Source organism: Streptomyces sp. NBC_00669 (genome assembly GCF_036226785.1).
Taxonomy (GTDB): Bacteria; Actinomycetota; Actinomycetes; order Streptomycetales; family Streptomycetaceae; genus Actinacidiphila.
Genome location: NZ_CP109018.1, coordinates 5350903 through 5808923, shown reverse-complemented (window position 1 = coordinate 5808923; position 458021 = coordinate 5350903). Strand labels below are relative to the sequence as shown.

The 458021-nt window shown below is 72.4% G+C and carries 396 protein-coding genes, 3 tRNA genes, 7 pseudogenes and 1 riboswitch (2 of these 407 only partly in view); of the genes and pseudogenes, 187 read left to right on the top strand and 219 right to left on the bottom strand.

Annotated elements, in window-relative coordinates; genetic code table 11:
- The 9 genes in view from OG896_RS24425 to OG896_RS24385 are tightly spaced (at most 57 nt apart) and all read left to right on the top strand, a layout consistent with a single transcriptional unit that may run on beyond the window.
- A protein-coding gene (locus OG896_RS24425) for a hypothetical protein (protein WP_329368692.1) crosses the window boundary here: on the top strand, window positions 1–1236 show its 3' end. The gene continues 2868 nt to the left of window position 1, outside the view; 1236 of the gene's 4104 nt are visible here — the last part of the coding sequence; its start codon lies off the left edge, out of view; it ends in the stop codon at window positions 1234–1236.
- A gap of 2 nt (window positions 1237–1238) precedes the next feature.
- Entirely contained in the window at window positions 1239–2675 is a 1437-nt protein-coding gene (locus OG896_RS24420) for a hypothetical protein (protein WP_329368690.1), read from the top strand.
- Window position 2676: 1 nt separating this feature from the next.
- Window positions 2677–3699: a hypothetical protein gene (locus tag OG896_RS24415; RefSeq protein ID WP_329368688.1), complete on the top strand. Its 1023-nt coding sequence runs from the start codon at window positions 2677–2679 to the stop codon at window positions 3697–3699.
- A gap of 9 nt (window positions 3700–3708) precedes the next feature.
- The gene (locus OG896_RS24410; RefSeq protein ID WP_329368686.1) at window positions 3709–4146 is read left to right on the top strand and encodes a hypothetical protein; all 438 of its coding nucleotides are present in this window, start codon (window positions 3709–3711) and stop codon (window positions 4144–4146) included.
- A 57-nt stretch (window positions 4147–4203) separates the two neighbouring features.
- Window positions 4204–4923: a glycine-rich domain-containing protein gene (locus OG896_RS24405; protein WP_329368684.1), complete on the top strand. Its 720-nt coding sequence runs from the start codon at window positions 4204–4206 to the stop codon at window positions 4921–4923.
- Window positions 4920–5183: an Acb2/Tad1 domain-containing protein gene (locus OG896_RS24400; protein WP_329368682.1), complete on the top strand. Its 264-nt coding sequence runs from the start codon at window positions 4920–4922 to the stop codon at window positions 5181–5183. The genes OG896_RS24405 and OG896_RS24400 overlap by 4 nt, the downstream gene beginning before the upstream one ends.
- Window positions 5180–6043 (top strand): hypothetical protein, encoded by an 864-nt coding sequence (locus OG896_RS24395; RefSeq protein ID WP_329368680.1) that lies wholly within the window; start codon window positions 5180–5182, stop codon window positions 6041–6043. The genes OG896_RS24400 and OG896_RS24395 overlap by 4 nt, the downstream gene beginning before the upstream one ends.
- 43 nt (window positions 6044–6086) lie before the next feature.
- Window positions 6087–6476, top strand: a complete 390-nt coding sequence (locus OG896_RS24390) for a hypothetical protein (RefSeq protein WP_329368679.1) — start codon at window positions 6087–6089, stop codon at window positions 6474–6476.
- Window positions 6473–6826: a hypothetical protein gene (locus OG896_RS24385; RefSeq protein ID WP_329368677.1), complete on the top strand. Its 354-nt coding sequence runs from the start codon at window positions 6473–6475 to the stop codon at window positions 6824–6826. Before OG896_RS24390 ends, OG896_RS24385 begins: the two co-directional genes overlap by 4 nt.
- A 126-nt stretch (window positions 6827–6952) precedes the next feature.
- Here OG896_RS24385 and OG896_RS24380 read toward each other — a convergent pair whose 3' ends face one another.
- The 3 genes from OG896_RS24380 to OG896_RS24370 all read right to left on the bottom strand — a co-directional run bounded on the left by OG896_RS24380 (window position 6953) and on the right by OG896_RS24370 (window position 8891).
- Entirely contained in the window at window positions 6953–7534 is a 582-nt protein-coding gene (locus OG896_RS24380; RefSeq protein ID WP_329368676.1) for a hypothetical protein, read from the bottom strand.
- Window positions 7535–7655: 121 nt separating this feature from the next.
- Window positions 7656–8453 (bottom strand): hypothetical protein, encoded by a 798-nt coding sequence (locus tag OG896_RS24375; RefSeq protein WP_329368674.1) that lies wholly within the window; start codon window positions 8451–8453, stop codon window positions 7656–7658.
- A gap of 102 nt (window positions 8454–8555) precedes the next feature.
- Window positions 8556–8891 (bottom strand): hypothetical protein, encoded by a 336-nt coding sequence (locus tag OG896_RS24370; RefSeq protein WP_329368672.1) that lies wholly within the window; start codon window positions 8889–8891, stop codon window positions 8556–8558.
- A gap of 125 nt (window positions 8892–9016) precedes the next feature.
- On the opposite strand from OG896_RS24370, the gene OG896_RS24365 reads away from it, so the two are divergent.
- Both OG896_RS24365 and OG896_RS24360 read left to right on the top strand, forming a co-directional pair.
- On the top strand, window positions 9017–9358 hold the full coding sequence (locus OG896_RS24365; RefSeq protein WP_329368670.1) for a hypothetical protein: 342 nt from the start codon (window positions 9017–9019) through the stop codon (window positions 9356–9358).
- Between the two features lie 2 nt (window positions 9359–9360).
- Entirely contained in the window at window positions 9361–9888 is a 528-nt protein-coding gene (locus OG896_RS24360; protein ID WP_329368668.1) for an HNH endonuclease, read from the top strand.
- A 102-nt stretch (window positions 9889–9990) separates the two neighbouring features.
- Here OG896_RS24360 and OG896_RS24355 read toward each other — a convergent pair whose 3' ends face one another.
- The 4 genes from OG896_RS24355 to OG896_RS24340 all read right to left on the bottom strand — a co-directional run bounded on the left by OG896_RS24355 (window position 9991) and on the right by OG896_RS24340 (window position 11320).
- Window positions 9991–10230, bottom strand: a complete 240-nt coding sequence (locus tag OG896_RS24355; protein ID WP_329368665.1) for a hypothetical protein — start codon at window positions 10228–10230, stop codon at window positions 9991–9993.
- A 56-nt stretch (window positions 10231–10286) separates the two neighbouring features.
- The gene (locus OG896_RS24350; protein ID WP_329368663.1) at window positions 10287–10511 is read right to left on the bottom strand and encodes a hypothetical protein; all 225 of its coding nucleotides are present in this window, start codon (window positions 10509–10511) and stop codon (window positions 10287–10289) included.
- Window positions 10512–10602: 91 nt separating this feature from the next.
- Window positions 10603–11070, bottom strand: coding sequence for a hypothetical protein (locus tag OG896_RS24345; RefSeq protein WP_329368661.1), 468 nt, complete (start codon window positions 11068–11070; stop codon window positions 10603–10605).
- 79 nt (window positions 11071–11149) lie between these two features.
- A complete protein-coding gene (locus tag OG896_RS24340) occupies window positions 11150–11320 on the bottom strand; it encodes a hypothetical protein (protein ID WP_329368659.1) in 171 nt (56 codons plus the stop codon).
- Between the two features lie 104 nt (window positions 11321–11424).
- Between OG896_RS24340 and OG896_RS24335 the strand changes: the two genes are divergently transcribed.
- Entirely contained in the window at window positions 11425–11958 is a 534-nt protein-coding gene (locus OG896_RS24335) for an NUDIX hydrolase (RefSeq protein WP_329368657.1), read from the top strand.
- Here OG896_RS24335 and OG896_RS24330 read toward each other — a convergent pair.
- Window positions 11955–13361 carry a helix-turn-helix domain-containing protein gene (locus OG896_RS24330; protein WP_329368655.1) on the bottom strand — a complete coding sequence of 469 codons (1407 nt, stop codon included), beginning with the start codon at window positions 13359–13361 and terminating at the stop codon, window positions 11955–11957. The two genes, OG896_RS24335 and OG896_RS24330, sit on opposite strands and share 4 nt — an antisense overlap.
- A gap of 715 nt (window positions 13362–14076) precedes the next feature.
- On the opposite strand from OG896_RS24330, the gene OG896_RS24325 reads away from it, so the two are divergent.
- From OG896_RS24325 to OG896_RS24310, 4 genes and pseudogenes are all read left to right on the top strand, one after another.
- Window positions 14077–14256, top strand: coding sequence for a hypothetical protein (locus tag OG896_RS24325; protein WP_329368653.1), 180 nt, complete (start codon window positions 14077–14079; stop codon window positions 14254–14256).
- A 161-nt stretch (window positions 14257–14417) separates the two neighbouring features.
- A complete protein-coding gene (locus tag OG896_RS24320) occupies window positions 14418–14822 on the top strand; it encodes a hypothetical protein (RefSeq protein ID WP_329368651.1) in 405 nt (134 codons plus the stop codon).
- Between the two features lie 149 nt (window positions 14823–14971).
- Window positions 14972–15736, top strand: a complete 765-nt coding sequence (locus OG896_RS24315) for a helix-turn-helix domain-containing protein (RefSeq protein ID WP_329368649.1) — start codon at window positions 14972–14974, stop codon at window positions 15734–15736.
- Between the two features lie 624 nt (window positions 15737–16360).
- Window positions 16361–16720 (top strand): annotated as a pseudogene (locus tag OG896_RS24310) (DUF6302 family protein); the annotation flags it as partial.
- Window positions 16721–16995: 275 nt separating this feature from the next.
- Here the strand turns inward: OG896_RS24310 and dnaE are convergent.
- The 3 genes from dnaE to OG896_RS24295 all read right to left on the bottom strand — a co-directional run bounded on the left by dnaE (window position 16996) and on the right by OG896_RS24295 (window position 21947).
- A complete protein-coding gene (gene dnaE, locus OG896_RS24305) occupies window positions 16996–20559 on the bottom strand; it encodes a DNA polymerase III subunit alpha (protein WP_329368647.1) in 3564 nt (1187 codons plus the stop codon).
- A gap of 154 nt (window positions 20560–20713) precedes the next feature.
- Window positions 20714–21610 carry a JmjC domain-containing protein gene (locus tag OG896_RS24300; protein WP_329368645.1) on the bottom strand — a complete coding sequence of 299 codons (897 nt, stop codon included), beginning with the start codon at window positions 21608–21610 and terminating at the stop codon, window positions 20714–20716.
- Window positions 21611–21719: 109 nt separating this feature from the next.
- Entirely contained in the window at window positions 21720–21947 is a 228-nt protein-coding gene (locus tag OG896_RS24295; protein WP_329368642.1) for a DUF397 domain-containing protein, read from the bottom strand.
- 265 nt (window positions 21948–22212) lie between these two features.
- On the opposite strand from OG896_RS24295, the gene OG896_RS24290 reads away from it, so the two are divergent.
- Both OG896_RS24290 and OG896_RS24285 read left to right on the top strand, forming a co-directional pair.
- Window positions 22213–23568, top strand: a complete 1356-nt coding sequence (locus OG896_RS24290; protein ID WP_329368640.1) for a hypothetical protein — start codon at window positions 22213–22215, stop codon at window positions 23566–23568.
- Window positions 23569–24316: 748 nt separating this feature from the next.
- On the top strand, window positions 24317–24814 hold the full coding sequence (locus OG896_RS24285) for a hypothetical protein (RefSeq protein ID WP_329368638.1): 498 nt from the start codon (window positions 24317–24319) through the stop codon (window positions 24812–24814).
- A gap of 67 nt (window positions 24815–24881) precedes the next feature.
- On the opposite strand, the gene OG896_RS24280 is transcribed toward OG896_RS24285, so the two are convergent.
- Window positions 24882–25754, bottom strand: a complete 873-nt coding sequence (locus OG896_RS24280) for a bifunctional DNA primase/polymerase (protein ID WP_329368636.1) — start codon at window positions 25752–25754, stop codon at window positions 24882–24884.
- 341 nt (window positions 25755–26095) lie between these two features.
- Between OG896_RS24280 and OG896_RS24275 the strand changes: the two genes are divergently transcribed.
- Window positions 26096–28099 carry a hypothetical protein gene (locus OG896_RS24275; protein ID WP_329368634.1) on the top strand — a complete coding sequence of 668 codons (2004 nt, stop codon included), beginning with the start codon at window positions 26096–26098 and terminating at the stop codon, window positions 28097–28099.
- A 118-nt stretch (window positions 28100–28217) separates the two neighbouring features.
- Window positions 28218–29006, top strand: coding sequence for a Bax inhibitor-1/YccA family protein (locus tag OG896_RS24270; protein WP_329368632.1), 789 nt, complete (start codon window positions 28218–28220; stop codon window positions 29004–29006).
- Between the two features lie 96 nt (window positions 29007–29102).
- On the opposite strand, the gene OG896_RS24265 is transcribed toward OG896_RS24270, so the two are convergent.
- Window positions 29103–29336, bottom strand: a complete 234-nt coding sequence (locus OG896_RS24265) for a DUF4287 domain-containing protein (protein WP_328464787.1) — start codon at window positions 29334–29336, stop codon at window positions 29103–29105.
- 134 nt (window positions 29337–29470) lie between these two features.
- Here OG896_RS24265 and OG896_RS24260 point away from each other — a divergent pair, with 134 nt between their 5' ends.
- On the top strand, window positions 29471–29797 hold the full coding sequence (locus OG896_RS24260; protein ID WP_328464789.1) for a hypothetical protein: 327 nt from the start codon (window positions 29471–29473) through the stop codon (window positions 29795–29797).
- Window positions 29798–29860: 63 nt separating this feature from the next.
- Here OG896_RS24260 and OG896_RS24255 read toward each other — a convergent pair whose 3' ends face one another.
- From OG896_RS24255 to OG896_RS24215, 9 genes are all read right to left on the bottom strand, one after another.
- Window positions 29861–30739, bottom strand: a complete 879-nt coding sequence (locus OG896_RS24255; protein ID WP_329368630.1) for a hypothetical protein — start codon at window positions 30737–30739, stop codon at window positions 29861–29863.
- A 332-nt stretch (window positions 30740–31071) separates the two neighbouring features.
- Window positions 31072–32292 carry an acetyl-CoA C-acetyltransferase gene (locus OG896_RS24250; RefSeq protein WP_329368628.1) on the bottom strand — a complete coding sequence of 407 codons (1221 nt, stop codon included), beginning with the start codon at window positions 32290–32292 and terminating at the stop codon, window positions 31072–31074.
- 332 nt (window positions 32293–32624) lie between these two features.
- Entirely contained in the window at window positions 32625–33578 is a 954-nt protein-coding gene (locus OG896_RS24245; RefSeq protein WP_329368626.1) for a Ppx/GppA phosphatase family protein, read from the bottom strand.
- Entirely contained in the window at window positions 33575–34090 is a 516-nt protein-coding gene (locus tag OG896_RS24240; RefSeq protein ID WP_328464797.1) for a DUF501 domain-containing protein, read from the bottom strand. Before OG896_RS24240 ends, OG896_RS24245 begins: the two co-directional genes overlap by 4 nt.
- Before the next feature lie 104 nt (window positions 34091–34194).
- On the bottom strand, window positions 34195–34704 hold the full coding sequence (locus OG896_RS24235; protein ID WP_329368624.1) for an FtsB family cell division protein: 510 nt from the start codon (window positions 34702–34704) through the stop codon (window positions 34195–34197).
- 165 nt (window positions 34705–34869) lie between these two features.
- Window positions 34870–36150, bottom strand: coding sequence for a phosphopyruvate hydratase (gene eno / locus OG896_RS24230; RefSeq protein ID WP_329368621.1), 1281 nt, complete (start codon window positions 36148–36150; stop codon window positions 34870–34872).
- Window positions 36151–36348: 198 nt separating this feature from the next.
- Complete coding sequence (locus OG896_RS24225; protein ID WP_329368619.1) at window positions 36349–37059, bottom strand: transglycosylase family protein; 711 nt, start codon at window positions 37057–37059, stop codon at window positions 36349–36351.
- Between the two features lie 504 nt (window positions 37060–37563).
- Window positions 37564–38622, bottom strand: a complete 1059-nt coding sequence (locus OG896_RS24220; protein WP_329368618.1) for a transglycosylase family protein — start codon at window positions 38620–38622, stop codon at window positions 37564–37566.
- Between the two features lie 171 nt (window positions 38623–38793).
- A complete protein-coding gene (locus tag OG896_RS24215) occupies window positions 38794–40086 on the bottom strand; it encodes a cytochrome P450 family protein (protein ID WP_329368616.1) in 1293 nt (430 codons plus the stop codon).
- A gap of 180 nt (window positions 40087–40266) precedes the next feature.
- On the opposite strand from OG896_RS24215, the gene OG896_RS24210 reads away from it, so the two are divergent.
- On the top strand, window positions 40267–40854 hold the full coding sequence (locus tag OG896_RS24210; RefSeq protein WP_329368614.1) for a Uma2 family endonuclease: 588 nt from the start codon (window positions 40267–40269) through the stop codon (window positions 40852–40854).
- Between the two features lie 53 nt (window positions 40855–40907).
- On the opposite strand, the gene OG896_RS24205 is transcribed toward OG896_RS24210, so the two are convergent.
- The 6 genes from OG896_RS24205 to OG896_RS24180 all read right to left on the bottom strand — a co-directional run bounded on the left by OG896_RS24205 (window position 40908) and on the right by OG896_RS24180 (window position 46771).
- The gene (locus OG896_RS24205; RefSeq protein ID WP_329374239.1) at window positions 40908–41609 is read right to left on the bottom strand and encodes an endonuclease V; all 702 of its coding nucleotides are present in this window, start codon (window positions 41607–41609) and stop codon (window positions 40908–40910) included.
- Between the two features lie 5 nt (window positions 41610–41614).
- Entirely contained in the window at window positions 41615–42718 is a 1104-nt protein-coding gene (locus tag OG896_RS24200) for a nucleoside triphosphate pyrophosphohydrolase (RefSeq protein ID WP_329368611.1), read from the bottom strand.
- Between the two features lie 146 nt (window positions 42719–42864).
- Window positions 42865–43542, bottom strand: coding sequence for a SurA N-terminal domain-containing protein (locus tag OG896_RS24195; RefSeq protein WP_329368609.1), 678 nt, complete (start codon window positions 43540–43542; stop codon window positions 42865–42867).
- 167 nt (window positions 43543–43709) lie between these two features.
- Complete coding sequence (locus tag OG896_RS24190; RefSeq protein ID WP_329368607.1) at window positions 43710–44450, bottom strand: HNH endonuclease family protein; 741 nt, start codon at window positions 44448–44450, stop codon at window positions 43710–43712.
- Window positions 44451–44519: 69 nt separating this feature from the next.
- Window positions 44520–46052, bottom strand: a complete 1533-nt coding sequence (locus tag OG896_RS24185; RefSeq protein WP_329368605.1) for a serine/threonine-protein kinase — start codon at window positions 46050–46052, stop codon at window positions 44520–44522.
- Complete coding sequence (locus OG896_RS24180; RefSeq protein ID WP_329368603.1) at window positions 46049–46771, bottom strand: hypothetical protein; 723 nt, start codon at window positions 46769–46771, stop codon at window positions 46049–46051. Before OG896_RS24180 ends, OG896_RS24185 begins: the two co-directional genes overlap by 4 nt.
- A 380-nt stretch (window positions 46772–47151) precedes the next feature.
- Here OG896_RS24180 and OG896_RS24175 point away from each other — a divergent pair, with 380 nt between their 5' ends.
- Window positions 47152–48834: a DUF2079 domain-containing protein gene (locus OG896_RS24175; protein ID WP_329368601.1), complete on the top strand. Its 1683-nt coding sequence runs from the start codon at window positions 47152–47154 to the stop codon at window positions 48832–48834.
- 89 nt (window positions 48835–48923) lie between these two features.
- Here the strand turns inward: OG896_RS24175 and mfd are convergent, their stop codons facing one another.
- A complete protein-coding gene (mfd, locus tag OG896_RS24170; RefSeq protein WP_329368599.1) occupies window positions 48924–52520 on the bottom strand; it encodes a transcription-repair coupling factor in 3597 nt (1198 codons plus the stop codon).
- 275 nt (window positions 52521–52795) lie between these two features.
- On the opposite strand from mfd, the gene OG896_RS24165 reads away from it, so the two are divergent.
- Window positions 52796–55984 carry an N-acetylmuramoyl-L-alanine amidase gene (locus tag OG896_RS24165; RefSeq protein ID WP_329368597.1) on the top strand — a complete coding sequence of 1063 codons (3189 nt, stop codon included), beginning with the start codon at window positions 52796–52798 and terminating at the stop codon, window positions 55982–55984.
- A 153-nt stretch (window positions 55985–56137) separates the two neighbouring features.
- Here the strand turns inward: OG896_RS24165 and OG896_RS24160 are convergent, their stop codons facing one another.
- The 3 genes from OG896_RS24160 to OG896_RS24150 all read right to left on the bottom strand — a co-directional run bounded on the left by OG896_RS24160 (window position 56138) and on the right by OG896_RS24150 (window position 60422).
- Window positions 56138–58708, bottom strand: a complete 2571-nt coding sequence (locus tag OG896_RS24160) for an ABC transporter permease (RefSeq protein WP_329368596.1) — start codon at window positions 58706–58708, stop codon at window positions 56138–56140.
- On the bottom strand, window positions 58705–59481 hold the full coding sequence (locus tag OG896_RS24155) for an ABC transporter ATP-binding protein (RefSeq protein WP_328464833.1): 777 nt from the start codon (window positions 59479–59481) through the stop codon (window positions 58705–58707). The genes OG896_RS24160 and OG896_RS24155 overlap by 4 nt, the downstream gene beginning before the upstream one ends.
- A 335-nt stretch (window positions 59482–59816) precedes the next feature.
- A complete protein-coding gene (locus OG896_RS24150) occupies window positions 59817–60422 on the bottom strand; it encodes a TetR/AcrR family transcriptional regulator (protein ID WP_329368594.1) in 606 nt (201 codons plus the stop codon).
- Window positions 60423–60626: 204 nt separating this feature from the next.
- Between OG896_RS24150 and OG896_RS24145 the strand changes: the two genes are divergently transcribed.
- Window positions 60627–61382, top strand: a complete 756-nt coding sequence (locus OG896_RS24145) for an SDR family NAD(P)-dependent oxidoreductase (RefSeq protein ID WP_329368592.1) — start codon at window positions 60627–60629, stop codon at window positions 61380–61382.
- Window positions 61383–61512: 130 nt separating this feature from the next.
- Here OG896_RS24145 and OG896_RS24140 read toward each other — a convergent pair whose 3' ends face one another.
- Window positions 61513–62010: an SUKH-3 domain-containing protein gene (locus OG896_RS24140; protein WP_329368590.1), complete on the bottom strand. Its 498-nt coding sequence runs from the start codon at window positions 62008–62010 to the stop codon at window positions 61513–61515.
- Entirely contained in the window at window positions 62007–62516 is a 510-nt protein-coding gene (locus OG896_RS24135) for a YwqJ-related putative deaminase (protein WP_329368587.1), read from the bottom strand. The genes OG896_RS24140 and OG896_RS24135 overlap by 4 nt, the downstream gene beginning before the upstream one ends.
- 329 nt (window positions 62517–62845) lie before the next feature.
- On the opposite strand from OG896_RS24135, the gene OG896_RS24130 reads away from it, so the two are divergent.
- From OG896_RS24130 to OG896_RS24110, 5 genes are all read left to right on the top strand, one after another.
- Window positions 62846–63736, top strand: a complete 891-nt coding sequence (locus OG896_RS24130) for a hypothetical protein (RefSeq protein ID WP_329368585.1) — start codon at window positions 62846–62848, stop codon at window positions 63734–63736.
- Window positions 63737–64024: 288 nt separating this feature from the next.
- On the top strand, window positions 64025–64723 hold the full coding sequence (locus OG896_RS24125; RefSeq protein ID WP_329368583.1) for a hypothetical protein: 699 nt from the start codon (window positions 64025–64027) through the stop codon (window positions 64721–64723).
- Between the two features lie 180 nt (window positions 64724–64903).
- Window positions 64904–65914: an SMI1/KNR4 family protein gene (locus OG896_RS24120; RefSeq protein WP_329368581.1), complete on the top strand. Its 1011-nt coding sequence runs from the start codon at window positions 64904–64906 to the stop codon at window positions 65912–65914.
- Between the two features lie 8 nt (window positions 65915–65922).
- Entirely contained in the window at window positions 65923–68661 is a 2739-nt protein-coding gene (locus OG896_RS24115) for an SUKH-4 family immunity protein (protein ID WP_329368579.1), read from the top strand.
- Between the two features lie 176 nt (window positions 68662–68837).
- The gene (locus OG896_RS24110) at window positions 68838–69740 is read left to right on the top strand and encodes a DivIVA domain-containing protein (RefSeq protein ID WP_329368577.1); all 903 of its coding nucleotides are present in this window, start codon (window positions 68838–68840) and stop codon (window positions 69738–69740) included.
- A gap of 131 nt (window positions 69741–69871) precedes the next feature.
- Here the strand turns inward: OG896_RS24110 and OG896_RS24105 are convergent, their stop codons facing one another.
- Window positions 69872–71242, bottom strand: coding sequence for a sensor histidine kinase (locus OG896_RS24105; protein WP_329368575.1), 1371 nt, complete (start codon window positions 71240–71242; stop codon window positions 69872–69874).
- Between the two features lie 198 nt (window positions 71243–71440).
- Between OG896_RS24105 and ppc the strand changes: the two genes are divergently transcribed.
- Window positions 71441–74173 (top strand): phosphoenolpyruvate carboxylase, encoded by a 2733-nt coding sequence (gene ppc / locus OG896_RS24100; RefSeq protein ID WP_329368573.1) that lies wholly within the window; start codon window positions 71441–71443, stop codon window positions 74171–74173.
- A 457-nt stretch (window positions 74174–74630) separates the two neighbouring features.
- On the top strand, window positions 74631–75425 hold the full coding sequence (locus tag OG896_RS24095) for a response regulator transcription factor (RefSeq protein WP_328464854.1): 795 nt from the start codon (window positions 74631–74633) through the stop codon (window positions 75423–75425).
- On the opposite strand, the gene OG896_RS24090 is transcribed toward OG896_RS24095, so the two are convergent.
- Window positions 75393–75890 (bottom strand): MarR family winged helix-turn-helix transcriptional regulator, encoded by a 498-nt coding sequence (locus OG896_RS24090; protein ID WP_328464856.1) that lies wholly within the window; start codon window positions 75888–75890, stop codon window positions 75393–75395. The two genes, OG896_RS24095 and OG896_RS24090, sit on opposite strands and share 33 nt — an antisense overlap.
- Window positions 75891–76022: 132 nt before the next feature.
- On the opposite strand from OG896_RS24090, the gene OG896_RS24085 reads away from it, so the two are divergent.
- On the top strand, window positions 76023–76862 hold the full coding sequence (locus OG896_RS24085; protein WP_329368568.1) for a trans-aconitate 2-methyltransferase: 840 nt from the start codon (window positions 76023–76025) through the stop codon (window positions 76860–76862).
- Window positions 76859–77224, top strand: coding sequence for a VOC family protein (locus tag OG896_RS24080; RefSeq protein ID WP_329368566.1), 366 nt, complete (start codon window positions 76859–76861; stop codon window positions 77222–77224). The genes OG896_RS24085 and OG896_RS24080 overlap by 4 nt, the downstream gene beginning before the upstream one ends.
- Before the next feature lie 141 nt (window positions 77225–77365).
- Here OG896_RS24080 and OG896_RS24075 read toward each other — a convergent pair whose 3' ends face one another.
- From OG896_RS24075 to OG896_RS24050, 6 genes are all read right to left on the bottom strand, one after another.
- Complete coding sequence (locus tag OG896_RS24075; RefSeq protein ID WP_329368564.1) at window positions 77366–77857, bottom strand: hypothetical protein; 492 nt, start codon at window positions 77855–77857, stop codon at window positions 77366–77368.
- A 93-nt stretch (window positions 77858–77950) separates the two neighbouring features.
- Complete coding sequence (pth, locus tag OG896_RS24070; protein ID WP_329368562.1) at window positions 77951–78544, bottom strand: aminoacyl-tRNA hydrolase; 594 nt, start codon at window positions 78542–78544, stop codon at window positions 77951–77953.
- 156 nt (window positions 78545–78700) lie between these two features.
- Window positions 78701–79318 (bottom strand): 50S ribosomal protein L25/general stress protein Ctc, encoded by a 618-nt coding sequence (locus OG896_RS24065; protein ID WP_329368560.1) that lies wholly within the window; start codon window positions 79316–79318, stop codon window positions 78701–78703.
- A gap of 230 nt (window positions 79319–79548) precedes the next feature.
- Window positions 79549–80526 (bottom strand): ribose-phosphate diphosphokinase, encoded by a 978-nt coding sequence (locus OG896_RS24060; protein WP_329368558.1) that lies wholly within the window; start codon window positions 80524–80526, stop codon window positions 79549–79551.
- Between the two features lie 145 nt (window positions 80527–80671).
- Entirely contained in the window at window positions 80672–82135 is a 1464-nt protein-coding gene (gene glmU / locus OG896_RS24055; protein ID WP_329368556.1) for a bifunctional UDP-N-acetylglucosamine diphosphorylase/glucosamine-1-phosphate N-acetyltransferase GlmU, read from the bottom strand.
- An 80-nt stretch (window positions 82136–82215) separates the two neighbouring features.
- Window positions 82216–82287: transfer RNA gene (locus tag OG896_RS24050), tRNA-Gln, on the bottom strand.
- Window positions 82288–82576: 289 nt separating this feature from the next.
- Between OG896_RS24050 and OG896_RS24045 the strand changes: the two genes are divergently transcribed.
- From OG896_RS24045 to OG896_RS24035, 3 genes are all read left to right on the top strand, one after another.
- Complete coding sequence (locus OG896_RS24045) at window positions 82577–83581, top strand: acyl-CoA desaturase (RefSeq protein WP_329368554.1); 1005 nt, start codon at window positions 82577–82579, stop codon at window positions 83579–83581.
- Window positions 83582–83669: 88 nt separating this feature from the next.
- Window positions 83670–84272: a TetR/AcrR family transcriptional regulator gene (locus OG896_RS24040; RefSeq protein WP_329374237.1), complete on the top strand. Its 603-nt coding sequence runs from the start codon at window positions 83670–83672 to the stop codon at window positions 84270–84272.
- A gap of 107 nt (window positions 84273–84379) precedes the next feature.
- Window positions 84380–84847: a hypothetical protein gene (locus OG896_RS24035; RefSeq protein ID WP_329368552.1), complete on the top strand. Its 468-nt coding sequence runs from the start codon at window positions 84380–84382 to the stop codon at window positions 84845–84847.
- Window positions 84848–84915: 68 nt separating this feature from the next.
- On the opposite strand, the gene galK is transcribed toward OG896_RS24035, so the two are convergent.
- The 11 genes from galK to rsmI all read right to left on the bottom strand — a co-directional run bounded on the left by galK (window position 84916) and on the right by rsmI (window position 97972).
- Window positions 84916–86058 (bottom strand): galactokinase, encoded by a 1143-nt coding sequence (gene galK / locus OG896_RS24030; protein WP_329368550.1) that lies wholly within the window; start codon window positions 86056–86058, stop codon window positions 84916–84918.
- Window positions 86055–87053, bottom strand: a complete 999-nt coding sequence (gene galE / locus OG896_RS24025; protein ID WP_329368549.1) for a UDP-glucose 4-epimerase GalE — start codon at window positions 87051–87053, stop codon at window positions 86055–86057. The genes galK and galE overlap by 4 nt, the downstream gene beginning before the upstream one ends.
- On the bottom strand, window positions 87050–88093 hold the full coding sequence (gene galT, locus OG896_RS24020) for a galactose-1-phosphate uridylyltransferase (RefSeq protein WP_328464880.1): 1044 nt from the start codon (window positions 88091–88093) through the stop codon (window positions 87050–87052). Before galT ends, galE begins: the two co-directional genes overlap by 4 nt.
- Window positions 88094–88468: 375 nt before the next feature.
- Window positions 88469–89146, bottom strand: a complete 678-nt coding sequence (locus OG896_RS24015; RefSeq protein WP_328464882.1) for a helix-turn-helix transcriptional regulator — start codon at window positions 89144–89146, stop codon at window positions 88469–88471.
- Between the two features lie 231 nt (window positions 89147–89377).
- Window positions 89378–91153, bottom strand: a complete 1776-nt coding sequence (locus OG896_RS24010; RefSeq protein ID WP_329368547.1) for an outer membrane protein assembly factor BamB family protein — start codon at window positions 91151–91153, stop codon at window positions 89378–89380.
- Window positions 91154–91321: 168 nt separating this feature from the next.
- Window positions 91322–93178, bottom strand: coding sequence for an ABC-F family ATP-binding cassette domain-containing protein (locus tag OG896_RS24005; protein WP_329368544.1), 1857 nt, complete (start codon window positions 93176–93178; stop codon window positions 91322–91324).
- Window positions 93179–93446: 268 nt separating this feature from the next.
- Window positions 93447–94367, bottom strand: coding sequence for a 4-(cytidine 5'-diphospho)-2-C-methyl-D-erythritol kinase (locus OG896_RS24000; protein ID WP_329374235.1), 921 nt, complete (start codon window positions 94365–94367; stop codon window positions 93447–93449).
- A gap of 78 nt (window positions 94368–94445) precedes the next feature.
- A complete protein-coding gene (gene rsmA, locus OG896_RS23995; protein ID WP_329368542.1) occupies window positions 94446–95315 on the bottom strand; it encodes a 16S rRNA (adenine(1518)-N(6)/adenine(1519)-N(6))-dimethyltransferase RsmA in 870 nt (289 codons plus the stop codon).
- A gap of 47 nt (window positions 95316–95362) precedes the next feature.
- A complete protein-coding gene (locus OG896_RS23990; protein WP_329368540.1) occupies window positions 95363–96256 on the bottom strand; it encodes a TatD family hydrolase in 894 nt (297 codons plus the stop codon).
- Between the two features lie 107 nt (window positions 96257–96363).
- Entirely contained in the window at window positions 96364–96786 is a 423-nt protein-coding gene (locus OG896_RS23985; RefSeq protein ID WP_329368538.1) for a hypothetical protein, read from the bottom strand.
- 319 nt (window positions 96787–97105) lie between these two features.
- Window positions 97106–97972, bottom strand: a complete 867-nt coding sequence (gene rsmI / locus OG896_RS23980; protein ID WP_328474155.1) for a 16S rRNA (cytidine(1402)-2'-O)-methyltransferase — start codon at window positions 97970–97972, stop codon at window positions 97106–97108.
- A 297-nt stretch (window positions 97973–98269) separates the two neighbouring features.
- On the opposite strand from rsmI, the gene OG896_RS23975 reads away from it, so the two are divergent.
- The 4 genes from OG896_RS23975 (at window position 98270) to OG896_RS23960 (ending at window position 103087) form a co-directional block, all read left to right on the top strand.
- Complete coding sequence (locus tag OG896_RS23975) at window positions 98270–99979, top strand: dolichyl-phosphate-mannose--protein mannosyltransferase (RefSeq protein WP_443057266.1); 1710 nt, start codon at window positions 98270–98272, stop codon at window positions 99977–99979.
- Between the two features lie 604 nt (window positions 99980–100583).
- A complete protein-coding gene (locus OG896_RS23970) occupies window positions 100584–101105 on the top strand; it encodes a DUF4365 domain-containing protein (RefSeq protein ID WP_329368535.1) in 522 nt (173 codons plus the stop codon).
- A complete protein-coding gene (locus OG896_RS23965; protein ID WP_329368533.1) occupies window positions 101102–102250 on the top strand; it encodes a hypothetical protein in 1149 nt (382 codons plus the stop codon). Before OG896_RS23970 ends, OG896_RS23965 begins: the two co-directional genes overlap by 4 nt.
- Before the next feature lie 48 nt (window positions 102251–102298).
- A complete protein-coding gene (locus OG896_RS23960; protein WP_329368531.1) occupies window positions 102299–103087 on the top strand; it encodes a GntR family transcriptional regulator in 789 nt (262 codons plus the stop codon).
- On the opposite strand, the gene OG896_RS23955 is transcribed toward OG896_RS23960, so the two are convergent.
- Window positions 103071–104201 carry a helix-turn-helix domain-containing protein gene (locus tag OG896_RS23955; RefSeq protein WP_329368529.1) on the bottom strand — a complete coding sequence of 377 codons (1131 nt, stop codon included), beginning with the start codon at window positions 104199–104201 and terminating at the stop codon, window positions 103071–103073. The two genes, OG896_RS23960 and OG896_RS23955, sit on opposite strands and share 17 nt — an antisense overlap.
- A 480-nt stretch (window positions 104202–104681) precedes the next feature.
- On the opposite strand from OG896_RS23955, the gene OG896_RS23950 reads away from it, so the two are divergent.
- The 16 genes from OG896_RS23950 (at window position 104682) to OG896_RS23875 (ending at window position 116846) form a co-directional block, all read left to right on the top strand.
- Window positions 104682–104957, top strand: a complete 276-nt coding sequence (locus tag OG896_RS23950) for a DUF6284 family protein (protein ID WP_329368528.1) — start codon at window positions 104682–104684, stop codon at window positions 104955–104957.
- 83 nt (window positions 104958–105040) lie between these two features.
- Complete coding sequence (locus OG896_RS23945; RefSeq protein WP_329368526.1) at window positions 105041–105454, top strand: Pycsar system effector family protein; 414 nt, start codon at window positions 105041–105043, stop codon at window positions 105452–105454.
- Window positions 105451–105780, top strand: a complete 330-nt coding sequence (locus OG896_RS23940) for a hypothetical protein (protein WP_329368524.1) — start codon at window positions 105451–105453, stop codon at window positions 105778–105780. The genes OG896_RS23945 and OG896_RS23940 overlap by 4 nt, the downstream gene beginning before the upstream one ends.
- Entirely contained in the window at window positions 105777–106751 is a 975-nt protein-coding gene (locus OG896_RS23935) for a DUF2637 domain-containing protein (protein ID WP_329368521.1), read from the top strand. The genes OG896_RS23940 and OG896_RS23935 overlap by 4 nt, the downstream gene beginning before the upstream one ends.
- Window positions 106748–107383, top strand: a complete 636-nt coding sequence (locus tag OG896_RS23930; protein WP_329368519.1) for a GGDEF domain-containing protein — start codon at window positions 106748–106750, stop codon at window positions 107381–107383. The genes OG896_RS23935 and OG896_RS23930 overlap by 4 nt, the downstream gene beginning before the upstream one ends.
- Window positions 107380–108090 (top strand): DNA methylase, encoded by a 711-nt coding sequence (locus OG896_RS23925; protein WP_329368518.1) that lies wholly within the window; start codon window positions 107380–107382, stop codon window positions 108088–108090. Before OG896_RS23930 ends, OG896_RS23925 begins: the two co-directional genes overlap by 4 nt.
- Complete coding sequence (locus OG896_RS23920; protein ID WP_329368516.1) at window positions 108087–108461, top strand: RRQRL motif-containing zinc-binding protein; 375 nt, start codon at window positions 108087–108089, stop codon at window positions 108459–108461. The genes OG896_RS23925 and OG896_RS23920 overlap by 4 nt, the downstream gene beginning before the upstream one ends.
- Window positions 108462–108544: 83 nt before the next feature.
- Complete coding sequence (locus tag OG896_RS23915) at window positions 108545–110797, top strand: cell division protein FtsK (RefSeq protein WP_329368514.1); 2253 nt, start codon at window positions 108545–108547, stop codon at window positions 110795–110797.
- A gap of 140 nt (window positions 110798–110937) precedes the next feature.
- Window positions 110938–111189, top strand: coding sequence for a hypothetical protein (locus OG896_RS23910; protein WP_329368513.1), 252 nt, complete (start codon window positions 110938–110940; stop codon window positions 111187–111189).
- A 26-nt stretch (window positions 111190–111215) separates the two neighbouring features.
- Window positions 111216–111407, top strand: coding sequence for a hypothetical protein (locus tag OG896_RS23905; RefSeq protein ID WP_329374232.1), 192 nt, complete (start codon window positions 111216–111218; stop codon window positions 111405–111407).
- Between the two features lie 26 nt (window positions 111408–111433).
- Window positions 111434–112072 carry a hypothetical protein gene (locus tag OG896_RS23900; RefSeq protein WP_329368512.1) on the top strand — a complete coding sequence of 213 codons (639 nt, stop codon included), beginning with the start codon at window positions 111434–111436 and terminating at the stop codon, window positions 112070–112072.
- Window positions 112069–112362: a hypothetical protein gene (locus OG896_RS23895; protein ID WP_329368510.1), complete on the top strand. Its 294-nt coding sequence runs from the start codon at window positions 112069–112071 to the stop codon at window positions 112360–112362. The genes OG896_RS23900 and OG896_RS23895 overlap by 4 nt, the downstream gene beginning before the upstream one ends.
- A gap of 89 nt (window positions 112363–112451) precedes the next feature.
- Entirely contained in the window at window positions 112452–113333 is an 882-nt protein-coding gene (locus tag OG896_RS23890) for a bifunctional DNA primase/polymerase (RefSeq protein WP_329368507.1), read from the top strand.
- A gap of 163 nt (window positions 113334–113496) precedes the next feature.
- Complete coding sequence (locus OG896_RS23885) at window positions 113497–115038, top strand: YfjI family protein (RefSeq protein ID WP_329368506.1); 1542 nt, start codon at window positions 113497–113499, stop codon at window positions 115036–115038.
- A 264-nt stretch (window positions 115039–115302) separates the two neighbouring features.
- A complete protein-coding gene (locus OG896_RS23880; RefSeq protein ID WP_329368505.1) occupies window positions 115303–115527 on the top strand; it encodes a helix-turn-helix domain-containing protein in 225 nt (74 codons plus the stop codon).
- A 77-nt stretch (window positions 115528–115604) separates the two neighbouring features.
- Complete coding sequence (locus OG896_RS23875; RefSeq protein WP_329368503.1) at window positions 115605–116846, top strand: tyrosine-type recombinase/integrase; 1242 nt, start codon at window positions 115605–115607, stop codon at window positions 116844–116846.
- Window positions 116847–116848: 2 nt separating this feature from the next.
- On the opposite strand, the gene OG896_RS23870 is transcribed toward OG896_RS23875, so the two are convergent.
- Complete coding sequence (locus OG896_RS23870; RefSeq protein WP_329368501.1) at window positions 116849–117622, bottom strand: hypothetical protein; 774 nt, start codon at window positions 117620–117622, stop codon at window positions 116849–116851.
- Between the two features lie 134 nt (window positions 117623–117756).
- Between OG896_RS23870 and OG896_RS23865 the strand changes: the two genes are divergently transcribed.
- On the top strand, window positions 117757–117882 hold the full coding sequence (locus OG896_RS23865; protein ID WP_329368499.1) for a hypothetical protein: 126 nt from the start codon (window positions 117757–117759) through the stop codon (window positions 117880–117882).
- A gap of 157 nt (window positions 117883–118039) precedes the next feature.
- On the opposite strand, the gene OG896_RS23860 is transcribed toward OG896_RS23865, so the two are convergent.
- The 3 genes from OG896_RS23860 to OG896_RS23850 form a co-directional block, all read right to left on the bottom strand.
- Window positions 118040–118828, bottom strand: coding sequence for an SDR family NAD(P)-dependent oxidoreductase (locus OG896_RS23860; protein WP_329368497.1), 789 nt, complete (start codon window positions 118826–118828; stop codon window positions 118040–118042).
- Between the two features lie 4 nt (window positions 118829–118832).
- Window positions 118833–120188: a serine hydrolase domain-containing protein gene (locus OG896_RS23855; RefSeq protein ID WP_329368494.1), complete on the bottom strand. Its 1356-nt coding sequence runs from the start codon at window positions 120186–120188 to the stop codon at window positions 118833–118835.
- A 173-nt stretch (window positions 120189–120361) separates the two neighbouring features.
- Window positions 120362–122137 (bottom strand): glycoside hydrolase family 6 protein, encoded by a 1776-nt coding sequence (locus OG896_RS23850; RefSeq protein WP_329368492.1) that lies wholly within the window; start codon window positions 122135–122137, stop codon window positions 120362–120364.
- Between the two features lie 692 nt (window positions 122138–122829).
- Between OG896_RS23850 and OG896_RS23845 the strand changes: the two genes are divergently transcribed.
- From OG896_RS23845 to OG896_RS23835, 3 genes are all read left to right on the top strand, one after another.
- Window positions 122830–124518: an FAD-binding dehydrogenase gene (locus tag OG896_RS23845; RefSeq protein ID WP_329368490.1), complete on the top strand. Its 1689-nt coding sequence runs from the start codon at window positions 122830–122832 to the stop codon at window positions 124516–124518.
- A 207-nt stretch (window positions 124519–124725) separates the two neighbouring features.
- The gene (locus tag OG896_RS23840; RefSeq protein WP_443057148.1) at window positions 124726–128403 is read left to right on the top strand and encodes a S41 family peptidase; all 3678 of its coding nucleotides are present in this window, start codon (window positions 124726–124728) and stop codon (window positions 128401–128403) included.
- Between the two features lie 45 nt (window positions 128404–128448).
- Window positions 128449–129690, top strand: coding sequence for an IS4 family transposase (locus OG896_RS23835; protein WP_329362138.1), 1242 nt, complete (start codon window positions 128449–128451; stop codon window positions 129688–129690).
- Between the two features lie 427 nt (window positions 129691–130117).
- Here OG896_RS23835 and OG896_RS23830 read toward each other — a convergent pair whose 3' ends face one another.
- The 4 genes from OG896_RS23830 to OG896_RS23815 all read right to left on the bottom strand — a co-directional run bounded on the left by OG896_RS23830 (window position 130118) and on the right by OG896_RS23815 (window position 133837).
- Window positions 130118–130342, bottom strand: a complete 225-nt coding sequence (locus OG896_RS23830) for a hypothetical protein (RefSeq protein ID WP_328464905.1) — start codon at window positions 130340–130342, stop codon at window positions 130118–130120.
- 107 nt (window positions 130343–130449) lie between these two features.
- Complete coding sequence (locus OG896_RS23825; protein ID WP_329368485.1) at window positions 130450–131352, bottom strand: SDR family oxidoreductase; 903 nt, start codon at window positions 131350–131352, stop codon at window positions 130450–130452.
- Entirely contained in the window at window positions 131349–132317 is a 969-nt protein-coding gene (locus OG896_RS23820; protein ID WP_329368483.1) for an alpha/beta fold hydrolase, read from the bottom strand. The genes OG896_RS23825 and OG896_RS23820 overlap by 4 nt, the downstream gene beginning before the upstream one ends.
- The gene (locus OG896_RS23815) at window positions 132314–133837 is read right to left on the bottom strand and encodes a flavin-containing monooxygenase (RefSeq protein ID WP_329368481.1); all 1524 of its coding nucleotides are present in this window, start codon (window positions 133835–133837) and stop codon (window positions 132314–132316) included. Before OG896_RS23815 ends, OG896_RS23820 begins: the two co-directional genes overlap by 4 nt.
- A 241-nt stretch (window positions 133838–134078) precedes the next feature.
- Here OG896_RS23815 and OG896_RS23810 point away from each other — a divergent pair, with 241 nt between their 5' ends.
- From OG896_RS23810 to OG896_RS23790, 5 genes are all read left to right on the top strand, one after another.
- Window positions 134079–134936, top strand: coding sequence for a MerR family transcriptional regulator (locus OG896_RS23810; protein ID WP_329374230.1), 858 nt, complete (start codon window positions 134079–134081; stop codon window positions 134934–134936).
- A gap of 71 nt (window positions 134937–135007) precedes the next feature.
- On the top strand, window positions 135008–135274 hold the full coding sequence (locus OG896_RS23805) for a DUF2630 family protein (RefSeq protein ID WP_329368479.1): 267 nt from the start codon (window positions 135008–135010) through the stop codon (window positions 135272–135274).
- A complete protein-coding gene (locus OG896_RS23800; RefSeq protein ID WP_329368477.1) occupies window positions 135271–135588 on the top strand; it encodes a GNAT family N-acetyltransferase in 318 nt (105 codons plus the stop codon). Before OG896_RS23805 ends, OG896_RS23800 begins: the two co-directional genes overlap by 4 nt.
- A 172-nt stretch (window positions 135589–135760) precedes the next feature.
- Window positions 135761–137296, top strand: coding sequence for a DNA-3-methyladenine glycosylase 2 family protein (locus tag OG896_RS23795; protein WP_329368476.1), 1536 nt, complete (start codon window positions 135761–135763; stop codon window positions 137294–137296).
- Window positions 137297–137301: 5 nt separating this feature from the next.
- Window positions 137302–137817, top strand: coding sequence for a methylated-DNA--[protein]-cysteine S-methyltransferase (locus tag OG896_RS23790; RefSeq protein WP_329368474.1), 516 nt, complete (start codon window positions 137302–137304; stop codon window positions 137815–137817).
- Window positions 137818–137930: 113 nt separating this feature from the next.
- Here OG896_RS23790 and OG896_RS23785 read toward each other — a convergent pair whose 3' ends face one another.
- From OG896_RS23785 to galU, 12 genes are all read right to left on the bottom strand, one after another.
- Window positions 137931–140168: an MMPL family transporter gene (locus OG896_RS23785; protein ID WP_329368472.1), complete on the bottom strand. Its 2238-nt coding sequence runs from the start codon at window positions 140166–140168 to the stop codon at window positions 137931–137933.
- 192 nt (window positions 140169–140360) lie between these two features.
- Window positions 140361–140960 carry a TetR/AcrR family transcriptional regulator gene (locus tag OG896_RS23780; protein ID WP_329368469.1) on the bottom strand — a complete coding sequence of 200 codons (600 nt, stop codon included), beginning with the start codon at window positions 140958–140960 and terminating at the stop codon, window positions 140361–140363.
- 260 nt (window positions 140961–141220) lie between these two features.
- Window positions 141221–141856: a GTP cyclohydrolase II gene (locus OG896_RS23775; RefSeq protein ID WP_329368467.1), complete on the bottom strand. Its 636-nt coding sequence runs from the start codon at window positions 141854–141856 to the stop codon at window positions 141221–141223.
- 183 nt (window positions 141857–142039) lie between these two features.
- Window positions 142040–142912: a putative RNA methyltransferase gene (locus tag OG896_RS23770; protein WP_329368465.1), complete on the bottom strand. Its 873-nt coding sequence runs from the start codon at window positions 142910–142912 to the stop codon at window positions 142040–142042.
- A gap of 351 nt (window positions 142913–143263) precedes the next feature.
- Window positions 143264–144619 (bottom strand): eCIS core domain-containing protein, encoded by a 1356-nt coding sequence (locus OG896_RS23765; protein ID WP_443057147.1) that lies wholly within the window; start codon window positions 144617–144619, stop codon window positions 143264–143266.
- Window positions 144620–145191: 572 nt separating this feature from the next.
- A tRNA-Ala gene (locus OG896_RS23760) sits at window positions 145192–145265 on the bottom strand.
- Between the two features lie 70 nt (window positions 145266–145335).
- Window positions 145336–146421: a divisome protein SepX/GlpR gene (gene sepX / locus OG896_RS23755; RefSeq protein WP_329368461.1), complete on the bottom strand. Its 1086-nt coding sequence runs from the start codon at window positions 146419–146421 to the stop codon at window positions 145336–145338.
- Window positions 146422–146549: 128 nt separating this feature from the next.
- Window positions 146550–147170 carry a GNAT family N-acetyltransferase gene (locus tag OG896_RS23750; protein WP_329374228.1) on the bottom strand — a complete coding sequence of 207 codons (621 nt, stop codon included), beginning with the start codon at window positions 147168–147170 and terminating at the stop codon, window positions 146550–146552.
- Window positions 147167–147733: a MogA/MoaB family molybdenum cofactor biosynthesis protein gene (locus OG896_RS23745; RefSeq protein ID WP_329368459.1), complete on the bottom strand. Its 567-nt coding sequence runs from the start codon at window positions 147731–147733 to the stop codon at window positions 147167–147169. The genes OG896_RS23750 and OG896_RS23745 overlap by 4 nt, the downstream gene beginning before the upstream one ends.
- On the bottom strand, window positions 147730–148212 hold the full coding sequence (gene moaC / locus OG896_RS23740; protein ID WP_329368458.1) for a cyclic pyranopterin monophosphate synthase MoaC: 483 nt from the start codon (window positions 148210–148212) through the stop codon (window positions 147730–147732). Before moaC ends, OG896_RS23745 begins: the two co-directional genes overlap by 4 nt.
- Window positions 148213–148300: 88 nt before the next feature.
- Window positions 148301–149623: a molybdotransferase-like divisome protein Glp gene (gene glp, locus OG896_RS23735; RefSeq protein ID WP_329368456.1), complete on the bottom strand. Its 1323-nt coding sequence runs from the start codon at window positions 149621–149623 to the stop codon at window positions 148301–148303.
- Window positions 149620–150528, bottom strand: coding sequence for a UTP--glucose-1-phosphate uridylyltransferase GalU (gene galU / locus OG896_RS23730; protein ID WP_329368455.1), 909 nt, complete (start codon window positions 150526–150528; stop codon window positions 149620–149622). The genes glp and galU overlap by 4 nt, the downstream gene beginning before the upstream one ends.
- 81 nt (window positions 150529–150609) lie before the next feature.
- On the opposite strand from galU, the gene OG896_RS23725 reads away from it, so the two are divergent.
- Window positions 150610–151224 (top strand): 5-formyltetrahydrofolate cyclo-ligase, encoded by a 615-nt coding sequence (locus OG896_RS23725; RefSeq protein WP_329368454.1) that lies wholly within the window; start codon window positions 150610–150612, stop codon window positions 151222–151224.
- Here the strand turns inward: OG896_RS23725 and OG896_RS23720 are convergent.
- A complete protein-coding gene (locus tag OG896_RS23720; RefSeq protein ID WP_329368451.1) occupies window positions 151214–153955 on the bottom strand; it encodes a penicillin acylase family protein in 2742 nt (913 codons plus the stop codon). The two genes, OG896_RS23725 and OG896_RS23720, sit on opposite strands and share 11 nt — an antisense overlap.
- A 179-nt stretch (window positions 153956–154134) precedes the next feature.
- Here OG896_RS23720 and OG896_RS23715 point away from each other — a divergent pair, with 179 nt between their 5' ends.
- From OG896_RS23715 to OG896_RS23695, 5 genes are all read left to right on the top strand, one after another.
- Window positions 154135–155628, top strand: coding sequence for a potassium/proton antiporter (locus tag OG896_RS23715; RefSeq protein WP_329374226.1), 1494 nt, complete (start codon window positions 154135–154137; stop codon window positions 155626–155628).
- A gap of 376 nt (window positions 155629–156004) precedes the next feature.
- Complete coding sequence (locus tag OG896_RS23710; RefSeq protein WP_443057146.1) at window positions 156005–157171, top strand: MFS transporter; 1167 nt, start codon at window positions 156005–156007, stop codon at window positions 157169–157171.
- Window positions 157172–157237: 66 nt separating this feature from the next.
- Window positions 157238–157555: an FmdB family zinc ribbon protein gene (locus tag OG896_RS23705; RefSeq protein ID WP_329368449.1), complete on the top strand. Its 318-nt coding sequence runs from the start codon at window positions 157238–157240 to the stop codon at window positions 157553–157555.
- A gap of 104 nt (window positions 157556–157659) precedes the next feature.
- Window positions 157660–158514, top strand: a complete 855-nt coding sequence (locus OG896_RS23700) for an S-methyl-5'-thioadenosine phosphorylase (protein WP_329368447.1) — start codon at window positions 157660–157662, stop codon at window positions 158512–158514.
- Window positions 158515–159358: 844 nt separating this feature from the next.
- The gene (locus OG896_RS23695; RefSeq protein WP_329368445.1) at window positions 159359–159619 is read left to right on the top strand and encodes a hypothetical protein; all 261 of its coding nucleotides are present in this window, start codon (window positions 159359–159361) and stop codon (window positions 159617–159619) included.
- A 145-nt stretch (window positions 159620–159764) separates the two neighbouring features.
- On the opposite strand, the gene OG896_RS23690 is transcribed toward OG896_RS23695, so the two are convergent.
- Window positions 159765–160013, bottom strand: coding sequence for a hypothetical protein (locus tag OG896_RS23690; RefSeq protein WP_329374601.1), 249 nt, complete (start codon window positions 160011–160013; stop codon window positions 159765–159767).
- Window positions 160014–160126: 113 nt separating this feature from the next.
- On the opposite strand from OG896_RS23690, the gene OG896_RS23685 reads away from it, so the two are divergent.
- Window positions 160127–161281 carry a PLP-dependent cysteine synthase family protein gene (locus OG896_RS23685; protein ID WP_443057145.1) on the top strand — a complete coding sequence of 385 codons (1155 nt, stop codon included), beginning with the start codon at window positions 160127–160129 and terminating at the stop codon, window positions 161279–161281.
- Window positions 161282–161398: 117 nt separating this feature from the next.
- On the opposite strand, the gene OG896_RS23680 is transcribed toward OG896_RS23685, so the two are convergent.
- Together OG896_RS23680 and OG896_RS23675 are read right to left on the bottom strand one after the other, a co-directional pair.
- Window positions 161399–162166 (bottom strand): VIT1/CCC1 transporter family protein, encoded by a 768-nt coding sequence (locus OG896_RS23680; RefSeq protein ID WP_329368442.1) that lies wholly within the window; start codon window positions 162164–162166, stop codon window positions 161399–161401.
- Between the two features lie 116 nt (window positions 162167–162282).
- Entirely contained in the window at window positions 162283–163278 is a 996-nt protein-coding gene (locus OG896_RS23675; RefSeq protein WP_328464954.1) for a sigma-70 family RNA polymerase sigma factor, read from the bottom strand.
- A 217-nt stretch (window positions 163279–163495) separates the two neighbouring features.
- Here OG896_RS23675 and OG896_RS23670 point away from each other — a divergent pair, with 217 nt between their 5' ends.
- On the top strand, window positions 163496–164005 hold the full coding sequence (locus OG896_RS23670) for a GNAT family N-acetyltransferase (protein WP_329368440.1): 510 nt from the start codon (window positions 163496–163498) through the stop codon (window positions 164003–164005).
- 110 nt (window positions 164006–164115) lie between these two features.
- Window positions 164116–164901, top strand: coding sequence for a dioxygenase family protein (locus tag OG896_RS23665; protein WP_329368438.1), 786 nt, complete (start codon window positions 164116–164118; stop codon window positions 164899–164901).
- A gap of 208 nt (window positions 164902–165109) precedes the next feature.
- Here the strand turns inward: OG896_RS23665 and OG896_RS23660 are convergent, their stop codons facing one another.
- Both OG896_RS23660 and OG896_RS23655 read right to left on the bottom strand, forming a co-directional pair.
- Window positions 165110–166618, bottom strand: a complete 1509-nt coding sequence (locus OG896_RS23660) for an MFS transporter (RefSeq protein ID WP_329368436.1) — start codon at window positions 166616–166618, stop codon at window positions 165110–165112.
- 241 nt (window positions 166619–166859) lie between these two features.
- Window positions 166860–167513 carry a TetR/AcrR family transcriptional regulator gene (locus tag OG896_RS23655; RefSeq protein ID WP_329368434.1) on the bottom strand — a complete coding sequence of 218 codons (654 nt, stop codon included), beginning with the start codon at window positions 167511–167513 and terminating at the stop codon, window positions 166860–166862.
- A 202-nt stretch (window positions 167514–167715) separates the two neighbouring features.
- Between OG896_RS23655 and OG896_RS23650 the strand changes: the two genes are divergently transcribed.
- Entirely contained in the window at window positions 167716–168192 is a 477-nt protein-coding gene (locus OG896_RS23650) for a MarR family winged helix-turn-helix transcriptional regulator (protein WP_329368432.1), read from the top strand.
- Window positions 168193–168293: 101 nt separating this feature from the next.
- Here the strand turns inward: OG896_RS23650 and OG896_RS23645 are convergent, their stop codons facing one another.
- Window positions 168294–169118: an ABC transporter ATP-binding protein gene (locus OG896_RS23645; protein ID WP_329368430.1), complete on the bottom strand. Its 825-nt coding sequence runs from the start codon at window positions 169116–169118 to the stop codon at window positions 168294–168296.
- Window positions 169119–169230: 112 nt separating this feature from the next.
- On the bottom strand, window positions 169231–170760 hold the full coding sequence (locus tag OG896_RS23640) for an MFS transporter (protein WP_329368428.1): 1530 nt from the start codon (window positions 170758–170760) through the stop codon (window positions 169231–169233).
- Between the two features lie 848 nt (window positions 170761–171608).
- Between OG896_RS23640 and OG896_RS23635 the strand changes: the two genes are divergently transcribed.
- Window positions 171609–172907 carry a hypothetical protein gene (locus tag OG896_RS23635; RefSeq protein ID WP_329368426.1) on the top strand — a complete coding sequence of 433 codons (1299 nt, stop codon included), beginning with the start codon at window positions 171609–171611 and terminating at the stop codon, window positions 172905–172907.
- Between the two features lie 86 nt (window positions 172908–172993).
- On the opposite strand, the gene OG896_RS23630 is transcribed toward OG896_RS23635, so the two are convergent.
- Both OG896_RS23630 and OG896_RS23625 read right to left on the bottom strand, forming a co-directional pair.
- Window positions 172994–173647, bottom strand: coding sequence for an FMN reductase (locus OG896_RS23630; protein WP_329368424.1), 654 nt, complete (start codon window positions 173645–173647; stop codon window positions 172994–172996).
- Entirely contained in the window at window positions 173644–174771 is a 1128-nt protein-coding gene (locus tag OG896_RS23625; protein ID WP_329368422.1) for an LLM class flavin-dependent oxidoreductase, read from the bottom strand. The genes OG896_RS23630 and OG896_RS23625 overlap by 4 nt, the downstream gene beginning before the upstream one ends.
- Window positions 174772–175089: 318 nt before the next feature.
- Here OG896_RS23625 and paaA point away from each other — a divergent pair, with 318 nt between their 5' ends.
- The 6 genes from paaA (at window position 175090) to OG896_RS23595 (ending at window position 179321) form a co-directional block, all read left to right on the top strand.
- Window positions 175090–176118, top strand: coding sequence for a 1,2-phenylacetyl-CoA epoxidase subunit PaaA (gene paaA, locus OG896_RS23620; RefSeq protein ID WP_329368420.1), 1029 nt, complete (start codon window positions 175090–175092; stop codon window positions 176116–176118).
- 92 nt (window positions 176119–176210) lie between these two features.
- A complete protein-coding gene (gene paaB / locus OG896_RS23615) occupies window positions 176211–176477 on the top strand; it encodes a 1,2-phenylacetyl-CoA epoxidase subunit PaaB (RefSeq protein WP_328474171.1) in 267 nt (88 codons plus the stop codon).
- A 26-nt stretch (window positions 176478–176503) separates the two neighbouring features.
- A complete protein-coding gene (gene paaC, locus OG896_RS23610; protein WP_329368418.1) occupies window positions 176504–177418 on the top strand; it encodes a 1,2-phenylacetyl-CoA epoxidase subunit PaaC in 915 nt (304 codons plus the stop codon).
- Window positions 177412–177933, top strand: coding sequence for a 1,2-phenylacetyl-CoA epoxidase subunit PaaD (paaD, locus tag OG896_RS23605; RefSeq protein ID WP_329368415.1), 522 nt, complete (start codon window positions 177412–177414; stop codon window positions 177931–177933). The genes paaC and paaD overlap by 7 nt, the downstream gene beginning before the upstream one ends.
- Entirely contained in the window at window positions 177933–179060 is a 1128-nt protein-coding gene (paaE, locus tag OG896_RS23600) for a 1,2-phenylacetyl-CoA epoxidase subunit PaaE (RefSeq protein ID WP_329368413.1), read from the top strand. Before paaD ends, paaE begins: the two co-directional genes overlap by 1 nt.
- A 188-nt stretch (window positions 179061–179248) precedes the next feature.
- Window positions 179249–179321: transfer RNA gene (locus tag OG896_RS23595), tRNA-Arg, on the top strand.
- Window positions 179322–179630: 309 nt separating this feature from the next.
- Here the strand turns inward: OG896_RS23595 and OG896_RS23590 are convergent.
- Entirely contained in the window at window positions 179631–180128 is a 498-nt protein-coding gene (locus OG896_RS23590) for a MarR family winged helix-turn-helix transcriptional regulator (protein WP_329368411.1), read from the bottom strand.
- 224 nt (window positions 180129–180352) lie between these two features.
- Here OG896_RS23590 and OG896_RS23585 point away from each other — a divergent pair, with 224 nt between their 5' ends.
- The 5 genes from OG896_RS23585 to OG896_RS23565 all read left to right on the top strand — a co-directional run bounded on the left by OG896_RS23585 (window position 180353) and on the right by OG896_RS23565 (window position 185569).
- On the top strand, window positions 180353–180979 hold the full coding sequence (locus OG896_RS23585; RefSeq protein ID WP_329368410.1) for an isochorismatase family protein: 627 nt from the start codon (window positions 180353–180355) through the stop codon (window positions 180977–180979).
- Between the two features lie 172 nt (window positions 180980–181151).
- Window positions 181152–182135, top strand: coding sequence for a VOC family protein (locus OG896_RS23580; RefSeq protein WP_329368408.1), 984 nt, complete (start codon window positions 181152–181154; stop codon window positions 182133–182135).
- Between the two features lie 29 nt (window positions 182136–182164).
- On the top strand, window positions 182165–182905 hold the full coding sequence (locus OG896_RS23575; protein WP_329368406.1) for a PIG-L deacetylase family protein: 741 nt from the start codon (window positions 182165–182167) through the stop codon (window positions 182903–182905).
- 567 nt (window positions 182906–183472) lie between these two features.
- Window positions 183473–185203 (top strand): aa3-type cytochrome oxidase subunit I, encoded by a 1731-nt coding sequence (gene ctaD / locus OG896_RS23570; RefSeq protein WP_329368404.1) that lies wholly within the window; start codon window positions 183473–183475, stop codon window positions 185201–185203.
- A gap of 27 nt (window positions 185204–185230) precedes the next feature.
- Window positions 185231–185569, top strand: coding sequence for a hypothetical protein (locus tag OG896_RS23565; RefSeq protein WP_329368403.1), 339 nt, complete (start codon window positions 185231–185233; stop codon window positions 185567–185569).
- 174 nt (window positions 185570–185743) lie between these two features.
- Here the strand turns inward: OG896_RS23565 and OG896_RS23560 are convergent, their stop codons facing one another.
- From OG896_RS23560 to OG896_RS23550, 3 genes are all read right to left on the bottom strand, one after another.
- Window positions 185744–186895 carry an oxalate decarboxylase family bicupin gene (locus tag OG896_RS23560; protein ID WP_329368401.1) on the bottom strand — a complete coding sequence of 384 codons (1152 nt, stop codon included), beginning with the start codon at window positions 186893–186895 and terminating at the stop codon, window positions 185744–185746.
- Window positions 186896–187049: 154 nt separating this feature from the next.
- Entirely contained in the window at window positions 187050–187373 is a 324-nt protein-coding gene (locus OG896_RS23555) for a hypothetical protein (RefSeq protein ID WP_329368399.1), read from the bottom strand.
- A gap of 99 nt (window positions 187374–187472) precedes the next feature.
- Window positions 187473–188756 (bottom strand): MFS transporter, encoded by a 1284-nt coding sequence (locus tag OG896_RS23550; RefSeq protein ID WP_329368397.1) that lies wholly within the window; start codon window positions 188754–188756, stop codon window positions 187473–187475.
- Between the two features lie 320 nt (window positions 188757–189076).
- Here OG896_RS23550 and OG896_RS23545 point away from each other — a divergent pair, with 320 nt between their 5' ends.
- Window positions 189077–190066 carry a 2-deoxy-5-keto-D-gluconate 6-phosphate aldolase domain-containing protein gene (locus tag OG896_RS23545; protein WP_329368395.1) on the top strand — a complete coding sequence of 330 codons (990 nt, stop codon included), beginning with the start codon at window positions 189077–189079 and terminating at the stop codon, window positions 190064–190066.
- 357 nt (window positions 190067–190423) lie between these two features.
- Window positions 190424–191149: a GPR1/FUN34/YaaH family transporter gene (locus OG896_RS23540; RefSeq protein WP_329368394.1), complete on the top strand. Its 726-nt coding sequence runs from the start codon at window positions 190424–190426 to the stop codon at window positions 191147–191149.
- Window positions 191150–191221: 72 nt separating this feature from the next.
- Here OG896_RS23540 and OG896_RS23535 read toward each other — a convergent pair whose 3' ends face one another.
- The 4 genes from OG896_RS23535 to OG896_RS23520 form a co-directional block, all read right to left on the bottom strand.
- Entirely contained in the window at window positions 191222–192139 is a 918-nt protein-coding gene (locus tag OG896_RS23535) for a hypothetical protein (protein ID WP_329368392.1), read from the bottom strand.
- Window positions 192136–193050, bottom strand: coding sequence for an ABC transporter ATP-binding protein (locus OG896_RS23530; RefSeq protein ID WP_329368390.1), 915 nt, complete (start codon window positions 193048–193050; stop codon window positions 192136–192138). The genes OG896_RS23535 and OG896_RS23530 overlap by 4 nt, the downstream gene beginning before the upstream one ends.
- The gene (locus OG896_RS23525; protein ID WP_329374223.1) at window positions 193028–193438 is read right to left on the bottom strand and encodes a GntR family transcriptional regulator; all 411 of its coding nucleotides are present in this window, start codon (window positions 193436–193438) and stop codon (window positions 193028–193030) included. The genes OG896_RS23530 and OG896_RS23525 overlap by 23 nt, the downstream gene beginning before the upstream one ends.
- A 216-nt stretch (window positions 193439–193654) precedes the next feature.
- A complete protein-coding gene (locus OG896_RS23520) occupies window positions 193655–193915 on the bottom strand; it encodes a DeoR family transcriptional regulator (protein ID WP_329368388.1) in 261 nt (86 codons plus the stop codon).
- Window positions 193916–194381: 466 nt separating this feature from the next.
- Here OG896_RS23520 and OG896_RS23515 point away from each other — a divergent pair, with 466 nt between their 5' ends.
- The 7 genes from OG896_RS23515 to OG896_RS23485 all read left to right on the top strand — a co-directional run bounded on the left by OG896_RS23515 (window position 194382) and on the right by OG896_RS23485 (window position 203936).
- Window positions 194382–195356: a carbohydrate ABC transporter permease gene (locus OG896_RS23515; protein WP_328464992.1), complete on the top strand. Its 975-nt coding sequence runs from the start codon at window positions 194382–194384 to the stop codon at window positions 195354–195356.
- Between the two features lie 11 nt (window positions 195357–195367).
- The gene (locus OG896_RS23510; protein WP_329368386.1) at window positions 195368–196264 is read left to right on the top strand and encodes a carbohydrate ABC transporter permease; all 897 of its coding nucleotides are present in this window, start codon (window positions 195368–195370) and stop codon (window positions 196262–196264) included.
- Window positions 196265–196455: 191 nt separating this feature from the next.
- Window positions 196456–197808 carry an ABC transporter substrate-binding protein gene (locus tag OG896_RS23505; RefSeq protein ID WP_329368384.1) on the top strand — a complete coding sequence of 451 codons (1353 nt, stop codon included), beginning with the start codon at window positions 196456–196458 and terminating at the stop codon, window positions 197806–197808.
- A 151-nt stretch (window positions 197809–197959) separates the two neighbouring features.
- On the top strand, window positions 197960–199435 hold the full coding sequence (locus OG896_RS23500) for a glycoside hydrolase family 36 protein (RefSeq protein WP_329368382.1): 1476 nt from the start codon (window positions 197960–197962) through the stop codon (window positions 199433–199435).
- Window positions 199436–199621: 186 nt separating this feature from the next.
- The gene (locus OG896_RS23495; protein ID WP_329368380.1) at window positions 199622–201565 is read left to right on the top strand and encodes a carbohydrate-binding protein; all 1944 of its coding nucleotides are present in this window, start codon (window positions 199622–199624) and stop codon (window positions 201563–201565) included.
- A 245-nt stretch (window positions 201566–201810) separates the two neighbouring features.
- On the top strand, window positions 201811–203124 hold the full coding sequence (locus OG896_RS23490; protein ID WP_329368378.1) for a family 4 glycosyl hydrolase: 1314 nt from the start codon (window positions 201811–201813) through the stop codon (window positions 203122–203124).
- The gene (locus OG896_RS23485; protein ID WP_328464999.1) at window positions 203121–203936 is read left to right on the top strand and encodes a DeoR/GlpR family DNA-binding transcription regulator; all 816 of its coding nucleotides are present in this window, start codon (window positions 203121–203123) and stop codon (window positions 203934–203936) included. The genes OG896_RS23490 and OG896_RS23485 overlap by 4 nt, the downstream gene beginning before the upstream one ends.
- Before the next feature lie 57 nt (window positions 203937–203993).
- On the opposite strand, the gene OG896_RS23480 is transcribed toward OG896_RS23485, so the two are convergent.
- From OG896_RS23480 to OG896_RS23470, 3 genes are all read right to left on the bottom strand, one after another.
- Window positions 203994–205052 carry a WxL protein peptidoglycan domain-containing protein gene (locus OG896_RS23480; RefSeq protein WP_329368376.1) on the bottom strand — a complete coding sequence of 353 codons (1059 nt, stop codon included), beginning with the start codon at window positions 205050–205052 and terminating at the stop codon, window positions 203994–203996.
- Window positions 205053–205146: 94 nt separating this feature from the next.
- The gene (locus OG896_RS23475) at window positions 205147–207123 is read right to left on the bottom strand and encodes an FN3 domain-containing metallophosphoesterase family protein (protein WP_329368373.1); all 1977 of its coding nucleotides are present in this window, start codon (window positions 207121–207123) and stop codon (window positions 205147–205149) included.
- 123 nt (window positions 207124–207246) lie between these two features.
- A complete protein-coding gene (locus OG896_RS23470; RefSeq protein ID WP_329368371.1) occupies window positions 207247–208479 on the bottom strand; it encodes a HupE/UreJ family protein in 1233 nt (410 codons plus the stop codon).
- 173 nt (window positions 208480–208652) lie between these two features.
- Between OG896_RS23470 and OG896_RS23465 the strand changes: the two genes are divergently transcribed.
- Window positions 208653–209324: a hypothetical protein gene (locus tag OG896_RS23465; protein WP_329368369.1), complete on the top strand. Its 672-nt coding sequence runs from the start codon at window positions 208653–208655 to the stop codon at window positions 209322–209324.
- An 81-nt stretch (window positions 209325–209405) separates the two neighbouring features.
- Here OG896_RS23465 and OG896_RS23460 read toward each other — a convergent pair whose 3' ends face one another.
- Entirely contained in the window at window positions 209406–209588 is a 183-nt protein-coding gene (locus tag OG896_RS23460) for a helix-turn-helix domain-containing protein (RefSeq protein WP_329368367.1), read from the bottom strand.
- Between the two features lie 234 nt (window positions 209589–209822).
- Here OG896_RS23460 and OG896_RS23455 point away from each other — a divergent pair, with 234 nt between their 5' ends.
- Together OG896_RS23455 and OG896_RS23450 are read left to right on the top strand one after the other, a co-directional pair.
- Window positions 209823–210326: a helix-turn-helix transcriptional regulator gene (locus tag OG896_RS23455; protein WP_329368365.1), complete on the top strand. Its 504-nt coding sequence runs from the start codon at window positions 209823–209825 to the stop codon at window positions 210324–210326.
- Window positions 210327–210464: 138 nt separating this feature from the next.
- A complete protein-coding gene (locus OG896_RS23450) occupies window positions 210465–211517 on the top strand; it encodes a pseudouridine synthase (protein WP_329368364.1) in 1053 nt (350 codons plus the stop codon).
- Window positions 211518–211558: 41 nt separating this feature from the next.
- Here the strand turns inward: OG896_RS23450 and OG896_RS23445 are convergent, their stop codons facing one another.
- Window positions 211559–212350: a VOC family protein gene (locus OG896_RS23445; RefSeq protein ID WP_329368362.1), complete on the bottom strand. Its 792-nt coding sequence runs from the start codon at window positions 212348–212350 to the stop codon at window positions 211559–211561.
- A 271-nt stretch (window positions 212351–212621) separates the two neighbouring features.
- Here OG896_RS23445 and OG896_RS23440 point away from each other — a divergent pair, with 271 nt between their 5' ends.
- Entirely contained in the window at window positions 212622–212825 is a 204-nt protein-coding gene (locus OG896_RS23440; RefSeq protein ID WP_329368359.1) for a hypothetical protein, read from the top strand.
- 21 nt (window positions 212826–212846) lie between these two features.
- On the opposite strand, the gene panD is transcribed toward OG896_RS23440, so the two are convergent.
- The 3 genes from panD to OG896_RS23425 form a co-directional block, all read right to left on the bottom strand.
- Window positions 212847–213269 carry an aspartate 1-decarboxylase gene (gene panD / locus OG896_RS23435; RefSeq protein ID WP_329368357.1) on the bottom strand — a complete coding sequence of 141 codons (423 nt, stop codon included), beginning with the start codon at window positions 213267–213269 and terminating at the stop codon, window positions 212847–212849.
- Window positions 213270–213490: 221 nt separating this feature from the next.
- Window positions 213491–213673, bottom strand: coding sequence for a hypothetical protein (locus tag OG896_RS23430; RefSeq protein ID WP_329368355.1), 183 nt, complete (start codon window positions 213671–213673; stop codon window positions 213491–213493).
- 70 nt (window positions 213674–213743) lie between these two features.
- Window positions 213744–215897: an FUSC family protein gene (locus OG896_RS23425; RefSeq protein WP_329368353.1), complete on the bottom strand. Its 2154-nt coding sequence runs from the start codon at window positions 215895–215897 to the stop codon at window positions 213744–213746.
- A 183-nt stretch (window positions 215898–216080) separates the two neighbouring features.
- Between OG896_RS23425 and OG896_RS23420 the strand changes: the two genes are divergently transcribed.
- The 3 genes from OG896_RS23420 to OG896_RS23410 all read left to right on the top strand — a co-directional run bounded on the left by OG896_RS23420 (window position 216081) and on the right by OG896_RS23410 (window position 219426).
- Window positions 216081–216521, top strand: coding sequence for a MarR family winged helix-turn-helix transcriptional regulator (locus tag OG896_RS23420; protein WP_328465024.1), 441 nt, complete (start codon window positions 216081–216083; stop codon window positions 216519–216521).
- 180 nt (window positions 216522–216701) lie between these two features.
- Entirely contained in the window at window positions 216702–216932 is a 231-nt protein-coding gene (locus tag OG896_RS23415; RefSeq protein ID WP_328465026.1) for a heavy-metal-associated domain-containing protein, read from the top strand.
- Window positions 216933–217110: 178 nt separating this feature from the next.
- Entirely contained in the window at window positions 217111–219426 is a 2316-nt protein-coding gene (locus OG896_RS23410) for a heavy metal translocating P-type ATPase (RefSeq protein ID WP_329368349.1), read from the top strand.
- 149 nt (window positions 219427–219575) lie between these two features.
- Here the strand turns inward: OG896_RS23410 and OG896_RS23405 are convergent, their stop codons facing one another.
- Window positions 219576–222173, bottom strand: coding sequence for a D-alanyl-D-alanine carboxypeptidase (locus tag OG896_RS23405; RefSeq protein WP_329368347.1), 2598 nt, complete (start codon window positions 222171–222173; stop codon window positions 219576–219578).
- A gap of 252 nt (window positions 222174–222425) precedes the next feature.
- Between OG896_RS23405 and OG896_RS23400 the strand changes: the two genes are divergently transcribed.
- From OG896_RS23400 to OG896_RS23390, 3 genes are all read left to right on the top strand, one after another.
- On the top strand, window positions 222426–223127 hold the full coding sequence (locus OG896_RS23400) for a GOLPH3/VPS74 family protein (protein WP_328465032.1): 702 nt from the start codon (window positions 222426–222428) through the stop codon (window positions 223125–223127).
- A 373-nt stretch (window positions 223128–223500) separates the two neighbouring features.
- On the top strand, window positions 223501–224355 hold the full coding sequence (locus OG896_RS23395; protein WP_328465034.1) for a helix-turn-helix domain-containing protein: 855 nt from the start codon (window positions 223501–223503) through the stop codon (window positions 224353–224355).
- Window positions 224356–224555: 200 nt separating this feature from the next.
- Window positions 224556–224765 carry a DUF397 domain-containing protein gene (locus tag OG896_RS23390; RefSeq protein WP_328465036.1) on the top strand — a complete coding sequence of 70 codons (210 nt, stop codon included), beginning with the start codon at window positions 224556–224558 and terminating at the stop codon, window positions 224763–224765.
- 108 nt (window positions 224766–224873) lie between these two features.
- Here the strand turns inward: OG896_RS23390 and OG896_RS23385 are convergent, their stop codons facing one another.
- From OG896_RS23385 to OG896_RS23370, 4 genes are all read right to left on the bottom strand, one after another.
- Complete coding sequence (locus tag OG896_RS23385) at window positions 224874–226481, bottom strand: sodium:solute symporter family protein (RefSeq protein ID WP_329368343.1); 1608 nt, start codon at window positions 226479–226481, stop codon at window positions 224874–224876.
- A 367-nt stretch (window positions 226482–226848) separates the two neighbouring features.
- Window positions 226849–228045 carry an aminotransferase-like domain-containing protein gene (locus OG896_RS23380; protein ID WP_329368341.1) on the bottom strand — a complete coding sequence of 399 codons (1197 nt, stop codon included), beginning with the start codon at window positions 228043–228045 and terminating at the stop codon, window positions 226849–226851.
- A 177-nt stretch (window positions 228046–228222) separates the two neighbouring features.
- Complete coding sequence (locus OG896_RS23375; protein WP_328465042.1) at window positions 228223–229326, bottom strand: ADP-ribosylglycohydrolase family protein; 1104 nt, start codon at window positions 229324–229326, stop codon at window positions 228223–228225.
- A gap of 455 nt (window positions 229327–229781) precedes the next feature.
- The gene (locus tag OG896_RS23370) at window positions 229782–231008 is read right to left on the bottom strand and encodes a phosphodiester glycosidase family protein (protein WP_443057265.1); all 1227 of its coding nucleotides are present in this window, start codon (window positions 231006–231008) and stop codon (window positions 229782–229784) included.
- 515 nt (window positions 231009–231523) lie between these two features.
- Here OG896_RS23370 and OG896_RS23365 point away from each other — a divergent pair.
- Window positions 231524–233086: a CehA/McbA family metallohydrolase gene (locus tag OG896_RS23365; protein WP_329368339.1), complete on the top strand. Its 1563-nt coding sequence runs from the start codon at window positions 231524–231526 to the stop codon at window positions 233084–233086.
- A 139-nt stretch (window positions 233087–233225) separates the two neighbouring features.
- Here OG896_RS23365 and OG896_RS23360 read toward each other — a convergent pair whose 3' ends face one another.
- Window positions 233226–233993, bottom strand: coding sequence for an AMP-binding protein (locus tag OG896_RS23360; protein ID WP_329368338.1), 768 nt, complete (start codon window positions 233991–233993; stop codon window positions 233226–233228).
- Between the two features lie 477 nt (window positions 233994–234470).
- Between OG896_RS23360 and OG896_RS23355 the strand changes: the two genes are divergently transcribed.
- The 3 genes from OG896_RS23355 to OG896_RS23345 all read left to right on the top strand — a co-directional run bounded on the left by OG896_RS23355 (window position 234471) and on the right by OG896_RS23345 (window position 239062).
- Entirely contained in the window at window positions 234471–237419 is a 2949-nt protein-coding gene (locus tag OG896_RS23355) for an AfsR/SARP family transcriptional regulator (RefSeq protein WP_329368337.1), read from the top strand.
- A 323-nt stretch (window positions 237420–237742) separates the two neighbouring features.
- Window positions 237743–237967, top strand: a complete 225-nt coding sequence (locus tag OG896_RS23350) for a hypothetical protein (RefSeq protein WP_329368335.1) — start codon at window positions 237743–237745, stop codon at window positions 237965–237967.
- A 537-nt stretch (window positions 237968–238504) separates the two neighbouring features.
- Window positions 238505–239062, top strand: a complete 558-nt coding sequence (locus OG896_RS23345; protein WP_329368333.1) for a hypothetical protein — start codon at window positions 238505–238507, stop codon at window positions 239060–239062.
- Between the two features lie 78 nt (window positions 239063–239140).
- On the opposite strand, the gene OG896_RS23340 is transcribed toward OG896_RS23345, so the two are convergent.
- Both OG896_RS23340 and OG896_RS23335 read right to left on the bottom strand, forming a co-directional pair.
- Window positions 239141–241573 (bottom strand): outer membrane protein assembly factor BamB family protein, encoded by a 2433-nt coding sequence (locus OG896_RS23340; protein WP_329368330.1) that lies wholly within the window; start codon window positions 241571–241573, stop codon window positions 239141–239143.
- A gap of 241 nt (window positions 241574–241814) precedes the next feature.
- Window positions 241815–242603, bottom strand: a complete 789-nt coding sequence (locus tag OG896_RS23335; protein ID WP_329368328.1) for a VOC family protein — start codon at window positions 242601–242603, stop codon at window positions 241815–241817.
- 300 nt (window positions 242604–242903) lie between these two features.
- Between OG896_RS23335 and OG896_RS23330 the strand changes: the two genes are divergently transcribed.
- Window positions 242904–243551, top strand: coding sequence for a TetR/AcrR family transcriptional regulator (locus tag OG896_RS23330; protein ID WP_328465059.1), 648 nt, complete (start codon window positions 242904–242906; stop codon window positions 243549–243551).
- Window positions 243552–243937: 386 nt separating this feature from the next.
- Entirely contained in the window at window positions 243938–245107 is a 1170-nt protein-coding gene (locus OG896_RS23325; RefSeq protein WP_329368325.1) for a flavin-containing monooxygenase, read from the top strand.
- A gap of 379 nt (window positions 245108–245486) precedes the next feature.
- Here OG896_RS23325 and OG896_RS23320 read toward each other — a convergent pair whose 3' ends face one another.
- The gene (locus tag OG896_RS23320) at window positions 245487–246839 is read right to left on the bottom strand and encodes an MFS transporter (protein ID WP_329368323.1); all 1353 of its coding nucleotides are present in this window, start codon (window positions 246837–246839) and stop codon (window positions 245487–245489) included.
- A gap of 71 nt (window positions 246840–246910) precedes the next feature.
- Between OG896_RS23320 and OG896_RS23315 the strand changes: the two genes are divergently transcribed.
- The gene (locus OG896_RS23315; RefSeq protein WP_329368322.1) at window positions 246911–247942 is read left to right on the top strand and encodes a GlxA family transcriptional regulator; all 1032 of its coding nucleotides are present in this window, start codon (window positions 246911–246913) and stop codon (window positions 247940–247942) included.
- Between the two features lie 38 nt (window positions 247943–247980).
- On the opposite strand, the gene OG896_RS23310 is transcribed toward OG896_RS23315, so the two are convergent.
- From OG896_RS23310 to OG896_RS23300, 3 genes are all read right to left on the bottom strand, one after another.
- Window positions 247981–248397: an ATP-binding protein gene (locus OG896_RS23310; protein WP_328465065.1), complete on the bottom strand. Its 417-nt coding sequence runs from the start codon at window positions 248395–248397 to the stop codon at window positions 247981–247983.
- A gap of 359 nt (window positions 248398–248756) precedes the next feature.
- Window positions 248757–249263 (bottom strand): O-acetyl-ADP-ribose deacetylase, encoded by a 507-nt coding sequence (locus OG896_RS23305; RefSeq protein ID WP_329368319.1) that lies wholly within the window; start codon window positions 249261–249263, stop codon window positions 248757–248759.
- An 86-nt stretch (window positions 249264–249349) separates the two neighbouring features.
- A complete protein-coding gene (locus tag OG896_RS23300) occupies window positions 249350–249739 on the bottom strand; it encodes an STAS domain-containing protein (protein WP_402450412.1) in 390 nt (129 codons plus the stop codon).
- Window positions 249740–250018: 279 nt separating this feature from the next.
- Here OG896_RS23300 and OG896_RS23295 point away from each other — a divergent pair, with 279 nt between their 5' ends.
- On the top strand, window positions 250019–250594 hold the full coding sequence (locus tag OG896_RS23295) for a sigma-70 family RNA polymerase sigma factor (RefSeq protein ID WP_329368317.1): 576 nt from the start codon (window positions 250019–250021) through the stop codon (window positions 250592–250594).
- A complete protein-coding gene (locus OG896_RS23290; RefSeq protein WP_329368316.1) occupies window positions 250591–252135 on the top strand; it encodes a hypothetical protein in 1545 nt (514 codons plus the stop codon). Before OG896_RS23295 ends, OG896_RS23290 begins: the two co-directional genes overlap by 4 nt.
- A 75-nt stretch (window positions 252136–252210) precedes the next feature.
- Here the strand turns inward: OG896_RS23290 and purU are convergent, their stop codons facing one another.
- Both purU and OG896_RS23280 read right to left on the bottom strand, forming a co-directional pair.
- Window positions 252211–253080 (bottom strand): formyltetrahydrofolate deformylase, encoded by an 870-nt coding sequence (gene purU, locus OG896_RS23285; RefSeq protein WP_402450236.1) that lies wholly within the window; start codon window positions 253078–253080, stop codon window positions 252211–252213.
- Between the two features lie 116 nt (window positions 253081–253196).
- Complete coding sequence (locus OG896_RS23280; RefSeq protein WP_443057144.1) at window positions 253197–253643, bottom strand: SCO4402 family protein; 447 nt, start codon at window positions 253641–253643, stop codon at window positions 253197–253199.
- A 286-nt stretch (window positions 253644–253929) separates the two neighbouring features.
- Here OG896_RS23280 and OG896_RS23275 point away from each other — a divergent pair, with 286 nt between their 5' ends.
- On the top strand, window positions 253930–255081 hold the full coding sequence (locus tag OG896_RS23275; protein ID WP_329368312.1) for an ABC transporter substrate-binding protein: 1152 nt from the start codon (window positions 253930–253932) through the stop codon (window positions 255079–255081).
- A gap of 70 nt (window positions 255082–255151) precedes the next feature.
- Here OG896_RS23275 and OG896_RS23270 read toward each other — a convergent pair whose 3' ends face one another.
- Both OG896_RS23270 and OG896_RS23265 read right to left on the bottom strand, forming a co-directional pair.
- Window positions 255152–256594 carry a hypothetical protein gene (locus tag OG896_RS23270; RefSeq protein ID WP_329368309.1) on the bottom strand — a complete coding sequence of 481 codons (1443 nt, stop codon included), beginning with the start codon at window positions 256592–256594 and terminating at the stop codon, window positions 255152–255154.
- Window positions 256595–256836: 242 nt separating this feature from the next.
- A complete protein-coding gene (locus tag OG896_RS23265; protein ID WP_328465079.1) occupies window positions 256837–258216 on the bottom strand; it encodes a transcriptional regulator in 1380 nt (459 codons plus the stop codon).
- Between the two features lie 361 nt (window positions 258217–258577).
- Between OG896_RS23265 and OG896_RS23260 the strand changes: the two are divergent.
- The 3 genes and pseudogenes from OG896_RS23260 (at window position 258578) to OG896_RS23250 (ending at window position 261946) form a co-directional block, all read left to right on the top strand.
- Window positions 258578–259163, top strand: a pseudogene (locus OG896_RS23260) (bifunctional DNA primase/polymerase).
- A gap of 219 nt (window positions 259164–259382) precedes the next feature.
- On the top strand, window positions 259383–260270 hold the full coding sequence (locus OG896_RS23255) for an ABC transporter ATP-binding protein (RefSeq protein WP_329368307.1): 888 nt from the start codon (window positions 259383–259385) through the stop codon (window positions 260268–260270).
- Window positions 260267–261946 carry a transporter gene (locus OG896_RS23250; protein WP_329368305.1) on the top strand — a complete coding sequence of 560 codons (1680 nt, stop codon included), beginning with the start codon at window positions 260267–260269 and terminating at the stop codon, window positions 261944–261946. The genes OG896_RS23255 and OG896_RS23250 overlap by 4 nt, the downstream gene beginning before the upstream one ends.
- A gap of 153 nt (window positions 261947–262099) precedes the next feature.
- Here OG896_RS23250 and OG896_RS23245 read toward each other — a convergent pair whose 3' ends face one another.
- The 11 genes from OG896_RS23245 to OG896_RS23195 form a co-directional block, all read right to left on the bottom strand.
- Window positions 262100–265021, bottom strand: coding sequence for a BTAD domain-containing putative transcriptional regulator (locus tag OG896_RS23245; RefSeq protein WP_329368303.1), 2922 nt, complete (start codon window positions 265019–265021; stop codon window positions 262100–262102).
- Between the two features lie 58 nt (window positions 265022–265079).
- Window positions 265080–265730 carry a TadE/TadG family type IV pilus assembly protein gene (locus OG896_RS23240; RefSeq protein ID WP_329368301.1) on the bottom strand — a complete coding sequence of 217 codons (651 nt, stop codon included), beginning with the start codon at window positions 265728–265730 and terminating at the stop codon, window positions 265080–265082.
- Window positions 265727–266206, bottom strand: a complete 480-nt coding sequence (locus OG896_RS23235; RefSeq protein ID WP_329368299.1) for a TadE/TadG family type IV pilus assembly protein — start codon at window positions 266204–266206, stop codon at window positions 265727–265729. Before OG896_RS23235 ends, OG896_RS23240 begins: the two co-directional genes overlap by 4 nt.
- Before the next feature lie 5 nt (window positions 266207–266211).
- Window positions 266212–266736, bottom strand: a complete 525-nt coding sequence (locus tag OG896_RS23230; protein ID WP_443057143.1) for a TadE family protein — start codon at window positions 266734–266736, stop codon at window positions 266212–266214.
- A 25-nt stretch (window positions 266737–266761) separates the two neighbouring features.
- Window positions 266762–267013, bottom strand: coding sequence for a hypothetical protein (locus OG896_RS23225; RefSeq protein ID WP_329368297.1), 252 nt, complete (start codon window positions 267011–267013; stop codon window positions 266762–266764).
- 58 nt (window positions 267014–267071) lie between these two features.
- A complete protein-coding gene (locus OG896_RS23220) occupies window positions 267072–267989 on the bottom strand; it encodes a type II secretion system F family protein (protein WP_329368295.1) in 918 nt (305 codons plus the stop codon).
- A complete protein-coding gene (locus tag OG896_RS23215; protein ID WP_329368293.1) occupies window positions 267986–269041 on the bottom strand; it encodes a type II secretion system F family protein in 1056 nt (351 codons plus the stop codon). The genes OG896_RS23220 and OG896_RS23215 overlap by 4 nt, the downstream gene beginning before the upstream one ends.
- Window positions 269041–270351 carry a CpaF family protein gene (locus OG896_RS23210; protein ID WP_329368291.1) on the bottom strand — a complete coding sequence of 437 codons (1311 nt, stop codon included), beginning with the start codon at window positions 270349–270351 and terminating at the stop codon, window positions 269041–269043. The genes OG896_RS23215 and OG896_RS23210 overlap by 1 nt, the downstream gene beginning before the upstream one ends.
- The gene (locus OG896_RS23205) at window positions 270348–271148 is read right to left on the bottom strand and encodes a hypothetical protein (RefSeq protein WP_329368289.1); all 801 of its coding nucleotides are present in this window, start codon (window positions 271146–271148) and stop codon (window positions 270348–270350) included. Before OG896_RS23205 ends, OG896_RS23210 begins: the two co-directional genes overlap by 4 nt.
- Window positions 271149–271175: 27 nt before the next feature.
- Window positions 271176–271928, bottom strand: a complete 753-nt coding sequence (locus OG896_RS23200; protein ID WP_329368287.1) for a hypothetical protein — start codon at window positions 271926–271928, stop codon at window positions 271176–271178.
- A 355-nt stretch (window positions 271929–272283) separates the two neighbouring features.
- Window positions 272284–272607, bottom strand: a complete 324-nt coding sequence (locus OG896_RS23195) for a hypothetical protein (RefSeq protein ID WP_328465100.1) — start codon at window positions 272605–272607, stop codon at window positions 272284–272286.
- Between the two features lie 208 nt (window positions 272608–272815).
- Here OG896_RS23195 and OG896_RS23190 point away from each other — a divergent pair, with 208 nt between their 5' ends.
- Entirely contained in the window at window positions 272816–273481 is a 666-nt protein-coding gene (locus OG896_RS23190) for a hypothetical protein (protein WP_329368284.1), read from the top strand.
- A 67-nt stretch (window positions 273482–273548) separates the two neighbouring features.
- Here OG896_RS23190 and OG896_RS23185 read toward each other — a convergent pair whose 3' ends face one another.
- The gene (locus OG896_RS23185; protein WP_329368282.1) at window positions 273549–275630 is read right to left on the bottom strand and encodes a hypothetical protein; all 2082 of its coding nucleotides are present in this window, start codon (window positions 275628–275630) and stop codon (window positions 273549–273551) included.
- Window positions 275631–275943: 313 nt separating this feature from the next.
- Here OG896_RS23185 and OG896_RS23180 point away from each other — a divergent pair, with 313 nt between their 5' ends.
- On the top strand, window positions 275944–280509 hold the full coding sequence (locus OG896_RS23180) for an FtsK/SpoIIIE domain-containing protein (protein WP_329368280.1): 4566 nt from the start codon (window positions 275944–275946) through the stop codon (window positions 280507–280509).
- A 322-nt stretch (window positions 280510–280831) separates the two neighbouring features.
- Here OG896_RS23180 and OG896_RS23175 read toward each other — a convergent pair whose 3' ends face one another.
- From OG896_RS23175 to OG896_RS23160, 4 genes are all read right to left on the bottom strand, one after another.
- Entirely contained in the window at window positions 280832–281101 is a 270-nt protein-coding gene (locus OG896_RS23175) for a WXG100 family type VII secretion target (protein ID WP_328465108.1), read from the bottom strand.
- A 208-nt stretch (window positions 281102–281309) separates the two neighbouring features.
- Window positions 281310–281912 carry a hypothetical protein gene (locus tag OG896_RS23170; RefSeq protein WP_329368278.1) on the bottom strand — a complete coding sequence of 201 codons (603 nt, stop codon included), beginning with the start codon at window positions 281910–281912 and terminating at the stop codon, window positions 281310–281312.
- Window positions 281913–282280: 368 nt separating this feature from the next.
- Window positions 282281–283279, bottom strand: coding sequence for an alpha/beta fold hydrolase (locus tag OG896_RS23165; RefSeq protein ID WP_329368276.1), 999 nt, complete (start codon window positions 283277–283279; stop codon window positions 282281–282283).
- Between the two features lie 418 nt (window positions 283280–283697).
- On the bottom strand, window positions 283698–284390 hold the full coding sequence (locus OG896_RS23160) for a metal-dependent transcriptional regulator (RefSeq protein WP_329368274.1): 693 nt from the start codon (window positions 284388–284390) through the stop codon (window positions 283698–283700).
- Between the two features lie 141 nt (window positions 284391–284531).
- Between OG896_RS23160 and OG896_RS23155 the strand changes: the two genes are divergently transcribed.
- On the top strand, window positions 284532–285293 hold the full coding sequence (locus tag OG896_RS23155; RefSeq protein WP_329368272.1) for an SIS domain-containing protein: 762 nt from the start codon (window positions 284532–284534) through the stop codon (window positions 285291–285293).
- A 94-nt stretch (window positions 285294–285387) separates the two neighbouring features.
- On the opposite strand, the gene OG896_RS23150 is transcribed toward OG896_RS23155, so the two are convergent.
- Window positions 285388–286782 (bottom strand): PAS domain-containing protein, encoded by a 1395-nt coding sequence (locus tag OG896_RS23150; protein WP_329368270.1) that lies wholly within the window; start codon window positions 286780–286782, stop codon window positions 285388–285390.
- A 342-nt stretch (window positions 286783–287124) separates the two neighbouring features.
- Entirely contained in the window at window positions 287125–287763 is a 639-nt protein-coding gene (gene pdxH / locus OG896_RS23145; RefSeq protein ID WP_329374214.1) for a pyridoxamine 5'-phosphate oxidase, read from the bottom strand.
- A 223-nt stretch (window positions 287764–287986) separates the two neighbouring features.
- Here pdxH and OG896_RS23140 point away from each other — a divergent pair, with 223 nt between their 5' ends.
- Complete coding sequence (locus OG896_RS23140) at window positions 287987–289087, top strand: citrate synthase 2 (RefSeq protein ID WP_329368269.1); 1101 nt, start codon at window positions 287987–287989, stop codon at window positions 289085–289087.
- Window positions 289088–289190: 103 nt separating this feature from the next.
- Here OG896_RS23140 and OG896_RS23135 read toward each other — a convergent pair whose 3' ends face one another.
- A complete protein-coding gene (locus OG896_RS23135) occupies window positions 289191–292121 on the bottom strand; it encodes an FAD-binding and (Fe-S)-binding domain-containing protein (RefSeq protein ID WP_329368267.1) in 2931 nt (976 codons plus the stop codon).
- A 156-nt stretch (window positions 292122–292277) separates the two neighbouring features.
- On the opposite strand from OG896_RS23135, the gene serC reads away from it, so the two are divergent.
- Window positions 292278–293396, top strand: a complete 1119-nt coding sequence (gene serC / locus OG896_RS23130) for a phosphoserine transaminase (protein ID WP_329368265.1) — start codon at window positions 292278–292280, stop codon at window positions 293394–293396.
- A gap of 87 nt (window positions 293397–293483) precedes the next feature.
- Here serC and OG896_RS23125 read toward each other — a convergent pair whose 3' ends face one another.
- Window positions 293484–294539: a hypothetical protein gene (locus OG896_RS23125; RefSeq protein ID WP_329368263.1), complete on the bottom strand. Its 1056-nt coding sequence runs from the start codon at window positions 294537–294539 to the stop codon at window positions 293484–293486.
- Window positions 294540–294627: 88 nt separating this feature from the next.
- On the opposite strand from OG896_RS23125, the gene OG896_RS23120 reads away from it, so the two are divergent.
- Window positions 294628–295623 carry an aldo/keto reductase gene (locus tag OG896_RS23120; RefSeq protein ID WP_329368261.1) on the top strand — a complete coding sequence of 332 codons (996 nt, stop codon included), beginning with the start codon at window positions 294628–294630 and terminating at the stop codon, window positions 295621–295623.
- A gap of 171 nt (window positions 295624–295794) precedes the next feature.
- Here the strand turns inward: OG896_RS23120 and thpR are convergent, their stop codons facing one another.
- The 3 genes and pseudogenes from thpR to OG896_RS23105 form a co-directional block, all read right to left on the bottom strand.
- A complete protein-coding gene (gene thpR / locus OG896_RS23115) occupies window positions 295795–296406 on the bottom strand; it encodes an RNA 2',3'-cyclic phosphodiesterase (protein ID WP_329368259.1) in 612 nt (203 codons plus the stop codon).
- A gap of 284 nt (window positions 296407–296690) precedes the next feature.
- Window positions 296691–298040, bottom strand: a pseudogene (locus tag OG896_RS23110) (MFS transporter); the annotation flags it as partial.
- 70 nt (window positions 298041–298110) lie between these two features.
- Complete coding sequence (locus tag OG896_RS23105; protein WP_328474191.1) at window positions 298111–298488, bottom strand: MarR family winged helix-turn-helix transcriptional regulator; 378 nt, start codon at window positions 298486–298488, stop codon at window positions 298111–298113.
- Window positions 298489–298705: 217 nt separating this feature from the next.
- On the opposite strand from OG896_RS23105, the gene OG896_RS23100 reads away from it, so the two are divergent.
- Window positions 298706–299002: a hypothetical protein gene (locus OG896_RS23100; RefSeq protein ID WP_329368257.1), complete on the top strand. Its 297-nt coding sequence runs from the start codon at window positions 298706–298708 to the stop codon at window positions 299000–299002.
- On the opposite strand, the gene OG896_RS23095 is transcribed toward OG896_RS23100, so the two are convergent.
- Window positions 298972–300426, bottom strand: coding sequence for an NCS2 family permease (locus OG896_RS23095; protein WP_328465137.1), 1455 nt, complete (start codon window positions 300424–300426; stop codon window positions 298972–298974). The genes OG896_RS23100 and OG896_RS23095 overlap by 31 nt on opposite strands.
- 183 nt (window positions 300427–300609) lie before the next feature.
- On the opposite strand from OG896_RS23095, the gene OG896_RS23090 reads away from it, so the two are divergent.
- Window positions 300610–300948, top strand: a complete 339-nt coding sequence (locus OG896_RS23090) for a DUF2530 domain-containing protein (protein WP_329368254.1) — start codon at window positions 300610–300612, stop codon at window positions 300946–300948.
- A gap of 37 nt (window positions 300949–300985) precedes the next feature.
- On the top strand, window positions 300986–303376 hold the full coding sequence (locus OG896_RS23085) for an HAD-IC family P-type ATPase (protein ID WP_329368253.1): 2391 nt from the start codon (window positions 300986–300988) through the stop codon (window positions 303374–303376).
- Window positions 303377–303520: 144 nt separating this feature from the next.
- Here the strand turns inward: OG896_RS23085 and OG896_RS23080 are convergent, their stop codons facing one another.
- The gene (locus OG896_RS23080) at window positions 303521–306847 is read right to left on the bottom strand and encodes a sacsin N-terminal ATP-binding-like domain-containing protein (protein WP_329368252.1); all 3327 of its coding nucleotides are present in this window, start codon (window positions 306845–306847) and stop codon (window positions 303521–303523) included.
- Between the two features lie 359 nt (window positions 306848–307206).
- Window positions 307207–308130 carry a DUF3027 domain-containing protein gene (locus tag OG896_RS23075; protein WP_329368251.1) on the bottom strand — a complete coding sequence of 308 codons (924 nt, stop codon included), beginning with the start codon at window positions 308128–308130 and terminating at the stop codon, window positions 307207–307209.
- 261 nt (window positions 308131–308391) lie between these two features.
- Here OG896_RS23075 and OG896_RS23070 point away from each other — a divergent pair, with 261 nt between their 5' ends.
- From OG896_RS23070 to OG896_RS23055, 4 genes are all read left to right on the top strand, one after another.
- Window positions 308392–309768 (top strand): MFS transporter, encoded by a 1377-nt coding sequence (locus tag OG896_RS23070; RefSeq protein WP_443057142.1) that lies wholly within the window; start codon window positions 308392–308394, stop codon window positions 309766–309768.
- A 223-nt stretch (window positions 309769–309991) separates the two neighbouring features.
- The gene (locus OG896_RS23065; protein ID WP_329368248.1) at window positions 309992–310483 is read left to right on the top strand and encodes a hypothetical protein; all 492 of its coding nucleotides are present in this window, start codon (window positions 309992–309994) and stop codon (window positions 310481–310483) included.
- A 143-nt stretch (window positions 310484–310626) separates the two neighbouring features.
- Complete coding sequence (locus OG896_RS23060; RefSeq protein WP_329368246.1) at window positions 310627–311382, top strand: futalosine hydrolase; 756 nt, start codon at window positions 310627–310629, stop codon at window positions 311380–311382.
- On the top strand, window positions 311375–312289 hold the full coding sequence (locus OG896_RS23055) for a 1,4-dihydroxy-6-naphthoate synthase (RefSeq protein ID WP_329368244.1): 915 nt from the start codon (window positions 311375–311377) through the stop codon (window positions 312287–312289). Before OG896_RS23060 ends, OG896_RS23055 begins: the two co-directional genes overlap by 8 nt.
- Before the next feature lie 105 nt (window positions 312290–312394).
- On the opposite strand, the gene OG896_RS23050 is transcribed toward OG896_RS23055, so the two are convergent.
- Complete coding sequence (locus OG896_RS23050) at window positions 312395–312778, bottom strand: cold-shock protein (RefSeq protein WP_103885605.1); 384 nt, start codon at window positions 312776–312778, stop codon at window positions 312395–312397.
- Between the two features lie 301 nt (window positions 312779–313079).
- Here OG896_RS23050 and OG896_RS23045 point away from each other — a divergent pair, with 301 nt between their 5' ends.
- A complete protein-coding gene (locus tag OG896_RS23045) occupies window positions 313080–313415 on the top strand; it encodes a hypothetical protein (RefSeq protein WP_329368242.1) in 336 nt (111 codons plus the stop codon).
- On the opposite strand, the gene OG896_RS23040 is transcribed toward OG896_RS23045, so the two are convergent.
- Together OG896_RS23040 and OG896_RS23035 are read right to left on the bottom strand one after the other, a co-directional pair.
- Window positions 313394–314023: an HAD family hydrolase gene (locus tag OG896_RS23040; protein WP_329368240.1), complete on the bottom strand. Its 630-nt coding sequence runs from the start codon at window positions 314021–314023 to the stop codon at window positions 313394–313396. The genes OG896_RS23045 and OG896_RS23040 overlap by 22 nt on opposite strands.
- 146 nt (window positions 314024–314169) lie before the next feature.
- Window positions 314170–315279, bottom strand: a complete 1110-nt coding sequence (locus tag OG896_RS23035; RefSeq protein ID WP_329368238.1) for an HAAS signaling domain-containing protein — start codon at window positions 315277–315279, stop codon at window positions 314170–314172.
- A gap of 89 nt (window positions 315280–315368) precedes the next feature.
- On the opposite strand from OG896_RS23035, the gene OG896_RS23030 reads away from it, so the two are divergent.
- A complete protein-coding gene (locus OG896_RS23030; protein WP_329368236.1) occupies window positions 315369–317834 on the top strand; it encodes a helicase C-terminal domain-containing protein in 2466 nt (821 codons plus the stop codon).
- Window positions 317835–317897: 63 nt separating this feature from the next.
- On the opposite strand, the gene OG896_RS23025 is transcribed toward OG896_RS23030, so the two are convergent.
- From OG896_RS23025 to OG896_RS23015, 3 genes are all read right to left on the bottom strand, one after another.
- The gene (locus tag OG896_RS23025) at window positions 317898–320576 is read right to left on the bottom strand and encodes a caspase, EACC1-associated type (protein WP_329368234.1); all 2679 of its coding nucleotides are present in this window, start codon (window positions 320574–320576) and stop codon (window positions 317898–317900) included.
- 5 nt (window positions 320577–320581) lie between these two features.
- Complete coding sequence (locus OG896_RS23020; RefSeq protein ID WP_329368231.1) at window positions 320582–321007, bottom strand: effector-associated constant component EACC1; 426 nt, start codon at window positions 321005–321007, stop codon at window positions 320582–320584.
- A 165-nt stretch (window positions 321008–321172) separates the two neighbouring features.
- The gene (locus tag OG896_RS23015) at window positions 321173–321790 is read right to left on the bottom strand and encodes a VanZ family protein (protein WP_329368229.1); all 618 of its coding nucleotides are present in this window, start codon (window positions 321788–321790) and stop codon (window positions 321173–321175) included.
- Between the two features lies 1 nt (window position 321791).
- Here OG896_RS23015 and OG896_RS23010 point away from each other — a divergent pair, with 1 nt between their 5' ends.
- Window positions 321792–322142 (top strand): hypothetical protein, encoded by a 351-nt coding sequence (locus OG896_RS23010; protein ID WP_329368227.1) that lies wholly within the window; start codon window positions 321792–321794, stop codon window positions 322140–322142.
- Window positions 322143–322255: 113 nt separating this feature from the next.
- Here the strand turns inward: OG896_RS23010 and OG896_RS40465 are convergent.
- Window positions 322256–322381: pseudogene (locus OG896_RS40465) on the bottom strand (LPXTG cell wall anchor domain-containing protein); the annotation flags it as partial.
- A gap of 460 nt (window positions 322382–322841) precedes the next feature.
- Between OG896_RS40465 and OG896_RS23005 the strand changes: the two are divergent.
- Both OG896_RS23005 and OG896_RS23000 read left to right on the top strand, forming a co-directional pair.
- Window positions 322842–323366 carry a hypothetical protein gene (locus OG896_RS23005; RefSeq protein ID WP_329368225.1) on the top strand — a complete coding sequence of 175 codons (525 nt, stop codon included), beginning with the start codon at window positions 322842–322844 and terminating at the stop codon, window positions 323364–323366.
- 203 nt (window positions 323367–323569) lie between these two features.
- The gene (locus tag OG896_RS23000) at window positions 323570–325228 is read left to right on the top strand and encodes a DNA repair helicase XPB (protein WP_329368223.1); all 1659 of its coding nucleotides are present in this window, start codon (window positions 323570–323572) and stop codon (window positions 325226–325228) included.
- 72 nt (window positions 325229–325300) lie between these two features.
- Here the strand turns inward: OG896_RS23000 and OG896_RS22995 are convergent, their stop codons facing one another.
- Both OG896_RS22995 and OG896_RS22990 read right to left on the bottom strand, forming a co-directional pair.
- A complete protein-coding gene (locus tag OG896_RS22995; RefSeq protein WP_329368220.1) occupies window positions 325301–325831 on the bottom strand; it encodes a hypothetical protein in 531 nt (176 codons plus the stop codon).
- Between the two features lie 93 nt (window positions 325832–325924).
- The gene (locus OG896_RS22990; protein WP_328465175.1) at window positions 325925–326095 is read right to left on the bottom strand and encodes a hypothetical protein; all 171 of its coding nucleotides are present in this window, start codon (window positions 326093–326095) and stop codon (window positions 325925–325927) included.
- Window positions 326096–326490: 395 nt separating this feature from the next.
- Here OG896_RS22990 and OG896_RS22985 point away from each other — a divergent pair, with 395 nt between their 5' ends.
- Entirely contained in the window at window positions 326491–328524 is a 2034-nt protein-coding gene (locus OG896_RS22985) for a HelD family protein (protein ID WP_329374210.1), read from the top strand.
- A 36-nt stretch (window positions 328525–328560) separates the two neighbouring features.
- Here OG896_RS22985 and OG896_RS22980 read toward each other — a convergent pair whose 3' ends face one another.
- The 3 genes from OG896_RS22980 to OG896_RS22970 all read right to left on the bottom strand — a co-directional run bounded on the left by OG896_RS22980 (window position 328561) and on the right by OG896_RS22970 (window position 330761).
- The gene (locus tag OG896_RS22980; protein ID WP_329368216.1) at window positions 328561–329271 is read right to left on the bottom strand and encodes a copper homeostasis protein CutC; all 711 of its coding nucleotides are present in this window, start codon (window positions 329269–329271) and stop codon (window positions 328561–328563) included.
- Between the two features lie 84 nt (window positions 329272–329355).
- Window positions 329356–330027: an HD domain-containing protein gene (locus OG896_RS22975; protein WP_329368214.1), complete on the bottom strand. Its 672-nt coding sequence runs from the start codon at window positions 330025–330027 to the stop codon at window positions 329356–329358.
- Between the two features lie 92 nt (window positions 330028–330119).
- The gene (locus tag OG896_RS22970; RefSeq protein ID WP_329374208.1) at window positions 330120–330761 is read right to left on the bottom strand and encodes a ScbR family autoregulator-binding transcription factor; all 642 of its coding nucleotides are present in this window, start codon (window positions 330759–330761) and stop codon (window positions 330120–330122) included.
- Window positions 330762–330942: 181 nt separating this feature from the next.
- On the opposite strand from OG896_RS22970, the gene OG896_RS22965 reads away from it, so the two are divergent.
- The gene (locus OG896_RS22965; protein WP_329368211.1) at window positions 330943–331935 is read left to right on the top strand and encodes an AfsA-related hotdog domain-containing protein; all 993 of its coding nucleotides are present in this window, start codon (window positions 330943–330945) and stop codon (window positions 331933–331935) included.
- 219 nt (window positions 331936–332154) lie between these two features.
- Window positions 332155–332823 carry an HAD family hydrolase gene (locus tag OG896_RS22960; RefSeq protein WP_329368209.1) on the top strand — a complete coding sequence of 223 codons (669 nt, stop codon included), beginning with the start codon at window positions 332155–332157 and terminating at the stop codon, window positions 332821–332823.
- 99 nt (window positions 332824–332922) lie between these two features.
- Here the strand turns inward: OG896_RS22960 and OG896_RS22955 are convergent, their stop codons facing one another.
- From OG896_RS22955 to OG896_RS22945, 3 genes are all read right to left on the bottom strand, one after another.
- Window positions 332923–333642, bottom strand: coding sequence for a DAK2 domain-containing protein (locus tag OG896_RS22955; RefSeq protein ID WP_329368207.1), 720 nt, complete (start codon window positions 333640–333642; stop codon window positions 332923–332925).
- Window positions 333643–333715: 73 nt separating this feature from the next.
- Window positions 333716–334723, bottom strand: coding sequence for a dihydroxyacetone kinase subunit DhaK (locus OG896_RS22950; protein ID WP_329368205.1), 1008 nt, complete (start codon window positions 334721–334723; stop codon window positions 333716–333718).
- 254 nt (window positions 334724–334977) lie between these two features.
- Entirely contained in the window at window positions 334978–335802 is an 825-nt protein-coding gene (locus OG896_RS22945; protein ID WP_329368203.1) for an AraC family transcriptional regulator, read from the bottom strand.
- Between the two features lie 54 nt (window positions 335803–335856).
- On the opposite strand from OG896_RS22945, the gene OG896_RS22940 reads away from it, so the two are divergent.
- From OG896_RS22940 to OG896_RS22930, 3 genes are all read left to right on the top strand, one after another.
- Complete coding sequence (locus OG896_RS22940; protein ID WP_329368201.1) at window positions 335857–337059, top strand: MFS transporter; 1203 nt, start codon at window positions 335857–335859, stop codon at window positions 337057–337059.
- An 88-nt stretch (window positions 337060–337147) separates the two neighbouring features.
- Window positions 337148–337585: a nuclear transport factor 2 family protein gene (locus OG896_RS22935; protein WP_329368199.1), complete on the top strand. Its 438-nt coding sequence runs from the start codon at window positions 337148–337150 to the stop codon at window positions 337583–337585.
- Window positions 337586–337612: 27 nt separating this feature from the next.
- Window positions 337613–340219, top strand: a complete 2607-nt coding sequence (locus tag OG896_RS22930) for an excinuclease ABC subunit UvrA (RefSeq protein WP_329368197.1) — start codon at window positions 337613–337615, stop codon at window positions 340217–340219.
- Window positions 340220–340437: 218 nt separating this feature from the next.
- Here the strand turns inward: OG896_RS22930 and OG896_RS22925 are convergent, their stop codons facing one another.
- The 3 genes from OG896_RS22925 to OG896_RS22915 form a co-directional block, all read right to left on the bottom strand.
- A complete protein-coding gene (locus tag OG896_RS22925; protein WP_329368195.1) occupies window positions 340438–341097 on the bottom strand; it encodes a hemerythrin domain-containing protein in 660 nt (219 codons plus the stop codon).
- 334 nt (window positions 341098–341431) lie between these two features.
- The gene (locus OG896_RS22920) at window positions 341432–341716 is read right to left on the bottom strand and encodes a DUF4031 domain-containing protein (RefSeq protein WP_329368193.1); all 285 of its coding nucleotides are present in this window, start codon (window positions 341714–341716) and stop codon (window positions 341432–341434) included.
- Window positions 341717–341723: 7 nt separating this feature from the next.
- Entirely contained in the window at window positions 341724–342068 is a 345-nt protein-coding gene (locus tag OG896_RS22915; RefSeq protein ID WP_329368191.1) for a hypothetical protein, read from the bottom strand.
- Window positions 342069–342246: 178 nt separating this feature from the next.
- On the opposite strand from OG896_RS22915, the gene OG896_RS22910 reads away from it, so the two are divergent.
- From OG896_RS22910 to OG896_RS22900, 3 genes are all read left to right on the top strand, one after another.
- Window positions 342247–343215 (top strand): MurR/RpiR family transcriptional regulator, encoded by a 969-nt coding sequence (locus OG896_RS22910; RefSeq protein ID WP_402450328.1) that lies wholly within the window; start codon window positions 342247–342249, stop codon window positions 343213–343215.
- Between the two features lie 168 nt (window positions 343216–343383).
- Window positions 343384–344313 (top strand): N-acetylmuramic acid 6-phosphate etherase, encoded by a 930-nt coding sequence (gene murQ, locus OG896_RS22905; RefSeq protein WP_329368188.1) that lies wholly within the window; start codon window positions 343384–343386, stop codon window positions 344311–344313.
- A 292-nt stretch (window positions 344314–344605) separates the two neighbouring features.
- Window positions 344606–345100, top strand: a complete 495-nt coding sequence (locus OG896_RS22900; protein WP_328465211.1) for a glutathione peroxidase — start codon at window positions 344606–344608, stop codon at window positions 345098–345100.
- A gap of 96 nt (window positions 345101–345196) precedes the next feature.
- Here the strand turns inward: OG896_RS22900 and groL are convergent, their stop codons facing one another.
- From groL to thrC, 4 genes are all read right to left on the bottom strand, one after another.
- Window positions 345197–346822 carry a chaperonin GroEL gene (groL, locus tag OG896_RS22895; protein ID WP_328465213.1) on the bottom strand — a complete coding sequence of 542 codons (1626 nt, stop codon included), beginning with the start codon at window positions 346820–346822 and terminating at the stop codon, window positions 345197–345199.
- Window positions 346823–347402: 580 nt separating this feature from the next.
- Complete coding sequence (locus OG896_RS22890) at window positions 347403–347606, bottom strand: cold-shock protein (protein ID WP_009339379.1); 204 nt, start codon at window positions 347604–347606, stop codon at window positions 347403–347405.
- 501 nt (window positions 347607–348107) lie between these two features.
- Window positions 348108–348383 carry a MoaD/ThiS family protein gene (locus OG896_RS22885; RefSeq protein WP_329368185.1) on the bottom strand — a complete coding sequence of 92 codons (276 nt, stop codon included), beginning with the start codon at window positions 348381–348383 and terminating at the stop codon, window positions 348108–348110.
- Window positions 348380–349708 carry a threonine synthase gene (gene thrC / locus OG896_RS22880; RefSeq protein ID WP_328465218.1) on the bottom strand — a complete coding sequence of 443 codons (1329 nt, stop codon included), beginning with the start codon at window positions 349706–349708 and terminating at the stop codon, window positions 348380–348382. The genes OG896_RS22885 and thrC overlap by 4 nt, the downstream gene beginning before the upstream one ends.
- 18 nt (window positions 349709–349726) lie before the next feature.
- Window positions 349727–349858: riboswitch (SAM riboswitch) on the bottom strand.
- Window positions 349859–350042: 184 nt separating this feature from the next.
- Here thrC and OG896_RS22875 point away from each other — a divergent pair.
- The 3 genes from OG896_RS22875 to OG896_RS22865 all read left to right on the top strand — a co-directional run bounded on the left by OG896_RS22875 (window position 350043) and on the right by OG896_RS22865 (window position 353746).
- The gene (locus tag OG896_RS22875) at window positions 350043–351008 is read left to right on the top strand and encodes a glucosyl-3-phosphoglycerate synthase (protein WP_329368182.1); all 966 of its coding nucleotides are present in this window, start codon (window positions 350043–350045) and stop codon (window positions 351006–351008) included.
- A 71-nt stretch (window positions 351009–351079) separates the two neighbouring features.
- Entirely contained in the window at window positions 351080–352504 is a 1425-nt protein-coding gene (locus OG896_RS22870; RefSeq protein WP_329368180.1) for an alpha,alpha-trehalose-phosphate synthase (UDP-forming), read from the top strand.
- A gap of 240 nt (window positions 352505–352744) precedes the next feature.
- Window positions 352745–353746, top strand: a complete 1002-nt coding sequence (locus OG896_RS22865; protein WP_329368178.1) for an ArsR/SmtB family transcription factor — start codon at window positions 352745–352747, stop codon at window positions 353744–353746.
- Window positions 353747–353791: 45 nt separating this feature from the next.
- Here the strand turns inward: OG896_RS22865 and OG896_RS22860 are convergent, their stop codons facing one another.
- Complete coding sequence (locus tag OG896_RS22860; protein WP_329368177.1) at window positions 353792–354409, bottom strand: TetR/AcrR family transcriptional regulator; 618 nt, start codon at window positions 354407–354409, stop codon at window positions 353792–353794.
- A gap of 119 nt (window positions 354410–354528) precedes the next feature.
- Between OG896_RS22860 and OG896_RS22855 the strand changes: the two genes are divergently transcribed.
- Complete coding sequence (locus OG896_RS22855; RefSeq protein WP_329368174.1) at window positions 354529–355398, top strand: nuclear transport factor 2 family protein; 870 nt, start codon at window positions 354529–354531, stop codon at window positions 355396–355398.
- 31 nt (window positions 355399–355429) lie between these two features.
- On the opposite strand, the gene otsB is transcribed toward OG896_RS22855, so the two are convergent.
- The 3 genes from otsB to OG896_RS22840 all read right to left on the bottom strand — a co-directional run bounded on the left by otsB (window position 355430) and on the right by OG896_RS22840 (window position 358037).
- Window positions 355430–356278: a trehalose-phosphatase gene (gene otsB, locus OG896_RS22850; RefSeq protein WP_329368172.1), complete on the bottom strand. Its 849-nt coding sequence runs from the start codon at window positions 356276–356278 to the stop codon at window positions 355430–355432.
- Between the two features lie 143 nt (window positions 356279–356421).
- Window positions 356422–356733, bottom strand: a complete 312-nt coding sequence (locus tag OG896_RS22845) for a DUF3263 domain-containing protein (RefSeq protein WP_329368171.1) — start codon at window positions 356731–356733, stop codon at window positions 356422–356424.
- A gap of 14 nt (window positions 356734–356747) precedes the next feature.
- A complete protein-coding gene (locus OG896_RS22840) occupies window positions 356748–358037 on the bottom strand; it encodes an ABC transporter substrate-binding protein (RefSeq protein ID WP_329368169.1) in 1290 nt (429 codons plus the stop codon).
- Window positions 358038–358332: 295 nt separating this feature from the next.
- Between OG896_RS22840 and OG896_RS22835 the strand changes: the two genes are divergently transcribed.
- From OG896_RS22835 to OG896_RS22825, 3 genes are all read left to right on the top strand, one after another.
- Complete coding sequence (locus OG896_RS22835; protein ID WP_329368167.1) at window positions 358333–359265, top strand: ROK family protein; 933 nt, start codon at window positions 358333–358335, stop codon at window positions 359263–359265.
- The gene (nagA, locus tag OG896_RS22830; RefSeq protein ID WP_329368165.1) at window positions 359265–360476 is read left to right on the top strand and encodes an N-acetylglucosamine-6-phosphate deacetylase; all 1212 of its coding nucleotides are present in this window, start codon (window positions 359265–359267) and stop codon (window positions 360474–360476) included. Before OG896_RS22835 ends, nagA begins: the two co-directional genes overlap by 1 nt.
- A 200-nt stretch (window positions 360477–360676) precedes the next feature.
- Window positions 360677–361612 carry a 1-phosphofructokinase family hexose kinase gene (locus OG896_RS22825; RefSeq protein WP_329368163.1) on the top strand — a complete coding sequence of 312 codons (936 nt, stop codon included), beginning with the start codon at window positions 360677–360679 and terminating at the stop codon, window positions 361610–361612.
- A 53-nt stretch (window positions 361613–361665) separates the two neighbouring features.
- Here the strand turns inward: OG896_RS22825 and OG896_RS22820 are convergent, their stop codons facing one another.
- Window positions 361666–362715 carry a carbohydrate-binding protein gene (locus OG896_RS22820; protein ID WP_329368161.1) on the bottom strand — a complete coding sequence of 350 codons (1050 nt, stop codon included), beginning with the start codon at window positions 362713–362715 and terminating at the stop codon, window positions 361666–361668.
- Between the two features lie 194 nt (window positions 362716–362909).
- Here OG896_RS22820 and OG896_RS22815 point away from each other — a divergent pair, with 194 nt between their 5' ends.
- On the top strand, window positions 362910–363872 hold the full coding sequence (locus OG896_RS22815; RefSeq protein ID WP_329374206.1) for an SAM-dependent methyltransferase: 963 nt from the start codon (window positions 362910–362912) through the stop codon (window positions 363870–363872).
- Between the two features lie 163 nt (window positions 363873–364035).
- Entirely contained in the window at window positions 364036–366258 is a 2223-nt protein-coding gene (locus OG896_RS22810) for a serine/threonine-protein kinase (protein WP_329368159.1), read from the top strand.
- A gap of 87 nt (window positions 366259–366345) precedes the next feature.
- On the opposite strand, the gene OG896_RS22805 is transcribed toward OG896_RS22810, so the two are convergent.
- Window positions 366346–367332, bottom strand: a complete 987-nt coding sequence (locus OG896_RS22805; RefSeq protein ID WP_329368157.1) for an NAD-dependent epimerase/dehydratase family protein — start codon at window positions 367330–367332, stop codon at window positions 366346–366348.
- An 85-nt stretch (window positions 367333–367417) separates the two neighbouring features.
- Here OG896_RS22805 and OG896_RS22800 point away from each other — a divergent pair, with 85 nt between their 5' ends.
- Window positions 367418–368560: an NADH-quinone oxidoreductase subunit D gene (locus tag OG896_RS22800; protein WP_328465256.1), complete on the top strand. Its 1143-nt coding sequence runs from the start codon at window positions 367418–367420 to the stop codon at window positions 368558–368560.
- A 58-nt stretch (window positions 368561–368618) separates the two neighbouring features.
- On the opposite strand, the gene OG896_RS22795 is transcribed toward OG896_RS22800, so the two are convergent.
- The 15 genes and pseudogenes from OG896_RS22795 to dacB all read right to left on the bottom strand — a co-directional run bounded on the left by OG896_RS22795 (window position 368619) and on the right by dacB (window position 385071).
- Window positions 368619–369632 carry a hypothetical protein gene (locus OG896_RS22795; protein ID WP_329368154.1) on the bottom strand — a complete coding sequence of 338 codons (1014 nt, stop codon included), beginning with the start codon at window positions 369630–369632 and terminating at the stop codon, window positions 368619–368621.
- 183 nt (window positions 369633–369815) lie between these two features.
- The gene (locus OG896_RS22790; RefSeq protein ID WP_329368152.1) at window positions 369816–370289 is read right to left on the bottom strand and encodes a rhodanese-like domain-containing protein; all 474 of its coding nucleotides are present in this window, start codon (window positions 370287–370289) and stop codon (window positions 369816–369818) included.
- A 5-nt stretch (window positions 370290–370294) separates the two neighbouring features.
- Complete coding sequence (locus tag OG896_RS22785; protein ID WP_329368149.1) at window positions 370295–370921, bottom strand: cysteine dioxygenase; 627 nt, start codon at window positions 370919–370921, stop codon at window positions 370295–370297.
- 393 nt (window positions 370922–371314) lie between these two features.
- Window positions 371315–371809, bottom strand: a complete 495-nt coding sequence (locus tag OG896_RS22780; protein ID WP_328465264.1) for a DUF3180 domain-containing protein — start codon at window positions 371807–371809, stop codon at window positions 371315–371317.
- A 95-nt stretch (window positions 371810–371904) separates the two neighbouring features.
- Window positions 371905–372543, bottom strand: coding sequence for a 2-amino-4-hydroxy-6-hydroxymethyldihydropteridine diphosphokinase (gene folK / locus OG896_RS22775; RefSeq protein ID WP_329368147.1), 639 nt, complete (start codon window positions 372541–372543; stop codon window positions 371905–371907).
- On the bottom strand, window positions 372540–372899 hold the full coding sequence (gene folB, locus OG896_RS22770; protein WP_328465268.1) for a dihydroneopterin aldolase: 360 nt from the start codon (window positions 372897–372899) through the stop codon (window positions 372540–372542). The genes folK and folB overlap by 4 nt, the downstream gene beginning before the upstream one ends.
- A 317-nt stretch (window positions 372900–373216) precedes the next feature.
- Window positions 373217–373678 (bottom strand): annotated as a pseudogene (locus OG896_RS22765) (nuclear transport factor 2 family protein); the annotation flags it as partial.
- Window positions 373675–374574, bottom strand: coding sequence for a dihydropteroate synthase (gene folP, locus OG896_RS22760; RefSeq protein ID WP_328465270.1), 900 nt, complete (start codon window positions 374572–374574; stop codon window positions 373675–373677). The gene folP and the pseudogene OG896_RS22765, both read right to left, overlap by 4 nt.
- Window positions 374575–374635: 61 nt before the next feature.
- Complete coding sequence (locus OG896_RS22755) at window positions 374636–376456, bottom strand: phosphatidylglycerol lysyltransferase domain-containing protein (RefSeq protein ID WP_329368143.1); 1821 nt, start codon at window positions 376454–376456, stop codon at window positions 374636–374638.
- Between the two features lie 244 nt (window positions 376457–376700).
- Window positions 376701–377309 carry a GTP cyclohydrolase I FolE gene (gene folE / locus OG896_RS22750; RefSeq protein WP_329368141.1) on the bottom strand — a complete coding sequence of 203 codons (609 nt, stop codon included), beginning with the start codon at window positions 377307–377309 and terminating at the stop codon, window positions 376701–376703.
- 200 nt (window positions 377310–377509) lie between these two features.
- Window positions 377510–379555: an ATP-dependent zinc metalloprotease FtsH gene (gene ftsH, locus OG896_RS22745; RefSeq protein WP_329368139.1), complete on the bottom strand. Its 2046-nt coding sequence runs from the start codon at window positions 379553–379555 to the stop codon at window positions 377510–377512.
- A gap of 220 nt (window positions 379556–379775) precedes the next feature.
- Window positions 379776–380330 carry a hypoxanthine phosphoribosyltransferase gene (gene hpt / locus OG896_RS22740; RefSeq protein WP_328465278.1) on the bottom strand — a complete coding sequence of 185 codons (555 nt, stop codon included), beginning with the start codon at window positions 380328–380330 and terminating at the stop codon, window positions 379776–379778.
- A 28-nt stretch (window positions 380331–380358) separates the two neighbouring features.
- The gene (gene tilS, locus OG896_RS22735; RefSeq protein ID WP_328465280.1) at window positions 380359–381453 is read right to left on the bottom strand and encodes a tRNA lysidine(34) synthetase TilS; all 1095 of its coding nucleotides are present in this window, start codon (window positions 381451–381453) and stop codon (window positions 380359–380361) included.
- 318 nt (window positions 381454–381771) lie between these two features.
- Entirely contained in the window at window positions 381772–382950 is a 1179-nt protein-coding gene (locus OG896_RS22730; RefSeq protein WP_329368136.1) for a zinc-dependent metalloprotease, read from the bottom strand.
- A gap of 705 nt (window positions 382951–383655) precedes the next feature.
- Window positions 383656–385071, bottom strand: coding sequence for a D-alanyl-D-alanine carboxypeptidase/D-alanyl-D-alanine endopeptidase (dacB, locus tag OG896_RS22725; RefSeq protein WP_329368133.1), 1416 nt, complete (start codon window positions 385069–385071; stop codon window positions 383656–383658).
- A gap of 114 nt (window positions 385072–385185) precedes the next feature.
- Here dacB and OG896_RS22720 point away from each other — a divergent pair, with 114 nt between their 5' ends.
- Complete coding sequence (locus tag OG896_RS22720; protein ID WP_328465286.1) at window positions 385186–385680, top strand: inorganic diphosphatase; 495 nt, start codon at window positions 385186–385188, stop codon at window positions 385678–385680.
- Window positions 385681–385798: 118 nt separating this feature from the next.
- On the opposite strand, the gene OG896_RS22715 is transcribed toward OG896_RS22720, so the two are convergent.
- From OG896_RS22715 to OG896_RS22705, 3 genes are all read right to left on the bottom strand, one after another.
- Window positions 385799–387583, bottom strand: a complete 1785-nt coding sequence (locus tag OG896_RS22715) for an MFS transporter (protein ID WP_329368129.1) — start codon at window positions 387581–387583, stop codon at window positions 385799–385801.
- A gap of 162 nt (window positions 387584–387745) precedes the next feature.
- Window positions 387746–388366: a TetR/AcrR family transcriptional regulator gene (locus tag OG896_RS22710; RefSeq protein WP_329368127.1), complete on the bottom strand. Its 621-nt coding sequence runs from the start codon at window positions 388364–388366 to the stop codon at window positions 387746–387748.
- Between the two features lie 162 nt (window positions 388367–388528).
- Entirely contained in the window at window positions 388529–389536 is a 1008-nt protein-coding gene (locus tag OG896_RS22705) for a hypothetical protein (protein ID WP_329368125.1), read from the bottom strand.
- A gap of 356 nt (window positions 389537–389892) precedes the next feature.
- Between OG896_RS22705 and OG896_RS22700 the strand changes: the two genes are divergently transcribed.
- On the top strand, window positions 389893–390444 hold the full coding sequence (locus OG896_RS22700) for a hypothetical protein (protein WP_328465294.1): 552 nt from the start codon (window positions 389893–389895) through the stop codon (window positions 390442–390444).
- Window positions 390445–390803: 359 nt separating this feature from the next.
- Here the strand turns inward: OG896_RS22700 and OG896_RS22695 are convergent, their stop codons facing one another.
- Window positions 390804–391574, bottom strand: a complete 771-nt coding sequence (locus tag OG896_RS22695) for an SDR family oxidoreductase (protein ID WP_329368122.1) — start codon at window positions 391572–391574, stop codon at window positions 390804–390806.
- 186 nt (window positions 391575–391760) lie between these two features.
- Here OG896_RS22695 and OG896_RS22690 point away from each other — a divergent pair, with 186 nt between their 5' ends.
- A complete protein-coding gene (locus tag OG896_RS22690) occupies window positions 391761–392225 on the top strand; it encodes a hypothetical protein (protein WP_329368120.1) in 465 nt (154 codons plus the stop codon).
- A gap of 30 nt (window positions 392226–392255) precedes the next feature.
- On the opposite strand, the gene OG896_RS22685 is transcribed toward OG896_RS22690, so the two are convergent.
- From OG896_RS22685 to OG896_RS22670, 4 genes are all read right to left on the bottom strand, one after another.
- Entirely contained in the window at window positions 392256–393146 is an 891-nt protein-coding gene (locus tag OG896_RS22685) for an RNA polymerase sigma-70 factor (protein ID WP_329368119.1), read from the bottom strand.
- A 24-nt stretch (window positions 393147–393170) separates the two neighbouring features.
- Window positions 393171–393845, bottom strand: coding sequence for a maltokinase N-terminal cap-like domain-containing protein (locus OG896_RS22680; protein WP_329368117.1), 675 nt, complete (start codon window positions 393843–393845; stop codon window positions 393171–393173).
- 110 nt (window positions 393846–393955) lie between these two features.
- Window positions 393956–394174 carry a DUF397 domain-containing protein gene (locus OG896_RS22675; protein ID WP_329368115.1) on the bottom strand — a complete coding sequence of 73 codons (219 nt, stop codon included), beginning with the start codon at window positions 394172–394174 and terminating at the stop codon, window positions 393956–393958.
- A complete protein-coding gene (locus OG896_RS22670) occupies window positions 394150–395007 on the bottom strand; it encodes a helix-turn-helix domain-containing protein (RefSeq protein WP_329368112.1) in 858 nt (285 codons plus the stop codon). The genes OG896_RS22675 and OG896_RS22670 overlap by 25 nt, the downstream gene beginning before the upstream one ends.
- A gap of 399 nt (window positions 395008–395406) precedes the next feature.
- Between OG896_RS22670 and OG896_RS22665 the strand changes: the two genes are divergently transcribed.
- From OG896_RS22665 to OG896_RS22655, 3 genes are read left to right on the top strand one after another with little or no spacing between them, the layout of a single operon-like run.
- Window positions 395407–395718 (top strand): hypothetical protein, encoded by a 312-nt coding sequence (locus tag OG896_RS22665; protein WP_328465310.1) that lies wholly within the window; start codon window positions 395407–395409, stop codon window positions 395716–395718.
- A gap of 46 nt (window positions 395719–395764) precedes the next feature.
- A complete protein-coding gene (locus OG896_RS22660) occupies window positions 395765–397369 on the top strand; it encodes an alpha/beta hydrolase (RefSeq protein ID WP_329368109.1) in 1605 nt (534 codons plus the stop codon).
- A gap of 11 nt (window positions 397370–397380) precedes the next feature.
- On the top strand, window positions 397381–397881 hold the full coding sequence (locus OG896_RS22655) for a hypothetical protein (RefSeq protein WP_329368107.1): 501 nt from the start codon (window positions 397381–397383) through the stop codon (window positions 397879–397881).
- 123 nt (window positions 397882–398004) lie between these two features.
- Here OG896_RS22655 and OG896_RS22650 read toward each other — a convergent pair whose 3' ends face one another.
- Entirely contained in the window at window positions 398005–398436 is a 432-nt protein-coding gene (locus OG896_RS22650) for a hypothetical protein (RefSeq protein ID WP_329368105.1), read from the bottom strand.
- Between OG896_RS22650 and OG896_RS22645 the strand changes: the two genes are divergently transcribed.
- Window positions 398420–398644 carry a hypothetical protein gene (locus tag OG896_RS22645; protein WP_329368103.1) on the top strand — a complete coding sequence of 75 codons (225 nt, stop codon included), beginning with the start codon at window positions 398420–398422 and terminating at the stop codon, window positions 398642–398644. The genes OG896_RS22650 and OG896_RS22645 overlap by 17 nt on opposite strands.
- A gap of 137 nt (window positions 398645–398781) precedes the next feature.
- Here OG896_RS22645 and OG896_RS22640 read toward each other — a convergent pair whose 3' ends face one another.
- Both OG896_RS22640 and OG896_RS22635 read right to left on the bottom strand, forming a co-directional pair.
- A complete protein-coding gene (locus OG896_RS22640) occupies window positions 398782–399123 on the bottom strand; it encodes a YkvA family protein (RefSeq protein ID WP_328465322.1) in 342 nt (113 codons plus the stop codon).
- An 81-nt stretch (window positions 399124–399204) separates the two neighbouring features.
- The gene (locus OG896_RS22635; protein ID WP_329368100.1) at window positions 399205–400230 is read right to left on the bottom strand and encodes a C45 family peptidase; all 1026 of its coding nucleotides are present in this window, start codon (window positions 400228–400230) and stop codon (window positions 399205–399207) included.
- 409 nt (window positions 400231–400639) lie between these two features.
- On the opposite strand from OG896_RS22635, the gene OG896_RS22630 reads away from it, so the two are divergent.
- Entirely contained in the window at window positions 400640–401764 is a 1125-nt protein-coding gene (locus tag OG896_RS22630) for a hypothetical protein (RefSeq protein WP_329368098.1), read from the top strand.
- 126 nt (window positions 401765–401890) lie between these two features.
- Here OG896_RS22630 and OG896_RS22625 read toward each other — a convergent pair whose 3' ends face one another.
- The 4 genes from OG896_RS22625 to OG896_RS22610 form a co-directional block, all read right to left on the bottom strand.
- Window positions 401891–403198, bottom strand: a complete 1308-nt coding sequence (locus OG896_RS22625) for an MFS transporter (protein WP_329368096.1) — start codon at window positions 403196–403198, stop codon at window positions 401891–401893.
- Between the two features lie 71 nt (window positions 403199–403269).
- The gene (locus OG896_RS22620) at window positions 403270–403881 is read right to left on the bottom strand and encodes a TetR/AcrR family transcriptional regulator (protein WP_329368094.1); all 612 of its coding nucleotides are present in this window, start codon (window positions 403879–403881) and stop codon (window positions 403270–403272) included.
- 175 nt (window positions 403882–404056) lie between these two features.
- Window positions 404057–405688 (bottom strand): threonine/serine exporter family protein, encoded by a 1632-nt coding sequence (locus OG896_RS22615; RefSeq protein WP_329368093.1) that lies wholly within the window; start codon window positions 405686–405688, stop codon window positions 404057–404059.
- Complete coding sequence (locus OG896_RS22610) at window positions 405660–406424, bottom strand: DedA family protein (protein WP_329368092.1); 765 nt, start codon at window positions 406422–406424, stop codon at window positions 405660–405662. Before OG896_RS22610 ends, OG896_RS22615 begins: the two co-directional genes overlap by 29 nt.
- Window positions 406425–406639: 215 nt before the next feature.
- Here OG896_RS22610 and OG896_RS22605 point away from each other — a divergent pair, with 215 nt between their 5' ends.
- The 9 genes from OG896_RS22605 to OG896_RS22565 all read left to right on the top strand — a co-directional run bounded on the left by OG896_RS22605 (window position 406640) and on the right by OG896_RS22565 (window position 417443).
- Window positions 406640–408034: an ABC transporter ATP-binding protein gene (locus OG896_RS22605; RefSeq protein ID WP_329368090.1), complete on the top strand. Its 1395-nt coding sequence runs from the start codon at window positions 406640–406642 to the stop codon at window positions 408032–408034.
- A 567-nt stretch (window positions 408035–408601) separates the two neighbouring features.
- Window positions 408602–409909 (top strand): hypothetical protein, encoded by a 1308-nt coding sequence (locus OG896_RS22600; RefSeq protein WP_329368089.1) that lies wholly within the window; start codon window positions 408602–408604, stop codon window positions 409907–409909.
- Window positions 409906–412248 (top strand): polysaccharide pyruvyl transferase family protein, encoded by a 2343-nt coding sequence (locus tag OG896_RS22595; RefSeq protein WP_329368088.1) that lies wholly within the window; start codon window positions 409906–409908, stop codon window positions 412246–412248. Before OG896_RS22600 ends, OG896_RS22595 begins: the two co-directional genes overlap by 4 nt.
- Window positions 412249–412836: 588 nt before the next feature.
- Window positions 412837–413292: a MarR family winged helix-turn-helix transcriptional regulator gene (locus OG896_RS22590; protein WP_328465342.1), complete on the top strand. Its 456-nt coding sequence runs from the start codon at window positions 412837–412839 to the stop codon at window positions 413290–413292.
- Between the two features lie 109 nt (window positions 413293–413401).
- Window positions 413402–414805, top strand: coding sequence for a glutamate decarboxylase (locus OG896_RS22585; protein WP_329368086.1), 1404 nt, complete (start codon window positions 413402–413404; stop codon window positions 414803–414805).
- A gap of 34 nt (window positions 414806–414839) precedes the next feature.
- Window positions 414840–415055, top strand: coding sequence for a dodecin (locus tag OG896_RS22580; protein WP_328465346.1), 216 nt, complete (start codon window positions 414840–414842; stop codon window positions 415053–415055).
- Between the two features lie 323 nt (window positions 415056–415378).
- Window positions 415379–415861, top strand: coding sequence for a DUF7144 family membrane protein (locus tag OG896_RS22575; protein WP_329368082.1), 483 nt, complete (start codon window positions 415379–415381; stop codon window positions 415859–415861).
- Window positions 415862–415872: 11 nt separating this feature from the next.
- Entirely contained in the window at window positions 415873–416913 is a 1041-nt protein-coding gene (locus tag OG896_RS22570; protein ID WP_329374204.1) for a rod shape-determining protein, read from the top strand.
- A 161-nt stretch (window positions 416914–417074) separates the two neighbouring features.
- Window positions 417075–417443, top strand: coding sequence for a VOC family protein (locus tag OG896_RS22565; protein WP_329368080.1), 369 nt, complete (start codon window positions 417075–417077; stop codon window positions 417441–417443).
- A gap of 210 nt (window positions 417444–417653) precedes the next feature.
- Here OG896_RS22565 and OG896_RS22560 read toward each other — a convergent pair whose 3' ends face one another.
- Window positions 417654–418682, bottom strand: a complete 1029-nt coding sequence (locus OG896_RS22560; RefSeq protein ID WP_329368078.1) for a DUF2786 domain-containing protein — start codon at window positions 418680–418682, stop codon at window positions 417654–417656.
- 82 nt (window positions 418683–418764) lie between these two features.
- Window positions 418765–419286 (bottom strand): hypothetical protein, encoded by a 522-nt coding sequence (locus OG896_RS22555; RefSeq protein WP_329368076.1) that lies wholly within the window; start codon window positions 419284–419286, stop codon window positions 418765–418767.
- Window positions 419287–419547: 261 nt separating this feature from the next.
- On the opposite strand from OG896_RS22555, the gene OG896_RS22550 reads away from it, so the two are divergent.
- Complete coding sequence (locus OG896_RS22550; protein WP_329368074.1) at window positions 419548–422469, top strand: AfsR/SARP family transcriptional regulator; 2922 nt, start codon at window positions 419548–419550, stop codon at window positions 422467–422469.
- 317 nt (window positions 422470–422786) lie between these two features.
- Here the strand turns inward: OG896_RS22550 and OG896_RS22545 are convergent, their stop codons facing one another.
- Window positions 422787–423707: a M56 family metallopeptidase gene (locus OG896_RS22545; RefSeq protein ID WP_329368072.1), complete on the bottom strand. Its 921-nt coding sequence runs from the start codon at window positions 423705–423707 to the stop codon at window positions 422787–422789.
- A 110-nt stretch (window positions 423708–423817) separates the two neighbouring features.
- Window positions 423818–424195, bottom strand: a pseudogene (locus OG896_RS22540) (BlaI/MecI/CopY family transcriptional regulator); the annotation flags it as partial.
- A 117-nt stretch (window positions 424196–424312) separates the two neighbouring features.
- Here OG896_RS22540 and OG896_RS22535 point away from each other — a divergent pair.
- Window positions 424313–425026 (top strand): DedA family protein, encoded by a 714-nt coding sequence (locus OG896_RS22535; RefSeq protein ID WP_329368068.1) that lies wholly within the window; start codon window positions 424313–424315, stop codon window positions 425024–425026.
- Window positions 425023–425625 carry a phosphatase PAP2 family protein gene (locus OG896_RS22530; protein WP_329368065.1) on the top strand — a complete coding sequence of 201 codons (603 nt, stop codon included), beginning with the start codon at window positions 425023–425025 and terminating at the stop codon, window positions 425623–425625. Before OG896_RS22535 ends, OG896_RS22530 begins: the two co-directional genes overlap by 4 nt.
- A gap of 646 nt (window positions 425626–426271) precedes the next feature.
- On the opposite strand, the gene OG896_RS22525 is transcribed toward OG896_RS22530, so the two are convergent.
- The 4 genes from OG896_RS22525 to OG896_RS22510 form a co-directional block, all read right to left on the bottom strand.
- Window positions 426272–431209 (bottom strand): DNA repair ATPase, encoded by a 4938-nt coding sequence (locus OG896_RS22525; protein WP_329368063.1) that lies wholly within the window; start codon window positions 431207–431209, stop codon window positions 426272–426274.
- Window positions 431206–433416, bottom strand: a complete 2211-nt coding sequence (locus tag OG896_RS22520) for an SPFH domain-containing protein (protein ID WP_329368061.1) — start codon at window positions 433414–433416, stop codon at window positions 431206–431208. Before OG896_RS22520 ends, OG896_RS22525 begins: the two co-directional genes overlap by 4 nt.
- Window positions 433417–433513: 97 nt before the next feature.
- On the bottom strand, window positions 433514–434314 hold the full coding sequence (locus OG896_RS22515) for a hypothetical protein (RefSeq protein WP_329368059.1): 801 nt from the start codon (window positions 434312–434314) through the stop codon (window positions 433514–433516).
- Between the two features lie 332 nt (window positions 434315–434646).
- Window positions 434647–435198: a YceI family protein gene (locus tag OG896_RS22510; RefSeq protein ID WP_329368057.1), complete on the bottom strand. Its 552-nt coding sequence runs from the start codon at window positions 435196–435198 to the stop codon at window positions 434647–434649.
- Window positions 435199–435304: 106 nt separating this feature from the next.
- Here OG896_RS22510 and OG896_RS22505 point away from each other — a divergent pair, with 106 nt between their 5' ends.
- Window positions 435305–435862 (top strand): MarR family winged helix-turn-helix transcriptional regulator, encoded by a 558-nt coding sequence (locus OG896_RS22505; RefSeq protein WP_329368055.1) that lies wholly within the window; start codon window positions 435305–435307, stop codon window positions 435860–435862.
- Window positions 435863–436664: 802 nt separating this feature from the next.
- On the opposite strand, the gene OG896_RS22500 is transcribed toward OG896_RS22505, so the two are convergent.
- The 3 genes from OG896_RS22500 to OG896_RS22490 form a co-directional block, all read right to left on the bottom strand.
- A complete protein-coding gene (locus OG896_RS22500; protein ID WP_329368054.1) occupies window positions 436665–437723 on the bottom strand; it encodes a PucR family transcriptional regulator in 1059 nt (352 codons plus the stop codon).
- A gap of 311 nt (window positions 437724–438034) precedes the next feature.
- A complete protein-coding gene (gene tatA, locus OG896_RS22495) occupies window positions 438035–438316 on the bottom strand; it encodes a Sec-independent protein translocase subunit TatA (RefSeq protein ID WP_329368053.1) in 282 nt (93 codons plus the stop codon).
- A 483-nt stretch (window positions 438317–438799) separates the two neighbouring features.
- On the bottom strand, window positions 438800–439132 hold the full coding sequence (locus tag OG896_RS22490; protein WP_329368051.1) for a cupin domain-containing protein: 333 nt from the start codon (window positions 439130–439132) through the stop codon (window positions 438800–438802).
- A gap of 542 nt (window positions 439133–439674) precedes the next feature.
- Here OG896_RS22490 and OG896_RS22485 point away from each other — a divergent pair.
- Complete coding sequence (locus OG896_RS22485) at window positions 439675–443058, top strand: AfsR/SARP family transcriptional regulator (RefSeq protein WP_329368050.1); 3384 nt, start codon at window positions 439675–439677, stop codon at window positions 443056–443058.
- 16 nt (window positions 443059–443074) lie between these two features.
- On the opposite strand, the gene OG896_RS22480 is transcribed toward OG896_RS22485, so the two are convergent.
- From OG896_RS22480 to OG896_RS22470, 3 genes are all read right to left on the bottom strand, one after another.
- Window positions 443075–443743 carry a hypothetical protein gene (locus OG896_RS22480; RefSeq protein ID WP_329368049.1) on the bottom strand — a complete coding sequence of 223 codons (669 nt, stop codon included), beginning with the start codon at window positions 443741–443743 and terminating at the stop codon, window positions 443075–443077.
- Between the two features lie 298 nt (window positions 443744–444041).
- Entirely contained in the window at window positions 444042–444308 is a 267-nt protein-coding gene (locus OG896_RS22475) for a DUF6295 family protein (RefSeq protein WP_329368047.1), read from the bottom strand.
- A gap of 7 nt (window positions 444309–444315) precedes the next feature.
- Complete coding sequence (locus OG896_RS22470) at window positions 444316–445095, bottom strand: dienelactone hydrolase family protein (RefSeq protein WP_329368046.1); 780 nt, start codon at window positions 445093–445095, stop codon at window positions 444316–444318.
- A 50-nt stretch (window positions 445096–445145) separates the two neighbouring features.
- Here OG896_RS22470 and OG896_RS22465 point away from each other — a divergent pair, with 50 nt between their 5' ends.
- Window positions 445146–445700 carry a MarR family winged helix-turn-helix transcriptional regulator gene (locus tag OG896_RS22465; RefSeq protein WP_329368044.1) on the top strand — a complete coding sequence of 185 codons (555 nt, stop codon included), beginning with the start codon at window positions 445146–445148 and terminating at the stop codon, window positions 445698–445700.
- Window positions 445701–445914: 214 nt separating this feature from the next.
- Window positions 445915–447579 carry an MFS transporter gene (locus tag OG896_RS22460; RefSeq protein WP_329368042.1) on the top strand — a complete coding sequence of 555 codons (1665 nt, stop codon included), beginning with the start codon at window positions 445915–445917 and terminating at the stop codon, window positions 447577–447579.
- Window positions 447580–447694: 115 nt separating this feature from the next.
- Here OG896_RS22460 and OG896_RS22455 read toward each other — a convergent pair whose 3' ends face one another.
- Together OG896_RS22455 and OG896_RS22450 are read right to left on the bottom strand one after the other, a co-directional pair.
- The gene (locus tag OG896_RS22455; RefSeq protein ID WP_329368040.1) at window positions 447695–448591 is read right to left on the bottom strand and encodes a sigma-70 family RNA polymerase sigma factor; all 897 of its coding nucleotides are present in this window, start codon (window positions 448589–448591) and stop codon (window positions 447695–447697) included.
- A 186-nt stretch (window positions 448592–448777) separates the two neighbouring features.
- Window positions 448778–449314, bottom strand: coding sequence for a hypothetical protein (locus tag OG896_RS22450; protein ID WP_329368038.1), 537 nt, complete (start codon window positions 449312–449314; stop codon window positions 448778–448780).
- A gap of 377 nt (window positions 449315–449691) precedes the next feature.
- Between OG896_RS22450 and OG896_RS22445 the strand changes: the two genes are divergently transcribed.
- The 3 genes from OG896_RS22445 (at window position 449692) to OG896_RS22435 (ending at window position 452521) form a co-directional block, all read left to right on the top strand.
- Window positions 449692–450435 carry a hypothetical protein gene (locus OG896_RS22445; protein WP_329368036.1) on the top strand — a complete coding sequence of 248 codons (744 nt, stop codon included), beginning with the start codon at window positions 449692–449694 and terminating at the stop codon, window positions 450433–450435.
- Window positions 450436–450545: 110 nt separating this feature from the next.
- Window positions 450546–451784, top strand: a complete 1239-nt coding sequence (locus OG896_RS22440) for a sensor histidine kinase (protein WP_329368034.1) — start codon at window positions 450546–450548, stop codon at window positions 451782–451784.
- Complete coding sequence (locus tag OG896_RS22435; protein ID WP_329368032.1) at window positions 451781–452521, top strand: response regulator transcription factor; 741 nt, start codon at window positions 451781–451783, stop codon at window positions 452519–452521. The genes OG896_RS22440 and OG896_RS22435 overlap by 4 nt, the downstream gene beginning before the upstream one ends.
- A gap of 191 nt (window positions 452522–452712) precedes the next feature.
- On the opposite strand, the gene OG896_RS22430 is transcribed toward OG896_RS22435, so the two are convergent.
- The 3 genes from OG896_RS22430 to OG896_RS22420 form a co-directional block, all read right to left on the bottom strand.
- Complete coding sequence (locus tag OG896_RS22430) at window positions 452713–453177, bottom strand: SPW repeat protein (protein ID WP_329368030.1); 465 nt, start codon at window positions 453175–453177, stop codon at window positions 452713–452715.
- 163 nt (window positions 453178–453340) lie between these two features.
- Complete coding sequence (locus OG896_RS22425) at window positions 453341–454057, bottom strand: TetR/AcrR family transcriptional regulator (protein WP_329368028.1); 717 nt, start codon at window positions 454055–454057, stop codon at window positions 453341–453343.
- Window positions 454058–454162: 105 nt separating this feature from the next.
- The gene (locus OG896_RS22420) at window positions 454163–455494 is read right to left on the bottom strand and encodes an MFS transporter (RefSeq protein WP_329368026.1); all 1332 of its coding nucleotides are present in this window, start codon (window positions 455492–455494) and stop codon (window positions 454163–454165) included.
- A 351-nt stretch (window positions 455495–455845) separates the two neighbouring features.
- Between OG896_RS22420 and OG896_RS22415 the strand changes: the two are divergent.
- From OG896_RS22415 to OG896_RS22405, 3 genes and pseudogenes are all read left to right on the top strand, one after another.
- Window positions 455846–456640: pseudogene (locus OG896_RS22415) on the top strand (DNA polymerase ligase N-terminal domain-containing protein); the annotation flags it as partial.
- Between the two features lie 185 nt (window positions 456641–456825).
- The gene (ligD, locus tag OG896_RS22410; RefSeq protein ID WP_329374202.1) at window positions 456826–457758 is read left to right on the top strand and encodes a non-homologous end-joining DNA ligase; all 933 of its coding nucleotides are present in this window, start codon (window positions 456826–456828) and stop codon (window positions 457756–457758) included.
- 37 nt (window positions 457759–457795) lie between these two features.
- On the top strand, window positions 457796–458021 hold the beginning of the coding sequence (locus OG896_RS22405) for an MgtC/SapB family protein (protein ID WP_328465403.1). Its footprint extends 494 nt past the window's final position; only the first 226 of its 720 coding nucleotides appear in the window; the start codon lies at window positions 457796–457798; the stop codon falls past the right edge of the window.

Here is a 458021-nt window from a genome sequence, read left to right as displayed (position 1 = left end):
GTGGTCGCGTTTTTTACGTCCCTGCCGGGTCAAGTGGGCGGGGCTCTCTCCTCTTTCGGCAGCATCGTCGGGTCTGGGCTCGCTGCGGCCGGCTCCGCCGTCCTCGCCTTCTTCGTGGCGCTGCCGGGCGAGATCGTCGCCGCCCTCCAAGCGCTCCCCGGGCTGCTGTTGACGGCGTTCGAGGATGCGGTGGCCGGTGTCGCGATCGGTCTGCTCAGCGCGTTGGCCGGCTTGATCTACCTGTTCTTCATGCTGCCGACGCAGATCGCGACGGCGCTGGTGACGCTGGGTCCGATCGTGGCGGCTGCCTTCCTGACGGGCCTCACGGCTGCCACGACGACGGTAGCCGCTTGGGCGACGGCGACCGCGGCGTTCTTCACCGCGCTGCCGGGCCGCATCGGTTCTGCCCTCGTCACCCTGGGCGGCATCATCGCGGCGGCCTTCACTGTGGCGTTCACCGCGACGACCTCGGCGCTGAGTTCATGGGGTGCGTCGACCGTCGGGTTTTTTGCCGCGCTGCCTGGCCGCATCGGGTCGGCGCTCGTCACCCTGGGCGGCGTCGTCGGGCACGCGTTCACGTCGGCGGGCTCCACGGGCCTGTCGGCGGCGCACACCGCGGGAACCGCCCTGGTGACGTTCTTCGCTGGGTTGCCGGGCCGGATCGGGTCGGCGCTGTCGGGGCTCGGGGCGCGCATCGCTGGCGCGATCAACTCCGCGGCCAGCTCGGCGTATCGGGCGGCGTCCGCGATGGTCAGCGGGATTGTCCGGCTGTTCTCCGGGCTGGCTGGGAAGATCGTCTCCGGGCTGGGCGATATCGGCGGGGCCATCACCAGCAAGATCAAGTCTGGGCTTCCGTCGGCGGTGAAGAACGTCATCCCGGGCCTGGCCAACGGCGGCATCGTAGACGGACCGATCCTGGCACAGCTCGGCGAAGGCGGGAAACGCGAGGTCGTCATCCCGCTCACGAAGCCGCAGCGCGCCCTCCAGCTCGCGGCGGCGTCTGGGCTGTTGGACGTGCTCGGTCCGCAGCTCGCAGCGTACCTGCCCGACCGGCCGGCTGGGCTGCCCGCGCTGACCACTCCCGTGCCGCGCCTCGGCGCCGGCCCGGCCGCACCGCGGCCGAGGTCGAGCGACGGGGCGTCGATCACCAACCACTTCACGATCCACGAGGTGGGTGATGCGGAGACCACGGCGCGCCGGGTCATGCACCGCATCGCCCTGAGCGCGGGAGTCTGACCATGGCCTTGGAGTGGTACCTGACGCTGGGCGGCACGGAGATCGCCAACCACAGCCGTCTCAATACGTACTTGGACACCGTCGGGTCGCCGCTGGACAGCCAGACGGTGTGCGGCTGCGAGACGTTCGACGCCGAGCTGGTTGGTGACGAGCCGTACACAACGCCCGCCGACCCGGCCTCGCCAGCGCCGTGGTGGGACCCGGCGGTCCCGGAAAGCACCGAGTTCTGCGGGCTGATGGTCCTCAGCGTGGATGGCCTGGCCGACTACCCGGTGACCCGTCAGGTGACCGGCGCGGTGGCCGGAGGCGCCGCGCTCGGCCCGGGGCGCACCCAGGCGCGGACGATCACCGTGACCGGCGTGCTGCTGGGGGTGACGTGCTGCGGGGTGGACTACGGGCTGCGCTGGCTCGCCGCGGCCCTCGGTGGCACCACCGGAGCGGCGTGCGGCGGAGACTGCCTGGAGCTGTACAACTGCTGCCCCGCGACGTTCGAGGACCCCGACGAGTTCGCCGAGCAGCACAGGCGCACGGTGCGCCGCGTCGCACTCGTCTCCGGGCCGACGGTCACCGCGCGGGCCGGCACCGGGTGCACCGGCACCGGCGGGTGCAGCGCGGGCGCGGACATGCTGACGGTGGAGTTCGTGCTCAGCGCCGCGACGCCGTGGCAGTGGACCGACCCGGTCACCGTGCTGGAGACGGTGCCGGTGCCCACGGACGACGGCACCGAGTGCATCACGTGGTGCGTGCACGGCGGCCCCGACGCTCCCGTGTGCGTGGACCTCTCGGACTCCTGCCCGTCGGCTCTCTCCGTGCCGTTCGGGGACGGCGGGTGCGCAGGCGCGGCATGGCCGACGCTGGAGGACTCCGGGCCGTGCGGGGCAGGCTGTCGACTCGCCCCGTGTCCGGACCTGGACGACCTGTGCGCCGACCCGGCCTGCACGACGCCGGCGCCGCCCGTGCCGCCCCCGCCCGCGACGTGCTTCTGCTACGCCCTCGCGGTGAACAGCGAGGCCTACGACCTCGATCTCACCTCGTTTCCCGTCTGGTTCGGGCTGGCGCCGATCATCGAGGTGTACGCGGGGAGCAGCCCGCTTCGGCACCTGACGATCACGATTGTGGAGCGGCCTCCCGGCACGGACGACTCGATCTCCTGCCAGGACCTTGCCGAGGCCGGCCGGTGCCAGGCCGCTGCCGAGATCGAGGTCGGCTACGTGGCCGCCGGGGCGACGGTGACGGTGGACGGGCAGATCGGCCGGGCCCTGGTGGACTGCGCCGGGCAGTGCGAGGCCGCCTCGGACGTGTACGGGGCGGGCGGGGCACCGCTGAGCGTGCCGCTGCTGCGCGCGGGCCGGTACTGCGTGTTGCTGGAGGCCGATGCCATCGCCACCGCGGCGGCCGATGCCACGGTGACGATCGCCGTGTCCGGACAGGCGGGCTGAGGTGGCGGTCGGATGCGCCACACACTCGGCGCTGATCATCGACCGCGGCGGCGCGGTCATCACCCAGGCCGACGTCCTGACCAAGGTCGAGTGGAACCGCACCCTCGACGACATCTCCACGGCGACGATCACCGTGACCCCCGAAGGAGACTGCTGCCAGGCCCTCGCCCGCGTCCGCTCCTGGCGCCACACGCTCGCCATCTACCGCGACAACCAGCCCTGTTGGGAGGGACCGATCGTCACGCCGCAGTGGACGGCGGACGGCGTGACGATCACCGCCGTGGACGTCGTGGGCTGGCTCGCCCGCCGCGTCCCCCACCGGAGCATCGCCTTCAAGGCGCGCGATCTCGCCGAGATCGCCGACTGGCTGATCACGGACGGGTTCGCGCCGGACGACCCGGGCCACGAGGTGCAGATCGTCGCGCCGACCCGCATCCGCGGCGACCGCGCGTACACCCAGGACGTGGGCCTGGTCTCCGACCACCTGGCTGATCTGGCGGACACCGGCGTGGATTACACCGCTGTCGGGTCGCGGATTCTGCTGCTGCCCGAGGACTTCACCGGCCGCGTCGGCAGCTTGACGGACGCGGATTTTCCCAACGGCCTGACCGTGACCGAGGACGGCTCGTCGCTGGCCACCCGCGTGGTCGTGGCCGGCCAGCAGGGGCAGCAGGGGCAGCCCGACATCATGGGCACCGCAGGCGGCGTCGACGACTACTACGGGCTGCTGGAGACGTACGTCGACGAGCCGTCCGTCTTGGACGACGCCTCAGCGGCCGCAGCAGCGCTGTCGCACCTGCGGGCGTCGAATCCCGCGCCCGTCTTCATCACCAGCCAGGAGGCCACCCTCGCGCCGGATGCCGCGGTCGACGTCCCCAGCCTGGTGCCCGGCTGGTGCGTGGACGTCTCCACGACCAGGACGTGCCGGACCATAGCCCAATCCATGAAGATCCGCAGCGTGAAGGTCACCGAAGACAGCACCGGCGAGGCCGTGGCGGTCACGCTGGCACCGGCAGGAGCGTGAGGAGACGGCATGGGTGTACAGGGAAGCGCGGCACACCGCGGGGGCACTGATCCGCTCGGCGGTGTGCTGCGCGAACTCGGGCGCAGGTCCCGCCGCGAACGGATGTACAGGGCGCGGCCGGTCGAAGGGCAGCCGGGCCCCGAAGGCGCGCGCGGGCCGCGGGGCCCGCGCGGCGAGCCCGGCCCGCCCGGTTCGGCGCCGGACGCCTCGGTGGTGACGACCGGCGCCGACGGCCGCGCGTACCGCGATCTCCCGGTGCCGCTCGGCGGCCGGCCGGTGGTCTGCGCCGTTCCGGTCGCGTCCGGCGGTCAGCACCTGGTGGTCGTGGTTGAGGCGGCCGATGAGCACGGGGTGGCTGTGCGCGTCTGGGGCCCGGGCGGGCACCCGGCGGCCGGTGTCGACGTCCACCTGGTCGTGCACACCGCCGCGCCCGAGGCCGCCGGGTAGCCTGAGCGGTGCCGCTGGTTTCGGGCCGGGCGCAGACCCCCGTAGGGGAGGAGCGCCATGGCGTCCGCGTGTGTGTGCGGCGACTATTTCACTGTCGGTGACGACGGCGAGCTGTGTCTGATTCCGGGCACGATGGGGCTGCGTCAGATCGTCGTGTTCGACGAGCCCGGCGCCAGCCAGTTCGTGACGGCCGATTACCCGTGGCTGGCCCGTATCCGGGTCCACGCGCAGGGTGGTGGCGGCGGGTCCGGCGGCGCCGACGCCACACCGGATCAGTGCGTCGCCCGCCCGGGCGGCGCGGGCGGCGGCCAAGTCACCAGCCTCATTGAGGCGTCGGCGCTCGGCGCGGTGGAGACCGTCGTGGTCGGAGCAGGCGGGACCGCCGGATCGGGTAACCAGGCCGGCGGCGCCGGTGACACCTCGTCTTTCGGTGGTTTCGTGGTGGCGCCCGGCGGCACCGGCGGCACCATCACCATCGCCTCGGGTGCGATCGTCACCGTGGCCACCGGTCCCTCCGGCCCCGCAGGCGGCACCGGCCAGATCATCACGTCCGGCGGGAACGGTGAGGGGGCATTTCGGCTGTCGGGGACAGCCGGGATGTCCGGTCAGGGCGGAGACAGCCGGTTCGGGTACGGCGGGACCGGCCGCGCCGTCGAGGGCGCCGGCACGCACCCGCGCGGTCATGGCGCCGGAGCGGGCGGGGCGTTGTCGTACGGGGCGGCCTTCGACGGTGCCGCTGGCGGCGACGGCATCGTGGTCGTGGAGCTGTACGGATGACGCCCGGGGAGTCCGCCGAGGTGGAGCGTCGGTTCACGTACCACCCGCCGGTCGGCGACCAGCCCACCCGGTACGAGCGGCTGCGCGGCACCGCGCGGGAGTTCGCCGCGCTGCTGATGGAGCTGTGCCCCGCGTCGCCGGAGCGGCGCCGGGCGCTCGACCACGTCGACTACGCGGTCATGGCGGCCAACGCCTCGATCGCCCGCCACACCCCGACAGCTCTCGGCGGCGGGGACGGCACGGCCGGGGGTGGGCGGTGACGGGCGCGCAGCTCTACCCGGGCGCGTCGACGGCGCACTGGTACCAGAGCGCGTACCCCGGTGACTCGATGACGGTCAACGCGATCGTGTGGCACAGCACGGAGGGTGCGAGCCTGTCGACGTACAGCGGCGGGGCGGTGGCGCCGACCCTGACCGCCGTCCCCAACTGGACGACGGAGAAGCTCGTCTGGTCCCAGCACTTCGACTTCGACACCTCCGCCCGCGCCCTGGTCAACGCCCCCGGTGGCGTGCAGACGAACACCCTGAACGTGGCGCAGGTCGAGGTCGTCGGCACGTGCGACCCGGCCACGCACGCCTCGTGGACGAAGTCCGGCGGCCAGCACCTGTACATGCCGGAGTTGCCCGACTGGGCGATCCGCGACCTGGCTGCGTTCGCGCGGTGGGCGCACACCGAGCACGGCGTGCCGCTCACGTCCGGGCTGCGGTGGGCGAGCTACCCGGGCAGCTACGGCACCACCAACGGCGTCCGGATGAGCGGCGCGGCCTGGACGGCGTTCCGCGGGCACGCCGGCCACCAGCACGTCCCGGAGAACGACCACGGCGACCCGGGCTCGCTCCCCATGGCTGCGATCCTCGCGGCCGCCACCAACCCGCTGGAGGACACCGACATGACGCCCGAGCAGGCCCGGCAGTTGGCCGATCTGCACACCAACCTGATGTCCATCAACCGCACCAACGTGCCGGTCCCGGAGACCCACGCGGCCGGGTACTACCTCGCGGTGGCCGAAGGTCACGCCCACTCCGCGGACACGAAGGTCGACGGCCTGGTCGAGCAGGTCGGCCAGCTGACGGCGGCGGTCGCGGCGATCGCCGAGCACGTGGGGATCGCCGCGACCTGACCGCCCCGTCCTGCTGCTCATCTCCCCGAAGGGAAGGAACCCCATGAAGATCCTCGGCCGTGAGCCCGCCTTGTGGCTCTCCCTCGTCTCCGTCGGCGTCCAACTGGTCACCGCATTCGGGCTAGACCTGTCCACCGGCCAGCAGGCCACGATCAACGCGCTCGCGGCCGCTGTGGTCGGGCTGCTGACCGCGCTTGCCGTGCACGATGGTGTCGCCGCGGCGATCCTCGGCCTCGTCCAGGCCGCCGTCGCGTTGGCCGTAGGTTTCGGGCTTCGCTGGTCGCCCGACCAGCAGTCCGTCGTGCTGTCGTTCGCCGCGGCCGTGATCGCGATGTTCGTCCGGACCCAGGTCGCGCCGAAGGCCGGCCCGCGCGTACCGGCCCTGCCGCGCATTCCCCGCGAGCCGGCCGATGACGGAATCGCCGCGTCGTGACCCGCTGGCTGGCCGACCCGAGCACCGGCGTGCACGCCCTGGACCTGGTGGTCGTGTGGGCCGCGGCGATCGCCGCGGTGGCTGGGCTGCTCGGGCTGGCCTGGCGGGTGATCCGGCAGCTCCGCCGCCTCGCCACGTTGGTGGAGCGGTTCGTCGAGGACTGGAACGGCGTCCCGACTCGGCCGGGGGTGGAGGGGCATCCCGGGGTGATGGAGCGGCTGCACGCGATCGAGGCCGCCATGGCCGACGTGGTCCACGAGGTCCGACCGAACAACGGCTCGTCCATGCGGGATGCCGTCGACCGCGTCGACCGCCGCACCGCGAACCTCGCTGGCGACGACGACGTGTAGAGAACACACCTCGTGGTGCACGGGTCCGCCCCCTACGGGCGGCGTAGGGGGCGGACAGGGGTTCCGCGCTTTGAGAGGCACCGCCGCCCCGTCCGCCGGATAGCAGACGGGCCGTTGCTGGGGCTGTCAGGTGGAGCGCGGCTCGGCCTTCTTGTCCGGGAGGGCTGCGCGGAACTCGGCGAGAAACTGCTCAGCGGTCGCGCGCTCGGCCGGATCGGTGGTGGTGGCAAGCACGCGCTCCCACTTCTCGTACGAGGCTTTCGGGTCGGGATCGTTGGCGATGCCGGCGGCGATGATGGCTTGCGTCTCCCGCTGGCGTTGTTCGCGGATGATGCCGTAGACGCGGGAGGGGGTGAGGCCCATCTCCGTGGCGATCTCGGGCGGCTCCATCCCATCGCCGACGTGCTTCATGACGATAGCGGGGGTGGCTGCTGCCACGGCCTCAGCGGCGGCACGGAGGATGCGCACGTCCTGGAGGCTGAACTCGTCGGCGATCATCTGGGCAAGTTGCCGATCGCGTTCGGAGGGATCCTTGCGGTTGGCGCGGCTCTGATGTTTGGCCAGCCATCGGAGGTAGTTGCGGCTGAGGGGATCGTCTTCGAAGTCGTCGGTGGCGGTCTCGGTGGCGCGGTCCAGCTCGTACTGTTCGATGGCGGTGAGGATCTGCTCGCGGAGGCGGTCTGCGGGGGTGGGCTCGCTGGTCGACATGGCCCCAATGTAGCGACAACACAAGTCACTACACAAGCCATTTGTGTAGTGAGTTCAGGTCATCTTCGCTCTACGCCGACATGGCCCGACTGGTGGTTGCGTCACCAGCCGGGCCGTTCGGTCAGTGGCCGAGGTGGTACACGCAGCCGGGGAGAGGGCCGGCGGTGGCGTAGCGGGCGCCGACGATGGCGTTCGGACAGGGCGTGCCCGGCGAGTCGCTGAGCACGCACGTGGTTGCGACGATGGCCCCGCTGTACTGAGCGGCGTAGCGGTCCGCGCTCTCACGGTCGTTGAAGTACGTCGTGTGGCGGCCGATCAGCACGGTGAAGGGAAAGGCGCGCTCGTCCTCGTCGCCCTCGGCCGTGGGACGGCAAAGCTGGGCCGCGTAGACGGTGCGTCCGTCCGTGGTGGTGATCTGACGGAAGGGCCGGGCCGGGTCCGGCCAGTTGTACGCGGGCGAGTTGGTGCGGTCGTGCCGCTCGGCCTCGGTCCGCTGGATGTCCGCGTACACGAGCGCCTGGGCCAGGGAGTACCGGCCGGCGTCGGCGGCCTCGCCGTTGTGGCCCTCGCACGCGGGCGCGGCGGGCGATGGGGCCGGCCAGTTCGTCTCCCAGTCCGTGGCCAGGGACCCCGCAGCCCGGAAGTCGGCCGCGTTCGCAAGCGCCTCTTCCAGGGTCAGACGACCGGCGTCGGCGTGCTCCACGATCGTCAGTTCGTCGGCGAACGGCCGGCAGGTCTCGCCCCACGGGATCGACGGGGTGCCGTCCCAGCGCACGGAGACGAACTCGCGGTCGTAGTTCTCGTGCTCCGTGTTGGTGACGGTCCCGCGGTTGCCCTCCTGCACGGTGCCGGTCTGGCCGGCGTACCTGCCGACCGTGGTGGTGACGCGGGCGCCGGCCTTGAGGTCGTCTGCGTTCATGCCGATTCTCCCTGGTTGTGGTTGGTGGGCTGGTGCCTTGCGGAGGATTTGAAGCGCCCCCCGCGCCGCTGGGGGCACCGCAGCGGTGGGGTGGGGGTTGTCTCAGCAGTACGCCGCTCCGTGGTTCGCCCCGTTGCACGAGCAGTCGCAGGTTGCGCGCTTGGCGTTGGCGCACCGGCCGTCGCACTTTTTGTCGGGGTTGTAGGTGGCGTTCAGCGGTGCGACTCGCATGGGACCGTGGGAGTCGCACCACAGTCCACGGCGTTCCATGAGGGCATCGCTGGCAGCCGTTCGGAAGTAGGCGGCGTTGTACAGGCTGATCAGCATCCTGTCCGGGGTGCGTGCCACCGGCGTGCCGTCGTCGAGGGTGACCGCGAGGAACGGCTTGCGGACGGTGCAGCCCTTGCGCTCGCAGTAGCCGAAGAATCGCGCTGACATTTCCGTTCCCCCTGCTCGCCGTTCGTTTCTGTAATACGAGAATGCACTCTTCCTCGGCGGCTTGTCAACTCTGCGCGGCAGATGGGATGCTGTTCCTGTAATACAGACCTGAGGAGGCGCACCCCATGGCCCGCCCCAAGACCGGCCAGACCCCACCCATCTCGTTCAGACCACCAGCACCCGTGCGCGACGACTTCGACGCCCGCACACAAGTCGCCAAACGCGACCGGTCCGACGCCCTGATCGAAGCCATGCACGACTGGATCAAGAAGCAAGATCGCGCCGGCCGCGTCTACATCACGACCGACGCCAGCGACCGCTACCACGCCACCGCGGCCTGCCCCCGCTTCCAGGCCGGCCGGCACACCGGCGACGAGCGACACCCGATCCTCGGGCTCACCACGGAGACGGCCGCGGCCGCGCGGCAGACCCCATGCCCGGAGTGCGTGAAGACCGAGAAGAGTTGAGCGTGGCCGATACGTCGCCCCTGCCGCCCGAGCTGCTCCTTGCGGCGATCGGCGCCCAGTCGGCCCCCGCAAGCGCGGCCGAGTACGAGGCTGAGCACCCGCCGCCCGCCGAGACGCCACCGCCGCTGTACGTCACCTACGAGGAGTACCGGGCCGCCATCTCACTGCGGGACGTCCGGGCCTGGTGCGGCCTGAAGGCGAAACGCGCCAACCGAGGCCGGCTTCTGTCCGGCCGGCCAGTCGAACGCATCAGCACGGAGGACGTGTACTCGATCCTGGTGGCCGCCAGAGGCAGGTGCTCTCACTGCGGGTCGCTGGCGGTCGAGGGTGCCCCGGTCCATCCGGTGACGCGGAAGCCCGCGCCGTGGGGGCATGTCGGCCGCCGTATCGGGAGCCTGGATCACATCGTGCCGCGCATCGAGGGCGGCCCCAACGCGATGTCGAATCTGCGCTGGTCGTGCCACTGGTGCAACACGTGGCCGGGAGAACGGACTCCGGGCGCCGAGGACCACGGAGGCATACAGCCCTGATCCTGCGCATTTATGCGTATGGCCGCCGCCCCCGTCCGGGTGCACGCTGGCCTGACCCTCAAAGGGCGCCTGCCCCGCCGAACCCCCGTCGGCGGGGCCGCGTCATGTGGCGTTCTGCACCGGGTCCGTCGTGGCCGGGTGCAGTGGCCGCATCGTGACCGGGTCCCAGGCGTAGGTGCGGTGGCACGAGCTGGTGCTGCTGACAGACGGCAGGATGAGGACGACCGCATAGGCGGTGCCGGCGCGGCGGTCCTGGCGCTGCACGACGGTGGCCGGCCGCCATGCACCCTCGACGTCCACCTCCAGCACGGGGCCACCAACCACCCAGGTCCGGGTGCGCATCGGACCGTCCTCCGGGCGCCACGCGGGGACCTCGCGGGCCTCGGGCTGGTCAGTCGTCACGCCCCGCCAGCCGCTTCCCGCAGCCGCTTCTGCGCCCCGACGGTCGCCCACTCGGGGTGCGCCTCCCGGTAGGCCAGTAGCTCGGCCGCGAGGCGCGCCTCCGCCTTCGTGGCCGCGACGACGTCCCCGCCGTCCTGGGCGGCGCGGCGAGTCTCAGCCATGGCAGCCGCGTGCTTCCGCTGGAGGTCGAGCAGGTCGTCAGGGATCGCGTCGTCAGCCATGGCCACCACGCTACGACCGGGGTGTGACAACCGTGCACCGTCCATGGTCTGCCCGTCCAACGGGCCACCCAGGTACCTGACGATGCGGGGCTCAGGCATCGGCGCCGTCGAGGTCGGTGCGGCGGCCGCGGCCGGGCGCGTTGGCGGCTGCCTCTCGTACCTCGTCGGCGTCGTAGCGGGCCTCGACCCGGCCGGACGGACCGGGTTCGTGTCGGGCGGCCTTAACGCCCCACCGGGATAGCGTGGAGCGGGCGCCGGCGGCGGTGTCGATCCCGAGGTGGTCGGCGACGTCGGCGGCCGACCACAGTTCCGGCTCCTCGTCGTCCGCGACGAGGCCCATCTGTGCGGCGACGGCCTCGCGCACGACCTGGGCGGCGTCGTCGGTGATGGTGATCCAGTAGTAGATGTCGAGGTCGCCCGGGTTGTGCTCCAGGAGTTGGGGCTTGTCGGGGGTGCGGGAGATCTCGGCGTCGTCCAGGTCGGCGAGGTAGGCCCAGATCGCGTCGTGGGCCTCTCCCCGCGCATGCGGGGATGTCCCAGTGGACCCTTCGTCGCGCACCAAGGAACGCTCCCCGCACCTGCGGGGTTGATCCACAGCTGGCAAGCATCTGCGGGGTATGGGGTCGCGAAACGTTCGGTCAGGCGGCTGTGTCCCAGTCGCCCAGTGCGCCTGCCCACAGGGTGAGTAGCCGCACGTATTCCTCGGTGCGTTCCGCGCTGGCCGGCCGGTCCATGAGCTGTCGGATCGCGGTGTTGATCGCGTCCACCGGCGGCTGCTCGGTGTCCGCGGCGGTCGAGGGCGGGGGCACCGACACAGGCTACGCGATTGTGGATATACAGCTGATATACGGCGGGAGGCTGGGCGGCGGCGCGGGCCTGTGCAAGGGTGGTCGCGACAGCGCGCGGAGGTGCAGTGAGTGAGTGGACGGTCTACGGGACCCGCACGATCTACACCAGCCCCTGGGTGAGCCTGGACTTGGTCGACGTCGAGCCGCCCGGGCATGAGCGGTACGAGCATCATCTCGTGCGGTGGGCGCCGGTGGCCGCGACGGTGCTGCTCAACGACTCCGCCGAGGTGCTGTTGATGTGGCGTCACCGCTTCACGACGGGCACGTGGAGCTGGGAGATCCCGTCCGGCATCGTGGAGGCTGGTGAGGAGTTGCCGGATGCTGCGGCCCGGGAGGTGCTGGAGGAGACCGGCTATCGGGTCGATCCCGGCCAGCTGGAGCCGTTGGCGTACAACGAGCCCGTTGGCGGCATGTCCGACGCGAAGCACCACGTGTTCCTTGCACGGGACGGTGTGCGGGTCGGGGACCCGGTGGATACGCACGAGGCTGATCGGATCGAGTGGCATCGGCTCGACGCCGTCTTGGGGATGATCGACCGTCGGGAGATCGTCGCGGGGGTCGCTGTGACGGGGCTGTTGCGTCTGCTGGCGGGGCGTTAGCCGGCGGCGATCGCGGTCCGGCCGCTGTCCCGGATGAGTTCGCGGAGGTCGCAGGCGGGAGCGGACATCGTGGCGCGGGCGGGCACGGCGTTGAGGACGTCTCGGGCGCGGGCGACGACGATGCCGGTCAGGTGCTCGGGGGGCAGGCCGAGGAGGCGCTGCTCGGTCTCGCGGCAGGCTACGGAGATCTCCCCGACTCGGAGCAGGCCCAGCGCGGTGTCCATCGCGATGAGCGCCCGGTCGAGGTACTCGTCTGGTGCGTACAGCGTCAGGGCCCGGTCGAGTGCTGCCTGTGCGCGGCGGGTGTCCCCGAGCGTGATCCACATGCTGCCCTCGTGCCAGGCGAGTTGGCGTTCGGTGTAGCCGTAGGCGGTGTCTGCGGTCTCGCTGTCGCCGAGGCGGTCGAAGGCCGCCTTCGCGAGGCGGAGGGCGTCCTGTGCTTCGCGGGTACGTCCCATCCTGGCGAGCCCGCGTGCTTCCAGCGCCGGCGCCCAGGCCGCGGTCGAGCACACCGAGGACCCGGCCAGGAGACGAGCTCGCTCGGCGAGGGAAACGGAGGCAGCCGGCGCCCCGAAATAGAAGGGTACGACCGCCTCTCTCGCCACCAGCCAGGCGCGTAGAGCGCGGTCCCCAGTTTCGTCGGCCGCCAACTGCGCCACGTGGTACCAGGCACGGGCCTCTCGGTGTTCTCCGAGCGCGACCAGAGCGATGCCGGCGGTCGCGGCGAGTTGGGCGGTAATGCGGCACAGGCGTGCCCGGGTGTCGGCGGCCTGGCGGCGCTGGAGGAGGGTTTGGATCTCGACGAAGTCGCGGACGCTGGAGGCAAGCAGCTCGCTTGGCGGCCGGATCTGGTACTCGTGGCCGTATTCCTCCGCGCCCCGCTCCCACTGCTCGATGCTCAGCTCGGAGAGGGAGGACTCCAGCACGGATGTCATGCCGGAACGGATCTGCCGCAGGGCAGTGAGTAGCTGAGGAGCGAGTGGGCCCGAGCCGACCGGTCCGAGGGTTGCGGTCGCATCCGCCGACGCGCCCTCGATCCGCGGTAACGGGGCGGGCGTGGTTCTGCTGTCGTCCTCTGCCGGGGTGTAGTCGCGGCCATAGCCGAGCCGGTCGGGGCGTGTCTCGTACAGGCGGCACAGCACATCCAGGTTGCCCTCGCTCGGCCTGCCGCGGGCGGTCTCCCACGTCGAGATCTGTTGCACCGTCACACGAACGCCCAGCTCGGCGAGGCGGAGGCGCACGTCGTCGAGTGTCCAGCCCCGAGCGAGCCGGTGTGCCTGGAGGAGTGTGCACTCGCATTCGGCGGCGACGGCCGATGCCAGCACCCACGGATGCCATCCCTCGACCTTGGCGCGCGCGGCCAGCGTCTGTGCCGCGGCTTTGCGGTGATCCGTACGTGGCACGGCTGGCCTCCTGTCTCCCGCTGTCACCCACGGTAGGGGGCCGCGCCGTCTCTGCGGCCGGTTTTCATAGAGCCGCTGTGACCCAGCGCGGCGTTATCACCGCGCCTCGACGAAACCCGGTGGTTTTCATGGAATTGCCGGAGTGAGCCCGGCGCGCGACGGGAGCAGGCTTGGGGCACGCCGATTCCAGGGGGTCTCATGACGACCGTAGGAAGCGGCCCACTCCTACGGGCCGTTCACCACGACGCGCGCCGCGGATGCCGGGCCGCCGCGGAGCGGTGGCTGCTGAACGCCGCGACCAATCCCGCGCACGCGCGGACTGAATGGGCTGTCCACGGCGTCGCGCTGTTGCGGTGCGGCAGGGTGTTCACCGCAGTCCGTATCCCTGCCAGGTACGTTCACGCTGCTGCTGGCACGGACTCGCCGGCCGAGGTGGCCGAGTTCCTCGTTCGCGCCCTCGGCGGCGGCGTGTTCGTCGACCCGCGGCACTCGCTGTACTACGCGGTCACCACGGCTAGCACGGCGAGGTACTGGAGGTGCCCCGGCGTCGAGTGCTTCGGACCGGAAACGTACCTCGGCGTGCCGGCCGTCTCACGCACCAAGCCCGCACCTGGCCCCTACTGGGCGGTGCCGCTGGACGGCCCGGGGGCTCTGTGCGGAGGAATCGCCGTGGAGCGGCTGGTCATTGACGGCCGTGAAGCATCCGACGAGAGAGGTGAGCAAGGTGCATAAGCCGCCGGACCGCGTCCCTTCCCGTGGTGGCGCGCACGTGATCAGGAAGTGCGGAATGCTCCTCCTGCTCGGCTGGACCGGGATCGTCTTCGTGATCGCGTTGGCGGTGGCGTGTGGGCTGGAGATCGGTCTCGCCATCGCTAGCAACCCGTACGGGCCCTGAGCTCCCCCAGTCGGCCCGCTCCGGCCGCAGAGTCCGTTGCAGGACCCCGTTTTTCGGCTCGTCCCCGGCGGGGCGGACTCGCGGTTTAGTCACCTCCGGCCGGAGCGGGTCTCTCTTCATCACCAGCACTCCCGGAAGGACCGACCAAGGAATTGGTGGACATGCCCGTTAAACAGACACAGCGGTTCATATGCGGCCAGCGCACCCTGATGCCGGCCGCGCTGGAGCGCACCGTTCTGGAGATGGCGACTGGCATCGATGGCACCGCCTATACCCGTGACGACGTGAGCGCCAGCTTGATGTGCACCATCGAAACCCACGCGGGGCCGCGGCACTACGGTGCTGCGCTCAACCTGCGCGGGGCCGAAGCGGGGACGCTGTGGGTGCTGTGGCGGGACCGCAGCGAGCCGGCCGCCGTGGTCGAGCGCGCCGACTGCCCGGCCGGGCGCGAAGCGGACCACCCGTGCAGTGAGTTCGAGGGCCACCCGGGCGGTCACAGCTGGGAGTTGGAAGACCCGCCCCCGATCGCGGCCGCCTTCCCCCTCCACCGCCGACCGGTGCCGTAGACGCCGGTCGTGCTTCCCCTCCCAACACCAAGGACATCGATGATGAACTCTGCCCTTCCCGTCCCGGCCGGGCCCCCTGCTGAATTATCCAGCCCTGGGGCGCACTGGACGATCACCACGACGACCGGGCTGGTCGAGCGGGCGACCCAGTGAGCGGCACTGAAGCCGCACCCCATACCCGGTCCCGCCCGCTCCAGCTCTTCCACGAGCCCGAGGCCGTCACCTGGGCGCGGGAGACCGCCGGGTTGACCAAGAATGAACTAGCTGCTCGGGTGGGGTTCTCCGTAAACCTGCTGACCGCCATCGAGCGTGGGAATCGCACTGCCACTCCGTCTCATCTTGCCAAGATCGCCGATGCATTGGATTGCCCACTAGTCGATCTAGAGCGAAAGCAACAGGCAAGCCACATCCTAGGACCGGCCTTACGAGAGCTGCGCCTACTGCGAGACATCAGTCTCGCCTCACTGGCTAGCCGCACCGGGTTCGATCCTCGGCAAATCGCCAGAATGGAGTTCGGCCTCCCCCGCGTGGAGGACGGAAGGGTCATGCGTCTGGCCAGCGTGCTCGAAGTGCCATTTCCAGCAGTGGCATTCACCATGCCGCGGTCACTCAAGAATTTCCACGATCCATATGAACTGATTCCCAACGGGCCAACCGTACGGGCCATACGTGAATGTCGACATCTAAGCCTGCGCGATGTCATCGAACGGATAGCGAGGGACGGCGGAAAGGCCACGATCGACCGAGGATTCCTCTCTCGCCTGGAGAATGGAATATCGACCATGAGCAGCGCAAGAATCGTACGGCTCGCCATTGCGATCGACGCACCCATTTCCGCAATCGCATGTCCCGTTCGAGAGATTCCCGTCGAAATCCGCGAAGCGTTCGGAGGCGAAGTTGCCCCTTCTTCGTAGCTGCGGACGATCCCCTGCCGCATAACCGCGCCTTGCGGACCGTCCCATCGCCCCTGCCGTTGCTCGCTCGACAACCAGGAGGGCAAATGCCCGTACCCCTGCCACGTGACTCGGGGTGATGGGGCTCGTTGAAATTCCCCACCCTCTGCTCGGGGTGGGGACAGACCTGCTCGCTGAGATTCCCCACCCGCGAGGCGGTGACCTGCGGGCGGGCGCCACGGCGGAGGGGCCGGCCCTCGTTGCCGACAGCAACTGTCCGGGGAACGAAGAGCAGCCCTGGGGAAATTCACGAAGCCGCATCACCGGTCAGCTTCCCGAGTCTGGAGGCCGCCTACGTCGCCCTCTTGGACCGACGGACGGCCGCTCGCGCTCCTTGATCGTCTCACGTGACCGGGCATGGAAGCTGCTGCCGGCGATGGCTCGACTGCGCGCCCAGTTCGCCCTCGCAGCAACGGAGTTCCAGGCGTCCGCGTACGTGGAGTGGCGACCATGGTTGCGGCCCAGCGATCCCCTTGGCCTCCCGGTGCCGCCGCCACGGGTCCAGCAGGCCGGACGCGGACCTGGCAGGCTCCTGCCGTCGACCGTCGGTGATGTCGCTCCGGAGCAGGGTGAGCGCGCTGGTCGCCGTTCGCGGACGCGTGTCACGTCGTGGAGTGGGGAGCCGCCGTTCCGGGCACCGACGACCCTGCGGTGTTGGGCGAGTTCTACGGCTACAGCACTCAGGCGATAGCCCCGGTCACGGCGCCGACCGACCCCCGTATCGCGTTCCTGATCTCGTCCGACTCGAAGAGGTACATCCTCGAAGAGGTACATCGTGATCCGCAGCTGGGCAGTAGTCCTGCTTACCGGGTGGGCGGGAATCGCCGCCGTCGTAAGACTGATGGTGGCCTCCTTGGTCGGCCCGCTGAGCGCGCTCGCCCTCGGTCTCCGGTAGCGCCGGTCTATGGACCGCTCGTGGGTCGTGGGTACTTGCTGGCGGTGTGACGCCGCCGGGCTACCGGTGATGTGGCGGGGCCCGGTGCAAACCGCGGCCGGGCACGCTCCGCTCTATGCCTGCCAGCGATGCATAGCGCGTCTGGAGCAACTCGTTGCCGAGTACGCCGACCGCCCCCACGATCCGGTCGAGTCCCCGCGTCCGGGCTGCTGACCCATCAGCGGGCCAGTTCGCGAAAGGGAGGGGACAGCAGGCGCCTGGGTCCTCTGCCTGGTGGTGGCTTCCTCTCTGCTGGTAGGTCAGTCACGGTCACGAGGGGGTCCGCTCAGGCGACGCCGAGCCAGACATCGGCGCCGAAGGAGACCTTGATCTCCGAGGCGACCGTGGTGGGGTCCACGAGGAATCCCAGCTCGTACACGGTGGTCTTCTGCGGGCCGGAGACCTTCGCCCGCACCGGGCTCTCGCCGGGGTGGGCGGACAGGATGCGCCGCAGTTCGTTGATCGCGTCGTGGCGCAGGATCCTGTGCTCGCGGAAGGCCAGTTGCACCGGGGGCTTCCCGCCGCTCTCCGCGGAGGAGACGTCCAGCTCCGCCAGCTCGGAACCGATGATGTTCATCGTGCCGTCGCGGTCCTGCGCCCGGCCGCTGATCGAGACGACGCTGTCGGGGATGAGCGCGTGACCCACCAGCTGGTAGGTCGCGGGGAAGAAGCACACCTCGATGCTGGCGTCCCGGTCCGCGAACGTGACCGCGGCCCAGGCGTTGCCCTGCTTGGTCATCTTGCGGTCGACCCCGGTGATCAGCCCCGCGACCTTCACCGGCCGCTCCTGGCCGGACGCCAGCAGCTCGGCGAGGGTGGTGTCGCGGTTGCGCGCGAGGATGTGCTCGGTGCCGTCCAGCGGGTGCGCCGACACGTACAGGCCGAGCATGTCCCGTTCGATGGCGAGGAGTTGCTTGCGCGGCCACTCGCTCTCGGGGATGGCGAAGTCCAGCCCGAAGGTCTGTACGTCCTCGCCGGGCGCGCCCATGCTCGCGAAGAGGTCGTCCTGTCCGTACGCCTCGGCCTTCTTGACCGGGACGATCGCGTCGACCGCGTCCTCGAAGACGGCGGACAGTCCCATCCGGGTGTGGCCGAGGGAGTCGAACGCGCCGGCCTTGATCAGCGACTCGATGGCCCGCTTGTTCAGGACCGGGATGCTCACCTTGTCCAGGAAGTCGGCGAACGAGGTGAACACGCCCTTGGACCTGCGTGCCGCGATCAGGGCCTCGATGACGCCCTCGCCGACGTTCCGCACGGACTTCAGGCCGAACCGGACGTCCTCGCCGACGGCGGTGAACTCCGCGACCGAGGCGTTCACGTCGGGCGCCAGGACCTGGACGCCGCTCTTGCGCGCGTCGGCCAGGTAGATGGCCGCCTTGTCCTTGTCGTCCCCGACCGAGGTGAGCAGCGCCGCCATGTACTCGGCCGGGTAGTTGGCCTTGAGGTAGGCGGTCCAGAACGACACCAGGCCGTAGCCGGCGGTGTGGGACTTGTTGAACGCGTACCCCGAGAACGGGAGCATGACGTCCCACAGAGCCTTGATGGACTCCTCGGAGTAGTTGTTGTCCCGCATGCCGCCGTGGAACTTCTCCCACTCCGCGGCCAGCACCTCGGGCTTCTTCTTGCCCATCGCGCGGCGCAGCAGGTCGGCGCCGCCGAGGGTGTAGCCCGCCAGCTGGCGGGCGATGGCCATGATCTGCTCCTGGTAGATGAGCAGGTGGAAGGTGTTGCCGAGGATCGGCTCCAGCGCGTCCTTCAGCTCCGGATGGATCGGCTCGATCGCCTGCCGGCCGGTCTTGCGGCTGGCGTAGTTCATGTGCGCGTTGGCCGCCATCGGGCCCGGCCGGTACAGCGCCAGGGCCGCCGCGATGTCCTCGAACCGGCTCGGCTCCATCGCCTTGAGCAGCGTCCGCATGCCGCCGCCGTCGAGCTGGAACACGCCGAAGGTGTCACCGCGGGCCAGCAGCGCGTAGGTGTTCTTGTCGTCCAGCGGGATGTTCTCGGTGCTCAGGTCGACGCCGCGGTTCTCCCGTACGTTCTGGATCGCCTGGTCGATCACGCCCAGGTTCCGCAGGCCGAGGAAGTCCATCTTGATCATGCCCATGGACTCGCACGACGGGTAGTCGAACCCGGCGAGGATCACGCCATCCTTGGCCCGCATGTGCAGCGGAACCAGGTCGAGCAGCGGTGTCTTCGACAGGATGACCGCGCACGCGTGCACGCCGGTGTTGCGGATCAGGCCCTCGATTCCGCGGGCTGCCTCCACGACCTTCTTGACGTCGGGCTCGTTCTGGTACAGGGCCCGGATCTCGCCGGCCTCGCCGTACCGCGGGTGCTCGGAGTTGAAGATGCCGTCGATCGGGATGCTCTTGCCCATCACGTCGGCCGGCAGTGCCTTGGTGATCCGCTCGCCGTGCGCGAAGGGGTAGCCCAGGACCCGGGAGCTGTCCTTGATCGCGTTCTTGGCCTTGATGGTGCCGAAGGTGGTGACCTGGGCGGTGTACGCGTCTCCGTACTTCTCCACCACGTAGGCGACCATCTGGTCCCGCTTGCGGTCGTCGAAGTCGAGGTCGACGTCCGGCGGGTTGATGCGCTCGGGGTTCAGGAACCGCTCGAAGAGCAGCCCGTGCTCCAGCGGGCACAGCTCCGTGATCCTCGTCGCGTAGGCCACGATCGAGCCGGTCGCCGATCCACGGCCGGGCCCGACGGGTACGCCGTTGTCCCGCGCGTACCGGCAGATGTCCGCAACCACGAGGAAGTACGAGGAGAAGCCCATCGGACCGATGACCTTCATCTCGGTCTCGAAGCGCTCGGTCACCTCCGCGGGGATCGGGTCGCCGTAGCGCACCGCCAGGCCCTTGAGGACCTCCTTGCGCAGCCACGACTCCTGCGTCTCGCCCTTGGGCACGTCCGGGTACTGGGGCATCTGGTCGACGTAGGCGAAGACCTCGTCGTAGGGCTCGATCCGCTCAGCGATCAGCAGCGTGTTGTCGCACGCCTCGGGCAGTTCGGCGAACAGTTCGCGCATCTCGGCGGCGGACTTGAGGTAGTAGCCGGAGCCTGCAAATTTGAGGCGGTTCGGGTCGTCCTTGTTCTTTCCGGTGCCGATGCACAGCAGGGTGTCGTGGTCGTCGGCCTGGTCCTGGAAGACGTAGTGGGCGTCGTTGGTGGCCAGCAGCGGGATGTCCAGATCCTTGGCCAGGCGCAGCAGGTCTTGTCGGACGGTCCGCTCGATGTCGATCCCGTGGTCCATCAGCTCCAGGAAGTAGTTCTCCTTGCCGAGGATGTCCTGGTATTCGCTGGCTGCCTTCCGGGCCTCGTCGTACTGGTTGAGCCGCAGCCGGGTCTGCACCTCACCCGACGGGCAGCCCGTGGTGCCGATGATCCCGTCGCTGTGTTCGGCAATCAGCTCGCGGTCCATGCGTGCCGTGCCTGCCGGGTACTGCCCTTCCAATGAGGCAAGGGACGTCATCCGGAACAGGTTCCGCAGGCCGGTGGTGTTGCGCGCCCACATCGTCATGTGGGTGTACTTGCCGCCGCCGGAGACGTCCTTGCTTCCCTCGCCGTCGTCCGACATCGCCCGCTGGCCGCCGGGCCCCCAGAACACGGGCTTCTTGTAGCGGCGCGACTCGGGAGCTACGTACGCCTCGATGCCGATGATCGGCTTGACCGGAGACTTCTTCGCCACCTGGAAGAACTCGTACGCGCCGAACATGTTCCCGTGGTCGCTCATGGCCACCGCGGGCATGCCCTGCTTCGCGACCTCTTCGAACATCGGCCCGAGCTTCTGGGCGCCGTCGAGGAGCGAGTACTGCGTGTGATTGTGCAGGTGAACGAAGCTTTCAGGCACCCTGACTCCTCGAAGCGGCGGCCGGTGAGTTGCTCAGCGTAGTAGCTGTGCGGCCCCGGTTCTGGTCGTCCACGGGACGCTGGAACGGGGCCGCACGGTTACCGCAGATCAGGGCCAGGAACCCGCCGGACGCGGAATTCTCCCGCCCGGAGTGTCACCCTTCGACCAGCGCAGCCCTCCGTAAAACCTCGGCCATCTCCTTCTCGTCCGCCTTCAGAAGAGCCCCCAGCAGGTAGGCCCGCGCGTGACCCGTCGGCGACTCGGGGCTGTCCAGGAGATCCGCCGGAACGATCGTCCGGCGCATCGCCGGGTCTACCAGCGCCTGGGCCAGAAGCTCGCCGGCAAGGACCGACACGGCCCAGTGCGGCGTGCGCTCCTTGATCGCGACGGTCAGGTGAAGGCTCGGCTCGTCGCCCACGGTGTACGGGGAGTGCACCCAGCCCCGTGGTAGCCACATCACGTCGCCGGGCTCCAGAGTGTGGCTCTGGTCCGGCGGCGTGTGCTCCAGGAAGTGCCGCTGCTCGCTGGTGAAGCCCACCACGTGGAAGCTCTGGTACTCACGGACCGGGTTCTCCACGACCGGGGGGTGCATCGGCCACATCTTGCGGCCCGAAAGCTGAATGATCAAGGTCACGTACGGGTCGTAGTGGTACTTCAGGCCGTGTGCGCCGGCCGGCGTGTAGTAGGCGTTGACGTGCGTGAGGTGGCCAGTCTCCGCGTGGAGCGCCTGCTGGAGGTGCGCGATGGCGGGCACGAGCCGCTCCAACTGCCGTACGGACAGGGTGCCGCCCTCGTCGAGGTGCTCACGGAGCACACCGCGGCGCGGCATGTCACCGTCGGCGTAGGTCACCGGCTCGACGACCTTGGAGTCTTTGAGGAGAGCCACATGGCGCATTGCCAGGCAGTCGGCATCGATCAGGGCGTCTACGGCCTGCCGCGTCAGCAGGTGCGCGAAGTTCGCGGGGTCCCGGTGAGCGCGTACCGGATCGTCGGGCCACTCGGACGGAATCGAGCCGGGCAGATGAAGCAGTGACGACAGCAACGACGACATCGCGCCTCCGAAGTGTGTGCACGGGGGGACGGGGCGGGGCGGCTCGCTGTCCCTGCGGACGCGGGCCGCCCCTGATGGTGATACTCAGACGGTTGCGGGGCGGGGTGTGTCAGGCCCGCGTCGCCAGCCACCCGGTGGCGAAGCTGGTCAGCTCCGCCTCGCTGAACCGCAGCTCGCGACCCTCGCCGGCGGTCTTGGTGTCCCGCACGGCGAAGCCGCCGCCGGCGAGTTCCGCGAGGGTCAGGCAGTCCTCCATCGAGCCGTCGTTGTCGGTGCCTCCGCCGCACAGCGCAGCGAACTCCCCGGCAACCGGGCTGTCGTACAAGTTCCTGGGCATCTTTCCTCCGCAGATTCCGAAGCCGGCCGGGCCGCGAAGACGACCCGGCGCACACTGCCTGCCACGACTCCAACCGGCGTACCGGTGAGCCGCCGCCAGATCAGTTCACCGCCGCCGGGTGTGGCGCAGCCAGATAGCGATCCGACGCGAACTGACGCGAACTGACGCGCGCACAGGTCCAGTTCTCCGCGTCAGGAACCCGTGCCGGGCCCGCTCCAATACCGTGGTATGCCGAGCATCCGCGTACCACTGAAGGGACGCCGGCATGACCGAACCGAACCCGCCCCGGCCCCGCAAAGGCCCGAACGAAGCCCTGGCCCACTGGATCAAGGCCGCGGGGCTGAGCTGGGGCCAGGTAGCCGTCGAACTAAGGCGAGTAGCTCTCGCCAACGGCAGGCCAGAGCTGGCGCGCGACCGCACCCGCGTCGGACACTGGGTCAGCGACGGCGAGGTGCCCAAGGCCCCGATCCCCGACTACCTGGCCCAGATCCTCACGCTCAAGTGCGGCCGCAGCACGCCGCTCACGCCCTCCGATATCGGCATGCCTCCGCGCGACAATCAGGCAAGCAGCACCGACGGCATCCCCGCGCCACCGGCGCCAGACCAGGCAGGTGATCCCACGAAACGCCGCACCGCTTTCTCTCTCGCCGCGGCCGCACTGACGGCCGGCGTCCCCACCGCCGACACCGCCCGCGCCTACACGCAACATGCGGTGCGCTCCGACCTGGCCCCTGCCGATCTCGGCGACCTCGAGTTGGCCGTCCACCAGGTCGGGGCGATCTACTCTGCGAAGCCCCCCCGCGACCTGATGCCCGCCATGGCAGCCCACCGACACACCGCTTTCCTTCTCGCCTCCGAGCACCGTCACACGCTCAAGGAGGGACGCGAGTTGGCCCACCATGCCGGCATGCTGTCCGTGATCCTGGCCTGGCTTGCACACGACCTCGGCCGCAAAGACCTCGTCGAGGTGTTCTGCGAAGACGCCTGGGTCCAGGCGACCCAGGCCGGGGACCCGCAAGTCGGAGCGTGGGCTGAGGATGTCCGCGCCACCGAAGCCCTCTACGATGGCCGCCCGCTGGACGCTCTTGCGGCAGCCACTCGGGGCTTAGCCGTCGCTGACCCCACCGGGGACGCCGCGGTCCGTCTGTCCGCACAACAGGCTCGTGCCCACGCCAGTGTCGGCGACCGTGCTGGATTCTGCGCAGCCGACCACCGCCTGAACCGCCTCAAGGACCGACTGCCCCTGTCGAGTTCCGGCCTCTTCTCCACCGACGCCGTACGCCTGGTCAGCTACGAGGCCACCTCCTGGGGGTGGCTGGGAGAGCCGGAGAGGAGCCGCGCAGCGGCCGCCGAGGCTATCTCCCACTACAAGGCGATGTCCGGGCCGTATCAGGCGCCGACGCGCCTCGCCATGGCCCATCTCGATCTCGCTCTGGCGCACGTGGCGACGGGGGAACCCGAAGCAGCGGTCGCTGCTGCCCGGCCGGTCCTGACCGGTGGTCGTCTCGTGGAGTCGATCCGAGGCCGCGTGAGCCAGTTGGACCGACGGTTGCAGATGCGCTACCCGGCGCTGCCGGCCACCGAGGAATTCAGCGATGCCGTGCGCTCCTTGGCCGTGTGACCGCACCAGTGACGCAGGGCTGTCGATTCCAGGTTCGGGACCTGGCCCAACTGCGGAGATCAGGTGTCGTCAGTCCGGCCCTGTATGTTTCGGCCAAACTTGGCGCCGGTTCGGGGCACCCGGTGAGGTGGTGGGGTGTAGTGCGGGTCGCGAGTGCGGTTGGTGCGCAGGTCGGCCCTGGTGGTTGCACCACCCGGGCCGCGTCATGTTCATGGCCTCTCGGGCGGTTTTCCCATGGGAAAACGACTGCGGGTCTTTGCGGGCCTGGTGGGGTCGGGACGGCCTGAAACGGGTTGGATCGTGTGGCGTTGGTGCTGGTCGCAGCGTTGTTGCTGGTCAGGGCTTTGCGGGTATCCGGTTCAAGTCCGGCTCCGGGCACCATCTCTCGCTGGTCCCTCCACCAGTGAGAACGGCCGGCATCGGGCGAGACCCTCTGGCGCTGCGGGGCCCCACGGGGCCCCTGCGGCACGGACGGGCCCGGACGCTTCCTCGTCGACACCGCCCCCGAGGCACGCCGGGGCCCTGGCGCATGTCCGCACGGGAACCCTGGACACGTCAGACGGTCGCGTCCGTCGTTACGCCTCCAGACCTGATCAGGGCGCGCTCATCCCGGACGCCCGGGGGTGACTACCTGGTGTCGAGGCAGAGCGGTGACGGGTTCCGGCCTGCTCGCGTCGTGAGGCCCCCGCCCGGGGAGGTCGCGCCGCCCCTTTCACGGTGGTCGTGGGCAGCGCCAGCGTCCTGGCGTATGAACACCGAGCTGGTGGTGGCCTCGCTCTCCGGTGCGGTCGCCCTGTCCAGCATCCTGGTCAGCGCCCGGTTCAGCCGGAAACAGACCGTGCTCGCGGCGCAGTTGGAGCAGCAGGGCGCGGCGCAGTCGAAGTTCGCCGAGCACCAGGACCTCATGAGCCAGCGCCGAGATCCGCTGCTGTGGGCGGCGTTCGACTTCCAGTCGCGCCTGTTCAACATCGTGGACAGGGATTTCCTGAACGTCTACTACACGCACGGCCACGACCGCGATCGCGACTACGCGCTCCGGAGCACTCTGCACGTCGCGGGCGAGTACCTCGGTCAGGTGGAGTTGCTGCGGCGCCGTATCCAGTTCCTGGACCTGGGCAACCGGGAGAGCTCCCGGACCGTCGTCCGGCATCTGACGGCGATCAGCAACGTGCTCAACAGCGACGGCTACGACGACCCCACTTCCGGATATTCCGTAGCAACCAGCGGGCCCTTGGGGAACTGCTGACCAGCGACGACGACGGGCCTGTCCTACGGCTCCACAGACGCCTGCCCTACGGCTACGCACGCTTGCCTCACGGCTCCACCGACGCGCGCAGCCGGCCCGCGGAGGCGACGGTGGCCGCCGCCTCGCGTTCGCTGAGGCCCGTGTGGACCGCGGCCGTCACCAGCGCCGGGGCCAGCGCGTCACCGAGGCCGGCGTCGTAGGCGCGGCAAGCCGCCCAGAACAGGCGGCCGTTGCGCTCGCCCTCCTGGGAGTCGAGGACGAATCGGATCAGGGCCGCGGCGCGCTTCTCGGCCGGATGGCGCGGGGCCGGCGGGGCGGGCTCGCGGCCGGGCGGCGGCTCGGGCGGGGCGGCCAGCAGGAGCAGTGCGGGCGGCGCGGGTGCCAGCGGGTGCTGCGCGGTGCCGGGTTCCAGGAGGTAGTGGCCGGCGACGGTGCGGGAGCCGGGGCCGACGACGTAGCCGCCCGCGCCGCGTATGTCGATGCCGGGGGCGAGCCGGCCGGCCGAGTTGGGCACCGGGCCGGGCGCGGTCAGCCACAGGTGGCGGCCGCCGCTGGGGGTGAGGACGGTGACGGTCCGCGGCACGGCGAAGTCGTGCCGCTCGGCGAGGGCGTGCAGCGCGGCCATGCCGTCCGTGCCGTGCTTGACGTCGAGGTCGAGGCCCACCAGGTGGTGCGGGGCGCGGCCGCACGCGATGCCGTACCCCGTCGCCCAGGGCGCGAGGGCGAACAAGGCGCGGATGCGGTCGGGGTCGGTGGTCGCGTCGTGCACGCCGTGGCCGGGGCGGCCGCAGGCACCGCGGCAGTCGGTGGCCCGGGGCTCGTCGCGGTGCGGGGAGCGGACGGCGGGGAGTTTCGTGCGGGACAGCGGGAAGACCGGCAGTCCGCGCAGGGCGGTCAGCAGCGCCGTGTGCAGGGCGCGGATGTGGTCGGGGCGTGGCATGGCCTGCTCCCTGATTTTCGAACGCGTGTTCGTCTCCACCCCTCAGTGATACCGCGCCCGGCCGCCGGCGTCCACCTCATACCGGTCGTGTCGGCGACCCGGGCCCGGTCCGCGTCGGCGACCCGGGCCCCTGGTCGCCGTACCGCGGGTCACGGTGCCGTCACCCCGGTGCCGCGGCACGGCGGTCGGGTAATACCGTCGGCACTGGCGGCATCGTCGGCACGCACCGGCCGGAGGACCGCCCGGGACACCGCACGGGGCGACGCCGGGGGGCGACGCCGATGGCGCGGCCCGGGACGCCGGCCGGGTGCGGCCCACGCGGGACCGAGGGGTGGGGGCAGATGGACGAACGGCACACGCACGGCACGGACCCGAACCGGGACGACGGAGCGGAACGCCTGGCCGCGGAGGGCGAGGTGGCACTGGCCCGGCTGATCATGGACGGCGGCGACCTGACGCACGCCGCCGACCACCTGGGCAGCGCGTTCGCCGCCGATCCGCGGCTGCCCGACGCGCACGAGGCGCTCACCGAACTGGCCGGGCGGGCCGGCGGACCGGCCGCTGCCCTGGTGTTCTTCCCGCCGGACCGGTCGTTCGTAGGCGCGGTGGTCTGCCGTGCGCACCTGCTCGCCGCCTGCGAGGAGTGGGGCGAGGCGGTGCTGCTGATCGCGGGCGCGATCCGGGCCCGGTACGACCACCCGTGGGCGCATGTCGCCTGGCTCGGCCAGGAGGCGCTGCCCGGGCTGCTGTCGGCCGACGTGGTGACCCAGGCGCTGGCGCACATGGTCACCGCGCTGCCCGACCCGCTGCCCGAACCGGGCCGCGAGGCGATAGCGCCCTTCCACGAACTCGTCGCCGCCGTGGTCGAACACCACCCGGACGACGCGCGGCTGGCCGCGATCGGCTCGGCGCTCGCCCGCCGGATCGGCGCCACCGACCAGGCCGTGGCCTGGGCCGAGCGGGCGCACCGGCTCCAGCCGGACCACATCCCCAGCATCATGCTCGGCTACGCGCTGCGGGCGGCCGGGCGGCCCGACGACGCGCTGCGGGTGTGGCGCGAGGAGATCGCCAGGGACGCCACCGACCTGTCCTTGATGGTCGACATCGCCGAGCTGTACGCCTCCACCGGGCGGGCCGCGCAGGGCCTGCCGTGGGCCGAACGGGCCGCCGCGGCGCGCCCGGACGACCCGCAGGCCGGCCCGGCCGTCTTCGGGGTCCGGTACGCCGCCGACGGCGACGCCGCCCACCTGCTGGCCCTCGCCGACCACCTGCGCGCAAACCCCGACCACTCCTACGCGGCGACCGTGCTGGCCCGGCACAGCGAGTGGCGGCCGTGGCTCGGCGTGGTGGCGGGCGCCACCGAGGCCACCGTCAACGTGCTGCACCAGCTCCTGCGCAGCCCGGACGCGGACGCCGCCCGCGGCCGGCAGGTGCAGCTCACCGCGTCGATGATCGAGCCGCCCAGCGCGGTGCTCACCTTCCTGATGTCCTTCCCGAACGGCGAGGTGGCCGGCCGCTCCGTCGGCGACCCCGACCCGCGCGAGCCGGTCGGCGCGGTCGGCCGCACCCTGTGGGCGTACGACGGCCTGATCGCCCACCCGGCCGTGCCCCCGCCCTCCCCCGAGGCCGCGCGGCTGGTACGGGACACGGCGGCCGCGTCCTGGCCGCACATCCCGGCCGCCTACGACCACGGGGTGCGGCTGTCCGGGCTGCCGCTGGCGGACCTGCTCGGCGTCATGGTCCACCCGCCCGAGCCGCCCGACGACGAGCAGGGCCGCTACCTGCGGGCGTACCGCCCGGAGCTGTGGGTCCGCGCGGTGCAGACCTTCGCCTGCCTCGGGGTCGCCCACCACCGCACCGACGAGCCGTGGCCGCGGTCGTTGCGCCGCTCGGTGCTGCTCGACCTGCTCGACGGCCCCGAGGACTGGCTCGCCGAGACGGCCTCCTTCGCGATGGTGGCCACCGCCTGGGTCGACCCTTCCGTGCGCGAGGACGTCGGGCTGCGGGTCACCGAGCGGATGCTCGCCGCGGCCAAGGCGTACCGCACCCGCGAGGTCACCGTGCTGGGTTCGCTGTGCCGCCTGGTGCTGCTGTGCCCGTGGCTGGACGCGACCTATACGGACCTGGCCCGCGACCTGCTCGCCGCGATCGGGCGCGCCGAGCAGGAGCCCGACAGCACGGGCACGGGCACGGATACGGAACCGCCTGCGACCGCGGCCACGGACGAGGGGTCAGGCACGCACGCGGGCACCGCATCCGACCCGCGGCCGGCCGCGGCCGCGCAGCCCGCCGGCCCGCCGCCGCGGCCCGCCCGCAGGGGTCTCTTCCGCCGCCGGCGGCGCTGAACCGCACCGGCCCCGCCCCTTCTCGGCCCCGCCGCCACCCCTTCTCCGCCGCCATGCGGCCCTTTTGACCTGCACCTACCCTGGGGGCAGCCGCAGCGCGCGGCATCGGAGGACCGTGATGAAGAGCAGCAACCCCGTGCTGACCGGCCGCGGCTTCACCGAGGGCGGCGGAACCTCCCAGCAGCCGCGGGACCTGACGGCCGCACAGCTGGAGACGATGTACGCCCGCCCCTCCGCCGGGCCCGCGCGGACCGGCCGGATGACGATGGGCGACGTCGTCGCCCGCACCGCGGCGACCCTCGGCACGGTCGTACTCGGCGTGCTGCTCGGCTGGTTCGCGCTGCCCGAGCGGTACGGCCTCGCGATCGGCGCCGCGGTCATCGCGTTCGTGCTCGCGATGGTGCAGTCGTTCAAGCGGACACCGTCGCCCGCCCTGATCATCGGCTACGCCCTCTTCGAAGGCGTCTTCCTCGGCGTCCTCAGCCGCACCTACAACGAGGCGTGGCAGGGCGCTCCGGTCCAGGCGGTGCTCGGCACCGTGGCGGTCTTCTGCGGCATGCTGCTCGCGTACCGGACCCGCCTCATCCGGGTCACCGCGCGCTACCGCAGGATCGGGCTGGCGGTCTCGGTCGCCTTCCTGATCGCGATCGTGGTCAACCTGCTCTTCTCCGCCTTCGGCGGCGGCGACACGCTGGGGATTCACACCGGCGGGCTCGGCATCGCCTTCTGCGCGCTCGGCATCCTCCTCGGCGCCTTCTTCCTCTCGCTGGACTTCCAGCAGGTCGAGGACGGAATCCGGCACGGGGTACCGCAACAGCACGCCTGGCTCGCCGCGTTCGGCCTGACGCTGTCCCTGGTGTGGATCTACCTCGAACTCCTGCGCCTGATCTCCATCCTGCGCGACTGAGCCGGACGGAACCGGACCGAGCCGGACGGAGCCAGGCGGGGTCTGGACAGACCCAGGCGGGGTCCGGACGGACCCGGGCGGAGTCCGGACCAGCCGCTACAGGAGGTTGCGCCTGGCCCGGCGCAGGTCGTACTCGTGGACGAGGGCCTTGGCGTGGCCGTAGGACAGGGCGTGCTCGCTGCGCAGCCAGCTCACGCGTTCGTCGAAGCGGAGGAGGGAGGGTCCGTCGGCGAGGTCGCGCAGCCACTCGCTGACCTCGCGGCCGGTGCAGTGCGGGATGCGGTCGATCAGGTTCCGGTGGGTTTCGTCGGAGATGTGCGTGGGGTACATGGCGCCTCCGGTGTGCGATCCGGTCACCCCACCGTGCCCGAGAGGTCGTTCGTTGGCAACCATCCCGGGCGTGCGGATATCGGTGCGAAGCCGCACCGCGCGGGTGCGCCGGGCGCGCGGGTAGGGTCGCGGTCATGTCCGATCGCACCGCGCTGCACACCGCCGTCGACCGTCTCGCCGGGCGGCTGCGGTCGCTCCCGCAACGCAGGCTCCAGGGCGGAGCCGCCGCCGAGGCACTGGAGTTGGCGCGCTGGCTGGCCGTCCAGGCGGAGACCCTGGAGTTCCCGGACCGCGCGCCGCACCGCATGCCGAACGACGGGATGTTCATCGTGGGCGACCAACTCGCGGTCGCCGGCCATGACTTGGCGATGGCCCTCGGCTCGGTCGAGCCCGACAGGGCCGCCGCGGTCGTGACGGAGGCGCTGGAGCGGGTGGCACGGGCCGCGAAGAGCATCGGCTGACCCCTTGGGCGTTCGCGGCGCCCGCGGGGGCGTCGCGGCCCCGGCGCCGGCCGGGCCCGGGCGTTACAGCGACGCCACCACGCGGTCGGCGAGCACATAGACGGCCTCGTCGCCGCACGCGAAGGTCAGGGCGTAGGCGCCGGCTATCGCGGAGCCGCCGCGCAGCACGGGGACCTCGCCGCGGTCGAGGGCCTCGCTGAGCTTGAGGGCGGTCTCGCGGTGCCCCGGGGTCATGCAGAGCGTGGTGCCGTCGGCGAAGACGTAGACGTCGAGGGTGCCGAGCGGGCCGGGCCGGACGTCGGACAGCGGGATACGTCCGTCGGCGAGGTCGGAGAGGCGGTCCGCGGTCTGGTCCGGGGAGGCGACCACCGGGGAGGGCGCGAAGTCCGGGCCCGAGGGGTGCGGGATCGCGCCGGGCGCGGGGCGGGTGGCGTCGGGGCGGGCGATCTCGGGGGTGTCCGGGGCCTCGGGGTCGGCGGCGGCGTCGAGGGCCGCCTCGAAGGCGACGGCGTCCGGGCCGCCGGGCTCGATCCCGGCGAAGTCGGCCTGCCGGGGCAGGTAGGGCAGCACCGGCGGGACTTCGTAGTCGCGGTGGCCGGCGAGGTCGGCGGGATCGTCCGCCAGGGCGCCAGGACCGCCGCTGGACGCGCCGAAGGGGCCGCGCGGCAGTCCGGTGTCGCCGGCGCTCTCCCGGGCCTCCTGCTCGGCCCAGAAGGCGCGCGCCTCGGCCAGTTCGCGCTCGCGCTCCTCGGCGAGCGCCTCGGCGACGGCGGTGCGGATGTCGCTCGCGCCGTCCCGGGGCCCGGGAACGCTCAGCCCGGCCAGATCGCGGCGCAGGGCGGACAGTTCGCGGCGGGTGCCGCGGGCGGTGAGCAGGGCGGCGGCGCCCGCGGCCGCGGCGAGTCCCGCGGCGACCAGCAGGACGGTGAAGTTCACACTCACTGAGCTACTCCCGACTGATGCGACCCGAGCAATGCCCACCAGGACGGTGGGCGAAACTTCCCCCTCACTCACTCTGCCGGTAAACCCCTGGCCTTTGCAGTGCGGAACGTCATGAATTGAACAGGTCTGCCCCCTTGCCCGGTTCCGTAACACCCGACCTGACCTGGGAAAACGCGAACGCCCCCGGGAAAATCACGCCCCGGGGGCAATTTGATTGCGACTTACGTCACACTGCGTACACAAAGAAGTCGCGTCATCGCGCGCCGTGACAAGGCCCAGCTCAGCCCGGTTCGGCGCGATTCGATGCTCAGCTCGGCCCGCTTCGGCTCGGCTCAGCTGAGCCGCTCGATCACCATCGCCATGCCCTGGCCGCCGCCGACGCACATCGTCTCCAGGCCGAACTGCTTGTCGTGGAACTGAAGGCTGTTGAGGAGCGTGCCGGTGATCCGGGCGCCGGTCATGCCGAAGGGGTGGCCGACCGCGATGGCGCCGCCGTTGACGTTCAGCCGGTCGAGGTCGATGCCCAGGTCCCGGTAGGAGGGGATGACCTGCGCGGCGAACGCCTCGTTGATCTCCACCAGGTCGATGTCGCCGATGGCCATGCCCGCCCGCTTGAGCGCCTGCTTGGACGCCTCCACCGGGCCGTAGCCCATGATCTCCGGGGACAGCCCGGAGACGCCGGTGGAGACCACCCGGGCCAGCGGGGTGACGCCGAGCTCGCGCGCCTTGGTGTCGGACATGATCACCAGGGCGGCGGCGCCGTCGTTGAGCGGGCAGCAGTTGCCGGCCGTCACGGTGCCGTCGGGGCGGAAGACGGGCTTCAGGCCCGCCACGCCCTCCATGGTGACGCCCGCGCGCGGCCCGTCGTCCTTGGCGACCACGGTGCCGTCCGGCAGCGTCACCGGGGTGATCTCGCGCTCCCAGAAGCCGTTCTTGAGCGCCTCCTCCGCGAGGTTCTGCGAGCGGACGCCGAACTCGTCCTGCTCCTGGCGGCTGATGCCCTTCAGCGCCGCCAGGTTCTCGGCCGTCTGGCCCATCGCGATGTACGCGTCGGGCACCGCCCCGTCCTGGCGCGGGTCGTGCCACTGCCCGCCACCCTCTTCGGCGCGCTTCTCGGTACGTGCCCGCGCCTCGTCGAAGAGCGGGTTCATCGTGTCGGGCAGGCTGTCGGAGTTGCCCTTGGTGAAGCGCGAGACCATCTCCACGCCCGCCGACACGAACACGTCGCCCTCGCCCGCCTTGATGGCGTGCAGCGCCATCCGCGTGGTCTGCAGCGACGAGGAGCAGTAGCGGGTGACGGTGCAGCCCGGCAGGTGGTCCATGCCCAGCCGCACGGCCACGATCCGGGCCATGTTGAAGCCCTGCTCGCCGCCGGGCAGGCCGCAGCCGAGCATCAGGTCCTCGATGTCGCGCGGGTCGAGCTGCGGCACCTTCTCCAGCGCGGTCCTGATGATGGTGGCGGCCAGGTCGTCCGGGCGCAGTTCCTTCAGCGAGCCCTTGAAGGCACGCCCGATGGGCGAACGGGCGGCTGAGACGATGACGGCTTCGGGCATCGCGACACTCCTCTTCGAGGCGGCGGGACCGCCGGCCGGCAGGTGCGGCGCCGGCCGGCGCGGCGTGGGGCCGTCGCCGGGCCCCCTGGGAAGTTACCCGCACGTAGCGGAGCGCGTCACCAGGCCGCCGCTGTGATGCGGGATACTTTCTGAGCGCTTGCTTACCCGCGGACGCCTACGCCATACCCGTTTTCGCCCCGCTCAATCCGCGCGAGCCGATCAAGCCGATCAAGCCGCGCGACCGCCGACCCGCTGAACCCGCCGAACCCGATCAACGCTCGACCCGCTCGACCCGCTCGACCCGATCAACGCTCAAGAACCGCGCGACCCGCTCAACCCGCCGCCGCGAACGCGATGCCGTCGAGGATGTCGTGCTCGCTCACCACGACCTCCTTCGCGCCGGTGCGCTCCATGATGCGCAGCAGCACCAGGGCGCCCGAGGCGATCACGTCGACCCGGCCCTCGTGCATCGACGGGATCGCGGCGCGCTCGGCGTGGGTGGCGGCCAGCAGCCGGCCGGTGATCTCGCGGACCCGCTCGACCGGGACCCGGGAGTGGTGGATCGCGGCCGGGTCGTAGGCGGGCAGGTCCTGGGCGATCGCGGAGATCGTGGTGACCGAACCGGCCAGGCCCACCAGGGTGCGGGCCCGGTCGAGGGGGACGTCGGCGGCCGCCTGGTCGAGGGCCGCGTCGATGTCGGCGGTGATCGCGGCGACCCGCTCGGGGGTCGGCGGGTCCACCACCGCGCCGTCCACCAGCAGATGGCGCTCGGTCATCCGCACGCAGCCGATGTCGACCGAGCGGGCGGCGGTCACCTCGCGGTCGCCCAGCACGAACTCGGTGGAGCCGCCGCCGATGTCCACCACCAGGTAGGGCGGGGCCAGGTCGGGGGCGCCGGTCAGTTCGCGGGTGGCGCCGGTGAAGGAGTACTCCGCCTCCTGGGCGCCGGAGATCACCTCCGGGCGCACCCCGAGGAGGGCGACGACACCGTTCACGAAGTCGTCGCGGTTCTCCGCGTCGCGCGACGCGGAGGTGGCCACGAAACGGATGTGCTCCGGCGCCACCCCGTGCGCGCCGATCACCTCGGCGTACTCCCGGCAGGCCGCGAAGGTGCGCTCCAGCGCCTCCGGGGCGAGCCGGCCGGTGCGGTCCACGCCCTGCCCGAGTCGGACGATCCGCATCCGCCGGTCCAGGTCGGTGAGGCCGCCCGTGGCCGGGTCGACGTCGGCGACCAGCAGCCGGATCGAGTTCGTGCCGCAGTCGATCGCGGCCACCCGTACCGTCACTTGGCGGTCCCCTCACCGGTGCAGGGGCCCTTGGCCCACCACTCGGGCAGCAGCGCGAGCGTCTCGTCGCCGAGCGGGTTGACGCCCGGGCCCGCGGCCAGCGAGTGGGCGGCGAGCACGTGCAGGCACTTGACGCGGTCGGGCATCCCGCCCGCGCTGGGGAAGCCGGGCAGCACCTCGATGGCGTCGCGGCGGGCGAGGTAGTCCTCGTGGGCGGCGCGGTAGGCGGCGGCCAGCTCCTCGTCCTCGGCGAGCCGGGCGGTCATCCGCTTCATCACGCCCTCCGCCTCCAGGGTGCCGATCGCGGAGGCCGCGCGCGGGCAGGTGAGGTAGTACGTCGTCGGGAAGGGACTGCCGTCCTCCAGCCGGGGCGCGGTCTCGACGACGTCCGGGTTGCCGCAGGGGCATCGGTGCGCGACGGCGCGCAGGCCGCGCGGCTCGCGGCCGAGCTGCGCGCGCACGGCGGCGATGTCGGACTCGGTGGGCGGGGTCTGTTCCGGGGTGGTGTCCATGAGCCGTTCTGCTTTGCGGTGTGCGGGAGTTCGGGCGGCGGGGGTCGGGACGGGCGGCGGGGCGGAGCAGGACCGCGGGCCGGGGCCCGCGGGGGCTTCGGCGGTCAACGCCGGGGGGCCGCTGCCGCGTCGGCCTGGTCGACGCCGTCCCACATGTTGTCGTACCACGGGCGGTGCGCGGCGGCCTCGTCGGTGGCGCGGCGCTCGGCGGCGGGGTCGGGGTCGCCGGTGCCGGCGGTGCCCGCGACCGAGTAGCCGGTCTCGCCCGGCAGCACGAAGTGCAGGTGCGCGCGGGCCTGGGTGCGGACGTAGTCCGGGTCCTGCCAGCGGGCCTTCTCCTCGCGCAGTTGCTCGACCTTCCGCTTGGCCTGCTGCGCGGCGCGGCGCTGGTCGGCGATGTCGGAGCGCTGGGCGATGTACTGCCGGGTCGGGTAGGCGAGCGCGACCACGAGCGCGCACAGCACCAGCGCCAGCAGCGCCGCGCGCCCGGTGAGCTTGTTGCGCCGCACCGGCCGCCGGGCCGCGGCACGGTAGACGCGCGCCTGCGCCTCCTGGCCGATGGCCTTGAGCCGGGCCGAGGTGGTGAAGCGGTCAGAGAAGCGGTCCGACCCCACGCCGTGACTCCCCTCGCCGTCCTGCTGACGGTCAGATGCGTACGTCCCCGCCCCACGGTACGGGACCGGGTGCGGGGACGTCCGCAGGCTGACGGGACGTCAGCCGCCGAGCGGTGGACGGCCGCCGGGAGCCCGGGGGCTCTCAGCGGCCGTCCGCGGCGGCGTTCAGCCCTTGAAGCGCGGGAAGGCGCTGCGGCCGGCGTAGACCGCGGCGTCGTCCAGGATCTCCTCGATCCGCAGCAGCTGGTTGTACTTCGCGACGCGCTCGGAGCGGGCCGGGGCGCCGGTCTTGATCTGGCCGCAGTTGGTGGCGACGGCGAGGTCGGCGATGGTGACGTCCTCGGTCTCGCCGGAGCGGTGCGACATCATGCACTTGTAGCCGTTGCGCTGGGCCAGCTCGACGGCGTCCAGCGTCTCGGTCAGCGAGCCGATCTGGTTCACCTTCACCAGCAGCGCGTTGGCCGTGTCGTGGTCGATGCCCCTCTGCAGGCGCTCGGGGTTGGTGACGAACAGGTCGTCGCCGACGATCTGCACCTTCGCGCCGAGCCGGTCGGTGAGCACCTTCCAGCCGTCCCAGTCGTCCTCGAACAGCGGGTCCTCGATGGAGACCAGCGGGTAGGAGGCGACCAGGTCCTCGTAGTACTCGGTCATCTCGGCGGCCGACTTCTCGCCGCCCTCGAACTGGTACTTGCCGTCCTTGTAGAACTCGGACGCGGCCACGTCGAGCGCGAGCGCGACGTCCTGGCCGGGCGCGTAGCCGGCCTGCTTGATCGCCTCGACGATGAGGTCGAGGGCCTCGCGGTTGGAGCCGAGGTTCGGCGCGAAGCCGCCCTCGTCGCCGAGGCCGGTGGACAGGCCGCGGGACTTCAGCACGCCCTTGAGGGTGTGGTAGACCTCGGCACCCCAGCGGACGGCCTCCGAGAAGGACTCGGCGCCGATCGGGGCGATCATGAACTCCTGGATGTCGACGTTGGAGTCCGCGTGCGAGCCGCCGTTGAGGATGTTCATCATCGGGACCGGCAGCACGTGCGCGTTCGGGCCGCCGAGGTAGCGGAAGAGCGGCAGGTCGGACGCCTCGGAGGCGGCGTGCGCGACGGCCAGCGACACACCGAGGATGGCGTTGGCGCCGAGCGAGGACTTGTCCGGGGTGGCGTCCAGGTCGAGCATCGCCTGGTCGATGAGGCGCTGCTCGGTGGCGTCGTACCCGACCAGCTCGGGGCCGATCTGGTCGCTGACCGACAGGACCGCCTTGCGCACGCCCTTGCCCTGGTAGCGGTCGCTCTCGCCGTCACGCAGTTCGAGGGCCTCGAAGGCGCCGGTGGAGGCGCCGGACGGGACCGCGGCGCGGCCGGTGCTGCCGTCGTCGAGGCCGACCTCGACCTCGACGGTGGGGTTGCCTCGCGAGTCGAGGATTTCCCGGGCTACGACGACGTCGATGGACGGCACGTTGTCTCCTTCTGAGATGTCTTCTCGTCTTTATCAGGACGAGCCTAACCGGCTTCCCCACCCGCGTTGGCGGAAGGCCCGACCCCTGAGACGGCCGGCGGCCGCGGTCCCGCGGGAACGCGCCGGCCGGGCGCGCGCGGTTCGGTGCGCGCGCCCGGCCGGGGCGGTGGGGACCTTCGTTCCGGTGTTACCCGGTGTTCAGCTCAGGTGCAGGTGCTGGCCCGGGTAGATCAGGTCGGCGTCCTTGACGATGTCGTGGTTGAGCGAGAACAGCTTGTGCCAGCCGCCGGACACGTGGTGCGCGGCCGCGATCTTGGAGAGGCTGTCGCCCTTGACCACGGTGTACTCGCCGTCGCCCTTGGGGATGCTGGTCGGCGCGGCGTGCCGGGTGGTGCTGCGGCTGCTCTGCGAGGTGCCGGTGTGCGTGCTGGTCGACGTCGACTTCGAGGGAGCGGACGCGGCCGGGGTGGACGGCGTGCTCGACGACGACGAGGAGGAGGACGACGAGGACGACGAGCCGGACGGGTTGATGTCCGGGGACGGGCCACCGGAGGTCAGGCCGCCGGCCGACGCGCAGGACCAGGCACCCGGGCCCTGCATGGCGAGCAGCTTCTCGGCGATCGCGATCTGCTGGTCCTTGGTGGCCAGGTCGGCGCGCGGGGCGTACTGCAGACCGCCCGCACCCTCCCAGCTGGACTGCGAGAACTGCAGGCCGCCGTAGTAGCCGTTGCCGGTGTTGATGGACCAGTTGCCACCGGACTCGCACTGGGCGACCGCGTCCCAGGTGGCGACGGAGGCGGCGGAGGCGGACGTGCTGGCGATCAGCGGAACGGTGATCGCGGTGCCGGCGACTCCGGCGAGCGTGGCGATGCGGACAAACCTCTTCGAGGCACGACGGTGCTTACCCATGTTGTTATAGCCCTCACCGACGCCTACGAGGTGAGCTGTCGGGTTCGGACGTGAGTTGCCCGGCCGCGCCGCCTCAGGCGGCGATTCGGCTTCACCCCGAGCCGGACCGTGCTGCCGCGGTGGCCGCGACGGTCGCTGTCCGTCGCCGCGGCGTGCGGCTGGTCCGGCGGAAGACCTTGGGTCCCCCGCTCCTGCCTGCGGCGCTTTCGCGTCGACTGTTCCCGTGGGGCGGCGGCAGGACTCGGCGTTCCGCTCCGAACGGGGCCCGCTGTGGCGAGCGCTTAGACGTTAAGCACACCGCACCGGGTTCTTCAAACATTCCGGCGGCGGGCTCCAACTGCGCGCTCACGCTCGGCGGGTGGATATCGGCGCAGGTCGGGAGGGTGGCATTCGCGAGTTGACGATCGAACGGCCGAACGAGGCCGCGAGACCCTTGTCACATCGGCGGCGGCAGCCGGGAGTTGATACGTCCGGTTTGTCTTCCGGCCGCCACGCGCCTTCCGCTCAGCCGAGGTTGAGGATCTGTCCCGGTTTGATGAGGTTGGGGTCGTCGCCGATGAGGGCGTGGTTGGTCTCGTAGAGCTGGTGCCAGCCGCCGGCGACGTGGTGCGCGGCGGCGATGCCGGAGAGCGAGTCGCCGGAGCCGACCTCGTAACCGTCGGTGGTGCTCTTGCCCTCGGCGGGCTGCCCGGTGGACGGCTTGGTCCGGTGGGCACCCTGGCTGCCGCTGCCGCTGCCGCCGCCGTTCGCGCCGTCGGAGGCGGGGGTGGGGTCGGCGGTCGAGAAGACCTCGGTCCTGGTGGCCCGGTCCTGGGCGGCCAGTTCGTCGTCGGTCGGGTCGTACGGCTTCCCGTGCCGGCCGGAGCCGGTGGTGGGCGTGCCCGGGTCGGTCGGCGTGCCCGTGGTCGGCGTGCCCGAGCCGGTCGGCGCGGTCGGCGACGTGGTGGGCGTGCCGGAGCCGGACGGCGGCGTGCTCGGGGTGCCGGTGGTGGGCGTGCCCGGGTCGGTCGGCGTGCCCGTGGTCGGGGTGCCCGGGTCGTCCGGCGTGGTCGGCGACGTGGTGGGCGTGCCGGAGTCGGACGGCGCGGTGGTCGCACCGGAGCTCGGCTGGATGCCGGTGGGGCCCGACGGGTCGGGCACCGGCGTGGCGGTCGGGTCGACGTCCGGCGTCGCGGTGTCGATGAGCAGCCCGGTGGTGAGCTCGCAGCCCGGCCACGCGTTGGGGCCGAGGTCGGTGAGGATCTTCTGGGCGACGGTGATCTGCTGCGCCCGGGTCGCGAGGTCGGGCCGCTTGGCGTACGCGTCGCCGCCGTACTGGTCCCAGGTGTCCTGGGTGATCGCCAGACCTCCGAAGAAGCCGTTGTCGGTGTTCGCGCCCCACACGCCGCCGGTCTCGCACGCCGCCACCTTGTCCCAGGTGGTCGCGTCGGCCGCCTGGGCCGAGCCGGCGCTGATCAGGGGGAGCGCGATACCGACGCCTGTCGCGGCGGCGGTCGCCACGGTCACCACTGCCGCCGGGGCCTGCCGGGGGCGTCGGTGCCGGCCGTTACCGGACGAGAGCATGCGGTCGCCTTTCGTTCAAGCCGTAAGCCATTTCCGTGGGCCCTGCCACGCGTCGTGCCACGGGCCACGCGGTACACGCCTTGCGTTGACCGCAGAACGTAGCGGGCTTGGCCAGTGCGTCACAAGTCGGTGTAGCGATCATCACGTCGCGATCACGGTGCTGACGCCGCGTCACCTGACGGGCGTGGCCTCGGCGGTGAACTCCACCGGCAGGGTACGCAGTCCACGCATGATCAGGCCACCGCGCCAGCGCAGTTCGGCCGGTTCCACGGCCAGCCGCAGGTCCGGCAGGCGGGTCAGCAGCGCGGCGAACGCGGTCCTCGCCTCCAGCCGCGCGAGCGGCGCGCCCAGGCAGTAGTGGATGCCGTGCCCGTAGCCGAGATGCGGGTTGTCGCGGCGGGCGAGGTCCGGCGTGTCCGGCGCGGCGAACCTGGCCGGATCGCGGTCGGCGGCGGCCAGCACCACCAGCACGGGGTCGCCGGCCGCGATCGGCCGGCCGCCGATCTCCAGCGGCCCGGTGGCGTACCGCCAGGTCGCCATCTCCACCGGGCCGTCGTAGCGCAGCAGTTCCTCGACCGCGGACTCCAGCAGCGCGCTCTCCCCGGCCGCCAGCGACTCCTGGAGGGCGGCGCGCTGCGCGGGGTGGGCCAGCAGGGTGTGCACACCGTTGCCGATCAGGTTGACGGTGGTCTCGAAGCCGGCGAAGAGCAGGATGAAGGCCATCGCGGCGGCCTCGTTCTCCGTCAGGTGCTCGCCGTGGTCGCTCGCCCGGATCAGCCCCGAGATCAGGTCGTCGCCGAGGTCGCCGCGCTTGCGGTGGATCAACTCGACGAGATACGCCCGCATCTTCTTCACCGCCCGGGCCACCCCGCCGCGCGGCCCGCCACCCTGGCCCGGCACGGCGTGACGCACCATCATCCCGGCCCAGTCCCGGAAGTCGTCCTGGTCCTGCCTCGGCACCCCGAGCAGGTCGCAGATGGCGTGGATCGGCAGCGGGAAGGCGAACTCGTGGATCAGGTCCGCCTCGCCCCGGCCCGCGAACGCGTCGATGAAACCGTCCGTCAACTCGCGTACCCGCGGCTCGAAGACCGCGACCGTACGCGGCGTGAACGCCTTCGACACCAGGCGGCGCAGCCGGGTGTGGTCGGGCGGGTCGATGTTCAGCAGATGCGTCGTCAGCTCCGCGGTCCGCTCCCCCGGGATGCCGGTCCTCCCTTTCGCGACCGACTCCCCCGCGTGGTGCACCGGGTTCTTGCTCAGCCGCCCGTCCGCCAGCGCCTGCCGCGCGTCGGCGTACCGCGTCACCAGCCACGCCCCGACGCCGCTGGGCAGCGTCGTCCACCGCACGGGCGCGTGCTCGCGCAGCCACGCGTACGCGGGGTAGGGGTCGGTGGCGAACTCCCAGGAGAACAGTTCCGGCTGCGCCGGGGGCGTGCCGTGCGGCGGCGGGGGTAGGTCGGTCACCCCCTGACCGTATCGGGCGCCCTCGCTTGCGCCGGGCCCGGGCGGACGATGCCACCGGGGCAACATTTCCCCTGGTCAGCGCGGTCCCGGCGGGCTCGGTTCACCCGTTCGGGTGAGGGATCGTCGTCCGGCCTGGGTACGCTTTCCGTACGCGCCAAAATCCGTCGCATGGGAGCGCTGATGAGCACCGCAGCCGAAGGCGATCAGGGCACGGGCTTCACCTGGCCCGTGCCGCCGCCCGGTGGGTGGACCGCGGACGACCTGGACCGCATTCCGGGCCTCCCGGCACACACCGAGATGATCGACGGAGGGCTGTTCTTCGTGAGTCCGCGGACTCATTTCCGCATGGCGACGCTGTGGCTGCTGGAGTACGGGCTGCGTACGCAGGTGCCGGAGGAGTTCTACGTCGTACGCGAGATGACGACAAGGCTGGGCGAGCGCGACCGGCCGGAGCCGGACTTGATGGTGGTGCCGCGCCGGGCGAGAAAGGGGCCCGAGCAGACCTCCTACGAGCCTGCGGACGTCAGGCTGGCCATCGAGGTGGTCTCGCAGGAGTCGGTGGAGCGGGATCGCACGGCGAAGCCCCAGAAGTACGCCCGGGCCGGCATCGAGCACTTCTGGCGCGTTGAACGCAATGGCGAGGAACCAGTGGTCTACGTCTACGAACTCGAACCCGCCAGCGGCACGTATGTCATCACCGGCATCCACCACCATCAGCTCAAGGTGGCCGTCCCGTTCCCCATCGAGATGGAACTGACCCTGGACTGATCGGGGACGACCCGGGACCACCGCGACGGAACGACCGGCGGGAACCGGTGTCGTCATCCGGCCGCTGCCGCCAGTTCGTCCCTGCACAGCCGGTCGGACTGGCGGGTGGTCTCGGGGAGGCGGTAGCGCGGGGACAGGTCCAGGACGCGGGCGCAGGCTGTCGGCAGGTCGATCAGATGGCCGGTGGAGACGTAGACCGGTTTGACGCCGCTCTGGGTGCGCAGCGCGCGGCCGACCACCTCGCCGTCGTCCACCAAGTCGGCGTGGTCGCCGCGGTCCGGGCCGAGGGCGGCCGGGTCGTGCCGCCCGGTGAAGGGGGTCTTGGCGACGCCCGCGGTCGGCAGGCCGGTGAGCACCCCGAGGTGGCAGGCGAGGCCGAAGCGGCGCGGGTGGGAGCGGCCGTGCCCGTCGCACAGCAGCAGGTCGGGGGTGGTCGTCAGCTTGCGCAGCGCGGCGACCAGGGCGGGCAGCTCGCGGAAGGCGAACAGGCCCGGAACGTACGGGAAGGCGGTGGTCGCGACGGCGGTGGCGCGCTCGACCACGCCGAGGGTCGCCGTGTCGATCACCACGACGGCGGCCGCGACCAGGTCGCCGGTGCCGCGCCCGTCGCCGGCGTAGGCGACGTCGAGGCCCGCGACCAGGCGGGGCGCGGCCGGCCCGGGGCCGCGGTGGTCGGTGTGCGGCCGCAGCCGCTCCTGGAGTGCGAGGGCTTCGGCCTCGCCGGCCGGCCAGGCATAGGGGACGTCCAGCCGCACCGGCGTCAACCGCCTTCCACGGTACGGCCGGTGGTGTCGGCGGCGTCGGCGTCCGCGTCGCCCGACGGACCGGTAGCGGTAGCGGTACCGCTACCGCTACCGGTCTGCGCCGCGCGACGCGCCTCCGCGGCCTTCGTCGCGGCCCGGTAGCGGCGTGCGGCCTGCCGCAGCGCGCGCTCCGGGTCGATGCCCGCGGACTGCGCGGCGGCGGCCTCCGCGAGCAGGTGGTCGCCGAGCGCGGTCTCGTCGCCGGCACCGGGCGCGGCCGGGACGGCGGGCAGCGGGAGTCCCGCGGCCCGCGCGCGGCCGGCGAGCTTCGCCGCGAGCGCGAGGGCGGGGGCGGCGACCGGGACGCCCTCGGTGACGGACTCCCGGGCCTTCTCGGCGCCCTTGCGCCGCAGCCAGATCGCGTGGACCTCCTCCGGGGTCCGGGCCTGCTCGTCGCCGAAGATGTGCGGGTGGCGGTGGATCAGCTTGGTGATCAGGCCCGCGGCGACGTCGTCGATGCCGTACGGCTCCTCCGGGTCGCCCTCGGCGATGGCCGCGTGGAAGACCACCTGGAGCAGCACGTCGCCCAACTCCTCGCGGACGGCGGTCCGGTCGCCCTCCTCGATCGCCTCGACGAGTTCGTACATCTCCTCGATGCCGTACGCGGCGAGGTCCTCGTGGGTGCGGGTGCTGCTCCACGGGCACTCGGCCCTGATCCGGTCCATCACCCGCACCAGGTCGAGCAGTCGCGCGCCGGGCAGGTCGTACGACCCCGGCAGCAGCTCCAGTTCGGGCATCGCGACCCGGCCGGAGCCGCCCAGCCGGGCCAGCTCGTCGGTGACGGCCGGGTCCGCGCCGGCGTCCGGCGGCAGGTACACCACGGTGCGGCCGCCCGCGGTGGCGTCCACCAGCTGCTGCCCGGTCGGGTGCGCCGTCTCGACGGTGACGCCGGCCTGCCGCAGGTAGGGCAGCTGCGGGTGGTCCGGGTCCGCGCACAGCACGCGGTCGGCGTCGCGCAGCACCTGCCACGCGGGCCAGGAGAGCAGGCCAGGCGCGACCCGGTCGCTCATGGTGAGCAGCACCAGGCGCCCGGGGGGCACGGCGGCGGGTTCTTCGGTCACCCCTCGAACGTACCGCGCGCCGCCGGCCCGGCGATCACCCGCCCGGCGATCGACGGGGCGGGCGGCCGGGCGCGGGCGGGCGACGAGGCGGTCAGGGTCCGGCGAGGCGCTCAGGTCCGGCGGAGCGCTCAGGTCCGGCGAGGCGCTCAGGCGACGTCGGTGGGCGCGGCGGTGTCGTCAGGGCTCGTCACCGGGGTCTTGTCGATCACCCACGGGTCCTTGACCTTGCCGATGGACGCGCTCTTGCCGTCCCAGACGCCGTACCGCGGGTTGATGTGCACATGGAGCGACTTGGCGGTCTGCACCATGTAGTCCTCCAGCGCCTTCTCGCCGCCGTCGCTGCCCGGCTGGTACCCGAGCGCCGCGATGATCTTCGTGATCGCGATCTTCTCGTGCAGGTAGCTGTCGATCTGGTCGGGCGGCGTGCCGTACTGCGCGAGCATGCCGGCCTCGTAGCTCTTCTGGGAGCCGCCGGCGAGCTGCTGCACCTCGGCGTCGTACTCCCGCTGCACCTCGCCCGCGGACACCGTCAGCCCCTTGTCGGCGAGCGCCTTGTCCACCACCTGGGTCTGCACGATCACGTTGAGCACCTGGGTCGGCAGCTGGGTGGCGCCGGACACCGCCTGCGCGGCCTGCGGGTTTCCGTTCGCGGCCGTCCGCAGGTCCGACACGCGCGCCTGCACGGTCGACACGGTGACCCGCTGGTCGCCGACCACCGCGGCCGCGCCCGTGCGGTTGGGCCCCGACCCGCACGCGGTCAGTGCGGGCGAGGCCAGCAGCAGTGCGACTGCGGCGGTGGAGACGGCGGTACGGCGGCGGACCATGGGTGCCTCCCGGCGGGTGACGGCGGGGAACAGCGGGGAGGTTCTCCTCGCGTCTCGCGTCTCGCGTTCCTGGCGTGATGGATGATCGAGCACGAGGATATTGACCAACGGCGGCCGATATCCAGCACTCTGCACAACGTGATCCGGGCCGGGAGGGTTGCGGCCGGTCAGCCGGTGGGAAGCAGCTGCTTCGGGCAGGTGTTCAGCACCTTGCGCATGGCGGCCTGCTCGGCGGAGGTGACCGAAAGGCCGTACTTCTTCTTCACGGCGACCTGGCGGGCCACGTAGGAGCAGCGGAACGACGTGTTCGGGGGCAGCCAGGTGGCGGTGTCGCCGTCGCTCTTGCGGCGGTTGGTGGAGGAGTCGACGGCGAGCAGGTTCAGCGGGTCGTTGGCGAAGTCCTCGCGGCGGTCCTTGGACCACTGCTGGGCGCCCTTCTGCCAGGCGTCGGACAGGGCCACGGCGTGGTCGATGTCGACCTTGCTGGCGCCGCGCTTGTAGACGATCCGCGTGCCGGTGTACGGGTCGGCGAGGGTGCCGCCGGTGATGACGCAGTCCTTGGTGCCGGCCCGGTACGTCTTCTTGGTGAGGTCGCGCTGCAGTATGTCGTCGCGGGTGTCGCAGTGGTTGTGGTCCACGTCGGCCCAGGCGGGGCCGAATTGGTCGCGGGAGTAACCGGTCTTCGGGGCACGGCCCTTGACCTTCAGGGCGTTCGCGGCGGCCAGCGCACTGCCGTGGGCGGCGCTCGGGGTGGCACCCGGATCGCCGCCGGTGGCACCGGTGTTGCCGCCGCTGCTCGCGCTGCTGGTGGGGTCCGCGCCCAGGCTGGTGTCCTTGCACCCGGCGACGCCCAGCGTCGCGGCCAGTACCGCCGTGCAGGCCAGCGCCCGCGTCCTGCGTATGCCCATCGATCACACCTCGGAAGTTCGCTCGTCCGGGGCGCCACCCGCCCCTCCCGCCCTGCCGAACGGCAGGTCCTACCCCTGAACCTGCCCCAACCAGGCGAGCGTACGGCGCACTTCCGCCGGGAAGGGGTGGTGGAGTCCGCGCACCCGCTCGGCGTCGTAGAGCAGGCGGGTCAGCACGTCGCGGGCCGCGTGCCGGTCGCCGACGGACAGCAGCAGGTGCCCGATCCGGCGCCGGATCTCCAGCGGCGGCCCGGGGTCGGTGGCGGCCCAGCGCTCGAAGTAGGGCAGCAGGACGCGGTATTCGGACAGCGCGGAGGTGGTGTCGCCCAACTGCTCCAGGCACTGCGTCGCTTCGTAGCGGTACTGCAGGGCCTGCCGGTCCGCGCCGCCGTACTGGGAGGCGAACTCCTCGGACAGCCGGCGCAGTTCGGGCAGAGCGCGGCGGTACTGGCCGTCCTCCATCAAGGTGGCGGCGTACTGCTTGCGCAGGCTGCGCAGCACCGGGGAGTGCTCGCCGTGCTTCTCTGCGGCGGCCGGCAGCAGCCCGCCGAGCACGTCCACGGCCTGGGTGATCCGGCCCGCGGCCAGCAGCCGGCGCACCTCGTCGACGGCTGCGGCCAGGTCGGGGCCGGCGGAGTTCACCGCCGGCGGGTAGGCGGGGCGTTCGGGCAGCGGCGCGGGCGCGGGCTTGTCCGGCCAGGGGGCGTGCGGGCGCAGGAACGGCCGGGTGGGGTCCATCGGGCCGAGCGGCGCGGAGCGGGGCCCGCCGGGCGGCACCAGGGCGACGAGCTGCCGGAAGGCGTCCTGCGCGTCCTCCGGGCGGTCCTGCGGGTCCTTCGCCAGCAGCCGCAGCACCAGGGCCTCCAGCGGCTCGGGCACCTGGGGGCGTATGCGGCGCAGCGGCGTCGGCGGCTCGTACAGGTGGCCGTGCAGCACGCCGAGCGCCGTCGGCGCCCCGAACGGCACCTCGCCGCCGAGCAGTTCGTGCAGCACCACGCCCAGGGCGTACAGGTCGGTGCGCGGGCCGATGGCGCCGCCCATCGCCTGCTCGGGCGCCATGTACGCGGGGCTGCCGATCGGCGAGCCGGTGTGGGTGAGCCGGGTGGTGTCGGTGTCCATCACGGACGCGACGCCCAGGTCGAGCACGGTGACGGTGCCGTCGGTCCTGATCATCACGTTGCGCGGCTTGAGGTCGCGGTGGACGATCGGGACGGCGTGCACGGCCGACAGCGCGGCGCACAACTGCGCGCCGACGGCGACCGCCCACGGCCACGGGTAGGGCGTGTGCGCGGCCAGGTGGTCGCCGAGGTCGCTGCCCTCCACGTACTGCATCACCAGATACAGCTCGTCGCCGTCGGCGCCCGCGTCGTGCACGGTGACCAGGCCGGGGTGGTCGACCTGGGCGGTGACCCGGCACTCGCGGTCGAACCGCTGCCGCAGCTCCTCCACGTTGTCCCCGCCGGCGACCTTGTCGGGGCGCAGCAGCTTCACCGCGACCCGGCGGTCCAGCCGCCGGTCGTACGCGGTCCACACCTGCCCCATGCCGCCCTGGCCGATGATCGCGGCCAGTTCGTACCGCCCGGCGATGAGCCGACCGGTCACCTGGCCCCCTCGCCCTCACCGCTGTCCTGGCTGTCGCCGCGCTCCTTGCGCAGGAAGTCGCTCAGCTCGTCGAGTTCGGCCCGGACCTGGTCGATGCGGGGGGCCGGCGGCGGGGTGGGACGGGGCACGGGGGTCGGGGTGGCGGGACGGTTCACCGGCGGCGGGGTGGACGGGCCTTGGTTCACCGGCGCGTTCGGCACGCTGGGCATGCTGGGTATGTTCGGCGCGCCCTGCATCGGGGCCGGGTGGGCGGCCGGACCGGGGTACTGCCGCGGGGCCGGGTAGCCCTGGTGCGGCGGGGGCACCATCGGGCCGCCGGTGCCGTAGCCGGTGGCGTACGGGTTCGGCTGCGGGTAGCCGGCCGCGGCGGGCCACCCCTGGTGGCCGGTGCGGTACCTGAGGATGTCGGCGACCAGGAAGTACACCGCGCCGCCGAACATGCAGATCAGGATGAGGGTGCCGCCGGTGTTGGCCTGCCAGTCGTTGTCGTCGTCGGACAGCCCGAAGCAGACCACGGCGATCACCGCCATGCCGACCGCGACGGCCAGCATCAGCCAGTCGGAGGTGCGCTTGCGCAGCACCGCCAGGTACAGCATCGAGCACCACGCGAGGAAGCCCAGGGTGACCACCGGCAGCACGGTGAGGATCACCCGCAGCACGACGGCAGTCGTGGGGTGTGCGGGCTTGGGCCCCTGCGTCACCGGACCTGGGCCGTACATGTGGGTGCTCCTGGGTCGTCGGGCCACGGACGGCGGGCGGTGACTGCTCGACGTCCGCCGCCACACGGACACCGCGGGTGCCCGCGCCCACCCATCGGCGAACACCCTGTGAGCGTATCGGCCGCAGAGCGCGGCCGTCCCCCGCTCACCCCCGACCTGTGGATAACTATTTCGGCCGGCCCGGTTCCCCGGCGCGACCCGGCGTCCGTGCACCGTCCGTGCTTCGCCCGCGCTTCGCCCGCGCCTTCGCCCGCGGACGCCGGGGCGGGGACCGTTCGCGGCACCCGGTCGGTGCCCGTGCCGCGCGGGGTCCCGCCGGCACAGCGTCGTCCCGTATCTTTTCCGGCAGACCCCGACCCCGCTTCCGCTGGAGGACGACGATGGACAGGGCCGAGGCCGTCATCCCGGCGCAGGAGGCCGACGCCGACGCCGATGCCGTGGCGGGCGCGGGCGCGGCCAAGGCCGCCGGCGGGGCCGGCGGCACCGGGCTGCGGCTGCGCAGGTTCGGCGCCGGCGCGGACCCCTACGTGCTCGCGGTCGTCTTCTTCGCCGCCTACACCGCGCTGTCGGTGACCCGCTACCGGCAGTTGCTCACGATGTCCTGGGACCTGGGCATCTTCGAGCAGGCGATCAAGTCCTACGCCCATCTGCACGCGCCGGTCGCGGACCTCAAGGGCCCGGGGTTCAACATCCTCGGCGACCACTTCAGCCCGATCACCGCGCTGATCGCGCCCTTCTACCGGGTCTTCCCGACCCCGGTGACGCTGCTGGTCGCCCAGGCGCTGCTGTTCGCGGTGTCGGTGATCCCGGTGACCCGGGTCGCCGGGCTGCTGCTCGGGCGGGGCCGCGGGCTCGCGATCGGGGTGGCTTACGCACTGTCGTGGGGCGTGCAGAAGGCCGTCCAGTTCGACTTCCACGAGATCGCGTTCGCGATGCCGCTGCTGGCCTTCTCCCTGGAGGCGGTGCTGCGCAAGCGCTGGGCGGCGGCGATGTGGTGGGCGGTGCCGCTGGTCTTCGTCAAGGAGGACATGGGTGTCACGGCCGCCGCGATCGGTGTGATCGTGTGGTGGCGCACCCGGGAGGAGCGGGGCGCCGAGGCGGTGGACGCGGCGCGCGCCGACACGGACCACGGTACGGACACCGGCACCGCGCCGGGCGAGCCCGCCGCGGAGTCCGGCACCGGTCCCGCCACCGCCGGCCCCGCTTCCGCCACCGACCCCGGCACCGAGGGCGACGGCCGCACCGGTCACGGCGCCCACGGCGGGCGGCTGTCCGACGCCCTGCGCTTCGGCCCCTGGGCGATCGGCCTGGCCGGCTTCGGGGTCGCCATGTCCGCCCTCGCCTTCGCCGTGATCATCCCGGCGTTCAACAAGACCGGCGGGTACGACTACTGGAACAAGCTGAACGGCAACGGCGCCCCGATGCCCGGGCACATCCCGTTCGACACCGCGGCCCACACCCTGCTGTGGATTCTGCTGCCCACCACCGGGCTGCTCGCCCTGCGCTCCCCGCTGATCCTCGCCGCGCTGCCCACCATCGGCTGGCGGTTCGTCTCGCACGACGACCACTACTGGGGCACCGACTGGCACTACAGCGCGGTGCTGATGCCGGTGGTCATGCTCGCCCTCGTGGACGCCGCCGTGACCTCCCGGCGCAGCCCGCGCCCCTGGCTGCGCTCCTACGCCTCCGGGCTGCCCGCGGCCGCGGCCGGCGCCGCCCTGGCGCTGACCTTGACCCTCCCCCTGGCATCGCTCAGCCACTCGGCCACCTACAAGGTCGACGCCCGCACCAAGGCGATCGAGCACACCCTCGACGAGATCCCCGACGGCGCCACCGTGGAGGCGAACGTCGGCCCGATCAGCCACCTGGTGCACCGCACCACCGTGTACTGGGTCGGCGACACCCAGGGCGTCACCCCGCAGTACATCGCGATCGACAACACATCCGGCTGGGCCGGCGACCCGGTGACGTACGCCAAGCAGCTGCACCCGGCCGCCACCTACAGCATGGTCGCCGACAACCAGGGATATGTGGTGCTCCACCTCACATCGGGCGGCCGGTAGGGCAAGCCGGTGGAACGGGCCGGTACCACGCCGAGGCGCCCGCCGTACCGCGGGCGCCTCGTGCAGCCGGGCACCCGGCTGCCCCGCGCCTAGTTGTCGAGCACCGTGGTCAGGAACTGCGCGGTCCACTGGAGCAGTTCGCGGCCCACCACCGGCTTCCCGCCGATCCGGGCGGTCGCCGGGCGCGGCACCAGCACCTGCTTCGTGGCGTGCCTGATCACCGAGCGCGGGTAGATCCGGCCGAGCCGCAGCTCCTGGGACTCGCGCAACTCGACCGGCCCGAAGCGGACGTTGCCGCCCTGGAGCGTGATGTCGCCGACGCCGACCTTGCGGGCCAGTATCCGCAACGCGGCCACCAGCAGCAGGTTCTCCACCGGCTCGGGCAGCTTGCCGTAGCGGTCGGTCAGCTCCTCGCGCACCGCGGCGATGTCCTCCTCGCTGTTCGCGGCGGCGATCGACCGGTACGCCTGGAGCCGCAGCCGCTCGCCGGGCGCGTAGTCGTGCGGGACGTGCGCGTCGACCGGCAGCTCGATCTTCACGTCCAGCAGCTCCTCCTCCGGCTCGCCGCCGCTCTCCAGCGCGTTGCGGTAGTCCGCGACGGCCTCGCCGACCATCCGCACGTACAGGTCGAAGCCGACCCCCGCGATGTGCCCGGACTGCTCGCCGCCGAGCAGGTTGCCCGCGCCGCGGATCTCCAGGTCCTTCATCGCGACGTACATGCCCGCGCCCATCTCGGTGTGCTGGGCGATGGTGGCCAGCCGCTCGTGCGCGGTCTCGGTGAGCGGCTTCTCCGGCGGGTACAGGAAGTACGCGTAGCCGCGCTCGCGGGAGCGGCCCACCCGGCCGCGCAACTGGTGGAGCTGGGAGAGCCCGAAGGTGTCGCCGCGCTCGACGATGAGGGTGTTGGCGTTGGCGATGTCGATGCCGGACTCCACGATCGTGGTGGACACCAGCACGTCGAACCGCTTCTCCCAGAAGTCCACCACCACCTGTTCGAGCTGCGACTCCCCCATCTGCCCGTGCGCGGTGGCGATCCGCGCCTCCGGCACGATGGCGCGCAGCCGCGCCGCGGCCCGGTCGATGGACTCCACCCGGTTGTGGATGTAGAACACCTGGCCCTCGCGCAGCAGTTCGCGGCGGATGGCGGCGCCGATCTGCTTCTCCTCGTAGGGGCCGACGAACGTCAGCACCGGGTGGCGCTCCTCGGGCGGGGTGGTGATGGTGGACATCTCGCGGATGCCGGTGACCGCCATCTCCAGCGTGCGCGGGATCGGCGTCGCGGACATGGTGAGCACGTCGACGTTGGCGCGCAGCTTCTTGAGCTGCTCCTTGTGCTCGACGCCGAAGCGCTGCTCCTCGTCGACGATGACCAGGCCGAGGTCCTTGAACTTCGTCTCCGACGAGAAGAGCCGGTGGGTGCCGATCACCAGGTCGACGGAGCCCTCCCGCAGCCCCTCCAGGACCGCCTTCGCCTCGCTGTCGGTCTGGAACCTCGACAGCGCGCGGACGTTCACCGGGAACTGGGAGTACCGCTCGGCGAAGGTGCCCATGTGCTGCTGCACCAGCAGGGTGGTCGGCACCAGGACCGCCACCTGCTTGCCGTCCTGGACCGCCTTGAACGCGGCGCGCACCGCGATCTCGGTCTTGCCGTACCCGACGTCGCCGCAGATCAGCCGGTCCATCGGCACGGACTTCTCCATGTCCGACTTGACCTCGGCGATGGTGGTCAGCTGGTCGGGCGTCTCCGCGTACGGGAAGGCGTCCTCCAGCTCGCGCTGCCAGGGCGTGTCGGGGCCGAAGGTGTGGCCGGGCGCGGCCATCCGCGCGGAGTACAGCCGGATCAGGTCGGCGGCGATCTCCTTGACCGCCTTCTTCGCGCGCGCCTTGGTCTTGGTCCAGTCCGCGCCGCCGAGCCGGTGCAGCGAGGGGGCCTCGCCGCCCACGTACTTGGTGACCTGTTCGAGCTGGTCGGTGGGGACGAAGAGCCGGTCGCCGGGCTGGCCGCGCTTGGCCGGGGCGTACTCCACCACGAGGTACTCGCGGGTGGCGCCCTGGACGGTGCGCTGCACCATCTCCACGTAGCGGCCGACGCCGTGCTGCTCGTGCACGATGTAGTCGCCGCCGGTGAGGGTGAGCGGGTCGATGGTCTTGCGGCGCCGCGACGGCATCCGGCCCATGTCCTTGGCCGTGGAGCGCTGCCCGGACAGGTCGGTCTCGGTGAGCACCGCGAGCTTCAGCGCGGCGTCCACGAAGCCGTGCTCCAGCGAGCCGGTCGCCACGTGCACCACGGAGGGCGCCAGCATGGCCGGGTCGGTCAGCTCCGGGTCCAGCCGGGCCGCGATGCCCTCGCCGCCCAGCACCTCCACCAGCCGCGCCGCCGGGCCGTGGCCCTCGGTGACGTAGAGCGTGCGCCAGCCCTCGGCGAGCCAGCCCTTGGTGTCGGCGAGCGCGCGGGCGGTGTCGCCGCGGTACAGCTCGGGGGCGTGCATGCCCAGCCGCAGGGTGTCGCCGAACTCCAGCTCGGGCCCGAGCGAGGGGCGCTCGTCGTACGGTCCGGCGGGCGCGGCGCCCTGCTCGTCGGCGGCGAACGGGCTCACCGACCACCACGGGGTGCCGAGGCGGCGGGCGTGCTCCCGGATGTCGGCGATGGACCACAGGGAGGCGGCGCCCAGGTCGATCGGCGCGGCGCCCCCGCCCGCCGAGGCCGCCCAGGACGCCTCCAGGAACTCCCGGGAGGTCGCCACCAGGTCCGCGGCCCGGGTGCGGACCCGTTCCGGATCGCAGACCACCGCCATCGAACCGGCCGGCAGCACGTCGAGCAGCAGCTCCATGTCGTCGACCAGCACCGGGGCCAGCGACTCCATGCCCTCGACCGCGATGCCCTCGGCGATCTTGCCCAGCAGCTCGTCCAGCTCGGGGTGCTCGGCCGCCAGGGCCGCCGCCCGGGCCCTGACCTGCTCGGTCAGCAGCAGCTCGCGGCAGGGCGGCGCCCACAGGCCGTGCTCGGCGACTTCCAGGGAGCGCTGGTCGGCGACCTTGAAGTAGCGGATCTCCTCGACCTCGTCGCCCCAGAACTCCACCCGCAGCGGGTGCTCCTCGGTGGGCGGGAAGACGTCGAGGATGCCGCCGCGCACCGCGAACTCGCCGCGCTTCTCGACCAGCTCCACCCGGGCGTACGCGGCCGCCGCCAGTCCGTCGACCACGGCGTCCAGATCCGCGCTGCCACCGCTGCGCAAGGACACCGGCTCCAGGTCGCCGAGCCCCTTGACCTGCGGCTGGAGCACCGACCTGATCGGCGCGACCACCACCTGGACCGGGCCGGCCACCACGTCGTCGGCGTGCGGATGGGCCAGCCGGCGCAGCACCGCCAGCCGCCGGCCCACGGTGTCGCTGCGCGGGGACAGCCGCTCGTGCGGCAGCGTCTCCCACGACGGGTACTCCGCCACCGTGTCCGGCGGCAGCAGGGAGCGCAGCGCCGCGGCCAGGTCCTCGGCCTCGCGGCCGGTGGCGGTGACCGCGAGCACCGTACGGCGCGCGCGGGCGGCCAGCGCGGCGACCACCAGGGGGCGCGCGGCGGGCGGACCGACCAGGTCCACCTGCGGGCGGTTGCCCGCGGCGGCGGACTCGACCGCCTCGGCGAGAGCGGCGTCCTCGACGACGACGTCGACCAGACCGTTCAGACTCATCAGGGTTCCGTCCCGAAAGAAGAGGGCCCGAAAGAAGAGGGCAGAGCAACGCGAAGCGCCCGACACGTCGCACGGGCCGGGGGTACCTCCAGCGTACGACGTACCGGTGACAGCCACCGCCGGACCGCTCCTGGCGCCTCCGCGCCCGGGGAGCGTGCTGCTACGTTGCCAGCTTCGGGCCCGGCACACCGGGCCCCGGAAACCGAGGATTGTGGGGAGGGGCCTTGAGAGAGGCAGATCAGGGGCGCCGCGGGGGGCCGCGCGGAGCGTGGACGGTGGCGGTGGCCGCCGTCGTCGCGGGCGCACTGTCCTGGACGGGTGTGGCGCAGGCCGCACCGGCCAGGAGCGGCGCGAGCGCCGCGGGCAGCACGGCGGGCAGCACAGCCGGCACCGCGCGCGACACGCTGCAGGGGGACTTCGCGAGCGCCGCGAAGGAGTTCCACGTGCCCGAGGGCCTGCTCATGGCGGTGGCCTACCACCAGTCGCTGTGGGACACGCACGCCGGAGCACCCAGCACCACCGGCAACTACAACGTCATGGGCCTGACCCATGTGGACACCGCCGCCCTGCGGGCCGCGGGCACCGCGCCGGACACCGGCCAGCGCGGTGAGGGCGGCAGTGCCGCCCCGACCACGCCGCGCGCCACCGCCACACCGTCGGCGGCCGGCCCGACCGCCGCCTACCGCACGCTGGACGCGGCGGCCGCGCTGACCGGGACGTCGCAGGCGCGCTTGCGCAGCGACCCGCTGCAGAGCGTCCGGGGCGGCGCCGCGCTGCTCGCGCACTACGAGAAGCAGCTGGCCGGCTCCCTGCCGGCCGACCCGGGCGCCTGGTACGGCGCCGTGGCCCGCTTCAGCCAGTCCACCGACGCCCAGGGCGCCGGCCAGTACGCGGACCGCGTCTACACCACGCTGCGGGCCGGGGCCTCGCGCACCACCGCCGACGGCCAGCTGGTCACGCTCGCGGCCGAGCCGGCCGTGGCGCCCAGGACCTCGGCCCTGAAGGACCTCGGCCTGCCGTCGGCGACCGCGGAGGCCGCGCAGGAGACGAAGGCCGGCGCGGCCGGTACCGCCACCCCCGCCGCGAACCCGACGCCCGAGTGCCCGTCCGGCCTGACGTGCAACTACGTGCCGGCCGCTTACAAGCAGACCGACCCGAACGACAAGTCGAAGTACGGCAGTTACGACCTGGCGAACCGCCCGGCCGACGGCAACTCCATCAAGTACATCGTCATCCACGACACCGAGGGCAGCTACAGCAGCGCGCTGGGCATATTCCAGGACCCGACGAAGTACGCCACCCCGCACTACATCGTGCGCTCGTCCGACGGGCTGGTCACCCAGGTCGTGCAGACCAAGAACGTGGCCTGGCACGCCGGCAACTACTACATCAACGCGCACTCGATCGGCATCGAGCACGAGGGCATCGCGATCTCCGGCGCGTCCTGGTACAGCGAGTCGCTCTACGAGTCGTCGGCGGCGCTGGTGCGCTACCTGGCGAACCGGTTCGACGTGCCGCTCGACCGGCAGCACATCCTCGGCCACGACGACGTGCCCTCGCCGCAGACCGCCCAGCTCACCAGCATGCACTGGGACCCGGGCCCGTACTGGAACTGGTCGCACTACCTCGACCTGCTCGGCGCCACTCCCGGTGGCGGCGGCACCCCGGTGGTGGGCGGCGAGGTCACCATCGACCCGCCGTTCACCTCGGCGAACGAGCCGACGGTCACCGGCTGCAGTTCCAACCCGTGCGCCGCGCAGCCGACCAGCTTCGTCTACCTGCGCACCTCGCCGTCCTCGTCGGCCGCGCTGATCGGCGACTCGGTGATGGCGGCCAACAAGGTCGCCAACGGCACCACGCAGGCCGCCGACGTGACCGACAAGGCGGTCGCCGGGCAGTCGTTCGTCGTGGCCGGCGTCCAGGGCGACTGGACGGCGATCTGGTACGGCGGCCAGAAGGCGTGGTTCTACAACCCGGGCGGGCGGTTCGCGGTCGCGAACGGCAACACCGCGCGCCATGTGGTCACACCGGCCGGCAGCAGCGCGGTCCCGGTGTACGGCCGGGCCTACCCGGAGGCGTCCGCGTACCCGTCGGTGATCGCCGGGGTGGCGAGCGAGGACACCCAGATCGTGGCGCCGCTGGGCTACACGATCCCGGCCGGCCAGTCGTACGTCGCGGACGACCCGGTGAACGCCGACTACTACTACGCCAAGAACATCGACCAGAGCGCGCCGGGCGACCAGACGCGGGTGGTGGGCACGACCGTCTACTACCCGATCCGGTTCAACCACCGGCTCGGCTTCGTCAAGGCGAGCGACGTCACGGCGGGTTCGGCGGTGGTTCCGCCGGCCGGGACGTTCACCGCGGCGGGCCCGACCCGGATCATGGACACCCGCAACGGCACCGGCGTGACCAAGGGCGCGGTCGGCGCGGGCAAGACGATCAGCCTGCAGGTCGCGGGCAAGGGCGGGGTGCCCAGCAGCGGTGTGACCGGCGTGGTCATGAACGTCACCGCGGTCAGCCCGACCACCACCGGCCACGTCATCGTCTACCCCGACGGCACCACCCAGCCGAACACCTCCAGCCTCAACTTCCCCGCGGGCCGCACGATCGCGAACCTGGTCGTGGTGCCGGTGGTCAACGGCAAGGTGGACTTCTACAACTCGGCCGGCAGCGTCAACCTGCTCGCCGACGTCACCGGCTACTACACCTCGTCCAGCAGCGGGTCGCGGTTCGATCCGGTCGGCCCCGAGCGGCTGATGGACACGCGTGACGGCACCGGCGGGGTGACCGGTCCGGTGACGGCGGGGCAGACGGTCTCGCTCCAGGTCACCGGCGGCACCACCGGCATCCCCGACACCGGGGTGACGGCGGTGGTCATGAACGTCACCGCGGTCAGCCCGACCGCCACCGGCCACCTGATCGTCTACCCCGACGGCACCACCCAGCCGGACACCTCCAGCCTCAACTTCCCGGCGAAGACCACCATCCCGAACCTGGTGACGGTGCCGGTGGTCAACGGCAAGGTCGACTTCTACAACTCGGCCGGCAGCGTCAACCTGCTCGCCGACGTCACCGGCTACTACGCGGCGAGCGGTTCGCTCTTCCACTCCACCGGGCCGACCCGGCTGATGGACACCCGCAACGGCACCGGCGGCGTCAAGGGCGCGGTCGCCGGCGGCAAGACCGTCACCCTGCCGCTCACCGGCCACGGCGGCCTGCCCGCGAGCGGGGTGACGGCGGTGGTCATGAACGTCACCGCGGTCAGCCCGACCACCACCGGCCACGTCATCGTCTACCCCGACGGCACCACGCGGCCGAACACCTCCAGCCTCAACTTCCCGACCGGGCAGACCATCCCGAACCTGGTGGTGGTCCCGGTGGTCGACGGCAAGGTCGACTTCTACAACTCGGCCGGCAGCGTCAACCTGCTGGCGGACATCACCGGCTACTTCACGTCCTAGACGCCGGAACGCGCACGCCGCCCGCTGCGGGCGGCGTGCGCGGGGCACGTGACGCGGCGGCCCCGGAGCGCAGAAGTCCTGCGCATCCGGGGCCGCTTTGTGTCACGTGCGGGCCGGGGAACGGCCCGGCCGGGGTCCGGCCGGGCCGCCTTCCTAGTCGGTGGCGATCGCGTTCAGTACGTTCATCCGCGCGGCCCGGAAGGCCGGCAGGAGCGCGGCCAGCAGGCCGACGACCGCGGAGGCGACGAAGACGATCACGATCGTGCTCCACGGGATGCGCAGGATCTGCAACCCCTGGGAGGCGAGCACCTGCTGGGCGGCCGAACCCCAGCCCAGGCCGAGCGCGAGGCCGACCAGCGCGCCGAAGAGCGAGATGACCACCGACTCCAGCCGGATCATCCGCCGCAGCTGGCGCCGGGAGGTGCCGATCGCCCGCATCAGGCCGATCTCCCGGGTCCGCTCCACCACCGACAGCGCCAGGGTGTTGACCACGCCGAGCACCGCCACGATGATCGCCAGCGCCAGCAGCGCGTAGATCATGTAGAGCAGCTGGTTGACCTGGTCCTTGATCAGGTGCTTGTAGTCGGCCTGGTCGCGCACGTCGATCTGCGGGTAGTCGTGCGTCGCGGCCTTCAGGGAGGCGTACGCCTCCTTCTCCTTGCCGTCGGCGGCCTTGGCGAACATCAGGAAGTCACCGGGCATCTTGTCCGCCGGCAGGTAGGTCCGCGCGGTGTCGATGCTGGTGAACAGGGTGCCGTTCTCCAGGGCGGTGCCGCCCTTGGTGACCGCGGCGATCTTCAGGTGCGCGGTGCGCCCGCCGACCAGCGCCACGGTCATGGTGTCCCCGACCTTGACGTGGTTGTCCTTGGCGAACTGCTCCGGCACGGACATCGCGTCCTTGCCGTAGGCGTCGGACAGCTTGCCCTGCGTGGTCGCCAGCTGCACGTCCTGGGTGTAGGTGCTGTCGGCGGCGCTGAGCTGGCCCTTGATCTTCTTGCCGGACGGCGTGGTCAGGGTGCCGTTGACGATCGTGTAGTTGGTGATGTGGTCCAGGTCCGACGCCGACCTGATCGCCTTGGCGGCGGCCGGGGTGATCGGCTGCGAGCCGTTGCTGCCGACCTCGATGATGAAGTCCGCGCCGACGGACTTGTCGAGCTGGTCGTTGGCGGAGGCCACCATGGACGAGCCGACCACCGACATGCCGGCCACCAGCGCCAGGCCGATCATCAGCGCGGAGGCGGTGGCGCCGGTGCGGCGCGGGTTGCGCAGCGCGTTGCGCTCGGCGAGCCGGCCGATCGGGCCGAAGAACCGCAGCACCACGGCGCTGACCGCGCGGACCACCACGCCGGCGAGCAGCGGGCCGACGATGACGAAGCCGACCAGCGACAGCAGCACGCCGATACCGAGCATCCCGCCGCCCGAGGACGCCTTGTCCGACTGGGATGCCGCGACCAGGGCGAGCACGCCCGCGGCGCAGACCAGCACGCCGATCGCGGCCCTGATCCGGCCGGCCCTGGCGTCGGCCGGGGTGCCGGCGTCGCGCAGCGCGGCCATCGGGGAGATCTTCCCGGCCCGGCGGGCGGGGATGTACGCGGAGACCACGGTGACGACGACGCCGATGACGAGGCCGACGATCGGGGTGGTGGCCTTGATGGTCAGCTCGGAACTGTCCAGCTTCAGACCGGCCTTGCCCATCAGCTTCATCAGCCCGACGGCCAGACCGATGCCGCCGCCGATACCGACCACGGAGCCGCTGACACCGAGCATCACCGCCTCGATCAGCACCGACCGGTTGACCTGGCGGCGGCTGGAGCCGAGCGCCCGCATCAGGCCGATCTCCCGGGTGCGCTGGGCGACCAGCATGGAGAAGGTGTTGACGATCAGGAAGATGCCGACCAGGACCGCGATCCCGGCGAAGCCGAGCATCGCGTACTTCATGAAGTTCAGGAAGCCGCCGAGGTCGTCCTCCTGCTTCTTCGTGGTCTCCTTCGCGGTGTCGACCGTGTAGTGGCCGCCGATCGCCGCCTTCACGTTCGCCTTGAGCTGCTCGTCGGAGACGCCCTTGGCGGCGGTCAGGCCGTAGCCGGTGTAGGCGTCGGCGCGGCCGAGCAGCTTGGACTGCGCGACGGCGGTGTCCACGTAGACCACGGCGGCGCCGGGGTTGGTCGACTTGAAGGTGACGATGCCGCTGAGGGTGACCTTGAAGTCGCCGGGCTGCGCGATGACCCGCAGCGTGTCGCCGATCTTCAGGTGCTTCGCCTTGGCGGTGTCCGCGTCGATCACGGCGTCGGTGTCCGAGGTGGGCAGGTGGCCGGAGGTGAGCTTCACCGCCCTGGTCTCGGTGGAGTCCCAGTTGCTGACGACGGTCGGCGCGCCGGAGGACGGGCTGATCTTGTCGCTGTGCGCGTCGGCGACGGTGACGTCCTGGCTGGTGACGTCGGGCACCGAGGAGACCACGCCCTTCACGTGCGCCAACGTGCCCTGCAGGGAGGCGGGCAGGGTGTCCGGGATGCCGGTGGCCTGCTCGTTCTTCACCTCCTTGGCGCTGACGGTGACGTCGGAGGCGGTGTTGCCGAAGAGCCGGTCGAAGGTGGCGGTCATGGTGTCGGTGAAGACCAGGGTGCCGCAGATGAACGCCACCGACAGCAGCACCGCGACCCCGGACAGGGCCATGCGGCCCTTGTGCGCGAAGAAGTTGCGCACCGACGTCTTGAAGACGGTCACGAGGTCCTCCCGCGACCGTCGAAGGACTTCATCCGCTCCAGCACCGACTCGGCGGTCGGGCTGACCATCTCGTCGACGATCCGGCCGTCGGCGAGGTAGAGCACGCGGTCGGCGTAGGAGGCGGCGACCGGGTCGTGGGTGACCATCACGATGGTCTGGCCGAGTTCGTCCACCGAGCGGCGCAGGAAGCCGAGCACCTCGGCGCCGGCCCGGGAGTCCAGGTTGCCGGTCGGCTCGTCGCCGAAGATGATCTCCGGCCGGGCGGCCAGCGCCCGGGCCACCGCGACGCGCTGCTGCTGGCCGCCGGAGAGCTGGGTCGGGCGGTGCTTGAGCCGGCCGGCCAGGCCGACGGTCTCCACCACGCGGTCCATCCACTCGCGGTCGACCTTGCGGCCGGCGATGTCCATCGGCAGCGTGATGTTCTCCGCCGCGTTCAGCGTGGGCAGCAGGTTGAACGACTGGAAGATGAAGCCGATCTTGTCCCGGCGCAGCTGGGTGAGCTTCTTGTCCTTGAGGTGGGTGATCTCGGTCCCGCCGATCCAGATCCGGCCCTCGCTGACCGTGTCGAGACCGGCCAGGCAGTGCATGAGGGTCGACTTGCCGGAGCCGGAGGGGCCCATGATCGCGGTGAAGCGCCCGCGGGCGATGTCCACGTCCACCGCGTCCAGCGCGACCACCCGGGTCTCGCCCGAGCCGTACGCCTTGGTCACCGACCGTCCTGCGGCGGCAACGGCCGTACGTTCTCCGCTGCCCCCGGCTGTGGGAACCGTCATAGCCGTCGTCACTTCTGTCTCCCGTGGTGGTGTCGTCGTACGTGACCGCGTGCGTGCGGGGCGCCGATCGCCCTTGTGTCCATGAGCCTGCCGGAGCGTGCCGCACCTGACGATGGGGCAGGTCTCCGGATCGGGGGTGGGGCTATCCCCACCTCCGAGGTGCGGGCGAGCGGTTCCATCCCGCCCTATGACCGTAGGCACCGCCCGGCACCCGATCGTCATCCGCCGGTACGAACCGGTGGGCGCCGAAAGTAGGTGTCTCCCCCTAGGGGTCTGGTACCACGGTCGGAGACGCGGCTCAGGGTCGGCGGTCGGCGGCCCCGGCGGACGTGCCGTCAGGCGCCCGCGCGCAGCCCCGAGATGCCCACGTCGAGCGCGGCTTCGAGGTGGGTGAGCCGGCCGGTCTGCAGCAGGATCGACACCCCGCCCTGGATGCCGGCGAGCAGCGCCGCGGCCGCCCGTTCGGCGTCGACGCCCGGCGCGACCGCGCCCTGGTCGCGCATCGCCAGCACGCCGTCGGTGATCTTGCGCTGCCACTGTTCGAGCAGCCGCGCGGTCACCTCGCGCGAGGCGGGCGTGGTGCGGCTCAACTGGGTCATCAGGACCCCCAGCGGGCACGTCGTGCCCTGCTGGCGGTAGCGGGCGAGCACGGCGTCGCGCCACGCGTCCCAGGCCGCCCAGGAGGTCAGGTCGCTCAGGTACGGCTCCTGGTCCAGCAGCACCCGGTCCGCCTCGTATTCCGCGACGGCGTACATCAACTGCTCCCGGCCGCCGGGGAAGTAGTGGAAGAGCTGGCTCTTGCTGGTCGCGGTCACCCGGCAGACGTCGTCCAGGGTGGTGGCGACCGCGCCCCGGGCGCGGATCTCGGCGGCGGCGCCCTCGACGATGCGCTGCCGGGTGGCCCGGCCCTTCGCGGTGAACCTGACCGGCTGCTGCGTCATGCCCCCAGCGTCGCACACCGCGGCACGTTTTCTGGACTTGCTGGTCCACTTTCTGGGTGCCACGCTCGGCCCTGCCACCAAGGAGCACCACCAGGCGTCGGGAGAACGCCGAGGTCGCGAGACGGGTGGCACCGGTCGGCGCGCCGCAGCACCGCGTGCCACCGCGGACACCAGTCGGGGGCAGCACCCAGGAGGACGACAGTCATGGAACGGCGATTCGACGGCAGGACCGCCCTGGTCACCGGCTCGACATCGGGCATCGGGGCGCAGGTCGCCCGCACCCTTGCCGCCCAGGGCGCGCTGGTCGTGGTCAGCGGCCGGCGGGCCGAACGCGGCGAGGCGGTGGCGGAGGAGATCGAGGCGGCCGGCGGCCGGGCGGTGTTCGTGCCGGCCGACCTCGCGGCGGGCGGCGCGGCCGTACGCGGCCTCGCGGACGCGACCCTGGCCGCGGTCGGCGGCCGGCTGGACATCCTGGTCAACAACGCGGCGCTGCTGCTCGAACCGCGCCCGACCGCCGAGGTGGACGAGGCGACCCTGGACGCCGCCTACGCGGTCAGCGTGAAGTCCGCCTTCCAGCTCACCGGCGCGCTGGTGCCCGCGATGGCCGAGCGCGGCAGCGGCGTCGTGATCAACATGGGCTCCATCAGCGGCACGAGCGGCTGGGCCAACTCCGCCCTCTACAGCATGACCAAGGCCGCGGTGCACTCCCTGACCAAGTCCTGGGCGGCGGAGTACGGTCCGCGCGGCGTACGGGTCAACGCGGTCGCCCCCGGCCCGACCGCGACCGAGGAGAACATCGCCCACGCGGACCAGCTCGCGCCGCTCCTGGCGACCACTCCCTCGGGCCGTCTCGGCCGCCTGGACGAGGTGGCCGCGGCGGTGGCCTTCCTCGCCTGCGACGAGGCGTCGCACATCCACGGGGCGATCCTGCCGGTGGACGGCGGGTTCACGGCGGTGTGAGCGGTACGGGCGGAGGGCGCGGCGGACCGGGCGGACCTGCGGGCGGGGCATGCGGCCGGGGCAGGCGGCCGGGCCGGGCGGCCGCCTTGCGGGCCGGGGCCCTTGCCCGGGGTGCCTTGCCCGGGGCGGCTCAGCTCATGGTGAGGCGGACCGGGCGGACCCCTCCGACCAGGGCGGACAGCGCGCGGTCGATGTCCGCGCCGACGTACCAGTCGCCGGTGTGGTCGACCGCGTAGACCCTGCCGTCGGGGTCGATCGCCAGCAGCGCGCCGGACCCGGACTCCTCGCCGATCGGGCTGATCTCGGTCTCCAGGGCGCGCCCGAGGTCGCCGAAGGTGCGGGCCAGGTGCAGGCCGCGCAGCGGGTCGACGACGACCGGAGCGGGCGCGACCTGCCGGCCCGGCCCGGACACCGGGGGGATGGTCAGACCGCCGAACTCCGCCCACGCCTCGACGGCGGCCGGGAAGACCGCGTGCTGGTGGCCGCCCGGCGACAGGTGCCCGCGCAGCCGGTCCGCCCACTCCTCGGCCTGCTTGATGTCCCAGCGGCCCGGCTGCCACCCGGCCGCCCGCAACGCGGCGTCGACGCCCACCGGGAAGCGCGTGCCGCCGGCCGTGCCCGCGCTCACGCCCGCCCCACGCCGGGGTCGAACGGCCGCACCCCGAAGTGCGCGAGCAGCGGCGCGCAGGAGCGGCAGGGCGGCGCGTAGGCGCCGTGCGCGGGGTCGCCGTCCTCGCGTATCCGGCGCGCGGTGAGCTTGGCGCCGCGAAGCGCCTTGCGGGCCTCGCCCTGGGTGAGCGGGCGGCGCGAGGCCCGCTTGCCGCGGGTCGCCTCCACCGCCGTCAGGTGACGTGAAATCAGCACCGGTTCGGGGCACCGCCCGGTGAACCGCTCGCGCTGGGCGACCGGCAGCGCGTCCAGGAACTCCTGCACGATCGGGTGGAGCACGGGCGGCTGCTCCCCCTTGGCGCCGGTGCAGGTCAGCACCTCGTCGCGGATGGACAGCGCGGCCGCGATCGCGGGCAGGATGCCGTCCCTGCGGTGCCGCAGCACCGGGGGCTCCAGCGGGTCGCGGGCAGCGCTCCAGCTCAGCCTCGGGTCGGCGGTGCCCGCCGCTGGTAGGCGAGTTGTCATATCCTGCCCCGTTCCGTCATCCATCCGCCCAAGGCGGCAGCTCCCCCGTATGCCGAATCAGAGTGCCAAACAGGCCATCCGATGGGGAAGCGGAACGCGGTGTGGCGACCTTCCTGTGTGGGCCATGTCACCGTCTTGTGACGTTACGTCGGCGCCATGGACACGCAGCGCGCACATCTGCCGCCGTTCACCGGCCGGCCGCCGGCACACAGCGCGGTCACAGCGTCACCGCGCGCCGTTTACGGGGCCGTTCGCGACCGGGAGGATCGGATCGGCGCCGCGAACCGGCGCCGATCCCCCCACACACACGACCCAGGGAACGTGACCCCATGCACCGTGCCCGAAGAGACGCGGACGCCCCGAGCGCCCGCCGTGTACGACGTGTCCCCCGCCCGCGGCGTCCCCCACGCGCCCGGGCCCGCGCCGCCGCCCTCGCCGTGCTGCCCGCGCTGCTGCTGGCGGCCGGCTGCTCGTCCGGCTCCTCAGGTTCCACCGACGCCGACGGCGGCAAGGGCGGCGGGCGTTCCGCGGCCCAGGCGTCGGTCGACGCCGGCAAGGCGCCGCTGAGCGTGGCCCAGCTCTCCCGCGCGCTCGTCACCGACCATGACGTGCCCGGCTGGGTGATCGAGATGACGCAGACCGACGACGGCACCGCGACCACCGCGCCGGCCGGGGGCTTCGACCCCGACGACCTGGGCGCGCAGGACGACACCAGCGGCTCGCCGGTGCTGGTCGCCGACAAGCCCGAGTGCCGGCCGCTGGCCGACGTCAGCAGCTCGCAGCCCGCGATCCACCGGATGGCGTCGGTCGGCGCCACCTTCGCCGAGGCCACTCCCACGGCCGGTGAGGCCCCAAAGGAGATCGACCGGATGCTGATCGCCAGCCACGCCCCGGGCGACGCGCGGAAGGTGATGGCCGCGATCAAGGGCGCGCTCGCCACCTGCACCGCGTTCGAGGCCCGCGACCAGAACGGCACCCGTACGCCCTTCCGGGTCGGGAAGGGCCCGGCGGTGAAGGTCGGCGACGAGTCGGTGGCGTACGTCATGACCGACACCGCGGACAGGAAGACCGGCGCGGCCCTGGTGACGGTGGTGCGCACCGGCGACACCGTGACCTCCTACCTGTCGACGAAGACCGAAGGGGGCGCCGGGCAGGTGCCGTTGGAGGTCGCCCGCAAGGAGGACCGGAAGCTGCGGGCGGCCCTGGCCGCGCGGAAGTGAGCGGCGCCGCGCACGGGACGGCGGCCGGAGAGGAGGAGTGCGTCACCGTGACCGTGTGGTGATCGTGTTGTGAGCAGTGCCATAGGAGGCAGGGCGGGCCCGGTGCCGTAGAGTCGCGCGGCAGCGGGCCCACGCCCGCGAGGGCCGGGCCGGGACGCTCCGGACCGGACGCGGCACGCGGGCAGGGGCGGCGCCGCGCAGCCGGGCCCGCACACGACACAGGGGTACTCATCGATGCGGATACGCGCACGCCGTCGCCTACCGACCGGTAGCCGCAAGGTGCTGGCAGTGGCCGTACTGCTGCCCGCGCTCGCGCTCACCGCGGCCTGCGGGGGCGGCGGGGGCGGCGGGAAGAGCAAGGACAGCGGCAGCGGCAGCGCGGCGTCCCGGAAGCTGACCCGCTCGGTGATCACGGCGAAGGACCTCGACCACCTCAAGGTGGTGCCCGCGACCAGTACGAGCCAGCTCCTGGGCGACGAGCAGACCACCGACCCCGCCGCGTGCCAGCCGGTGGCCGACCAGTGGAGCCTCAAGCCGAAGCTGGCCCGCACCGTCTACACCGGCGCGCTGGTCACCGACACCGCCGCCAAGGACGCGGGCGCCAAGACGATCTCGCTGGAGGTCGTGGCGTCGTATCCGGCGGGCCGCGCGAAGCAGGTGCTCGACCAGCTGTCCACCGCGGTCGCCCACTGCCCCGGCTACAAGGTCACGCGCAACGGCCGGACGTCGCAGTTCACGGTCAAGAGCGTCGACCCGTCCACCGGGCCCGCCGATTCCGCCGGCACCTACGGCGACCAGCGGGTCACCTACACCGTCACCGACCCCGCCCTCGGGGCCTCCGGGGTGGCGCTGGTCACCGTCCTCCGGGTCGGCGACTCCACCGCCGCCTTCGAGACCGTCCGCGCCGACCACAAGACCGCGTCGCTGCGCCCGGCGATCGCCGGCAAGCAGGTCGCCAAGTTGCGGGCCGCGGCGGGCGGCAGCTGAGACCCGTACCGGCTGCGGCGGGCGGGAGCCGTCGCGAAACCGGGCCGATCCGGGGCCGATCGGGGCGATCCGGATGGCGGTGGCCGAGTTGTCCACAGGGACGAGGACGGGACCCACGCCGCTCTTGCCGGACCCCCTAGGCTGTCGTCATCAGCTCAGACGCAGCAGGGGGCAACCGCCATGACCACAGGCCCGCAAGGGCTGGGATCACCTCCCGGACCCGTAGCCGCCGCGCAGGCCGCGCCACCGAACGCGGCCTACGCCGGACAGGTCGTGCACTTTCCCGACCCGGTCCGGGCCGCCCGCCACCCGCAAGGCGTGTGGGTGGACGACGAGGGCTACCCCGACTTCTCGCCGTACGCCCGCGCGGCGGCGGAGATAGCCGAGCCTCCGGAGGGCTTCGGCGTGGACGAACTGCGCCTGACGGACTACGTCTCGGCGAACGCCGCCCTGCACGCCGCCGGGCACGAACTGTGGGGCAACCTGCTGCCGGTGGCCACCCCGCACGGCTGGACCTGGCACCACGTCCGCGGCAGCCGCCGGCTGGAGTTGGTGCCGGTCGAGGTCAAGTCGCTGCTGCGGCACCACGGCGGGCTGGCCACCTCGGTGGCCGACCACACCAAGCGCGGCACCCGCCCGCTCCAGGAGACCCGCCCCGTGCACTTCGGGCTGCCCAAGGAGCCGGTCGCGGTCACCGAGCAGCAGGTCCGCGACGTGGAGGAGGAGTTGGGGTACCGCCTGCCCGGCGCGTACCGCGCCTTCCTGAAGGCCGCCGGCGGCTGCGCCCCCCAGGGCGTCGCCCTCGACCCCGGCCTCGGCCTGCTGCTGGACCAGCCGTTCTTCACCGTCCGCGACGACGCGGCGGTCAACGACCTCGTGTACGTCAACAAGTGCCTGCGCGACCACCTCACCAAGGACTACCTCGCGATCGGCTACGTCCAAGGCGGCCTCCTCGCGGTCCGGGTGAAGGGCGAGGGCACCGGCTCCGTCTGGTTCTGCGGTTACGACGACGCGCGCGACGGCGACGGGTGGGACACCCCGGCGGACCGGGTGGCCGACCTGCTGCTGCCCTGCGGCGACTCGTTCGACGAGTTCCTGCTGCGACTGGCCGGCAATCCACCCGAGTTGGACACGGTCGCGAATCTGATGGTCGACGGCGGCTTCGCCGACGCCGTAGCCGTGGAGGGATGAGACAGCACATGGTCACTTTCGCGCAGGCGCAGGAGCGCGCGGAGCGCTGGGTGAACGCGGACGTCCCCGCGTACGAGACCCGGGAGATCCGGGTCCGGGAGTTCGACCTGGGCTTCGTGGTGTGGTCCGAGGCCCGGGAGGACGGCCCGTCCTCCGACGAGGGGTCGGTCCGGGTGGTGATCGCCCGTGACAGCGGCGACGCCACCTTGTGGCCCGCTCTGCCCATCGGCGAACTCATTCGCCGCTACGAGGAGGAGTACGGCCCGGTGCCCGATGACGCGGCGCCCGAGCCGCCCCAGCGACTCGACCTCGAAGCGACCTCGTTCCTGCTCAGCCCCCCGCAGTGGCTCCAGGACGCCGCCGACCGGATGGGCATCCCGGACCGCCGGCCGTCCGCCGCCGAGCAGCCCCCGGTGCCCGCTCCCGCGGCGGGCGACGCCCCGGCGGCCGGGGAGCCGGCGCCCTCGACCGGCGGCCGTATCGACTACCGCCGTCCCGGCGACGGCGGCGGGCAGGACGTGGGGTCCGGCGCGGCGCCGGCCGCTGCCGCGGCGGGTTCCGGCGCGCAGGGCGGCATCGACTACCGGCGCCCCGGCGACAGCGGCGCCTCCCGTCCGGGCCCGGCCGACCAGCCGGACGGGCAGCAGGCAGCGGCAGCGGCCGACTCCGGGTCCGGGTCCGGGTCCGGGTCCGCCGGATCGACGGGCGGCGGCGCGCCGGGCCCCACGGGTTCCGGCTCGGGCGGCATCGACTACCGGCGGCCCGGCTCGGTGCCCTCGCAGAGCTCGGGCGGCGGCAGTTGGGCCGGGAAGACGGTGAACGACTCCGGCGAGGGGCAGTCCGTCCCGGTGCCGGCGACCGTCTTCGCCCCGCCGATCAGCGACACGGACCAGGCCGAGGAGCCGGCGACGGGCGCGGAGGCCAGGACCGAGCTGCTGTCCGGGCGGAGTTCGCTGCCCCGCACCGCGCCCGCACCGCAGCAACAGCAACAGCAACCGGCACCCCCGGCCCGGCCCGGGGTGCCGCACACGATCGGCGGTTCCGAGTACCCGCCGCCCGGTGGTCCGGCGGTTCCGCTGCCGCCGCCGGGCAGCGCGGGCGGTCCGGCCGGTCCGGCCGCGCCCGTGGGCCCCGGCCCCGCCGACATCGGCCGGCAGCCGAACCAGGGCCAGGCACCGGGCCAGGGTCAGGGCCCCGGCCAGGGTCCGGCTCAGGGCACCCCGCCCCCGCCGCCATATTCCGGTCCGCCCGCACCCGGCGCGGGCACCCCGCCCCCCGCGGGCAACAACCCGCACTACGCGGCCACCATGCTCGCCGGACCCGGCACGACCCCGCCCGGTCCCGGCGCGGGCGGCCCTCCCCCGCCGCCCCCGTACATGGGCACGCCCCCGCCCGGCGCGGGCACCCCGCCGCCCCCGCCGCCCGGTGCCGGCACCCCGCCGCCCGCGGCCAACGACCCGCACTACGCGGCCACCATGCTCGCCGGACCCACCCTGCCCCCGCCCGGCATGGGCACCCCGCCCCCGCCGCCGCCCGGAGCAGGAACTCCGCCGCCGCCCCCGGGAATGGGCACTCCGCCCCCCGGTGCCGGCACCCCGCCGCCCGCGGGCAACGACCCGCACTACGCGGCCACCATGCTCGCCGGACCCGGCATGCCGCCGCCCGGCATGGGCACCCCGCCCCCGCCGCCGCCCGGCATGGGCGGGCCGGCGATGGCCCCGCCCGCGCCGCCCGGATACGGCTACCCGCAGGGCGGAGCGGTGCCCACGGTCGGCCCCGGCTACATGGCGGTGCTGCGCTACCGCGGCCAGGACGGCAGCGAGCAGCAGCTCATCCGGCGGTCGGCGCCGGGCACCCCGCACCCGGAGTGGCAGATCCTGCACGAGTTGCGCTCGCTGGGCATCCGTCCGGAGCAGGTGCTCGAACTCCACACCGAGCTGGAGTCCTGCGATCTGCCCGGCGGCTACTGCACCCGGATGATCCGGGAGACCTGGCCGCAGGTGCGGATCAGCCACACCGCGCCGTACGGCCGCGACCACGCCGGCCGCCGGCAGGGCGTCCAGCACCTGCTCACCCACCAGGGCGAGCTGCACCAGGTGGCCGGCGCCCCGGCCCGGCCGCAGCCGCAGCGGGTGCCGATGCCCGATCCGCACAGCGTGCTGCGGGTGCCGCCGGTCGGTCTCGACGTGATCGGCCAGGAGGTGGCGAGCGCGTTCGGGCCGCAGGGCGTGTTCAGGTTCGAGCAGCGGGCCGTGTCCCGGCAGGGCGTGCCGGACATCGTGGCCCAGACACTGATGTGGTCGGGGCTGCCGGTCGACTTCTCGCCGTTCTTCTGGGCGCAGGCCCAGCCCGGTCAGCCGGTGCCCACGCTCGCCGAACTGGCCGCGCAGCGCGGGGTGCAGCCGGCCGCGGACGCCGGGTCGTACCTCGTGATGGGCAACGACTTCGGCCGCCAGCTGTGCGTGCAGTACGGCACCGCGCACATCGTCGCGGTGCCGCTGGAGGCCGGGCCGGGCGGGCAGCCGGCGCAGCCGCAGTTCGTCAACTCCAGCCTGCCGGAGTTCGCCCGCTGCATGGCGCTGCTGGGCCGGATGTGGCGGCTGCGGATCGGGTTGACGCCGGAGCAGGCCGGGCACTGGACGGTGGACTTCCAGGCCCAACTGGCCGCGCAGGACCCGGCCGCGATCGCCTCGCCCGACAACTGGTGGTCGGTGCTGGTCGAGCAGATGTGGGACGGGCTGCTGTAGGCGGATCGTACGGATGTGCGGCCGTTTCGTGCGGGCCGGGTGGAAGCTGCGTCTTCCGCTCGGCCCGTCCGCGTTTCCGGGGTAGGAGACAGTCGGAGTGTCGAGGCTCTTACAATTCGGGCATAAGCGATAAATGGGAACACGGGAACGGCCCGACGTCGCGAGGGGCAGTGGCCATGAGCAGTGATACGTCCGCATCGACGCAGACGCAGCCGGAGGCACGGGAGAGGTTCGGTGCGGCGCGCGGACGCGGCTACCGGCCGGACCAGGTCGACCGCTTCCTGGACGAGCTGTCCGAGGACCGGGACGCGGCCTGGGAGCGGGCCGCCCGGCTGACCGTGCTCGCCAACGAGATGGACGCCGAGTGCACCTCCCTGCGGCAGCAGGTCGAGGCGCTCGGTCCGACCGACTTCGCCCGGCTCGGCGCCGGCGCGCAGGAACTGCTCCAGATGGTCGAGGACGAGGCCGCCGCGGTACGCGAACGCGCCGAGGTCGAGGCGCAGTACGCCCGGGACGCCGCCGACACCGCCCGCCGCACCCTCCAGGACGAGGCCCGCGCGGCCGCGTCCGCACGGCTCTCCGCCGCCGAGGAGCAGGCCCAGCACGTACTGGACGAGGCGTGCGGGCGCGCCGCGGAGATCCTCGGCGCCGCCCGCGCCGAAGCCGACTCCGTACGGGGCGAGGCCGGCGCCGCGCTCGACGCGATGCAGCAGCAGGTCGACCGGGACCGGGCCGCCGTCGACGCGGAGCAGCGCGAGCGGGTCGAGAGCCTGGAGCAGGAGCTCGCCGAGCAGCAGGCCGTGGTCGACGGCCGGCTGTCCGGGCTGCTCGCCGACGCGGAACGCCGCTTGGCGCAGGCGCAGCAGGAGCGGGCCGACGCGGAGGCGGCGCTGCGCGACCAGCAGGCCGAGGCCGACGCGCGGGCCGACGCGTTGATCGCGGAGGCGCGCACCCATGAGGAGAGGGTGCGGCGGGACGCGGAGCGGGTGCTGCGGGAGCACGAACTGCACCGGGACGAGGTGCGGGCGCACCTGGCGCACATCAAGGCCACGCTCTCGGAGTTGACCGGGCGCCCCTGACGCGTGCGGCGCCGCTGACGCGCGGGGCACCCCCTGACCCACCGGGGCGCGCCGTCCTGCCGGTTCGGGGCGCACCTGCCGGTGGAGGGTTGCCCGCCCCCACGCGCCCCTTGCGCGGGGTACCCCGGGGGTCAGGGCGCCGTCGGGACCATCGCGGAGACGCGGAAGCCGCCGTCGGGAGTGGGGCCGGCGGCGAACCCGCCGCCATGGGCGGTGACCCGCTCCCGCATCCCGGTGAGCCCGTGCCCGCCGCTCGGCAGCGCCGTGGCGACCACCGCCTCGGCCGGGCCGTTGACGATGAGGACGGCCACCTCGGCCTCGCGGTAGGCGAGCCGCACCTGCGCCTTCGCCCCGACCGCGTGCTTGCGCACGTTCGTGAGCGCCTCCTGCACCACGCGGTAGACGGTCGCCTCGATCCGCCGCCCGCAGGGCCGCTGCTCGCCCTCGACGGCCAGCTCGACCCCCATCCCGGCCGCCCGCGACTCCTGTACGAGCTGCGCCAGCTCCGCCAGGCTCGGCCCGGCGTCGGGCTCGTGGCCGAGCCCCGCCTCGACCCCTGCCTCGGCCGCGGCGTCGACCCCCGCCTCGCCGGCCGCCGGGTCCGCCGCGCCACCCGCGTACTTCGCCCGGGGCGTGGCATCCCCCGTCCCCGTGCCCGAGGCCGAACGCAGCACCCCGAGCATCTGCCGCAGCTCGGTGAGCGCTTGCCGCCCCATGTCGCCCAGCAGTTCCGCGCTCGCCGACGCCTTGGCCGGGTCCTTCAGCGCCACCGCCTTCAGCGCGGCCGCGTGCACGACCATCAGGCTCACCCGGTGCGCGACCACGTCGTGCATCTCCCGGGCGATCCGGGCCCGCTCGGCCGCCCGCGCCCGCTCGGCCCGCTCCAGCGCCTTCTCCGCCAGCAGCTCCAGCTCGCGCTCCAGGCCGTCGGCCCGGTCCCGCAGGCTCTCCACCAGCCGGCGGCGGGCCCGTACGTACAGCCCGAACAGCACCGGCGGCGCGGTGAGGCCGAAGGCGACCAGGATCGAGATGGCCAGCACCAGCGGCAGCCCGAGCCGGCTGCTGGAGTGCCGCACGCTGGACTCGATGCTCACGAAGGCGACGAGCATGGTGCCCAGGCCGCTCATCCCGGCGAACAGCGCCGTCAGCCGGCGCGGCACCTCGGACGCGGCCAGGGTGTAGAAGCCCACCATGGACAGGATGAGGCCGGTCTGCGCGGGGGTGACCGCGATCGCGACCAGCACCACCGCGATCGGCCAGCGCCGGCGCAGCACCAGCATCGCGCCCACCAGCAACCCGATCAGGGCGCCCAGTCCGCTGACGATCCCGATCCTCGCCGCGAACGTGGCGCCCTCGAAGGACGCCTCCAGCGCCGAGGCCGCCGCCAGCGACACGTCCAGCGCGACACTTCGCCGCCTCGTCCACCACCACAGGCCGGACCAGGACCCCGCGTGTGCCGCGTCGGCCTCCTCGTCCGGTACGCGCGCCCCCGTCGTACTCATGCCGTCCAGCGTAGGCGGTACCCGGAGCACGGGAACGGCCCGTCCTGGTGTCCGTCTGTTGGGCCGGGCGTCTCGCCGCGCGGCCTCCGACCTATCCTGGACCGGTCGGACAGCGCGGTCCGCGAGTCCCCGTACCCGAGTTCGTACCCACTCGTCTCCCAAGCCGTCGCCCATCCCACTGCACAAGGAGCCGCACCTGTGAGCAGCGCCGACACCCCACCGGACAGCAGCACCGCCCTGCGAGCCGATATCCGACGCCTGGGCGAACTGCTGGGCGGCACCCTCGTCCGGCAAGAGGGCCAGGAACTCCTCGACCTGGTCGAGAAGGTACGCGCACTGACCCGCAGCGACGGCGAGGCCGCCGCCGCACTGCTCGGCGAGACCGACCTGGAGACCGCGGCGAAGCTGGTCCGCGCCTTCTCCACCTACTTCCACCTTGCCAACGTCACCGAGCAGGTGCACCGTGGCCGCGACCTGCGCTCCCGCCGGGCCAACGAGGGCAGCCTGCTGGCCCAGACCGCCGACCTGCTCAAGGACGGCGACCCCGTACACGTGCGGGAGAGCGTGCAGAACCTCAACGTGCGGCCGGTCTTCACCGCGCACCCCACCGAGGCGGCCCGCCGCTCGGTGCTGAACAAGCTGCGCCGGATCGCCGAGCTGCTGGACCAGACCCCGGTCTCCTCCGGCGACCGGCGGCGCGCGGACCTGCGGCTGGCCGAGAACATCGACCTGCTGTGGCAGACCGACGAGCTGCGGGTGGTCCGCCCCGAGCCGGCCGACGAGGCCCGCAACGCGATCTACTACCTCGACGAGCTGCACGCCGGCGCGGTCGGCGACGTCCTGGAGGACCTGGCCGCGGAGCTGGAGCGGGTCGGGGTGCCGCTGCCGCCGCAGACCCGCCCGCTGACCTTCGGCACCTGGATCGGCGGCGACCGCGACGGCAACCCCAACGTCACACCCGAGGTGACCTGGGACGTGCTGATCCTCCAGCACGAGCACGGCATCACCGACGCGCTGGAGCAGGTCGACTTCCTGCGCGGCGCGCTGTCGAACTCCATCCGCAACTCCGGCGCGAGCCAGGAGCTGCTGGACTCCCTCTCCGACGACCTGGTGGCGCTGCCGGAGATCAGCCCCCGCTACAAGCGGCTGAACGCCGAGGAGCCCTACCGGCTGAAGGCCACCTGCATCCGGCAGAAGCTGGTCAACACCCGTGAGCGGCTGGCCGGTGGCACTCCGCACGTCCCCGGCCGGGACTACCTGGGCAGCGCCGAGCTGCTGACCGACCTGCAGCTGATCCAGGACTCGCTGCGCGCCCACCGCGGCGGCCTGATCGCCGACGGCCGCACCGACCGGACGATCCGCACACTCGCCGCGTTCGGCCTGCAACTGGCCACCATGGACGTGCGCGAGCACGCCGAGGCGCACCACCACGCGCTCGGCCAGCTCTTCGACCGGCTCGGCGAGGAGTCCTGGCGGTACTCCGACATGCCGCGCGACTACCGCCGCAAGCTGCTCGCGAAGGAGCTGCGCTCGCGCCGCCCGCTGGCCCCGAGCCCGGCGCCGCTGGACGCCGCGGGCGCGAAGACGCTCGGCGTCTTCCACACCATCCGCGAGGCGTTCGAACGGTTCGGCCCGGAGGTCGTGGAGTCGTACATCATCTCCATGTGCCTGGGCTCCGACGACGTGTTCGCCGCAGCGGTGCTGGCCCGCGAGGCCGGGCTGATCGACCTGCACGCCGGGGTCGCGAAGATCGGCATCGTGCCGCTGCTGGAGACCACCGACGAGCTGAAGATCGCCGACAAGCTGCTCGACGAGATGCTCTCCGACCCCTCCTACCGGCGGCTGGTGTCGCTGCGCGGCGACGTGCAGGAGGTCATGCTCGGCTACTCCGACTCCTCGAAGTTCGGCGGCATCACCACCTCGCAGTGGGAGATCCACCGCGCGCAGCGCCGGCTGCGCGACGTCGCACACCGGCACGGGGTGCGGCTGCGGCTCTTCCACGGCCGCGGCGGCACCGTCGGCCGCGGCGGCGGCCCCTCGCACACCGCGATCCTCGCGCAGCCGTGGGGCACCCTGGAGGGCGAGATCAAGGTGACCGAGCAGGGCGAGGTGATCTCGGACAAGTACCTGATCCCCTCGCTCGCCCGGGAGAACCTCGAACTGACGGTCGCGGCCACCCTCCAGGCGTCCGCGCTGCACACCGCGCCGCGGCAGTCCGACGAGGCGCTGGCGCGCTGGGACTCGGCGATGGAGATCATCTCCGAGGCCGCGCACTGCGCCTACCGCGAGCTGGTCGAGGACCCGGACCTGCCGAAGTACTTCTTCGCCTCCACCCCGGTCGACCAGCTCGGCGAGCTGCACCTGGGCTCGCGTCCGTCCCGCCGGCCGGACTCCGGCGCGGGCCTGGACGGCCTGCGGGCCATTCCGTGGGTCTTCGGCTGGACCCAGTCCCGGCAGATCGTGCCCGGCTGGTTCGGCGTCGGCTCCGGGCTGAAGGCGGCGCGTGAGGCCGGCCTGGACTCGGTGATCGAGGAGGCGCACGGCCAGTGGCACTTCTTCCGCAACTTCCTGTCCAACGTCGAGATGACGCTGGCCAAGACCGACCTGCGGATCGCCCGCCACTACGTCGACACCCTTGTGCCCGACGAGCTGAAGCACGTCTTCGCCACGATCGAGGCGGAGCACGAGCTGACCGTGCGCGAGGTGCTGCGGATCACCGGCGAGTCCGAACTGCTCGCCGCCAGCCCGGTGCTGGCGCAGACCTTCCACATCCGCGACCAGTACCTGGACCCGATCTCCTACCTCCAGGTGACGCTGCTCGCCCGGCAGCGCGAAGCGGCCGCCCGCGGTGAGGAGCCGGACCCGCTGCTGGCCCGCGCCCTGCTGCTGACGGTCAACGGTGTGGCCGCGGGTCTGCGCAACACGGGCTGACACCGCACCCGCACGTTCCCCGCGTCGCCACCCGGCGGCGCGGGGAACGTGCGATGCGGGGAACGTGCGACGGGGGGAACGTGCGACGCGGGACCCGCGCGGGCGATGTGCGCGGGGAACCTGCGCGGGGCGCCCGCGCGGGAAGGACGGGTGAGCAGCCGCGGGGGATCTGGCCGGCGGTTCCGCTTCGGGTCCGCCACCAGCGGCGGCACCCGGCCCGTCGGCGGCGCACGTCGGTAAAATCCAGGCCGGGAAGTTCGGCCAAGGTGGCTCCATTGTCCGGCCGAGCACCTACTCTTTTTCCACGACGCCGGTGGGGGCCGGCGTCCATCAGGGGGCGAGACGCACGGGGTCCGGCGCCTGGGCAAGGACGGCGGTCCCTGCCCGGTGCCGGGCTCCAAGCGAGGCGGACGCCCCATCGCCACTGGGGGAGTGCCGTGAATCGGGAGTGGTGTCCGTGGGTCGTATCCGGGTCCTCGTCGTCGACGACCATCGCATCTTCGCCGAGTCGCTCGCGGCCGCCCTCGCGGCCGAGCCCGACGTCGACGTGTCCGCGGCGGGCAGCGGCTCCGCCGCGCAGCGCTGCCTCGACCGCGCGGCCGCCGACGGCCGCCGCTACGACGTCCTGCTGGTCGACGCCGACCTGGGCGCCGGGCCGCGCCCGCCGGTGACGCTGGCCGCGGTCCCGCCGGCGCTGCCGTCGCAGCCGCGCCCGCTGGAGCCGCGCGACCCGGTGCTGGACGGCCTCGCGCTGGTGGAGCGGATCAGGGCCGCCTACCCGGGCACCCGTACCGTGGTGCTCGCCGAGCGGGACGACCCGGTGCGCGCCGCGCGGGCGCTGCAGGCCGGCGCGTCCGGCTGGGTCGCCAAGGACTGCTCGCTGTCGCGGCTGCTCGCGGTGGTCCGCGGGGTGCTGCGCGACGAGACGCACCTGCCGCCGGCGCTGCTGACCGGGGTGCTGCGGGAGCTGACCGCGGCGCGCCGGCACCGTACCGAGAGCGAGCAGCTGGTGGAGTCGCTGACGCCGCGCGAGCAGGAGGTGCTGCGCTGCATGGTGGCCGGGCTCGGCCGCAAGGCGGTCGCGGAGCGGCTGTTCCTGTCCCCGCACACCGTCCGCACCCACATGCAGAACGTGCTGGGCAAGCTCGGGGTGCACTCCACGCTCGCGGCGGTCGCGCTGGCCCGGCGGGCCGGGGTGGGCCCGGTCGAACTGCTGCCGTCAGCCGGGGACGTTGTCGAACGGCGCGGTTAGCTGCCGCAGCAGCCCGGCGAGTTCGGTGCGCTGCCGGTCGGTCAGCTCGCCCAGGATGGCCCGCTCCTGGGCGAGCAGCCCGGCCAGCGACTGGTCGGCGCGGTCCTGGCCCTGCGGGGTGAGCCGGACCAGCACGCCGCGCCGGTCGCTGGGGTCGGGCTGCCGCTCCACCAGCCGCTTCTTGGCGAGCCGGTCGATGCGGTTGGTCATGGTCCCGGAGGTGACGAGGGTCTGGGTGAGGAGCTGGCCGGGTGAGAGCTGGTACGGCTCGCCGGCCCGGCGCAGCGCGGTCAGCACGTCGAACTCCCACGGCTCCAGGCCGTGCTCGGCGAACGCGATCCGGCGGGCCCGGTCCAGGTGCCGGGCGAGCCTGCTGACCCGGCTGAGCACTTCGAGCGGCTCCACGTCGAGGTCGGGGCGCTCTCGGCGCCATGCAGCGACCAGCCGGTCGACCTCGTCCTCCATGGGATCAGTGTAGTAGGTCTGTCGACATGAAGTCTCTTGACATCAAGATATCTCTGGGAGCAGGCTGAAGGTGAAGGGCAGAACCTCGCCCTCCGTTTTCGCCGACTCCGTAGCACCCAGGGAGTACGAACGATGCCAGCAGCGCCGACGTGGGACCCGCACCAGTATCTCCGGCACTCCACCCATCGCACCCGCCCCTTCCTCGACCTCCTCACCCGGATCACCGAACTGCCCGGCGGCGACGCGCCCCGGATCGCCGACATCGGCTGCGGCCCGGGCAACGTCACGGCGCTGCTCGCCGACCGCTGGCCCGGCGCACACATCACCGGCTACGACAGCTCGGCCGACATGCTCGACGCGGCCCGCGAGCACGCCGGCCCCACCCCCGGCGGCGGGGAACTGGACTTCCGCAAGGCCGACGCGGCGGTGTGGACGCCCGACGAGCCCTTCGACTTGATCGTGTCCAACGCCGCGCTGCAGTGGGTGCCCGGACACGCCGACCGCTTCCCGTCCTGGCTGGAGCACATCAACCCCGGCGGCGTCCTCGCCTTCCAGGTGCCCGGCAACTTCAACGCCCCCAGCCATGCCCTGCTCGCCGAGTTGTGCGACACCCCCCACTGGCGCGCCCGCCTGGAGGGCCACGGCCGCCGCTACGTGCACATCCTCTCCCCCGCCGACTACCTGGAGCGCCTGACCGAGCTGGGCTGCACCGGCGTCGACGTCTGGGAGTCCACCTACGTCCAGTTGCTTCAGGGCGAGGACCCGGTGCTGGACTGGACGAAGGGCACCGCGCTGCGCCCGGTGCTCACCGCGCTGGAGGACGACCCGGTGGCCGCCCGGGAGTTCGTCGGGCAGTACCGCGACCTGCTCCGCAAGGCGTACCCGGTGGGGCCGCACGGCACGGTCTTCCCGTTCCGCCGGATCTTCGCGATCGCCCGCACCGCCGCCGCGCCCGCCGGGGCCGCGTCGTGATCGCCGGCCTCGACCACGTCCAGCTCGCCGCACCGCCCGGCAGCGAGCCACAGCTGCGCGCCTTCTACACCGGCGTCCTCGGCATGGCCGAACTGACCAAGCCGCCGGTGCTCGCGGGCCGCGGCGGCTGCTGGTTCTCGGCCGGCACCGCGGTGCTGCACCTGGGCATCGAGGAGCACTTCCGCCCCGCCCGCAAGGCCCACCCGGGCCTGCGCGTCAACGGCATCCACGGCTTCTCCAAGGAGCTCCAGGCCGCGGGCACGACGGTCGTATGGGACTACGACCTGCCCGGCCACCTGCGCTTCTACTGCGAGGACCCGGTCGGCAACCGGCTGGAGTTCCTGGAGCCGACCACCATCTGATCCGACCGTACGCCGCTGCCGCGATCCGGTCGTACGACCACCGGCACCACCGGCACCGCCGTACTACCGTCACCACCGCACCACCGCACCACCGCACCACCGCACCACCCGCCCGGCTCGCCGCACCTCGGCGGGCCGGGCTCACAACGTCAGGAACGCGCCGCCCAGCAGCGCCGCACCCGCCACCGCGAAGGTCCACGCGACGCGCGGCAGCCGCAGCCCCAGCGCGACCACGACCGCCGCCAGCAGCAGCGCCCCGCCCAAGGGCACGAACCCGAAGAGCAGCCCGCCCATCCCGTCGCGCACCCCGGTGTCCGTACCGGGCTTGAGCACCACCCCGACGGAGTCCCCCACGTGGTGACGCACCGGAAGGCTGACGGTGACCTTCGCGCGGGGGAGCGCGTCGCCGTGCGGCGCGAACGGCCCGGTGCAGTCCGTGTCGCCGCACGCCACCAACCGGACGGTGCCGTGGTCATGGCCCTTGCCGATCACCACGTACTGCGCGTCGCGCCACGAACCCCACGCGCCGGACACCAGAATCAGTGCCGCCACCGCCCCCACGCCCACCACCCGGGCGAACTGCACCAGCCCGCCCGCCTGCGCGGCACCGCGGTCACCGCTCCCAGTTGCCATGCGGGCGATCTTTGGCCATCGCATGCCACCGGGTCAACCTGCGGGCCCCGTACGGCAGTCGCGGCCGGGCCGGTCAGCCGTTGCCAGGGCCGGTCAGCCGTTGTAGCTGCTCTGCGCCCGCTCCAGCCCGCCGGTGACCAGCGCCTCGACGGCGTCGGCGGCCCGGTCCACGAACCACTCCAGTTCCTTGCGCTCGGCCGAGGAGAAGTCCTTGAGCACGAACGCCGCCACGTCCATCCGCCCGGGCGGCCGGCCGATTCCGGCCCGCACCCGCAGATAATCGGCGCCGAGCGACTTCGTGATGGACTTCAGCCCGTTGTGGCCGTTGTCGCCGCCGCCGAGCTTGAGCCGCAGGGTGGGGAAGTCGATGTCCAACTCGTCGTGGACCGCGATGATCCGGTCGGTCGGCACCTTGTAGAACTCCTTCAGCGCGGTGACCGGCCCGCCCGAGAGGTTCATGTACGACATCGGCTTGGCCAGCACCACCCGCGCGCTCGCCGGGCCGGGCGGCCCGATCCGCCCCTCGACCACCTGCGCCTGCGCCTTGTGGGCCCGCTTGAACTTCCCGCCCATCCGCTCGGCGAGCAGGTCGGCCACCATGAACCCGATGTTGTGCCGGTTGCCGGCGTACTCCGGCCCCGGGTTGCCCAGGCCCACCACCATCCAGGGCCCTGTGCTGTCGCTCATCCACGTCTCCGAAAGCAGTCGCCGTACACCGTAGAACCGTAAGGGGCGCGCATCCTGGCCGGCGGTCCTTACACGCGCCCGCCGCGTACGACCGCCGCACCGCGCAAACGGCCGCCGCCGCACCCGGAGGTACGACGGCGGCCGGCGCGTTCTGGTTCAGCTCTCGTCGGAGGCGTCCGCGGCGGGCGCCTCGGCGGCGGCCTCGCCCTCACCCTCGGCGGGCTCCTCGGCCTCGGCCTGCGCGGAGACGACCTGGATCACCACGGCGTCCTCCTCGGTGACCAGCGTGGTGCCCTTGGGCAGCTCGACGTCCTTCGCCAGGATGGACGCGCCCGCCTCCAGACCCTCGACGGAGACCGTGAACGCCTCGGGGATGTGGGTCGCCTCGGCCTCGACCGACAGCGTGTTGAGCACGTGCTCCAGCAGGTTGCCGCCCGGGGCCAGCTCGCCCTCGGCGGAGACCGGCACCTCGACGGTGACCTTCTCGCCGCGCTTCACGGACAGCAGGTCGATGTGCTCGATGAAGCCCTTCAGCGGGTCGCGCTGCACCGCCTTGGGGATGACCAGCTCGGACGCGCCGTCGATGTCCAGCGAGATCAGCACGTTCGGGGTGCGCAGCGCGAGCAGCAGCTCGTGGCCGGGGACCGTGACGTGCCGGGGGTCGGCGCCGTGGCCGTACACGACCGCGGGGACCTGGTTGGCGCGGCGCACCCGGCGGGCGGCACCCTTGCCGAACTCGGTGCGCGCCTGGGCGGGGATCTTCACTTCAGCCATGGGAATCGGCTCCTCGTAATGGTGGGCAGTACGGTCGCCCGGCCGCGACGGGCCGATCCTTCACGAGGAGCGCGTCGATAACGGAGGTGCTGCGGACGTACGTCCGGGCCCTTCCCTCGCCGAGCAACCTCGACAGCGTAACCGTGGGAAGGGCCCGGAACGAAATCCGTGCGGCGGGCGGCCTGACGGCGCCCTGTCAGCTCGAGCGCCCTGTCAGCTCAAGTGCTGGGTCAGTGCGCGTCCTCGAAGAGGCTGGTGACCGAACCGTCCTCGAAGACCTCGCGCACCGCGTTCGCGATGGTCGGCGCCATCGACAGCACGGTGATCTTGTCGAGGTCGGTCTCCGCCGGCGTCGGCAGCGTGTCGGTGAAGACGAACTCGCTGACCTTGGAGTTCTTCAGCCGGTCCGCGGCGGGCCCGGAGAGCACCCCGTGCGTGGCGGTGACGATGACGTCCTCCGCGCCGTTGGCGAACAGCGCGTCCGCCGCGGCGCAGATGGTGCCGCCGGTGTCGATCATGTCGTCGACCAGCACGCACACCCGGCCCTTGACGTCGCCGACCACCTCGTGGACCTTCACCTGGTTGGCGACGTCGGGGTCGCGGCGCTTGTGCACGATCGCCAGCGGCGCGCCCAGCCGGTCGCACCAGCGGTCCGCGACCCGGACCCGGCCGGCGTCCGGGGAGACCACGGTGAGCTTGGCCCGGTCCACCTTCGCGCCGACGTAGTCCGCCAGGACCGGCAGCGCGACCATGTGGTCCACCGGGCCGTCGAAGAAGCCCTGGATCTGGTCGGTGTGCAGGTCGACGGTGAGGATGCGCTCGGCGCCCGCGGTCTTGAACAGGTCGGCCATCAGCCGGGCCGAGATCGGCTCGCGGCCGCGGTGCTTCTTGTCCTGCCGGGCGTAGCCGTAGAACGGCACGATCACGGTGATGCTCCGCGCGGAGGCCCGCTTGAGAGCGTCGACCATGATGAGCTGTTCCATGATCCACTGGTTGATGGGGCTGGTGTGGCTCTGCATCAGGAAGCAGTCGGCGCCGCGGGCCGACTCCTCGAACCGCACATAGATCTCGCCGTTGGCGAAGTCGAAAGCACGGGTGGGGACGAGCTCTACACCCAGCTCGTATGCCACCGCCTCCGCCAGATCGGGGTGGGCGCGGCCGGAGAAGAGCATCAGCTTCTTCTCACCGGTCGTCTTGATCCCGGTCACTGCACCGTCTCCTTGGTGTTCGACTGGTGTTCGGCACAGCGTCGCCCGAAGTCGGGCGGGCTGGCGGAATTGTGTGCACCACACACGGTACGCCCCATCCGGCGCACCTGTGCACCTCACGTCCGGCCGATGAGACGACCCTCACTCACTCCGGCGCGTCGGTCTCGTCACCCTGCTGCTGTGCGCGTTCGGCCGCCTGCGCAGCGGCACTGCCGGGCCGCTTGCGGGCCACCCAGCCCTCGATGTTGCGCTGCTGGCCGCGGGCGACGGCCAGCGAACCCGACGGCACGTCCTTGGTGATCACCGAGCCGGCCGCGGTGTAGACGCCGTCGCCGATCACCCGGGGGGCGACGAACATATTGTCAGCGCCGGTCTTGCAGTAGCTGCCGATGACGGTGTGGTGCTTGGTCTCGCCGTCGTAGTTCACGAAGACGGTGGCGGCGCCGATGTTGGTGTGGTCGCCGATGGTCGCGTCGCCCACGTAGCTCAGGTGCGGCACCTTGGTGCCCTCGCCGATCGCGGCGTTCTTCATCTCGACGTAGGTGCCGGCCTTGGCCTTCGCGCCCAGCCGCGCGCCCGGCCGCAGGTAGGCGTACGGACCCACGGACGCCTGCTCGCCGATCTCGGCGTGGTCGGCGACGGCGTGCGAGACCCGGGCGCCCGGTCCCACCGAGGTGTCGGTGAGCGTGCACTCCGGGCCCACCTCGGCGCCCGCGGCGATGCTGGTGGCGCCGAGCAGTTGCGTGTTGGGGTGCACCAGCGCGTCGGGCTCGACGGTGACGGTGACGTCCAGCCAGGTGGTGGCGGGGTCCACGATGGTGGCGCCGGCCAGCATCGCCCGCTCCAGCAGCCGGTCGTTGAGCGCCCTGCGGGCCCGCGCGAGCTGCACCCGGTCGTTGACGCCGGCGATCTCCTGGTGGTCCGCGGCGACGTACGCGCCCACCCGGTGGCCGCCGTCGCGCAGGATCGCCAGGGTGTCGGTGAGGTACTCCTCGCCCTGCGCGTTGTCGGTGGTGAGCTTGCCCAGCGCCTCGGCGAGCAGCCGCCCGTCGTAGGCGTACACCCCGGAGTTGATCTCCTTGACCGCCCGCAGCGCGTCGCCGGCGTCCTTCTGCTCGACGATCGCGGTGACCTGGCCGTCGGAGCCGCGCACGATCCGCCCGTAGCCGGTCGGGTCGGGCACCTGGGCGGTCAGGACGGTGACCGCGTTGCCCTCGGCGCGGTGCGCGGCGGTGAACGCGGCCAGCGTCTGCGTGGTCAGCAGCGGCACGTCGCCGTAGGTCACCACGACGGTGCCGTCCAGGGCCGCGCCGCGCCGGTTCAGCTCCGCCAGGCCGACGCGCACCGCGTGGCCGGTGCCGAGCTGCTCCTCCTGCACGGCCGTCAGTGCCTTCGGGTCCTGCTCGGCGAGGTGCGCGGTGACCTGCTCGCGGCCGTGTCCGACGACGACCACCAGGTGCTCGGGGTCCAGCGCGCGGGCCGCGGCGACGGCGTGGCCGATCAGCGAGCGGCCGCAGATCGGATGCAGGATCTTCGGGGTGGCCGACTTCATGCGGGTGCCCTCACCCGCGGCGAGGATGACGACGGCAGCCGGGCGGTTGGGGCTCACGCGGGAGACTCCTCGGCTTCGGGGCTTCGGGTGCTGGACAACCGCAGCTTACCGAGGGTGGGGAATCTTCTCCCGATCCGCTCCGCCGCCAGGACTCGAACCCGGACTTAAGGCACCAAAAGCCCCAGTGCTGCCAATTACACCACGGCGGATCAACTCGACCTGCGGGACCCGTCGTCGGGGTCCTTCATGCCGGACGAAACCATCATGCCGTACGACACGGGGTGGACGCGACGCCGTTGCGGGGTAAAGATCCACTCGAACGACACCCGCAAGGGAAGGCGACCCTTACCCGACTGGTCCTGTCGCCCGCCGGACGCCGCTGCAATACTTACGGAGGCGTAGGTTGTGCGGCACACGGCCCCTGCGCCGTGCAAGTGACTTTCCCATCAGCTTTCCCATCAGCCCATTTCGGTCCCCTCCTCTCCTCAAGGGACGCACATGACCACACAGACGGACGTGATCACCGAGTCCCGGGAACCCGGGTCCTCAGGACAGGGATCGCCGCTGCCAAGTGCCACCCGCGGCGGCGAGAGCAAGCGATCGATCGAGCAGATCTCCCTGCTGCTCTTCATCTGCATCCCCTTCGTGGCGCTCGCCGCGGCGGTGCCGCTGGCCTGGGGACGGGGGATGAGCTGGCTGGACGTCGGCCTGATGGTCGTCATGTACTTCCTCGGCTGCCACGGCATCACCATCGGCTTCCACCGGCACTTCACCCACGGCTCGTTCAAGGCCAAGCGCCCGCTGAAGATCGCGCTCGCCATCGCCGGCTCGATGGCCGTCGAGGGCCCTATCGTGCGCTGGGTCGCCGACCACCGCCGGCACCACAAGTTCAGCGACGCCGAGGGCGACCCGCACAGCCCGTGGCGATACGGCGAGACCCTGCCCGCCCTCATGAAGGGCCTGTGGTGGGCGCACATGGGCTGGCTCTTCGACGAGGAGCAGACCCCGCAGCAGAAGTACGCGCCGGACCTGATCAAGGACCCGGCGATCCGCCGGATCTCCCGTGACTTCTGGCTGTGGACGGCGCTCTCCCTGCTGATCCCGCCGCTGGTCGGCGGCCTGGCCACGATGTCCTGGTACGGCGCCTTCACCGCGTTCTTCTGGGGGTCACTCGTCCGGGTGGCACTGCTGCACCACGTGACCTGGTCGATCAACTCGATCTGCCACGCGGTCGGCAAGCGGCCGTTCAAGTCCCGGGACCGCTCGGGCAACGTGTGGTGGCTGGCGGTGCTGTCCTGCGGCGAGTCGTGGCACAACCTCCACCACGCCGACCCCACCTCCGCCCGGCACGGCGTGCTGCGCGGCCAGGTCGACTCCAGTGCCCGCCTGATCCGCTGGTTCGAGCTCGCCGGCTGGGCCTCCGACGTCCGCTGGCCGGACGCCGCCCGGATCGCCGCCCGCCGCCAGGAGAGCAACCGGCAGGACGTCGACGAAGCGGCATGATGGGTCGGTGAGCGACGGCGAAGACGGAAGAGCCCGGCAGCCCTCCGCCCCGGCGGGCCCGAGCGCGCGGCGCACCCGGCGGGTCCGGATGACCGGCAAGGAAAGACGCGAACAACTCCTCGACGTGGGCCGGGTGCTCTTTGCCGAGCGCGGCTACGAGGGCACGTCGGTGGAGGAGATCGCACACCAGGCGGGGGTGTCCAAACCCGTCGTCTACGAGCACTTCGGCGGCAAGGAAGGGCTCTACGCCGTCGTCGTCGACCGTGAGATGCGCCGCCTGCTCGACATGGTGACCGGCGCACTCACCGGCGGCCACCCCCGCGAACTCCTGGAGCAGGCCGCCTTCGCCCTGCTGGACTACATCGAGCAGTACACCGACGGGTTCCGGGTCCTGGTCCGGGACTCCCCCGTCGCCCAGTCCACCGGCACCTTCGCCTCCCTGATCAGCGACATCGCCACCCAGGTCGAGGACATCCTCGGCCACGAGTTCGAGCAGCGCGGCTTCGACCCCAACCTCGCCCCGCTGTACGCGCAGGCGCTGGTCGGCATGGTCGCGCTGACCGGCCAGTGGTGGCTGGACGCCCGCCGCCCGCCGAAGGCCGAGGTCGCCGCGCATCTGGTGAACCTGAGCTGGAACGGCCTGTCCGGCCTGGAGCAGCAGCCCCGGCTGATCGGCCACCGCAAGAGCTGACCTGGCGGCGGGCGCGTACGAAGCCGGTCCGGGGCCGGGCCGGAGCCCGTGCGGAACCCGTGCGGGAACCCGCCCCGTACGCCGCGGGCGTGTGGTCGACTGGTGCCGTGGAAGCTGTCTGGACGAGTGCCGTGGCGGTCGCCGGCACGCTGCTGGGTTCGGTGCTCACCTACGCCTTCCAGCGCCTCGCGGCCGGCCGCAGCGAGCTGTTCGCGCGGGCCGAGGAACTACGCAAGGAGCGCGTGGCGACGTACAGCGGGTACGCCGCCGCGGTCGAGGAGTACCGCCACGGTCAGGCCACCCGCTGGTACGTCCGGGCGGAGCGCCCCGACGGCGAGGCGTATCCGCGGGTGCGCGACGAGGCGCACCGGCTGCGGACCGCGGCCCGGCAGGCGCTGTACCGGGTGAAGTTGGTCACCGACGCACCCGACGTGGTCCTCGCCGCGGAGCGGGCCTACCGGTCCACCTGGGACCTGTCGAACGCGGCGGACCAGCGGGAGCACGACACGCGCGACGAGTCGGCCCGCCGGGCCATAGAGGAGTTCGTCTCCCGGGCGGCGCCGCTGGTGCGCTGACGGCGGCGGGCGGCGCCGGTGCTCCCGGCGCCGCCCGTGTACCTGTGCGCCCCGCAGGCGCCGCGTGCCTACCAGAGGCGGCGGGCACCCGCCGAGGGGGCGATCGTGAAGTGCCGGGACTGCGGGAGCGCCGCCGCCACCGCCTGCGTGATCCGGTCCAGGTCGCCCGCTTCGAGCAGCACGATCGCCGAGCCGCCGAAGCCGCCGCCGGTCATCCGGGCGCCGAGCGCGCCCGCGGCCAGCGCGGTGTCCACCACGAGGTCGAGTTCCGGGCAGGAGACCTGGAAGTCGTCGCGCAGCGAGACGTGTCCCGCGGTCAGCACCGGGCCGATCTCGCGGACCCGGCCGGCGTCGCACAGCGCGAGCACCTCCTCGACCCGGCGGTTCTCGGTGACGACATGCCGGGTCAGCCGGCGCAGCCGGTCGTCGGGGAGCGCGGCGAGGGCGTCGGCCAGGCCGTCGAAGGCCACGTCGCGCAGCGCGGGCAGGCCGAGCGCGGCGGCGGCGGCCTCGCAGCCGGCCCGGCGCTCGCCGTAGGCGCCGTCGGAGTGCGCGTGCTTGACGCGGGTGTCGACCGCCAGCATCGCCAGCCCAGCGGCGCCCAGGTCGAGCGGCACCTGCCGCTGGGTGAGGCCGCGCACGTCGAGGTGGAGGGCGTGGCCGTCGGTGCAGCAGGCCGAGGCGGTCTGGTCCATGACGCCGACCGGCGCGCCGACGTAGGTGTTCTCCGAGGACTGGCAGAGCAGGGCGAGGTCCTGCCGGGACATGCCGTGCACGCCGTGCAGTTCGGTGAGCGCGAGGGCGGTGACGACCTGGAGCGCCGCGGAGGAGGACAGCCCGCCGCCGACCGGGACGGTGCTGTCGTAGAGCAGGTCGGCGCCGCCGATGTCGTGGCCGGCCTGCCGCAGCGACCACAGGACGGCGGCCGGGTAGCGGACCCAGCCGGGTGTGGTGCCGGGGGCGAGATCGGCGATCGCGAGTTCGACGGTGCCGTCGTCCATGTCCGCCGAGTGCAGCCGCAGCAGCCCGTCGTCGCGCCGGGCGACGGCCGCGCGGGTGACGTGCGGCAGCGCGAACGGCATCGCCAGGCCGTCGTTGTAGTCGGTGTGCTCGCCGATCAGGTTGACCCGGCCGGGCGCCGCCCACGCGCCTTCGGGGGCGCGCCCGAAGACGTCCTTGAACGCGGCCTCGAATGCGGAGTCGTCAGTCATCGTATGTCGCCCTCCCCGAGCGATCGAGCGAAGTCCCAGGCGTCACGGACGATGCCGGCCAGGTCGGTGCGGGACGGCTGCCAGCCCAGCCGCTCGCGGGCCCGGTCCGCGGAGGCGACCAGCACCGCGGGGTCGCCGGGGCGGCGCGGCTGCGAGGTGGCCGGGATCGGGTGCCCGGTGACCTCGCGGACGGTTTCGATGACCTCGCGGACGGAGAAGCCGTTGCCGTTGCCCAGGTTGCAGATGAGGTGCTCGCCGGCCTGGGCCTTGTCGAGGGCCAGCAGGTGGGCCTCGGCGAGGTCGGCGACGTGGATGTAGTCGCGCAGGCAGGTGCCGTCGGGCGTCGGGTAGTCCTCGCCGTAGACGGCGATCGACGGGCGGCGGCCCTGGGCGACCTGGAGGACCAGCGGGATGAGGTGCGACTCGGGGTCGTGGCGCTCGCCGTGCGCGCCGTAGGCGCCGGCCACGTTGAAGTAGCGCAGCGAGACCGCGGCCAGGCCGTGGGCGGCGCACTCCCCGCTGATCATGTGGTCGACGGCCAGCTTGGTGGCGCCGTAGGGGTTGGTGGGGGCGGTCGGCGCGTCCTCGGTGATCGGCACCGTGGCGGGCTCGCCGTAGGTGGCGGCGGTGGAGGAGAAGACCAGCGTGCCCACGCCCGCGCTGCGCATGGCGGCGAGCAGTTCGAGGGTGCCGGCCACGTTGTTGCGCCAGTACTTCTCCGGGTTCGCGACGGACTCGGCGACCTGGGAGGACGCGGCGAAGTGCAGCACCGCGTGGTAGGAGCCGTCGAGCACCTTGCCGGCGTCCTGGACCCGGCCCTCGACGAACTCGGCGCCCGCGGGCACCCCTTCGCGTACGCCGGTGGACAGGTCGTCCAGCACGGTCACCTGGTGGCCGGCCTCGACCAGATGCGCCGCCACGACCCCGCCGACGTAGCCGGCGCCGCCGGTGACCAGCAGCTTCTTACGTCCGGGGGACCCGGTGGTGTCGGTCACTTCGTGGCCACCTCTCGCAGTCGCAGCGCCGCGGCCTCCGGAGGCACGTCGTTGACGAACACGCCCATGCCGGATTCGGAACCCGCGAGGAACTTCAGCTTGCCCGATGCGCGCCGAATGGTGAAAAGCTCCAGGTGGAGGGCGAACTCCCGGCGGTCGGCCGCGGTGAAGGGCGCCTGGTGCCAGCCGGAGATGTACGGGGTCGGCGGCTGGTCGGGGCCGAAGATCCGGTCGAAGCGGCGCAGCAGCTCCAGGTAGACGTGCGGGAACTCCGCCCGGGCGTCCTCGTCGAGGCCGAGCAGGTCGGGCACCCGGCGGTTGGGGTAGAGGTGCACTTCGTACGGCCAGTGCGCCGCGTACGGGACGAACGCCGTCCAGTGCTCGCCGGCCAGCACGATCCGGCTGCCGTCGGCGCGCTCGTCGGCGAGCACGTCGTCGAAGAGGTTGCGGCCGGTGGCCGCGCGGTGCTCGGCGAGCGAGCGCAGCATCAGCGCGGTGCGCGGGGTGGTGAACGGGTACCCGTAGATCTGCCCGTGCGGGTGGCCGAGGGTGACGCCGATCTCCTTGCCCCGGTTCTCGAACGGGAAGACCTGGACGACACCGGGCAGCTGGGACAGCTCGCGGGTGCGGTCGGTCCACGCGTCGAGCACCAGGCGGGCGGCCTGCGGGGTGAGGCTCGCGAAGGACGCGTCGTGGTCGGAGGTGAAGCAGACCACCTCGCAGCGGCCCTTGTCGCCGGTGAGCGAGGGGAAGCGGTTCTCGAAGACGACCACCTCGTAGTCCGCGGCCGGGATCTCGGTCTGCCGTCCCTCGCGCGAGGGACACAGCGGGCACTGGTCGGCCGGCGGGTGGTACGTGCGGCCCTGCCGGTGCGAGGCGACCGCCACGCTGTCGCCGAGCAGCCGGTCGAAACGCGTCTCGGTGGTGGTGGCCACCGGTTCGAGCGGGCGGGGATCGCTCGCGTCGCGGACCACGGCGTCGGCTGAGTCGTAGTAGATCAGCTCACGGCCGTCCGCGAGCCGGGTCGGCGTCTTCTTCACCTACGGCACCTCACACCACGATCACTCAACACGCTTCCAACAGAACCGAACACAATGAATCACAACGCAACAGTACAGTCAATGCCGGGGGCCTACGAAGTCACATAGCTTGGTCACGATGGGGGATCAGGCCGTACGCAAGCGCGCCCGACCGCAGCGGGGCACAACCAAACAAAGCCGAACAGACCACGACGCAACGGGGCGCGGAAGCACTCCCCCGGAGCCTCGCCGGGGACACCCCACCCGGGCGAAACCCCGGGACACCCCACTCGGACGAAACCCGGGGGGACAACGGCGCGAGGGACCGCCCGAGCACGGGCGGTCCCTCGGACCGTTCGGAAACGGGCGCCCCGGGCGGTCAGGGGCGCCCCTCGCTCATCGCGTCGGCTCTCCGGCCGCCCGCTCCAGCAGCCCGGTCCGGGCCGCGAGCGCCGCCGCCTCCAGCCGGGAACCCACGCCCAGCTTCATCAGCACCCGCTGCACATGGGTGCGGGCGGTGCTCGGCGCGATCCGCATCCCGGCCGCGATCACCCGGGTGTCCTCACCCTCGGCGACCCGCACCAGCACCTCGACCTCGCGCGGGGTGAGCATGTCCAGCAGCCGGGCCCCCTCGTCGTCGGGCTGCCGGGCCGGGTTGAGCAGCTCGGCGAAGGCGCCCTGCAGCAGTTGCTGGGCCACCGCGACCTCGCCGGTCCTGGCCTTGGCCATGGCCCGCTCGACGCCCTCGATCCGCTCGTCGTGCCGGACGTACCCGGACGCGCCGGCCGCGAAGGCCGCGGCGATCCCGCGCGGGTCGGGCACCGGCCCGAGCACCACCACGGCCACCGCGGGCCGCTCACGCTTGATCCGCGCCACCGTGTCGAACGCGCCGGGCTCGGCGGGCGCGGCGGTACCGAACAGGCACACCTCGGGCGTCCTGTTGAGCACCAGTTCGGCCGCGCCCGCGGCGGGCGCCGCGGCCGCCAGCACGCGGTGCCCGCGCAGCCTCAGCGCCGAAGCCAGCGCCTCGGCGAGCAGCCGGTGGTCGTCGACCACGACGAGCCGTACACCCATCTCGGGTCTCCCCCATCCCCCTGCGGCCCGACGGCCGCCGGTACCGGTCCCCAGTCCATACCGCGACCGGACCGGTCCCAACCGCGCCTGCGGGCGGAAGCACGCGCTCGCCGCGAAAATACCCGCTTCCCGGCGCCGAGCGCGTCCCTACCGGTGGAAACGTGCCACGGTCCTACGATCGGATCGCCCGGTGTCCCCGGAGCGCCCGGTGCGTTCCGGGCCGATGCGTGATCAGCCGTACACCACCAGGTACTTCTGCCCGGTCTCGCCCGCGTAGACGGTCTTCGAGGCCAGGTAGAGGACGTTGTCGTGCCACACCATGTAGCGCTCGTCCCCGAAGGAGTCCAGCTTGTTGTACGCGTCGGACCCGAGCGTCGCGTAGGTGGTCATCGTGCCGTCGCCCGGATCGAGGGTGACGAGCTTGCCCGGCTTGTCGTACGACGGCGCCTCGTACCCGAGCACCTTGCCGTCCTGGAAGCCGATGCCGGTGATGTCGTAGTTGTCAGCCGGCTTGGCGACCCACTTCTGCTTGCCGTCCGAGAGGTTGAAGGCCACGATGCCGCTGAGCACCTTGCCCTCGCCCGCGGTGTCGCCGGCCAGCGTCAGGTAGACGGTGTCCTTGTCCACCAGCACGTCGTGCACGGACTGCACCTCGATGCCGTCGTCGTCGATCCGGTACTTCTTGGTGCCCAGCGACACCCGCGACTGCAACCGGCCGTCGACCAGCGACGCCACGTCGGTGTAGATCGTGTCCTGGGTGCCGAGCAGCACCACCACCGGGTCGGTGGAGACGACCGCCGTCACCCGCAGGCCCTCCGGCGCGGCCCAGGTCCACTTCGCGGCACCGGCATTGGCGGGATCGACCACCTGCACCTTGTAGGAGGTGTCGTAGCCGCAGTCGAGGACGGCCACGAACTGCGCGCCGCCGGCGTACCCGTCGTCCCTGCAGTTGTCGCCGCTGTCGCCGTCGCCGGACTGCCACAACGTCTTCTGCGCGCTGAGCTGGTAGCCGGCCGAGCCCTCGCCCCAGGTGATGCCGACCGAGTCCCCGCTGACCGCCATCTCGGCGTCGCGGTAGCTCGGCGAGCTGTCGCCGCCGGGGAGTTGCGCGGTCCACAGCATCTTGCCCGAGGCCAGGTCGATCGCCATGATCTTGCCGCAGTCGGCGCCGTACTGGATCGCGGTCATGTCGTGGTAGGCGTCGCGCGCCGCGGTGCAGTCCGAGCCGGCGGCCGCCGGGATCGCCCACGCCTGCGCGCCGGTGCCGATGTCGTACCCGACCACCTGGTTGATCTGGTTCTTCACCACGTACTTGTCGGTGAACCAGACGCCCAGCTCGTCCTTCAGGTTGTCCTTCTCCGCGACGGTGTCGGCGTCCTTGTCCCACTTGAAGTCCAGCTGGGACTTGTGCGCGGCGGTGCTCGGACCGCCGCTGGTGCCACCGGAGTTGGCCTGCGGCTTCGGATCGTCCTTGCCGCCGCCCTTGGTCGCGAAGTACACGCCGCCGCCGATCACCAGCACCGCGGCCACCACGGCCGCCACGATGATCACCAGCTTGTTCTTCGACCCGCCGCCACCGGGTATGCCCGGCTGCCCGTAGGGCGGTTGACCGCCGTAGGGGGGCTGCTGGCCGTACTGCGGGGCGGGCGCCTGCTGCGGGTACCCGTAGGGTCCGGCGGGCGGCGGCGTCTGACCGTACTGCTGCTGGCCGTATCCGGGCTGCGCGTAGCCCTGCCCGGGTTGCGGCGGCTGCGGGCCGGGGTAGCCGTAGCCGGGCGCGGGCGCCGGCGGGGGCTGCTGCGGCGGCTGGCGGGGTTGCTGGGGCTGCGGCGGCGGTGGGGGCTGCTGCTGGGGGAACGCGGGCTGGGTCGGCGCCGCGTACGGGTTCTGGCCCGGGGGCGGCGGAGAGGCGTACGGGTTGTCCGGCTGCGAAGGGGGCGGCGGCACAGCTCCGCCGGCGCCGCCGTACGGGGGCGGGTTTCCGGGGGGCGGGGGCGGCTGCGACATCAGCTGGTCCTTCTTCGGGCCGGGCGAATGGAGTTCGGGCGAGCGGAGACTCTTTCTATCACCCGCCCCACTTGACTCCCCGGGCCGCCGCTGTTCCGTTACCGGCCCGCTACACGTCCCCCACCAGCGCGCCCGCCGGCGCCCCCGGCACGCTGCCGCCGGGCCCCGCTACGCGTCCTCGGCCAGCTCCAGCCAGCGCGTCTCCAGGTCCTCGCGCTCCTCGCGCAGCGCGCGCAACTCCGCGTCGAGGGCGGCGACTTTCTCGAAGTCGGTGGCGTGCTCGGCGATCCTGGCGTGCAGTTCGCCCTCGCGCTCGCCGACCTTGTCCAACCGCCGCTCCACGCGCTGGAGTTCCTTCTTCGCGGCACGCGTGTCGCGGGCTCCGGCGCCGCCCGGGCCGGGGTTCGCGCCGGCGCCGTCGGCGGTCCGCTGGGCCGACTTCGCCGCCTTCGCCGGCTTCTGGGCGGCGGCGGGCGGCGCGGTGGCGGCGACGAGCGCGTGCCTGCGCTCCAGGTACTCGTCCACGCCGCGCGGCAGCATCCGCAGGGTCCGGTCGCCGAGCAGCGCGAACACCCGGTCGGTGGTGCGCTCCAGGAAGTAGCGGTCGTGGCTGATCACCAGCATCGAGCCGGGCCAGCCGTCGAGCAGGTCCTCCAGCTGGGTCAGCGTCTCGATGTCGAGGTCGTTGGTCGGCTCGTCGAGGAAGAGGACGTTGGGCTCGTCCATCAGCAGCCGCAGGATCTGCAGCCTGCGGCGCTCACCGCCGGACAGGTCGCCGACCGGTGTCCACTGCTTCTCCTTGCCGAAGCCGAACTTCTCGCAGAGCTGGCCCGCGGTCAGCTCCCGGCCCTTGCCCAGGTCGACCCGCTGCCGTACCGACTCCACCGCCTCCAGCACCCGCTGCGTGGGGGCGAGTTCGGCCACCTCCTGGGAGAGGTAGGCGAGCTTGACGGTCCGGCCCACCACGACCCGGCCGTGCGCGGGCTGCCGCTCCCCGTCGCTTGCGGCCGCCTCGCCCAGGGCCCGCAGCAGCGACGTCTTGCCGGCGCCGTTCACCCCGACCAGGCCGACCCGGTCGCCCGGGCCGAGCTGCCAGGTGATGTGCTCCAGCAGCGTCTTGGGGCCCGCGGTGACCGTCACGTCCTCCAGCTCGAACACGGTCTTGCCGAGCCGGGAGTTCGCGAACTTCATCAGCTCGGCGCTGTCGCGCGGCGGCGGCACGTCCTCGATCAGGGCGTTGGCCGCCTCGATCCGGAACCGCGGCTTGGAGGTGCGGGCCGGGGCGCCGCGGCGCAGCCACGCCAGCTCCTTGCGCATCAGGTTCTGCCGCTTGGCCTCCTCGGTGGCGGCGATCCGCTCCCGCTCGGCGCGCGCGAACACGTAGTCGCTGTAGCCGCCTTCGTACTCGTAGACGGTGCCGCGCTGCACGTCCCACATCCGCGTGCAGACCTGGTCCAGGAACCAGCGGTCGTGGGTGACGCAGACCAACGCGGCGCGGCGCGCGCGCAGATGGCCGGCCAGCCACGAGATGCCTTCCACGTCCAGGTGGTTGGTGGGCTCGTCGAGCACGATCAGGTCCTGCTCGCCGATCAGCAGCTTCGCCAGCGCGATACGGCGCCGCTCGCCGCCGGACAGCGGGCCGATCACGGTGTCCAGGCCGCGGTCGAAGCCGGGCAGGTCCAGCGCCCCGAACAGCCCGGTCAGCACGTCCCTGATCCGCGCGTCCCCGGCCCAGTCGTGGTCCGGGCGGTCCCCGACGATCTCCTGCCGGACGGTCGCGGCCGGGTCCAGCGAGTCGCCCTGCGTCAGCACGCCCAGCCGCAGGCCGCCCTGCTGCGTCACGCGCCCCGCGTCCGGGTCCTCCAGCCGGGCCAGCATCCGCACCAGCGTGGTCTTCCCGTCGCCGTTCCGCCCGACCACCCCGATCCGGTCCCCCTCGGACACCCCGAGCGACACCCCTTCGAGCAGCATGCGCGTCCCGTAGGTCTTGCTGACGCTTTCGACATTGACGAGGTTGACGGCCACGGACGGCTCTCTCTTGGGGGACGGGGGTTGTCGTGGGGGACGGGTTCAAGGGTAAACGGGGCGGGGTGGCCGCCGGCGGCGGGGAGCGGAGGAAGCTGGGACGCCGGTGGGGCGGCGGGGTGAGGCGGCGGGCCGGGGGAGCGTCCGCGCCGCGGTGGTGTGCGGGCGGGGCGGGCCCCCGGGAGGGGTGGCGGGTGAGGTGACGGGTGAGGTGACGGGCGGGGTGGCAGGCAGGTGGCCGGGGGCGTGAGGACGGTTACGGGAGGGGCTACCGGTCGGCCTGCGGGAGGACGGTGGCTCCGGCGGCGGGTGCGACCGCGACCCTCGCGGAATCGCCGAGCACGGCCGCGATCTTGGCGGCGCCCTCCTCCTCGGCGGCGAGGAAGGCGACGGTCGGCCCGGACCCGGAGACGATCCCGGCCAGCGCCCCCGCCCCGAGCCCCGCGGCAACGGTGTCGGCCAGGCCGGGGCGCAGGGACAGCGCCGCTTCCTGGAGGTCGTTCACCAGCACCCGGGACAGCGCGTGGGCGTCCCCGTCCGCCAGCGCGGCCACCAGCGCCGGGTCGGCCGCGGGCTCGGCCACCTCGCCCGCCAGGTCGCCCGCCCCGCTCTCCCGGCGGAGCCGGTCGCACTCGCGGTACACCTCGGGCGTGGACAGCCCGCCGTCGGCCAGCGCGAACACCCAGTGGAACGCACCGCTGACCTCCAGCGCGGTGAGCCGCTCCCCGCGCCCCACCCCGAGCGCGGCCCCGCCGAGCAGCGGGAACGGCACATCGCTGCCCAGTTCCCCGGCGATCCGCAGCAGTTCCGCCATCGGCGTGCGCAGTCCCCACAGCGCGTCGCACGCGAGCAGCGCACCCGCACCGTCGGCGCTGCCGCCCGCCATCCCCCCGGCCACCGGGATGTCCTTGGCGATGTGCAGGTGGACGCCGGGCTCGATGCCATGGTGCTCGGCGAGCGCGACCGCGGCCCGCGCGGCCAGGTTCGTGCGGTCCAGCGGGATGCCGGCGACATCCCGCCCCTCCGCGGTGATCGTCAGCTCATCCGCGGACCTGGCCGTCACATGGTCGTACAACCCCACCGCGAGGAACACGTTCGCCAGGTCATGGAACCCGTCCGGCCGCCGCCCGCCGACAGCGAGCTGCACATTGACCTTGGCGGGCACACGTACGGTCACGGCGGTCACGATCAGATTCTCCTCGGTTCGTACGACGTTCGTCTCTGCGTTCTTCCGGTTCGCCCGCCCGCCCCGCGGCCGGTGGGATCGTCACACCGGCCGGTGCTCGGCGATCGCCGCGAACTCCTCCACCGTCAGCGCCTCGCCCCGCGCCTGCGGCGACACCCCCGCGGCGACCAGCGCCGCCTCGGCGGCCGCCGCCGACCCGGCCCACCCGGCCAGCGCGGCCCGCAGCGTCTTGCGGCGCTGGGCGAACGCCGCGTCGACGGCCGCGAACACCTCGGCCCGGGTCGCCGTGGTCTTCGGCGGGTCGCGCCGCACCAGCGACACCAGGCCGGAGTCGACGTTCGGCGCGGGCCAGAAGACGTTGCGCCCGATCGAGCCCGCACGCCGCACCTGCGCGTACCAGTTCGCCTTCACCGACGGCACCCCGTACACCTTGTTGCCGGGCGCCGCGGCCAGCCGGTCGGCCACCTCGGCCTGCACCATCACCAGGGTCCGCTCGATGGTCGGGAAGGTCGCGAGCATGTGCAGCAGCACCGGCACGGCCACGTTGTAGGGGAGGTTCGCGACGAGCGCGGTCGGCGCCGGGCCGGGCAGCGCGGTCACCGCCATCGCGTCGCTGTGCACCAGCGCGAACCGGTCGGCCCGCTCCGGCAGCCGCGCGGCCACGGTCGCGGGCAGGGCCGCGGCGAGCACGTCGTCGATCTCGATCGCGGTGACCCGGTCCGCGGTCTCCAGCAGCGCCAGCGTCAGCGACCCGAGCCCCGGCCCGACCTCGGCCACCACGTCGTCCGGCCCGACCTCCGCGGTGCGCACGATCCGCCGTACGGTGTTCGCGTCGATCACGAAGTTCTGGCCGCGCTGCTTGGTCGGCCGCACCCCCAGCGCGGCGGCCAGCGCGCGCACGTCGGCCGGTCCGAGCAGGGCGCCGGGCGCGTCGGGGTCTGTCGTACTCACACCCGCAAGGCTATCCGCCGCCCGCACCGGCTCCTACCAGCCGCCGGTCAGTACCCGAAGACCCGCGCCGTGTTCCGCGCCACCGCCGCCGCCAGGGTGTCCTCGTCCTCGCCCCTGGCCGCGGCCATCGCCCGCAGCGTCACCGGGATCAGGTAGGGCGCGTTGGGCCGCCCCCGGTGCGGCACCGGGGTGAGGAAGGGCGCGTCCGTCTCCACCAGCAGCCGGTCCAGCGGCGCGGCCGCCACCGCGTCCCGCAGGTTCTGCGCCGACTTGTAGCTGACGTTCCCGGCGAAGGACAGGTAGTAGCCGCGCTCGGCGCACAGCTTCGCCATGGCCGCGTCCCCGGAGAAGCAGTGGAAGAGCACGGTGTCGGGCGCGCCCTCCTCCAGCAGGATGCGCAGCACGTCCTCGTGCGCGTCCCGGTCGTGGATGACCAGCGCCTTGCCGTGCCGCTTGGCGATCGCGATGTGCCGCCGGAAGGAGTGCGCCTGGGCCTGCGCGCCGCCCGGCCCGGTGCGGAAGTAGTCGAGGCCGGTCTCCCCCACGCCCCGCACCTGCGGCAGCGCGGCCAGCGCGTCGATCTCGTCGATCGCCGCCTCCAACGCGGCCATCCCGCCCGGTTCCCGGTCGCCCTGGCGTGACCAGTGGTCGGGGTCGCCGTGCACGATCCTGGGCGCCTCGTTGGGGTGCAGCGCCACCGCCGCCCAGATCGCCTCGTACTCCGCCGCGGTCCGCGCCGCCCAGCGCGAGCCCTCCAGGTCGCAGCCGACCTGGATGAGGGTGTGCACCCCGACCGCCGCTGCCGCCGCCAGCGCCTCCTCGACCGTGCCGGACTGCATGTCCAGGTGGGTGTGCGAGTCGGCGACCGGGACGCGCAACGGCTGCGGGGCGGGTGCGGGCTCGGCGCTCTTCTTCGTCGGCTTCGTCGGCTTCGTCGGCATGGGTCCGATCCTAGGGATCGGCGCGACCGGGCCCGTCACGCGGTCGGCGGTCCCCCGCGGGGCCCGTCACCTGCCCGGTGGACCCGGGCGGGGTCCACCGGGTCCCGTCAGACCGCGGGTCCTGCGGGTGTGCCGGGCCCGCCGTGCCTGCGCAGCAGCCCGAGCACCGACCAGTGGTGCGCGTGCGGCTCGGCGTGCGGCGGCCGCGGCGCGTGCCACCGCGACACCACCTCGTCGACCTGCCCGGAACGCATGATGCGCACCAGGTGGCCGCCGCAGTTCCCGCAGTTGGGACGGGTCAGCGGCGAGGGGACCGCGGTGCCGTCGGCCAGGTACGTGACATAGGGGCGACCCGAGGTGTCGACACGGTGCTCTATCTCGTACGCCTGCTCCCAGCCGTGCCCGCAGTTCATGCACGCGAAGGAGTAGGCCTCCCTGACGTTGTACGCGGAAGCACCGGGTGGCACCGGGTGTCCCGCACTCGTGCTCGCCCCCGTCGCCGTACGTCCGCTTCCGACGGTGTCGCTCATGGCAGCTCCTGCGGCCCTACGGACGCCTTGTCCGACCGGGACTTCCCACCACCAGCGAACGCCCCGCCCGCCCCTCCCGCAGCACACCAGGGAGAGACTTGGGCCAGATTTGGGGCGTATGTGGGAGATCGGCGATATTGCTTTGCCCTGCACCACGTTTATGTCCGCCCTCCCGGGCCGGCCGAAGTTCGCGCCGGTCACGGCCGGAAGCGGGGGACGGGGGGCGACGGCGGGGGCGGGGGGGCGACGGCGCGGCACGGCAAGCGACCCGGGAAACGGGCGGGGGGCTTCCGGCTGCCTCACGCCTTCCGGGTGGTCCTCACGCCTTCCCGTGCTTCGCCGCCACCACCGCGTCGAACACGTCCCGCTTCGGCACCCCCGCCTCCACCGCGACCGCCGCGATCGCCTCCTTGCGCCGCTCCCCCGCCTCCTCCCGTACCGCCACCCGCCGGGCCAGCTCCTCCGGTGCCACGTCCCCCGCCACCGGCGCCGGGGCGCCCTCGACCACCACGGTGATCTCGCCCCTCACCCGTTCGGCGGCCCAGCGCGCCAGCTCCTCCAGCGGGCCGCGCCGCACCTCCTCGTACGTCTTGGTCAGCTCCCGGCACACCGCCGCCCGCCGCTCGGCGCCGAACACCTCCGCCATGGCGGCCAGGGTGTCGTCGATACGGTGCGGCGCCTCGAAGTACACGAGCGTGCGGCGGTCTGCCGCGACCTCCCTGAGCCGGGCCAGCCGCTCCCCCGGCTTGCGCGGCAGGAACCCCTCGAAGCAGAACCGGTCCACCGGCAGGCCCGACACCGCCAGCGCGGTCAGCACCGCCGACGGCCCCGGCACCGCCGTCACCCGCACCCCGCGCTCCACCGCGGCGGCCACCAGCCGGTAGCCCGGGTCGGACACCGACGGCATGCCCGCGTCCGTCACCAGCACCACCCGAGCGCCGCCCTGCAGCGCGTCGGCGAGCTCCCCGGTGCGGGCGGCCTCGTTCCCCTCGAAGTACGACACCACGCGCCCGGCCGGCTCCACGCCCAGCGCCTGCGTCAGCCGGCGCAGCCGCCTGGTGTCCTCGGCGGCCACCACGTCGGCCGCGGCCAGCTCGGCGGCCAGCCGCGGCGGCGCGTCCGCGACGTCCCCGATCGGCGTGCCCGCCAGCACGAGCAGGCCCTCGCCGGCGGGTACCGTCCGCACCGCGGACGGGTCGTATGCGATGGGCGCGGGCGCGGTGCCGTTCGTCGTGACGTTCGCGGTGCCGTCGGCGACCGTGTCGTCGGCCACGCTCCGCTCCGCTTGCCGGGCCGCCTGCTGGGACGTGTGCCGGGCCGTGCGGTCGGACGGATCTTCGGATGAGCTGGTCACGGCTTGAGTCTAGGCGCGGCCCAGGGGCCGGCTCCGCGCTCGGATTACCGGACAAAGCCGCCCCGGGTGCGGACAGCTCATCGCAATCTCAGACGCTTTCCCTACGATGGGCCGGTGACGAGTGAGACCGTGGCGCAGGACCGTGCCCCAGAGGGCGTCCGGGCACAGGCGGAGCCGAGCGCGTGGGCGCGGCGGCTGCGCGGTTTCGGGCACGTCGAACCGCCCCGGACCGACACCCGCGAGCGCCTGGTCCCGCCGTTTCCCGAACCCGGCACCAGGATCTGGCAGATGCTCGGCCTCGGCCCGCGCCTCGCCCACCTGGCCGCGAAGTGGTCCGGCTGGCTCGGCCCGATCATGGTCGCCGTCCTCGCGGGCGGCCTGCGCTTCTGGCGCCTGGGCAGCCCGCGCGATGTCGTCTTCGACGAGACGTACTACGCCAAGGACGCCTGGTCGATGATCAAGTACGGCTACGAGGGCACGTGGCCGGACGGCAAGGTCTCCAACCCGGAGATCCTCGCGCACCCGCAGGTCATCCCGCTGTCCAAGGTCGGCAGCTACGTCGTGCACCCGCCCACCGGCAAGTGGATCATCGGGTTCGGCGAGTGGATCTTCGGGCTGAACCCCTTCGGCTGGCGCTTCATGATGGCCGTGCTCGGCACCCTGGCGGTGCTCATGCTCTGCCGGATCGGCCGCCGGCTGTTCCGCTCCACCGCGCTCGGCTGCATCGCGGGCACCTTGATGGCCGTGGACGGCCTCGAGTTCGTGATGAGCCGGATCGCGCTGCTCGACCTCGTCATCATGTTCTTCGCACTGGCCGCGTTCGGCTGCCTGCTGGTCGACCGCGACTGGGCCAGAGGCCGCCTCGCGGCCGCCCTGCCGGTCGGTGAGGACGGTTTCGCCGGGCCCGACGACGCCACCGCCTCCCGCCAGGGCATGGGCTGGCGCCCCTGGCGCATCGCCGCCGCCGTCCTCCTGGGCCTCGCCGCTTCCAGCAAGTGGAACGGCATGTACTTCCTGGCCTTCTTCATGATCCTGACGGTGCTGTGGGACGTCGGCTCGCGGCGCGTCGCCGGCTCCCGCAGCCCGTACCTGGCCGTCCTGCGCAAGGATCTCGGCTGGTCGGTGCTGACGATGCTGCCGGTCGCCGTGGTGACCTACCTGATCACCTGGACCGGCTGGTTCATGTCCAGCGACGCCTACGACCGGCACTGGGCGGACGGCCGCGGCGGCTTCTGGTCCTTCATCCCGGCGCCCCTTCGCAGCCTGTGGCACTACGAACACGACGTCTACAAGTTCAACGTCGGCCTGCACACCTACCACCCGTACGAGTCCAACCCCTGGAGCTGGCTGGTCCTCGGGCGGCCGGTCTCGTACTACTTCGAGTCGCCCAAGTACGGGCAGGACGGCTGCACCGCCTCCGAGGGCTGCGCCCGCGAGATCCTCGCCCTGGGCACCCCGCTGCTGTGGTGGTCGGCCTGCTTCGCCCTGGTCTACCTGCTCTACCGGTGGATCGCCCGGCGCGACTGGCGGGCGGGCGCCATCCTCTGCGCGGCCGGCGCCGGCCTGCTCCCCTGGTTCCACTACCAGGACCGCACGATCTTCTACTTCTACGCGGTCGCCTTCGTGCCCTACCTGTGCCTGGCCGTCACCATGATGATCGGCGCCTTCCTCGGTCCACGCGGGGCCACCGAGAGCAGACGTATGTGGGGCGCGGTGGGCGCGGGCACCCTGGTGCTGCTCATCATCTGGAACTTCATCTACTTCTTCCCGATCTACACGGGCATGACGATCCCCTACCACTCCTGGCAGGCGAGGATGTGGCTGGACTCGTGGATCTAGCCAGGTCAACGATGTGACGAGGGGCCCCGCGCCGGGAGGTGGGCGCGGGGCCCCTCGGTCGTTCTCGGTCGTTGCTGGTGGACCTGGGCCGTCAACGGACGGCCCAGGGACGGCCCACGAACCACTCGCGCAACGCTGCGGTCCGTTACTCATCCTGTCTTCCCACGCCGCCGGGCAACCAGTGACCGATGTTCTCGGGGACCAAAGGTATAAACCGTAACGCGATCTTGTGAACGGACGACTCCGATCTTTGGCAAGGCCAACTCTGCGTTCCCACGAAACAGCGAGAGGTTGACAGCCCGTCGAAGCCCCCCGACGCATATCTACGACCCCGGGACGAGGGGCATACCCGGTACCGGATGGCACAGTGAGGGCGTTGGCGCGGGGAAGAGGCGCAACCTTGCCTAGGTTCGTCGGCAAGCACGCTGGAGCCACTACAGCAGCGGCTACCAAAGATGCGGGAGGTGACACATTGGCAGCAGGGACAGGCAGCCATACGCCCTCGATCCCCGCAACCAAACGACCCGCAGTTCTTGGCGCCATTTGGGTGCCCCCATCACGACCAGCAGGATACCCTTCACTTAGCGTATGCGAAGGGAGCCGCGTGGAGGAGTCGCCCGAGACCTGGCAGCAAGAGCAGATAAGCCTCGCGTATTTGTCCGCCGTCGCCACACGAGCTGGTGCAACTTCTGCCACTTGGAACGTGGACAAGGACGGGGTGGATGTCACTCTGAAACGGAACCACATTTTTGTGGAATTTCAGATGAAATGCACCTTCGCCCCTACCATTCTGGCCGATGGCGAGACGTACGCATTTGATCTAGACATGCGAACCTACGACGAATTGCGCGTGTCCACTCGTGCGGCCGCTGGCTACCTTGGTCTCGTTGTAGTTTCCAGAGACATGAATTCCTGGCTGGTGCACAACGAAGAGCTACTATTCATGCACTGCTCAGGCTACTACGCAAAAGTACAAAACCTTCCCCCCGCTTCTGGAAAATACAAAAGAATTCACCTTCCCAAGAAGCAGCGAATCGATCAGGCCGGAATGAACGATGTTTTCACATACGCATACGAAAGGCTTTGGGGATCACCAACCTCCGCAGATACGGGGGCAAGTGCATGAACGCGTCAGATATCAAATTTGAAGAAGTCGTCTCATACCTCTCTCGCTCCGGTTGGGAACGCGCCCGATCGGGACCACTCGCAGAATTGTGGCACCCAGTCGGGGATACCGCGAACTCTGTACTAGTACCGAAAGAATCAGGGGCTCCGGACTTCCACAAAGCGATTGCTCTCTTGGCCGGGGAGTTGGCGCGAAAAGAGAGAAAAGATCCAGATCAAATCACCCTAGCCATCTCTCGTCAATTCATTGACGTAACGGATCTACGGGCGGATGACGCCGACATCTCGGAAGGCACGATTCCTCTCGCAGCAGGAATTGGGCTTTTTAATTCCGCGCACCGGCTCATGGTCTCGGCGGCCGCAGCTACACTCCACAGGCAAGGCTACTACGGTAGTTCCATGCCAAGAGCGGCTCACCGACATGCGCGCAGAATGAGGTTGGGGCAGACCCGGCCAGGGTCGTACATCGTCCCGATCATCAGTAACGCGCGGTTCGGCGCATTGGTGGCTCGCGACTCCGACGAACCAAGAATTCTTGCTGAAGCCGACGACTCATACTTTGAGCGCAGGATGCTCACCACCCTTTCCGGCGCTCTTGCAACTCTCGCCGAAATCACAATGGTGCGAGACAGAACACCTAGCAGAGATGAAGTACGCGACGCCGTAGATGAAGGCGTCTCCAGCGAACTGTGCGGTGCAGTCCTGGATGCCATTGGAAAAGGTGATATCAACCTATTCGACATCACCTTCAACTGGGCCCCCACATCGCCAGTAGCAGATTCGGTATCCGATCACATTGAATTCAACGGCGAGGCGGCCGAAGTAATTCACCACCTGGAATCAGAGCTTAAAGAGACGGAGGCTCCGACCGAGCGAATCCTATACGGAGTGATCAGGCGACTCGCTTTGAAGAAAAATGACACGCGAGGCCAGGTCGCGATGGAAACTGTGCTGGACGGAAAAGTCAGGATCGTTTCCTTCGACCTTCCGTTGGATACCTATGCCCTGGCAGCTCGATACCATGGAGAACGACGGCCCATCATAGTTCGGGGTATCCTTGACGCGACGCCCGGAAAACGGGCCGTCATGCAGGTGACAGCATTCCAGGCGGATAAATCTGTCGCCTCTTTTGATGACGTCGTTTGAACATGCAGACCTCGTATAGGTCAATTAACGAATGGAGAGTCGCGGTAGATGGGTCCGAAGACGGCGCAGGTCTACGCAACGATCCGCCAATGGCTCGCAGAAGGAAGGCTCGCGCCAGGAGAAAGGCTGCCTTCCGAACGTACGCTAGTAAGTGAGCTTGCCATTGGTCGTACTGCTCTGCGACAGGTTCTCACTCGACTCGTCACTGAGGGTGCCATTGAGGTGCACGGCCGCAGTTCTTATCGTGTTCCGGCCGGGCCGACTGTCGACGTACCAGCCGGGTTGGAGCGATGGCAGCTTCATGGCAAGCGAGAGCTGTACGACAACCGCTGGGTGAAGCTCGAACTCTGGGACGTTGAACCTCCCGGAGTGGAGCGGTTTGAGCATCACGTGGTGACGTTGCAGCGGGTGTCGATCGCGGCCGTGCTGGACGATCAGGACCGGGTGTTGATGCTGTGGCGGTACCGGTTCGTGGCGGATCAATTCGGGTGGGAGCTGCCGGGCGGAATCGTGGACACCGGTGAGGACGGGCTGACTACCGCGCTGCGGGAGGCCGAGGAAGAGACCGGGTGGCGGCCGGCCGGGCTTGAGCACGTAGTGACGTTCCAACCGATGATCGGCATGGTGGACTCCCCGCATGAGATCTACGTGGGGCGGGGCGCCGAGAAGGTGGGCGAGCCGACCGACCTGGAAGAGGCGGGGCACGTGCAGTGGGTACCGCTGTCGGACATCCCTGGCCTGATGGCCAAGGGCGACCTCATGGGCTCCGGCACGCTGGTGGCACTGCTGCACATCCTGGCAAACCGGGCCAAGTACACCGCTAAAGGCGCGAACTGAGCAGGTCGATCCGGCGCAACTGGCGGACCGAGCCGGTGCGGTTGGCCAGCATCCGCGCCTGCCGAAGGTGGGAGTCGGCTTGGTCGTACTCCCCGCGCGCCAGGTGCGCGTACGCGAGGTCGTAGCGCACACCGGCCTGCGCCCGTACGAACGTCGGGTCCAGCGATTCAAGCCCTGCGTACAGCCGGACCACCGCGTCGTCATCCCCGAGCATCGCCAGCACGTTGCCCTGCCAACGCGCCAGGTGCGTGCCGTTGAGGAAGATGCTCAACATGTCGGGGTCACGGTCCTCCGGCCCGTCCGGGATAGCCGCGGTTGCCGCGTCCAGCGCGTTCCGGCAGTCGGCAGGCATCCCGGCCTGCGCGCACAACTCCGCCTCGGCCGCCCACAACCACGCCGTGAGCCGCGCCGACGCCCGGCCGGCGACCGTACGCCGCGCGTCGCGAACCAATTCGACTCCGAGTGCCGGCCGCCCGGCCTCGCACAGCACGTATGCCTGCTCGGCCATCGCGTGGGCGAGGTACATGGGGGCGTCGGCATCCTGCGCCGCCCGCTTCGCCAACTCGTAGAGCCGCCAAGCCCGTTCCACCGCTCCGGTGTCGAGTGCCTGCCACGCGGCGAGTGTTGAGGCGCCCGCCAACGCCAGCGCTACCGGCTGCCGCGTACTGGGCAGCACCGCGAAGTTGAGCGCGTCTTCCAGGGCCCCCAGGTGTCCCGTCATCTGGTCGACCAACCCCGCTGCGCCCATCTGGCGGTCGAACGTCCGCAGCAACTCCGTCTGATCGTTGAAGGTCTTCACCATCGACTCGCTGACGCTGCTTGCCTTGTCGATCCGGGTCAGCAGGTCGGCGTACCCGTCCGCCGCCGGGGGCGCCTCGCGGTGGTCAGCGCCGCGGAGTTCGGCATCCGTCACCCCGAGCAGCCCGCGCAGGATGGCCGCGTAACGGTCGGAGATCGGCCGCCGGCCGTTCTCCCACTCTGAGACGTAGACGCGCAGGCTCGCCCGCGACGCGATGTCCGCGAGATGCCGGCGCGCGTACAACTCGATCTCAGAAATCAGACGGTCCTGCGACCATCCGCGCGCCCGCCGTGCGTCCCTCAAGCCCTCGCTCACGGCCGCCCTCCCCCATGTCAATGACGGTTGGTCACAACAAGCATGCCTCACATCACCGCAGCTCAACAGGGGTTAACCCCGACCTTAACTGCTCTCGTCATGCGGGGTTGTTGGCTACCGGCCGACCGTTCGGCGCGGTGTTCTGGAAGTGCGCCGGAGACGGCGGGGCCGCAACACCGGGCCCTACCGCTTGACTCTGGTGCGCACCAGATGCCAATCTTCTGGTGCGCACCAGTTGAGGCGCAGTCTCCGCCCGGAGGGCTCCGTGAAACGTGCCTGAAGGAAGCGGTCGGACATTGACAACTGAATGGGGATCACGCCGCCTCTCCTCGGCCAAGTAGGCGGCCACGCGGGTTCACCCCCGCGTGATGAACAGCGCATCCCAACTCCGTACGCCGGGGGCCGTCGCCCGATCTCGCCAAAGACACGCGACGCCCCCGGCTCCCTCATTGCCGTTCCGGAAAGGAACTGGAGCCTCCTATGTCGCCGTACCTGCCTGATCACGACGACGGCGCCGCCGTCGCCGTACTGGACGACGAGCGCGAGCCGTCCGACGCCGAACTGACCGCCCTGGAAGCCGAGATGCCCGTGATCCTCGCGGGTGTCGAGCTGCTGGACGCGGAGATCATGACCCTTGACCGCGAGCCGTGCGAGCTGGACTTGCGGCGCCTGCGCCGGGCGCGGCGCCGCCTGCTCAACGCCCGCCGTGACCTCACGAACGTGCACGACGAACTTCCCTCCGGGGGTGCGGCGTGAGCACTCCGGACATCACCCGTACCGCTGAGACCGCCACTGGTATCGCCTTCCTGAACGGGAACTTGGACGTTGCAAGGGCGGACGTGAAGGCGGAGATCGCGCGGACGGACGGCAAGGTCTCGCTGTTGCTGGCGTTCGTCGGCGCCCTGCTCGCAGGGGTGTGGACGGTCGGCGCCGGTTGGCCCCTTCCCGCCGGCGCGGTGGGATTCGGGCTCGCCGGTGTGGGCTCGCTGGTCGCGGTGGCCGGTCTGCTGCTGTGGGCGGTCCGTCCCAACCTGGGCGGGCCCCGGCCGGTGGGCTTCCCCCTCTGGGCCACGCTGAGCGCGGCGCAGGTCCGCGCCGAACTCGCCGATGAGGACCGAGCCGAGCATGTGGCGGCACTGTCGCGGATCGCGGTGCGCAAGTACGTACTGCTGCGCCGCGCGGTGGACGGGACGTGCGTCGGCGGCGCACTGCTGGTGGTCGCCGCGCTGTGCGCGCTGGGGGGTGCGGCATGAGCGCCGCTCGCACTCTCCGGGACCAGCGCCCCGCGTTGGACGCGCTGACGCAAATCGCTGCGGCCCTCGGCCACCTGCCGCCCGCCGACTTCAACCTCAGCCCGATCACCCCGGGCGAGTTGACGATCTCTGTTCACGACAACCTCGACGGCTTCGAGCGGTGGCGGAGTGTCCTGGGCATCCCGGCCGGCGACATCGAGTACCAGCAGCGCCCCGGTAGCGGACACATGACGCTCAAGGCCACCACCGCGTTCGCCGGCGCGGCTGTCGAGTTGGTCGGTTTCGCCCCGGCGATGCCGGCTTCGGTGATCGGCGGTGCGGTATGAGCGCCCCGGTTGAGCTTCCGCCACTGTCGCGGGGCGAACGCGTCTTACTCGCCGGCGCGTCGGTGCTGGGTGTGGGTGTGGGCGGTGTGGGCCTGGCGCTGTCGTTCGACACGGTGACCGCGGCCGCCGCGCGGTGGGGGTTCGCCACGCCGCAGATGCTGCCGCTGGCCATCGACCTTGCCATTCCGACGTTCACCGCGGTGACGCTGCTGCTGATCCGTATGGGCATGGCGCTGGCGTGGGTACGGTTTGTGCCGTGGGCGTTGACGCTGGTGACGTGCTGGCTCAACATCGCCGCCGGTACGTCGCTGTCCGCGCGGGTGGCGCACGGGACGATGCCGCTGCTGTGGGTGGTGCTGTCGGAGGTCGCGGCGCACGTGTACGCGGTGCGGGTCGGTATCGCCACGGGCAAGCGGATGGAGAAGATCCGCAAGTCCCGGTGGCTGCTCGCCCCGATCACCACGTTCGCGTTGTGGCGGCGTATGACGCTGTGGGAGATCACCTCCTACAGCGATGCGCTGGCCCGTGAGCGTGACCGGCAGCTCGTCCGCGCGGACCTGCGCGCTGAGCACGGTCGGCGGTGGCGGTCGAAGACGGACAGCCGTACGCGGGTGCTGCTCAAGCTCGGGGAACTCGCCCCCACCACCACACCGGAACTTCCCACCCCGGAGGAACCGGCGGAGCCGGTGCAGACACCTTCCGAGTCGCCGACGGAGGCGCCGCAGCCCGCGCCGCGTAAGCGCCCTGCCAAGCCGCCGGCCAAGCGCCCGGCCCGCCGCAACCTTGACGACGTGTTGGCCGACGCCCGCACCGCCACCACAGGTTGGCCGGTCGGTGAGTTGACGGCTGACCGTATCCGGCAGGCCGTGAACTGCGGTGCCCAGCATGCCCGGACGGCGCGTGACGTGCTGCGCGCCGAGCGCGGCACGACCACCGAACCGGTCGGCGACGTTGAGGCGGTGGCCGCATGAACACGCTGCTTGCCGCGGTCGCGGCCGGTGTCGCGGTGGCGGCCGGATGGTCGGCCCATCTGGTGTGGCTGCGCGGCCGACTGACCGCCGCCCGCCGTGACCCGCTCACCGGGTTGTGGACCCGAGAAGCGTTCACCCGCCGCGCGGCCCGGCTGCTGCACGACCCGCGCGCGGTGGTGGTGCTCGCCGACGTGGACCACTTCAAGCAGGTCAACGACACCCACGGCCACGCCGCCGGTGACGCCCTGCTCGCCGCCACCGCCGCCCGCCTGGCCCACTACACCGGCCGTGCCGGGGTCGCCGGGCGGCTCGGGGGCGACGAGTTCGCCGCGGTGCTCATCGACCGCGACGGCACCGCCGCCGACCTGCTCGCCGTCCTCGGTGGCGTCCTGGCCCGCCCGGCCGACGGCATTGACCCGGCGGTGCACACCACGGTCTCGCTGGGGTGGGCCCGCGCCGCGGACTTCCCCGACGAGGGACTGCCGGAGCTGCTGCGGCGGGCGGATGAGGCGATGTACGCAGCCAAGCGCATCCCCGCGCGGGTGCGGCGGGCCGGTCTCGGCTCGCTGCTCGCCACGCTGGCCGGCCGACGCCCCGGCCGCCGCGGTACCGGACCGGGGGTGGCGGCGTGACGCGTCCGTTGCTGCTGGATCTGTTCTGCTGTGCTGGCGGCGCCGGTACCGGCTACCACCGGGCAGGGTTCGAGGTTCATGGGGTGGACATCACCGACCGGCCGAACTACCCCTTCCGCATGCACCGGGCGGACGCGCTCGAACACCTCGCCCACCTGATCGCGTCAGGTGGCGTCGCCCGGTACGCGATGGTGCACGCCTCCCCGCCCTGCCAGCACGGATGCGCGCTGACCGTGGGCACCAACCATTCCCGAGGATGGGGCGGGACCCACGCGGACCTTGTGGCACCGACCCGGGATCTGCTGGAGCAGACCGGCCTGCCGTACGTGATCGAACAGCCCAACGGCCGCGCGAAGATCCGCAAAGACCTCACGCTGTGCGGAGAGATGTTCGGCCTCGGGGTGATCCGGCACCGCAACTTCGAGTTGGGCGGCTGGACCACCCCACGCCCTGCCCATCTGCCGCATCGCGGCCGGGTGTCGGGGTGGCGGCACGGTGAGAAGCACACCGGCCCGTACGTCGCCGCGTACGGCTCCGGCGGCGGCAAACCCAGCGTGTCCGAACTCCAACAGGCCATGGGCATCACATGGACCAACGTCCGGAACGAGCTGACCGAGGCAATTCCGCCCGCATACACACACTGGATCGGCCGCGCGTTCCTGACCGCCCGCACCGACACCCTGCCCGACCTCGGAGCGGCGGCATGAGCCGCTTCTACGACCCGACCGGCGAGCGCTACGGAACTCCTACCTTCCCCTTCCGGCTCGCCCCCGACGGCTACGCCACCCGACGCCAACTGCGGGCCGACGGGCTACGGCCGGGCGGGCAACCGGTTGCCGCACAGCTCATGTGGCGCTCCCGGAAGACCCGCGGCGCGGTGCGGGTCGCCTACCTCTACCGCATTGACCGCGCCGTGCCGGTGCGGCCGTTGACGCCGGGCAAGCGGGCCTCACTCGCCGCGGCGATGCGCGCCCGGCGCACCTGCCCGGTCTGCCGGCTCGACGCCGGGTACGTCATCCCGATCTCGCTCGGCACGTGTGTGCCGTGCGCCTACCCCGAGGAACAGTGCATCGCCTGAACGACAGAAATCCGCGGGCCCGGCCGCTCACCGACCAAAGCGTCGGCCGGGCCCGCCTCACCTCCCGAAGGGAAGCAACAGCAGTGAACCACGAAGACGAAAACGAGTTCTTCGACCGCTTGGAGGCCGACCTGTCGGCCGACTACGGCGGGGATGTGGTCGACCTGGGCAAGGCGCGGTCCGCCCGCAAGTCACCCGACCCGTCGGGTACGCGGTCGGCCGACTCGGGAGCCGACACGGCGCCCGACTCCGCGTCCGACGCGTCGGGCGACTCCCGCCCGGACGCGTCGGGTGCGGGATCAGGTGACCCGTCGGTGCGGGTGATGGTCGACGCGTCGGGCCCCGCGCAGGGTCCGGGGTACCTGGGTCGGTTGCGGGCCGCGCGGCGGCGCGCGGTGGTCCCGGAGTGGCTGCGGTCGGTCGCGGAGTTGAAGGCGGCTTCGGCGTGGGTGGGCCGGCACTACGCGCACGCGGCGGGCTATCACGCGCTGCGGACCCCGGTCTACGCCGCCCGGTTGTCGTTCCAGGCTCCGGCCGGCGCGGCGAAGTTCGTCGGGGGCACGCTGCGGTGGATGGCCGACCGCGAGGGCGAGCCGGTCCGGCTTGCCGCGGTGCGCCGTGAGGACGCCGCCGAGTACCTGAAGCTGTCCCGGCAGCGCGACGGGCGGGTCAAGCTGCGCACGCTGACCGTGGTGCTGGCCTGCTTCGTCGGACTGGCCTCCGCCCTGGCCATGTACGTCCTCGCCCCCGGGTGGCTCCAAGCCGTCTCGGTCGGCACGGTCGTGATGGCGCTGGGCATGGCCGGCCGCAAGGCGGACGCCCCGGTCATCCACCGCGTGGTGGAACTGCCGAAGACGACCAAGCTCACCTCCGACATCGTGCTGCGCGCGCTGGGCGCGGTGGGGATTCCGGCGATCAACCAGGCGCAGGGCAAGGGCCGGGACGGGTTCGAGTTCACCGCCCCGATCACCCGCGACGGCCCGGGTTGGCGTGCGGAGGGCAACCTCCCGTACGGCGTCACGGTGACCGACATCATCGAGCGGCGCGAGCGTCTGGCGTCGGGTCTGCGCCGGCCGCTGGGCTGCGTGTGGCCGGAGGCGGTTCCGGACGAGCACACCGGGCACCTGGTGATGTGGGTCGGGGATCAGGACATGTCCCGGGCGAAGCAACCGGCGTGGCCGCTGGTCAAGTCCGGCAGCGTCGACCTGTTCAAGCCCGTTGCCTACGGCACCGACCAGCGCGGCCGGTGGGTGTCGGCCACGCTGATGTACATCGCCGGCGTCATCGGCGCCATCCCGCGCATGGGCAAGACGTTCCTTCTGCGGTTGCTGCTGCTCATCGCCGCTCTCGACCCGCGCGCGGAGCTGCACACCTACGACATGAAGGGCACCGGCGACCTCGACCCGGTCGGCAACGCCGTCTCCCACCGCCACACTGCCGGCGACGACGACGAATCGGTCCTGTACTGCCTGAACGACTTCCGCGCGCTGCGCGAGGAACTGCGCAGGCGTACCAAGGTGATCCGTTCCCTGCCGCGGGACATCTGCCCGGAATCCAAGGTCACCTCCCAGCTTGCGGACAAGCGTTCGTTGGGGCTGCACCCGATCGTGGTCGGCGTGGACGAATGCCAGGTCCTGTTCGAGCACCCCGAGCACGGCAAGGAGTTCGAGGAGATCGCCACCGACCTGGTCAAGCGCGGCCCGGCGACCGGGATCGTGCTGCTGCTGGCCACCCAGCGCCCGGACGCCAAAGCGCTGCCCACCGGGATCAGCGCGAACGCGTCGGCCCGCTGGTGCCTGAAGGTGATGGGCCAGTTGGAGAACGACATGGTCCTTGGCACGTCGGCGTACAAGCGCGGGGTGCGGGCGACCATGTTCGCCTGGGGTGACAAGGGCATCCACTACTTCGTGGGTGAGGGCTCGGACGCCCGGATCGTGCGGTCGGTCTACGTCGACGGCCGCGGCGCCGACGCCATCGCCGCCCGCGCCCGCCGCCTGCGCGAGCAGGCGGGGACCCTGTCCGGCTACGCGCTCGGTGAGGCCCCGGAGCCGGCCGCGGCCGGATACGACCTGCTCGCCGACATCCTCGCCGTGGTCCCGGCCTCCGAGGCCAAGGTGTGGTCCGAAACCGTGGTGGCCCGCCTGGCGGACCTGCGGCCGGAGACCTACGGCGGCTGGGAGCCGGACGCGCTGTCCGCGGCGCTCAAGCCGCACGGGATCAGCACCATCCAGGTCGGGCGCCGGGACGGCGGGAAGGTCGTCAACCGGCGCGGCATCGACCGCTCCCACATCACCACCGCGATTGCGGAGCGTGACGGAAAACGGGACGCGAGCTGACCCGTCGGGGCCGCTAACGCTAGCACCCGCCCCCGCTAACGTTAGCGGCCCCGCTAGCACCCCACACCACATCTGATCAGGTCGCTAGCGGATAGCGGCCCACCTGCGGAAACCCCAGGAAACCGCCCCGGAGGCACGTCGTGACCCCCATCGTCCTCGCTATCGCCTTCCTTCTCGCCGTCACTCTCGGTTACGCCGGTGTGTGTGCGGCCCAGCCGTTCGCCCGGTGCGGGAAGTGCCACGGCTTCGGCTTCGCCACCACCACCAACCGCCGCGGGAAGGTCCGCCGCGGCAAGACCTGCCGCCGCTGCCACGGACACGGCATCCGCATACGCCGCGGCCGGCACGCCTACAACCTCGCCCGCGGCATCCACCACGACGGCACCCGCTGACCACCGGAACGGAGCCCCCGCCCGTGATGCTGTCCGTCTCCGCCGTGCTGCTCTTCGGCACCGGCACGCTCTTCGCGATCCGCTCCAAGTCCACCAACTTCGGTGCCGCCCTGGTGGTGTTCCTGTTCGGCTTCTACGCCGCTACCACCGGCGTCGCCGAGCCCATCACCGAGATCGTCACCGCCACCGCACACGCCATCGGCAGCATGCGCGGCTGACCGAAGGAACGGAGGAACACCGCCCCATGAAGCCGCCCACCTACACCCCGCCCGGCACCACCACCCCGCTCGTACAGCGCCACTGGATCGCGACCGCCGCGCCCAAGACCGCCCCAGCCCTGGCCACCACGACCGTGCTCGCCCTCGCCCGCATCTGGAACGCCAACGGTGCTGAGCACAGCATCGGCGACGCCTCGGTCATGGGAGCACTCGCCATCGGCGCCGCGTTCGCCGGCAACGCCCTCGCCCGCGGCCAGAGCGGCGAACCGACCGCCGCCGCGATCGGCTTCACCGCCGCCGGCACCTTCGCCCTCGCCGGAGTCGCCGCCTACACCGACGGCCTACCCCTGCCCCTGCTGCTGTGGGGCATCGCGACCGTCCTCGGCTACGTGGCCGCGGCCCGCCACTGGCGCACCGACCACCGCGAGCACATCGCGTACGACCGGGCGACCGAGGCGCGGCGCGAGACCCAACACCACGTCGAAACCGTCGAACTCATCCGTGCCCGCGCGCAGGTCGAAACCGCCCTCGCCGGCGGGGAGTACACCGCCGCCCTCGCCGCGGCTCTCACCGCCCGCGCCGCTCTCCCCGGCTACGACCCCGCCACGCTCACCAAGTCCGGACTGCCGGAACTGACCACCGGCTCGGAAGGAACGTCGCTGTGACCACCACCCCGGAACCCCGCGTCGCCATGACGCACGCCGTCAGCACCGACGGCCCCAGCGCCTTGCGTTACGCCGGTCACCCCATGACCGCGATCGACGCTGCGGTCACCGTGCGCGCGGCCCGCCGCAACCGGCACCAGATGTTCGACGCCGTGCACGTCTACGCCACCACCGACCGCACCGGCGCTCCGCTGATCGTCGCCTACGTCCATTACCGCACGGGGTTCTGGTACGCGAACGACTACTTCGACGTCTACGAGATCCCCACCGACGCGCTGACTGACCTGTAGGTCCCCCGGGGTGGCCGCCCGATCTCGCCAAAGACACGCGGCCACCCCGGTTCCCTCGCCGTTCCCGAAGGAACAGGAGTACCCCCAGCATGACGCAACAGACCCGCGGTGCGCTGCTGCGTACCGCTCTCGAACTGGCATCGGTCGGTGTGCCCGTACTGCCGCTGCGACAGGGCAAGGTGCCGTTCGGCAACTGCCGGGCCTGCGCCGGCGGCGCCTGCGGTGGACGCCCGAACATGAAGACCGCCGGGCCCTGCCAGTGCCCGTACGTCTGCCACGCGTGGGCCGCCGCCACGGTCAACCTCGCTGTGATCTCCTCCCCGCTGTGGAAGGCAGCATGGCGCGAGGCTGTGGCGCTCGCCTACCACCCGGGCGGTGCCGGGGTGACCGTGGTCGACCTCGACAGCGCGGCCGCTGTCGAGTGGGCGCGCGAGCACCTGCCCGCCACCCGCACCGTGCCGACGACGCGCGGACAGCACTGGATCTACCGCGGCGCCATGCGGTCGTCCAACGCGGTCCGGCCCGGCGTCGACATCAAGTCCGAGATGGCGTACGCCCGGTGGCTCGGGCCCGGCGACGGCCGCATGACCGACCTGCCGCCGGCCGTCCGCGCGCTGGCGGTGAGGGAAGACACCACCCCCGCCGCCCGGGGGGTGGTGTCTTCCTCCCCCGGAGCGACGTGGAACCTGGACGTCGCCACCGGGTGCCGCCACACCGCGGCTTACGTCCGCACCGGCCTCGACCGTGGCCTTGACCGCGTACGCGCGCACCGTGAATCGGGTGCGACGTCGCAGGCGTTCGGCGCGGCGCGGTTCCTCGCCGCGCAGCACGCGCAGTGCCCCGGGCCCTGCGGTCTGGACGCCATCGGTGACGAGATCGTGGCCGCCGCCGTGTCCGTGGGCGTTCCCGAGCGGTACGCCCGCCGCGCGGTCGCCAACGGCCTACGGACGGCCCCGGAGCGCATCTCGTGAACAAAGCATCCCGTACTACCACGAACGACCCACAGGACGCCGTACAGCGCCCGCCACGGCGGATCGTGGGCGCGCCGAAGGTCGTCGCCCGGAGGGCGCCCTTCCTGCTCTTGCGCTCTGACCCGCTGCCGACCGCCGAGGCCAGGCAAGGAGGTGGCACGTCATGACCACAACGCCCGACGCCGACATGTGGGCCGCGTTCCCGGCTGAGGACACCGCCCCGACCGTGCTGCCGTGGGACGCCCCGGTGCCGCTCAAGCGGCGGCGCGAGTTGCCCCCGTTCCCTGTCGACGCCTTCCCGGGTTGGTTGCGGGACTTCACCGGCGCCCTCGCCGAGGAGACACAGACGCCGGTCGACCTCGCCGGGTGCGTGGCCCTCGCCGTATTGGCCACGTGCGCCGGCGGGCGCGCCGTCGTCCATGTGCGCGGTCGATGGCGCGAGCCCACCAACCTCTTCACGGTGTGTGCCCTGCCGCCCGGCAACCGCAAGTCCGCGGTGTTCGCCGCCATGACCGACCCTCTGTACGACGCCGAGAAGCTGCTGAAGGAACGCGCCCTGCCCGCCATCATCGAGGCCGGTCTGACCGCCAAACTCGCCCGCGAGGCCGCCGACAAGGCGGCGCACAAGGCGTCTTCGGCTTCCGGTGACGGGCGGGACGCGCTGATCGCGGAAGCGGTCGGCATGGCACAGCAGGCCGAAGGGCTCACCGTGCCGCCCGAGCCGCAGTTGCTCGCCGACGACGCCACCCCGGAAACCATCACCTCGCTCATGGCCGACCAGGGCGGGCGCATCGCGGTCATGTCGGCGGAAGGCGAGATCTTCGACATCATCGCCGGCCGCTACTCCGGCGCCCCGAACATGGGCCCGTTCCTCAAGGGCCACGCCGGAGACCGTCTGCGGGTGGACCGGCAGACCCGCAAGGAATACGTCGACCACCCCGCGCTCACCATGGGCCTGTCCGTCCAACCCGCCGTCCTCGACGGCATGGCCAAGATCAAGGGAGCCAAGGGCCGCGGTCTGCTGGGACGTTTCCTGTACTCCCTGCCGGAATCCCTGCTCGGTCGCCGCAAGACCCTGCCCGAGCCGGTACCGGAAGCCGTCGCCGAAACCTACGGGCACAACGTCGTCGCGCTCACACTCGCCCTCGCGGACTGGACCGACCCCGCCGTCATCCAGCTCACGCCCGAGGCGGACACCGCCTTGCAGCGCTTCCAGGAGCGCACCGAACCCAAACTCGCCGCCCACGGCGGATCGTTGGGCCACGTCTCCGACTGGGCATCCAAGCTCCCCGGCGCCGCCGCCCGTATCGCCGGCCTGCTGCACCTTGCCGAACACCTCGACGGCGGCCACGCCCACCCGGTCACGGCGGACACCATGCGGGCCGCGCTCGACCTCGCCGACTACTTCGCCGGCCACGCCCTCGCCGTGTTCGACCGCATGGGCGCCAACGACACCGCCGAACGCGCCCGCGCCGTCCTTGACGTGCTCCGGGCCAACCAGTGGTCCGAGATCAGCAAGCGCGACGTGTTCGCCAAGGTCAGCCGCTCCGAGTTTCCCACCGTCGCCGAACTCGACAGCGCCCTGAACCTCCTGGAAGACCACGGATACGTGCGCGCCCTGCCCGTTCTGCGGACCGGCACCCGCGGCCGTCCGCCCTCGCCCCGCTACCTCATCCACCCCGACGTGAGCACCCCCGACGCCTGACCCGCGCCGCAGAAACCGCACTATCCGCAGAAACCCCCTGGCGTACTGCTGACCTGCGGGAACACTCCCCACCCCGCCGGACCGCAGAAACCTGCGGAACCACCGCACAAATGCCGACCCGCCCAACCGGCCGCCCATTTCTGCGGCACCTCTGCGGGTTTCTGCGGCAAGCCATCCCATCGACCGTTCCCGCAGGTCACGGACCGTCTCCGGGCTTTCTGCGGATACCGCGGTTTCTGCGGCGCCCACCCCACGAGGAGAACCGTGCCAGCCCAACACACGGACCCCCGGGCAACGCTTCGTTCGGGCCTGCCCGACCGCTACCTCACCCCCGACGACCTGTCCGCCCTGCTCTCCGTTCCCGTCGAAACGCTCTACCAGTGGCGCAAGAAGCGCACCGGGCCGCCCGGATTCCGCGTCGGCAAGCACATCCGCTACGACCCGCGCGCAGTCCACACCTGGATCAGCGAGCAGAGCACCGCCGCCTGATCGCGCCCCCTTCTCCCTCGCGGCCGGCGGCGGACCTACCCGCCGCCGGCCGCCCGCCCTTGCCCGAAAGGCAGCACATGGCAGGCCACATCCAAGACCGCTGGTACAAGACCGAAGAAGACGCCAACGGCAAGACCATCCGCGTCAAGACCGACCGCTACGGCAAGGGGCTCCGTTACCGGGCCCGCTACGTCGGCCCCGACGGGACCGAGAAGTCCAAGAGCTTCCCCGACCGGCAAAAGCGCCTTGCTGAGGCGTGGTTGGCGAAGATTCAAACGGACATGGAAGGCGGGCAGTACGTCGACCCGAAGACCGCCCGCACCACCTTCCAGCAGTACGCCGAACGCTGGGCGACGACCGCCGCGAACGACATCACCGGACGTGACGCCATCGAACGGCACCTTCGACTGCACGTGTACCCGCTGATCGGGTCCCGGCCGATGACGGCCTTCCAACCCGCGCATGTCCGTGACTTCCTGGAAGAGCTGAAGGGTTCTGCGCCGACCGAGTCGTACCGGCGCCTCATCTTCGGCACCGTGTCGGCGGTGTTCGGCGCGGCCGTCGATGACCTGCTGATCGCCCGCAATCCCTGCGAAGCCAAGTCGGTCAGGGCTCCGCAGTCCAGCCCAACGAGGGTCACTCCCTGGCTCGCCGAGCAGGTGTTCGCCGTGCGTGGCGCCCTGCCCGCGCGATTCCGGGCGATGGTGGACGTGGGCGGTGGGTGCGGACTGCGGCAGGGCGAGATATTCGGCCTGTCCGTCGATGAAGTGGACTTCGACAACGAGTGGGTGGCCCTACGGCACCAGGTGAAGCGCGTCCGCGGCGCCCTGGTCTTCGCTCCGCCGAAGCGCGGAAAGTTGCGTGACGTGCCGCTCCCCGGTTCCGTCGCAGCGTCTCTGCGCTCTCACGCGAAGCAATTCCCCCCGGCCCGCATCACGTTGCCGTGGAAGTTGCCCACCGGGCCAGCCGTGACGAAAGAGCTGTACTTCACGGGCAACACCAACGACACCGTGCGGGCGAGCTACTTCGACGACTTCATGTGGAAGCCCGCCCTCGCCGTCGCCGGCCTGATCAAGCAGCCTCCCCGCGGCCAGCGCTACCCGGCCGCCCGCGAACACGGCATGCATGCCCTACGCCACTTCTACGCCTCGGTCCTCCTCGACGCCGGCGAGACCATCAAGGCACTGAGCACCTACCTTGGCCACAGCGACCCCGGCTTCACCCTGCGCGTGTACACGCACCTGCTCCCGAGCAGCGAGGGCCGGACCAGGAAAGCGGTCGAGAGCGTCTACCTGGCGGCTGGCTCACCCACTTCATGATTTCAGGACTCCTTGAGCCCGTGCTCGGCCGCCTGCTCGGGTGTGTAGAGGTAGAGGCTCTCGCGCAGCGCATCGGCGAATGCTTCGAACTCTTCGCCGTTACGTGGCTGGCCAGGCGGAGGGAAAGGCAGGTCACTGGAGCGGCGCGGCCATATTCGGGCGACGGAGAGATGGAATTCGGGGGCGTGCTGGATGACGACGTCGACGGCCGGGAAGTAGACGTAGATGCATAGGTGGCCGATCTTCATGGGGCAGTAGAAGCCGACCGGCTGGGGAGTGTCGGGAGTGGACTCAACCGTAAGGTCCATCCTTACGGTGTGACAGGTGACAGTGGGGTTGCGTTCGGGGCAGGAACCGAGCCAAACGCGCGTTCCACCAGGGATCGCTCGGTGAGTGCGCATTCTCCGGAGCTGATGGGACGGCAGAAGGGTCTCCTGCTGGACCTGATCAGCCATCATCGCTGTCTTTGTGGCCCATAGCGCGATCTGACGTTGCTGCCGGAGAGAGATGAAAGTGAGGTCCTGTCGGATTATCAGTGGTTCGAAGACGACCTTGGACGATTTTTCGAGCTTTGACATCCAGCCGTTGTTACACGGGGCGCACACCTTCTTGACCGTGAAGTCGAGGCCCACGCTCTCTCTGGTCACATCGTAGGCACCCACCCCATAGCGGGATTGCTCGATCTGCTGTCGCCCCGGCGGAAGATACTGGTTCAACCACTGGGGGAAGACGTGTTCCCTGGTGACGGGAGAACCGCCACAGAAGACGCAGGACATCGCCAAATCGTAGCGGAGGGCTGCGGCGGGATTCGGCACACCAGGACTCCCAACGTCATGGCGCCTGCCCGGCCTGTGGAGGAGCACGGCCCACAGACGGCCCCACAGCCCGGCGGCGGCCACGACCGGCCCAAATGAGCTGGTCAGAGCCCCTGGTTCCAGCCTGCCGCAACTTCATCTACTTCTTCCCGATCTACACGGGCATGACGATCCCCTACCACTCCTGGCAGGCCCGGATGTGGCTGGACTCGTGGATCTGACCGGAGCCCGGTACGCGGATGTCCTCAGGTCCTGAAGACCTCAGCAGGACCTGAGGACTTCAGGACATGAGGACCTGGGGACCTGAGGACCTGGGGACCTGGGGACCTGGGGACCTGAGGACCTGAGGTCTTCAGGAGGTGCGCGGCCTGCCTCGCCTCACTCAGCCGCCAACGCGTCCGTGAAACCCGAATTGCTGTTCAGAATCCCGCCGTCCACCGGCAAGGTGACCCCGGTGATCCAGGCGGCGTCCCGCGACGCCAGGAACGCGACGGCCGCCGCGATGTCGGTGGGCTCACCGATCCGCCCCAGCGGATACGACCCGGCGGCCTTCGTGAGGATCTCCTCGCGGCCGGCCCACGCCGGGGTGCGGATCGTGCCGGGCGCCACGAGGTTGACCCGGACCCCGTCCGGCGCCGCGTGCACCGCGAGGGTGCGGGTGAGCGAGACCAGGCCCGCCTTGGCCGCGCTGTAGGAGTGGTTGCCGAAGTACGACAACCCGTTGACCGAACCGATGTTGACGATCGCGCCACGTCGGCGCGGTGCGTTCATCAGGTGGGGAAGAGCGGCGCGCGAACATCTCATCGCACCGCTGAGGGTGACATCCAGGTCGCGCTGCCACTCCTCGTCACTCTCCAGGGTGAAGTCCTCATGGTGCTCGCCGCAGGAGTAGGCGTTGTTGACCAGCACGTCCAGCGTGCCGAACACGTCCACCGCGCGGGTGATCGCCGCGTCCACCGACGCCCGTTCCGCCACATCGCAGCGCACCGCCTCCGCCCGTCCGCCGTCCGCCCGGATCGCGGCGGCCGTACGCGAAGCCGCCACCCCGTCCAGATCGGCGATCAGCACCCCCGCGCCCTCGGCGGCGAACCTGCGCGCCGTCGCCTCACCGATCCCACGGGCCGCCCCCGTCACCACCACGCCGTAGCCGTCGAAGCGTTCAGTCATCCGGTCAGCGTAGGCACTGCCGAACAGCCCTGACCAGAGCTTGTGCACGCGCATCCGCGGTCACGTTGCGCTGCATCCCGTTGGTGACGTACGCGAAGCCGATCCCGGCCTCGGGATCGGCGAACCCCAGCGACCCGCCGCGCCCCGGATGCCCGAACGAACCCGCGGCCAGCAGCGGCGAGGCCGGACCGTGCAGCATGAAGCCCAGCCCGAAACGGGTGTTGACCACCAGCACCCGGTCGGGCCCGTCCGCCTCCACGGTGCGCGCGGCCGCCAGCGTGCCGGGCGCGAACAGCCGCCGGCCCCCGCCCTGGCTCGCCGCGACGGGCCGGCCCTGCTCGACGTCACGGGCCTGCTCGCCCTGCCCGCCCTGCTCGCCCTGCTCGCCCTGCTCGCCCTGCTCGACGTCGCCGACCAGCGCCGCGTAGCAGCGCGCCAGCGACCGCGCGGTCGCGATCGTGCCGGAACCCGCCAGCTGGCCGGCCCGGTAGCCGGGGTCGTTCTCGTCCGGCAGCGGGGTGATCGCGGCGAAAGCCCGGGTGGTCAGCGACGCGGGGTCGGCGTAGGCGTCCTGCACGGTGCGCTTGGGACGGGCCCGCAGCCCGCCGGACGCGGGCGGTTCAGGCGTGGCGACAGGCCCGATCCGGCCGACCCGGTGCTCCTGGTCCGCGGGCAGCCCCAGCCACAGGTCGAGGCCGAGCGGCCCGGCGACCTCCTCGGCGACGTACTGTCCGACAGTCCGACCGGAGACCCGCAGCACCAGTTCCCCGACCAGCCAGCTGAAGGTCTGCGCGTGGTACCCGTGCTCGCGTCCCGGCACGAACAGCGGCGCCTGCGCGGCCACCGCCCGCGGCCCCGACACCCCGTCGACCGCCTCCCGCGGGGTGAGCGGTGTGTCCAGCGCGGGCACCCCGGCCCGGTGCGCCAGCACGTCCCGCACCGTCACCCGGTCCTTGCCCGCCGCCTTGAACTCGGCCCAGTACGTGGCCACGGGCGCGTCGAGGTCCAGTTGCCCGCGCTGGTGGAGCAGCAGCAGGCACACCGCCGCCACACCCTTGCCCGCCGACCTGACGACCTGCGCGGTCCGCCGTTCCCACGGCCCGCCGCCGTCGAAGCCGGTACGCCCGGCCCACAGGTCCACCACCGGCCGGCCCTCGTAGTGGAGCGCCACGGCCGCCCCGACGTCCCCGCGCCGCGCGAAGTTGTCCGCGAAGGCGTCCCGCACCGGCTCCCAGCCGTCCGCGACCGTCCCGTGCACCACGACACCGCCCGGACCGCCCTGACCGGCCGAACCGCCTGCGCCTTCCGCGGCAGGGTCGCCGCCGCCTGCGCCGCGGATGCCGCCGCCCTCGCCGCTCATCTTCTGCCGCCTCCCGAAACACCCGCCCCCACCCGTCCCCGTACTCCCCGATCGTACGAACCGGCGGGCGGGGGCACGCGGCGGGCCCGTAGCGGGACCGTCCCGGTCGTGGTGACCCGGGAGCGGCCCCGTCACGGGCCCGGTGGGGGGTTCCGCTGCCTACCTGCCAGGTGCTACGACAGCGGCGGGTACGCGTTCTGCAGGAGCTGGTGGAACTGCGCCGAGAACCAGTGGCCCGCGAGCGGCGAGTCCGGCAGCGCGCCGGTCGGGTTGTTGCCGTTGCGCGCGTTGCCGCCGTAGGTCGGGTCGCACATCTGGTCGAAGCCCTTGCCCTCGTCGTTGGCGATGGCCTTGCTCGAACCGTCCGACTCGCCCGGAGGCTTGATCCACACGTAGGCGTCCAGCCCCGCGGCCGGGGCCGCGGTCGGGCGCTCGCCGATGCCGGCACCGGACTGGTTGCACCAGTTGCCGGCGTGGATGCGCCGGTCGATCCGTCCGCCGTCGACGTAGGTGTCCACGCTGGTGGTGGCGCCGGGGGCGGTGGGCCGGGAGGTGCCGCCCCAGCCGTTGCGGCCGGTGTCGATCAGCATGCCGATGGTGCTGTCGAAGCCGACGCTGACCAGTTCGGTGCGCAGCGCGGTGGCGTAGGACTGCTCGTCGACGTAGTTGTTCCAGTCGACCCACTTGGACTGCCGCACCGTGGTGCCGTTGACGTTGTCGGTCACCTTGAAGTTGGGCTCCACGGTGGCGCTGTAGTTGGCCGTGTTGGTGATGAAGCCCTGTACGTCGTGGACGGTGGCGCCACTGGTGGTGGCGGCCTTCAGGAACTCCTGCGCGGCGGGGACGAAGTTGCTGTCCCAGCCGAGCCACGCGTGGTGACCGGCGTCGATGTAGTTGTAGGTGTTGGACAGCGCGCCGAGCTTGGCGAGCGCGTAGCCGACGCCCTTCTCGTAGTTGCCGTTCTGCTTCATCGTCGCGCAGGCGGCGGTGGAACCCGCCTCGCCGCTGGCGTTGGTGACGATGTTCGGCAGCGAGTCCGGCTCGATGATGTTGACGATCCGCAGGTTCGCGTACGCCGGGTCCGACATGATCGACGCGATCGGGTCGATGTACTGCGTCTCGTACGTCGACAGGTCGTCCGGGCCCAGCTCGCCGTTGGAGGCGAGCGCGGCGCAGTCGCGGCCGGGCAGGTCGTAGATGACGAACTCCACGGTCAGCGGCTGGCCGTTGGCCTGGGCGACGGCCTCGTCGAGGTGGTCCTTGAGGCCCATCGCGCCGTCGACGCCGTTGATCGCGGCGATCCGGTCCAGCCAGACCGCGGTCGACTCGTTCGCGATCGCGGCGCCGCCGTCAGCGGACGCCTCGGACGACCACTCCGGGTTGACGTATCCCTTCGCCCCCACGTACGGGTTGTCCACCCGCTGGCCGTCGCCGCCGCTCGGCGGGGTGGTCGGGGGTGTGGTGGGGGGAGTCGTCGGCGGGGTGGTGGTCCCGCCGCCCGTGGTGCCGCCGTCGCCGCCCGCGGCACCGCACGCGACGCCGTTGAGGGTGAACGCCGTCGGAACCGCGTTGGCCCCGCTGTAGGAGCCGTTGAAGCCGAAGTCGACGCTTCCGCCGGACGCCAGCGTGCCGTTGTAGGAGAGGCTGGACGCGGTGACGTCCGAGCCGGACTGGCTGATGTCGGCGCTCCAGCCCTGCGTCACCTTCTGGTTTCCGGCGAACGACCAGCCGACCTTCCAGCTGGTGGTCGCCGCGCCGTTGTTGGTGACCGTCACGGACGCGGTGAAGCCGCTGTCCCACTGGGACGACACGGTGTAGTCGACCGTGCAGGCGCTGGACGCCGCCTGGGCGGTGGTACTGCTCAACGCGGCCGCGACCGCGCCGGAGGCGACGACGAGCGCCCCTGCGGCCAGTGCGGCTGTTCTGCGTCGGATTATCGGAACTGCCATGTGCGAACGACCTCCATTGGGGGGATGGACCTTCGAAGCTCCGTCGAAAGGTCATGGGAGGTGGTGCCGTTGGTGCGGTGTGGAGTTACACGCTCTTAACGTGGGAGCGCTCCCATAGTGGGGAGCCGCCCCGCTCCTGTCAATGCTTGAAACACGACGAGGACACAGGCACCGGTCGCCACCCAGGTCACGGCGCGCCGCCGCAGGGCGCGAGCCGGATGCCGCCGCATGGGCCGCAGGCGAGATCGTTGACGTACCGTCAATAGATTTACAGAACCGCTGATTGACGAGCTGTCAGGCAGCGGGCCGATCAGGCTCCCGCGGCCGTACGGGTGAGGTCGCGGGCGCCGGCGGACAGGCCGTCAGGTCACCTGAACGAGTGGGTTCGCGGGCACATCATGTGCTCGGCGCGTGCCCTCATCTCGGCATCACACCCATGCGTCGCATGCCGCTGAGGCGCACGCGTCGTACGCATCCCGCCCACCGCTCCCCTGCCCCGCGACTCCCGCCGCCCGTCACTCTCTGTCGCCGATCCGGGGTGCGCGCCGGCCGGTCGCGAATACGTCCGGGCCGCCCGCCCGAGGAGCCTCGAAGCCGGGTTCGCCACAACCCCTGACCGCGGGAGCGTGCTCGCGTAACGTGCTGCCCTAAGGTTTCTACCGGCGAGTAAGGGTGACCGAGGGAGCGGGTCGATGGCGCTGGACGCGGACGTCGTGGTGGTGGGCGCGGGGTTGGCCGGGCTGGTCGCCACGGTGGAACTGGCCGAGGCGGGCCGCAAGGTGATCCTCGTCGACCAGGAGCCGGAGACGTCGCTGGGCGGCCAGGCGTTCTGGTCGTTCGGCGGGCTGTTCTTCGTCGACTCTCCCGAGCAGCGCCGGATGCGGATCAAGGACAGCGCGGACCTGGCCTGGCAGGACTGGCTCGGCACCGCCGGCTTCGACCGCCCCGAGGACCACTGGCCGCGGCGCTGGGCCGAGGCGTACGTGCACTTCGCCGCCGGTGAGAAGCGCGCCTGGCTGCACGAACGCGGCCTGCGGGTCTTCCCGGTGGTCGGCTGGGCCGAACGCGGCGGCTTCCTCGCGACCGGCCCCGGCAACTCGGTGCCGCGCTTCCACATCACCTGGGGCACCGGCCCGGGCGTCGTCGCACCCTTCGAGCAGCGGGTACGCGACGCGGTCGCCGGCGGCCGCGTCGAGTTGCGCTTCCGGCACCGGGTGACGGCCCTGACCAAGACCGGCGGCGCCGTGGACGGTGTGGCGGGCGAGGTGCTGGCGCCCAGTGGCGTACCGCGCGGCGTGGCCAGTTCCCGTGAGGTGACGGGTGCCTTCGAACTGCGCGCGCAGGCCGTGGTGGTCACATCCGGAGGCATCGGCGGCAACCACGACCTGGTGCGCGCCGCCTGGCCCGAGCGCCTGGGCACCCCGCCGGCCAAGCTGCTGTCCGGAGTCCCCGCGCACGTCGACGGCCTGATGCTGGGCGTCACCGAGGCGGCGGGCGGCCGTCTGATCAACGGCGACCGCATGTGGCACTACACCGAGGGCATCGAGAACTGGAATCCGATCTGGGCCCGGCACGGCATCCGCATCCTGCCCGGCCCGTCGTCCCTGTGGCTCGACGCGACCGGCAAGCGGCTGCCGGTGCCGTACTTCCCCGGCTTCGACACGCTCGGCACCCTGGAGCACATCATGGGCACCGGGCACGAGTACACGTGGTTCGTCCTCACCCAGAAGATCATCGAGAAGGAGTTCGCGCTGTCGGGCTCCGAGCAGAACCCGGACCTGACCGGCAAGAGCGTGCGCGAGGTGCTCAAGCGGGTGCTGCCCGGCGCCCCGGGGCCGGTCGAGGCGTTCAAGCAGCACGGCGTCGACTTCGTGGTCGAGCGCGACCTCGGCGCCCTGGTGCGCGGCATGAACGCGGTCACCGGCGACGGGCTCATCGACGAGGCCGCGCTGCGCGGCGAGATCGAGGCCCGCGACCGGGAGATCGCCAACACCTACACCAAGGACCTCCAGGTGACCGCGATCCGCGGCGCCCGCAACTACATCGGCGACAAGCTGGTGCGCACCGCCTCCCCGCACCGCCTGCTCGACCCGAAGGCCGGCCCGCTGATCGCGGTCCGGCTCAACATCCTCACCCGCAAGTCGCTGGGCGGCCTGGAAACGGACCTGGACGGCCGTGTGCTGGCCGGAACCGCTCCCGGCGGCGACGAGGGCGCCGGCGGCCGCGGCGCGCCCCTGGCGGGCCTGTACGCGGCCGGCGAGGCGGCCGGTTTCGGCGGCGGCGGCATGCACGGCTACCGCTCGTTGGAGGGCACGTTCCTCGGCGGCTGCCTGTTCTCGGGCCGTACAGCCGGACGCGCGGCGGCCCGCGCCACGTCGTAGGCACGTCGTAGGCACGTCGTAGGCACGTCGTCGGCACGCGTAGGCATGCACAGCGCGCGGGACGCAGGCGTGCGTGCCGCTCCAGGTGCGGGCCCCGGGCTGCCTCCGTACGCCCCCGCGTCCGCATGCCCGGCGCGGGGCGTACGGAGGCAGCCCGGGGGCGTGCGACGGCGTGAAAAGTTGCCCGTCCCGCGGGCGCCCCGAACCATGGGTGAGGTGAGCGACGGCGCGTACCTCCGGTTCCCGCACCTGCACGGCGACTTGCTCTGCTTCGCCGCGGAGGACGACATCTGGGTGGCCCCGCTCGGGCCACCGGGTGCGCCGCCCGGCCGCGCCTGGCGGGTGACCGCCGACCGCACGAGAGTGGGCGTCCCCCGCCTCTCGCCCGACGGCACCTCCATCGCCTTCACCACCTGGCGGAGCCTTGACCCCGAGGTGTACGTCGTCCCCGTGGACGGAGGCGCCCCGCGGCGGCTGACGTTCTGGGGCAGTTCCGACACCCGGGTGTGCTCCTGGACGCCGGACGGCGACATCCTGGCGGTGTCGTCGCACGGGCAGCCGTTCGCCTACCACACTTGGGCACACAGCGTGCCGACCGAGCACGAGCCCGGCGGTCCGCTGCCCTGGGGGCCGGTCTCCGACATCGCCGTGCACGACTGCGACGACGGGGAGCGCCGCACCCTGCTGCTCACCGGCACCCCGCCGCACGAACCGCACGCCTGGAAGCGCTACCGCGGCGGCGCCACCGGCCGCCTGTGGCTGCACGGCGAGCGGCTCGTGCCCGATCTCGACGGCCATCTGGCCTCCCCGATGTTCGTCGCCGGCCGCATCGCGTTCCTCTCCGACCACGAGGGCATCGGCAACCTGTACTCCTGCCGTCCCGACGGCAGCGACCTGCGCCGCCACACCGACCACGCCGACTTCTACGCGCGCTCCGCCGCCACCGACGGCAACCGTGTCGTCTACCAGTGCGCGGGCTCCCTGTGGCTCGTCGACGACCTGGCCGCCGATGCCGAGCCCCGACGCCTTGACGTCCGCCTCGGCGGACCGCGCAGCGGGCGCCGCCCCTACCAGGTGCCGGCCGCCGCGAATCTCGACGGCCTGGCCATGGACCGCACCGGCCGCGCCAGCGCCGTCTGCGTACGCGGCAGCCTGTACTGGCTCACCCACCGCGACGGCCCGGCCCGCACCATCAGCGACGTCCCCGGTGCCCGGGTGCGCCTGCCGGAGATGCTCGGCGACACCGGTCTGGTCGCCTATGTCACCGACGGCGAGGGCGAGGACGGCATCGAACTCGCCCACCTGCCGGGGCGCGCCTCCCGGGCGCTGACCCGCGGCCCCGAGGGCGCGGGTGACGTTCCCGGCGACTTCACCGCCGAACTCGCCTTCGCCCCGCGGGCCGGCGCCGGCGCCGACGCGGATGCCGATGTCGATGTCGTCCCGGTCGGCGGGCGCACCATCGGCGGGCCGGTCCGCTGGACCAGCGACCTCACCCGTACGAGTGGGTCGGCGGGCGCGGATGTGACGCCGGGCGAGGTCACCCGCGCGGGTGACGCGAGCTCCCAGTCGTACGCCCCTGGCAGCAGCGACGACGGCCCGGACGACGGTCAGGAGGAGGCGGACGGCGAAGGCGGCGGCAGGGGCGGCGGGCGACAGCGCGGTACCGGTGGCGCCACCCACCCGAGCCCGTTCGGCGACGCGCCCGACACCCCCCACGCGCGGCTGGCCGTCGGGCGTCTGGGCCGCGTCACCGAGATGGTCTCCTCACCCGACGGCGCCGTCCTCGCCGTCGCCTCCCACGACGGTCGGCTGCTGCTCGTCGCCACCGGCGAAGGCGACACCGACGACGAGTACGGCCCGCCCCGCCCACCCGTGGTGACCGGCGCGGTCGACGAGCTTGTCCGCTCCACCAACGGCCCGGTCCGCAACCTCGCCTTCTCCCCCGACTCGGCGTGGCTGACCTGGTCGCACCCTGGCGTCGGACGCTCGCTTCGCTCCATCAAGATCGCCCGGCTCGCCGACCATACGATCATCGACGTCACCAACGGCCGTTTCGAGGACGAGCAGCCCGTCTTCACCCGGGACGGCCGCTACCTGGCCTTCTTGTCATGGCGCGGCTTCGACCCGGTGTACGACGTCCACACCGGCGACCTGTCCTTCCCGCTGGGCTGCCGCCCGTACCTGGTGCCACTCAACTCCGCCACGCCGTCACCGTTCGCGCTGCGGGTCGACGGCAGCCCGGTCGGCACCGGTCTGGACCCGGGCGAGGGCGGCGGCGACGGACCGGTCGTGGTGGAGGCTGAGGGGCTTCCCAGCAGGGTGACGCCCTTCCCGGTGGCCGCATCCAAGTACAGCGCTCTGGAGCCCGTACAGGGCGGTCTGGTGTGGCTGCGGTGGCCGATCTCCGGTGCGCTCGGCGAGACGTTCGTCAACCCGACCGACCCGTCGGCCCGCCCCACCCTGGAGCACTTCAACCTCGGCAAGTCCAAGCGCACCGAACTCGTCCGCCACATGGACTGGTACGCCGTCAGCGGCGACGGCCTGCGGCTGGCCGTCTTCGACGAGGGCGAACTCGCCGTCCTGCCCGCCACCGAGCGCGGCGACGACGACTCCACCGTCTACGTCGACATGCGCCGCATCCTGCACGAGGTGGAACCGACCGCCGAGTGGCGCCAGTCGTACGCGGAGGCCGGCCGCCTCATCCGCGACTACTTCTGGGCGCCCGACATGTGCGGCGTGGACTGGCCGGCGATCCTCGACCAGTACCGGCCCCTGGTCGAACACGTCGCCACCCCCGACGAGTTCGCCGACCTGCTGCGCGAGGTGCTCGGCGAACTCGGCACCTCGCACGCCTACGTTCAGCCCGCCCGCCGCAACGAGGGCCCGCCGCACTACCAGCGCCCCATCGGCCTGCTGGGCGCCGACTTCCAGCACAACAAGGACGGCACCTGGACCGTCGCCCGCATCCTGCCCGGCGAGTCGTCCGACTCCAAGGCGCGCTCGCCGCTGGCCGGCACCGGCATCCGCGAGGGCGCGATCCTCACCCACATCGACGGCCGCCGCGTCGACCCGCAAGCGGGCCCGTACCCGCTGCTGTCGGGCGCGGGCGGCACCACCGTGGAACTGACCTTCACCCCGCCCGGCGGCCGCGGCGCGCCCCGCCGGATCGCCGTGGTGCCCCTGGTCGACGAACGGCCGCTGCGCTACCAGCACTGGGTGGCCAAGCGGCGCAGCGTCGTCCGGCACCTGAGCGGCGGCCGCTGCGGTTATCTGCACATCCCCGACATGGGCGGCTCGGGCTGGGCGCAGTTCAACCGCGACCTGCGCAAGGAAGTCGCCTACGACGCCCTGCTGGTGGATGTGCGCGGCAACGCCGGCGGCAACATCAGCGAGCTGGTCATCGAGAAGCTCACCCGTACGGTGCTCGGTTGGGACGTCACGCGCAACGCGCAGCCCGTCTCCTACGCCGGCAACGCCCCGCGCGGCCCGGTGGTCGCGGTCGCCGACGAGGCCACGTCGTCCGACGGCGACATGATCACCGCGGCCTTCAAACTGCTGCGGCTCGGCCCGGTGGTCGGCCTGCGCACCTGGGGCGGCGTGGTCGGTATGACCGGCCGCCACCGCCTGGGTGACAACACGGTCATCACCGTCCCGATGAACGCCGCCTGGTTCGATGCCTACGGCTGGTCCATCGAGAACCATGGTGTCGCGCCCGACATCGAGTGCCTGCGCACGCCGCTGGACTGGGCCGAGGGCAGGCACGGCCAACTCGCCGTCGCCGTACGCGAGGCGCTGTCCCTGCTCGGCGAACACCCCGCTGCGGTACCGCCCGACCTGTCCTCCCGCCCCAACCGCGCCCGCCCGCCGCTTCCTCCGCGCGCCTAGGCCCAATACTGGTGACTTTGGTGGTGTCTGGTCGTTGGTCGGTGTGTGCCAAGGCCTGGACAGGTGAAGTCGTCGGGGGTTGAGCGGTTCTCGGATCGGATCGCGTTGGGGGTGCTCACGCGGGCTTTCCCGCCCGAGTTGATCGACGAGGTCGTCGCCGAGTGTGGTCGGGTCGAGCAGCGGAACCGGCTGTTGCCGGCTCGGGTGGTGATGTATTTCGTCCTGGCGATGTGCCTGTTCTTCGGGCAGGGCTACGAGGAGGTGGCCCGGTTGTTGGTGCAGGGGCTGGAGCGTGAGGGCCGTTGGGTGAAGGCCTGGCGGGTGCCGACCACCGGGGCGATCGGCCGTGCGCGTCTGCGGCTGGGGCCGGAGCCGTTGCGGGTCTTGTTCGACCGGGTCTGCCGACCGGTGGCGGTCCCGCGGACCCCGGGTGCCTGGTATGGCCGGTGGCGGCTGGTCGCGGTGGACGGCACCGTCTTCGACGTGCCGGACACGGCCGCGAACGCGGAGTTCTTCGGGCGTCCGGGCAGCAGCCGCGGGCAGGGCAGGAGCGCGTATCCACAGGTGAGAGTAGCGGCCTTGGCCGAGTGCGGCACCCATGCCGTGTTCGCGGCCGAGGCCGGCCCGTTGTCGGTGCATGAGACCGCCCTGGCCCGGCGGATCTTCCCTGCTTTGACCGGGGACATGCTCGTACTGGCCGACCGGGGTTTTTGCGGCTTGGACCTGTGGCGGGCGGCCAAGGCCGGAGGCGCTGACCTGCTGTGGCGGGTGCGGAGCGTCATCGTGCTGCCGGTCCTGGCCGCGTTGGAGGACGGCTCTTATCTCTCGCAGATCGTCGCCACCCGAGACAAACACCGCCGAGCCGACCCCGAACAGGTTCGAGTGATCGAGTACACGCTCGGTCCGGGCGGGGCTGACGGGGACGTCTACCGGCTGATCACCACCATCCTCGACCCCGCCGACGCCCCGGCGGGCGAACTCGCCGCCCTCTACGCCCAGCGCTGGGAGATCGAGAACACACTCGATGAGATCAAGAACCATCAGGGCAGCCCCGGGATCGTATTGCGCTCCCAGCACCCCCGCGGGGTCGAACAGGAGATCTTCGCGTTCCTGCTGGTCCACCACGCCCTACGGGACCTCATGCATCAAGCCGCCATACACGCCGGACACGACCCCGACCGGATCTCCTTCACCCGCACCCTGCGCATCGTCCGCCGCCACGTCACCGGGCAGGCGGCACTTTCCCCCCTCCCGCCTGACCCACACACTCAGACAGAGTCTGCGTGAAATCACCGAACGGCCCCTACCCGCACGGCGGCCACGCTCCAACCCCCGCGTCATCAAACGCAAGATGTCGAACTGGGCACTGAAACGAGCCGAGCACAACCACCCGCCCCGCCCCAACACCCCCACCGTCCAACTGGTCGGCCCGACCAAAGCCAACCCAACCCGCCGGAAAATAACCTAAATCACCGGTATTGGGCCTAGGAGCGCCGGGCGGCACCAAGGAGCACCGACGCGGCGCCGCCAGGTCCGGGTTGCACGGCTTCGCATCCTTGGTGGCGGTCCGCCACCATGGGCGCGGGAGCCGGCGTCCGGGCTCAACGTCCGCCGCAGGGCACGCAGAAGGGGCGCCCGCAGGGGCGCCCCTTCCGTGTCACGGCGTTCTCGGTGTCCGCGCGATGCGCGACGCCGAGGTCAGCTCAAGCGGACGTCAGGCCCAGTCGTCCTGGTTGTCGTCCTCGGACTCGCGGCCCATGCGACGCGACGCCTGGTCCTCGAGGTCGGAACGACGCTCCTGCCCCTCCTGCTGCATGCCGCGCTGGGCCTGCTCGGGGTTCTGGGCGGCAGCGGACTTGTTCCGCTTGTCGCCCTGCGCGCCCTTGGCCTGCTCGGCATAGTCCTCGGCCTTGTCCTTGAACTGATCGAAAGCGCCCATGGCTACTCCTCCTGGAGTTTTGTGGGGATGGGGCCTCGACAAGACTTACATGGCCGGACACCCCCCGCATCCTGGGACAATAACCCCAGGTCAGCGAGCGATTACAGCTACGGAGCGTGATTTGCGGAGGTCCGCGCCGACTCGTCCGCAGCGCCTCCCCTGCCCACCAGGCCGCGCCGGACCCCGGCCGCCCGGGCCAGTGCCGGCGCGGCCCGGCGCATCTCCCGCTGCCCCAGCGCGCCGCCGATGACCGAGGGCAGGTAGCCGCGCACCGGCTGCATGCCGCGTAGCCACCACTGCGCGTACACATGAGGTGATCGTCGTACGATCCCGGCGACGATCCGCTCGACCGCCGGTTCCAGCGGGTACGTCCGGTTGGTCGGCCACGGCAGTCGCGCGCGCATGGCCCGCAGGGCGTCGTCCTCGTCGGCGCCGCGCACCATGTCGGTGTCGGTCCAGCTGAGGTAGCCGACACCTACCTTGACGCCCTTGGGGGCCATCTCGGCGCGCAGGCTGTGCGCGAACGCCTCGACACCCGACTTGCTCGCGCAGTACGCGGCCATCAGGGGCGCGGGGGTGATCGCGGCCAGCGATGCGATCTGCAGAAAATAGCCGTGCGAGTCAACGAGCGCCGGCAGGAACGCCCTTGCGGTCGAGACGCTGCCCAGCAGGTTGACCTGGATCACCCGATCGAAGGCGTCCGGGTCCGATTCGAGGAACGGCCCGCCGGTGGCGACACCGGCGTTGGCGACGGCGACGTCGATCCGCCCGAAGCGCGCGCGCACGTCGGCGGCCACCTCGGCCATCGCCGCCCGGTCGGTGACGTCGGCGGTCCAACTGGCCGCCTCGCCGCCCAGTGACGCGGCGACGTTCTTCAGTTCATCGGGTTCGAGGCCGACCAGGGCCAGCCGGGCGCCGCGCGCGGCGAGTTTGCGGGCGAGCAGCTCACCGACACCGCGAGCCGCACCGGTGACCACCACGACCCGGCCGTCCAACGATGATCCGCTCATGCGCTCTTCTCCTGTTCGCCGGCCGCCTCGGCCCCACCGCTTGTCGTACGTTCCGATCCCGCGTCACCCCGCGCCAGATGATCAGCCGCCAGGGTGCGTATCAGCGCCTCCACGGCGGGCGTGTCCTCGACCGGCGTCATGTGACCGCGGCCGGGCAGTTCGGTCAGTCCGACGCAGTGCGGCAGCGCAGCGGCGATGCGGTGCGAGTGCACCTTGGGAGTCAATTTGTCGACCGTTCCGACGACGACCGCGGTGGGCGCGGTGAGCGCGGCCACTTCGGCGTCCAGGTCCAAGACGGCCTGCACCTTGCCCCACGCGGAACGCGGCCGCGCCCGGCAGGCGTGCACGATCCGAGCGCAGAAATCCACCTGTTCGGGTGTCGAATCCGGGCCCATCACCCCGTATTTCAACACCGCCTTGGCCATCGGCGTGACCGGGCCCAGCGGCAGGCTCGAGACGAGGATCTGGCGGTGCAGCACCCGCCGCAGCCACCGGGCGCTCAGTCGCGGCGGCAGCACCTGCGTCGACCCGATCAGCCGGCTGGCTCCGGTACTCACCAGCAGCACGGCGGCGGTACGGTCGCGCACGAACTGCCGTTCGGCGGCTGCCATGATCGTCATACCGCCCATGGAGTGGCCGACGAGCAGGGCACGTTCGCCCTCGGGCAGCACGGCCTCCAGTACTGCCTGCAGATCATCGGCCATTATGGCCGTGCTGTAACCCTTGCGGGTGGCGGGCGCCGCACTGAGACCATGGCCGCGCTGGTCGTAGGCGATCAACCGGAAATCCGATGACAGGGCCCGCACCATCGGCGCCCAGAACAGCGTCGAACACGTCCACCCGTGCACCAGTACGACTGTCGGAGCGTCGGTGCGGCCGTACTCCTCCACGTTCAGGCGCGTGCCGTCCGCGGAGACCGCGGTCAGCGCCCTGCGCGGCTGTACAGCCTCGTATGTCGCGGTCATGACGCCACCTTCGCGGCCGGCCCGGTCACGGACTCGACGGACGACTGGCCCGCGGGGGCCAGCAGGTTGTATTCGGAGAGCTTCAACTGCCTGGTGGCGCGCCGGAACTCGGCAGTGGTGCCGGGCCACGCCGTGGTGTTGCGGCCGTTGGCGTCCAGGTACCAGCTCTTGCAGCCGCCGGTGTTCCACACGGTGCGCGAAGCGCGGCGCTGCATCTCCTCGTTCCACGCGGCGACCGCCGCCGGCTTGGCGTCCAGGGCCGCGGCACCGGAACGCTCCAGGGTGCGCAGGTAGTCGGCGACATAGTTGAGTGATGATTCGATCATCAGGATCATCGAGCTGTTCCCGAGACCGGTGTTCGGTCCGATGATGAACAGAAGATTCGGGAAGCCGTCGACGGCACAGCCGCGCAGCGCGGCCATGCCGCTCTTCCAGTGCTCGCTGAGACTGCGGCCGTCCGATCCGATGACCCGATCGCCGATCGGCATGTCGGTGACATGGAACCCGGTGCCGAAGATGATCGCGTCGACCTCGCGCTCGGTACCGTCGGCCATCACCACCGATGAGCCGCGCACCTCGCTGAGCGCCGAGGTGACGACCTCGGTGTTGGGTTGTGAGAGCGCCGGATAGTAGGTGTTGGACAACAGAATGCGCTTGCATCCGATGGTGTAGTCCGGTGTGAGGCGAGCCCGGAGCCCAGGGTCCTTGACGGACCGCCTCAAGTGGCCGCGTGCGATCCGCTCGGCCGCCTTCATCAGTTTCGGCTGCTTGACGAACGCGCCGACCTGGAACTCCCGGATCAGCCACAGCGCGCCGCGCCGCAACTTCGCGGTGCCGGGCACCGTGCCGTGCAACCACCGCTCCGCCGCGCCTATCGGCCGGTCCACCCGTGGCATCACCCACGGCGGGGTGCGCTGGATGACGGTCAGCTTCCCGACCTCCGGCTGGATCGACGGCACGATCTGGATTGCCGACGCCCCGGTGCCGACCATGGCGACGCGCTTGCCCTTGAGGTCGAAGTCGTGCTCCCAGCGCGAGGAGTGGAACACCCGCCCAGGAAAGTCCTCGATCCCCGGCACGTCCGGGATCTTCGGGTCGGACAGCGGCCCGGTCGCGGAGACCACCACATCGGCGGTCAGTTCGCCGGCGGCCGTCGTCAGATGCCAGTGCCGCGCCTCGGCGTTCCAGCGCGCCTGGAGCACCTCGGCGCCGAAGCGCAGGTGCGGCCGCAACCCGAAGGTGTCGGCGACCCGTTCGAGGTACGCGCGGATGTGCTCCTGGCCGGAGAAGGCGCGCGGCCAGTCGGGGTTGGGTGCGAACGAGAACGAGTAGAGGTGGGAGGGCACGTCGCAGGCGCAGCCCGGGTAGCTGTTGTCGCGCCAGGTGCCGCCGACCGCGTCCGCGCGCTCGAGGATCACGAAGTCGGTGATCCCTTCCCGCCGCAGCCTCACCGCGGCCCCTAGACCGCCGAAGCCGGACCCGATCACCGCCACCCGCACGTGTTCGATGTCGTCGTCCATGGCACCGCCTTCCCGCTTCTCTCAATCGCGCCAGCAATCACTGGCATAGTCGGACTGTAAGGCACCGGGCGTTACCTCCGGTAGGGGTAGGTCCGGATTTCGGCCGCCCGCCGCGCCCGCAAGCGCCCGGCGCCGCCCCCGGAACACGCGCGACGAGCGCTCCCCCAGAGGAGCACCCCGGTCGGCCGCGGAGAAGGATTTCTGCACCCCCTAGGCTGGCGACGTGGACGACAACGCGACCGTGCCGCGCGAGTACCGCGTCGAGGAACTGGCCGAAGCAGCCGGCATCCCCGTCAGGACACTGCGGTTCTACCGCGAAAGGCGCCTGCTCCCGCCCCCGCGCCGCGAAGGACGGATCGCGTGGTACTCCGAGGACCACCTCGCGCGTCTGCGCACCATCTCCGCCCTCCTGGAGCGCGGCCACACCCTGGGCGGCATCGCCGAGTTGATCGCGGCCTGGGAGCAGGGCCGCACCCTGGACGGTGTCGCCGAACTGCTCGGGCTGGAAGGCGCACTCGCCATCCCCTGGTCCGAGGAGACCCCGGTAAGGCTCAGCCCCCAGGAGCTCGCCGATTACTTCGGCGAGGACATAAGCCCCGAGAACCTCACCGACTCCCTGGAGATCGGCTACATCGCGGTCGACGGTGAGCAGGTCGTGCACGTCAGCCGCCGCCTGCTGGACGCCTCCGCCGCGCTCGTGCGCGAAGGCGTGCCGCTGTCCGCGGTCCTGGCCGCGGGCCGGGAGGTACGCAACCACGTCGACGCGATGGCCGACCTGTTCACCCAGGTCATCAAATCCCACGTCATGGGCGACCTGACCGGGCTGACACCCGGCGACGCCCACCGCATCGCCGAGTCCCTGCACCGGCTGCGCCCGCTGGCCAAGAACATCGTCGACGCGGAGATGTCACTCGCCATGGACCGCAAGGTGCGCGCCGAGATCGACACCTGGATGCGAAGCCACACAGAGCCTCCCCCCGGCACCCATGGCGACGCCCCCGGCACCGCGCACGACCGCGACGCCGACGCGGCTCCCGGCCCCGCCGGCGATGAACGACCGCAGCGGCCGTGCCCGCCTCCCCTCACGCCAGAACCCTGACCCTCGCCCCGCGCGCGTCGTACCGTACGACCTGAGACAGTGGAAACGGCCCATCGATCGGGAGGTGCCCCGTGCAACAGCCTCAAGACGCCAACGCCGAACAGGCCATCCTGGGTCGCATCAGTGCGATGGTCTCCGACGAGAAGGCCCTGCGGGACCTGCTCGCGGGAGGCGACGACGAGGGCGGCGACCAGCGCGAACGCCTCGCCGCCCTGGAGCGCGAACTCGACCAGTGCTGGGACCTGCTGCGCCAGCGCCGCGCCCTGTCCGAGGCCGGCGAGGACCCGGGAGGCGCGCGCGTACGGCCCTCCTCGACCGTTGAGGGCTACCGTTCGTGAGCCCCGCCCCCGACGACCTCACCGTCGTCGACGCCCCCGCCGCGCAGCGCTACGAAGCCCGCACGGACGGCGACCTGGCCGGCTTCGCCGCCTACCTGCGCGGCGACGTGCTGATCGCGTTCGTCCACACCGAGGTGCAGGAGGGCTACGAAGGCCGCGGAATCGGCTCGGCGCTGGCCCGCGCCGCCCTCGACGACGCCCGTGCCCGCGGGCTCGGTGTTCTGGCGATCTGCCCCTTCATCGACGAGTGGATCAGCAAGCACCCCGATTACGAGGACCTGCGCTACGCACCTGACAGCAAGGTGACGGACTAGGCACCCTGGATGTCGGGCCACGCGTCCATGGATGCCAGGCCGGCACCTGGCTGGCACCCATGCAGGCAAGTCGGCCCGTCGTAGCGTCCGTGCCGTGCGCGTGCCGCCCGCACCGAGGTCCATGTCGGATTCTCGCCAGACCGACGCTGTGACGAGGCGCGACACTGGACAGGTGCATACGGACTTCGACGCCTGCGTGCGGGCCGTGCAGTCGAAGGATTCCCGTTTCGACGGGTGGTTCTTCACCGCGGTGCTGACCACGCGTATCTACTGCCGGCCGAGCTGCCCGGTCGTGCCGCCGAAGGTCGAGAACATGACCTTCTACCCGAGCGCGGCAGCCGCCCAGCAGGCCGGGTTCCGCGCCTGCAAGCGCTGCCGCCCCGACGCCAGCCCCGGCTCGCCGCAGTGGAACGAGCGCGCCGACCTCGTGGCCCGGGCCATGCGGCTGATCGGGGACGGCGTGGTCGACCGGGAGGGCGTACCGGGCCTGGCATCCCGGCTCGGCTACAGCGCGCGGCAAGTCGAGCGCCAACTGCTCGCCGAACTGGGCGCAGGGCCCCTGGCACTGGCCAGGGCCCAGCGCGCGCAGACCGCGCGGCTGCTCATCGAGACGACGACCATGCCGATGAGCGAGGTGGCGTTCGCGGCCGGTTTCGCCAGCATCCGCACCTTCAACGACACCGTGCGGGAGGTGTTCGCCCTGACCCCGGGCGAGTTGCGCGCCAGGGTCGCCAAGGGCCGCCCGGCCGCCGCCGTGGGCTCGATAGCGCTGCGGCTGCCATTCCGCCGCCCCCTCAACCCGGACAACCTCTTCGGCCACCTCGCGGCCACCGCCGTCCCAGGTGTCGAGGAGTGGCGCGGCGGCGCGTACCGGCGCACGCTGCGGCTGCCCAACGGCCCCGGCACGGTGTCGCTGCGACCGGGCCCCGACCACATCGGCTGCCGGCTGTCGCTGACCGACTGGCGTGACCTGGGGCAGGCGATCAGCCGCTGCCGGCGCCTGCTGGACCTTGACGCCGACCCGCTCGCCGTGGACGCGCTCCTGTCCTGCGACCCGGTGCTGGCGCCCCTGGTGGCCAAAGCACCGGGACGCAGGGTGCCGCGGGTCGCCGACGGGCCGGAGTTCGCAGTGCGCGCGGTGCTCGGCCAGCAGATCTCGACGTCCGCGGCGCGCACCCACGCAGGACGCCTGGTGGCGGCGTACGGGGAGCCCGTCGCGGACCCGGGCGGCGGCCTCACCCACCTGTTCCCCTCACCTGAGACGCTCATCGAGCGCGCCCCCGCGTCTCTGGCGATGCCGCAGACCCGCAAGGACACCCTCGCAGCGCTGCTGCGCGCCCTGGTGGACGGCGAACTCGACCTGGACGTCGGCAGCGACTGGCAGCGCGCCAGGGCCCGGCTCACGGCCCTTCCAGGCTTCGGGCCGTGGACCGTGGAGACCGTCGCCATGCGCGCGCTCGGCGACCCGGACGCGTTCCTGCCCACCGACCTCGGTGTCAGGTACGCGGCCCGCGACCTCGGCCTGCCCGTCACCCCGGCCGCGCTGACCCGCCACGCCGCCGCCTGGCAGCCCTGGCGCGCATACGCGACGCAGTACCTGTGGGCGACGGGCGATCATCCGATCAACGTGCTCCCCGACGACGACCACCCGGCCGTCAAACCCTCCGACGACCGCGCCACTTCAGTTCCGGAAGGCACCGCACCATGAGCACCATGACGACGACCACGACGGCGTCGGCCGTCCACACCGTGGTCGACAGCCCTTGCGGCCCCCTCACGCTGGTCGCCCGGGAGGGTGAACTCAGCGGCCTCTACATGACCGACCAGCGGCACCTCCCGCCCCTGGCGAGCTTCGGCCCGCGCGCCGGCCTGCCCGCCTTCGACCGCGCCCAGGAACAGCTCGCCGCCTACTTCGACGGCGAACTCACCTCTTTCGACCTCGCCCTGTACATGTTCGGCACGCCGTTCCAGAAGCGCGTGTGGGCGGCACTGTGCGGCATCCCGTACGGCGAGACCGTCACCTACGGCGAACTCGCCGCGGCGGTGGGGCGCCCCACCGCCTCCCGCGCGGTCGGCCTGGCCAACGGCAAGAACCCGATCGGCATCATCGTCCCCTGCCACCGTGTCGTCGGCGCCGACGGCAGCCTCACCGGATACGGCGGCGGCCTCGCCCGCAAGCAGTGGCTGCTCGACCTCGAACGCGGTGCACACCAACCGACCCTGACGTGACGTCACCCGCGCGGGTGACATGCCGCCGTCTCGCCACTTGGGCGCGAGGGCCCCGGCCGGTCACCACGACCGGCCGGGGCCCTGCACCTGCTGCGCTACGACAGCGGCGGCTGTCAGACCCGCACGCCCTCCAGGTCCTCCTCGTCCTCGTCCTCGTCCTCGTCCTCGTCCGAGGACGCAACGAGACTCGGCCGCTCGGCGAGGTTCTTGCGCAACTGCTCGCCCTCGACGTCGACGTTGGGCAGTGCGCGGTCCAGCCAGCGCGGCAGCCACCACGCGGACTTCCCCAGCAGCGCGAGCACCGCCGGCACGATCGTCATCCTGACGACGAACGCGTCGAACGCGACCGCGATCGCAAGTCCGAAGCCCATCATCTTGATCATCGATTCCGACGATCCGATGAACCCGGCGAACACACTGATCATGATGACTGCGGCCGCGGACACCACCCGCGCACCATGGGTGAAACCGGTCACGACCGCCTGACGCGGCGACTCGCCGTGTACGTACGCCTCACGCATCCGGGTGACCAGGAACACCTCGTAGTCCATGGCCAGTCCGAAGACCACACCGACCATGAAGATCGGCATCATGCTCATGATCGGACCAGTCTGCTGAACGCCCATCAGACCGGACAGCCAACCCCACTGGAAGACCGCCACCACCGCGCCGAGCGCCGCGAGCACCGACAGCAGGAAGCCGAGCGCCGCCTTCAACGGCACCAGCACCGACCGGAACACAACCATCAGCAGCAGGAACGCCAGCCCCACGACCAGCGCCAGATACGGCAGCAGGGCGTCGTTCAGCCGCTGCGAGACGTCGATGTTCATCGCGGTGGTACCGGTGACGAGCACCGTGGCACCCGTGGAGTCGGTGAAGTCACCCGCATGGCCGCGAATGGTGTGCACCAGGTCCTCGGTCTGCGTGCTGCTCGGCTTCGACGCGGGCACCACGGTGAGGGTCGCCGTGTCACCCTTCGGGTTGAACGCGGGCCCGGTCACCGTCTTGACGTCCGCGAAGCCGGCGATGGTCCGCTTGACGTCCTGGGCGGCCGACTTCGGCTGCTTGCTGTGCGCAGCATCGACGACCACCGTCAACGGCCCGTTGAAGCCCGGCCCGAAACCGTCCGACAGCATGTCGTACGCCTTGCGCTGGGTGGTGCTGACCGGCTGCGAACCGTCGTCGGGCAGCCCGAGTTCCATCCGGCTCATCGGGATGGCCGCAAGACCCAGCGCCACGACCGCGGCGACCAGGAACGGCACCCGGCGCCGCACGACCAGCCGCGCCCAGCGCGTGCCCATGTTCGGCTTGTCCGTCGGCTTGGCGCGACCCTTGCGCACCTTGCGGGTGAGCACCTTGGGGCCGGCGAAGCCGAGCAGCGCGGGGATGAGCGTGAGCGCGATGAGCACGGCAAGCGCGACCGTCGCGGCCGCCGCCAGGCCCATCTTGGTGAGCATCGGGATGTTGACCACCGCCAGGCCCGCCAGCGCGATCAGCACGGTGAGCCCGGCGAACACCACGGCCGACCCGGCCGTACCGACCGCGCGCCCCGCCGCGTCCTCGCCGTCTCGGCCCTCCATGAGCTCATGGCGGTGGCGCGAGACGATGAACAGCGCGTAGTCGATGCCGACCGCCAGTCCGATCATCGACGCAAGCGTCGACGACGTGCTCGACAGGCCGAGTGTCGTCGCCAGGGCGGTGATCGACGCGATGCCGACACCGACGCCCATGATCGCGGTCAGGAGTGGCAGGCCGGCAGCGACCAGCGAACTGAACGTGATCAAAAGCACGACCGCCGCTATGCCGACGCCTATGACCTCGCTGTTGCCGGTCTCCGGCGACGCCTGGAGCGCGGTGCCACCCGTCTCGACAGTCAACCCTGCGTCACGACCGTGCTGCGCCGCGTCCTCGATCGCGGTGTGGGTCGCGTCGGTGATCTCTGTCGACTTGGCGACATAGCTGACGGACGCGTACGCGGTGGTGCCGTCCTTGCTGACCGCGTCCGCAGTGAACGGGTCCGCGACCGTCGCCTTCTGCGGGCTGTTCTTCAGATCGGTGACGACCTTCTCGACCGCCGCCTTGTTCGGCCCAGCGGTGATCTTCTGCCCGTTGGGCGCCTGGAAGACCATGCGCGCGGACGCGCCGTCGGCATTGGTGCCGGGGAAGCGCTCGTGGAGCAGGTCGAACGCCTGCTGCGCCTCGGTGCCCGGGACCGTGAAGTTGTCGGCCGGCGCGGATCGCGCGGTCGCGGCGCCGACACCCGCGAGGGCGAGCAGCGCCACCCACAACAGGACTACGTAGCGCCTCTGCCGGAAGGAGAACCGGCCCAGCTTGTAGAGGAATGTGGCCATGGAGGCATGGGCTCCCGTCAGGAGGGGGCGGACATGGGCGTGAGGAACCAGCCCGACGACGAGAGCGGCGTGTCAGGTGGAGCGTGGTGTGCTGATGTGGTGGTACGGAAAGGTTCGCTGGTGCGGACGCGGTCGGATCAGTGGCCGGACGAACCGATCCGGCCGACCGGACCGATCATCGAGTCGCTGTGCTCAGGACAGGCCGAGCGCCGGGACGACCACCGCGTCGATGTATCTGTGGCTGTATTCCGGATCTGGGTCGATGCCTTCGATGATCGGGCGGGTCAGCGCCCCCCCGAACAGCATGTGCGGCACGAAGTCCCGCGCCGGGTTGTCCGCGGCCAGTTCACCGCGGTCCACCGCGCGCTGCACCAGTTCGGCGAAGCTGACCAGTTCCGGCTCGATGAGCAGCTCGCGCAGGGCGCGGAACAGGTCGATGTTCTGGAACGCGGCATGCGACAGCCCGCGCATCAGCTCCTGGTCGCGCTTGACCTCGCTCTCGTCGTGCAGCCGCACGAGCTCGTGGAGGTCGCCCGCGAGGGAACCGGTGTCGATGTCCGCGAGGGAGACCGGCTTGCACTGCCGAAGCGCCGTGGCGACCAGTTCCGGCTTGCCCTTCCACTGGCGGTAGAGGGTGGCCTTGCTGGAGCGGGTACGGGCGGCGACGGCGTCCATGGTCAGTGCCTCGTAGCCGACCTCGCGCAGCAGGTCGACCACAGCCTCGTACAGTTCCCGCTCGCGCTCGGGAGTCAGGCGACTGCGCCGCGTAGAGGTACCGGTTTCCGGCGACATGCCCTCTCCTCCCTGTCTGACGGTCGCGCCGATCATACGGAGTCATCGCTCCGTATGGATACGCTTCGAAACGATGTCGTACACCTAAGAGCGTAAACGGCCCACGATCGAAACGCCACCGTTTCGATCGTGGGCCGTATCACGTCTCCGCCAGGCAACCGTCAAGCCGCCATCAGGTGATTTCGTGCCGGCACCCCGCGCGCCGCACACCCGAGCGCGCCCGTCGCAATACCCACGTCAGGAACGGACCGCCAAGACCGTCACGCCGGCAGCGCGATGGTGTGCCCGGTGCGCTCGACCTTCGCCCGCAGGTAGCTGACGTTCGACGCCGAGACGTGGACGGCGGTCGGCACCTGCTCGACGACCTCGACACCCAGGGCGTCGAGCTGCCGCGCCTTGTCCGGGTTGTTGGTCAGCAGCCGGACGCTCCCGACGCCCAGGGCGATGAGCATCTGCGCGGCGGCGGTGTAGTCACGCTCGTCCTCCCCACGGCCGAGGGCGAGGTTCGCCTCATAGGTGTCGAGGCCGTCGTCCTGAAGGGCATAGGCGTCGAGCTTCGCGTAGAGCCCGATCCCGCGCCCTTCCTGCCGCAGGTAGAGCAAGTAGCCGCCGGTGGCGGCGATCCGCTCCACCGACTCCCTCAACTGCGGCCCGCAGTCGCATCGCTCGGAGCCGAACACGTCACCCGTCATGCACTCCGAGTGCGGCCGCACCAGCGGCACGCCGCCAGCGCGGTAGTCGCCGATGCCCAGCGCCAGATGCTCCTTTCCGTCCACCAGACCGGTGAACGCGTACACATCGGCGGTCGTCCCCCACCCGTCGGAGAACCGAAGCGGAACACGCACCCTCGTACGGACCTTGGCGGCGGCCACAGCCGCACCAGCGTCAACCGTCATCGCCACTCCCTCGTAAGATCTTGAAACCTCAAGCTCCTCCCGGTCGCGGTTTATTTCCGCCCGATCTCGTGGGTCGGGTCACACGGCGGCGCCGCCCACGGGGTGGAGCCACGCGACGAGGCGGGCGGCGCGATCATCGATGTCGGGACACACCCAGGAGGCGGCCCAGCGCGCCGCAGCACGTCACCTGGGCCGGTAGACCGCCACGGCGAAGGACGCACTCGTCTCGACCACGTCACCCATGGCCCCGATACGTCGGCCCAGTTCCGCGGCGTCGACGTGGCGAGCCGACGGCCCCATGGACACGAGGTCGTTCGCCTCCTGGGGTGTCAGCCGCAAGCCGTACTCCAGTTCCAGCGCATCAGCGTGCTCGGGCCGGAAGTGGGCGTCGAGCGTACGGGAGAGCCGCTCCTCCTTCGCCGCGTCAACGGTCAGCAGGCCCGCGGCACTCCGCACCTCGGCCAGGTGCCGTGGGGTCGGGGTGACCACCACAAGCGCACCGTCCGGACACAGGACACGCCGGAACTCGGGTCCGTTGCGCGGAGCGAAGACGTTCAGCACGACGTCCATCGACCCCGACCGCACCGGGAGGTCACGCCACACGTCCCATACGGCGGCGACCGCCCGCGGATGTGCCCGCGCCGCGCGCCGCAGTGCGAACTTGGAGACGTCCAGGCCGAGCCCGACCGCCTCAGGCACCGCGTCCAAGGCGGCGGCAAGGTAGTAGCCAGTACCGGCGCCCGCGTCCAGAACGTTGCCCCGCGCCACGCACCATCGGTCCGCGGCCTCGGCCACCGCGCGGGCCAGCGGCGCGTAGTGCCCGGCGCTCAGGAACGCGTCACGGGCGCCGACCATCGCTGCGGTGTCGGCGGTTCCGGCCCGCATGTCACCCGTCAGGAGGCTGACGTACCCCTGGCGCGCGATGTCGAAGGTGTGGCGCCTGCCGCACCGCAGAGATCCCGCCGAGGTGTGGAGACCGTCACCGCACAGCGGGCAGCGAAGGACGTCCAGGAGCCGGCGGCGCGGGTCGCCGTCCTCGAACGCGATTGGGGGCATGCTCTGTTCCTCGGCGTAGCTCGGCGTCGGTTGCGACTGCGGGCTGCAGTCGCCCTCCGGTGCAGGATAGGTGGCACGCGGTCGGCGCATGTCCGACAGGGACCGCATACCGCCGAAAGTCCCAGAATCGCCCTGTACGGCCACACAGCCGACCCGAGCGGGATTTTCCCCACCCGAGAGGCGGCGTCGCCGCAGACGGCCGCCTACGGGCTTTGAGCGGGCCACTGGAGGGGCTTCTCGGCCCGCTCCCCTCGCCGTGTGCGCCGCCATCCCCCGGCGCTACGCGTACGGACCGCTGCCCCAGGCCGCTGCACACATCGCTCCACGCCGGCAGGGTCGTCGCCGGGCGTCCTACTCGGGCTGGGGGCGCTGCTGGTGGAACAGGGCGACGCCCTCCAGAAGCCCCTTCTGCTCGACGGTCGGGTTCCCGGACAGCCACTTCAGCGCGGTCTCGTTGGTCGGAGAACCCGCAACCAGCTTGTAGACCCTCAAGTAGCCGGCGAGGCGGTTCAGGAGCTCGCTGTCCTTGATGGCGGCCGAGCTCCCGTAGACGGACAGGGCCGGGGACCCGGCGTGTACGTGGCTGTCCATGAAGTGGAACTCCAGGGCGAGTCGTTTGCGTTCGGAGGAGAGTCGGTCCTCCTTGACGTCCTTGAGGATCGCGGAGAGCTTGCCCTGGCTCTTGAGGTAACTGTCCCCGATGGCGAGCTTGAGCGCCGCCGCGGCCTCACTGCCGAACGCCCGCAGCTCCGAGCAGATCCACCGCTCCTTCATCGTCAGCGCGGGGGTCTGGGACTTGAAGCGACGTGTGACGGAGTCGAGGGCGTGCTGCATCTCATGGGTCACGGTCGCGGCGAACTCGCGCAGTTCGCGAGACGACGCGTCGTCAGCGGGCCGCGAAATCCGGAGCACGCCGCCCTCCGCGGTCTGATCGTCGATGGCGAACTTGGCGCGCGCGCCCGCGAAGCTCGTCTCATCGTCGATCTCGATCCTGATGGATGCCTCCTCCAGCTCCCTGAACAGCTTGCGATACGGGATGGCGAAGTGAACGCCCTCCAACTCGCCCGCCGCCTTGGCGAGTCGTTCGGCGAAGCGGTCCGGCGGGAGGTTCTCCTGTGACCACTTGCCCTTCTCGTAGCCGATGGTGCGCTGGACGGCCGGCTCGCAAGCGTGCCCGGCTGTCGCGCCGCCGACCGCCCGCTGCACAGGTGCCGGACCGGCCAGCACCCTGGTCGCGTTGGCCTCGGCCTCCCGTTCGAAGTCGTCGGTCGGGGACGAGATCCTCAGGCCCTGGCCGTTGTCGTTCCCCCCAACCGGGCCCTGCCGCTGCTGGACGACATGCGTCAACTCGTGGGCGAGGGTGTGCCGGTCCGCGCCGCCGTCGCCGATGACCACGTGATTGCCCATGGTGTAGGCGCGGGCGCCGATCTCGCTTGCGGACCGCTGCGCGGCGATCCCTGTGTGCAGCCGCACCTCGGAGAAGTCCGCTCCGATCCGCGCCTCCATTTCCCGCCTGACCGGCTCGGCCAAGGGCGTGCCCGAGGTACGGAGCACCTCGTCGAAGGAGGAACGCTGCACTGCCGGAGCCGAGGCGGCGGATTGGTGCCCGCAGCTGCCCGAGTGGGCGGGCTGGGCCTGCTCCAGCATCCCGGCCACCGCGGCGTTGCCCACGGTGCGTTGCAGGGCAAGGAGCGAGGCCCCGTTCAAGCCTCCAGGTTGGAGAGCCGCTGGAAGTGAGGGTCGCGATGCCGTTCGACCGGCCGCCCCACGGCGTACGGCCGCTTGGGGCGTCTTGTCACTCTCGTGGGCACGCATGAGTTAGGTCCCTTGTCACGGCACAGACGGGCAGTTCCATGCATACACCGGTGCCCGGCCCGCGCGGGAGGGCGAGAAGGGCAGAGCACGGTGCCCTCGCAGGTACCCACTCGGCGTGCGGATGACGAGCACGGGCTTGCCACCAGGAGGTCACCGCACTTCGGCGTCCCCCTGCTCACACAACCGACCTCGACGTACCGGCCGGCTGCGCACGGGCCGAGAGGCAGCCGCAGTTCGTGCCGTACAGGAGGAACAACACGGTAACCCCCTGATGCGAAGTGGCTCCGGACCGCCACGAGACTCCGTACCCAAAGCAATCGGGCGACCAGGCGATCAGGTCCGACGCCGCCGCGTCCGGATGCCGCGGCGTTCAGTCCCCGCAGACGCCAAAATCCCGCCTGGTCTTCATGACCGGGCGGGATCTCATGAACTCTTCCCGAGGTGAATCGAGAACAGTCGCGTTGTGGACCTGAGGGGATTCGAACCCCTGACCCCCTCGATGCGAACGAGGTGCGCTACCGGACTGCGCCACAGGCCCTTGCAACGAGGAAAACTCTAGCATCCCCGGGAGGGTGGTCGTGAACCTGATATCGGCTGGTTCACCAGGCTCACTCGTTGGCGGCGCGAGGGCGGTCGGGGTCGGCGTACTGGTCGAACAGCGGGGTGCGCGTGGTGCGCGGGCGGCGCGCCGGCGGCTGCTGCTCGCGCGGCTCGGCCGCCTCCCGGGGTTGCGGGGCCTCGCGGCGGTCACGCTGCTCGCGCGCCGCCGCGGAATCGCCGGGCGTCGTACCGGAACGGGCCGAACTCCAGGTGTCGGGTGCGCCGAGGTCGACGCCCCGGGACGTGCGAGGGGCGACAGGGGCGGTCACATAGGTGGGCAGCGGCACCGGTACGGGCGCCCAGCCGTCGTCGGCGGACTGCTGCGCGCGCTGCTGGTCGACCCACTCGGCGTGGTCGGTCTGCTCGACCAGGGCGCGGCGGTCGGCGGAGCGGGGCGACGGCGCGGGTACGGCAGAGGGCGTCGGGCGGGCACCCTGGGCAGCGGGGGCGGGCGCCTGGCGCTCGTCACGGTCGCGACCGCGCTCGGCCGCCGGAGCGGCCGGCCGAGGGGCCCTGAGGCGGCGTGCGGCCTCCGCGGCGCGCCGCTGGTCGAGGCGCACCTCGTAGCGTCGGCGCTCCTGGCGGCGCATCTGACCGATGTAGACGGTCAGCAGGACCGCAGGGATGGCGGGGACCCAGAGGAGCGCGACGCCCCCCACGGCCGCGGCGATGGCACCGATGGTGAAGGCGAGGAAGAGCGTGGTGGTGGTGCGGCGGCGCCGGGCGAGCAACTGGGCTCGCTGGTTGCCCGCGTCCCGGGAGCCGGCAGCCTGGGCGGCGGGCGCCGGGCGTGCCGCGGGGCGCCGTACCTCGGTCGCGGGCACGGCCAGCCCCCGGACGTCGACCGACGCGTCCGGTTCGTCCGGGTCGGCGTCGTCGTCCGGTGCGTCGGCGGCGGGGTCGACGGTCTCACCGCGCGCCTTGGCGACGCGCCGCTCCATCGCCGCCCGCCCGGACAGCAGCCGGATGGCGGTGCTGAAGCGTTCCGTCGGACGCGCTTCGTTGAGCTCGTCCTGCCTACGGAGCCACATCGGCACCAGGTAGGCAGCCCAGGCCCCGACGATGACTGCGTAGATGAGGCCGCTACTGCTCACGTGCTACACGGTAGGGGGGATCGAGACACGCCATTGGCAATTCGGCCCGGTGTGTCGCACGATCTGGCTGATACGTCGAGATTTTTGTGCGATGAACGCGCGATGAGCTTTACCGTCGAACAATAGTCTTATTTCTGGGGCGTGCCCGGCCTTGCCTGGCGCCATCGGCTGACGAGTCCGTCGGGCACTTCTTCCGCGGTGAGCGCGTAGACGAGGTGGTCGCGCCATCCGCCGTCGATATGCAGATAGCGCGGACGAAGCCCCTCCTCGCGGAAGCCGAGCTTTTCGGCGACCCGGCGGCTGGGCCCGTTCTCGGGGCGAATGCACACCTCCACCCGGTGCAGCCCGACCCGCCGGAAGCAGTGGTCCACGGCGAGCGCGACGGATGTGGGCATCACTCCCCGGCCGGCGACCGCCTCGTCCACCCAGTAGCCGATGTGCGCGGAGCACATGGAGCCCCAGGTGATTCCCGCGACGGTGAGTTGACCCGCGAGGCGCCCCTGGTAGTCGATGACGAACGGCAGCATGCGCCCGGCGTTCGCCTCCCGGCGCAGATGTCTGACCATCTGACGGTATGTGGGACGTTGTACGACCTGCCCCGGCGGCGCGGGCGGCACCGTGGCCTCCCAGGGGCGCAACCAGTCGCGGTTGCGCCGGTTGACCTCGCGCCATGCGCGCTGGTCACGCATCCGGATCGGGCGGAGGGTGATGTCACCGTCCACCAACTCGGCCGGCCAGGACCCGTTCAGCTCGGTCTCCCAGTGACGGATTGCGGATCATCGTCCGAGTGATGATCCGACTGCTCTTTCGGGTGATCGCCGCCACGGATCTGATCGACGGCATGTACGACGATCGGCGCGAGTACGGCAAGGCCGTCCTTCACCCCGCCGGTCGATCCGGGAAGGTTCACCACCAGGGTGCGGCCGGCGACCCCCGCGACACCACGGGACAGCGCCGCGGTGGGCACTTTCCGCCCGCCTGCCGCACGGATCGCCTCTGCGATGCCCGGTACCTCGTAGTCGAGCACCGCACGGGTGACCTCGGGGGTGCGGTCGGTCGGTGAGATCCCGGTGCCGCCGGTGGTGACCACGACGTCGTAGCCCGCGTCGACCGCCGCGATGAGCGCCTCCCGCACGGGCTCCCCGTCCGGGACCACCCGGGGGCCGTCCACGGCGAAGCCCCACTCGGCCAGCGCGGCGACGATCAGCGGGCCGCCGCGGTCCTCGTACACCCCCGCGGAGGCCCGGTTGGACGCGGTGACCGCCAGGGCGCGCGGCGGGCCCGGTGGTCGGCCGCCGCTGCGCGCGGTCATGGCCGCCGCCAGTCGCCGGACTTACCGCCGGTCTTCTCCTCGACCCGCACATCGGTGACGACGGCACCCTTGTCGACGGCCTTGACCATGTCGACAACGGTGAGCGCAGCGACCGCGACAGCGGTCAGCGCCTCCATCTCGACGCCCGTGCGGTCGGTCGTCCTGACCGTCGCGGTGATCTCGACCGCCTGATCGGTGACAGCCAGGTCGATCTTCACACCGGACAGCGACAGCGGGTGACACAGCGGGATGAGGTCAGGCGTGCGCTTGGCGCCCATGATGCCGGCGACCCGCGCGACCGCGAGCGCGTCGCCCTTGGGCAGGCCGTCGGCGCGTAGGAGTTCGACGACATGGGGTGCCACCAGGACGCGCCCGGTGGCACGCGCGGTACGTGCGGTGACGTCCTTCGCGGAGACGTCGACCATGCGGGCTGCGCCTGCCTCGTCTACGTGGGTGAGGTGCTGCTGCGCGCTGCTCATCGTTCTCCCGGTGCGGTCGCTTGGGCAGACACCGTACCGGCCTGCGACCGGGCGTGGCGCGCTGGCCCGCGAGCCGGGATGCCGGGTGCTAGTCCAGCACGACCACGTCGACTTCGCTGCCCGCGGAGAGCGAGGTGACGGCCTCCGGTACGACGATCAGTGAATCAGCGTGCGCAAGGGCCTTGACCAGGTGGGAAGCGGCGCCACCCACAGGGGTGACAGTACGGGACCGCTTGTCGTACTGCGCACGCAGGAACTGCCGCCTGCCGTCCGGCGAATCCTCGATCGCGGTGGTGCACGCGGCTTGTACGACCCGCCGATGAACGTCACCCGCGCCCATGAGCGTGCGGATGACCGGTCGTACGAACATCTCGAACGACACATAGGCGCTCACCGGGTTGCCCGGCAACGCCAGCAGCGGTGTGCGCTCGGGGCCGATCCGCCCGAAGCCCTGCGGCTTGCCCGGCTGCATCGCGAGTGTGCGGAAGTCGACATACCCGGCGGCCTCCTCCGCGTCCTCGCCGAACGATCCGCCCAGTGACGACAGCGCCTCTTTGACGACATCGTAGGCACCGACGCTGACTCCCCCGCTGGTGACGATGATGTCCGCGCGGATGAGCTGGTCCTCGATGGTGGCGCGCAGCGTCTCGACCTCGTCGACGACCGCGCCGACCCGGTACGCGATGGCGCCGGCGGCCCTGGCCGCGGCGGTGAGGGCGAAGCTGTTGGAGTCGTGGATACGGCCCGGGCCCAGTTCCTCACCCGGCTGGGCCAATTCGCTGCCGGTGGAGACGACCACGACCCGGGGGCGCGGTCGGACGGTGACCGTACCGCGGCCGATCGCGGCCAGCAGTCCGATCTGGGGCGCGCCGAGCACGGTGCCCGCGGCGAGTGCCAACTCCCCCGCGGTGACATCACTGCCGCGGGCCCGTACGAACTGCCCGGTCTCCGGAGCCTTGTGCACGCGCACCTCACCGCCGGCGCCCCCGGGGTCGTCACCGAAGGACGCCATGGAGCGGACCGGCCCACCGCCTGTGCCACCGTCGGTCCACTCGACGGGGACAACAGCCTCGGCGCCGGGGGGAAGCGGGGCTCCGGTCATGATGCGGGCGGCCTGGCCGGGCCCCACGGTGGGTGGCTCGCCGCTGCCGGCGGCGATGTCGCCGATCACGTCGAGTACGGCGGGGTGGTCGGTGGTCGCGGCCTTGGTGTCGGCGACCCGGACGGCGTAACCGTCCATGGAGCTGTTCGGGAACGGTGGCAGGGAGGTCGGCACCGTGACGTCCTCGACCAGTACGCACCCTTGGGCGTCGAGGAGTTGCAGGTCGATCGGGTCCAGCGGGGAGAGCTGCCCCAGGATGTTGTCCAGGTGTTCTGTGACGGACCACAAACGATCGACGTCGTGACTCACTCTTGCATCTCCTCATTGACGTACGAACGCAGCCAGGTCCTGAAATCGGGCCCCAGGTCTTCACGTTCGCATGCCAGTCGGACAATCGCACGCAGGTAGTCGCCGCGGTCGCCGGTGTCGTAGCGGCGCCCGGTGAAGACGACGCCGTGGACGGGGCCGCCGTCGGTCTCCTGGTGGGCCAACTCGCGCAGCGCGTCGGTGAGCTGGATCTCACCGCCTTGGCCCGGCTGGGTCTTCTTGAGCACCTCGAAGACCCCGGGGTCGAGCACGTAGCGTCCGATGACGGCGTAGAAGGACGGTGCCTGTGAGGTCTCGGGCTTCTCGACCAGGTCGGTGACACGCACGACATCGGAGTAAGTGGTGGGCGCTATGGCGGCCGACCCGTACAGATGGATGCTGGCCGGCTCCACCTCCATGAGTGCCACGACGCTCCCCCCGTACTCCTCCTGGACGGCGATCATCCGTGACAGCAGCGGGTCGCGCGGGTCGATGAGGTCGTCGCCGAGCAGTACCGCGAACGGCTGGTCACCGACGTGCGGTTCGGCGCACAACACGGCGTGCCCCAGGCCCTTGGGGTCGCCCTGGCGCACGTAGTGCATGGTGGCGAGGTCACTCGACTCGCGAACCTTGGCGAGCCGGGACTCGTCACCCTTGCGGCGCAGGGCCTCCTCGAGCTCGTAGTTGCGGTCGAAATGGTCCTCCAGCGGTCGCTTGTTGCGTCCGGTGACCATCAGCACATCCGACAACTGCGCCGCGACCGCTTCCTCGACCACGTACTGGATCGCCGGCTTGTCGACCACCGGCAGCATCTCCTTGGGAGTGGCCTTGGTGGCCGGCAGGAACCTGGTCCCCAGCCCCGCCGCCGGGATGACAGCCTTGGAGATCCGTGTACGTGTACTCGTCATGCCGTGCACCATAGCGGCGAAGAATGTGGAGAAGATGAAGAACGGGTGGATTATGGCTTATACACAATGCTTGGGCATGGTATGAGCGGGGTTCGAACGCGCAAGGCCGAGTTGCGGGTACGGCTTCTGGAGGCCAGGCGCGCGTTGACCGCGGATGAACGCCAGGCGGCGAGCGCGGCGCTGGTGCAGAGGGTACGTGACTGGGCGCCGCTGGCAAGGGCCGGGACGGTGGCCGCCTACGCGTCCATGGGCACTGAGCCTGGAACGCATGATCTGATCGACGCCCTGCACGGGGACGGCACGCGCGTACTGCTTCCGGTGCTTCAGGCCGACAACGACCTCGACTGGGCCGGCTACGACGGCCCTGGCAGCCTTGAACGTACCTCCCGCGGCCTCCTGGAGCCCAGCGGCGAGCGCCTGGGACCACAGACGGTCACGCAGGCGAGCGCGGTGCTGCTGCCCGGGCTCGCCGTCGACCTCCACGGTGTGCGCCTGGGCCGCGGCGGCGGCTCCTACGACCGGGTGCTGGAGCGCCTGTCCGCGGCCGGGACGCATCCCGCGCTCGCAGTGCTCCTGTACGCGCACGAGGTGGTCGACGCGGTTCCGCGTGAACCGCACGACCACCTCGTCGACGCCGCCATCACTCCCGAGGGTGTGCGCCGCTTCCGTCACCCGGGCGGCACAGCTACGGAGTGAGCGCCATCTTCGCCTTTGTCGCCTTGTCGACGCGCTTGTCGGAGAAGTACCAGGGCAGCAGCTTCCCCGCCGCCCACAGGCTCGTCTGGTCGGTGTAGTGAGCGTTGTAGGCGTGTCCTGAGGCGCCGGTGAGGTTGATCCAGCGGGACTTGTCGAAGTCCTGGAGGTTGACGATCATCCGCATGGAGGGCACCCACTCGACGTCGTACCCGCCGGCCGCGTTCCAGCCGGTGGCGTCGACGGCCGCCTCGCCGCCGCTGAGCTGCCAGGGGCCGCGGTTGAGCATCCACTTCAGGACACCGGGACCGTCGGTGCCCAGCGTCTGGTTCTTCAGGTCCAGCTTGTGGAGCCGGCCCCAGCTCCAGGTGTCTATGTCCTTGCCGAGCTTGGCGGTCAGTTCGTAGCGGGCGTCCTTCATGGCCTGCTCGAGCAGCTGGTCGCGGTCACTGCGGTGGGCCGGGTTCTGGTCGACGCCGAAGAACGCGGTCGTGGACATCGTCCACCACTGGCTGTCGGGCTGCTGGAGGATATTGCGGACCACCTCGAACCAGCGGTCGCCGCCGTCGGGCTGCGCCTCGTCGGCGTCCCGCTCGCCGCACTCCTCGATCGTCTTGGGCTTGCCGTCGAGGTCGTCGACCGGACCGGTCTCCCCCACGGGCGGCACCCTCAGGCACTGGCCCTTGGGACGTAGCTCCTTGGGCAGCTTGTTGCCGAACGCCAGCTTCAGGACGTTGCGCCACACCGCGTTGAAGTAGGCGGCCGCCGCCGAGTCCGAATCCTGGTTGTAGTCCCATCCTTCGAGCAGCTTTTGTGCGTCACGCACATAACTGCCCTTGTCATTTTTGATGTTGATCTTCAGCAGGTACGGCACGAGCAGCTTGGCGATCTCGCTGCTGTCGTCGTTCTGCATGGACTGCATGTCGTCCATGGAGATCTTGCCGCCGTCCTTGATCTTGGACGCGATGAGGTCGTTGATGCGCTGGCTGCGGGTGCCGTAGTCCCAGTCGTTCGTCAGCAGGTACGGGTACTTGCTCTGGTCGATGACGGCCTGGTTCGCGGTGACGATGTAGCCGCTCGGCGGGTTGTACTCGTACGGCATCGACTTGAAGGGGATGTACTTCTTCCAGTCGTAGTGCGAGTCCCAGCCGGGCACGGGATAGGTGCCGTCGTCGCCCGTGGCACGGATCGGGACCTTGCCTGGCGCCTGGTAGCCGATGTTGCCCTTGGTGTCGGCGTAGATGAGGTTCTGCGACGGCACGGCGAAGTCCGCAGCCGCCGCGCGGAACTGGGTGAAGTCCGTCGCCCTGTCGAGCTCGAAGACGGCATCCATGGTCTTCGACGGCTGCAGCGCGGTCCAGTTCAGGGCAACCGCGTAACCGCCGCTGACGCCCCCTGGCGGATCGGTGACGGGCGCGGTCTCTCCGACGGTGCGCAGTTCGTCGCTACGGTCAGAGATCACCGGTCCGTTGTTCGTCTCGCGGACGGTGATCGTACGGGGCTTTCCGCCGGCGACCTTGATCGTCTCGCGCCTGGTCGTGAACGGCACCTGCTTGCCGTCGCGCAGGTACGTCTTCGCGGTGACCTTCTCCAGGTAGAGGTCAGTCACATCGGCACCCAGGTTGGTCATGCCCCAGGCGATGTCCTGGTTGTGGCCGATGATCACACCGGGCATGCCGGAGAAGGTGAATCCCGTGACGTCGTAGGGACACGACTTGCTCACCGTGCGGCAGTGCAGACCCATCTGGTACCAGACGGAGGGCAACTGCGGCGCGAGGTGCGGATCATTGGCCAGCAACGGCTTGCCCGTTGTCGTGTACTGACCGGACACCACCCAGGAGTTCGATCCGATGCCGCTGCCGGTCGGACCGAGCAGCGTGGGCATCTGGTCGATGATCTGAGAAATCCCGGCAAGCTGGGTGTCGACGGTGCTGCTGAGACCCTGCGGGTCGCTTGAGCCGGCGTTGCTCTGCGAGTCGGCCGAACCCGCGGGCTTGTACACCTTGGTGGCCGGGTCGACCGTACCCGCCTCGACGATCGGCTGGTTGCGACTGTAGGGATAGTCGGGATACAGCTGCTTGATCTGCGCCTGGCTGAGTCGACTCGTCATCAAGGTGCGGTCGATCTCGTCCTGCATGTTGTCGCGCAGGTCCCATGCCATGGCCTTCAGCCATGCGACCGAGTCGACGGGCGTCCAGGGCTCCGGCTTGTAGTTGTTGCTCAAGGACAACGCGGCGTACTCCACCGACAGCGAGGCACCGCTGTGGTCCTTCAGGTACGCGTTGACGCCGTCGGTGTACGCGCGCAGGTACTCCTTCGTGGAGGAGTCGAGCTCGGTGTCGTACTCCTTCTGCGCGATGCCGTGCCAGTTCAGGGTGCGCAGGAAGGCGTCGGTCTCGACCTCGCTCTTGCCGAACATCTCCGACAGCCGCCCGGAGGTGAGGTGGCGGCGCACGTCCATCTCGTAGAAGCGGTCCTGCGCCTGAACGTAGCCCTGGGCGCGGAAGAGGTCGTCGGGGGTGTCGGCGTAGATCTGCGGGATGCCGTTGGCGTCCCGGTCGACGTCGACCGGCGCGGACAGGCCCTTGAGCTTCAAGGAGCCCGACGTCTGCGGGAAGGAGGCGCGCACCGTGCTGACGCTCCAGTACGACCCGTAGCCGAGGCCCGCCACGAGCAGGAGCACGACCGCAATCACGATGAGGCGTAGGCGGCGGGACTTCTTCCGTGCGGGCATCGCTGTCCTTCGAGGGGCAGGGTGGACCGGATGATCAAGTGCTGATGGTGCAAGGGCAACCATAGGCGTACGGCCTGTGGCCGGGAGACGCGGCGTCCAGGTGACCATGCAGTGGACCGAGGAACGTCAAGGGAGGGTAAATTGTTAGGTAAGGCAATGAAGTTGAAAGGATCGAGCCCCTGACTGTCCACCACCTGAACGAGATCCTGCTGATCGGCGCCTCGGTCCTCCTGGTCGCTGTGGTCGCCGTGCGGCTCGCCTCACGCAGCGGGCTTCCGACGCTCCTCATCTACCTCGGCATCGGCGTGATTATCGGACAGGATGGCCTGTTCGGCTTCACCTTTGACGATGTTCAGCTCACTCAAGTGCTGGGCTACGCGGCGCTGGTGGTGATCCTCGCCGAGGGCGGCCTCGGCACGAAGTGGCACGAGATCAAACCCGTGGTTCCGGCGGCCGCCGTCCTGGCCACCGTCGGCCTGCTGGCGAGCGTGTTCATCACCGCCGGCGCAGCACACTACCTGGTCGGCCTCGGCTGGCGTCAGGCGCTGATCATCGGCGCGGTGGTGTCGTCGACGGACGCCGCCGCCGTGTTCTCGGTGCTGCGGAACATCTCGCTCCCCAAACGGGTGACCGGCGTCCTGGAGGCCGAGTCGGGGTTCAACGACGCCCCGGTGGTGATCCTCGTGGTGGCGTTCTCCGCGGCCGGACCCATCGACCACTGGTACCAACTGCTCGGCGAGATTGCGCTGGAACTGGTGATCGGCGCCGCCATCGGCCTGGCGGTGGGCTGGTTCGGCGCGTACGCCCTCAAGCACGTCGCTCTGCCGGCGTCCGGCCTGTACCCGATCGCCGTCATGGCCATCGCGGTGGCCGCCTACGCCGCCGGCGCCATGGCGCACGGCTCCGGCTTCCTGGCCGTCTACCTCGCCTCGCTCATCCTGGGCAACGCCAAGCTGCCGCACCGTCCCGCAACCCGCGGCTTCGCAGAAGGGCTGGGGTGGATCGCACAGATCGGCTTGTTCGTGCTACTCGGGCTCCTGGTGACTCCGCACGAGCTGGGCGACGACATAGTGCCCGCCATCGTCATCGGGCTCTTCCTGACGCTGGTCGCCCGACCCGCGTCGGTCGTCGTCAGCCTGGTGCCGTTCCGCGTCCCATGGCGCGACCAGGCGCTGATGTCGTGGGCCGGGCTGAGGGGGGCGGTGCCCATCGTCCTGGCGACCATCCCCATGGTCGCCGATGTCACGGACAGCAAACGGATCTTCAACATCGTCTTCGTCCTTGTGATTATCTACACCTTGGTGCAGGGACCGACGCTGCCCTGGATGGCGCGGCACTTGCACCTGGGCGACATCGACGGCGCCGGGACCGCCGACCTGGGCATCGAGTCCGCGCCCCTGGAACGGTTGCAAGGGCACCTGCTGTCCGTCGCGATCCCGGGCGGCTCCAAGATGCACGGCGTCGAGGTCGGCGAGCTGCGACTGCCGCAGGGCGCTGCTGTGACGCTCGTGGTGCGCGACGGCAGGAGCTTCGTGCCGCTGCCGGCGACGATGCTGCGCAGGGGGGACGAGCTACTCGTCGTGACCACCGATCCGGTACGTGACGCGACGGAGGACAGGCTTCGCGCCGTCGGACGCGGCGGCAAGCTGGCGGGCTGGCTGAGCGGCGGCTGATGACTTCGGGTGGCGGACACGAGGTGAGGTTTACGTATGATGATCCGGTATTAGTCGAGTGCGACCCCTGCCTGACGCAGGACCGGCGCGGTGATCCGCGCTGAGCGGACGGTCCTCGGCGCGAGCGCGGCCAAAGGCACGTGTACGCGTCACCAGGCGGCAGAAAGTCCGGATCGTGGCATCCAAGGTGCCCACCCCTTCGCCTTCCCCCATGCCCTCCTCGCCTCCCCGACCGGCGCCACAGGCGTCAGGTTCGACCGCCTCGGGCCCACAGCCGGACGGGGAAGCTCGTAGCCCGGGATATCGCAGCCTCCTGCGCACCCCCGGCGCCTGGGCGTTCGTCCTGCCCGGCCTCGCCGCGCGGCAACCGTTCGCGATGCTCACCATCAGCATGGTGCTGCTGGTCCGGCACGCGACCGGTTCCTACGGGATGGCGGGTGCAGCGGCGGCCATCACAGGGGCGGCGAGTGCGCTATGCGCGCCGCAGGGCGGCCGGCTCGCCGACCGCTACGGGCAGCGCGCGGTCCTGCTCCCGGGAGTCGTCCTGCACGCGCTGTCCGTCACGGCAGTGGTGGTGCTGGCCGTGTCCGGGGCACCGGCGTGGGCACTCCTCTCGACAGCCGTGCCGGCGGGTGCCACCGTCCCCCAGGTCGGGCCCATGGTGCGGTCGCGCTGGGCTGTCGCGCTGGACGATCCGCTGTCGCCCCTCATGCAGACCGCGGCCGCCTTCGAGTCGGTGACCGACGAGCTCACCTTCGTGGTGGGTCCCGTCATCGCGACGGCTCTGTGCACGGCGGTCCACCCGGCGGCGGGGCTGGTCGCCGAAGCCGCGCTGACCCTCGTCGGCGGCATGCTCTTCGCGGCCCAACGACGATCCGAGCCGCATACGCACCAAGCGTCGGCAAGCGAGGGAAGGGCGCACACCTCCGCATTGTCGCTGCCTGGGGTGCGTGCCTTGGCGGTCGCGTTCCTGGGCGTCGGGGCAGTGTTCGGCGGCATGCAGGTGTCGCTCGCCGCGTTCACGCAGGAAGTCGGCAGGCCGGGGCTCAACGGCGTGCTCTACGGCACGTTCGCGGCCGGCAACATGGCGGCCGGTGCGGTCTACGGCGCGGTCTCCTGGCGCCATGCGCCCTGTACCCGGCTGCTCGCCGCCTATGTGGGCCTCACGGTGGCCTGCGCGCCCCTGTGGGCCGCTCACTCCCTCGCCTTGTTGAGTGTGCTTCCGCTGATCGCAGGTCTGTTCATCGCACCCACGATCGTGACCGGGTACTCGCTCGTCGACGCCCTGGTGCCGCGAACGGCCCGAACCGAGGCGTTCACGTGGCTGACCGGGGCCGTCGCGTTCGGGCAGGCGATAGCGGTGACGGTGGCGGGTCTGCTGACTGACGCGCGAGGCTCGTCGGCCGGTTTCGTGGTGCCGCTGGTGGGCACATCGCTGGCACTCGTGGTGCTCGTCGGGCTCCGCGGGCGGCTGGTGCCTGCTCCCTCGGGAGCGGGCGTGGCAGGTGGGATCGGTCACCGTCCGCCGGTCTCAGTGGACTGACGGCGGGAAATACTGCACTATTGAGCGTCGTTAGCACTCAACAAGTGAGAGTGCCAGGAGGAGCAAGTGCCGACGTACCAGTACCAGTGCACCGAGTGCGGCGAGGCCCTAGAGGCGGTGCAGAAGTTCAGCGATGACGCGCTGACTGAGTGCCCCAACTGCGCCGGACGGCTGCGCAAGGTCTTCTCGGCGGTGGGCGTGGTCTTCAAGGGCTCCGGTTTCTATCGGACCGACAGCCGCGGCTCGTCGTCGAGTAGCACCCCGGCGCCCAAGAGCGGCGGTTCGGACACCAAGTCCACCGAAAGCAGCAAATCGTCGAGTTCGAGCAGCACGACGACGTCCGGCACCTCCTCGTCGTCGTCGAGCAGCACGTCGGCCGCCTGACCCGCACGTTCGTCCCCGGCCCCACACTCCAAGACCTTACGAACCCCTGCTGTCCCTACAGCAGGGGTTCGTCGTGTCTCCGGCCGCCGATTAGGCTGATCCACATGGTGGAGAGCAGCGGCGCGCAGGCGCAGGCCGAGATCGGCGTCATCGGTGGATCGGGGTTCTACTCGTTTCTCGACGATGTGACAGAAGTCACCGTCGATACTCCTTACGGCGCTCCCAGTGACTCCCTGTTCATCGGCGAGGTCGCCGGACGCCGGGTGGCATTCCTGCCGCGACACGGCCGCAAGCATCATCTGCCCCCGCACAGGATCAACTACCGCGCCAATCTGTGGGCGCTCGCGGCGGTCGGCGCGCGCCAGGTCCTCGGGCCGTGCGCGGTCGGCGGTTTGCGCGCGCAGTTCGGTCCGGGCACCCTCCTCATCCCTGACCAGTTGGTCGATCGGACGAAAGGCCGCGTCCAGACCTACTTCGACGGCGAGACCCGAGCCGACGGGCAGACGCCCAACGTGGTTCATGTGACCTTCGCCGACCCCTACTGCCCTGTCGGCCGGAGCGCCGCGATCAGCACTGCGCGGGCCGGCGGCTGGGACGCCGTGGACGGGGGGACGCTGGTCGTCGTGGAAGGACCGCGGTTCTCTACTCGCGCGGAATCCCTATGGCACGCCGCGCAGGGATGGTCGGTCGTGGGGATGACCGGGCACCCCGAAGCCGTCCTCGCCCGGGAACTCGGGCTCTGCTACACGTCGTTGACGCTGGTTACCGACTTGGATGCGGGCGCGGACACCGGTGACGGCGTCTCGCACGAGGAGGTGCTCGAGGTGTTCGCCGCCAATGTCGGTAGGATGCGCGACGTCCTCTTCGATGTGGTCAAAGCGCTGCCCGCCGACAGCGAACGAAACTGCCTGTGTGTCAACCCGCTGGGCGGCCAGGAACCCGGCATCACGCTTCCCTAGCGACGCCGACCCGATAAGTCAACGAGCAGAATAATTTTCACCCTGCTAGGCGACCCGTTATCCACAGGGTGTCGGTTATCCACAGGTGCTCGAACGATGTTGCGGGAAATGCGTCATCGTGGATACGCCGACTGATTGCGGTCGGCGTATCCTCCACGTCGGGCGGTGTTCGAGCATGAATTTCCCCAATCCCCCCATGTCTTCCGCATCCTGCGTTCCTGCCGGGCCGCATCCCGGATCGGCATCCAGCACGCCCGAGTCGTACACGCCGCCACGCGTCGCGGTGCCGGTCTTCCCGCCCATCCGCGCAGGCGGACGAGGCGGAGGAAGGCTCGGTGCGGCGATTCGACGTAGACGGCGACACCTTGCCACCGGGTTGGCCGTGGTGGCAGCGGTAGTTGCGGTCTCCTCGGCACACGGCGCTTCGCCACGGCGCGAACAGGCGGCACCCCGCGCGACCGCCCGGACCTCCCCGACCACCCCCGCGTCGCGTACGAGTCCCGAGACGCGGCTGGTGAAGGCACCGGTACGGATCGCCGATCCGGAAACGGTAGCTCTGCTGCGCCCGGGTGCGCGTGTGGATGTGCTCGCCGGCGCCCGGGTGGTGGCTTCGAGTGTCGCCGTGGTGTCGGTACCGCCAAGTTCAGCTCAGCTCCAGCAGGCGAGTCCCGTAGCGCCCGAGAACGCCGGCACGAGTGGCGGCGCGCTGATCGTGCTGGCCGTGCCGCGTCGCACGGCCGCGGCACTGTCCGGGGCCGCCGCGACGTCGCCCCTGGGGGTGACGCTGTGCTGAACCGCCCGCCCACGAAGAGCAATCAGACAGCCACGGGCCCCAGCACCCTTCATGACGGCACACATCAATCCGCCGCATCGGGAGCCGAGGAGACGCACAACACTGTGCGGCAAAGGCAATCCGAACCTGCCGGCCAGGTCCAAGGAACTCCTCACACACGGCAATATGATCGATCTCATCATCGTGGCGCTCACCGGTGCCGTGTTCAGCAATATCGCGAATTCGGTGGCGAGCGAATCCATCGGTCCGCTCGTCGGTGCATTCGGTATGACGGACCCCGCTGGGCACTCGTCCTGTCACAAAAGGCCGTGAATGGTGAACCTCAAGGGCGACAAGACCCTGCTGCTGAGGGACGTCAGGGACGTGAGTGCCGCCCGCAGCGCTGGCGCCGGCAGTTGATCGGTGCGGCGAACGCGGTCCGTGGGAACGGTGACAGGGTCGGCGGCCGGGACCTGCTTCAGATGTGGTGCGGCGGCTTCTCGTTGAGGAAGCGCGTGAAGTCGTCATCCGCCCCGCCCGAAGGGGAATCGCCCCAGCCCCGGTCGGTGTCGTCGGCCGCCGGCCGGTCGAGCGGGTCGTCGAAGACCAACCCGGCAGCCGCGGAGGACGGCACCCCGACCGAAGGCCGGCAGCCCGTGGTGGGGCGGACGGAGGGTCCCGGGCCCGATGTCGCGGGCACGCGTCCGGTCTCGTCGCCTGTGGTCATGGCACCAGGGTACGGCGCCGCACAGGACTCGCGGGAGCCGTCCCCACCCAAGAAGGTGTACGGAGATACCCCAAGTGTCCGTTTGAGGCACCCGGCCGGATATACCTGGCCTCATGGACACCCCGAAGCCGACGCCGTCCCCAGCGCCACCGCACGCAAGCGCACTCGTGCAGGTAATGGACCTCGACCGAAGCGACCCCGCGTACCGTCGCTGGTTGAGCACTGCTGTGGCGAAGGTCCATGCCGACGCCAACAGGTCCGCCGATACCCATTTGCTGTCAGTTCCGCTCCCGGCGGACTGGGGCGTCGACCTCTATCTGAAGGACGAGTCGACTCATCCGACGGGCTCGCTGAAGCACCGGCTGGCCCGCTCACTGTTCCTCTACGCCCTGTGCAACGGATGGATCAGGCCGGGGCGTCCGGTGATCGAGGCTTCGAGCGGCTCGACGGCGGTCTCGGAGGCGTACTTCGCCCGTCTGATCGGTGTCCCCTTTGTGGCCGTGATGGCCCGCGGAACGGTACGGGCGAAGGTGGAGCTGATCGAGTTCCAGGGCGGCCGATGTCATCTGGTCGACAACCCGAGCGAGGTGTACGAGGCGGCTGCCCGGCTGGCCAAGGAGACCGGCGGCCACTACATGGACCAGTTCACGTACGCGGAGCGGGCGACGGACTGGCGGGGCAACAACAACATCGCGGAGTCGATCTTCAGGCAGATGGCCGCGGAACGCCATCCGGTCCCGACCTGGATCGTGGCGACGGCCGGGACGGGGGGCACCTCGGCGACTCTGGCCCGATACGTGCGCTACGCGCAGGCGACGACGGGTATCTGCGTGGCCGATCCGGAGAACTCGGCGTTCTTCCCGGGCTGGCGGGACAACGACCCTAGCGCGACGACCGCGACGGGTTCGCGGATCGAGGGGATCGGCCGGCAGCGGGTGGAGCCGAGTTTCGTGCCGGGTGCGATCGACCGCATGATGCGGGTACCGGACGCGGCCTCGGTCGCCGCCGTCCGCGTCCTGGCGAAGCTGCTGGGACGGCGGGCGGGGGCATCGACGGGAACGGGCCTGTGGGCGGCGTTCCGGATCATCTCCGAGATGCGTGAGCGCGGCGAGCGCGGCAGCGTCGTCGGGCTGCTGTGCGATCCGGGCGAGCGTTACGTGGAGAAGTACTACGCGGACGCGTGGCTGCTGAAGCAGGGCCTGGATATCGGGCCGTATCTGGAGTGTCTGGAGCGGTTCCTGGCCACCGGGCGGCTGGAGGGGCCGTAAGCCGGGTAGCTCCGGTTGGACCGCGCCGCCCTCTTCTGCTTGCTGTACTGGTCTCGTTCGTCATCTGGTGATCCGGAGGCAGCGTTCGCCGGTTCCTGAGTGTGGGCCGGACCTGCCTCAGACCCCGGTGGCGCTAAGGAGCGTGCCAACGGCGTAGGTGACGGCCATCGCGATGACGCCGCCTGCGACGTTACGGACGACGGCTGGGCGTACCGGGGCGTTGCCGAGAAGGGCGCTGATCCTGCCGCATGTGACGAGCGCGACGAGTACGGACACGACGGTGACAGCCAGGCGCCAGCCGTGGGGTGGCAGCACGATGGCGAGCAGCGGCAGCAAGGCGCCGGCCGTGAAGGAGACGAAGCTCGCCCAGGCGGCGTGCCAGGGGTTGGCGAGTTCGTTCGGGTCGATGCCGAGCTCGACACGGGCGTGGGCGCCCAGGGCGTCACGGGCGGTGAGTTGCTTGGCGACCTCGTGGGCGAGTTCGTGGGTGATGCCTTGTTCTTCGAGCAGGCCGGTGAGTTCGGCGAGTTCGGCTTGGGGGGTGGCGGCGAGTTCTTCGCGTTCGACGGCGAGCGCGGCCTGCTCGGAGTCGCGCTGAGTGCTGACGGAGACGTACTCGCCGGCGGCCATCGACAGGGAGCCGGCGAGCAGTCCGGCCAGGCCGGCGGTGAGGAGCGCGGAGCGGGAGTCGGTGGCTCCGGCGACGCCGACGACGATGCCGGCGGTGGAGACCACGCCGTCGTTGGCGCCGAGGACGGCGGCACGCAGCCAGTTCAGGCGGGCGCCGAGGCCGTTGTGGTGCGGCTCGTCGGGGCGTTCCCTGGGGTGGTTCGCCAGGTCCGGTGCGTCGGGTCTGTCGCTGTTGCCGGCGCGGTCGTCGCTCATGCCAGGCAGCGTCTCATTCCGCGCCCTGCAGGCGGTGGCAGGACAGGCCGAACCCCGGCGCGGGGGGGATGCACCGGGGCTCGGGTCTTGGGGGCCACGGGTTGCGTGGCGGTGGGTTATGCCGCTTCGTAGTCCAGGCCGGTGGCGCGGGCCATGCGCTTGAGGTCGGCGAGCGCGTGCTTTTCGATCTGGCGGATGCGTTCGCGAGTGAGGCCGTGTTCCTTGCCGACCTCGGTAAGGGTGCGTTCGCGGCCGTCCACGATGCCGTAGCGGGCCCGGATGATGGACGCGGTGCGGTCGTCGAGGCGGTCGATGAGGCCGTCGAGTTCCTCGCGGCGCAGCATGACGAGGACCGAGTCCTCCGGGGAGGGTGCGGCGCCGTCTTCGACGAGGTCACCGAATTCCGTCTCGCCTTCGGCGTCGACCGACATGTTGAGCGAGACCGGGTCGCGGGCCCAGTCCAGGACGTCGGAGACGCGCTCGGGGGTGGAGCCGAGTTCGGTGGCGATCTCGGAGGGTTCGGCGTCTCGGCCGTTCTCACGGTTGAATTCGCGCTGGACACGGCGAATCCTGCCGAGTTCCTCGACGAGGTGGACGGGCAGCCGGATGGTGCGGGACTGGTCGGCGATGGAGCGTGTGATGGCCTGGCGAATCCACCAGGTCGCGTAGGTGGAGAACTTGAAGCCCTTGGCGTAGTCGAACTTCTCGACGGCGCGGACCAAGCCGGCGTTCCCCTCCTGGATCAGGTCGAGCAGCGGCAGACCGCTGCGCGGGTAGCGTCGGGCGACGGCGACGACCAAGCGCAGGTTGGAGCGGATGAAGATGTCCTTGGCGCGTTCGCCTGCGGCGACGAGCGCTTCGAGTTCCTCGCGCTTGGCGTCGCTGCCCGCGGACGCGGGCAGTTCGGCGTCGGCGGTGAGTATGCGCTCCGCATAGACGCCTGCTTCGATGTCGCGGGAGAGCTCAACCTCCCTGGCGGCGTCGAGCAGCGGTGTGCGCGCGATCTCGTCCAGGTACATGCCGACGAGGTCGCGGTCGGCGACTTCCCCGCCTGCGGCGCGAACGCTGCTGGTCCCGCCTGCGTGACGACGGGCGACGGCACGGGTTGCCATGCGTGCTCCCTTTCGAAGGTGCGGTCGGTCTGTTTGTCGGATCGGTACGGTCGCTTCGTCGGCTTCCGCCGTGTGCGGCTTCCTTAGTTCTGCGGCTGCCCCATCCGTTCTGGATAACGACTGGAATACGGACACAATTCCCAAGTCGTCACCTGTTTTTTATGATCATGCAGTACCCTGTTCCGCCACACAGAGAGGCCACATGGTGGCAGATCGTATGAACGTGCAGGTCGACCCCGGCGGCGAGGCCGATCTGGCAGCCCTGACGGACATCTACAACCACTACGTCCGCGAGACGGCTGTCACGTTCGACGTCACTCCCCTCACGCCCGGCGAACGCCGTCCGTGGCTGCTCTCCCATCCGGAAGACGGCCCTCACCGGCTGATGGTTGCTCGGATACCCGGTTCGGACGGGCGGGTTCTCGGTTATGCGACCAGCAGCGCGTTCCGCCCGAAGGCCGCGTATGCGACGTCGGTGGAGACCAGCATCTACCTGGCGTCCGATGTCGGAGGGCGCGGCATCGGAACTCTGCTTTACGAGCGGCTTTTCGAGGCGCTGGCAGCCGAGGACGTCCACCGGGCGTACGCGGGCGTCACTCTCCCGAATGACGCGTCGGTGCGCATCCATGAGCGGTTCGGGTTCCGGCAGGTCGGGCTGTACGAGGAGGTGGGTCGCAAGTTCGGCGAGTACCACGACGTGGCGTGGTTCGAGAAGCGGCTCGCCTGACATCGCGCCCTACCAGGCCTCCAGGACTCGGACCACCCGAGGCGGCTCTTTGAAGTTTCAATGTCATGGGATACCGTCAAGGCATACGGTTGAAACTTCAAGGAGGCGCGATGACCACGGCGGCACCGGAGCGCATGCCCGCGCTCTACCTCTCGCACGGCGCGCCGCCGCTGGCGGACGACCCCGTGTGGCCGGGGGAACTCGCCGCCTGGGCCGCCTCTCTGCCCCGTCCGAAGGCGATCCTGATCGTCTCGGCGCACTGGGAGGAGGCGCCTCTGGCGATCGGCGCCACCGGCCGCGTCCCCTTGGTGTACGACTTCTGGGGTTTCCCCGAGCACTACTACCAGGTGACGTACGACGCCCCTGGCGCCCCGGCGCTCGCCGAGGATGTGCGCAAGTTGCTGCGCGGCGCCGGGCGGCCGGTGCAGGACGTCCCTGAGCGCGGCCTGGACCACGGCGCGTACGTGCCGCTGGTGGAGATGTTCCCGGCTGCCGACATCCCGGTGCTCCAGGTGTCGATGCCGACGCTGGAGCCGCAGAAGCTGATGGAGATGGGGCGCAAGCTCGCGCCGCTGCGTGACGAGGGCGTGCTGATCGTCGGCAGCGGCTTCTTCACGCACAACCTGGCGGCACTGCGGCATGCGGGCGACGGTCCGCCGAGTTGGTCGACGGAGTTCGACGACTGGGGGCATCGGGCGCTGGGAGCCCAGGACATCGACGGGCTGCTGGACTTCGAGCACGCCTCCCCTTCGGGGCGGCTGGCGCATCCGCGTACCGAGCATTTCGCGCCGTTGTTCGTCACGCTCGGCGCCGCCGAGTCCGAGATCGGCGGTCAGCGCAGCATCATCGACGGCTTCTGGATGGGGCTGGCCAAGCGTTCCGTCCAGTTCGGCTGAGCAGTAAGACGCGCATACCCCTGCGGATTCGACGTATCGCGAAGGGCACGGCCGGCCGATCGAACGGCTTCGCTGCCTCGTCGAGCAAGGCAGGTACCGAGGCGGTCACGGCGGACACAAACGGCAGGTCCCCGTCGCATCCGGGAAAACCCGGGGCGACGGGGACCTGCCGTTCACGCGTCGGCGCCTAGGGCGCGGCGCTCGATCGTCAGTGTGCGACGACCGGGATGGCGATGTCCTCGAGGGAGTCGTCGCCGTCGGCACGGGTGCCCGTGTTCTGGACACCGGCGTTCAGGAAGGTGAACGCGATGGCCGAGGCCGCGAGCAGGATGCCCATCGCCACGTAGATGGCGACGGAGTAGCCGTGGACCGCGCCCTCGTTGATCAGCAGCGGGTTCGTCTTGTCAGCCGCACTGTGCATGTGGCTGGCCGCCCAGGAGGTGGTCGCGCTGGCCGCCAGGGTGTTCAGCAGCGCGGTGCCGATGGAGCCGCCGACCTGCTGCGAGGTGTTGACCATGGCGGACGCCACACCGGCGTCCTCCGGCCGCACCCCGTACGTCGCCAGGCTCATGGCCGGCATGAACGCCGTACCCATGCCCAGGCCCATGAGGACCAGGCCGGGCAGCAGCACCTCGGCGTAGCTGGAGTCGACCTTGATCTGGGCGAGGATGGCCATGCCGATCGCGGCGACCAGGAAGCCGGGCGCCATCAGCAGCCGCGGGCGGACCCGCAGCATCAGTCGCGCACCGATCTGGGTGGAGCCCACGATCATGCCGCCGACCATCGGCAGGAAGGCGAAGCCGGACTTGAGCGCCGAGTAGTCCTTGACCTGCTGGAGGTAGTAGGTCAGGAACAGGAACAGGCCGAACATGCCGATGACGGCGAGACCCAGCGAGAGGTAGATACCGCCGCGGTTGCGGTCGGTGACGACGCGCAGCGGCAGCAGGGGGCTGCGGACGCGCGCCTCGACGTAGGCGAACGAGCCCAGCAGCACCACGGAGGCGACGAACAGGCCGATCGTCATGCTGGAGGTCCAGCCGTCGGCCTCGGCGCGGCTGAAGCCGTAGACCAGGGCGATCAGGCCGGCGCTCGCGAGGACCACACCCGGGATGTCGAGGCGGTTGCGGTTGCGGCCCTTGGCGGGCTCGTGGATGTACATGACGGCACCGATGACGGCGACCACGGCGAACGCGATGTTGACGAAGAGCACCCAGCGCCAGTTCAGGTACTGGGTGAGGACGCCGCCGAGGATGAGGCCGACGGCAGCTCCGGCGCCGGCGATGGCGCCGTAGACGCCGAACGCCTTCGCGCGTTCCCTGGCGTCGGTGAACATGACTGCCAGCAGCGACAGGGCGGCGGGCGCGAGCAGCGCGCCGAAGGCACCCTGCAGGGCGCGGGCGCCGTAGAGCATCGCCGGGTTGACCGCCGCGCCGCCGAGGGCGGAGGCGGCCGCGAAACCGAGCAGGCCGACGACGAACGCGTTCTTGCGTCCCCACATGTCGGCGATGCGGCCACCGAACAGGAGCAGGCCGCCGAAGGCCAGGGTGTAGGCGGTGATGACCCACTGGCGGTTGCCGTCGGAGATGCCCAGCGCCTTCTGGGCGGATGGCAGCGCGATGTTCACGACGGTCGCGTCGAGCACGACCATCAGCTGGGCGAGCGCGATGAATATGAGCGCTGTCCAGCGCTTCGGATCAGGTTGGAGCTGTTCAGGCATGTGTGGTCTCACAGAACGAGTTGCGGAGTGACAGGACGTGGGGACGTGTGTCAGCAAGTGGTCCGGGTGGGATCGGCGTCCTCAACCCGGTTCCGGCGCACGGGGGAGACGAGCGGTCTTCTGTGGCGCCGGTCGGCCGCCGTACTGGTCGGCCGTTGCGTGCGGGTCGCGATCCGTGGAGTGATCGACGGCGCGGCGAAGTCGCCCACGCTAATACCCGCCCGGGGTGACAAGCGAACGGTTAATGGCAGCCTTGCAGATCCTCCAGGGTCGCGGCGGTCCCCTCGAGCGTCGACCGCGCGGGGGCGCGCAGTCCGTCGAGGAAGAGTTGCAGGTGCCGTCGCATGAAGCGGTCGAAGCCGATGCAGCCGGTGCCCGGCAGCGGCCGGGTGAGCTGTGTCAGCGCGACCATGAGGTCGCCGACCGCGATGTCGCCGCGTATCTGGCCGGAGCACTGGGCCCGGTCCATGATCGCGGTGATCGCGCGTTCCATGCGGCGTGCTTCGTGGTCCACCGCGGGCTCGGCGCGGTCGAACGCGGTTGACAGCATGGGACACAGGGCGCCGATGCGTTCTTCAGCGGCCTCGAAGGCGAACCGCTGGAGTGCCGAGAGGGCGTCGGGCTCCTCGGCGAGTGCGTCCTCGGCGCGCTGCGCGGTACGGGCCATCACCGACAGGGCGACCTGGCGGACCAGTTCGGTGCGGTCCGTGAAGTGGCGGTACAGCGTGGCGTTGCCGACGCCGGCGCGACGCGCCACTTCGTCCAGGGGAACGTCCGGGCCGAACTCCACGATCGCCTCGCGGGCGGCTTCGACGATCCGCTCGCGGTTGCGGGTGGCGTCCGCACGCAGCCTCGCGGTGCGCGGCTTGGCGGCGGTGCTGATGTCGAGCGTCACGACCAAGCTCCTTTCGGCGGTCTGGGTGCCGGTGTCAGCTGGGCCCGGGAGGGCCGGTGGCGAAGCGGAGGGTCTCCCCGTTTCCGTACGCAGGGTTAAACGGGGAGTCGGTCCCCGGATATTTCCCGCGTATAAGTGAGGCGCGTCACATCCGATGATCCGTTTTTATTGAAGCTTCAATGAGGGGCCCTACGATGGGCGCATGAAGTGGCTGACCGAAGACGAGCAGGCGACGTGGCGTGCCTTCCTGCAGGCCACGACCCTGCTGGAGGATCATCTCGACCGCCAGCTCCAGCGGGACGCGGGCATGCCGCACATGTACTACGCACTGCTCAGCACGCTCTCCGAGACGCCCCAGCGCCGGATGAGGATGACCGATCTCGCCGAGCGGACCAAAATCACCCGCTCCCGGCTCTCGCACGCCGTCGCGCGCCTGGAGGGCAACGGCTGGCTGCGCCGCGAGAACTGCCCCTCCGACCGTCGCGGGCAGCTCGCGGTGCTGACCGACGCCGGGTACGAAGAGCTGGTGCGCACCGCACCCGGGCACGTCACCGCGGTCCGCACGGCGATCTTCGAGCGGCTCAGCCCGGAACAGGCCGAGCAGCTCGGGGAGATCTCCCGGATCATCGCCGACGGCCTGCACCACCCGCAGGGCGCGGACCTGCCCTGGCTCCGCTGAGCGCGCAGCGCAGCAAACTCCTCCACAAGCCGCTGAGCGGCCGTCTGCGGCGCTTTCGTCCCGAATCCGACCGCCGGGAGCCTGTCGGGCCCAGCAGGCCGTCAGCGGCGTCCTGAGCGGGCCAGCCACCGGCCTTCGTGGCGGCTGACCTCGATCGGCCGGCCGAAGCACTCGCTCATCCGCTCCGCGGTGAGGACGTCCCCGGCGGGACCCGCGGTGAGCACCCGGCCCTCCTTGAGGAGCAGCACGTGGCCGATGGCCGGTGACAGTTCCTCAAGGTGGTGGGTGACGGTGATCGTGGCCAGGGAGGTGCGGATGGTCGCGAGCCGGTGCATGGCGTCGATGAGGTCCTCGCGGGAGGGCAGGTCGAGCGCGTTGAACGGTTCGTCGAGCAGCAGCAGCGACGGGTCGGCCATCAGCGCCCGCGCCACCAGGATGCGCGCCCGCTGGCCGCCGGAGCACACGCCGAAGGCGCGGTCGGCGAGTTCCTTGATCTCCAACTCGGCCAGCAGGGCGTGTGCCCGCTCCCGCACCTCGTCGTCGTACTTGCGCCACAGCGGCTGCACGGTGCCGGTGTGGCCGGTCAGCACGATGGTGTGCGCGGTCGCGTCCTGCGGGACCTTCTGCGCGGAGGACACGAGGCCGATGTGGGCGCGCAGCTCTCGCATGTCGACGCGGCCCAGACGGTGGCCGAGCACCTCGACCGAACCGGTCGTCGGGTGCATGAGGGCGCCGATCAACCGGAGCATGGTCGTCTTGCCGGCACCGTTGGCGCCCAGCAGTGCCCAGTGCTCACCGGAGCGCACGGTCCAGTCGATGTCGTCGAGGATGACCTGGCCGGTGGTGTACCGGCGAACGCTGACCGCGTCGAGAGCCGCGACCACCGGCTGCGTGGGACCGGTCGTGTCCTTGCCGTTCGCTGCCATGGCGAAACGCTAGCTGTAGGCACCAACTGCCCGCACGGGCATTCCGCGATGTGGATACGGCCCGCGTTGCGGCACGCCCATCGGCAGGCGGCCGCCGTCCCAGCCGCCCGGCTCACATCGCGGCGCCGCCCTGGGCGGTCGGGTCGGACAGGCTCGCGGGCACACCGCGCCGGTACAGCAGCAAGGTGACCACGAAGCCGACGGCGAAGAACCCGGAGGCCCACCAGTACGCGACCGAGTAGCTGTGCAGCTGCGCCTGGGCGGCGACCGCGGCGGACGGCGGCTTGCCCGCCGCGTACCGGGTCGCGGCGCTGGTGGCCAGGGTGTTGAACAGTGATGTGCCGATGGAGCCGCCGACCTGCTGCGAGGTGTTCACCATCGCCGAGGCCACGCCCGCGTCGCGGGGTTTGACGCCCGCCGTGGCGAGGTTCATACCGGTGGCGAAGATCATGCCCAGGCCCACACCCAGGACGAGCAGCGGGGGCAGCACATGGGCCGCGTAGGTGCTGTTGCGGTCGAGCGCCGTCAGCCACGCCATCGCGCCGGCGGACAGCAGCATGCCGGTCGGGACGATCGGCTTCGCGCCGTAGCGCGGCACGAGGAGGTTCGTCGTGGTCACCGACACGATCATGATGACGGCGACCATCGGCAGGAACGCCAGGCCGGTCTTCACCGGCGAGTACAGCAGCGTCCGTTGCAGGTAGTAGGTCAGGAACAGGAACACGCCGAACATGCCCGCGCCCGAGATGAACATCGCGAGGAACGACGCGCCCCGGTCGCGGTCGCCCACCACGCGCAGCGGCAGCAGCGGTTGGCGTGCGCGCCCCTGCCACCACACGAAGGCGACGAGGAGCACGACCCCGACGAGCAGGAAACCCCAGGTGCTCGGGGCGCTCCACGGGTGGCGTTCGGCGTTCGAGAAGCCGTAGACGATGCAGAACAGACCGCCGGAGACCAGGATCGCGCCGGGAAGGTCGAGGGTGGGGCGGTCGGGCGGGGTCCCCGCGCGCAGCAGGCGCATGCCGCCGATGAAGGCGATGACGGCGAAGATCAGGTTGACGTACAGGCACCAGCGCCAGTTCAGGTACTCGGTGAGCAGGCCGCCGAGGAGCAGGCCGACCGCGCCGCCCGCACCGGCGATGGCGCCGTAGATGCCGAACGCCTTCGCGCGCTCTCCGGGGTCGGTGAACGTCGTCGTCAGCAGCGACAGAGCCGCGGGGGCGAGCAACGCCCCGAACATGCCCTGCAGGGCGCGGGCCACGACCAGCACCTCGAAACTCGGCGCGCCACCGCCGATGGCCGACGCGACCGCGAAACCGACCAGACCGATCAGGAACGTCCTCTTGCGCCCGATCAGGTCGGCGAGCCGGCCGCCCAGCAGCAGCAGGGAGCCGAACGCGAGCGCGTAGGCGGTGACGATCCACTGCCGGTTGCCGTTGCTGAATCCCAGTGCGGTCTGGGCGGAGGGCAGCGCGATGTTCACGATGGTCGCGTCCAGGACGACCATCAACTGGGCGAGGGCGACGACGCCCAGCACCCACCAGCGGTGGTTCGGGGAGTCGACGACGCTCGGACGCCGGGGCCGTTTCGTGCCGCCGCCCACGTCCGAGCCCGCAGAGGTTCCCTGGGTGCCACGGGCCATGAGGTGCTCTCCTTAGCGCGAGTGGCGCACCCCCCGAGGTCGGTCCCACGCTAGGCGCAGGTCGGAGGGGCTGCCACGTGGGAGCGCCACCGCGCCCACGTCTGCAGGGCCGGTCCTCCGACTCGTGGTCCGGGGACCGGCCCTTGCGCGCGGCTCGCGTCAGGTGGGCGGCGGCGCGGGTGCGGTGAGGGGCAGGGCGGATTCGGGGGGCCGCCCGCGCCCGGGCCCCGTCCCGGGCGTGGGGGCAGATCCTCCGTCCCCGGATTCGCCGCCTGGTGCTGGTGCGGGGAACCGGAGATCACCCGCGACCGCCATCGGGCGACCGTCCCGGGAGGCGATGACGGTCACGGAGCGGTCGGCCGCGCGGTGGTCGGCGGGGCGCGCGAGCGGGTTGCGGGCCGGCGGCACGGCGGGCGAGCGGCCTGCGGCGCGGGCCGACAGGGCCGGTCCTGTCACGGCCCTGTGTGCCCTGAGCAGCAGACGAACGTCCACCGGCGTGCCCTTCGTGTGACCGACCGCCGCGCGACCCGTGCTTCACCGGGTGTGCGGCACCGACAAAACGATCTTTATCCGAGGGCTCCGTGCGGCTAACGCCGTGTCACCCGGATGGCGCGGCCCGATGAGCACATCGGCGCACGGCGGTGTACGGCGCTCCCGGGTTGCCATGTGCCGGTCCGATGGTCCGCCGATCAGCAGATCCGCGTGATCGACGGTCACCCGTACGTGAACGACTGCGGCTGTTCACGTACGCACTAACACCGCGCGCGGTACGTGCGCCGAGGCCGTTTTCTGGGGTCGGGGGGACGGAGTGCCCGAGCGTTCGGCGAGGTGGCGAGGGGAGGGTGCGGATGGCCGGCGACGCGGACGGCACGCACTCCGAAGGCGCGAGCCAGGCACCGCTCGGCGCCGGGGAGCGGGCGGAACTCGACGCCCTGCGGGCCGGCCTCCCCGCGCGCCACAGGCTGCGGTCGGCGCTGTCGGCCGTCCTGATCGTCCTGGCCGCGCTGCTGGCGCCGCTGAGCGCGGTCGCCGTGTGGGTGGCGGACGACATGGCGAACACCGACCGCTACGTGCGTACGGTCGCGCCGCTGGCGTCGAAACCCGAAGTCCAGGCGGCGGTGGCCACCACCGTCACCGATGCGGTCATGCAGCGGATCGACATCGACACCCTGCTGTCGCAGGTGGCGCCGGACAAGCGGCCCGGCGTCAAAGCGGCGCTGGGCGCGTTGGGTGGTCCGATCACCGAAGGCATCAGGGACCTCGTGCACCAGACGGTCGCCTCCTTCGTGGCGAGCGACGCCTTCAAGACCTTGTGGACGCAGCTCAACCGCCGCACGCACGCCGCTTTCATCGGCGCGCTCACCGGGAACAGCGACAGCGCGGTGCGGATCAACGGTGACGCGGTGACGCTCGACCTGGCGCCGGTCGTCGAGCAGGTCAAGCAGCGGCTGGTGGATCGCGGGCTGACGGTGGCGTCGCGCATTCCGCGGGTGCACACGGACTTCACGCTGCTGGAGTCGGATGACGTCAAACGGGCCAGGACGGGGTTCCGGGTGCTGCAACTGGCCGGGAACTGGCTGCCCGTGGTCACCGTGCTGCTGGCCGGCGGCGGGGTGCTGCTGGCGGCACGCCGGCGGCGGGCGCTGGTAACCGCGGCGCTGGCGATCGCCGCGGGGGCGGCGGTGCTGGGGATCGGCCTGACGGTGTTCCGGATCGTCTACCTGGACCACCTTCCGACGGACGTCGACGAGCGGGCGGCGGGCGTGGTCTACGACCAGATCGTGCACTTCCTGCGGGAGACGGTGCGCACGGTCATCGTGTTGGGGGTGGTCGTGGCCCTCGGCGCGTGGCTGAGCGGCGCCGGGCGGTGGGCGGCGCGGGTCAGGTCGGTGTGGGAGTCGGGGCTCGCGGCGGCCAGGGAGGCCACAGGGGTGTCGTTGGGGCCGGTGGGTCCGTGGGTGCACCGGTATCGCCACCTGCTGCACTGGTTGGTGGTCCTGGTGGCGGTGGTCGTCCTTCTCCTGTGGTCGTACCCGACCGGGATGGTCATCTTCTGGATCGCGCTGGCGGCGCTCGCGGCGCTGGCGGTCGTCGAGTTCCTGGACGACCGCCGTCGGGGAAGCGGCCCGAAGGCCAGCGCCCCTTAACGCGCGCCTTCGTGGCCTTCCGACGTCAACCCGCCGCCCGGGAAGTCACCCTTGCGAAGACGCGCGTCATCTTCCGTCCCGCGACGTCACCCTTCCACGGCGAGCGCGGCGAGCTGCTGCGCGAACGGCACCACTTCCATGTCGTCCGCCCGGGCCGGCTCCCGCGGCTCCCCCAGGTGCTCCGTCCCGTCGGCCGGGTGCAGCGGCCGGCCGGGACGGGCACCCAGGAGCGCGGCGAGTTCGGCCGCGGCACGGTCGACGCGGGCGGCCAGCGCGCCGTCGCCGTCCGACGCCCAGTCCTCGGAGGCGGCGTACACCGCGGTGGGTACGACCACTGCCCGCAGGTAGGCGAACAGGGGCCGCATCGCGTGCTCAAGCACCAGGGAGTGCCGGGCGGTTCCGCCGGTCGCCGCGGCCAGCACGGGCAGGCCGGTGAGGGCGTCCTTGTCGATGACGTCGAAGAACGACTTGAACAGTCCGCTGTAGGAGCCGGTGAACACCGGGGTGACGGCGATCAGACCGTCGGCGGAGGTGACGGCTTCGACGGCGTCGCTCAGTGACGGCGAGGGGAAGCCGGTGACCATGTTCTGCGCGATGTCGGTGGCGAGTTCGCGCAGTTCGATCACCTGGACGTCGACGTCGGCGTGCCGCGCGGTGGCGGCCGCCAGGCGGTCGGCGAGCAGCCGGGTCGACGACGGCTTGCCGAGGCCCGCGGTGACCACGACCAGTTGCTTCGTCATGCCCGCACCTCCTGGGTGTCGGCCGGGGCGCCGGCCGGGTCCTGGTCGCGCTGGTCGCGGCGTGCGACCAGCGCGTCGTGGGTGGGGCCGTCCGGAACCTGTGCCGGGCGCCCCTTGGCGAACTCCTTGCGCAGCACGGGAACGACGTGCTCGCCGAGGATGTCGAGCTGTTCGAGGACCGTCTTCAGCGGCAGGCCCGCGTGGTCCATCAGGAAGAGCTGCCGCTGGTAGTCGCCGAACGACTCTCGGAAGGTCAGCGTCTTGTCGATGACCTCCTGCGGCGAACCGACGGTGAGCGGGGTCTGCTCGGTGAACTCCTCGAGGGACGGCCCGTGCCCGTATACGGGCGCGTTGTCGAAGTACGGGCGGAACTCGCGCACCGCGTCCTGCGAGTTCTTCCGCATGAACACCTGACCGCCCAGGCCGACGATCGCCTGCTCGGGCGTGCCGTGTCCGTAGTGGGCGAAGCGGTCGCGGTACAGGCCGATCAGCCGCTTGAAGTGGTCCTTGGGCCAGAAGATGTTGTTCGCGAAGAAACCGTCGCCGTAGTACGCGGCCTGCTCGGCGATCTCCGGGCTGCGGATGGAGCCGTGCCAGACGAACGGGGGCACGCCGTCCAGCGGCCTGGGCGTGGCGGTGAAGGACTGCAGCGGGGTGCGGAAGCGACCGGCCCAGTCCACGGACTCCTCGTGCCACAGCTTGTGCAGCAGTGCGTAGTTCTCGACCGCGAGCGGGATGCCCTGGCGGATGTCCTTGCCGAACCACGGGTAGACCGGGCCGGTGTTGCCCCGCCCCATCATCAGGTCGACGCGGCCGCCGGCGAGGTGCTGGAGCATCGCGAAGTCCTCGGCGATCTTCACCGGGTCGTTGGTCGTGATGAGGGTGGTGGACGTGGACAGGATCAGATGATCAGTCCGCGCGGCGATGTAGCCGAGCATGGTGGTCGGGGAGGACGGCACGAACGGCGGGTTGTGGTGCTCGCCGGTCGCGAAGACGTCCAGCCCGACCTCCTCGGCCTTCGACGCGATCGCGACCATCGCCTTGATCCGGTCGTGCTCGCTCGGCGTACGGCCCGTGGTCGGGTCGGTCGTGACGTCGCCGACCGTGAAGATTCCGAACTGCATCTCTGTCCCACCGTCCCATCTGGTTGATTGTTCAACCACACGAACATTCCACCACAGCGCGCTATTCCCGCAGCCCCCACCCCCACCGACCGGCCCACCGGCCCACCGGCCCACCGGCCCGTTTGCCCGTCGACCGCGCCACCCGGCCACCGCTCCGCGCCTCGGCTCCGGCCGCCCCCTCCACCGCCACCCGCCGCGGCCGACCCCCGCGGTTGTCCACAGCTCCGCGGTTATCCACAGGCCCGCCCTCCCGTGCTTGCGCGGGCCGCCGGAATCGGCGAGACTCGAACCGAACGAATGGTCGGTTGGGAGGCAGCGATGACCGCAGGACCCGCGCGCGCCGCGGACCAGGACGAAGGCCGGGACCAGGACCCCGAGGGCCGGCGGTTCCAGGCCGGCTTCGACGCGACGATCGACAGGGATCAGCGGATCGAGCCGCGCGACTGGATGCCCGAGGGGTATCGCCGCACGCTGGTCCGGCAGATCGCGCAGCACGCGCACTCGGAGATCATCGGCATGCAGCCCGAGGGCGAGTGGATCACGCGGGCGCCGTCGCTGCGGCGCAAGGCGATCCTGTTCGCGAAGGTGCAGGACGAGGCCGGCCACGGGCTGTATCTGTACTCCGCGGCCGAGACCCTCGGCGCTGACCGCGCGGACCTGACCGAGCGGCTGATCTCCGGCCGGCAGAAGTACTCGTCGATCTTCAACTACCCGACCCCCACGTTCGCCGACGTCGGGGTGATCGGCTGGTTCGTGGACGGCGCGGCGATCTGCAACCAGGTGCCGCTGTGCCGCAGTTCGTACGGTCCCTACGCGCGGTCGATGGTGCGGATCTGCAAGGAGGAGTCCTTCCACCAGCGCCAGGGCTACGAGCTGCTGCTGACGATGATGCGCGGGACGCAGGCGCAGCGCGCCATGGTGCAGGACGCGGTGGACCGCTGGTGGTGGCCTTCGCTGATGATGTTCGGGCCGCCCGACGGCGACTCGCCCAACTCGGCCGCCTCCATGGCGTGGAAGATCAAGCGGCACAGCAACGACGAGCTGCGCCAGCGGTTCGTCGACATGACCGTCCCGCAGGCGGAGAAGCTCGGCGTCACCCTGCCCGACCCGCAGTTGCGGTGGAACGAGGAGCGCGGGCGGCACGACTTCGGCACGCCCGACTGGTCGGAGTTGCAGCGGGTGATAGCCGGCGACGGACCGTGCAACACCGAGCGGATCGAGCGGCGCGCGGCCGCGCATGAGGAAGGCGCCTGGGTACGCGAGGCGGCCGCCGCCCATGCGGCGAAGCAGGCCGAGCGGGCCGAGCGGGCGGCCGCGGGGACGACACGGGAAGGGGCGGCGGCATGAGCGGCACGGACAACGGCAACGGCGTCGGCGACGGCTCCGGCGGGCCCGGCGAAGCCGCCGGTGCGGCGCCCGCCGGCAAGGGCGACTGGCCGCTGTACGAGGTGTTCGTGCGGGGCAAGCGCGGGCTGAACCACGTCCACGTCGGATCGCTGCACGCCGCCGACGACAGGATGGCGCTCACGCACGCCCGTGACCTCTACACCCGTCGCAACGAAGGGGTGTCGATCTGGGTGGTCCGTTCCTCGCACATCGCCGCGTCCACCCCCGACGAGAAGGACCCGTTCTTCGCGCCGAGCGCCGACAAGGTCTACCGCCACCCGACGTTCTACGACATCCCCGACGACGTCCCCCACATCTGAAGCGCACCCGAAAGGAGGCAGACCGCATGGACCGCACCGAGACGGCCGACGACGACCACGTCTACCTCTCCCTGACCGAGGAGCACGGCGACACGGACACCCGCTGGGCGTTCGGCACCGGCTTCGCCGACCCGCTGCACGGCGTCGACACCACGCTGCCCGACGGCGTGGACGCGGCCGAACTCGCCGCGGTCTGCCTCGCCCTGGGCGACGACGCGCTGGTCGCCGCCCAGCGCCTCGCCGAGTGGTGCACCAGGGCTCCGGAGCTGGAGGAGGAGGTCGCGCTCGCGAACATCGGCCTCGACCTGCTCGGCCAGGCCCGGATGCTGTACGCGCGCTGCGGCCAGGTCGACGGCACCGACCGCGGCGAGGACGCGTACGCCTACTTCCGCGATCCCGGCGACTTCCGCAACGTGGCCCTCGCCGAACTGCCCAACGGGGACTTCGCGTTCACCGTCGCCCGGCTGCTGGTCCTGGCGACCTGGCGGCTCGCGCTGCTCGGCCGTCTCGCCGCCGGCCCCGACCCGGTGCTCGCCGCGATCGCGGCCAAGGCGGTGCCCGAGCTGACCTACCACCGGCAGTACGCCGCCGACTGGGTGGTGCGGCTCGGCGACGGCACCGAGGAGTCGCACCGCCGGATGCGCGCCGCCCTGGAGGGCCTCGCGCCGTACGTCGAGGAAGTCCTCACCGCGACCGGCACCGCCGTCCGAGGCGCCCCGGCCGGCCCGGCCGCCGATGCCGACGCCGTACAGATCTCCGGGCCCGTACGCGAGGAGACGCTGGGCGTACTGCGGCAGGTGCTGGTGGCTGCCGGGCTCGACCTGCCCGAGCGGCCCGCGGCTCCCTACCGGGGCCGGCACGGCGAGCACACCGAACATCTGGCCCCGCTGCTGGAGGAGTTGCAGAGCGTGGCCCGCGCCCACCCGGAGGCGACATGGTGACCGCACCCACCCGGCTCGACGAGCAGCGGGCCCGCCGGATCGCGGCGGAGGTCCCCGACCCCGAGCTGCCGATGCTCACCCTCGCCGATCTCGGGGTGCTGCGCGAGGTGCGCACCACGCCGGACGGCACGGTGGTCGCCAGCCTCACACCGACGTACTCGGGCTGCCCCGCACTGGCGGAGATGCGGGCCGACGTGGCGGCGCGGCTGCACGCGGCCGGGTTCGCGCATGTCGAGATCCGCACGGTGCTCGACCCGCCGTGGAGCACCGACCGGATCAGCCCCGAAGGCCGCCGCAAGCTGCGCGAGCACGGCATCGCGCCCCCCGGCCCGGCGCCGCGCAGGGCCGCAGGGCCGGTGCCGCTGGTCCTCGGCGCCACCCGGCAGGCCGTCCCCTGTCCGCGCTGCGGCAGCACCGACACCGAGCAGACGTCGCGCTTCTCGGCGACCGCCTGCCGCTCGCTGTGGCGCTGCCGCGGCTGCCTGGAACCCTTCGAGCACGTCAAGGAGTTGTGATGGCCCCCACCACCACGACCGGCACGGCCGCCGCCGACACGGCGGGCGGGACCGTACGCGCGCGGCGGCGTCCCGCGTTCCACTCCCTGCGGGTGATCGAGGTGCGGCCGCTGTGCGAGGACGCAGTGACCGTCGGGTTCGACGTACCCGCCGAGCTGGCCGAGGAGTTCGCCCACCGGCCCGGGCAGTCGCTGACCCTGCGGCGGATGGTGGACGGGCGCGACGAGCGCCGCTCCTACTCGATCTGCTCGCCCGCGGGCGAGGCGCCCCGTATAGGGGTACGCGTCGTGCCCGACGGGCTGTTCTCCTCGTGGCTGGTGAACGACCTGCGCCCTGGCGACAGGGTGGAGGTGATGGCGCCCAGCGGGGCATTCACCCCCGACCTCGGCGCTCCGGGGCATCATGTGCTCATCGCCGCCGGCTCGGGCATCACCCCGATGCTGTCCATCGCCGAGTCCGTGCTCGCCGCCGACGCCGTCTCGCAGGTCACCCTCTTCTACGGCAACCGCCGCAGCGACACGGTGATGTTCGCCGACGAGCTGGCCGACCTGAAGGACGTGCACCCGGCACGGTTCCAGATAGGGCACGTGCTGTCGCGCGAGCCGCGCGAGGCGGAGCTGCTGTCCGGGCGCCTGGACGCGGACCGGCTCGCCGCGCTCATCGACGGCCTGGTCGACGTGCCGAGCGTCGACCACTGGTGGCTGTGCGGCCCGCACGGCATGGTCACCGACGCCCGGGACCTGCTCGCGCGGCTGCGCATACCCGACGAGCGCGTCCACCAGGAGCTGTTCTTCGCCGACGACGAGCCGATCACGCCCCTGCGCCACGCGGACGACACCGTCGAGGGCCCGGTCAGCCAGGTCACCCTCATCCTCGACGGCCGCACCACGACCACCGCCCTGCCCACCGGCACGACGCTGCTCGACGGCGCCCAACGCACCCGCCCCGATCTCCCCTTCGCCTGCAAGGGCGGTGTCTGCGGCACCTGCCGCGCCAAGATCACCGAGGGCCGGGCCGACATGCGCCGCAACTTCGCCCTCGAACCCGCCGAGGTCGACGCCGGCTACGTGCTGACCTGCCAGTCCTTCCCCGCGTCCGACACGCTCACCGTCGACTACGACGCCTGATCCGCGGGAGCGAGCCGCCTCTGCCGTACGGGCCCGCCCCCGCCGTACGACAGGCCCCGCCCCGGCGCGGCCGGCTGCCCGCGCGGTCCCGTACCACGAGGCGCACCGCGAGGTCCGTACGGCTCCGCGGCGACCCGCCGGCAACCGGTACAGTGTCACCGCACCACTTCGGTGGTGCGCACATCCCCGCCCCAGTAGCTCAGGGGATAGAGCACGGCTCTCCTAAAGCCGGTGTCGCAGGTTCGAATCCTGCCTGGGGCACAACATCAGGCCTGTCCTGACCTGCGTCTTCGTCGGCCCGACGGTCGATTGCCCGGTCTTGGGCCCACGCAGTCGGCGGCGGCCGGCGCCGCCTCCCGGGCGGCGGTGGCCGACGGAGGGCTGGAGCACGTCCGGGAGTTCCGCGCGGTCCCCCGGGCATACGCGATCACCCGAGAGCGGTGGAATTCCTCAAGTCCGGTGCCATGCGGGCCTGTTCGGCGGCTGCGCACCCGGCGGCGGGGCCCGGCGCGGGGTGCGCGGGCGGGCTTGGGGTGCTGCAACGCGGTTTCGGTGGCGGCGAGTTGCTCGTCACACAGGGTCGCCCGGTTGCCCTGGTGACGTCCCGCCGCCCCGGCTGTTGTGGGGGGCCTGGCGCTGGAGCTCGGCCACACGATGGAGGGCGGTCTTGAAGGCGGCGTACTCCTGCGCGCCCAGTGCCGTCGCGTGGCGCTCCTCGATGGCGCGCATGATGGAGGCGGCCGCCTCCATCTGGAGCAGGCCGCGCTCGGTGGGGTAGATCAGCTTGGCACGGCGGTCCGCGGGATCGGGTTTGCGTTCGACGTAGCCCATGCGTTCGAGGTCGTCGATGAGGGTGCCGATGACCTGCTTGTGCTGCCCGGAGGCGCGGGCGAGTTCGCTGGCGCGGATGCCGTCGGCACGCAGGTGGGCGAGGACGGCGCCGGTGCGGGGGTGGATGTCGTCGAAACCCTGCCCGGCGAGCGTGGTGAACAGCTCGCGCTGAACGGACGTGAGGACCCGGGCGGCGAGCACGCCGAGGTCCGGCTCGGGGGCCGGGTTTCCTGACAACGTCTCTCCCGTCCTGGCGCTCGTCCGCCACCGTGGTGTGTGACCAGCGATTCTAGCGATGTCCGCCCCCGGTGGGCCGGGCATCGCCCCGGATTCCGGGCGGCCCTTCCCCAGCATTGCTTGCACCCCAGGGGGCCGAGGCATAGCATCAAAGTAGTCACCAAGTTTGACTATCAAATTTGGTGACCAATGCGGAGCACGGCCCAACCCTGAAGGAGCGGATGATGAGCGAGCGCAGCAGGTTCCAGGAGTCGATCACCAGGGAGAACGCCGCCGTCGTGCTGGTGGACCACCAGGTGGGCCTTCTGTCCGGCGTCCGGGACATCCCGGTCGGCGAGCTGAAGCACAACGTGGTGGCACTGGCCCGGGCGGCGACCGTGCTGGACATCCCGCTGGTCGTCACCACCACCGCGGCGGACAGCATGTGGGGGCCGACCACTCCCGAACTGGTCGAAGCCCTGCCCGCCGGGCAGAAGATCATCGACCGCAGCACGGTCAACGCCTGGCACGACGACCGGGTCCGCGAGGCCGTCGAGGCCACCGGCCGGCAGAAGTTGATCATCGCCGGAGTGTCGCTGGAGGTGTGCGCGGCACTGCCCGCGATCTCCGCGACGGCCGCCGGGTACGACGCGTACGTCACCGTGGACGCCTCCGGCACCTTCAGCCGGACCAAGCGGGAGGCCGGACTGCTGCGGATGCAGCAGGCGGGCGTCATGGTCAGCGACTACGCCACTCTCATGGTCGAAGCCCTGGCCGACAACGCCGCCCCCGAGTCCGGCGCCCTCTATGCCGCCCTCGACATGCCGTTCGCCGTCCTGGTCGGCCAGATCTCCGCCGCCTACCAGGCGTAGGGCCCACAGACCGCCGCCCGCCCGCACACCGGCCGACACGCTCCCGACGCGCACCGGCGCGGGAGGCGCGGCGACCCGAGGGCAAGCACGATCAGCCACCCGCTCGGGTGCCCCGGCGGCTGCCGCCGGTCCGCGCTGCCGGGGTTTCCCCCCTCCACCAGGAAGGTCGGACATGAGTCTCAGGTCATACGGCAGATACGGCAGGATCATCTCGGTGGGCGCCGCAGCCACGGCGGTCCTCGCGGGGGTGCTGGGCACCCCGGGAGCGACCGCGGCCTCCGCCCACACCCCGGCCCGTGCGGCCTCGGCGGCCTCGGGGGTCGCCGCTCCGGCCAAGGCCATGGCGCTGGGCCCGCAGTACAGCGCCGTCCACGTCTACGTGCAGCCGGGACAACTGGAAGCCTTCGCCAAGAGCTGGGTGGGGACGTTCGGCGGCAGCTACGTCAAACCGTTCACCACGCAGCTCACCCCCACACCGAGCTCTGCCCTGGCCACCCAGGTCTTCTCGCCCGTGGCCCTGCTGTCGGTGTTCGACTTCACCACTCCCGTGCCCTACCCCTTCGGCCAGGAACGCACCGGGTGGGGCGTCACCGACACCGCCGCGGCAACCCGGCAGGCCCAGGCGGCCGGAGCCAGTTCCCTGGTCGCGACCTTCGCCGACCCGATCGGCCACGACAGCGTCATCCAGTTCCCCGGCGGCATCGACACGCAGCTCTGGCACGAGACCACGCTGTCGCCCGACCCCTTCCCGGCTCTGACGACGGTGCCCGACAACCGGGTCTACGTTCCCCGGGACACACTCCCCGACTTCCTCAAGTCGTACCTGGCCTTCACCAAGGGCCGCGTCGTCCTGGACGACCCGCACGCGGACGGCGCCCAGATCGGCGCGCCGGGCACCACCTACCACCGCATCGCCATCACCTCGGCGTACGGCGACACGGTCGTCATCTCGACCAAGGACGGCTACTTCAACCACCCCTTCGGGGACGAGGTCAGCGGCATCGACGTGCCGGACCTGACCGCCACCCTGGCCAAGGCCCGGGCCCACGGCGCCACCGTCCTGTGGGGCCCGTACACCGGTCGGGGCGGACACAGCGCCGTAGTCCGCTTCCCCGGAGGCTTCGTCACCGAAATCCACGACGGCGCCCTGCGCTGACCAGCCGGACCTCGACAGGACGGAAACAGATGACCGAGCAGGCGCCGACGCGCTACCAACCCCTCGACGAGGACTGGCACACCGCCCTGGCGATCGTCGCCCACCCGGACGACATGGAGTACGGCGCGGCCTCGGCCGTGGCCCGCTGGACGGCGCAGGGCAAGACCGTCGTCTACGTGATGGTCACCAGCGGCGAGGCCGGCATCGCCTCCCTCGATCCTGCCGAGTGCGGCCCCCTTCGGGAGGCCGAGCAGATCGCGTCCGCGGCGCTGGTGGGCGTCGACGTGGTGGAGTTCCTCGGCCACCCGGACGGCGTGGTCGAGTACGGGCTGCCGCTGCGCCGCGACATCGCCCGCTGCGTGCGCCGGCATCGGCCCGAGGTCGTGGTCACCACGAACTTCCGGGACACCTACGGGGGGTCGTTTCCCAACCAGGCCGACCACATCGCCGTCGGCCGGGCGGTGCTCGACGGTGTCAGGGACGCGGGCAACGGCTGGGTGTTCCGGGAACTCGCCGACGAGGGCCATCCGTCCTGGAACGGCGTTCGCATGGTCCTCGCGGCGGGCTCGCCGGAGGCAGCGCACGCGGTCGACACCACCGGCCACTTCGCGAGCGGTGTCGCCTCGCTCAAGGCGCACCGGGCCTACCTTGCCGGGTTGGGCGGGGACATGGCCGACGCCGAGGGTTTCCTGGAGTCGTCCGGGCGGACGGCTGGGAGCCGGCTGGGTGTGACCTACGCGTCGGCGTTCGAGGTCCTTCGGCTGAGCTGACGACGGGGCGACCGCGGGCGACGCAGCGCTCAGGTCCGCTCGGCCGGCGGTGCCGGGCCCGCGTGGGCCGTCATCCGGCCAGGATTTCCACCCGAGTTGGCGGTGGGGCCCGATCCCGGCTCGATGATCTGCCGGACGGGCAGGGGAAGTAGCCGCTCAGGGTGCGGGGAGCGACCTCGACGGACGGCCCGGCCCCACGTCCAGGGCGGCCCGCAGCCGTAACCGGCAACCGGCAACCCGGCAACCCGGCAACCGGCAACCGGCAACCGGCAACCACCGTGTGACGTGATGCGCGGCCCTGACCACCCGCAGTAGGGCCCAAGTCCCCGACAGCGCCGACGGTCGAAGCTCCGGTCTCCGCCCCCCTGCGGCCGGAGCTTCCGCTTCCCCGGCCGGCAGCGGGAGCGGCGTCGCGCGACAACAGCCTTGTGACGCACGGCTCTTCCGCGATTCTCGACGCGCGTTGCGCCGTTCGGGCGAAGCCCCGGCGGGCCCAGCGGCGCTTCCGACCGGTCATCGCCATCCTGATCCCCGTGGCCATTTCGGCCCAGGCGAAGGAGCGTTGAGGTGACCGATCGGGCTGCCGCGGATGTGGCAGAGCAGGACGACTCGTACGAGGACGAAGTACCCGTCCGCCCCAAACGGGCCGGTTCCGCGGTGGTGTCGTGGCTGAGCACCACCGACCACAAGACGATCGGCAGTCTGTATCTGGTGACGTCGTTCGCGTTCTTCCTGATCGGCGGCGTCATGGCGCTGCTGATGCGGGCGGAGTTGGCGCGTCCGGGGAACCAGTTCCTGTCCAACGAGCAGTACAACCAGGCGTTCACGATGCACGGCACCGTGATGCTGCTGATGTTCGCGACGCCGCTGTTCGCGGGCTTCACCAACTGGATCATGCCGCTGCAGATCGGCGCGCCCGATGTCGCTTTCCCGCGGCTGAACATGCTCGCCTACTGGCTCTATCTCTTCGGCTCACTGATCGCGGTGGGTGGATTCCTCACCCCGCAGGGCGCGGCCGACTTCGGCTGGTTCGCGTATTCGCCGCTGTCCAACGCGGTGAACTCGCCCGGTATCGGCGCCGACATGTGGATCATGGGTCTGGCGCTGTCCGGATTCGGCACGATCGTGGGTGCGGTCAACTTCATCACCACGATCATCTGCATGCGCGCCCCCGGCATGACGATGTTCCGGATGCCGATCTTCTGCTGGAACGTGCTGCTGACCGCGGTGCTCGTGCTGCTCGCCTTCCCGGTGCTGGCCGCCGCGCTGCTGTGCCTGGAGGCCGACCGGAAGTTCGGGGCGCACGTCTTCGACGCGGCCAACGGGGGCGCGATCCTGTGGCAGCACCTGTTCTGGTTCTTCGGCCATCCCGAGGTGTACATCATCGCGTTGCCATTCTTCGGGATCGTCTCCGAGATCATCCCGGTGTTCGCCCGCAAGCCGATGTTCGGCTACATCGGCCTGGTCGCCGCGACGATCTCGATCGCCGCCCTTTCGGTGACGGTGTGGGCGCACCACATGTACGTCACCGGGGCCGTGTTGCTGCCGTTCTTCTCGTTCATGACCTTCCTGATCGCGGTGCCGACCGGGGTGAAGTTCTTCAACTGGGTCGGCACCATGTGGAAGGGCTCGCTGAGTTTCGAGACGCCGATGCTGTGGTCCATCGGCTTCCTGATCACGTTTCTCTTCGGCGGGCTGACCGGTGTCATCCTCGCCGCGCCGCCGCTGGACTTCCACGTCTCGGACTCGTACTTCGTGGTCGCGCACTTCCACTACGTGGTCTTCGGCACCGTGGTGTTCGCGATGTTCGCCGGATTCCACTTCTGGTGGCCGAAGATGACCGGCAAGATGCTCGACGAGCGGCTCGGGAAGATCACCTTCTGGACGCTGTTCGTCGGCTTCCACGGGACCTTCCTGGTCCAGCACTGGCTGGGCGTCATCGGAATGCCGCGCCGCTACCCGGACTACCTCGCGGCCGACGGCTTCACCACGCTGAACACGGTCTCCACGATCAGCTCGTTCCTGCTCGGCCTGTCGATGCTGCCGTTCCTCTACAACATCTGGAAGACCGCGAAGTACGGCAAGAAGGTCGAGGTCGACGACCCCTGGGGATACGGCCGTTCCATGGAGTGGGCGACCTCCTGCCCGCCGCCGCGGCACAACTTCCTCACCCTGCCCCGGATTCGCTCCGAGTCCCCGGCGTTCGACCTGCACCACCCGGAGATCGCTGCCGCCGACGACGAGGCCAACCGCCCCCACACGTCGACATCCGCCGCCTCCGGCGACAGCCGCGGATAACCCGCGCCGACCACCGAAGGCACGCCCATGCAGCCGGACAAGAACGACGACCACGGGCTGTGGCGGATCGAGGGGTACCTCATGGGCCACGCGGAGGTGGAGCGGGCCCGTAGCCAGGCCCGCTCCTTCACCGACCAGTTGCCCTGGCTCACCACCGCCCAGCGCGAGGAGGTCGAGCGGGTCTACGTCGTCGAGCGCACCGCCGCCGCGCACGCGATGTTCCAGCGGATCTGCGAACGCGCCGCCGAACTCCGGGCCGAGTACACGGAACGCTACCTGCGGCTCAAAGCGCGCTGCGTGGCGGTGACGGCCACCGGCACGTTCCTGCTCGCCGGAGTCGGCACGCTCGCGCTCCGGCTGAGGTGACAACCACCTTGCTGGGCCGGTCCGTTCGGGCAGCCAGGGGATCGAGGGTTCGAGGGTTCCGACACGGGGGTGGCCCGGCGACCGGGTGGTGGGTCCGGTCGCCGGGCGGGGGGTGTGCGGGGTGTTCAGCCGCTTCCCTTGTGGTTCACCCGTTGGGGTTCATCCCTTTGTCGTTCACGGGCGGAAGATGGGCTGCTTCTCGCGGCGGAGGGAGTTCATGACGTTGTCGCCGACTTTGAGGTGGTGCTGGACGAGTTCGCGGGGGGTCAGCGCCATCCACTGGACGAGGCTGATGTCCTCGAAGCGGGGCGCGCGGAACATCTCGAGCATCTTCAGGGGGGTGTCGCCGGTGTTCTCGATGTAGTGGCCCATGGCGAAGGGGACGTAGCCGACGTCGCCGGACTGGAAGTCGTAGGTGCGGTTGTGGCCGGAGTTGGCGAAGACGCCCATGCGGCCCTGGCCGGAGATGTAGTACTGCCATTCGTCGTTGTTGGGGTGCCAGTGCAGTTCGCGGATGGCGCCGGGGTCGATCTCGACGAGTGCGGCGGCGGTGGTGGTGGAGGCGGCGAAGTTGGTGGAGTCGACGACGCGGACGGTGCCGCCGCTGGTGCGGGTGGGGGTCTGGGCGTCGAGGTTGTGCTTGAAGCTGCGGGGGACGTCGCCGGTGGGGCTGATGATGCGGTCGGATTCCAGCGGGGGCGGGACGGCGCCGTTGAACATGTAGAGCTCGGAGGTGGGGATGGCGTCGAAGTCCTCTTCGGCGACGCCGAAGTTCTTGGCGAGGACGGAGCGGGGGGTGTGGTTGAACCAGTCGGTGACCTGGAAGGTGTTGTTCTCGGAGAACTGCCCGTCGTTGAAGACGAGGAGGAACTCGACGCCGTCGTCGAGGGCTTGGATGTGGTGCGGGATGCCCTGGGGGAAGAACCACAGTTCGCCGGCGGAGACGTCTTCGAGGAAGGCGTGGCCTTCCTGGTCGACGGCGCTGATGCGGCAGCTGCCTTCCAGGACGTAGGCCCATTCGGATTGCAGGTGCCAGTGGAGTTCCCGGATGCCGCCGGGCTTGAGGCGCATGTTGACGCCGGCGAGGGTGGTGGCGATGGGCAGCTCGCGTTGGGTGACCTCGCGGGCCCACCCGCCGGCGTCCAGGCGCATGTGGGCTTGGCCGAAGGGGTACTTCAGGCTGGGCATGGTGCCGGCGTCGGTTTCCGGGGGGACCAGGACGTCCGGGTTCTGCAGGTCCACCAGGGTGTTGCGGGGGCCGGGGTCGGTGGCGCCCTGACCGTCACGGATGGGCTGCGGCGTGCTGCGCCGGGTGGTCTGGGTCATGACGGAAGTCCTTTCAGGCAGTTCAAGCAGTTCAAGCAGTTCAGGCGGTTCAAGCAGTTCAGGCGGTTCAGGCGGTTCAGGCGGTTCAGGCGGTTCAGGCGGTGGACGGTCCACGGGTGGGTTGACGGGGTGGGCTCGGACCCACGTCCGGCCCTCATCGACGCGGCTCCGCGCCCGGGCGGCCGGGCGCGGCCAGCGGGCGCCGGCCACGGAGGAACAGGCGGGCGGCGACGCGTAGGACCAGGAAGGCGGCCACGACCGCTCCTCGGGCCAGCACGTGCTGCGTTGCCGCCAGCACGACGGCGGACAGCAGGATCGCGTCGTAGATCCAGCGCGAAACGAGGGGGCGGCGGAATCGGCCGGAGGAGCCGAAGAGGCTGAAGTGGCCGAAGTGGCCGAAGTGGCCGGATCGACCCGACGGAACGCGTTCCGCATACCGGCAGGACGACCGGGAGGACGCGGAGTGGTGGGCGAACACGGTTTCCCCTCTCGTCGCGTGTGCCGTCCCCCGGCACCGGAGTACCGGGGCACTACGAAGAGCCTGGGACGATCGGATCACCGACGCGTCACCGCGCCGTCACCTGCGCCAGGGCCGCCGGGTTGGTGCGGGAGCCTTCATCGTCGCCGCGGCGCCCCGTGGCGGCCGCTGGGCCCGCGGGGTGCGGCCGACTGCTGCCGCGGCCAGGCAGGAGAGCGCGCCGAGGCCGACGCCGACGCGCGGGTCGAGCCCCTGGGAGACGGCGCCGATGATCGGGGCGCCGATCGGGGTACTGCCGACGAGCGCGATCGACCACAGGGCCATCACCCGCCCCCGGTAACGGGAGTTGGAGGCGAGCTGGACGGTGGCGTTGCCGGTGGACAGGAAGAAGATGGTGGCCACGCCCACCAGGAAGCAGGCACCGAACGCCGCGGCCAGCGTCGGGGCGACGGCGAGCAGCCCCATCGCCGTGGCGTAGCCGATCGCGATCCGCCGCAGGCGCGGCACACCGGTCCGCTCCTGGCCCAGGGCGTAGATCCCGCCGGCCACGGCGCCGAGGCCGAACGAGCCGAGCAGCCACCCGTAGGCGTCGTCGCCGGCGCCGAAGGTGTCGTGCGCCAGCAACGGGAAGCTGACCTCGAACTCGAAGGCGAACGTCCCGACAAGCGCCATCATGACCACCGGCCGGATGATGTCCGGCACCCCTGCCGCGTAGCGCCACCCGGCCCGCAACTGCCCGCGCCCCCGCGGAACGGGCACCGCCGGGTGCAACTTCCCGGTGTCCAGGGCGAGGAGCGACGCGATCACGGCGAGGAAGCTGGCGGCGTTGATGACGAAGCACCAGCCGATCCCGGCCGAGCCGACCAGCAGCGCGGCGATCGTCGGACCGATCACCCGGGCCACGTTGACGAGGGTGGAGTTGAGGGTGACGGCGTTGCGGACCAGGGCGGGGCCCACGACCTCGGAGACGAACGCCTGCCGGGCCGGGTTGTCGAGGGCGCTGAAGGTGCCGAAGGCAACGCCGAGCACGAACACCTGCCACAGCGCGACCCGGTCGGTGAGGACGGCCACGCCGAGCAGCAGGGAGACCGCACCGAGCCCGAACTGCGTGACCAGCAGCACCCGCCGCTTGGAGAACCGGTCCACCAGCAGCCCGGCATAGGGCGACAGCAGCAGCACCGGGGCGTAACGGGTGGCCGTGGTCAATCCGAGCAGCGCCCCGGAGTGCGTCAGGTGCAGGACCAGCAGGCCCTGGGCCACCGTCTCGACCCAGGTACCGATCAGCGACAGTGACTGGCCGCTCACGTAGCGTCGGAAGTTGCGGACGGTCAGCGCGGCCCCGAGCTGGTGCAGCCTGTTCGACGTCTTGGAGGTAGCCGGCATCGGTGTGGTCGCTTTCAGACCGGAATCCCACAGGTCCCGAGGGCGCCGCCATCACGCGGCCCACCCCGTTCCCCGGGTGGCACGCGGCCCGCCCGGCCAGCAAAGCACACCCGCGCGGCAACCTCATGCGGACAGCCCGCGCGCCCCGCCTGTTCCGCACCCGGAAGGGCGTTCCGGCCGTTCCCGCTGCTCATGGACGCCGGCCAGCGTTGGACAGGCCCGGCCGCCGGCCGCAAGCTGGATTCCTGTGATCATTTCCGCCGACCTGTGAACATTTCCGCCGAGAAGCCGAGAAGCCGATAAGCCGAGAAGAGGTCTTCATGTCCGACGTTCCTCTCGCCGAGCCGGAGAAATCGGCAGCGGCCACCACGCCCGACGGGAAGGCGCTGCTCATCCTCGCGGCGGATCACAGGAACAGCCTGGAACGGGACCTCTACCAGCTCAGCGGGCCCCCCGAACCGGCTCAGGCGGCCCGGATCAGCGCCGACAAGCTCCTGATCTACCAGGCCCTGCTGGACGCCGCGGGCAAACTCCCGGCCGGCCCGCAGCCCGGAATCCTCATCGACGAGCAGTACGGCGCGGCGGTCATCGAACTCGCGGGCCGCTCGGGCGGCGCGATCAACCTGTCCGTGCCGATCGAGGCCAGCGGGAGCGACTGGTTCGAGTTCGCTTACGGCGACCAGTGGCGGCGGCACGCGGAGTTCTTCCCCGCCGACCACGCGAAGGTCCTGGTCCGCGACAATCCGGGGTTCGACCCGGGCCGCCGCGCCCAGCAGGCCGCCGACCTGGCCCAGGTCTCCTCCTGGGCCGAGGACGCCGGCCGGCCGCTGATCCTGGAACTGCTCGTCCCGGCGAGCGACTCCGACCGGCAGGCCCTGGGCGAGGACACCGACCGGTACGACGCCGAGGTCCGCCCCGGCCTCACGGTCGCCGTCATCGAGTACCTGCAGGACCACGGCGTGCAGCCGGCGATCTGGAAGATCGAAGGACTCGAACGCCACGAGGACACCGAGGCCGTGCTGGCCGCCGCCCGCCGAGGCGGCCGCAGCGCCGAGTGCATCGTGCTCGGCCGGCACGCACCGCACGACCGGCTCGATCACTGGCTGAAGGTCGCGGCACCCGTCGCCGGGTTCGTCGGGTTCGCGATCGGCCGCAGCATCTGGTGGGACCCGCTGCACGCGCACCTGCGCCACCGCTCCACCGCCCGTGAGGCCCGCCGGCGGATCGCCGCCAACTACCTCGACTTCGCCCGCTACTACCTGATGGCACGCGACGGCGAACTGCCCGGCGCCAGCAGCCCGTTCTGGTGACAGCGGGCGGCCGACGACCGGCCGGCGCGGAGATCGAACGGCGGGCCGGAGTCCGCCGAACGCGGTGACCCCGGCGTACTCCTCGCGCCGCTCGAAGCCGCGCCGCTCGAAGCCGCGCCGCTCGCTCGCAGGCACCGCCACGACCGGGCGCGTTGCCCGAAAGACGGCGGTTTACGGATTATGCTGCGGAATGCGGCTGTATGGACGAGTCGTAGGGACGAGTGGCCGCGGCACACCACTGTGCGGCACGGCCGTCCGCGCTTCGGGCGAACGGCCCCGAGCGCACGACGACATGACGACGGCAGGGCGGAGCGCGGGGCGAGGGCAGGGCGAAGGTCGGCACCGAGGGATGAGGGCGTGGACAGCACCACAGCGGGGCCGGTGACGGAAGGTCCCGAGCCGCCCTTCCCGGACGGCGACCCGCCCCCACCCGATGTCCGGTCCATGATCCGGGTCAACCTGCGCCCGATGGCGACGCCGTTGCCGCTGGGGTACTTCACCGTCGCCATCGACTCGACCATCGTGTCCACGTACCAGGCCGGCCTTCTTCCGAAGAACGCCGAAGCCGCGGTCGCGCTCGTCCTGCTGCCCGCCTTCGTCCTCCAGATCATCGTCGGGGTCCTCGCCGTGTTCTGCCGTGACGCGACCGCCGCCACGGCCATGACGAGTTTCGCGGCGAACTGGCTGGTGGAGACCCTGCTGTACTTCGTGCATCCCCCCGAGGCGCAGAAGGTGCTCGGCATCTTCCTGGTGACGTTCTCCGTGTTCGTCCTCCTCGTGATGCTGACGGCGTTGTCCAAACGGGCCCTCGCCGCGGTGCTGGTGGTGGCCGTGCCCAGGTTCTCCGTGTCGGGGGTGGCCGACATCACCGGCAACGTCGACGCCGCCCATGCCGGGGCGGCCCTCGGCTTCATCCTCGCCGCGGTCTCGATGTACGCGGCATGGGCCCTGCTCCTGGAGGAGACCCGCGGACGCGCGATCCTGCCCATCGGGCGGCGCGGCACCGCACTTGCCATCCAGGGCGATCTCGCCAGCCAGTTGAAGAACATCGAGCGGCAGCCAGGAGTCCGCCGGACCCTGTGACCGGCTTCGCCGAGCGGCGGGCGGACCGGGCACTCGACGGCGTGCGTCCGGCCCGGCCCGGCGGCCGCGCGGTCAGGACCCCGCGGTACGGCGGCGCAGGACGCGCAGCGCGGCCCAGGTCAGCACGGCCGCCACCGCGAGCACGACCGCGCTCTGGGCGATCTGGTAGGGCCAGTAGTCGCCCGGCTTCAGGGAGTCGACGAGGAAGGTGTCCTGCGGGAGCACGTCGTAGAACTGCAGGCCGAGCACACCGCCGGCGTGCCATCCGCTGACCCGCGACCAGGCCGGGAAGTCGATCAGCAGTGCCACCCGCGAGCGCACCAGCAGGGCGGTCAGCAGCCAGGTCAGCGCGGGTGCGGCGATCAGCGCGGGCACGGTGCGGCGCAGCACGGTTCCGGTCAGGGCGCCGGCGGCGACTCCGAGCAGCACGTAGGCGACGGTGACCGGGCCGATGGTGAAGTAGGCGGTGTGCCGGTCGATTCCGTGGGTCAGCAGGTCGAGGTGGACGGCGTGCACGGTGCTGTGCCGGTACAGCACCACCAGCGGCAGGACCAGGACCAGGACCACCGCGGCCAGCCCGGCCCAGCGGGCGGCGAACCAGCGCCGCGCGGAGACGGACTGCGCGAGGGTGAGAGCGACCCGGCGGGACTGCCACTCGCGGCCGGTGACCACACCGGTGAGCGCCGCGGCGTACAGGGCCGGCTGGAAGGCGAGGCGCGCGCCGTCCTGGAGCAGTTGGGCGGTCCGGACGTGCGCGTCGCCCGGGTGCCGTCCGAAGTCGTACTCCTGCTTGCCGATGCGTGCGCGCAGGTCCACGGCGTGGGACCAGCCGAAGTAGTGGAACACCAGGTAGGCGCCGATGCGCAGCGCGACCAGCAGGAGCAGGGCGGCCACGGGCCACATCTGGCGCGAGACGATCCGGGTGAGCGGCCACCGCTCCCCACGGGGGCGGGACTTGGTCGACGTCACGGTCTCGGTGGCGGCGCTCACGCGGCGGACTCCTCGGGGTGGGGCTGCTGGGCGAGTACGAGGTCGGGGGCGTCCGGGGCGGCGAGGTGGGCCAGCACCAGTTCCTCCAGCGTGGGCTGCCGGACCTGCCAGTCGGCGGGGATCGCGGCTCCCGGGCGGATCAGCGCGCTGGTGCCGCGGCCGGCCGGGCGGGACTCGACGACGGTGTGGCCGGCGAGCCGATCGGCGCCCCCGGAGTAGGTGACCATCGCGTGGGACGCGGTGAGGTCGTCGATGTCGCCGCAGAGGCGGGCCCGGCCGCCGTCGAGCAGCAGCAGGTGGTCGCAGGTGTCGGCGAGGTCGGAGATGATGTGCGAGGACATCACCACGGTGCTGCCCGTCTCGGCGGCGTGGGCCAGCAGCAGGCCCATCAGCTCACGGCGGGAGAGCACGTCCACCTCCGCCATCGGCTCGTCCAGCAGCAGCAGGTCGGCGCGCTTGCCGAGGGCGACGGCCAGCGCGATCCGGGCGCGCGCGCCGCCGGACAGGTCCCGTATCCGCTCGTCGCGGTCGTGGCGCGCCAGGTCGGCGACCCGCTCGGCCAGCTCGCGGTCCCAGTTGGCGCTGTTGGCGAGCGCGCCGAAGCGCAGGGTGTCCGCGGCGGTGAGCCGGGGGAACAGCGGCCGGTCCTGGGCCAGGTAGGAGACCCGCGGATGGCCGGCCCTGGGCGGCTTCCCGAAGATCTCGACGGTGCCGGCGCCGGGCTGCTCGAACCCGGCCGCGATCTCCAGCAGGGTCGACTTGCCCGCACCGTTGGGTCCGACGAGGGCGCAGACGGCGCCGGCCGGGATGCTGAAGGTGCAACCGCCGAGCGCGTCCGGGCCTCTGCGCCGATATCTCTTGGTGACGCCGCGCGCGGTGAGCGCCGGGTCAGCGCTGCTGGTGGGGAACAAGGCCGGAATCCTTCGGTGGATGGAGATCGTCGAGTACGGCGGCGAACAGCGCGGCGAGGTCGTCGCGTTCCAGTCCGGCCGCGTGGGCACGTGCGGCCACCTCGGCGAGTTCGGCCCGCCAGGGTGAGTCGGCGCCGGAGGAGCCGAGGGTGCCCACCACGAACGTCCCGTGCCTGCGTCGGGTTTCGACCAGGCCCTGGGACTCGAGTGCGCGGTACGCCTTGAGCACGGTGTTGGGGTTCAGCGCGGTCGCCTCGACCACCGCGCGGGCGGTGGGCAGGCGGTCGCCCGGCTCCAGAAGGCCCAACCGCAGGGCCTGCTGGACCTGCTGGACGATCTGCAGGTAGCTGGCGACCCCGCTCTGCCGGTCGATCCGGAAGGCGAACATCGCCACCGCACCCCTCATTCCACTAATCAAGTAGTGGAATCATGCACGGGCTTTCCGTGCACGTCAAACGGCACCTCACGGGTGCGCGAGCGCGGTGGTGGGGCGATGGCGGGGCGATGGCGGGGCAGCGGTGGTCGGTGGCGCGGGCGTCGGCCGGACGGTGGCGCGGGCGACGGCGGGGCGGCGGAGAGGGGGCGGCGAGGGGGCGGCGTACGGTCAGCGCGGCCGGCCCCCGCCGCGGACCCGTTCCAGCCGACCCTCCTCGTGGAGCTGCCCGAGGTCGCGCCGGATGGTGACGGTCGAGACGCCGAAGCGCGCGGCCAGGCGCGCGGTCTCGACCGCGCGATCGGCGGCCAGGATCGCCAGGATGGCGCGCTTGCGCTGGATCGGCAGCAGCGCGCCGCGGGCGTGCGTCGGTGCGTCGGGGACGGGGTGGGGCCGGCCGCCGGCCAGGGCCGCGGCGCGCTGTTCGGGCATCGGCTCGACTCTCCTCCGGGGACGGGGCAAACACCTCGCAGGGAGCATCGATGGAAAGTTTTAGAAAGTCAAGGGTCGGCGAAGCCTTCCGATGCGGGCCCGAGACCGCCCGGCCGGGACCCGCCCCCGGGCCCTTGGAAGGCGGCGCCCGCCCGCGCGCACGCGCCCACCCCGCCGCCGGCAGTCCGTCCGCCGAACCCGCCAACTCCCGTTACCGCCAAGGGCACTGACGCACCGACAAAGTGCCAGCTCGAACGCCTGCCAGAACCGATCCGGCCGGCGCCGCCCCCGCGACCGCGGCGCCGCTCCCCCACCGTTCGCCCCGATCCCGGCAAACCCCGCCGCCGCACCGGAACTTCGGCGATCGTTGCCGACGAGAGCCTTGACAACGCCGGGCCGAAGGTCGTTACTTCTCTCCAAGCGATGAGAAGAGAAAGTTATGGAAAGTCGTACTGAAGGAGTCTCCGTGGCCGGTGGTGCGTCGCAGACCCGCGAACGGGCGGGAACAGCGCGAGAGGCGCGAGCCGAAGCCCGGGACCGTACGGGGCACCGACCGCGGCCCGGCCCCCGGCGCCGCGGGGACGGACCCGTCGCGCTGCTGTTCCTGGCGCCGGTACTGCTCGGCTTCGCGGTGTTCTACGTGTACCCGGCGATCCGCGGCGCGTACTTCTCCACGACCGACTACAACCTGCTCTCCGCTCCGCACGGCGTGGGCGCGGCCAACTACTCGACGCTGCTGCACGATCCGCTGTTCTGGAACTCGCTGAAGGTCAGCGCCTACTACGTCGTCCTCAACGTCGGCTCGCAGACGGTGCTGGCGGTGGTGCTGGCAGGGCTGATGTTCCGGCTGACCCGGTCGGTGGCCATCCGCGTGATGCTGCTGCTGCCCTGGCTGGTGCCGAACGTCACCGTGGGGCTGCTCTTCCTGTGGCTGTTCGACGCCGACCTCGGACTGGTCAACCACGTGCTGAGCTCGGTCGGTGTCGGCACGCACGGCTGGTTCTCCTCGACCACCTGGTCGATGCCGACCATCGCGCTCACCAACACCTGGGCCTACACCGGCTACACCGCGCTCCTGCTGTACGCGGGCATGCTCCAGATCCCCGACCCGATCTACGAGGCCGCGCTGCTGGACGGCGCCGGCGAGATCCGGATGTTCTTCCGGCTCACCCTGCCGCTGATCCGGCCGGTCCTCGCGCTGGTGCTGGTCGTGTCGGTGATCGGCTCGTTCCAGATCTTCGACACGGTCGCGATCACGCCCAGTCCCGGCGGCCCGGTCAACTCCACCCGCGTCATCTACTACTACATCTACGAACTGGCCTTCAAACACTTCGAAATGGGCTACGCCAGCGCGGTCGCGATGACGCTGGTCCTCATCCTCGGCGTGCTGACCATGGTGCAGATGCGGCTGCTGCGCGCATCGCGCTCGGACCTGGCCTAGGAGTCCCGACGATGCCCCGCCGCTCCCTCTCCCCGCGCCTGCCCACCGGACGTACCCTCGCCTGGGCCGTGCTGATCCTGGCCCTGCTGGTCACGGTGTTCCCGTTCTACTGGATGCTGCGCACCGCGCTCACCCCGGCCCACCAACTGCTCGCCGACAACTCCGGGTTGTGGCCGCACCACCCGACGCTGATCAACTTCAGGCGGGTGATCGGCCTGACCAGCCTGGCCCAGAACCAGGCCGCCGGCGGGTCGGGCGCCCAGCTGAACTTCCTGCTCTACCTGCGCAACTCCCTGATCTACTGCGCGCTGATCGCCACCGTCCAGACGTTCTGCTGCGCCATGGCCGGCTACGCGCTCGCCCGGCTGCGCTTCCGGGGCCGGAACCTGCTCTTCTCGCTGTTCGTGATGTCGCTGATGGTCCCGCCGATCTTCACGCTGCTGCCGAACTTCGCGCTGATGAAGAACCTGGGCTGGCTCGGCTCGTTCGCCGGCATGGTCGCGCCCACGCTGCTGATGACGCCGTTCGCGGTGTTCTTCCTGCGCCAGTTCTTCCTGTCCATCCCGCGCGAGATCGAGGAGGCGGCCACGATCGACGGCGCGGGCAAGTGGACCCAGTTCTGGCAGGTGATCGTGCCCATGAGCCGCGGGCCGCTGTTCACCATCGGCCTGATCACGGCCGTCTGGGCCTGGAAGGACTACCTGTGGCCGCTGCTGGTGGGCCCCGACCCCAGCACCCGGGTGCTGACCGCCGGACTCGGGATCTTCCTGCAGCAGTCCCCGAACACCGCGCCGGACTGGACCGGGCTGATGGCCGCATCGGTGCTCACCGTGGTCCCCGTCGCCCTGCTGCTGATCTTCTTCGGCAAGCGGCTGGTGGAGTCGATGGGCTTCACCGGCATCAAGTAGCCCGCGCCCATCCCGCACCGGTCCCGGACCCATCCCGCACCGATCCCGCAGCGCCCCCGCAGCGAACCCGCGACAGGCAGCCCGTAGCCCGCGACGACGCCCCCGAACCCGGAGGGGCGCACGCCCTCTCCCCGCACCCTCGTGCGCCCCTCCGCCGGGACCGCCCCGGCCCAAGGAAGGAACGATCCCCCATGAGACGCAACGTCCGCGTCGCGGTCGCCATCTTCGCCGCCGCACTCCCCGTCACCCTGGCGGCCTGCTCCAGCGACTCCTCGAAGGCCGGCGGCCCCGTCACCCTCGACTACGCGCTGTGGGACAGCGCCCAGCTGCCCGCCTACCAGGCCTGCGCCGACGCCTTCACCGCGGCCAACCCCGACATCAAGATCAAGATCACCCAGACCGCGTGGGGCCAGTACTGGACCAACCTGACCACCGAGATGACCGCGGGCAACGCCCCCGACGTGTTCACCGACCACGTCGCCTACTACCCGAACCTGGTCAAGAACAACCAGATCCTGGACATCTCCCAGCAGGTCGCCGCCGACCACGTCGACCTGTCGCAGTACCAGAGCGGGCTGGCCGACGCCTGGGTCAAGGACGGCAAGCGGTACGGCCTGCCCAAGGACTGGGACACCGAGGCCATCGCGTACAACACCACCATGGCCGCCAAGGCCGGCTACTCCGCCGCGGACCTGGCCAAGCTGACCTGGAACCCCGACGACGGCGGCACCTTCGAGCAGTTCATCGCCAAGATGACCGTCGACACCAGCGGCCGCGACGGGCTCGACCCGAAGTTCGACAAGAAGCACGTCAAGACGTACGGCATCGAACTCGCCTACGACGACGGCTCGACCGGGCAGAGCAGCTGGGGCAACCTCGCCGCCTCGGCCGGCTTCACCTTCCTGGACAAGAACCCGTTCGGCACCAAGTACCACTACGACGACCCGGCGCTGGCCAAGACCGTCGACTGGGAGGCGAGCCTGGCCAAGAAGGGCTACGCGCCGGCCTACGACAAGAACTCCAGCCTCGGCCCTGACGCGGTGCTGAACGCCGGCAAGGCCGCGATGACGATGACCGGGTCGTGGAACATCAACACCTACCTGGGCCCGACCGCCACCCAGAAGTTCGCCTTCGCGGCGCTGCCGGTGGGCCCGAAGGGCCGCAAGACCTTCCTCAACGGCCTGTCCGACGCCATCTACGCCGGCACCAAGCACCCCGACCAGGCGTGGCAGTGGGTGAAGTTCCTCGGCTCGACCGGCTGCCAGGACATCATCGCCGCCAAGGGCGTGGTCTTCCCCGCGCTCAAGACCGACAGCGACAAGGCGCTGGCCACCCACAAGGCCGCCGGCCAGGACGTCAAGGTCTTCGTGGACGAGGCCACCGCCCCCGGCGGCACCTTCACCTACCCCATCACCGACCACGCCGACCAGGTCACCCAGGAGGTCCAGACCGACCTGGAACGGGTCTGGCTCGGCCAGTCCGACGGCGCCGACGCGCTGGCCAAGGCGCAGAAGGCCGTGAACGGGTACTTCGCCCAGCCCTGACCGACCCGCCGGCACCGATCCCCGCCGGCACCACCCTGCCGGCACCGATCCCCGCCGGCACCGATCCCCGCTGCCACGACGCACCCGTGACCGGGCCGGGGACGCCGTCCCGACCACGGCGCCCCGGCCCTCCCCGAAGTGAAGGGACACCATGCCCCACCTCCTGGACCTCGGTCCTCTGCACCTCCCCGCGCAGCTCAGCGGCCCACCGCAAACCGTGGAAGGGGGCCTGCTGCTGCCGCCGGGCCGGGTGGCGCTGCTCCACGGCCTGCCCGACGCCCAGGTCTACCGGCACGGCTGGAACTCCTGGAGCCCGTCGGGCTGGCGGGCCATGGACGAGCCGCCGCTGCGCATCGCCAACCCGATCCGCCGCCTCACCGCCGACGACACCGTCTGGGACGAGGAAGGGCGCCACCACTCCTCCGCGGTGACCGCGCTCACCGCCGGCGACGGCAACGTCCTGCTGCTGGGCGCGCTCGGCCTGGACGTGCCGCGGCTGAGCGTGGACCGCGACACCGTCACCGGCTGGTACGAGCAGGCGGGCGCGCCCTGGTTCTGCGGCTACGGACCGGAGTTGGAGGTCTTCGCCCGCTACGCCGAACTGCTGGGCGAGCACCTGGGGCGGGCCGGCCGGCGGGCGGGCAACGTGTGGTCCAGCTGGTACGCGTACTACGAGGACATCGACGAGCGCACCCTGCACGCGAACCTCGACGGGCTGGCCGGGCTGCCGTTCGACGTCTTCCAGATCGACGACGGCTGGGAGCGGATGGTCGGCGACTGGCAGCCGAACGCCAAGTTCCCCTCGGGCATGGCCGACCTCACCGCCCGGGTCACCGGCGCCGGACTGACCCCGGGCCTGTGGATCGCGCCGTTCATCGCCCGGCCGGACGCGCGGATCGTCAAGGAGCGGCCGCACCTGTTCCTCACCGACGACGCCGGCACCCCGGTCCCGGCCGGCTACAACTGGGGCGGGCCGTACTACGCCCTGGACGTCACCCTGCCCGAGGCCCTCGACCACCTGCGGCAGACGATCGAGACCGTGGTCGGCTGGGGATTCCGCTACCTCAAGCTCGACTTCGTCAACGCCGCCGCCATCACCGCGCGGCGCCACGACCCGACGGTGGGCCGTGAGAGCGCCTACCGCGACGCGATGCGGCTGATCCGGCAGACCGCCGGCGAGGACGTCTACATCCTGGGCTCGGGTGCGCCGGTGCTGCCGTCGCTGGGGGTGTGCGACGGCATCCGGGTCGGGCCCGACGTCGCCCCGTTCTGGTCCCACTACGCCACCGAGGACCCCTCCGACGCCACCGCGCAGAACGCCCTGGTCTCCTCGGTGAACCGGCTCTGGCTCAAGGGCCTGGTCGAACTCGACCCGGACGCCGCCTACTTCCGCGACCGGCAGAGCCTGTTGACGGCGGCGCAGCGGCGGTTGCTGGTGGACCTCGCCCATGTCTGCGACTTCCGGGCCACCTCCGACCCGCCCGCGTGGCTGGCCACGACCGAACGCGCGGCGCTCGCCGACTTCCTCAAGGCCCGCCCCGAGGTGCGCCAGTTGGACCGCTACCGGTTCGAGATCGGTGCGCAGGAGGTGGACTTCACCGCGGCCGCGCTGCGCCGGGGCGACTGACCGCCGCCATGTGACCTGGGGGCGCAGGGAGTTCGGGGACCGGGGGGCCGGGGGGTTCAGGGGGGCGATTCTTCCGGGGTCGGGCCGGAGGGCACCACGCGCACCGTTCACTGCGATCGACCAACGGAGGTCGACACGATGCAACCACGCACGAGACCAACCGGGCACGCCAGGACGCGCCTTGCGATGGCGCTGGCGGCGCTCTTCGCGCTGCTGGCGGCGACCATGGCCGGCACGCACAGCGCGTCCGCGGCCCCGGCCGCGCCGGCCTCCGCCGGCGCCCCGGCCCGCCCCGCACCGCCCGCCACCCCGGACCCGTCCCTGACCGACCACCCGCTGACGTACGCGCCGGGACCGCTGGACAACCCGGACAAGGGCCTGGCGGTCTACTACAACGCGGGCACCGACCAGAACACCGGCTACCCGCACAGCATCACCTGGAGCTACTTCCCGCTCTCGGCGGTGATGACCGACGCGAGTGACTGCACCGCGCTGGACTGGTCCCCGGTGGAGAAGATGCTCGACGAGACCGCGTCGTACGGCAACACCGCCGCGATCCGGTTCTATCTGGACTACCCCAGCGGGAACCCGACCAACGGCATCCCCGCCTGCTGGAACGGCAAGGTGCCGACCAACGACGACACGTACTGGAACACCCAGAGCCCCGACTACAACAACGCGTTCCTGCTCAGCTCGCTGCAGCAGTTCATCGGGCAGTTCGGTGCGAAGTACGACGGCGACCCGCGGATCGGCTTCATCCAGATGGGCCTGATCGGCTACTGGGGCGAGTGGCACACCTGGCCGGAGAACGGCACCGGCGGCTACCCGGACTTCATGGCCACCGACGCGAACGCGGCACTGATCGTCAGGGCCTTCGCCAACGCCTTCCACACCACCAAGATCGAGGTCCGCTACCCCACGTCCGGCGGCGGGGCGGCGAACGACCTCGACGTGGGCTACCACGACGACTCGTTCTGCTACCGCGAAGGCGACCCGCTCGCGGGCGTCACCCTGCCCCAGTCGATGGGCGGCGCCGACTACTCCCAGCTCCAGTACGCGCTCGACGAGGGCGTGGAGAACAAGTGGGTCACCGACTCGATGGGCGGTGAGGTCCGGCCCGAGATCCAGGGCTCGGTCTTCGGCACCTGGGGCAGCGGCGCGAGCGGCTCCGACGACGACATCAAGGCGTGCATCGAGATGGAGCACACCACCTGGAAACTCGACCAGGGCAGCACCGGCTACAGCCCCACCGATCCCGACGTGGGGGCGGCGGTCCGCGCGATGGGCTACGACCTCACCGTGCCGGACGCGTACTACGACAGCAGCGTCTCGGGCACCGCGAAGATCGGCGTGAAGATCTCCGACGACGGGGTGGCGCCCTTCTACCACCCCTGGACGGTGCGCCTGGGCCTGAAGGACTCCTCGGGGAAGGTCGTCAAGACCTGGGACACCTCCTGGGACCTGACCAAGGTGATGCCGCTGAAGATCCGGGCGTTCCCGGACTGGAACGCCGGCACCGACCCGACGTACCTGCCGTACGGGTACCCGGAGTACTTCGACACCAGCGTGGACACCTCCTCCGTGGCGTCGGGCTCCTACCAGTTGGTGATGGACGTGGTGAACCCGCTCTCGGCGGTGAACGCCGCCGCCAAGAGCCTGCGCTTCGCCAACGCCACCCAGAACGCCGACGGTTGGCTGGGGCTCGGCGCCATCGACGTGGGCTCCGGCAACAGCGGCGGCGGGGACGGCGGTTCCACCTCCTACGAGGCCGAGGCGTCCGCCAACACCCTGACCGGCGGCGCGGCCGTCGCCGACTGCACCGGCTGCTCGGGCGGGCAGAAGGTCGGGTACCTGGGCAACGGCGCGACGCTCACCTTCGACAACGTGGCCGGCGGCAGCGGTGGCGCCACCCAGGTGACCGTCGCCTACACCAGCGCCGTCGCCCGCACCCTGCGGATCAGCGCCGACGGCGGCACCCCGGTGAGCGTGTCCGTCACCCCGACCGCCGACTGGCAGACCACCTCCACCGCCACCGTGACGCTCGACCTGAAGGCGGGGAACGCCAACACCGTCACCCTCGCCAACCCGGATGACTGGGCACCCGACATCGACCGCATCACCGTCGGCTGACCTCGTCCATCGCCCGTATCAGGACCGGGGCGCCGGTCACGTGGTCCGCGCGCGGATCATGTGGCCGGCACCCGGCTCGGCGTACGCTGAGTGCCGCTTTCACCCCGAGGTCCACCCACGGATTCACCCGCAGGTGCACCACGAGACGCACCGCCGCCTTCATCACCGGCCGCACCACCGGGTGCGCCATCAGGACGACCGGAACGACACTGACCGAAACGACACTGCCGGAGGAGGACGGGGGCATGGCCGACATCGTGCTGACCGGCGCGGGCAACGTGAAGATGACCCGGCGCATCCTGTCCGACCTGTTCCTCGTCCCCGCCCTGGCCGGCCGCCTGCGCATCCGGCTGCACGACATCGACCCGGACCGGCTGGCCACCGCCCTCACCCTGGCCCGGAGCCTGGACGCGGAGGCCGGCGCCGGAGCGGTGATCGAGTCGTACACCGACCGCAGGGCCGCCCTGTACGGCGCCGACTACGTGGTCTGCCAGCTGGGCGTCGGCGGCTACGACACCGCGCTGCGCGACTTCGAGATCCCGGCCCGGCACGGGCTGCGCCAGACCATCGCCGACACCATCGGCATCGGCGGCATCTTCCGCGGCCTGCGCACCATCCCGGTGATGGTCGGGCTCGCCCGGGACATGGCCGAGCAGTGCCCCGACGCGTGGCTGCTCAGCTACACCGACCCGCTGGTGATGACGCTGTGGGCGGTGCGCGAGGTCACCGGCATGAGCCGCGTGGTCGGCCTGTGCCACGCGGTCCGCGACACCCACGCGTTCCTCGCCGACGCGGTCGGCCGGGAGGCCGAGGACCTCACCTTCCTCACCGCGGGGCTGACCCATCAGGCGTTCGTGCTGCGCTTCGAGGCCGACGGCAGGTCGCTGTACCCGGAGCTGGAGGCCGCGGTGCGGGCCGACCCGAAGCTGGGGCGGCATGTGCGGATGGAGATGTGGCGCCGGTTCGGCTACTTCCCCACCGAGTCCAGCGAGCACGCGGCCGAGTACGTGCCCTGGTTCATGCGCCATGACGACGAGATCGCCCGGCTGGGCATCCCCGTCGGCGAGTACCTGGGGGTGCTCAGCCGGAGCCTGCACGCCTACGAGGAGATCCGCCGGGGGCTGGCCCAGGGGCGGCCGATGCTGATGCGCTGGCTGGAACCCGAGATCGCCTCCGAGGTGCTGCGGGCGATGATCACCGGCGAGGCCCGGCGGGTGAACCTGACCCTGCCCAACGAGGGCCTGATCCCCGCGCTGCCGGCCGAGTGCTTCGTCGAGGTGCCCGCCGACATCGACGCCGGCGGCGTCACGGCCGCCCCGATCGACCGCTATCCCGCGCAGCTGGCCGCGCTCAACCGCGCGTACGTCAACGTCGCGGAACTGACCGTCCGCGCCGTGCTGGACGGCGAACCGCGTCATGTGCGGCACGCTGCGATGCTGGACCCGAACACCGCGGCGACGCTCTCGCTGGCCGCGATCGAACAGCTCTGCGACGAGATGACCGAAGCACACCGCGACCTGCTGCCCGCCGGTCTCGCGGACCGGAAGGGCCAGGCGTGACCAGTACCCATGAGCCGATGCCGGCCGAGGTCCGCCGCGAGCGCATGCTCGCCCTGGTCCAGGAGCAGGACTTCGTGCGGATCGCGGCCCTCGCCGAGGCGTTCGGCGTCTCGGTGGTCACCGTCCGGGGCGACCTGGACGTGCTGGAGGAACACGGCCTGATCCGCCGGGTCCGCGGCGGCGCCCGGGCCGCGCCGCTGGACACGCGGAACGAGCCCTCCTACGAACAGTCGCTGGGCTCGGCCGCGTTGGAGAAGGCCGCCATCGCCAAGACCGCGGCCCAGCGGGTCGGCAGCGGCCAGTCCCTCGTCATCGACGCCGGGACCACCACGACCTTCTTCGCCCGCGAGCTGGTCGCGCGCCGGGATCTGACCGACCTGATGGTGTTCACCAACAGCACCAGCGTCGCCCACCAGCTCGAACCCGCCATCCCGCGCTTCACCGTGGTGCTGTCCGGGGGGACGCTCCGCCCGCTGCAGCGGTCCCTGGTCGACCCGATGGGCGGGCGCATCCTGGAGAACATCCACGCCGACACCGCGTTCCTGTCGTGCAGCGGCATCCACCCCGACACCGGCGTCACGAACATCAACATCCAGGAAGCCGAGATGAAGATCAGGATGCTGCGCGCCACCACGCAGCACATCCTGCTCGCCGACTCGACCAAGCTCGGCAGGACCGACCTCGCCCCGGTCTGCCCGCTCAGCGATCTGGACCTGCTGATCGTCGGCGACAACGCGACCGGCACCCAGGTCGCCCAGCTGCGCGAGTACGGCCTGACCGTCGAACTCGGGGTGCTGACGGACCAGTCGTAGGGACTGGTCGTACGGACCGGCCGTACGGTCCTGGCAGGTCGCGGACCGGGGCGGGGATCACGGCGTGCGGTCGCGCAGCGCCTGCTCGACGGCGTCCCGCACCCGGGTGTCCTCGCGTCGCGCGCGCCGCGCGCGGGCGCGGCGGGCCAGGACGAGCGCCGCGGCGATCCCTGCGGCGAGCGCCACGACCAGCAGCGTCAGCAGCCACGGGACGGCCCAGCCGCCGCCGGTCGCCCGGACCGGCTCCAGTTCGGTGGTGGAGCCCGACGCGTCGACGGCCACGGGGGTGAGGGTCACGCGCGCCGCCAGCCGGAATCCGGGCTCGACGCCGTGCACCGGCACCGTCACCTTCCGGCTCTCCCCCGGGAGCAGGTCCGGCATCGCGGCGACCTTGCCCGCCTCGGTCCGCAGCAGGCCGAAGGGGCCCGCGACGGAGACCGCCTGGCGCGCCGACAGCACGGCGTTGCCGGTGTTGTGGACCCGGTAGGTGACGACCGTGTCGCCCTTCGCGAAGGGGGTGAGCGGGCCGGAGTAGCCGACGTGGACGTCCTCGACCGCCAGGCCCGGGGTGAGTTCGCCGCTGACCCGCAGCTTGACCCGGATGCCGAGCCGCCGGTCGACGTTGATGCCCGCGGCGTCGTCGGGCTGGGTCAGGGCGGTGAGGACGCCCCCGACGTAGTCGCCGGGCGTGGCCCGGTCCGGAACGGTCACCGTGAAGGGGACGTCCACGGACTTCCCGGGCTTGATCTCGACGCTCTTCCGGTCGGTGTGCAGCCAGGCGCCGACGGCGACCGACTTCTTCGCCCGGGGGAGCAGGTCGAGTTGGCCGGCGTCGGAGGTGAAGCCGTCGGCGGCGTAGAGGTCGAGGGTGAGCGGCTCCTTGCCGCGGTTGGCGACGACCAGGGTGTCCTCGACCCGGCCGCCGGGGTTGACGGTGTAGCTGTAGCTGGACCGGTCGTCGCCGTGGCTGCCCGAGCCGGTGCGCACCGTCCAGGTGGCGTCGGTGTCCGCCGCCAAGGCGGAGCCGGCCGGCAGCCCGGCGACCGCGAGGAGGGTGAGCAGGACCAGGGCGACGGTACGGATGAGGGCGGCGGCGGAGGTCGTCCGGCGCGTCACGGGCGGGTGCATCTCGGGTCCTCGGGCGGTCGGTGGGGTGAGACCGGCGGGGCGGGCAGCTGGGTGCCCGCCCCGCCGGGTGGGACGGGTACGGTCAGCTGCTCAGCGCGGTGATCGTGAGGGTGGCGCGGTAGGAGCCCTTGTCGGCGCTGCCCGGGATCTTCAGATCCAGGTCGGCGCCCAGCTCGGCCTTGCCCTTGGGGTGGCCCTGGTCGGCCCAGCCGAGACCGCGCGAGACGGACAGGCCGGGACCGTGGTCGTCATAGGCCGAGGCGACCGAACCGCTGGCCTTGGCGCCGGCGCCGCCCTCCAGCACCTTCGGCGTCCAGCCGAGGTAGGCGCCGGAGAACGTCTTGCCGGCGTCCTTGAAGTCGCCCACGCTCGCCGATATCGACCACGGCGCGAGCGAACGGCGGCTGTCGGAGACGGCGATCGGGTTGATCCGGCCGGTCGCGTCGAAGTAGTCACCGTCGTGGTCCTTGGCGGTGCCGAGGTCCACCAGGCCGTTGTAGCCGTCGATGGTCCAGCCGAACTCGCCCGGCGCGGCGGCGGGCACGTCGACCTGCAGGTCCTGGCCCGAGCCGTGGTACGGGTGCACGCTCACCTTGTCGACGAGCGAGCCGACCGGCTGGCCGGCGGTGGTGTTCTTGCACCAGTCGCCGCCCTCGACGGCCGCGTTGGGCGCCGCGCAGGTGCCGCTGCGCACGTCCTCGACGACCAGCTTGTCGTTGCGGACCTGCACCTTGACGTAGCTGCGCACGTGCTCCTGGTTCTGCACGGAGCTGTACCAGTAGTTGCCCGGGTTCAGCGGGTCGGCGCCGTTGCCCGCGCCGCTGGTGCCGCTGGAGTCCGGGGCGGTGATGTCGTAGTACTTCGAGCCCGAGGCCGAGTTGGCGGTCACGTAGAGCACGCCGCCGGGGCCGGGGTAGACGTCGGAGGCGCCCGGCTGCTCGGCGGCGTCCGCCTTCTCGCCGTTCTTGATCAGGTAGCTGCGGGCGTAGCTGTGGTCGTGGCCCTGGAGCACCAGGTCCACGCCGAGCTTGGACACCGCGGTCGGGAAGTCCACGCGGCGGACCTTGTTGTCGCTGTCCTTGGCGTGCGAGGCCGGCGAGTAGATCGAGTGGTGGAAGACGAGCACCTTCCACTTGGCCTCGGAGCCGTGCTGGTTGATGACGTCGGTCACGTACTTGACGTGGGCCTCGTCACCGCCGCCGCCCTGGGAGGTGGTGTAGCTGTTGCTGTTGACGTCGATGAACAGCACGTCCTTGTAGATGTACCAGTAGTCGCCGCCCGAACTGTCCGACTCCGGCTTGCCGTTGGAGTAGTACGGGGCGGTGCGGTCGGTGTTCGGGGTGTACAGGTGCTGCTCGTACGCCTTGCCGCCGACGTCGTGGTTGCCGATGGTGGCCGCCCACGGGTACTGGCGCAGCTTGTCGGGCGCGAGGAAGGCGTTCCACTGGGACTCGGTGTTGGCGCTCTCCACCTGGTCGCCGCCGGAGACCAGCAGTTCGGCCTTCGGGTTGGCCGCGAGGGAGACGTCCAGGGTGTCCTGCCAACCGGCCTGGTCCTTGGCGGTGTTGCCGGAGGAGCCGATCTGCGGGTCGCCGTAGAACAGGAAGTCGTAGTCGCCGTCGAAGTCCTGCGTGGTGAACGCGTACGTCGCGGACCAGTCGCCCGCGGAGCCGACCCGGTAGGAGTAGGCGGTGTTCTCCTTGAGGTCGGTGATCGTCGCGTGGCGGTTGTAGCCGCCGCTGGAGGCGATGTTCGCCCCGCCGGCGGCGTCGAAGGTGGCGGCGCCGGCCGGGAACTCGCCGGCGGTCAGCTCCGCGGTCGGGGCGACCTGGATCTGCTGCGCGGTGTCGGCTGAGGAGTACCAGGAGACGGTGCGCTGCGCCTCGTTGGCGCCCACTCCGAGGATGACGCCGCTGAGCGTGGTGGGCGACGCGGCGCCGGCGGGCGAGGCCGCGGCGCCGCCGAGGGCGATCGTCATGCCCAGGAACGCCGCGGTGACCCCGGTGGCCACGCGGCGCCGCGCGGGCCCGCGGGCCTGCGTCGAGCTGCTCGATTTCATGGGTTTTTTCGTTCCCTTTACTAAGAGAAAACCATAACTTGGCGATCGTCAAGCTGTCGCGGGAGGGTGAACCGCTCGCGAATACGACCTTTGGAGCGGCTGAACTTCCCACAGACCTATGCCTCAGAACATGAACACCCGTTGCATGAACCACATGAGTCCCATAACCGTCACACCGGCGGAGATCGCACCGGTCGCCCAGCGGCCGGCCACCGGCGCGCGGCGGCGCAGCAGGGCCAGCAGCGGGAAGACGGCGGCGATGATCGTCAACTGGACGGCCTCGATGCCGACGTTGAACACCAGCAGGGACCACAGCAGCGTCCACGAGAACGCCTTGTCGATGCCGAGCGCGCCCGCGAAGCCCAGGCCGTGCACGAGGCCGAAGCAGAACACGACCGCGAGGCGGGTCCAGCCGGCCCGGTCCAGGGCGAAGTGGCCGCCGCCGGAGGTCTCCAGCTCGGTCGCCTCGTCCCCGCGCCGCCACAGCCGCCACAGGTACCAGCCGGCCACCACCGCGATCGACAGCGCGATGACCGGCTCCACGACCCGCGCCGGCACGTCGACCAGGCCCAGGGCGGCGAGCATGAAGGTCACCGAGTGGGCCAGGGTGAAACTGGTGGCCGCGAGCACGATCTCGCGCAGCCGCCGCGACCCGGCGATGAGGGCCAGCAGGAACAGGATGTGGTCGATCCCGGTCAGCAGGTGCTCGGCGCCCAGCCGGAAGAACTCCCCGAACTGGTCGTACCACGGCTGCGCGAGCGAGACCGACGGGTGGGCGGCGTCGAGCGCGGCGCTGCCCGACCGGCCGTCGAGGTGGTAGGTGACGATCGTCTTGGTGTCGGTGACATACGTCTCGGTGTCGGGGAACAGCCCGCTGCGCAGCACCGGTTCGCCGGCCCGCCCGGAGCAGTCCCAGTCCAGCGGCAGCACGGCGTACGGCACGCCCTGCCGCCGGGTCATCGTGAAGCCGCCGGCCCGGGCGGGCGTGCAGGCCCTGCCGCCGGCGGTGACGGAGAAGCGCCGGGTGACGTAGCCGACGGCCGACCGGGCGTGCGCGTCGAGCGCGGCGGCCTGCGCCTTGGTGTCGCCGGCGTCGAACGCGGCGTTCCCGGCCCGGAAGAGGGCGTCGTCGTGCTCGTAGTCGGCGGTGGAGATGACGTAGAGGTCGTACTCCAGCTCCAGCGTCGTCCGCAGCCGGCGCCCGCCACCGTCGCGGGCGCCGTCGCCTTCGCCCTCGGTGACGTGGACGTAGGCGACCGACGTGAACCCGTGGGCCGACGCGGGCGGGGCGAGACTCAGGAAGGCGATCACCGCTACGGCGATCGCGACGGCGGTGCGGCGGGCACGTGCTGGCATGGGGCTCCTTCGGGGTTGCCCGTGCACGGTGCACGCCTTGGATGAACAAAGACCATCCCTTTGCCGAATCATTAAAGAACAACCGCGCGAACGGCGCCTCAGGGCCTATTCGGCGCCAAAGGAATCAGCAGGATGGGACGCACCATTCCGCCATCACTCGGAGGACGATCGCCTTGCGCCCCCCGCTCCGGGCCGCCGCCCTGCTGGCCGCGGCCGCCGCGCTGGTCACCGGATGCGGTTCCGGCGACGACTGGTCACGGCCGCACCCGGCACCCAGCGCCGTCGGCACGCTGGAGGCGGGGTTCGCCGACCCCTCCGCCCCGCCCGCGCCGGAGGCGACCATCACCCCGCGGCCCGGTTCCTGGAACGGAGTCCACCCGTCGAAGGGCTACCGCGTGGTCCTGCTCACCGCCGGGGACGACCGCCCGACCAGGTCGCTGGTCACCGCCGTCAAGGACTGGGCCGCGAAGGAGCACGTCAGCCTCAGGACGGTGGTCGCCGACGGCCCCTCCGACCTGCTCCCCGCCATCACCAGGTCCCTCGCCGCGCGACCGGACCTCGTCGTCAGCGCGGGCGACGGCCTGGTCGACCCCCTCGCGACCGCCACCGCGAACCACCTGTCCCAGCAGTTCCTGGTGGTGGGGGCGGAGTTGGCCGAGCCGACGCAGAACGTCACCTCGGTCGACTGGTCGGGGGCGTCGTTCCGCGGCGAGGGGCTCGGCATGTCCTCGACCTACGACGCCGCCTCGTTCACCGCCGAGCGCTGCACCGCCGCGATCGGCGCGGGCACGGCGGCCGTGCTCAACCACCTGACGGGGATAGTGATCTGGCTCGACGAGATCTGAACCGGCCGCCGCCCGCGTCGCGGGGAAGGCGTCAACTGCGATGACCGCGAGGCCGGGTGACTTCACGTCAGGTGACGCCGGTCAGCGGTCGTCGTGGGTGATGGCGGCGACGGGGACGTCGAGAGCGTGGGCGCAGCGCCGGATCGTGTCGTCGCTCGCACCGACCAAGCCGCGTTCCAGGCGGGAGAGATGGCCCCGGTCCAGCCCCGTCAGCACCTGCATCTCGCGAAGGCTCATCTTCCGAGCAATGCGAAGTGCCCTCATTGCCGCGCCGTTCGGTCTCACGTCTCGAAAGTATCCGCCAACCACCGCGCTTGCAAGTCCAACAGATCTTAAATGTGAGCTTTCCAAGCTCGATGGCGTCATTCGATCGCCTTCTCCCGAGCCGCATCACCGCCATTCCACGCAACCAATGGGCGAGTTCCGGCCGTATCGGCCGCAGGTCGAAGGCTCGGAAGATGGCTGCGTGGTTGCGTGCAGTCCGGCATGATGTGGGCCATGGACGGAGATTGGTTGCGGCTGGGCGGCGTCATCCGGGCAGCGCGCAAGCGCAAGGGACTCAGCCAGGTGCGCCTCGGCGACTCGATCGGCGTGAAGCGGACCGTGATCCAGACGATCGAGCGCGGGCACGAGTTCCAGAGCGTCACGGCGACCCTGCGGGACATCGAACGCATTCTGGAGTGGGGCCAGGGCTCGATCGAGCACATCCTCGACGGCGGCGACCCGCTGCCGCCGGACTCCCCCGGCAACCGCTACTACACCCGGCACGCGCGGCCGGATGCCGGCGGTGAGCTGCCGGTACGGATCTCCCGCGCGCTCGCCGAGGGCGTCACCCTGGACACCGCGGTCGTGCCGCTGTCGCCCAACACCGAGATGGTGGTGGTGGTCAAGGGCAAGCCGGACGCCACGCACGACCAGATCGAGGCGGCCCTGGCGGCATGGGAGAAGAGGGGCGGCCACCTGGACCGGCTCCGGGAGATCGCGGACGCCCGCGAGGACTGAGTCCGGCGGCGGCCCGGCCACGGCCCGGCGACGTCGTACGTCGTAACCTGGCGGTATGCGGCCTGGAAAAGACCAGGTCGCGGTGGCCGGGTCGGACGGACCGGGTCGGTTCGGGGCCGGAGAGCCGGGAGACACGCGATGGCGCGCAGAGCGGGGCGCGGGGCGCCTGCCGCGCCGTTGGGGCAGCGCCAGGGCGTCGATCCGGTGCGCGTGCGCCTGCCCGACCCCGCCGACGGCGACAGCGATGCCGACGGTGCGGCGGGGCGCGCGACTTGGACGACGATCGGCGGGTACCTGCTGGAGCGGTACGGCGCGGCGGTCGGCCGGGAGCGGATCGAGGCGATGCTCGCCGCGGGGCGGTTCGTCACCGCGGACGGGCCGGTGGGCGCGCTGACGCCGTACGCACCCGGGGCGTGGGTCTGGTTCCACCGCGACTTCCCGCCGGAGCCGGCCGTGCCGTTCCCGGTGGAGGTGCTCCACCGGGACGAGCGGATCGTGGTCGCCGACAAGCCGCACTTCCTGGCCACCACCCCGCGCGGCCGCCATGTCACCGAGACCGCGCTGGCCCGGCTCCGCCGCGAGCTGGACCTGCCGCTGCTGTCCCCCGCGCACCGGCTGGACCGGTTGACCGCGGGAGTGGTGCTGTTCGTCGTACGTCCCGAGGACCGCGGGGCGTACCAGACGCTCTTCCGGGACCGGCTGGTACGCAAGGAGTACGAGGCCGTCGCGGCCTACGACCCGGCGGTCGCGCTGCCGGCGACGGTGCGCAGCCGGATCGTGAAGGAACGCGGGCAGATGGCGGCGCGGGAGGTGCCGGGGCCGTACAACGCGGAGAGCGTGGTCGAGCTGCTGGCGCGGCGCGGCGGGCTCGGCCGCTACCTTCTGCGGCCCCTGACCGGCCGCACCCACCAGTTGCGGCTGCACATGCAGGCGTTGGGGCTGCCGTTGTTGAACGACCCGATCTACCCGGAGGTGTGGGCGGAGGCGGCGGCCGAGGAGGGCGCGGACCCGTACGCACGGCCGCTTCAACTGCTGGCGCGGACGCTGGAGTTCACCGATCCGCTGACCGGCCGGGAGCTGCGGTTCGCCAGCGCGCGCCGGCTGTCCGCGTGGCCGTCCGACGCCGACGAGCCGGGCGGCGAGCGCGGACGGCGGACGACTGACGGCGGACAGCTGACGGCTGACGGCTGACGGCTGACGGCTGACGGCTGACGGCAGCAGGAGGCCGCGGGTCAGGCCATCTGCGGGTCCGGCTGGAGGACGGCGAAGAACGCCCCCTCGGGGTCCCTGAGCAGCGCGACCCGGCCGATGCCGCCCACCTGTGTGGTGGGCATCAGCACGGTCGCGCCGTGCGAGGCGGCTGTGGTCACCACGCCGTCGGCATCGGCGACGCCGACGTAGGGCTGCCAGTAGCAGACCCCGTCCGGCAGTTGCTCGGGCGCGAGTTGCATGATGCCGCCGTGCGAGCCGGCCTGGCCGCCGCCGGCGCGGGAGACCACCGTGTAGACCCCGGCGTCGGCGGCCAGCGGCATGTCCGCGGTGTCCCAGCCGAAGAGGCTGCCGTAGAAGCGCTTGGCCTGCTCGGCGTCCGTCGTGTACAGCTCGGTCCAGCACAGGGCGCCGACGCCGGTGCGGTCCAGCCCCTTGAGGGTGCCGGGCTGGTAGACGGCGAACTGGGCGCCGGACGGGTCGGTGTACCCGGCGATCCGGCCCTGGTCCCCGATGTCGAGCGGCGCGAACCGGACCGAGCCGCCGGCCTGCTCGACGTCCTTGGTGGTGGCGTCGGCGTCGGCCGTCTCGAAGTACAGCGTCCAGGCCGGGCTGCCCCCCTCCTCGGTGATCGGGCCGAGGCCGGCGACGGTCTGCCCGTCGAGCTGGAACATGCCGTACCCGCCGGCGTCGGGGCCCGCCGAGCGGAACTCCCAGCCGAACAGCGCGCGGTAGAACGCCGCCGCGCCCTCGACGTCGCGGCTGCCGAGGTCGAGCCAGCTCGGTGCGCCGGGCACGTAGTCGTTGGTGAGCATGGTGCGGTCCTCCGTGATCGTGAGCCCGAACGCGCGCGCGACGTGCGGAACGCGGGAGGGCGGAGCGGAATGCGCCAGGTGCCGGATTCCGTGGGATATGCAGCCGATACGGCCGCTGTGTCCTCCCTCACACTCAGCATGCCAGCAGACTCCGACAACCGCCGTTCGTGCCAGGTCACAGCCTGGTGAACGACCCGGGGCCGGTCCGGCCGAGCACGCGCGGTGGTCAATCGGTTCGGGATTGTCAGTGGGCCGGTCTAGGGTGGATCACATGTACGGGGGAGATCTCGATCAGGCGAACGCGGCCCTGCGCGCTTATGTGCAGGAGCACGGCGACCGGCCTTGGACGGCCGAGGAGTTGACCGAACTGGCGCGGCTGCGCGCCCAGTGGACGGCGGCGGCGCGCGGTGTTCGGGTGGAGATACGTCCGGTGGCCGGGCCGGTGCGGGGCGCCTCGGTGGTCACCGCCGCTTGAAGGGGCGCGCGGCCCACGGGTTCAGCCGTGGACGACCGCGTGCGGGGGTCGCAGGGCATCGGTGCCGGGAGCGGGCTCGGCGGTGTCGTCGCCCAGCTTGACGATCCGGTTGCCGGCGTCGACGTGGACCACGGCCGGCCGCAGCTCGCGGGCCTCGGCGTCCTCGACCTGGGCGTAGCTGATCAGGATGACCAGGTCGCCGGGGTGCACCAGGTGGGCGGCGGCCCCGTTGATGCCGATGACGCCTGAGCCGCGCTCGCCCTCGATCACATAGGTCTCCAGCCGGGCGCCGTTGGTGATGTCCACGATGTGCACGAGCTCGCCGGGCAGCAGGTCCGCGGCGTCCATCAGCTCGGCGTCCACGGTCACCGAACCCACGTAGTGCAGATCCGCCTGGGTCACGGTGGCCCGGTGGATCTTGGACTTGAACATGGTGCGCAGCACGGCGTCGCCTCCTGGCGGGTGAGTGGGTCGCGTTCCCTGCCGGGATACGCGCCGTCGCCTCCAGGGTAGGGCCGCCGGGCCCGGGCGCGGTGGGGGGTGCGGGGCGGAGTGCGGAAGATCTCAGCGGCCGGGTCGGGGTTCGAACGAGCGCGGGTCCCGGCAGTTCGAAGGAGCGCGGGTCCCGGCAGGCGGGCACACCGCCGCGGTCCCGGGCGGAGATGTCAGCCGGCCGCGGTCGCCGCCGGCGCCTGCGAGGAGGGCGGTGGCGGCGCGGGGGCCGGCGGCGCGGGCAACCGGTCGTAGAGCTCGGCGAGCGCGGCGTCGAGGCGGATCACGGCGGGCGGTCCGGTGCGGACCGGCCGCGGGGGTGCGGCGTCCGGGCGGTTGCCGAGGCGGCGGCGCACCTGGCCGAGGTTGCGTGCGCGAGCGCGGTTCTCGGCAGGCGGCACACCGCCGCGGTCCCGGGCGGAGGTGTCAGCCGGCCGCGGTCGCCGCCGGCGCCTGCGAGGACGGCGGTGGCGGCGGTGGCGGCGCGGGCAACCGGTCGTAGAGCTCGACGAGCGCGGCGTCGAGGCGGATCACGGCGGGCGGTCCGGTGCGGACCGGCCGCGGGGGTGCGGCGTCCGGGCGGTTGCCGAGGCGGCGGCGCACCTGGCCGAGGTTGCGTGCGGCCAGGCCGAGTTGGGGTCGCGCCGCGGCGAGTCCGGACGCGTCGCTGAGCGCGAGCGCACGGCCGGCGTGCGCGCAGGCGGTCAGCGCGTCCACCCAGTCGGCGGCGTGCGGCGGCGCGGGCGCGGCCCGGCGCGTCCCCCACGCGGGGTGGCCGAGGGTGCCCCGGATCAGGGCGCGGTGGGCGCGGGCGGGTGCGGCGGCCACCGCGAGTTCACGGGTGGCGCGGTCGAAGCGGCGGGCCAGCCTCCGGATCTCCGCGGGCCGCGGCTCCGGCGCGCGGGCCGCGACCAGCAGGTCGGCCAGCACCCGCAGGGCGCGGGCGGCCCGGCCGCGCAGGACCGTGGCGGTCGGCAGCGGCAGCACGAAGTACGCGGCCGCGATCCCGCAGGCCGACCCGAGCAGGATGCCCTCGGGGCGTTGCACGAGGAGGGCGCCGCCCTGCTCGCCGTTCAGGCCGTAGAGCACCGCCAGCAGGCTCGTGACGCAGAACGCCCAGGCCGCGTAGGTGGTTTCGCGCAGCCACAGGCCGACCAGCAGGTAGCAGAATATGACGGTGATCGCCGCGGCGTCGTCGCCCGCGACCAGGTGCGCCACGAGGGTCCCGGTGACCGCGCCGATGAACGCGCCCGCCACCCGCAACCCGCTGCGGTGCACGACGTCGCCGCGCCCCCGTGCCGCGCTGCACACCACGAACGCGGTGATCATCGCCCACGACCAGTGCCGCGGGAACACCAGGTGGCCGACGGCGAACGCGGCCGCCATCGCCACCGCGAGCTGCGCGGCCAGCCGTGCCTGCGGCTGCGGGTTCCGCCAGCCGCCCGGCCGCGCCGCGGGCGCCGGGGGTTCGGGGGCCGGCCCCTGCACCGCCCGCACCCCGCGTACCGCCGCGGCGGCGGCCCGCACGGCGGCGAGCGCGTCGTCCAGGGCGCCGCCTCCCCCCGGCCCGTCCGCCCCGGGTCCGCCCGTCCCCGCGCCGCCGGTCCCCGAACTGCCCACCGCGGCAGGTGTCCCGGCGACCCGGGACCGTACGACCGGGGCACGTACGCCCTGCGCGGGAACGCCCTGCGCCGATACGCCCTGCTCCGGTGCGGCCCGATCCGAGGGGGTCGGCTGCTCCGGTGCGGCCTGCGCGGAGCCGGCGCCGCCCGAACCGCCCGCACCCGCGGGCTCGTCGCCGGGGCCGGGCCGTACGCCGGGGGCCGGGGCGGCCGCCGGCTGCCCCGCGGTGACCTCGGCGGTGAGGACGGCCGCGGCGAGGGTGTCGAGCGGGGTGCGGTCGGCGCCGGCGGGGAGGCGGGCGGCGTCGAGGCGGTCCTCGACGGTGAGGGCGGTGCGGTGCAGGGCCAGCGCGGCCTTGGCGTGCCGGGCGCCGCCGGGCGCGAGGGCGCGCAGGCGGGCGGCGCCGCGTACGAAGTCGCCCGCCGCCGCGGCCGCCTCGCGGGTGGGGCGGGACGGCAGCAGCTGCTGGGACCCGAGCACGCAGGCCACCGCGATGACCCCGCACACCGCACCCCACAGCGGCCCGGTGGCCTTGGCGGCGGACGGCGGCACCGGCGTGACCAGCACGGCGATCAGCGGGGTGAGCGCCAGCCGCCCGAAGCGCCGCACCTTGCCGCCGAACCGCATCAGGTAGCGGGACCCGCCGACCGCGGCCACGAAGACGCCCGCGCCGAACCACGCGTTCTGCGCCATCAGCCGCCCGACGAAGGCGGCGAGGACGCCGACCAGGGGGACGTACGCGAGGGCCGACAGCCGGTGCGGCAGGCTGGTCGCGTGCAGGCTGCGCGACACCATCACCGCGACGACGGTCGCGATCACCACCATGCCGCCGGGCAGGCCGGCGGCCCGGCCGACCGCGCCCGACACCAGCAGTGCCGCGACGGCGGCGAGCACGGTGCGCACGGCGATCCGCAGCCGTACCCGTCCCGGGTCCAGCAGGCGCAGCCGGATCAGCATCCTTCGTCCCCCCTCGTCCCCGCCATGACGTCTCCTCGGGCGGGCCGTACCCGGTCACGCGCTCCAGATTGATAAGCCTTGCGTACGACTTTCGGCCGCACGCCGACCGCTCGTCCGCTCGGATAGCCAGATCATGCCCGTGTCAGGGTAGAAAATCATACGCCTAGCTTAGGAAACAGCACGATGTCGTTCCCTCCCCCGCCGTCCGACGACAGCGCCGTGGTCCGCCGCTCGGTGAACCGGCTGGCCCGGCGGATGCGCGCCGAGCGGCTGCCGGACGGGCTGCCCAGTGCCCGGCTCGGCGTCCTCGCGCAGCTGTACCGCGGCGGCCCGAGCACGCCGGGCGCGATGGCCGCGGCACTCCACGTGCAGCCGCAGTCGCTGACCCGCACGCTGGCCGCCCTGCGCGAGGACGGCTACGTGACGCACTCGCGCAACGCGGGCGACGGACGGCAGCGCCTGGTCGAGCTGACCGCGAGCGGCTTCGAGGCCATGGCGCGCGACGTCGCCCACCGCGACGAGTGGCTGCGCCGGCGGATGGCCGCGGAACTGAACGACACGGAGGTGGCGCTGCTGCGGCTGGCCGCCACGCTGCTCGACCGGCTCGCCGACGACGACGGCTGAGCGGCGGGCGGGAAAGCCACCGCGGGCAACGGGGGTCGATCGGGATCGACCCACCCCTTGGGAATACCCCTAGGGGGTATATGGTTGCCACCAGTGAGGGCGGGAGATTCGCCCGCTCGCCGCGGCGCGGCCCGGCGACATCGACCGCAGCCGCACCAGCCGTACGCGTCGCGCGTACCCGTGGATGAGGAGCACAGCATGAGCGAGGCCGTCTACTCGGTGTCCGGTATGACCTGCGGGCACTGCGAGTCCGCGGTGAGCAAGGAGGTCGGCGCGATCCCCGGGGTCACCTCCGCGACCGCGGTGGCCGGCAGCGGCCTGCTGACCGTCGCGTCCGAGCAGCCGCTGGACGACGAGGCGGTGCGCGCGGCCGTGGACGAGGCGGGTTACGAGCTCGTCGGCCGGGCCTGACCGAGCAGCCCCACCCGCGGCGGACCGCGTCCGGACGGACCGTACGGACGGATCGGACCTGACCGGCCGGGCCGGCCCCGACCGGACCGGCCGCCTCCGCGGGCACGGCTGCGGGCCGCACGCACCGGGCGCACCGGGCGCACATCGAACGCCGCACGGATCGACCAGGGAGTGAGCAGTGGCGACCAGCACAGCACACACGCACAGCGAACCCGCGGGAAAGCGGGTCGAATTGGCGATCGGCGGCATGACCTGCGCGTCCTGTGCCGCCCGGATCGAGAAGAAGCTCAACCGGATGGACGGGGTCACCGCGAGCGTCAACTACGCGACCGAGAAGGCCAGGGTCGAGTACGCGGGCGAGGTGGCGGTGGGCGACCTCATCGCGACGGTCGAGGCCACCGGGTACACCGCCGCGGTGCCCGCTCCCCCGGCCGCCCCGGCGCCGTCCGCGCACCCGGACGCACCGTCCGGCTCCGCGGCCGAAGGCAACGGCCCCGCCGACGCCGGCGACCCCGAACTCACCACGCTGCGCCAGCGCCTGACCACGGCGGTCGTCCTCGGCCTGCCGGTGATCCTGCTGTCCATGGTGCCCGCGCTGCAGTTCACCAACTGGCAGTGGCTCGCGCTGACCCTCGCCTCCCCCGTGGTGGTCTACGCCGGCTGGCCCTTCCACCGCGCCGCGTACACCAACGCCCGGCACGGCGCCGCGACGATGGACACCCTGGTGTCGGTCGGCACCCTCGCGGCCTTCGGATGGTCGCTGTGGGCGCTGTTCTTCGGCGACGCGGGGATGCCCGGCATGACCCACCCCTTCGAGTTCACCATCTCCCGTGGCGACGGTGCGAGCGAGATCTACCTCGAAGCGGCCGCGGGTGTCACCGCGTTCATCCTCGCCGGGCGGTACTTCGAGGCCCGGGCCAAGCGCCGGGCCGGCGCCGCGCTGCGCGCCCTGCTCGAACTCGGCGCGAAGGACGTGGCGGTGCTCCGCGACGGCATCGAAGTACGCGTGCCCATCGGCGAGTTGGCGGTCGGCGACCACTTCGTCGTCCGCCCGGGCGAGAAGATCGCCACCGACGGGGTGGTCCGCGAGGGCGGCTCCGCGGTCGACGCCTCACTGCTGACCGGCGAGTCGGTGCCGGTCGAGGTCGGCCCCGGCTCGCCCGTCACCGGCGCTACCGTCAACGCGGGCGGCCGGATCGTGGTCGAGGCCGTGAAGGTCGGCGCCGACACCCAACTCGCCCGGATGGCCCGCCTGGTGGAGGACGCGCAGAACGGGAAGGCGGCGGCCCAGCGGCTCGCCGACCGGATCTCCGGGGTGTTCGTGCCCGCGGTGATCGCGCTGGCGCTCGGCACGCTCGTGGTGTGGTTCGCGCTCGGCGAGGGCGCCACGGCGGCGTTCACCGCGGCGGTCGCGGTCCTGATCATCGCCTGCCCGTGCGCGCTCGGCCTGGCCACGCCCACCGCGCTGCTCGTCGGCACCGGGCGCGGCGCCCAACTCGGCATCCTCATCAAGGGACCCGAGGTGCTGGAGTCCACCCGGGCCGTGGACACCGTGGTGCTCGACAAGACCGGCACGGTCACCAGCGGTTCGATGACGCTGACCGCCGTGCACCTCGCGGACGGCGAGGACGAGGCCGCGGTGCTGCGGCTGGCCGGCGCCCTGGAGGGCGCCTCCGAGCACCCGATCGCCCGCGCGATCGCGGCCGGCGCGACGGAGCGGCTCGGCACCCTGCCGGTGCCCGAGGACTTCGCCAACGTGCCCGGGCTCGGCGTGCAGGGCATCGTCGACGGGCACGCGGTGCTCGTGGGCCGCGAGCGCCTGCTGCGCGAGTGGTCGCAGGAACTGCCGTCCGCGCTCGCCGCGGCCAAGTCCGCCGCCGAGGAGCGCGGCGCCACCGCGGTCGCCGTCGGCTGGGACGGGCAGGCCAGGGCCGTGCTCGTGGTCTCCGACGCGGTCAAGCCGACCAGCCGGGAAGCGGTACGGCGGCTGCGGGCGCTCGGGCTGCGGCCGGTCCTGCTCACCGGTGACAACACGCAGGTCGCCCGGTCCGTCGCCGCGCAGGTGGGGATCGACGGGGAGGACGTCCACGCGGAGGTCCTGCCCGAGGACAAGGTGGCCGTCGTCCGGCGGCTGCAGGAGCAGGGGCGGGTGGTGGCGATGGTCGGCGACGGCGTCAACGACGCGGCCGCGCTCGCCCAGGCGGACCTGGGACTGGCGATGGGGACCGGCACGGACGCGGCCATCGAGGCGGGCGACCTCACCCTCGTACGGGGCGACTTGCTGGTGGCGGCCGACGCGATCCGGCTGGCGCGGCGCACCCTCGGCACCATCAAGACGAACCTCTTCTGGGCGTTCGCGTACAACCTCGCGGCGATCCCGCTGGCCGCGGCCGGGCTGCTCGACCCGATGATCGCGGGTGCGGCGATGGCCTTCTCCTCGGTCTTCGTCGTCGCCAACAGCCTGCGCCTGCGCAGGTTCTCACCCCTCGCCTGACCGCTCAACGGACCTGTACGAGGGACCCGCGCAACGGACCCGCGCACCTGGCCTGCCCGACACGCACCGCTCGCGACAAGGCCGTTGACACACGTCGTCCCCCGACCGACCGCAGGAACGCGGTCGAGCGGGGGACGACGTACGAACGCTCAGAACCGGGTGAGCTTCGCCCCGAAGCCGGGCGCGTCCAGGTCGCTCTGCAACACCACCGGCACCGACGTACGGGCCGAGCCGCTGCCGAAGCTGAGCGTGCCCACCTGCGTGCCGGCCGCGGCGTGGTGCGGCACGCCGCTGCTGTCCGCCGCGAGCGTGAGGTCCTGCTTCATGCCGGCCCAGCCGATCGCCGTGAGGTCCTTGCCCGTGACGACCGGGGTGCTGCCGCCGAGTCCGTCGTCGACCTTGCCGACGACCGTGCCCTTCTTCACTATCGTCGACGAGCCGAGCCCGCCCTGCACGGACTCGATCAGCGCCTGGCTGCGGGCGAGCGCGGTCTGGAGGCTGTCGTCCACGGTGGTGCCGCCGTGCTGCTGGAGCACCACGCCGAGCACCAACTGCTGCTTGCCGTCGACGGTCTTGTGCGCCGCCCACATCAACGCGCCGCCGGCCGGGGTGCTGGAGCCGGTCTTGATGCCGACCACGCCGACCTTCACCAGGTCGTTGTTGTTGTTGTAGATCCGGCCGACGCCGGGGATGTCCACGTTCGGCATGGCGACCACCGAGCGGAACACGTCGTTCTTCATCACCTCGCGGGCGAGCTTGAGTTGGTCCACCGCGGTGCTGACGGTGGTCTCCTCGATGCCGCTCGCGCCGGTGTAGGTGGTGTGCGTCATGCCGAGCTGCGCGGCCGCCTTGGTCATCTTCGCGACGAAGGCGTCCTGCGTGCCGGAGTCCCAACGCGCCAGCAGGCGGGCGATGTTGTTGCCCGACGGGACCAGCAGCAGCTGGAGCATCCGCCGCTCGTCGAAGCGCTGGCCCTCCTTGACCGGCGCCGTCGACTGGTCGTCGGACCCGGCCTCCTTCGCGGCCTGCGCGTCGACCTTGATCGTCGGCCCGCCCTGGCTGCCGGTGAGCGGGTGGTCGTGCAGGATCACGTACGCCGTCATGACCTTGGTGAGGCTGGCGATCGGCACGGGCGACTGGGTGCCGTGCACCCCGAGCGAGCCCAGCCCCTCGACCTCGGCGACCGCCTGGCCCTCGTTCGGCCACGGCATCGTCTGCGGCAGCGGGGTGCCGGCGAAGGTGTACGTCCGCTCCGCGGTCAGCGACAGGTGCGGTGACGGCAGCGGGCGCAGCGCCTGGACCACGACGAAGACGATCGCGAGCAGCACGACCAGCGGCGTCCAGATCTTGAACCGGCGTGCGACGGTGCGCAGCGCGGTGTCCGGCGGCGGCGGGGTGTTGGTCAGCTCGGCGAGCAGCTTCAGCGGCTGCTTGTCGGGGGGCGGCGGCACCGGCATGGAGCGGGTGCTCCCGGGGCCGGCGGCCTCCTCGGCGGAGCGGTCGGCACCGCCGGGGGCGGGGGGAGCGGAGGGCGCGGGGGGAGTGGAAGGCGCCGCGGGTCCGGAAGCGGACTTGGCGGGCGCGGCGGGAGGCTGCGCGGGGGGCAGCGGAGCCGGGCGCGGCGGCGCGGTCTCGGCCCGCGTCGGGCGGCCGGGAGCGCCGAACGCCACGGAGGACCCGCTGGAAGGGGCCTGACGGCCGTTCTGCGGCTCTTCCGGCCACTCCGCGGGGATGTCGGAGACGAGCGGCTTCACCGTCGGCCCAGGGCGCTCCGGGGGCGCGGAGGGGGGCGCGGGGGCGTCGGCCGGGCGCCCGTCCTCGATGTCCGCGCCGACGGACGGGATTTCACCCGCCCGGGCGTCGGCCTTCCGGGAAGCCTCTGCACCCGTTCCAGCGACGGAACCGGAACGGGAAGCGGAATCGGAATCGGCATCGGCATCGGCATCGGCATCGGCATCGGCATCGGTGCCGTCGTCCGTGGCGGTGCCGTCGTCCGCGTCGGTGCTGTCGTCCGCGTCGGCAGCGGAGTCCGTGTTCGCGGTGGAGGCGGCGGCGTTGAAGGTGAAGGTGAAGGTGGCGGAATCAGCGTCGGCCCCGGCCTCGTCCGGCTCGTCCGCGGCTTCGGCGTCCTCCGGCGCGGCGACCGGAGCACCGTCCTCCTCCTCGGCGGAGTCCGCGTCGGAGTCCTCGGCGGAGTCGCCGTCGGAGCCGACGGAGCCCTCGTTCGCCTCCGCGTCGGCGTCCTCGCCCGCGTCCTCGGCGCCACCCGCCCCGGACTCGTCGGACCCACTGGCCCCACCAGCCCCAGCGGCCTCCTCAGCCTCATCCGTCTGGTCACGATTCGGTTCCGTTTTCCCGCTCTCCTCCTGCGCCGAACGGGGCGCGGGAGGTGCGGCGGGGGGCGCGGAATCGGTCACGGCGTCCACGGTCACTACGTCGTCGGACGTAGCGACCGCGCCCGCCCGGGACCGTACGGACGAGGCGTCCGACGGCTCCGCGGAAACGTCGTCAGACGGGTGCGATCGGGGCTCTGAACTGGGATCTTCGATGTCGTCCTGGGCGTGCGAGGGCGGCGCGTCCACCGCGTCGCCCGCCGTCTGCTCCTCGGGGCCGTCCTCGGTCACCCGCGCCTCCGGCGTCTCCATGGGCACTCGGAACACCGCCAGCCTCGGATCTGTGGCCGGGCGGATACCCGGCTCCCCCGACGTCTCGTGCTGCTGCTCCCTGCCGGGGGCGTCGCCCGCCACGCAGACCTCCTCCACACATCGTGATGACTCATGCACACACTCGGGCAAAAGCGGCCGGATACGGCGCCTTTACCGGTCCTCGACCACACTGGCAAGTGTCCCGCGAGAGGCGCGCAGGCCGTCTGCGACACCCCATCCACCCCGTAGACGAGAACGACATACCAGCCGGTTCCCGCCGATATGGCGAAGGCGCTCTCGACAGGCCGGTGTGAGAGGCGTCACCCTGTCATTCATCCACGCGGGGAGGCATGGATGGGCAAGAGCCGCAGAACAATTCCGGAAGAGCTGTTGCTGCTCGCCCTGGACCCGACCACCGGGACCACGGCGCAGCCGCAATCGCTCGACCTCGGCCTCGCCGGGGCGCAGCTCGTCGAGCTGGCCCTGGCCGGACGGATAGCCCCTGACGGGGATCGTATAGCCGTGGTGCACCCACGGCCGACAGGAGATCCGACTCTGGACTCCGCGCTCGAACTGCTGCGACGCCGCGGCAGCCCGGTGCGTGCCGTCCACTGGATCGGCGGGCCCCGGCTGGGGTTGCGCCAGACGTATCTCGCACACCTGGAGCGGTGCGGCATGGTGCACGCCGTGCCGGGTCAGATGTGCGGGGTGCTGCCGACCACGCGGTACCAGGCGACCGACAGCGCGGTCAGCCGGGAGATCAGGTCCCGGCTGGACAGCGCGATCCGCACCGGCGTGCCGCCGGACCCGCGGACCGCGGCGCTCGCCGCGCTCGCCCACGCCGTGGGACTCGGCAAGCACCTGTACCCGGGCAACGAGGGCCGGTCATCGCGATCGCGCCTGCGTGACCTGATCAGGTACGACCCGATGGGCGGTCTCGTGGCGCACGCCGTCATGGATGTGCAGAACGGGGTGGCGGCGCAGCCGAAGCGTCCGCCGGCCCAGGCGCAGCGCTCCGCGGGGCACAGCGGGATGGCGCGGGCGGGAGCCCGGTGACCTGACCGACGGCAGGCCGACAGCATATGTCGTTCACGCGACACACAGTACACATCAGGTTGCTACCCGTACACATGGCGGTGGCGGTGCCCTCCGGGCCTTTCGGCGGGAGTACGCACCGCGACCGTGAATCCGGCCCGGGGCCAAGGGCGTTCGGGAGCGGCTGTGGCGCGCGGGGCGGCGACGTGCCGGACATCGTCCGGACCGCCGCCGCCCCGCGCGCCGCCGTCTTCCCCCGCGACCGGTTCCCCCGGCAAGCGAATCCCCGGCAACCGGCGGTTGCAAGGTTGTCCGTCCATTCGCCAGCGCGGCGATGACCGGTAGTGGCAGGCTGCTGACCATCAGTACGGTTCAGCGTGGAGGTGCAGTCCCTGTGGTCGCGAACGTGAACCCCACCGTCAGGCGACGCCGGTTGGGGTCGGAGCTGCGCAAGCTCCGCGAGCAGAAGGGGATGACGGCCGAGGAGGTCGCGGCCCGGCTGCTGGTCTCCCAGTCGAAGATCAGCCGCCTGGAGAACGGGCGCCGCAGCATCAGCCAGCGCGACGTACGCGATCTGTGCGGGGTCTACGGCGTCGAGGACGTGCGGATCGTCGAGTCGCTGATGCAGATGGCCAAGGAGTCCCGGCAGCAGGGCTGGTGGCACGCCTTCGGCGACATCCCGTACAGCGTCTACATCGGGCTGGAGACCGAGGCGGCGAGCCTGCGGGTCTTCGAACCCCAGGTGGTGCCGGGCCTGTTGCAGACGCCGGCGTACGCCGCCGCGATGATCGCGGGAAACCTGCCGGAGGCCACCACCGAGCAGGTCGACAAGCGGGTGAGCGTGCGGATGCGCCGCCAGGAGCGGATCACCGACCCCGACTCGCCGCTGCGGATGTGGGCGGTGGTCGACGAGGCCGCGCTGTGCCGCCGGGTCGGCGACAACCAGGTCATGCGCGAACAGCTGTCCAGGCTGGTGGAGTTGAGCCACCTGCCGCACGTCACCGTGCAGGTGCTGCCGTTCGACGTGGGCGCGCACCCGGGTCTGAGCGGGCAGTTCGCGGTGCTGGAGTTCACCGACACCACGGACGCGACCGTGGTGTACCTGGAGGGCGTGAACAGCGACCTGTACCTGGAGAAGGACACCGACGTGCAGGCGTACAGCGTGATGTACGAGCACCTGCGCGCGCAGGCGCTGAGCGCCGAGCAGACCCGGGCGTTCATCACCGACGCGGCCGCGCGCTACGCGTAACTTCCGCCCCGGAAAGCCCCGTTGGCGGGTGAAAGCGGGCAGCATACGCCCCTGGCCGGTCAATGCGGAAGTCCTGAGGGGAATATGCCATCCAGTCGGGTGAAGGGCCTCTCCGTGCCCTGATGTTGGCCGGTAGCGTCGAATGCGTCAGTCAATGGCGTATACCGCGCCGACCGCAACCAGCACAGACCGGAGCACAGATGGCTATCAAGCTGGGCAGCACCCCCGCCTGGACCAAGTCCTCGCGTTCGACCGGCAACGGCGCATGCGTCGAGGTCAAGTCACCCGCCGTGGAGGCCGTGGTGGTCCGCGACTCGAAGGACCCGCAGGGTCCGGTCCTCACCTTTTCCCCCGAGGCGTGGGCGTCCTTCGTCACCGACGTGGACGGCGGAGCGTTCGAACTGCGCTGACACCGACCGCGCGAGCGTCACTCACACCGCAGAGGAGCCCTCTCGACTGGCCGCCGTCCTGGCCGAGGGGGCTCGCTCCGTCTCCGGGCGGCCGCTACCCCGTCACCGTCACTCCGTGGCGGGCTTCGGGCGCCCCAGCGGGTCGCCGGCGCCGTCCGTGCCGCCCGCACCCTCGACGCCTTCCGCACCCTTCGTACCGGGCGCCCCGGCCGCCTCGGCCGCCCCCTCGGCGTCCACCTTCGCGATGATCGCGTCCCGCTCGGGGGTGTCCTCCGGCTTGATCCAGCCGATCACGATGAACAGCACCAGTGAGACCGCGACCGGACCGGCGATCTGGTACTCCAGGTTCACCCCGCCCGACACGGCGTCGTTCACCGGGTAGTTGAGCAGGTAGAAGGCGAGCAGGCCGAGCGCCCAGCTGGTCAGCGCCGCGGTCGGGCCCGACCTGCGGAAGCGCCGCATCAGTCCGAGCATGAACGGGATCGCGATCGGCCCGACCAGCCCGGCCACCCACTTGATCACCACCGTGATGATGTCCTTGAACGTGGGCGAGTTGACCTGCGTCGCCACCGCCATGGACAGCCCGAGGAAGACCAGCGTGGTGATCCGCGCCGCGAACAGGCCGACCCGGGTGGTCCAGCCGCGCGCGCCCCGGGAGACCGCGGGCGCGATGTCCCGGGTGATCACCGCGGAGATCGCGTTGGCGTCCGAGGAGCACATCGCCATGGTGTGCGAGAAGAAGCCGACCACCACCAGGCCCAACAGCCCGTGCGGCAACAGCCGTTCGCTCAGCAGCGCGTAGGAGTCGGACGCGTCGGGCTTGTTCGCGTGCACCAGCAGCGGCGCGACCCACATCGGGAAGAAGAGCACCAGCGGCCAGACGAACCACAGCGCCGAGGACAGCGCGGCGGAGCGCGACGCCTCACGGGCCGACGGCGTCGCCATGTAGCGCTGCGCCTGGTTCCACATCCCGCCGTTGTACTCGAAGGTCTTGATGAACAGGTACGCCAGCAGGAAGACGGTCGTGTACGGGCCGGCGGTGGGGTGGCCGTGGTGGCGCAGCGCGGGCTCGTCCCAGACGTTCCAGATGCCGCTGATGCCGCCGATGTGGCGCAGCGTGGCCACCAGCATCGCGACGCCGGCGATCAACTGGATGACGAACTGGCCGAGTTCGGTGAGCGCGTCGGCCCACAGGCCGCCGACCGTGCAGTAGACGGCGGTGATCGCGCCGGTGATCACGATGCCCTGGGTGATGGTGATGCCGGTGAAGACCGACAGCAGGGTGGCGATCGCGGCCCACTTGGCGCCCACGTCCACGATCTTGAGCAGCACCCCGGACCAGGCCAGCGCCTGCTGGGTGGTGAGGTTGTAGCGGTCCTTGAGGTACTCCAGCGGTGAGGCGACGTGCAGCTGCGAGCGCATCCGGTTCAGCCGGGGCGCGAACAGCTTGGCGCCGATGCCGACCCCGATCGCGATCGGAAACGCCCAGGTGGCATAGGACGTGAAGCCGTACTGGTAGGAGATGCCCGCGTAACCGGTGAACATCACCGCGCTGTAGCCGGCCATGTGGTGCGAGATGCCGGACAGCCACCAGGGCATCCGTCCGCCGGCCGTGAAGTAGTCCCCGACGTCGTCGACGCGTTTGTGGGACCACAGGCCGATCACGACCATCACGCCGAAGTACGCGATGAGAACGGTCCAGTCGAGACTGTTCATGTCCCCTCCCGGGGGTCCGCCTTGTGAACGTGAGGGCGCTTCGCCGTGCCGCTCGCTCGGGCGGGGTCGCCCCCTTGCGGGAGTGGGGACTTGGGGGATTGAACCCTTGTTCCGGGGGAACGGTCAAGGGCTAGGTTGTTCATGAACCTGAACTCAGGTCAGAAAGCAGAACGATTTTACTCGTTCTTTGCTCAGCTTGGCATTGTGACGACCCGCCCGCCGAACCGACGATGAGCGGGCACTTCGCCGGACGTCCGCACCCCCGCGCCCTGGCGCGCGGCATGACGGAACGGCCGCCCGGGACGCGGGAGTTCCGGGCGGCCGTACAGGAAGGAGAGGACCGGCACGAGCGGTCGCAGCCGCGCTCCTACGGCCGGAACACCTTGGCGAGGCGCGCCAGCCCCTCGCCGATCTCCGCCGCGGTGTGCGTGGTGAAGGACATCCGCAGCGCCGCCGGATCGGGGTCGGCGGCGAAGAACGGCGCGCCGGGCACGTAGGCGACGTCGTGGCCGACCGCGACGGACAGCAGCGCGGTGGCGTCATGCCCTTCGGGCAGTCGCACCCACAGGAACATGCCGCCCTCGGGCCGGTTCCACCCGGAGCCGGCCGGCAGCGCGTCCGCCAGCCCGGCCACCAGCGCGTCGCGCCGGATACGGTAGGCCGCCCGGACCCGGTCCAGGTGCGCGTCCAGGTCGCGGTCGGCGAGATAGCGGGCGACGGCGGCCTGGTCGACGGTCGAGGTGTGCAGATCGGCGGACTGCTTGGCGATCACGCAGGCCCGGCGGAAGCCGGCCGGAGCACGCAGCCAGCCCAGCCGCAGCCCGGGGGCCATCACCTTGGAGAAGCTGCCGAGCAGGATGGTGCGGTCGGCCGCGGCGTCGTACGACGCGATCTGCGGCTGGTGCGCCCCCTCGAAGCGCAACTCCCCGTACGGGTCGTCCTCGGCGATCCACAGCCCGTGCCGCCCGGCGATCCCGGCGACCGCGCTGCGCCGCTCGGCCGGGAGCGTACGGCCGGTGGGGTTCTGGAAGTTGGGCACCAGGTAGAGCAGCTTGGGCCGCTCGCGCCGCACCAGCTCCTCCAGCGCGTCGGGCAGCACCCCGTCGGCGTCGGTGGGCACCGGGACCACCCGGGCGCCGGCGAGGCCGAAGCACTGCAGCGCGGCGAGGTAGGTCGGGTTCTCCACCAGCACGGTGTCGCCGGGCTCCAGCAGCGCGGTGGCGACCAGGCTCAGCCCCTGCTGCGAGCCGCCGGTCACCAGGAGGTCGTCCGGCTCGGTCGGCAGGCCGCGCCCGGACAGCCGGGCCGCGATGGCGGCACGCAGGTCCGGGTCGCCCTCGGTGGTGGAGTACTGGAGCACCTGGCCGGGGCGCTCGGCGAGCACCCGGTCGTACGCCTGGCGCAGCCCCTCAGCGTCGAACAGTTCCGGCGCGGGCAGCCCGCCCGCGAAGGAGATCACCTCCGGCCGCGCGGTCAGCGCGAGGATCTCGCGTACCGGCGAGGAACCCACCGAGCGGGCGCGGCCGGCGAGTTCGGGGGGTGCTCCGCGGAGGCTGGTCGTCATGGCGTGCAGCCTACGAAGAATCGTTGCTGTGTCCAGCTACTTTCCACGATGCGGGCATCCGGACCGCGAGGCGCCGCACACGGTGGGCGTACCGACCGCCACGCACGGGTACGGCCGTACCGGGTGCCGGTCCGCGGCCGCCCGCGCCCCGCCCCGCCCCGCCCCGCACCCCCGCGGTCACGCCGCCGGGTAGCGGTCCAGCCACGCCGGGCTCGCGCCGGACGGGCCGTGCAGCGCCGGGGACTGGGTCATCTCCATCGCGAAGTCGTCCGCGAGCTGGAGGATGGTGGCCCGCCCCTCCAACTCGGCGATCCAGGCGGGCGGCAGCGCGGTCTCGCCGTGCTGGACACCCAGCAGGTTGCCGCAGATCGACCCGGTGGAGTCGCTGTCGCCGGAGTGGTTGACCGCCAGCAGCAGCCCGTGCCTGACGTCCTCGGCGACCAGCGCGCAGTAGACGCCGATCGCCAGCGCCTCCTCGGCGGTCCAGCCCTCGCCCAGCGCCTCGACCCGCTGCGGCGACGGCAGGCCCTGGCGTACCGCGCCCAGCGCGCTCTGGAGGGCGTCGGTGGTCTCCTGGTGGCCCGGGCGGGCGCCCAGCAGGGCGAGGGCGTGCTGCACGGAACCGTCCAGCGCCTCGCCGCGGGCCAGCCCGTGCACGATCACCGCGAACGCGCCCGAGGCGAGCTGCCCGGTGGGGTGGCCGTGGGTCTGCGCGGCGCACTCGACCGCGAGCTGGAAGACGAGTTGCGGCTCCCACCCGACCAGCAGGCCGAACGGTGCCGACCGCATCACCCCGCCGCACCCCTTCGAGCCCGGGTTCTTCGGCTCCTCCAGGGTGCCCATCCGGTCGTCGGACAGGCCGCTGAGGCAGGCGCCGCCGGGCGCGCGGCGCGCGTACAGCCACTCCTCGCGGGCCAGCCAGCCGGTGTCCTTGCGGCGCTCGTCGGGGCCCCACTCGTTCTGGGTGGCGGCCCACCGCAGGTAGGCGCGGTGGATGTCGGTCGGCGGGTGCCAGGCGCCGGTGTCGCGGCGGACCTGGGCGCGGATCAGGCCCTCGACCGTGAAGAGCGTCATCTGGGTGTCGTCGGTGATGGCACCGCGTCTGCCGTACGCGGGCACGTAGTCGGTGACGCCGTCGGGGCCGTGGGTGTTGAGGACGGCCTCGAGCGACTCGAATTCCACGCCGGCGCCGAGTGCGTCGCCGATCGCACCGCCGAGCAGGCAGCCGCGCACCCGGCTGCGGAAGTCCTGCTGCTGCGCGCGTCCCCAGACAGCGGTCAATGCGCTCCCCTTCGAACATCACCCGATCCGATCCCGTGCTGCGCCGCACGATATCCGACGAAACCGAGAGCGGAAGGGGGGCCGAGGGTAGGTGCGGGGTTGTCCGCGAAGGGCCGTCTTTTCCGGCGTTTTCCGGGGTTTCTCCCGGTACGGGGCGGGGCGGGTGGGTCGGTTGGGGCGGATTGGGCCGGTCGCTTCGGTCGGTCGCTTCGGTCGCTTCGGTCAGTCGGGGGGGCGGTCGGGGCGGTGGGGGTCGGGCCGGGGTTGGAGAGGAGCAGGCAGGGGCGGGCGGGGGCAGGCATGGGTCAGGTGGGGCTCAGCAGAGGGTCAGGGGGCGTACGCCGGGTGCCATCCAGGAGTGCCAAGTGCGCTCCGGCGTACGTGCAGCGCACCGTGCCGCCCCTCCAGGGAGCCGGCTCCACGGCCCGCGGACCGGCGGCCGGCTCCCCGCCGGCTCAGTGGCCGGCGCTGAACACCCCGACCGCGTTGGCGACCGGGCGCTCGGCCACGCCCGAGGGGTGGTTGCGCACGGTGGCGGCCGGGTCCCCCGCGGCGCGGGTGACCAGCGTGGTGGAGCCGCCGCCGTCGAGGTTGACCGCGTCGTCGGCGCCCGCCTGCCGCATCACGTCGGCGACCTCGGCGACGGTCAGGCCCGGGTCGGCGGCCGCGGTCCCGTCGAGCGCGAGCAGGTAGAGCGTGCGGCCGTGGTCGCCGAAGCCCGCGGCGGTCCGCACCGCGGCCGTCTTCGCGTCGAGCCCGGGCAGCGGGGCGCCGTCGCGCAGCACCGGGAAGCCGCCCACCGCGAAGGCGTACGGCACGTGCGACGCGGTCGGGACGAGGCGCTCGCCGACGTCCGCGCGGTCTCCGACGTGCAGCGTGCGCAGGGTGTCCGCGCCCGCTTCCCGCCCGACCAGCACGGTGCTGCCCGGCGCGATCGCGCCCTGCCCGGGGGTGTCGGCCACGGCGGTGACCCGGCCGCCGCGCACGGTCACCTCGTAGGTGTCGGTGCTGCACGCCGCGGCGCGGGAGGTGTCGGAGCCGCAGACGGCGCGCTCGCGGGAGACGGTGCCCCACCCGGCGGTGTACGCGCCGATGCCGCCCTCGGGCAGCGCGTACTGGTTGAAGCCGCCGAGCGGGTGACTGCCCTGCCGGGTACGGAGGCTGCCGGCGAGGGTGAGCCGGTCCAGCCGGGCCCTGCGGTCCACGCCGACGCCGAGCACGTCCCGCGTGGTCCCGCCGGGCGGCATCGCCGGGCCGAACCGCTGCGCGTCCGGAACCGCTGCCTTCAGCGCCCGGCCCGAGGCGATCTCCGGGCCGTCGGAGGAGCCGGTCGGGGTGACGCCGGCGTGCTCCTCGCTGATGTTGAAGAAGTCGCCGTTGACGGCGCCCACCGCCCGGGCGGAGTCGGCGAGTTGGGACACGGGCGCCCGGTCGGCCACCGCACCGGGCGTCAGCAGGTCCACCCGCACCCGCGGGTCGGACAGGTCGACGGTCAGCATGTACCCGGTCACGGCGCCCTTCCCGCCGTCCACCGAGAACTGCCCGTACGTCACTCCCCGTGCCACCTGCTCCACTTGGGAGTACGGCAGGCCGCCGGCGTCCCGCGCCACCGCCGCCGACGCCCCCGCCAGACCGCCGGCCAGCGCCGCGAACGTCACGACCGCCGCTCCCCCGGCCCGCACCCGCGCCCTCACCCGTGCCCCGCTGTCCGTCGGCCCCGCCGTGGCTCTCGTACGACCGCTCACGTCTCCTCCTCCGACCCGCAACTCAGCTTCGTCCGGAAGGACTTCAGCAGCCCGGCGCGGGCCGCACGGTGAACCGCGGGCGACGGGACGGCGGCGCTGCGGCGAATTCGCCCGCACGGCGGCGCAGTTGCCGCGGTGGCGCGCGGCACGGATCACGCAGCCCACGAGGGGCGCGCCGCGCTTTCCCACCGCATACGGCCCCGCGCGTGCGGGTCGTACGACCACGCGCCCGGGCGAGGGGTTGGCATGTGCATGTGCAGGCGGGCGAGCGTGCCGAGGCGCACCCGGGCGCACAAGCCCACGGCCGTCCCGGCGTACGGGCCGGGCCCGCTCCGACGTGCGCTCCACTCACCCGAACGGCCGTACCGCCACACCGATCCCGCCGCCTACCGTCCCCGGGCGCACCGGACCCGGCCACGCACCCTTCACCCGGACCCCCGACCGTGGACGCCATGGACCGACGAGATGTACTGAAGCTCTCCGCGAGCGCGGGTGCGGCCGGCGTCCTTACGCTGGCCCCCGTGGACTTCGCCGCCGCCTCCGACTCCGGCGCGGGCCCCGGCTCAGGCCAGGACCCCGCGGCCGGCTCCCCGACACCCGCCGACGGCACCGAGGTGACCCGTACCCTCACCGGCCACCTGCCCACCGGCGTGGCCGACTTCGTGTACCTGCCGCTGAACGTGCCACGCGGCGTACGGCAGATCGCCGTGTCGTACACCTACGACCGGCCCGACGTGCCCGCCGGGCTGCTCGGCAACGCCTGCGACATTGGCATCTTCGACCAGCACGGCACGGACCTGGGCGGCCGGGGCTTCCGCGGCTGGTCGGGCGGGGCGCGCACGGAGTTCTCGATCAGCGCGGAGCAGGCGACGCCCGGCTACCTGCCCGGACCGGTCGAGGCGGGCACCTGGCATGTGGTGCTCGGCCCGTACACGGTCGCGCCGCAGGGCCTGGACTACTCGGTGACCGTCACCCTCACCTTCGGCGACCGCGGCACCACCCCCGTGCCCGACTACCCGCCGGAGCAGGTGCGCGGCCGCGGCCGCGGCTGGTACCGCGGCGACTGCCACCTGCACACCGTGCACTCCGACGGCAAGCGCACCTTGGAGCAACTGGCCACGCTCGCCCGGGCGGCGAAGCTCGACTTCATCAACTCCAGCGACCACAACACCTCTTCCGCGCACCCGCTGCTCGGCCCGCTGGCCGGCGACGACCTGCTCATCCTCACCGGTGAGGAGATCACCACCCGCAACGGCCACTACCTCGCGATCGGCCTGGACGGCGGCGAGTGGATCGACTGGCGCTACCGGGCCCGCGACGACGCCTTCGACCGCTTCGCCCGGCAGATCCGCCGGGCCGGCGGCATCGTGGTGCCCGCCCACCCGTACGGCACCAGCCTCGCCAGCCAGTGGAAGTTCGGCTACGACAACGTCGACGCCATCGAGGTCTGGAACGGCCCCTGGACCGCCGACGACGAAGCCTCCCTGCTCACCTGGGACAACCTGCTCACCGGTGCGGCCCGGCGCGGCGACGGCCAGTGGCTGCCGGCGATGGGCAACTCCGACGCCCACCGCGACCCCGACGTCGTCGGCCTGCCGCAGACAGTGGTGCTCGCCGACGGCCTCGACCGCCGCTCCCTGCAGGCCGGCATCCGCGCCGGGCACTCCTGGATCGCCGAGAACGCCGACGTCCGGCTCTCCCTGTCCGCCACCGGCCCGCACGGCGAACACGCCGGCATCGGCGACCGGTTGCAGGTCGCCGCGGACGCCGAGGTGACCGTCCGCCTCCAGGTCGCCGGCGTGCCGGCCGGCTCCCTGCTGCGGCTGCTCACCGACGAGGGCCAGGTCGTCGGACAGGTCCTGCCCGCCTCCGGTGCCGTGGAGTGGACCACCACCGCGTCGCTGGCGTCCTATGTGCGCGCGGAAGTACGGCACCCCGCGGCGGCAGGCGACACCTCCGGCCTGCCCGGACCGGCCGCCGCGCTCACCAACCCGATCTGGCTCGGCCGCCGATAACCCCTTCGCGCACCCCTTCGCGGCGCAGCCCCTCGCGGCACCGCCCCCTCGTCTCCGTTCCTCCTGCCTTTCTCATCCGTTCTGATCCATGCTCATCCGTCCGGGCGCTCCTGCTGCCGTCCGCGCATCGCGCCGACCACTACACCGCGATCCGGATCGGCAGCAGGATGCGCCACACGGCGTCCTCCACGCCGTGCACCGCGGCGATCCAGCCGACGTTCTCCTCGTCGGTGCCGAGCCGCACCGCCTGGGCCAACTCGTCCATCACCTCGGTGAGATCGCCGTGCGACATCGCCGGCTCCAGCCGACCGCCCACCGCCCCGTCATCGTGGTACCGGTGGTAGGCGGGCGCGCCGCGCAGCACGCCCACCGGCCGCCAGTTCTGCGCGAGCCGCCACACCGGTTCGCCGGAGACATGGACGCCATCCGCCTCGACCACCTCGACCCGCGTCCGGTCGACCGCCAGCGGCGTCCAGGTGTCGGTGCCGGTGAGCACCATCGCCGGGTCGCAGCGCCGCACCGCGTGGGCCACCGAACTCGTCGCCCCGGGCGAGGACAGCACGAGCGGCACCGCGGACATGCCCGCGTACAGGCAGCCGAGGAACGCGCCCGCGAGGTCGGGCCCTTGCGGGTAGACAAGCATGACGCGGCTGCCCGGTTGCAGCACGCTGCCCAGCCGCGCGGCGACCGCCCGGGCCCGTCGGTCCAGCTCGGCGAAGCTGCACCCGGCGGTACCGGTCGTCGGCGCGCTGTCTCCGTAGGGCAGCGCGGGTATGCCCTGCGGCCGGTGCTCGGCCCGCTGCCGGAGCAACGGGCCGGGCAGGCGCCCGCCTTCGCCCAGGGTGGTGTGGGAACCACCGCCGCGCCCCCGCCGGCGCCGGCTGTGCTTCCCGCCGCCGCGGGTCACCGTATCCGTCCCGGTGGGTGCGGGCGGTACGGGTCCCGTCCCCGGGAGCGTGGATGTCCCGTGCAACGACGGCCAGGAGAGCACCGCACCGGACACAAGTGTTGTTTCCCGGCGCAATCCTCCTGAAACCGAAGAATCCGCCGAATCGTTTTTGCCCGACACCCGCATGTCTCTGTCACCCGCCCGTTCGCAGGACACACATAGGTGTGAACCTGTCCCACACAACACAACCTCCGCGCACGCACAGACAGAACCTCGAATTCGGCCCAACATTCGGCACGAGGCCGGATCGGCACCATGCACGGGGTGACCTCGGCCGCCCGACACGGCAAACTGGCACGGACGGGGCCGAACTTTCGGCTCCGCATGTCATGCAGAGAACTGTTCCGTCCAGCGATGAACGATAGATATACGCGCGGAGCGCCGGGCTCGGGGACGCACCCGGCATGTGCACATGGGCGATCCAGGGGGCAGACGATGGAAAGCAGCACGGACCCGGGCGGCCTGCGCTTCGCGGTGCTGGGCCCGGTGCGTGCCTGGCGCGGCGACGTCCCGATCGGCACCGGGGCGCCACAGCAGCGGGCGGTGCTCGCCGCGCTGCTGCTGCGCGGTGGCCGCACCGCCTCCGCGTCCGAACTGCTCGACGCCGTCTGGGGCGAGAGCCCGCCCAACACCGCACTCGCCGCGCTGCGTTCGTACGCCTTCCGGCTGCGCAAGGCGCTCGGCCCCAAGGCGCTGGTCACCGACTCCGGCGGCTACGCCCTGCACGTCGCGCCCGACGCCCTGGACTACACCGTCGTCGAACGTCTCGCCGCCGACGCGGAGAAGGCGAAGGCGAGCGACCCCGAGCACGCCCGGCGCCTGCTGGCGGCCGCCCTCGACCTGTGGCACGGCGAACCGCTGGCCGGCCTGCCCGGGCCGTACGCGGAGACGCAGCGCTCCCGGCTGGCCGAGTGGCGGGTCGGCCTGATCGAGGCACGCCTCGAACTCGACCTGGAATTGGGCGCGCACGCCGAGGCGGTCTCCGAACTCACCGCGGTCTCCGCGGAACACCCGCTGCGCGAGCGGCTGCGCGTCCTGCTGATGCTCGCGCTGTACCGCAGCGGGCGCCAGGCCGAGGCGCTGGGCGTCTACGCCGACACCCGCCGCCTGCTCGCCGACGAGCTCGGCATCGACCCCTCCGCCGAACTCAGCGACCTGCACCAGCGCATCCTTGAGGCCGACCCGGACCTGGCCGCGCCGGTCTCCGCGCACGCCGGCACCCCCGAGATCGTCCGCCCCGCGCAACTACCCGCGAGCGTGCCCGACTTCACCGGCCGCCGCGCCGTCGCCGACGAACTCGGCCGCCAACTCGCCCTGGCCACCGAGCAGGGCAAGGAGGGCGGGGTGATGGCGGTCTCCGCCGTGGCCGGGATCGGCGGCGTCGGCAAGACCACCCTCGCGGTGCACGTCGCGCACGCGGTCCGGGACGCCTTCCCTGACGGGCAGTTGTACGTCGACCTGCAGGGCACCGAACCGCGCCCGGCCGAGCCCGAGGCCGTACTCGGCGCGTTCCTACGGGCGTTGGGCGTTCCCAACCCCGCCATCCCCGACTCGCTCGCCGAGCGCGCCGCGCTCTACCGCTCCACCCTCGACGGCCGCCGCGTCCTCACCCTGCTCGACAACGCCTACGACGCCGCGCAGATAAGGCAGTTGCTGCCCGGCACGCCCGGCTGCGCCGCTCTGGTCACCAGCCGGATGCGGATGGTCGACCTGGAAGGCGCGCACCTGGTCGACCTCGACGTGATGTCGCCCGAGGAGGCCCTCCAGCTCTTCAGCCGGATCGTCGGCGAGGAGCGGGTGGCCGGTGAACGGCAGGCCGCGCTCGCCGTGGTGGGCGCCTGCGGCTTCCTCCCGCTGGCGATCCGGATCGCCGCTGCCCGGCTGGCCGCCCGCCGCACCTGGACCGTCTCCGTACTGGCCCGCAAACTCGCCGACCAGCGCCGCCGGTTGGACGAGTTGCGGGCCGGCGACCTCGCCGTCAAGGCCACCTTCGCGCTCGGCTACGGCCACCTGTCGCCCCAACAGGCCCGCGCCTTCCGGCTGCTGTCCCTCCCCGAGGGCCCCGACATCTCGCTGGACGCGGCCGCCGCCGTCCTGGACCTCGACCCGTACACGGCCGAGGAGTTGCTGGAGACGCTGGTCGACATAAGCCTCATCGAGTCGGCGGCGCCGGCCCGTTACCGCTTCCACGACCTGCTGCGGCTGTACGCGCGCGAGTGCGCCGAGCGCGACGAGACCGAGCAGGAGCGCTGCTCGGCGCTGTCCCGGCTGCTGGACTTCTACCTCGCCTCGGCCACGGCCGTCTACGCGCTGGAGAACCCCGGTGACCGGGTGCTGGACCACCTCGCCGTAACCTCCCTGCCCGGCATGGCCTTCGACTCCCGCGAAGCCGGGCTGGAGTGGCTGTTCGCCGAGGCCCAGGTCCTGCTGGCGGCCGTCGAGCAGTCGGCCGACGACGGCTGCGGCGGCCTGATGCGCAAGGCGACGGACCTGCTGTGGGCCGCCCAGGACCTGATGGAGTCGGGGATCTACGCCCGGCAGTACGAACAGGCCGCACACGCGGTCGTGGCCACCGCGAACGCCTGCGGTGACGCCCTAGTCGAGGGCCGGGCCAGGGTGCTGGTCGCCCAACTCCTGCGGATGACCGCCCGTTTCGCCGCCGCCGACGAGGAAGCGCGGCGCGCGATGGTCGTCGGGCTGGCCGCCGAGGACCCCGTCACCTGCAGCTACGCGCCGAACCTGCGCGGCATCATCGCGCACCAGGCGCAACGCTTCGACGTCTGCACCGAATACCACGAGGCCGCCCTGGAGGCGTTCCGCTCCGACGGCAACCGGCACGGTGAGGCGTCCGCCCTCAGCAACCTGTCCCGCGCCCAGCTGAGCCTCGGCGACTCCGACGCGGCGGTGGCCAACAGCCAGCAGGCGCTCGCCGTCTACCGGGAGTTGAACGTCGGCTTCCGGCTCGGCAACGGGCTGTACGCCGTCGCCGTCGCGCTGACCGCCGCCGGACGCATCGACGAGGCGGTGGCCCGCCTGAACGAGGCGGTGGAGATCTTCCGCGACGCCCGGCAGCAGTTCTGGGAGGGCATGGCGCTCTACCGGCTGGCCGAGGCGCACCGGGCGGCCGGCCACAGCCTGCGGTCGGCGGCCGCGGCCGAACAGGCCCTGGTCATCCAGCGCGAGGTCGGCGGCGAGTGGCGCACCGCCAACGTACTCACCGTGCTCGGCCGGGCGCTCGCCGACATGGGCCAGCTCGTACGAGCGCACGCATGCTGGCACGACGCGCTGGGCATGTACGTGGCGCTCGGCTCTCCGGAGGCGCAGGAGGTACGGCGGCTGCTCGGTGACGAGACCGCGCCCTCGGTGATCCGGATGGTCGGCTGACGACGGCCGGCCCCGGCACGGAGTGCGACGCGGCGGGCCCGAGCCGGACCGTGTACCGGACTTGACGGGACCGGGTTGCGGCCCGGTCCCGCGACCGGGCGGAACCGGGCACGGGCCCGGCGGGACGGGGCGGAAACGGGCACCGGACTCGCGGCCCGGGACTGCTACCAGCCGATTCGGCAACTCATCGATACCGTTTATCGGTTGATTATCGGCGGCTGCCACGATTCCATCACCGCACGAGCCGCCCGCCCGGTGATGCACGGGGGTCGTCGCCGGGTGGGCTTCACCACAGCAGGTCCCCGAAGTGCAGGAGAACCACCATGACGACTGAGACCACCGAGACCACCGAGAACCAGCCGCCGACCGACCCGACCGACCCCGCTCCGCCGACCACGCCGACTCCGGGAAAGGTCGAGCCGGCCAACTGGCACACGGAGGACGCCTCGGAGGCCCCGGTCGACGGGCTGCTGGCGGACAAGCCCACGACGAAGCCCGGTCAGGTCAAGCCGAACAACTGGCACACCGAGTCCGAGCCCGCAAACTGATCCGCCGCGAGGCGCCCGTGCGGCACGGCACGGTGTGGCACGGGGCGCCGGGCGAACTGCCCAGCGGCGGGCATGGTCCCGTGGACCTGGAGATGGGGGTTTCCGGGTCCGCTGGAGAAGAGGGGGACGCCCGAGGGGGGACCGGCGAGCTGGCTCAGGGGGCCGGCTCACAGTCCGGGCAGCAGGTCGGCCGCAGCGCGGAGGGGGCGCTGCGGCCGACCTGTGCGGTGCGGAGGGTGGGAGATGTGCGCGGGTGCGGGGTGCGGGGTGCGCGGGTGCGCGGGTGCGCGGGGTGCGCGGGGATTCCGCACCCGCGGAGTGCCGGTGCAGCGGATGGAACCGGAAGCGCGGGTCGGGCCGTGGAACCGGTGAAGCCTCGGTCCCCGTAGGGGAGCCGGTAGGTGAGCCCGTGGGGTAAAAGTGCTGGTCGGCGCGGTGGTCACTCCCGCGCCCGCGCTCGCGTGGCAGTGCCGCGGCGCCCGGCGTAGCGTCGGCCACGTGGGGGCCGAGTGAGCGACACGAGGCGGTGGCACCCCGATGGTCCGCAACGTCATGGGGTCACTGCTCGCGCTCGCCGGAGCGACGGCCGCCGTCTGGTGCCCCTTCCGAGCCTGGTACGGCGGCCGTCACGGCTCCGACATCCGGGTCAACGACCTCTTCACGGGCGTCGGCGTCACCGATCATGACGCGGCCCTGCTCGGCTCCCTCTTCCTGCCGATGGGCTTCGCCGCGCTGCTCACGCTGCTGGGCGTGCTGGCGCGGTCATGGGCGGCGGTGGCGCTGGCCGGCTGCCTGGCGCTGGGCGTCACGGTGCTGTGGATGGTCCGGCAAGCGCAGTTCTCCGGGTCACTGACCGCGGGCGGCGACGGGCTCGACACGGGCGTAGGTGTCGCGGTCGCGAGCGGGCTGCTGCTGTTCGCGGGGGCCTTCCTGCTCTCGGGGCTGCGCCGCCCGCGCTACGGCCGGCCCGAACCCCTGCCGTCGGACGACGTCGACGAACCGCCGCAGGAGTCTCCTCCGCCCTACCCGCCGTCGCCGCCGCCGTACTCGAAGCGCTCCGAGCCGCTCTCCCCCGACGGTCCGGCGGAGCCGTGAACCACCGGTGCCCGGGGCCTACCGTCCGGGCCCGCCCCGCAGGGCCCTGCTCCCCGCTCCCTGCTTCCCGCTCCCCGCTCAGGCCCGGCGCGAGGTCGAGCCGGTGCCCTTCGCCGCGTCCAGGGCGTAGACGCAACGATCCTTGGAGCAGGCGTAGACCACACCGTCGGCGGTGACCGGTGATCCGGTGATCTCGCCACCGGTCTCCAGCCGCCACCGCAACTGGCCACCCTGCGCGTCCACCGTGTACAGGCAGTGGTCCTTCGAACCGAAGTGCACCCGCCCGTCCGCCACCGCGGGCGACCCGACGATCTCGCCCTGCGCGGCGAACCGCCAGCGCGGCGTCCCGCTCACCGCGTCCAGCGTGTACAGCGCGCTGCCCGCCCCGAGGTGGACCCCGCCGGCGGCGACCACCACCGGCTCCAGCGACTGCCGCGGCTCGGTGGCGACCCGCCAGCGGTCCCGGCCGTCCGCCGGGTCCAGCGCGTACACCGTGCCGAGGTGGTCGGTGACGTAGATCCCGCCGCCGGACGCGCCCGGGCCGGGTACATGCGCGGGGGGCGCGAACATCACGGCGGGCGCCTCGAAGTGCCATCGCTCCGCGCCGGTGCGCGCGTCGAGGGCCAGCACCCGGGTGCCGGCGGTCAGGTGGACGACGCCGTCGGCGACCACCGGCCGGGTCACCACCGACCCGGCCGCGCCGGGCTCCCCCACCGGATACGACCACAGCTCCGAGCCGTTGAGCGCGTCCACCGCGTGCAGCAGGCCGCCGCCCTGGTAGAACACCGTCCGGTTCTCGATGGCGGGTCCGGCGTCCGGCGACTCGAACTCCGTCTGCGCCCCGGCCCGCTCCCACCGCAGCGTCCCCCGCTCGGCATCCCACGCCTGCACCACGCCGCCACGGGTGCCGGTGACGACGGTGCTCGCGTCGGCCTGCACGGCGTACACCCAGCCGTCGATCGGGGTACGCCACCGCTCGCCGCCGTCGGTCGCGCCCAACGCGAACAGGCTGGGCCCGTCCGACGCGTGGATACGGCCGCCGGCCACCGCCATCGTCCAGGCCACGTCCCTGGTCTTGAACTGCCGCCGCCCGCTGGCCACATCGAGTGCGTGTACCTCGAAGGACGTGACGTACAGCAGTCCGCTGTCCACCACGGGTGTGCCCCACACGTCGTTCGACATCCGGAACCGCCAGGGCCGCCACTCCCCCGGCGGGCCGGACGGACGCGGTACCGCGGCCACGGACGGCGGCGGGGCCTCCGCGGCCCGATGGGCACCGCCGCGGGGGCGCACCCACTCGGTTCCCGGAACCGGTCCGGCCGTCGCCTTGAGGTCGGCCGCCCGCGCCAGCCGCAGCCCGGGCCCGATCGGCGCGGACCCGGCGAGTTGTACGGACGCGGCCGCGTGCTGGGGGGCGGGGCTGCGGGGCGGCTGCTGCGGGCGGGGCGGTGACACGGGCGGCGGCGGCACCAGGCCGGAGGGCTGCGGCGCGGGAGCCTGCGGCATGGGCGGCTGGGGTGCGGGCGCGGGGGCCGACGGCAGGGGGACCTGCGGGCCGGACACCTGTGCGCCGGGCTGGCGCGCGCTGCGGCCGCCGTTCTGCACCGGGCCGATCCTGCTGCGGTGGCGTTCCTCGATCAGGGCGACCGCGCCGGGGGGCAACCAGGCCGACGCGGTGCCGGTGTCGTCGCCGCCGGAGGAGAACAGGTGCGGGGCGAGCTGCGCCTGCAGATCGGCCGGGGTGGGACGCTCCTCGGCCTTCATCCGCATGCACGACTCGATCAGCGGGCGCAATTCGTCGGGCAGACCGGCCAGGTCGGGGCCCTCGCGCAGCAGCATGAAGACGGTCTCGACCGGGTTGGCCCCGTGGAACGGGGCATGGCCGGTCGAGGCGAAGACCAGGGTGGACCCGAGCGAGAAGATGTCGCTGGCGCCGCGCACGCTGCGGGAGTCACGGGCCTGCTCGGGCGACATGTAGGCGGGGGTGCCGACCGCGACGTTCGTCATCGTCAGCCGGGTGTTGGACACCCCGGAGGCGATGCCGAAGTCGATCACCCGCGGTCCGTCCTCGACGACCAGTACGTTCGACGGCTTCATGTCCCGGTGCACCAGGCCCGCGGCGTGGATCGACTGCAGGGCCTCGGCGATCCCGGCGGCGAGCCAGCGCACTCCCTGGGCGGGCAGCGGGCCGGACTCGTTGACGATCTCTTCCAGGGACGGCGCCGGGACGTAGGCGGTGGCGAGCCAGGGGACGGCGGCACGAGGGTCGGCGTCGACGACGGCGGCGGTGTAGAAGCCGGACACGGCACGGGCCGCCTCGACCTCACGGGTGAAGCGGACGCGGAAGAGCTGGTCCTCGGCGAGTTCCGCCCGCACGGTCTTGATCGCCACTCGCCGACCGGAGGCCGAGCGGGCGAGATAGACCAGCCCCATGCCGCCGGCGCCGAGCCGTCCCAGCACCTCGAAAGGGCCGATCCGTCTCGGGTCATGCTGCGTAAGCTGCTCCACCACTTGCCCTGCCACCTCCCCGTGCCCGCGTTGTCCGCGGCCGTTCCCCGTGCTGCGCGGCCCCGTCCGGCCGGTCGCTGGCTCCCGTGCCAGGGTACGGACCCGATTCTTCCTGGGAAGAGCGCCGGTTGCGAACCCGGGGCCGTCCCGACACGCCCGGAAAGCGAACTCGTTATCATCCGCTGCCCGGTGCCCGACGGCCATCCGCCGCGCCGGAACGGGTGTCAGAAGGTGGCGTCCGGCCTCACTGACCGGGTATCGAGTCGGACCGGCGCGCGAGGTCGATCACGGCGAACCGCGCTCCCTGGTCGTCGGTGACGATGGCGGTGCGGCCGTACGGCGACTCCGCGGGGCCCACCAGCACCTGGCCGCCGAGCCGGCGGACGGTGGCGGCCGCGTCGTCGCAGTCACCGACCGCGAAGTAGACCTGGTACGCGCTGGGGGTGTCCTCCGCGGTGCCGTCCAGCTTCAGCCGGCCGAGCGAGGGGTCCTCGGCGCCGGGCACGGACCACACCTTGTAGTCGAAGTGAACGCCGTCGCCGACCTGCTGGGACTCGTATCCGAAGACGTCCTGGTAGAAGGCGTCCACGGCCTCGGCATCCCGCGTGTGGTTCTCCGACCAGGCGTAGGCGCCGGGCTTGTTGACCAGGTCGAAACCCTGGTGGCCGGCGGGCTGCCAGAGGCCGACGAAGGAGCCGCCCGGGTCGACGACCCCGGCCATCACTCCGCTGTCGCCGACCGCGTCCGGCCCGAAGGCCACCTGCCCGCCGGCCGCCCTGACCTTCTCGGCGGTCCGGGCCACGTCGGCGACCGCGAGGAAGACGCCCCAGGCGGTGGGCATCGACGGGTCCACCTTCGGCATCAGGGCCGCGACCTTGACGCCGTCGCGCAGGGCCATCGTGTAGTGGCCGAACTCCTCCCCCTGGTCCTCGAAGGTCCAGCCGAGCAGTTCGCCGTAGAAGGTCCGGCCGACGGCGAGGTCGGGCAGTGCCACATCCGCCCAGCACGGGGCGCCTTCTCCGAATGCCGACATGACTCGATCCTCCCGTACCTTCACGATGGCCCGCGCCGTGTCCGCGACACGCTGTCATCGCCACCGTAACCAGTGATCTTCCCCACCACACCCGCTGGAATTCGAACATATGGTCAATTCTTCGAGTCGCCCGCTCCAGGCCGCCGAATCACCCATTCGCCACATTTCACGCGCCGCCCCGTGGGGCCGCCGGGACGGAAGAAAGCACCGTTGAACTGGTGGTTCGCCAAGCGGAAGGAGAGCGTCCCCGTTTGCACGCCGCCAAATCGCGCGCCGATCACGGGTCGGTAAACTGACGGCATGACAGGACAAGTTCGCACCGTCGACGGCCGTGTTGCGGGCCGCCGCGGGCAGGCAACGCGGCAGAAGCTGCTGGACTGCCTCGGCGAGATGCTCAGCACGTCGCCGTACCGGGATGTCAAGGTGATTGACGTCGCCCGGATGGCGGGCACCTCCCCCGCAACGTTCTATCAGTACTTCCCCGACGTCGAGGGCGCCGTCCTTGAACTCGCCGATGAGATGGCCAAAGAGGGGGCGAGCCTGACCGAACTGGTCGCGGGCCGCTCCTGGGTCGGCAAGTCCGGCGCGCTCGCCGCAGACCAACTCGTGGACGGCTTCCTGTCCTTCTGGCGCAGGAACGACGCCATCCTGCGCGTGATCGACCTCGGTGCCGCCGAAGGCGACAAGCGCTTCAACAGAATCCGCACCCGCATCCTCAACTCCGTGACGGGCTCACTCACCGAGTCCATCAAGGACCTTCAGAGCAAGGGCAAGGTCGACAAGCAGGTCAGCGCGCCGGCCGTGGCCGGTTCGCTGGTGGCCATGCTGGCTGCGGTCGCCGCCCACCAGAAAGGTTTCACCGGGTCCGGCGTCAAGCAGGCCGACCTGAAGCCGAACCTGGCGCTGCTCGTCCACCTCGGGGTCACCGGGAAGAAACCACCGAAGTAGCGACCGTCCCAACACCCTTCACCCGCAGGGCCGTTCGGCCCCGCACTCGCCAGTCCTGCCGCAACACCACGCCTCGACGCGGGCGCCACAAGGTCTCGGGGGAGACCGCCGGCGCCCGCTTCGCTGCGTTTCCGGTCAGACGGGCAACGCGAGCGGCGCACCGCCAGCGGCGGCGAGGCGCTGCGGGCGACCGGCCATCGGTATCGGCCGACAACCGGTTGCCTGTGGGCGGCAAGTGGCGGACCGTGACCGGCAAGTGGGCAGCCCGCAACGGCCCATGCCGCTCGACCGGCATGGGGGGTTACGCTCGCACCCGCTCGTCGGAATACCTTCCGGCTACCACCACCTTGCTCGCGACAGACGTATTCAGGCTCAGGAGTGCCCCCATGGCCGACCCCACGACCGCCACCGACCGGGTCCCCCCGCCCCCCGCAGCTCCCGACGCCATCGTCATCGGCGCCGGCCCCGGCGGACTGGCCGCGGCCGCGGCACTGCGGGAGCGGGGGCTCAGGCCGCTCGTGGTGGAACGCGCGGAACACGTGGGAGCGTCTTGGCGCGGCCACTACGACCGGCTGCATCTGCACACCACGCGGCGGTTGTCGGCGCTGCCGGGACTGCCCATTCCGCGCCGGTTCGGCCGATGGGTCAGCAGGGACGACGTGGTGCGCTACCTCGAGAAGTACGCCGAATACCACGAACTCGAGATCGCCACCGGCATCGAGGTGGGACGAGTGGAACGGAAGGGCGCGGGCTGGGAACTGCCCGCGACCGGAGGCCGGGTGCTCTCCTCCGCCGTGGTCGTGGTGGCGACCGGCCACAACCACAGTCCGTACATACCCGACTGGCCGGGACGAAACACCTTCTCCGGCGATCTTCTGCACGCGGCCCGCTACCGCAACGCCGTCCCCTATAACGGGCGGGACGTCCTCGTGGTCGGCGCGGGCAACACCGGTGCGGAGATCGCCGTCGACCTGATGGAGGGCGGCGCCTCGCGAGTACGCCTCGCGGTGCGGACACCCCCTCATATCCTGCGCCGTTCGACGCTCGGCTGGCCCGCGCAGGCAAGCGGGATCGTCTGCCGCCGACTGCCGACGCGGCTGGTGGACCGCGTCGCGCCGTACATCGAACGGGCCGGCGTACCGGACCTGTCCGCGTACGGCCTGCCCCGCCCCGAGACCGGCTTGTACTCGCGCGTGCTGGACGGCGCGATTCCGGTGCAGGACGTCGGCCTGATCGCGGCCGTCCGCTCGCGCCGGGTCGAACCCGTCGTCGCCGTCACCGAGTTCGACGGAGACAAGGTGCGCCTCGCCGACGGCTCCGAGATCAGCCCGGAAGCGGTGATCACCGCGACCGGCTACCGGCGGGGCCTCGAACCGCTCGTGGGCCACCTCGGCGTGCTCGACGGCCGCGGCCGCCCGGTGGTGCACGGAGCCAGGACGCCCGCGAGCGCGCCCGGGCTGTACTTCACCGGGTTCACCAATCCGATCAGCGGGATGTTCCGCGAAATGGCGATCGACGCGCGCCGCATCGCGCGCGCGGCCGCCCGCGCGCGGTAGAGCGGTACGCGGAAGCCGACCGGCGCGGGCGCGGGCGAGGCCTGCCTCGGGCGGTGAGCGGTGGGCGGCGGGCGCGGGCGGCGGGCGGCGGTGCAACGCCCCCGTCACCGCGGCTCGTTCGATCCGCACCGCTCGTTCCCTGCGAGCCGCCCGCCCCGGCCGTTGCGCACGCGCACGGCCCTTTCTCCACGGCGATCCACGCGAACTGTTCCGCGCGTGCCGCCTCGTTCACCGCGAATCGTTCTCAACGGGCCGTACGGACCGCTCTGCCAGGGCCGATCCGGGCGAGAGCGGCGCCCACCGCCCGCTCCGGCCGGTCCCGTTCACCCGGGCGAGTGAACTCCACTCGAATCGGAACTAGCACAGACATTCGGGGCGTTCATCCAGTAACCGCCATCACGGGCGCGGCGACCGGCCGATGGCGGACGACCAGGGACATCAGCGCGGCCACCGCGCACAACGCACCGGAGGTGTACCAGACGACGTCATAGGAACCGAGCGCGTCACGCGCCACCCCGCCGAGGTAGGCGACCAGGGCCGCACCGATCTGGTGGGCCGCGAGCACCCAGCCGAAGACGATCGCGCTGCTCTCGCCGTAGTGCTCACGGCACAGCGCGATGGTCGGCGGCACCGTCGCCACCCAGTCGAGGCCGTAGAAGACGATGAACAGCACCATCGAGGGGTGGATGCTGTCCGAGAAGAGCATCGGGAGGAACATCAGCGAGAGTCCGCGCAGTCCGTAGTAGATCGCGAGCAGCCGCCTCGGCGACAGGCGGTCGGTGAACCATCCGGAGGCCACCGTGCCCGCGATGTCGAACACCCCGATGACGGCGAGCAGGGACGCCGCGGTCGTCACCGGGAGCCCGTGGTCGTGCGCGGCGGGCACGAAGTGGGTCTTCACCAGACCGTTGGTCGACGCACCGCAGATCGCGAAGCTGCCGGCCAGCAGCCAGAAGGTACCGCCGCGTGCCGCCTGGAGAAGAGCCCGCAGCGCACGACCGGCCGCCCCTGTGACCGGCGGGGGCTTGGGCGTGAACTCCGCCGCGCCGTAGGGGGCCACACCGATGTCCGCGGGGTGGTCGCGCAACAGCAGCCAGACGAAGGGCACGACGGCGAGTGCCGCGAACGCGACCGTCGCGGCGGCAGGACGCCAGCCGTGATGTTCGGTGATCCATGAAAGGAGAGGGAGGAAGACCAACTGCCCGGCGGCGCCACCGGCGGTGAGGATGCCGGTGACCAGGCCGCGGCGGGCGACGAACCAGCGGTTGGCGACGGTCGCGGCGAACGCGAGCGCCATCGAACCGCTGCCCAGACCCACCAAGACACCCCAGCAGAGCACCAGTTGCCAGACCTGGGTCATGTAGACGGTGAGTCCGGCGCCGAGTGCGATCGTCAGCAACGCGCAGGCGACGACGCGCCGGATGCCGAAGCGGTCCATCAGCGCGGCGGCGAACGGCGCCGTCAGCCCGTACAGCGCGAGGTTGATGGAGACGGCGAACCCGATCATCGCGCGCGACCAGCCGAACTCGCTGTGCAGCGGGTCGATCAGAAGTCCGGGAAGGGAGGCGAATGCGGCAGATCCGATGATGGTCACGAACGTGACGGCGGCAACCGCCCAGGCGCGGTGCGGGCGCGGGTGCCGGCGCGTCCCGGTGGCGTCGCCGGGTGTGGCGGAGCCGGTGGGCGCGGCTGGGCCGTCGGCGGGCGCGGGAGTGCGAGATGTCTGCGTCACGGTGCTCAGTCTCCGAGGAGAGCTCCTCGGTGACGAGTGGCCCGAGGGCCATGGTGTGAAAGAATCGGGCCATGGCAGATTCTCGGATTCCCCCGCGGGCCCGGGTGTTCGGCGGCGGTGGGCGGCACCGGGTGGCTGTGTTCGTGCTCGACGGGGTGATCCCGTTCGAACTCGGCATCCCGCTGCGGATTTTCGGGGCCGCGAGGAGCCAGGAGCGGGAAGAGGGCGGCCCCGCGCTGTACGAGGTGGTGACGTGCAGCGTGCGCCCGGGTCCGGTGCGGACGGACGCGGACTTCACGATCACGGTCGAGCACGGCATGGAAGCGCTGGCCGAGGCGGACACGGTGGTGGTGCCCGCGTCACACGAGATGGAGGACGTCTACGAGGAGGGTCGGCTCAGCGCGGAGCTGAGGGCGGCGTTCGACGCGATCCGGCCGGGTACGCGGGTGGTGTCGATCTGCACGGGATCGTTCCTGCTGGCGGCGGCGGGGTTGCTGGACGGGCGGCCGGCGACCACGCACTGGCGCAGCGCGGACCACTTCCAACGGCTCTTCCCGCGGGTGCGGGTGGACCCGGACGTGCTGTATGTGGACGACGGCGACGTGCTCACCTCGGCGGGGGTGGCGGCGGGGATCGACGTGTGTCTGCACATCGTGCGGCGGGACTTCGGCACCGCGGTGGCGAACGGGGTGGCCCGCCGGACGGTGGTGCCGCCGCATCGGGAGGGCGGTCAGGCGCAGTACATCCGGCGGCCGCTGCCCGAGCCGCAGTTGGCGGGCACCGAGCGGGCCAGGGCGTGGGCGTTGGAGCGGCTGGAGCAGCCGGTGACGTTGCGGCAGCTCGCGGAGCGGGAGGCGATGAGCGTACGGACGTTCACGCGGCGGTTCCGGGAGGAGGTGGGGCTGAGTCCGGGGCAGTGGCTGACGCAGCAGCGGATCGAGCGGGCGCGGCAGTTGCTGGAGTCGACCGATCTCGGGGTGGACCAGATCGCGCGGGAGGCGGGGTTCGGTACGGGTGCGTCGCTGCGGCAGCACATCCAGAGCGCGCTGGGTGTGTCACCGACGGTGTACCGGCGGACGTTCCAGACGTCGGCGCGCGGTTAGGGCGCGGCCGGCCCGGCGGTCCGGTTGAGGCGAAAGGGTCAGGTCAGGACCGCGGTGGCCGCGCCTCGGTCGACCTCGCACCAGATCTGCTTGCCCGCGCCTTCCGGGTGCCAGCCCCAGCGGTCGGCGAGGCCGTCGACCAGTTCCAGGCCGCGGCCACCGGTCTCGTCACGGTTGGCATGGCGCGGGGCGGGCGGCAGGACGCTGGCGTCGGCGACCTCGACCCGTACCGGAGCGGCCGGCGCGGCAGGGAAGAGCATGCGCAGCACGGCCGGACAGCCGGTGTGTACGACGGCGTTGGTGACGAGTTCGGAGATGAGCAGGAGCAGCGTCTCGGCGACCGGTTCGTCGGCTCCTATCCCGGAACCCACCAGTCGCGACCTCGCCCAGCGGCGGGCGCGTCCGACCTCCGCCGGGTCGACACCGACCTCCAGTTGCATCTGAAGCATCTGCACTGCTCACACCATCCGAACCGGCTGACCCGACGTCTCACGCCTGCCCGTCGTCACCGTATGTGACACAGACGTCACATAGCCTGGTCGACCGACTGGTACTCCAACAAGCGCTTCGGGCATATTCCCTCGCAACGGAGCGGGCGTACCGCATACTGTGCGCCGCGTCCGGTCAGGGATCGCGCAGCCAGGCACGGAACCGCTTCGGACCAGCCGAGCGGCTCCCTGGGGAAGCCTGGAACGTACGCGCACCCGATGGAGCGTACCTGAGGACCACCCCGACTCCACCGCGTAACAAGTCACGCATCGGACACAACCCGCCGCGGACGCTCCGTGACCACGCCGAGCACCCCGCAAGTGGTTTACCCGTAAGCCGTAAACGCCTCATAAGCGACATCGTCGAAGAGGACGAAGCGCACCTCCGTGACGGAGGTGGAGGCCGCGCGCACGGTCTGTACGGCGATGCGGGCGCCGTCGTCGATCGGCCAGCCGTAGACGCCGGTGGAGATGGCGGGAAAGGCGACGGTGGCGGCGCCCAGTTCGTCGGCTACGCGCAGCGACTCCCGGTAGCAGGAAGCGAGGAGTTCGGAACGGTCCTCCCCCGCCCGCCAGACCGGGCCGACGGTGTGGATGACCCAATGTGCCGGCAGCCGTCCCGCGGTGGTGGCGACGGCCTGGCCGGTGGGCAGCCCGCGACCGTAGTGCGACGCCCGCAGGTCGCGGCAGGCGGACAGGATCTCGGGGCCGCCCTTGCGGTGGATGGCGCCGTCCACGCCGCCACCGCCGAGCAGGGAGGAGTTCGCGGCGTTGACCACCGCGTCGACCGGTTCCTCGGTGATGTCGCCGCGCACGAAGGTGAGAAGGGTCATGGGGCCATCCTCGGTCACCCCGCGCCGGCCACGTACTGGACAACGCGGGCCCGGCGTTGCGGGCGCCCGCCCGCGAAGCGCTGCGCTCAGGCGGACAGCGGCCTGGCGGTGTCGTCGGTGGCCGCGTCCAGGTCCGGGTAGACCTCGAAAAGCCGGCGCACCCCGAGCGCGGCCAGTACCCGGTTGACGTGCGCTTCCCCGCCGTGGCCGGCGATCTGCCCGGACGCCCCGGACGAGCCGGATGATCCGGACGAGCCTGACGACCCGTGCGGCGCACCCTCGTCGTCCTCCCGAGGCAGCACGATCCGCAGCCGCCCCGCGCAGGACCGCATCAGCCGTCGGGCGCCGATCAGCACGCCCACCCCGCTGGAGTCGCAGAACCGCACCCCGGCGAGGTCGAGCACCAGGCTGCGCCGCCCGTCGGCGACCGCTTCATGCACCTTCTGCCGGACCGCGGGCGAGGAGATCAGGTCCATCTCCCCCGCGACCGTGACCACCGCCCAGCCGTCCCGCTCGGCCTGGGTCACCAGCACCGGTTCCCACCTCGCCTCGCCGTCGACTTGGATTCTCCCGTCCTACGACCCTATGCCCGCTCCCGGTCGCAACCCCGCAATCTTCTGGTCACACCCGCATAACAGACCGACAGAAGCGGTCGCATCCGGTGTCAGGTTGGTGCAAAGCCGCGTACACCCTCATGGGTGCCCGGTAACGTCGGGGACGCAGGCACAGGCCGGACGACGCAAGGGGGCCGGGAGATGGCGACACCCGCACCGCCGCGCTGGGACCGCAAGATGCAGCAGCGGCTGGCGCGGGGCGAGGAGGCGGCACTCGGTGAGCTGTACGACCGCTACGCCTCCCTGGTCCACGGTCTCGCGCACCGGGTGACCGACGACGACGACGCGGCGGACCAGATCACCCGCGAAGTGTTCGGCTACGTCTGGGAGAACCCGGACGCCTACGAGCCGAAGTACGGTTCGCTGCGGTCGTGGATCGCCGCGCTCACCCAGCGGCACGCGGTGCACCGGTTGCGCCAGTACGCGAACCGCGGCCGGACCAACCCCGACGTGCTGGAGGCACGCGTGCGCGAGGCCAACACCGCGGCGCGCGCCGACTTCATCGTGACATCGATGCCGGCTCCGCTGCGCGCCGCCCTCGAACTCGCCTACCGGGAACGGCTGGACTACCGCGCCGCGGCGGCCGATCTCGGGGTCAGCGAGGACGAGGCCCGCCGCAGGCTGCGGTTGGGCCTGCAACTGCTGTCCACCGCGATGGAGCCCGACGAGCAGGCCGAGGCGTCGTTCGAGCAGAACACCAAGCGAGGCGAGCGGTGAGCGGCCCGACGTACCACGACGGCGACGGCCCGTCCGACGACGGCCGAGGAGACGGGCGCCGTGCCCGCGTCCCCGCCCAGCGCGAACAGCACGACGCGCCCGATGACGTGCCCTTCGGCTCCTTCGGCCCGCAGTCGCCCGGCCCCGGTACGCCTGCCGGGCCTGCCACCGGCTCCCCGGCCGAAACCGCGCCTGCCGCCCTCGGCGCGCCGCGACCGACCGGCTCCTCCGGCTCCTCCGAGTCCCCCGTATCTCCCGAACCGACCGAACCGACCGACGGGGCGGACCCGCCTGTGCCGCACCTGCCCCACCTGCCCCGCGTCAGCCCGGCGACGGCCTCGGCCGTGACCACCGTCCGCGTGCCGCCGTACGACCACGGCACCCTCAAGTCGCTGCTGGGTGCCTGGGCACTGGCGGCCTGCTCTCGCGACGAGACCCTCGCCGTCGAGGTGCACCTGACGGACTGCGCGAGCTGCGCCGAGGAGGCGCTGCGGCTGCGGGACGCGGTCGGCCTGCTGCACCAGGAGGACTCGCTGGACCTGGACCCGCTGCTGCGGGCGCGGGTGCTCGAAGGGTGCCTCGGGCGGCGTCCGGCGCGCATCCCGGTACCGGAGTGGGCCGGGCCCTACGACGCGGAGGCCGCCCGGCTGGACGCGCTGCTGCGCGATCTGGGTGACGGCTACTGGACCGCGCCGGTGCGGTTGCAGTGGTTCGACGGCGCCCCGGTGACACGGGAGTTCACCGTCGGACAGGTCATCGCCCACCTGATCGCCGTCGACGGCCTGGTCGGCCGGGCCCTCGGGCTGCCGCAGCAGAGCATCGAGACGGCGGCCGACGACGCCACCGAACGCTACGGTCTCGACCGGCCGCGGCCGGTACGCCTGAGCCATGCCGCCGAGGAGATCGAGTTGCCGCGCTCACCCGCGGCGCGCACGGCGGCGCACTGGGCCGCTCACCAGGACCTGCCGGGCGCGACGCTCCGCCTGCTGTGGCGCGAGCAGAGCCACCGGCTGGTGCGGACGATCGCGTTCGCGGGCGAGGGGGTCGCGGGCCTCCCGGTGGACCACGGCGACTTCGAACTGCCCTTCCAGGACGCGTTCGTGGACCGCGCCTTCGCGTGCTGGACGCACGCCACGGACATCGCCGAGGCGGTGGACTACCCGTACGACACGCCCGCCGAGGGCCACATGCGGCAGATCGTCGGGCTGACCGCCGGCAAGCTGACCCGGGCGCTCGCCGCACGGCGCCGGGCCGGGCTGGCCACGTCGCCGGCACGGCTGGTGGCCGCGGGCTCGCCCGGGCGTTCGCTCAAGCTGGAGATCGAGGGCGACGGTGGCGGCGAGTGGCTGCTGGCGCTCGACTCGCCGGGCGCGGTGGCCTCGCCCGACCACCAGGTGGCGCATGTGGCGATGGACAGCCTGGAGTTCTGCCAGCTCGCCACGGGGCACGTGGTGCCGGAGCGCGTGGCGGCGGGCAAGGCCGGTGACCGGGCGGCGATCCGGGACGTGCTGTACGCGACCGCGGCGCTGTCCCGGCTCTGAGGTCGCCTCGCCCCGAAGACGTGCGGGCCTGAGGAGTTGCGGGCCCCGCCCCCGCCACCTGTTACCCGCCAGCCGCTACCCGAACACCACGGTCCGGCCGCCGTTGAGCAGCACCCGGTGCTCGCTGTGCCACTTCACCGCCCGCGCCAGCGCCTGGCACTCCACGTCCCGGCCGATCGCGACGAGTTGCTCCGGGGTGACCCCGTGGCCGACCCGCTCGACCTCCTGCTCGATGATCGGGCCCTCGTCGAGATCCGCCGTCACGTAGTGCGCGGTCGCGCCGATCAGCTTCACACCGCGGTCATGCGCCTGGTGGTACGGCTTGGCGCCCTTGAAGCTCGGCAGGAAGGAGTGGTGGATGTTGATGATCCGGCCGGACAGCTTCCGGCACAGGTCGTCCGAGAGGACCTGCATGTAGCGGGCGAGCACCACCAGTTCGACGTTCTCCGCCGCCACGATCTCCAGCAGCCGCGCCTCGGCGTCGGACTTGGTGTCCTTGGTGACCGGGATGTGGTGGAAGGGCACGTGGTAGGACTCGACGAGGGCGCGGAAGTCGGTGTGGTTGGAGACCACGGCGGCGACCTCGACCGGCAGCGCGCCGGTGCTGGCGCGGAAGAGCAGGTCGTTGAGGCAGTGGCCGAACCTGCTGACCATCAGCACGATCCGCATCCGCTCCGCGGACGGGTGGATGTGCCAGTCCATGTGGTAGGCGTCGCCCACCGCGGCGAAGCTGGCCCGCAGCTTGTCGACGGTCACCTCGGACTCGGCGGAGAAGTGCACCCGCATGAAGAACAGCCCGGTGCCCTGGTCGCCGAACTGCTGGCTGTCGACGATGTTGCACCCGGTCATGAAGAGGTAGCTGGAGACCGCGTGCACGATGCCCTGCTTGTCGGGGCACGACAGCGTGAGGACGTACTGCGGGGGCTGCGACTGCTGTTCGTTCACAGGCGCCAGCCTGGCACAAGCAGGCAGCCGAAGGCGCGGGTGTCCGGCACACGGACCCGATCACGCCGTCACGACCGCGTGGTCACGCGTGCACGTGGTCACGACACTCGCCGGGGTCACGCCGTCCGGTTGTAGATCGCCAGCACCTCGAGCGAGCGCGGCGGGACGTCCGGGTCCTCGCCGTCGGCCGACGCCATCCGCACGTGCGCCTCGCGGGCCGCGTGCACCGCCTCCGGCCAGGCCGAGTGGTCGAGGTAGGCGACCGCGGGGGCGTCGGCGCCCACCTGGTGCAGGATCTTCAGCACGCGCAGCACGGCCACGTCGACCAGCGCCGCCTCCTGCGCGTCGCGGAAGATGGTGCCGACGTACTTCTCGGCGGACCAGTTGTCGAGCCAGGTGTCCTCGACCAGGCGGTAGACGGCGTCGGTGACATCGCCGTATCCCTCGCGGCCGGTCCGCCACACCTCCATCTGGAAGACGGGGTCGCTGATCATGTGCAGCGCGGAGCGCACATTGCTGCGCCAGCGCCACCACGGCATGTCATTGAGGGGCATGCCACCCATCGTGGAGGAGTGACGGCCGCGACGGGAAGACTTCTCCGAACCTTGCACAGCGCACGATCGTACGCACCCGATCGGCGACACCTGTAATTCACCCGAACGTGACCGGGCGTTGGCATCCGGTCACCCGGCCGTTGAGCCGGAAGCGGAATCTTCCATTGATATGACTGACCGCCGCAGGGGCGCGCTCCGGCGTGCCGCCGTCCCACTACTCGCCGTATCCGCGCTGGTCAGCGGGTGTGGTGTCCTTCCGGGGAGCGCGGGGGGCTCTCCGGGGCCGATCGTGGTGATGACATGGGCGCCGGTGGGCACCAACGCCACCAACATGCCCGGCATGCTGGGGATGGCCAAGGCCGTCGAGAGCTACGTCAACGACCAGGGCGGGCTGCACGGACGCAAGCTGAAGGTGCTCACCTGCAACGAGCGCGACGACGCGGTCACGGTCACCGAATGCGCCAAGCAGGCCGCCGACGCGGGCGCGGTCGCCGTCGTCGGGTCGTACAGCGAGGAGGGCAGCAGCTTCATCTCCGCGCTGGAGGGCGACGACATCCCGTACATCGGCGGCTACGGGATCACCGAGGACGAGTACCAGTCCCTGATGTCGTACCCGATCAACGGCGGGCTGCCGGCGCTGCTGGCCGGCAGCGGGCTGCAACTCGCGCAGAGCTGCAAGAAGGTCGCGCTGGTGCGGCCGGACTCGATCACCGGCGACCAGTTCCCGATCTTCCTCGACCAGGGGCTGAAGGAGGAGGGCAAGCGCCCGGTGGAGGACATCCTCGCCAAGGACGACTCGACCGACTACACCGACGTCGCGACCCAGGCGGTCGGCGACGACAAGACGTCCACCTGCGTGTCCGCGGTGCTCGGCGACCACACCAGCACCTTCTTCGACTCCTTGCGCCGGATCGGCGACGTGCAGCCGAAGGTGCAGCTCTCCTCGGTGATCGGCAGCGTGCAGCAGTCCGTGGTGGACGCGAGCGGCGGCGCGAAGAGCCCGCTGGAGGGCGCGAAGATCGCCGACTGGTACCCGCCGGCCTCGGACCCGAAGTGGGACGAGATGAAGTCGGTGATCAGCAAGTACGCGTTCGGCGACGACACGATCGACGTGGCCGACCCCGGGGTGCAGACCACGTGGATCGCGTACTCCGTGTTCGCCAAGGTGGTGCGCGCGATGGACGCCAGGACGAAGATCACCGCGGACAGCGTGCGGCGGGCGATGGACGCGACCACGAAGCTGTCGACCGGCGGCCTCACCCCCGACCTCGGCTGGACCGACACCGACCTGCTGAACATCCCCGACCACCCGCGGATGGTCAACGCCGACATCGTCTACCAGAAGGTGCGGCAGGGCCGCCTGGTCCAGGCGCAGCCCGGCTTCGTGAACGTGACCAAGACGCTCAAGCCGGCGTCGTACGCCCCGCTCAAACGGGACGGCCAGTAGCCGGCCGGTTGACGTCAGAGCTGGGCCGTGAGGGCTGAGACGTCAGAGCTGGGCCGTCAAAGCTGAGCCGTCAGAGCTGGGAGTACTGCCGCTGGGTGAGGCCGTACTTCTTGGCGATCGCGTTCCAGAGCTTGACCGCCTTCTTCTTCTCGGTGGTGGCGGTGCCGCTCTCCCGGTCGCCGGCCTGCGTCTCGCTGGTGTTCCTGGCGTGGCCGCCGTGGCAGACCTTGTGGTTCTTCTGCGCCTGGCCGGCCCAGTTCGCGTAGTGGGTGTCGGCGGCGGAGGACGCCTGCCACGCCTTGGTGAGCGCGGTGCTCAGGGCGTCGTGGTCGGGCAGCTGGTCCAGGGGCAGCTTGGCCAGCTGGGTGACCAGGGACTTGCGCCGGTCGGCGGCGGTGTTCAGGTCGCCGGCGGCGCCGGGCAGGTTGCTGCAACTCCTGATGGACGCGACCGCGCTCACCACGGAACTGCGGCTGGCGTCACTGGTGTTGAGCAGCGAGTCCAGTGCGGACGCCTGCTGCTTGGCGGCGTCGTCGGCGCCGTCGGAGGGGCCGGGCTTGGCGCCCGCGGAGGTGCCGGGCGCGGGCGAGGCGCTCGACGAGTCGGCCACGGTGCCGGTCTTGCCGCCGCCACCGCCACCGGAGTTGAGCAGCGCGCCGACCACCAGGCCGGCCACCACGCAGCCGCCGACCACGATGCCGATCAGCGCCTTCGGCGACATCCGGCGCCCGCCTTCGCCGCCGCCGTCGTAGCCGTAGTCCCGCTCCGGGCCGTAGCCGGGCTCCTGGGGACCGCCGCCGGGGCCCTGCGGGTAGGGCTGCTGGGCGGGCTGCCGGCGGTCCGGCGGCTGGATGATGCGCGGCCGCATCGGCGCCGGGCTCGGCACGTCATGCCGGAAGAGGTGGTCGTAGTCGCTGTCGTGCCCGGGGCCGGGCTGCGGCTCCTCCTCCTCGAAACCGCCGTACTGGCCGGGGTGCTGCTCCTGGCCGCCGTACGACGGGCCGCCCGGGTTCGGGTACTGGTCGTAGCCGCCGGGCTGTTCGTACGGCGCCTGGCCGTACCCCTGCTGGTCGTAGCCGGTCTGCTGGTCGTAGCCGCCCGGGTGGTCCTGCCGGTCCTGGAAGAAGGGCAGCGCCTGGGTCGCCTCTGCCGGAGAGGGGTCGGGTATGTACGAGGGCGGCGGGGCCTGCGGCGGCACCGGCGGCAGCGGTGGTGCCGGGGCGTCGCCGGGGTAGGGCGGCAGCATCTGCGTGGCGTCGGCTACCGGGGGCGCGGGCAGCGGCGCGGGGGGCTGCGCGGGCGGCCCGAGCGGGTCGGCACCGGGGTAGGGCGGCAGCATCTGCGTGGCGTCGGCCGGCTCGGCGGCCGGCGGGCCGTCGGGCGCGCCCCACGGGGTGCCGCCGGCCGGCTGGACGTGCTCGCCGTACTGCAGCGGCTGCTGCTGCCGGCCCGAGGGGAGCACGACGCCCCGGTACGCTTCGGGCGAATCCTCGCCGCGTCCGCTGCTGTGCATCGCCGCCCACTCCTGACTCTGGCCTACCGTGCAAACCGTCGGCCAACGCTACCGGGTCCCGCTGAGCGCCGCCCCCGCTCATGAACAGGTGAGCGTCACCTCACACTTGGGCGACGGGGCGGCTACTGGCGCGGGCGCTGGGCTCGGCGGGTCTGCGCAGCGCTTTGACCGCGATGTGGGCGCGGAGTGTCGGTCCGGTAACGATTCGGCGTGCGGGGGCGGGCGGCACCCCTATGTCACCTTCAGGCCGCCTCCCGTTCGTCCAGCCGGGCGTGGAAGGCGCGCACCACCGGCTCACCGGCGAACGGCTCCAGGCGACGGCGGAAGTCGTCCAGATACTCGGCGCCGCGGTTGGAGCGCAGCCCGGACAGCAGGACGACGGCCTCCTCGCCGGTCTGGCAGGCCGCGTCCAGTTCGCGCTGCTGCACCTGGGTGTCGGCGAGCAGCAGCAGGTCGATCGCGCGGCGGCGGGCGCGGGTGGCCGGGTGGGCGGCCAGCGCCTCCTCGGCACGGCGGGCGGCGGGCTCGGCCTGGCCGAGGTCGCGGTGGCAGTGCGCCAACTCGTCGGCCAGGTAGGCGTGGTCGAAGTGGGCGATCCACGGCGGGTCCTGGTCCGGCTCCGAACGGTCCATCGCGTCGAGCGCGAGCCCGGCGACGGTGGCGAAGGTGCGGGCGTCGCCGAGCAAGGCGTGGCCGCGTGCCTCGGCGGCGTGGAACATCGCCTCGACGGTGGCGGTGACCTGACCGCGGGCGCCTTCCTGGGCGGCGCGGGCGAGTTGGGCGATCTCGCGGGGGTTGCCGAGCGAGGCGGCGAGATGGCTCATGCTCGCGGCCAGGATGTATCCGCCGTAGGCGCGGTCGCCGGCCGCCTGGGCCAGCCGCAGCGCCTGGATGTAATACCGCTGGGCGAGGCCGGGTTGGCCGGTGTCGACCGCCATGTATCCGGCCAGCTCGGTCAACCGGGCGACGGCGGAGAAGAGTTCGCGCCCGACCGACTCGCGGTAGCTGCCGGCGAGCAGCCCGGAGACCACGCTGTTGAGGTAGTGCACGACGACCGGGCGGCAATGGCCGCTGCCGAAGCGGTGGTCGAGGTCGGTGAGCGCCTGGGTGGTGGCCTTGACCGCCTCGACGTCGGACATCCCCACCCTGGCCCCGCCGTTGCGCGCCACACCCTGGTCGGGGCGGGTGATCAGCCAGTCCCTGCTGGGCTCGACGAGTGCGGAGGCGGCGACGGTGGAGCCGGTGAGGAAGTCGCGCCGGCCGACGTCGCTGCGCCACAACTCGCAGACCTGCTCGATCGCGCCGAGCACGGTGGGCGCGAAGTGCAGCCCGATGCCGGTGGCGAGGTTCCGCCCGTTGGCCATGCCGATCTCGTCGATGGACACCGCGCGGCCGAGCTTGCGGCCCAGCGCCTCGGCGACGATGCCCGGGGCGCGCCCGCGCGGCTGCTGCCCGCGCAGCCAGCGGGCCACGGATGTCTTGTCGTATCGCAGGTCGAGGCCGTGTTCGCTCCCGCACATGTTCACCCTGCGTGCGAGGCCGGCGTTGGAGCAGCCGGCCTCCTGGATCAGTGCTTGGAGCCTCTCGTTCGGCTGCCGCGCCACGAGTGGTCGTGCGGCCATCGATCCCCCCTTGTCGTTCTTCGTGGGTCTTCCTTCCCCAACCCCGGTGGATAAACCCCTTATTGACGGCAATTCACCCGTACCAGGCCGTTGGGCGGCGCCGGGCCGGCCGGGCCGGCGGGCGCTCGTCCGGTTCCTACCCGATTCCTGACGAGGTGCCCGTACGCGCCCCCGCAGATGCTTCCGTGCGCCCGGCGATGAGCGGCGGTGCGCGGTGACGGGCCGCGCCGGATGCCCGTATCCCCCGCCCACGTGGACAGTTGTGCAGCGCGTGGACGACACCCCCGCGGTTCCGCGGCAGCTCAGCGGTGCCCGACTGCTCGACACGGCGGTCTCGTACGTGCAGGAGCGGCACTGGGAGGTGCTGCCCGGCACGTGGCTGGAGATGAGCGCGGGGGGCGCACCGCGCTGTTCGTGCGCCTCGGCGGCGTGCCCCGCCCCCGGCGCCCGTCCGACCAGCGCGGACTGGGCGACCCGGGCGACCCGAGCGAGCGGCAACGGCTCGGAGGTGCGGCGGATGTGGACCGGGCGGACGCGTTCCTCGGTGCTGCTGCCCACGGGGCGCACCTTCGATGTGCCGGAGGTCCCGGAGAGCGCGGGCTTCCACGCGCTCGCCAGGATCGAGCGGCTGGAGGTGCAGCTCGGCCCGGTGATCTCCACGCCCACCCGCCGGATGGCGTTCTTCGTGCTGCCCGGGGCATGCGCGAAGGTGCCCCGGCTGCTGGGCGCGCTCGGCCGGCCGCCGGACACGCTGCACCTCACCGCGCGCGGCGGAGGCGACTGGGTGGCCGCCCCGCCGACCCGGATGGGCACGGGAGGGTGCGCGCAGTGGGCGGGCCGGCCGGCCGACCGCGGCGCATCGGTGGCTGCCGGACGTCGGCGAGGTGCTGAGCCCGCTGGCGTACGCGTGCGGGCGCGAGGCGGCGGAGACCCGCGCCGTACGCTGAGCAGGACCCGGCACCGAGCCGATGACGTTGTGTTACCCCCCGCGTTCGCCGTCAAACCCAACACCGCCCGCACGAGCGGTTTTCTCCGTCCTTCCCGGAAGTCACCCGGGCTTTCCGTCACTGTCAGTGGTCGCACATAGGGTGGCCGCACGCGTGGTGAACGCGGCCGGAGAAGCGTCGCGGTGAGCGTGGACGGGGATCGGGGAGAGGTGCGGTGCGATGGGTGAGGCGCGCGGTGCGGAGCGGGAGCCGGACAGCCGGCGACTCCCGTCGTACTACGGGGATCGGACGGGCCCGGCCGGGTCCGGGCTGGAGCAGCCGCCGCGGCAGCCGTCGGGCGTGCCGCCGGCGCTGCGGGTGCGCGGCCTGCGCAAGCGGTTCGGCGAGCAGGAGGCCGTCGCGGGCATCGACCTGGAGCTGCCGGCCGGCCGCTTCGCCGGCCTGGTGGGGCCCAACGGAGCGGGGAAGACCACGACCCTGTCGATGGTGACCGGGCTGCTGCGCCCCGACGAGGGCCTGGTGCAGATCGTCGGTCGCGACGTGTGGAGCGACCCGGTCGAGGTGAAGTCCCGGATCGGCGTGCTGCCGGAAGGACTGCGGCTGTTCGAGCGGCTGTCGGGCCGCGAACTGCTCACCTTCACCGGTCGGCTGCGCGGCCTGCCGGTCAAGGACGTGGACCTGCGCGCCACCCAACTGCTGGACGTGCTGGACCTGTCCGCCTCGCAGCACAAACTCGTCGTGGACTACTCGACGGGCATGCGCAAGAAGATCGGGCTCGCCGCGGCCCTGCTGCACAACCCCGAGGTCCTCTTCCTGGACGAGCCGTTCGAGGGGGTCGACCCGGTGTCCGCGCAGGTCATCCGCGGCGTGCTGGAGCGGTACACGGCCACCGGCGGCACCGTGGTGTTCTCCTCCCACGTGATGGAGCTGGTGGAGAGCCTGTGCGACTGGGTCGCGGTGATGGCGGCCGGACGGATCGTGGCGCACGGCCCGATCGCCGACGTGCGCGGCGAGGCGGCGACCCTCCAGGACGCCTTCCTGTCCCTGGTGGGCGCCGACCGGCGCTCCGGCGGCGACCTGGACTGGCTGGGCGGGGGCCCGAAATGACCGGCGCGGGCCCGCTCACCGCCGAGTCGCCGCCGCCCCCTTCGCCCGCGCCGCCCGCCGCGGACCGGGCCGCCCCGGTGACGGCGACGTTCGTCCGCCTCAAACTGGCCGTGCTGCGCAACGGAGTCCGGCAGTCCCGCGGCCGCACCGTGAGCTGGTGCATCGGCGTCGGCCTCGCGATGCTCTACGCGCTGGGCAACGGCGCCGGGATGATCGCCCTGCGCGGAAACGAGTACGCGCCGGCCGCCGCCGTCACCATGGCGGCGGTGCTGGCCATCGGCTGGGCGGTGATGCCGCTGTTCTTCTTCGGCGGCGACGACACCCTGGACCCGACCCGGCTGGCGATGCTGCCGCTGCGCCCCCGCCCGCTGATCACCGCCCTGCTGACGTCGTCGCTGATCGGCGCCGGCCCGCTGTTCACGCTGCTGGTGGGCACCGGTTCGGTGGTGGCGGTGGCGCACGGCGCGGCGGCCGCGGTCGTCGCGGTGCCGGCGGTGGCGCTGCTGCTGGCGATCTGCGCGGCCGCCTCCCGGGGCGTCGCGGCGGCCAACACCCGGCTGCTGACCAGCCGTAAAGGCCGCGACCTCGCGCTGCTCAGCGGGCTGATCGTGGCCGTCGGCGCACAGCTGGTCAACCTCGGGCTCAGCTCCCTGTCCTCCAACCACGGCCTGCACCGGGTCACTTCGGTCACCTCCGTGCTGCGCTGGGTCCCGCCGGCCTCCGCGGTCGACGCGGTGCGGTCGGTCTCCGACGGTGCGTACGGGCAGGCGGCGGCCCAACTCGCGCTCGCCGTCGCGCTGCTGGCCGTGGTGCTGCGCTGGTGGTACCGCACCCTGTACCGGCTGATGATGTCGCCGGACTCCTCCACCCTCCAGCCCGTCCCCGACAGCACCGTGCGCAGGGGCGGCGGCCGCGCGCCGCTGCTCTCACGCCTGCTGCCCGAACGGGCGCTGGCCGGCCGGACCGCGACGGTGATGGAGCGCCAGTTCCGCTACGCCGCGCGCGATCCCAAACTGCGCGCGTCCTGGGCGACCGGGCTCGCGGTGGGCCTGCTGCTGCCGCTGGTCGCGGTCGTCCAGCACGGCTCGGTCTACCAGTGCCTGTGGACCGCGGGCCTGCTCGGCATGCAGATGTACAACCAGTTCGGGATGGACAACTCCGCGTTCTGGACCGTCGTCGCGACCATCACCACCCGCAAGGACGCGGAGTCCGAGCTGCGCGGCCGGGCCCTGATGCTCGCGGTGGTCGCCCTCCCCTACGTCACCGTGGTGACCTGCGCGACCGCCCTGCTGCTGGGGCGGGCCGGGGCGCTGCCCGAAGTCCTCGGGATGGCCTTCGCGTTCCTCGGCGCGCTGATCTCCACCGGCGGCTACGCGAGCGTCCGCTTCCCGTACGCGGTCGCGCAGGACAACGCCTTCGGGAACGCCGCGCCCGGCAACGGCTCCATGGTGGCGTTCAACGCGCTGGGCGGGTCCGTGATCGCCTCCGCCTTCTGCCTGCCGGTGCTGGGCCTGGACCTCGCCTTGCACCTGACCGGCCACCACGCCCTGCTGTGGACGGTGCTGCCGGTCGGCGCGGTGTACGCGGCCGCGCTGTCGGTGGCGAGCCTGCGGTTCACCGCGCCCCGGCTGCTCGACCGGCTGCCGGAGATCCTCGCCGCCGTCGCCCGCCCCTGAACCGCCCGGGCGCCCCTGCGAACAGGGGCACCCGGCGGGCGGCCGGCCGCGACCGGCTGAGGTTGCGGTCGGCCGCGACCGGCTGAGGTTGCGGTCGGCCGCGAACTCAGCCGGCGGCGACCCCGGCCGGCGGGCTTCCGTGCGCGACGGACTTCAGTTGGCGATGCTGCCGCGCCAAGCGGGCAGCAGCTCGTCCAGGAGGGCCTCGACCCGTGGCGGCAGCCCCCTGGACGGGCCGTTGGCGGAGGCGCGGGCGAAGAGCGCCGAGGCAGCCGCCTCAAGCCGTCCCGGATCGCCGGTCGCGTTGGCGGAGCGCAGGTAGGCCAGCCAGAGGCGTTCGTCGTCGGGCGAGATCGCCATGCCGGTCTCGATCGCCGCGACGGCCGCCTTCGGCTTGTGCGCGTCGAGGTGGAGCGAGGCGAGCGCGAGCGCGATCTCCGCCACCAGCACCGGGTGCTGCGCGTCGACGATCTCGTGGCCGAGCCAGCCGTAGCGGCCCGGCGCCCGGTCCTCGAAGAGCCGGCCGCGGGCGAGCGAGAGGGCGTCGGTGAGCAGGCGGCGCCGGGCCGCCGGATCGCCCGCCGCCCGGCCCTCGGTGGCCTCGTGGTGGAGCGTCTGGAGGACGTCCCAGTCCGACACGACCGTGGTGCTGAGCACGATCCGCCCGGTGCTGTCGAGCGTGAGGCGCTCCCCGCCGTCGGGGTCGGTGCCCAGCCAGTCCCGCAGCCGGGCGATGAGCGCGTCCCGTACGTCCTCGGTGACCCCGCGCGGCCACAGCGCGGACGCCAGCACCCGCGGGTGCACGCCCTCGCGGTGCAGCAGCAGCAGCGCCAGCGCCTCGTGCAGCAGGCCGCTGCGCTCCCGGTCGGGCGCGTCGACGCCGACCACCTCGAACGGGCCGAGCAGCCGCGCGTACGCCCCCGGGCGGCCCTGGTCGCTGAGGTCGACCAGGAACGGCGGCGCCTCCGGGCCGGGGCCGTCGCCGTCCGCCTCGGCGAACAGCCGCAGCACCGACTCGTACTGCGCCTTGGGCAGCAGCTGGGCCTTCATGTCCAGGCCGAGCAGTGGCGCGAGCAGCCGTCCCGCCGGGGTGACCTCCAACTCCCATGCGGCGCCCGGCAGATCGGTGCGGCCCGAGCCGACCAGGTAGCCGATGCCCAACCGCCCGGCGTCCGCGGCGAGTTCGGCCAGCCGCTGCGCCTCCTCCGGCGAGGGCTCGGCGGCCAGCAGCACCAGGTGCGGCGCCCACTGGGTGTGCTGGGCGCGGCCGGTACGGCCGGTGAGCACGCTGTCCTGGCCCGCGGTGCGCAGCGCCCCGGAGCGCTGCACGGTCTCCGCGGCCATGATCTCCACGACCTCGGCGACCGTGCCGATGTGCCGCACCCGCGCGGGCGCCAGCGCGGTCAGGTCCTGGGCGAAGCCGACCAGCGTGACCGTCATCCGGTCCGACCAGCCGTTGGTCGCCAACTCGGCCGCGACCGAGGCGAGTACGGCCTCGCGGTCGGCCTTGGCGCCGCTCAGCGACACGATCCCGGGCACCGCTTCGAGGTTGAGCAGCAGCCGCGCGCCGTCCAGGGTGCCCAGCACCGCCAGGCCCGGGTACGGGGCCGCCGCCGAGGTGTCGATGTCCTCGACCAGCCGGGCCCGCTCCACCTGCCAGAAGGTCTCGTCCTGCCCGGTCTGCCAGGGCGCCGGCGGCTGCCCGTCCGGCCAGGCCAGTTGCAGGTGCAGCGCGTCCTCGGTGAGCCAGGCCGCGTACACCACGGGAAGCTTGCGGCCGTCCGCGTCGAGCCGGACCGACAGCGAACGCAGCGCCCGGTCGAGGAAGTTGACGGCGTCCTGGTCGGCACCGATCCGCAGCGCGTCGGCGACGTCGGCCTCCGCGCCGGTCGGGGTACGCGGGCTGCGCAGCGCGCCCGCGGTCAGCGACTGCCACAGCGCGGTGCGCCGCCGCCGGCCCAGCGCGGCGAGCAGGCCCGCGGCCAGCAGCGGCGCGCCGATCAGCGCGTCGGACAGGTCGAAGCCGTGCGACGCGGAAAGCCCGGTGACCACCTCGCTGGCGCCGCCCGCGACGCTCTCGTGCGCACCGCCGCCCGAGCCGCCCGAGCCGCCCGAGCCGCCAGAACCGCCCTGCTCGCCCGCCGGGGTCTGGTGCGCGGCGTGCGCGCCCTCGGCCGTGGTGTCCTTCGCGCCGCCGTGCTGGGCGTAGTGCAGGATGTCGGGCGCGGTGTGCGGGGACGCGACGGGCATCTCGACGAGGTCGCCGCCGTGCGCGTCGGCGGGCATCTCCAGCACCCAGCCGGGCCGGATCAGGCTGGCCTGCGACAGCTGCGAACCGTCGGGCTGCACGCGGTCCTTGTTGAGCTGGTAGATCTCCTTGTAGCGGCGGCCGTCGCCGAGGTGCCGCTGCGCTATCTCCCACAGCGAGTCGTGGTGCCGCCCCTCGGGCGGGTTGATCCGGTAGAACTTCGTCGCCTGCTGGGTGGACTGGCCGCCGCCCTGCGCGGTGGACGCGCTCGGCCCCGACTGGTGCTGCACCGCAGCCTGATGGGCCGCCGCCTGCCCGGGGGTGGCCTGCGCGGTCGCGGCCACACCCGGCCGGGCCTGGCTCTCCATCGAGTGCTGCTGGCCGAGTTGGGCGAGGCCCGGGACCAGGCCCGCGGTGCTCACGCCGACCAGCAGCAGCGCCGCGATCAACTGCCGTGCCAGCAACTGGCTCGGGCCGCTGCCCGGCACCCGGGTGGGCATGCCGACCCCGGACACCGCCGCCTTCGCCTCCACCAGCACGCAGGCGGTGAACTGCGCCCACGCCACCCACACCAGCACCGCCAGCGTGTTGACGAACGTCTCCGAGGTGATCGGCTGCTGGAGCACGTCGGAGTTGAAGTGGTGCGGGAACGGCGACCCGATGTACATCAGCAGCGCGGCCGGCACCGCCACCACCAGCACCGCGAGCGCCAGGAACGCCCCGAACGCCCGCACGATGTCGCCGAACGTCCGCTGCCTGCGCGGTGGTTGGGCCGCTCCCCCGCCCTGCTGCGGGCGGTTACGTCCCGTGGCGGTCGTGCGTGCCATGGCTGCTTCCTCTGCCTTCGGTGGTACGGGTCCTTGTCGTACGGTTCGCGTGCCGCTGTCAGTTGCCGGGGCCGGTGATCGACACCGCGTCGGCCTTGCCCTCGACGGTGATCGAGCTCTTGTAGAAGAAGCCGCTGAGGATCGGTTTGTAGGTCACGTACACCACCACCTCGACCCGGTCGGGCCCGGTCGGCGGGGTCGGGCAGCCGGCCCGGCGCCAGTCGCTGGCCGGCAGGTTGACGTCCCGCGCGAACTGCTGCACCCGGGCGGTGCACTGCTGGTAGTCGATCACCGGCTGGGCGCCGCTCCCGGCGTTGCGCAGCGCCTCCACGTCGATGTCCTGAGCGGCGTAGCGCGCGGCCTGTTCGGCGATGTCGGCGGCGCGTTCGCGCTTGGCGATGGACAGCCCGCCGTCCACCACGAAGGCGGCGAGGGCCATGAACACCAGCGCGAAGATCACCACGGCGGCGGCGCCGGAGCCCCGGTCGTCGCCGCGCAGGGCGCGCAGCCGGGCGGTCAGGGTACGGCCGGCGAGCGGGCTGCCGTCGCCGGCGGTGCGGCCGCCGGGGGCGGTGCGCCTTGCGGGGGCCGTCCGCTTCGGGAACGCCACCACGTCCTCCATCACGTCGTCCACCACGTTGCCCAGCGCCTCGCCCGCGGCCGCTTCCACCGCGTTCGTCGGCGCCTTCACCTTCGTCGCCGCCCTCATGTCGCCGACCTGCGGTACGGGTCGAGCGGCGAGGCCGACGTGGAGGTCACGGTCTTGGTGATGGGCAGCCCGAGGAAGCTCAACCCGCGCACCGTGCAGGTGACTTCGATCGTGAAGAGGGTGTCGGGACGGAAGCTGGTGTCGCCGACCGGGGTGACCGTCGCCGGCTTGGTGCAGGTGCCCGCCAGGTCCTCGTGCGCCGCCTGGACCGCCTGCTGGATCGCCTCCGAGCGGCTGTGCTCGATCGAGCCGGCCCGGGCGGCGTCGCGAGCCGCACCGTCCACCGCCCCGCGCCCGTCGACGAGTTGGCCGAACGCGACCAGCATCAGCACGAACATGATGATCACCGGGGCGAGGATGACCACCTCGATGGTGGACAGCCCCCGGTCCCCGTCGCGGCGCCCGGTACGGCACCGGCCGGCCGCCGCGCGTACTCCGCCTACCGCGGCGGCGCGCGCTCTGAGCGCGAACTCCATGTCCCTCATCCCCCGTTGTCCGGCACGAACCGCTCGACCGGACCCGACGACGTCTCGTTCACCTTGAAGGAGAAGCCCGCCAGCGGGAAGACCGTGGGCACCTTCGCCGTCACCTGGACGCGGACGGTGTCGGCGTCGTTCGCGTCCCTGCTCGGGACGACGTGCGGGTCGATCAGGAGCTCGGGCCCGAGTTGCCGGATGTAGTCGCTCGCGGTCTGGCTCGCGTCCCCGGACCAGTCCTGGCCGGTCGACGCCTCGTCCCTCGCCTTGCGGGCGCCGGCTCGCGCCGCCGCCTGCGCGACATGGTCGGCGAAGTAGTACATCCCGAACTGCACGGTCGCGAAGATCATGAAGAACAGCACCGGGGTGAGGAAGACGAACTCGATCGCGGTCATGCCGCGGTCGCCGCCGGGGCGTGCCGGAGCACGTCCCGGCGCCGCGGGCGCGCGGCTGCCCACACCGCTGTCGCCGTGCGCCGCGTCGAGCCGGCGGCGTACGGCGCGGCGCAGAGTACGGGTCGTCCGTCCCATGGCTGCTCTCCCCCTGACAGGCCGGTCAGCAGCCGTTCTTGCTGCCGTCCGCGCCGGCGATGCAGTTGCTGACGCCGGTCGCCTTGCTGTTCAGGGCGTTCTTGATGATGAACCCGACCGCCGCGACGATGGCCACCACGATCGCGGAGATCACCACCCACTCGACGGCGGAGGCGCCGCGGGACATGTCCTCCTCGGTGCGGACCCGGTCGATCCGCCCACGCAGGTAGACGTAGAGGAAACTCAGTTTCGGGTCGAAGGATGTCAGTCGGTCCATGCGGTTCATGGCTCGGTCCTCTCGGTGGACGGTCGTCGTCGGAGCTGCACGATGGTGATCAGACCTGGAAGACCCGCATCGCGGCGGGGTAGATCAGGAAGACCAGGAAGCCGGCGGCGAGCAGCATCTGCGCGACCAGCATGGACTGGGACTGCTCGCCGGCCTGGCCCTCGATCTCGGACAGTTCCCGGTGGCGCATCGTCTCCGCGCGCGAGGCCAGCGACTCGCGGATCTTCGCGCCGTCGTCCGCGACCAGCGCGAGCGTGACACCGAGGTCCTGCAACTCCTCGATGCCCAGTTCGTCGCCGAGCCGGCCGAGGGCGACCCACTGGCTGGTGCCGGTGATCCGCGCGTCGGCAAGGCAGTTGCGGATGCGCATCAGCGCCCAGCCGTCACTGATCTCCGCGGCCGCCATCAGCGCCTCGGGCAGACCGCGGCCGCCGGCCAGGTTCATCGACACCAGGTCGAGATAGGCGCCGATCACCCGCCGCAGGTCCTTGCGCTTGGCCGCGGCGTCCCGCCGCACCTCGAGGTCCGGCAGCAGGAAGAACACCCCGGCGAAGAGCAGCGCCAGCCAGACCGGGATGATCGGGCTGACGCCGAAGCCCACTTCCGCGCCCACCGCGAAGAGCGCCGGGCCGAAGACCACACCGGCCGCGGCCAGCGCCGTCTTGGTGGCGAGGAACGTCTCCCAACTGCGGTCGAGCACCGCGAGGTCGGAACGCAGCGAGCGCAGCTCCCAGCCCTGCTGCAGGTAGAAGGCGGCGACCCGCCGACCGAGTTGGGCGCGCCAGCCCTCGGCCTTGACGGAGTTGGCGGTGGTGTCGGCGGTGGTGGCGCCGGTGGCGCGCAGCGCGTCGATCTGCGCGATGGTGGACACCGCGCTGCGCCGGCTCGGCATCAGCGCCCGGATCAGTGCGAAGACGCCCAGGCCGAAGACGGCGCCGACCAGGCACGCGAAGACGATGGTGTTCATCGGTTGCCTGCCCCCTGTCCCGGCACGGCCGGACGGCCCTGCGCTCCGTAGCCCGGGACGCCCTGTGCCGCGCCGGGCGCCTGCTGCGCCGTGCCGCCGTACGGTCCGCCCTGCCGGCCGGCCGCGCCCTGCGGGCCGCCGGCCGGGAACTGCCCGGCCGCGAAGGGCTGTTGCCCGGTCCGCTCGGGTCCGTGCACGAGGAAGCGGTCCGGCGTCTCGATCTTCGACAACTTGCGCAGCCACCAGAACCCGGCCGCGAACAGCAGGCACACGATGGCGAGCACGAGTTGGCCCACCGCGCTGCTGTACGGCTGGACGAAGCCGCGGTTGAAGATGGCCAGTCCCAGCACGAACACCACGGAGACCACGACCACGATCTGCACGCTGCGCCGGGTGCTGGCCCGCTGCGCCATCACGCGCTGCCGCATGTCCACTTCCTCGCGGGCGGACTTGGCCAGGGCGCCGAGCACGTCCCGCAGACCGGGGCCGCGCAGCCGGGCGTTGAGGATGAGGGCGGCGATGATGATGTCGGCCGAGGCGTCGTCGATCTCGTCGGCGAGCATCTGGAGCGCGTCCGGCAGCGGCCAGCGGGCCCGCAACCGGTCGACGAGGGCGTCGAGATGGACCCGCAGCGCGGGCGCGGCGGCCCGGGCGGAGGCCGGTATGGCCTGCTCCAGGCCGACGGCGCCGGCGATGGTGTCGCGCAGCGACTCGGTCCAGCCGGCCAGCGCCTCGACCCGCTTCATCGCCGCGCGTTCGTCGGAGGCTCCGCCGAAGAGCCGGTCCCAGGCGAAGACGAGCAGTGCGGTGGCCGCGCCGAGCACCAGCCACCGGGTCAGGCCGAGCACCGCGAGGCCGACCACGATGGCGATCGAACCGCGCTGGGTGAGGAACCGGCCGATCTCCGAGGCGCGTTCGGCGCCGGACTGCCCGGGGGCCACCGGCTTGGGTGCCCAGCCGCGCATCGCGACGATGAACAGCGCGATGCCGCCGCCGCCCACCGCCCCGGCCAGCAGACCGTAGAGCGTGGTCATCGAGAAGAAGCCGGACATTACCGCCACACCCCCGTGGGCTGGTAGCCGTTGGCGAGTAGCTCGTCGAGGCAGGAGATGGGCGCGTGGGGCAGGGCCACCGCCGCGTCCGGGTGCTCGGCGAAGATCTCGCTGGAAAGGACGCGGCCGTCCACGCCGTTCACCTCGCGGATGGAGGTGACGACGCGGCGCAGGGTGCCGCCGCGCTGGAAGTCGTTGCGGCGCTGGATGAAGACCACGAAGTCGATGGCGCCGGCCACCAGCATCTGCGACGCCTCCACCGGCAGCCGCTCCTGTGCCTGCAGCGCGTAGGTGGAGATGCGGTTGAAGACCTCAGCGGAGCCGTTGGCGTGGATCGTCGACAGCGAGCCGTCGTTGCCCTGCGACATGGCGTTGAGCATGGTGACGATCTCGTCGCCGAGCACCTCGCCGACGATGACGCGGGAGGGGTTCATACGCAGCGAGCGGCGGACGAGTTCGGCCATGGAGATGGCGCCCAGGCCCTCGGAGTTGGGCAGCCGCTCCTCGAACGCCACGACGTTGGGGTGGAGTTCGGGGAACTGGTCGAGGCCGAGTTCCAGGGCGCGCTCGACGGTGATGAGGCGCTCGTGCGCCGGGATCACGTTGGCCATCGCACGCAGAAGCGTGGTCTTCCCGGCGTTGGTGGCCCCGGCGATCATCAGGTTCTTGCGGGCGAGCACCGCCGAGGACAGGAACGACCCGACCTCGGGGGTGATCGTGTGGTTGCCGACCAGGTCGGCGAGGAAGACCTTGCCCAGGCGGGCGCGCCGGATGGACAGCGCGGGGCGGCGGGTGACGTCCATGACCGCCGAGAGCCGGGAGCCGTCGGGCAGCCGCAGGTCGAGTTGCGGGTTGGCGGTGTCGAACGGGCGCGAGGACAGGCCGGAGTAGGCGCCGAGCACCTGGATCAGCTCGATCAGTTCCTCGTCGGTCTCGGCGACCGGTTCGGCCTGCAGTTCACGGCCGTCGGAGTAGCCGACGAAGACCTGGTCGCAGCCGTTGATGTCGATGTTCTCGACCTCGGGGTCGTCCAGCAGCGGCTGGAGCCGGCCGACGCCGAACAGCGCGGCGTGCACCGCGGCGGCGTACGCCTCCTCGCCGTGGGCGTCCGGCGGGGTGCGGCCGACGGCGATCTCGGCGCGCGCGTAGTCCTCGAGTATCTGGGCGATGATCGCGCGGGCGAAGTGCCGTTCGTCCTCCGGCGACATCGCGGTGCGGGCCGCGACCTGGTCCAGCCGCCGCTGCTCGGCGATGCGGTCGCCCGCCTCCTGCCGGAAGCGCTTGACGAGCGAGTGGTCCACCTCGCTCATCGCAGGACCCCGTACCGCTGCGGTACGTCGGCGGTGACCTGGCGGGCGGAGCGGATCAGCAGGGACTTGTCGAGGCGGCCGCGGCGCCGGCCGCTGAGCATCTCGGCGCCGGCCGCGTCGTCGGCGAGGGTGCCGACCACCCGGGCGGAGATCTGCGAGGCCACCAGCATCTCGTTGACCTGGGCGGCGAGCCGGGCGCTGCGCCCGGTGTCGGCGATCAGCAGCACGCCGATCGGCGGGTAGCCGAGCGCGGCGGCGCCGCGCTGCGAGCCGTGCAGCTTCGCGGACAGCGCGCCGGCCCGGTCCCGGACCCGGGCCAGGTTCTCCGGCTCGGTACGGGCGACCAGCAGCACCAGGGCGGCGTGCGGGAGCAGTTCGAGGCTCGGCGAGTCGGGACCGATCCGGCCGCAGTCGGCGATCACGTCGGCGGCGCCGTTGGGTGACTCGGCGAGCGTGGCGAACGCCTGCCCGAGCATCGGCCACAATCCGGAGAGCCCTGCGGCCTGTTCGGGTGCGGCAAGGCCCACCAGCACGTCAAGGCCACCGACCAGCGGCTGGGCATGGTCCCACAACTGCTCGGCGGCCAGGCCGTGCCGGGCGGTCGCGGCCAGCGACAGCAGGCCGGAGTTGGGGTTGAGCACCCCGCCGTGGGCGCCCGTCGAGCGGTAGACGAGGTCACCGCCGGCCGGGTCGGCCTCGGCGAGCAGGACGCGGCGCGGCCATACGGCGGCGAGCGCCACCGCGGTCGTGGTGACGCCGGGGGAGCCCTTGTCCGCTGCGATTGCGATCAGTGCCATCTCGTCTGCCTCGTCCGCGCCGCTCGATCAGTGCTTGCTGGGGACGAGCACGAGGGAGACGTTGCCCGCCGCGGAGGCGACCGCCAGCGGGCCGGCGTCGGCGACGTCCGCGATGACCGTGACGCTCGCGGAGCCGTCGCCGAAGTTACCGCCGCTGGTGGCGTCGAAGTGTTTGATGACCAGGTTGTCGCTGATGAGGTTGCTGGCGCCGCCGGTGCCATTGGCACCACTCGTCGACGTCCCCGAGTCGCTGGAGGACTTGGCGTCGTTGCCGACCAGGTACGCCGCCACGGTGAGGCCGTTGGCCAGGCCGTTGGGGTACTGGCCCGCCTTCAGTGACATACCCACCAGGGTCTTGCCGGGCGCGAGCACGTCGGAGTTCTGGGTGATCATCGAGCGGACCAGGACGGACCCCTTGGTCAGGTTGGTGGCAGCGCGCCACTGCGAGATCACCTGTTCACGCTGGTCCCACCGGATGTAGTCGACGGCGGTGCCGTCGGCGACCATCACTTCCTGCATCGACTTGGCCGGGATCTTGTCGCCGACCGCGACGGCATCCGTGACCTCGATGACAGACACCTTGTTGCCCGCGCGCAGCACCATCACGGTGGCGCCGAGCGCGCCCACCAGGATCAGCAGCACGGCGAGCGCGGCCAGCGCGGGCTTGCGTTCGCGTGGCGCGACCGGCAACCGCCCGGCGCCCGGTCCGTTCAAGTGCGGTGCGGGAACGGACTGGCGGCCACTGCCGCCGCCCGCGGCGGAACGTTCCCTGGTCTTCACTTCACTGCCCCCGAGCCGGCGCATCGCATCAGCTTTTTCGGCCCCGTGCGGCGAGTCCGTCGCTCTCCTGTCCGGCGACGACCCCACAGGCCGATGTCAAGTCACCGCACGCTATCAGCGCCAAACAAACGCCCTCAAGGCGTGGCCGGTGACAACCCGCACACATCATTGCAACAGAACGAAACGACGCCCGCCCGGACCGGTCAACCACTCCGATCCCGCCATGAACCCCCGCACGTACGGCAATTGCCCGGAAATCCGGGCCACCGCACCGATACGGCGATACTTCGATACCGCGATCACGCGGGATTGCGGGGCGGTACGGGCCCAGGCCCGCGCGGCGCCCTCCGCTCCGCTAGTACGGCATGTGGTACATCTTGGCCTCGCCCGGGGTGACCTTCTCCGGGAGCTTGCCGATCTCCGCGTCGATCACCGGCACGAGTTTGCCGAGCAGCGTCTGGATGGTGCCGTGGCGGCCCTTCACATCGGCGCCCCAGGAGTCCGCTGTCTTGCCGACCCACACCTTGCCGCCGCCCATGTCCGAAACCGTCGTCTTCAACGGCTCCTTGAGCGCGCCGAGATCCTGCATCAGTCTGCGCTTGAGAGCCTGCAGATCCTCGATCGCCGGATTCGGCACTGTCGCCTGTGGCGCGAGGTTGCTGGTGCTGCTGTCACCCATCGAGTTGTCCCCCGTAGCCGAACACGATCACAACGAGAATATCCGCGCTTGCACGAAGCGCCGACTGCACGGGAACGGGAGCAGGCGCCGGAGCTGAAAGCTCCGGGCCGGATGTCCCGGCTTCCGCTTTCGGCCCGCTGTCCCCGTGTGCGCGCGGCGCACCTGCCCCTATGGTATCTGCTAGCCCCCGCAGGAGGACGAGGACCACGTGACGAACAACGCCGCCGACAACGACAACGCCATCGCGCTCACCCCGATCTCCGTGCCCGACCCCACCGACCGCGACCGCGCCAAACGCCGCAGGAAGATCATCGCGCTCGTGGGAGCGGTGGTCGTGGTGGCCGGCGGCATCAGCTGGTGGGCCGTGGCCTCGAACAGCGGTGACTCCAAGCCGACCAAGCACACCGCGGCGATCCCGAAGGCGTTCGGGGCGTACACGGAGGCGAAGGACGGGACCGGGTGGGCCGGGCTCACACCCCACAACACGGACATCACCAAGGGCGACGTCGACCTCATCTACCTGGGGTCGGGCGGCCGCGCCGCACTGGTCGACGTGTCTCTCGACCCGCCGGACTACAAGAGCGACCAGACCGACCACGGACCCGGTTCCGCATCGATGACCGCGGAACTCCTGGGGACCGACGGGAAAGAGAAGATCACCAGCTCTCCGGCCGGCAGGCAAGGCGGCACGATCCAGTGCGCCGACATCTCCGCGGCGGGGCGCACCATCTCGCGGTGTGCCTGGCAGAGCAAGGCCGCCACGGTCACGCTCTCGCCCGGTCTGGACCAGCACACGATCGTGGACCACGACGCCGCCGACGTCCTGCGTTCCTTCCTCGACGCCCTGAAGATCGAGCCAAAGGCCCAGGACTGACCGCGGTCCGGTCCGGTCCGGCTGGCGGCCACCCGCGTCCGGGTAGCCGCCCGGCGAACCGCTTTCCTCACTCCGCCAGGTGCTGGAGCTGCTGCCCCTGCGTGAAGCCGCGTGAGTCCACGTGGTTGACGATCGCGGGGTCCATGAGCCAGCTGTTGTAGGCGGTGCGCTGGCGGGGGCTCATCTTGTCGATGTCCATGACGGTGCCGTCGGACGTGATGAAGTTGTCGGCCGGCGCCTTGATGTAGTCCTTGGGGTTGCCGGTGTACGTCTTCGGCTCGCCGTTCCTGGGGTGGATCGTGACCGGCGCCGTCACGTCGGACGAGAAACCGCCGCCGCTGAGCTGCGAGTTGGCCTCGCTCTGGTACTCGTGCTGCCAACTCACGTCGAGTTCGGAGTCGTTGATCTGCTTGTACTTGGCGGCGAGGCCGGGGGCGTCCTCCGGGGACACCGACACCTTGCTGGCGATGTAGTCCGTGAGCAGGTCGGTCGCGGTCCCACCCAGCTCGGTGGCCTTCTCCGTGCCGAGTTCGGTGATCGCGGCCGTACCGCCGGTGGCTGCCCCCACCGCCAGGTCCTTCGCGGTCGAGATCAGCGCGGTTCGCGCACTGTTGACGCTCTCCGCCCAGTCGTCGGCGTCCGTCTCGATCGAGCCCTTGGCGTACTCGAAGGCAGTGCTGTACGCCTTCATCATCATCCCGCGCTGCATGGCCCGGTAGTCCTGCGCGTGCTCCGTGGTGTCCTTCTTCGCGCTGCCGACCTCGTTGGTGATCTGGGTGCGGAAGGAGTCGAAGAGCGCGCTCTCCTGGCCGGCGACGGTCGGGTTCCGGGCCGACTCGTTGAGCAGCGCCTGCCACAGCGGCGCGCCCACCTCCAGGCCCGGGCGGTTCGGGTCCTGGCCGGCCAGGAACGCTTTCTGGTCCCACTGCGACATCTTCTCTGTGAAGCCGCCCGAGGTGGCGTCGGCGCCCCACAGCGTGTTGCCGGTCGGCGACGTGATCCCGTAGACCATGTCGCTCCAGTTGGCCGTGATCAGCTTGCCGTAGTAGACGTCGATCGGGTCGTAGGGGTGGATCTTGCTCGAATCACCGTTCTGATGGCGGTAGTTGTCCATCATGATGCGGCCGGTGAGCTTCTCGGCGAGCGGCCGGTTGGTTGTCTTCAGGTCGATCGTGCCGGCCGACATCATGTCCGCGAACGCCTTCGCCCGGGCGGGCGGCTGGCCGAGGTCCCAGGGGCCGTGCGGGTAGATGATGGTCTGCATGGTGTCGTAGTTGTGGTCCATCCACTCACCCGACGCCTCGGGGTTCTTGCTGATCGCGTTGAAGAGCTGGGTGTAGTGGTCGTCACCGAAGACGCCCTTCTCCATGCCCGAGCTGTTCATGAACTCGCTGCCGTTCTTCGAACTGTCCTTGTCGAAGACGCGGTTGCCCAGCGCGACCAGGTAGTCCTTGTCCTGCGAGCCGCCCGGCAGCAGCCCGGTGAGGTAGTCGGCGCGGAAGACGCCCCGGGGGTCCTTGAACTTGTCGAACCACTTGTCCCAGCTCGCCTGCTTCTGGGCGGCGGTCTGCCCCTCGTAGGCGACCTTGGTGAAGGTGCCGAAGGTCTTGGCGATGACGTCACGGTCGTGCTTGGCCTGGTCCGGGTGGTCGCCGTACCGGCTGTACATGTTGTCGTCGGCCATGTCGTTGGTCAGAACCATCAGGTTCTGCGGACCCAACTCGTTGTAGAACGACTTGAGATAGTCCGGGTCGTCCCCGTGGGCGCTCAGATCCGAGAAGAGGTCCTCGGACGGGTCGTCGCCGTTCTTGATCGCGTCCTTGTACTTGTCCGCGAGGGCCTTGCCGTCCTTCTGCGACTGGGCCGTGGTGTTCACCATGCTGTCGTCGATGGTGACCATGCCCTTGTGCCCCGGATACGGCTTCTCGGTGGCGATCGCCAGGTGGTAGCGACGGGTGAGCATCGGCATCTGATCATCCAACCAGCCGCATATGCCGACCAGTTGGGAGAGAGACGAGGTATCCAGCCCCTTTTCGGCGAACTGCGACTTGTACGACGTCGCAGTGGTCCGCAACTGGTCCTTGTCGCCCTTGAACGAACTCGTCATCTTCTGCAGGCCGTCCGGATCTATCCCGGAAAACTCACCCATCCGCTTCTCCTCCCGTTGTCCGTTTGTGCCTTTTGCCGAGCTTCCGCTTCGTGAGGACGTCGTCTTCCCCGCGACAAGGCGCACCCGGCCGGCCCCGTGTTGTAGACGAGGATCGCATAGCCGCGAGAAACGGTTCCGCCCTCAACGGCGGTTCCGGTGGCGGACGCCGGAGCCGTCGGCCCCGCCGGGCCCGTGACGGGACTTACCGGCGGTTTCCGCGGGCCTATAGCCTCGTGGGAACACCGGGATGGTTAATGGACACAGGCACAGTGGATGCGGGGCCCGGTGCGGGCCCACGGGGAGGGACACAGCCATGCGCGTGACCGTGACGGTCGTACAGCAGGGCGTCGACGCGCAGGACGTACTGGTGACCGCCGACGACTCCGCGAGCGCGGAGGACGTGGCGCTGGCACTGGGTCGGGCGGTCGGCGCGGTGGCGCAGGAGCCGGCCGGGCAGGTCGGGGGCGTGGTCGTGCAGTTCCCCGGGCAGCACCAGGGCGGCACCCGGGCGGGCGGACAACCGGGCGGAATACCGGGCGGCCAATCGACCCGGCAACCGCTCGGCCAGCCGGGCGGATCGAGGGCGTGGCCCGCCCAACCGGTCGTCACCGCACCGGTGTTGTGGGCCGACGGCGTGCCCTGCGACCCGCAGGCGCAGGCGTCGACGGTGCTGCGCGACGGCATGCGGGTCACCGTCGACGACTCGATCGGGCCGTTCATGCGCACCGGCGAGCCGTCCGGGCGCTACGAACTGCGGGTGTGCGCGGGGCCGGGCGCCGGCCGGGTGGCCCGGCTCGGTGTCGGCACCGCGACCATCGGCTCCGCGGTGGGCTGCACCGTCACCGTGCAGGACCCGGCGATGGCGCCGACCGCCGCGCGCGTCTCGGTGGCCATGGACGGCACCGTGACGCTGATCGGCGCGCCGGGTTCCGGCCTCACGCTGGAGAACGAACCGGTGGAGTCGGAGCGGCAGTGGCCGCTGCGCGCGCAGGTGAAGGCGGGTGAGTCGGTGCTCGTGCTGGACGAGCCGAGCACGCCGGACGCGCACCTGTCCCCGATGGGCGAGGGCGGCCTCGCCTACAACCGGCCGCCCCGGCTGAACGCGCTGTCGCCGCGGCCGCGGCTGTACGTCCCGCAGAAGGGCGAGAAGAACGACCGCGCCCGGTTCCAGGTGCTCACCCTGGTCGTCCCGCTGCTCTTCGGCGTGATGATGTACTTCATGGTCCACCAGGTCTACATGCTGCTTTTCTGCGTGATGAGCCCGGTGATGATGGTCGGCCAGTGGGTCAGCGAGAACCGCCAGGGCAAGCGCAAGAACCAGGACGCCGCGAAGAGCTTCAAGGCCGCGATGGCCGAGCACGAACAGGACCTGGAGGCCGCCCGGCTCTTCGACCAGCGGGAGCGGCGCTCCAACTACCCTGACGCCGCCGAGATCCTGCTCTTCGCGACCGGCCCGCGCCGCCGGCTGTGGGAGCGGCGGCTGACCGACCCGGACGCGATGCGGCTGCGGATCGGCGTCGCCGACCTGCCCGCCGACATCGAGTTGCAGCCCAAGGGCAACATGCCCGAGGGCGCGCCGCCGCTGGAAGTCCCGCTGGTCTACGACGTGCCGCTGCCGCTGCCGTTCCCGGAGATCGGCGTGATCGGTGTCGCGGGCGAACGGGCCAGGGCGCTGGCCACCACCCGCTGGCTGGTCTCGCAGGCCGCGGTGCTGCACAGCCCGCGCGACCTGTCGATCGTGGTGCTCTCCTCCGCCCCTGACGCCGAGCAGTCGTGGAGCTGGGCGCACTGGCTGCCGCATCTGGCTCCCCAACAGGGCCAGGACTGCGTCTCGTTGATCGGCACCGACCAGGAGGCGGCCGGCCGCCGGATCAACGAACTCCTCCAGGAACTGGCCCGGCGCAAGGCGGACTCCGCCGCCAACCAGAGCGGCCGGCTGCGCCCGGACCCGTACGTCCTGGTGGTGCTGGACGGTGCGCGGCTGCTGCGCCGGATGCCCGGCCTGCCGCAACTCCTCCAGGAGGGGCCGCAGTTCGGGATGTTCGCGCTGTGCGTCGACGAGGACGAGCGGCTGCTGCCCGAGGAGGTGCGGCTCGCGGTGTGCTGGTCGCAGCACGCGGCCAGCCGGCTGCACCTGCGCGGCGCGGGTCTGGAACGGCTCGGCGAGGTCCTCGCCGACCAGGTCGGTCCCGACTGGTGCGAGTTGGTGGCCCGCTCGTTGGCGCCGGTGCGCGACGTCAGCCGCGACGACGCGGACAGCGCGCTGCCCACGTCCGCACGGCTGCTGGACCTGCTGGGCATGCCCGACCCGGTGGGCGAGCAGGTCGCCGGGATCTGGCAGCGCGGCGGCTCGACGACCGCGGCGCCGATCGGCGTCGGCGCGGACGGCACCTTCGTCCTGGACATCCGCAAGGACGGCCCGCACGCGCTGGTCGCGGGGACCACCGGCGCGGGCAAGTCCGAGCTGCTACAGACGATCATCGCCTCGCTCGCGGTGGCCAACCGCCCCGACGCGCTCAACTTCGTCCTGATCGACTACAAGGGCGGCAGCGCCTTCCAGGACTGTGCGCGGCTGCCGCACACCGTCGGCATGGTCAGCGACCTGGACGCGCACCTGACCGAGCGCGCACTCGCCTCGCTCGCCGCGGAGTTGCACCACCGCGAGACGATCCTGTTCAACGCGGGCACCAAGGACATCGAGGACTACAACGACGCGCGGCGGATGCGGCCGGAGTTGGAGCCGATGCCCCGACTCGTGCTGATCATCGACGAGTTCGCCTCCCTGGTGGCCGAACTTCCGGACTTCATCGCCGGTCTGGTCGACATCGCCCGCCGCGGCCGTTCGCTGGGCGTGCACCTGGTGCTGGCGACGCAGCGGCCCGCCGGTGTGGTCAGCGCCGACATCCGCGCCAACACCAACCTGAGGATCGCGCTTCGCGTCACCGACGCCGACGAGTCGCGGGACGTCATCGACGCGCCCGACTCGGGGGCGATCGCCAAATCCACGCCGGGCCGCGCCTATGTCCGCTCCGGCGCCCAGTCGCTGGTCGGCGTGCAGTCCGCGCGTATCGGTGGCCGCCGCCCGGCGGTCGGCCAGGAGCGCACCAAGGCCGAGGTGGCGCCACTGGGTTGGCGGTCGCTGGGCCGGCCGATACCGCGCGGCGCGCAGGGCGACGGCGACGACGGCACCATGGTGACCGACCTCGCGGTGCTGGTGGACGCGATCAGGGAAGCCTCCGACCTGCTCGGCTTCCCGGCGCCGCGCAAGCCGTGGCTGGACCCGCTGCCCGAGCACATCGTCGCCGAGGACCTGCCGGCGGATGCCGGCGCGACCCCGACCGGCGACGTCTCACCCATCGGCTACGGTCTGACCGACCTGCCCGCGCAGCAGGCCCGCGCCCGGCTCTCGGTCGACCTGGTGCACGGCGAGCACGTCCTGATCGCCGGTGGCCCGCGCTCGGGCCGCTCCACCGCGCTGCGTACGATCGCCGGCTCGCTCGCCCGCGACACCGCGCCCAGCGACGTGCACCTCTACGCCATCGACTGCGGCGCCAACGCGCTGCTGCCACTGGTGGCGCTGCCGCACTGCGGCGCGGTCGTCACCCGCGACCAGCCGGAGCGGCTGTCGCGACTGCTGGACCGGCTCTCCAGCGAGGTGTCGCGGCGGCAGCAACTCCTCGCCGTCAAGGGCGCGTCCAGTGCCGCCGAGCAGCGGGCGATGGCCGCCACCCCGGAGGAGCGGCTGCCGTGGATGGTGCTGCTGCTCGACAACTGGGAGGGCTACACCTCGACGTTCGAGTCGTACAACTACGGCAAGTTGATCGAGGGGGCCATGCGGCTGTTCCGGGAAGGCGGTTCGGCCGGGCTGAAGGTCGTCATGACGTCGGACCGGTCCGGTTTCCTCGGAGCGATCTCGTCGGTCTTCGCGGACAAGCTGATCCTGCGGATGGCCGACCCGAACGACTACGTCAACGGCGGCCTGGGCCCGCGTGACGTGCCGAAGAACATGCCGTCCGGACGGGCGCTGCGCCCCACCGACCACGGCGTCCAGGAGAACCAGGTGGCGCTGCTGGCCGCGGACCCGGCCGGCCAGGCGCAGGTGGAGGTGCTGCAGCGGATCGGACGGCAGTCCACCGAGCGGATCGGGCGGGTGGGGCGGCTGCCCAAGCCGCAGCGGCCGATGCGGGTGGACGCGCTGCCGCCGCGGGTCACGCTGACCGACGCGATGGCGCTCGACCCGGACTTCACGCCGTCGTCACCGCTGTGGGCGCTGATGGGCGTGGGCGGCGACGAGTTGGCGCCGGTCGGGATCGATCTGCAGGACGCCGGGCCCGGGTTCGTGATCGCCGGGCCGCCGAAGTCGGGCCGCTCGACGGCGCTGATCACGGCGGCACGGTCGCTGCTCGCCGCCGGTACGCCGGTGGTGCTGGTCACCCCGCGCCGCTCCCCGCTGCGCGACCTGGCCGGTCAACCCGGCGTGCTGGGACTGCTGATGGGCACCGACGCGAGCGCGGAGGACCTGACGGAGCTGACCGGCAAGGCGGGCGGCGAGAAGTTCGTGGTTCTCGTGGACGACAGCGAACTCCTCTACGACACCACGCTGGAGACGGCGCTGGAGGAGGTCGTCAAGAGCGGCATGGACGGCGACCACGCGCTGATCGCGGCCGGGTCGGCGGACTCGATGGGCTCGCAGTACCGCGGTTTCGTGGTGGAGGCGCGGAAGTCGCGCAACGGCATGCTGCTGTCGCCGCAGGGCGGTTCCGAGGGCGACCTGTTCAACGTGCGGCTGCCGCGGGACGTGGGCGGCGGCCCGCTCGGCCGCGGTCTGCTGATCCGCGGGGGCACGGTGATGCAGGTGCAGGCGGCGGAGCCGGTGTAGTCGGGGTTCGCTTGACGGGGCCTGTGTGCAACTGGCCTGCGGGGCCGCGCCGTTCGAGGGCGCGGCCCCGCTGAAGTCTCCGGCCGGCTGGCCGGCTGACCTGCGACCGGACGGCTGGGGCAGGCGCGGGCACGGCGGGCAGGCGCCCGGGCGGGTGGAGAGCCGGGCGGGTGGAAGGGCCGGGCGGGTGGACGGGCCGGGCGGGTGGACGGGCGGGGCATACGGAAGTGGCCGGGCACGCGGAAGGGCCGGGCGGTCGGAGCGATGCTCCGAAGCCCGGCCCTTGCGGTACCGCGCGGCCTCGAACGTGACCGGACCAGCGTCAGCTGGTGGCGTGCTCGATGTTGGTCGCGTTGGTCTTGGCGGAGTTCTGGGCCTCGTGCAGCGTCGACACGAACTTCTCGAAGGTCGGCTTCAGCTGCTCCCACTCGCTGCGGAACTGGTTGGCGCGCGGGCCCTTCCAGTAGTCCGCACTGCTGCTGGTCGCAGAGTGAAGGTGGTTGATCAGCGTCGCGAGGTTACCGGCCTCGGTTCCGAACTTTCCCGCCAGTGCAGTCAGTTGGGCGATATCGGCGCCCTGCATACCCGCCATGTGCGTCCCTCCCCGTTAGTAGGAAAACGTGGCGGACACCTCATCCGCCATACGGGACGCTAGCAAACAGGGGCCGTGAATGCAGCCCCCGTCCCAGACGCCCCGCCCGTTTGTTGCCGAACGTGGACATCCCCACGGGAACGTCACCCACGGGACGCGGTCCGCCCACTGTTCGGTGCGCGCCGCTGTTCCGTGCGAGCCGCGTTATTCAGCTGCTGGGCAAGCCGGTTCGGGTGAACGTGTCGGTGGGTCCGTCGGTCCACTGCACGGTGAGCGTCTTGCCGTCCGCGGCCATCACGCCGTGTCCGGAGGTCCGTTCCTTGTCGCCGTCCATGCAGGTCATGGTCAGGTGGACGCCGTCCCGGTCGGTGAAACTGCCGCCGCACAGGTGGTCGCTGGTCAAGGCGGCCTTGCCCTTGCCGAGCACGAGTTGCACCTTTACCCCGTCGACGGTGGCGAGCCAGACGCCCTCGACGGTCTGTGTGGAGTCCGTGGACGCCCCACCGGTGTCGCCGCCCTCCGCGGTGTCGGTGGCCGAACCGGTCGCGCTCGGCGTGACGGTGCTCGCGGCGGAGACCGACGGCGCCGGCGGCAGCGTGGCCGTCCGGCTCGCGCTCGGTTCCTTCCTGGCGTCGGTGCCGCGACCGCTGCCCCCGCACCCGGTCAGCAGGAGTGCGGCAGCGACCACCGCGGCGGCGGTCGCCGTACCCGCGTATCCGGCCGCCGTGGCGCGGCCGCGCAGGCCCGCGGCACCGGGCCCGCTCTGCCCGTCCCGGCGGCTTCGACTTCGACTGCGACTTCGACGGCTCAAACGACTCCGACAGCGCATCCGCACTCCCCCATGTCGCGATGTGGAACCCAGCGGACACGCAAGCTACCAGCAGCCGAACGACTACGCGCAGTCCGAACCCCCGTCCCGCCCGCACCTCACCCCGACAGCCACGCACGGCTCCACATTCGCCACACACAGGCACCACAACCACCCATTCCCGCCTCACAGCAGCCTCACCGCCGCGACACAGCTACGGGCCGACGCCGTACGGGTGATGACGGCGTGGGCACCCGTCTCGCTCGGGCCTGTCCCGGTCGTCGGTACGCGGCCTGGCGAGCGCGCGGCCACGTCGGTCCGCGTCCCGGCCGGCGCGCGTCTCCGCCCCCGGCTGGGCGCTCCCGACCGGGTCATGCCGAGCCCGCGGCCTCCCGTTCGGCGAGCGCCTCACCGACGAAACGCTCCAACGTCTCGACCCAGACCTCGGGTTGGTCCCACGGGGCGAGATGACCGGCGTCGGCTATCTCGGCGTAGCGCCCGCGCGGCAGGACACGGACCATCTCCTGCGCCTCGGCGCGGCCCAACTCACCGGCCGGCCCGCGGACGACGAGCGCCGGGCAGTGCACCCGGGCCAACTCGTCCCAGTGGGCGTCACGTATCCAGGGGTCGCGGGAGCCGAGCAGATGCGCGGGTTCGTACATCGGGCGCCAGCCGTCCTCCCGTTCGCTCATCACCTCGGCGAAGAAGTCGCCGCGAACCGGGTCGGGCGGATCGGCCCACGGGTCGGCGACGCCGAACCACTGGCGTACGTCGCCGAGCGTGGCGAAGGGCAGTGGCCAGGAGGCGAGCCACTCCGCCCACTCCCGCTGTCCCGTCTCCCCCAGGGCCGAGGCGCGCATGTCGCAGATGACGACGGCCGCCACGAGGTCGGGCCGCCGCGCCGCGCACTGCCAGGCGGTCAGCGCGCCCATCGAGTGGCCGACGAGGGTGACCGGACCGAGGTCGAGTTGCTCGATGGCGGCGATGGCGTCGCGCACGTACGCCTCAGGGGTGTAGGGGCCGTCGGGCTTGCCGCTGTGGCCGTGGCCGCGCTGGTCGAGGGCGAGCGCTCGATAGTGCGGGGCGAGCCGCCGGGCGGTGGCGGCCCAGTGCGAGGCGCGGCCGAGCAGGCCGTGCAGCAGCAGCATTCCGGGGCGGGGCTCGGCGGCCCCGTCCGCCGCCGGGCGCCCGGCGGCCAGAGCCACGCCGCTCGCCGCGCGCGCGTCGGCCCGTACGGCCCTGTCCCTACCCGCATCGGCCGGCGGGCCCGCACCCGCGGGTGCGCCCGGCCCGGCCGCGACCGGCCCGCCGTACTCCCACGCCGCGAGCCGCAGACCGCCCGCTCCCGTGACCTCATGCCGTGTGGCCATCCCGCACCCCCTTCCGCTCCTCGTCCGACACCGGCGGGTGCAGAGGGGCGCCCGCCGGCCGCTCGGTCACGGTTCTTCCGCGCCGCGCTGATCCCTTGCACCGGCAACGCTATCGAACTTCTATTCGAACATGGGGCTCACGCGCCCAACACCGCTCGTTCGAGTGACAGCGCTCAAGGATTGGCCGTGTGGGCCGAGGGGAGGACTTGAACGGGACGCGGCGTGCAGGGGAAGCGGGTCGCGGGGAGGTCTCGGGAAGCTCGGGGTCCCGGGTCCTTCGGGGATCGCAGGGGAGGGGCGAGGGGAGGGAAGAGCCCCGGTGCCGCACGCGGCACCGGGGCCTCGCCTTGTCCCGCGGCGCACCGGACGCACCGCCCGGCACACCGCACAGATGGCGCGTCCTGGTGCGTGACGCGCCCTACCGCTTGGCGACGAAGACGTACGAGGCGATCTCGGGGTCCAGCTCGGCGGCCTCGCCGCCGCTGCCGACCAGGACGCCGCCCGCCGAACCCGTCACGCTCACCACGGCGCCCGGCTGCACGCCGGCCCGCCGCAGCGTGTGCATGACCTGCGCGTCGGTCTGGATCGGCTCCCCGATCCTGCGGACCACCACGCTCGCGCCGGCGCTGCCGGGGTTGAGTTCACTGAGGCTGACCATGCCCTCCTCCAGGAAGGGGTCCGCCTCCGTGGCCTCGCCCAGCTCCTCAAGGCCCGGGATCGGGTTGCCGTACGGCGACTCGGTGGGGTGCCGCAGGATCTCCAGCACCCGCCGCTCCACGGCCTCGCTCATCACGTGCTCCCAGCGGCACGCCTCGGCGTGCACCTGCTCCCACTCCAGGCCGATCACGTCGACCAGCAGGCATTCGGCGATGCGGTGCTTGCGCATCACCCGCGTCGCCGTGCGGCGCCCCTCGTCGGTGAGTTCCAGGTGCCGGTCCCCCGCGACGTGCAGCAGCCCGTCGCGTTCCATGCGTGCCACGGTCTGGGAGACCGTGGGCCCGCTCTGGTCGAGCCGCTCGGCGATCCGAGCGCGCATCGGAACCACACCTTCCTCCTCCAGCTCCAAAATGGTGCGGAGATACATCTCCGTCGTGTCGATCAGTCCGGACATGCGCGCCCCTCATTTACTCGTGCGTGGCCCCGCCACAATTCTGACTCATCCCACGGACATCGGACTCCGCGCCGACCGGACAGCTCCGCCGCACGCTGGTTTTCTTGACACCGGCCAGGGCCTGGCAGCACGGTGATCCGCATGACCGACCCCCGCCAGGAACCGGCCGAGCGCTATTTCGACGCCGCGATCGCACTACTTCGCCGGGCCCGCGACGAGGAGGGCGAATCCGTCCGGCAGGCCGCCGCCGCGGTCGCTGACGCGATCACCGCGGGCGGCCAGATCTTCGCCTTCGGGGCAGGCCACTCCTCGCTGCCCGCCCAGGACGTGGTGTACCGTGCGGGCGGCCTCGCCCTGGTCAACCTACTCTCCGTCCCCGGTGTCGTCGGCGTCGATGTGGTCCCCGCCACCTTGGGCAGCGCCCTGGAGCGCGTCGAGGGGCTGGCGGGTGCCGCCCTGGACACCAGTCCGGCCCGCGCGGGCGACGTGCTCTTCGTGATCTCGCTGTCCGGCCGCAACACCCTGCCGATCGAGATGGCGCAGAACGCCCGCGCCCTGGGCATGACCGTCATCGGTGTGACCTCGCTCGCATACGCCCGGGAGACCGGTTCCCGGCACTCGACCGGCACTTTCCTGAAGGACCACTGCGACATCGTGGTGGACTCCAAGATCCCGGTCGGCGACGCCGAACTGGCCGACGACCGGATTCCCGCGCCCTTCGCGCCGGCCTCCACCGTCGTCACCAGCGCCCTGATGCAGGCCGTGATGGCGACCGCCGCCACCGACCTCGCCGCCCGCGGCGCGGTCCCCCCGATGATCCGCTCGGGCAACGTGGACGGCGGCCACGAGTGGAACGGCCGCGTCTTCGAGGAGTACCGCGACCGGATCTTCTTCCGGCGCTGAGGCCCGCCGGCGGCGCTGAGGGCCGCCGGCCCGGTGCGCGGGCCGCGCTGCCCGCCCGCCGGCGCCGGACCGAGGAGCCGGGCTCGCGGCGCGCTCAGCGCCCACCGGGCCCGTCGCGGTCCCCGTCCGCCGCGACGTCCGGCCGCTCCGCCGGGCCCGCCACCCCCGCCAGGTCCAGCGCCATCGCGACCCTGGCGGCGACGTCCTCGGCATACGCGGCGTCCGCCCGATCGAACAGCCGGCGCCCGGCGCGCCGCAGAAACGTCAGCGCGCCGACCGTACGGTCCCTGCTGCGCAGCACCGTGGCCAGCCCGTGCACGGTGCCCGCCGGCCACTGCCTGGCCTCGGCCCACGCGTCGGTACGGTCCCGGGGCGCGGCCCGCTCGGCGTCGGGTGCCCCGAAGCTGGTGCGTACGGTGCCCAGCCTTTCGACGGCCTGGCAGGCGGGGTGGTCGCGCCGGTAGCCGACGGGGACGACATTGCCCTCGGCGGGGCGCCCGGGGCCCGGCTCGCCCTCCGGGGTGGCGATGATCCGCACCAGCCGTCCGGCACCGTCGGCGCGGTCCACCAGCGCGTGGTCGGCGAACCCGGCGAGCGCGAAGTCCAGGTGGAGCACCGCCGCCTCCAGGGCGCCCTCGCACTCCGCGGCGGCCCGGTCCGCGCGATGCAACTGCTGGTAGCGGAAGCGGACCCGGGCGCTCTCGTGCTCGGCGCTCTTCTGCTCGGTGATGTCGGCGAACAGCCACCCGACGCCCAAGGGCACCGGCTCCTCCCCCAGCGGCGACCCCAGCCGCACGAAGCCGCTGCGCCAGCAGTGCCGGGTGCCGGCACTGTCACCCCGCAGGCTCACCCACAGGTCGGTGGAGGCGGGCGGCGCGCCCTCCGCGAGCACGTGCTGGAGCGTGCTCTCCAGTTGCTCCGCGCCCTGGCCGAGCAGGTCGCCCAGCGGACGGCCGAGCACGCCCTCCCGGCCCGCCCGCAGCATCCGGACGGCGTGGGCGTTGACCTGGGCGGGCCGCAGGTCGGCGTCGACGAGCACCACGCCCCAGGAAGCGTCGTCGAAGAGCGACTCGCTCAGGGCGACGGAGCGTTCCAGGTCGATCTGGGCGTCGACCTCGGAGAAGGCGCAGTACACGCCGTTGGGCTGCCCGTCGGGCCCCAGGACGGCCGCCGACTGGGTACGGACCAGGACGCGCCTGCCGTCCTTGGTGACCAGCGCGAACTCGTGCACCCGGCGTCCGTCCGCGCTCATGGCTGCCAGCAGCCGCTGCTCCGCCTGCCTGGCGTCCGGGGCGCGGGCCGCCCAGCCGTCGAATCCGCGCCTTCCTATGGCGTCCGCCGCGCTCCAGCCGAGAATGCGGGTGGCCTCGGCGTTCCAGTGGGTGACGACCCCCTTGCGGTCGAAGGCGCACAAGCCCGCCTCCATACCGTCGAGCAGCGCCGCGAGAAGCTGCTCGTCACCCTTGGATTGCGCATCGAAAGGCTGCACGTCACAACATTCAACCCTCGTGTGGGCCGCGTCACAGGCCGTTTGGATAAATGGCTTGTGCCTTCCCCCGTGAGGTTCTTACTGTTGCGGCACACACGAAGGGAGGTGGTCTGAAGCATGAGTTGCACTCGGACACGTGAGGTGACTGCGGGCTAGCTCCGCGCACTTGGGCGTGCGTGATGCTCGCCAATCCCACGCAGTTCACCCGACCCGCGGGCTCGTCGGACTTGTCCGGCCGGTGCCCGGAGCCATCCGGCTCCGGGGAGCAGCCCGCGGGTCGTTCCGTTTTTTCGCTCCCTGAGCGCCCTGGCGTCAGGGACCGGGCGCTGGGGTGCTGAGCGCCTAGGGTTCCAGGCGCTCCACGGACCACCCGCCGTCGGCGCCGGACACGTACCGCAGCCGGTCGTGCAGCCGGTTCTCCCGGCCCTGCCAGAACTCGACGGCGCGGGCGCGTACCCGGTATCCGCCCCAGTACGGCGGCACCGGTACCTCGCTGCCTTCCGGCCAGCGCCCGGCCAGCTCGGCGTACCTCTCCTCCAACCTGGCGCGGGAGGCGACGACGGAGGACTGCCGGCTGGCGTGGGCACCGATCTGCGAGCCGTGCGGACGGCTGTGGAAGTAAGCCTCGGTCTCCTGGGCGGTGGTCCTTACGGCGGTGCCGCTGACGATCACCTGGCGGGCGATGGGGTGCCAGGGGAAGAGCAGCGAGACGTACGGGTTGGCGGCCAGCTCACGGCCCTTGCGCGAGCCGTGGTTGCTGAAGAAGACGAATCCACCCTCGTCGTAGCCCTTGAGCAGCACCGTGCGGGAGCTGGGCACCCCGTCCGGTCCGGCCGTCGAGACGACCATGGCGTTGGGCTCCGCGAGTTCCCCGCGTGCCGCGGCCCGCACGGCGTCGGCGAACCACCGGGCGAACTGCCGGTAGGGATCGGCGGCCAGCTCGGCCTCGGTGAGCCCTGCCGCGCGGTACTGCTTGCGCATGGCCGCGGGGTCGTCGTCACCCGGACGCGGAGCGGTCTGGTCGTCTTGCCGGAGAGGTTCGTGCACGCGCACATCTTGCAGGACCGCGGCGCGGGCGGTCCCATGGTGACCCCGTGTGCCGGATGTCACCCGCCGCGGAACCCCGCTCGGCGGGGTGACCTGACCGGCTACGGGGCATGACGGGGAGACAAGCACAGAGCCGTGATCGTGAAGGAGCCGCCCCATGTCCGACTTCGTACCGGGACTCGAAGGAGTCGTCGCGTTCGAGACGGAGATCGCAGAACCGGACAAGGAAGGCGGCTCGCTGCGCTACCGCGGGGTCGACATCGAGGAACTGGTCGGCCACGTCTCGTTCGGGAACGTGTGGGGCCTGCTGGTCGACGGCCGCTTCAACCCCGGCCTGCCGCCCGCCGAACCGTTCCCGATCCCGGTGCACTCCGGTGACATCCGGGTCGACGTGCAGTCCGCGCTGGCCATGCTGGCGCCCGTATGGGGCCTCAAACCCCTGCTCGACATCGACGCGGAGGCGGCCAGGGACAACCTCGCCCGCGCGGCGGTGATGGCGCTGTCGTACGTCGCCCAGTCCGCCCGCGGCCAGGGGCTGCCGATGGTGCCGCAGCGGGAGATCGACAAGGCGCAGTCGATCACCGAGCGGTTCATGATCCGCTGGCGCGGCGAGCCGGACCCCAAGCACGTCGCGGCGGTGGACGCGTACTGGACGTCGGCGGCCGAGCACGGCATGAACGCCTCGACGTTCACCGCCCGGGTGATCGCCTCGACCGGCGCCGACGTGGCCGCCGCGCTGTCCGGCGCGGTGGGCGCCATGTCCGGGCCGCTGCACGGCGGGGCGCCGTCCCGCGTGCTCGGCATGATCGAGGAGATCGAGCGCACCGGCGACGCGGAGGGCTACGTGAAGGCCGCGCTGGACCGGGGCGAGCGGCTGATGGGCTTCGGCCACCGCGTCTACCGCGCGGAGGACCCGCGGGCCCGGGTGCTTCGGCGCACCGCCCGCGAGTTGGGCGCGCCGCGCTACGAAGTCGCCGAAGCCCTCGAGAAGGCGGCACTCGCCGAGCTGCACGCCAGGCGGCCGGACCGGGTGCTGGCCACGAACGTCGAGTTCTGGGCCGCGATCATGCTGGACTTCGCGGAGGTGCCCGCGCACATGTTCACCTCGATGTTCACCTGCGCCCGCACGGCCGGTTGGTCGGCCCACATCCTGGAGCAGAAGCGCACCGGCCGGCTGGTGCGGCCCTCGGCCCGCTACATCGGGCCCGGCACCCGCAGCGTCAAGGACGTCGAGGGCTTCCCCGACGTGGCTCACTGACCTGCCGGGGGCGGGCGGGACCGGCAAGTTCGGCCTCGCCCGTCTCCGGAACGCAGTCACCCGCGCCCCCTGGGGACACCGTCGGGTCGGGGTCGGTCGGGCGTCAGCGACGGGTCTCCGGAGGCAGCGCGTCGGCGAGGAGTTCCGCGAGGTGGCGGGCCTCGACGCCGGCGAGTTGGTCGATCTGGGTGCGGCAGGAGAACCCGTCCGCGAGGACGGCGGTGCCGGGGCCGGCCGACCGGACCGCGGGCAGCAGCGCTTCCTCCGCGCAGGCCACCGAGACCTCGTAGTGGCCTTCCTCGAAGCCGAAGTTGCCGGCCAGACCGCAGCAGCCGCCGACCATGGCGCCGGTCAGTCCGGCCCGCTCGCGCAGCCTGCGGTCGGCCGCGTCACCGAGCACGGCGTGCTGGTGGCAGTGCGTCTGGCCGGTGACGGCCCGATCCAGCCGCGGCGGCTCCCAGTTCGGCGCGTACTCCTCCAGCGCTTCCGCGAAGGTGCGCACGGACGCGGCGAGGCGGTGGGCGCGCGGGTCGTCGGCGCCGAGGAGTTCGGGCAGGTCGGCGCGGAGCGCGGCGGCGCAGCTCGGTTCGAGGACGACCAGCGGCAGACCGGCGTCGAGGAGCGGTGCGAGCCGGTCGAGGGTGCGGCGCATGACGGCCTTGGCGCGGGTGAGTTGGCCGGTGGAGACCCAGGTCAGGCCACAGCAGACCGGCGCGTCGGGAATCCGCACCCGCAGCCCCGCGGCCCGCAGCACGCGGACCGCGGCCCGGCCGACCTCGGGCGCGAGGTGGTCGGTGAACGTGTCCGGCCACAGGACGACGGCGGGGCCCGCGGGCGGGACCCGGGTGTCCGCGGAGGACTCGGGCCGGACGGTTCCGGCTGCTCCGCGGAGCTCGGCGGGGCCGCCGGGAGGCCCGTCGGTTAGCCCGTCCGTGTCGGACCCATGCCACCATCGAGTGAATGTCTCGGACGCGAGTTCGGGCATTTTCCGCTCGGCGGCGACTCCCGCGAGGCGCTTCGCGAGCCAGCTCGTTGACCGCGCTCTGCCAAGGAGATTGAGCGGCCCGGCAAACGGCGCGGCCCACCGCAACCACACCGGGAGCCATCCCATCGCGTAGTGCGAGCGCGGCCTCAGCCGCCCCCGGTAGTGGCGGTGCAGGAACTCCGCTTTGTACGTGGCCATGTCGACTTCGACCGGGCAGTCACTGCGACAACCCTTGCAGGACAAGCAAAGATCGAGCGCGTCGCGCACTTCCGTGGAGCGCCAGCCGTCCTCGATCAGCTCGCCGGCGAGCATTTCGTGCAGCAGCCGGGCCCGGCCGCGCGTGGAGTGGCGCTCCTCTCCGGTCGCCCGGAATGACGGGCACATGACGTCGGAACCGCCCTCCGGAAGCGTCGCCGTACGGCATTTTCCGACGCCGACACAGCGCCGGACCGCGGCCGGAAAATCATCTCCATCACCTGTTCGCGTGAATTCCATGGCGACCCTCCGGTCATTCGAAGGGGGTAGCACCGAGAACCGCAGATTGCTGACACTTGTCGCGGGACGCACGAGCATCCCCGGATTCATCCCGGCGTCGGGGTCCCAGAGGTCCTTGAAAACTGCAAAGAGAGCGATCAACTCCGGGCCGTACATCTTCGGCAGGAACTCGGCGCGCGCCTGCCCGTCGCCGTGTTCGCCGGAGAGCGAGCCGCCGTGCGAGACGACCAGGTCCGCGGCAGCCTCGGAGAAGCGACGGAAGCGCGCGACCCCGGCCTTGTCCACCAGGTCGAAGTCGATGCGCGCGTGGACGCAGCCGTCGCCGAAGTGGCCGTAGGGCGTGCCGCGCAGCCCGTGTTCGGCCAGCAGGGCGCGGAAGTCCCGCAGATACGCGCCCAGTCGGGCCGGAGGCACCGCGCAGTCCTCCCAGCCCGGCCACGCCTCGGTGCCGTCGGGCATCCGGGTGGCGGTGCCGGCGGCGTCCTCCCTGATCCGCCACAGGGAGCGCTGCCGGACCGGGTCGGCCACCAGGGCATGACCGGTCATGCCCTCGGCCGCGCCGCACAACTCCCGCGCGTGGGCCAGCGCGTCGTCCGGGTCGTCGCCGCCGACCTCGACGAAGAGCCAGGCCCCGCCGCGCGGCAGGGTCCGGCCGGCCTCCCCGACCAGGTCTGCGGCCATCCCCTCCACCGTCAACGGGCCGTGCGGCAGCAGGAGATGCGCGGCGTCCGCGGCGGCGGACTCGTCGGGGTAGCCGAGGACGGCGAGCACACGGGCGGCCGGGGCCCGGACCAGCCGCACCGTCGCCTCGGTGAGCACCCCGAGGGTGCCCTCGCTCCCGGTGAAGGCCCGGGCCGCGTCGCGGCCGTGCTCGGGCAGCAGCCGGTCGAGGGCGTAGCCGGAGATCCGGCGGGGCAGTTGCGGGAATCCGGTACGCAGCAGCGCCAGGTGCTCGTCGGCCAGGGTCCGCAGGCCGTCGCGCAGCCGGGGCGGCGCGTCGGCGGTGAGGGCGCCGTCGAGCCGGACCCGCTCGCTCCGGTAGGTGAGCACGTCCAGTGCGCGCACGTTGTCGGCGGTGGTGCCCCAGGCCACCGAGTGCGCCCCGCAGGCGTTGTTGCCGATCATGCCGCCCAGGGTGCAGCGGCTGTGGGTGGACGGGTCGGGGCCGAAGGTGAGTCCGTGCCGGCCGGCCGCGGCCCGCAGATCGTCCAGCACCACACCCGGCTGCACGCGGGCGGTGCCCGCGTCGGGGTCCAGCGCGAGGACCCGGTTCATGTGACGGGTGAAGTCCAGCACGACGCCGGTGCCGGTGGCCTGCCCGGCGATGGAGGTGCCCCCGCCGCGCGGCACCACCGGCAGGCCGTGTTCGCGGCACACCGCCAGTGCCGCGGCCACGTCGTCGGCGTCCCGGGGCGCGACCACCGCCAGCGGCACCCGGCGGTAGTTGGACGCGTCCATCGTCATCAGCGCGCGTGTACCGGCGTCGCAGGCGACCTCGCCGCGTACCGCCGCGCGCAGTGCCCGCTCGGCCCCGGGGGGCATGGCAACCGTCATGGGTCCAGCTTGCCGCGCTGCGGCCGGGCGGGGGTGCGCGGCGATCCGGCGGGGCGTAACGGCGCCCCCGGCCGCCGCTATCACAGGTGGGGGACGCACCGTCTCATCGGATGGAACGCCGGCGGCAACCCGCCCGTAACGGACTACGCTGCGGACGTGGCCGATATTGAGATCCCCGCTGACATCAAGCCCGCCGACGGACGGTTCGGGTCGGGCCCCTCCAAGGTGCGGACGCAGGCGCTCGACGCGCTGGCCGCCACCGGGACGTCCCTGCTGGGCACCTCTCACCGCCAAGCGCCGGTGAAGAACCTGGTCGGGCAGGTCCGGGACGGCGTGCGCGCGCTGTTCTCGCTCCCTGAAGGCTACGAAGTGGTGCTCGGCAACGGCGGGTCCACCGCCTTCTGGGACGTCGCCACTCACGGGCTGATCAGCGCGAAGTCGCAGCACCTGTCGTTCGGCGAGTTCTCCTCGAAGTTCGCGAAGGCGTCCCTCCAGGCGCCGTGGCTGGCGGACCCGACGGTCGTGAAGTCCGAGCCGGGCACCCACCCGGAGCCGGTGGCGGAGGCGGGCGTCGACGTGTATGCCCTGACCCACAACGAGACGTCCACGGGCGTCGCGGCGCCGATCCGCCGGGTCGCGGGCGCGGACGACGACGCACTCGTCGTGGTGGACGCCACCTCCGGTGCGGGCGGCCTGCCGGTCGACATCACCGAGACCGACGTGTACTACTTCGCGCCGCAGAAGTCCTTCGCGGCCGACGGCGGCCTGTGGCTGGCGGTCTTCTCGCCGGCCGCCCTGGAGCGCGCCGCGTCGATCGCGGAGTCGGGACGGCACATCCCCGCGTTCTTCGACCTGCCGACCGCGATCGACAACTCGCTGAAGAACCAGACGTACAACACCCCCGCGCTGTCCACGCTGTTCCTGCTCAAGGAGCAGCTCGAGTGGATCAACGGCCAGGGCGGTCTGGACTGGGCGGTCAAGCGCACTGCCGACTCCTCCTCGCGGCTGTACGGCTGGGCGGAGAAGGCGTCATACGCGACGCCGTTCGTGGCCGACCCGGCGCAGCGTTCCCAGGTCGTCGGCACCATCGACTTCGAGGACGGCATCGACGCCGCCGCGGTGGCGAAGGTGCTGCGGGCCAACGGCATCGTGGACACCGAGCCCTACCGCAAGCTGGGCCGCAACCAGCTGCGGATCGCGATGTTCCCGGCCGTCGAGCCGTCCGACGTCGAGGCGCTCACCGCGTGCGTCGACTACGTCATCGGGCAGCTCTGACCGCTGCGGTGACCTGCTGATCCGTCCCGGGGCCGCCGCACGGCGGGCGGCCCCGTCGGCGGCACGCCGACGGGGTATGACGGAGGGTCAGTCCCGCCTGCGGCGCAGGCGCCCCAGCCTGCGCAGGCCGTACCCGGCGGCGGCGATCACGGCGAGCAGGACGAAACCGACCGTCCTCCCGCCGGAGTTCTCGGCCTTCTTGGCGCCGGTGCCGGCAGTGGGACGCGGCGACGGGCTGCCCCCGGGCGAGCCGGTCGCGGTCGGGGAGGCGTCCGTCCGCGCGGTGGCGCCGGCGGACTGTGCGACGTCGTCGGGCAGTTCCTCACCACCGAGCATCGCCTTCCACACCTTGCTGTCCTTCCCCTCGCTGCCGTACAGCAGCGAGCGTCCGTCGCGGGTGAAGGTGACGGACTCGCCCTGCGGCTGTATCGGCACGGTGAGGGAGTCGATCCTGTGCGGCCGGCCGTCGGCCCAGCGGTAGACGGCGGACCAGAGGTACCCGCGCAGCACCAGGCGGCTGCCGTCCGGGGAGAAGGCGCCGTCGGTCACCCAGGGGACATCGCCGATCCGGTGGAAGACGTTCACCCCGCGGGCGCTCAGTGCGGTGGGGCCCTCGTAGAGGTGACCGCCCTTCTGGTTCTTGCTGGCGAGGTAGACCCGGCCGGTGGTGGGCTGCACCATCAGCGCCTCGGCGTCGCGGGGGCCGTCCTCGTACCGGACGGTGAAGCGGGTGACGTCGACGGTCCGGCTGGTCAGGTCGCGCGGTTCGGGGAAGCGGTAGATCCACACCTCGGGCCAGGAGTTGAGGTTGTCGCCGGTGTCCGCGACGTACAGGTCGCCGTCGGGGCCCAGCGAGATCGCCTCCACGTCGCGGGCGTGGACCCCGCGCATGGTGAGGGTGGCGACGGTCTTCCCGGTGGCCGCGTCGACGCCGTAGACGTAGGGCCCGTCGCCGCTGTCGTTGTGCGTCCAGTACACCCCCGGGTGCAGCCGGCTGGCGGCGAGGCCACTGGACTCGGTGATCCGCGGGTCGCTGATCCGGAAGGCAACCGCCGGCCCGCTGTCGGCGCTCGCGGGCACGGCCCAGGCGCAGCTCAGGACGACGGCGGCACCGGCGGCGGCGGCCGGCAGGTACGTACGCATGGGCCAAGCGTGCCATCCGGTCACAGACGGTCCCGCGGCCGAGTGCCCCTCTTGATTCGAGCGCACTCCAAGAGCTTGGCTTGAGGCTATGGAGTACACACAGCTCGGACGTTCCGGCCTCAAGGTCAGCCGCCTGGTTCTCGGCACGATGAACTTCGGTCCGCAGACCGACGAGGCGGACAGCCACGCCATCATGGACTCGGCTCTCGCCGCCGGGATCAACTACTTCGACACCGCCAACGTCTACGGCTGGGGCGCGGACAAGGGCCGCACCGAGGAGATCATCGGCAGCTGGTTCGCGCAGGGCGGCGGCCGCCGGGACAAGGTCGTGCTGGCCACCAAGGTCTACGGCAACATGGCGGCCGAGGACGCCGACTGGCCCAACTACGACCGGCTCTCCGCGCTGAACATCCGCCGCGCGGTGGAGGCCAGCCTCAAGCGGCTCGGCACCGACTACATCGACATCTACCAGTTCCACCACGTGGACCGGAACACGCCGTGGGAGGAGATCTGGCAGGCGATCGACGTCCTGGTGCAGCAGGGCAAGATCCTCTACGCCGGGTCCAGCAACTTCGCCGGCTGGCACATCGCCCAGGCCAACGAAGCAGCGGCCCGGCGCAACTCGCTCGGCCTGGTCAGCGAGCAGTGCCTGTACAACCTGGCGGTGCGGGACGCGGAGATGGAGGTCATCCCCTCCGCGCAGCACTACGGCCTCGGGGTGATCCCGTGGTCGCCGCTGCACGGCGGCCTGCTCGGTGGGGCGCTGCGCAAGCAGCGCGAGGGCGGCGGCGCGCGCTCCACCGCGGGCCGCAGCGCGGACGCCCTGAAGTCGCCGCAGCAGCGCGACCAGATCCAGGCGTACGAGGACCTCTGCGACAAGCACGGCGTCGACCCCGGCGACGTGGGCCTGGCGTGGCTGCTGACCCGGCCGGGCGTGACCGGGCCGATCGTGGGTCCGCGGGTGCAGGCGCAGCTCGACTCGGCGCTGCGGGCGGTGGAGTTGGAGCTGTCGGAGGAGTTCCTGGCGTCCCTGGACGAGATCTTCCCCGGCCCCGGGCCGTCCCCGGAGTCCTTCGCCTGGTAGCCCTGACGGCGAAGGAAGCGGGCGCGCGGGCGGCGCTCGCGGACTCGCCCCAGGAGTGTGCGTGGGCCGCCGGGGTCAGTGGACCGCGGCGGCCACGACCACCACCGCCAGCATCAGGACGAAGGCGGCGGTCATCACACGGGTACGGGTCTTGGGGTCCACGCTTCGAGGTTAGCCGTCCGTGGGAGCCGGTCCGCCGCCCGGGCCCGGGGTACGGCCGAGCGGCCAGGTGGCCACGGTGTCGTAGCGGGGCTGCTCGCCCGGTACGCCGGAGCTCGGAAGGACGCTGGCGACCAGGGCGAGGGTGCCGACGGTCCAGGGCGAGCCGCGGAAGGCGGCCAGGGCGTCCGCGAAGGGCCGCAGCGGCACCGTGGTGGAGCGCGGGACACGGGCGAGCGTCAGGTGGGCGCGGAAGGCGTGCCGCTCGGCGTCGTGGGGCACCCCGGCGCGGCGGCCCGCGGCCTGGACCGACGCGGCGAGGTGGGACAGGGCCGGCAGGTCGCCCTCGGCGCCGATCCACAGGGCGCTGCCGCCGAAGTGGCCGCCGCCGGCGAGCCGCAGGGTGAGCGGATCGTGCCGGCGGGCGGCGCGGGCGAGACGTTCGTCGAGTTCGGGACGTACGCCGTCGGGCACCTCACCGAGGAAGGCGAGGGTGAGGTGCCAGCCCCTGGCGACGGTCCACCGCAGGTCCTGGGCGCCGGGCAGGCGCCGCAGGGGTGCGAGCGCGGCGGTGAGTTCGGCCACCGCGGCGGCGGGCGGCAGGACCGCCGTGAAGAGCCTCACGCCGCGGAGGTCAGCCGGTTGCCGGACGGGCTCGGGTCCGTGCCGGGCGTGCCCTGGTCGCCGGCGCCTCGTTCGCCGGCGCCTCGCTCGGGGACGCCTCGTTCGGGGGCGCCTCGCTCCGAGGAGCCCGGCGTCGAGGTGCTCTGCCCGGGGGCGTCTTCGGCACCGGCACCGGCACTGGCAGCGCCCGCCGGGTCGGAGCCCGCCGGGTCGGAGCCCGCCGGGTCGTCCGGCGCCGGACCCGCCGTCGCGGTGCCCGCCTCGGCCGGCACATCGGGGAGCGGTTCCCGGGGCACGAAGGCGATCAGCGGGCGGCTCTTGTCGCGGCCGGCCCGCAGGTTCACCCGCAGCCTCAGTCCACCGGCCCGGGCGAGCACCAGCCCGACACCGGCCGCGCCGGCGGCGGAGACCAGACCGCCGGACAGGAAGCCGATCCGGGCACCGAAGGTGTCGGTGACCCAGCCCATGACCGGGCCGCCGATCGGGGTGCCGCCCACGAAGACCATCATGTACAGGCTCATCACCCGGCCGCGCATGACCGGGTCGGTGGCGAGCTGGACGGTGGCGTTCGCGGTGGTGTTGAAGGTGAGGCCGAACACGCCGATCGGCACCAGGAGGATGGCGAAGAGCCAGAAGGCCGGGGCGACCGAGGCCACCATCTCCAGCAGGCCGAAGAGCAGGGCGGCGGCGACCAGCATCCGCAGCCGGGTGCGGGTGCGGCGCGCGGCGAGCAGGGCGCCGATCAGGGAGCCGGCGGCCATCAGGGTGTTGAACAGGCCGTAGGTGCCGGCGCCCGCGTTGAACACCTTGTTGGCGAAGGCGGACAGCCAGATCGGAAAGTTGAAGCCGAAGGTGCCGATGAAGCCGACCAGCACGATCGGCCAGATCAGCTCCGGCTTGCCCGCCACGTAGCGCAGGCCCTCGCGGAGCTGGCCCTTGCCGCGGGGAGCACGTTCGATCTTGTGCAGCTCGGAGGTGCGCATCAGCAGCAGGCCGGTGAGCGGGGCGAGGAAGGACAGGCCGTTGATGAGGAAGGCCCAGCCGCTGCCCACGGCGGTGATCAGCACACCGGCGACGGCGGGGCCGACGAGGCGGGCGGCCTGGAAGTTCGCGGCGTTGAGGGAGACGGCGTTGCGGACCACGTCGGGGCCGACCATCTCCACCACGAAGGTCTGCCGGGTGGGGTTGTCGACGACGGTGACCATGCCGAGCAGGAAGGCGATGGCGTAGACGTGCCACACCTGGACGACGCCGGACAGGGTGAGGGTGGCGAGCAGCAGACCGAGCAGGCCGAGGGCGAGCTGGGTGGCCAGCAGGATCTTGCGCTTCGGGTAGCGGTCGGCGATGACGCCGCCGTACAGGCCGAACAGCAGCATCGGCAGGAACTGCAGCGCGGTGGTGATGCCCACCGCGAAGGACGAGCCGGTGATGCTCAGCACCAGCCAGTCCTGGGCGATCCGCGACATCCAGGTGCCGGTGTTGGATATCACGGCGCCGGTCGCGAAGAGCCGGTAGTTGCGGATCTTGAGGGAGCTGAAAGTGCCCGTCTTAGCGGCGGGACGGTCAGGTTCGGTTGCGGTATCTGGTCCGGCTGCCGAACTCAATCGGTACTCGCCTGCCCTTCCTTGGGTCATTCGAGCGCGGCGGGCCCTTGAGGGCACGCCGCGCAGGCGGTCACGCGCGGGTCGCGCGGTGACCTGCGGTTCACAGGTGTGCCAACTTCTCCAGGACGGGGGCGGCCTGGCGCAGGATCGCCAACTCCTCGTCGGTGAGCCCTTCGGCCAGCTCGGAGAGCCAGGCGTTCCGCTTGTCGCGGCTCTCGGCGAGCATCGCCTCGGCCTGCGAGGTGCGGCTCACCACCACCTGGCGCCGGTCGTCGGGATGCGGCTCCCGGCGGACCAGCCCCTTGCCCTCCAGCATCGCCACGATGCGGGTCATCGACGGCGGCTGCACATGTTCCTTGCGGGCCAGCTCCCCGGGGGTGGCGGAGCCGCAGCGGGCCAGGGTGGCCAGCACCGACATCTCGGTGGGGCTCAGCGACTCGTCGACACGCTGGTGGCGCAGCCGGCGCGACAGCCGCATCACCGCGCCCCGCACTTCGCTCACCGCGGCGCGGTCGTCCTCGGACAGTTCGGTCACGGTCGTTAGTCTAGCTCATTACTTTGGCTAAGTACACCTGCGTGCGAATGATGCCCGTCACTCACGGCCCGAACCCCGCAGCTCCCGCAACTCACCCGTACGGGTGAGATTCGCGCCGAAAGCGACACGCGCGGCCGCGCTGTGCGGCGACGGTGGTCGCATGGCATCGAGAGTGCTCAGCCTCCGGATAGACGCAGAGCTGTGGGACCGGATCAATGACCATGCCGCCCGACGCGGAATGAGCGCCCAGGACTACGTGGTCCGGACGCTCATTCGCGACGACTTCGACGAACGCTTCAAGACGGCGGTCGAGGAGACCGACCGCTTCTACGCCGCCGCACCCCGGCCCGGGCAGGCACCGCCCGCCGGGCCGGGCCCCGCCGCCCGCGACCCGGCGGCACGGCGGGCCCGCTCCCAGGGCCGGCCTCAGACCAGGCCGAGCGCGGGCATCAGGTAGTAGAAGGTGAAGACCGCGGCCACCGCGTACAGCGCGATCGGCACCTCGCGCCACCGGCCGGCCACGGTGCGCAGCAGGCAGAAGGTGATGAAGCCGATGCCGATGCCGTTGGTGATGGAGTAGGTGAACGGCATCAGCACCATGGTCAGGAACGCCGGCACCGCGATGGTGAAGTCGCTCCAGTCGATCTCCCGGATCGAGCCGGACAGGATCAGGAAGCCGACGGCGACCAGCGCGGGGGTGGCGGCCTGCGCCGGCACCATCTCCGCGAGTGGCGCCAGGAAGAGCGCGAACACGAACATCAGGCCGGTCACGACGCTGGCCAGACCGGTCCTGGCGCCCTCGCCGACGCCGGCCGTCGACTCCACGAAGCAGGTGTTCGCCGAGGAGGAGGTCGCGCCGCCCGCGGCGGTGGCGATGCCGTCGATCATCAGCACCTTGCTCATGCCGGGCAGGTCGCCCTTCTTGTCCAGCAGCCCGGCCTCGTCGCTGACGCCCAGGATCGTGCCCATGGCGTCGAAGAAGCAGGACAGCAGCACCGTGAAGACGAACAGGATGCCGGTGAGCACGCCGACCTGATGAAAGCCGCCGAAGAGGCTGACCTTGCCGACCAGGCCGAAGTCGGGGGTGGCCACCGGGTTGCCGGGCCACTTGGGGACGGTCAGTCCCCAGCTCGCGGCGGGCACGTCGGCGATCAGGTCGACCACCACCGCGAGCACCGTCATCGAGACGATCGAGATCAGGATGGCGCCGGAGACCTTGCGGATGATCAGCGACAGCGTCAGCAGGGTGCCGAGCACGAAGATCAGCACCGGCCAGCCGGTGAGGTGGCCGTTGCCGCCGAGCTGCAGCGGCACCGTGGTGTGGGCGGCGTCCGGGATGCGGGTGACGAAGCCGGAGTCGACCAGCCCGATCAGCAGGATGAACAGGCCGATGCCGATCGCGATGCCCTTGCGCAGGCCCAGCGGCACCGCGCTCATCACCCGTTCCCGCAGGCCGGTCGCCACCAGCAGCATGATCGCCAGGCCGGCCAGGACCACCATGCCCATCGCGTCGGCCCAGCTCATCCGGGGCGCGAGCTGGAGGGCGACCACCGTGTTGACGCCGAGACCGGCGGCGAGCGCGACCGGCACGTTGCCGATCACGCCCATCAGCAGGGTGGTGAAGGCCGCGGTCACGGCGGTGGCGGTGACGAGCTGCCCGCCCTGGAGGTGGTGGTGGAACTTGTCGGTGCCCGAGCCCAGGATGATCGGGTTCAACACGATGATGTACGCCATCGCGAAGAACGTGGCCAGCCCGCCGCGGATCTCCCGCGGGATGGAGGAGCCACGCTCGGAGATGCGGAAGTAGCGGTCCAGGCCGGTGGCGGGCGGGGTACCGATGGGCGGGCGCGCGTCGACCGGAGCGGGGGCCGTGGGGGACATGCGGGTCCTCAGGGTGCTTTTATCGCCACGGATTGGGCGATCATACGAGTGTTTTCGGTCAACCAGTGACCGTTTCAGTATGAACAAACAGGAAACCGGACGCTATCTCCGCGCGTAGAAGCCCATGGACTCGGGCCGACCCCGCCCGTCCCCGCCCCCTGCCGGGCCGCATACGATGACCCCATGAGCAAGGAGCGGACCCCTCTGCGCGAGGCCCCCGAGCCCCTGGAGGCCAACGACGTCGCGACGATCACGGTGGGCGTGATCGTCTGGTTCGTGCTCTTCTTCGTGCAGCTGCCCTTCTACGGCTGGTACTCCGACCACGGGCACACCTGGTTCATCTGGACCTGCCTGGCCGGCGGCGCCTGCGGGCTGCTGGGCCTGATGTACGTACGGGCCCGGCGCGACGCCATCGCCAGGGCGCGGGCCGCCGGCCCCGGTGCCCCCGCCTCCCCCGACGCCTCCGGCCAGACCCCGGCCGCATCGGACACCACCGACCCGGAGAAGCCGCAACACGGGTGAACGGGTGGAAGCCGGGCCCGCCACGTACCGTCGAGCCATGACGGAACGTACGGACCCCGGCATCGCACCCGCCCGCGAGCCCGGGCTGAGCAGCGCCGAGGTGGCGCGGCGGGTGGAGCGGGGCGAGGTCAACGACGTTCCGGTGCGTTCGTCCAGGTCGGTCAGCGAGATCGTCAGGGCCAACGTCTTCACCCGGTTCAACGCGATCATCGGCGGGCTCTTCCTGGTGATCCTGGTGGTCGGGCCGATCCAGGACGGCCTCTTCGGATTCGTGATCGTGGCGAACACCGCGATCGGCATCTTCCAGGAGCTGCGCGCCAAGCACACCCTCGACAGCCTCGCGGTGATCGGCGAGGCCAAGCCGATGGTGCGCAGGGACGGCACGGCCGCGGAGATCGGCACCTCGCAGATCGTGCTCGGCGACCTGATCGAGTTGAGCCCCGGCGACAAGGTCGTGGTGGACGGCCGGCTCGCCGAGGCGGACGGCCTGGAGATCGACGAGTCGCTGCTGACCGGCGAGGCCGACCCGGTGCTCAAGCACGCGGGCGACGAGGTGCGGTCCGGCAGCTTCGTGGTCGCCGGCGGCGGGGCCTTCACCGCCACCAAGGTCGGCCGGGAGGCGTACGCGGCGCAACTGGCGGACGAGGCGTCCCGCTTCACCCTCGTCAACTCCGAACTGCGCAACGGCATCAGCCGCATCCTCAAGTGGGTGACCTGGATGATGGCGCCGACCGCGATCGGCCTGATCATCAGCCAGTTCACGGTGGAGGACCACAACTGGCGCGAGGCGGTGCGCCGTACGGTCGGCGGCATCACGCCGATGGTGCCCGAGGGGCTGGTGCTGCTCACCTCGGTGGCGTTCGCGATCGGCGTGGTCCGGTTGGGCCGACGCCAGTGCCTGGTGCAGGAGTTGCCCGCGATCGAGGGCCTGGCCCGGGTGGACGTGGTCTGCCTGGACAAGACCGGCACCCTCACCGAGGGCGGCATGGACGTCACCGAGCTGCGGATGCTCGACGGCGCCGACGAGGAGCACACCGGCCGGGTGCTGGCCGCCCTCGGCCGGTCCGACCCGCACCCCAACGCCAGCCTCCAGGCGATCATCGACGCCTACCCGCCGGAGTCCGCCAAGGACTGGCGGGGCACCGGCACCCTGCCGTTCAGCTCGGCCCGCAAGTACAGCGGCGCCGCCTTCACCGAGCCCGACGGCACCACCAGCCGCTGGCTGCTCGGCGCGCCCGACGTGCTGCTGCCCGAGGGGCACGAGGCACTGGCCGAGGTGGACCGGCTGAACGACGAGGGACTGCGGGTGCTGCTGCTGTCCCGCACCGACCGGGAGCTGGACAACCCGCTCGCCGCCCAGGCGGTCGTCCCGACGGCCCTGGTGGTCCTGGAGCAGCGGCTGCGGCCCGACGCGGCCGACACCCTGCGGTACTTCGCCGAGCAGGACGTGCACGCCAAGGTGATCTCCGGCGACAACGCGGTGTCGGTCGGCGCGGTCGCCGCGAAGCTCGGGCTGCCCGGCGCCCAGCGGCCGGTCGACGCCCGGCGGCTGCCGGCCGGCCGGGAGGAGATGGCCCAGGTGCTGGACGAGGGCGCCGTCTTCGGCCGGGTCACCCCGCAGCAGAAGCGGGACATGGTCGGCGCGCTGCAGTCCCGCGGGCACAACGTGGCGATGACCGGCGACGGCGTCAACGACGTGCTCGCCCTCAAGGACGCGGACATCGGCGTCTCGATGGGCTCCGGGTCCGAGGCCACCCGCGCGGTCGCCCAGATCGTGCTGCTCGACAACAGCTTCTCCACGCTGCCCTACGTGGTCGCGGAGGGGCGGCGGGTGATCGGCAACATCACCCGGGTCGCCACGCTGTTCCTCACCAAGACGGTGTTCTCGGTGCTGCTGGCGCTGCTGGTGGTGTTCTGGCAGATCCCTTACCCGTTCCTGCCGCGGCACCTGACGCTGCTGTCCACTCTGACCATCGGGGTGCCGGCGTTCTTCCTGGCGCTCGCGCCGAACAAGGAGCGGGCCCGGCCGAACTTCGTCCGCCGGGTGATGCGCTACGCCACCCCGGCCGGCGTGATCTGCGGCCTCACGGCCTTCGCCACGTACCTGTTCGCCCGCCACCACTACTCCGGCGCCGGCGCGTTGGACGCGCAGACCAGCGCGGCGACGCTGACGCTGTTCCTGATGGAGGTGTGGGTGCTGGCGATCGTCGCCCGGCCCTACACCTGGTGGCGGGTCGCGCTGGTGTTCGCGATGGTGCTGGGCTTCCTGGTGGTGCTGGTCGTGCCGTGGCTACAGCGGTTCTTCGCGCTGAAGCTCATCGGCGACGAGGTTCCGTGGTCGGCGGTCGGCATCGCCGCGGCCGGCGGGGTGGTGCTGGAGTTCTGCTGGGCGTGGGTCCGCCGCCGGGACACCCGCGCCCAAGCCTGAACACCCGCCTGAACACCCGTACGGCGCCGGGGCCGTACGGGTCGCGGCGCCGTCACGGACGTACGGGTCGCGGCGCCGTCACGAAAGCACGGGCGTCGGCGACCGTGCGGCGGTGGCGGTGGCGGTGGTGGCGGCGGCGGCGGCCTAGTCGAACCAGCGGGCCCGGGCCAGTTCCTCGGTACGGGTCGGGTCCTCCAGCAGCGCGGCCAGCTCGAAGCGGCGCTCCCAGTGGCCCGCCGCCCAGGCCAGCCCGGCCGCGACACCTTCCACGGTGGCGCCGTGCAGCACCCCGTCCACCCAGCGCCAGTCGACCTCGACGCCGCCGGTGAGCAGCAGCTCCTCGTGCTCGACGTAGCCGGTCGGAGCGCCGGGCAGCAGGTCGTGCACGGCGGGCAGGACGTCGTGCGGCTCGCCGTCCGAGATCACCGCCGCCTCGACCGCCTCGCTCAGCCGGCGGACCTGGAACAGCTCGGCCAACTCGGCGGCCAGCCGCGGCGGTACGGGCAGCAGCGGCAGCCCACCGGCCAGCGGTAGCAGGTCGGGCGCGTCGGCGACGAGCGCGTCGGCGGCGTCCACCACCACGACCTCGCCGTCCCGCACCGCCCGCAACTCATCCGGCAGGGTGACCTGTTCGGGGTCGAGCTCGGCCAACGCGGCATACAGACCGTGGAGTTGGGCCGCGGTGACGGGGCGGTCGGGGTCGGCGAGGCGGGTGAGCAGCTCGGCGCCGCCACCCGGTTCGGCGAGCAGCGCGTCGACCGTGGTGCGCACGCCGAGCGCGCGCAGCACCTGCGCGTCCACGGCCGTGTCGGTCTCGGCCTCGTCGTAGAGCCCGGCCAGCAGCCGGTCGCCGCCGGCGGCGCGCAGGCCGACCGGGCGCCGCCCGCCCAGCACCGGGTGATCGCGCAACCACCAGGCCGCGTAAGGCCGTACAGACTCGGTGGTGCCGTCCGGCAGCAGGACCCGGACCTGTGCCGTCACCGCGTCGCGCAGCGGCGGCCGGGAGAGCAGCGCGAGCGCTTGCGGCCAGGCGTCGTCGTCCACCAGGTCGAGGTCGCGGACGCCGATCACCTCGGTGGCGACCGGTGGCACGTCGGCCTCCGGAAGCTGGTCGAGGACGTCCTCGCACCACACGTCGACGGCGTCGAGCAGCCCGACGTCGTCGGGTTCCGCCCAGTCGGTGTCACGCGGGTCGAGGTCGTCGGGGTCGAGCACCACGTCCTCGGCGCGGACCAGCGCGAAGGTGGCGAGCACGCCCACCGCGGTGAGCGGCTGTTCGCCCCAGCGGTCGGCCAGGTCGGCGTCCACGGCGGCGAGTTCGCCTTCGCGCAGCACGGACTCCAGCGGGCTGCCGGGCAGCACCAGCTCGCCCGCGGGGGCCAGTTCGCCGTCCTCGTCGGGCAGCGCGAGCCCGGCCAGCCACGGCTCGTCACCGGGCGAGAGGCCCGCGTCCCGGGCCAGTGCGAGCACCGCGTCGGCCAACTCCTCCGCGTCCAGGCCCGTTTCGTCGTCCCAGGCGACCCGGTCGTCGTCGAGGGAGGCGGCCACCGCGGCCCGCACCTGCGGGCTGGTCAGGATCGCGCGCGGTGTGGCGGGGGCGGCGCCCAGCTTCTCCAGCAGCGGGTGGGCGGCGTCCGCGTGGGCGACCCGCAGGCCGAGCCGGGCGAGCACCGCCGGGTCCACACCGCCGGCGCGCTCGCCGGAGCCGGCACCGGAACCCGAACCGGAGCCGGAACCGGAGCCGTCGAAGTCGCCCACGCCGTAAGCGTCTTCGCCCCGGCCCGTACCGCCGGCGGCGTCCTCGTCGCCGCCACCGGGCACCGGCAGCAGCACCTGACGCGGGCCGACCACCGTACGGCCGTCGGCGAGCGGGACGGGCAGGCCGCTGAGCACGTCGGGGTCGGTGCCGGCGAGGGCGTCGTAGAGCCGCCACCACCAGTCGGCGGGGCGTTCGGCACCCGCCAGCCGGTCCACCACGTCGGCGAGCGAGAGCCGGGAGACGCCCAACTGGCGCAGCGCGGGACGCCGTTCGAGACTCGCGGGCAGCAGCGTGGGCAGTACCTCGGCGAGCACCCGGACCGCCTCGGCGGTGGCGCCCTCCACGATCTCGGCCTCCACCGGCCGCAGCGCGTGCCCCTCCCCCGCGAGCCGGCCGCCGTCGTCCCAGGCGTCCGGGTCCGGCGCGGGGCCGCCCGCCTCGAGCGCGGCCGCACCGGCCTCCACGGCGCGCGGCAGGAACGGGGTCCGCGGCAGCGCGTCCAGGACCCGGCGGCGCAGTTCGGCGTCCAGTCCGCCCTTGCCGAGCGGTCCCGGCACCAGGTCCACCACGCCGGCGCCGGTCGGCCGCCACCCCGCGAGCAGCCGGACGTACGACTCCGCGGCGCGGTCCAGCAGGAAGTCGGTGAGCGGTCCGGGCGCGGTGTGCCGCCGGGTCGGGTCGAGCGGGAAGGTGGCCAGCAGCAGCGCGGGCAGGCCGAGCGGCTCGTCGGTCGGGGTGGGGGCGTGCACAACGCCCGCGGTACGCGGCGCGGCCGGGGCACCCTCGGGGTCCACCGGCACCGCCCACGTCACCGACCAGACCGGGCGCAGGCGTTCCTCCACCGGGCGGTCCGCGAGCAGTTCGGGCGTCAGCTCGCCGCCACTCGCGTCGACCCGCCAGCGGGCCGGCGCGTCGCGGGAGCTGTCCTCGATCAGCACGTCACCGCCGTCGAGTTGACGCCGGGTCAACGTCCGTACGCCCGATGGCGTGTCGATGACGACCTCGGCCAGACCGGGCAGCGCGAGCAGCAACGCGTCGTCCACGGCGGCGAGCAGACGGTTCGTCAGATCCTCGGCGGAGCCGTCCCGCAGCGGCAGCACCACCACGGTGTCGTACGGGTCCGGGGCGCTGCCTTCGGCGGGGAACGGGAGCCGCAGCAGCGGGACATGGCCGTCGCGGCGGCGCAACTCCTCGACCAGGTCGGGGATGTCGGCGGTGAGCGCGCGGGCCTCGCCGAGCGACCAGCGCACTCCGCCGCTGCGGCTGAGCACGGCGGGCTCGTCGCTGACCGCGAGGACCGCGGCGAAGCCGATACCGAAGCGGCCGACGACCGCCTCCGCGGCGTCGTCCCGCTTGGCGGAGGCGCGCAGCGTGGACAGCGACTCGACGGCGGCCGGGTCCAGCGGGGCGCCGGTGTTGGCGGCGGCCAGGCAGGCGAAGGAGGAACCGGTGCCGTCGGCGGCGCCGGGGTCGGCGTCGTGCAGGGTGAGCCGGAGCCGTCCGGGGACGCCGGCGCGGGTCGCGGCATCGGCGGCGTTCTGGGCGAGTTCCACGATCAGCCGGTCGCGGTGACCGCCGAGCGCGAGGTCCTCCTCGGCGTTGGCGTCCTCGCGGAACCGCGCGGCGGACGCGGACCACGCGGTCAGCACGGCCTGGCGCAGGGAAGCGGTACGGAAGGGGTCCGGCTGGCCTTCCGGGGTCGTGCGGATCACGCCTGGGCGGGTCACTTGGACCTTTCGTCATGCACTGTGCGCTTCGGGTTCCGGCCGCTCCGGGCCCCTTTCAGCCCGACCGTACTCCACTGCGTCCCATGGGTGCTCCGACCCCCTGAAGTGGTCGGTTCTGTCCACCAGGGCCCGAACGGTCCGTTCCGGTCCGCCCGAGCCGTCCGTCCGCCAGGGCTCCCCCGGGGCCGCGCCTGGGGCAGTGCGCGGGCAGCACTCAGGACCGCGCTCGGGACCGCGCTCGGGACCGCGCCTGAGGGTCTCCCCCACGCGTCCCTACGCCGCCCCGTCCGCCGTCGCCGGCTCGGCCCGCTCCGCGGCGGGCAGGGCCCCTCAGGCAGTGCCCCTCAGGGGGTCTCGTCGTCGTCGAGGTCGTCGAGGACCATGGGCGCGGGCTCGGGCGTCTTGGGCATCACGGCGGCCTCGGAGTGGCCGCCGCAGCCGTACGCGAGGGAGACGAGGTTGCCGTCGGCCGGGGAGTACTCGTTCGCGCAGATGCCGAACGCCTGCCCGAGGGAGCCGCCGATCGGCACGAGGAAGCCGCAGCTCACGCAGTTCGCGGGCGCGGCCTGGGCCATCGCCGTCTTCGGGCCGAACTGCTCCTCCCAGCGGTCGGCGGCGGTGTGCAGGCCGTACCGGGACAGCACCCGGGGCCGGCCGAGGCCGAGCTGGCGCGCGACCGAGCGGATCTCGGCGATGCTCGGGACCCCGGTGACCACGTCACCGGCCGTCGACGCTCCGGACCCCGGCGCGGTCACTCCGGCCGCTCCGGCCCCACCGGACGCTTCGCCCTCGGCGGCCCCACCGGCATCCCCGGCCTCCGCCGCCTCGACGGCCTCCTCGATCTCCACGGCCCCCGCGACATCCGCCGCCGCCGACACCGCCGCGGCGCCGTCCCCGGTCCATCCCGGTTCGAGCCGCAGGTCGTCCGCCTCGGTGGGCAGCAGGTCGCCCGGGCCCATGTCGCCCGGCCGCAGCCGTTCGCTCCAGGGCACCCACTCGGGTGCCAGTACGGAGTCCGGACCGGGCAGCAGCACCGTTTCGTCGATCGTCACCGCCTTCGCCCGGGACGCCCGGGTGAGGGTGGTCGCCCACCGCCAGCCCCGGTAGGCGGGCTCGGTGCAGGCGAACAGATGGGTGACCACGCGGTCGCCCTCGGCGACGACGCCGAGGTGCTCGCCGACCGATGCCGCGCCCACCGCCTCCCTCGTCACGGCCAGCGCGACATCGACCGCCTCGGCGCACAGGCGATCAGGGGTACGGCTTCGCATCGCAGGACTCACAGAAATCGTTTCTCTCTCTACGCCGTCTCACGTGTGCGCTCGCGGGCGGGCGGACCCGAGGCGCGATGAACCTCGGCGGAGCGGACCGACGGACCGCTTCAACGCCTGAGTTCACCGCTTCCCCGGCCCTGCCCGAGCGTCATCGGGCGCACCTGTTGTCACCCATTCTGCGCGATCGCACGCTACCGGTGCGCACCATGCGCGCAAAGGAGGGGGTGCGCCGTCTTCCAATTGGGGCAGGATTGCGTCGTGGCACGAACCGTGACCGCGGGCCCAGGGCCCGCACGCAGGGCCGGGCGCGCCCTCGCGAGCGGCGTGGGGCGGTCGGCGGGAGCGCTGCGCCGTCGTATCCGGCGCACGACACACGCGGGCGGTGCGGGCGAGTCGGGCCTGGCGAAACTGATCGAGTTGCACGCGGTCAACTCGGCCGGCGACATGATGATCACCGTCGCGCTCGCCAGCACCGTGTTCTTCTCGGTCCCCAGCGGCGAGGCCCGCAACCGCGTGGGGCTCTACCTGCTGATCACGATGGCGCCGTTCGCCCTGCTCGCGCCGGTGGTCGGCCCGCTGCTGGACCGCCTTCAGCACGGCCGCCGGGCCGCGATGGCGATGTCCATGGTGGCCCGCGCGGTGCTCGCCTGGATGATGGCCGGGATGGTCTCGCACGCCGGCCTCGGGCTGTATCCGGCGGCGCTGGGCAGCCTGGTCGGCTCCAAGGCGTACGGCGTGGTGCGCAGCGCGGTGGTGCCGCGGCTGCTGCCGGATCGCACCACCCTGGTCAAGGCGAATTCCCGGGTCACCCTCTCGGGTCTGCTGGCCACCACGGTGGCGGCCCCGGTCGGCGCGGGGTTGCACAAGATCGGTCCGCAGTGGCCGCTGTACGGGGCCTTCGCGATCTTCATGTGCGGCGCGGTGCTGTGCATGGCGCTGCCGAACAAGGTGGACTCCGCCCGCGGCGAGCGCAGGGCCAGGCTGACCGCCGACGAGGAGGCGCCGGCGGAGCCGTCCGGCGTCCCGGGCCGCAAGCCGGGTCTGCTGGGTGTCGGTTCGTCGGTGCTGCACGCGTTGCAGGGCAACTGCGGGCTGCGCGCGCTGTCCGGCTTCCTGACGATGTTCCTGGCGTTCATGCTGCGCGAGCATCCGATCGGCGGGCTGTCGCCGGAGCTGTCGCTGGGGGTGGCCGTTGTCGCGGCCGGCGCGGGCAACGCGCTGGGCACCGCGCTGGGCGCCTGGCTCAAGGCCCGCGGCCCCGAGGTGATCATCGCGACGGCACTGGTGTGCGCGCTGTCGGTGGCGTCCGTGGCGGCGGGCTGGTTCGGCCTGATCACGGTGGCCGCGGTGACCGCGGTCGCGGGCATCGCGCAGGCGCTGTCGAAGCTGTCGCTGGACGCGCTGATCCAGCGCGACGTGCCGGAGGCGGTCCGTACGTCGGCCTTCGCCCGCTCAGAGACGGTGCTCCAGCTGTCCTGGGTGGTCGGCGGCGGCATCGGCATCGTGCTGCCGCTGAACGGCTCGCTGGGCATGGCGACGGCGGCCTGCCTGGTGCTGGCGGCGTTCCTGGTCGCGGTGCGCGGGCTGCTGGGCGCCGCCCGGCGCGGCTCGTCGACGAAGGCCCGCGTCGCCTGACGGCACAGCTCGTCCACGAAGGCCCCCGTCGCTGAGGGCGCGGCTCGTCGACGAAGGCCCGCGTCGCCTGAGAGCACGGCTCGCCGACCAAGGCCCCCGTCGCCTGAGGGCGCCCCGTCCGCACAACTCCCGGCGGCCGCCCGGCCCGCGCCACCGGCCCGATCTCGGGGGACACGGCCTACCCGCGCGCGGAGTGGAGGCGACCGCCCGGTAGCCTCCTGCCATGAGCATTCGCCGCGCCGCCACCGCCCTCGGTGCCATCTCCCTCGGGTTGATCTCCCTCACCGCCTGCACGAAGCCGACCGCCGAGGCGACGGTGACCGTGGGCAGCAAGTCAGTGATGGCGTCGGCGAGCAAGGCCTGCTACGCCAAGGGCGCGCTGCTGCCGCAGGCGATCTTCGCCAAGTGCCTCCAGGCGAAGCCGACCCACCACATCACCGTCCCGGTCGGCGACCAGGTACGGATCGGCGTGGACCCCTCGATCGGCGACAAGGGCTGGCTGATCGTGCAGAACACCTCGCTCGCCAACGACGAGGTGCTCAAGAACAAGACCTACTTCACGGTGGACAGCGCGGAGCTGTTCCACGTGCAGGACCCGCAGACCGGCCAGACCACCCCGGTGGACAGCGTGACGCTGAACATCGTGGAGTCCGCGGACACCAGCGGCGCCAAGGTCACCCGGGTGATCTCCTTCGAGCTGCGGCGCGACCACTGAGCGACCACTGAACGCCGGCTGAGCGGCAACTGAGCGACGGCTGAGGCCCGCTGCTCAGCCACCGCTGAGCGGCAAGTGAACGACGGCTGAGCGACGGTCGGCCGCGCCCCGGTCCGTCGCCGTACGGATGGGCGGTTGAACGGATGAGCGGTACGACAGCCCCCGCGAACCGCCTGCTGGTGGTGACCGCGGTGGCCGCCGAGCGCGACGCGGCAGCCGCGGGCCTGGCCGCGGTCCTCCCCCCGGGCGCCGTGACCACGGACGCCCCCGATCCCGCCACGGCCCCCGACCCCGGGCCCGCGCCCGCACTCATCGCCACCGTCCTGGCCGGCGGCGTCGGCCCCGGCGCCGCTGCCTCCGCCACCGCGACCGCACTGGCCCGCGCGGAGGCGGCCGGGCAGCCGTACGACCTGGTGCTCAGCGCGGGCATCGCCGGCGGCTTCGCGCCCACCGCACCGGTCGGCTCGGTGGCCGTGGCGAGCGCGATCACGGCGGCGGACCTCGGCGCGCAGACGCCCGACGGCTTCGTGCCGGTCGCCGAGTTGGGCTTCGGCACCTCCCGCCACCTCCCGCCACCGGAGCTGAGCCGGGCGGTGGCCGACGGCCTCGCGGCGGCGTACGGGCCGGTGCTGACGGTGTCCACGGTGACCGGCAGCGCCGAGCGGGCGGCCGAACTGGCGGGCCGTCACCCGGGCGCGGTGGCGGAGGCGATGGAGGGTTTCGGAGTGGCCGAGGCGGCCGCGGCGGCGGGCCTGCCGGTGCTGGAGATCCGTACGGTGTCCAACGCCGTCGGTCCCCGCGACCGGGCCGCCTGGCGGATCGGGGAGGCGCTGGCGGCCCTGACGGCCGCGTTCGGGAAGCTGCCGGCCGTACTGGGAGTTGAGGCACATCATGGGTGACGAGCAGAAGACAGAGCAGCAGCGGCCGGATCAGCGGGCCGGGCAGGACGGGTCGGCCGAACGGGAGTCGGCGTTGCGCATCGCGTACTCCCCGTGCCCGAACGACACCTTCGTCTTCCACGCCTGGGCGCACGGCCTGGTCGAACAGGCCCCGCCGCTGGACGTGTCGTTCGCCGACATCGACATCACCAACGGCATGGCGGAGCGCGGCGAGTTCGACATCCTGAAGGTGTCGTACGCGGTGCTGCCGTGGGTGCTGGAGGAGTACGCGCTGCTGCCCTGCGGCGGGGCGCTCGGCCGGGGGTGCGGGCCGCTGGTGCTGACGAAGGAGGCCGGCACCGACCTGGCGGGGAAGACGGTCGCGGTGCCGAGCGAGCGGTCGACGGCGTACCTGCTCTTCCGGCTGTGGGCGGCGGCCGAGGTGAGCGGCGGCGTCGGGAAGATCGTGGTGCTGCCGTTCCACGAGATCATGCCCGCGGTGCGGGACGGCCGGGTGGACGCGGGCCTGGTGATCCACGAGGCGCGCTTCACGTACCAGAACTACGGCCTGCACAAGCTCGCGGACATGGGCGAGCACTGGGAGGCCACCACCGGGCTGCCGATCCCGCTGGGCGCGATCATCGCCAAGCGGTCGCTGGGCGGCGAGCGGCTGCGCGCGCTGGCCGATGCGGCGCGGGCGTCGGTGCGGCGCGCCTGGGACGAGCCCGAGCTGTCCCGGGAGTACGTCCTCGCGCACTCCCAGGAGATGGACCCCGCGGTCGCCGACCAGCACATCGCGCTGTACGTCAACGAGTTCACCGCCGACCTCGGCGAGGACGGCTACGCGGCGGTGCGCGGGTTGCTCACCCGGGCCGCGGCCGAGGGTCTGGTGCCGCCGCTGCCGGCCGGCGCGCTGGCTTTCGGATAACCGGCGGATTTGTGACGGATGTGACCTGAATTACCGCACCGGGCTTTACCGGAATCCACGGTTCCGGTAAAGCCCGGTTAAAAGGGGGCGCTCGCCGCCGAAGGGTCAGACGTCGAGCTGGTCGGCGACGACGCGCAGCACCGAGGCGATCTTGTGGCCGTGCGCCTTGTCCGGATAGCGGCCGCGCTGGAGCGAGCGCGCGACGTCCTCCAGCAGCGAGGTGAGGTCCTGCACGATCGGCAGCAGCTCATCCGGCTTGCGCCGCTGGGCGGCCGCGACGGACGGTGCCGGATCGAGCAGCGTCACCGAAAGCGCCTGGTCACCGCGTTGGCCCGCGACCACGCCGAACTCCACGCGCTGGCCGGGCTTGAGGGCCGCCACCCCTTCGGGCAGCACCGACGAGTGCACGAAGACGTCGCCGCCGTCATCGCGGGAGAGGAAGCCGAAGCCCTTCTCGCTGTTGAACCATTTGACCTTGCCGGTAGGCACGTCCGACCTCGTCCTCATTGCTCGGTGTCGCCCGAAGTTCTCGGAGCTGATGGAAGTTACTCGAAATTACCCGAACCCGCCGGGGGCTGCTGGAGAATTACCCGAGAGCAGCTGGAAACCGCTCCCGGCAGGTCGTCAGCGGACCGCTCCGGACCCGTCCGAGGACCCGTCGGCAGACCCGTCCGCGGACCCGTCCGAACAGTCGCCGGCAGCGCGCCGACGGCCCGCCACCGTACGACAGGACGCCCGGCGGCCCTGACTCCGTTCCACTCCGTCCACCCCACGGACCTACCCTTGTCGGGTGAGCAAACAAACCCTGGGCCCCGGTGACCTGCTGGTCCGCACCGGCGCCATCACGTTCCTGGTCGGGACCGTTGGCACCGTGGTGACGGTCGCGCCGCTGCTGCTGCACACCAAGCGGCTGCCCACCCCGGCGTACTTCGTGTCGATGCTGATGGGGCTGGGCCTCGCGCTGGCCCTGGTCGGGCTGCTGAAGTCCGCGCTGGCCCAGCGGCACGCGACGGCGGGCGGTGCGGGGGGAACGGCCGTGCTCGGGCAGTCCGTGGTCGGGAAGTCCGGGATCGGGCAGCAGGCGGCCGGGCAGGCCGCCGCGGATCAGGCCGCCGCGGAGCGGTAGTCCGCGAACCAGGCGGGGAACTCCGTCAGGTCGGCCAGCACCACGTCGGCGCCCGCCGCCAGCAGTTCCTTCTCCCCGCACGGCCCTGTCGCCACGGCCACCGACAGCGCGCCGGCGGCACGCGCCCCGCGCACGTCCCCGACGTGGTCGCCGACGTAGACCGACGCGCCGTACTCGACCAGCGCCTCGGCCTTCGCCTCCGCCCACAGCCAGCCGCGCAGTTCGGCCTCGATGCCGACGTGGTCCAGGTGCAGCCGGGCGTTCGGGGCGTGCTTCGCCGTGACGACCAGCGGCCGGCCGCCCGCTGCCCGTACCGCCTCCACCGCGGCCACCGCTCCGGGCATCGCCGGGGTCGGGAGGATCGCGTGGTCGACGTAGAGCGCGCGGTAGCGGTCGCCCATCTCCGCGATGAGCTCGGGCGCGAACCAGTTCGCCAGCTCGTCCTCCAGCGGCGGGCCGAGGCGGGTGACGGCCAGCGCCGAGTCGATGAAGGTGCCCGTCTCCGCGGCCAGCCGGTCGTACACCGCCTTGATCCCCGGGCGGGAGTCGATCAGGGTCATGTCGAGGTCGAACCCGACGGTCAACGGGGCGGCGAGGTCCTTGGTCACCCGCCCATTGTCCCTGACGGCGACGGGACCCACCCCGGTGCCCCCGTTCCCGCCCCGTTCCGTCCTCCGGGGGGACCGGAGGCACCGGAAGGCGGTCCCGGCACCGACAGCACCGGGCGACCCGGAGGGTCCGCCCGGGCCGAGCGCTACGCGGACCTGCGCGCCCGCCAGAGGAAGTACAGGGCGGAGCCGACGGCGGCGACGCGGACCGCGACGGGGAGGTCGTCCCGGATCACGTGGCCCATCTGCCCCTGGGCCACGGGCGAACCCCAGCGGCCCTTGTCACGGCCCCAGAGCCAGACCGCGTAGCCCACGGCCGTGGCCCCGGGCACCCCGAACACCGCGATCTTGGCCTGGGTACGGGTGAGGGTGCGCGAGAGGTATCCGGCCAGCCAGCCGAGCCCGAGCGGAATCCATGAGCCGATCACCACACCGGCGACCAGGAGCGCGGCGGCGCACAGCAGCAGCGGGCTGCCCCACCGCTTCACGCGGGCACGGGCGCCCCCGCCCGCGCCCGCGCCCGGCCGCAGCAGCCCGCGCAGCCCCTTCCGCCCCGTCGGCCCCGCCTCGGCCGGCCCGCCGCCCGCCGCCCCCTCGCCTTCCCCGGGGCCACCGCCCCCTCCCCCCGCGAGGGCACCCGGGAGCGGCCGCAGCTCCTCCCCCGCCTCCTTCCCCGCCAGGTCCTCGTCGTCGAACGGGATGAAGATCCCCCCGGTCATCCCCGGCAGCCCGGCCAGCTCGTCCCCGGCCCGCAGCCGCCCCTCCCCCAGCCCGCCGCCCCACCACTCCGGCTCCCGCTCGCCGCGCGACCGCGGCTTCTCCCGGCGGGAGGCCCGCCGCTCCTCGCGCGAATCGTCACGCGACCCGTCGGACGGCTCCTCCGGCGACCTCTCCCGCGACTTCGGCACCGCCGCCCCGCGCGGCTTCGCGTACGGCCCGTACGTCCCCGGCGCGGGCTCCCCGGCGGGCGGCTCGCCCGCACCGGACCCGGAGGCAGCCCCCGACGCGGCGCCGGCAGCGGACCGGCCCGACCCGCGGGTGCCCGCCGCCGCCTCGACCACCTCGTCCGGGCTGCCGAACCGCCCGAGGATGCGCTGCACCGCCGCCGCGTTGTCCCCCTCGCCCCTGGCCCGGTCGATGTCGGTCCGCAACTGCGCCACCAGCCGCATCCGGTCGGCCGCCGGAAGCGCGGTCTGCGCCAGGTCACCGACCCGGCTGAGGTAGTCGAACACCAGCCGGTCGCTCTCCACGCCCACCGCCGGGCTCCTTCCGCCGTCCGCCGCACCGCCGCCCGCCACGACGACCGTACCCGTCCGCTTACCTCCATGCGGCTAATGTGGGACGGATGGATACGGCAGAGCCGCGCACCCTCGCGGAGGACCTGCGCGCACGTGACGACGACGCGCTGGCCCGCCTCCTGCGCGCCCGGCCAGACCTGCTCACCCCGGTCCCGAACGACCTCACCCAGCTCGCCACCCGCGCCGCCACCCGCGCGTCGGTGCTGCGCGCGCTGGACCAGGTCGACGCGTTCACCCGCCAGGTCGCGGAGGCGCTCGCGGTGGCCGCCGACCCGTGCCCGTACGACGCGTTGCGCGTGCTGATGGCCGGCGCGGACCCGGCCGGGGGCGGCGCCGCCCCGCTCGGCGAGCCGCTGCCCGCCGACCTCGCCGCGGCGGTCACCGCCGCCCTGCCCGGCGCGGTGGAGCGGCTGCGCACCCGGGGCGTGGTGTGGGGCGGCGAGGACCGGCTGCGGCTGGTGCGCGCGGCCCGCGACGTGCTGGCGCCGTCGCCCGCGGTGGCGTCCGCGACCGGGCTCGGCCCGTCCGTCGGCGAGGCCACCTCGGGCATGTCGCCCGCCCGGCTCCAGGAGATCGTGGCCGACGCGGGCCTGCCGGCCACCCACGACCCGGTGAGCGCCACCCGCGCGCTGGCCGAACTCTTCGCCGATCCGGGCGGGTTGGGCCCGCTGCTCGACTCCGCGCCCGAGGGCGTGCGCACCGTGCTCGACCGCCTGGTGTGGGGACCGCCGTACGGCGAGGTGCGGGACGCGACCGCACCCGTACGGGCGAAGGACGCCTCGACCGCCGTGCAGTGGCTGCTCGCCCGCGGCCTGCTGCTGCCGGCCGGCCCGCACAACGTCGCGCTGCCCCGCGAGGCGGCGCTCGCGCTGCGCGGTGGCCGCGCGCACCGCTCCCCGCAGCCGGCGCCGCCGCCGATCGCCCCGGTGCCGCGCACCCCGCGCACCGTCGACCTCACCGCGGCCGGCCAGGCGCTGACCGCCGTACGCACCGTCGCCGAACTGCTCGCCGCGTGGGAGACCGGCGGGCCGGCCGTGCTGCGGGCCGGCGGGATCAGCGTGCGCGACCTCAAGCGGACCGCGGCGACCCTCGACCTGCCCGAGCCGCAGGCCGCCTTCTGGGTCGAACTCTCCTACGCCGCGGGGCTGGTGGCCGCGGACGGCGAGGTCGAGGAGGCGTACGCCCCGACTCCCGCGGCCGACGGATGGGCCCAACTCCCGTCCCAGCAGCAGTGGTCGGTACTGGCCTCCGCCTGGCTGACCGCGACCCGCACCGCAGGGCTGGTCGGCAGCCGGGACCCGAAGGGGCGGGCACTGGCCGCGCTCGGCCCCGACCTGGACCGCCCGCTCGCCCCCCAAGTACGGCGCGCCGCCCTCGACTTGCTCGCCGAGCCGCCGCCCGGCACCGCCGCGGACCGGGACGCGCTGCTGGCCCGGCTGCGCTGGGACCGCCCGCTGCGGCCGGGCGCCGACGCGCTGCGCACCGACCTGCTCGACTGGACCCTCATGGACGCCGAGACACTGGGCGTCACCGGGCGCGGCGCGCTCGCCGCGCACGCCCGGCCGCTGCTGGCCGGCGACCCGGACGCGGCCGCCGCCGCGCTCGCCCCGCTGCTGCCGGAACCACTCGACCACGTGCTGCTCCAGGCCGACCTGACGGCCGTCGCCCCGGGTCCGCTGGTCGCGCCGCTCGCGGAGATGCTGGGCATGCTGGCCGACATCGAGTCCAAGGGCGGCGCCACGGTCTACCGCTTCACCCCCGAGTCGGTGCGGCGCGCCCTGGACGCGGGCCGCAGCGCCGCCGAGTTGCAGTCCTTCCTGACCACCCACTCGCGTACGCCCGTGCCGCAGCCGCTGAGCTATCTCATCGACGACGTGGCGCGCCGGCACGGCGCGCTGCGGGTCGGCGTGGCCGCCGCGTACCTGCGCTGCGACGACGACGCCGTGCTCACCGAACTCCTCGCCGACCGCCGGGCAGGCGGCCTCGGGCTGCGCCGGCTCGCCCCGACCGTGCTGGCCGCGCAGGCCGACCCGGCCACCCTCCTGGAGCGGCTGCGCGCGATGGGCCTCGCCCCGGCCGCGGAATCGCCCGACGGCGACGTCCTGATCACCCGCCCCGACGCCCGCCGCACCCCGCCGCGCACCCCGCCGCTGCCCGTCACCGACGGGCCGCCCGCGCCCGACGACGCGCTGCTCGGCCTCGCGGTCAAGGCGATCCGGGCCGGCGACCGCGCCGCCACCGTCACCCGCAGCGCCCCCGCCGCCCGCGACGGCGGCCTGCCCCGCACCCCCGCCGCCGACACCCTCGCCACCGTGCAGGCCGCCGCCCTCACCGGCGAGTCCCTCTGGATCGGCTACGTCAACGCCGAGGGCGCCGCCACCCAGCGCGTGATCGCCCCGCTCCGCGTCGAAGGCGGCTACGTCACGGCCTACGACCACACCGCCGACGAGAACCGCACCTTCGCCCTCCACCGCATCACCGGCGTCTCCACCCTCGCCGAAGACCCGTCCTGACCCGGCCTGTTCCGACACCCGTCCTGACCCGGCCTCACCCGAAACCCGGCAGTTCCGAAACGGTCAGCTCGCCGTGCCGTCACCGTCGTCGAGCACGGAGCGCCGCAGGAGCGGGAAGTACGCCGGACCGGGCGGCGGTTCCAGGCCGAGCGAGACCGCGAGTTTCTTCGCCCGGCCGCCGAGCCGGACGGCGTAGCAGCGCAGCGCGTACGCGGCGTCGTCGGGGAACCCCGCGCCGTGCAGCCCGGTGACCGTGGCGCGCAGGTGGCCGATCGCGTCCCACGATCCCCCCTTGATCACGACCCGGGCGGTGCCGTGCAGTCCCCTGCGGCGCAGGGACAGCGTCAACTCCAGCCGCCGCGCGGAGTCGAACCACGCCCCCGCCGCCCGCCGGGCCGCGTACCGGACCGCTTCCTCACGGCCGAGGGCCCGCAAGGCCGCCAGCGCCAGCGCCAGCCCGGTGGGAGACCCGAAGCGGTCGGCCACGGCCTCCAGGTTGCTCTTGTACAGGGTCGGGACACGTCCGCCGGCCGAGATCCCGCGGTCGGACAAGCAGGCCCGCAGCGCGAGGGCTTCGGGGAATCCTCCGTGTTCCAGCCAGGCGAGCCGTGCGGCGAGGTCCGCCGGAGCCCTGCGGGCGCCGTAGTCGAACAGCGCGAGGAGGTCCAGATGGCTTCCGATGTCGCGCAGTTGTTCCAGCACCTCGGCGAACGCCTCGCCCGACGCGGTGCCGAACGAGGTGAACACCTCGTCGTAGCGCCCGTCCGCCAGGAACGGCTCTCTGAGCAACGCGAGCCGCGCAGGTGCCGGTTGAGCAGCGATCGCGGACAGCAGCCGGTCACGGTCACGGGTCCGGCCCCGCTCCTCCAACCCCTCCAGCAGCCGCGCGACGTCCTGCGCGGACGACTGGCCGACCTCGTCGAGCAGGGCGTTCGCGTCCACGGGGCGGCCCATCTCGCGCAGGCTGTCGACGAAGTCCACCGCGGCCTCGACCGGGCCGGTGCGGGTCGCCATCGACAACAGCAGGACGGAGTCCTCACCTCGGCCCTGCCGGTACAGCGTCTTGGCGAGTGCCGTCAGGTCCGCCGGAGACATCGCGGCAGCGCACCGCCGCAGCACGGTCGAGGCGTCGGGGCCGAGGCCCGCCGAACGCAGTTCCGCGCAGAGTTCGGCGATGGTCCGCAGATCGGGACGCACCGACGACGCTGACGGGGGAACGGCGCCGGCGATCCACCCTTCGAGGATCGTGGCGGCGTCGTCCTCGTGTTCCGCCTCGTGCATCTTCCGCAGGAGCTGCACGAACGCGGGCACGGGACGCCGTGTCACCGTCTCCTGGGTCCGCAGGTAGAGCGCGAAGGCCCGGTCCTGCTGGCCGATGGCCAGGAGGGCGTCGGCCAGGCGTCCTGATTCCTCCGGGGAGTCCGTGGTGGCGGCCGTGAGGACCCGGTCGGCCTCCGGCTCGAGACCGGCGGACCAGAGCGCTCCTGCCAGTTCGAGGACGTCGTCGGTACTGCTCAGACGCTCGGTCCGCAGGGACAGCAGGCGGTCCGCCTCGGCCGAACGGCCGTTGGAGCGCAGGGACTTGTAGGTGGCCGCGACGACATCGACGGATTGGCCGGCGGCATGGTGCAGGACGCGTGCGGCGTCCGCCGGCTCGTCATCGACGGCGTACAGGGCGTCGAGGTAGTCGGCGACGGCCTGCGGGCCGCGATCGGACAGGGCCGCGGTCACCACACCGGAGGCAGCCCGGTCGTCCGCCGCGCTCAAAAGCGCCGCGAGGGCGGCCACTTCCTGGACCGGACGGCGCGCCGCCCATTCCCGCAGCAGCGCGTCGGCGGCAGCACCGCCGTCCGCGGTCCTCGACCTCGCGGCCTCCTGGACGAGTTCGCGTGGCGTCCGGGCCGGCCCGGTCACCACGTGGGGGGTGCCGGACGGGCTCGCGCCCTGCTCCTCGTCGTCCACCGGTGCGCTCTCCGCCAGGTTCCGGTTCCTGGCGAAGACGAGGGTGCGGCCGGTGTTGCTGAGCCGCTGCTGCGGCAACGGGCGTCCCTTGGCTCGCAGTTCGCCGTACAGGTGCTCGTAGACGTGGGTGGCCTCGATCAGTTCGCCGGCGTCGGGCAGCCCGCTCTCCAGCAGACGGATCAGCTCTCCGGTGAACGCCGTGTACGTCTCGCCGGGCGGCGACTGCGACTGCCGGGTCGCGGAACTCGCGGTGAGGAGGTAGGAGCCCGCGATGCGCGTCTGCTCGGCCATCTGCACCGCCCGGCCGGCGCCGCCCATGCCCCCCTCGAACGCCCGCCCGCCGTAGCAGCAGTCCAGGATCACGACCCGGTTGACGTCGCGCCGGGTACGGAGCACCTCGCCGCGTACGGCGTCGAAGTCGAGTGCGGTGTAGGCCCGTTCGGGATCGGTGCCGGGCAGGGCGAGCAGGAGGCCGTTGACGTCCGGATGGGCCAGACCGTGCCCGGCGAAGTAGACCAGCAGCGTGTCCTCGGCCCTGCGCGCCGCGTCGTGGATCGCGTCGAGGACCTCCTCCCGGGATTCCGGCTGCGGCAGCCGTACGCAGTTCCCTTGCGGCAGGCCCCAGATCGTGGCGTCGGTGAACAACTCGGCCAGCCTGCCGAGGTTGTTCGCGACCGCGGGCAGTTCGTCGAGGGAGGCGTGGTCGTACGACGCGGCTCCGACGAGGACCGCGTACGAGCGGTGCGGATCGGCGAGTTCCCTGTCCCCCTGGGTGGCCATGCGGGCTACTCAGGGACCTGGTCGTCAGGGTCGGGCGCGGGCTGGTCGGGGGCGGGCTGGTCGGGCTCGGGAGGTGGCTCCGGCAGCGCCGCGAGCACCGCCAGGACCCGGCGCACCTCGTCGTCGGTGCCGTTCTCCACGGTGACGGACAGGCCGTCCGAGGCGCGGGTGAAGGTGAATCCCGCGCCGCGCCCGCCGCCGGCTCGCGAGCGGCGCCAGGAGACGTACTGCATCGCCAGGCTCGCGATGGTCGTCGACTCGGCGAGGACGACCTGGATGACCTCCAGGGCTCCCATCGCCCCGGTGCGGCCGGTGGCGGCGTTCTCCAGGCGGACCGACTCGGGCCCGTCCTGGTCGTCCCTCAGCCAGCGGAAGAAGTCGTGCAGGGCAGGAACCTCGTCGTCGTTCGTCGCCCGGATCTCCACCCGCATCTGGAACTCTCCGCCTCCTGGCACACCGCGCGGCCCCTGGGCCGGCCCAGCTCGAAGTGATGGTGCCACAGGGGCGCAGGGGGTGCACACGTTCTCGCCATAGGGGAACGCCCCGCTCCGGTACGGCGCACCGCGAACGCGCACCGCCCGCCGGCGGGTGCCCGGTCAGCGCTCGGGATCGGCGGGGGCGGGCTCCGGAGCCTTGCCGATGCCGTAGCGGTGGTACCAGTGGGGGCGGCGGGGGTGGAGGGCGCGGCCGAGGCGGAGGCCGAGGGCGAGGTAACCGAGCAGGGAGCCGGCGGTGTTGAGGATGACGTCGTCGATGTCGAACGCGCGGCCCTCCACGATCGCTCCCTGGGTGGTCTCGACCATGAGCATCACGAGGGCGGTGACGACGACGACCCGGATCAGCCCGCGGGTGCGCGGGAAGAGGGTGGGCAGCAGGATGCCGAAGGGCACGCCGAGCAGGATGTTGCCGCCGATCTGCTTGACGGTGTCGCGGGTGTCCGGCTGGTCGAGGTAGGCCCGGATCGACGCGCCGGGGCGCAGGTTGGTGTGCACGAGGGCGTCCGAGGCGGGCGACGGCACAAGGGTCACCCGGGCCAGCGCCACCGCGAAGGCCACCATCGCGACCACGAGCACCGCGAGCACCAGCGCCCGGGCCGCCAGCGCGACCGCGGAACGGCGCTGGAGCAGCGGGGCGGGCGGGGCGTCGCGGCGCGCGGCGGACTTGGCGGACGCGGCGGAGTTGGCGGGCTTGGCGGACTTGGCGGGCCCTGCCACCTTGGCCGACTTCGCCGACTTCGCCGGTACGTCGCCGCCAGAGCGCGGCCACCAACCGGGCAACGTACGGCGGGACTTCGGCGCCTGGCCGGCCGTGGCCTTGCGGGGCCGCCCGGCCGCCTGCTTCGGCGAAGAGCCCGGCTTGCGCGCGGACTTGGGCTTCGGCCCCTGCTTCGGCCCCGGCTTCGGCTCCGGCTTCGACCTGGGCTTCGGCTCGGGCTTCGACTTCGGAACGGACTTGGGCGCGGCCTTCCGCGCCGCCCCCGGTGTGGCCGCCCCGCTCGACCCGGAGGACGGGCCGGCACGGAAGAGCGGGACTCGTAGCGCCATGGAACGCGGCCCCCTCGAATAGGCACTGTCCCTGCGGCGCTTACCCCCGACCGGCCGCCGTACGCCGTGGGAAGGCGTGCGGCGGCCGGACCGGCGGCGATCGTACGGATCGTACGAACGGTCATACGCGTGGCGTCAGTTGTGGCGCCCGCGCCTGCGGCTGAACACCACCAGCGCACCGCCGGCGCCCAGCACCCCGACGGCCGCCGCGGCGGCCCACTCGACCTGGGCCGACGCACCGGTGTGCGGAAGGGTCGGCGGGGTCGAGGTGGGCGTGGTCGGCGTCGTGGGCGGGGTGGTCGGCGGGTGGCTGGGGTGGTGCGACGGGTGGTGACTCGGGTGATGGGACGGGTGGTGACTCGGGTGGTGGGACGGCGGAGTCGTGGGAGGGGTGGTCGGAGGCGTCGTGGGGGGCGTCGTGGGCGGCTTCGTCGGAGGGGTCGTCGGCGGCTTGGTGGGCGGCGTCGTCGGCGGGTGGCTGGGGTGGTGCGACGGGTGGTGGCTCGGGTGGTGCGAGGGGTGATGGCTCGGGTGGTGCGAGGGGTGATGGGACGGGTGGTGGGACGGCGGGGCGGTCGGGGGCTTGGTGGGCGGTGTGGTCGGAGGCTTGGTCGGAGGTGTCGTGGGCGGGCAGCTGGTGCTGTCGCTGGGCGACGGGCTCCCGCTCGGCCACGTGTCCCCGTAGCCCGGGGCCGAGGAGCCGTACCCGTCGTCCGGCGCCGTGGAGCCGTACCCGTCGTCCGGCGCCGTGGAGCCGTACCCGTCGTCGGGCGGCGTGGAGCCGTATCCGTCGTCGGGCGCCGTGGAGCCGTACCCGTCCGGCGCCGTGGTGTGCTGTTCGGCAGGCGGCGCGCTGGAGGGGACAGCGCTGGAGGGAGCCGCACTGGAGGGGGCGGAACTGGAAGGGGCGGAGCTGGAGGGTGCCGCGCCGGAGGGCGCCGCACTGTTCGGCCACTGGCTGCCGTTCGGCCACGACGCGTTGTCGCCGCTGGGCGACGACGACGGCGCGGCAGTGTTCGGCGGCCACTCGCTGCCGTTCGGCCAGGACGTGTCCGACGGAGCGGCGGCGGTCCCGAGCGCGGCGGTCGTCCCGCCGTCGTCCGAGGTGGCGGCACCGGCCGGCGAGCCGGGCAGCAGCAGGCCGGCCGCGGCCATGACTGCCGCGCCGACGACTGCCGTGGACGCCGCGGCGGCACGGAACGGCCCCCGGCGGCGCGACGCGGTGGGGGGATTCGTCTGCTGGTGATCCATGGGGGCAGAAAACATCAAATACGACTGTTCATCTTGTATGCAGAGCACATGCCGCGCGCAGATTCCCCTGTCCGGACGCACGCCCCCGCCTCACCCCCGTCCCACCCCGCCTCACCCCCGCCCCCTCCCGCCGCGCTCCGACCGAACCGCGCGGCGAAGTACAGTTGTCTGTTCGCCCGCCATCCGTCGGAGGCCCCCTTGTCCTGCTTGATCGTCCAGAGCGACAAAACGCTCCTCCTGGAGGTCGACCACGAGCAGGCCGACGCCTGCCGCCGTGCGATCGCCCCGTTCGCCGAACTGGAGCGGGCCCCCGAGCACATCCACACCTACCGGCTGACGCCGCTGGGCCTGTGGAACGCCCGGGCGGCCGGACACGACGCCGAGCAGGTGGTGGACGCGCTCGTCGAGTACTCCCGGTACCCGGTGCCGCACGCGCTGCTGGTCGACGTGGCCGAGACGATGGACCGCTACGGGCGGCTGCGGCTGAGCAAGGACCCGGCGCACGGCCTGGTGCTGACCACCACCGACCGCCCGGTGCTGGAGGAGATCCTGCGCTCGAAGCGGGTGCAGCCGCTGGTCGGCGCGCGGATCGACGCGGACACCGTCGCCGTGCACCCCTCCGAGCGCGGCCAGATCAAGCAGGTGCTGCTGAAGCTGGGCTGGCCGGCCGAGGACTTCGCCGGATACGTCGACGGCGAGGCGCACCCGATCGAGCTGGACGAGAACGGCTGGGGGCTGCGCCCGTACCAGCAGCAGGCCGTGGAGGGCTTCTGGCACGGCGGCTCCGGGGTGGTCGTGCTGCCCTGCGGAGCGGGAAAGACGCTGGTCGGCGCGGGCGCGATGGCGCAGGCGAAGGCCACCACGCTGATCCTGGTGACGAACACCGTCTCGGCCCGCCAGTGGAAGCACGAACTGGTGAAGCGCACCTCCCTCACCGAGGAGGAGATCGGCGAGTACAGCGGCACCCGCAAGGAGATCCGCCCGGTCACCATCGCCACGTACCAGGTGCTCACCACGAAGCGGAAGGGTGTCTACCCGCACCTGGAGCTGTTCGACTCCCGCGACTGGGGGCTGATCGTCTACGACGAGGTGCACCTGCTGCCCGCGCCGGTCTTCAAGTTCACCGCCGACCTCCAGGCCCGCCGCCGGCTCGGCCTGACCGCGACGCTGGTGCGCGAGGACGGCCGCGAGTCGGACGTGTTCTCGCTGATCGGGCCGAAGCGGTTCGACGCGCCCTGGAAGGAGATCGAGGCGCAGGGGTACATCGCGCCCGCCGACTGCGTCGAGGTCCGGGTCAACCTCACCGAGACCGAGCGGCTGGCGTACGCGACGGCCGAGACCGAGGAGAAGTACCGCTACTGCGCGACCACCGCGACCAAGCGGAAGGTCACGGAGGCGCTGGTGGCCAAGCACGCGGGGCAGCAGACCCTCGTCATCGGGCAGTACATCGACCAGCTCGACGAGCTGGGCGAGCACCTCGACGCGCCGGTGATCAAGGGGGAGACGACGAACGCGCAGCGCGAGAAGCTCTTCGAGGCGTTCCGGCAGGGCGAGCTGTCGGTGCTGGTCGTCTCCAAGGTGGCGAACTTCTCCATCGACCTGCCCGAGGCGACGGTCGCGATCCAGGTGTCGGGCACCTTCGGCTCCCGCCAGGAGGAGGCGCAGCGGCTCGGCCGGGTGCTGCGGCCGAAGGCCGACGGCCACGAGGCGCGCTTCTACTCGGTGGTGGCCCGCGACACGATCGACCAGGACTTCGCGGCCCACCGCCAGCGGTTCCTCGCCGAGCAGGGGTACGCCTACCGCATCGTGGACGCCGACGACCTGCTCACCGGCTCCGCGGAGGCGGAGGACGTCTGAGCAGCCGTCCGGTGCACGGCCGCGCCGCCCCCGTACGGCTTCGGCCCGCCCGAGTACGGCTTCGGCCCGCCCTCAGTTCGGCAGCGGCAGGTGCACGTAGAGGTAAACGCCGGTCAGCGCGGCCGCCAGTGCCCCGACACCCAGCAGCGGCCGCACGGCGTGCCAGCGGTTCGGCACGGCCCAGCAACCGGCCAGCAGGACCGCCGCGAGCGCCAGCACGCAGGGGTCGACCTCCATCGCCCGGAAGAGCGCGTGGCAGCCGTCCGGCTCGCACGAGTCGGTCGCGAGCGGCGAGAGCATGAAGAAGAGCGCGCCGATCGCCAGGAGCGGGGCGCACAGGACGCTGCACAGCACCGGGACGAAGATCTCGCGGGGCTCCCGCGGGGAGTCGGTGCCCGTGAGGTGGACGGCGTACGGCCAGGGCTCCGGCGGCCGGCCGGCCGCGGTGGGCGGCAGCGCGGGGCGGGGCGGAAGAGGCGGGCCGGACTGGAGGGGCGGGCCGGACGAAGGACTCGCGTCGGGGCCGCGCCCGTCAGGCGGGTGGGGCCGGGCGGGGTCCGGATCGTCGGCCCCGTGGCAGTGCCCTGCGGTGTGTGTCGCCATGGGTCCCATCACAGCGCCCAGGGCGGTCTCGCACATGCGCCGCCGTACTCACCTCGGCGCGGGGAGGCTACTCACCGGTAGCGCTCCGGGTGCTCAGTAACGCTTGCTCTCGGTGCCGAGGAGGACGACCTCGACGGCGGTGGTGACGTACACCTTGACCGCGCGCAGCGCGTTGCCCACGCGGTGTCGGGGGTTGCCGGAGCGGGCACCGATCGCGGTGCCGCCATGGACGCTGGGACCTGGGGGAAGTGTGGTGGAGGCCATGTCTCCACGGTAGGCATCACGCGCACGGCGTACGTCGGGCCATGGGCGGATATCGCACCGGGCGTGTGCGACTTCGGGCGGACCCCCGACCCTGACGGGCCCCTCGGGGTCCCCCCGAGTCCGGCGGCGGGCACCGGGGCGGAAAACGGTTAGCATCGCCGCGACCCGGGGCGTATAGTTCCGCGTCTTGCCGCCTCCCTGACGGGAGTGCCGCCGCCCGGACGGAAACCGGCCGGCCCTTCGTGATCACCACCGCGTGCGTACGCGACGCCGTACGCTCCCACGTATCAGCCGGAGGCAAAGCCGTGCCCTCGCACGCCCGCAACCAGTCCGCCTCGCCGACAGCCGCGGCCCCTTCCTCCGCCCCGCCCGCGGACCCGGCGCCGGCCGACCCGCTGGGCCACGAGCGCGCCCACCTCGCCTCCTCCCGGTCCGCGCTGCGCGCCATGCGGGAGGACGTCGAGGCGCTCGACATCAGCGACGTCACCGGGAACTGGGTCAACGCCAAGATCCTCGCCGGCGAGATCGAGGTGCGCATCAAGGCGCTCGCCGACCTCGCCGGCACCCCGCTCTTCTTCGGCCGCCTCGACTACCTGCGCGCGCCGGGCGTCGAGGCGGCCGAAGGGGGTGCGGGAGAGAGCTTCTACATCGGGCGGCGCCATGTGCACGACGCCGACGGCGACCCGATGGTCATCGACTGGCGCGCCCCGGTCTCGCAGCCGTTCTACCGCGCCTCCCGCGCCGAGCCGATGGACGTGGCGCTGCGCCGCCGCTTCGGCTACACCGGCGGCGAGCTGACCGCGTACGAGGACGAGCACCTGACCGACGCCACCGAGGAGGACCGTTCCAGCAAGCTGCTCCAGTCGGAGATCGAGCGGCCGCGCGTCGGGCCGATGCGCGACATCGTGGCCACCATCCAGCCCGAGCAGGACGAGATCGTGCGTGCCGGGGTGGGCGGCAGCGTCTGCGTGCAGGGTGCGCCGGGCACCGGGAAGACCGCGGTCGGCCTGCACCGGGTGGCCTACCTGCTGTACGCGCACCGGGAGCGGCTGGCCCGCACCGGCACCCTGGTGATCGGGCCGAACGCGTCCTTCCTCCAGTACATCGAGCAGGTGCTGCCCGCGCTCGGCGAACTCCAGGTCAAGCAGGCGACCGTGGACGACCTGGTGGCCCATGTCGAGGTGCGCAGCACCGACTCGGCGGCCACCGCGCGGCTCAAGGGCGACGCGCGCATGGCGGAGGTGCTGCGGCGCGCGGTGCGCTCGGGCATCACCATGCCGAAGGAGCCGGTCGTGGTGGTGCGCGGCTCCCGGCGCTGGCGGGTGCCGGCGTACGAACTGGAGGAGATCGTCCGGGAGATGGCCGGCCGCGACATCCGCTACGGCGCCGCCAGGGACGCGCTGCCGCAGCGGATCGCGCACGCGGTGCTGGTGCAGATGGAGCGGTCCGGCGAGGCGCCCGACGACCGGGTGCAGGACGCGGTCGCCCGCAACCCCGCGGTCAAGGCCGCGGTCAAGGCGTGCTGGCCGCCGGTCGACCCGGCCAAGACGGTGCTGCGGCTGCTGTCCGACCCGGAGTTCCTGGCCTCGTGCGCCGACGGGCTGCTCTCGCCGGAGGAGCAGCGGGAGGTGCTGTGGGCGAAGCCGGCCCGCGGACCGGCCTCGGCGAAGTGGTCGGCGGCCGACGCGGTGCTGATCGACGAGGCCACCGACCTGGTGCAGCGCACCGGTTCGCTCGGGCATGTGGTGCTCGACGAGGCGCAGGACCTCTCGCCGATGCAGTACCGCGCGGTCGGGCGGCGCTGCTCCACCGGGTCGGCGACGATCCTCGGCGACCTCGCGCAGGGCACCACGCCCTGGGCGACCGCCTCCTGGGCCGAGGCGCTGTCCCACCTGGGCAAGCCGGACGCCCGGGTCGAGGAGCTGACCCGCGGCTTCCGCGTACCGCGGGAGGTGATCGCGTACGCGTCCAGGCTGCTGCCGGCCATCGCTCCCGGGCTCGCGCCGGCGACCTCCGTCCGTGAGTCGCCCGGCGCCCTGTTCGTACGGCCGACGGCCGAGGACGGGCTCGACGCGGCCGTGCTGGCCGCCTGCCGCGAGTCGCTCGGCTACGAGGGCTCCATCGGCCTCATCGCGGCCGACCCCCGAATCCCGGCACTGGCCGCCGCGCTCGACGCCGCCGGCCTGCCGTACCTCTCCCCCGGCGAGGAGACCTCGGCGACCGCCCGGCTCACCCTGGTCCCCGCGTCCCTCGCCAAGGGCCTGGAGTACGACTACGTGGTCATGGACGACCCCGCCGCGATCGTGGCGGCCGAGCCCGACGAACGGACCGGCCTGCGCCGGCTGTACGTCTGCCTCACCCGCGCGGTGTCGGGCCTGACGGTGCTGCACGCCGCCCCGCTGCCGGGCGCCCTGGCGGAAGTCGGCTGACCCCGCGCCGAGCCCGGCAACTCCAGCCGCGCGGACCTATCCGACGGCCACCGCTGAGTCGAGGGCCTCGCGCCAGGTGCGGACGGCGGCGACGTCGACGGGGGCGGCCCATCCGCCGGGCCGCACCGCGCCGCCGACGTGGAAGCCGCTGAGTCCGGCCGCGCGCAGGGTCGGCACGTGGTCCAGGAGCAGGCCGCCGCCGACCAGCAGCTCCGGCTCGTATCCGGGCTCGCCGGCCCGCGCCGACTCGTCGCACAGGACCGGCAGCCCGGCCGCCACACCGTCCGCCGATCCGGCGGTGAGGTAGGTGTCCAGGCCGGGCAGCCCGGCGAGTTGCAGGCGCAGCGCGTCGCGGTCGGCGGCCCGGTCCATGGCGCGGTGGAACGTCCAGCCGCAGCCGTCGATCACGTCGACCAGCGCGTGGATCGCGTCGAGGTCGGCCCGGCCCCGCGCGTCGAGGAAACCGAGCACGAACTCGTCGGCGCCCTCGGCCCGCAGGCCCTGCGCGGTCTCGCACAGCACGTCCAGCTCGCGGGCGTCGCCGGCGCTGAACCCGTCGGACAGCCGCAGCATGACGCGCAGCGGAATCCGCACCGCCGCCCTGATCGCGCCGAACGTCTCCCGGGAGGGCGTCAGCCCGTCCGCGGCCATATCGGTGACCAGTTCGAGGCGGTCGGCCCCGCCGTCCTGGGCCGCAACGGCATCCTCCGCGCCGAGGGCGATCACCTCGAAGATTGGTCTAGACATATGAGCAAGAGTGCCACACCAGCCCCTCCCGCGCGAGGGCCGGGTCCCGCGCCACGGCCCGGAAAAACCGGCCGGGCGGGCGGACTATGCCTCCAGCAACTCCAGTTCGGTGCCGACGTTGCGGCGGGCCACCGGCTCCCAGTGCTCGCGTCCGTACGCCGTGCGGAACAGGTTCGGCAGCGCCAGCAGCCGTCGCAGCACCTCGGCGCGGCCGGTCCGGAAGTCCTCGTCCGGCACGAAGGCGTACTCCTCCCGGACGGCGGCGGCGTACCCCGCGTACGCCGCCGGGTCGCCGGCCAGCACCGCCAGGTCCGCGTCGCACAGCACCTCGCCGTCGGCGTCGCCCTCGGCCGGGTCGTGGTCCACGGTCAGCAGCACCAGCCGGGCGACCTGCGCGACGCGCTCCGGGTCCACCCCGGCCTCGGTCAGCGCCCGTTCGGCGAGCGCGGCGCTGCGCTCCTCGTTCTCGCTGCGCTCCGGGCGGTAGACCACGTCGTGGAACCACGCGGCCAGCGCCACCGTGTCCGGGTCCTGCGCGTACACCGTCAGCTCCGTCACCCGTGCCAGTACCGCGACCAGGTGGTCCAGCGTGTGGTAGCGGCGCTGCGGCTCCGCCCAGCGGGCCAGCAACTCCCGCCCGTACACGGCCGGATCGGGCTCGTCCGCCGCTCCGTTCCGGCAGCGGCGCAACAGCTCGCACCACTCCGCGAGCAGAGCGGCGTAACGGGGATGGGCTTCGGCTCGGCTCTCGGGCATGCGGATCATTGTCCACCGCGCTCCCGGGAGAGCACGGGTGCCCCCCGACGCGGGTTCCCCTCCCCCACCCGAGTGCGCCGGGCGCCAGGGCCCTACCGCACCAGGCAGGACGGGCCGGGCGCGCCCACCCGCGTCAACAGCTCCCGGGCGTCGGGCTTCGCCTGGAGCCCGGCGAGCAGCAGCAGCCACAGGTCGTAGAGCCGGTCCTCGATCTGGTCGCGCCCGTCGAGCGCGTCGGAGACCGTGTGCATCCCGAAGAACGCGTAGACGACACCGACCGCGGCCGTCTCCGGGGCGAGCCCGCCCGCCAGTTCGCCCTGTTCGGCCGCCTCCCGCAGCAGCGACCCCACGGTGTCGATCCACCCGAGGAACGGCGCGGGCAGCGGCGTGTCGATGGCGCGGCGCTCGGTCCACAGCCGCGACCCGGCCCGCACCACGACGTCGTCGCGGAAGGCGCGGGCGACCGAGAAACTCAGCGCCACCAGCCTCTCCAGCGCGGATTCGTATGACCGGTGAATTCCGGAGATCATCTCCGGCCAGGTCGCGAAGTGCGCCTCGACGACAGCGAGCGCCAGCTGCTCCTTGTTGCCGAAATGGAAGTAGATCGCCCCGCTGGTGCGCCCGGAGAGCGCGCTGATGTCGCTGATACTGGTGCCGGCATAACCGCGTTCCTCGAACAGCCGCGCCGCGGCCTCCACGAGACACCTGCGCGTCGTCTCCGCCCGTCCCTGCACGATCACCCCGGTAGCCGCTTCGTCGCCGACCCCGGCAATCTAGCGCGTCGCGAAGACCGATCCCTACCGGGTTCCGGATGACGCACATGCGAATCAGCCGGACGTGAGTTCTTCTTATGGTATGAATCATTCGGTCGGGGATGGGTCCGGACGGAACTCCGGACAGGACGATTCACCGGGCTTGAGCTGGTCCCGCACGGTCGCCAGGGAAATGGTGCACCGGTCGTCCGTCGCCGAGGTGCTGCTGACGGACGTACGGCCGGACGGCACCGGGGGGTTCGAGGCGGCGGCGTGCTGGCCGCGCTCGCACGCCACCTTCCCGCGCGACGGCTCGGACCTGCACAGCCCGCTGCTGGTGGTCGAGACACTGCGGCAACTGGGCATCTACCTGCCGCTGCGCTACTTCGGCGTCGCGCCGACCGCGCATCTGCTCATCGGCGATCTGTACTTCGCACTCGCCCCGGACCGGGAGCCGCGGGTCGGCCACGGCGGCACCGAGGTGACCTGCGCGATCGCGGTGCGCAAGGTGCGCCGGGACGCCGACGGCGCGGTCACCGGGCTGCGGCTGGACGTCCGCTACGCCTGCGCCGGGACGGACTTCGCCCGGGCCGGCGGCGGCGCCCGCTTCGTCGACCCGGACGGCTACCGCGCCGTACGGAACCGGTACGACGACGACGCCGAGCGCGCGGACCCGGCTCGGCTCCCGGCTCCCGGCCGGGCTCCCGACCCGGCACGGGACCCGGCCTCGAAACCGGCCGCGAACCGGGCCGCGAACCCGGCCTCGAACCCGGCCTCACGCCCCGCTCCGGACGGCCGCCCCGAGCCTTCCGCGCTCGCGGTCACCGGGCACGGCGACGTGGTGATCGCCCGCCGCCACGGCGGCCTCGCGATCGAACCGGCCGACCCTCGGCACCCGTTCTTCTTCGACCACGCCAGCGACCACGTGCCCGGGATGGTGCTGCTGGAGGCGGCCCGGCAGGCCGCGGCCGAGGCCAGCGGCGGCGCGCTGCTGCGGCCGGTCTCCGGACGGCTGGTGGCCACCCGCTTCACCGAGCACGCGCCGGCCGCCCGGATCGAGCCGGTGCCGCACCACCGCACCTGCGTCTTCCGGGTCCGGCAAGGACCCGCCTGCACCGCATACGGGGTGCTCGGATACGGCCGACACGCGGTGTGACTTATTGCATTCGCTTGACTACCTTACGCGGTCGTCCATAACGTAACGATCGATATGTTCTCGGTGGTGCCCTCCGAATTCCGCGCCGTCCGCGGGATTTCCGGACGCCTTCGCCGAGAGCCCGCGCCTGCCTGACGAAACAGCGCACAGCCGTCCGTCGCCCGCATTCCCGGCGACCACCCTCAGCGCGTTCAGGCATTCTCGAACGGACTTGCCCCCATGACCCCTCACCCCCTCTTTTCCTGGACCCCGGCGGCGATTGTCTTCGACTGCGACGGCACCTTGATGGACACCGAGCGGCACTGGCAGGACGCCCGCGATCTGACCCTGCGCGATTTCCAGCTCGTGACGGAAGACGGATTCGCCGAACGCAGCAAGGGCCTGCACTACACCGAATGCGGTCAGCTCATGGCCGACGAATCCGGGCGGCCAGAACTCGGCGGCGAACTCACCGAACGGCTGCTCGGCCATTTCCGCACGCTCGTCGCCGCGGACCCGCAGACGATGCCCGGCGCGGGCGAACTCGTCGCCAACGCAGCGAAGTTCGCGCCTCTGGCGGTCGCCAGCAACTGCCCGCTGGACGTCGTCGAAACGTGCCTGCGCACCGCAGGGCTGCGGCAGCACTTCGACCACATCGTGGTGCCGGGACCCGGCATCCGCCCCAAGCCCTACCCCGACGTCTACCTCACCGCCGCCCGCCTGTGCGGCTCCGCGCCCACCGACTCCCTCGCCGTCGAGGACTCCGCGTGCGGCATCGAGGCCGCCACCCGCGCCGGCCTGCGCACCATGGGCGTCGGCCCCTGGCCCGGGGAGGACCTCGCCGCCACCGTCGACATCTGGGTCGCCTCCCTCGACGACCCCAACATCTTCTCTTGGTCGTCACGCTGACCGGTAAGGAGCCGGGAACCGTACGACCAGCCCACCACCGGCGGGTGGTCCTGGAGTTGAGACCAGTGCCACCCGCCCCGGAAGGCCGGGCCGGGCCGATCAGGCCAGGTACGGCGTGAGAGAGGGAACCGTGGTGCCCGCGGAGGCGAAGAGCAGGGCGATCCCGACCGCCCCCGGGTCGGGCACGCCCGCCGCCCGCTCGCCGAGGTAACTCGCCCGCCCCCGCCGCGCGGTGAGTCGAGCGGTGCTCCGCACCCCGCCCCACGCGGCGTCGGCCGCGCCGGCGACCGCGGCGCCGGGATCACCCGGCACCGTACGAGCCCGCGCGGCCAGCGCCTCGCAGGCCGGCACCAGCGCGTCGACCAGCGTCTTGTCACCGACCGCCGCCTCCCCCACCCGCTGGATCGCGGCGAGGCCGTTGCCCGTGCCGACCGCCAGCGCGGCGGCGGGCGCCCCGTCCCGGGCAGCGGCGACGGCGACCGCGACCTCCTGGAGCAGAAGGCCGAACAGCGGGCCGCTGGTGCCCCCGACCTCGTCGAGGAACGCGGAGGCGGCCGCCTCCAACGGCCAGGCGGGCGCCGGTGGAACCGCGGGCAGCACCGGTACGTCGGACGCGTCGAGCCGCCGCAGCGCGGCCTGCAGCCCGGCCACCAGGTTCGCGCCGAAGTCACCGTCGCCGACCTGCTGGTCGAGCGCGGTCAGTTCGGCCTCGGTCGCGGTCGCGGAGGCCGCGAACCGGCGCACCCACGCGTCGGTGAACCCGGTGAAGTCGATGGGCCGGAAGGGCTCGGAGAACTCGGTGTCGGTTGATGTGAGCATCGCTGCATCTCCCGTCGTTGCCTGCCCGCTGGTCGTGGTGAGCACCGTGGTGGGCACCCGGTCGCGGCCGCCGTCAGCCCGCCCGCCCGCACCACGCGGGTGCCGAGGCCGGCGCGTCGTAGTACGCGAGCGTCGCGTCGTCGGCGGCCAGCAGCGTGAGCGAGAAGCCCCGCATGTCCAGCGCCGTCACGAAGTCGCCGACGAGGGTCCGTACGGTGGTGGCGCCGCGCTTGTCCAGCAGCCGCGTCACCTCGCCCAGCACCGCGTACAGCTCCAGACGGGTGACCCCGCCCAGTCCGTTGACGAGGAGCACGACCTGCGCCCGGGGGCCCAGGTCCAGGGAGTCGGCGAGGGCGGCGACCATGTCCTCGGCGAGGTCGCGCAGCGACATCTCCCCGAGGGTGCGGCGGGCCCGCTCGCCGTGGATGCCGACGCCGTACTCGATGGCGCCCGGCGGCAGGTCGAAGGCGGGGCGGCCGGTCGCGGGCGAGGTGTGCGCGCCCGAGGCGACCGCGAGGCTGCGGCACCGGCCGGCCACGTCCGTGCCCAGCGCGACCAGTTCGGCCAGGCCCATCCCGGTGTCCGCGGCCGCGCCGAGGATCTTCTCGACCAGCACGGTCGCGCCGGTGCCGCGCCGGCCCGTGGCGACCTCGTCCGACTCGGTCGCCACGTCGTCGTCGATCAGCACCCGGCCGCAGGCGATGCCCTCCCGGGCGAGGCGTTCCGCGGCGATCCCGAAGTTGATCTTGTCGCCGGTGTAGTTCTTCACCACGTGCAGCACCCCGCCCTCGCCCGCGACGGCGCGCGACGCGGCGAAGATCTGGCGGTTGTGCGGTGAGGCGAAGACGCGGCCAGGGCAGGCGGCGTCCAGCATTCCGGTGCCGACGTATCCGATGTGCAGCGGTTCATGGCCCGAACCGCCGCCGGAGACGAGGCCGACCCTGCGGGTCGGCGCCGGCTTCAGCGCCCGTACAAAGCCGTCCCGCTCGTCCCAGCGCACGTCTTCCGCGTGCGCCCGGGCGAAGCCGGCCAGCGCGTCCCCCACCAGTTCGTCGGCCACGTTCACGAAGTAAAGGCCCATGAGACGACCTCCTGTCCCCTCATGCTGAGCGGTCCTGCGGATGGCGGCAACCGGACCCCCCGAACGCCCCCGTCCTCCCTGCTCAGGGCCCACCTCCCGGTGGAGGGCCGCCGGCCCCGGCCTCCATGCCCCTGAGCGGCTGCGGGTTCCTCCGCGAAAAGAGCCGCACGAACCCAGGGGCGCGGGGAACGGCGCGACCGGCCCACCGGCGGGCGGTCCCGGGGGCGGCAGGACAACCCAGCCCGGGGGTCCTGTCACCCCCGGTCAGGGGACGCGTGGCGGCCGGGGGTGACCCCGAAGGCGTGCCGGAAGGCCTCGATGAACGCGCTCGGGTTGGCGTACCCGCAAGCCGTGGCCGCCGAGGTGACGGACTGCCCGGCCGCGAGAAGCATCAGCGAGTGGTGGAGCCGCAACTGCGTCCGCCACTGCGGAAACGTCATCCCCAGTTCGCGCCGGAACAGCCGGCTGAGCGTCCGCTCACCGGCGCCCACCGCGGCCCCCAGCTGCGCCAGCGAGCGATCATCCGCCGGATCGGCGTGCAGCAGCCTCGCCACGGCGCGCAGCCGATCGTCGGAGGGCGCCGGAAGATGCAGCGGCAGCGCGTCCACCCGCCGCAGCTGATCGAGGGTGACCCGTTCGAGGTCGGCCCGCTGAGCCGCGGTGTAGGGCGGGTCCGCGGGGCCGGGCGTGTCGCTGAGGGCCACCACGAGCTCGCGCAGCAGCGGCGTGACCGCCACGACCGTCGGCCGGTCGCCGCCGAGCGGGCCGAGCCGGGGCGCGAACGACAGCGTCCGCATGTCCGTCGGGCCGTGCGCCTCGTGGGCGTGCGGCACCCCGGCCGGAATCCACACCGCGCGGTACGGCGGCACCACCCACGCCCCGAGCGGCGTGGACACCCGCAGGACGCCGCGGCTGGGGTGGATGAGCTGGTGCACGGCGTGGTGGTGCCAGGCGATCCGCTCGCGGTGGACCAGCTTCTGGCGGGTGGCGGCGTCCAGCGGGCGCGGCCCGGGCGCGTCGGGAACCGGCGGTCCGGGCCGGCGGGGCGGTTCCCCGGCCGATTGGCGGGTTGTCGGCATAAGTAGACAGAGTATCGGTAGTCGACCAGTGTGCCCACTCGGCAGGCTGCGGATATGACCCAGACCGCCGACACGGCAACACCTCGACCGGACTCCTCCGGCCCCCCGGGGCCGGCCCCCGCCCGCACCACCTGGCAGCGGATGCGCGTGTGGGGCATCGCCCACGCCGTCGACGACCTCTACCAGGGCCTGGTCCCGGCGACCGTGCCGTACTTCGTCCTCGACCGGCACTACGGCTACGTCGCCGCGTCCGGCCTCACCCTCGCCGCCACGCTGGGCAGTTCGGTGCCGCAGCCGTTCATCGGGCTGGCGGTGGACCGGATGCGGCTGGGCTGGCTCGCGGGCGTCGGCGTCGCCATCGCCGGGATCAGCCTCGGCCTGTCGGGACTGGTCCCGTCGTACGCCGCCGTGTGGTGCCTGATCATGCTCTCCGGGCTCGGCATCGCCATGTTCCACCCGGCCGCCGGGAAGTCCGCCCGCGAGGACGCCGGGGACAGCGCCGCCGCGATGAGCGTCTTCGCGGCCGGCGGCAGCGTCGGCTTCTTCCTCGCGCCGGTCCTCGCCACCCCCGCGCTGATCGCGTGGGGCGTCGGCGCCACCGCCCTGTTCATCCCGCCCGCCGTCCTCACCGGGTACGTCCTGCTGCGCCGCCGCCGGCGGCACGCGGTTCCCGCGTCGGCGGCGGCCCGCGCCGGAAAGGACCGCTGGGGTCCGTTCGCCGCGCTGACCTGCCTCGAAGTGGTGCGCTCCGTGGCCTTCTTCGGGGTGAACACGTTCATCGAGCTGTACTGGATCAGGCATCTGCACGCCTCCCGGGGGCTGGCCGGGGCCGCGCTCACCGTCTTCCTCGCCGGCGGGGTCGGCGGGACCCTGCTGGGCGGGCGGATCGCGGACCGGATCGGCATGGTGCGCACCGTGCAGCTCGGCGGCGCGCTCGCGCTGCCCATGCTCGCCGGGCTCGTGCTCACCCCGGGCAGCATCGCGCCGCTGCTCTTCGCGGTCCTCACCGGTGTCTGCCTCAACCTCCCCTTCGCCGTCCTCGTCAAGCTCGGCCAGGACTACCTGCCCACCCGCCCCGGCACCGCGGCCGGCGTCACCCTCGGGCTCGGCGTCAGCATCGGCGGGCTGCTCTCCCCGGTCCTCGGCCTCATCGCCGACGCCCACGGTCCGCGCGGCGCCCTCACCGCCCTCCTCGTCGTCCCGCCCGTCGCCCTGGCACTGGGCCTCCTCCTCCCCGAGCCGTCCCGTACGGCGTGACGGCCCGCGCGTCCCCTCGACCCGTGCCTCCCTTCGACCCGCGCGTCCCCTTGACCTCAAGCCCGCTTGAGGTCGCAGGATCGTCCGCATGGACACCCCTCTGGAACCGCAGACCGCCGTCAGCACCCTCGTGAGCCGCTACTTCCGCGCCCTCGACGAGCGGGCGTTCGAGACTGGGTGGACCGCCGCGTTCTTCACCGAGGACGCGGCGGTCCGGGCCCCCGTGGGCGCCGTACGCGGAAGGGAGGCGATCGCCGCGCAGGCGGAGGAGGCCGTGCGCCGGTTCGACCGGACCCAGCACATGTCGACGGACGTGCTGGTGACGGCCGCCGCGGACGGCGCGACCGCCGACGCGTCGTGGAACGCGCTGATGACGCACCTCCACCCGGACGGCCGGATCTTCACGGTCGGCGGGCGGTGCCGCGCGGCGCTTCGCCGTACGGCCGGCGGCTGGCGGTTCGGCGACCTGTCCATCACCCCGGTGTGGACCGACGGTGAGCCCCCGCACCTCCCGCCGCGGGCATGACCGCGCCGCCGGTGGGACAGTGGAGCCGTGGGCAATGATCGCGAAGGCGCCTCCGACCCGTACGTGCGGGTCAGGGGCGCGCGGGTGCACAACCTGGACGGGGTGGACGTCGACGTCCCGCGTGACGCGCTGACCGTCTTCACCGGGGTCTCCGGGTCCGGAAAGTCGTCGCTGGCCTTCGGCACCCTCTACGCCGAGGCCCAGCGGCGCTACTTCGAGTCGGTCGCGCCGTACGCCCGCCGGCTGATCCAGCAGGTGGGCGCGCCGAAGGTGGAGGAGATCAGCGGGCTGCCGCCGGCCGTCGCGCTCCAGCAGCGGCGCGGCGCCCCGAGTTCGCGCTCGTCGGTGGGCACCGTGACGACGCTGTCGAACCTGCTGCGGATGCTCTTCTCGCGCGCCGGGTCGTACCCGCCGGGCACCGCCGAGCGGCTGGACTCCGACGCGTTCTCGCCGAACACCGCGATCGGCGCGTGCCCGGAGTGCCACGGCCTGGGAACGGTGCACCGGGTCACCGAGTCCTCGCTCGTCCCCGACCCGTCGCTGAGCATCCGCGAGCACGCGATCGCGGCCTGGCCGGGCGCCTGGCAGGGCAAGAACCTGCGCGACGTGGTGGACGCGCTCGGCTACGACATCGACCGGCCGTGGCGGGAGTTGCCGCAGGCGGACCGGGACTGGCTGCTGTTCACCGACGAGCAGCCGGTGGTGACCGTGCACCCGGTGCGCGAGGCCGGGCGTATCCAACGGCCGTACGAGGGAAAGTTCATGAGCGCGCGGCGGTATGTGATGCGCGCGTTCTCCGAGTCGAAGAGCCCCGCCACCCGGCGGCGCGTGCAGCGCCATCTGGAGAGCGCGGTGTGCCCGGTGTGCGGTGGCAAGCGGCTGCGGCCCGAGGCGCTGGCGGTCACCTTCGCGGGCCGCGACATCGCGGAGCTGGCCTCGCTGCCGCTGGCCGAACTCGCCGGTGTGCTGCGGAAGACCGCGGGCCTCGCGGCACCGGGCGCGGCGACCGCCTCGGCCGGTTCCGGCGAGGCCACCGAGGCCGCGGTCTCCCTCGCGCAGGACCTGGTGGCCCGGATCGAGGTGCTGGTCGGCCTGGGCCTCGGCTACCTGGGCATGGACCGCCCGGCCCCGACGCTCTCGCCCGGTGAACTGCAACGGCTGCGGCTGGCCACGCAGTTGCGGGCGGGGCTGTTCGGTGTCGTCTACGTCCTCGACGAGCCCTCGGCAGGGCTGCACCCGGCGGACACGGAGCCGCTGCTGGCGGTGCTGGACCGGCTGCGGGCGGAGGGCAACACGCTGTTCGTGGTGGAGCACGACATGGACGTGGTGCGCCGCGCGGACTGGGTGGTCGATGTGGGCCCGGGCGCGGGCGAGCAGGGCGGCCGGGTGCTCTACAGCGGGCCGGTGCCGGGGTTGGCGGAGGTGGCGGAGTCGGCCACCCGGAAGTACCTGTTCGGGGACGGCGGTACGGCCGGGGCCGGCGGCGGGGAAACGGCCGGGGCCGGGGCCGGGGTGCGGCGTGAACCGCGGTCGCCGGCCGGGTGGTTGCGGCTGCGCGGGGTGAACCGGCACAACCTGCACGACCTCGACGTCGATGTGCCGTGGGGGGTGTTCACCGCGGTGACGGGGGTGTCGGGCTCGGGGAAGTCCACGCTGGTCAGCCAGGTGCTGGCGGAGGTGGTCGCGGCGCGGCTGAGCCCGGAGGGGGGTGCGGGCGAGGAGGCGGAGCCCGCGGACGGGGAGGGGGACGACCCGTGGGAGGGCGCGGGCGGACCGGGGACGGGCGGACCGGGGACGGCTGTCGCGCGGGTGCGGTCGGTCGAGGGCATCGAGGTCGTGGACCGTCTCGTCCGCGTGGACCAGCGGCCCATCGGCCGTACCCCGCGCTCGAACCTGGCGACGTACACCGGCCTGTTCGACGCGGTACGGCGGGTCTTCGCCGGCACCGACGAGGCGAAGGCGCGCGGCTACACCCCGGGGCGGTTCTCGTTCAACGTGGCGTCGGGCCGCTGCGAGACCTGCCAGGGCGAGGGGTTCGTCGCCGTCGAACTGCTCTTCCTGCCCGGCACGTACGCGCCCTGCCCGACCTGCCACGGCGCCCGCTACAACCCGCGGACGCTGGAGATCACCTATCACGGACGGAACATCGCGCAGGTGCTGGACATGTCGGTCGACACCGCGGCGGGGTTCTTCGCCGACGTGCCCGCGGCCGAGCGCAGCCTGCGCACGCTGCGCGACGTCGGCCTCGGCTATCTGCGACTCGGCCAGCCGGCAACGGAGTTGTCCGGCGGGGAGGCGCAACGCATCAAGCTGGCCACCGAGTTGCAGCGGGCCCGGCGCGGCCACACCCTCTACCTCCTGGACGAGCCGACGACCGGCCTGCATCCGGCCGACACCGACCTGCTGATGCGGCAGTTGCACGGGCTGGTCGAGGCGGGCAACTCGGTGGTGGTGGTCGAGCACGACATGGGCGTGGTGGCCGGCGCGGACTGGGTGCTGGACCTGGGGCCCGGCGCGGGTGACGACGGCGGCCGGGTGGTGGCGGCCGGGTCGCCGGCCGTGGTGGCCGAGGCCGAGGGCAGCCGGACGGCGGGGTACCTCGCCCGGCGGTTGGCGGCCCGGGCCGGAACCTGACCGGTGGGCCGGAACCCGACCGGCGGGACCCGACCGGCGGCGGGCCGGAACCTGGCCGGCTGCGCGGCGGGAGGAGCCCCCTCCGCGCCTCCCACCACGCCGACCCGCAGGCGCCCCCACACCCCCGGATCACCGGTATGCGAATTTCGCATCTAAACCCTCAAATTGTCAAGATAATTTGAGGAGCATACGAGCCCACAATGGCAGTGGACGGCCCGTCAGCGGCTGTCGGGTGACACCGTTCCGAGCAGGTCCGCCGCGGTCCGCCGTCCGGTCCCCGGAAGTGCGTCGAGCGCGGCGGCGATGCGCTTCTCCTCGAACGTGAAGTGCGACTCCAGGATGGCGGCGAGTCCGTCGAGTTCGCCGCGGACGCGCCGCGCCTCGGCGTCGGAAGGGGTGGCGGGAATGCCGGCGACCACCGTTTCGAGCCGGGACATGATCTCGCCGACGAGCAGGTGATCCTCCGCCAGTTTCTCGATGGTCGGCCGCAGTTGGGGAAATTCCTCGGCCAACAGCGGGAAGGCGCCGGCGTCTTCGGCGCGGTGGTGTCCGGTCAGGGCGGCGCAGAAGTAGAGGCAGTGCGCGGTGAGCGGCCGGGACGGTTGGCGGCCAGGCGAAGGGCGGCCGTCGAGGTGGAGTTCGACCTCGGCGCGGAGTTGGGCCAGTTCGGCACGCAACCAGTCGTGGATCTCGACGAGTTCGCGGCCCAGCGCGGCCGGCCGGGAGGTCGCGGCGGCGGATTCCGCGGATTCCGGGGATTCCGCCGGCCCGGCCGGGAGGGTCGGCGCCGCTGGTTGTGGCGGTCGCGCCGGCTCGGCTTCGTGGGAAGGGTGGTGCCTGTCGTCGGGCTCGCGGGGTTCTGCGGGTGCGGAGGACATGGAGCAGCGATCGTAGCCAGCGCGCGCACCGCGGGACAAGAGGATTCCCCATTCCCGCGGGCACGGCCGACGGCCCTGTTCATTCGGAATTCACACGCCGAATAGGGGCCGATTACGGGAGTCCGGCGACCGCCCCCGGGGCGGGGAGCTGCGCCCTTTTCGCCGGGCGGGTCAGCCGTAGTGGCCAAACGCGTCCGCCGGGGCCCTGCGCGGCAGCAGGCGCAGCGCGAGCGGGCAGGCAGGCCGCGGTGCCCACCGGAACCGTGACGAGGCCGACCGTCACCGCATCGGCGGGGCGCCCGGAGCCGGCGCCAGTGCGGTGGCGCGCCTCGGCTCAGCGGGCGGGCGCGGGTCCGCCCGGCGGCGGCTTCCTGCGGCGCAGGCCCGCCTCCGTCAGCCGCCGCACCAGTTCCTTGCTGCCGATCTCGACCGCGCCCAGCCGCACCGCCTCGGGGTAGTCGGCCGACGGGATGTCGTAGTGGTCCCGCTCGAACGCGCGCTGCGGCGCACCCAACCGCCGTGCGAACGCGTGCAGTTCGGCGTAGGAGCTGTCGCTCACCAGGTGCGACCAGACCCGGCCGTGGCCCGGCCAGGTCGGCGGATCGATGTAGACGGTCATCCGCGCCTCACCCGCCCAGCGCGCCCAGCGCCCCGACGGCGGCGACCGCCTCGCCCCGGACCTCGCACACCCAGTGCGGGTCCGCGCCCAGCTCCGGCTCGACCGCCAGGGCGTGCGGGTCGTCGCACAGCGGGCACAGCGGCCACCGGCCGTGCGTCTCCAGCAGCGCGTCCTGCACGTCCTGCGCGAGCAGCCCCGGCACGAACTCGGCGCCCTGCGGCCACTGCTCCAGCCACCACCGGCGCTTGCTCAGCGCGTCCTCCAGCAGCGAGACGATCTCGGCGTCGGCGACGTCGCAGGCTTTCATGTCGGCGAGGACGCGCGCGCGGGCGTCGTGGAGGGCGGCTTCCATCCGTCTATTGTGCAACCGGCGGCGCGCGACCCCGCCATGGCCACCGCGGCCGGCCCGTTCGAGACGCCCCGGGGGTCGCGGTCCGCGCGCCCGTCTACCACGCTCCTGGACGGCTCCTCGACGCCACCCGGCGCTGCGGGGTTGACGCGGCAGCGGAGGTGAAAATACCTTTCAGAGGGTGACCTATAGCGTGAAGGAAACTTTCTCCCCGAGCGTCCGCGCCCTCCGGGGCGTACCCGGCGCGCCCGCACCAGTCACGGCCCCCGACCCCGGGGCCCTCGCCGCCAAGGTCCGCACTCTCGCGCCCTCGATGACCCGCTCCATGCAGCGGGTCGCCGAAGCCGTCGCGAGCGACCCGGCCGGCTGCTCGCACCTCACCGTCACCGCGCTGGCGGTCCGCACCGGGACCAGCGAGGCGACCGTCGTCCGCACCGCTCGCCTGCTCGGCTACCCCGGCTACCGCGACCTGCGGCTCGCGCTCGCCGCGCTCGCCGCCCACCAGGCCACCGGCGCCGCACCCGCCGTCACCGCCGACATCGCCGTCGACGACCCGCTCGGCGACGTGGTCACCAAGCTCGCGCTGGAGGAGCAGCAGACCCTCGCCGACACCGCGTCCCAGCTCGACACCGCCCAACTGGAGGCCGCGGTGGCCGCGTTGGCGGTCGCCCGGCGGATCGACGTGTACGGAATCGCCGCGTCGGGACTGGTCGGCCAGGACCTGGCGCAGAAGCTGCTGCGGATCGGGCTGATCGCGCACGCCCACATCGACCCGCACCTGGCGGTCACCAACGCCGTACAACTACGGCCCGGCGACGTGGCGTTGGCGATCACGCACTCCGGCACCACGCAGGACGTCATCGAACCGCTGCGGGTCGCCTTCGACCGCGGCGCCACCACCATCGCGATCAGCGGCCGTGCCGACGGCCCGGTCACGCAGTACGCCGACGTGGTGCTCACCACCTCCTGCTCGCGGGAGAGCGAGCTGAGACCAGCCGCGATGTCCAGCCGCACCAGCCAACTCCTGGTGGTGGACTGCCTGTTCATAGGCGTGGCGCAGCGCACCTACGACGAGGCCGCACCCGCGCTGTCCGCCTCCTACGAGGCCCTGGCCCACCGGCACACCCACCGCGCGCCGCGCCCCAGCTGACCGCGACGCCCCTCCCGCCGCCGGCCCGTGCTCCACCCGCCGCCGGCGACCCGACCGACCCGATCGACCCGACCCTCACCCCTTTGGCGCCGTGCTCGCCGCACCCACCGTGCTTCACCCATCCCCCCGCATCGCGCCAGCCACCCGAGAAGGACGAACGAGCCGCACATGACCGACCAGTACACCGAGTTGCGCCGGGAGTTGGAGACGCTCACCACGGAGGCGTTCCGACCCGAACTCGCCGAGATCGACCGGCTGTCCACACTGGAGATCGCGCGGATCATGAACGGCGAGGACCTCACCGTGCCGGCCGCCGTCGCCCAGCAGCTGCCGCTGATCGCGACCGCCATCGACGGCATCGCCGAACGCATGGGCCGCGGCGGCCGGTTGGTCTACGCCGGCGCCGGCACCGCCGGACGGCTGGGCGTACTCGACGCGAGCGAGTGCCCGCCGACCTTCAACACCACGCCGGGACGCGAGGTGGTCGGACTGATCGCGGGCGGCCCGGCGGCCATGGTCACCTCGATCGAGGGTGCCGAGGACAGCAAGGAACTCGCGGCGGCGGACCTGGCCGCGCTGGACCTCACCGAAGCCGACAGCGTGGTGGGGATCTCCGCGTCCGGGCGCACGCCGTACGCCCTCGGCGCGGTCGAGGCCGCCCGCCGGACCGGTGCGCTGACCGTCGGGCTGTCCTGCAACGCCGGGTCGCCGCTGGCCGCGGCCGCCGACCACGGCATCGAGGTGGTGGTCGGGCCCGAACTCGTGGTCGGCTCCACCCGGTTGAAGGCCGGCACCGCCCAGAAGCTCGTGCTCAACATGCTCTCGACGATCACGATGATCCGGCTCGGCAAGACCTACGGCAGCCTGATGGTCGACGTGCGGGCGTCCAACGAGAAGCTCCGGGCGCGCTCGCGCCGTATCGTCGCCCTCGCCACGGGTGCGGCCGACGCCGCCATCGAGGAGGCGCTCAGCGCGACCGACGGCGAGGTCAAGCCGGCGATCCTGGCCCTGCTGGCGAAGGTGGACGCCCCGACCGCCCTCCGCCTCCTCGCCGCCTCCGGCGGCCACCTCCGCGAAGCGCTTGACGCGGTGAACTGACCCACCGGGGTGCCGTGTTCAGCCGGTTCAGGGACCACCTGTCAGTGGGTGGTTGCGCGCGCAGTTCCCCGCGCCCCTGAGCAACTGCGGCTTCTTCCGCGGAAGGAGCCGCACGAACCAGGGGCGCTGGGGGCACCTCCCAGGCGAAGCTCTGGGGGTGGGGGTACCTCCCGGCGAAGCCAGGGGGAGAACGTCGCGACAAGCCCACCACCGGCGGGTGGTCCCGGGGCCGACAGAACGCACCACCCCGGTGGGTCGCTTCCCCCCGGGACGGGTGGAGCATGATGGGGGCATGAGCGATCTGAATGAGCTGGGCCTGACCACACTGGCAGGCGAGGAGACCACCTTCGGCCGACTGACCGGCGGAAAAGCCGCACTCGTGGTGAACGTCGCCAGCCAGTGCGGGTTGACCCCGCAGTACACCGCGTTGGAAGAGCTGCACAAGGAGCTGTCGGGGCGGGGCTTCACCGTCGTCGGCTTCCCCTGCAACCAGTTCGGCGGGCAGGAGCCGGGCACGAACACGGAGATCCAGGAGTTCTGCTCCACGACCTACGGTGTGACCTTCCCCATGACGGACAAGGTCGAGGTCAACGGCCCCGACCGGCACCCCGTCTACCGGACGCTGACCGGCCAGGCGGACGCCGAGGGCGAGGCCGGCGACGTGCAGTGGAACTTCGAGAAGTTCCTGGTCGACCCGGCCGGCCAGGTCGTCGCCCGCTTCCGTCCGGGCATCACCCCGCAGGACCCCGAACTGCGCGCCGCGGTCGAGTCCGTGCTCCAGGGCTGATCCGCGCACGCCTTCCCGCACGCGCGACGGCGCCCCCTCCCTTCGAAGGGAGGGGGCGCCGTCGTCACGCGTGTGCTGGACGCCGATCCGGGGGGATCAGAAGTCCATGTCACCGCCGGGCATGCCACCCGGGGCGCCCGCGGGGGCCGCCTTCTCGGGCTTGTCGGCGATGACCGCCTCGGTGGTGAGGAAGAGCGCGGCGATGGAGGCCGCGTTCTGCAGCGCGGAGCGCGTCACCTTCGCCGGGTCGATGATGCCCTCGGCGACGAGGTCGACGTACTCACCGGTGGCCGCGTTCAGACCGTGGCCGGGGGTGAGGTTGCGCACCTTCTCCACCACGACGCCGCCTTCGAGGCCGGCGTTGACCGCGATCTGCTTCAGCGGGGCCTCGAGGGCGATCTTGACGGCGGCAGCGCCGGTCGCCTCGTCACCCTCCAGCTCCAGCTTCTCGAAGACGGCGGACGCCTGGAGCAGGGCCACGCCACCACCGGCGACGATGCCCTCCTCGACGGCGGCCTTGGCGTTGCGCACCGCGTCCTCGATGCGGTGCTTGCGCTCCTTGAGCTCGACCTCGGTGGCGGCACCGGCCTTGATGACGGCCACGCCGCCGGCCAGCTTCGCCAGGCGCTCCTGGAGCTTCTCGCGGTCGTAGTCCGAGTCGCTGTTCTCGATCTCGGCGCGGATCTGGTTGACCCGGCCGGCCACCTGCTCGGTGTCACCGGCGCCGTCGACGATGGTCGTCTCGTCCTTGGTGATGACGACCTTGCGGGCGCGGCCGAGCAGGTCGAGGCCCGCGTTCTCCAGCTTGAGGCCGACCTCCTCGGAGATGACGGTGCCACCGGTGAGGATGGCGATGTCGCCGAGCATGGCCTTGCGGCGGTCACCGAAGCCCGGGGCCTTGACGGCGACGGACTTGAAGGTGCCGCGGATCTTGTTGACCACCAGGGTGGAGAGGGCCTCGCCCTCGACGTCCTCGGCGATGATCAGCAGCGGCTTGCCGGACTGCATGACCTTCTCCAGCAGCGGAAGCAGGTCCTTCACCGCGGAGATCTTGGAGTTGACGATCAGGATGTAGGGGTCGTCGAGCGACGCCTCCATCCGCTCCAGGTCGGTGGCGAAGTAGGCGGAGATGAAGCCCTTGTCGAAGCGCATGCCCTCGGTGAGCTCGAGCTCGAGCCCGAAGGTCTGCGACTCCTCGACGGTGATGACGCCTTCCTTGCCGACCTTGTCCATGGCCTCGGCGATCAGCTCGCCGATCTGGGTGTCGGCGGCGGAGATGGAGGCGGTGGAGGCGATCTGCTCCTTGGTCTCCACATCCTTCGCCTGCTCCAGCAGCGCGGCGGAGACGGCCTCGACGGCCTTCTCGATCCCGCGCTTGAGGGCCATCGGGTTGGCGCCCGCGGCGACGTTGCGCAGGCCCTCCTTGACCAGGGCCTGGGCCAGGACGGTCGCGGTCGTCGTGCCGTCACCGGCCACGTCGTCGGTCTTCTTCGCGACTTCCTTGACCAGCTCGGCGCCGATCTTCTCGTACGGGTCCTCGAGTTCGATCTCCTTGGCGATGGAGACACCATCGTTGGTGATCGTGGGGGCGCCCCACTTCTTTTCGAGGACCACGTTCCGGCCCTTGGGGCCCAGGGTGACCTTGACGGCGTCGGCGAGCTGGTTCATCCCGCGCTCAAGGCCGCGCCGTGCCTCCTCGTCGAACGCGATGATCTTGGCCATGGTGAAGTGTCCTCCGCGGACTGGGTTGTTTGCGCTCGGGACCGTGTGGTGCCCGCGACGGACGGACCGCCGGCCACCGGTTCCTTCCCGGCACCCGTACGACCCTCACCGACCCGGCCCTGCTGTCACTCTCACAGGGAGAGTGCTAACGCCAATGATTAGCACTCTCCCTGTGCGAGTGCAAGCGGTCCTTGGGTGCCCACCCCCCGTGGGAGGGGTGCCCTGGCGGACGGGCGGCGCCCACTCCCCATGGGCAGGGGCGTCCTTGCGGCGTGGGCCGCACCCACGCGGACCTGCGCGTTCGGCCGCTTGCGGGGCGCGCCGCGCCCGCCGGCCCGGCCCCCGCGGCGAGTTGCCGGGCCACCTGCCCGTGGGCGGTCGCTCGCGCGGTTCTCCCGCCGGCCTCGCCGGAAGGTACCCCCTCCCCAGCGCTTCGCCTGGGAGGCGCCCCCAGCGCCCCCTGGAAGGCGCACGCCTTCCGCGAGGAGCCCCGCGGGCGGGAAAAAAGGGGGAGCCGCACCCCGTGGGGTGCGGCTCCTCCGTGTGAAAGGTCGCGTCGATGGCCGAACGCGCCGTGAAGTCAGCCGGCGAGACGGACCATGTCCGCCTGCGGCCCCTTCTGACCCTGCGAGATCTCGAACTCGACCCGCTGGCCTTCTTCGAGGGTGCGGTACCCGTCCATTTGAATCGCGCTGTAGTGGACGAAGACATCCGCACCACCGTCGACCGCGATGAAGCCGTAGCCCTTCTCCGCGTTGAACCACTTGACGGTGCCCTGAGCCATTCCTAACTCCCCTATTGCTGGCCCTATCGCGGCCCCGCACTTCACGGGCCCGGGTCAGACCTCACCCACCCGTTCGCCCCTTACCGTCGACAGGTGGGGGTCCTGGGGGGCGTGCGCCGGAACGCGTCGACCGCGGCTGAATGTATCTGCACGGATGCCGTCTGCAACAGGTCAATCGGACGAGAATTCTGGGCGCGACCCATCGGAAATAGCCCGAGAAAAAACGATAAGCCAGGGCAACCCGGGCCGGACATAAAGGGCGAAAGGGAGAATTCGTTCGTGAATTTGGCGATAAATCGCCGCAGCCGGCTCGACCGGGTGTCCGCGCTGCGAGATTGCCTCCGGCAACTGTACAACTTTTCAACTACCGCCCTGCGACGCGGATGCCCCGTCCACCCGAAGGGGTGAACGGGGCACAAACCGCCAGAACCCGCACTGGCGGACCAACTCCCGCTGGGCGACGGCCGGTTCGGTCGCCGAGACGAAGTCCGTCCGCGAGGTTCAGCCGCCGGCTACCGCGGGAATGATCGAGACGCTCGCGCCATCCGGCACGGCCGTCTCCAGCCCTTGGGAAAACCGCACGTCGTCGTCGTTGACATACACGTTCACAAAGCGCCGCAGCTTTCCTGCGTCATCCAGCACGCGCGCCGAAATGCCCTTGTGATCGCGCTCGAGCGAGCCGATCACCTCGGCGAGGGTCGAACCCTCGGCGGGCACCTCGGCCTGGCCGCCGGTGTAGGTGCGGAGAATGGTGGGGATACGTACGGAAGCACTCATGCGAGGCCAGCCTCTCGGAATGCGGCAAGGGTCGGGCGAATGGTCGCGGTCGGTCCGGTGGTCGGCGCCACCGCGTCCAGGGTCTTCAGTCCGTCGCCGGTGTTGAGCACGACGGTCTCGGCGGCCGGGTCGAGCTGCCCGGACTCGATCAGCTTCTTCAGCACGCCGACGGTCACACCGCCCGCGGTCTCGGCGAAGATGCCCTCGGTCCGCGCGAGCAACTTGATCGCGTCCACGATCTGCTCGTCGTTCACGTCCTCCACGGCCCCGCCGGTGCGCCGGGCGATGTCCAGGACGTACGGGCCGTCCGCCGGGTTGCCGATCGCCAGCGACTTGGCGATGGTGTCCGGCTTCACCGGCCGCACGACGTCGTGCCCGGCCTTGAAGGCCGCCGACACCGGGGAGCACCCCTCGGCCTGGGCGCCGTAGATCTTGTAGGGCTTCTCCTCGACCAGGCCGAGCGCGATCAGCTCCTTGAGGCCCTTGTCGATCTTGGTGAGCTGCGAGCCGGACGCGATCGGGATGACCAGGTTGTCCGGCAGCCGCCAGCCGAGCTGCTCGGCGATCTCGTAGGCGAGCGTCTTGGAGCCCTCGCCGTAGTACGGCCGCAGGTTGACGTTGACGAAGCCCCAGCCCTCGCCGATCGGGTCGCCGATCAGCTCGGAGCAGAAGCGGTTCACGTCGTCGTAGGAGCCCTCGATGCCGACCAGTTCGCCGCCGTAGACCGCGGCCATCACGACCTTGCCGGCCTCCAGGTCGTGCGGGATGAACACGCAGGAGCGGAAGCCCGCCCGGGCGGCCGCGGCGCCGACCGCGCCGGCCAGGTTGCCGGTGGAGGAGCAGGACAGCGTGGTGAGGCCGAAGGTGCGGGCGGCCTCCAGCGCGATCGCGACCACCCGGTCCTTGAAGGAGTGGGTGGGGTTGCCGGAGTCGTCCTTGACGTGCAGGCCGCCGGTGATGCCCAGTTCTCGGGCGAGGTTGTCGGCCTTGACGAGCTTGGTCCAGCCGGGGTTGAGGTTCGGCTTGGTAGCGACGTCGACCGGCACCGGCAGCAGCGGGGCGTACCGCCAGATGTTGGTCGGCCCGGCCTCGATCCGCGCGCGCAGCGCCTCGGGGTCGCCGGTCGGCAGGTCGTAGGCCACTTCGAGCGGCCCGAAACACTCCAGGCAGGCGAAGACCGGGCTCAGCGGGTAGCGGGTGCCGCACTCCCGGCAGGACAGCGCGGCGGCCGGTCCGAACGGTGCGGGTGCTCCGGCGTCCTGGGCACCCTGGGCGCCGAGGGCGGAGTCGGTGGTGGTGGTACTTGCGACGGTTTGCGCAGCCATGACAGGCGAGGCCCTTTCTCCTCATCTTCCTCGCACGCGGGCGCGTCACGAGACGGAATTGGCACCTTCCCCACCGTGCTTGACCTCGCGGTCGGCGGGAGGGTTGCCGGGGCTTCTACGGGCCGTTCCCTCTGCCCCTCTGGATGAGCGGTATGGCGACCGGGCGGTACGGACCGCACCCGTCGCGTTTGTCACGCGCCACGCCCCCGGCATGCGGTGGCGTCACGCGTTGTTCAAGACTGTAACCGACACGGGCGGCGGTTGAGATAGTCGTCCGCACCGCGAGATGGATCACACGCCGGGCATCAGGGCGTGTCCGAGGGAGAGGACTCACGTGCTCGACGAGGTGGAGCACTGGCTGCGCGGGAGGTCGTGGTCGGCCGCCGACCGGCCGCTTGACCTGCTGCTCGCCGCCAAACGCGCGGCCGGCAGCCAGGGCACGGTCAGCGTGGTGCTGCCGGCGCTGGACGAGGAGGCCACCGTCGGTGCCATCGTGGCCGCGATCCGCCGGGACCTGATGTCCGCGCAAGTGCCGCTGGTGGACGAGCTGGTCGTCGTCGACTCCGGCTCGACCGACCGTACGGCCGAGGTCGCCGCCGCGGCGGGCGCCCGCGTGGTCGACCGGGACGCGATCCTGCCGCGGCTGCCGGCCGTGCCCGGCAAGGGCGAGGTGCTGTGGCGGTCGCTGCTGGTGACCAGCGGCGAGATCGTCTGCTTCGTCGACGCGGACCTGCGCGGGTTCGACGCCCGCTTCGTCTCCGGGATCGTCGGGCCGCTGCTCACCGAGCCCGCCGTGCAGCTGGTCAAGGCGATGTACGACCGCCCGCTGGAGACCGGCGGGACCGTGGTGCCCGCGGGCGGCGGCCGCGTCACCGAACTCGTCGCCCGCCCCCTGCTCAACCTGCACTGGCCGCAGCTGGCCGGCTTCGTCCAGCCGCTCGGCGGGGAGTACGCGGCCCGCCGCTCGCTGCTCGAACGGCTCCCGTTCCCGGTCGGGTACGGCGTCGAACTCGGCATGCTCATCGATGCGTTGGGCCTGGTCGGGCTGGACGCGCTCGGGCAGGTCGACGTCGGGGTGCGCCATCACCGGCACCAGGACGGCCAGGCGCTCGGGCGGATGGCGGCGGCGATCTACCGGACCGCGCAGGTCCGGCTCGCCCGGGGGCAACTGGTACGGCCGCGGCTCACGCAGTTCGGCCGCTCCGGCGCCGCCTTCGTCCCCAGCACCCACCCGGTCGACACGGAGGAGCGGCCCCCCATGAGCGTCCTGCCGGAATACCTCGCCCGCCGGGCGGCGTAGCGCGGCGTCGCGACGGGCGAAGGGCACCGAATACACGTTTGAGCTGCACGGTAAATGGCTAGGCTCGCGGCATGGAGGGATCTTCGCAGGGTGCCCGGATTCTGGTCGCGTCGAACCGCGGCCCGGTGTCGTACACCGTGGCACCCGACGGCACCCTGGGGAGCCGTCGCGGTGGTGGCGGCGTCGTCTCGGGGCTGAGCGCGATCGGCCCGGACGCGGGCGCCGTGTGGGTGTGCGCGGCGCTCTCGGAGGGTGACCGGGAGGCGGTGCGGCGCGGCGTCGCCGAGCCCGGGGTGCGGATGATCGCGGTGCCGCCGGAGGTGTTCCACTCGGCGTACAACGACATCGCGAACTCGGTGCTGTGGTTCGTGCACCACCTGCTCTACCAGACCCCGTTCGAGCCGGTCTTCGACGAGGAGTTCCGCGGCCAGTGGGCCGCCTACGAGGCGTACAACGAGGCGTTCGCCGACGCGCTCGCCCAGGAGGCCGCCGAGGGCGCCGCCGTCCTCGTGCAGGACTACCACCTCGCGCTGGTGCCCGCGCTGCTCCGCGAGCGCCGCCCCGACCTGCGGATCGGCCACTTCTCGCACACGCCGTGGGCCCCGCCGGACTACTTCCGCCTGCTGCCCGACGACGTGGCCGCGCGCCTGCTCGAAGGCATCCTCGGTGCCAACCGGGCCGCGTTCCTCACCCGCCGCTGGGCCGCTGCGTTCGCCGCGTGCTGCGCCGACGTGCTGGGCGCCGAGGTGTCCGCCGACGGCGACGCGGTCACGTACCGCGGCCGGACCACCCGGCTGGGCGTGCACGGACTGGGCGCCGACGGGGAGTTCCTGCGCGAGCGCTCGCAGCGGCCCGACGTCGGCGAGCGGATGGCGGCGCTGCGCGCGGAGGCCGGGCCGGGGCGGCGGCTGATCGTCCGGGTGGACCGCACCGAGCTGTCGAAGAACATCGTGCGCGGCCTGCACGCCTACCGGCAGCTCCTCACCGAGCACCCGGGTTGGCGCGAGCGCGTGGTGCACGTCGCCTTCGCCTACCCGTCGCGGCAGGACCTGGCGATCTACCGGGAGTACACCGCGGAGGTCTCCCGGGTGGCCACCGCGATCAACGACGACTTCGGCACCGACGGGTGGACGCCGGTCATCCTCAAGGTCGACGACGACTTCGCCCGCTCGCTCGCGGCCTACCGCCTCGCCGACGTGGCGCTCGTCAACCCGATCCGCGACGGCATGAACCTCGTCGCCAAGGAGGTCCCGGTCGTCTCCGACCAGGGGGTCGCGCTCGTGCTGTCCCGCGAGGCGGGCGCCTTCGAGGAGTTGGGGGACGACGCCTTCACCGTCAACCCCTACGACATCCGCGCGACCGCCGTCGCCCTCAACCTCGCGCTCACCCTCCCCGAGGCCGACCGCGCCGACCGCACCAAGCGCCTCGCCGCGGCAGCCACCGCGCTCCCCCCGAGCCAGTGGTTCCTCGACCAGCTCCACGCCCTCGGCGGGTAGTCGGACGTCATCCGGGCCCTCCGGGCTATCCGGTTCCTCCGGGCCATCCGGTTCCTCCGGGCCATCCGGGCCATCCCGCGAGGAGGGCGCCGTCCTCGACGTCACGGCCGCGGTGGGACGGCGGCCGGCGGAGCGGATACGACCGGTGGCCCCACGCGCCGGCGCCGCGAACCGGTGAACCTTTCCGGGCACGGCGCTAGCGTGGGAGGGGAAGCCGACGCTTCGACGGGGGAGTCCGGAGTGCTGAGGGTCCATTTCACCGCCGGGGACGTCGCACGGCTGCGGGTGGCGCCCGCCGGGCCGTTGACGGAGTGCATGGTCGCGCTGTCGACGGCGCAACTGCCGTGCCGCACACCGCTGCTGGGCGGGTGGCGGGCGCGGGTGCGGGACAGGTTGCCGCCGGACGCGCGGACGCTGGCGCTGGCCTGGGCGGAGCCGCGCCGGGCGCTGGACCTGTTCACGGCCCTGGGCGCGGACGCCGAACTGGACGAGGGCATAGCGGATCTGCTGGCGGGACCGCGCCGGTTACGGGAGGAGCTCAGGCTGTATCCGCCCAAGTTCCTCGAACGCCAGCCGGATTGGCTGATGAGCGGGATCGGGGGCGGCGGCGCCTCGGCGGCGCGGGTGTCGGGAGCGCTCAACTCGGCCTTCTCGACGGCGATCGGCCCTTACTGGGACCGGCTGCACAGTGCGCTGTCCGGTCAACTGGCCTCGTACGGCCGGGCGATGGCGAGCGGCGGGGTGGACGCGCTGTTCGCGCGGCTCGGGCCGTGGCTGCGCTGGTCGCCGCCGGTGCTGGAGATCGCCGCCGAACCGGCCTGGAGCACCAGAGACGTTCGGCTGGACGGGCAGGGCCTGGCCCTGGTGCCGTCGTTCTTCTGCGACACCCCGCAGATGTTCAGGCCCACCGAGGGCGGTGAGGCCGTGCTGATCCACCCGGTGCCGCTGGAGTCGTCCGACGTCGCCCGCGTCCTCGCCCCGCCGCCGTCGGCACGGCGCTCGGCGCTGGCCGCGCTGCTCGGCCACACCCGCGCCGCGGTACTGGAGGCGGTCGACGACGGCACCACCACCGGGGAGTTGGCGCGCCGGCTGGCCATCTCCGCGTCGAGCGCGAGCAAGCACGCGACGGTGCTGCGCGAGGCGGGCCTGCTCACCTCCCGTCGCGAGCGCGAGCACGTCTGGCACACCCTCACCCCCGCGGCCGTGCACCTGCTCAACTCCGTCCCGGGCGCGGGCGCGTAGCCCACGCCCCGGACACCGGGGCGGACCCCGCGTCAGGAGCCCGCGTCAGGAGCCGGCGTCGACAGCCGGCTCAGAAACCGGGGGCTTCGGGGCCAGGCCGTCGAGGAGGACCGACAGCAGCCGGGCCGGGTCGGCGGGGGTGGCCGAGCGCGGGCGCATGGCGTGGAGGAAGGCGGAGACCAGCGCCATCAGGTCGGCGGCGGTGAGGTCGGCGCGGACGGTGCCGGCGGCCTGGGCGCGCGCGAGCAGCCCGGCGATCTCCTCGCGGAGGACGGCGGCGGTGGCCAGCACCGCGTCCTGGATGTCGACGCCGGAGCCGACCAGCGCGTCGACGAGGTCCTGCTTGGGCGCGGACTCGCGCAGCAGGTGGTCGAGGAACGCGGCCAGCGCGGTCCCGGGGTCGCCGCCGAAGTCGCCGTCCGCGTCGCCGAGTTCGCGGGCCCGGTGGATGAGCTGGTGCAGCCGGTCGTGCACGACGGCCTCGAACAGGGCTTCCTTCGTGGGGAAGTGCCGGTAGAGGGTGCCGGGACCCACCCCGGCGCGCCGGGCGATCACGTCGAGCGGCACCGCGATGCCCTCGGTGGCGAACGCCTCCCGGGCGACCTCCAGCAGCCGGTCCCGGTTGCGCTGCGCGTCGGCCCGCAGCGGCCTCGTCTCCGGCACGTCGATCGCCCCTTCCCGTACCCGGTCCCGGGTACCACTTCAACTGGAGAGCACTCTCCGGTACGGTGACAACCGGGGCGCACTCTCCGATTCTACGGTGCCCCGGGAGGACGTCAGCCATGCCCACGCGCACGCCCCGCGAGACCGTCGAGGGGTTCCTCGCCGCCACCATCGGCGAGGACCCCGGCGCCCTCGCCGACTTCTACGCCCCGCACGTCGTCATCGACATGCCCTTCGCCCCGCCCGAGTTGTATCCGGCCCGCACCGAGACCACCCGCGAGGAGCTACGGTCCCGGTTCCGGGCGGGTGCGGCCGTCCGCCGCTACGAGACCGTGCGGGACGTACGGCTGCACGAGACCGGCGACCCCGAACTGGTCGTCGCCGAGTACACGTTGGACGGCCGCCTGCTCGCCGGCGACGCGCCCTTCACCCTCTCCTTCGCGATGTTCCTGACCATCCGCGACGGCCACATCGTGCACAGCCGCGACTATGCCGACCCGCTGGCCGGGGCGAAGGCGCTCGGCCGCCTGCCCGAACTCCTCACGGCCCTGGGGGCACCGGCACCCGGGCCGGACCGGACCACCGCGAGCCCGGCCGGCGTGGTCAGCGGCGAGGACCGGATCGCGATCACCGACCTGCTGGCCCTGCACGGCCACCTCACCGACGCCGGTGAACTCGACCGGCTGGACGAGGTGTTCAGCTCCGACGTCGTCTACGACCTCACCGGACTCACCCCGGCCCGCGGCACCCTGCACGGGCTCGACGCCCTCGTCGACGCCGCCCACGCCCTCGGCCCGGCCAACCCTGTCGGCCACCACGTCACCAACACGGTCGTCCGCGCCGGCGAACACGCGGACCGGGCCTACGCCCGGTCCAAGGGGATCGGCGTCATGGCCGACGGCACCAGCGGGAGCGTCACCTACGACGACACCCTCGTACGCGGCCCGCGCGGTTGGCGCGTCACGCACCGCAGGATCACCTCGCGGTGACGGACCCCGCGGCGCCGGGTCGACGGCCGGGTCAACCCAGTTCGTCGGCGAGGTGGTTGAGGAGGGCGACGACGCCGGACGGGCCCTCGACGGTGAGGTCGGCCTGCGCCAGCACCTCCTTGGGGGTCTCCTCGGCGCCCGCGCTGGCGACGAGGAGCCCGGGCAGGCCCTGGGCACGCAGTTCCGCGACGGCGGCGTAGGCGGCGAGGTCGCCGAGGTCGTCGCCGGCGTACAGCACGCTGCCCGCGCCGACCTCGCGGAGGTACGAAGCGAGGGCCACGCCCTTGTCCACGCCGGGCGGGCGCAGTTCGAGGACGTAGCGGCCGGGTTCGACCACGAGGCCGTGCCGCGCGGCGAGTTCGCCCAGCGGCACGCGCAGCGCCTCGAACGCGGCGTCCGGGTCCTCGGTGCGGCGGGTGTGGACGGCGACCGCGCGGCCGCCCTTGTCCTCGATCCAGGTGCCGCGCCACGCGCCGATCGACTCCAGGAAGCCGGGCAGTTCGGCACGGACGGCGGTGACGCCGGGGTGCGCGGCGGGCGCGTGCACCTCGCCGCTGCGGGGGTCCCAGCGCTCGGCGCCGTAGTGGCCGAGGACCACGAGGTGCTCCAGGCCGGGGACCCCGGCGAAGCCGCCGTACCGTACGGCGACCCCCGCCGGGCGGCCGGTGATGATCGCCGCCGCGGCCAGGTGCGGGGCGAGCCGGGCCAGCGCTCCTGCCGCGCCCGGGTGCGCACGGGCCTGTTCGGGGTCCGGCACGATGGGGGCGAGCGTGCCGTCGAAGTCCAGCGCGACGACGGCACGTTCGGGGTGGGCCAGCAACGCGGTCAGAGCGTCCTTGCCCTCGGGGGTGTGCGGGGTGAACGTCTCGGCGTAAGCCATGCGGTCGAGCCTAGCGGAACCCTCCGGAGTGGTCCGTGCTGTCGGTCCGGGGGCCACCTGTCGGTGGTTGCGCACGCCGTTCCGCGCGCCCCCGGATTCGTGCGGCCCCTCCCGCGAGAAGAGGGTCACCCAGGACACCCGGCTCAGCGGTTTTCTGAGCGGCGTTGTCTTGTCAGGCGCCAGCGGTTGACCGTGGTCGGGGCGGCCCGGAGGGCGCGGGGGTCGTCGAGGAGGGCGTTGAGGTGCTGGAAGAACGCGGTCGGGGAGATGCCGAGCCGTTCCCGGATCGCCCGGTCGCGCGGACCGGGCCCGGTCCAGTTCCGGCCGGCGAGGTCGAGCACCGCCAGGTCCCGCGCGGAGAGCCCGGCGGAACCGCCGACCGTCTCCGCACCCGCACCCGTATCCGTATCCGCACCGGGGTCCGTCCGTGCGGCTTCGCCGCCCCGCTCGGTCACCTCGATCGCACCCCCTACTGCGGTTGGGACGTCAGCCCCTGCCCGTCCTGGACCTCCGCGAAGTTCTGCAACTGCGACAGTACGGTCTTCGGGTCGCTGTGCACCGCCGTGCCGATGACCTTCTTCACCCGGTCGTTCACCTTCGTCCAGGAGGTCTTGTCCACCGGGTAGAAGACCGCCTCGGGCAGCAGGTTCAGGAACTGGACGAGGTCGGCGTCGCGCTTCTCGCCCTGCATGACCTGGGAGGCCGAGGTGGTCACCGGCAGCAGGCCGTACTCGTCGAGGAACTTGACCGTGTTCTTGGTCTGGTAGACGTACCGGAGCAGCTTGCGGTCGGCGTCGAGGTTGCCGTTCTGCTTGAAGGCCATCGCCCAGTCGGCGACGCCGAGGGTGTCCTGGTCCGGGCCGTCCTTGCCCGGCAGCGGCGCGACGCCGACGTCGACGCCGCGCGCGCGGGCCTGCGCCAGCAGCGTCGGGTGGCCGTTGATCATGCCCGCGTTGCCGGACATGAAGTCGTCGAAGACCTCCTGCCGGTTGGTCTTGGCGGGGTCCTTCCCGCCGATCAGCTTCGCGTCGACGAGGTTCTTCTTCAGCCAGGTGAACGCCTCGACGTTCTCGGCGGAGTCGAAGGTGTAGTTGCCGACCGTGTCGGTGATGCCGCCGTTGGCGCCGAGCATCCACATCAGGGACTCCGCCTGCGACTCCTCCGGGCCGAGCGGCAGCCCGTAGGGGACCTTCACGCCGTCCGCCTTGAGCAGCTTCGCGTCGGCGGCGAGGTCGTCCCAGGTCCTGGGCGCCTTGTAGATGCCGGCGTGCTTGAACAGGTCCTTGTTGTAGAAGAACATCCGGGAACTGGACGCCCACGGCAGGCCGTACTGGGTGCGGTCGACCGATCCGGCCTGGGCCAGCGAGGGGATGAAGTCGGCCTGCTGGCTCACCGTGAAGAGCTGGTCGGCGCTGTAGAGCTGGCCCTTGGCGGCGTAGTCGGCGTACGAGCCCATCTGCGCGATGTCCGGCGGGTTGCCGGCCTTGACCATGGCGGCGACCTTGTCGTCCACGTCGTTCCAGCTCAGTACCTGCACATCGACCTTGATGTCCGGGTACTGCTTCTCGAAGCCGTGCACGATGTCGTTCCAGTACACCAGCGAGCTGTTGTCGGTCTTCGCGTCGCCGTAGTCCGCGGCCACCAGGTGCAGCGTCACGTCCTTGCTCTGCGCCGTGGAGCCGCCGCAGGCGCTGACCCCCGTCAGGGCCAGCGCGGAAGTGAGGCCGGCCGCGAGGCCGAGAAGTCGTCGCCGCTGCACTGTTCCTACCACCCTTGGGACTTCGGGAAAGATCGGGATGCGGGCGGGGCCGCCCGCCGGGCCACCGCAGAAAGAGCCGAGTCTTCCCCATATCTTTAGCCAAGGTCTACACCATGAGTGAGATCTCTTCGACGGCGGGCCCCATCCTGCGCCCGCCGCCCGCCTCGTGACGGGCTTTTTCGCCTCCCCGACCGCACCCCTCTGACCTGCCCGGCAATATGCATCTTTCCTGAGAATCGATCTTCCGGGCCGAGTGGACTAGACCTCTATAGGGGTGAGACGCGAGACTGTCCACGTGAGACATGTCATCGCCCTCGATGTGGGCGGCACCGGGATGAAGGCGGCGCTGGTCGCCGAAGACGGCACGCTGCTGCACCAGGCACGCCGACCGACGGGCCGCGAGCGCGGCGCACAGGCCGTGGTGACCGCGATTCTCGACTTCGCCGCGGACCTGCGCGAGCACGGCCGCGCCGAGTACGGCGAAGGCGCGGTGGCCGCCGGCGTGGTGGTGCCCGGCATCGTGGACGCCGCGGCCGGCATCGCCGTCTACGCCGCCAACCTGGGCTGGAAGGACCTGCCGCTGCGCGACCTGCTCTCCGAGCGGCTGGACGGTCTGCCGGTGGCGCTCAACCACGACGTGCGGGCCGGCGGCCTGGCCGAGGGGCGGATCGGCGCGGGCAACGGCGCCGACCGGTTCCTGTTCCTGCCGCTGGGCACCGGCATCGCCGGCGCCATCGGCATCGAGGGCCGGATCGAGGCCGGCGCGCACGGCTACGCCGGGGAGATCGGCCACATCGTGGTCCGCCCCGGCGGCCGGGAGTGCGGCTGCGGGCAGCGCGGCTGCCTGGAGGCGTACGCCTCGGCCGGCGCGGTCTCCCGGACCTGGGCCGCCGCCAGCGGTGATCCGGCCGCCGACGCGGCCGCCTGCGCGCGGGCGGTCGAGGCCGGCGACCTGGCGGCGATCGAGGTGTGGCGGGAGGCGATCGACGCGCTCGCCGACGGCCTGGTCACCGGACTGACCCTGCTCGACCCCCGGGTGCTGGTCATCGGCGGCGGCCTCGCCGAGGCCGGCGACACCCTCTTCGGCCCGTTGCGGGCGGCCGTCGAGGCGCGCATCACCTTCCAGAAACTCCCGCTCATCGTCCCTGCCGCGCTGGGAGACACCGCCGGCTGCCTGGGCGCGGGCCTGCTCGCCTGGGATCTGATCTCCGTGGAGGTATCCGCCTGATGGCCCCCGTAACGACAACGCAGCGCACCGTCCTGACGGGTGCCCGCGTGGTGCTGCCGTCCGGCGTGGTGAACAGCGGCCGGATCACGGTCGACGGCACCCGGATCGCCGCCGACGAGCAGGCCGAGCAGGCCACCCACGACCTGGCCGGGCGCGGCTACACGGTGGTGCCCGGGTTCGTGGACATCCACAACCACGGCGGCGGCGGCGCGTCCTTCACCTCCGGCACCGCCGAGGACATCCTCACCGGCGTGCGCACCCACCGCGAGCACGGCACCACCACGGTGGTCGCCTCCACCGTCACCGAGAACCTCGACGCGCTCGCCCGGCAGGCGGCGCTGCTCTCCGAGATCGTCGAGCAGGGCGACCTGGCCGGCATCCACTACGAGGGCCCGTTCATCTCGCCCTGCCGCAAGGGCGCGCACGACCCGACGCTGCTGCGCGACCCCGACCCGGCGACCGTGCGCAAGCTGATCGAGGCCGGCCGCGGCGCGGTGCGGATGGTCACGCTCGCCGCCGAACTGCCCGGCGGCATCGAGTCGGTACGGCTGCTCGCCGACCTCGGGGTGATCGCCGCGATCGGCCACACCGACGCCGACTACGAGCAGACCCGCCAGGCGATCGACGCGGGCGCGACCGTGGCGACCCACCTGTTCAACGCGATGCCGCCGCTCCACCACCGCGAGCCGGGCCCGATCTCGGCGCTGCTGGAGGACGAGCGGATCACGGTGGAGCTGATCAACGACGGCACCCACCTGCACCCGTCCGTGCTCGAACTCGCCTTCGGCAGCGCCGGCGCCGCCCGGGTCGCGTTCATCACCGACGCGATGGACGCGGCCGGCTTCGGCGACGGGATGTACGACCTCGGGCCGCTGAAGGTCGAGGTACGGCAGGGCGTGGCGCGGCTGGCGGAGGGCGACTCGATCGCCGGGTCGACGCTCACCCTGGACACCGCGTTCAAGCGCGCGCTCACCATTGACGGGCTCTCGCTCACCGACGCCGTGCAGGCGATCTCGGTCAACCCGGCCCGGCTGCTGGGCCTGTCGGACCGGATCGGCTCGCTGGAGCCCGGCAAGGACGCGGACCTGGTGGTGCTGGACGAGGCGTACGACCTGGTGGGTGTCATGCACAAGGGCGCGTGGGTGGTCGAGCCGCCCGCTTCCGCCTCCCCCGCGTCCCCCGCCTCGGCCGCTCCCGCCGAGCGGTCGTAGCGGAACCCGAGGCCCGCCATGCGCCCCAGCCCTCCCGCCCGTCGCCCGTGCGGCCCCGTCGGCCCTCCCCGGCCGCGGGGCCGCCACGGGCTGCTTCGGGCCGCCCGCCCGGCGCCCGTCGCCCGTCCCGTCTTCAACTTCCCGGTAAAAGCGGCCGTCCCGCTCTGGGCCCGCCGCCGTCCGTTTGCCAAAATCAACAGGTGATCATCACCGTCACGCTCAACAGCGCCCTGGATGTGACCTACCGGGTCCCGTCCCTGATACCGCATGCCACCCACCGGGTGCTGGAGGCGGTGGAACGGCCCGGCGGCAAGGGACTCAACGTCGCCCGCGTGCTCGCCGCGCTCGGCCACCGCGCCACCGTCACCGGCTTCGCCGGCGGCCCGGCGGGCGACGAGCTGCGCCGCGGCCTCGCGGCGGTGCCGCACGCGGACCGGCTCACCGACGCCCTGGTACCGGTGGCCGGCAGCACCCGGCGCACGGTCGGCGTGGTGGACGCGGCCACCGGCGACACCACCATGTTCAACGAGCCCGGGCCGACCGTCGGCCCCGCCGAGTGGGCGGCGTTCCTCGACGTCTACCGCGAGCTGCTCGCCGGCCCCGACACCGAGGCGGTCGCGCTGTGCGGGAGCCTGCCGCCGGGCCTGGCGGTCGGCGCGTACGCCGAACTGGTCCGGGAGGCGCGCGCGGCGGGCGTCTACGTCCTGCTCGACACCAGCGGGGAGCCGCTGCGCCGCGGCCTTGCCGCCCGCCCCGACCTGATCAAGCCCAACGCGGCCGAGCTGGCCGGGCTGACCGGCTTCTCCGAGCCCGCCCGCGCGGCCCACGACGCCAGGCGGCGGGGCGCCCGCGGGGTGGCCGCGTCGCTCGGCGCCGACGGGATGCTCGCGGTCACCGAGGACGGCGCCTGGCGGGCCCTGCCCCCGGGCCGGCTGGCGGGCAACCCCACCGGCGCCGGCGACTCGGCGGTCGCCGGGCTGCTGTCCGGGCACGTGGAGGGGCTGCCGTGGCCGGACCGGCTGGCCCGCGCGGTCGCCCTGTCGGCGGCGACCGTGCTGGCACCGGCCGCCGGGGAGTACGACGAGGCCGGGTACGGGGAGCTGCTGCCGAAGGTGGAGGTCGTCCCGGCGGGGTAGGCGGCCGAGGCGGGCGGCCGGGCCGGGAGCGCCGGCCCCGCGGAGCGGTCCGCCTACTTCGTGACCGTGCCCTCCTTGAGCCACACCTGGTCGAGGTTGGCCCCGCAGTTGCTGTCGGCCGGGGTGCAGGACAGCGTCAGGACGTTGGCGCCCTTCTTCAGGTTCACGTAGTTGAAGGTCGTCATGTTCCACGCCTTCGCCCAGTCGGTGGCGTTGCCGTAGTTCTTGAGCTTCACCGGGTCGGTGCGCGGCTTGCCGTTCACGCCGAGGGTGAGGGTGGCGTCGGGGCCGGCGTTCGCGTAGCTGACGAAGTACGTGTAGGCGTCGTCCTTCGGCACGACCACCGTCCAGCTCACCGTGGCGCCCTGGGTGCCCATGCTGTCGACGTAGGTGCCGCCCGACGCGTTCGCGCCCGGGTGCTCGGTGCTCTTCGCGGCGCCGCCGGTCAGCGCGAGCGTGGACGCGTCGACCTTCTTCGAGTCGAACGGCGCCGGGGTCGCGGACGGCGACGCGGACTGGCTCGGCGCGGTGCTCGCGCTGGTCGCGCCGGTCGGCTTGTCGTCGGCCTGCTTCTTCTTGTCGCCCGAGCTGTTGGTCATCGCGAACGCGATGCCGATCGCGACGGCGGCGACCACCGCGACGGCCGCGATCAGCAGGCCCCTGCGGTTCGGGGCGCCGGAGCCGTCCTGGCCGCCCGGCCCACCGGCCCTGCGGCCCCCGGGCGGGCCCTGCTGCGGGTCGTACGGCGGCGGGCCGGACTGCTGCGGCTGGCCCTGCGCCTGCGGGTACTGCGCGGTCGGCCCGCCGTACTGGCCCGCGTACTGCTGCCGGCCCTGGTCGTAGCCGTACGGCGCCTGGGGCGGGTAGCCGTAACCGCCGCCGCCCTGCTGCTGGGGCGGGGCCTGCGGCGGGTAGCCGTAGCCACCGGTCGCCGGGCGCCGCTCACCGACCCGCTGCACCTGGTGGTACGAGGTGCGGGGCACGCCGGGCTGCCCGGCCGCCGGCTGGCCGCCGGCCGGGTCGGGCTGGTCGTCGCCCTCCGACCGGTAGAGATACGCGAACGGGTCGTCGTTCTCCGGCGTGCCGTCGTTTCCGGCAGTCATCCGCTGTCCACTCCCTCGACTGTGGTATGCCAGGCACCTTACCGGCCTCGGACGACACACCTCCCACGCTCTTCGACGCGTGGGCAGGTCGGTAAGGTTCCCCTGTGAGCAGCGCCACGGGTTCCGGCCGCCCCGATCCGGGTCCGGGCCCGGATCAGGACCGCGTGCCCGGGTGGCTGCCCTGGCGGGACGCGATGGAGCTGGCACTCTACGGCCCCGGTGGATTCTTCCGCCGGGAGCGGCCCGCCGACCACTTCCGCACCTCCGTGCACGCGTCCTCGCTGTTCGCCGGCGCCGTGGCGGAACTCCTCGCCCGGGTGGACACCGCGCTCGGCCACCCCGCGGAGCTGGACTTCGTCGACATGGCGGCGGGCTCGGGCGAACTCGCCGCCGGTGTGCTGGCCGCCCTCCCGCCGTCGCTCGCGGCCCGCGTGCGCGTGCACGCCGTCGAGCGCTCCGCCCGCCCGGCCGGGCTCGACCCCCGTGTCACCTGGACCGCCGAACCTCCCGCGGGCGCGCGCGGCCTGCTGTTCGCCAACGAATGGCTCGACAACGTTCCCCTGCCGGTCGCCGCGCCCGGCCCCGACGGCCACGCCCGCTACGTCGAGGTGCGGCGGGCGGACGGCGCGGAACGCCTGGGCGCCCGGGTGAGCGATGAGGACGCGAGGTGGCTGGAGAGGTGGTGGCCGCTGGGCGCGGGCGGCGGGCCGGACCGGCGTGCGGAGATCGGCCGCGACCGTGAGGCGGCCTGGCGGCGGGCCGTCGCCGCGCTGGCCGCGGGCCTGGCGGTGGCGGTGGACTACGGCCACACCGCGGCGGCCCGCCCGGCGCTGGGCACCCTGACGGGGTATCGCGACGGCCGCCAGGCCGTCGCCGTGCCGGACGGCTCGATGGACCTGACCGCGCACGTGGCGATGGACGCGCTCCCGGGCACCCTGACCACGCAGCGCGAGGCACTGCACGCGCTGGGGGTGCGCGGGCAGCGGCCCCCGCTCGCCCTGGCCGCGCAGGACGCGCCCGCCTATCTGCGGGCGCTGGCCGCCGCCACGGAAGCGGCCGAGCTGACCGCGAAGGGCGGCCTCGGCGACTTCCTGTGGCTCGCCACGGCCGTCGGCGCGGGGTGCGCGGACCTGCTGCGGCCGCCGGCCGCGGACTGAGCGCCGCCCGGCCCGCCGACAGGCTTCCCTCCGCGGGTCGTTCACCCTTCCTCCCTTCCTCCTCCCCGCGTTCGTCCGCCCCGTCTGCAACCGCGCAAGGCGCGACCGTCGTGTCACCCAGGGACACGGGACGGGTCAGCAGGGGCCAGGGGGAGGCGGGGGCATGGCCGGTATCGGCATCAGGCCGCTCGGCGAGGACGACCCGAGGCGGCTCGGACCGTACCGGCTGCTGTGGCGGCTGACCACCGGCGGCATGGGGCGGATCTACCTGGCCAGGCCCCAGCGGGAGGGCCCGCTCGTCGCGGTCAAGACGCTGCTGGCGGAGGGCGTGGTCAGCGAGCCCGACCGCAAGCGCTTCGCCCGCGAGGTGGATCTGGCCCGGCGGGTGGACAGCTCCTACACCGCCCGCTTGCTCGACGCCGACGCCCGGGCCGAACGGCCCTGGATGGCCATCGACTACGTGCCCGCGCCGTCGCTGGGCGACCTGGTCCGCGCGGCGGGCCCGCTGCCGCCCGAGGCGCTGCCCTGGCTGGCGGCCGGCACCGTACAGGCCCTGCTGGCCCTGCACGACAAGGGCGTCGTGCACCGCGACGTCAAACCCCAGAACATCCTGCTGCCGCTGACCGGGCCGCTGGTCATCGACTTCGGCATCTCGCACGCGATCGACAAGACCACCACCTCGCTGACGCTGGGCACCATCGACTACACCTCGCCGGAGCAGGCGCTCGGCCGGCGCTCCACCCAGGCGTCGGACGTGTTCTCGCTGGGCGCGACCCTCTTCCACCTCGCGGTCGGCCGCGCGCCCTACCCGGAGACCGACGACGGCCCGCTGCAACGGCTGGCCCGGGTGCAGGCCGGCACCCTCGACCTGTCCGGTCTGCCGCCGGCGCTGGCCCCGCTGATCCACCCGACCCTGGCCGCGGAACCCGAGGCGCGCCCCACCCTCGGCGAACTCCTGGTGCGCTTCATCGACGAGGCCGACCGGGCGCCCGCGGCGCGCGGCGCGCAGCACCGGCTGCCGGTGCGCTGGACGGCGCTGATCGACGCGTACGAGGCGCACGGGCGGGCGCTGGACCTGGACGAGGGCGGCGCCGTCGCGATGGCCGACGAGCACACCCGCCCGCTGCCGCCGCCGGCGCCCACCCTCGTGGACACCCGGGAGCGGGCGGCCCGCCGGGAGCGGGAGGAGCAGGCCCGCCAGGCGCGCGAGCAGCGGGAGCGGGAGCTGCGCGAACTGGCCGCGGCGACACGGGCGAAGGCGGCCGAGGCCGAGCGGCAGCGGCGGGCAGAACAGGAGGCGGCGGAAGCGGCGGCCGCCGCGGAGGCGGCCCGGAAGAGGGCCGAGCGCGAGAAGGCGGAACGCGAGAAGGCCGAGCGGCGCGCAGCGGAACAGCGCCGGGCGGAGCAGCGCAGAGCCGAGGAACTGGCCGCCGAGCGGCGCGCAGCCGAGCAGAAGAAGGCCGAGCAGCGCAAGGCCGACCAGCGCGCGGCCGAACGCCGTGCCGCCGCGGCCAAGTCGAAGCAGGGGGAGTCCGTCAGCGGCATGCTGCTGGCCGTCGTGCTTCTGGTCGCGCTGGTGGCCTGGCATCCGTGGACCGGCCACCACGGCTCGGGCTCGACCGCCGGCGCGACGGGCAACGCGTCGGCGAACGCGTTCTCGTCCGGCGGGAGCGGCCTCTCGTCCGACGACCCGAACACCGGCAACGCCGGCGCCGCCTCGGACAGCACCGGCGGCGACGACGCCGGCACCGCGTCGGACGGCGGCTCGGACGACTCGGGCGGCTCCGTCGGCAGCTCGGACGGCTCGGACGGCGACACCGTCCCGGACACGACGCCTCCCGCACCCACCACCACGACCCCGCCGCCCGATCCGACCGAAGAGGCGTTCAAGGCCGTGCCGGTCGGCGACTGCCTGCCGGTCTACGACACCGGCCGCGGCGGCAGCACCATCGCGTGGAGCGCCTCCGTCCCGCCGAGCCCGGTGTCCTGCTCGGGCCAGTGGGGCGGCCTGGTCCAGGTCACCAGCCGCACCAGCGGCAGCTGCCCGAGCGGTACCGGCAAGTCGTCGTGGAGCTACTACTCCGCGTCCTCGGGCGACACCACGCGGCTGTGCCTCACCCGCGTCTTCCTCCCGCACTACTGCCTGCTCGGCACGCAGTCCGGCGACTCCATCAGCATCGGCCCGATGACGGCCGTGGACTGCACCGCGAAGCAGGTCCCGGTGCCGTACAACCAGGTCATGTGGATATCGGGCGTCTACCGGGCCCCGTCGGGCGCCTCCGCGAACAACTGCGTGCAGGGGGCGAGCGACCGGACCCGGTACTGGGCCTGGCTGGTGAACGACGGCAGCACGCTGCTGTGCACGACGATCTACCAGTCCGGCTGAGCGGAGCGGAGTGCGCTGGAGCGGACCGGCGCGGACCTGAGCGGACCGGATGCCGTGCGCCGGACGCCGTGCGCCGGACGCTGTGCGTCAGCCGGCGAGTTCGCCGAGCCCGTCGAGCACCCTGCGCTCCACCTCCGGGTCGAGCCCCACCGGCTCGCGGTCCGGCCGCTGGGGCGCCACCCCGCCGATGCCCTCCAGCCAGCGCCAGGTGTCCGCGACGGTCTCCCCGACCGGACGGCAGCGCAGGCCCGCGCCCAGCGCCTTCCGCACGTCGCCGCGGTGCAGCGTGTCGTGCAGCTCGCCCGGCGGCAGCCACACCGGCAGGTCCGTCCACGGCTCGATCCCGGCCGCCTCGACCACCTCCGGCGCCACCCAGCGCAGCGCCGCGTCCGAGCCGGTCACCCGCGCGCACGTCTCCAGCAGCTCGCCCATCGTGGTGTGCCCGGACGGGCTGACCAGGTTGTACGGCCCGCCGAGGCCCGCGGCCAGCGCGTCGAGCGTCCAGCCGGCCAGGTCCCGTACGTCGATGTACTGCAGGGCCAAATCCCGCGGCCCGGGCGCCAGTACCTCACCGCCGCGGGCGATCCGCCGCAGCCACCACGGCAGCCGCCCGATGTTCTCGTACGGACCCAGGATCAGCCCGGCCCGCACCAGCAGCGCCGCGTCGCCGTACGCCTCCTGCGCCGCGATCTCGCCGGCCCGCTTCACGTCGGCGTAGTCGTCGCCCTTGCCGTCGACCAGCGCGCCGTGCTCGTCCAGGCCCGCGCCCGCCGGATACGCGTACACCGACCGGCTCGACACGTATCCGTACCGGCCGACCCGACCGCCCAGCACCCGGACCGCGTCCCGCACCGCCGCCGGGTCCCCCGACCACGTGTCCACCACCGCGTCCCACTCCCCCGCGGCCAGCTCCCCCAACTCCCCCTTCGCCCGGTCCCCGCGCAGGCCCCGCGCTCCCCGCGGCACCTCCCGGTTTCCCCGGTTGAACACCGTCACCCCCCACCCGCGCTCCACCGCGTCCTCGACCACGGCCCGCCCGACGAACTCCGTCCCACCCAGCACAAGTAGTTCCATCCCCCCACCCTCCCTCCACCCCGGTCCCCGTCCCAGCGAATCCGCCGACGGCGTAGCCGGTCGGGCGGCCTGAGAGGATGGGGGCATGACGGAGACGACGGTCGGGGTCGGTGGGGCGGCCGAGAGCACGGACATGGTGCTGAACATCGGGCCTCAGCATCCCTCGACGCATGGGGTGCTGCGGTTGCGGCTCGTGTTGGACGGGGAGCGGATCAGGACCGCGGAGCCGATCGTCGGGTACATGCACCGCGGCGCGGAGAAGCTCTTCGAGGCGCGGGACTACCGGCAGATCATCATGCTGGCGAACCGGCACGACTGGCTGTCGGCGTTCTCCAACGAGCTGGGCGTGGTGCTCGCGGTCGAGCGGATGCTCGGCATGGAGGTGCCCGAGCGCGCGGTGTGGCTCCGGACGCTGCTGGCCGAGCTGAACCGGGTGCTGAACCACCTGATGTTCCTCGGGTCGTATCCGCTGGAGCTGGGCGGGATCACGCCGATCTTCTACGCGTTCACCGAGCGCGAGGAGTTGCAGCATGTGATGGAGGAGGTCTCCGGCGGCCGGATGCACTACATGTTCAACCGGGTCGGCGGCCTGAAGGAGGACCTGCCGAACGGCTGGACCGGGCGGGCGCGGGCCGCGGTGGCAGGCGTGCGGTCGCGGATGGGCCGCTTCGACGACCTGGTGGTCGGCAACGAGATCTTCCGCGGCCGCACCCGCGGCGTGGGGGTGCTGTCGGCGGCCGACGTGCACGCGTACGGGGTGAGCGGGCCGATCGCCCGCGCCTCCGGCGTCGACTTCGACCTGCGGCGCGACGAACCGTACCTCGGGTACGGGGAGTTGGGCGACGTCCTGAAGGTGGCCACCCGGACCGAGGGCGACTGCCTGGCCCGGTTCGAGGTGCTGCTGGAGCAGACCCACAACGCGCTGGCGCTGGCCGACGCCTGCCTGGACCGGCTCGCCGAACTGCCGCCCGGCCCGGTCAACCAGCGCCTGCCGAAGGTCCTCAAGGCGCCCGAGGGCCACACCTACGCCTGGACCGAGAACCCGCTCGGCCTCAACGGCTACTACCTGGTGTCCAAGGGCGAGAAAACCCCGTACCGGCTGAAGCTGCGCTCGGCGTCGTTCAACAACATCCAGGCGCTGAACGTGCTGCTGCCGGGCACGCTGGTGGCCGACATGGTCGCGATCCTCGGCTCGATGTTCTTCGTCGTCGGCGACATCGACAAGTAGCCGGTGCCCGGGCGCCGTTGCCGCCGTCCCGGCGGAGGCGGCCAGCGCGCCGCGGCCGTCAGCGCGCGGCGCCCCGCAGGTCGCTGACGTCGAGCTGCTCGGTGTCGTCGTGGGCGGTGAGGTCGATCACCTCGGCCGCGGCCGGCTCGTGGTCGGGCGTGGCGGCCGGCGCGGACGCGGACGCGGTGACGGCCTCGGGCTCGGCGGTGGGCTCGGGCTCGGCGGCCGGCGCGGGGATCGCGGCGGGCGCGGCGAGCGGCACCGGGGCGGCCGCGGGAAGCGACTTGTGGGTGCCGAAGAAGTCGAAGCCGCCGACCGCGCGATGGGCCTGGGTGGCGGTGGAGCGGCCCGGCTGGGCGTAGGGCAGGACGGCCGCCGCGGTGGCCGCGGGCACCAGGCGGTGCTCGCGGACCGGGAGCCCTTGCGAGCCCGACGCGTGCTTGCCCTGCGGCTCGTCCGCGGCCGCGGCGTCCCGGCGCCGGGCGTCCTCGACGGTGCGCTGCGCCTGCTGGGTGGCGGAGTTGCGCGCGAGGTTGCGCAGCGCGTCCGCGGCCTTGAGGTAGGCGGCGGGGCCGACCGCGGCCACCCCGGTGCCCAGCGCGATCCGGGGCGCCGTGGCGCCCTCCCGCTGGAGCCGGCGCCGCGCCTCCAGGGCCCGGGCCCGCTCGCTCTCCGCGGTGGCGTAGCGCCGCAGCAGATCGGCGTGCTCCGAGCGCAGCCGCGCCAGCTCCGACCGCTTGCCGCGCAGCTTCTTCTCCAGCCGGCCGCGGATCTCCCTGGACTCCTCCAGGTCGGTCTCCAGCTCGGCCACCCGCTCGTCGGTCTTCCACTCGTCGCGGGTCCGCAGCGCGGTCAGCTCCGCGACCTCGCGCCCGGCCGAACGGTCCCAGGTCCGCGCGAGCAGCGCCCCGGCCACCGCGACGAGCGCGATCGCCACCGCGAGCACCCGCAGCAGCTCCGTATCACCGGCGAAGATTGATATGACGGCCAGTACGGCCGCGGTGCCTGCGACGGTCAGCGGCGGCATCATCCGGTGCAGCGGCTGGGAATGGCGGTGACGTCCACGGGGCATGGCCAGAAATTTAGCGTGCGCAAGGCTTCCGTGGGGGCCCGGGGCCCTAATTTTCGGGGGGTTTGGCCGTACCGTTGCGCACGTTCGTCACCCACCGCGCACGATCGGACACGGCACGTGCGCACGGACATATTGGATCTTGGTCACCCGGGGCCCCACGCGTCAGGACCGCCGGTCGGGGGGTCACCGCGCGGGGTGCGCGCCCGGCGCGATCGGCGGGTGCGGAACGGTCGGACGGCCGTCCGGCGGGGTGACCGGCAGGCCCGCCGCGCGCCACGCCTGGAAGCCGCCGACGAGGTCGGTCGCGCGGTGCAGGCCGAGGTCATGCAGGGAGGCGGCCGCCAGCGACGAGGCGTAACCCTCGTTGCAGAACACGATGACGGGCAGGTCGTGGCCGGTGGCGTGCGGGAGGCGGTGCGAGCCCTCCGGGTCGAGCCGCCACTCCAGTTCGTTGCGCTCCACGATGACCGCGCCGGGCACGGTGCCGTCGCGGTCGCGCAGCGCGCCGTAGCGGATGTCCACCAGCAGCGCGCCGCCGTCTCGGGCGGCCGCGGCGGCCTCGGCCGGGGAGAGCCGGGCCAACCGGGTGCGTATGGCGGCCAGATGGTCCGCTATCGAGCGGGACGTCCCGGAAGGACCGCCCTGTGCGCCGGTCATCCGTGTCACCACTCCTCGGGGCGCTCGACGAACTCCAGCCGCAGCGTGCTGTCCTTGCGGCTGTAGCGGCGCATCAGCGGCAGCGGCGGGTAGTACGCGTGCACGGACACCGCGTGGGTGGTCTCGGACACGTTCACCACCTGGTGCACGTGCTCGCGGCCGAACGCGCGGCCCTTGCCTTCGGGCAGGACGCGGCGCCGGTCCACGCCGTCGGCGAGTTCCAGCGACCGCCAGCCCTCGGTCGGCAGCGGCACCGCCAGCGAGTGCTCGGTCAACTCGCCCGCGGCGGTGACGAAGACGCCGTACGAGCCGCCGTGGTCGTGCCAGCCGGTCTCGGCGCCGGGCGGCCAGCCGATCAGCCACGCCTCGGCCCCGCCGGGTCCTTCCAGCCGCCGCCAGGTGCGGCCTTCGGCGTCCAGCGGGAGTTCGGCCACGACGGCGGCGTCGGCGGCGATCGAGCGGGCGAAGTCGAGGAGTTCGGCGGCGGTGGGCGCCGGGGACACGGCCGGCGCGGGGGCCTGAAGTCCCTCGGCGGGAGCCGCCGGAGCGGAAGTCGCCGGAGCGGAAGTCGTCGGAGCGACGGCCGTGGAGCCGGCGGAGGACACGGGAGAGGCAGCGGGAACGGCGGACATGGGTACCACCCGAAGGGAGGAATGCGCGGACGACGCGCGGGCGAACGGTGGGCCGAGGGCGCGCGTCAGCGCGCGGCCGTACACACGCAGCCCGCGTACCGGAGGAGGTCGAGATGGACCCTCCGGTGCAGAAGCAGGCGCGTGCCGTTCACGGAACGGACTGAACCATCTCCGGCCCCGCCGGTCAAGTGCGCAGATCACAGCGGTTCGGCCGCCGCGCCGGCCGAACCGGGCGGCGGCCCGGCGCACGCGGCTCGCCCGCACGGGACCGGCTCACTGGATCAGCCCAGCCGATCCACCACGAGAGTCCGCGCCGGGTCCGCCCCGCCGATCCACCGCCGAGGACTCCGCCGCGCCAGGTCCGCCCCGCCGGACCGCCCTGCCGGGTCCGGCTCAGCGGGAGCGCTGCGCGGGCGTGCCGTGCTGCCGGTCGTCGTCCTCGGGAAGCCGGCAGACGCGTTCCAGGAACAGCGCCGCCGCCACCACCGCGATCCCGGCCAGCACCGCCAGCCCCGCGTAGATGGCCTGCTGCCGCCGGGGGTCCATGTCGAGCTTGTACATCACCAGGAAGATCCCGGTGCCGCCGTACATCCCCACCACGAGGGACGCGACCAGCGCGCTGGCCTGCCCGAAGACGACCGCGCGGGCGGCGGCGAGCGGATCGACACCCTTCGCGCCGGGCTGCCGCTCACGCTGGGCCCGCAGCCGGGACCTTATCGACAGCGCGGTGGCGAAGAGCGCGGCGGCGATCAGCGCGAGCACGACGGGCGCGGCGAGCGGCACCCCCGGCAGCGTCCCGAAGGTGTCCCACAACTTCGCCGCCGCCCACGACAGCACACCCGCGACCACGAAGATGCCGGCCAGCGTCCTGATCCGCAGGGTCCTCACCGGGTGTCCGCCTCCACGTCTTTCCACACGTTCCGGTACGCGGATACGGGATTCGCGTACGTACTCGCCGAATATGCCGGCGCAGGTCCCAACGATTATTCGGGCAGCCGCAGTTCCACGTCGCCGCGCCGCCGTACGCCGCCGTCGCCGACCGCGGCCAGCAGTTCGGCGACCGGGCCGCGGCCGGGCAGCACGGCGGCCGGCTGCACGTCGTGCCACGGCACGAGGACGAAGGCCCGCTCGTGCGCCCGCGGATGCGGAAGGGTCAGCACCGGGTCGTCGGACACGCAGGCGTCGTACGCCACGATGTCGACGTCGATGGTGCGCGGGCCCCAGTGCTCGGTGCGCACCCGCAGGTACGCCTCCTCGATGGCGTGGGCGCGCTCCAGCAGGGAGGCCGGCGGCAGCGTGGTGCGCACCACCACGACCGCGTTGAAGTACGCCGGCTGGCTGCCCTCGGGGACGCCCCACGGCTCGGTCTCGTACACCGGGGAGACTTCCTTGACCCGCACCCCCGGGGTGTCCTCCAGGGCGTCCACGGCGCCTTGCAGGGTCTCCAGGCGGTTGCCCAGGTTGCCGCCCAGCGCGATCACCGCGGTGCGCGGGTTCTGCAGGGTGCTGTCGGCGGCGTCGACCCGGGCGGTCACCTCGGCCGGCACGGGCTGCACGGTCGGATCGGCCACCCCGAACTCAGGGGCGTGTCCGGTGCTGTCGTCGGGATTCTCCGCACTCACGGGCGCCTCCGGGTGATCGTCACGGTCACGTCGTCGAACGGCACGGTGATCGGCGCGTCCGGCTTGTGCACGGTCACCTCCACCTCCTCCACCTGAGCGTGCCCCAGGCACGTGTCGGCAATGCGCTGGGCGAGGGTTTCGATGAGGTTGACCGGCTCGCCGGAGACGACGGCCGCGACCTGTTCGGCCAGCACACCGTAGTGCACGGTACGCGTCAGGTCGTCACCGGCCGCCGCCGCGGACGTGTCCAGGCCGAGCGCGAGATCGACCACGAAGGTCTGGCCGTCCGCCCGTTCGTGGTCGAACACGCCGTGGTTGCCGCGGATGCTCAGCCCGCGCAGTGTGACCCGGTCCACGCTGCTCACTCCTCCGTACCGTCGCCGGCGCCGCGCCGGCCGCGGCCGTCCTCGCCGCCGTCGTCGCCGTGGTCGCCGTCGTCCTTGCCGTCGTCGCCGTCATCGGCCTTGGTGGTGCCGTCGCCGGCCTCTTCGTCGTGCCCGTCGGTGTCGCCACCGTCGCCGTCGTCGTTGTCGCCGCCACCGTTGCCGTTGGCGCCGTCGTCGGCACCGTTGTCGGCACCGTTGTCGGCGCCGTCCAGGTCCTCGTCGTCGGCCTTCGCGGCCTCCAGGACCTCGCCGAGCACGTCCTCTATGGCGGCGTCGACGTCGTCGGCCGCGATGTCGTCGTCCTCGTCGTCGTCATCCTCCTCCGCGAGCACCGGGGAGCCGTGGTGCGCCCACAGCCGCCAGCCCTCGGAGGTGCGCCGGAAGATGTTCGTGGCGACCACCAGGCCGCCGACCAGGGCGCCCGCGGAGCCGTCCTCCTCGGCGGGGCCGCCGGTGAGGATGTTCTCGGTGCAGGTCACCAGCGCGGCGTCGCCGTCGACCGCGACCTCCACGTCGGTGAGGAAGAACTGGATGTACTCCGTGTTCGCCATGATCAGCGCGTACGAGCGCATCACCTCGCGCCGCCCGCGCAGCACCGGCCAGCCGGGGTGCACCGTCGAGACGGACTCCGCGAGCGGGCCGGTCAGCACGACCGCCTCCAGCTCGTCGAGGTTGGAGTGCTCGATCGCGTCGTAGAACGCCTGGTTGGCCCGCTCGACCGCGCGCGACTCCGCGGTACGCCCCGTCACGCCTGTCCCTCGGGGGTCTCGGCGACCGCGCCGGAGCCGGCGGCCTCGATGGCGCGGGCCACCCGTACCGCGTCGGCGCTCGCCCGCACCTCGTGCACCCGCACCGCCCACGCGCCCTCGCGCGCGGCGATCGCGGTCACCGCGGCGGTCGCCGCGTCCCGTTCCCTGGCCGGCGGCGGCGCGGCCTGCGCGGTCCCGGCCAGCACCCGCCCGAGGAACCGCTTGCGGGAGGCGGCGACCAGCAGCGGGCGGCCCAGCGCGGCCAGTTCGGGCAGGTGCGCGAGCAGCGTCAGGTCGTGCTCGGCGGTCTTCGCGAAGCCCAGGCCCGGGTCGACCACGATCCGTTCGGGCGCGATGCCGCCCTCCAGCGCCCGGGTCAGCCCGGTCCGCAGCTCGGCGAGCACCTCGCCGAGCACGTCGCCGTAGACCGCGCGGTTGTTCATGTCGATGCTGCGGCCGCGCCAGTGCATCACCACGAACGGCACCGCGGCCGACGCGACCACCGGGACCATCGCCGGGTCGGCCAGGCCGCCGCTGACGTCGTTGACCAGCCGGGCGCCGGCCGCGACCGCCTGCTCGGCGACGGACGCGCGCATCGTGTCCACGCTCACCAGCACCCCGGAGGCCGCCAGCTCGCGCACCACCGGGATCACCCGGCGCAGCTCCTCCGCTTCGTCCACCCGCGCCGCTCCGGGCCGGGTGGACTCCCCACCCACGTCGACCAGGTCAGCGCCCTGCGCGACCAGGTCCAGGCCGTGCTTCACCGCCAGTTCCGGATCGAACCACTGCCCGCCGTCGGAGAACGAGTCGGGCGTGACGTTCACCACACCCATGACGGCGCAGCGATCCCACCGCGGCAGTCCGACCGGTCCGCTCCGAGCCTGTGACGTACTCATGCGCCCAGCGTACGGGTCTGTCCCTACGCCGCCGACTCGCCTCCGGGCGCCGGGCCGGGCGCTATGCCACGAACTTCCGCTCGGGGGCGTCCTCCAGGGAGGCGTAGCCGGGCTTGTGGCGGTGGGCGGGGCGGGCGGCGCGGCCGGGCAGGAAGCGCTGGAGGGAGTCGGGCAGCGGCAGCGACAGGGTGACGAAGCCCTCGGCCTGCATGATGGCGAAGCCGATCCGGGGCAGGTCGCGCGAGTTGGGGAAGACCAGGAACCGCGGCACCCACTGGGGCTGGAACTTGGCGTTGAACTTGTACAGCGACTCGATCTGGAACCAGCGGGACAGGAACACCAGCAGCCCGCGCCATCCGCGCAGCACCGGCCCGGCGCCGATCCGCTCGCCGCGGGCCAGTGCCGAGCGGAACATCGCGAAGTTCAGCGAGACGTGCTTCACGCCCAGCTCGGGCGCCTTCTGCAGGGCGGCCACGATGAGGAGTTCGTTGAGCCCGGGGTCGGCGGCGCGGTCGCGCCGCATCAGCTCCAGGGACATGCCGTCCGCCCCCCAGGGCACGAAGTGCAGGACGGCCCGCAGGTCGCCGAGTTCGGGGTGCGCGGCGTCCGGCTCGCACTCCTTGTGGGCGGTGACGACCACGCAGTCCCCGTCGGTCTCCTCGCCGAACCGGCCGAGCGCCATGGAGAAGCCGCGCTCGGTGTCGGTGCCGCGCCAGGCGTCCGCGGCGAGCCGCACCCGCTGCTTCTCCTCCTCGGTCAGCTCGTGCACCCGCCGCACCCGGCAGACGTATCCGCACCGCTCGATCCGCTTGACCATCTGCCGTACGTTCCGCATCGCCCGCCCGGCCAGCGTGAAGTCCACGACGTCCACGATCGCCTCGTCGCCGAGTTCCAGGGCGTCCAGGCCGGTCTCCCGGGTCCACACCTCGCCGCCGGTCTCGCTGCACCCGACGACGGCGGGCAGCCAGGCGTGCGCGCGGGCGAGGTCCATGTAGGACTCGATGGCGCCGGGCCACGCCTCCACGTCACCGATCGGGTCGCCGCTGGCCAGCGCCACGCCGGAGACCACCCGGTAGCAGATCGCGGCCTTGCCGCTGGGCGAGAAGACCACGGACTTGTCGCGGCGCAGCGCGAAGTGGCCGAGGGAGTCGCGGGCGCCGTGCCGGGCGAGCAGGACCCGCAGCCGCTGCTCGTCGTCCTCGCTCAGCTCGGCGACCGGGCGGGCCGGCCGCAGCACCAGGTAGGCGGTGGAGCAGGCGATGAGCAGGCCGAGGCCGCCCAGCGAGTAGCCGACCACGTCGCCGACCCGGTCGCTGGTGTAGTGCACCGGGCCGGAGAAGCCGAAGAGCCCGTAGAGCACGTGCAGGCAGCGGTCGGTGATGCCGGGGTTGCCGCGCTCGGAGGCGGGGTGGGCGCTGGTGATGACCAGGCCGAGGCAGAACGCCAGCGTGCTGAGGCCGACCAGGTTCACCACGGCCCGCCAGCGGGTGCGCGGGTCGGAGAGCGCGGTGAACTCGCCGCGGTACCTGATCAGCAGGGTGAGCAGGCCCAGCGAGACCACGGCGCCGAAGATCGAGTGCCGGTAGACGATCTGGGTGGCGGCGCCGAGCGGCAGCAGCAGTACCGCCGCCCACCAGGCGCGCTGCTTGCCCCGCTTCAGGCCGTGCGCCAGCATCAGCAGCAGGATGCCGGTGACCACCGCCGTCGCCGCCGCGAGCGAGCTGACGGTGCCCGGGAAGACCGCGGCCAGCTCGTGCATCCGCCGGTTGCGGAAGGCGGGGAACACCGCGGAGACCACGTCGAGCAGGCCGATCACGGCCGCCGCCGTACCGAAGATCTTCGGTACGGACGAGGCGTGCGGCATCAGGCGGTGGTGCGTCATGCGGGCGCGGTCAGCGGACAAGGTGCTCACAGGTTCCGGTATGAGGGACGGTTGCGCCCACTAGGACGGAATCATCCGTCTACGGGTTGCGCGCGAGTCGTGTCAATCCGCGACGATCTCTCGGCCGGGCGCGCTCGACAGCCCGCCGGTACGACCGGAAACCTTCCCCCCGGGCTGCTTCCGGTTACCCGGGCAGATCCCCCGGCTGCGCCGGATGCCTGGCTGCCCCGGTTCCCCCGAGCAGCTACCCGCGGCCGATGATCAGGCTCATCGCCTCGGAGCGCGTCGCGGGGTCCCTCAGCTGGCCGCGCACCGCCGACGTGATGGTCTTCGCCCCGGGCTTGCGCACCCCGCGCATCGTCATGCACATGTGCTCGCACTCGATGACCACGATCACCCCGCGCGGCTCCAGTATCCGCATCATCGCGTCGGCGACCTGCGTGGTCAGCCGCTCCTGCACCTGCGGGCGCCGCGCGTACACGTCCACCAGCCGCGCCAGCTTCGACAGTCCGGTGATCTTCCCGCTGCTCGCCGGGATGTACCCGATGTGGGCGACGCCGACGAAGGGCACCAGGTGGTGCTCGCAGGAGGACATCACCTCGATGTCCTTGACCAGCACCATCTCGTCGTGACCGAGGTCGAAGGTGGTGGTCAGTACGTCCTCGGGCTGCTGCCACAGCCCGGCGAATATCTCCCGGTAGGCGCGGGCCACCCGGCTCGGGGTCTCGCGCAGGCCCTCCCGGTCGGGGTCCTCGCCCACCGCGTAGAGCAGCTCACGGATCGCGGCCTCGGCCCGCTTCTCGTCGAACTCGCCGGGGATCTGGTCGCCGTCGAGCGTCACGGGGTCGGTCATGGGCCTCGCTCCTCCTGCCGGCGCCACCTGGCCGGTGCCGCCTCGCCGGTGCCGCCTTGCTGATGCGTCTTGCTGCTGCCATCGCGGCCGGTAGGGAAACGCAGCCGGTCGAAAACACGGCCGCGGCCCCAAGGCTAGAACCCTGGGGCCGCGAATCGCATTCCGGACAGTGCCCGAAACGGGGTGGATCGGTGTGATGTTCAGCTCTCCGGGCGGTCTTCCGGCAGGTCGACCGGCTCGGTGGGCTTGGTGGTGGAGACCGGCGAGGGGCCGCTTCCGTTGATCGCCTGGGCGCCGTTGGTCAGTGCCAGCTCCTTCGGGGAGAGCACCGGCGGCCGGGTGGACGGGGTCCGGCGAGCCGAACCGGTCCAGGCCGGGCGCGGCGGACGCTTGACCACCGGGGCGAAGATCTCGGCGATCTCCTCCTTGTTGAGCGTCTCCCGCTCCAGAAGCGCGAGCACGAGGTTGTCGAGGACGTCGCGGTTCTCGACGAGGATCTCCCACGCCTCGTTGTGCGCCGTCTCGATCAGCTTCTTGACCTCCTCGTCGACCAGCCCGGCGACCTCTTCCGAGTAGTCGCGCTGGTGACCCATCTCACGACCGAGGAACGGCTCCGAGTCGCTGGTGCCGAACTTGATCGCGCCGAGCCGCTCGGTCATGCCGTACTGCGTGACCATGGCGCGGGCGGTGGTGGTGGCCTTGTCGATGTCGTCCGAGGCGCCGGTGGTCGGGTCGTGGAAGACCAGTTCCTCCGCCGCCCGGCCGCCCATCATGTAGGCGAGCTGGTCGAGCATCTCGTTGCGCGACGTGGAGTACTTGTCCTCGTCGGGCAGCACCATCGTGTAGCCGAGGGCACGGCCGCGGGACAGGATGGTGATCTTGTGGACCGGGTCGGAGTTCGGTGAGGCCGCCGCGACCAGGGCGTGTCCGCCCTCGTGGTAAGCGGTGGTCTTCTTCTCCTTGTCCGACATGATCCGGGTGCGCTTCTGGGGGCCGGCCACCACACGGTCGATGGCCTCGTCCAGCACGCTGTTGTCGATCACCTTCTTGTCGCTGCGCGCGGTGAGCAGCGCCGCCTCGTTGAGCACGTTGCTCAGGTCGGCACCGGTGAAGCCGGGGGTGCGGCGGGCGACGGCCATGAGGTCGACGTCCGGCGCGATCGGCTTGCCCTTCTGGTGCACGGTGAGGATCTCCAGCCGGCCGTTGAGGTCCGGCGGGTCGACCGCGATCTGCCGGTCGAACCGGCCCGGGCGCAGCAGCGCCGGGTCGAGGATGTCCGGCCGGTTCGTCGCGGCGATGAGGATCACGCCGCCCTTGACGTCGAAGCCGTCCATCTCGACGAGCAGCTGGTTGAGGGTCTGCTCGCGCTCGTCGTGACCGCCGCCGAGGCCCGCACCGCGGTGCCGGCCGACAGCGTCGATCTCGTCGACGAAGACGATCGCCGGGGCGTTCGCCTTGGCCTGCTCGAACAGGTCGCGGACCCGGGAGGCGCCGACGCCGACGAACATCTCGACGAAGTCGGAACCCGAGATCGAGTAGAACGGCACGCCGGCCTCGCCGGCCACGGCTCGCGCCAGCAGCGTCTTACCGGTGCCGGGACGGCCGTAGAGCAGCACGCCCTTGGGGATCTTGGCGCCGACGGCCTGGAACTTCGCCGGCTCCTGCAGGAACTCCTTGATCTCCTGCAGTTCCTCCACCGCCTCGTCGCAGCCCGCGACGTCGGCGAAGGTGGTCTTGGGGGTGTCCTTGGTGATCAGCTTGGCCTTGGACTTCCCGAACTGCATGACGCGCGAACCGCCGCCCTGCATCTGGTTCATCAGGAAGAGGAAGACCACCACGATCAGGACGAAGGGCAGCAGCGACAGCAGGATGCTGACGAACGCGTTCTGCTTGGACGGCGAGACGGTGTAGCCGTCGGGCAGTGCGACGCCCTTGACCTGTCCGTCCTGGATCTTCTGCAGGTTTGCGGCGATCGAGGAGCCCTGGTTGCCGATGTAGCTGGCGCGGACCTTCGAGCTGCCCTTGATCTTGTAGCCGTCCTTGAGCTGGACCTTGATGGAGTTGTCGTCCCCAGTGGTCAGCTGTGCGGAACTGGCGTGGTTGGTGTTGATCGCGTGCAGTACCTGGCCTGTGTCGACTGTCTTGTAGCCGCCGCCGGAGCCGACGACTTCCATCAACACGACCACGGCAAGGACAGCCAGCACGATCCACATGACCGGCCCACGGAAATAGCGCTTCACGTCCATCCATGCGGGGCGTAAACGCCCCGTCCCTCCTGCCGCAGTGAGGCACAGCCGCTGGTGGGCGGCGTGTGCATCCGGTGTATGACCCGATCCTTCGGACGGTACCCCAGCATTGTGACCCGAGGTTGCCGCCGACCGTTAACAATCCGGCTTTCCCCTGCTCCAACGGCGGGAAACCGACAGGGGTTCCCCGGGCCGCCGTGAGGGTGGTCTCAGTGCGGCCTCAGCCCCCGTAGACGTGCGGTGCGAGGGTGCCGACGAACGGCAGGTTGCGGTACTTCTCGGAGTAGTCCAGGCCGTAACCGACCACGAACTCGTTGGGGATGTCGAAGCCAGTGTATTTGACATCGATGCGAACCTTCGCCGCCTCGGGCTTGCGCAGCAGCGTGCAGACCTCCAGGGAGGCCGGGCCGCGCGATCCGAGGTTGCTGATCAGCCAGGAGAGGGTCAGCCCGGAGTCGATGATGTCCTCGACGATCAGGACGTGCCGTCCGGCGATGTCGGTGTCGAGGTCCTTGAGGATGCGGACCACGCCGGAGGACTTGGTGCCGGCGCCGTAGGAGGACACCGCCATCCAGTCCATGGTCACGTTGCTCGACAGGGCTCGGGCCAGGTCGGCCATCACCATGACGGCGCCCTTGAGGACACCGACGATCAGCAGGTCCTTGCCCGCGTAGTCCCGATCGATCTCGGCGGCCAGCTCCCCCAGCTTCGCGTCGATGTCTGCCTTGGCGATGAGCACCTTCTCAAGGTCGGCGCCCATGTCGGTCTCGTTCACTACGCGGTACGTCCTCAGGTCTGCGGCTCTACGACGGCGAGAACACCAGTCTGCCATCCGCCCTTCGGACGGCGACGCCGCCCGGCAGGTTGAGCGCCTTCTGCCCGCGCCAGCCCGTCACCAGGCGGTCCACCTCTTCGATGTGGCGGGCGAAGAGGAAGCCGGGCGGGGACCCGGCGGCCACCGCCGCTCTGCGCAGCACCCGGCGCCGGACCGCCGCGGGCAGCCGGTGCAGCCGCGCCACGTCGAGGCTGCCGTCGTCGCCGGCCACGTCGGCCTGCGCGTCGGCGGCCCACTGGTCGAGGGCGTCGGCGTCGTCGCGCGAGAGCTGGGCGGTACGGGCCAGCGCCTGCACGACGCCCTTGCCGAGCGACTTCTCCAGCACCGGCAGCGCTTCGTGCCGGACCCGGGAGCGGGTGTACGCGGGGTCGTGGTTGTGCGGGTCCTCCCACACGGTGATGCCCTGGGCGAGGCAGCCCTGACGGACGGTGTCGCGGTCGAGCAGCAGGAACGGCCGGCGGTAGCGGCCGCCGGTGCCGGAGACCGCGGCCATGCCGGACAGCGAGCGGGTGCCGGAGCCGCGGGCGAGGCCGAGCAGCACCGTCTCCGCCTGGTCGTCCCGGGTGTGGCCGAGCAACACCGCGGCGGCACCGCGGCGTTCGGCGACGGTGTCCAGCGCGGCGTACCGCGCGTCGCGCGCGGCGGCCTCGGGGCCGACCCGGCGACCGGTGCCGGTGCCCGCGGTGCCGACGTACGCGCCGCCGTGCGCGGCCGTGGTGGACTGCCGGCCGACGGTCACGCCGATCGCGTCGACCGGGTCGAGGCCGAGGGCACGCAGCCGCTCCACGACCTCCTGGGCGCGGCGGGCCGAGCCGCTTTGCAGGCCGTGGTCGACGGTGACGGCGCCGGCACGCATGCCGAGCCGGGGCGCTTCGAAGGCGAGGGCGGCGGCCAGCGCCATCGAATCGGCGCCGCCGCTGCACGCGGCGAGTACGAGCGGGCCGGCGGCGCCCGCGGTGGCGGTGGACGGCGCGGCGGACGCGTCGGCGGAGGCTGCGAGCACGTCGTGCAGGACGCGGCGGACCGCCAGACGTATCGCCGCGACCGTGGGGTGGGGTCCCATGTCCGGTTCCCTCCTGGGGAGGCTGGGTGGGGCGGGCAGAGCGAGAAGCCCTGCGAGACAGGTTGACGCAGGGTATTCAGATGGTGACAGAAGCCCGGGCATAACCCGAGCATCGCACGCGGCACCCCACGCCAGCGGTCCCTCGGACGGGTGAACCGGGCGCAAAACCAGCGGCCGGACCACCCTCAGCGGGGCGGCACGGCCGGTACGGGTGAGGCGGAGGGTGCGAACGGCCAGGGCTCGCGGAGGCGCGGCCGGGGCTCGCGCTCCTGCGAACGAGCCCGCCCGCGTCCACGGCGGTACGGTACGGCGCCCGGCTCAGCCGTCGGTGCGGCCGTGCACCCGCGCCACCCACTCCGCGGGTTTGGCGATCTCCGCCTTGGTGGGCAGCGTGTTCGGCGAGGTCCACACGCGGTTGAAGCCGTCCATGCCGACGTCCTTGACCACGCCGCGCACGAACCGCTCGCCGTCGCGGTACTGCCGCAGCTTCGCGTCCAGGCCCAGCAGCCGGCGCAGCGCCTGGTCGAGCCGGCCCGCGCCGCTGGCGCGGCGCTGCCCGAACTTCTCCCGGATCTCCGCGACGCTCGGCACCACCTCGGGGCCCACGCCGTCCATCACGTAGTCGGCGTGCCCCTCCAGCAGCGACATCACGGCGGTCAGCCGGGTGAGGATCTCCTTCTGCGCGGGGGTCTGCACGAGGTCCACGAGGCTGCGGCCGTCGTCCGGCTCGCCGTCGGCCCCCTCCTCGCCCTCCTCGCGGTCCTTGCCGGCGCCGCTGAAGGTCTGCACCGCCTGCCGGACCCGCTCCACGACCGTGGAGGCGTCGAGTTCGGTCTCGCCGAGGAAGGACTGGATCTCGCCCTCGATGTGGTCGCGCAGCCAGGGCACGGCGGAGAACTGGGTGCGGTGGGTCTCCTCGTGCAGGCACACCCACAGCCGGAAGTCGTGCGGGTCGACGTCCAGCTCGCGCTCGACGTGCACGATGTTCGGGGCGACCAGCAGCAGCCGCCCGGCCCTGGGCTCCCCCGGGCCCGGCTGCACCGGTCCCGCGGGCATCTCCCGCGTGGCGGGGGCGAACGTCTCGTACTGGCCGAGCACCCGGGAGGACAGGAAGCTCAGCAGCATCCCGACCTCGACGCCGGTGACCTTGCCGCCCACGGTGCCCAGCATGACGCCGCCCGGGCCGCCCGGGCGGCGGGCCTGCATCTTGCCCAGCAGCGGTTTGAGCACCTCGCGGAAGCCCGCGACGTTGGCGCGGACCCAGCCGGGGCGGTCCACGATCAGCACGGGGGTGCCGTGCGGGCGGGCCCCGCCGTCGCCGTACATCCGCGTGAACGCGCTGACGTGGTTCTCCGACTCCTCCGCGTGGGTCCGCAACTCGGCCACGATCGCGCGTGCCTCGTCCCGGCTCACCTCCGGCCCGGGCCGCGTCAGCCGCTGCGCGGTCGCCACGGCGAGGTTCCAGTCGACCATCTCGCTTCCACCGATGCTCGTCATACCTTCACGGTACGTTGCCGCTCCCGCTTTGGGGGTGCCTAACGCTTCTCCGCCCCCGCTCTCAGGGCTCCGATCCGCCCGCGGGCCCCTGCGGGGTGGCTGCCTCGCCTCGTCCGCGGGCCCGTCGTGGCCGAGCGCGTGCCCCTGCGGGGTGGCCGCCTCGCCCTCGTCCGCGGGCCCGTCGTGGCCGAGCGCGTGCCCCTGCGGGGTCGCCGCCTCGCCTCGTCCGCGGGCCCGTCGTGGCCGAGCGCGCAGTTCCCCGCGCCCCTGGGTGGCGGCCCCTTGCTGTGGGCACCTACCTGCCCGCCGGACGTGGCTGGTCGCGCAGTTCCCCGCGCCCCTGAGTATGTGCGGCTGCTCCGCAGCGCACAGCAGGCCACCGGTCAGCACTCGGGAACCAACCGGCACTGCGACGGCGGGCCCCCGAAGGGGCGCGGGGAACTGCGCGACCAGCCACAACGAGCCCGCGGCCGGGAAGCAGACCGAACCCACAACGGCGCAAGCCCGAAGGGGCGCGGGGAACTGCGCGACCAGCCACAACGGGCCCGCAGACGGGGACGAGGCAGCCACCCCGCAGGGGGGCGCGGGGAACTGCGCGACCAACCACAACGGGCCCGCAGACGAGGACGAGGCAGCCACCCCGCAGGGGCCGGCTCTCACCGGGAGGTGGTCCCTGGGCCGACAGAACGGGGGAGCCCCGCAGGGTCAGGCGGTGGCTACGGCTGTCGCGAGGGCGTCGAGGGCGCGCTCGGTGGCGACGGGGTCGTATCCGCCCTGGGTCATGAACGAGAACGCGAGCAGCCGCCCGCCGGCGGTGACCACGGTCCCGGCGATCGTGTTGGTCCCCGTGAGCGTCCCCGTCTTCGCGTGCACCAGGCCCGCCGCAGGCGACCCGTGGAACCGCGCCGCCAGCGTCCCCGTGAAGTCCGCCACCGGCACCCCCGTGAGGATCGAGCGCAGCTCGGCGTGTTCAGGGCTCGCCGCCAGCGCCAGCAACCGCGCGAGGGTGACCGGCGCCAGCCGGTCGTCGTGGTCGAGCCCGCTCCCGTCGTGGAACGACGCCCGCGGCAGCGGCACCCCGTACCGCACCAGCGCCGCCCTGATCGCCGCCGCACCCCCCGCGAAGCTCGCCGGCCGCCCGCTCGCGATCGCGGCCTGCCGCGCCAGCGCCTCCGCGAGGTCGTTGTCGCTGTTGGTGAGCATGCGTTCCACGAGGTCGGCCAGCGGCGCCGACACGTGCGTGGCGAGCGTGGTGCCGGCCACGTTCCCCGCCGTCCCCGCGTGCTCGTGCGCGACGCCGGCCACGGTGATCCCCTGCTTGCCGAGCAACTGCGCGAAGTCCCCCGCCGCGCTCGCCGCCGGGTCCCACGCGCGGGACGCGGGGCCGCTGCTGCTCCCGTCGAGCCGCCCCTCGTCGGCCATCAGCGCGGTGACCGGCGCGAGGTTCTCGTTGTGCCCGATGGGGTGCAGCGCCGGCCCGCTGTACAGCGACGTGTCGTACCCGAGCGCGATCTTCGTCCGCCCGGCCGCCTTCAGCGCCTTCGCGGTGTCCTCGGCGAGTTGCCCCAACTCCAGCGTGGGGTCACCGCCGCCGACCAGCACCACGTCACCCTTCCCGGTGGTCCCGGTCGCCACCACCCGCGTGGTCAGCCGCTTCTCCGGGCCGAGCAGGCCCAGCGCGGCCGTCGCGGTGGCGAGTTTGGTGGTGGACGCGGGGGTCGTCGCGGTGCCGTCCTGGTGGTCGTAGAGCACGCTGCCGCTGCTCACGTCGATCACGGCGCCGGTGCGGACCGGGCCCATGCCGTACGCCGTCAGCAGCGGGTCGAGCTTGCGGGCGAGCTCGACGGAGAGGCCGGCCGGCAGGGGCGCCGCGGAGCCGCCGACGGGCAGCAGGACGGGCGCCGCGGACGGCACGGCCGTCGATATGCCCCCGGGTCCGACCGGGGAGACGGCCGTGGATGCGGGGCCGGGCGTGGCCTTCGGCTTCCCGCCCGGTCCGGCCTCGGCGTCCCGCGTGGCGGCGAAGTTCCGTTCCGCGGTGCGCTGCCCGCCCTGCCACGGCCCGGCCGCGGCCGCCGCCCCCGCGGCGACGACCACGCCCATCCCGGCGGATACCGCCACGACCTGCCACGTCCTGCCGAGCGGCACAGCCGACCAGCCCCTTTCGCGACCACCCCGATGCGTGGGAGACACTTAACCACCCACACTGTGTGCTGATCATTGAGGAGTAGGGCCGTGGAGTTCGACGTCACGATCGAGATCCCGAAGGGTTCACGAAACAAGTACGAGGTGGACCACGAGTCCGGTCGTATCCGCCTGGACCGCAGGCTCTTCACGTCCACGAGTTACCCCGCGGACTACGGCTTCATCGAGAACACCCTCGGCCAGGACGGCGACCCGCTGGACGCGCTGGTCATCCTGGACGAGCCGACGTTCCCCGGGTGCCTGATCACCTGCCGCGCCATCGGGATGTTCCGGATGACCGACGAGGCCGGCGGCGACGACAAGGTGCTGTGCGTGCCCGCGTCCGACCCGCGCGTGGAGCACCTGCGGGACATCCACCACGTCTCGGAGTTCGACCGCCTGGAGATCCAGCACTTCTTCGAGGTCTACAAGGACCTGGAGCCCGGCAAGTCCGTCGAGGGCGCGAACTGGGTCGGCCGCACCGAGGCCGAGGCGGAGATCGAGGAGTCCTTCCGCCGCCTGAAGGAGCACAACGGCGGTCACTGACCCCCGGTTTCCCGCACTACGGGCCCGCGGCCGTCATCGGCCGCGGGCCCGAGCCGTGCGGGTGGAGGAGGGGCCGCACGGCGGAGCGGGTCGAGCGGGACGGATCAGGCGGGGTGGGTCAACGGGGCTGCGGCTGGCGCTTGTCGGTGTACGTGCCGTCCGGCCGAGGGCCCGTACCGTCCGGCATTGAGCCCGCGCCGTCCGGCGTTGAGCCCGCGCTGCCCGGCATTGAACCCGTGCCGTCCGGCATTGAGCCCACGCTGCCCGGCCGGGGAACGGCGCCGTCCGGCAGGGAAGCCGTCCCATCCGCCGCGCCGGCCTGCTCGCCGACCTGCTCACCGGCCTGCTCGCCGCGCTCAGCGGAACGCGACCGCGTGCCCCGCAGCAGCAGGGCGACGACGACCGCCGCGAGCAGGGCCACGCCCGCGCCCGCCAGCAGCGTCTGGTGGATGCCGTCCACGAAGGCGTGCCGTGCTCCGTCGGCGACCGGGCCGCCGACGCCGCTCGCCCCGGCCAGCGAGGAGCGGGCCGCGTCCGCCGCCCGCGGCGGCAGCCCAGCCGGCAGGTGCAGGTGCGTGCGGTAGCCCGCGCTGAGCAGGCTCCCGAGGACCGCGATGCCGAGCGCCCCGCCCAGTTCGCGTGACAGGTCGTTCATCGCCGAGCCGACGTTCTGCAGCGCCCGCGGCAGCGCGTCCGTGATCTCGGTGGTCGCCGGCGTCATCGCCAGGCCCATCCCGGCCCCGAGCGGGACCAGTCCGGCGACGACCAGCCAGTACGGGCTGTCGGTGCCCAGCCGCGAGAGGACCGCCATCGCGACCGCCACCAGCACCAGCCCCACCACCCACGGCCGCCGCACGCCGACCCGGGCCACCAGCCGCGGGGTCAGCCGGGTGGCGGGCACCAGCGCGCCGGCCAGCGGCAGCACGCTCACCGCGGCCACCAACGGGCTGTCCCCACGGACCAGTTGCAGATACTGCATGGCCACGAAGATGAAGCCGAAGAAGACGAAGAACTGCAGCGTGACCGACACCGAGCCCGCCGAGAACCGCCGGTTGCGGAACAGCCTCGGGTCCAACAGCGGCTGCTCCCGGCGCAGTTCCCATCCGACGAAGGCGGCGAGCACCAGCACGCCGAGAGCGATGCCGCCGAGGGTGAGCGGGTCGGCCCAGCCGCGGGTGGGCGCCTCGATCACCGAGTAGACGAGGGCGAGCAGGCCGAGCACCGCGATCAGCGCGCCCACCGCGTCGAGCCGAGGCCGCTCCGCCTCCGCCGACTCCGGTACGAAGACCAGCGTGCCGACCGCGGCGACCGCCGCGAGCACCACGTTGAGCAGGAACACCGAGCGCCACGACCACTCCTGGAGCAGCAGGCCCGACGTCAGCAGGCCGACGACGGCGCTCGCGCCGGCCACCGCGGTCCACGCGCTCACCGCCTTCGTCCGCTGCTCACGCGGGAAGGTGCTGGTGATGGTGGACAGCGTCGCCGGCATCACCAGCGCCGCGCCCACCCCCAACAGGCCTCGCAGCGCGATCAGTTCGTCGGCGTCCTTGGTGAACACGGCCAGCACCGATCCCACGGCGAAGACCACGAGGCCGGCCACCAGTGCCCGCCGCCGCCCGAACCGGTCGCCCAACGCCCCCGCGGGCAGCAGCAACGAGGCGAACGCGAGGCTGTAGGCGTCCACGATCCACGACAACTGCGTCTGGCTCGCGTGGGTTTCGCGGGCCAGGCTGGGCAGCGCGACGTTCAGCGAGGCCATCGCCGAGACCACCGCGCCGAGCGCGAGGCACGTGACGAACAGGACCACACCGTGCCGGACGGCCGGGCCTGCCGGTGAGGCGGGGTGAGCGGGGCGGGCGGGTTCGGCGGGTGGGGTGCCGCTCCGCGAGTCCACGGTGCGCATGGGAGCCTCCTCCTACGGGATGTCGCTGTCCTGCTCACGGTCCCGCCCGGGGTCGGCCACTCGCCACGTTGATGAATTCCGGCCGCCGGTCGTACGGGGCTCCTGTCCGACGCACCGCCCGAATCCGCCGGCCCTGATGAATTCCCGGGGCCGGCCGCCTCGCTACCCGGACGACCGCCGCTTACGGGTGGGCGGGCCCTGAAGGGCGAGCCGCAGGGAGGGGCCGAAGTGCCGGACGATGTCGTCCACCGACATGGACGCGATCGGCTCCAGGCGCAGCACGTACCGCGTCATGATGATGCCCGCCATCTGCGCGCCGAACGCCATCGCCCGCGCCTGGGCGTGCGCCCCGCCGATACGTTCGGCGATCCGGCCGAACACCTCGCGTTCGAGCATCTCCCGCAGGAGCGCGGCGAGTGCCTCGTCGGCCGCCGCGCTGCGGACCATCGCCTCCAGGGCGGGCCGGGTGTCGGAGGAGTCCCAGATGGTCACCAAGGCGCGCAGCGCCCGCAGGCTGAACGTGGCGGGGTCGCCGTCGAGCACCCGCGTCAGCACGTCCGCCGGGTTCGCCACCAGTGCCATCGCCGCGCCGAACAGCCCCCGCTTGGAGCCGAAGTAGTAGCTGATCAGGGCGACGTCCACGCCGGCTTCGTCAGCGATCGCGCGCAGGGTCACCGCCTGGTAGCCGTGTTCGAGGAACTTCTGCCGCGCGACGGCGAGGATGGCGCCGCGCGTGTCCGAAGCCCCCGGCCGGCGCCCCCGCCGGGGCGGTTCATCTGTCACCGTCCCCACGCTAGCGCCGTGGCCCAGGCTCCGTAGCGACGCCGTACGGACGCCGTGCGGGGCGTCGTACGGGCGTCGTGCGGGGCGTCGTACGGGCGTCGCACGGGGCGTCGTACGGGCGTCGTGCGGGCGCCTGCTGAACGGGCCTGCGCCGTAAGGGTCTCAGCGGTCGCGGCGCAGCCTCAGCGCTTCCGCGGCGCGGGTCTTCACCTCGCCGGTGCCGGTCTTCTGCGCTGTGCGCAGGTGGCGTCGGGCCTGCTCGGCGTCGATGAGGATGATGCCGAGGTGGAAGTGGGCGAGGGCGCAGACCGCGGGGTCGGCGGCGGCGGTTCCCTCTTCGAGCAGCGGCACCGCCTCGTCGGCGCGCTCCTCTTCGAGCAGCGAGACAGCGAGGTCGACCGCGGCCTTGGGCGCGTACCCGGGGTGCCCGGAAGCGTGCACCTGTTCCAAGTAGTGCCGGGACTCGGCGAGTTGCTCGGGGCTGTCGCCGGTCTCCCGGAGCAGCCCGGCGAGGTTGAACGCGGCGTGCAGCGCGGTCTTCTGCTGCGGGCTGTCGATGGCGGCGCGGTAACGCTTGATGGCGGCTTCCTGGTTGCCGGATCGTTCGAGGAGCAGGGCGAGTTCGAGTTCGGCCCGGGCGGTGACGACCGGCACGCCGCATCCCATCGCGGCCTGGAGCATCCGGCCGGCCTCGTCGAGGTCGTCCGTGGCCAGGGCCATCCCGGCGAGCCGGATCGCGGCCAGGCCCGCGCTGATGGCCCGCGGCAGGCCCATCGCCAGCCGGTAGTTCGCGTCGGCGTCTCCCCGCTTGCCGCGCGCCTCCATGGCCATGCCGCGCACGAGGAAGACCTCGGCGGCGACGTCCAGGTCGGAGAAGCCGTCCAGCGGTTTGAGGCACTTGACCGCCTGCCGGGACTCGCCCTCGGCGAGGTGGATCAGCGCGGTGACGAGTTCCCCGGCCACCCGCACGTCGGCCTCGCCGGAGCCCCCGGCACGTACGGCGACGGCGGCGGCGTGCTCCCGGGCGTCCACGTCGAGGTAGGCGCGGGCGAGCTCCATCGCGCCGTCGAAGTCGAGCACCAGGTCCTGGCTGGTCAGGATGTCCACGGGGTCGGGGAGCCCCACCCACGAAGCGCCGCCCTGGCCCGGTTGCCGCGTGCCGTCCGCCATGTCCGCCTCCACGCTCGCCCCAACTCGGCTTCAGGCAGCCGAACTTAGCGAACCCCCGGCCGGTCCGGCTGCCCCGTCGCCGGTCGCCGGCTCCGCCGAATTCCGATGAACTCCGGCTCATTTGCCACCGTTTGAACATCGCCAACCGACATCACGGGCGTTATCCGTCCGCACCACGAAAACCCGCACACCAGGAAAGGCACTTCCCGCCACAGGGGTTTCTCCCGTATCCGTACGACCAATTGGACCCACCCGACGCATGCCGCCGCGACTTGCTTACGGAGCAGGCGGCGGACCGCTAGTCTCAGCCGCCCGGAGTTCTTCGTTCACGCATGTCACCAGGGAGACAAGACACCATGACGCACGACGTGCCGCCGCCCCCCGGCTCGCCGGCCCCGCCGCCGCACGCGGGTGGACCGTCCGGGGGTTCATTCGACCCCGCTTCGGTCAACCGGCTCGACTGGGCGATTCTCGGGATCGGGTTCATCGTCCTCATCTTCTCGTTCTTCGACTACTACTCCTGGGATTTCGGCGCGTACGGCGTGCACCTCGGAAGTGTGAGTTGGAGCGCCTGGCACTTCGACCACGGGCTGTTCATAGCCTGGTTCGCGATGGTGCTGACCGTGCTCGGCGCCGGCGCGCTGGCCGCGAGCCTCTTCGCCCCGCAGATCCAACTGCCCACCCCGGCCAGGGCGCTGACCTTCCTGGGCTTCGGCATCGGCTTCGTGCTCTACGTGATCGCGATCTTCGCGCACTCCGACTTCGGCCCGGCCGGCGGCCACGGCTTCAGCTTCTGGGTCAGCCTGATCCTCGCGGGCGTCGGCGCGGTCATCGCGCTGCTGCGGGCGCAGCAGACCGGCACCGAGCTGCCCGGCCCGCTCGGCAACCTGCCGCGGATCGGCCAGTAGCCGGGCCCGGCCCGGCAGCGCTCTTCGCGAAAGTGCCGCCGCTCCCACCGTGCGGGTGGGGGGCGGCGGCATTTTCGTGCCTACGGCGCACCGTTGAGTGGAGAGGAACCGCTCAACGGTGCACCAGGGAATTGAAGGCCGCCCGGATGTTCGCCTTGCTCGGGTCCACGTACGTGCCCGTGGCGGAAGGGACTTCGGGACAACACGCCGCTACGGCGCCGTGCTCGAAGCGGCGCCGTAGGGCGGTGGACGACCCGGCCGGCCGGATCTCGTCCGGTCGGCCGGTCCGGCCGATCGGGACACGTCTCCCCGGTGGACGTGTCCCCTCGGCCAGAGTGGGGCTCCCGCGCGGCCGTGGGCTAGCGACTTTCCGCAGGAGGAAAACGTCCCGCGAGGAAGTCCTCGAACGTGCCCACGCCGACGTTCCGTTCCGGCGCCAGGTGCCCGCCCGCCCGGAAGGACCGGTACGTGCGGCCCGCCAGCGGGACCTTGAGCAGGGGGCGGCGGCGCCCGCTCGCGCGCAGGTAGGCGCGGGCCAGGTCGGCGAAGGTCCGCACCTCAGGTCCGCCCATGTCCGGTACCCGGCCGGCCGGTTCGCCCGCCGCGAGCTCGGCCAGCCGTACGGCGACCTCGCCGCTGTCGATCGGCTGGTCGACCAGGCCGACCGGGACCGGCATGACCGGCAGTTTCGCGAAGGCCGACAGCACCTGGAGCACCAGGTCGTGGAACTGCGTCGTGCGCAGGACGCTCCAGCCGAGCCCCGACTCCTCGATCAGCCGCTCGACGGCGAGCTTGCTGCGGTAGTAGCCGAACTGCACCTGGTCGACGCCGACGATCGAGATGTACACCAGGTGCCGCACCTCGGCGGCCCGCGCCGCCTCGATCAGGTGGCGGGCCGCCTCCTCGTCGCCCCCGCGCGGGTTGGACGCGCAGTGCACCACGGTGTCCGCGCCCGTGAGCGCTTCGACCAGACCCGCGCCGCCCTTGCGCAGGTCGATGGCGTACGGCGGCGGCGCGTGCCGGCTGAGCACCCGCACCTCGCCGCCGCCGGCCCGCAGCCGCTCCACGACCAGCCGCCCGAGCGTCCCGGTGCCCCCGGTCACCATCGTCGTCTTCCCCGTCACCGTCATCCCGCTCGCCGTCCCTCCGCCGGGGGCGCCCCCCTACCGGAGCGCCCGTCACCCCCTCAGAACCGCCCGGCCCCCGCAAACGTGACAACGCCCCCGGGCAGCTCGCAGGAGCACCAGTGCGGCCAACGGGCGTCGGATACGTTGAGGACCAGAGGGTGTCGCGTACACAGGGGCAGGGGGCTCGCGATGGTGAAGCGCCGGTGGCGGGCCCTGGGCGTCGCCGCAGCGATCGCCGTGGTGCTGAGCGGATGCTCCTCCGGCGGCCACAAGGACAAACCGACACCCACACCACCCCGGAGCGAGGCCCAACTCCGCGAGCAGGCACAGGCGAAGCTCACAAAGTCGTCCCAGGTGAAAATGCACTGGACCGGCACCGTGAACAAGAACATGCGGATCATGAAGACGGAACCCCACTTCAAGGACGCCCACGCCTACGTCCTCGAAGCAGCCTGCGCCGGGACCGGGGCCGTGTGGTTCGCCTGGGAGATGAATGCCCCCGATCCCGCCATCATGCCGGACGTGTACTGCGACGGCGACGTCCTGCGCTTCCCCTTCACGGGCAACAAACTTGAGAACTTCTTCTTCGCCAAGGAGTTCACCGACGTCCCGACCGGCGTCCTCGCCTGGCAGGTCATCCCCGCCACCCACTGACCACGAGCCGGCCGCACCACCCGGAGCGACCTACGCCGTCGTCGCCAACTGGCGCTGCACGAAGGACAGTTTCTCCGGGTTCAGGACGGACCAGACGCCGGATATGGCGTCGTCGCGGACGTCCAGGGCGATGACGGTGTAGAGGTGGCCGCTGACCCGGACGACCAGGGCCGGCGCGCCGTTGGCCTCGACGATGTCGACCGCGAGGGCGCCGGTGAACTTGCGGACGGTGCCGGAGATGAAGCGGACGACCTTCTCCCGGCCCAGGATCGGGCGCCGTGCGGAGCTGACCTTGCCGCCGCCGTCGCTCCACCAGGTGACGTCCTCGGCGAGGAGCCGTTCCAGGCGGGCGAGGTCGCCCTCGCGTGCGGCCGTGACGAAGGACTCGACGAGTTCGCGCTGCCGCTCGACCGCGGGCGTGAAGCGGGTCTCCTGTGTGGCCACGCGCTTCACTGCCCTGCGGTACACCTGGCGGCAGTTGGCCTCGGTGAGTTCCAGCACGCCGGCGAGGTCCCGGTGGCTGTAGCCGAACGCCTCGCGCAGCACGTACACCGCGCGCTCGGTCGGGGTCAGCCGCTCCAGCAGCACCAGCATCGCGGTGGACACGGCGTCACGCTGCTCCGCGGACTCCAGCGGGCCGAGCGCGCCGTCCCGCGTCATCACCGGTTCCGGCAGCCACGGCCCTACGTACCGCTCGCGCCGGGCGCGGGCGGAGGTGAGCCGGTTCACGCAGAGGTTGGTGACGACCTTGGCCAGCCACGCCCCCGGCTGCTCGATCGCCTCCCGGTCCGCGCGGCTCCACCGCAGGTACGCGTCCTGCACCGCGTCCTCCGCCTCCTCGGCGGACCCGAGCAGCCGGTAGGCCAGCCCGAACATCCTCCGGCGGTGCTCCGTGAACTCCTCGGCGGTCCCTGACGTCACGCCGCCCAGCGTCCCACATCGCGCTCAACTCGCGGTGGGCCGCAGAACGGCGAGGAGGCCGGTGACGCGGTGGTCGGCGTCGGGGGCCTGCCATTCCGCGGTGAGGTGGGCGCGGAGGGCGGGGTCGGCCGGGGCAGCGGAGTTCGGGTCGAGGGCGCGGACGAGGTGGAGGGTGTGGGCGGCGTACGCCGGGATCTCGACGGCGAGTTCGGTGCCGTCGGGACCGTGGGAGACCGTGGTGGCGACGGCGTCCACGGGCAGCGCGGGGCCGTTGAGGGTCGGGACCACCGTGGGGTCGGGCGTGTCGGAGGCGGACTGCGCCTGCGGCTCGGCCCGGTCCTGGATCAACGCGAGCAACTGCGCCTGGAGCACCGGGTCGTGGGTCCCGTCGTACACCCAGCGGTGCCCGAGCACGCCGTGCTCGGTGGTGCCGATCAGCGCGTGGTCGGCACCGTCGAGCGACTCGGCGCGATACGTCAACGGTACGAGGTAGGCGCGCGGTTCGTCCTCGCCCGAGGTGTCGGTGACCACCAGGAACTCGATGCCCACCTCGCCCTCGGGGTCGTCGAGCCGGAACCCGCCGGACTTGTCGAGTTCGGGCGCCCGCCCGGTACCGACGTACCACGGTTGCGCCGCCAGCCAGGGCGCGACGAGTTCCAGCTTGCCGGGGACCAGCGTGGTCTTGTGGATGACAGCCATTGCCTCAGCTCATCCGAAAACGCCCCAGCAGGTCAAGGCGGCGCACGCCGTGGCGCAAGCGGACACGCGGTGGTCCGCTTGCGCCACGGGGGACGAACCGGTTCGGCGGTTCAGACGGTGGGGAACTCGTCGGCGCGCACCGCGCCCACGAAGGACGCCCACGCGTCCGCGGAGAACGCCAGCGCGGGTCCGTGCGGGTCCTTCGAGTCGCGGACCGGCACCACGCCGGTGAAGCCGTCGGCGACCTCGACGCAATTGCCGCCGTTGCCGTTGCTGTACGACGACTTGCGCCAGGCGGCGCCGCTCAGGTCCTTGGCAGCGATGAACATGACGTGTGCTCCTCCAGTACGGTGCGAAGCAGGTCCAGGGACCCCTCAGGAGTCATCGCGAGGTCCCTGAACTGATCGTAGGCCAAGCGCAGTTGCTCCGCCTCCTCCGCGTCCTCGATGACGTCGCCGCTGAGACTGCCCTCCACGTAGGCGATGTTGCGCCCGCTGGGCAGCCACAGCATGCTCAGCGAGCCGCCGAACATGAAGTGCGGACCGGCGCTGAACGGCACGACGTGCAGCGAGACATGCCGCAGCCCGGCTGCCTCGATGAGCCGTTCGAGCTGCTCGGTCCACGCGTCGTGGTCCTTGAGCCCGCTGCGGAGCGCCGACTCGTGGATCAGCCCGCGGTAGTCGAGCAGGTTCGTCTTCCCGAACAGCCGGGCCTGCCGGGCCATCCGCTCCTGCACCCGCCGGTTCACCTCCGCCAGGGAAGCCGACAGGTCGGAACTCAGCAGCGACGCGGCGTACCGCTCGGTCTGCAACAGTCCGGGGATCAGGCCGGCCACGAATTCCTGCATGTTCCTGGCCTCGGCCTCGACGTCCATGAAGCCCTCGTACCGGCCCTGCTTCTTCTCCCGCTTGGCGAGCTTCCACAGGTCGGCGAGCAGGTCACCGGTGCCGTAGAACCTGTCGAGCACCTTGGGGACGTCCGACGAGCCCAGCCGCTCGCCGTTCTCCAGCCGGTGCAGGTACGACTGCTCGTACCTGGTCTGCTCGCCGAGCTGTACCAACGTCAGACCCGCGCGTTCCCGCAGCTTCGCCAGTTCCTTGGCGTAGATCCGCCGCGCCGAAGGCCCGCTACCAACGCCCGCGTTGCTGTTGCTGTCGTTCATGGTGGTTCCGATCCCTTCCAGTTGTCGGAAGGCCATGTCAAGAGCCCGCCCGCGCACGGCAGTCGAGCCTCCGACCTGGCCTTCGTCTTCCGAGTCGATCCCTGACGGCTCGCCACATTGCCTGCGGGCATAGGCAAATAAGCCCCTTTGCCCGGACAAAGGCTCACCTGAAACCGATCGTAGGGTCTGACACCCACTCATGTTCACGGAATGTCAGTAATCGCTCACAAAGTGCTGAACTTCGATCACCTCTGCCCCCATCCGCCCCGCCCGTCGGGCACATGCACTCTCGGCCATCTCTTTCCGTGTGAGCTTCACAACGCCGCGTCACCATTGCCCCAGGCTTCGGACGTCCCTACGTTCTTGGCCATCTGACGCGAAACACGGGGGGCGTTCGAGATGTCCGGACAGATGGTCGACAACCCGCGGCGCGCGTGGCTCCAGACGTTGCTGTCCACCATGGACGCGACGCTTGAGGCCATGCGGCCCGTACTCGACAAGCCCGCCGCCGACTTCGGCAGCGGCAAGGCGTGGATCGGGACGGAGGCGGCGACCAAGTTCCAGGCCGAGATCACGGGTCGCAAGAGCTCCGTCCACACCCTGACCAACGGGCTACGGGACGTCGTCGCCGACGCGCTGCGTGCCGAGCCGCTGAAGGTCACGGAAAGCCAGGCCCGGCAGATGCAGAGGGACCACCAGCACGACTGGTGACGCATCGCCGCAGCCCTGGCCTCAACACCAACTCCCGGGGGGGAACATGACCAAGATCGCAGCCGTGGACGTTGCGGTACTCGCCCAAGCCATCCAGCAGATGGACACCGGCGCCCAGGCGCTGTCCACCAACTGTGCATCGCTCAGCAGTCAGTTCGGCAAGTACGGGCTTGACACCGAGAACCTGCGCAAGCTCAGCGCCATCGCCTCCTGGACCCGCGACCAACTCCCCGACCTGCGCCGGCGACACGCGCTCGCCGTGCACATCGGCGCAGGGGGCGACCATGTCCAGGTCCCGGAGCCGATCTCCGTCGCGGCGGCCGACGCCTACCTCTTCCAGCAGGCGACGAAGGACCACGACTCGGCCGGCCTCGCCCTGGTGAAGAGCGATCTGAGCAAGAACCTGAACGACCCGGCTTTCCTGAAGGCGTACGCCGACGCCTCCCCCGACGACATCACCGCCTTCCAGGGGCTACCGGCCACCGATGCGGACAAGTTGAACCGCCTGCGCCTGGCAGAGTGCCTGAAGGCGACGGACTGCCCGGATTCGCTGAAGAAGCTGTCCGCGTACCTGGCACAACCAAAGTTCAAGGACAACGGGGTCTACCTACTGGGATTCGATGCCAAGGGCAACGGCCACGTTTCAGTGTCGTTCGGCAACCCGGATACGGCCGCGAACACCGCGGTCTACGTGCCCGGCACCGGCGCCGACCTTGACAGCGCGAAAGGCGACATGGATCGGGCCATGACGCTGTACACATCTGCAAATGAACAGAAACCAGGCTCAACGGCGTCTGTTTTCTGGCTCGGCTACGACGCGCCCAGTTTCAGCGAGCTTCCTGGCGGCCCCACCGTGCAGAGCTTCGCCAACGACGGTGCACCCAAGCTCACCGCGTTCGTGAAGTCCTTGCAGTCCGATCACACCGGCCGCGGCCACCTGACGGTGATCGGGCACAGCTACGGCAGCACGCTCGTGGGTGACGCGTGCGCCCACTTCGGCATGCGGCCCAACGATGTCGTCTTCGTCGGCTCGCCGGGTGTCACCGCAGGGAAGGCATCACAGCTCGGCATCGGGTCCGACCATGTCTGGGCGAGCAAGAAGAAGTTCGACCCCATCCCGCAGATCGGCGCGCCACTCGACCCGCTTCACTGGGTGGACGACCACAGCGACCGGTTCGGCAACGACCCGACCTCCACGGAGTTCGGGGGAAAGACGTTCGACTCCGGCTCCGGCAGCGGGGTGAAGCACGCGCACAGCGAGTACTGGGACGCAGGACCGTCCCTGGACAACATGACGGACATCGTGACCGGGCAGACGGACAAGGTCAGCAAGATGCCGACGGAGGACAAGACCGGCCCGCTTCCCAACTTCGCAGATGTAGTCGCTGATCCCGTCGCGGGAATCCAAGAGCTCGCTGGCGCCGGACTTCAGAACGCCGGCCACGCGGTCGGGGGCTACTGGGGACGGCCGCTGGAGGACACCGGAGATGCCCTTCACGATGTCGGCCAGGCCCAGAACGACCTCATCGGCTCGGCCACCGACCTGATTTCCGGCGACCCGGGCGGGACACTGGACGACCTCAAAGACACGGGCAGTTCCCTCGTGGACGGCGGCAAGAACGTCGTGCACACCGTGACCGACTTCCTCTAGTAGCAGGAGCGATGACCAGAACCACGCGCACAGGCAGCATGGCCGCCGCCGGGGCCACCGCCCTGCTCCTCACCCTCACCACCGCCTGCGGCGCCGCACACCAAGGCGACGTCCAACCCGACGCCGTCGAGAAGAAGGCCCACACCCTCACCCAGCAGACACTCGACGCCCTCCACTCCACCATCGGCACGCCCAAAACCACCATCTACAGCGACGCATGGAGCAAGTGCACGACCGAGACGCCCGGACAGCACCGGTTCGAATACGACTACGCACTGAAACTGGTCGTCTCACGGAGTCAGGTCCAACCGGCAGTCGCCGCTGCACGCGCCTACTTCGCCCGCCAGCACTACGAACCCCACTACACGTCCGCCCCGGACCTCCACGCGGGCGCGACCCTGCCCAAATCCTCCTGGACCGTGGACCTCAGCCGCGACACCACCACAACAGTGGTAGTCGACGCCGACTCCGACTGCGTCTTCACCCGCCACGACCCCTCGACGAAGACCTGACCCTCACCACCGTGCCGCTGGAACTCCCGTAGGGAGCAAGGAAGTTGGTGAATCGCCATTGCGTTCGGATATGCCGGACGGCCCGCCGGGTGATTCCGGCGGGCCGTCGGGAAATTACGTCGATCAGTTGAGCGGAATGTCGAAGTTCTTCGCGGTGATGTTCGTGCCGTTCGACGCCTTCGCGGCGAGCCGCTTGTAGCGCAGCACCAGCTTCGTCGTGTCCTTGGTCGGAGTGAACACGACCCAGCCGGTGGTGGTCTTGCCGGTCTCGGCGTCGGGCAGCGGCGGGTAGCCGGCGGCCTTGATCTCGTCGTCGAGGATCGTGGTGCTCGCCTGGTCGATCCCGTTGGACATACCCGTGAGGTAGAAGGAGTCGGCGCCGAAGGTGTCGTAGTACTTGCTGCTGGCGGTCACCTTCACGTTGACCAGGACGACCTTCTCGTCCGCGAGGGCCGAGTACTTGCTCTTGGACGCGGCCGACGGCTGGTACCCGCTCACGTACTTGAGCACGGTCGCCTTCTCGCCCATCACGTCGTCGGTGAACGACTTGTTCACCGTGACCGGGCTGGCGGACGACCCGCCGTCGCCGCCGTCGGTCGTCGCGGACGCGCTCGTCGTGGGCGCGGCGCTGGTGGTGGTCGGCGCGGCGGCCGAGGTCGAGGGCGTGGAGCCCGCGTCGTCGGACGAGCTGGAGTCGTCGTTGCACGCGGTGAGCAGCGCGCCGCCGACGAGTATCGCGGCAATGACCGGAAGACTGGGATGAACCCGAACACGCATGATGTACTACCCCGTTTCGAATGCGCGCGCATCGAAATCGGCCCCCATTGCCTCCCCCGAAGTCGCCGCATTCACTTGAATACTGACAACAGCTGGCCACTATACACGGGGCCAACCGCCCCTTTAGCGACCGCGTTTATGCCGATTGGTACGGATTTCCCGGCCGCCGGTGACGGCCCGCTCCGCGGATAGCCGCGTGGCCGCCGCGTGCACCGAACGCAGGGCCAGCATCAGGAAACCGATGTCGTCCACGTAGATCGGATCGGGCAGCAGATCCACCGGCCAGATCAGATACGCGATCGAGCCCCAGAACATGGCCTTGGTCGACAGCGGCATCCCGGTCGCTTTCAACATCCGTCGCGCCCGCACCAGTTTGAGCAGCGTCCGCACCGCGATCACGGCCGTGACCACTCCCACGACCACCACGGCGGCGACCAGCCATCCCACTTCCGCCCGATCCACCACCCACCATCTCCCTCCACATTCGAGGCACCATTCCTCCCCCTCGCGTGCCCCGAATCTCCCCGAACCCGCTTTCGAAAGGCCCTAGTCGGCCGACGAGGTAGGGGTGGGCGCGGGCTCGGGAAGGGCAGGCGCCGGAGCGAGTTCGATCGTGCGGGCGCCCTCGTGGAAGGCGGCGAAGGACTGCGTCCAGGGTTCGGCGTCGGGCCAGTGATAGCCGACTTCCCCGTCGGTGGGGCGATAGTCCGCGGTGTAGAGGGTGCCGAACCCCTCGTCGTACTCCCGCCGGTGCAGCGGCGGGCGCAGCATCGTGGCGACGGGGGTGTCGGGGCCGGCGGCGCGGATCGCCGCGACCCGGGCGAGCGTGCGGCTGCCGGCCTCCTCCTCGGGCGAGACGGGCGCGGCGAGTTGGTGGTTAGCGGCGCACGCCACCGGGTCGGGGTCGACGGTGAGCGGGATGTCCGGGCCGACCTGGACGGTGACGGCGCGGTCCGGGTCCGTGAGCGTGACGTTCTGCGGGATGCAGATGGGCAGGCCGCGTAGGCACTCGACGGCCTCGTCCACCGTGGTGCACGTCTCCAGTACGTAGCGCAGCGCGATCAGGATGGACAGGCCAGGACCGTGCACGAAGCGGCCGCCGAAGGTGAGGGAGACGGCGAGGCCCGCGTCGTTCATCCCGTCGAGCAGCCCCCACGCGCCATCCTGCATCCCGATCACCGGGCGCAGGAAGTGCGAGCGGACGATGGTGCCTTCGCACGCCTCGGGCGGGAAGTCGTAGTTGCGCAGCAGCCGTCCGGGGCGGGCGGTCTGCGTGCAGCCGCTCCAGAACGGTTTCGCCGCCGCGTGCGTCAACAGCGTCTCGCCGGCACGCATCTCCGGCACCTGCGCGGCCAACCGCTCCAGCACCGGCAGGAGTTCGGGCATGTGCCGTGCGAACAGCTCCTTCGCCCGCACCGCTCCCTCCGGCGTCCGGCCCTCGTCCGTCAGCCACTTGGCCGGGTCGCTCTCCTTCGCGACCTCCCGCACCCGCGCGGCCCAGCGCCCGTCCCCACCGTCACCGACGTCCACGGCCTTGAACGTCTTCTCGACCCGGCCCGCATGATCCAGCACGGCATCCCCCTGCCCTCGGCGCTTAGCCAACGCCCCCCATGGTAGAGGGATTTCGCCATGTCGGCATTTGTTCGCCATTACGGGCACGCCTTGTGCCAGGAGCGCGCTAATCCCCGCTGCCCGCTGCTGAGTTGACAAGAACTTCACAGGCAAGCAGGATCGGGAGCCAATCACACGGGGAACAATTTTTTCGTCGATCACGCTTGGCCTGCGCCGGCCCGCCACGGAATCAGCCATTCCGTTTGGCGACGTGCCCTCGCATCGGTTCAAGTGCGCTCTCGCGTCTCTTTCACGCGGTCCCACTTCACGGGTCGCGTGAACGCCGGACCGCAGGCGTAGCAGTCGATCGCAGATGGAAACACTTCCCTTCGGATGCGGATCATCTCATTCCGGATGAAAGAAGACTGCTTTGCGAAGAAGCCATATCGGTCGTGCGGCCGTCGCCGCGGCAGGACTGCTCGTGGGCCTTGCGGCCCTGCTGCCCTCAGCACAGGCAGACGAGGCCCACGGCGGTCAGCCGTCCACGGCCGCGGCCACCGACCCGAACGCGACCGCGACCGCGACCTCGACCGCGACGGGAAGCTGGCAGGAAGTGAACGTCGGCACCACGCCGGCCAAGATGTACGCCTTCCACGACGTCGTGTCGACGGTGTCGGGCGATGTGCTGGCCACCGACCCGGGGCAGGACATCCGCTGCTGGAACGGCACGGGCTGGGAGGTCGTGCCCAAGCCCGGAATTCCGCAGATGCACAACAGCGACTACATCGCCTCCATCGGCGGCATCTCCTGTTCGGATTTCTACATCTACGACCAGGAGTCCCTGAGCGCCGACACCGCTCCGGGGCGGTGGCACTGGGACGGCACCACGTGGCAGCACACCCTCACCGGTGACACCTATCCCTCCATGAATTTCCAGGCATTCGCCGCGAACGACATGTGGGACTTCAGCTACCACTATGCGCACCACTTCGACGGCACCTCGTGGAACACCGTCGCCCTGCCCGACACGGTGTCGAGCCCGGATATCGTGACGGGCACGTCGGGCAAGGACCTGTGGCTCATGGGTTCGTCGAACACGTCGCCCTTCGGCCCGCTCGCCTACCACTGGAACGGCACCAAGTGGGTCCAGTCCACGCTGCCGTCGACCTGGACGTCGAAGAACAGCGAGCAGTCCGCGGTGACGGTGTCCTCCAAGGAGGTGTACGTCTTCGACTTCACGACGGCCAACGGCTACCTGCGCTGGGACGGCACGACCTGGCACAAGGAGAACACCGGCATCTCCCTCCCCGCGGTCTCCGACTACACCAGCGGGGCCGCGTACTCCGGGGGAACCGTCTGGCTCAGCGTCGCCGCGACCGTCCTGCGCCTGGACAACGGCGTGTGGACGAAGTCGCCGCTGCCCGCGGTCTCCGACCCGTCGCCGATCGACGTCCGCGCGATCGCCGCGGACCCGCGCACCAACACGGTGATCGCCGGCGGTAGCGCGGGCGGCGAGCAGGCGCCCCGACCGGTCCTGCTCCAGTACCAGAACTGACGAACCGCACGCCCGCGCGGTGATTCCGCGACCGCGCGTCAGCACCACCCGGGGCCGTGCGTCCGCGACAGCGGGCACACGGCCCCTCCGGCGTCCAGCCCCCGCCGCTCTCCAACCGGCCTTGTTCTAGAGGGAGTTCACCCTGCTCCGAGCCGCCCCCGGGCGGAACCGCTCGACCGACCACAGCAGGAACGCCGCCACCGTCAGGGCGGCGCCCATCACGGTGACGCCGGTCCAGCCCCACGCGGAGTGGACCGCGCCGGTCGCGGCGGACGCGGCGGCACCACCGAGGAAGACGGTGGTCATGTAGACGGAGTTGACGCGGGCGCGGGCGTCGGGCCGCAGGGCGTAGATGTCGCGCTGGCTGAGCACTTGGTGGCCCTGGACGGCGAAGTCCAGCAGCACGCCGCCGATCGCGAGCAGCACGAGGCTGTCGACACCGAACCCGGCCACGACCATGGCCACCAGGCCGAGCAGGATCGCCACGGCCCGGCCGGGCACCCCGCGCCCGGCGTCGCCGAGCCGCCCGGCGACCGGTGCGGAGGCCGCCCCGGCCGCGCCGACCAGCGCGAAGACCGCGATGCCGTTCTGCGACATGTGATGCCGGTCGGCGAGTTCGTACGCCACCGCCGTCCAGTACGCGGTGAACGCGCCGAACATGCACGCCTGCGTCAACGCCCTCCGCACCAGCACCGGTTCGCTGCGTGCGAGGCCGGCCACCGAGGCGAGCAGGGTGCCGTAGCGGGCGGAGTGGTCGGGCTTGCGGACCGGCAGCACCTTCAGCAGCGCCAGCGAGGTGAGCAGCATGACGACGGCGGAGATGGCGTAGATACTGCGCCAACCCCACGCGGCGGCGGCGAAGCTGGCGACGGAACGGGCCAGCATGATGCCCAGCAGCAGCCCGCTCATCACCTGCCCGACCAGCCGCCCGCGCGACTCGGCCGGCGCGAGGTGCGCCGCGAGCGGGATCAGGATCTGCGCCACCACGGAGGTGACGCCGATCAGCACCGACACCGCGAGGAAGACCCAGAAGTCCGGGGCGAACGCGGCCACCGCCAGCGCGACCGCGGTGATCAGCAGCGTGCGGGAGGCCAGCCGCCGGTTCTCCAGGAGGTCGCCGAGCGGAATCAGCAGGGCCAGGCCGAGCGCGTAACCGATCTGGGTGGCGGTCACCACGACGGTGGCGGTGCCCTTGCTCACGTCGAAGGAGTTGCTGAGCAGGCCGAGCAGGGGTTGCGCGTAGTAGAGGTTCGCGACGCTGGCGCCGCACGCGAAGGCGAGGGTGATGATCACCCAGCGCAGCGCCCGCCCCGGCTCGGCGGAGGCGCCGGCTATGGGCACCGGTTCGGGTTCGGACTCGGTCAGGGCTGCGTCGGCGGCGTGGGCGGCATGGGCGGCGTGGGCGGCAGACGGGGACGGGCCGCTGGTCGTCATACGGGGGCTCTCCGGTGCTCGTTATTACTGAACGCTTCGTTCAGTTTGAGGCAACGGCGATCCGGAGCCGGCTATTCCCTCCCGCCGGCGGCGATCCCCGCGAACACCTGCCGCACGGTCCGCTCCGCGAACTCCTCGTCCAGCGGCTCATGGTCGAACAGCAGCCGGAAGTACACCGGCGCGAAGATCAGGTCGAGCGTCGCCGGGATGTCGAGGTCCGCCCGCAACTCCCCCGTACGCATGCCCTCCCGCAGGACCTCGGCCGTCACCGCGCGGCGCGGGGACAGCCACTGCTCGCGCAGCGCCTGCGCGATCTCCGGGTCGGACTGCGCGTCCGCGGCGAGCGCGCGCATCAGCGGGCCCGCCGGGCTCCGCGTGAACAGCCGCACCGCGGCCACCGCGATGACCCGCAGCGCCTCCGCGGCCGGGGCTCCCTCGGGAAGCGTCCACGAATCCGCCGCGCGGAGCATGAAGCCCTCCAGGGCCACCGCGCCGCGCGACGGCCACCACTTGTACACCGTCGCCTTGCCGACACCCGCGCGCGCGGCGATGGCCTCCATCGTCGCCGCCTTCAGCCCGCCTTCCATCATCAGGTCGCCCGCCGCCGCCAGGATCGCCGCTTTGCGCTTCTCGCTGCGAGGCCGGCCGGTCCGCCCCGGGTGCCCCAGCTCCTCCACGTCCATCCGGCCGCCCTCCACCCTTACTGAACGCCACGTTCACCGAGCGTACGGCAACCCGCCGCCACGGTTCCCGCCCGTGCGGAAGGAGCCGCACCTACGCGGGGGCGCGGCCGACCCACCACCGACAGGTGGCCCCCGAACCGACGGAACGCACCACCCCGGAGGGGCAGGGGCACCCTCAGAACCCGCGGGTACGTTTCGCGGCGCGGCGGGGAGCGGAAGCCCCGGGCGCACGCAGCGCGAGCCGGGCGACCTCGTTGCCGAGATTGACCCCGATCGCGAGGGCGAGCGCGAGCGCGGCCGCCTTCGTGAGCTGGCTGAGCGCGGCGGACTGGTGGTGCTGGGTGAGCGCGAGCAGCCCGAAGTAGGTCGCGGAACCGGGCAGGAGCGGCCCGATGGCGGCGGTGACGTAAGGAAGGACGGAGACGAAGCGGTAGCGGGCCATGAGCTGCCCGAAGAGCCCGACCAGCCCCGCGGCCGCGGCGGTCGCGGCGACCTGGTTGCCGCCCGCCCGCTGATGGAGCACCCCGAAGACGGTCCAGGCGACGCCCCCGTTGAGCGTGGCGACCAGCAGCACCTTCCGCTCGCACTGGAGCAGGACCGCGAACGCCAGCGTGAGCACCATCGCGGCGGGCAGTTGCACCCACGGCCGGTCGTACGCCCGCAGCGCCTGGTCCGGGTTGAGCCGAGCCCCGGAGTGGACCCCCGCGTAGAGGACGAGGGTGACCCCGATCACGATGCCGACGATGAGGTAGACCACTTCGAGCAGCCGGGCGGAGGCGGTGATGTAGAACCCGGTGAGGCCGTCCTGGACGGCGGCGACCAGCGCCCGCCCGGGCAGCAGCGCGAAGAGCCCACCGGTGATCACCGCCGAGGACTGCACGTTGGTCGCGCCCGGTATCCAGTGGCCGTACTGCCCGACCAGCACGCCCATCGCGGCGGCGGGCATCGCGGCGACCGCGAACTGGTAGAACTCCGGCAGCCCCCGCGCGGCCAGCAGCCACGCCAGCCGGTCGCCGAGCATCGCGGCGAGCGCGGCCAGTACGAAGATCAGCGGACCGCCGCCGACCAGCACGCTCGCCGCCCCCGCCAGCAGCCCGGCCGCGCCGGTGAGCACCCACGAGCTGTACGGGTGCCGGTTGCGGCGGATGTCGGCGAGGCTGCGGTACGCCTCCTCCAGCGTCACCTCGTGCGCGGTGATCCCGTCGACGAGGTGGAAGACGGCCGCCAGCCGGGTGTAGTCCGTGCCCCGCCGGCGCACCGTACGGCTCATCGTGTGCGGCGTCTCGGTCAGCGACGGCTGGTACGAGATGCCCAGCAGCGTGAAGGTGACGGTCGGCTCCACCCGGGCCAGCCCGTACGCGAAGGCCACCCCGAACATCGCCGCCTCGACGTCCTCGGCGCCCTCGCCGCCGGCCAGCAGCAGTTCCCCGATCCGCAGGGTGAGGTCGAGCACGCGCGGCACCGAACCGCCGCTCGCCGTGCCCGCCGCCCCCGGCCGGTCCGCGGGCGGCGCGGGCCGCTCGGTCGACGGCAGCCGCAGCATCGCCCGCATCCGGTCCTGCCACAGTCCGCCTTCGGGCGGCAGCGTGATCACGGGTATGCCGTCGGCGGGCGTCAGCGCGGCCCCGAGATCGACGGGGCCGGGGTCGCTCTCAGGGCCTTCCGGCCCTTTCGGCCCTTCCGGCTGTCCCGGTTCTCCCGGCTGTCCCGGCTGTCCCGGTTCTCCCGGCCCTTCCGGTGACCCGCCGGACGGGCCCCGCTGCTCCTCGCCCAAGGCGTCAGCGCTTCGTCGCGCGGTGCCGCCCACCGCGGGAGGCGGTGGCGGCGATCGACTCGGCACCCAGGTCGGCGGCCGGCGCGGCCCCGTCGCCGGTCTCCAGGCCGGCACCCGTGCCCGTACCCGTACCGGCACCCTCACCCGCGGCGGACTTCTTGCGCGAGCGCAGGAACTCGATGGCGACCGGGACCACGGAGACGAGCACCACCAGGACGAGAATCGCCTCGATGTTGTCGCGGACGAACGCGATCTGTCCGAGCCAGTACCCCAGCAGGGTGACGCCGGCGCCCCACAGCGTCCCGCCGATGATGTTGAAAGTCGCGAAGGTGCGGTAGTTCATCCGGCTGACGCCGGCCACGATCGGGGTGAAGGTCCGCACGATCGGCACGAAGCAGGCCATCACGATCGCCTTCGGCCCGTGCCGCTCGAAGAAGGCGTGCGCCTTCTCGATGTTCTCCATCTTGAACAGCCGGGACTCCGGCCGGGAGAAGAGCGAGGGGCCGACCTTGCGGCCGAACCAGTACCCGGTCTGCTCCCCCACCACCGCCGCCACCGCGATCAGCGCCGCGACCACGGCCAGCGGCTGGTGCAGGGTGCCGGACGCGACGAGCAGCCCGGTGGTGAACAGCAGGGAGTCACCGGGCAGGAAGAAGCCGATCAGCAGTCCGGACTCGGCGAACACGACCAACAGCACGCCCCACAGGCCGTAGGTGTTGATCAGATGGTTCGGGTCGAGCCAGCTCGGGCCGAGCGCGAGGTTCGTCACGAGTCAAAAGTATCAATCCAGTGTTGATACAAGCGTTCCGCAACCTACGAGTAGTGCACTACCGTCTGCGCAGCGTCAACCACGCATCTTCGCAAGTCTGGCAAGTCACGCAGGCCACACACGTCACACCCAACCGGCACCTGTGTGGCGCCTGTGAGCAAAACCTCCCCCCACGTGCCCCGTCACCGTGCCCGAACTACCTGGCGGCTCCCGTTATGACTCGCGCCATCACTCTGCACGAAGTTTCCAAGTACTACCCGAAGCAGCCGTCGCCGGCCGTGGACCGGTTCTCGCTGGACATCGCACCTGGTGAGTTCCTGGTGCTGCTCGGCCCCTCGGGCTGCGGAAAATCGACCGTCCTGCGGATGATCGCCGGCCTGGAGGACATCACCACCGGCGAGCTGCTGCTCGACGGCGAGTACTCCAACGACCTGGCTCCGGGCGACCGGAAGATGGCCATGGTCTTCCAGAACTTCGCTCTCTACCCGAGCATGACCAGCCGGGAGAACATCGGCTTCCCGCTGCGCTTCGAGATGCCCGGCGAGGAGCCCGGGCCCCGGGTGGACGAGACCGCCCGCATCCTCGGGATCGAGGAGATCCTGGACCGCTACCCCGGGCAGCTGTCCGGCGGTGAGCGCCAGCGCGTCGCGATGGGCCGGGCGATCTCCCGGCACCCCTCGGTCTTCCTGATGGACGAGCCGCTGTCGAACCTCGACGCGAAGCTGCGCGCGCACCTGCGCGCCGAGATCGCCCGCCTCACCCACGGCATGGGCGTCACCACGGTCTACGTCACCCACGACCAGGCCGAGGCGATGTCGCTCGGCGACCGGGTGGCGATCATGCGCAGCGGGGTGCTCCAGCAGCTCAGCAGCCCCCGTGACGCGTATCACCTGCCGGAGAACGTGTTCGTGGCCGCGTTCGTCGGCACCCCCAGGATCAACCTGCTCCAGGCGACCGTGATCGCTCCACTCAGCGGAGGGATGTGGATCGACTTCGGCCGCCAGCGACTGGGCCTGCCCGAGCCGCTCAGCTACGACCACCAGATGCTGCGCATCCAGCAGGGCCGGCCGATCATCGTCGGCCTGCGCTCGGAGGCGGTACGGATCGCCCAGCCCAGCCAGGCGCACTCCGGCGAGGTCGTGATCAGCGGGATCGTCGAGCATGTGGAGTACCAGGGCCATGAGTCGCTGGTGCACCTCAACACAGGGTCGCGGCCCGCGGTGGTGCCCGAGCTGGAGGCGCCCCGGCCGGCACCCGCGCCCAGGACCGGCAGCCGCCGCGCCGCGAACGGTTCCGGCGGCGGGGGTGGCGGCATCGGCAAGCTGGCGCAGAAGGCGGCCCGGCGCATCCAGGCGTCGATACCGGCGCGCGACGGTGCGGGGGACGGGGTACCGCCCCGGCCCAGCCAAGCGCCGGCCGCCGTGATCGACCGGCCCGCGGGGTCTCCGGAGACCCAGACCGGCGATCTCGTGGTCCGCACCGGCCCTGACATCCGCGTACGCCGCGGGGACCGGGTGCCTCTCCTGGTCGACCTCGCGCACCTCTACGTCTTCGACCGCGACGGCAACCGCATCTGCCCGGCCCCGGCGCAGCAGCCACGGCTGGAGTAGGGCGGGCCCCTGCGGGGTGGCCGCCCCTGACCCCCCGGGGCGCCCCTCCCCTCCCCGTCCCGGGACCACCCCTCGGTGGGTGGGCGGATGGGGGTACCTCCCGGGCGAAACCCTGAGGGAGCGCAGTTCCCCGCGCCCCCCTGCGGGGTGGCTGCCTCGCCCTCGCCTGACCGCCGGCTATCGCTGAGCGCGCAGTTCCCCGCGCCCCTGGATATGTGCGGCTCCTCCGCAGCACCCGGCCACCCCGGGAACGGAGCAACCCGCACCCAACAGCGACGAGCAACCCCAACAGGGGCGCGGGGAACTGCGCGCCCCATCACAGACAGACCGACCGACAAACACGCACCGCAAGGGGCACCCACCCGGGGGCGCGGGGAACTGCGCGAGCAACCGGCCACCGGGGGCACCCGGGGACGAAACGGCACCCGTGCGGCGGGGGCGGGGGGACGTAAGGAGGGGTTCACCGGGGGTTCATGGGGGCGCCCTAACGTCCACATGGTGACGACGACCCGCGGGCATTGGTTCAAGCCACGTCATAAGGGCGCCCTGGGGCCGCAGGGAGGGGCCGTGGCGGCGAAGGGGAAGCCGGAACCGGCGCCGGAGAAAGCGGAATCCACGGCCTCGGGAGTTCCGTGGGCCCCGGTCACCGTGGTGGAGTGCCTGCGGGCGTGCGCGCGGATGTGCGGCACGCTGACCGCGGTACGAGGCGGCAGCCCCCACCCGGAGCTGGCGAAGCACCTGATCCACCTGCCGTCACCCGACGAGCTGGGCCCGGACACCCCGGTGTCCCCCGCGGTGACGGACGACCTGCTCGACGCCCTCGTGGCGGCGGGCGAAGCCGCGGTGGCGGCCGGCGAGGAGGGCCACCGCCTCGCCCTGACCATCACGGAAACGGTCCTGCCGCTGCGTAAGGAATCCCGCCCGGCCTGGCGCCTGCGGGCCCGCGCCCTCGAAGCGGTGGGCGACTCGGCGGCCGCCCTCACGGCGTACGACCGCTGCGTGGAACTCGCCGGCCACGACGTCCACGCCCGTACCCGCGCCGCGGCACTGCGCGCGGCGCTCCCCGAACAACGCGCGCTCGCCGCCCTCCTCCCGGGCGCCGACAGCACGGCCGGAAACGTACCGGCCCTGGAAGCCGCCGCGTTGCGCCACATCGACGAGCAACTCGCCGCCGCGCCGGCGGACTCGGCCACCCTCCCCCGGGTGATCGCCCTGTACGCGGACCAGCGCCGGCACCGCCTGCGCGCCCCGATTCCCGACCCGACCTACGGCGGCACCGGCTGGCTCGACCTCGGCGGCCTCCGCAACCGGATCAGCGGCCGCTCGATCTGCCTGGTCGCCAACTCCGGCACCGTCAGGGACGGTTCGCTGGGCGAGCTGATCGACTCCTACGACCTGGTGCTCCGCTTCACCTCCTACGTGATCGAGCCGGCCGCGACCGGCACCCGCACCGACATCCATGTCACCGGGCACCGGAAGGTCTTCAACTGGGACCGCCCGGTCACCACCCGGCTGGTCCTCGGCGACAACGCGGCGGCCTGGCGCACCGACATCCGCGCCCGCCTGGTGCCCGGCGCGCAGCGCCACACCGGCGACGAGTCGCTGCGCGCCCCCGTAAGGGGCATCGGCCGGCTCGGCGCGGACACCTGGCCGCACCCGCCGACCTGCTCGTTCGAGGCGATGTGGCTGATCGACTTCCTCGACGTCAGCCCGCGCCTCGACCTGATCGGCTTCGACTTCCACCAGACGTCCCCCTACCGCCTGCCGGACGCGATACCGGTCCCGGTCGCCTCCGCCGAGGCGAACTCCAGCCAGAAAGCATGGGTCATGGAACGCGCCAGAAACGTCGCAGGCCCGGTGATCTCGCTGCGATGAGCACCACCCCCCACGACCGCGAACCGGCAGGACCCGAAGGACCCGCGGGGCCCGAAGCCCGTTCAACCGCCGCACCCGAGGCCCCCGCGCCCGTCCCCTCCGCCGCCGCGCTCACCGGCAAGCGGCGGATCGCCTTCGCCGCGTGGGTGGACGCCGACCGGCTGCCCGGCCTGCTGGCGCTGCTGCGCAGCCTCGCGCTGACCAACCAGACCGTGTGCGAGGACTTCCTCGTCCTGCACGACGGGCTGCCCGAGGGCGCCGCCGCCCGCATCGCGGCCCTGCACCCGCGCGCCCAACTCCGTTGCGTGCAGCCCGAGTCGGCGGCCCGTCTCGCGTCGTACGCGAAGGCCGCGGGCGGCACGGCCGAGCCGGGCGAGTACGGCGTGCTGGAGGCGTTCCGGGTCCGCGACCACGACACCGTGATCGTGCTGGACACCGCGCGGGTGGCGTGCGGCCCGCTCGGCCGGCTGCTCACGCTGCGCCGCGGCCTGGCGGCGGCACCGTACCGGGCGGGCGAGGACGGGCCGGGCACGGATGTACTGGTGCTCCAGCGAGAGCACCTGACGGACGCGTTCTGCGCCCGGCTGGACGCGGTGGCGCTCGACGGCGGCCACCCGCGCGGGCGGGCCGCGGCGGGGGTGCTGGCGGCAGCGCTCGACGGGGAGTTCGTGCCGCTGGACATCGACGGGGTGTTCACGACGGTGGACCGGGACCCGGGCGAACCCGGCGCCGTATCAAGGGAGTTCGGGGAACCCGAGGACGCGGACGAGGCGGACGCCGGTTTCCGGGCGGAGTTCATGGCGCTGCCGGGCGCCGCGCACCACGACCTGCTCGTGCAGTTCGGCACCCCGCACACCGCCAGGACCGGCGACGTCGGCTGCGCCCGCCGGGTCGCGGCCTCGCACATCGCCGCGGGCGAGTACCAGGACGCAGTGGACCTGCTCGGTTCGGTGCGCATCCCGGCGGACGACGCGTGGCCGCACGAGGTCTACGGCCAGGCGCTGATGAGCGTCTCCCGCGACGACGAGGCGCGGGCGCACCTGCGGCTGGCCACCGCCTCCCCCAACTGGGCGCCGCCCGCCTTCGCCCGGCTGGCCCAGATCGCCTGGGTGCGCGGAGACGACGACGCCGCACGGGAGTTGGCGCTCGCCGGGCTCGACGCGGACCCGACCCACCGGCCGTGCCGGCAGATGCTGCTGCGGACCGCCGCCGGCGACGGCCTCGCCGGGCAGTCCGACGCGCCCGAACCCGTCGACCGGCGCGAGCAGTTGGCGCATGTCGCGTTCTACATGCCGCAGCAGGGCAACGCGGGCGACAAGGTGCTGCCCGAGGCGGTACGGCTCGCGTTCGGCCCCGACGCGGGCCCGCGCCGCTGGCACTCCGTCCACGCCCACCGGCTCTTCGACGAGGCCGCGCTGGAACGGGTCAACTCCCGGCGCGGGCTGGTGATCGGCGGCGGCGGGCTGTTCCTGCCCGACACCATGCCCAACGGCAACAGCGCCTGGCAGTGGAACGTCCCCGACGACCTGCTGGAGCGGATCGAGGTGCCCATCGCGGTCTACGCGGTCGGCTTCAACGTCTTCGACGGCCAGTCCTACCGGCACGACCGGTTCCGCACGGCGCTGCGCCGGCTCGCCGAGCGGGCGGTCTTCTTCGGCCTGCGCAACCACGGCTCCATCGCGCAGGTGCGCCGCCTGCTGCCGCCCGAACTCCACGACAAGGTGCGCTTCCAGCCCTGCCCCACCACCGTCACCCGCCACCTGGTCCCCGGCTGGACCGACCCCGAGCGACGTGACGAGACCATCCTGCTCAACGCCGCGTACGACCGCGCGGGGCTGCGCTTCGGCCACGACTACGGCCACTTCCTCGCCGAACTCGCCTCCTCCATACGGACATTGGGCGCCCACGCCGAAGTACGCTGCGTCGCCCACACGGTCGAGGACGAGCGGATCGCGTACGACCTGCGGCGCGAGCACGGCGTCACGATGCCCGTCGTACCGATGTACGACTTCGACAACGACCAGATCCGCGCGACCTATGCCCGTACCAAGCTGGTGATCGGCATGCGCGGGCACGCCGGGATGGTCCCGTTCGGCTGCGGCACCCCCGTCATCAGCCTCATCTCCCACCCCAAGATGGCGTATTTCCTCGCGGACATCGACCGCCCCGAGTGGGGTGTGTCCGTCCACGACCGCGACCTCTCCGCGCACCTCACCGACCGCGCGACCGCGCTCCTCCTCAACCACGATGCGGCTGTCGCCGACGTCCACGAACGCCAGCGCATGCTGTGGGGGGTCACCCAATCCAACGCGGCCACCCTCCGCGCCCTCGGGTTCTAACCACCCCTAAGTGGGTGCCCCCTGCGGGGTGGCTGCCTCGCCCTCGCCTGACCGCCGGCTATCGCTGAGCGCGCAGTTCCCCGCGCCCCCCTGCGGGGTGGCTGCCTCGCCCTCGCCTGACCGCCGACTCTGGCTGAGCGCGCAGTTCCCCGCGCCCCTGGGTGGTGCCCCCTGCGGTGCGTACTTGCCTACCGGCCGGCTCTGGCTGAGCGCGCAGTTCCCCGCGCCCCTGGATATGTGCGGCTCCTCCGCAGCACCCGGCCACCCCGGGAACGGAGCAACCCGCACCCAACAACGACGAGCAACCCCAACAGGGGCGCGGGGAACTGCGCGCCCCACCACAGACAGACCGACAGACAAACACGCACCGCAAGGGGCACCCACCCAGGGGCGCGGGGAACCGCGCGAGCAACCAGCCACCGGGTGGCAGACGGGAAGGAACGGGCACCCCCACGGCGGGGAGCCGTAAGGACACCGCACCCTGCTGAGAGGGAGGGTCCCGGGGCGGGAAGGAGAGGGGCACCCGGGGGGTCAGGGGCGGCCACTCCGCAGGAGGTACGTGCGGGATGCACGGGCTAAGCTGAGGGGATGACCGAATCCACCGCCGGAGAGCAGATCGCCGAGGACTTCGGGGACATCGTCCGCCGGGAATCGCGCGCCGTGGTCTACGGCGAACTCACCGCGGGCCTGGGCCCGGCCCTGGACGAGGCCACCTACCCCGTGCTGAGCGGCCTCGCCAGGGGCGGCCCCCGCAGCGCCGCCCGCCTGGGCCACGCCATCGGTCTGGACCGCTCCGTGGTCAGCCGGCACGCCGACCGGCTCCAGGGCGCGGGCCTGCTCCGGCGCGAACCCGACCCCTCCGACCGCCGCGCCAGCCTGCTCGTCCTGACCGCCGAGGGCGAGCGCGTCGTGGCCCGGATGCGCGCCCGTCTGGCCGAGCGGTTCGACGCCTACCTCGCGCACTGGCCGCCCGCCGAGGCCGAGGCGTTCGCCCGCGCCCTGCACCGCTTCACCCAGGAAGCCCTGCTTCCACGGGAGTCGTAGGGCCTGCGGGCCGCGCGGATAGCCCGTAACGTCGTGCGCGTACGGCGGTAGGACCGTACGGGCCGGACGGCCCGACCGGTCACCGCTCCGCTGCCGGGAAGGTCCCCGCATGTCGCTGCACAAAGGTTCGGGCTCCCCCCACGAGGTCTCCGTCAATCCGTTCTACCTCGGCGCCGCCGATCCGATCGGCGCCATGCAGACCGCCCCGCCCAAGCACCGCCTGCCGGACGGTCCGATGACGCCCACCGCGGCGTACCAGCTCGTGCACGACGAGCTGATGCTCGACGGCAACTCACGGCTCAACCTCGCCACGTTCGTGACCACGTGGATGGAGCCGCAGGCCAACGTGCTGATGGCCGAGTGCGTCGACAAGAACATGATCGACAAGGACGAGTACCCGCGCACGGCCGAGCTGGAGCGGCGCTGCGTGTCGATGCTCGCCGACCTGTGGAACGCCCCCGACCCCGGCTCGGTCGTCGGCTGCTCGACCACCGGTTCCTCCGAAGCCTGCATGCTCGCCGGGATGGCGCTCAAGCGCCGCTGGTCCAAGCGCACCCCGGGCTACCCGGCCACTGCCCGGCCGAACCTCGTGATGGGTGCCAACGTCCAGGTGTGCTGGGAGAAGTTCTGCACCTTCTGGGAGGTCGAACCGCGGCTCGCGCCGATGAGCGGCGACCGGCTGCACCTGGACGCCGAGGCCGCGCTGGCGCTGTGCGACGAGAACACCATCGGCGTGGTGGCGATCCTCGGCTCCACCTTCGACGGGTCGTACGAGCCGGTCGCCGAGATCTGCGCGGCCCTGGACGACTACGAGCAGCGCACCGGCACCCACATCCCGGTCCACGTGGACGGCGCCTCCGGCGGCATGATCGCGCCGTTCCTCGACCCGGACCTGGAGTGGGACTTCCGGCTGCCGCGGGTCGCCTCGATCAACACCTCCGGCCACAAGTACGGGCTGGTCTACCCCGGCGTCGGCTGGGCGCTGTGGCGCGACACCGAGGCGCTGCCGGAGGAGCTGGTCTTCCGGGTGAACTACCTCGGCGGCGACATGCCCACCTTCGCGCTGAACTTCTCCCGCCCGGGCGCCCAAGTGGTCGCGCAGTACTACTCCTTCCTGCGGCTGGGCCACGACGGCTACCGCGCGGTGCAGCAGTCCAGCCGGGACGTGGCCACCACCGTCGCGAAGCGCTTCGAGTCGCTGGACGACTTCCGGCTCATCACCAGGGGCGACCAGCTCCCGGTGTTCGCGGTCACCACCACGCCGGAGGTGACGGCGTACGACGTGTTCGACGTCTCGCGGCGGCTGCGCGAACGCGGCTGGCTGGTCCCCGCGTACACCTACCCGGCGAACCGGCAGGACCTGGCGGTGCTGCGGGTGGTGTGCCGCAACGGCTTCTCCGAGGACCTGGCCGACCTGCTGATGGACGACGTGGCCTCGCTGCTGCCCGAACTGCGCCGCCAGGCGCACCCGTTGAACCGCCCCGAGTCGGTGGCCACCGCGTTCCACCACTGAGCGGGCCGCTCCCCCACACGAAAGGGACATCGTCATGGCTGACCACACGTACCGCGTCACGGAGATCGTCGGCACCTCGACCGAGGGCGTCGACGCCGCCGTCCGCAACGGCGTCCGGCGCGCCTCGCGCACCCTGCGCGGTCTGGACTGGTTCGAGATCACCCAGGTGCGCGGGCACATCGTCGACGGCGAGATCGACCACTACCAGGTCGGCCTGAAGGTGGGCTTCCGCCTGGAGGACGCGGAGTAGCCCGGCGGATCGTTTCCCCCGGCCGTCTCCCCGCCTGTCTCGGCACCCGTCTCCGCGCCCGTATCCGTATCCGCCGCCGGGCCCCCTCCGTATCCGTCTCCGCGCCGATTTCCCTCGCGCCCCCGTACCGCGCCGCGTTGCGCCGTACGGGGGCGTTTGCCCGTACGGCCGCTGCCCGTTCGGCGCAACATCTCTCGCCAAGACCGACAATCCGGCAAATCCTTTTGTCATGAAGGCAGGTTTTCGCCCGGTTCGTGCGGTTGGGCCGCATACTCGGCCGGGTGGGCCCGCCGTGGACGCCGACGCATTCTCGGGAGCCCGCCATGAGCCAATCCACCGCAGCCACCCCGCCTCCCGGATCGAACCCGCCGGGCTCCACCGGCGGCCGCGACCCCCGCGACGACTCGCGCAGCGCCTGGGCGGCCGGCGGCGCCGTCTTCGCCGGGCTGATGCTGATGATCAACGGCGTGCTGGCGATCCTCGAAGGAATCGTCGGCATCGCCAAGGACTCCGTCTACGTGCGCACCCGCGGCGACTACGTCTACAAGTTCGACGTGACCGCGTGGGGCTGGATTCACCTGGTCCTGGGCGTCATCGCCCTGCTGGTCGGCTACTTCCTGCTGCGGGGCCTGGCGTGGGCACGGTTCATCGGCATCTTCATCGCCGGCCTGAACCTGATCGCGAACTTCATGTTCCTGCCCTACCAGCCGATCTGGGCGATCATCATGATCGCGATCGACACGTTCGTGATCTGGGCGCTGGCCACCTACCACCCGCGGAAGCTGCCGTACGGGAGCGCGCTGTGAACCCCAACGTGCTGTCCCCCAGCCTCGACCAACTGCGGCGCTGCACCATCGCGGTGGACATCGGCGCCGCCCGCACCCGGGTCCACCTGCGCGGCAGCGGCCTCGTGGTCGACGAGCCGAGCGTCGCCGCGGTGGACATCCGCACCGGGGCGCTGATCGCCGTCGGCAGGCAGGCGGAGACGATGTCCGGCCGCACCCCCGACCACATCCGGGTGGCCCGCCCGGTGGCCGGCGGCGCGGTCGTCGACATCGAGATGGCCCAGCGGATGCTGCGGCACGTCCTCGGCGACAAGCTCGGCCGGCGCTGGCTGCGGCTGCGCGGCACCCCCGTGATGCGCGCGGCGGTGTGCATGCCGCACGGCAGCGCCCCGATCGCCCGCCGCGCCGCCGTCGAGACGATGTACGGGCTCGGCGCGCGCCGGGTGGAGATGGTGGACACGCTGATCTCCGCGGCGGTCGGCTGCGGGCTGCCCGTGGAGCACCCCGAGGCCACGATGATCGTGGTGTGCGGGGCGGGGACGACCCAGGTCGCGGTGCTCTCGCTCGGCTCCATCGTGGCCGCGGAGACCGTACCGGTCGGCGGCGACGCGATCGACCGGGCGGTGGTGGACCACCTGCGCAGCAACCACGCGCTGATGCTGCCGAGCCAGGCGGTGCGGCCGCTGCACAAGGTGCTCGGCACGGCCGAGTCCGGCGGCACCACCACCACCGAGGTCTACGGGCGGGACGTGGCCAGCGGGCTGGCCCGCTCGGTCCTGGTCGAGACCGAGGTGGTGCGCAGCGCGATGCGCACCCCGCTCAACGCGGTGCTCGACGCCATCACGAACGTGCTGCGCCGCTGCGCCCCCGACCTCGTCTCCGACCTGGCCGACCGCGGGATCATGCTGGCCGGCGGCAGCGCGCACATGCCCGGGCTCGACCTGATGCTCCGCGAGGCCACGAACATGCCGGTGAACGTGGCGCCCAACCCCGACACGGTCGCCGTCCGCGGGCTCGGGGCGATGATCGAGGGGAAGGTCAGGCCGATGGTGCTCAGCCCGCTCACCGCGTGAGGCGGCCGGCTCGACCCACGGGTGGCCCCGGAGCTCTCGGCTCCGGGGCCGCCCGCATGTTCCGGGCCTGCCCGCGCGTTCCTGGCCTGCCTGCGCGTTCCGGGCCTGCCCGCATGTTCCGGGTACGCCCGCGCGTTCCGGGGCCGTGGAGAATGCGGGGCATGCTGAGAATCGGGTCGGTGGTGATGGGCGTCGGCGACGTGGCGCGGGCGTCGGCGTTCTGGATGCGAGCGCTGGACTACGTGCCGCGGGAGGAGCCGGAGGACGACTGGGTCGTGCTGGTGCCCGCCGCCGGGAGTGGGCCGCAGCTGTCGCTGGGGCTGAGCGAGACCCCGGTGCAGGAGTACCCCCGGGTGCACCTGGACCTGTACGCGGGGGACGCGGCCGACCAGGCCGCGGAGGTGGAGCGGCTGCTGGCGCTGGGCGCGCGGCGGGTGGACTGGCACGACTATCCCGAGGACGCCGACTTCGTGGTGCTCGCGGACACCGAGGGAAACCGCTTCTGCGTGATCGACACCGGCCAGGGCTGAGGCACGATCACGCCGGCTGACGGCCGCCGGCTCCTAGGCCGTGTTTTGGAAGTAGCGCCGTCCGCCCAAAGGGCGGGGCCCGTGGCGTCTGGTGCGTGCGATCGCAAGGCGGAGGGTTGTCCTCGTAGTGGGCCTACTCGGACAAGCCCGACAACGAAGCGAGCGTGCGTGCCAGGCGCCACGGGCCAGGCGGGACTTCCAAAACACGGCCTAACCGTCGCGGAGTCGGGCGCGGTCGGCGGCGGTACGGCCGTGCCGCCAGCCGTCCGGGTCGCGGCCCTTGAGCCGGGTGGCGGTGGTCCGGGGGAACAGGCGCCGCGTGGTGTCGCGCACGGCGAGGTCGCGGGCGGCCAGGGCCGGCAGCAGTGCGGGGCCGGCCTCGCGGGCGGCCTCGGCGACCTCCGCGTCGGTGGCGGCGGTGAGGCGTTCCCTGACCCGGGCGGCGTACGCGATCAGGAAGGACTCGCGGAAGTCGCGGGAGCGGGAGGGGCGGCCGCGGTGCAGGGCGCGGTCGGCCTGCACCAGGAGCGAGGTGAACATCACCTCGACCGCTTCCAGGTCCGCGGGGTGCCCGACGACCGTGGCGAAGCCGAATTCCGAGGACCAGACGGACTCGCAGCGGTTGGCGGCGGCCACCGCGTCCAGGAGGAGCGCTTTCGCGCCTTCGTAGGGACGGTCCACGCCGATCCTGCGGGCGGCGGGTGCGTCGGGGCCGCCGCCGTGCGCGGCGGCCAGCGCGGCCGCGTCGATGCTGTGCCGGGCCATCAGGTGCTGGGCCTTCGCCGACAGCGCTTCGGCTTCCTCCGGGAAGCCGGTGGACTCCGCTTTCGCCAGCAGGGCGCGGATACGGGCGAGGGCCTTGCCGCCGGGCCCTCCTCCCCCCGGGTGGGGCGGCGGGGGGACGCTCAGGGCGGTGATCGGGGGGAGGGTGGCGTACAGGCGCAGCAGTTCGACGACGAGGAGGGCCGCCGAGAAGCGGTCCAGGCGTTCCCCGGCGACGAACTCGGCGATCCGCTGCCGCGGCCCGGGCCGCGCCGCGAGGGCCTCGGCCAGCCGGTGGTGGTCGGCGCCCAGCTCCCGCCCGGCCATCCGTACCAGGTCCGCGTCCTGCCACCCCCGCGCCGCCGCTTCCCGTACGACCCGCGCGTACGCGTCCGCCGCGACGGCCGCCCACTGCTCCCCCGCCCCCGCGAGCTGCGAAGCCGCGACCTCCGCTTCCCCCGTACCGAGCCACTCCATCCCCCCATCCTGCCGCACCGCCCGCCGCGGGCCGGCCGCCCACGGGTTCGGGCCGGCGGCCGGGGCAGCGGGGCATCGCCCGTCAGACGTCCTGGCAGTTCGCGTGGGCACCTTGGGGGCTGCCGTCCGCGTACTTCCAGCCCGTCACGGCGTAGCAGTCCGCGATGTGGCTGCCGGTCCAGTAGTAGAAGCTGGTGGAGGCGTCGAAGATCTCCTCATCGGGCTGCTCGACCGATACCGAGCCCGCGTCCCAGTACAAGTCCCCGCTGGGCAGGACGCTGTTCTTCAGCCGCGGTCCGCTGGGCACCCGGTCGGCGATCTGAATCCAGTTGTCCGTGTACGGGTCGGTCGAGGTGACCTCGCTCGACGCCTTCGAGCTGTCGAAGTGAAGCTCCGCGTAGGCGGTCTTGTTGCACTGGTCGAACCCCTGGTAGAACACGCCGATGTGCTGGTTGTCGGCGACCAGGTTCAAGACCGTGCCGACCGACCGCAGGCAGTCGGTGGCGCTCGCCGATCCGGCCGCCAGCACCGGCAGCGAGCATCCGGCCAGCACGGCGGTGGCGGTCAGGGCGAGGACTTTGGAACGCTTCTGCGTCGTCTTCATCGCTCCTCCTGGAGCATGGCAGCGGTCCGCCACCGGCACGAACCCGGGGCGTGGCCTGCTGGTCAGGTGGTCAGGTGCGGTCGGGTCGCTTCCTCAGCCCTCGCCATCGAGCGTCGCGCCGGGGTGGCGCGGTGGTGTCGGGCCCTTCTGCGGCGACCGTATGGACACTCGTCCGCCGGCCGTCCTAGATTCGTCCTAGTGCCAGGTCGGACGGGGGTTCGGCGCTGATCGTGAAGTGCCGGGGGGGACATGAGATTCGGCGTGCTGGGTCCGTTACACGCCCAGATCACCGGGCGCGAGGTCCGACTCGACGGACCGCGGCAGGCCAAGATGCTGGCCGCGCTTCTGATCGACGCGAACGACCTCGTCGCCATGGAGCGGCTCGTTGCCGTGATGTGGGACGAGAAGGTGCCCGCCACCGCGGTCCGCCAGGTGCAGGACGCCCTGTCCGGGCTGCGCCGCAACCTCGCCGCGTGCGGAGCGCCCCGCTCCCTGATCAGCACGCGGCGCGGCGGCTACCAGATCCACCTGGACCCGGACCAGCTCGACCTCCTGGAGTTCGACCACGAGCGGAACCTCGCCCCGCGGTACAGCGCTCCGATCGAGACGGCCGCCGGGCTGCGGCGCGCGCTGGCCTGCTGGCGCGGCAACGCCCTGACCGGCATCGCGAGCCGGGTCCTCCAGTCGGACGCGGTCCGCCTGAACGAGAAGCGCGCGGCCACGCACAAACGGTGTCTGGGTGTCGAACTCGACCTGGGGCGGCATCGTGAGGTCATCGAGGAACTGGCCGCCCTGCTGCGCGAGCACCGCTATGACGAGCAGGTCGCCGAACACCTGATGGTCGCCCTCTACCGGTGCCGGCGCCAGGGCGAAGCGCTGGAGGTGTACGAGCGGCTGCGCCGGACGCTCGCGGACGAACTCGGCGTCGACCCCTCCCCGCCGCTCCAGGCGCTGCACCGGCGCATCCTCGTGGCCGATCCCGCGCTGGCGGCCGCTGTCCCGGCGAGCGGTCCCCCGGACGACCGGCCGGAAGAGCCCGGCGCCGCCGCCACCGGACCGGTCATGGCGATGCCGGTGCGCCAGCTTCCGCTCGACCTGCCCGACTTCGTGGGACGGGCCGACGCGCTGGCAGAGGTGGCCCGGTTACTCGGCGGGTCGGCGCCGGACCGGTCCCCGGTGGCCGTCGTCGTGGGCGGTCCCGGTGTCGGCAAGTCCTGCCTGGCGACGCACGCCGCGCGGCTGGCGAGCGCCTCCTTTCCCGACGGGCAGCTGTACCTCGACCTCGCCGGGACATCGGACGAGCCGCGCGACCCGGCACTGATGCTGGCCGAGGCGCTGCGCGCGTTGGGGGTCACCGGCAGCGCGATCCCGAACGGGGTGTCCGAACGGGCCGCGCTCTTCCGCTCGTTGCTGGCGGGCCACCGGATGCTCGTGGTGCTGGACGACGCCGGGCACGCCGACCAGGTGCTGCCGCTGCTGCCGGGGGCCGACGGCTGTGCCGTGCTGATCACCAGTCGCACCCTGTTGACGCACCTTCCCGGCGCCCGGCACGTCGACCTGGACGTGCTGAGCCCGGCGGAGGCCCGGGAGCTGTTCACCGGCATCGTCGGGCGGCGGCGGATCGAGCGGGAACCGGCGGAGGCCGACGCGATACTCGACTGCTGCGGCAACCTGCCGCTGGCGATCCGGATCGCCGGTGCCAAGCTCGCCGGCCGCCCGGCCTGGTCGCTGCGGGTGTTGCGGGAACGGATCGAGGACGAGTCCCGGCGGCTGGCCGAGCTGAGGATCGGGGACCTCAGCGTGCGGGCCAGCGTCGAACTGAGCTTGCGGCTGCTGCCCGCCGACGCGGTGCGCGCGCTGAGCCTGCTGGGTCTGCTCGGCGCCCAGACCCTGCCCGGCTGGGTGGTCGGCCCGCTGCTGGACCGCCCGGACGCCGACGAGGTGCTGGACGCCCTCGTCGACGCCAGCCTGGTGCGGCTCACCACCACCGACGCCCTCGGCCAGCCGCGCTACCGGCTGCACGACCTGATCAGGACCTGTGCCGTGGAGGCGGCCACCCGGCTACCGGCGGCGGACAAGCGCGACGCGATGGTCCGGGTGCTGTCCACCTGGCTCGACCTGGCCGGGCGCTGCACCGCCCGGCTGCCGGCCGGGCTGCTGGTCGGCGAGCCCGGTTCCGCGCCGCGCCGGTCGCTGCCCGACGCGGTCGTGGCCCGGTTGACGGCCGACCCGGTCGGCTGGTTCGACGCCGAACGCGCCACCCTGCTCGGCGCGGTGAAACTGGCCGTGGACTGGAAACTGGACGAGCTGGCCTGGGAACTGACCGCCGGCACGGTGACCTACTACGACCACCGGTGCCTGTACCAGGACTGGGAGCACGGGCACCGGCTCGCCCTGGGCGCGGCCGAGACCGCCGGCAACGCACGCGGCGCATCGGTGCTGCTGCGCGGCCTTGGCCAACTGCACATCTATCAGGATGACTTCGACGAGGCGACCGGTGCCCTGGAGTCCTCCGTCAGGCTGTGCAAGGACGGCGGCGACAGGCGCGGCGAGGCACTGTCGCTGGCCATGCTGAGCACGATCAGCCGGGTGCGGGGCCGTTACGGCGAAGGCGCCGACCGTGTCGAGCACGCGCTGGCCATCGCGGTCAGTGAGGGCGACCGGCACCTCGAAGCGCAACTGTCCGGTTCGATGGCCGTGATGCGGCTCATGCACGGTGACCTCGACGAGGCCGAGTCCTGGTTCGGCCGGGCCCTGCGCCAGGCCAGGGCGCTCGACGACGGGCACCGGGTCGCGGTCGTGCTGCGGCGGTTCAGCCGGCTGCACGACCGGCGTGGCGATCCGGACGAGGCGCTGCGCTGCCTGCGGCAGGCGCTGGCCACCTTCGAGGGCATGGCCGACGAGCGATGCGCCGCGTACACGCTGCTGGAAGTCGGCCGCGTGTACGCCGGCCGGCACGACCGGGACCGGGCGGGCCCGGCGCTGGAACGCGCGGCCGAACTCTTCCACCGGCACGGCGACCGCCACGACGAAGCCGCCTGCTGGCAACTGATCGGCGACCTGGACGCCGCCGCCGGCGCCCACGACCTCGCACGCCGGCACCAGGAACGGGCACTGCGGTTATGGCAGACCATCGGTGACATGCGCCGGGCGAAGGCCCCGGCGCCACCGTCGTCACCGTGACGTGAGCGACGTCACGCCCCCGAGGGTCCGCGGGGTGACGCCGCCTCGCGCCCGCGGCCTCGGGCCTTGCCGCAGCCACGGGCCTTGCCGCAGCCGTGGCAGCGCGTGGCCGCAGGCGGGCCAGGGTGCGGCGGGGTGCGGCGGGCCGGGGCGCGGCTGTCCGGAGCCGGGTTCGGCACCCCTGGCCGTAGGCGGGCCGGCGTGCGACTGGCCGGAGCCAGGTTCGACGCCCCTGACCGTAGACGCACCCGGCGTGCGACTGGCCGGAGGCGGGCCGGGGGGCTCGGGGGGAATCGGCCGGGTTTCTCCGTAGGAGGTCAGCGGGGCTCGCCCTGGGCCACCTCGATGTTGCCGTGGAGTTCGTAGGCGGCGTGGAGGGCGCAGCCGGCGGAGAGCGCGAGGGCGCCGGCGAGAAGGGCGGCGACCGCGCGGGGCGCACGGGCGGCCCGGGGGGAGAGGAGCGCGGAGACCCGCCGGGGCACGGGCCCGGTGGTGGCGGAGAGGGCGGCGTAGGGCCGCGGCAGGGCCCGCCCGGCAAGGGCCGCGTGCCCGATCGCGAGAGCGGCGACCCGACGGTCCCCGACGGCCTCGGCGGCGGCCTCGTCCGCGGCCCGCTCCAGCGCGTAGGACAGCGGCACCCGCAACAGCCGAAGCGCGGGATGGCAGGCACAGGCGAGCGCGAGAACCGCGAGGAAGAGGTGGTGCCGCCCGGCGAGGTGGGCCCGCTCATGGGCGAGGAGCGCCTCCCGCTCGGCCGGGTCGAGCGCCCGCAGCATCCCCGAGGTGACGACGATCCGCCCGGGCTGCCCGAACCGCCCGGGAAGGGCGTACGCATCGGGCCGCGGGTCACTGAGCACCGTGAGGTCGCCCGCGGCCGTACCGGAGTCGTCCGCGCCGCGCCGGGCCCGGTCCGCGAGCAGGACGTGGCGCCGTACCGCCCGGACGAGCGCCACCGCGACGACGGCGAGCAGCCCGGCGGCCACGCAGGCGGCCGGCACGGTGACCTGGTCGCCGACCACGGGCAGCACGAGGTGGCCGAGCGCGGCCACCGGCGGCAGCCGCAGCGCGCCCGCCCCGGCGAGCAGCCCGAGCGCGGCGGTGCTGCACATCGCGAGCAGCGCCGCGGACACGGCCAGCAGCCACGCGGCGGTGCGCGGCGGCAGCGCGTCGGCGAGCCGGCGGGCGGCGGGCGCGGCGAGCAGCGGCAGCAGCAGGGGCAGCCAGACGGAGAAGTTCACCGGACCTCCTCGTCCCCCATGCGATCCCCCGCGTGGGAGCCGTTTCCGTGGACGCTTTCGCGACCGTTTCCGGTTCCGTGGCCGTGGCCGTCCCCGGCCGCGGCGGGCGCCTCGCCGGCCTGCGCCAGCAGCTCGCGCAGCACCTTCTCGTCGTCGGGCCCGAGCCCGGAGACGAACCGGGCCAGTACGGTGCCGCGGTCGTCGCTCGCGGACTTGTCCAGCTCGCTGCGCATCCGGCGGGCGGCGAGCCCCGGGGAGTCCTGGACCGGCAGGTAGGCGTAGCCGCGGCCGGAGCGGGCGCGGCTGACGGAGCCCTTCTCGTACAGTCGGGCCAGGATCGTGGTGACGGTGGTGCGCGCCAGGGCGGTGCCGAGTTCGCGCTGCACGTCAGCGGGGGTGAGCGGGCGGCCGCCGGCCGCCCACAGCGCGGCCAGGACGCTCGCCTCCAGCTCGCCCGACGGGCGGCGGCCCGCGCTCGGCTCCGGCATGGCTCGATCGCCCCTTCCGCCTCATTCGTCTACAGTGCTGTAGACCGTCTACATCACTGTAGTCGGTAGGGGTCGCCGCAGGCGCCCCCTGAACCATTATGGGAGGGCTCCACCGCCATGCCTCTGCCCGTGCCCGTACTCGTCGCCCATGCAGCGGCCGAACCGGTCGCGCACCTCGCCTTGAACCCGCTCAGCGCCAACTCCGTGCTCGCCTCTTTCGGCGCCCTCGGCATCGCGGTCGTGCTCTTCGCCGAAACCGGCCTGCTGGTCGGCTTCTTCCTGCCCGGCGACTCCCTCCTCTTCACCGCGGGGCTGCTGTGCGCGCCGGGTGCCTCGGGCGCGGTGCACCTCACGCTCTGGCAGGTGCTGATCGCCGCGCTCGCCGGTGCGCTGCTGGGCGCCCAAACGGGTTACGTGCTCGGCCGCAGAGCCGGTCCCGCGCTGCTGGCCAGGTCCCGGGGCCGGCGGCTGCACGAGGGCGCGGCGCGCGCGACCGACCTGCTCGCCCGGTACGGACACGCCAGGGCCGTGGTGCTGGCCCGTTTCGTCCCGGTGGTGCGCACCGTGCTCAACCCGCTGGCCGGGGCGCTGGCGGTGCCCGTCCGCACCTTCACGCTGTGGCAGGCGGTCGGCGGCGCGGTCTGGACGGTCGGGCTCGTGCTGGCCGGCTACGGGCTCGGCTCGTCCGTGCCGAACGTCGATCACTATCTGCTGCCGATCGTCGCGGTCGTGGTCGTCGTGTCGCTGGTGCCGCTCGCGGTGGAACTGCGGCGCGGGCGGCGTGAGCGGGCGCGCGGGCGCCACGCCGTCGTCCCGCCGGAGGGGTCATGAACGCCGGGTTCGACGCGGGCCTCTACCGCTGGGTCGTGCGTCTCTCGCAGCACACGCCCGGTCCGCTCGACAGCGTGGTGCGGCTCTTCAGCGATTACGGGGTGGGCGTGTTCGCGGTCCTCATGCTCTGGGCGTGGTGGCGGGCGCGGGGTGGGGGCGACCGGGCGCGGATGGCAGCGGTGCTGGCGGTGCCGGTGGTCGTGGTCCTCGCCTTCCTCGCGAACGACATCGTCAAGTCGATCTTCACCGAGCAACGGCCTTGTCAGACGCTGCACGTCGCTCCCACGGTCGAGGCGTGCCCTGCTCTCGGGGACTGGTCCTTCCCCAGCAATCATTCGGCGATCGCGGCGGCTTCGGCGGTGGCCCTTCTTCTCGCCGACCGGCGACTCGGGCGGATCGCGGTCCCGTTCGCCCTTCTTCTCGGGGCGTCCCGGGTGTGGATCGGCGTGCACTACCCCCATGACGTCCTGGCGGGGTTCGTACTGGGCGGGGTCGTGGCGTGGCTCCTCATGCTCGCGGTCCGTCGTCTCGGTGTACGGCTCCCCACTGTCGGGGTTCCGATCCGTCCCCGCGGGCCCCTGCGGGGTGGCCGCCCCTGACCCCCCGGGGTGCCCCCGTCCTGTCGGCCCCGGGACCACCCGCCGGTGGTGGGCGGTCGCGCCCCCCTGCGGGGTGGCTGCCTCGCCCTCCTCTGACGGCCGGCTCTGGCTGGTCGCGCAGTTCCCCGCGCCCCTGGGGGTGCTCGCCCGCCGTCCCACGGTGCCGCCGCACCGTGGCTGGTCGCGCAGTTCCCCGCGCCCCTGGGGGTGGTTGCTCGCCGTTCCACAGTGCCCCGGCACCGTGGCTGGTCGCGCAGTTCCCCGCGCCCCTGGGGGTGGTTGCTCGTCGTCCCACAGTGCCGCCGCACCGTGGCTGGTGGCGCAGTTCCCCGCGCCCCTGGGTATGTGCGGCTGCTCCGCAGCGCACCGGCACCCGTACCGGGCAGGGGGGAACGGACACCCGACAACGGCGAGCAACCCCCAACAGGGGCGCGGGGAACTGCGCGACAAGCCCACCACGCACCGCAAGGCGAACGACCAACCGGAAGGGGCACCCACCCAGGGGCGCGGGGAACTGCGCGACCAGCCACCCACCGGCCCGCGGACGAGGACGAGGCAGCCACCCCGCAGGGGGGCGCGGGGAACTGCGCGACCAGCCACCCACCGGCCCGCGGACGAGGGCGAGGCGGCCACCCCGCAGGGGCACTCAGGGGGAGGGGTAGGGGGATTTGAGGTGGGTCCAGCGGGCGGATTGGGTGGGGGTGAGGGTGCCTCGGAGGGCTGCCAGTTTGAGGAGAGCCGCTTCGGCGCCGTGCGCGAGGGTCTGGGCCTCGGCCCGGTAGTGGTCGGTGACGGCGGCGTCGAGCTCCGCGGAGTTCATGGTCGCGGTGATCCTCCCGGCGATCCGGTTCATGTTGCGGTAGGACCCCTGTAGGAGGAACGGCGGCTCGGTGCGGGACGCGTCGTCCCGCCCCGCGGAGTCGATGTACGCCGCGTTGACGGTGAGCAGGACGTCCCGAGCCCGCAGCAAGTGCCGCAGCACCGCGAGGATCTCCGCCCGCTCGGCATCGGAGTAGGGGTGCGCCAGGTCCGCCGCGCGGGCGGTCGGATCGTCGGCGGCGAGCCGTACCAGCAGATCGAGGTCGGCCCGGTCGCGCCCGGCCAGCGGGGCAAGCACCGGGTTCGCGGTGAGCGCGTTCTCCACGTAGCTGAAGGCGAACAGGTCCTCCCGCCCGGTCAGCACATCCCCGAGGTTCCACACGTCGGCGCGGTTGGCGAGCATGTCGGGCACCCGGAAGAGCGCGCCGGACTCGGTGTACGGGTTGCCCGCCATGCACACCGCGAACCTCTTGCCGCGCAGGTCGTACGCACCCGCCGGGCCCTCGATCCGGCGTTGCGCGTCGCACAGCGGGATGAACTTCTGCAGGAACTCCGCCGAGGCGTGCTGGATGTCGTCGAGGTAGAGCAGCACGTTGGAGCCCATCTCCAGGGCGAGCCGCACCTTCTCCAGCTCGCGCCGGGCGGCGGCGTCGGGGGCGCGTTCGGGGTCGAGCGAGGTGGTGCCGCTGCCGAGGGCGGGCCCGGAGACGCCGACCAGTGCCAGGCCGAGGCTGCTCGCCACGTACTCCACCAGCGAGGTCTTGCCGTATCCGGGCGGGGACATGAGCATCAGCAGGCCGCCGGCCGGGCCGAACTGCTTGTCCAGGCTGTCGCCGACCAGCGGCAGGTACACCTCGTCCAGCAGCCGGTTGCGGACGAAGCCGGCCGGGGGGCGGGCCCGGTAGCCGTCCAGCGCGAGCCGGTCCCGCTCGGCGGCGACCACGGCCGTACGGTGCCGCTGGTACGCGCGGTACGCCGGCACCTCCTCGGCGGTGAACCGCCTTACCCGGGTGAGGAGTTCGTCCACCCGCAGGGTCATGGCGCCGTCCACGGCCCTGGGGTGCGCCGCGAGCAGCCCGCGCACCGTCACCTCGACCTCGGCGTCCACTTCGTACCGTACGGCCCCGGCGCCGCAGACCAGTCCGGCCGCGGCCTCCACCAGGTCGCCGGCGCCCGGGCCTTCGGCTCCGTCCGCACCGTCCGCACTGTCGCCGCCGTCGGCTTCGCCGGCGAACGGGCCGAGCCAGGCCCGGGCGAGCTGCCAGCGCGCGCCCAGCCCGGCGTCCGACTCCCCACCCAGCGCGTCGAGATCGGCGCTGAACTCCTTGTACGGCACCGCGTCCGGGCCGCCCAGCGCTTCGGTCAGCCGGACCACGACCGTGCGGGCGCCGGGGCCGACCGCGAAACCGGCCTGCTCGGCGGCGAGTTCGGCGACCAGGTACTCCCCCAGCAGCAAGGCGTCGGTCGCCGAGTCCGGGGCCGGGCGGACCGGTTCCGGCAGGCCGGCGGCGAGCAGGAAGTCCCGTGCGGCGGCGCCGAGTTCGGTGGCAAGAGCGTCCAGCGCCCGCCCGGCGCCGGCCCCGCCGAACGTGGTCCGCGCCCGGCTGAGCGAGCGGGCCCGCGCCGTCCACGCGGCGCGTTCGGCGGGCCGGCTGCCGTAGGTCCAGAAGAGCAGGGCGCCCGCCCGGGTGCCGGCGGAGTACCGCAACAGCCCGGCGTGCGAGGCACGTTCGGCGAGCGCCGTGAGGAGCAGCACCGCGTCGTGGTCGTGCACCCCCCGCTCGTACCCTTCCGACGCGCGCTCGGCGACGGCCGCCCGTACCCTCGCGGGCACGTCGCCGGTGGCCGGGGCGCCCGAGGCGAGCTGGTCAAGCAGCAGCCCGCCGGCGAGGAACTCCGCCCGGGACAGCCGCGGGGACTCCGAGACCAGCGGCCGGGACCAGAAGGCGCGGGTGGCCGCGAAGGCGGGGTCGTCCACCGGGGCGAGGTAGTCGGTGCCGGTGAGGGTGAAGGCGAGGCCGTCGGCGTGCGGGACGAGCGCGAGGTCGAGGGGCTGGGTGTTGACCGCGAAGCGGTGCCGGCCCAGCCGGATCGCGGCGCCGCCGTCCTCGTACAGGTCGAGCCGGTCGCGCAGGGCGCCGATGGCGGCCTGGCGGGCGGCGGCGAGCGCGGAGCCGAGTTCCGCGGCCCGCGCGGGGTCGCCGAGCGTGCGCAACTCCTCGGCGATCCTGCGGTGTTCGGCGGCGAGCGGGTCCGAGGCGAAGTAGGTGTGGATCGCGTCGGCGGAGCCGAGGGTGGCCGCGCGGCGCCGGATGCCGTCCAGCAGCCGGGCCGCGCTGGCAGTCAACCGCTGGGCGCGCTGGGCGCGTTCGTCGGCGAGCGCCTGCTTGCGGGCGGCGAAGGTCTCCCGCACCTCCTCGCGGCGGGCGTCGAGCGCCGCGAGCCGTTCCTCGTCGGCGGCGAACCGGGTGGCGAGGTTCTCGATCTGCACCAGCAGGCGGCCGAGTTGCTCCTCGCATGCCTCGGGGGTGCCGGCCGCGTCGAGGGCCGCGCCGATGCTCTGGGCGAGCAGCGCGCTCTGCGCGGCGAACTCCGCGCCGGTCTCGGCGGCGAGCAACTCCCTTCTGCGTGAGGCGAGTACGGCCCTGGCGTGGTTGACCGCACCGAGCACGTCGGCGGCGGTGGCCAGGATGCGGGTGCGGACGGTCGCGTCGGTGATCTCCAGGGTGCCCGCGGTCTCGGTGACGGTGGCCAGGCCCGCCGCCTGCTCGTCGAGGGCCGCGGCCAGCGGCGCGGTGTCGGCGGCGGTGGCGGCCCGCGGGACCCGCGCGGCCACGTCGGCGACCCGCTGCCGGTAGCCGTCGAAGGCGGCCTCGTCGGCGAAGTGCGCGGCGGCGCGGGCCGCGGCCTCGGCCAGTTCCCTGGCCAGCAGCGCGTCCAGGGCGTCCAGCCGGGCCGGGTCGGCCTGCCGCATCTCCCGCAGCGTCGCCAACCGGCCCTGCGCGCCGCGTAGTTCGGTGAGGCGGGTGACCCACTCGTCCGCGGACGCGGCGGCCTCGCCGCGTACCCGGCGGCCGAGCGCGGTGATCCGCGCCTCCGCCTCGTCGGCCGCCGCGGCGGCCCGCGCGGCCGACTCCCGGACCCGGGCGTACTCGGCGAGCACCTGGCGGGCGGTGTCGCGCACCTCGGTCAGCGGTCCGGCCAGGTCCTGCGCGGCCGGGTCGGCGAGCCAGTGGTGGCGGTCCAGAACGCGCTCGGCGGCGGCGGTCAGCGCCTCGTAGACGGCCGCGGCGGGCTCGGGCTCCAGGGCGGCGCGGGCCACCGACAGCGCGTCGGAGACCGCCCGGACCAGGTCGGGGTTGCCGATCCGGGCCAGCGGGCCGTCGCCGACCGGGCGGGCGGCGGCGTAGGTGTCGGACAGGAAGGGGGTGTGCCAGCGCTGGAGGGTGTGCACGCGGCCGGGCTCGCCGCCCTCAGCGGGCCGCAGCGTGATCAGGGTGCCGTCCTCGTACAGCGCGCTGCCCTGGACGTGCAGCGGGGCGGCGGCCTCCTTGCGGATGAGGTTGTACGGCAGCAGCAGCCGGTGGCCGTCGGCGGGGGCGTGGAAGACGTACAGCACGTCCTCGCCGTTGGCCGAGCGCACCGCGCGCTCGAACTCCAGCCGGGTGGCGGCCGCTTCACCGGCGGCGGGCGGCGTACCGGGGTCACCGGCGGGTTCGGCCCGGCCGGCGAGGTCGGCCAGGTCGAAGGTGCGGGTGCCGCCGGTGGCCAGGACGTAGCCGCCGGGGAAGACCACGCCCTGGTCGTCGGGCAGCCGCAGGCAGACCTGGCCGAGCGCGTCGATCCGCTCGATCTGCTCGGTGCGGGTGTTGACCGCGAAGTGCCGGTCGGCGGACTCCCGGTAGGGGCGTACCCGCAGCAGCACCAGCGGCCCGGCGCCGGCGAGCGCGACGTCGGCGTCGGCCAGCGACTGGAGGGCGTCGTCGACGGGCTCCTCGTGGACGGCGCCGCCGGTGCGCAGGGTGAGGGCGCCGCCGGTGGTGTCGAGGGTGAGGGTGCCGCCGTCGGGCGCGGTGAGCGCGATGTGCGGGCGGCGGCCGGGGACGTACGCCTCCCGGCCGACCGCGCTCCACCGCACCGTCTCCGGCGGCTCGGCGGGCTCCTCGCGGGCCGTGCCCTCGTAGGCGCAGCGGCCGTCGCGGCCGATCCGCCAGCCCAGCGCCTTCACGTCGTCGGGGCCGGCGCCGGTGCGGAAGACCGCCAGCACCCGGCCCTCCCAGACCCGCACCCGCACCACCCGGGTCTGCCGGTAGTACCGGTACAGCTCGTGGAAGTCGCGGACGAAACCGGGGTCGTCCAGCAGCCCGGCCGGGCCGGTGTCCGGCGCGGTGGACGCGGCCGTATCGGCGCCGGCCGCACCGGCGCCCGTCCCGTCGCCGTCCAGGTCGTCGGCGCGGCGCACCCGGAACACGTCGGCGACGTCCTCGACGTCGGCCGGGTTCGCGGCGAACAGCAGGTAAGGCCCGACCGGGGCGATGTCGGCGGGCAGCGCCGGGCGGGCGGTGCGCAACCGCTCAGCGCCCGCCAGCCGCAGCTCCGTGGAGCCGAAGACCTCCTGCCGGGCCGCGTTGAGCGCCTCGGCCCGGCGGGCCAACTCCCTTGCCGTGCCGGACAACCGGGTGCGCAGCACCTGGTAGGCGTCGCCGGCCGGCCCGGCCGCTTCCGGTCCGGGGCCGGCGTCCGCCGTGGAGAGCTGCTCGCTCACTTCTTCGCCAGTCCGTTCGCCTGCGCGCCGCCGGCCGCGCCCGAGGTGCCGTTCACCGCGGCCCCGGCGGCGACGGGTACCGCGGCACCGGCGGCGTCGGACCCGGAAGCGCCCGAACCGACGGCGCCCGAACCGGCGGCGCCCGCGCCCGCGACGCCCGCCAGGGCGGTGTCGGCGATCCCCATCGCCCGTGCCTGGTCCAGCAGTTGCTGCAACCCGCCGGCCTGCGGGCCGCCGCTCGCGATCAGCCGGTTCAGCAGGCCGGCCACGCTCATACCGCCCATCCCCCCGCCGAGCGAGGACAGCACCCGGGTGGCGTCCTGCGTGAACCGCTCCGACCCGTCCAGCCAGGGCGCCGCCACCGCCTGGACCGTCTGGGAGTTGGCGACGAAGGAGTCCACCGAGCGGGCCGCGCTGACCGCGCCGAGCAGCCGGTCGAAGAAGACGTCGTCACCGCCGACGATGCTGATGTCCGCCTTCTCCAGCCCGGTGGCCAGGACGGTCGCCTGCGCCTCGGCGATCTGCCGCTGCGTGTCGAGCCCGGCCAGCCGGACGTCCTTCTCCGCGGCCAGCCGCAGCCGGTACTCCTCGTGCCCGCGCGAGGCGTCGTCGAGGGCCGCCATCGCCGCGGCCTTCTCGGTCAGCCCGGCCGCCTCCGCCTTCAGCCGCTCGCCGATCATCGCGGCGTCCGCGGTCGCCTGCGCGGCCGTACCCTCCGCCTGGGCAAGGGACTTGGCGCGGGCACCCTCGGCCTCGGCCTTGAGCCGGGCGGTGGTCGCCTCGGCCTCGGCCGCGCCGACCTTGGTGATCGCGGCCGCGCTGCGCTCGCGCACCTCGACCTCGGCCAGCCCCTGGGCCGCCGCCTCCGCGCGCAGCCCTTCGGCCAGCCGCACCTTGGCGTCCGCGTCCAGGTCCGCGGCGCGCTTGCGGGCCTCGGCCAGCGTCAGCGACTCGCGGGCCTTATGCTGGGCGGCCTGCTCGGCGGCCTCGGCGGCCTTGATGTCCTTGACCAGCCGCTCCTGCGCCTGCGCCTCCGCGGTGATGATCAGCGCCTGCCGCTCCCGCTCGGCCTCCTGCACCATCCGGAGCTGCTTGATCGACTCCTCCTGCTCGGCGACCGTACGGTCCACCGCGATCCGCTCGCGCACCACGTCGGCGACGTCCCGGCGCTCGCCCTCGACCTCCTTCTCCTTGGAGATCCTGGCCAGTTCGGTCTCGCGCTCGCGGGCGATGACCTCCAGCACCCGGTCCTTCTCGATCCGCTCGTTCTCCACCGCGATGACCCGCTCGCGGTTCTTCTGCGCGACGGCGACCTCGCGGGCCTGGTTCTCCCGCTGCACCCCGAGTTGCTCCTCGGTGCGCAGGAACGCGCCCTGGGCGCTGAGGCGTTCCTCCTCCTGGACCTTGGCGGTGACCGCCTCCTCCTTGGCCCGCAGCGTGTCGACCTCGCGGCGCTGCTTGATCTCGGCCTCGGACTGGCGGCGTTCCAGCTCCAGGATGGTCTCCCGGGCCTCGACGTTCTGCCGGGTGATCTCCTTCTGCTCGGTGCGCTGGAACTCGTTGGTGCGCACGTGCTCGATCGCGGTCAGCTCGGTGATCTTCCGGATGCCCTGCGCGTCCAGGATGTTGGCCGGGTCGAGCTGGGTGAGCGGGGTCTGCTCCAGGAAGTCGATCGCGCAGTCCTCGAGGTGGTAGCCGTTGAGGTCGGTGCCGATCACCTGGATGATCTGGTCGCGGAAGTGCTCGCGGTGGGTGTAGAGGTCGACGAAGTCGAGTTGCTTGCCGACCGTCTTCAGCGCCTCGGAGAACTTCGCGGCGAAGAGCTTCTGCAACGTGTCCTGGTGGCTGGCGCGTTCGGTGCCGATCGCCTGCGCCACCTTGATCACGTCCTCCTTGGTCTTGTTGACCCGGACGAAGAACGTCAGATGGATGTCGGCGCGGATGTTGTCCTGGCAGATCAGGCCCTCGCGGCCGGTGCGCTGGATCTCGATGGTCTTCACCGAGATGTCCATCAACTCGGCGCTGTGCAGCACCGGGAGCACGACGGTGCCGGTGAAGGTCACGTCCACGTGCTTGGACTTGGAGACGATCAGCGCATGGCCCTGGGAGACCTTCCTGAACAGCTTCGTGACGGTGACGACCACGCCCAGGGCGATGAGCAGGAGGACGGCGACGAGCACGCCGATCCCGATGACGGTGGCATCCATGACGGACCAACCTCGATGCGGTGAAGCGGATATGAGTGGGTGTCAGATGTACGGCGGGACGTGGCGCGCCGCGGTCAGGACAGGACGGGACAGCGAGTCAGGTCAGGGACCGGGCACCCGGCGGCGGCGGTCCGGCGGCCGGGTCCTCGTAGGGTGCGGCCCAGAAGAACTCGCCCTGCGGGTCGTAGTCGTAGAGCAGCGCGCTGCTGCCGGCCGCGAGGGGGCCGCCGGTATCCTCTTCCGGCCGCCTGACCTGGACGATCGCGGTGGAGCCGTCGGGCGCGGTCACCTCGGCCTGGCCGAACCGGCTGGTGACGGTGCCGGTGCGGACCACGCAGATCCGGCCCACGAAGTCCGCGCGGGAGGGCGGCAGTTCGTACGGGAACAGGCGGCGCAGCGGCCGTACCAGGACCCAGGTGAGCAGCCAGGCGCCGACCAGCGCGGCGGCGATCAGGGCGACGTCGGCGACGGCGCGGCCGGGCCCGTGCAGCCCGGCGCCGTTCAGGGCGGCCGAGCCGGCCAGGCTCAGGAACCAGCCGAGCGCGATGAGCAGCGAGAACACCACGGTGACGGGTACGCCGTCGAGCCCTGCGGCGGCCAGCAGGCCGGAGTCGGCCGAGTGGTCGCCGCCGTCGTGGGCGCCGCCGTCGTGGGCGCCGCCGCCCGCGTGGCCGTGGCCCGCGTGGCCGTGGCCCGCGAGCCCGTCGCCGGAGGCCGGGGCCGCTCCATGGGACCCCCCGTGTCCCATGGAGTGGCCGCCGTCGGCGCCGTGGTGGCCCGGGCCGTGCGAGTCGGCAGCGCCGACCAGCACCAGGCCCCAGAAGCCGACCACGACCACCAGCGCCCCCCCGAACAGGACGGTCGGAAAGCCGAGGCACACATCGACGAACTCCCCCATGCCGGGTGCGCCTCCCCCCTCTGCCGTTCCGTCCTGCCGGACAGATCGTGGCAGCGCGCGGGCGGGTACGGCATTTCCGCATCCCGGCAGACTTGGCGGCCTTCAGATGTCCTGGTCCACCTGCAACCGAAACGCGACGGCCGTCGTAGGCGCCGGATCAAGCGCCCACAACGGCCGTCGTCAGAAGGTGGAACCTGGGTGGAACGAGGGTGAATCGGGGTGGACCAAGGTGGATCGAGGATGGTCCGGCGGCGGGCCCGGTGGTGAAGTGGGCCCGGTTCAGCGGCTGTTGCCCGGAACGATCAGCAACGGCCGGCCGGATCAGGGGTGCCTCAGGCCTCGACCTTCGCGGCCTCGATCTCCAGGGCGATCCGGATCTTGTCGCCGACCGCGGCACCGGCGGCGCCGCCGGTCACCCCGAAGTCGCCACGGCTGATCTCGGTGGCCGCGGAGAAACCGGCGACCGCGTTGCCGTCGAAGCCGGCGCCGAAGCCGTTCAGCTCCAGGGCGAGGGTGACGGGCTTGGTCACACCGCGCAGCGTCAGGTTGCCGTCGACCTCGAAGACCTCGGAGGACTTGGCCCGGATGCCGGTGGTGGTGAACGTCAGCTCGGGGAACTGCTCGACGTGGAGGAAGTCCTCGCCGCGCACGTGGGCGTCGCGGCCCTCGTTGTTGGTGCTCACCGAGTCCGTCCTGATCACGGCCTCGACCGTGGACTCCAGCGGGTTCTCGGCGGTGACGATGGTGCCCTCGAAGGCCGCGAAGTGACCGCGGACCTTCGAGACACCGAGGTGGCGGACGTAGAACGACACGTCCGAGTGCACAGTGTCGATCTTCCAGGTGCCGGCGACGTAGCCGTCGATCACTTCGGTCTGCGTGCTCATGGGGAGGGCTCCTCGAAACGGAACTGGGATGTATGCGAGATCATTGAGCTTTCACTGACCATACTGCTCTGGTGTTGAAAGTTCAACCACACGTATGCTGGATCGTATGGACGACGTGCGCTGGCTGACCGAAGAGGAGCAGGAGGTCTGGCGGGCCTACATGACGTCGAGCGTGGAGTTCTCCGCGTATGTCGATCGTCAGTTGCGCCGGGACTCCGGCATGCCCATGGCCTACTACGAGATTCTGGTCCGGCTCTCGGAGTCGCCGGGGCGGTGCCTTCGGATGAGCGAGCTGGCGGACGCGTCTCTCTCCTCGCGCAGCCGTCTCTCGCATGCTGTCTCCGCGCTGGAGAAGAACGGCTGGGTGCAACGGCGCCCGGCTGACGGGGACCGCCGCGGGTGGGTCTGCGAGCTGACTCCAGCCGGCTTCGACGCCCTCGCCGCTGCCGCGCCCGGGCATGTCACCGCGGTGCGCGAGCACCTCTTCGACGTCCTCACGCCCGAGCAGCTCGATGCTCTGCGCGGGATCGGGCGCGCGATCAGTGCGGGGTTGCGCACGGAGTGCGATTCCGTGCGGGAGGAGGAGGCCGAGGCGGAAGCGGAAGCGGAAGCGTGCGAAGCCGCTGGCCGCGGCGGGGCTGACCCGGACGGCTGCCCGGGCTGAGCCCGCCCCGGTGGGTGCCTGCCCTTTCCGGTCGTCCTCCACCTTGCGGTGCGCTACGGCTGGTCGCCCCTTCGGCTCCCCCCTGCGGGGTGGCTGCCTCGTCCTCGTCCGCGGGCCGGTGGGTGGCTGGTCGCGCAGTTCCCCGCGCCCCCCTGCGGGGTGGCTGCCTCGTCCTCGTCCGCGGGCCGGTGGGTGGCTGGTCGCGCAGTTCCCCGCGCCCCTGGGTGGGTGCCCCTTCCGGTTGGTCGTTCGCCTTGCGGTGCGTGGTGGGCTTGTCGCGCAGTTCCCCGCGCCCCTGTTGGGGGTTGCTCGCCGTTGTCGGGTGTCCGTTCCCCCCTGCCCGGTACGGGTGCCGGTGCGCTGCGGAGCAGCCGCACATACCCAGGGGCGCGGGGAACTGCGCCACCAGCCACGGTGCAGCGGCACCGTGGGACGACGAGCAACCACCCCCAGGGGCGCGAGGAACTGCGCCACCAGCCACAGTGCAGCGACACCGTGGAACGGCGGGCAAGCACCCCCAGGGGCGCGAGGAACTGCGCCACCAGCCACAGTGCAGCGACACCGTGGAACGGCGGGCAAGCACCCCCAGGGGCGCGGGGAACTGCGCGACCAGCCACGGTGCAGCGGCACCGTGGGACGACGAGCAACCACCCCCAGGGGCGCGGGGAACTGCGCGACCAGCCAGAGCGGGCCGTCAGAGGAGGGCGAGGCAGTCACCCCGCAGGGGGGCGCGACCGCCCACCACCGGCGGGTGGTCCCGGGGCCGACAGGACGGGGGCACCCGGGGGGGTCAGGGGCGGGATCAGAGGGTGCGGGTGGGCCAGTCGAGGAGGCGGGCGCCAAGGGCCGCGGTTTCGAGGGTGTAGCGCTGGAGCGCGTCGTCCGGGTCGAACCCGGTGAGAGAAGCGATGCGTTCGAGCCGGTAGGACAGCGCGCGCACGCTGAGGTCGAGCCGGCGCGCAGCCTCCGCGTTGACGTAACCGGCGGCGGCGTACACGGAGATGGTCTCGACGAGCGGCTGAGCGCCGCCGCGGGCGTGGACGAGCGGACCGAGCACGGTGCGGACCAGGTCGGACATCGCGGCGCGGTCGCGCATGAGGACGGGGAAGACCAGCAGGTCCGCGGAGTTGAGCACGGACGCGGTCAGGCCCAGCCGGTGCGCGAGGTCGAGGGCGCTGAGCGCCTCCTCGTAGGAGCGCACCACTCCGGCGGCGCCGCTGTGCGGGCGGCTGATGGCCACCCGCCCGGCGGCGGCGAGCTTGACGAAGGCGTCGAGGGCGGGCCGCTGCTCGGTGGGGGCCACGCAGACCAGCCGGCCGTCCTTCGACGCGATGAGCAGGTCGTGGTCGCCGAAGCGCCCGGCGAGCTCGCGCTCGACGCGGTGCAGCAGCGGGTGCGTCTCGTGGTACGGCTCGTCGGCGGGCGGCGCGGCGACGGCGACGACATGGCGGTCGGCCAGCCGCAGCCCGAAGCCCTCGGCCTGCTCGGCGATCCGGCCGGGATCGCTGCGGCCGTAGAGGAGGTCGTCGATGAACGTCCGGCGGGCCGCCTCGGCACGGCGCACCGCGTGCCGCTGGGCCCGTGCGTGCCCCTCGGCGAGGGCCGCGATCCCCGTCTCCAGCGCGGCCAGTACGGCGCCGCCGACCTGGCGCAGCTCGCCCGCGTCGCGCGCCGCGGCCACGCCCGGCAGGTGCGGCCAGGCCCGTCGGGCCTCGGCGAGGTGGACGGCGGTCAGTTCACGCAGCCCGAACCCGGAGTCGGCGGCGTGTTCGCCGAGTACGCGGCGGCTCTCCCGCTCCGCGCGGGTGAGGGTGCGGCAGCTGCGGGATATCTCGGCCAGCGTCTCGGGGAAGCCGGCCACGAACTCCGGGGGTACGGCGCCGTCGCCCGTCGCGTGCCCGGTCCGACCCGCGCGCCCCGAACCGCCTGGGTGCCCCGGCCCGTCCCCGCTGCCGTGCCCCGTGCTCGTACCCGCCCCCGACGACACAACAGGCCCCCTCGCTTCGCTTCCCGTACCCGGACGTCCTGAACGTACCAAGACTGCCGGGTCCCGGAAGCGGGGGGCCTGTCACGGGCGCGGGGACCTGCCGGAGCGCGCGGGGCGCGTCCGGTGCCGGCGCCGCGCTCCGCCGCCGGCGGTCACGGCCTGGGGTGCGCCCGCACCCCGGGCCGCTACTTCACCGAGCCGGTCGCGGGCTCCTGCGTCTGCGCCTCGTTGGCCGTCACCACGTCGCTGGGGGTGATCGCGTCGGGCGCCGGGGTGGTGGAGGCGTGCGGCGTGGCGCCGGCGGGCGTCGCGTCGTCGCTCTTCATCGCCTTCGCCTCGGACTTCAGGATGCGCATCGACTTGCCGAGACCGCGGGCGGCCTCAGGCAGCTTCTTGGAACCGAACAGCACGATGACGACGATCGCCACCACGATCAGGTGCCACGGCTCCAACCCGTTTCGCAACATGGGATGATCCTCGTTTCGTTATGGCCGACTCACAGCTCTCTAGTGTCGCATTGTCACCCGGCCACCGTTGCCGACGGCTACCCGGGTACTCAAAGCATGCGCAAAAAGCTGGTGAACGGGAAGACCCAGCCCCCCTTGTCCCGCGTGCCGGACACCCTCACCCCACCCCGCCACCCCCGCTCCGACCTGCGCGGAAGCGCTCGTACGCGACCGGACGGCGGGTTTCCGCAACGGCGGCGAGCGGCGCCGCGAATCCGCCCCAATCGGACAGGGCGGGGCCGGGCGAGGCGGCCGTCCGGCGGAGCGGAGGGCCGGCCGAGGCCGGGGCGGCGGCTCGTAGCGGCGGTCCAGGTCAGGCCGTCGGCCGTGCCCCGGGCAGCCGGTCGGCCGGTCCGGGTCAGCCCGTCAGCCGGTCCTGGGGCGGCGGGTCGGCCCGTCCAGGTCAGCCCGTCAGAGCGGTCAGGCGGTCAGGCGGTCAGGCGGTCAGCGGAGCGTCGCGACCGTCAGCAGGACCGCGCTGTCCTCCAGCGCCTCCAGGCCGTGCCGGGCGTGCGGAAGCACCAGCAGGTCCCCGGCCATCGCCTCCCAGACGTCGTCGCCGCAGGTCAGCCGGACCCGGCCGCGCAGCACCTGTAGCGTCGACTCCCCCTGGGTCTCGTGGTCGGCCAGGGAGGTGTGGGCGGTCATCGCGATGAGGGTCTGGCGCAGCGCCTGCTCGTGGCCACCGTAGAGGGTCTCCGCGCTGCGGCCGGTGGAAGCCTCGGCGGCCTGGCGGAGATGTTCGCGTACCTGGGCGTCCAGGGAGAATTTACGCATTCCCCGAGTCTGGCAGCGGCGGGGACCGGCGCCCCGCAACGCCATGCCGACGGCGCGGGGCGGGCGGCCGGCGGGCGGGTTCGGGACGCGGTTCGGGACGCGGTTCGGGACGCGGTTCGGGACGCGGTTCGGGACGCGGTTCGGGACGCGGTCCGGGATGTGGGTCCGGCCGCGACACAGGTGCCCCCGTTCGCGGAAGGTGGGCTTCCACGCACACCCGCAGCGGCCGAACCCGACTCCGTCATCATGCGGAAGGGCGCCAACCGACCGCTAACATATGGCTAACGTTTCGTCCCCACAGCGTCGGCCGTCCGCTCGGTTCCGACCCGGTGCCGCGTCGTCGCGCGCCACGGTGGACGTCCGGCGGGCGCACCCGGCGGCCGACCCGGGTACGGCAGCGGGCGGTCCACCGCCCAGGAGCCACCGCCCCGAGGACACGCGCGACGGCACGGAACGCGGCGAAGGCACGCGCGAGGTGGCGCGACATCGGCGTCCGGCGCCGCGGGCGCGTTCGCGACTGATCCGGCCAGGGAGGCCCACGGATGCGGTTCGGCCTGCTCGGCACCGTCACGGTCGTCGCCAGCGGCGACCCGGGCGGCGGCATGAGCGGGAGCACGGGCGCAGACGCGGGCGGTGACACGGGCCAGGGCCTGCCCCGGCCGGTCGGGTCGGCGAAGGTCCGCGCACTGCTCGCCGCGCTGCTGGCCACCCCCGGCCGCGCCGTGCCGCTGCACCACCTCAAGTCCGCGCTGTGGGGCGACGCCCCGCCCACCACCGCCACCGCGTCGCTCCACAACCACGTGGCCAGGCTGCGCCGGGTGCTGCACGAGGAGGGCCGGGACGTCTCCCGGCTGCGCGCCGCGCCGCCCGGTTACGTCCTGGACATCGCCGACGACGAGGACGAGTTCGACGTCTGGATCTTCCTCGGCCACCACGCGGCCGCCCGCACCGCGCACCGCGCCGGGGACTGGGCGTCGGTGCTCGCCGAGTGCGGGGCCGCGCTGGCGCTGTGGCGCGGCGACCCGCTGTCGGACGTACCGCTGAGCTCCGACGCGCTGCGGGCGCTCGCCGCGCACCTCACCGAGGCCCGGCTGCTCACCATGGAGTGGCGCTTCGACGCGGAGCTGGCACTCGGCCGGCACCAGGGCATGGCCGCGGAGCTGGCCGGGCTGGCCGCCGCGCACCCGCTGCGCGAGACCTTCCACCGGCAGCTCATGCTCACGCTGCACCGCACCCATCGGCAGGCCGAGGCGCTCGCGGTCTACCACGGGCTGCGCCGCACCCTGGTGGACGAGTTGGGCGTGGAGCCGGACTCCGCGGTGCAGGCCACCTACCAGGAGATCCTGGCCGAGCCGGCGCAGACCCGGGCCGCGCCCGGAGTCCCGGCCGGCGAGCCCGCCGGTGGCGGTACGGGCGGGGTCGGCGGGGTCGGCGCGGTCGCCGGGGTGACCGTCCCGGGTACGGGCCGGGGCTTCTCCGGCGGCGCGACCACCGACGCGGCCGACGGCACCGCGGGACCCGGGGGCGTGCCCACGGTGCCCGGCCCGCCCGCGCGATCGCCCGCGCACCAGGCCGGGGCGTCCGGACCGCCCGGCACCGCCGCCGCGACGCCCGGCGGCGCCGTATCCGTATCCGAACCCACGCGCGCGTCCGCGCCCGTGCTGCCGGTACCCGTGCCCGTGCCCGGATGGGACCGGTCGGCGCCGGAGCAGGCCGGTGCCGGGCGCACGTCCTCGCGGCCCGGGCAGGACCGCGCCGCGCACCGCACCGAGGGCTCGGGTGACACCGGTGAAGGGCCCGGGGGCGGCGACGGCGACCGTCCCGGGGCGCACGACCGGCCCGCGGCCCCCGTCCGGGCGGCGGCCTCGGCGGGGCTCCCGCCCGCTGCCCGCCGCCGCCCCGCACCGGCCCAACTTCCCGCCGACACGCCGGACTTCACCGGCCGCGCCGCCGAACTCGACACGCTGCTGGCCGCGTTGCGGGGCGGTGCGGACCACCGCGGCCCGCGGGTGGCGGTGGTCTCCGGGATGGGCGGGGTCGGCAAGACCGCGCTCGCGGTGCGCGCCGCCCACCTGCTGCGGGCCGAGTTCCCCGACGGCCAGCTCTACGCCGATCTGCGCGGGTTCGGCGCCGGTGGCGCCCGCAGTCCCGCCGACCTGCTGGCCCGCTTCCTCGGCGACCTCGGCGCGGACGGCCAGCCGCTGCCCGAAGACCCGGACGACCGGGCGGTGTTGTGGCGTGACGCGCTGCACGGCCGGCGCGTGCTGCTGATGCTGGACAACGCGGGCGACGCGGCGCAGGTGGTGCCGCTGCTGCCGGGCGGCGGCGACATCGCGGTGGTCGTCACCAGCCGCCGCACCCTCGGCGAACTGCCCGGCGCCGCGCGGCTGGCGTTGGAGCCGCTCTCCGCCCAGGAGCAGCGGGAGTTGCTGGTCGCGCTCTGCGGCAGGCAGCGGGTGGCGGCAGAACCCGAGGCGGCGGCGGGGGTGTTGGCCGCGTGCGGCGGGCTGCCGCTGGCGCTGCGGATCGCCGGCGCCCGGATGGCGGCCCGCCCCAACTGGCCGCTGACCGCGCTCGCCGAACGCCTCGACGGCCCGGGCGGCTCCCGGCTGCACGCCCTTTCCACCGGCGGCCTCGCGGTCCAGGACACCTTCGCGATGAGCTATGTCGCGATGCGGGACGGCCTGCTCGCCGCGGACCGCGCGGCTGCCCGCGCGTTCCGGACGCTGGGGGTCTGGCCCGGGCACGGGCTGGACCCGTCGGCGGCCGCGGCGCTGCTCGGCCGGACGTCCGCCGGCGCCGCCGACGACGTCCTCGAAGCGCTCGTCGACGCGCACCTGCTGGAGGCGCCGCAGCCGGGCCGGTACAGCTTCCACGACCTGGTCGGCGAGTACGCCGCGGTCTGCGCGCTCGCCGAACTCACCGCGGCGGAACGCCGGGCCGCGCTGCGCAGGATCACCGTCTGGTACGCCGTCACCGTCGCCGCCTCGCTGGCCGTACTCGCCCCCGAGGGGCACCCGTTGCCGCCACTCGACGAGCAACCGGCGCTGCCCGTGGTCGAGTTCACCAGTGACGAGGAGGCGCTGCGCTGGTGCGTGCGCGAACTGCCCGCGATCAAGGAGGTGATCGCCACCGCGATCGCCCAGGGCTGGCCGGAGATCGCCTGGCGCACCGCGGCCGGGCTGTTCGGCTACGCGCAGGCGTACTGGTGGACCGGCGAGTGGACCGCCTGCCTGGAGGAGGCGATGGCCTGCGTCACCGCGCACGGCGACGTCCTCGGGCAGGCGTGGATGCACAGCAGGCTCGGCGTCGCGCACGGCATGGCCGAGCGGTACGACGTGAGCCTCGGCCATCTGCACGTCGCCCGCGCGCGCTTCGAGGCGGCCGGCGACCAGCGCGGGGTCGCCGCGATCCTCACCAACCTCACCGCCCTGCACCGCGGCACCGGCGAGTACGGCCTCGCGCTGGAGTACGGCCACCGGTCGCTCGAACTGCACCGCTCGCTGGGCGACTTCGACCGGGTGGCCACGGTGCTGGGCAACCTCGGCGACACCCACCTGTACGCGGGCGACCCGGTGGCCGCCGAGGAGTGCTTCCGTGACGCGCTCGCGGCCTGGCGCACCCGCGGCTCGATGGTCAGCATCGCCCGCACCCTGACCAGTCTCGGCGAGGCCCGGCTCGCCCGGGGCCGTCCCGCCGAGGCGGTCGACGCTCTCAAGGAGACGCTCGCCCTGCTCGACCGGCTCGGCGACCGCGCCACCGCGGCGGACGTCCTGGAGGTCCTCGGCCGCGCGCACCTGGCCCGCGGCGACCGCGCCGCGGCCCGCGCGTGCTGGGAGGAGTCGCTGGGCCTCGCCCGGGCGCACCGGCTGCCGGCGGAGGAGGAGGCCGCGCTGCGCGGCCTGGCCGGACTCGACACGGAGTAGGGTCCGGCGGCCGGTCTTACGGGTGGTACCGCTCGGCGACCGTGTCGGCACCGCCGGACGTGCGGTCCAGGGTGACCCGGACGGTCACGCTGCTCATCTTCGCGGCCTTCTCCAGCTGGCTCTCGGTGCACTTCGTGGTGCCGTAGTCGTCGCTGCCGATGGTCACGTTGCCGTCGGGGCCCGAGCAGATCGCGGCCGCGCCGAGGATCGTCGTCGCGTTGGAGACGTAGAACGCCTGATCCGTGCCGCCGCCTTGCGGCTTGACGATCAGCTTGCCGGGCGCGAGGTACTCCAGGGTGCCGACGACGGTGTGCGCGTTGTCCGCGTCGCCGCCACCGCTGCCGCTGCCGGTGGCGGGGGACGGCGACGGGCAACTGCCGGTCTGCTCACCGATGCTGTTGATCTCGGCGTTGGACCGCGGATCGCCCGCGTAGTCGATCCGGTCGGTGCACTTCTCCCCCGAGTTCCCGGCGGTGCTCGTCCCCGACGGCGCGGCCTGGGTGGAGCCCTGGCCGCTCGTGGCGGTGGGCGGGGTGGTGGCCTGCGTGGCACCCGTGGCGACCGGCGACGTGGTGGACGAACCGTCGGCGGAGTTCCCGTTGTCAGGTCCGCACGCGGTCAACGCCAGCCCCGCGGCCACGAGCACGGCAGTGGACAGACCCCAACGAGCGGCCCTGGTACGCATGTTGTTCCTCTTTCCCTCTCGACGCTGTCGTCCGCCGCGGTGGTGACGGGTTCGATCCCGCCCCCGGACGGGGCGACCACCTGCGGACATGACGACCTTGACATGGACAACTTCCCAAGTCAGCGCCTGTTACAGCTCCGTGGCGCAACGCCACACGCGTCACGACAATCATCACAGGAAGATCGCCAACGGCCGCGCCGGGCCGCTCGGACGGAGCACGCAAGGGGGCCCGGGACAGAAAGGAGCCCGGGCGCGGGGAACGGGCCCGCGCCCGGGCCGACGTGCCGGAGCGGAACGGTCAGACCTGCATCTCCGCCGGCACCGCGGCCAGCGCCTCCTGGATCGCGGCGACCAGCGTGCGCGCGGACTCCGCGGTCAGCTCCAACGCCACCCGGGCGGAGGGCCCCTTGGCCGGATCGGCGAAGTCGACGTTCAGGGTGTGCTCGGCCATCGCGTGGACCGGGTGGTCGAAGTAGACGGTCACGTCGGTGACGTGGAACCACGGGCTGCCGGGACCCTTGGCGCTGCCGTCGACGACGTCCTTGACGGTGGTGTAGGTGCACATGGTCGGGTCAGCTCCGCTCGCCGCCGGCGAGGTGCCGGCCGTAGAACTCCTCGATCCGCTCCCAACCGTCGTTCGCCGCCGCGACGTTGTAGTTGGGGCGGTTCACCGCGAAGAAGCCGTGGCCGGCACCCGGGTAGGTGTGGAACTCGAAGGCCTTGTCCGACTCGGTGAGCAGGCGGCCGAGTTCGGCGACCTCGGCCGGGCCGGGGTGGGTGTCCTCATCGCCGAAGAGGCCGAGCAGCGGCGCCCCCAGGTCGGGGAGCCGGTCCACGAGGCTGGTGACCTTCATCGGGGAGCCCTCGGGCACCGGGCCGATGACGAAGGCGCCGTAGCAGTCCACCACCGCGTCCACGTCCGTGGCGCAGCCGGCGAGCACGGCCTGGCGGCCGCCCGAACAGTGCCCGATGACACCGACCTTGCCGTTGGAGGTGGGCAGCGCCCGCAGATACGCGGCGGCGCCGGCCACGTCGCCGATCAGCCGCTCGTCGGGCACACCGCCCTGCGCACGGGCCACGGCCGCCGCGTCGTCGGGGGCCGCGCCGGGGGCCTCCCGCGTGTAGAGGTTGGGGCAGACCGCGTCGTAGCCCGACTCGGCGAAGCGGCGGACCATCTCCTTCGTCTGCCGGTCGTATCCGGGCATGTGGTGGATGACGACGACACCGCCGCGGCGGGCGTCGCCCTCCGGACGGGCGAGGTACGCCTCGATCGCGTCGCCGCCGTGACCGGCGAGGGAGACGGTGGTCGCGGTCAGCGAGCCGGTGGAAGGTCCGGGGAGGGAATCGCTCATGGGCGTCAGCTATACCATAAGGCTGGACTGATCAGTTTATACTGAAGATCATGTCATCAACCGGCGGTCCTCCGACCGCGACCCCAGCACAGGAGCCGCCGCCGGACCCGCCGCCGCACCCGGCATCGGCCCTGACACCGGCTCAGAGTCCGGACCCGGCCCCCGCCGAGGCGCCGCCCAGCGGCCCGGCCCGTATCGCCACGGACCTGCGGGCCGCGCTCGGCCCGCTGACCCGGCGGCTGCGCACCGTCAAACCCGACGGCGAACTGACCTTGTCCCAGACCTCGGCGCTGGTGCTGCTGGACCGGGACGGCCCGGCCACCGCGTCGGAGCTGGCCGCGCGCGAGGGGATCAGGCCGCAGTCGATGTGCACGATCGTCGGGGTGCTGGCCGAACGCGGCCTGGTCTCCCGCGCGCAGGACCCGCGCGACGGCCGCCGGATCGTCGTATCGCTCACCGACAGCGGCCGCGACGGCCTGCACGGCGCCCGCCGCGAACGGGCCCGCCGGCTCACCCTCGCCATCGGCGAGGAACTGAGCCCGCGCGAGCAGGAGCAGTTGGCGGCCGCGATCCCCCTGCTGGAAAGGATCACCCGACGTGTCTGAGCAGCCGCCGTCCGGCAGTTCCCCCGGGGGACCCGGCCGAGGTCCGGGCGACGGTGCGGGAGGGGCCGCGGGAGGGACCGCGGGAGGCGGAGCCGGCGATGGCGGGAGCGGCGGCGGTCGGGGCAGCGGCGGTCGGAGCAGCGGCGGAGGCGGCCGTCCCCGCGGTCCCGGCGGCAGCACGGCCGCCACCGTCACCGCCGAGCCGTCCGGCCCCATGGGTGAACGCCCCGACCGCTACAAGTGGGTGGCGCTGTCCAACACCAGCCTCGGAATGTTCATGGCGACGGTGGACGCGTCGATCGTCATCATCTCGATGCCCGCGATCTTCCGCGGCATCCACCTCGACCCGTTCGCAGCCGGGAACATCACCTACCTGCTGTGGATGATCATGGGCTACCTGCTGGTCACCGCGGTGCTCGTGGTGAGCCTCGGGCGGCTGGGCGACATCGTCGGCCGGGTGAAGATCTACAACCTCGGCTTCGTCATCTTCACGCTCGCCTCCATCGCGCTCTCCTTCGACCCGGCGCACGGCACGCACGGCGCGCTGTGGCTGATCTGCTGGCGGATCGTCCAGGCGCTGGGCGGCTCGATGCTGATGGCAAACTCCGCGGCGATCCTCACCGACGCCTTCCCGGCCAGCCAGCGCGGCATGGCCCTCGGCATCAACCAGATCTCGGCGCTGTCCGGGCAGTTCATCGGACTGGTGCTCGGCGGGCTGCTGTCCGCGTGGGACTGGCGCGCGGTGTTCTGGGTGAACGTCCCCGTCGGCATCTTCGGCACCATCTGGGCGTACCGCTCGCTGCGGGAGATCTCCGCGCGCAACCCGGCGAAGATCGACTGGTGGGGCAACCTCACCTTCGCGCTGGGCTGCGGGCTGATCCTCGTCTCCATCACCTACGGCATCCAGCCCTACGGCGGACACACCATGGGGTGGACCAGCCCCAAGGTGCTCACCGGGCTGATCGGCGGCGCCGTGCTGCTGGTCGTGTTCGGGCTGATCGAGACCCGGGTGAAGCAGCCGATGTTCACCCTCCGGCTCTTCCGCAACCGGAGTTTCGCCGCGGGGAACGCCGCCGCGCTGCTCGCCTCCATCGCCCGCGGCGGGCTCCAGTTCATGCTGATCATCTGGCTACAGGGCATCTGGCTGCCGCTGCACGGCTACGCCTTCGAGGACGCGCCGCTGTGGGCGGGCATCTTCCTGCTGCCGCTGACCGCCGGGTTCCTGCTGGCCGGGCCGGTCTCCGGGACGCTCTCCGACCGGTTCGGGGTGCGCTGGTTCACCACCGGCGGGCTGCTGCTCTTCGGTGCCAGCTTCGTCGGTCTGCTCCTGCTGCCGATCGACTTCCCCTACTGGGCGTTCGCGCTGCTCATCCTGCTCAACGGGATGGGCTCGGGGATGTTCTCCGCGCCCAACACGTCCGCGATCATGTCGAGCGTGCCGGCCACGCACCGCGGGGCGGCCTCCGGGATGCGGTCCACGTTCCAGAACTCGGGGACGTCGCTGTCGATCGGCGTCTTCTTCTCGCTGCTGATCGTCGGGCTCGCGGACCGCCTGCCGAGCACGCTCCAGGCGGGGCTGCGGGCCCAGGGGGTGCCGGCGGGGGTCGCCCACCACGCGGCGACGCTCCCACCGGTGTCCACGGTGTTCTCGGCGTTCCTCGGGGTGAACCCGGTCGAGACGCTGCTGAAGCCCTCCGGGACGCTGGCGAAGCTGCCCGCGCACAACCGCGACGTCCTCACCGGGAAGGAGTTCTTCCCGAACCTCATCTCCTCGCCCTTCCACCACGGCCTGGTCATCGTCTTCGCGACCGCGGCCGGGATGTCCCTGCTCGCGGCCCTCGCCTCCGCGCTCCGCGGCACGCCGAGCAGCGCGGAGTAGCCGAAGCGGCGGGGAGCAGCCGAAGCGGCGGGGAGCACCCCACTTCACTTCGGCGGGCGGCGCCCGACACCCGCCGCCCGCCGCTTGCCGCTTGCCGCTTGCCGCCCGCGCGGCCCTAGTCCGTAGGGAGGTCGAGTGCGGCGAGGCGGTCGGGGTCGGCGAGCACGTGGATGTGGGTGATGCGGGAGTTCCGCACGGTGAAGGCGACGAGCGCCCGGGGGAAGCCGCCGGCCACCGTGAGGGTGCCCGGGGCGCCGTTGACGACGACCGGGCGCGGCGCGGCCCCCGCCCCGCGGAACAGCAGTGCCTGGCGGGCGACATCGGCGGCGCCGTGCACCTCCTGGGAGACGCCGCGCCCTCCCGCCCCGACGTCCGCGCGCAGCACGACCTCAGGGTCGAGCACGGCGACGAGCCCGTCGAAGTCGCCGTCCCGGGCGGCGGCGAGGAAGGCGTTCACCACCGCCCGCTGCCGGCCCGGATCGGGATCGGGCGTGGCCTCGGCGCCCTGGACGCGCCGCCGGGCCCGGCTGGCGAGTTGGCGCGCGGCGGCCGAGGTCCGGCCGACGACGGGCGCGATGTCGTCGAACGGCACGGCGAACATGTCGTGCAGCACGAACGCGAGGCGCTCGGCCGGGGCGAGGGTGTCCAGCACGACGAGCAGCGCCAGACCGACCGAGTCCGCGAGCAGCGCCTCCTGTTCCGGATCGAGGTCGTCCGCCGCGCTCACCAGCGGGTCGGGCACGTGCGTGTCCAGGGAGTCCTCGCGGCGCGCGGCACGCGAGCGCAGCATGTCGAGGCAGACCCGGGCGGTGACGGTGGTGAGCCAGCCGCCGAGGTTGTCGATGCCGTCGGGGTCGGTACGGTTCAGCCGCAGCCACGTCTCCTGCACCGCGTCGTCGGCCTCGCTGAAGGAGCCGAGCATGCGGTAGCCGACCGACCGCAGATGGGAGCGGTACTCCTCGAAGTGGCGGGCCAGCAGGTTCGCGTCGTCGCTGTCGTCGCTCGTCGTCAAAGGGTTCACACCTCTCTGACGGGACGGGCGGCGCGGATGTGACCGCCCCGCCCGTCCCCGCCGCCGCCGGCCACCGCTTCCCCGTCCATGCCCGGCATTGTGTCCCCTCCCGGCGCCGATCCCGTGGCACGACCGGCCGCCGGGCACGATCCGGGCCACCGCCGGGTACGGCCCGGGCCGCCGCGCTCAGGCCGAGGCCGCCACGGCAGGCCCCCGGTTCCGCCGGCGCACGGCCGCCGCCTGCGTGGCGAGCGTGAGCGTACGGGTCAGCGTCATCGCCACCGCCATCAGCAGCAGCGAGTCCGTGAGCGCGTCCACGGTGACCTGGTGGTGGATCATCCAGTGCCCGAGCTGCGCGGAGAACCAGTGCTCGGAACCGTAGGAGAAGGCCGCGCGGGCACCGATCACGGCGACCCACAGTCCCGCGTAGGCGACGCCGGTACGGCTGACCGGCTTTCCGGTGCGGGGGCTGGCATAGACGTGGGTGAGGCCGGCCGCGGCCAGCCCGGCGACGACCCCGGCGACGACGGCGACCAGTTCCATGCCGAGGCCGTCCCCATGGGTGGCGGGCGACGCGAGGAACAGCGGGACGATCGCGGCCGACGTCAACAGCGGCCGCAGGATGCGGAAGGCGCCGATCTTGCGGTGCGGCCCGAGGTCCGCCTCCAGGACGGCGAAGAGGACGACGGCGTTGATCACCATGGCTTGGGTGAGCGTGGACATGAGCGGAGTCCCTGTCTCGGAGTGCGCGGAGGTGGTTCGGGGTGGCCGGGGACGGTGGACGTGGTTCGGGGTGGTGGCGATGTCGGCCGGCTCGGCCTTGGAGCACCGGGCGCCGGGCGCCGGGCGCCGGGGGGGGTACGACCCGACCCCCACAGCGTCGGCTCCGCGCCGGTACGACCGCGCCGTAGCACGGGGCGATTCCCGGGGTGATCCGCGCCGCCCGCCCCTCACCCGGTCACCCCGTGCCTCACCCCTGGACGTCACCCCTGGACGTCACCCCGCGGCTCACCCCGCGGTGTGACGCCCGCGCGAGGCCGGCTCCGTAACGTCGCTGGTGGCAGGCCGGACCGGGCCGCCGCTGACCGGAGGAGCTTCCCGTGCTCGAGGTACTGGCCGTGATCGCGATCGTGGTCTACGTCATCGGCCGCCAACTGCTCGGCGAGTCGCTGCGCGGCAAGCGGGTGCTGCTGCTGCCCGCGATCCTGGTGGTGGTCGGGCTGACCCGGCTGGGCGGCGGAAGCCACCATGTGCGCCCGGTGGACGTGGCGTGCCTGGTCGCCAGTGGCGTGATCGCGGCGGCGATCGGCGCCGGGCAGGGCGCGATGATGCGGCTGGAGAACCGCGAAGGCGGCCTGTGGGGGCGGATGCCGCCGCGCAGCCTGCTGCTGTGGGCCGCCCTGGTCGGCTCCCGGGTGGCCATGACGGTCCTGGCGAGCGCGCTCGGCGCCCACGTGGCCGCCTCGACCGCACCGATCGTGCTGATGCTGGGCGTCAACCGGCTCGGCCAGGCCGCCCTCATCACCCGCCGCGCCCTGGCGATGGGCATCCCGTTCGCCCGCGAGAAGGACGGCTCGGTCTTCCTCTCCGACCAGCTCTCCGGCCTGGGCGCCCGCCTCACCGGCCAAGGCGGTCAGGGCGCTCAGGGCGGTCAGGGCGGTCACCCTCACCCCGGCCGCGACGGCGCCGACGACGGCCGGTACGACCCGTACGACGCTTACGGCCGGGACGACCGCTCCCGCCGCCGGGACACCTACGACCATGACCGGTACGACACGTACGACCGGGGCGACGCCGCCCGCCGTGACCGTACCGACCGCCGGGCCTCGCGGCGGTACCGGTGACATCGGCGCCCGCGGTCGCGCGCGGGAGCCGTACGGCGCTCCGCGGGCCGGGGGCCACCGGCCGGACGCACGGCTCGGGCGCCGAGCACGACCAGGGCTATCGTGCCGAGGTGCTGACTTCCGTGTCCTGGCTGATCCGGGCGGTCGCCTACGCCCTGTTCGGGGCCGACCTGTTCAGCCACCACTCGTACGGTCCGGTGGAACGTCCGGCGGTCGCGATCGCGTACGGCCTGTCCGGGGTGCTGCTCGTGCTGTGGGCGCTGCTGAACGTCGGCGACGGCGGCACCTCGGCGCAGCGGACGACCGTGCTGGCGCTGCTCGCGTCGGTCTCCGGCGCGGTGGCGGTGCAGCCGGGCGCGACCACGATCGTGGGCGTGGGCTTCATCGCCACGATCGACGCGGGCACCGGTATCCGGCGGGCCGAGGGCTGGTACGTGTTCGGCGCGGGGGCGCTGGCCGCGGAGGTCGGTCTGCTGTTCAGCAGCGCGGACCCGAAGGCCGCGCAGGGCGTCCCCCTGCTGTTCGCCTTCGCGCTGCTGGCGGGCTTCAACCGCCGTGCCTACCGGGTCCAGGCCGCGCAGAGCAAGGCGCTGCTCGACCAGGCGGAGCGGCTGCGCTCCGAGCAGCGCCGGGTCGCCGTGCTCGACGAACGCACCCGGATCGCCCGCGAGATCCACGACGTGCTCGCCCACTCGCTCGGCGCCCTCGGCATCCAGATCCAGGCCGCCCGCGCCCTGCTGACCGACCACCAGGACACCGACCGGGCGATCGACGTGCTCACCACCGCGCAGCGGATGGCCTCGGACGGGCTGTCCGAGACCCGCCGCGCGGTGCACGCCCTGCGCACCGACACCCCGCCGCTCGCCGAGGAACTGGCGCGGATGGCGGCCACCCACGAGCAACGGCACGGGAGTACGGTGACGCTGACCGTGGTCGGCGGCGCGGCGCCGCTGCCCCCGGACCAGGCGCTGGCCCTGGTGCGCACCGCACAGGAGTCGCTGACCAACGCCGCCAAGCACGCGCCGCACCGGCCCGTGACCGTCGATCTGCGCTACGGGGACCACGACGTGACACTGACCCTCACCAACCCGCTCGGCCGCGGCACCCCGCCGCCCGCCGAGCCGCCGCCGGACACACCGGACGGGCCGGACGCGCCGAACGCGCCGAACGCGCCGGGCGCTTCCCCGGCCGGGCGGGCCGCCGGCTTCTCCACCGTCGACGGCGGCTACGGCCTGACCGGGATGCGCGAGCGGCTGCTGCTGCTCGGCGGCACCCTCGACGCGGGTCCGGCGGAAGGTCGCTGGAACGTGACCGCGCGCGTGCCGAGGAACGGGCGGGCAACGGCGTGAACCCCACTCCCCCGGCGACCGGAGAACCCGCCCTGCGGGTGGTGATCGCGGACGACCAGGCCGCCGTGCGCGAAGGGCTGGTGCTGTTGCTGGACCTGCTGCCGGGTATCGACGTGGTCGGCTCGGCGGCCGACGGAAGGCAGGCGCTCGCGGTGGTCGCCGAACAGCAGCCGGACGCGATCCTGTTGGACCTGCACATGCCGGTGATGGACGGCATCGAGGCCACCCGCCGGCTCACCGCCGAACACCCGGACGTGGCCATCGTGGTGCTCACCACCTACGCGGACGACCGGTCGGTGCTGGAGACGCTCCGGGCGGGCGCGCGCAGCTACCTCACCAAGGACGCGGACCGGCTGCACATCGCGCAGACGCTGCGCAGCGCCACCGCCGGCCTGACGGTGCTGCACCCGCAGGTGCAGGCCACGCTGCTGGCCGCCGCCGAACCCGACCGGGGGACGGACGCCGGCGCCAGGGCGACGTTCGGTGACCCGGCGGGTTCCGGCCCGAACTCCGTCGCCGAGCCGGCCCCTCGCCCCGAACTCCCGGACGGGCTGACCCGGCGTGAGGCCGAGATCCTGGCGCTGATCGCCCGCGGCCGGAACAACGCCGAGATCGCCGGCGAACTCTTCCTCAGCGGCAACACCATCAAGACCCACATCAACCGGATCTTCGCCAAGACCGGCTCCCGCGACCGCGCCGCCGCCACCCGCTACGCCCAGCGGCACGGCCTGGACTGACCGGCTGAAGAGACCGCCCGGCCCGGCCGCCCGCGGCCCGACACACCTGCCCCGACCGCCTGCTTGACGGCCTTTCCGGCCGCCGCCTCGCCCTCGACACACACGTGGGCGGCCCCTCCGGTGACGGAGAGGTCGCCCGCGCTTCTCTTCGTGCTCTGGTACTTCCTGGTGTCCGGTGGAGCGTCAGCCCGTCAGCTACGGACCCTCCGCTTCATCAGGCCCAGGCCCATCGTGGCCAGCCCAAGCAGGATGGCAACACCACCGACAATCGCGTTGTTCACGATCGCCTTGTGGATGTCGGCGTGGCCCGACACCGCCCAAGGAGCCGCTATCGTCCATGCGCCGATCGCAATCGCGACCCAGCCGAGTCCGTGGGTCCGCTCCAGGACGGAGCCGAACCCCATGGCCAGCACGGCCAGTGCGATACCCACCACCAGGTTGGTGACCCGCAGGCTGGTGAGGCCGGTGAAGCCCACCACCCAAGGCGAGATGGCCAGGTACAGACCGGTGAGGAGGCACAGACCCTCGATCAGGCCGGCCATCGGCTTGTCCGACACCGCGGCATACCGGTCCCGCAGGGACATGATGTCCGGGTGTTCCTCGATGGTGGAGCGCGTCGACGGAGAAGTCGGCGAATGGCTCGAATCGGTGGCCATGTAAGCCACCTCCCTTTCGCAAGAGCAGTCGCTTCTGACGCCGGATGTCCTTCGGTTCTCCATTCCGAAGCTGCCGCATCCTTACTCAGAGTAAAACTCCTGGCAGCCTTGTGGCCACCCGACGCCTGGACGGTTTGCCCGCATTGGCGGTTCTTTCGTCCCTCTACCCATGCACGGGGGGTCGAACACTCCCCAAATCCGCCCCAATCGCATGTTTTGCGATATTCGCGGCCGCCGCGCCGTCAGCCGCGGCCGGCTCCCTGTCCTGGGCCGATGCCATCGGCGCCGCGTCCACCAGCATGGCGGCGGCCTCGCGGGCGACGGACGCGGCCGTGGGGTCGTGGTCCATCTTGGAGCTGAAGGTGGCGCCGTCGTAGAGGAGGTGCAACTGGCGGGCGAGACCCTCCGGGTCGGCGACTCCCACCTCCGCGGCGAGCTCGGCGAACAGCGCGCGCATCCAGGCGCGGTACTCGTCGGACGCCTGCTCGACGGAGCCGCCGCGCGGCGCCTCGGCGCTGGCCGCGGCGAACGCGCACCCGTTGTAGCCCGGCGAGGTGATCAGCTCGCCCTGCGCGTCGAACATGCCGAGCAGCCGCTCGCGCGGGGTGCGGAAGCGGGTCAGCACCCGGGTGATCCGGTCGACGTTCCGCTCGCGCCGGTAGTCCAGGTACGCCCGGACCAGGCCCTCCTTGCTGCCGTAGCAGTTGTAGAGGGACGCCTTGGCCACGCCGGCGTGCTCGATGACGCGATCGATGCCGACCGACTGCACGCCCTCCGCGTAGAACAACTCGTTGGCGGCCAGCAGCAGGCGCTCCCGCGCGGAGATCTTCGGCGCCTTGGACGCCTTCGCGGGCACCCCGGGCACGGAACTCTGCACCATCCCGATCACCTCTCAGACAACCCTGTCTAGTCTAACGCGGGCACCGTATCGGAGATATGACTCGGAAACGGGGATTCGACTCGGAGCCAGACCCTAGGGCACCCACTAGCTCTCCCGCACCGCCTGGGGAGCGCGGCGGCCGAGCAGCAGCCCGACGAGCGCCACCGCGGACAGCAGGATCACCGCGGCGCCGTACTCCCGCACGGTGTCCAGCAGACCGCCGCCGTGGACGACCAGGACGCCGGCGATCACCGCGGGCACCCCCATGCCGAGGTAGGAGACCACGTACAACAGCGAGAGCACGCCGGCCCGTTCGTGCGGCTGCACCAGCGGGAGCACCAGGCGTATGCCGCCCTGGAAGCCGGCCCCGAAGCCGAACCCGGCCACCGCGCTGCCGGCGAAGAAGCCGACCTCGGAACCGGTGCCGCCCGCGCCCGAACCGATGGACAGCACCGTGACGGCGACGCCGACGATCAGAGCGCTCACCCCGCTCACCATCACCGTGCGGGTCGGCGTCTCACGCAGCAGCGGCACCGACAGCGCGGCGGCGCCGGCCAGCACGAACAGGCCCAGCCCGCCGTAGACCACCGAGTCGGAGTGCACCAGGCGGCTGGTGATCGCCGGACCGAGCGAGCCGTAGAAGCCGGCCAGCGACCAGACCGCGAAGAGCACCGGCGCGGCGACCGCGATCGAACCGCGGGCGGCGCGGGGCAGCTTGATCTCGGGAACCATGCTGGCCAAGGCGCCCGGCTTGCGGGTCACCGGCTCCTTGAGCGCGGTCACCCCGAGCGCCTGGAGGGCGAAGACGCCGAGCAGCAGGTAGTAGACGAGGTGGGTCGGCGCGGGCAGGAACCGCACCACCAGCCCGGAGGCGAGGGCGCCCACCGCGGTGCCGATCGGCGGCGCGAAGGAGTTGGCGACCGAGCCCTTGATCCGGTCGATGTCGAGCAGGCCGGCGCCTATCGCACCGAGCGCGGCGCCCGTCGCGACCCCCTGGACCACCCGGCCGGCCATCAGCACGTCGACCCCGCCGGCGGTGGCGAACACCACCATCGCGGCCGCCTGCGCGGCGAGCGCGACGAACAGCACGGGCTTGCGGCCTATGTGGTCGGAGATCTTGCCGAAGACCAGCAGCGACACCAGCACCGCCACCGCGTAGACCCCGAAGACGATGGTGGTGGTGATCGGCGAGAAGCCCCACTCGCCCTGGTACACCGCGTAGAGCGGGGTCGGGGCGCTGGAGGCGGCGAGCAGGGAGACGATGATCGAGGCGAGCAGGATCAGCGCGGCGGTGGGGCCGAGACTGCGGCCTCCCGCGGAGGCGGGGGCGGGGCCGGCAGGGCCGACGGCACCGGCGATGCCGGGGGCGCCCGAAGGCGCGGACCTCGTCGTGCGCCTTCGGCGGGCGACGGCCTCACTGGCCGGGGGGACGGGCATGGCTGCTCCCTCGATGGATGATTGAACAGACCTGTCTACTTCGGATTTCTGATGCTAGACAGACAGGTCTACCCAAGTCAAGCCGAGGTTTGTCCTCCATCCGAGTGGTGACCCGTCGGGGGAGGCTGGGTGGGGACCGGGCGGGGCCGGGGCCGGGGGCGAAGGGCAAGCCGCAGCAGCGAGGAGGGCGCCGTGGCCGCATCGGACACCTCGGGTACTCCGGACACCTCGGAGAGCGCCGGGAACACCGGGAACGGCGGGACCGCCGGGAGCACGGACGACCCGCGGGCGCCCGCACCGGACGCCCCGGACCGCGGCCGGCCCGGGCGCCGCGCCGCCCGCGGCAAGGACCGCCGGGACCGGCTCGCCGCGTACCACCGCAAGCGCGACTTCGGACGTACCGCCGAACCGCGCGGGACGCGCGCCTCGGCGGACGGCGGCCCGGTGTACGTCGTGCAGATCCACGACGCGAGCCGGACGCACTTCGACTTCCGGCTGGAGGTCGACGGCGTGCTCAAGTCGTGGGCGGTGCCCAAGGGCCCCTCGACCGATCCGCGGGACAAGCGGCTCGCGGTGCCGACCGAGGACCACCCCATGGAGTACCGGGACTTCGAGGGCGTGATCGAGGCGGGCGAGTACGGCGGCGGGACCGTGATCGTCTGGGACGCGGGCGGCTACCGCAACGCGAGCACCGACCGGTCCGGCCGCGAGGTCCCCTTCGCCGAGGCGCTGGCGCACGGCCACGCGTCCTTCCGGCTGGTCGGCGGCAAGTTGCGTGGCCGCTGGTCGCTGACCCGTTTCCGCGCGGGCGAACCCGGCACCGAGGACGACAGCGGACACGCCAGGGGCGAGGCGTGGCTGCTGGTCAGGTCCGCGGAAGAGGGCCGCCGCGGCGGTGCCGGACGCGGACGTGCCGCCGCCCGCCGCGGCCGGGCGCGCGGAGCGGCCGCCGCCGGGGCGGGTCCCGGCGCGCACGGCCGGCGCGCGGCCGACCCGGACCCGCACGGCGCGGACCCGGGCGACTCCGCCGAGCAAGCCCGCGGCCGCGGCACCCCCGACCCGCATCTGGCCCGCAGCGCGCGCACCGGCCGCACCCTCGCGCAGGTGGCCGCGGCGGGCGGACCGACCTGGCACTCGAACCGTTGACCGCCTCCCGCGGCCCCTCACCCGGCTCCCCCCGCGGCACCGCCCCTCGCGGCGCGGCCCCCCGCACCGCCTCGCCCGGCCGCTCCCCCGGCTCCTCTGCCTCCCCCGCCTTGAGCCCCTCCGCCGTACCCGCCCGCCTGCTGCGCCCGGTCCCCGCGCACCGCGCCGGCCTCCCGGTCCTCCCGATGCTCGCCACCCCCACCGACCGCCGCTCGTTCGACGGGAGTTGGGTGTTCGAGCGGAAGCTCGACGGCGTGCGGGTGCTGGCCGTACGCGACGCGGACGGCGTGCGGCTGCTCTCGCGCACCGGACGGGACGTCAGCGCGACCTATCCCGAGGTGGTGGCGGCGCTCGCGGCGCAGGAGTGCGCGGACTTCACGGTCGACGGCGAGGTGGTGGCGCTGCGCGCGGGGCGCACCGACTTCGCGCTGCTCCAGCAGCGGATGGGGCTCACCGATCCGCGGGCGGTGCGGGCCAGCCCGGTGGAGGTCCACTACTACGTGTTCGACGTGCTCGCACTGGCCGGCTGGGACACCTCCCGGGTGCCGCAGCGGACCCGGAAGGCGCTGCTGCGCGACGCGTTGGCGTACGGCGGGCCGCTGCGCTTCACCCCGCACCGCAACTACGCGGGCGACACCCCGGCGTTGCTCGCCGACGCCTGCGCGCGGGGCTGGGAGGGGCTGATCGCCAAGCGCGCGGACGCCGCCTACCAGCCGCGCCGCTCGCACGACTGGCTGAAGCTGAAGTGCGCGGCCGGGCAGGAGTTCGTGGTCGGCGGCTTCACCGAGCCGGCCGGTTCGCGGATCGGCTTCGGCGCGCTGCTGGTCGGCTACCACGACGCGGACGGCGCGCTGCGTTACGCGGGGAAGGTGGGCACCGGGTACCGCGACCGGGTGCTGCGGGAGGTGCGGGCGCGCCTGGACGCGCTGGCCCGGCCGGCGTCGCCGTTCGCCGACCCGGTGCGTGAACGCGCCGCGCACTGGGCGGAGCCGGTGCTCGTGGCGCAGGTCGCCTTCACCGAGTGGACCAGGGACGGGATGCTGCGCCACCCCCGCTTCCTGGGGCTGCGCGACGACAAGGACCCCGCCGACGTGGTCCGCGAGGCGCCGCCCGGCTGACGGCCCGGCGCACCGGCCGGTGACTACAGTGGCTGGGATGGAACTGGCGATGTGGGGCGAAGCGACCGGCCAGGGCTGGTCGCAGATCGGCGAGTTGGGGCTGGCGTTCGTGCTGTCGGCGGCGATCGGGCTGGAGCGCGAGGTACGCCAGAAGAGCGCGGGCATGCGTACCCACACGCTCGTCGGGCTCGGCGCCGCGCTGATCATGCTGGTGTCGAAGTACGGCTTCAGCGACGTGCTCGGCCACGACACGGTGCTGGACC

What these genes read in the sequence shown, in the direction of transcription:
- OG896_RS23245 (WP_329368303.1), bottom strand. Translation starts at nt 265,021, where the DNA reads ATGGCACGCACGACCGCCACGGGACGTAACCGCCCGCAGCAGGGCGGG.
- OG896_RS23725 (WP_329368454.1), top strand. Translation starts at nt 150,610, where the DNA reads ATGAGCGGGGTTCGAACGCGCAAGGCCGAGTTGCGGGTACGGCTTCTG.
- OG896_RS22730 (WP_329368136.1), bottom strand. Translation starts at nt 382,950, where the DNA reads ATGACGAGCATCGGTGGAAGCGAGATGGTCGACTGGAACCTCGCCGTG.
- OG896_RS24210 (WP_329368614.1), top strand. Translation starts at nt 40,267, where the DNA reads ATGAGCACCGCAGCCGAAGGCGATCAGGGCACGGGCTTCACCTGGCCC.
- OG896_RS24115 (WP_329368579.1), top strand. Translation starts at nt 65,923, where the DNA reads ATGGTCACTTTCGCGCAGGCGCAGGAGCGCGCGGAGCGCTGGGTGAAC.
- ftsH (WP_329368139.1), bottom strand. Translation starts at nt 379,555, where the DNA reads ATGGACGTGAAGCGCTATTTCCGTGGGCCGGTCATGTGGATCGTGCTG.
- OG896_RS22690 (WP_329368120.1), top strand. Translation starts at nt 391,761, where the DNA reads ATGGTGAAGCGCCGGTGGCGGGCCCTGGGCGTCGCCGCAGCGATCGCC.
- OG896_RS24105 (WP_329368575.1), bottom strand. Translation starts at nt 71,242, where the DNA reads ATGAGTACGACGGGGGCGCGCGTACCGGACGAGGAGGCCGACGCGGCA.
- OG896_RS24320 (WP_329368651.1), top strand. Translation starts at nt 14,418, where the DNA reads ATGCCCGTTAAACAGACACAGCGGTTCATATGCGGCCAGCGCACCCTG.
- OG896_RS22855 (WP_329368174.1), top strand. Translation starts at nt 354,529, where the DNA reads ATGCCCACGCGCACGCCCCGCGAGACCGTCGAGGGGTTCCTCGCCGCC.
- OG896_RS24190 (WP_329368607.1), bottom strand. Translation starts at nt 44,450, where the DNA reads ATGGGCATACGCAGGACGCGGGCGCTGGCCTGCACGGCGGTACTGGCC.
- OG896_RS23095 (WP_328465137.1), bottom strand. Translation starts at nt 300,426, where the DNA reads ATGTCCCCCACGGCCCCCGCTCCGGTCGACGCGCGCCCGCCCATCGGT.
- OG896_RS22420 (WP_329368026.1), bottom strand. Translation starts at nt 455,494, where the DNA reads ATGCCCGTCCCCCCGGCCAGTGAGGCCGTCGCCCGCCGAAGGCGCACG.
- OG896_RS23775 (WP_329368467.1), bottom strand. Translation starts at nt 141,856, where the DNA reads ATGACGGTTGACGCTGGTGCGGCTGTGGCCGCCGCCAAGGTCCGTACG.
- OG896_RS22900 (WP_328465211.1), top strand. Translation starts at nt 344,606, where the DNA reads ATGAGCGATCTGAATGAGCTGGGCCTGACCACACTGGCAGGCGAGGAG.
- OG896_RS23645 (WP_329368430.1), bottom strand. Translation starts at nt 169,118, where the DNA reads ATGGCAGCGAACGGCAAGGACACGACCGGTCCCACGCAGCCGGTGGTC.
- OG896_RS23155 (WP_329368272.1), top strand. Translation starts at nt 284,532, where the DNA reads ATGACCGACCCCCGCCAGGAACCGGCCGAGCGCTATTTCGACGCCGCG.
- OG896_RS23690 (WP_329374601.1), bottom strand. Translation starts at nt 160,013, where the DNA reads ATGACCACAGGCGACGAGACCGGACGCGTGCCCGCGACATCGGGCCCG.
- OG896_RS22815 (WP_329374206.1), top strand. Translation starts at nt 362,910, where the DNA reads ATGGAGCTGGCACTCTACGGCCCCGGTGGATTCTTCCGCCGGGAGCGG.
- OG896_RS24405 (WP_329368684.1), top strand. Translation starts at nt 4,204, where the DNA reads ATGGCGTCCGCGTGTGTGTGCGGCGACTATTTCACTGTCGGTGACGAC.
- OG896_RS23055 (WP_329368244.1), top strand. Translation starts at nt 311,375, where the DNA reads ATGGGTGACGAGCAGAAGACAGAGCAGCAGCGGCCGGATCAGCGGGCC.
- OG896_RS23520 (WP_329368388.1), bottom strand. Translation starts at nt 193,915, where the DNA reads ATGCCCGAACAGCGCGCCGCGGCCCTGGCCGGCGGCCGGCCCCACCCC.
- OG896_RS23425 (WP_329368353.1), bottom strand. Translation starts at nt 215,897, where the DNA reads ATGCTGATCCGGCTGCGCCTGCTGGACCCGGGACGGGTACGGCTGCGG.
- OG896_RS24400 (WP_329368682.1), top strand. Translation starts at nt 4,920, where the DNA reads ATGACGCCCGGGGAGTCCGCCGAGGTGGAGCGTCGGTTCACGTACCAC.
- OG896_RS23635 (WP_329368426.1), top strand. Translation starts at nt 171,609, where the DNA reads ATGGCCGGCGACGCGGACGGCACGCACTCCGAAGGCGCGAGCCAGGCA.
- OG896_RS23420 (WP_328465024.1), top strand. Translation starts at nt 216,081, where the DNA reads ATGTCGTTCCCTCCCCCGCCGTCCGACGACAGCGCCGTGGTCCGCCGC.
- OG896_RS22460 (WP_329368042.1), top strand. Translation starts at nt 445,915, where the DNA reads ATGGGTGAACGCCCCGACCGCTACAAGTGGGTGGCGCTGTCCAACACC.
- OG896_RS23700 (WP_329368447.1), top strand. Translation starts at nt 157,660, where the DNA reads ATGGTGGAGAGCAGCGGCGCGCAGGCGCAGGCCGAGATCGGCGTCATC.
- OG896_RS23670 (WP_329368440.1), top strand. Translation starts at nt 163,496, where the DNA reads ATGAACGTGCAGGTCGACCCCGGCGGCGAGGCCGATCTGGCAGCCCTG.
- OG896_RS23865 (WP_329368499.1), top strand. Translation starts at nt 117,757, where the DNA reads ATGAGCTGGTCAGAGCCCCTGGTTCCAGCCTGCCGCAACTTCATCTAC.
- OG896_RS23470 (WP_329368371.1), bottom strand. Translation starts at nt 208,479, where the DNA reads ATGCCAGCACGTGCCCGCCGCACCGCCGTCGCGATCGCCGTAGCGGTG.
- paaC (WP_329368418.1), top strand. Translation starts at nt 176,504, where the DNA reads ATGGACCGCACCGAGACGGCCGACGACGACCACGTCTACCTCTCCCTG.
- OG896_RS23440 (WP_329368359.1), top strand. Translation starts at nt 212,622, where the DNA reads ATGTACGGGGGAGATCTCGATCAGGCGAACGCGGCCCTGCGCGCTTAT.
- OG896_RS23400 (WP_328465032.1), top strand. Translation starts at nt 222,426, where the DNA reads ATGGGCAAGAGCCGCAGAACAATTCCGGAAGAGCTGTTGCTGCTCGCC.
- OG896_RS22580 (WP_328465346.1), top strand. Translation starts at nt 414,840, where the DNA reads ATGGCTGACCACACGTACCGCGTCACGGAGATCGTCGGCACCTCGACC.
- OG896_RS22560 (WP_329368078.1), bottom strand. Translation starts at nt 418,682, where the DNA reads ATGGAGTGGCTCGGTACGGGGGAAGCGGAGGTCGCGGCTTCGCAGCTC.
- OG896_RS23250 (WP_329368305.1), top strand. Translation starts at nt 260,267, where the DNA reads ATGACCGGCGCGGGCCCGCTCACCGCCGAGTCGCCGCCGCCCCCTTCG.
- OG896_RS23990 (WP_329368540.1), bottom strand. Translation starts at nt 96,256, where the DNA reads ATGCCGACGAAGCCGACGAAGCCGACGAAGAAGAGCGCCGAGCCCGCA.
- OG896_RS24220 (WP_329368618.1), bottom strand. Translation starts at nt 38,622, where the DNA reads ATGCTCTCGTCCGGTAACGGCCGGCACCGACGCCCCCGGCAGGCCCCG.
- thrC (WP_328465218.1), bottom strand. Translation starts at nt 349,708, where the DNA reads ATGGCTGCGCAAACCGTCGCAAGTACCACCACCACCGACTCCGCCCTC.
- OG896_RS24145 (WP_329368592.1), top strand. Translation starts at nt 60,627, where the DNA reads ATGGAACGGCGATTCGACGGCAGGACCGCCCTGGTCACCGGCTCGACA.
- OG896_RS24350 (WP_329368663.1), bottom strand. Translation starts at nt 10,511, where the DNA reads ATGGCTGACGACGCGATCCCTGACGACCTGCTCGACCTCCAGCGGAAG.
- OG896_RS24370 (WP_329368672.1), bottom strand. Translation starts at nt 8,891, where the DNA reads ATGTCAGCGCGATTCTTCGGCTACTGCGAGCGCAAGGGCTGCACCGTC.
- OG896_RS23965 (WP_329368533.1), top strand. Translation starts at nt 101,102, where the DNA reads ATGAACGCGTCAGATATCAAATTTGAAGAAGTCGTCTCATACCTCTCT.
- OG896_RS22950 (WP_329368205.1), bottom strand. Translation starts at nt 334,723, where the DNA reads ATGGGCCTTTACTTCGTGAACGTGGCCGACGAACTGGTGGGGGACGCG.
- galU (WP_329368455.1), bottom strand. Translation starts at nt 150,528, where the DNA reads ATGACGAGTACACGTACACGGATCTCCAAGGCTGTCATCCCGGCGGCG.
- OG896_RS23660 (WP_329368436.1), bottom strand. Translation starts at nt 166,618, where the DNA reads ATGCCTGAACAGCTCCAACCTGATCCGAAGCGCTGGACAGCGCTCATA.
- OG896_RS23675 (WP_328464954.1), bottom strand. Translation starts at nt 163,278, where the DNA reads ATGGCAACCCGTGCCGTCGCCCGTCGTCACGCAGGCGGGACCAGCAGC.
- OG896_RS22800 (WP_328465256.1), top strand. Translation starts at nt 367,418, where the DNA reads ATGACGGAGACGACGGTCGGGGTCGGTGGGGCGGCCGAGAGCACGGAC.
- OG896_RS23505 (WP_329368384.1), top strand. Translation starts at nt 196,456, where the DNA reads ATGAGACGCAACGTCCGCGTCGCGGTCGCCATCTTCGCCGCCGCACTC.
- OG896_RS23940 (WP_329368524.1), top strand. Translation starts at nt 105,451, where the DNA reads ATGAGCGCCGCTCGCACTCTCCGGGACCAGCGCCCCGCGTTGGACGCG.
- OG896_RS22935 (WP_329368199.1), top strand. Translation starts at nt 337,148, where the DNA reads ATGGACACCCCTCTGGAACCGCAGACCGCCGTCAGCACCCTCGTGAGC.
- OG896_RS23385 (WP_329368343.1), bottom strand. Translation starts at nt 226,481, where the DNA reads ATGAACAGTCTCGACTGGACCGTTCTCATCGCGTACTTCGGCGTGATG.
- OG896_RS22665 (WP_328465310.1), top strand. Translation starts at nt 395,407, where the DNA reads ATGTCCGGACAGATGGTCGACAACCCGCGGCGCGCGTGGCTCCAGACG.
- OG896_RS22535 (WP_329368068.1), top strand. Translation starts at nt 424,313, where the DNA reads ATGCCTCTGCCCGTGCCCGTACTCGTCGCCCATGCAGCGGCCGAACCG.
- OG896_RS22555 (WP_329368076.1), bottom strand. Translation starts at nt 419,286, where the DNA reads ATGAAGACGACGCAGAAGCGTTCCAAAGTCCTCGCCCTGACCGCCACC.
- OG896_RS22450 (WP_329368038.1), bottom strand. Translation starts at nt 449,314, where the DNA reads ATGTCCACGCTCACCCAAGCCATGGTGATCAACGCCGTCGTCCTCTTC.
- OG896_RS23855 (WP_329368494.1), bottom strand. Translation starts at nt 120,188, where the DNA reads ATGAGCGGCGAGGGCGGCGGCATCCGCGGCGCAGGCGGCGGCGACCCT.
- OG896_RS22565 (WP_329368080.1), top strand. Translation starts at nt 417,075, where the DNA reads ATGCTGAGAATCGGGTCGGTGGTGATGGGCGTCGGCGACGTGGCGCGG.
- OG896_RS23025 (WP_329368234.1), bottom strand. Translation starts at nt 320,576, where the DNA reads ATGGCCACCCAGGGGGACAGGGAACTCGCCGATCCGCACCGCTCGTAC.
- OG896_RS23475 (WP_329368373.1), bottom strand. Translation starts at nt 207,123, where the DNA reads ATGAAATCGAGCAGCTCGACGCAGGCCCGCGGGCCCGCGCGGCGCCGC.
- moaC (WP_329368458.1), bottom strand. Translation starts at nt 148,212, where the DNA reads ATGAGCAGCGCGCAGCAGCACCTCACCCACGTAGACGAGGCAGGCGCA.
- OG896_RS22820 (WP_329368161.1), bottom strand. Translation starts at nt 362,715, where the DNA reads ATGACTGCCGGAAACGACGGCACGCCGGAGAACGACGACCCGTTCGCG.
- OG896_RS24090 (WP_328464856.1), bottom strand. Translation starts at nt 75,890, where the DNA reads ATGGAGGACGAGGTCGACCGGCTGGTCGCTGCATGGCGCCGAGAGCGC.
- OG896_RS24175 (WP_329368601.1), top strand. Translation starts at nt 47,152, where the DNA reads ATGGACAGGGCCGAGGCCGTCATCCCGGCGCAGGAGGCCGACGCCGAC.
- OG896_RS23215 (WP_329368293.1), bottom strand. Translation starts at nt 269,041, where the DNA reads ATGTCCGGCTTCTTCTCGATGACCACGCTCTACGGTCTGCTGGCCGGG.
- OG896_RS23380 (WP_329368341.1), bottom strand. Translation starts at nt 228,045, where the DNA reads ATGACGACCAGCCTCCGCGGAGCACCCCCCGAACTCGCCGGCCGCGCC.
- OG896_RS23295 (WP_329368317.1), top strand. Translation starts at nt 250,019, where the DNA reads ATGGCGACACCCGCACCGCCGCGCTGGGACCGCAAGATGCAGCAGCGG.
- OG896_RS22530 (WP_329368065.1), top strand. Translation starts at nt 425,023, where the DNA reads ATGAACGCCGGGTTCGACGCGGGCCTCTACCGCTGGGTCGTGCGTCTC.
- OG896_RS22620 (WP_329368094.1), bottom strand. Translation starts at nt 403,881, where the DNA reads ATGGACGTGGAGGAGCTGGGGCACCCGGGGCGGACCGGCCGGCCTCGC.
- OG896_RS22945 (WP_329368203.1), bottom strand. Translation starts at nt 335,802, where the DNA reads ATGCCGACAACCCGCCAATCGGCCGGGGAACCGCCCCGCCGGCCCGGA.
- paaE (WP_329368413.1), top strand. Translation starts at nt 177,933, where the DNA reads ATGGCCCCCACCACCACGACCGGCACGGCCGCCGCCGACACGGCGGGC.
- OG896_RS23325 (WP_329368325.1), top strand. Translation starts at nt 243,938, where the DNA reads ATGGCCGACCCCACGACCGCCACCGACCGGGTCCCCCCGCCCCCCGCA.
- OG896_RS22705 (WP_329368125.1), bottom strand. Translation starts at nt 389,536, where the DNA reads ATGGCGGACGGCACGCGGCAACCGGGCCAGGGCGGCGCTTCGTGGGTG.
- OG896_RS23960 (WP_329368531.1), top strand. Translation starts at nt 102,299, where the DNA reads ATGGGTCCGAAGACGGCGCAGGTCTACGCAACGATCCGCCAATGGCTC.
- OG896_RS22670 (WP_329368112.1), bottom strand. Translation starts at nt 395,007, where the DNA reads ATGAACGACAGCAACAGCAACGCGGGCGTTGGTAGCGGGCCTTCGGCG.
- OG896_RS22940 (WP_329368201.1), top strand. Translation starts at nt 335,857, where the DNA reads ATGACCCAGACCGCCGACACGGCAACACCTCGACCGGACTCCTCCGGC.
- OG896_RS22470 (WP_329368046.1), bottom strand. Translation starts at nt 445,095, where the DNA reads ATGAGCGATTCCCTCCCCGGACCTTCCACCGGCTCGCTGACCGCGACC.
- OG896_RS22955 (WP_329368207.1), bottom strand. Translation starts at nt 333,642, where the DNA reads ATGCTCACATCAACCGACACCGAGTTCTCCGAGCCCTTCCGGCCCATC.
- OG896_RS23720 (WP_329368451.1), bottom strand. Translation starts at nt 153,955, where the DNA reads ATGCCCGCACGGAAGAAGTCCCGCCGCCTACGCCTCATCGTGATTGCG.
- OG896_RS22795 (WP_329368154.1), bottom strand. Translation starts at nt 369,632, where the DNA reads ATGCCCCGTGGACGTCACCGCCATTCCCAGCCGCTGCACCGGATGATG.
- OG896_RS23885 (WP_329368506.1), top strand. Translation starts at nt 113,497, where the DNA reads ATGACCACAACGCCCGACGCCGACATGTGGGCCGCGTTCCCGGCTGAG.
- tilS (WP_328465280.1), bottom strand. Translation starts at nt 381,453, where the DNA reads ATGGGACCCCACCCCACGGTCGCGGCGATACGTCTGGCGGTCCGCCGC.
- OG896_RS23900 (WP_329368512.1), top strand. Translation starts at nt 111,434, where the DNA reads ATGAAGCCGCCCACCTACACCCCGCCCGGCACCACCACCCCGCTCGTA.
- OG896_RS22575 (WP_329368082.1), top strand. Translation starts at nt 415,379, where the DNA reads ATGAGCCAATCCACCGCAGCCACCCCGCCTCCCGGATCGAACCCGCCG.
- OG896_RS22785 (WP_329368149.1), bottom strand. Translation starts at nt 370,921, where the DNA reads ATGTCCGCCGTTCCCGCTGCCTCTCCCGTGTCCTCCGCCGGCTCCACG.
- OG896_RS23870 (WP_329368501.1), bottom strand. Translation starts at nt 117,622, where the DNA reads ATGTCCTGCGTCTTCTGTGGCGGTTCTCCCGTCACCAGGGAACACGTC.
- OG896_RS22590 (WP_328465342.1), top strand. Translation starts at nt 412,837, where the DNA reads ATGACCGAATCCACCGCCGGAGAGCAGATCGCCGAGGACTTCGGGGAC.
- OG896_RS22520 (WP_329368061.1), bottom strand. Translation starts at nt 433,416, where the DNA reads ATGGATGCCACCGTCATCGGGATCGGCGTGCTCGTCGCCGTCCTCCTG.
- OG896_RS23220 (WP_329368295.1), bottom strand. Translation starts at nt 267,989, where the DNA reads ATGAACACCATCGTCTTCGCGTGCCTGGTCGGCGCCGTCTTCGGCCTG.
- OG896_RS24085 (WP_329368568.1), top strand. Translation starts at nt 76,023, where the DNA reads ATGCCAGCAGCGCCGACGTGGGACCCGCACCAGTATCTCCGGCACTCC.
- otsB (WP_329368172.1), bottom strand. Translation starts at nt 356,278, where the DNA reads ATGGCTTACGCCGAGACGTTCACCCCGCACACCCCCGAGGGCAAGGAC.
- OG896_RS23550 (WP_329368397.1), bottom strand. Translation starts at nt 188,756, where the DNA reads ATGCCGGCTACCTCCAAGACGTCGAACAGGCTGCACCAGCTCGGGGCC.
- OG896_RS22715 (WP_329368129.1), bottom strand. Translation starts at nt 387,583, where the DNA reads ATGCGCACCGTGGACTCGCGGAGCGGCACCCCACCCGCCGAACCCGCC.
- OG896_RS24180 (WP_329368603.1), bottom strand. Translation starts at nt 46,771, where the DNA reads ATGTACGGCCCAGGTCCGGTGACGCAGGGGCCCAAGCCCGCACACCCC.
- OG896_RS22465 (WP_329368044.1), top strand. Translation starts at nt 445,146, where the DNA reads ATGTCATCAACCGGCGGTCCTCCGACCGCGACCCCAGCACAGGAGCCG.
- OG896_RS23500 (WP_329368382.1), top strand. Translation starts at nt 197,960, where the DNA reads ATGCCCCACCTCCTGGACCTCGGTCCTCTGCACCTCCCCGCGCAGCTC.
- OG896_RS23175 (WP_328465108.1), bottom strand. Translation starts at nt 281,101, where the DNA reads ATGGCGGGTATGCAGGGCGCCGATATCGCCCAACTGACTGCACTGGCG.
- OG896_RS23390 (WP_328465036.1), top strand. Translation starts at nt 224,556, where the DNA reads ATGGCTATCAAGCTGGGCAGCACCCCCGCCTGGACCAAGTCCTCGCGT.
- OG896_RS23100 (WP_329368257.1), top strand. Translation starts at nt 298,706, where the DNA reads ATGGCATCGAGAGTGCTCAGCCTCCGGATAGACGCAGAGCTGTGGGAC.
- OG896_RS22925 (WP_329368195.1), bottom strand. Translation starts at nt 341,097, where the DNA reads ATGTCCTCCGCACCCGCAGAACCCCGCGAGCCCGACGACAGGCACCAC.
- OG896_RS23985 (WP_329368538.1), bottom strand. Translation starts at nt 96,786, where the DNA reads ATGAGCGACACCGTCGGAAGCGGACGTACGGCGACGGGGGCGAGCACG.
- OG896_RS22510 (WP_329368057.1), bottom strand. Translation starts at nt 435,198, where the DNA reads ATGAGCACGCAGACCGAAGTGATCGACGGCTACGTCGCCGGCACCTGG.
- OG896_RS22605 (WP_329368090.1), top strand. Translation starts at nt 406,640, where the DNA reads ATGACTCGCGCCATCACTCTGCACGAAGTTTCCAAGTACTACCCGAAG.
- OG896_RS23650 (WP_329368432.1), top strand. Translation starts at nt 167,716, where the DNA reads ATGAAGTGGCTGACCGAAGACGAGCAGGCGACGTGGCGTGCCTTCCTG.
- OG896_RS22755 (WP_329368143.1), bottom strand. Translation starts at nt 376,456, where the DNA reads ATGACGCACCACCGCCTGATGCCGCACGCCTCGTCCGTACCGAAGATC.
- OG896_RS22425 (WP_329368028.1), bottom strand. Translation starts at nt 454,057, where the DNA reads ATGGTGCAGAGTTCCGTGCCCGGGGTGCCCGCGAAGGCGTCCAAGGCG.
- paaA (WP_329368420.1), top strand. Translation starts at nt 175,090, where the DNA reads ATGACCGCAGGACCCGCGCGCGCCGCGGACCAGGACGAAGGCCGGGAC.
- OG896_RS24260 (WP_328464789.1), top strand. Translation starts at nt 29,471, where the DNA reads ATGTCCGATCGCACCGCGCTGCACACCGCCGTCGACCGTCTCGCCGGG.
- OG896_RS24120 (WP_329368581.1), top strand. Translation starts at nt 64,904, where the DNA reads ATGACCACAGGCCCGCAAGGGCTGGGATCACCTCCCGGACCCGTAGCC.
- OG896_RS24155 (WP_328464833.1), bottom strand. Translation starts at nt 59,481, where the DNA reads ATGACGGTTCCCACAGCCGGGGGCAGCGGAGAACGTACGGCCGTTGCC.
- OG896_RS23275 (WP_329368312.1), top strand. Translation starts at nt 253,930, where the DNA reads ATGACATGGGCGCCGGTGGGCACCAACGCCACCAACATGCCCGGCATG.
- mfd (WP_329368599.1), bottom strand. Translation starts at nt 52,520, where the DNA reads ATGAGTCTGAACGGTCTGGTCGACGTCGTCGTCGAGGACGCCGCTCTC.
- OG896_RS23575 (WP_329368406.1), top strand. Translation starts at nt 182,165, where the DNA reads ATGACCGAGCAGGCGCCGACGCGCTACCAACCCCTCGACGAGGACTGG.
- tatA (WP_329368053.1), bottom strand. Translation starts at nt 438,316, where the DNA reads ATGTTGCGAAACGGGTTGGAGCCGTGGCACCTGATCGTGGTGGCGATC.
- OG896_RS24290 (WP_329368640.1), top strand. Translation starts at nt 22,213, where the DNA reads ATGACCGAACCGAACCCGCCCCGGCCCCGCAAAGGCCCGAACGAAGCC.
- groL (WP_328465213.1), bottom strand. Translation starts at nt 346,822, where the DNA reads ATGGCCAAGATCATCGCGTTCGACGAGGAGGCACGGCGCGGCCTTGAG.
- OG896_RS23165 (WP_329368276.1), bottom strand. Translation starts at nt 283,279, where the DNA reads ATGGCCACACGGCATGAGGTCACGGGAGCGGGCGGTCTGCGGCTCGCG.
- OG896_RS22960 (WP_329368209.1), top strand. Translation starts at nt 332,155, where the DNA reads ATGACCCCTCACCCCCTCTTTTCCTGGACCCCGGCGGCGATTGTCTTC.
- folE (WP_329368141.1), bottom strand. Translation starts at nt 377,309, where the DNA reads ATGACCGACCCCGTGACGCTCGACGGCGACCAGATCCCCGGCGAGTTC.
- OG896_RS23510 (WP_329368386.1), top strand. Translation starts at nt 195,368, where the DNA reads ATGCCCCGCCGCTCCCTCTCCCCGCGCCTGCCCACCGGACGTACCCTC.
- paaD (WP_329368415.1), top strand. Translation starts at nt 177,412, where the DNA reads ATGGTGACCGCACCCACCCGGCTCGACGAGCAGCGGGCCCGCCGGATC.
- nagA (WP_329368165.1), top strand. Translation starts at nt 359,265, where the DNA reads ATGGCCCCCGTAACGACAACGCAGCGCACCGTCCTGACGGGTGCCCGC.
- OG896_RS24300 (WP_329368645.1), bottom strand. Translation starts at nt 21,610, where the DNA reads ATGTCGTCGTTGCTGTCGTCACTGCTTCATCTGCCCGGCTCGATTCCG.
- OG896_RS23180 (WP_329368280.1), top strand. Translation starts at nt 275,944, where the DNA reads ATGCGCGTGACCGTGACGGTCGTACAGCAGGGCGTCGACGCGCAGGAC.
- OG896_RS23240 (WP_329368301.1), bottom strand. Translation starts at nt 265,730, where the DNA reads ATGAGGGCGGCGACGAAGGTGAAGGCGCCGACGAACGCGGTGGAAGCG.
- OG896_RS23020 (WP_329368231.1), bottom strand. Translation starts at nt 321,007, where the DNA reads ATGCGGGTGGAGATCCGGGCGACGAACGACGACGAGGTTCCTGCCCTG.
- OG896_RS23265 (WP_328465079.1), bottom strand. Translation starts at nt 258,216, where the DNA reads ATGGCCGCACGACCACTCGTGGCGCGGCAGCCGAACGAGAGGCTCCAA.
- OG896_RS23845 (WP_329368490.1), top strand. Translation starts at nt 122,830, where the DNA reads ATGGCGCTGGACGCGGACGTCGTGGTGGTGGGCGCGGGGTTGGCCGGG.
- OG896_RS23085 (WP_329368253.1), top strand. Translation starts at nt 300,986, where the DNA reads ATGACGGAACGTACGGACCCCGGCATCGCACCCGCCCGCGAGCCCGGG.
- OG896_RS22790 (WP_329368152.1), bottom strand. Translation starts at nt 370,289, where the DNA reads ATGACCGGCGCACAGGGCGGTCCTTCCGGGACGTCCCGCTCGATAGCG.
- OG896_RS22805 (WP_329368157.1), bottom strand. Translation starts at nt 367,332, where the DNA reads ATGGAACTACTTGTGCTGGGTGGGACGGAGTTCGTCGGGCGGGCCGTG.
- OG896_RS23840 (WP_443057148.1), top strand. Translation starts at nt 124,726, where the DNA reads ATGGGTGAGGTGAGCGACGGCGCGTACCTCCGGTTCCCGCACCTGCAC.
- OG896_RS23680 (WP_329368442.1), bottom strand. Translation starts at nt 162,166, where the DNA reads ATGAGCGACGACCGCGCCGGCAACAGCGACAGACCCGACGCACCGGAC.
- OG896_RS24135 (WP_329368587.1), bottom strand. Translation starts at nt 62,516, where the DNA reads ATGACAACTCGCCTACCAGCGGCGGGCACCGCCGACCCGAGGCTGAGC.
- OG896_RS23230 (WP_443057143.1), bottom strand. Translation starts at nt 266,736, where the DNA reads ATGGGACGGACGACCCGTACTCTGCGCCGCGCCGTACGCCGCCGGCTC.
- ligD (WP_329374202.1), top strand. Translation starts at nt 456,826, where the DNA reads ATGCTCGCCACCCCCACCGACCGCCGCTCGTTCGACGGGAGTTGGGTG.
- OG896_RS24380 (WP_329368676.1), bottom strand. Translation starts at nt 7,534, where the DNA reads ATGTCGACCAGCGAGCCCACCCCCGCAGACCGCCTCCGCGAGCAGATC.
- OG896_RS22585 (WP_329368086.1), top strand. Translation starts at nt 413,402, where the DNA reads ATGTCGCTGCACAAAGGTTCGGGCTCCCCCCACGAGGTCTCCGTCAAT.
- OG896_RS23850 (WP_329368492.1), bottom strand. Translation starts at nt 122,137, where the DNA reads ATGGCAGTTCCGATAATCCGACGCAGAACAGCCGCACTGGCCGCAGGG.
- OG896_RS23825 (WP_329368485.1), bottom strand. Translation starts at nt 131,352, where the DNA reads ATGAGCGGATCATCGTTGGACGGCCGGGTCGTGGTGGTCACCGGTGCG.
- OG896_RS23820 (WP_329368483.1), bottom strand. Translation starts at nt 132,317, where the DNA reads ATGACCGCGACATACGAGGCTGTACAGCCGCGCAGGGCGCTGACCGCG.
- folP (WP_328465270.1), bottom strand. Translation starts at nt 374,574, where the DNA reads ATGAGTACGTCACAGGCTCGGAGCGGACCGGTCGGACTGCCGCGGTGG.
- OG896_RS24280 (WP_329368636.1), bottom strand. Translation starts at nt 25,754, where the DNA reads ATGCCACGCCCCGACCACATCCGCGCCCTGCACACGGCGCTGCTGACC.
- OG896_RS24040 (WP_329374237.1), top strand. Translation starts at nt 83,670, where the DNA reads ATGACCGGCAAGGAAAGACGCGAACAACTCCTCGACGTGGGCCGGGTG.
- OG896_RS23350 (WP_329368335.1), top strand. Translation starts at nt 237,743, where the DNA reads ATGACGACTGAGACCACCGAGACCACCGAGAACCAGCCGCCGACCGAC.
- OG896_RS23875 (WP_329368503.1), top strand. Translation starts at nt 115,605, where the DNA reads ATGGCAGGCCACATCCAAGACCGCTGGTACAAGACCGAAGAAGACGCC.
- OG896_RS23860 (WP_329368497.1), bottom strand. Translation starts at nt 118,828, where the DNA reads ATGACTGAACGCTTCGACGGCTACGGCGTGGTGGTGACGGGGGCGGCC.
- OG896_RS24270 (WP_329368632.1), top strand. Translation starts at nt 28,218, where the DNA reads ATGAAGAGCAGCAACCCCGTGCTGACCGGCCGCGGCTTCACCGAGGGC.
- OG896_RS22675 (WP_329368115.1), bottom strand. Translation starts at nt 394,174, where the DNA reads ATGTTCATCGCTGCCAAGGACCTGAGCGGCGCCGCCTGGCGCAAGTCG.
- OG896_RS23930 (WP_329368519.1), top strand. Translation starts at nt 106,748, where the DNA reads ATGAACACGCTGCTTGCCGCGGTCGCGGCCGGTGTCGCGGTGGCGGCC.
- OG896_RS22655 (WP_329368107.1), top strand. Translation starts at nt 397,381, where the DNA reads ATGACCAGAACCACGCGCACAGGCAGCATGGCCGCCGCCGGGGCCACC.
- OG896_RS23315 (WP_329368322.1), top strand. Translation starts at nt 246,911, where the DNA reads ATGGCAGATTCTCGGATTCCCCCGCGGGCCCGGGTGTTCGGCGGCGGT.
- OG896_RS22995 (WP_329368220.1), bottom strand. Translation starts at nt 325,831, where the DNA reads ATGGCGACACACACCGCAGGGCACTGCCACGGGGCCGACGATCCGGAC.
- OG896_RS24355 (WP_329368665.1), bottom strand. Translation starts at nt 10,230, where the DNA reads ATGCGCACCCGGACCTGGGTGGTTGGTGGCCCCGTGCTGGAGGTGGAC.
- OG896_RS22915 (WP_329368191.1), bottom strand. Translation starts at nt 342,068, where the DNA reads ATGGAAGCCGCCCTCCACGACGCCCGCGCGCGCGTCCTCGCCGACATG.
- OG896_RS23685 (WP_443057145.1), top strand. Translation starts at nt 160,127, where the DNA reads ATGGACACCCCGAAGCCGACGCCGTCCCCAGCGCCACCGCACGCAAGC.
- OG896_RS22625 (WP_329368096.1), bottom strand. Translation starts at nt 403,198, where the DNA reads ATGACGACCAGCGGCCCGTCCCCGTCTGCCGCCCACGCCGCCCATGCC.
- OG896_RS24410 (WP_329368686.1), top strand. Translation starts at nt 3,709, where the DNA reads ATGGGTGTACAGGGAAGCGCGGCACACCGCGGGGGCACTGATCCGCTC.
- OG896_RS23030 (WP_329368236.1), top strand. Translation starts at nt 315,369, where the DNA reads ATGGATACGGCAGAGCCGCGCACCCTCGCGGAGGACCTGCGCGCACGT.
- OG896_RS24375 (WP_329368674.1), bottom strand. Translation starts at nt 8,453, where the DNA reads ATGAACGCAGACGACCTCAAGGCCGGCGCCCGCGTCACCACCACGGTC.
- OG896_RS22700 (WP_328465294.1), top strand. Translation starts at nt 389,893, where the DNA reads ATGACGCACGACGTGCCGCCGCCCCCCGGCTCGCCGGCCCCGCCGCCG.
- OG896_RS24285 (WP_329368638.1), top strand. Translation starts at nt 24,317, where the DNA reads ATGAACACCGAGCTGGTGGTGGCCTCGCTCTCCGGTGCGGTCGCCCTG.
- OG896_RS22480 (WP_329368049.1), bottom strand. Translation starts at nt 443,743, where the DNA reads ATGCGTACCAGGGCCGCTCGTTGGGGTCTGTCCACTGCCGTGCTCGTG.
- OG896_RS22490 (WP_329368051.1), bottom strand. Translation starts at nt 439,132, where the DNA reads ATGCGTAAATTCTCCCTGGACGCCCAGGTACGCGAACATCTCCGCCAG.
- OG896_RS22980 (WP_329368216.1), bottom strand. Translation starts at nt 329,271, where the DNA reads ATGTCTAGACCAATCTTCGAGGTGATCGCCCTCGGCGCGGAGGATGCC.
- OG896_RS23060 (WP_329368246.1), top strand. Translation starts at nt 310,627, where the DNA reads ATGAGCGGTACGACAGCCCCCGCGAACCGCCTGCTGGTGGTGACCGCG.
- OG896_RS23545 (WP_329368395.1), top strand. Translation starts at nt 189,077, where the DNA reads ATGTCCGACGTTCCTCTCGCCGAGCCGGAGAAATCGGCAGCGGCCACC.
- OG896_RS23135 (WP_329368267.1), bottom strand. Translation starts at nt 292,121, where the DNA reads ATGACGGTTGCCATGCCCCCCGGGGCCGAGCGGGCACTGCGCGCGGCG.
- OG896_RS22810 (WP_329368159.1), top strand. Translation starts at nt 364,036, where the DNA reads ATGGCCGGTATCGGCATCAGGCCGCTCGGCGAGGACGACCCGAGGCGG.
- OG896_RS23585 (WP_329368410.1), top strand. Translation starts at nt 180,353, where the DNA reads ATGAGCGAGCGCAGCAGGTTCCAGGAGTCGATCACCAGGGAGAACGCC.
- OG896_RS22485 (WP_329368050.1), top strand. Translation starts at nt 439,675, where the DNA reads ATGCGGTTCGGCCTGCTCGGCACCGTCACGGTCGTCGCCAGCGGCGAC.
- OG896_RS23185 (WP_329368282.1), bottom strand. Translation starts at nt 275,630, where the DNA reads ATGGGTGAGTTTTCCGGGATAGATCCGGACGGCCTGCAGAAGATGACG.
- OG896_RS23935 (WP_329368521.1), top strand. Translation starts at nt 105,777, where the DNA reads ATGAGCGCCCCGGTTGAGCTTCCGCCACTGTCGCGGGGCGAACGCGTC.
- OG896_RS23490 (WP_329368378.1), top strand. Translation starts at nt 201,811, where the DNA reads ATGGCCGACATCGTGCTGACCGGCGCGGGCAACGTGAAGATGACCCGG.
- OG896_RS24015 (WP_328464882.1), bottom strand. Translation starts at nt 89,146, where the DNA reads ATGGGTGTACGGCTCGTCGTGGTCGACGACCACCGGCTGCTCGCCGAG.
- OG896_RS23105 (WP_328474191.1), bottom strand. Translation starts at nt 298,488, where the DNA reads ATGCGGCTGTCGCGCCGGCTGCGCCACCAGCGTGTCGACGAGTCGCTG.
- OG896_RS23695 (WP_329368445.1), top strand. Translation starts at nt 159,359, where the DNA reads ATGACGGCACACATCAATCCGCCGCATCGGGAGCCGAGGAGACGCACA.
- OG896_RS22890 (WP_009339379.1), bottom strand. Translation starts at nt 347,606, where the DNA reads ATGGCTCAGGGCACCGTCAAGTGGTTCAACGCGGAGAAGGGCTACGGC.
- OG896_RS23920 (WP_329368516.1), top strand. Translation starts at nt 108,087, where the DNA reads ATGAGCCGCTTCTACGACCCGACCGGCGAGCGCTACGGAACTCCTACC.
- OG896_RS22595 (WP_329368088.1), top strand. Translation starts at nt 409,906, where the DNA reads ATGAGCACCACCCCCCACGACCGCGAACCGGCAGGACCCGAAGGACCC.
- OG896_RS24150 (WP_329368594.1), bottom strand. Translation starts at nt 60,422, where the DNA reads ATGACGCAGCAGCCGGTCAGGTTCACCGCGAAGGGCCGGGCCACCCGG.
- OG896_RS23210 (WP_329368291.1), bottom strand. Translation starts at nt 270,351, where the DNA reads ATGAGCGAGGTGGACCACTCGCTCGTCAAGCGCTTCCGGCAGGAGGCG.
- OG896_RS23790 (WP_329368474.1), top strand. Translation starts at nt 137,302, where the DNA reads ATGACGACGACCACGACGGCGTCGGCCGTCCACACCGTGGTCGACAGC.
- OG896_RS23630 (WP_329368424.1), bottom strand. Translation starts at nt 173,647, where the DNA reads ATGACGAAGCAACTGGTCGTGGTCACCGCGGGCCTCGGCAAGCCGTCG.
- OG896_RS23450 (WP_329368364.1), top strand. Translation starts at nt 210,465, where the DNA reads ATGGCGCGCAGAGCGGGGCGCGGGGCGCCTGCCGCGCCGTTGGGGCAG.
- OG896_RS23255 (WP_329368307.1), top strand. Translation starts at nt 259,383, where the DNA reads ATGGGTGAGGCGCGCGGTGCGGAGCGGGAGCCGGACAGCCGGCGACTC.
- OG896_RS22975 (WP_329368214.1), bottom strand. Translation starts at nt 330,027, where the DNA reads ATGCCCGAGAGCCGAGCCGAAGCCCATCCCCGTTACGCCGCTCTGCTC.
- OG896_RS22475 (WP_329368047.1), bottom strand. Translation starts at nt 444,308, where the DNA reads ATGTGCACCTACACCACCGTCAAGGACGTCGTCGACGGCAGCGCCAAG.
- OG896_RS23745 (WP_329368459.1), bottom strand. Translation starts at nt 147,733, where the DNA reads ATGACCGCGCGCAGCGGCGGCCGACCACCGGGCCCGCCGCGCGCCCTG.
- OG896_RS24390 (WP_329368679.1), top strand. Translation starts at nt 6,087, where the DNA reads ATGAAGATCCTCGGCCGTGAGCCCGCCTTGTGGCTCTCCCTCGTCTCC.
- OG896_RS23225 (WP_329368297.1), bottom strand. Translation starts at nt 267,013, where the DNA reads ATGGACCGACTGACATCCTTCGACCCGAAACTGAGTTTCCTCTACGTC.
- OG896_RS24265 (WP_328464787.1), bottom strand. Translation starts at nt 29,336, where the DNA reads ATGTACCCCACGCACATCTCCGACGAAACCCACCGGAACCTGATCGAC.
- OG896_RS22430 (WP_329368030.1), bottom strand. Translation starts at nt 453,177, where the DNA reads ATGGCCACCGATTCGAGCCATTCGCCGACTTCTCCGTCGACGCGCTCC.
- OG896_RS23770 (WP_329368465.1), bottom strand. Translation starts at nt 142,912, where the DNA reads ATGCCCCCAATCGCGTTCGAGGACGGCGACCCGCGCCGCCGGCTCCTG.
- OG896_RS24130 (WP_329368585.1), top strand. Translation starts at nt 62,846, where the DNA reads ATGCACCGTGCCCGAAGAGACGCGGACGCCCCGAGCGCCCGCCGTGTA.
- OG896_RS23445 (WP_329368362.1), bottom strand. Translation starts at nt 212,350, where the DNA reads ATGCTCACCAACGACTACGTGCCCGGCGCACCGAGCTGGCTCGACCTC.
- OG896_RS24240 (WP_328464797.1), bottom strand. Translation starts at nt 34,090, where the DNA reads ATGGACACCACCCCGGAACAGACCCCGCCCACCGAGTCCGACATCGCC.
- OG896_RS24275 (WP_329368634.1), top strand. Translation starts at nt 26,096, where the DNA reads ATGGACGAACGGCACACGCACGGCACGGACCCGAACCGGGACGACGGA.
- OG896_RS24225 (WP_329368619.1), bottom strand. Translation starts at nt 37,059, where the DNA reads ATGGGTAAGCACCGTCGTGCCTCGAAGAGGTTTGTCCGCATCGCCACG.
- OG896_RS23125 (WP_329368263.1), bottom strand. Translation starts at nt 294,539, where the DNA reads ATGCGTACGTACCTGCCGGCCGCCGCCGCCGGTGCCGCCGTCGTCCTG.
- OG896_RS24110 (WP_329368577.1), top strand. Translation starts at nt 68,838, where the DNA reads ATGAGCAGTGATACGTCCGCATCGACGCAGACGCAGCCGGAGGCACGG.
- OG896_RS22885 (WP_329368185.1), bottom strand. Translation starts at nt 348,383, where the DNA reads ATGAGTGCTTCCGTACGTATCCCCACCATTCTCCGCACCTACACCGGC.
- murQ (WP_329368188.1), top strand. Translation starts at nt 343,384, where the DNA reads ATGACCGACCAGTACACCGAGTTGCGCCGGGAGTTGGAGACGCTCACC.
- OG896_RS23090 (WP_329368254.1), top strand. Translation starts at nt 300,610, where the DNA reads ATGAGCAAGGAGCGGACCCCTCTGCGCGAGGCCCCCGAGCCCCTGGAG.
- OG896_RS23305 (WP_329368319.1), bottom strand. Translation starts at nt 249,263, where the DNA reads ATGACCCTTCTCACCTTCGTGCGCGGCGACATCACCGAGGAACCGGTC.
- OG896_RS22920 (WP_329368193.1), bottom strand. Translation starts at nt 341,716, where the DNA reads ATGACCGTCTACATCGATCCGCCGACCTGGCCGGGCCACGGCCGGGTC.
- OG896_RS23300 (WP_402450412.1), bottom strand. Translation starts at nt 249,739, where the DNA reads ATGGACCTGATCTCCTCGCCCGCGGTCCGGCAGAAGGTGCATGAAGCG.
- OG896_RS22990 (WP_328465175.1), bottom strand. Translation starts at nt 326,095, where the DNA reads ATGGCCTCCACCACACTTCCCCCAGGTCCCAGCGTCCATGGCGGCACC.
- OG896_RS23195 (WP_328465100.1), bottom strand. Translation starts at nt 272,607, where the DNA reads ATGGGTGACAGCAGCACCAGCAACCTCGCGCCACAGGCGACAGTGCCG.
- OG896_RS23330 (WP_328465059.1), top strand. Translation starts at nt 242,904, where the DNA reads ATGACAGGACAAGTTCGCACCGTCGACGGCCGTGTTGCGGGCCGCCGC.
- OG896_RS23335 (WP_329368328.1), bottom strand. Translation starts at nt 242,603, where the DNA reads ATGTCGGCATTCGGAGAAGGCGCCCCGTGCTGGGCGGATGTGGCACTG.
- OG896_RS23785 (WP_329368472.1), bottom strand. Translation starts at nt 140,168, where the DNA reads ATGGCCACATTCCTCTACAAGCTGGGCCGGTTCTCCTTCCGGCAGAGG.
- OG896_RS23160 (WP_329368274.1), bottom strand. Translation starts at nt 284,390, where the DNA reads ATGTCCGGACTGATCGACACGACGGAGATGTATCTCCGCACCATTTTG.
- OG896_RS23890 (WP_329368507.1), top strand. Translation starts at nt 112,452, where the DNA reads ATGACGCAACAGACCCGCGGTGCGCTGCTGCGTACCGCTCTCGAACTG.
- OG896_RS24365 (WP_329368670.1), top strand. Translation starts at nt 9,017, where the DNA reads ATGGCCCGCCCCAAGACCGGCCAGACCCCACCCATCTCGTTCAGACCA.
- OG896_RS23640 (WP_329368428.1), bottom strand. Translation starts at nt 170,760, where the DNA reads ATGGCCCGTGGCACCCAGGGAACCTCTGCGGGCTCGGACGTGGGCGGC.
- OG896_RS23355 (WP_329368337.1), top strand. Translation starts at nt 234,471, where the DNA reads ATGGAAAGCAGCACGGACCCGGGCGGCCTGCGCTTCGCGGTGCTGGGC.
- OG896_RS23280 (WP_443057144.1), bottom strand. Translation starts at nt 253,643, where the DNA reads ATGGGTGGCATGCCCCTCAATGACATGCCGTGGTGGCGCTGGCGCAGC.
- OG896_RS23365 (WP_329368339.1), top strand. Translation starts at nt 231,524, where the DNA reads ATGGACCGACGAGATGTACTGAAGCTCTCCGCGAGCGCGGGTGCGGCC.
- OG896_RS23140 (WP_329368269.1), top strand. Translation starts at nt 287,987, where the DNA reads ATGTCCGACTTCGTACCGGGACTCGAAGGAGTCGTCGCGTTCGAGACG.
- OG896_RS24075 (WP_329368564.1), bottom strand. Translation starts at nt 77,857, where the DNA reads ATGGCAACTGGGAGCGGTGACCGCGGTGCCGCGCAGGCGGGCGGGCTG.
- OG896_RS23665 (WP_329368438.1), top strand. Translation starts at nt 164,116, where the DNA reads ATGACCACGGCGGCACCGGAGCGCATGCCCGCGCTCTACCTCTCGCAC.
- OG896_RS23780 (WP_329368469.1), bottom strand. Translation starts at nt 140,960, where the DNA reads ATGTCGCCGGAAACCGGTACCTCTACGCGGCGCAGTCGCCTGACTCCC.
- OG896_RS22660 (WP_329368109.1), top strand. Translation starts at nt 395,765, where the DNA reads ATGACCAAGATCGCAGCCGTGGACGTTGCGGTACTCGCCCAAGCCATC.
- OG896_RS22680 (WP_329368117.1), bottom strand. Translation starts at nt 393,845, where the DNA reads ATGGCTGTCATCCACAAGACCACGCTGGTCCCCGGCAAGCTGGAACTC.
- OG896_RS24250 (WP_329368628.1), bottom strand. Translation starts at nt 32,292, where the DNA reads ATGCCCGAAGCCGTCATCGTCTCAGCCGCCCGTTCGCCCATCGGGCGT.
- OG896_RS24420 (WP_329368690.1), top strand. Translation starts at nt 1,239, where the DNA reads ATGGCCTTGGAGTGGTACCTGACGCTGGGCGGCACGGAGATCGCCAAC.
- OG896_RS23455 (WP_329368365.1), top strand. Translation starts at nt 209,823, where the DNA reads ATGGACGGAGATTGGTTGCGGCTGGGCGGCGTCATCCGGGCAGCGCGC.
- OG896_RS24295 (WP_329368642.1), bottom strand. Translation starts at nt 21,947, where the DNA reads ATGCCCAGGAACTTGTACGACAGCCCGGTTGCCGGGGAGTTCGCTGCG.
- OG896_RS23560 (WP_329368401.1), bottom strand. Translation starts at nt 186,895, where the DNA reads ATGACCCAGACCACCCGGCGCAGCACGCCGCAGCCCATCCGTGACGGT.
- OG896_RS23345 (WP_329368333.1), top strand. Translation starts at nt 238,505, where the DNA reads ATGGTCCGCAACGTCATGGGGTCACTGCTCGCGCTCGCCGGAGCGACG.
- OG896_RS23460 (WP_329368367.1), bottom strand. Translation starts at nt 209,588, where the DNA reads ATGAGGGCACTTCGCATTGCTCGGAAGATGAGCCTTCGCGAGATGCAG.
- OG896_RS23815 (WP_329368481.1), bottom strand. Translation starts at nt 133,837, where the DNA reads ATGGACGACGACATCGAACACGTGCGGGTGGCGGTGATCGGGTCCGGC.
- OG896_RS23120 (WP_329368261.1), top strand. Translation starts at nt 294,628, where the DNA reads ATGGAGTACACACAGCTCGGACGTTCCGGCCTCAAGGTCAGCCGCCTG.
- OG896_RS23495 (WP_329368380.1), top strand. Translation starts at nt 199,622, where the DNA reads ATGGCGCTGGCGGCGCTCTTCGCGCTGCTGGCGGCGACCATGGCCGGC.
- OG896_RS22505 (WP_329368055.1), top strand. Translation starts at nt 435,305, where the DNA reads ATGGACGACGTGCGCTGGCTGACCGAAGAGGAGCAGGAGGTCTGGCGG.
- OG896_RS23580 (WP_329368408.1), top strand. Translation starts at nt 181,152, where the DNA reads ATGAGTCTCAGGTCATACGGCAGATACGGCAGGATCATCTCGGTGGGC.
- OG896_RS23830 (WP_328464905.1), bottom strand. Translation starts at nt 130,342, where the DNA reads ATGGGCGCTTTCGATCAGTTCAAGGACAAGGCCGAGGACTATGCCGAG.
- OG896_RS23075 (WP_329368251.1), bottom strand. Translation starts at nt 308,130, where the DNA reads ATGCGAAGCCGTACCCCTGATCGCCTGTGCGCCGAGGCGGTCGATGTC.
- OG896_RS22695 (WP_329368122.1), bottom strand. Translation starts at nt 391,574, where the DNA reads ATGACGGTGACGGGGAAGACGACGATGGTGACCGGGGGCACCGGGACG.
- OG896_RS23205 (WP_329368289.1), bottom strand. Translation starts at nt 271,148, where the DNA reads ATGGCACTGATCGCAATCGCAGCGGACAAGGGCTCCCCCGGCGTCACC.
- OG896_RS23525 (WP_329374223.1), bottom strand. Translation starts at nt 193,438, where the DNA reads ATGTTCGCCTTCCGGATCGACCGGCAGAGCGGGGTCGCCAGCTACCTG.
- OG896_RS23710 (WP_443057146.1), top strand. Translation starts at nt 156,005, where the DNA reads ATGCTCACCATCAGCATGGTGCTGCTGGTCCGGCACGCGACCGGTTCC.
- OG896_RS23270 (WP_329368309.1), bottom strand. Translation starts at nt 256,594, where the DNA reads ATGCACAGCAGCGGACGCGGCGAGGATTCGCCCGAAGCGTACCGGGGC.
- OG896_RS23950 (WP_329368528.1), top strand. Translation starts at nt 104,682, where the DNA reads ATGTCGCCGTACCTGCCTGATCACGACGACGGCGCCGCCGTCGCCGTA.
- OG896_RS24195 (WP_329368609.1), bottom strand. Translation starts at nt 43,542, where the DNA reads ATGGTCCGCCGCCGTACCGCCGTCTCCACCGCCGCAGTCGCACTGCTG.
- OG896_RS23235 (WP_329368299.1), bottom strand. Translation starts at nt 266,206, where the DNA reads ATGGAGTTCGCGCTCAGAGCGCGCGCCGCCGCGGTAGGCGGAGTACGC.
- OG896_RS24045 (WP_329368554.1), top strand. Translation starts at nt 82,577, where the DNA reads ATGACCACACAGACGGACGTGATCACCGAGTCCCGGGAACCCGGGTCC.
- pth (WP_329368562.1), bottom strand. Translation starts at nt 78,544, where the DNA reads ATGAGCGACAGCACAGGGCCCTGGATGGTGGTGGGCCTGGGCAACCCG.
- galK (WP_329368550.1), bottom strand. Translation starts at nt 86,058, where the DNA reads ATGACTGACGACTCCGCATTCGAGGCCGCGTTCAAGGACGTCTTCGGG.
- OG896_RS22515 (WP_329368059.1), bottom strand. Translation starts at nt 434,314, where the DNA reads ATGGGGGAGTTCGTCGATGTGTGCCTCGGCTTTCCGACCGTCCTGTTC.
- OG896_RS23625 (WP_329368422.1), bottom strand. Translation starts at nt 174,771, where the DNA reads ATGCAGTTCGGAATCTTCACGGTCGGCGACGTCACGACCGACCCGACC.
- OG896_RS22870 (WP_329368180.1), top strand. Translation starts at nt 351,080, where the DNA reads ATGGAGGGATCTTCGCAGGGTGCCCGGATTCTGGTCGCGTCGAACCGC.
- pdxH (WP_329374214.1), bottom strand. Translation starts at nt 287,763, where the DNA reads ATGCGCAAGCAGTACCGCGCGGCAGGGCTCACCGAGGCCGAGCTGGCC.
- OG896_RS24010 (WP_329368547.1), bottom strand. Translation starts at nt 91,153, where the DNA reads ATGTCGCAGCCGCCCCCGCCCCCCGGAAACCCGCCCCCGTACGGCGGC.
- OG896_RS23065 (WP_329368248.1), top strand. Translation starts at nt 309,992, where the DNA reads ATGAGCATTCGCCGCGCCGCCACCGCCCTCGGTGCCATCTCCCTCGGG.
- OG896_RS23565 (WP_329368403.1), top strand. Translation starts at nt 185,231, where the DNA reads ATGCAGCCGGACAAGAACGACGACCACGGGCTGTGGCGGATCGAGGGG.
- OG896_RS23905 (WP_329374232.1), top strand. Translation starts at nt 111,216, where the DNA reads ATGCTGTCCGTCTCCGCCGTGCTGCTCTTCGGCACCGGCACGCTCTTC.
- OG896_RS24065 (WP_329368560.1), bottom strand. Translation starts at nt 79,318, where the DNA reads ATGGCTGAAGTGAAGATCCCCGCCCAGGCGCGCACCGAGTTCGGCAAG.